Annotated in this window: 322 protein-coding genes and 3 tRNA genes (1 of these 325 running past the window's edge); 208 read left to right on the top strand and 117 right to left on the bottom strand. The window is 70.1% G+C overall.

Annotated features, from left to right (window positions below):
* Positions 1-213: 213 nt before the first annotated feature.
* Together KOL93_RS11990 and KOL93_RS11985 are read right to left on the bottom strand one after the other, a co-directional pair.
* A complete protein-coding gene (locus KOL93_RS11990; protein WP_221585588.1) occupies positions 214-1,158 on the bottom strand; it encodes a diacylglycerol/lipid kinase family protein in 945 nt (314 codons plus the stop codon).
* Positions 1,159-1,299: 141 nt separating this feature from the next.
* Complete coding sequence (locus KOL93_RS11985; protein WP_221585587.1) at positions 1,300-1,446, bottom strand: hypothetical protein; 147 nt, start codon at positions 1,444-1,446, stop codon at positions 1,300-1,302.
* A 97-nt stretch (positions 1,447-1,543) separates the two neighbouring features.
* Between KOL93_RS11985 and KOL93_RS11980 the strand changes: the two genes are divergently transcribed.
* The 53 genes from KOL93_RS11980 to KOL93_RS11725 all read left to right on the top strand — a co-directional run bounded on the left by KOL93_RS11980 (position 1,544) and on the right by KOL93_RS11725 (position 36,867).
* A tRNA-Lys gene (locus KOL93_RS11980) sits at positions 1,544-1,616 on the top strand.
* Positions 1,617-2,049: 433 nt separating this feature from the next.
* A complete protein-coding gene (locus tag KOL93_RS11975; RefSeq protein ID WP_221585586.1) occupies positions 2,050-2,289 on the top strand; it encodes a helix-turn-helix domain-containing protein in 240 nt (79 codons plus the stop codon).
* On the top strand, positions 2,286-2,462 hold the full coding sequence (locus KOL93_RS11970; protein WP_221585585.1) for a hypothetical protein: 177 nt from the start codon (positions 2,286-2,288) through the stop codon (positions 2,460-2,462). The genes KOL93_RS11975 and KOL93_RS11970 overlap by 4 nt, the downstream gene beginning before the upstream one ends.
* A gap of 40 nt (positions 2,463-2,502) precedes the next feature.
* A complete protein-coding gene (locus KOL93_RS11965; RefSeq protein WP_221585584.1) occupies positions 2,503-3,168 on the top strand; it encodes a phage antirepressor KilAC domain-containing protein in 666 nt (221 codons plus the stop codon).
* Between the two features lie 17 nt (positions 3,169-3,185).
* Complete coding sequence (locus KOL93_RS11960; protein WP_221585583.1) at positions 3,186-4,340, top strand: hypothetical protein; 1,155 nt, start codon at positions 3,186-3,188, stop codon at positions 4,338-4,340.
* A complete protein-coding gene (locus KOL93_RS11955; RefSeq protein WP_221585582.1) occupies positions 4,337-4,672 on the top strand; it encodes a hypothetical protein in 336 nt (111 codons plus the stop codon). The genes KOL93_RS11960 and KOL93_RS11955 overlap by 4 nt, the downstream gene beginning before the upstream one ends.
* Positions 4,673-4,761: 89 nt before the next feature.
* Positions 4,762-5,217 carry a hypothetical protein gene (locus KOL93_RS11950; protein ID WP_221585581.1) on the top strand — a complete coding sequence of 152 codons (456 nt, stop codon included), beginning with the start codon at positions 4,762-4,764 and terminating at the stop codon, positions 5,215-5,217.
* Positions 5,217-5,759, top strand: a complete 543-nt coding sequence (locus KOL93_RS11945) for a hypothetical protein (protein ID WP_221585580.1) — start codon at positions 5,217-5,219, stop codon at positions 5,757-5,759. The genes KOL93_RS11950 and KOL93_RS11945 overlap by 1 nt, the downstream gene beginning before the upstream one ends.
* The gene (locus KOL93_RS11940; RefSeq protein WP_221585579.1) at positions 5,756-6,064 is read left to right on the top strand and encodes a DUF3263 domain-containing protein; all 309 of its coding nucleotides are present in this window, start codon (positions 5,756-5,758) and stop codon (positions 6,062-6,064) included. The genes KOL93_RS11945 and KOL93_RS11940 overlap by 4 nt, the downstream gene beginning before the upstream one ends.
* A 36-nt stretch (positions 6,065-6,100) precedes the next feature.
* On the top strand, positions 6,101-7,621 hold the full coding sequence (locus KOL93_RS11935) for a ParB/RepB/Spo0J family partition protein (RefSeq protein ID WP_221585578.1): 1,521 nt from the start codon (positions 6,101-6,103) through the stop codon (positions 7,619-7,621).
* Positions 7,618-7,947: a hypothetical protein gene (locus KOL93_RS11930; RefSeq protein WP_221585577.1), complete on the top strand. Its 330-nt coding sequence runs from the start codon at positions 7,618-7,620 to the stop codon at positions 7,945-7,947. Before KOL93_RS11935 ends, KOL93_RS11930 begins: the two co-directional genes overlap by 4 nt.
* Before the next feature lie 145 nt (positions 7,948-8,092).
* Positions 8,093-8,326, top strand: coding sequence for a hypothetical protein (locus KOL93_RS11925; protein WP_221585576.1), 234 nt, complete (start codon positions 8,093-8,095; stop codon positions 8,324-8,326).
* Between the two features lie 2 nt (positions 8,327-8,328).
* Entirely contained in the window at positions 8,329-9,414 is a 1,086-nt protein-coding gene (locus KOL93_RS11920; protein ID WP_221585575.1) for an Lsr2 family DNA-binding protein, read from the top strand.
* Positions 9,411-9,767: a hypothetical protein gene (locus KOL93_RS11915; protein ID WP_221585574.1), complete on the top strand. Its 357-nt coding sequence runs from the start codon at positions 9,411-9,413 to the stop codon at positions 9,765-9,767. Before KOL93_RS11920 ends, KOL93_RS11915 begins: the two co-directional genes overlap by 4 nt.
* A complete protein-coding gene (locus KOL93_RS11910) occupies positions 9,760-10,413 on the top strand; it encodes a hypothetical protein (protein WP_221585573.1) in 654 nt (217 codons plus the stop codon). The genes KOL93_RS11915 and KOL93_RS11910 overlap by 8 nt, the downstream gene beginning before the upstream one ends.
* 283 nt (positions 10,414-10,696) lie before the next feature.
* Complete coding sequence (locus tag KOL93_RS11905) at positions 10,697-11,041, top strand: hypothetical protein (protein WP_221585572.1); 345 nt, start codon at positions 10,697-10,699, stop codon at positions 11,039-11,041.
* Positions 11,038-11,211 carry a hypothetical protein gene (locus KOL93_RS11900; protein ID WP_221585571.1) on the top strand — a complete coding sequence of 58 codons (174 nt, stop codon included), beginning with the start codon at positions 11,038-11,040 and terminating at the stop codon, positions 11,209-11,211. Before KOL93_RS11905 ends, KOL93_RS11900 begins: the two co-directional genes overlap by 4 nt.
* Before the next feature lie 453 nt (positions 11,212-11,664).
* The gene (locus KOL93_RS11895) at positions 11,665-12,393 is read left to right on the top strand and encodes a hypothetical protein (RefSeq protein WP_221585570.1); all 729 of its coding nucleotides are present in this window, start codon (positions 11,665-11,667) and stop codon (positions 12,391-12,393) included.
* A gap of 34 nt (positions 12,394-12,427) precedes the next feature.
* Positions 12,428-13,597: a hypothetical protein gene (locus tag KOL93_RS11890; protein WP_221585569.1), complete on the top strand. Its 1,170-nt coding sequence runs from the start codon at positions 12,428-12,430 to the stop codon at positions 13,595-13,597.
* A gap of 436 nt (positions 13,598-14,033) precedes the next feature.
* A complete protein-coding gene (locus tag KOL93_RS11885) occupies positions 14,034-14,288 on the top strand; it encodes a hypothetical protein (RefSeq protein ID WP_221585568.1) in 255 nt (84 codons plus the stop codon).
* Complete coding sequence (locus KOL93_RS11880; RefSeq protein ID WP_221585567.1) at positions 14,285-14,752, top strand: hypothetical protein; 468 nt, start codon at positions 14,285-14,287, stop codon at positions 14,750-14,752. Before KOL93_RS11885 ends, KOL93_RS11880 begins: the two co-directional genes overlap by 4 nt.
* Complete coding sequence (locus tag KOL93_RS11875) at positions 14,727-16,316, top strand: hypothetical protein (protein WP_221585566.1); 1,590 nt, start codon at positions 14,727-14,729, stop codon at positions 16,314-16,316. The genes KOL93_RS11880 and KOL93_RS11875 overlap by 26 nt, the downstream gene beginning before the upstream one ends.
* A 20-nt stretch (positions 16,317-16,336) precedes the next feature.
* Positions 16,337-17,701, top strand: coding sequence for a phage portal protein family protein (locus KOL93_RS11870; RefSeq protein ID WP_221585565.1), 1,365 nt, complete (start codon positions 16,337-16,339; stop codon positions 17,699-17,701).
* Complete coding sequence (locus tag KOL93_RS11865; protein ID WP_221585564.1) at positions 17,698-18,903, top strand: head maturation protease, ClpP-related; 1,206 nt, start codon at positions 17,698-17,700, stop codon at positions 18,901-18,903. The genes KOL93_RS11870 and KOL93_RS11865 overlap by 4 nt, the downstream gene beginning before the upstream one ends.
* Positions 18,903-19,262, top strand: a complete 360-nt coding sequence (locus KOL93_RS11860) for a DUF2190 family protein (RefSeq protein ID WP_221585563.1) — start codon at positions 18,903-18,905, stop codon at positions 19,260-19,262. Before KOL93_RS11865 ends, KOL93_RS11860 begins: the two co-directional genes overlap by 1 nt.
* Positions 19,263-19,275: 13 nt before the next feature.
* Entirely contained in the window at positions 19,276-20,193 is a 918-nt protein-coding gene (locus KOL93_RS11855; protein ID WP_221585562.1) for a phage major capsid protein, read from the top strand.
* A complete protein-coding gene (locus KOL93_RS11850; protein WP_221585561.1) occupies positions 20,193-20,540 on the top strand; it encodes a hypothetical protein in 348 nt (115 codons plus the stop codon). The genes KOL93_RS11855 and KOL93_RS11850 overlap by 1 nt, the downstream gene beginning before the upstream one ends.
* 11 nt (positions 20,541-20,551) lie before the next feature.
* Positions 20,552-20,818 carry a hypothetical protein gene (locus KOL93_RS11845; protein ID WP_221585560.1) on the top strand — a complete coding sequence of 89 codons (267 nt, stop codon included), beginning with the start codon at positions 20,552-20,554 and terminating at the stop codon, positions 20,816-20,818.
* Positions 20,818-21,243, top strand: coding sequence for a hypothetical protein (locus tag KOL93_RS11840; protein ID WP_221585559.1), 426 nt, complete (start codon positions 20,818-20,820; stop codon positions 21,241-21,243). The genes KOL93_RS11845 and KOL93_RS11840 overlap by 1 nt, the downstream gene beginning before the upstream one ends.
* Positions 21,243-21,650 (top strand): AAA family ATPase, encoded by a 408-nt coding sequence (locus tag KOL93_RS11835; RefSeq protein WP_221585558.1) that lies wholly within the window; start codon positions 21,243-21,245, stop codon positions 21,648-21,650. Before KOL93_RS11840 ends, KOL93_RS11835 begins: the two co-directional genes overlap by 1 nt.
* A gap of 9 nt (positions 21,651-21,659) precedes the next feature.
* Positions 21,660-22,166 carry a hypothetical protein gene (locus KOL93_RS11830; RefSeq protein ID WP_221585557.1) on the top strand — a complete coding sequence of 169 codons (507 nt, stop codon included), beginning with the start codon at positions 21,660-21,662 and terminating at the stop codon, positions 22,164-22,166.
* Positions 22,163-22,696, top strand: a complete 534-nt coding sequence (locus KOL93_RS11825) for a hypothetical protein (RefSeq protein ID WP_221585556.1) — start codon at positions 22,163-22,165, stop codon at positions 22,694-22,696. The genes KOL93_RS11830 and KOL93_RS11825 overlap by 4 nt, the downstream gene beginning before the upstream one ends.
* Positions 22,697-22,707: 11 nt before the next feature.
* The gene (locus KOL93_RS11820) at positions 22,708-23,817 is read left to right on the top strand and encodes a phage tail sheath subtilisin-like domain-containing protein (RefSeq protein ID WP_221585555.1); all 1,110 of its coding nucleotides are present in this window, start codon (positions 22,708-22,710) and stop codon (positions 23,815-23,817) included.
* A gap of 18 nt (positions 23,818-23,835) precedes the next feature.
* Positions 23,836-24,243, top strand: coding sequence for a hypothetical protein (locus tag KOL93_RS11815; protein WP_221585554.1), 408 nt, complete (start codon positions 23,836-23,838; stop codon positions 24,241-24,243).
* Positions 24,240-24,734 carry a hypothetical protein gene (locus KOL93_RS11810; RefSeq protein WP_221585553.1) on the top strand — a complete coding sequence of 165 codons (495 nt, stop codon included), beginning with the start codon at positions 24,240-24,242 and terminating at the stop codon, positions 24,732-24,734. The genes KOL93_RS11815 and KOL93_RS11810 overlap by 4 nt, the downstream gene beginning before the upstream one ends.
* Positions 24,735-24,763: 29 nt before the next feature.
* Positions 24,764-24,982 (top strand): hypothetical protein, encoded by a 219-nt coding sequence (locus tag KOL93_RS11805; RefSeq protein ID WP_221585552.1) that lies wholly within the window; start codon positions 24,764-24,766, stop codon positions 24,980-24,982.
* 15 nt (positions 24,983-24,997) lie between these two features.
* Complete coding sequence (locus KOL93_RS11800) at positions 24,998-28,255, top strand: phage tail tape measure protein (RefSeq protein WP_221585551.1); 3,258 nt, start codon at positions 24,998-25,000, stop codon at positions 28,253-28,255.
* Positions 28,252-28,746: a phage tail protein gene (locus KOL93_RS11795; RefSeq protein ID WP_221585550.1), complete on the top strand. Its 495-nt coding sequence runs from the start codon at positions 28,252-28,254 to the stop codon at positions 28,744-28,746. The genes KOL93_RS11800 and KOL93_RS11795 overlap by 4 nt, the downstream gene beginning before the upstream one ends.
* Positions 28,747-28,759: 13 nt before the next feature.
* The gene (locus tag KOL93_RS11790; RefSeq protein ID WP_221585549.1) at positions 28,760-29,536 is read left to right on the top strand and encodes a hypothetical protein; all 777 of its coding nucleotides are present in this window, start codon (positions 28,760-28,762) and stop codon (positions 29,534-29,536) included.
* A 1-nt stretch (position 29,537) separates the two neighbouring features.
* Complete coding sequence (locus KOL93_RS11785; RefSeq protein WP_221585548.1) at positions 29,538-30,725, top strand: baseplate J/gp47 family protein; 1,188 nt, start codon at positions 29,538-29,540, stop codon at positions 30,723-30,725.
* A complete protein-coding gene (locus tag KOL93_RS11780; protein WP_221585547.1) occupies positions 30,722-31,291 on the top strand; it encodes a hypothetical protein in 570 nt (189 codons plus the stop codon). The genes KOL93_RS11785 and KOL93_RS11780 overlap by 4 nt, the downstream gene beginning before the upstream one ends.
* A gap of 3 nt (positions 31,292-31,294) precedes the next feature.
* Entirely contained in the window at positions 31,295-31,801 is a 507-nt protein-coding gene (locus KOL93_RS11775; protein ID WP_221585546.1) for a hypothetical protein, read from the top strand.
* Between the two features lie 2 nt (positions 31,802-31,803).
* Complete coding sequence (locus KOL93_RS11770) at positions 31,804-32,046, top strand: hypothetical protein (RefSeq protein WP_221585545.1); 243 nt, start codon at positions 31,804-31,806, stop codon at positions 32,044-32,046.
* 7 nt (positions 32,047-32,053) lie between these two features.
* Entirely contained in the window at positions 32,054-32,359 is a 306-nt protein-coding gene (locus KOL93_RS11765; protein ID WP_221585544.1) for a GPW/gp25 family protein, read from the top strand.
* An 11-nt stretch (positions 32,360-32,370) separates the two neighbouring features.
* Positions 32,371-32,754, top strand: coding sequence for a hypothetical protein (locus tag KOL93_RS11760; protein ID WP_221585543.1), 384 nt, complete (start codon positions 32,371-32,373; stop codon positions 32,752-32,754).
* Positions 32,755-32,823: 69 nt separating this feature from the next.
* Complete coding sequence (locus KOL93_RS16230) at positions 32,824-32,946, top strand: hypothetical protein (RefSeq protein ID WP_260406511.1); 123 nt, start codon at positions 32,824-32,826, stop codon at positions 32,944-32,946.
* Positions 32,946-34,028 (top strand): peptidoglycan recognition protein family protein, encoded by a 1,083-nt coding sequence (locus tag KOL93_RS11755; RefSeq protein ID WP_221585542.1) that lies wholly within the window; start codon positions 32,946-32,948, stop codon positions 34,026-34,028. The genes KOL93_RS16230 and KOL93_RS11755 overlap by 1 nt, the downstream gene beginning before the upstream one ends.
* On the top strand, positions 34,028-34,174 hold the full coding sequence (locus tag KOL93_RS11750) for a hypothetical protein (protein ID WP_221585541.1): 147 nt from the start codon (positions 34,028-34,030) through the stop codon (positions 34,172-34,174). The genes KOL93_RS11755 and KOL93_RS11750 overlap by 1 nt, the downstream gene beginning before the upstream one ends.
* Complete coding sequence (locus KOL93_RS11745; protein WP_221585540.1) at positions 34,174-34,812, top strand: hypothetical protein; 639 nt, start codon at positions 34,174-34,176, stop codon at positions 34,810-34,812. Before KOL93_RS11750 ends, KOL93_RS11745 begins: the two co-directional genes overlap by 1 nt.
* Positions 34,802-35,116 (top strand): hypothetical protein, encoded by a 315-nt coding sequence (locus tag KOL93_RS11740; protein WP_221585539.1) that lies wholly within the window; start codon positions 34,802-34,804, stop codon positions 35,114-35,116. Before KOL93_RS11745 ends, KOL93_RS11740 begins: the two co-directional genes overlap by 11 nt.
* Positions 35,113-35,631: a holin gene (locus tag KOL93_RS11735; RefSeq protein ID WP_221585538.1), complete on the top strand. Its 519-nt coding sequence runs from the start codon at positions 35,113-35,115 to the stop codon at positions 35,629-35,631. Before KOL93_RS11740 ends, KOL93_RS11735 begins: the two co-directional genes overlap by 4 nt.
* 324 nt (positions 35,632-35,955) lie before the next feature.
* Positions 35,956-36,558 carry a hypothetical protein gene (locus tag KOL93_RS11730; protein WP_221585537.1) on the top strand — a complete coding sequence of 201 codons (603 nt, stop codon included), beginning with the start codon at positions 35,956-35,958 and terminating at the stop codon, positions 36,556-36,558.
* Between the two features lie 15 nt (positions 36,559-36,573).
* Positions 36,574-36,867, top strand: coding sequence for a hypothetical protein (locus tag KOL93_RS11725; RefSeq protein WP_221585536.1), 294 nt, complete (start codon positions 36,574-36,576; stop codon positions 36,865-36,867).
* Between the two features lie 80 nt (positions 36,868-36,947).
* Here the strand turns inward: KOL93_RS11725 and KOL93_RS11720 are convergent, their stop codons facing one another.
* The 5 genes from KOL93_RS11720 to KOL93_RS11700 all read right to left on the bottom strand — a co-directional run bounded on the left by KOL93_RS11720 (position 36,948) and on the right by KOL93_RS11700 (position 39,270).
* Positions 36,948-37,541 carry an Ltp family lipoprotein gene (locus KOL93_RS11720; RefSeq protein WP_221585535.1) on the bottom strand — a complete coding sequence of 198 codons (594 nt, stop codon included), beginning with the start codon at positions 37,539-37,541 and terminating at the stop codon, positions 36,948-36,950.
* A 113-nt stretch (positions 37,542-37,654) separates the two neighbouring features.
* Entirely contained in the window at positions 37,655-37,978 is a 324-nt protein-coding gene (locus KOL93_RS11715) for a hypothetical protein (RefSeq protein WP_221585534.1), read from the bottom strand.
* A gap of 83 nt (positions 37,979-38,061) precedes the next feature.
* Positions 38,062-38,316, bottom strand: coding sequence for a hypothetical protein (locus KOL93_RS11710; protein ID WP_221585533.1), 255 nt, complete (start codon positions 38,314-38,316; stop codon positions 38,062-38,064).
* A 9-nt stretch (positions 38,317-38,325) separates the two neighbouring features.
* Positions 38,326-39,033: an SOS response-associated peptidase gene (locus tag KOL93_RS11705; protein ID WP_221585532.1), complete on the bottom strand. Its 708-nt coding sequence runs from the start codon at positions 39,031-39,033 to the stop codon at positions 38,326-38,328.
* Positions 39,034-39,111: 78 nt separating this feature from the next.
* Positions 39,112-39,270 carry a hypothetical protein gene (locus KOL93_RS11700; RefSeq protein ID WP_221585531.1) on the bottom strand — a complete coding sequence of 53 codons (159 nt, stop codon included), beginning with the start codon at positions 39,268-39,270 and terminating at the stop codon, positions 39,112-39,114.
* 374 nt (positions 39,271-39,644) lie between these two features.
* On the opposite strand from KOL93_RS11700, the gene KOL93_RS11695 reads away from it, so the two are divergent.
* Positions 39,645-40,181: a hypothetical protein gene (locus tag KOL93_RS11695; protein WP_221585530.1), complete on the top strand. Its 537-nt coding sequence runs from the start codon at positions 39,645-39,647 to the stop codon at positions 40,179-40,181.
* A gap of 88 nt (positions 40,182-40,269) precedes the next feature.
* Here the strand turns inward: KOL93_RS11695 and KOL93_RS16380 are convergent, their stop codons facing one another.
* Entirely contained in the window at positions 40,270-41,175 is a 906-nt protein-coding gene (locus KOL93_RS16380; protein ID WP_221585529.1) for a tyrosine-type recombinase/integrase, read from the bottom strand.
* Between the two features lie 574 nt (positions 41,176-41,749).
* Between KOL93_RS16380 and KOL93_RS11685 the strand changes: the two genes are divergently transcribed.
* From KOL93_RS11685 to KOL93_RS11640, 10 genes are read left to right on the top strand one after another with little or no spacing between them, the layout of a single operon-like run.
* Positions 41,750-42,880, top strand: coding sequence for a Gfo/Idh/MocA family protein (locus tag KOL93_RS11685; RefSeq protein WP_221585528.1), 1,131 nt, complete (start codon positions 41,750-41,752; stop codon positions 42,878-42,880).
* 43 nt (positions 42,881-42,923) lie between these two features.
* The gene (locus KOL93_RS11680; RefSeq protein WP_221585527.1) at positions 42,924-44,165 is read left to right on the top strand and encodes an AGE family epimerase/isomerase; all 1,242 of its coding nucleotides are present in this window, start codon (positions 42,924-42,926) and stop codon (positions 44,163-44,165) included.
* Positions 44,162-45,070, top strand: coding sequence for a carbohydrate kinase family protein (locus tag KOL93_RS11675; protein WP_221585526.1), 909 nt, complete (start codon positions 44,162-44,164; stop codon positions 45,068-45,070). Before KOL93_RS11680 ends, KOL93_RS11675 begins: the two co-directional genes overlap by 4 nt.
* A 42-nt stretch (positions 45,071-45,112) precedes the next feature.
* Positions 45,113-45,997, top strand: a complete 885-nt coding sequence (locus tag KOL93_RS11670; RefSeq protein ID WP_221585525.1) for an aldolase — start codon at positions 45,113-45,115, stop codon at positions 45,995-45,997.
* A 43-nt stretch (positions 45,998-46,040) separates the two neighbouring features.
* Complete coding sequence (locus KOL93_RS11665) at positions 46,041-47,345, top strand: ABC transporter substrate-binding protein (protein WP_221585524.1); 1,305 nt, start codon at positions 46,041-46,043, stop codon at positions 47,343-47,345.
* A 4-nt stretch (positions 47,346-47,349) separates the two neighbouring features.
* Entirely contained in the window at positions 47,350-48,288 is a 939-nt protein-coding gene (locus KOL93_RS11660) for a carbohydrate ABC transporter permease (protein WP_221585523.1), read from the top strand.
* Positions 48,285-49,100, top strand: a complete 816-nt coding sequence (locus KOL93_RS11655) for a carbohydrate ABC transporter permease (protein ID WP_221585522.1) — start codon at positions 48,285-48,287, stop codon at positions 49,098-49,100. Before KOL93_RS11660 ends, KOL93_RS11655 begins: the two co-directional genes overlap by 4 nt.
* 29 nt (positions 49,101-49,129) lie before the next feature.
* Complete coding sequence (locus tag KOL93_RS11650) at positions 49,130-50,554, top strand: NAD-dependent succinate-semialdehyde dehydrogenase (RefSeq protein WP_221585521.1); 1,425 nt, start codon at positions 49,130-49,132, stop codon at positions 50,552-50,554.
* A gap of 32 nt (positions 50,555-50,586) precedes the next feature.
* The gene (locus tag KOL93_RS11645; RefSeq protein ID WP_221585520.1) at positions 50,587-51,330 is read left to right on the top strand and encodes a sulfite exporter TauE/SafE family protein; all 744 of its coding nucleotides are present in this window, start codon (positions 50,587-50,589) and stop codon (positions 51,328-51,330) included.
* Between the two features lie 57 nt (positions 51,331-51,387).
* Positions 51,388-52,161, top strand: a complete 774-nt coding sequence (locus tag KOL93_RS11640) for a DeoR/GlpR family DNA-binding transcription regulator (protein WP_221585519.1) — start codon at positions 51,388-51,390, stop codon at positions 52,159-52,161.
* Positions 52,162-52,177: 16 nt separating this feature from the next.
* Here the strand turns inward: KOL93_RS11640 and KOL93_RS11635 are convergent, their stop codons facing one another.
* Complete coding sequence (locus KOL93_RS11635) at positions 52,178-52,888, bottom strand: aminoglycoside 3'-phosphotransferase (RefSeq protein WP_221585518.1); 711 nt, start codon at positions 52,886-52,888, stop codon at positions 52,178-52,180.
* Positions 52,889-52,943: 55 nt separating this feature from the next.
* Here KOL93_RS11635 and KOL93_RS11630 point away from each other — a divergent pair, with 55 nt between their 5' ends.
* The 3 genes from KOL93_RS11630 to KOL93_RS11620 all read left to right on the top strand — a co-directional run bounded on the left by KOL93_RS11630 (position 52,944) and on the right by KOL93_RS11620 (position 54,797).
* A complete protein-coding gene (locus KOL93_RS11630) occupies positions 52,944-53,339 on the top strand; it encodes a hypothetical protein (RefSeq protein ID WP_221585517.1) in 396 nt (131 codons plus the stop codon).
* Positions 53,340-53,376: 37 nt separating this feature from the next.
* Positions 53,377-54,006: a DNA-directed RNA polymerase subunit beta gene (locus KOL93_RS11625; protein ID WP_221585516.1), complete on the top strand. Its 630-nt coding sequence runs from the start codon at positions 53,377-53,379 to the stop codon at positions 54,004-54,006.
* Between the two features lie 89 nt (positions 54,007-54,095).
* Positions 54,096-54,797, top strand: a complete 702-nt coding sequence (locus tag KOL93_RS11620; protein WP_308291626.1) for an alpha/beta hydrolase — start codon at positions 54,096-54,098, stop codon at positions 54,795-54,797.
* Between the two features lie 180 nt (positions 54,798-54,977).
* On the opposite strand, the gene pstB is transcribed toward KOL93_RS11620, so the two are convergent.
* From pstB to sdhC, 9 genes are all read right to left on the bottom strand, one after another.
* Complete coding sequence (pstB, locus tag KOL93_RS11615; protein ID WP_221585515.1) at positions 54,978-55,757, bottom strand: phosphate ABC transporter ATP-binding protein PstB; 780 nt, start codon at positions 55,755-55,757, stop codon at positions 54,978-54,980.
* A 49-nt stretch (positions 55,758-55,806) separates the two neighbouring features.
* Positions 55,807-56,904: a phosphate ABC transporter permease PstA gene (gene pstA, locus KOL93_RS11610; protein ID WP_221585514.1), complete on the bottom strand. Its 1,098-nt coding sequence runs from the start codon at positions 56,902-56,904 to the stop codon at positions 55,807-55,809.
* A gap of 1 nt (position 56,905) precedes the next feature.
* Entirely contained in the window at positions 56,906-57,898 is a 993-nt protein-coding gene (gene pstC, locus KOL93_RS11605; RefSeq protein WP_221585513.1) for a phosphate ABC transporter permease subunit PstC, read from the bottom strand.
* A 135-nt stretch (positions 57,899-58,033) separates the two neighbouring features.
* Positions 58,034-59,134, bottom strand: coding sequence for a phosphate ABC transporter substrate-binding protein PstS (locus tag KOL93_RS11600; RefSeq protein WP_221585512.1), 1,101 nt, complete (start codon positions 59,132-59,134; stop codon positions 58,034-58,036).
* Positions 59,135-59,265: 131 nt separating this feature from the next.
* Positions 59,266-60,147, bottom strand: a complete 882-nt coding sequence (locus KOL93_RS11595) for an exodeoxyribonuclease III (protein ID WP_221585511.1) — start codon at positions 60,145-60,147, stop codon at positions 59,266-59,268.
* A gap of 76 nt (positions 60,148-60,223) precedes the next feature.
* Positions 60,224-60,982: a succinate dehydrogenase iron-sulfur subunit gene (locus KOL93_RS11590; RefSeq protein WP_221585510.1), complete on the bottom strand. Its 759-nt coding sequence runs from the start codon at positions 60,980-60,982 to the stop codon at positions 60,224-60,226.
* Entirely contained in the window at positions 60,982-62,808 is a 1,827-nt protein-coding gene (sdhA, locus tag KOL93_RS11585; RefSeq protein WP_221585509.1) for a succinate dehydrogenase flavoprotein subunit, read from the bottom strand. The genes KOL93_RS11590 and sdhA overlap by 1 nt, the downstream gene beginning before the upstream one ends.
* Positions 62,809-62,834: 26 nt before the next feature.
* Positions 62,835-63,278 carry a succinate dehydrogenase hydrophobic membrane anchor subunit gene (locus tag KOL93_RS11580; protein ID WP_221585508.1) on the bottom strand — a complete coding sequence of 148 codons (444 nt, stop codon included), beginning with the start codon at positions 63,276-63,278 and terminating at the stop codon, positions 62,835-62,837.
* Positions 63,278-63,712: a succinate dehydrogenase, cytochrome b556 subunit gene (gene sdhC, locus KOL93_RS11575; protein ID WP_221585507.1), complete on the bottom strand. Its 435-nt coding sequence runs from the start codon at positions 63,710-63,712 to the stop codon at positions 63,278-63,280. The genes KOL93_RS11580 and sdhC overlap by 1 nt, the downstream gene beginning before the upstream one ends.
* Positions 63,713-63,933: 221 nt before the next feature.
* On the opposite strand from sdhC, the gene KOL93_RS11570 reads away from it, so the two are divergent.
* The 8 genes from KOL93_RS11570 (at position 63,934) to KOL93_RS11535 (ending at position 73,443) form a co-directional block, all read left to right on the top strand.
* On the top strand, positions 63,934-65,046 hold the full coding sequence (locus KOL93_RS11570) for a mannose-1-phosphate guanylyltransferase (RefSeq protein ID WP_221585506.1): 1,113 nt from the start codon (positions 63,934-63,936) through the stop codon (positions 65,044-65,046).
* A 178-nt stretch (positions 65,047-65,224) separates the two neighbouring features.
* Entirely contained in the window at positions 65,225-66,340 is a 1,116-nt protein-coding gene (locus tag KOL93_RS11565) for a BMP family lipoprotein (protein ID WP_221585505.1), read from the top strand.
* Positions 66,341-66,482: 142 nt separating this feature from the next.
* Positions 66,483-67,997, top strand: coding sequence for an ABC transporter ATP-binding protein (locus KOL93_RS11560; RefSeq protein ID WP_221585504.1), 1,515 nt, complete (start codon positions 66,483-66,485; stop codon positions 67,995-67,997).
* A gap of 44 nt (positions 67,998-68,041) precedes the next feature.
* Positions 68,042-69,238 carry an ABC transporter permease gene (locus KOL93_RS11555; protein WP_221585621.1) on the top strand — a complete coding sequence of 399 codons (1,197 nt, stop codon included), beginning with the start codon at positions 68,042-68,044 and terminating at the stop codon, positions 69,236-69,238.
* Positions 69,235-70,533 carry an ABC transporter permease gene (locus tag KOL93_RS11550; RefSeq protein WP_221585503.1) on the top strand — a complete coding sequence of 433 codons (1,299 nt, stop codon included), beginning with the start codon at positions 69,235-69,237 and terminating at the stop codon, positions 70,531-70,533. The genes KOL93_RS11555 and KOL93_RS11550 overlap by 4 nt, the downstream gene beginning before the upstream one ends.
* 11 nt (positions 70,534-70,544) lie before the next feature.
* A complete protein-coding gene (locus KOL93_RS11545; RefSeq protein ID WP_221585502.1) occupies positions 70,545-70,946 on the top strand; it encodes a cytidine deaminase in 402 nt (133 codons plus the stop codon).
* Between the two features lie 49 nt (positions 70,947-70,995).
* Entirely contained in the window at positions 70,996-72,282 is a 1,287-nt protein-coding gene (locus KOL93_RS11540) for a thymidine phosphorylase (protein ID WP_221585501.1), read from the top strand.
* Positions 72,283-72,312: 30 nt separating this feature from the next.
* A complete protein-coding gene (locus tag KOL93_RS11535) occupies positions 72,313-73,443 on the top strand; it encodes an adenosine deaminase (RefSeq protein ID WP_221585500.1) in 1,131 nt (376 codons plus the stop codon).
* Between the two features lie 21 nt (positions 73,444-73,464).
* Here the strand turns inward: KOL93_RS11535 and KOL93_RS11530 are convergent, their stop codons facing one another.
* On the bottom strand, positions 73,465-73,932 hold the full coding sequence (locus KOL93_RS11530; protein ID WP_221585499.1) for an Lrp/AsnC family transcriptional regulator: 468 nt from the start codon (positions 73,930-73,932) through the stop codon (positions 73,465-73,467).
* A 172-nt stretch (positions 73,933-74,104) separates the two neighbouring features.
* Here KOL93_RS11530 and KOL93_RS11525 point away from each other — a divergent pair, with 172 nt between their 5' ends.
* From KOL93_RS11525 to KOL93_RS11515, 3 genes are read left to right on the top strand one after another with little or no spacing between them, the layout of a single operon-like run.
* Positions 74,105-75,463 (top strand): flavin monoamine oxidase family protein, encoded by a 1,359-nt coding sequence (locus KOL93_RS11525; protein ID WP_221585498.1) that lies wholly within the window; start codon positions 74,105-74,107, stop codon positions 75,461-75,463.
* Positions 75,464-75,512: 49 nt separating this feature from the next.
* Positions 75,513-77,087 carry an APC family permease gene (locus KOL93_RS11520; protein WP_221585497.1) on the top strand — a complete coding sequence of 525 codons (1,575 nt, stop codon included), beginning with the start codon at positions 75,513-75,515 and terminating at the stop codon, positions 77,085-77,087.
* The gene (locus KOL93_RS11515; protein ID WP_221585496.1) at positions 77,084-78,445 is read left to right on the top strand and encodes an NAD-dependent succinate-semialdehyde dehydrogenase; all 1,362 of its coding nucleotides are present in this window, start codon (positions 77,084-77,086) and stop codon (positions 78,443-78,445) included. The genes KOL93_RS11520 and KOL93_RS11515 overlap by 4 nt, the downstream gene beginning before the upstream one ends.
* An 82-nt stretch (positions 78,446-78,527) precedes the next feature.
* On the opposite strand, the gene KOL93_RS11510 is transcribed toward KOL93_RS11515, so the two are convergent.
* Genes KOL93_RS11510 through KOL93_RS11485 form a run of 6 tightly spaced genes read right to left on the bottom strand, consistent with a single transcriptional unit; the run spans position 78,528 to position 85,002 of the window.
* Positions 78,528-79,328 carry an HpcH/HpaI aldolase family protein gene (locus tag KOL93_RS11510; protein ID WP_221585495.1) on the bottom strand — a complete coding sequence of 267 codons (801 nt, stop codon included), beginning with the start codon at positions 79,326-79,328 and terminating at the stop codon, positions 78,528-78,530.
* Positions 79,313-80,101, bottom strand: coding sequence for a fumarylacetoacetate hydrolase family protein (locus KOL93_RS11505; protein WP_221585494.1), 789 nt, complete (start codon positions 80,099-80,101; stop codon positions 79,313-79,315). The genes KOL93_RS11510 and KOL93_RS11505 overlap by 16 nt, the downstream gene beginning before the upstream one ends.
* Positions 80,101-81,279: a 3,4-dihydroxyphenylacetate 2,3-dioxygenase gene (hpaD, locus tag KOL93_RS11500; protein ID WP_221585493.1), complete on the bottom strand. Its 1,179-nt coding sequence runs from the start codon at positions 81,277-81,279 to the stop codon at positions 80,101-80,103. The genes KOL93_RS11505 and hpaD overlap by 1 nt, the downstream gene beginning before the upstream one ends.
* Before the next feature lie 29 nt (positions 81,280-81,308).
* Positions 81,309-82,811: a 5-carboxymethyl-2-hydroxymuconate semialdehyde dehydrogenase gene (gene hpaE / locus KOL93_RS11495; protein WP_221585492.1), complete on the bottom strand. Its 1,503-nt coding sequence runs from the start codon at positions 82,809-82,811 to the stop codon at positions 81,309-81,311.
* Between the two features lie 39 nt (positions 82,812-82,850).
* Positions 82,851-83,510 (bottom strand): GntR family transcriptional regulator, encoded by a 660-nt coding sequence (locus tag KOL93_RS11490; protein ID WP_221585491.1) that lies wholly within the window; start codon positions 83,508-83,510, stop codon positions 82,851-82,853.
* 4 nt (positions 83,511-83,514) lie between these two features.
* Positions 83,515-85,002: a fumarylacetoacetate hydrolase family protein gene (locus tag KOL93_RS11485; RefSeq protein ID WP_221585490.1), complete on the bottom strand. Its 1,488-nt coding sequence runs from the start codon at positions 85,000-85,002 to the stop codon at positions 83,515-83,517.
* Positions 85,003-85,166: 164 nt separating this feature from the next.
* Here KOL93_RS11485 and KOL93_RS11480 point away from each other — a divergent pair, with 164 nt between their 5' ends.
* Positions 85,167-86,540: an MFS transporter gene (locus KOL93_RS11480; protein ID WP_221585489.1), complete on the top strand. Its 1,374-nt coding sequence runs from the start codon at positions 85,167-85,169 to the stop codon at positions 86,538-86,540.
* 66 nt (positions 86,541-86,606) lie between these two features.
* Here the strand turns inward: KOL93_RS11480 and KOL93_RS11475 are convergent, their stop codons facing one another.
* The 3 genes from KOL93_RS11475 to mftR form a co-directional block, all read right to left on the bottom strand.
* Positions 86,607-88,274: a thiamine pyrophosphate-binding protein gene (locus KOL93_RS11475; RefSeq protein WP_221585488.1), complete on the bottom strand. Its 1,668-nt coding sequence runs from the start codon at positions 88,272-88,274 to the stop codon at positions 86,607-86,609.
* A 166-nt stretch (positions 88,275-88,440) separates the two neighbouring features.
* Positions 88,441-89,892: a GMC family oxidoreductase gene (locus KOL93_RS11470; protein ID WP_221585487.1), complete on the bottom strand. Its 1,452-nt coding sequence runs from the start codon at positions 89,890-89,892 to the stop codon at positions 88,441-88,443.
* Positions 89,889-90,515, bottom strand: a complete 627-nt coding sequence (gene mftR / locus KOL93_RS11465; RefSeq protein ID WP_221585486.1) for a mycofactocin system transcriptional regulator — start codon at positions 90,513-90,515, stop codon at positions 89,889-89,891. The genes KOL93_RS11470 and mftR overlap by 4 nt, the downstream gene beginning before the upstream one ends.
* Before the next feature lie 112 nt (positions 90,516-90,627).
* On the opposite strand from mftR, the gene mftA reads away from it, so the two are divergent.
* The 4 genes from mftA to mftE are packed head-to-tail and all read left to right on the top strand — an operon-like array spanning position 90,628 to position 92,952.
* Positions 90,628-90,726 carry a mycofactocin precursor MftA gene (mftA, locus tag KOL93_RS11460; protein WP_221585485.1) on the top strand — a complete coding sequence of 33 codons (99 nt, stop codon included), beginning with the start codon at positions 90,628-90,630 and terminating at the stop codon, positions 90,724-90,726.
* On the top strand, positions 90,726-90,992 hold the full coding sequence (mftB, locus tag KOL93_RS11455) for a mycofactocin biosynthesis chaperone MftB (protein ID WP_221585484.1): 267 nt from the start codon (positions 90,726-90,728) through the stop codon (positions 90,990-90,992). Before mftA ends, mftB begins: the two co-directional genes overlap by 1 nt.
* Positions 90,989-92,236: a mycofactocin radical SAM maturase gene (gene mftC, locus KOL93_RS11450; RefSeq protein ID WP_221585483.1), complete on the top strand. Its 1,248-nt coding sequence runs from the start codon at positions 90,989-90,991 to the stop codon at positions 92,234-92,236. Before mftB ends, mftC begins: the two co-directional genes overlap by 4 nt.
* Positions 92,233-92,952 carry a mycofactocin biosynthesis peptidyl-dipeptidase MftE gene (mftE, locus tag KOL93_RS11445; protein WP_221585482.1) on the top strand — a complete coding sequence of 240 codons (720 nt, stop codon included), beginning with the start codon at positions 92,233-92,235 and terminating at the stop codon, positions 92,950-92,952. Before mftC ends, mftE begins: the two co-directional genes overlap by 4 nt.
* Before the next feature lie 6 nt (positions 92,953-92,958).
* Here mftE and mftF read toward each other — a convergent pair whose 3' ends face one another.
* From mftF to KOL93_RS11430, 3 genes are all read right to left on the bottom strand, one after another.
* Positions 92,959-94,359, bottom strand: a complete 1,401-nt coding sequence (gene mftF, locus KOL93_RS11440) for a mycofactocin biosynthesis glycosyltransferase MftF (RefSeq protein ID WP_221585481.1) — start codon at positions 94,357-94,359, stop codon at positions 92,959-92,961.
* Positions 94,356-95,579: a pre-mycofactocin synthase MftD gene (gene mftD / locus KOL93_RS11435; RefSeq protein WP_221585480.1), complete on the bottom strand. Its 1,224-nt coding sequence runs from the start codon at positions 95,577-95,579 to the stop codon at positions 94,356-94,358. Before mftD ends, mftF begins: the two co-directional genes overlap by 4 nt.
* Before the next feature lie 127 nt (positions 95,580-95,706).
* On the bottom strand, positions 95,707-96,507 hold the full coding sequence (locus KOL93_RS11430) for an IclR family transcriptional regulator (protein WP_221585479.1): 801 nt from the start codon (positions 96,505-96,507) through the stop codon (positions 95,707-95,709).
* 223 nt (positions 96,508-96,730) lie between these two features.
* On the opposite strand from KOL93_RS11430, the gene KOL93_RS11425 reads away from it, so the two are divergent.
* Positions 96,731-96,955 (top strand): hypothetical protein, encoded by a 225-nt coding sequence (locus KOL93_RS11425; RefSeq protein WP_221585478.1) that lies wholly within the window; start codon positions 96,731-96,733, stop codon positions 96,953-96,955.
* Here KOL93_RS11425 and KOL93_RS11420 read toward each other — a convergent pair.
* Genes KOL93_RS11420 through KOL93_RS11405 form a run of 4 tightly spaced genes read right to left on the bottom strand, consistent with a single transcriptional unit; the run spans position 96,933 to position 100,139 of the window.
* Positions 96,933-97,850 carry an SDR family NAD(P)-dependent oxidoreductase gene (locus KOL93_RS11420; protein WP_221585477.1) on the bottom strand — a complete coding sequence of 306 codons (918 nt, stop codon included), beginning with the start codon at positions 97,848-97,850 and terminating at the stop codon, positions 96,933-96,935. The two genes, KOL93_RS11425 and KOL93_RS11420, sit on opposite strands and share 23 nt — an antisense overlap.
* The gene (locus KOL93_RS11415) at positions 97,847-98,740 is read right to left on the bottom strand and encodes an amidohydrolase family protein (protein ID WP_221585476.1); all 894 of its coding nucleotides are present in this window, start codon (positions 98,738-98,740) and stop codon (positions 97,847-97,849) included. Before KOL93_RS11415 ends, KOL93_RS11420 begins: the two co-directional genes overlap by 4 nt.
* Positions 98,737-99,402 carry a 3-oxoacid CoA-transferase subunit B gene (locus KOL93_RS11410; protein ID WP_221585475.1) on the bottom strand — a complete coding sequence of 222 codons (666 nt, stop codon included), beginning with the start codon at positions 99,400-99,402 and terminating at the stop codon, positions 98,737-98,739. The genes KOL93_RS11415 and KOL93_RS11410 overlap by 4 nt, the downstream gene beginning before the upstream one ends.
* On the bottom strand, positions 99,399-100,139 hold the full coding sequence (locus KOL93_RS11405) for a CoA transferase subunit A (protein WP_221585474.1): 741 nt from the start codon (positions 100,137-100,139) through the stop codon (positions 99,399-99,401). Before KOL93_RS11405 ends, KOL93_RS11410 begins: the two co-directional genes overlap by 4 nt.
* A 294-nt stretch (positions 100,140-100,433) precedes the next feature.
* Between KOL93_RS11405 and KOL93_RS11400 the strand changes: the two genes are divergently transcribed.
* The 15 genes from KOL93_RS11400 (at position 100,434) to KOL93_RS11330 (ending at position 118,511) form a co-directional block, all read left to right on the top strand.
* Positions 100,434-101,543 (top strand): NDMA-dependent alcohol dehydrogenase, encoded by a 1,110-nt coding sequence (locus KOL93_RS11400; protein ID WP_221585473.1) that lies wholly within the window; start codon positions 100,434-100,436, stop codon positions 101,541-101,543.
* A gap of 36 nt (positions 101,544-101,579) precedes the next feature.
* Positions 101,580-103,070 (top strand): aldehyde dehydrogenase family protein, encoded by a 1,491-nt coding sequence (locus KOL93_RS11395; RefSeq protein WP_221585472.1) that lies wholly within the window; start codon positions 101,580-101,582, stop codon positions 103,068-103,070.
* Positions 103,071-103,090: 20 nt separating this feature from the next.
* Entirely contained in the window at positions 103,091-104,212 is a 1,122-nt protein-coding gene (locus KOL93_RS11390) for an NDMA-dependent alcohol dehydrogenase (protein ID WP_221585471.1), read from the top strand.
* Positions 104,213-104,223: 11 nt separating this feature from the next.
* A complete protein-coding gene (locus tag KOL93_RS11385) occupies positions 104,224-104,772 on the top strand; it encodes a UGSC family (seleno)protein (RefSeq protein ID WP_221585470.1) in 549 nt (182 codons plus the stop codon).
* Positions 104,769-105,818, top strand: coding sequence for a hypothetical protein (locus KOL93_RS11380; protein ID WP_221585469.1), 1,050 nt, complete (start codon positions 104,769-104,771; stop codon positions 105,816-105,818). The genes KOL93_RS11385 and KOL93_RS11380 overlap by 4 nt, the downstream gene beginning before the upstream one ends.
* A 35-nt stretch (positions 105,819-105,853) precedes the next feature.
* Positions 105,854-106,960 carry a zinc-dependent alcohol dehydrogenase gene (locus tag KOL93_RS11375; protein ID WP_221585468.1) on the top strand — a complete coding sequence of 369 codons (1,107 nt, stop codon included), beginning with the start codon at positions 105,854-105,856 and terminating at the stop codon, positions 106,958-106,960.
* A 19-nt stretch (positions 106,961-106,979) separates the two neighbouring features.
* Positions 106,980-107,981: an amidohydrolase family protein gene (locus tag KOL93_RS11370; protein WP_221585467.1), complete on the top strand. Its 1,002-nt coding sequence runs from the start codon at positions 106,980-106,982 to the stop codon at positions 107,979-107,981.
* A 111-nt stretch (positions 107,982-108,092) separates the two neighbouring features.
* Positions 108,093-109,895: an ABC transporter substrate-binding protein gene (locus tag KOL93_RS11365; RefSeq protein ID WP_221585466.1), complete on the top strand. Its 1,803-nt coding sequence runs from the start codon at positions 108,093-108,095 to the stop codon at positions 109,893-109,895.
* Positions 109,888-110,922, top strand: a complete 1,035-nt coding sequence (locus KOL93_RS11360; protein ID WP_221585465.1) for an ABC transporter permease — start codon at positions 109,888-109,890, stop codon at positions 110,920-110,922. The genes KOL93_RS11365 and KOL93_RS11360 overlap by 8 nt, the downstream gene beginning before the upstream one ends.
* On the top strand, positions 110,909-111,802 hold the full coding sequence (locus KOL93_RS11355) for an ABC transporter permease (protein ID WP_221585464.1): 894 nt from the start codon (positions 110,909-110,911) through the stop codon (positions 111,800-111,802). Before KOL93_RS11360 ends, KOL93_RS11355 begins: the two co-directional genes overlap by 14 nt.
* The gene (locus tag KOL93_RS11350; RefSeq protein ID WP_260406510.1) at positions 111,799-112,842 is read left to right on the top strand and encodes an ABC transporter ATP-binding protein; all 1,044 of its coding nucleotides are present in this window, start codon (positions 111,799-111,801) and stop codon (positions 112,840-112,842) included. The genes KOL93_RS11355 and KOL93_RS11350 overlap by 4 nt, the downstream gene beginning before the upstream one ends.
* Positions 112,839-113,891 carry an ABC transporter ATP-binding protein gene (locus KOL93_RS11345; RefSeq protein ID WP_221585463.1) on the top strand — a complete coding sequence of 351 codons (1,053 nt, stop codon included), beginning with the start codon at positions 112,839-112,841 and terminating at the stop codon, positions 113,889-113,891. Before KOL93_RS11350 ends, KOL93_RS11345 begins: the two co-directional genes overlap by 4 nt.
* A gap of 199 nt (positions 113,892-114,090) precedes the next feature.
* Positions 114,091-115,974, top strand: a complete 1,884-nt coding sequence (locus KOL93_RS11340; RefSeq protein ID WP_221585462.1) for an FAD-binding monooxygenase — start codon at positions 114,091-114,093, stop codon at positions 115,972-115,974.
* A gap of 35 nt (positions 115,975-116,009) precedes the next feature.
* Complete coding sequence (locus KOL93_RS11335) at positions 116,010-116,972, top strand: AraC-like ligand-binding domain-containing protein (protein WP_221585461.1); 963 nt, start codon at positions 116,010-116,012, stop codon at positions 116,970-116,972.
* A gap of 132 nt (positions 116,973-117,104) precedes the next feature.
* Positions 117,105-118,511 carry an aldehyde dehydrogenase family protein gene (locus tag KOL93_RS11330; RefSeq protein ID WP_221585460.1) on the top strand — a complete coding sequence of 469 codons (1,407 nt, stop codon included), beginning with the start codon at positions 117,105-117,107 and terminating at the stop codon, positions 118,509-118,511.
* Between the two features lie 73 nt (positions 118,512-118,584).
* On the opposite strand, the gene KOL93_RS11325 is transcribed toward KOL93_RS11330, so the two are convergent.
* A complete protein-coding gene (locus tag KOL93_RS11325) occupies positions 118,585-119,952 on the bottom strand; it encodes a hypothetical protein (protein ID WP_221585459.1) in 1,368 nt (455 codons plus the stop codon).
* 104 nt (positions 119,953-120,056) lie between these two features.
* Positions 120,057-120,761: an IclR family transcriptional regulator gene (locus KOL93_RS11320; RefSeq protein WP_221585458.1), complete on the bottom strand. Its 705-nt coding sequence runs from the start codon at positions 120,759-120,761 to the stop codon at positions 120,057-120,059.
* Between the two features lie 156 nt (positions 120,762-120,917).
* Here KOL93_RS11320 and KOL93_RS11315 point away from each other — a divergent pair, with 156 nt between their 5' ends.
* From KOL93_RS11315 to KOL93_RS11290, 6 genes are all read left to right on the top strand, one after another.
* Positions 120,918-122,864 (top strand): primary-amine oxidase, encoded by a 1,947-nt coding sequence (locus KOL93_RS11315; RefSeq protein ID WP_221585457.1) that lies wholly within the window; start codon positions 120,918-120,920, stop codon positions 122,862-122,864.
* A gap of 32 nt (positions 122,865-122,896) precedes the next feature.
* Entirely contained in the window at positions 122,897-124,558 is a 1,662-nt protein-coding gene (locus tag KOL93_RS11310) for an amidohydrolase (protein WP_221585456.1), read from the top strand.
* 4 nt (positions 124,559-124,562) lie between these two features.
* A complete protein-coding gene (locus KOL93_RS11305; protein ID WP_221585455.1) occupies positions 124,563-125,048 on the top strand; it encodes a hypothetical protein in 486 nt (161 codons plus the stop codon).
* Between the two features lie 159 nt (positions 125,049-125,207).
* Positions 125,208-126,665, top strand: coding sequence for an APC family permease (locus tag KOL93_RS11300; RefSeq protein ID WP_221585454.1), 1,458 nt, complete (start codon positions 125,208-125,210; stop codon positions 126,663-126,665).
* The gene (locus KOL93_RS11295) at positions 126,662-127,687 is read left to right on the top strand and encodes a phosphotransferase enzyme family protein (RefSeq protein WP_221585453.1); all 1,026 of its coding nucleotides are present in this window, start codon (positions 126,662-126,664) and stop codon (positions 127,685-127,687) included. The genes KOL93_RS11300 and KOL93_RS11295 overlap by 4 nt, the downstream gene beginning before the upstream one ends.
* Before the next feature lie 33 nt (positions 127,688-127,720).
* Complete coding sequence (locus KOL93_RS11290) at positions 127,721-128,998, top strand: aspartate aminotransferase family protein (RefSeq protein ID WP_221585452.1); 1,278 nt, start codon at positions 127,721-127,723, stop codon at positions 128,996-128,998.
* A 7-nt stretch (positions 128,999-129,005) separates the two neighbouring features.
* Here the strand turns inward: KOL93_RS11290 and KOL93_RS16375 are convergent, their stop codons facing one another.
* The 7 genes from KOL93_RS16375 to KOL93_RS11255 form a co-directional block, all read right to left on the bottom strand.
* Positions 129,006-129,644, bottom strand: coding sequence for a TetR/AcrR family transcriptional regulator (locus tag KOL93_RS16375; protein ID WP_221585451.1), 639 nt, complete (start codon positions 129,642-129,644; stop codon positions 129,006-129,008).
* 38 nt (positions 129,645-129,682) lie between these two features.
* The gene (locus tag KOL93_RS11280; RefSeq protein ID WP_221585450.1) at positions 129,683-130,459 is read right to left on the bottom strand and encodes a hypothetical protein; all 777 of its coding nucleotides are present in this window, start codon (positions 130,457-130,459) and stop codon (positions 129,683-129,685) included.
* 84 nt (positions 130,460-130,543) lie between these two features.
* A complete protein-coding gene (locus tag KOL93_RS11275; protein ID WP_221585449.1) occupies positions 130,544-131,686 on the bottom strand; it encodes a mannitol-1-phosphate 5-dehydrogenase in 1,143 nt (380 codons plus the stop codon).
* Between the two features lie 10 nt (positions 131,687-131,696).
* Complete coding sequence (locus KOL93_RS11270; protein WP_221585448.1) at positions 131,697-133,679, bottom strand: PTS mannitol transporter subunit IICBA; 1,983 nt, start codon at positions 133,677-133,679, stop codon at positions 131,697-131,699.
* 32 nt (positions 133,680-133,711) lie between these two features.
* Positions 133,712-135,358: a phosphoenolpyruvate--protein phosphotransferase gene (gene ptsP, locus KOL93_RS11265; protein WP_221585447.1), complete on the bottom strand. Its 1,647-nt coding sequence runs from the start codon at positions 135,356-135,358 to the stop codon at positions 133,712-133,714.
* A gap of 5 nt (positions 135,359-135,363) precedes the next feature.
* Complete coding sequence (locus KOL93_RS11260) at positions 135,364-135,633, bottom strand: HPr family phosphocarrier protein (RefSeq protein ID WP_221585446.1); 270 nt, start codon at positions 135,631-135,633, stop codon at positions 135,364-135,366.
* Positions 135,634-135,676: 43 nt separating this feature from the next.
* The gene (locus KOL93_RS11255) at positions 135,677-135,985 is read right to left on the bottom strand and encodes a hypothetical protein (protein WP_260406509.1); all 309 of its coding nucleotides are present in this window, start codon (positions 135,983-135,985) and stop codon (positions 135,677-135,679) included.
* Between the two features lie 106 nt (positions 135,986-136,091).
* On the opposite strand from KOL93_RS11255, the gene KOL93_RS11250 reads away from it, so the two are divergent.
* Positions 136,092-138,014 carry a BglG family transcription antiterminator gene (locus tag KOL93_RS11250; RefSeq protein ID WP_308291624.1) on the top strand — a complete coding sequence of 641 codons (1,923 nt, stop codon included), beginning with the start codon at positions 136,092-136,094 and terminating at the stop codon, positions 138,012-138,014.
* A gap of 31 nt (positions 138,015-138,045) precedes the next feature.
* On the opposite strand, the gene KOL93_RS11245 is transcribed toward KOL93_RS11250, so the two are convergent.
* Entirely contained in the window at positions 138,046-139,692 is a 1,647-nt protein-coding gene (locus tag KOL93_RS11245) for a phospho-sugar mutase (RefSeq protein ID WP_221585445.1), read from the bottom strand.
* Positions 139,689-140,519: a purine-nucleoside phosphorylase gene (locus KOL93_RS11240; RefSeq protein ID WP_221585444.1), complete on the bottom strand. Its 831-nt coding sequence runs from the start codon at positions 140,517-140,519 to the stop codon at positions 139,689-139,691. The genes KOL93_RS11245 and KOL93_RS11240 overlap by 4 nt, the downstream gene beginning before the upstream one ends.
* Positions 140,520-140,596: 77 nt before the next feature.
* Here KOL93_RS11240 and KOL93_RS11235 point away from each other — a divergent pair, with 77 nt between their 5' ends.
* The gene (locus KOL93_RS11235; protein WP_221585443.1) at positions 140,597-142,024 is read left to right on the top strand and encodes an NAD(P)H-quinone dehydrogenase; all 1,428 of its coding nucleotides are present in this window, start codon (positions 140,597-140,599) and stop codon (positions 142,022-142,024) included.
* 57 nt (positions 142,025-142,081) lie between these two features.
* On the opposite strand, the gene KOL93_RS11230 is transcribed toward KOL93_RS11235, so the two are convergent.
* Positions 142,082-143,851, bottom strand: coding sequence for an acetyl/propionyl/methylcrotonyl-CoA carboxylase subunit alpha (locus KOL93_RS11230; protein ID WP_221585442.1), 1,770 nt, complete (start codon positions 143,849-143,851; stop codon positions 142,082-142,084).
* 90 nt (positions 143,852-143,941) lie between these two features.
* Entirely contained in the window at positions 143,942-144,583 is a 642-nt protein-coding gene (locus KOL93_RS11225; RefSeq protein ID WP_221585441.1) for a Maf family protein, read from the bottom strand.
* 31 nt (positions 144,584-144,614) lie between these two features.
* Between KOL93_RS11225 and KOL93_RS11220 the strand changes: the two genes are divergently transcribed.
* The 6 genes from KOL93_RS11220 to KOL93_RS11195 all read left to right on the top strand — a co-directional run bounded on the left by KOL93_RS11220 (position 144,615) and on the right by KOL93_RS11195 (position 151,000).
* Positions 144,615-145,871, top strand: coding sequence for a class I SAM-dependent RNA methyltransferase (locus tag KOL93_RS11220; protein WP_221585440.1), 1,257 nt, complete (start codon positions 144,615-144,617; stop codon positions 145,869-145,871).
* Between the two features lie 38 nt (positions 145,872-145,909).
* Positions 145,910-146,584: a response regulator transcription factor gene (locus tag KOL93_RS11215; RefSeq protein WP_221585439.1), complete on the top strand. Its 675-nt coding sequence runs from the start codon at positions 145,910-145,912 to the stop codon at positions 146,582-146,584.
* Complete coding sequence (locus KOL93_RS16370; RefSeq protein ID WP_221585438.1) at positions 146,571-147,863, top strand: sensor histidine kinase; 1,293 nt, start codon at positions 146,571-146,573, stop codon at positions 147,861-147,863. The genes KOL93_RS11215 and KOL93_RS16370 overlap by 14 nt, the downstream gene beginning before the upstream one ends.
* Positions 147,860-148,879 carry a hypothetical protein gene (locus KOL93_RS11205; RefSeq protein ID WP_221585437.1) on the top strand — a complete coding sequence of 340 codons (1,020 nt, stop codon included), beginning with the start codon at positions 147,860-147,862 and terminating at the stop codon, positions 148,877-148,879. Before KOL93_RS16370 ends, KOL93_RS11205 begins: the two co-directional genes overlap by 4 nt.
* Before the next feature lie 321 nt (positions 148,880-149,200).
* A complete protein-coding gene (locus KOL93_RS11200; RefSeq protein ID WP_221585617.1) occupies positions 149,201-150,772 on the top strand; it encodes an acyl-CoA carboxylase subunit beta in 1,572 nt (523 codons plus the stop codon).
* A 9-nt stretch (positions 150,773-150,781) separates the two neighbouring features.
* Positions 150,782-151,000, top strand: a complete 219-nt coding sequence (locus KOL93_RS11195; protein ID WP_221585436.1) for an acyl-CoA carboxylase subunit epsilon — start codon at positions 150,782-150,784, stop codon at positions 150,998-151,000.
* Positions 151,001-151,114: 114 nt separating this feature from the next.
* On the opposite strand, the gene KOL93_RS11190 is transcribed toward KOL93_RS11195, so the two are convergent.
* Positions 151,115-151,951, bottom strand: a complete 837-nt coding sequence (locus tag KOL93_RS11190; RefSeq protein WP_221585435.1) for an endonuclease domain-containing protein — start codon at positions 151,949-151,951, stop codon at positions 151,115-151,117.
* A gap of 229 nt (positions 151,952-152,180) precedes the next feature.
* Here KOL93_RS11190 and KOL93_RS11185 point away from each other — a divergent pair, with 229 nt between their 5' ends.
* The 7 genes from KOL93_RS11185 to KOL93_RS11155 all read left to right on the top strand — a co-directional run bounded on the left by KOL93_RS11185 (position 152,181) and on the right by KOL93_RS11155 (position 158,475).
* A complete protein-coding gene (locus KOL93_RS11185) occupies positions 152,181-152,909 on the top strand; it encodes a biotin--[acetyl-CoA-carboxylase] ligase (RefSeq protein ID WP_221585434.1) in 729 nt (242 codons plus the stop codon).
* A gap of 115 nt (positions 152,910-153,024) precedes the next feature.
* Complete coding sequence (locus KOL93_RS11180) at positions 153,025-153,543, top strand: PH domain-containing protein (RefSeq protein ID WP_221585433.1); 519 nt, start codon at positions 153,025-153,027, stop codon at positions 153,541-153,543.
* 45 nt (positions 153,544-153,588) lie between these two features.
* On the top strand, positions 153,589-154,710 hold the full coding sequence (locus KOL93_RS11175; protein ID WP_221585432.1) for a 5-(carboxyamino)imidazole ribonucleotide synthase: 1,122 nt from the start codon (positions 153,589-153,591) through the stop codon (positions 154,708-154,710).
* A gap of 130 nt (positions 154,711-154,840) precedes the next feature.
* A complete protein-coding gene (purE, locus tag KOL93_RS11170; protein ID WP_221585616.1) occupies positions 154,841-155,311 on the top strand; it encodes a 5-(carboxyamino)imidazole ribonucleotide mutase in 471 nt (156 codons plus the stop codon).
* A complete protein-coding gene (locus tag KOL93_RS11165; RefSeq protein ID WP_308291623.1) occupies positions 155,308-156,738 on the top strand; it encodes an LCP family protein in 1,431 nt (476 codons plus the stop codon). Before purE ends, KOL93_RS11165 begins: the two co-directional genes overlap by 4 nt.
* A gap of 88 nt (positions 156,739-156,826) precedes the next feature.
* Entirely contained in the window at positions 156,827-157,714 is an 888-nt protein-coding gene (locus KOL93_RS11160) for an ABC transporter permease (protein WP_308291622.1), read from the top strand.
* A complete protein-coding gene (locus KOL93_RS11155; RefSeq protein WP_221585430.1) occupies positions 157,714-158,475 on the top strand; it encodes an ABC transporter ATP-binding protein in 762 nt (253 codons plus the stop codon). Before KOL93_RS11160 ends, KOL93_RS11155 begins: the two co-directional genes overlap by 1 nt.
* Before the next feature lie 17 nt (positions 158,476-158,492).
* Here the strand turns inward: KOL93_RS11155 and KOL93_RS11150 are convergent, their stop codons facing one another.
* The gene (locus KOL93_RS11150; protein WP_221585429.1) at positions 158,493-159,404 is read right to left on the bottom strand and encodes a glycosyltransferase family 2 protein; all 912 of its coding nucleotides are present in this window, start codon (positions 159,402-159,404) and stop codon (positions 158,493-158,495) included.
* Positions 159,405-159,408: 4 nt separating this feature from the next.
* A complete protein-coding gene (locus KOL93_RS11145) occupies positions 159,409-160,710 on the bottom strand; it encodes a UDP-glucose dehydrogenase family protein (RefSeq protein ID WP_221585428.1) in 1,302 nt (433 codons plus the stop codon).
* Positions 160,711-160,888: 178 nt separating this feature from the next.
* Between KOL93_RS11145 and KOL93_RS11140 the strand changes: the two genes are divergently transcribed.
* Positions 160,889-162,622, top strand: coding sequence for a glycosyltransferase family 2 protein (locus KOL93_RS11140; protein ID WP_221585427.1), 1,734 nt, complete (start codon positions 160,889-160,891; stop codon positions 162,620-162,622).
* Here KOL93_RS11140 and KOL93_RS11135 read toward each other — a convergent pair.
* The gene (locus tag KOL93_RS11135; protein WP_221585426.1) at positions 162,612-163,706 is read right to left on the bottom strand and encodes a glycosyltransferase; all 1,095 of its coding nucleotides are present in this window, start codon (positions 163,704-163,706) and stop codon (positions 162,612-162,614) included. The genes KOL93_RS11140 and KOL93_RS11135 overlap by 11 nt on opposite strands.
* A 79-nt stretch (positions 163,707-163,785) precedes the next feature.
* On the opposite strand from KOL93_RS11135, the gene KOL93_RS11130 reads away from it, so the two are divergent.
* The 8 genes from KOL93_RS11130 to KOL93_RS11095 all read left to right on the top strand — a co-directional run bounded on the left by KOL93_RS11130 (position 163,786) and on the right by KOL93_RS11095 (position 176,630).
* The gene (locus KOL93_RS11130) at positions 163,786-166,077 is read left to right on the top strand and encodes a hypothetical protein (protein ID WP_221585425.1); all 2,292 of its coding nucleotides are present in this window, start codon (positions 163,786-163,788) and stop codon (positions 166,075-166,077) included.
* Between the two features lie 284 nt (positions 166,078-166,361).
* Positions 166,362-167,642, top strand: coding sequence for a polysaccharide pyruvyl transferase family protein (locus KOL93_RS11125; RefSeq protein WP_221585424.1), 1,281 nt, complete (start codon positions 166,362-166,364; stop codon positions 167,640-167,642).
* A complete protein-coding gene (locus tag KOL93_RS11120) occupies positions 167,639-169,660 on the top strand; it encodes a DUF6541 family protein (RefSeq protein ID WP_221585423.1) in 2,022 nt (673 codons plus the stop codon). The genes KOL93_RS11125 and KOL93_RS11120 overlap by 4 nt, the downstream gene beginning before the upstream one ends.
* A gap of 64 nt (positions 169,661-169,724) precedes the next feature.
* Positions 169,725-170,867 carry a UDP-galactopyranose mutase gene (gene glf / locus KOL93_RS11115; RefSeq protein WP_221585422.1) on the top strand — a complete coding sequence of 381 codons (1,143 nt, stop codon included), beginning with the start codon at positions 169,725-169,727 and terminating at the stop codon, positions 170,865-170,867.
* A gap of 11 nt (positions 170,868-170,878) precedes the next feature.
* Positions 170,879-173,026, top strand: coding sequence for a hypothetical protein (locus KOL93_RS11110; protein ID WP_221585421.1), 2,148 nt, complete (start codon positions 170,879-170,881; stop codon positions 173,024-173,026).
* A gap of 22 nt (positions 173,027-173,048) precedes the next feature.
* Positions 173,049-173,840, top strand: a complete 792-nt coding sequence (locus KOL93_RS11105) for an ABC transporter permease (RefSeq protein ID WP_221585420.1) — start codon at positions 173,049-173,051, stop codon at positions 173,838-173,840.
* Positions 173,840-174,583 (top strand): ABC transporter ATP-binding protein, encoded by a 744-nt coding sequence (locus KOL93_RS11100; RefSeq protein WP_221585419.1) that lies wholly within the window; start codon positions 173,840-173,842, stop codon positions 174,581-174,583. Before KOL93_RS11105 ends, KOL93_RS11100 begins: the two co-directional genes overlap by 1 nt.
* Positions 174,584-174,593: 10 nt before the next feature.
* The gene (locus KOL93_RS11095; protein ID WP_221585418.1) at positions 174,594-176,630 is read left to right on the top strand and encodes an acyltransferase family protein; all 2,037 of its coding nucleotides are present in this window, start codon (positions 174,594-174,596) and stop codon (positions 176,628-176,630) included.
* A gap of 7 nt (positions 176,631-176,637) precedes the next feature.
* Here the strand turns inward: KOL93_RS11095 and KOL93_RS11090 are convergent, their stop codons facing one another.
* Both KOL93_RS11090 and KOL93_RS11085 read right to left on the bottom strand, forming a co-directional pair.
* On the bottom strand, positions 176,638-178,686 hold the full coding sequence (locus KOL93_RS11090) for an acyltransferase family protein (protein ID WP_221585417.1): 2,049 nt from the start codon (positions 178,684-178,686) through the stop codon (positions 176,638-176,640).
* A 10-nt stretch (positions 178,687-178,696) separates the two neighbouring features.
* On the bottom strand, positions 178,697-180,394 hold the full coding sequence (locus KOL93_RS11085) for a glycosyltransferase family 2 protein (RefSeq protein WP_221585416.1): 1,698 nt from the start codon (positions 180,392-180,394) through the stop codon (positions 178,697-178,699).
* 130 nt (positions 180,395-180,524) lie between these two features.
* On the opposite strand from KOL93_RS11085, the gene KOL93_RS11080 reads away from it, so the two are divergent.
* Both KOL93_RS11080 and KOL93_RS11075 read left to right on the top strand, forming a co-directional pair.
* The gene (locus tag KOL93_RS11080) at positions 180,525-181,607 is read left to right on the top strand and encodes a glycosyltransferase (protein WP_221585415.1); all 1,083 of its coding nucleotides are present in this window, start codon (positions 180,525-180,527) and stop codon (positions 181,605-181,607) included.
* Positions 181,608-181,671: 64 nt separating this feature from the next.
* On the top strand, positions 181,672-183,486 hold the full coding sequence (locus KOL93_RS11075) for a glycosyltransferase family 2 protein (protein WP_221585414.1): 1,815 nt from the start codon (positions 181,672-181,674) through the stop codon (positions 183,484-183,486).
* Between the two features lie 67 nt (positions 183,487-183,553).
* On the opposite strand, the gene KOL93_RS11070 is transcribed toward KOL93_RS11075, so the two are convergent.
* The 5 genes from KOL93_RS11070 to KOL93_RS11050 form a co-directional block, all read right to left on the bottom strand.
* The gene (locus tag KOL93_RS11070; protein WP_221585413.1) at positions 183,554-184,012 is read right to left on the bottom strand and encodes an acyltransferase; all 459 of its coding nucleotides are present in this window, start codon (positions 184,010-184,012) and stop codon (positions 183,554-183,556) included.
* 7 nt (positions 184,013-184,019) lie between these two features.
* On the bottom strand, positions 184,020-185,015 hold the full coding sequence (locus tag KOL93_RS11065; protein WP_221585412.1) for a glycosyltransferase family 2 protein: 996 nt from the start codon (positions 185,013-185,015) through the stop codon (positions 184,020-184,022).
* Positions 185,012-186,922: a glycosyltransferase gene (locus KOL93_RS11060; protein WP_221585411.1), complete on the bottom strand. Its 1,911-nt coding sequence runs from the start codon at positions 186,920-186,922 to the stop codon at positions 185,012-185,014. The genes KOL93_RS11065 and KOL93_RS11060 overlap by 4 nt, the downstream gene beginning before the upstream one ends.
* Before the next feature lie 65 nt (positions 186,923-186,987).
* On the bottom strand, positions 186,988-188,325 hold the full coding sequence (locus tag KOL93_RS11055) for an O-antigen ligase family protein (protein ID WP_221585410.1): 1,338 nt from the start codon (positions 188,323-188,325) through the stop codon (positions 186,988-186,990).
* Between the two features lie 8 nt (positions 188,326-188,333).
* Complete coding sequence (locus tag KOL93_RS11050) at positions 188,334-189,809, bottom strand: O-antigen ligase family protein (RefSeq protein WP_221585409.1); 1,476 nt, start codon at positions 189,807-189,809, stop codon at positions 188,334-188,336.
* Positions 189,810-189,869: 60 nt separating this feature from the next.
* Here KOL93_RS11050 and manA point away from each other — a divergent pair, with 60 nt between their 5' ends.
* The 4 genes from manA (at position 189,870) to KOL93_RS11030 (ending at position 195,757) form a co-directional block, all read left to right on the top strand.
* Positions 189,870-191,021 carry a mannose-6-phosphate isomerase, class I gene (manA, locus tag KOL93_RS11045; protein WP_221585408.1) on the top strand — a complete coding sequence of 384 codons (1,152 nt, stop codon included), beginning with the start codon at positions 189,870-189,872 and terminating at the stop codon, positions 191,019-191,021.
* Between the two features lie 134 nt (positions 191,022-191,155).
* Complete coding sequence (locus tag KOL93_RS11040; RefSeq protein WP_221585407.1) at positions 191,156-191,497, top strand: WhiB family transcriptional regulator; 342 nt, start codon at positions 191,156-191,158, stop codon at positions 191,495-191,497.
* Positions 191,498-191,564: 67 nt separating this feature from the next.
* Positions 191,565-194,372, top strand: coding sequence for a glycosyltransferase (locus tag KOL93_RS11035; RefSeq protein WP_221585406.1), 2,808 nt, complete (start codon positions 191,565-191,567; stop codon positions 194,370-194,372).
* The gene (locus tag KOL93_RS11030) at positions 194,369-195,757 is read left to right on the top strand and encodes a DUF5719 family protein (RefSeq protein ID WP_221585405.1); all 1,389 of its coding nucleotides are present in this window, start codon (positions 194,369-194,371) and stop codon (positions 195,755-195,757) included. The genes KOL93_RS11035 and KOL93_RS11030 overlap by 4 nt, the downstream gene beginning before the upstream one ends.
* Positions 195,758-195,769: 12 nt before the next feature.
* Here the strand turns inward: KOL93_RS11030 and KOL93_RS11025 are convergent, their stop codons facing one another.
* Positions 195,770-196,234 (bottom strand): hypothetical protein, encoded by a 465-nt coding sequence (locus tag KOL93_RS11025; protein ID WP_221585404.1) that lies wholly within the window; start codon positions 196,232-196,234, stop codon positions 195,770-195,772.
* Positions 196,235-196,257: 23 nt separating this feature from the next.
* On the opposite strand from KOL93_RS11025, the gene KOL93_RS11020 reads away from it, so the two are divergent.
* On the top strand, positions 196,258-196,464 hold the full coding sequence (locus KOL93_RS11020; protein ID WP_221585403.1) for a DUF3499 family protein: 207 nt from the start codon (positions 196,258-196,260) through the stop codon (positions 196,462-196,464).
* A 29-nt stretch (positions 196,465-196,493) separates the two neighbouring features.
* Here the strand turns inward: KOL93_RS11020 and KOL93_RS11015 are convergent, their stop codons facing one another.
* Positions 196,494-197,366: an RDD family protein gene (locus tag KOL93_RS11015; RefSeq protein ID WP_221585402.1), complete on the bottom strand. Its 873-nt coding sequence runs from the start codon at positions 197,364-197,366 to the stop codon at positions 196,494-196,496.
* A 16-nt stretch (positions 197,367-197,382) separates the two neighbouring features.
* On the opposite strand from KOL93_RS11015, the gene KOL93_RS11010 reads away from it, so the two are divergent.
* A complete protein-coding gene (locus tag KOL93_RS11010; RefSeq protein ID WP_221585401.1) occupies positions 197,383-198,378 on the top strand; it encodes a stage II sporulation protein M in 996 nt (331 codons plus the stop codon).
* A gap of 6 nt (positions 198,379-198,384) precedes the next feature.
* Here the strand turns inward: KOL93_RS11010 and KOL93_RS11005 are convergent, their stop codons facing one another.
* The 7 genes from KOL93_RS11005 to KOL93_RS10975 form a co-directional block, all read right to left on the bottom strand.
* Positions 198,385-198,822, bottom strand: coding sequence for a Fur family transcriptional regulator (locus KOL93_RS11005; protein WP_221585400.1), 438 nt, complete (start codon positions 198,820-198,822; stop codon positions 198,385-198,387).
* Positions 198,823-198,912: 90 nt separating this feature from the next.
* Positions 198,913-204,366, bottom strand: a complete 5,454-nt coding sequence (locus KOL93_RS11000; protein WP_221585399.1) for a CshA/CshB family fibrillar adhesin-related protein — start codon at positions 204,364-204,366, stop codon at positions 198,913-198,915.
* 236 nt (positions 204,367-204,602) lie between these two features.
* Positions 204,603-205,913, bottom strand: coding sequence for a DUF58 domain-containing protein (locus tag KOL93_RS10995; RefSeq protein ID WP_221585398.1), 1,311 nt, complete (start codon positions 205,911-205,913; stop codon positions 204,603-204,605).
* A 12-nt stretch (positions 205,914-205,925) separates the two neighbouring features.
* Positions 205,926-206,933, bottom strand: a complete 1,008-nt coding sequence (locus tag KOL93_RS10990) for an AAA family ATPase (RefSeq protein WP_221585397.1) — start codon at positions 206,931-206,933, stop codon at positions 205,926-205,928.
* The gene (locus KOL93_RS10985; RefSeq protein ID WP_221585396.1) at positions 206,930-208,126 is read right to left on the bottom strand and encodes a DUF4350 domain-containing protein; all 1,197 of its coding nucleotides are present in this window, start codon (positions 208,124-208,126) and stop codon (positions 206,930-206,932) included. Before KOL93_RS10985 ends, KOL93_RS10990 begins: the two co-directional genes overlap by 4 nt.
* Positions 208,123-208,776, bottom strand: coding sequence for a DUF4129 domain-containing protein (locus tag KOL93_RS10980; RefSeq protein WP_221585395.1), 654 nt, complete (start codon positions 208,774-208,776; stop codon positions 208,123-208,125). Before KOL93_RS10980 ends, KOL93_RS10985 begins: the two co-directional genes overlap by 4 nt.
* Positions 208,773-210,068, bottom strand: a complete 1,296-nt coding sequence (locus KOL93_RS10975; RefSeq protein ID WP_221585394.1) for a DUF7544 domain-containing protein — start codon at positions 210,066-210,068, stop codon at positions 208,773-208,775. The genes KOL93_RS10980 and KOL93_RS10975 overlap by 4 nt, the downstream gene beginning before the upstream one ends.
* A gap of 100 nt (positions 210,069-210,168) precedes the next feature.
* On the opposite strand from KOL93_RS10975, the gene mtrA reads away from it, so the two are divergent.
* The 5 genes from mtrA (at position 210,169) to hpf (ending at position 215,852) form a co-directional block, all read left to right on the top strand.
* Entirely contained in the window at positions 210,169-210,849 is a 681-nt protein-coding gene (mtrA, locus tag KOL93_RS10970) for an MtrAB system response regulator MtrA (RefSeq protein WP_221585393.1), read from the top strand.
* Between the two features lie 7 nt (positions 210,850-210,856).
* Positions 210,857-212,551, top strand: coding sequence for an MtrAB system histidine kinase MtrB (gene mtrB, locus KOL93_RS10965; protein WP_221585392.1), 1,695 nt, complete (start codon positions 210,857-210,859; stop codon positions 212,549-212,551).
* A complete protein-coding gene (locus tag KOL93_RS10960; RefSeq protein ID WP_221585391.1) occupies positions 212,548-214,293 on the top strand; it encodes an LpqB family beta-propeller domain-containing protein in 1,746 nt (581 codons plus the stop codon). The genes mtrB and KOL93_RS10960 overlap by 4 nt, the downstream gene beginning before the upstream one ends.
* Positions 214,294-214,387: 94 nt before the next feature.
* The gene (locus KOL93_RS10955) at positions 214,388-215,056 is read left to right on the top strand and encodes a ComF family protein (RefSeq protein WP_221585390.1); all 669 of its coding nucleotides are present in this window, start codon (positions 214,388-214,390) and stop codon (positions 215,054-215,056) included.
* A 136-nt stretch (positions 215,057-215,192) separates the two neighbouring features.
* Positions 215,193-215,852 (top strand): ribosome hibernation-promoting factor, HPF/YfiA family, encoded by a 660-nt coding sequence (gene hpf, locus KOL93_RS10950; RefSeq protein ID WP_221585389.1) that lies wholly within the window; start codon positions 215,193-215,195, stop codon positions 215,850-215,852.
* Here hpf and KOL93_RS10945 read toward each other — a convergent pair whose 3' ends face one another.
* From KOL93_RS10945 to KOL93_RS10900, 10 genes are all read right to left on the bottom strand, one after another.
* Positions 215,853-216,623: an ABC transporter ATP-binding protein gene (locus KOL93_RS10945; RefSeq protein WP_221585388.1), complete on the bottom strand. Its 771-nt coding sequence runs from the start codon at positions 216,621-216,623 to the stop codon at positions 215,853-215,855. It abuts the gene before it with no gap.
* Positions 216,620-217,423, bottom strand: a complete 804-nt coding sequence (locus tag KOL93_RS10940) for an ATP-binding cassette domain-containing protein (protein WP_221585387.1) — start codon at positions 217,421-217,423, stop codon at positions 216,620-216,622. The genes KOL93_RS10945 and KOL93_RS10940 overlap by 4 nt, the downstream gene beginning before the upstream one ends.
* Positions 217,420-218,256: an ABC transporter permease gene (locus KOL93_RS10935; protein WP_221585386.1), complete on the bottom strand. Its 837-nt coding sequence runs from the start codon at positions 218,254-218,256 to the stop codon at positions 217,420-217,422. Before KOL93_RS10935 ends, KOL93_RS10940 begins: the two co-directional genes overlap by 4 nt.
* The gene (locus KOL93_RS10930) at positions 218,253-219,218 is read right to left on the bottom strand and encodes an ABC transporter permease (protein WP_221585385.1); all 966 of its coding nucleotides are present in this window, start codon (positions 219,216-219,218) and stop codon (positions 218,253-218,255) included. The genes KOL93_RS10935 and KOL93_RS10930 overlap by 4 nt, the downstream gene beginning before the upstream one ends.
* 7 nt (positions 219,219-219,225) lie before the next feature.
* Positions 219,226-220,764, bottom strand: a complete 1,539-nt coding sequence (locus KOL93_RS10925; RefSeq protein ID WP_221585384.1) for an ABC transporter substrate-binding protein — start codon at positions 220,762-220,764, stop codon at positions 219,226-219,228.
* Positions 220,765-220,792: 28 nt separating this feature from the next.
* Positions 220,793-221,479: a DUF1684 domain-containing protein gene (locus KOL93_RS10920; protein WP_308291620.1), complete on the bottom strand. Its 687-nt coding sequence runs from the start codon at positions 221,477-221,479 to the stop codon at positions 220,793-220,795.
* A 65-nt stretch (positions 221,480-221,544) separates the two neighbouring features.
* Positions 221,545-222,870: a coiled-coil domain-containing protein gene (locus tag KOL93_RS10915; RefSeq protein ID WP_221585383.1), complete on the bottom strand. Its 1,326-nt coding sequence runs from the start codon at positions 222,868-222,870 to the stop codon at positions 221,545-221,547.
* Between the two features lie 80 nt (positions 222,871-222,950).
* Positions 222,951-225,770 carry an FtsX-like permease family protein gene (locus tag KOL93_RS10910; protein ID WP_221585382.1) on the bottom strand — a complete coding sequence of 940 codons (2,820 nt, stop codon included), beginning with the start codon at positions 225,768-225,770 and terminating at the stop codon, positions 222,951-222,953.
* Entirely contained in the window at positions 225,767-226,585 is an 819-nt protein-coding gene (locus KOL93_RS10905) for an ABC transporter ATP-binding protein (RefSeq protein WP_221585381.1), read from the bottom strand. The genes KOL93_RS10910 and KOL93_RS10905 overlap by 4 nt, the downstream gene beginning before the upstream one ends.
* Positions 226,582-227,172 (bottom strand): PadR family transcriptional regulator, encoded by a 591-nt coding sequence (locus KOL93_RS10900; RefSeq protein WP_221585380.1) that lies wholly within the window; start codon positions 227,170-227,172, stop codon positions 226,582-226,584. The genes KOL93_RS10905 and KOL93_RS10900 overlap by 4 nt, the downstream gene beginning before the upstream one ends.
* Positions 227,173-227,296: 124 nt before the next feature.
* Here KOL93_RS10900 and KOL93_RS10895 point away from each other — a divergent pair, with 124 nt between their 5' ends.
* The 3 genes from KOL93_RS10895 (at position 227,297) to KOL93_RS10885 (ending at position 232,354) form a co-directional block, all read left to right on the top strand.
* Positions 227,297-228,178 carry a hypothetical protein gene (locus KOL93_RS10895; protein ID WP_221585379.1) on the top strand — a complete coding sequence of 294 codons (882 nt, stop codon included), beginning with the start codon at positions 227,297-227,299 and terminating at the stop codon, positions 228,176-228,178.
* A gap of 113 nt (positions 228,179-228,291) precedes the next feature.
* The gene (secA, locus tag KOL93_RS10890; protein WP_221585378.1) at positions 228,292-231,039 is read left to right on the top strand and encodes a preprotein translocase subunit SecA; all 2,748 of its coding nucleotides are present in this window, start codon (positions 228,292-228,294) and stop codon (positions 231,037-231,039) included.
* Between the two features lie 88 nt (positions 231,040-231,127).
* Entirely contained in the window at positions 231,128-232,354 is a 1,227-nt protein-coding gene (locus KOL93_RS10885) for a pyridoxal phosphate-dependent aminotransferase (RefSeq protein ID WP_221585377.1), read from the top strand.
* 9 nt (positions 232,355-232,363) lie between these two features.
* Here the strand turns inward: KOL93_RS10885 and KOL93_RS10880 are convergent, their stop codons facing one another.
* Positions 232,364-232,780 carry an Rv3235 family protein gene (locus KOL93_RS10880; RefSeq protein WP_221585376.1) on the bottom strand — a complete coding sequence of 139 codons (417 nt, stop codon included), beginning with the start codon at positions 232,778-232,780 and terminating at the stop codon, positions 232,364-232,366.
* 154 nt (positions 232,781-232,934) lie between these two features.
* Here KOL93_RS10880 and KOL93_RS10875 point away from each other — a divergent pair, with 154 nt between their 5' ends.
* Positions 232,935-233,537 carry a hypothetical protein gene (locus KOL93_RS10875; protein ID WP_221585375.1) on the top strand — a complete coding sequence of 201 codons (603 nt, stop codon included), beginning with the start codon at positions 232,935-232,937 and terminating at the stop codon, positions 233,535-233,537.
* An 18-nt stretch (positions 233,538-233,555) separates the two neighbouring features.
* Here the strand turns inward: KOL93_RS10875 and KOL93_RS10870 are convergent, their stop codons facing one another.
* Positions 233,556-233,822 (bottom strand): helix-turn-helix domain-containing protein, encoded by a 267-nt coding sequence (locus tag KOL93_RS10870; protein WP_221585374.1) that lies wholly within the window; start codon positions 233,820-233,822, stop codon positions 233,556-233,558.
* A gap of 100 nt (positions 233,823-233,922) precedes the next feature.
* Between KOL93_RS10870 and KOL93_RS10865 the strand changes: the two genes are divergently transcribed.
* From KOL93_RS10865 to KOL93_RS10855, 3 genes are read left to right on the top strand one after another with little or no spacing between them, the layout of a single operon-like run.
* Complete coding sequence (locus KOL93_RS10865; RefSeq protein WP_221585373.1) at positions 233,923-234,633, top strand: SAF domain-containing protein; 711 nt, start codon at positions 233,923-233,925, stop codon at positions 234,631-234,633.
* The gene (locus KOL93_RS10860) at positions 234,630-235,814 is read left to right on the top strand and encodes an AAA family ATPase (protein WP_221585372.1); all 1,185 of its coding nucleotides are present in this window, start codon (positions 234,630-234,632) and stop codon (positions 235,812-235,814) included. Before KOL93_RS10865 ends, KOL93_RS10860 begins: the two co-directional genes overlap by 4 nt.
* Before the next feature lie 3 nt (positions 235,815-235,817).
* Positions 235,818-237,320: a sensor histidine kinase gene (locus KOL93_RS10855; RefSeq protein ID WP_221585371.1), complete on the top strand. Its 1,503-nt coding sequence runs from the start codon at positions 235,818-235,820 to the stop codon at positions 237,318-237,320.
* 56 nt (positions 237,321-237,376) lie between these two features.
* Here KOL93_RS10855 and KOL93_RS10850 read toward each other — a convergent pair whose 3' ends face one another.
* On the bottom strand, positions 237,377-237,625 hold the full coding sequence (locus tag KOL93_RS10850) for a WhiB family transcriptional regulator (protein ID WP_221585370.1): 249 nt from the start codon (positions 237,623-237,625) through the stop codon (positions 237,377-237,379).
* A 231-nt stretch (positions 237,626-237,856) separates the two neighbouring features.
* On the opposite strand from KOL93_RS10850, the gene KOL93_RS10845 reads away from it, so the two are divergent.
* From KOL93_RS10845 to KOL93_RS10835, 3 genes are all read left to right on the top strand, one after another.
* A complete protein-coding gene (locus KOL93_RS10845; RefSeq protein WP_221585369.1) occupies positions 237,857-238,255 on the top strand; it encodes a histidine kinase in 399 nt (132 codons plus the stop codon).
* Between the two features lie 165 nt (positions 238,256-238,420).
* The gene (locus tag KOL93_RS10840) at positions 238,421-240,940 is read left to right on the top strand and encodes an ATP-dependent Clp protease ATP-binding subunit (RefSeq protein WP_221585368.1); all 2,520 of its coding nucleotides are present in this window, start codon (positions 238,421-238,423) and stop codon (positions 240,938-240,940) included.
* A gap of 347 nt (positions 240,941-241,287) precedes the next feature.
* Positions 241,288-243,768, top strand: a complete 2,481-nt coding sequence (locus KOL93_RS10835; RefSeq protein ID WP_221585367.1) for a rhamnogalacturonan lyase — start codon at positions 241,288-241,290, stop codon at positions 243,766-243,768.
* A 41-nt stretch (positions 243,769-243,809) separates the two neighbouring features.
* Here the strand turns inward: KOL93_RS10835 and KOL93_RS10830 are convergent, their stop codons facing one another.
* The 5 genes from KOL93_RS10830 to xylA all read right to left on the bottom strand — a co-directional run bounded on the left by KOL93_RS10830 (position 243,810) and on the right by xylA (position 249,553).
* Entirely contained in the window at positions 243,810-244,502 is a 693-nt protein-coding gene (locus KOL93_RS10830) for a sulfite exporter TauE/SafE family protein (RefSeq protein WP_221585613.1), read from the bottom strand.
* An 88-nt stretch (positions 244,503-244,590) separates the two neighbouring features.
* Positions 244,591-245,910 (bottom strand): O-acetylhomoserine aminocarboxypropyltransferase/cysteine synthase family protein, encoded by a 1,320-nt coding sequence (locus tag KOL93_RS10825; protein WP_221585366.1) that lies wholly within the window; start codon positions 245,908-245,910, stop codon positions 244,591-244,593.
* A 54-nt stretch (positions 245,911-245,964) separates the two neighbouring features.
* On the bottom strand, positions 245,965-246,903 hold the full coding sequence (locus tag KOL93_RS10820; RefSeq protein ID WP_221585365.1) for a quinone oxidoreductase family protein: 939 nt from the start codon (positions 246,901-246,903) through the stop codon (positions 245,965-245,967).
* A gap of 40 nt (positions 246,904-246,943) precedes the next feature.
* A complete protein-coding gene (gene xylB, locus KOL93_RS10815) occupies positions 246,944-248,347 on the bottom strand; it encodes a xylulokinase (protein ID WP_221585364.1) in 1,404 nt (467 codons plus the stop codon).
* Positions 248,348-248,359: 12 nt separating this feature from the next.
* Entirely contained in the window at positions 248,360-249,553 is a 1,194-nt protein-coding gene (gene xylA, locus KOL93_RS10810) for a xylose isomerase (protein ID WP_221585363.1), read from the bottom strand.
* A gap of 110 nt (positions 249,554-249,663) precedes the next feature.
* On the opposite strand from xylA, the gene KOL93_RS10805 reads away from it, so the two are divergent.
* Together KOL93_RS10805 and KOL93_RS10800 are read left to right on the top strand one after the other, a co-directional pair.
* Complete coding sequence (locus KOL93_RS10805; protein WP_221585362.1) at positions 249,664-252,048, top strand: glycosyl hydrolase family 95 catalytic domain-containing protein; 2,385 nt, start codon at positions 249,664-249,666, stop codon at positions 252,046-252,048.
* 3 nt (positions 252,049-252,051) lie between these two features.
* Positions 252,052-253,458 carry a GH1 family beta-glucosidase gene (locus KOL93_RS10800; protein ID WP_221585361.1) on the top strand — a complete coding sequence of 469 codons (1,407 nt, stop codon included), beginning with the start codon at positions 252,052-252,054 and terminating at the stop codon, positions 253,456-253,458.
* Positions 253,459-253,474: 16 nt separating this feature from the next.
* Here the strand turns inward: KOL93_RS10800 and KOL93_RS10795 are convergent, their stop codons facing one another.
* Entirely contained in the window at positions 253,475-254,503 is a 1,029-nt protein-coding gene (locus KOL93_RS10795) for a LacI family DNA-binding transcriptional regulator (RefSeq protein WP_221585360.1), read from the bottom strand.
* Between the two features lie 174 nt (positions 254,504-254,677).
* Here KOL93_RS10795 and KOL93_RS10790 point away from each other — a divergent pair, with 174 nt between their 5' ends.
* From KOL93_RS10790 to KOL93_RS10770, 5 genes are read left to right on the top strand one after another with little or no spacing between them, the layout of a single operon-like run.
* Complete coding sequence (locus tag KOL93_RS10790; protein WP_221585359.1) at positions 254,678-255,955, top strand: extracellular solute-binding protein; 1,278 nt, start codon at positions 254,678-254,680, stop codon at positions 255,953-255,955.
* An 8-nt stretch (positions 255,956-255,963) separates the two neighbouring features.
* Positions 255,964-256,980 (top strand): carbohydrate ABC transporter permease, encoded by a 1,017-nt coding sequence (locus KOL93_RS10785; protein WP_221585358.1) that lies wholly within the window; start codon positions 255,964-255,966, stop codon positions 256,978-256,980.
* The gene (locus tag KOL93_RS10780; protein WP_221585357.1) at positions 256,977-257,855 is read left to right on the top strand and encodes a carbohydrate ABC transporter permease; all 879 of its coding nucleotides are present in this window, start codon (positions 256,977-256,979) and stop codon (positions 257,853-257,855) included. Before KOL93_RS10785 ends, KOL93_RS10780 begins: the two co-directional genes overlap by 4 nt.
* 14 nt (positions 257,856-257,869) lie before the next feature.
* Positions 257,870-260,284, top strand: a complete 2,415-nt coding sequence (locus KOL93_RS10775; RefSeq protein WP_260406506.1) for a beta-xylosidase/alpha-l-arabinosidase — start codon at positions 257,870-257,872, stop codon at positions 260,282-260,284.
* Positions 260,285-260,338: 54 nt separating this feature from the next.
* Entirely contained in the window at positions 260,339-261,502 is a 1,164-nt protein-coding gene (locus KOL93_RS10770) for an ROK family transcriptional regulator (protein WP_221585355.1), read from the top strand.
* A 15-nt stretch (positions 261,503-261,517) separates the two neighbouring features.
* Here KOL93_RS10770 and KOL93_RS10765 read toward each other — a convergent pair whose 3' ends face one another.
* The 6 genes from KOL93_RS10765 to KOL93_RS10740 form a co-directional block, all read right to left on the bottom strand.
* The gene (locus KOL93_RS10765) at positions 261,518-262,945 is read right to left on the bottom strand and encodes an aldehyde dehydrogenase (NADP(+)) (protein WP_221585354.1); all 1,428 of its coding nucleotides are present in this window, start codon (positions 262,943-262,945) and stop codon (positions 261,518-261,520) included.
* Position 262,946: 1 nt separating this feature from the next.
* Positions 262,947-264,038, bottom strand: coding sequence for a mandelate racemase/muconate lactonizing enzyme family protein (locus KOL93_RS10760; protein ID WP_221585353.1), 1,092 nt, complete (start codon positions 264,036-264,038; stop codon positions 262,947-262,949).
* Positions 264,035-264,970 (bottom strand): 5-dehydro-4-deoxyglucarate dehydratase, encoded by a 936-nt coding sequence (locus tag KOL93_RS10755; RefSeq protein ID WP_308291619.1) that lies wholly within the window; start codon positions 264,968-264,970, stop codon positions 264,035-264,037. The genes KOL93_RS10760 and KOL93_RS10755 overlap by 4 nt, the downstream gene beginning before the upstream one ends.
* Positions 264,967-265,881 carry an NAD-dependent epimerase/dehydratase family protein gene (locus tag KOL93_RS10750; RefSeq protein WP_221585352.1) on the bottom strand — a complete coding sequence of 305 codons (915 nt, stop codon included), beginning with the start codon at positions 265,879-265,881 and terminating at the stop codon, positions 264,967-264,969. The genes KOL93_RS10755 and KOL93_RS10750 overlap by 4 nt, the downstream gene beginning before the upstream one ends.
* On the bottom strand, positions 265,878-267,233 hold the full coding sequence (locus KOL93_RS10745; RefSeq protein WP_221585351.1) for a Gfo/Idh/MocA family protein: 1,356 nt from the start codon (positions 267,231-267,233) through the stop codon (positions 265,878-265,880). The genes KOL93_RS10750 and KOL93_RS10745 overlap by 4 nt, the downstream gene beginning before the upstream one ends.
* Before the next feature lie 85 nt (positions 267,234-267,318).
* Positions 267,319-268,386: a M24 family metallopeptidase gene (locus tag KOL93_RS10740; RefSeq protein WP_221585350.1), complete on the bottom strand. Its 1,068-nt coding sequence runs from the start codon at positions 268,384-268,386 to the stop codon at positions 267,319-267,321.
* Between the two features lie 77 nt (positions 268,387-268,463).
* Here KOL93_RS10740 and KOL93_RS10735 point away from each other — a divergent pair, with 77 nt between their 5' ends.
* From KOL93_RS10735 to KOL93_RS10715, 5 genes are read left to right on the top strand one after another with little or no spacing between them, the layout of a single operon-like run.
* Positions 268,464-269,981 (top strand): glycoside hydrolase family 43 protein, encoded by a 1,518-nt coding sequence (locus KOL93_RS10735; RefSeq protein WP_221585349.1) that lies wholly within the window; start codon positions 268,464-268,466, stop codon positions 269,979-269,981.
* A 3-nt stretch (positions 269,982-269,984) separates the two neighbouring features.
* Entirely contained in the window at positions 269,985-271,001 is a 1,017-nt protein-coding gene (locus tag KOL93_RS10730) for a LacI family DNA-binding transcriptional regulator (RefSeq protein WP_221585348.1), read from the top strand.
* On the top strand, positions 270,998-271,834 hold the full coding sequence (locus KOL93_RS10725) for a DUF6807 family protein (protein ID WP_221585347.1): 837 nt from the start codon (positions 270,998-271,000) through the stop codon (positions 271,832-271,834). The genes KOL93_RS10730 and KOL93_RS10725 overlap by 4 nt, the downstream gene beginning before the upstream one ends.
* Positions 271,831-272,961 carry a Gfo/Idh/MocA family protein gene (locus tag KOL93_RS10720; RefSeq protein WP_221585346.1) on the top strand — a complete coding sequence of 377 codons (1,131 nt, stop codon included), beginning with the start codon at positions 271,831-271,833 and terminating at the stop codon, positions 272,959-272,961. Before KOL93_RS10725 ends, KOL93_RS10720 begins: the two co-directional genes overlap by 4 nt.
* On the top strand, positions 272,958-274,292 hold the full coding sequence (locus KOL93_RS10715; protein WP_221585345.1) for a serine hydrolase domain-containing protein: 1,335 nt from the start codon (positions 272,958-272,960) through the stop codon (positions 274,290-274,292). Before KOL93_RS10720 ends, KOL93_RS10715 begins: the two co-directional genes overlap by 4 nt.
* Positions 274,293-274,382: 90 nt before the next feature.
* Here the strand turns inward: KOL93_RS10715 and KOL93_RS10710 are convergent, their stop codons facing one another.
* The 8 genes from KOL93_RS10710 to KOL93_RS10675 form a co-directional block, all read right to left on the bottom strand.
* Positions 274,383-275,300 carry a carbohydrate ABC transporter permease gene (locus KOL93_RS10710; protein ID WP_221585344.1) on the bottom strand — a complete coding sequence of 306 codons (918 nt, stop codon included), beginning with the start codon at positions 275,298-275,300 and terminating at the stop codon, positions 274,383-274,385.
* Entirely contained in the window at positions 275,297-275,761 is a 465-nt protein-coding gene (locus KOL93_RS10705; RefSeq protein ID WP_221585343.1) for a hypothetical protein, read from the bottom strand. Before KOL93_RS10705 ends, KOL93_RS10710 begins: the two co-directional genes overlap by 4 nt.
* On the bottom strand, positions 275,751-277,037 hold the full coding sequence (locus KOL93_RS10700) for a glycoside hydrolase family 28 protein (protein WP_308291618.1): 1,287 nt from the start codon (positions 277,035-277,037) through the stop codon (positions 275,751-275,753). Before KOL93_RS10700 ends, KOL93_RS10705 begins: the two co-directional genes overlap by 11 nt.
* Before the next feature lie 22 nt (positions 277,038-277,059).
* Positions 277,060-278,445 carry an extracellular solute-binding protein gene (locus KOL93_RS10695; RefSeq protein WP_221585341.1) on the bottom strand — a complete coding sequence of 462 codons (1,386 nt, stop codon included), beginning with the start codon at positions 278,443-278,445 and terminating at the stop codon, positions 277,060-277,062.
* 116 nt (positions 278,446-278,561) lie between these two features.
* On the bottom strand, positions 278,562-279,215 hold the full coding sequence (locus KOL93_RS10690) for a YesL family protein (RefSeq protein WP_221585340.1): 654 nt from the start codon (positions 279,213-279,215) through the stop codon (positions 278,562-278,564).
* Complete coding sequence (locus KOL93_RS10685) at positions 279,215-280,204, bottom strand: ABC transporter permease (protein WP_308291617.1); 990 nt, start codon at positions 280,202-280,204, stop codon at positions 279,215-279,217. The genes KOL93_RS10690 and KOL93_RS10685 overlap by 1 nt, the downstream gene beginning before the upstream one ends.
* A gap of 191 nt (positions 280,205-280,395) precedes the next feature.
* Entirely contained in the window at positions 280,396-281,424 is a 1,029-nt protein-coding gene (locus KOL93_RS10680; RefSeq protein WP_221585339.1) for an NYN domain-containing protein, read from the bottom strand.
* Between the two features lie 24 nt (positions 281,425-281,448).
* A complete protein-coding gene (locus tag KOL93_RS10675; protein ID WP_221585338.1) occupies positions 281,449-282,429 on the bottom strand; it encodes a Gfo/Idh/MocA family protein in 981 nt (326 codons plus the stop codon).
* Between the two features lie 235 nt (positions 282,430-282,664).
* On the opposite strand from KOL93_RS10675, the gene KOL93_RS10670 reads away from it, so the two are divergent.
* Positions 282,665-284,194 carry a pectinesterase family protein gene (locus KOL93_RS10670; RefSeq protein WP_221585337.1) on the top strand — a complete coding sequence of 510 codons (1,530 nt, stop codon included), beginning with the start codon at positions 282,665-282,667 and terminating at the stop codon, positions 284,192-284,194.
* A 41-nt stretch (positions 284,195-284,235) separates the two neighbouring features.
* Complete coding sequence (locus tag KOL93_RS10665) at positions 284,236-286,302, top strand: pectinesterase family protein (protein WP_221585336.1); 2,067 nt, start codon at positions 284,236-284,238, stop codon at positions 286,300-286,302.
* A 60-nt stretch (positions 286,303-286,362) separates the two neighbouring features.
* Here KOL93_RS10665 and KOL93_RS10660 read toward each other — a convergent pair whose 3' ends face one another.
* The 4 genes from KOL93_RS10660 to hrpA all read right to left on the bottom strand — a co-directional run bounded on the left by KOL93_RS10660 (position 286,363) and on the right by hrpA (position 296,878).
* Positions 286,363-288,573, bottom strand: a complete 2,211-nt coding sequence (locus tag KOL93_RS10660; protein WP_221585335.1) for an NADP-dependent isocitrate dehydrogenase — start codon at positions 288,571-288,573, stop codon at positions 286,363-286,365.
* 103 nt (positions 288,574-288,676) lie between these two features.
* Positions 288,677-290,788 carry an acyltransferase family protein gene (locus KOL93_RS10655; RefSeq protein ID WP_221585334.1) on the bottom strand — a complete coding sequence of 704 codons (2,112 nt, stop codon included), beginning with the start codon at positions 290,786-290,788 and terminating at the stop codon, positions 288,677-288,679.
* 177 nt (positions 290,789-290,965) lie between these two features.
* Positions 290,966-292,885, bottom strand: a complete 1,920-nt coding sequence (locus KOL93_RS10650) for an HNH endonuclease signature motif containing protein (protein WP_221585333.1) — start codon at positions 292,883-292,885, stop codon at positions 290,966-290,968.
* A gap of 54 nt (positions 292,886-292,939) precedes the next feature.
* Entirely contained in the window at positions 292,940-296,878 is a 3,939-nt protein-coding gene (hrpA, locus tag KOL93_RS10645; protein ID WP_221585332.1) for an ATP-dependent RNA helicase HrpA, read from the bottom strand.
* A gap of 83 nt (positions 296,879-296,961) precedes the next feature.
* On the opposite strand from hrpA, the gene KOL93_RS10640 reads away from it, so the two are divergent.
* The 3 genes from KOL93_RS10640 to KOL93_RS10630 all read left to right on the top strand — a co-directional run bounded on the left by KOL93_RS10640 (position 296,962) and on the right by KOL93_RS10630 (position 301,482).
* A complete protein-coding gene (locus KOL93_RS10640; protein ID WP_221585331.1) occupies positions 296,962-299,184 on the top strand; it encodes a glycoside hydrolase domain-containing protein in 2,223 nt (740 codons plus the stop codon).
* 109 nt (positions 299,185-299,293) lie between these two features.
* Positions 299,294-300,568 (top strand): glycosyltransferase, encoded by a 1,275-nt coding sequence (locus KOL93_RS10635; RefSeq protein WP_221585330.1) that lies wholly within the window; start codon positions 299,294-299,296, stop codon positions 300,566-300,568.
* Between the two features lie 77 nt (positions 300,569-300,645).
* Positions 300,646-301,482 carry an aldo/keto reductase gene (locus tag KOL93_RS10630; protein WP_221585329.1) on the top strand — a complete coding sequence of 279 codons (837 nt, stop codon included), beginning with the start codon at positions 300,646-300,648 and terminating at the stop codon, positions 301,480-301,482.
* A 49-nt stretch (positions 301,483-301,531) separates the two neighbouring features.
* On the opposite strand, the gene KOL93_RS10625 is transcribed toward KOL93_RS10630, so the two are convergent.
* Both KOL93_RS10625 and KOL93_RS10620 read right to left on the bottom strand, forming a co-directional pair.
* Positions 301,532-303,073 (bottom strand): dolichyl-phosphate-mannose--protein mannosyltransferase, encoded by a 1,542-nt coding sequence (locus KOL93_RS10625; protein ID WP_221585328.1) that lies wholly within the window; start codon positions 303,071-303,073, stop codon positions 301,532-301,534.
* 97 nt (positions 303,074-303,170) lie between these two features.
* Positions 303,171-303,662, bottom strand: coding sequence for an FHA domain-containing protein (locus KOL93_RS10620; protein WP_221585327.1), 492 nt, complete (start codon positions 303,660-303,662; stop codon positions 303,171-303,173).
* 134 nt (positions 303,663-303,796) lie between these two features.
* Between KOL93_RS10620 and rsmI the strand changes: the two genes are divergently transcribed.
* A complete protein-coding gene (gene rsmI, locus KOL93_RS10615) occupies positions 303,797-304,612 on the top strand; it encodes a 16S rRNA (cytidine(1402)-2'-O)-methyltransferase (RefSeq protein WP_221585326.1) in 816 nt (271 codons plus the stop codon).
* Between the two features lie 9 nt (positions 304,613-304,621).
* On the opposite strand, the gene KOL93_RS10610 is transcribed toward rsmI, so the two are convergent.
* The gene (locus tag KOL93_RS10610) at positions 304,622-305,326 is read right to left on the bottom strand and encodes a FadR/GntR family transcriptional regulator (RefSeq protein WP_221585325.1); all 705 of its coding nucleotides are present in this window, start codon (positions 305,324-305,326) and stop codon (positions 304,622-304,624) included.
* Positions 305,327-305,440: 114 nt separating this feature from the next.
* On the opposite strand from KOL93_RS10610, the gene KOL93_RS10605 reads away from it, so the two are divergent.
* Genes KOL93_RS10605 through KOL93_RS10590 form a run of 4 tightly spaced genes read left to right on the top strand, consistent with a single transcriptional unit; the run spans position 305,441 to position 310,185 of the window.
* Positions 305,441-306,823, top strand: coding sequence for a GntP family permease (locus tag KOL93_RS10605; RefSeq protein WP_221585324.1), 1,383 nt, complete (start codon positions 305,441-305,443; stop codon positions 306,821-306,823).
* A gap of 10 nt (positions 306,824-306,833) precedes the next feature.
* Positions 306,834-307,604, top strand: coding sequence for an SDR family oxidoreductase (locus KOL93_RS10600; RefSeq protein WP_221585323.1), 771 nt, complete (start codon positions 306,834-306,836; stop codon positions 307,602-307,604).
* 17 nt (positions 307,605-307,621) lie between these two features.
* Positions 307,622-308,641, top strand: coding sequence for a zinc-binding dehydrogenase (locus KOL93_RS10595; protein ID WP_221585322.1), 1,020 nt, complete (start codon positions 307,622-307,624; stop codon positions 308,639-308,641).
* Complete coding sequence (locus KOL93_RS10590; RefSeq protein WP_221585321.1) at positions 308,641-310,185, top strand: gluconokinase; 1,545 nt, start codon at positions 308,641-308,643, stop codon at positions 310,183-310,185. The genes KOL93_RS10595 and KOL93_RS10590 overlap by 1 nt, the downstream gene beginning before the upstream one ends.
* Here KOL93_RS10590 and KOL93_RS10585 read toward each other — a convergent pair.
* Positions 310,142-311,149, bottom strand: a complete 1,008-nt coding sequence (locus tag KOL93_RS10585; RefSeq protein ID WP_221585320.1) for a LysR family transcriptional regulator — start codon at positions 311,147-311,149, stop codon at positions 310,142-310,144. The two genes, KOL93_RS10590 and KOL93_RS10585, sit on opposite strands and share 44 nt — an antisense overlap.
* A 101-nt stretch (positions 311,150-311,250) precedes the next feature.
* Here KOL93_RS10585 and KOL93_RS10580 point away from each other — a divergent pair, with 101 nt between their 5' ends.
* The 6 genes from KOL93_RS10580 to rsmA all read left to right on the top strand — a co-directional run bounded on the left by KOL93_RS10580 (position 311,251) and on the right by rsmA (position 319,117).
* The gene (locus KOL93_RS10580; RefSeq protein ID WP_221585319.1) at positions 311,251-312,282 is read left to right on the top strand and encodes an MBL fold metallo-hydrolase; all 1,032 of its coding nucleotides are present in this window, start codon (positions 311,251-311,253) and stop codon (positions 312,280-312,282) included.
* A 74-nt stretch (positions 312,283-312,356) separates the two neighbouring features.
* Positions 312,357-313,736 carry an MFS transporter gene (locus KOL93_RS10575; protein WP_221585318.1) on the top strand — a complete coding sequence of 460 codons (1,380 nt, stop codon included), beginning with the start codon at positions 312,357-312,359 and terminating at the stop codon, positions 313,734-313,736.
* A gap of 42 nt (positions 313,737-313,778) precedes the next feature.
* On the top strand, positions 313,779-315,677 hold the full coding sequence (locus tag KOL93_RS10570) for a penicillin-binding transpeptidase domain-containing protein (protein WP_221585317.1): 1,899 nt from the start codon (positions 313,779-313,781) through the stop codon (positions 315,675-315,677).
* A 92-nt stretch (positions 315,678-315,769) separates the two neighbouring features.
* The gene (gene metG / locus KOL93_RS10565; RefSeq protein ID WP_221585316.1) at positions 315,770-317,344 is read left to right on the top strand and encodes a methionine--tRNA ligase; all 1,575 of its coding nucleotides are present in this window, start codon (positions 315,770-315,772) and stop codon (positions 317,342-317,344) included.
* An 8-nt stretch (positions 317,345-317,352) separates the two neighbouring features.
* On the top strand, positions 317,353-318,225 hold the full coding sequence (locus KOL93_RS10560) for a TatD family hydrolase (protein WP_221585315.1): 873 nt from the start codon (positions 317,353-317,355) through the stop codon (positions 318,223-318,225).
* A 40-nt stretch (positions 318,226-318,265) separates the two neighbouring features.
* Complete coding sequence (gene rsmA, locus KOL93_RS10555) at positions 318,266-319,117, top strand: 16S rRNA (adenine(1518)-N(6)/adenine(1519)-N(6))-dimethyltransferase RsmA (RefSeq protein ID WP_221585314.1); 852 nt, start codon at positions 318,266-318,268, stop codon at positions 319,115-319,117.
* Here rsmA and KOL93_RS10550 read toward each other — a convergent pair.
* Positions 319,114-320,709 (bottom strand): Na+/H+ antiporter NhaC family protein, encoded by a 1,596-nt coding sequence (locus KOL93_RS10550; RefSeq protein ID WP_221585313.1) that lies wholly within the window; start codon positions 320,707-320,709, stop codon positions 319,114-319,116. The two genes, rsmA and KOL93_RS10550, sit on opposite strands and share 4 nt — an antisense overlap.
* Before the next feature lie 122 nt (positions 320,710-320,831).
* Between KOL93_RS10550 and KOL93_RS10545 the strand changes: the two genes are divergently transcribed.
* From KOL93_RS10545 to KOL93_RS10530, 4 genes are all read left to right on the top strand, one after another.
* A complete protein-coding gene (locus KOL93_RS10545; protein WP_221585312.1) occupies positions 320,832-321,899 on the top strand; it encodes an aldo/keto reductase in 1,068 nt (355 codons plus the stop codon).
* Between the two features lie 10 nt (positions 321,900-321,909).
* Positions 321,910-322,839 (top strand): 4-(cytidine 5'-diphospho)-2-C-methyl-D-erythritol kinase, encoded by a 930-nt coding sequence (locus tag KOL93_RS10540; RefSeq protein WP_221585311.1) that lies wholly within the window; start codon positions 321,910-321,912, stop codon positions 322,837-322,839.
* A gap of 2 nt (positions 322,840-322,841) precedes the next feature.
* Positions 322,842-323,600: a LamB/YcsF family protein gene (locus KOL93_RS10535; protein ID WP_221585310.1), complete on the top strand. Its 759-nt coding sequence runs from the start codon at positions 322,842-322,844 to the stop codon at positions 323,598-323,600.
* A gap of 106 nt (positions 323,601-323,706) precedes the next feature.
* Positions 323,707-325,302: a 5-oxoprolinase subunit B/C family protein gene (locus KOL93_RS10530; RefSeq protein WP_221585309.1), complete on the top strand. Its 1,596-nt coding sequence runs from the start codon at positions 323,707-323,709 to the stop codon at positions 325,300-325,302.
* On the opposite strand, the gene KOL93_RS10525 is transcribed toward KOL93_RS10530, so the two are convergent.
* Positions 325,286-325,867: a TetR/AcrR family transcriptional regulator gene (locus KOL93_RS10525; protein ID WP_221585308.1), complete on the bottom strand. Its 582-nt coding sequence runs from the start codon at positions 325,865-325,867 to the stop codon at positions 325,286-325,288. The two genes, KOL93_RS10530 and KOL93_RS10525, sit on opposite strands and share 17 nt — an antisense overlap.
* A gap of 89 nt (positions 325,868-325,956) precedes the next feature.
* Between KOL93_RS10525 and KOL93_RS10520 the strand changes: the two genes are divergently transcribed.
* The 4 genes from KOL93_RS10520 to KOL93_RS10505 all read left to right on the top strand — a co-directional run bounded on the left by KOL93_RS10520 (position 325,957) and on the right by KOL93_RS10505 (position 328,872).
* Positions 325,957-326,190, top strand: a complete 234-nt coding sequence (locus KOL93_RS10520) for a hypothetical protein (RefSeq protein WP_221585307.1) — start codon at positions 325,957-325,959, stop codon at positions 326,188-326,190.
* On the top strand, positions 326,187-327,089 hold the full coding sequence (locus KOL93_RS10515; RefSeq protein WP_221585306.1) for an NAD-dependent epimerase/dehydratase family protein: 903 nt from the start codon (positions 326,187-326,189) through the stop codon (positions 327,087-327,089). The genes KOL93_RS10520 and KOL93_RS10515 overlap by 4 nt, the downstream gene beginning before the upstream one ends.
* A 125-nt stretch (positions 327,090-327,214) precedes the next feature.
* Positions 327,215-327,565 carry a YciI family protein gene (locus tag KOL93_RS10510; RefSeq protein ID WP_221585305.1) on the top strand — a complete coding sequence of 117 codons (351 nt, stop codon included), beginning with the start codon at positions 327,215-327,217 and terminating at the stop codon, positions 327,563-327,565.
* Positions 327,566-327,567: 2 nt separating this feature from the next.
* Positions 327,568-328,872, top strand: coding sequence for an RNA polymerase sigma factor (locus KOL93_RS10505; RefSeq protein WP_308291616.1), 1,305 nt, complete (start codon positions 327,568-327,570; stop codon positions 328,870-328,872).
* Here the strand turns inward: KOL93_RS10505 and KOL93_RS10500 are convergent.
* Together KOL93_RS10500 and KOL93_RS10495 are read right to left on the bottom strand one after the other, a co-directional pair.
* Positions 328,865-330,649 (bottom strand): ABC-F family ATP-binding cassette domain-containing protein, encoded by a 1,785-nt coding sequence (locus KOL93_RS10500; RefSeq protein ID WP_221585304.1) that lies wholly within the window; start codon positions 330,647-330,649, stop codon positions 328,865-328,867. The genes KOL93_RS10505 and KOL93_RS10500 overlap by 8 nt on opposite strands.
* Before the next feature lie 7 nt (positions 330,650-330,656).
* Positions 330,657-331,160, bottom strand: coding sequence for a MarR family winged helix-turn-helix transcriptional regulator (locus KOL93_RS10495; protein WP_221585303.1), 504 nt, complete (start codon positions 331,158-331,160; stop codon positions 330,657-330,659).
* Positions 331,161-331,243: 83 nt separating this feature from the next.
* On the opposite strand from KOL93_RS10495, the gene KOL93_RS10490 reads away from it, so the two are divergent.
* The 6 genes from KOL93_RS10490 (at position 331,244) to KOL93_RS10465 (ending at position 336,895) form a co-directional block, all read left to right on the top strand.
* A tRNA-Gln gene (locus KOL93_RS10490) sits at positions 331,244-331,315 on the top strand.
* A 1-nt stretch (position 331,316) separates the two neighbouring features.
* Positions 331,317-332,768 carry a bifunctional UDP-N-acetylglucosamine diphosphorylase/glucosamine-1-phosphate N-acetyltransferase GlmU gene (gene glmU, locus KOL93_RS10485; protein WP_221585302.1) on the top strand — a complete coding sequence of 484 codons (1,452 nt, stop codon included), beginning with the start codon at positions 331,317-331,319 and terminating at the stop codon, positions 332,766-332,768.
* Positions 332,752-333,792, top strand: coding sequence for a ribose-phosphate diphosphokinase (locus KOL93_RS10480; protein WP_221585301.1), 1,041 nt, complete (start codon positions 332,752-332,754; stop codon positions 333,790-333,792). The genes glmU and KOL93_RS10480 overlap by 17 nt, the downstream gene beginning before the upstream one ends.
* A gap of 135 nt (positions 333,793-333,927) precedes the next feature.
* A complete protein-coding gene (locus KOL93_RS10475; protein ID WP_221585300.1) occupies positions 333,928-334,488 on the top strand; it encodes an NUDIX hydrolase in 561 nt (186 codons plus the stop codon).
* A gap of 170 nt (positions 334,489-334,658) precedes the next feature.
* Positions 334,659-335,393, top strand: a complete 735-nt coding sequence (locus tag KOL93_RS10470; protein ID WP_221585299.1) for a response regulator transcription factor — start codon at positions 334,659-334,661, stop codon at positions 335,391-335,393.
* Positions 335,390-336,895, top strand: coding sequence for a sensor histidine kinase (locus tag KOL93_RS10465; protein ID WP_308291615.1), 1,506 nt, complete (start codon positions 335,390-335,392; stop codon positions 336,893-336,895). The genes KOL93_RS10470 and KOL93_RS10465 overlap by 4 nt, the downstream gene beginning before the upstream one ends.
* A gap of 117 nt (positions 336,896-337,012) precedes the next feature.
* Here KOL93_RS10465 and gndA read toward each other — a convergent pair whose 3' ends face one another.
* Entirely contained in the window at positions 337,013-338,464 is a 1,452-nt protein-coding gene (gene gndA, locus KOL93_RS10460; RefSeq protein WP_221585298.1) for an NADP-dependent phosphogluconate dehydrogenase, read from the bottom strand.
* Between the two features lie 465 nt (positions 338,465-338,929).
* Here gndA and KOL93_RS10455 point away from each other — a divergent pair, with 465 nt between their 5' ends.
* Both KOL93_RS10455 and pth read left to right on the top strand, forming a co-directional pair.
* On the top strand, positions 338,930-339,541 hold the full coding sequence (locus KOL93_RS10455; RefSeq protein ID WP_221585297.1) for a 50S ribosomal protein L25/general stress protein Ctc: 612 nt from the start codon (positions 338,930-338,932) through the stop codon (positions 339,539-339,541).
* 73 nt (positions 339,542-339,614) lie between these two features.
* A complete protein-coding gene (pth, locus tag KOL93_RS10450; protein ID WP_221585296.1) occupies positions 339,615-340,199 on the top strand; it encodes an aminoacyl-tRNA hydrolase in 585 nt (194 codons plus the stop codon).
* Between the two features lie 6 nt (positions 340,200-340,205).
* Here the strand turns inward: pth and KOL93_RS10445 are convergent, their stop codons facing one another.
* Positions 340,206-340,634, bottom strand: coding sequence for a hypothetical protein (locus KOL93_RS10445; RefSeq protein ID WP_221585295.1), 429 nt, complete (start codon positions 340,632-340,634; stop codon positions 340,206-340,208).
* A 51-nt stretch (positions 340,635-340,685) separates the two neighbouring features.
* Here KOL93_RS10445 and mfd point away from each other — a divergent pair, with 51 nt between their 5' ends.
* The 6 genes from mfd to nagA all read left to right on the top strand — a co-directional run bounded on the left by mfd (position 340,686) and on the right by nagA (position 350,174).
* The gene (gene mfd / locus KOL93_RS10440; protein ID WP_221585294.1) at positions 340,686-344,327 is read left to right on the top strand and encodes a transcription-repair coupling factor; all 3,642 of its coding nucleotides are present in this window, start codon (positions 340,686-340,688) and stop codon (positions 344,325-344,327) included.
* A gap of 83 nt (positions 344,328-344,410) precedes the next feature.
* Positions 344,411-345,583 (top strand): Na+/H+ antiporter NhaA, encoded by a 1,173-nt coding sequence (locus KOL93_RS10435; protein ID WP_221585293.1) that lies wholly within the window; start codon positions 344,411-344,413, stop codon positions 345,581-345,583.
* Between the two features lie 116 nt (positions 345,584-345,699).
* Positions 345,700-346,344 (top strand): nucleoside triphosphate pyrophosphohydrolase, encoded by a 645-nt coding sequence (locus KOL93_RS10430; protein WP_221585608.1) that lies wholly within the window; start codon positions 345,700-345,702, stop codon positions 346,342-346,344.
* A 7-nt stretch (positions 346,345-346,351) separates the two neighbouring features.
* The gene (gene hisS, locus KOL93_RS10425; protein ID WP_260406462.1) at positions 346,352-347,626 is read left to right on the top strand and encodes a histidine--tRNA ligase; all 1,275 of its coding nucleotides are present in this window, start codon (positions 346,352-346,354) and stop codon (positions 347,624-347,626) included.
* A gap of 112 nt (positions 347,627-347,738) precedes the next feature.
* Positions 347,739-348,995, top strand: a complete 1,257-nt coding sequence (locus KOL93_RS10420) for an APC family permease (RefSeq protein WP_221585292.1) — start codon at positions 347,739-347,741, stop codon at positions 348,993-348,995.
* An 18-nt stretch (positions 348,996-349,013) separates the two neighbouring features.
* Positions 349,014-350,174, top strand: a complete 1,161-nt coding sequence (gene nagA / locus KOL93_RS10415; RefSeq protein ID WP_221585291.1) for an N-acetylglucosamine-6-phosphate deacetylase — start codon at positions 349,014-349,016, stop codon at positions 350,172-350,174.
* A 24-nt stretch (positions 350,175-350,198) separates the two neighbouring features.
* On the opposite strand, the gene KOL93_RS10410 is transcribed toward nagA, so the two are convergent.
* Entirely contained in the window at positions 350,199-350,870 is a 672-nt protein-coding gene (locus KOL93_RS10410; protein ID WP_221585290.1) for an SDR family oxidoreductase, read from the bottom strand.
* Positions 350,871-351,034: 164 nt separating this feature from the next.
* Here KOL93_RS10410 and eno point away from each other — a divergent pair, with 164 nt between their 5' ends.
* The 6 genes from eno to KOL93_RS10380 all read left to right on the top strand — a co-directional run bounded on the left by eno (position 351,035) and on the right by KOL93_RS10380 (position 356,385).
* Positions 351,035-352,315: a phosphopyruvate hydratase gene (gene eno / locus KOL93_RS10405; RefSeq protein ID WP_221585289.1), complete on the top strand. Its 1,281-nt coding sequence runs from the start codon at positions 351,035-351,037 to the stop codon at positions 352,313-352,315.
* A 32-nt stretch (positions 352,316-352,347) separates the two neighbouring features.
* Positions 352,348-352,896, top strand: coding sequence for an FtsB family cell division protein (locus KOL93_RS10400; protein WP_221585288.1), 549 nt, complete (start codon positions 352,348-352,350; stop codon positions 352,894-352,896).
* Between the two features lie 73 nt (positions 352,897-352,969).
* Complete coding sequence (locus KOL93_RS10395) at positions 352,970-353,512, top strand: DUF501 domain-containing protein (protein ID WP_221585287.1); 543 nt, start codon at positions 352,970-352,972, stop codon at positions 353,510-353,512.
* Positions 353,509-354,861 carry a S8 family peptidase gene (locus KOL93_RS10390; RefSeq protein WP_221585286.1) on the top strand — a complete coding sequence of 451 codons (1,353 nt, stop codon included), beginning with the start codon at positions 353,509-353,511 and terminating at the stop codon, positions 354,859-354,861. The genes KOL93_RS10395 and KOL93_RS10390 overlap by 4 nt, the downstream gene beginning before the upstream one ends.
* Before the next feature lie 23 nt (positions 354,862-354,884).
* The gene (locus KOL93_RS10385) at positions 354,885-356,246 is read left to right on the top strand and encodes an NAD(P)/FAD-dependent oxidoreductase (protein WP_221585285.1); all 1,362 of its coding nucleotides are present in this window, start codon (positions 354,885-354,887) and stop codon (positions 356,244-356,246) included.
* Positions 356,247-356,311: 65 nt separating this feature from the next.
* A tRNA-Leu gene (locus tag KOL93_RS10380) sits at positions 356,312-356,385 on the top strand.
* A 99-nt stretch (positions 356,386-356,484) separates the two neighbouring features.
* Here KOL93_RS10380 and KOL93_RS10375 read toward each other — a convergent pair.
* Positions 356,485-356,499 carry the end of an IS481 family transposase gene (locus KOL93_RS10375; RefSeq protein ID WP_221585284.1) on the bottom strand. The gene runs 990 nt beyond the window's last position, so the window shows 15 of its 1,005 coding nt (coding positions 991-1,005); the start codon falls outside the window, past its right edge; its stop codon occupies positions 356,485-356,487.

The raw sequence follows: 356,499 nt of genomic DNA, 5'->3' as shown, positions 1-356,499 counted from the left end.
TGGGACACGAGGGCCTCCTGGGTGCTTGTGAAGCGTTGAACTAGACAGCTCCACTTCACAGCCCGGGGGCCCTCACCTGTCGGAAGACTCAGCCCCGTGTCGGGAAACAACGTCCCCGGACATCACACCTAGGGTGTGTCTCATAATTGGAGCCGCGAGGCGCGCGCTCACGACCTGCGCAGTCGGCGATCAATTGTGAGACACGCCCTAGAGTCAGCGGATCCGCACGGCGGCCTTCTGGACCTCGAACTCGATGCGCGTGACCTGACCGAGCACGTCGCCGTCGACCTCGAAGTCGCGCGGCTCGGCGAGATCGATCACGACATTCGTCGTGCGGTGGTGCGCGGCTGACTCGCTGCTCTGCGCGGACGATGCTCCGCCGGCGACGAGGCGGCGCAGGCCGTTGTCCCACAGCATGTTGCGCATCGTGTCGAGCCATCCGGAGACGCCGTCGGCGTCGAGCAGCAGCAGATCGAGCTCGCCGTCGGACGGGTCCGCGTCGGGCAGCACCGTGAGGCCGCCCTGGATCGTCCCGCAGTTGCCGACGATGAGCGTGTGCGCCTCGTCGTCCACCGGCTCCCCACCGTCCTCCGTCAGGCGCAGCGAGATGACCTCGCTCGCCGCGACGGCGCGACCGAGGGATTCGACGTAGGCGATCCAGCCGGCGCGATCCTTCAGATCGTCGTCGGTCTCGGTGATCATGTGCGCATCGATGCCGAAGCCCGCCATGACGGCGAACGCGTGGCGCTGCGACTCTCCGTCGATCTCGGCCGTCGCCCAGCCCAGGTCGATGGCGCGGGGCGTCCCGGTGAGGGCGCGCGTCATGGCGCCGGCGAGGTCGTCGATCGGCACCTTGAGGTTGCGAGCGAGCAGATTCCCCGTGCCGAGCGGTGCGATCGCGAGGTCGACGTCGTCGGACTCTGCGAGGCGCTCGGCGACGAGGCGCACCGTGCCGTCGCCGCCCGCGGCGATGACAAGCCCGGCTCCGGCGTCCACTGCCCGCGACGCCGCCCCGTAGCCGGGGTCGTCGACGCTCGTCTCGAACCACAGCACCTCGGGGGCGGACTCTGTCGATGACGCGTCCTGGAGCGCCTGTTCCAGCTCTTCCCGCGTGGTCTTGGCGGGGTTCCAGACGACGGCGATGCGGACTGCGGTCATGACGGCTCCTCTTCGAATGCGGACGGGATCATTCTGGCTCACGGATCGCCTCCCGCGGGCGGATTCCGTCGGGATGTGAGGAGGAGGGAGGCGCGGGAGGCCCGGCGACCTCGGGTGCGCCGTCGGCCGCCTGTGCGCGCTCTACGACTGATCTCGCATCGAGCGCAGGGCCGCGCGCACGGCGGTGTAGATGATGAACCAGAGGATCAGGATCTGGATGCCGATCAGCGCGAGGGCCACGAGGAGGCCGGGAAGCCAGTACGCGAGCCAGAAGTCTTGAAGCGTCATGCGGGGAGACTATCGGCGTGTCAAGAGCCGCACAGGGGGATCCGCCGGCGGTGAGGCGTCGTCGGCTCGCACAGGAGTCGTCAAGTAGGCTGGATCCGGGCCTATAGCTCAGTTGGCAGAGCATCGGACTTTTAATCCGCGGGTCGCGGGTTCGAACCCCGCTGGGCCCACTCGCTCACGCCCCCTTCCTTCGGGAAGGGGGCGTTTTTTGTGTCTGCCGGCGGCTGGCCGGCAGCGAGGTACTCGGCGTAGAACTCGATCGGGTCCCGCTTGAGAAGGAAGCGAGCGATCGCCTCGAGCTCGTCGGCGAGGAATGGCGTCGCTCCGCGAACGCGAGTGCTGAGTGCCGTGTGGCTCATGCCCAGCTCGCTGGCCGCGTGGCGAATGGACCAACGTTCACTCTTCAGGGAGTCGCGCACGAATGCGGCGCGTGAGGCGCGTGTGTCGTCTGCAGCGGGGTGCAGTTCCGTGATCGGGGCCATGTCCACAGTGTATGGGATTCCGACCAGTTTGATCAATACGGCGAACGCGCTGGATTGAAAACCGAGACACGACGCGTGTCGCTGGTTGCAGGTGGCAGGGATTCGATACAGACTCAACCGCATGCCAACCACCACGGAACGAATCGCAGGCAAAGTGCGCGGCCTCGCTGCGGAACACCGCCTCACTCAGCAGCGCCTAGCCGGCCTCCTGGGGCTGTCGCGCACGAGCCTCGTCGCCCGTATCAACGGGCGTGTCCCATTCTCCGCCCCCGAGATCCACGCGCTCGCCGCCGCCCTCGATGAGCCGATCGACCGGTTCTTCCCGGATCCGGCACGTCAGCCTGCAAAGGAAACGACGTGACGATCTTCCGCCTCGCCCTCGCGCTCATCGGCCTGGTCGCGCTCGCCGCGTCCGCGGCCACTGGTCGCTACGACGGCGCGTGGCTGCTCGGGCTCATCGCCGCGCTACTGCTGCTGGCGACGTTCGGTCTCTTCTCCCGCGAGACGTGGTCTCGCGAAGACCCCCGCTCCTGACTCGAGCGCCCCCTCTCCCTCTGCGTCGAAGGACCCCGTCATGAACACCCTTCTGCAAGAGCCCGTCCGGATCATCGCCCGCTGGATCTCCCACGGAGACCTCTCGATCGTCGTCGACGGCGACTACGTCTACCTCCGCGCCGACCAGCTCGAGCAGCTCGCCGACGTGCCCGCTTGGTCCTCCGGCGAGACGATCGTCGGCGACGAGTGGCCCGCTGACCTCGATGGCGTGCCGTTCTACACGCTCGATGCGGCCGTCGCGAAGGTCAACGAGCACGCCGGCCGCGAGACGCCTCGCCAGTTCCTCGCGTGGCTGAATGTCGAGCTCCCGAATCTCCTCGAGCCGCGCGTGGTTGAGGCTGCCCGCGGCGACGTGTCGTTCGTGGGCGCGTACCCGGTGGCATCCGCCGCCCGTCACCTTGACCGCCACCCGGAGATCTCGATGGGACGCGACCGTCTGTTCGCGTACCTCGAGCACCACGGCTGGATCGAGCGCATCGATGACGCGTGGGCGCCGACGACGATGTCGCGCTCGCGTGGGTGGGTGACGGTTCGCCGGATCCCGCACCCGGACCCGTCCCGCCGCGGCCGCGCCCTGTACGGCCAGATCTACATCACCCCTTCCGGACTCGAGCAGCTCCGCGACGAGCTGACGCCCGAGCCGATCCCCGCAGCGCCGGACACGCTCCGGCCCCTCTTCGACTGACCCACGAAGGATCCACCATGAACGTCCCCTCACCCACCGAGATGAAGCCCGGAGCGGCTCTCTACGCCGGCCAGGACGCGCCGGCAATCTGCCTGCTCGACGGCTGTCCTGCAAAGCCGAAGACGCGCGGCCTCTGCCATCGCCACTACCAGGCCATGTGGAAGGCCGGCCGTCTCGACGAGTTCGTGCCGCAGCCGCGCAGTCGCAAGCCCGGACTCATCTGCCCGCCGGAGCACGCCCACGCCGACACGACGGTCTGCTACATCCAGCACAAGTGCCGCTGCGACGCGTGCCGCGAGCACCGCAGCGAGGTCGAGCTGCTCCGTCGCCGTCAGGTCGCGTTCGGCCGGTGGGACACGGGCCTCGTCGACGCGGATCCGGCGCGCGAGCACGTCGAGCTGCTCGGCGAGTTCGGCATCGGCTACAAGCGCGTCGCTCGCCTGGCGGACGTCAGCGTGACCGTCGTCCGGAACCTCGTCTATGGCCGGCAGGACGCGGGCCCGCGGAAGGGCGAGCACGTCAAGCGCGTGAAGCGCGAGACCGCAGAACGCATCCTTGCGGTGAAGCCCGACCTCGACGCCCTCGCACCCTCGGCGTCGGTTCCTGCGCTCGGAACGCGCCGCCGCCTGCAGGCGCTGGTGACGCTCGGCTGGTCACCGCAGCGCATCGCGCCTCGGGTGGGCCTGTCACCGACGAACATGACGCGCGTCATGACCTGCGACCGCGTATCAGTCGCTACCCACCGCGCGGTCGCTGCCGCCTACGACGAGCTGTGGAACATCGCTCCGCCCCGCGCGGCGTGGCACGACGCGGCCGCCTACTCGCGAGCACGTCGCCTCGCACGTGAGCGCCGGTGGTTGCCGCCGCTCGCCTGGGATGACCCAGACACGGACGCGGAGCCGCCGGTCGTACCCGACCGCGTGGAGCCGACGGACGGCGACGAGCCGGTGCTCGACGAGGTGGCTATCGAGCTCGCCTGTGCCGGCGAGCAGGTGCGCCTGTCGAAGCCGGAACGGCTCGAGGCCGTCCGCCGGCTCCACGCGCTGCGCTGCAGCGACCGGCGCATCGCCCAGCTCCTCCACCGCACCGACCGCACTGTCCTCCGCGACCGCCAAGAGCTCGGTCTGCCCGCACACGACCTCGCCACGATTCGAGAGAAGGCCACAGCATGAACGCCCGCGACCTTGTACGCCCGCTGATCCCGGGCGACTCCGTCCGCGTCTACGAGGCCACGACGCGCGCGCCCGTCGAACGATTCGGCGAGCTCGGCGTGGTGACCGGAGTCACCGACGACGGGCAGGCCATCGTGCGCTGCGACGACGGCTACGTGATCGTCATCGGCGACCGATACCGCGCTCGCCGCATGTCCCGACTGCATGACGACACGGGCCTGTCGACGGGGGCATGGCGAGTGCGCCGCAAGGTGCTCGTATCCGGACAGTCGGCGATCCGGTGGGTGTGGATCGCTGAGCCGGTCCCGGCCCGCGGCATCCAGCCCGACTAGGTGACTCGTGGATGGGGACGGCACTTCGGCCCGGGCCAGCACGCCAAGGCCGTCGTCTACGCGGCTGCTCAGGCGAGGAAGAACCTCCGATGAAGCGCCGCACACCGACGGACCTCGAGGTCCGCGGACACGCCCACCCGGACGCCGACACGTGGATCCTCCGGTTCGCGTGGCCGACGAACCCGCTACCGATGAATGGCGGGCGCGGGAACCGCTGGCAGGCGAAGGCCGCCGAGGAGCGCCGGGTCCGGAACCAGGTCTACGTGCAGGCGATGGCCGCACGCATCCCGGAGATGGACCGCTGCCGGGCGCTGGTGACCTGGTGGGTCGCGACGAAGCACGTCCGCGACCCCGACAACCTCGGGCGCCTCGAGAAGCGCATGTTCGACGGACTCGTCCGCGCCGAGGTCGTCGAGGACGACCGCCCCGAGCTGATGGTCAAGCCCCGCGGAGAGATCCGCCACATCCCCTCGACGCCCGAGGCCCCGGTCACGACCCCGTGCTTCACCCTCACCGTCACCCGCCTCACACAGGAGGACCGCTGATGTTCCACCATGACCACGAGCCCGACGCCGACACAGCGATCGAGGCACTGCGCACGGCCGCATACATGCACTGGCTGCTGGAGGGCGCCGGCCTCGCGGATGTCCTCCATGCGACCACCTACGCCGAGGCCGTGGCTGCCCGACGTGCGATCGAACCGGAGTCGCGATTCCAGTTCGAGGCGCTGGTCGCCGTGCTCGTGCAGGTCACTGCCACGGATCAGCGGGAGAAGCGCCACCACGACCGTGAGGCGTCTCGCCCTTGGTGGCGCAAGCTCTTCGACCTCCCGGCGGTCGAGACCGAGGACGACGCGTTCCGGGCGGAGTACCCGGAGGGCGCGCCTCGCGCGCAGGTCGTGGCGGCGCAGCTGTGCGCGGCGGAGGCGAACGGCGACCGCGACACTGTGCTCGCCCTCCTGCGCCCGTGGATCCGCGACGACCGCGTCGACGGGGGACAGACGGACTTGATCACCGAGCTCGCGACGCTCGCCCGCGCTGCACACCAGCCGCTCTGCCCGCGCATGCGCGAGGGAGCCGCTTCATGACCGGCCGTGAGGACACGGAGCCGCTGTGCGGGCACGCGCCGGCGCCCGCCACGCCGTGGGCGTCTACCGAGCAGGCCGTCGCGGACCTCCTCGACTTCGAGGCGGCGCACCCGCGGCAGGACTCGCACAAGGAGGTCGAGATCCGCGCCGAGCTGCAGATGGACCCGGCCCGCTACTACATGCTCCTCGGCCGCGCGATCGACACCGACGCCGCGGCCGAGTACGCACCGATCCTCACCCGTCAGCTGCGCGAGCGGCGCCGGCGGAACCTCGAGTCGCGGGCTCCGCTACTCCGCCGCGACTGACTCACTTCACCTGACCCACCCGGAAGGACCCTTCGCATGGCCATCACCTACGATCCCGAGACCGCCGACATCGGCGAGGTCGTGAAGATCCCGGCCGCGGATCTCGTCATCGATCCGAACGTCCGCACCGACATCCGCCTCGACAAGAGCTTCATCTCGTCGATCCGTCAGCACGGCTTCGAGCAGTACCCCGTCGGCTGGCGTGACGACGACGGCCACGTGCACATCACGACCGGTCAGCGCCGCACGTCCGCTGCGCTCGAGATCGGCTGGTCCCTCGTTCCCGTCGTCATCAAGCCGAAGGCCACAGCGGAGGGCGACCGTGCGGAGGAGCTGCGGATCCTCACCCAGCTGCGCGAGAACGAGCAGCGTGCCGAGCTTGCCTCGCACGAGACGGCGGCCGCGTACCAGCAGCTGGCGCTATTCGGTGTGAGCGAGGACCAGATCGCTCGGAAGACGAACAGTACGAAGCAGAAGGTCACGTCGGCTCTCCGGGTCGCCGGCAGCGAGAGCGCGGCCGCGGCCGCGTCGGCGTACACGCTCACCCTCGAGCACGCAGCAGTGATCGCCGAGTTCGACGGCGATGCCGACGCGGTCGAGCAGCTCACCGAGCAGGCGGAGAAGGACCCGGCGCAGCTCGAGCACGTCGCTCAGCGGATCCGCGAGGACCGTCTCGACCAGGAGGTGATCGACCGCCTCAAGGCCGACGTCTTAGAGGCTGGTGCGACGCCGCTCACGAGTTGGGCGGAGCGCGACGAGCTCGCACCCCGCGCGGAGCTCTTCGCGCATCTGTGCCGCGCGGACGACCCGGACAGGAAGGCGCTCGAGCTGTCCGACCTCGCCGGCCTCGAGCAGCTGTTCGGTTGGATCCGGCAGGGCCACCGAGGCGATGCCGACCGCGGCTACACCATCGACTGGTACGTGAACGGCTGGAAGAAGCAGGGCCTCGCGCAGCGGTACACCTACAGTTCCACGCCGGTCGCGGTCACGGACGAGGAGAAGGAAGCCGAGCGGGAGCGGAAACGGACCAAGCGTGAGGCGAAGGCGGCGATGCGCGCCGCGACCGTCGTCCGCCGCGAATGGATCCGCGACACGCTCCTCGCCCGAGGCGCGAAGCACGACAAGACTCACCAGCGGTACGTCGCCGGGGCTCTCCTCGGCGCGATCGGACACCTCCGGCACCACGACAAGGGCGAATACCTCGCCCTCGACTTCCTCCGCACCGACGACATCCCGGAGACAGGCCACTACCCGGTCGACCCGATCACCGGACATCACATCGTCGCCCCCGGACAGCTCGCCTTCGAGACCGACCTCCACAACGCGGACCCGGTCCGGGTCGCGCTCGCCGTGGCGATCGCGCAGACCGAGGACGTCGTCGGCGAGGAGAAGGCCGACGGCTTCGGTCAGGACCCCCGCACGGCCCGCTACCTGATGCAGCTCCGCGACTGGGGCTACCAGCTCGCCGACGTCGAGCTCGCGATCGTCACGGACGCCGAGCAGCGCATCGCCGCCGCCCAGGCCGACGACGAGACGGATGCAGAGGTGCAGGCATGAACGGTCGCGAGCTCGTCGGCAAGGCGGTCGTCGTCAAGAACCCGGACATCGAGTCAGCACGCATCATCGGTGTCGCCCTCGCCTACTCGGATGAGCCCACCATCCTCGTCGAGCAGCCGGGCGGGTTGCGACTCATGGTCCAAGCAGAGTGGGCCGCGCCCATCGCGCACCCGAACCTCACACAGGAGATCGCCGACCTCGGTGATGCCCTGGTGTTCGCATGGCGCGGCCTCGACACGCGCAGCCAGGTCGCCGTCGAGCAGGCATGGCCGGCCCTCGCCGAAGCGCTCGCCGCAGTCGGCGAGAAGACCCCCGGTGCGGCATGAGCTCCGCCACCCTCCACGGCCGCTCTCGCACCCAGGGACGCGCCTACTGCGGCCGCAAGGCGAGCCGCAACGACAGCACGACCCGATGGCCTGACGTGACCTGCCCCGACTGTCACGCCGCCTCACGAGCAGACGGGAACCACCGATGACCGACACCTCCCTCATGACCACACGCCCGCTGCGCTCGCCGGCGCCGCGCCCCAAGTCCATCGTGTGGCGGCTCGGCGACGCGTGGACGGACCCCGTGTCCGGTCTGCGGTGGATCATCCGCACCCTCAACACGTCGACCGGCGCTGTGGAGCTCGAGGCCGCGAACGCCGTCTCGAGCAGCGTCTGGTGGCGCACGACCATCGACCGCCTCCCGAAGAAGGGAATCTGACCATGAGCAGCAACATCATCCTCGACGAAACGATCGAGCACGGCACACCCGAGGGGTACGAGCGGGGCTGCCGGTCGAACGGCGGGTGCCCCGCCGGCGCCGGGCACGGCCTCACGTGCACGAGGGCGAAGCGCTTCGCGGCGGGGAACTACCGATACCGGACGCTCCGCGGCCGCGGCATGTCGCCGACGGAGATCGCCGCCGAGCTCGAGCTCGAGAGCGAACGGGTCATCCCGAAGCCGAAGAAGCGCACGAAGCCTGCAGCGTCGACCCCGGCGCCTGTCGTCCCTGAACTCGACGACGAGCACGACGAGCACGCCGCCGACAGCGAGGCCGGCAGCGACGTCGAGACGCTCGTGCCCGAGGACTTCGGTATCGACTCGACGGACCCGCGCAACGCGTCGAACAAGACCATCCGCGCGTGGGCGATCGAACGCGGCTACGACGTCGCACCCCGCGGCCGCGTGAAGGATGCGATCCGCGAGCACTACATCGAGACCCACACCGCGGCACCCGCCCCCTCCGCAGCCGAGACGCCGGCACCCGAAGACCTCCGCGCCACACCGGACGACCCCGACGGCACCGCGCGCGCCGCGGCCGCCGAGTCCGACACGACCGAAGCCGAAGACCTCGAATCCGTCGCAGGCATCCTCACTGCAGCCACACGGCTCGACACCACCAAGAACACGTCGAACGACCGCCCCGAATGGGCGACCGTCATCGCATCCGACGACGTCGACGGCCTCCTCGCCGAGCTCGACCGCTACCACCAGCGCCTCGAAGCAGCCACAGCCGAAAGCGACCAGCTCACCCGAGCACTCGACCTCGAACGAGCCGCCCACGCAGCGACCGCACGCGGCGTCGCCCTCGCACTCGAGAAGTGGGAGACCGCACAAGACCGCATCCAACAGCTGCAGGCCGACAACACCGCCCTCGACAGCGCCCTCGCCCGCGAACGACTCGACTTCGCCCGCATCAGCGGCAAGCTGCAACCCCTCCACAACGAGAACCGCGAACTCCGTGAACAGCTCCGAGCCAAGCGCGCTCGCCGCGGGCTGGCCGCATGGTTCGCGAATGACGCAGCATGACGCGCTCGGAGGTGAACGGGGAGGAGTTCAAGGAGATCTTCCTCGGGCAGGGCTCTCGAAACCCGATGTCGAAGCCGCCCCGTGCGGTGGCCTCGTCGAAGTTGATCCGTGAAGTCGCTGACCTGCTCGGCGTCGCTGTCGATGACGCGAAGGCGCGAGACGTGTCCGATTGGTTCGCGGACAAGCTCAACCGGTTCGGGATGCTCACTGCCCGCCCCGTATTCGGCATGGACGGCCAGGGCCCACAGTGCTCGAGCTGCTCGATGATCTGGCCGCTGTGTGGCTGCTACCACCACAGCGCTGAGTTTGACGACGAGGACACGGACGAAGAAGGGGACGAGACCGATGAGTGACCAGACGCCCGACGAGATGCGGGCAGAGGCAATGCGACTCAGGGCCGTCGCGGACGTGAACGCTCGGCACGGTTGGGAGAACAACGCGGCGTCCTGCCGCGCGGGTGCTGGCGCTCTCGACCGCCTGCCCGCCCTCATCGCAGCCAACGAGCGAGACCGAGCCTTCATCGAGTCGATGGGGAAGGTCGCGATGCAACTCGGCTTCTCGGGCGTTGGTCTCGGCTACGAGCGGGCGATCTCACAGGTGCTCGAGTCGATCGCACTTCGCCGAGCAGAGGAGGGGCGTGACGTCTCCCGACGAGTTCCCGATCGCGGTGGTGGACCGATGAGTGACATGACGCCCGCCGAGATTCGCGGCCGCGCGCACTCGCTCAGGTTGGCGGCCAACTCGGCCGGTGCCGACGATCCGAGCCTCGACGCGTTCCGAGAGAACGTCCTCGCCGGCGCTGACGCTCTCGAACGCATGGCCGACGTTGTCGAGCACGCTGAAAAGTGGGCCGGCCTGATGCCCTTCACTCCCTACACTTCGGGCATCCGGAGCGCATGGGTAGGCATCCTTCGCGTGATCCGTCGAGTCGCGTGGTTCGAAGAACCACACATCCCCAGCGACGAGGCCATGGATCGCCCACGTGGGGGTGCGTCGTGAGGTCAGACAAGCGACGAGCAGGCCGCGCGATCCGCCGCCGTCGCCAGTCACTCGCAACACCGGAAGTGGTGTTCGCCGTCGACGTCATCCCCGACCTCACGGCCTGGCAGCTCGAGATAGTCGCCGCCGCGATCCGAGGCGACCGGGTCTACGTCCTCGGAGGACGACGCGGGGGACGGACCACGCTCAGCCGCGCCATCACCGAGCACCTGCAGTCAGCACGCAGCCGGCGAGGACACCACGCCACCACTACCGCCCTCGCCGAAGCCAGGAGCACACAGCAATGAGCACCGCCACCTATCGCACCGGCCGCGGCATCCGCGACGCGCTCGTGTCCCTCACCGACACGATCCGCACCGCCCTTCTCCCGCTCGCCGCAGGACTCGCCGGATGGCCCGTCATCGAGTCGCCGAACCTCGCACCCGGTGAAGTCATCTACGGCGACGCCGTCATCTACATGCACCCCCGTGACGCCATCCGCCTCCGCCTACCCGACACCATCAACGGCGCGCTCGCCGCATCGCTCGAGTGGCAGCACCACGAGATCGACCGCGCCGCCACCGAAGCCAAGCACCGCATCGACGCGATGCACACCCACACGACCAACCGAGAAGGACACACACCATGACCCCGCTCGACGTCATCCTCTGGGCCCTCGCCATCCTCATCGCCGTGATCGCCGCCGTCATCGCCATCGCCCTGATCGTCGGCATCCGCAACACCATCCGCACCAACCGCCGGCGCGACCACCACAAGCGCAGCCGAGACATTTACACAGGAAGGACCGACGACCGATGAGCAGCAACCTCCTCGAGCACCACACGCTCGCCCCCGACATCGACGACCCCGACCTGCACACGCTGCGCTCGCCGCGGTCGTCCGGTGGGGTCCCGGTGATGGGGAAGATGCCGACGTACGCGATCACGTACGTCGTCTATTGGCCTGACGTGTTCGGCCCCGGTCTCGGCGTGCTGAAGATCGGGCGCGCGTGGCGTCGTCGTCGCATCACGCTCATGGTCGAGCGCGGTGCGCACGTGATCGTCGAGGCCCGCGGCACGGATGCAACGTGGGAGCGAGAGGCGCTGCGTGTGCTGCGTCGATGGTTCCCGGCTGCGTTCCGGAATGGGGGAGAGGCGACGCCCTTCCTCATCGGTGGGAAGGGCTGGACCGAATGTTTCGAGGTCGCGGAGTACGACCTCAATTTCGCCCTCGATAGGTGCATCGAGGGATTCGCGAGAGGTACGGAGTGGAATGTCGAAGCAGCGAATGATCAGCCCGGAGGACCTGCAGGCGCCGGAGTTCCGTCGCGTCCCTCACGACGCGAAGCCGACAGCGATGGGTCTGTGGTTGCACACGGACATCGCGGGGCGGATGGAGCTCGACCCGGAGGTGATCGCAGGGATGCTGTATCCGGGGCAGGACGCGACGGAGCTGGTGATCCAGCACCTGCTCGTGCTGGACGAGACTGGCTTCCTGACGATCTACCAGGCGAGCGGTCGGGAGTGGATCGCCCTCATGCGCCCGCTGAAAGCGGACCCGCGCGGGGTGAGGATCACGACGCCGCCCCCGCCCGGGAGCGAGCCGGAGGAGGCGCTCCACGATCTTCCGTGGACGTCCATGGCTGTGGGGAGGGCGGGCGCGAGCGGGCGTGCGCGGGCGTGGGAGCGTGCACGCGAGGAGACGCGAGCGGAGCAGGCAGCGCGAGCAGCGGCGTGGGCAGCGGTCGAGAGCGATCGCCGCGAGATGCCCGACCGTCCCGAACGTCCGACACTGCTGGATGCTCCGCCGATTGGCTGCCTGGATCATCCGGATGGTCACTCGGGTGCCTGTGGTCCTTGCAGAGATGCTCGGCTCAGGAGGGACGTCTGGCTGCAGGAACGGGTCTACGAGACGAAGCTCGCCGCCCACTTCGAGCAGACCTCCCGCCCCGTCGAGTTCGACGGTCTCGACACAGGGTGGGATCCCGCCGGTGCGTTCTGACACCGATGCTGGCCCTGACCTCGAGGAGCGCGACATGACTGATGATCGGTCCTGCATCCGTGGCTGCGCGACGAAGGGAGCTCACTGGGCCGCCTGCCCGAACGCCCGCCACGGCCACGACGATCCCTCGGTCTGCCGGGGCTGTGCGCCCCGTCCTGCCGCAGACGGCGCGCTGATCTGCGAGCCGTGCCGGCGCACGATCCGCCGGCTGCTCGAGGACGCGGGCGACGCCATCGGTCACCTGCGCAGCATCGCCGACCCGACCAAGGCGCGAGCGTTCGACGGCATGTTCGTCCACTCCTCCCGCCCCGACCTGCCGGCCCCAGTGGCTGCGGACCTGATCACGGCCTCAGACGACGTCGTGCGGGCGCTTCGAGCCTGGGAGTACATCCTCGGCGGAGACACACTCCCGCCCCGCGTGCCCGGCCTCGGAGCCGGCGCTGACGCGGCCACGGCTCACGCTGCGGTGCACGCCTCGGCGGAGGTGATCCTCGAGCAGTTCGATGCGATCGCCAACGACCGCGAGTCGATCCTCTCCCTCGCGGCGGTCACGGTCGACCGCAACAGCGGGGATCCGTTCTGGACCGTGGCTGACGTCGTGGCACGCTGGCCCCTCGAGGAGCGCGGGCGCACGGCTGATGCACTGTGCCCGGAGTGCCACCTGCGCCAGGTCCAGATCTCGCCGCCTCGCCGCCGTGGGGGACCGGAGCGCTACGCCTGCCTGTCAGAGACCTGCGACTGGATCGCCACGTCCGACGACGATGGCGGGCTGTGGGCTGGCTACTTCGCCGAGGAACCGCCCGCCGATGTCCGGCCCCACGACCCGCGGTGGCTCACCCTCGCCGAGGCCGCACGCCGTGGCCGGGTCACCCCGGGCACCATCCGCCGACGTGCACGCCGCGGCCTGATCGCGACGGACGCCGGCCGCTACTGGGCCGACGACGTGGACGCGAGCAGCACCCCACCGCCCGCAGCTGACGCGGCAGCGCCGACGACCGCAGCTGCCACACGGACGGCACCCGAACGGTGGCTGACGCTCACTGAGGCGGCCGAGCTCGTCGGTCGCACACACCGCGCGCTGCAGACGTGGAAGCGAGCAGGTGACATCACGGTGCTCGCCGGCCGAGTGCGTGAGTCCGAGGTGATCGCCGTCCGCGACCGCAAGGCGGCAGCCCGCCTCGCCGGCTCCCGCCACCCCGGATAACCTTCTTCACCACCTTCGCTGTCGCGTGGTACGCTTCGCTTGCGCGATAGTTGCGATCAGGCTCGGACCCAATGGGTTCGGGCCTTTCGCATGTCCGCTCCGTGTGGGTCACGAGGGCCTCCCGGACGCAGCGATGCATCCGGGAGGCGAGCCCCCAAGTTGCACGTGTGCGTGTGCGCACGCGCATTGGGACTTCTCCCCACCCCTCGACGAATTGTCGTCACGCCGGCCACCCCTCGAAAAAATCCGGGCTCTCGCGCAGCTCCCAGATCCCGCCCATCCACTCTTTTTCTCCCCGGGTCGACCGAGAAGTCCCCGCGAGAAACGCTCCTAGCCCCGCAGGAAGCCACAGCAAGCGGCCACCGGGTAGATCCGACCCCCTCGGCATCTCGACCGCTCAGAGCGCCTCCTACGCCGACCCGTCGGGAGGGAAGACATGGCCGATCCCACCTACGGCATCGAGCACCAGAAGCGCCGCGAGGAACTCCTCCCCGCCGCGTACGGCACACCGTGCCCGCGCTGCGGCGATGTGATGCTTGCGTCCGACGACCTCGACCTCGGCCACACCATCGACCACGCCCTCGATTCCCACGCCGTCGGCGACCGAATCGAGCACGCCAGCTGCAACCGCAGCGCCGGCGCCAAGCTCAAGTCCACCCTCGAGCGCTACAAGCCATCCCGGATCTGGTGACCATGTTCGACCGAGACGCAGCCGAGATGATCATCGAGGCCGTGCTGCTCGGCATGGAGCCTCACCGAGCGGCGCTCGCCGCGGGGATCACGGCCGACGAGCACGACGCGTGGATCGAACAAGGGCAGTCGACGCCCAACGGCTCGAGCGCGTTCGACACGCAGGAGGGCGCACTCGTCGCGCAGTACGTGCGCGACCTCGACCGTGCGATGGCGCTGTCCGAGCTCGACGCGCTCAAACAGGTCAAGGGCGGATCCGACGCGCATCGCTGGTTCCTCGAGCGTCGCTTCCCGAACCGGTGGGCGAAGACTCCCGCCGCTGTCTGGGTGGGACAAGCGCGGCAGCCCACGGGTGGCGCGTCGGAACAGAACGCCGAGCCGCAGCAGGACGCGACCGGCCGGATGGACGACCTGCGACGCAAGCGTGAGGAGAAACGACGTGCTGCAGGAGGCGATCCGGGATGAGCCGCTGGTCGGCTCGCAGACTCCGACACATCTGCTGACGCCGACCGACGTCGACTACTCCGACGTCGACGCCGCCCTCGAGATCGCCGACATGGTTGGCATCCAGCTCGACCCGTGGCAGATCGATTTCCTCAGGCACGGCCTCGGCCGGCGCCGCATGCCCGAAGGCGGCTCGAAGTGGGCCGCGTACGAAGCCGGCGTCGAGCTGTCGAGGCAGAACGGCAAGAGCGTCATCTTCGAGCTGCGCGCGCTGGCTGGCCTGTTCGTGTTCGGCGAGCAGCTGATCGTCTACTCCGCGCACAAGGGCCAGACCGCGATCCAGGCGTACCGCCGCATGGTCAGCCTCATCGAGCACGCGCCCGACCTGAAGCGAGAGGTCAAGGGCACCCCGTCCGCGAACGGCAAGGAAGCGATCATCCTCCACTCCGGGGCGATGATCCAGTTCCGCACGCGGACGCCTGACGGCGGCCGCGGCCTCACCGGCGACTGCGTGATCATCGACGAGGTGCAGGGCGCACGCGACGATCACGTCGCCGCGCTGTTCCCCGCGATGGCGGCGAAGTCCATGAGCGGCGATCCTCAGATCTGGTACGGCGGATCCGCCGGCAAGCGGTCGTCGACCATCCTCGGCCGCCTCGTGCGTCGCCAGCGCAACGAGATGGCGCTGCGCAACGAAGGTGGCGACGCGAAGGAGCGGCGCCTGCTCATGGCGCGCTTCGCCGCGGACCTCGACGTCGACGACCCCGCCGACCCCACGGTGTGGGCGCGCGTGAATCCCGCCTTCGGGATCCGCATCGCTCAGGAGTTCATCGCGCAGGAGTACGTCGCGATGGGCGCGGACCTCGACCCGAAGAGGTTCGCAGCAGAGCGCCTCGGCGTGGGCGACTACCCGCGCGAGGAAGGCGAGGACTGGGCGATCCCGCAGCGCCGCATCGACGCCGCGACCGACGGGTACTCGGAGATGGTCGGACCGGTGATGTTCTCCGTCGAGGTCCGCATGGACCGCAGCAGCACTGCGATCTCCGTCGCCGGCCTGCGCAGCGACGGGGCAAAGCACATCGAGTGCATCGCCGACGAGCGCGGCGTCGGATGGGCCGTCGAGACCCTCAAGCGCGTCACGACCGAGCACGACAACCTCGGCGTGATCCTTGACCCCGCCGGCCCCGCCAATACCCTCATCGGGCCGCTGCGCGACGCCGGCATCCCGATGACGCTCCTCAAAGCGGCCGACGTCACGGCGGCGTGGGGGAAGTTCTACGACGGCTTCGAGGCCAGCCCGCCCACGATCTACCACCGCGGCGGGCTCGTCCTCACCGCGGCATTTGCGGCCGCCGAGACCCGCACCGTGCAGGGATCCACGACCTGGCAGCGCTCCACGCCCGAGACCTCCGGTTCCGTGATTGCCGCGACATGGGCCGCCCACGGTCTCGATATCGCGAAGAAGACCCAACGCGCAGCCGTGTCCCGTCGCGCCCGTCGCGGCGACCACAGCGACGCCTCACAGCCGCGCCACTTCCGCCCACGCCGCTCCGGCGGGTTCGACCCGCGCAACTCCGGCTTCTGACTCTGGAAAGGGGACACCGCATGGCTCGTCGCCCCGCACCCCGCATCCAGTCTCGCGTCGACCGCGCTCGCCGTGTGAAGGCCGATTTCGTGCCGGCCTCGGCGGCGACGCGGGAGCGCGGCTACACGACCGAGTCGGCGGACTCGTGGTGGACCGATCTCACCAACGAGCCCACGCCGGAACTGCGCTGGCCGGAGTCGGTGCAGGTGTTCGAGAACATGGTCCGCCAGGATGCGCAGGCGTCGAGCGTGCTCAGCGCGATCGCGACGCCGATCATGCGCACAGGCTGGCGCATCGACGGGACAGGATGCGACCCCGAGGTGGTCGCTCACGTGTCCCGTGACCTCGGCCTCCCGATCGTCGGCGAGGAGAACAGCGTCCCCTCGACGCGCACGCGCGGTCGCTTCTCGTGGACCGAGCACCTCGCCGTCGTCGTGCCCGATCACCTGCAGTTCGGGCACGCCGTCTTCGAGCAGGTCTACTACCGGCCCCGGTCCATCGACGAGGGCGGCGACGGACTGTTCCACCTCCGAAAGCTCGGCTACCGCCCCGCACGCACGATCGCCGCGTGGAAGGTCGCCGCCGACGGGGGACTCATCGGCGTGCAGCAGTACGCCACGCAGACCGACAGCCACCGCCTCACCGGGTACGTCTCGATCGATGGGACGACGCTCCCGGTCGACCGACTCGTCGTCTACACGAACCGCCGAAAGGGCGGGAACTGGATCGGCGAGAGCGTGCTGCGCTCGGCCTACAAGAACGTGATGCTGAAGGATCGCTTCCTCCGCATCGACGCGCAGGTCGTCGAACGCAACGGCCTCGGCATCCCCGTACATACCGCCGCGGACAACAGTCCCGACTCGCTCGACGCCGGTCTCGACATCGCGGCCGGCGTGCAGGCCGGCGACAACTCCGGAGTTTCGCTCGCGAAGGATGCCAAGTTCGAGCTGGTCGGCGTGACCGGATCGCTCCCGAACATCCTCGAGAAGATCAAGTACCACGACGAGCAGATCAGCCGCAGCGTCCTCGCGCACTTCCTCAACCTCGGAAGCCAGACCGGCAGCTGGGCCCTCGGGTCGACCTTCGCGGACTTCTTCACCCTGAGCATCCAAGCCGTCGCCGAGAACATTCGTTCGACCGCCACGAAGCACGTCGTCGAAGACCTCGTCGACATCAACTACGGCCCCGACGTCGCAGCGCCTCGGATCGTGTTCGACGAGATCGGATCCCGACAGGAGTCGATCCTCACCGCGATCGCCTCCCTCATCCAGTCCGGTGTCATCCACGGCGACGAGGACCTCGAGAAGTTCATCCGCTCCACGCTGGGCCTCCCGCCCGCGACCACCGCCGCGCTCGCCGCAGCCAACCAGGAGGAGAACGCATGAAGTGGGAGAACCGCTACTGGGGGGACCGGACGCCACCGAAGACGAAGGCGGAGTTCTTCAACGCGGTCACGACCCCGAACCCCACCGGTGACGGTGAGGTCGCGACGATCCGGCTCTACGGACCGATCGACAGCTATTCGGGATGGTTCGGTGTCTCGACGTCCGACATCGGCGAAGTGCTCGACCAGCTGCCCAGCACGGTCGAGCGCATCGTGCTGCGGATCAACAGCCCTGGCGGCGAGGTCGCCGAGGCGGTGGCGATCCTCAACATGCTGCGCGCACACAAGGCGACCGTCACAGCAGTCGTCGACGGGCTCGCCGCTTCGGCCGCCAGCGTCATCGCCGCAGGGTGTGACGAGACGGTCATGAGCCCCGGCACGCAGATGATGATCCACTCGCCGTGGTCGTTCGCGCTCGGCAACGCGTCCGAGCTGCGAAAGACCGCGGGCGTGCTCGACAGCTTCGAGTCCACGCTCATCGAGATCTACACCGGCAAGGCCGGCGAGAAGGAATGGGCCGAGCTGCTCGCTGAGGAGACCTGGCTCAACTCGCAGGCGGCCGTCGAGCTCGGCCTCGCCGACCGCATCGCCGTCATCCCCGACGCCGGGGAGACCGCCACTCCCGGCGGAGACCTCGACGCGGATCTCGACGACGTCGAGGACTCCACCACCCTCCGCGTGGCCTCGACCATCCCGACCCCGGTCGCGTCCGCGTCCGGCACCCCAACAGGAAAGGAGACGGCCGTGGCCTTCAGCGACGACCAGCTCAACACCATGCGAGCCTCCCTCGGGCTTACCGACGACGCGGACGAGACGGCGATCTTGTCGGCCGTCGCCGCCCGCCCGACCCCGCAGCTCCCGGACGGTGTCGTCACCATCGACGCCTCCGCGCTCGACGACCTCCGCACGCAGGCGCAGGCCGGCGTCGAGGCTCGCAAGCAGCAGAAGCGCGAGGAGCGCGACCGCTACATCGACAACGCGATCAGTCGCGGCAAGTTCGCCGCCGCCCGTCGCGACAACTTCGTCAAGCTCTACGACGCGGACCCCGAGGGCACCCGCGCCGTCATCGACGAGCTCGCGGAGAACACGATCCCCGTCGACGAGGCCGGCTTCGACGCTGACGGCGAGACCGTCGCCGCCGCCGACGACGCCGCCGTCGCCGCCTTCGCTGCCCGCATGGGCTTCACGAACGGAGCACGCTGATGCCTGGCTACCTGCCGAAGCACAACCCCGGCGCGGCGATCACCATCGTCGCGACCGCCGACGTCACTGGTGGTCAGATCGTCACCGCGGCCGGCACCCCCGCCGGCGCGGACGCGACGACCGTCATCGGCGTCGCCGCCCGCGATGCCGCATCCGGCGACCACGTCACCGTCTACAGCGGCGGCGTCCAGCGACTCGTCGCATCCGCCGCGATCGCACAGGGCGACCTCGTCAAGGCCGCCGCAGACGGACAGGTCGCCGTCTACACGGCCGGCACCGACAGCACCGACGTCCTCCTCGGCGTCGCGCTCGGTGACGCTTCCTCGGGCGAGCTCGCCCCCGTCAAGTTCCTGCGCTGAGAGAGAGACCTCCATGCCTACTTACGCACCCTCCGCCCCGAGCCTCGCCGACAGCAAGCTCACCGTCGACTACCTGATGAAGAACCCGGTGATCGTGCAGCGTCTCGTGCGCAGCATCGCCGAGCAGCGCCTCATCGGTGGTCACATCCTCACCGGCCGTGTCGACATGACCGGATCCGGCGCGGCCGTCTACGAGGTCGACGACCCGATCATGGTCGACGACGACCCCGAAGCCGTCGATGAGCTGTCGGAGTACAAGCTCATCGACGACGCCGACGGCGACCCGCAGCTCGCCGAGGCGATCAACCGCGGCTTCGCATCCCGCGTGTCGGACCAGAACGTCTCCCGAAACCGCCTCGACGTCGTGGCCCGCAAGCTGCGCCGCATGGCGAACCGTGCAGTGTTCCACTTCGACTCGCTCGTCATGTCGGCGGTCGGCTCGACCGTCACCCAGGAGCAGGCCGCGGCCGCCGCGTGGAACACCACCGGCGCTGACCAGTTCCTCGACCTGCTCCTGTCGGGCGCGGCGATCGACGAGCAGAACGAGGGCTACGTCGCCAACACCGTCGTCGCCCGTCCCGAGAAGTGGGCGCGTCTGGTCGGCTCGATCGCGAAGACCTTCGCCGGCGCCGTCGGCACGCCCGACATCATCGGCAAGGGCAACGTGCTCGAGGTCGCCGGCCTCACGCTGCTGAAGTCGACGAACCTGCCGGCGAGCACCGAGGTCATGGTGCTCGACAGCACGGCGCTCGGTTCCATCGGCTTCGAGCGCCTCGGCGGTGGCTACCTCGGCGACGTGTCGGATCCCCTCGGCATCGAGACGAAGCAGTTCCGCCTCGAGGACCGTGACGGCTGGCAGGTCCAGGTGCGCAAGTCCGGCGTGCCGATGGTCCAGGAGCCGCGCGCTGCGGTGAAGGTGACGGGCGTCTGATGGCGCGCCGCAAGCCCACCGGCGAGTTCGTCGGCAAGGAAGCCCTCACTCTCGTCCGCCGCAAGGACGGGAAGATCTCGTACGTCTACAAGGGGCAGCCGGTCCCGGCCGGCGTCGACGACGACGAGATCCTGCGCCTGCTCGACCAGGGCTTCATCACCCAGGCCAAGAAGGCAGCCACGTCCACCTCGAGCAACAGCTCGAAGAGCTCGAGCCCGCCTGCATCCGGCGGCGACGCCTCGCAGAGCTCGAGCACGCCCGCCTCCGGCGGCGACGACTCGAAGCCGTCCGACGACACGACGTCGACCGGCGACAAGTCGAAGCCGGCCAGCGGCGATACCAAGTAGGGAGCCAGACGATGAAGCAGACGTACATCACGAACGTCCGCACCGTCGTCCGCGTGGACGGCCTGTGCCAGACGGTCGAGCCGTCCACGCGTCTCCCGAGCGGCGTCGAGGATGCGGAGATCGCACGACTGCTCCGCTTCGACGTCATCCGCGTCGCCGAACCGGATCCCGTCCCGGAGCCGGTCACGGAGACCGCACCGGAGACGACGACGGTGAAGCGCACGCGGAAGAAGGCGACGATCGATCAGGAGTCGCCCTCCACGGAGGAGCAGGACTGATGCCACTGACGGGGATCGCTTCGGAAGTCACCGAGTCGATGGTCGGCGTGCTGCTCAAAGAGCGCTCGCCGGACATGCTCTTCGAACGCACCTACGGCGACCCGCCTCAGACCATCTTCGAGGCGACCGTGCAGCAGATTGCCGCCGAAGTGATCCCCGTGACTGGCGCAGACCCGCAGGGAGCGACGCGCGAGCTCACCCTCCAATGCATCGCCTACGGCGTCGCGTCGAACATCGAGTACGCGGAGTTCCCTGAGCAGCAGGGTGCGGGTTCACAGGGGCGCGGGTACTTCCTCAAGCGCAAGTTCGATGACCTGCTCAACACTCTCCGCACGCTGCCGAAGGACGGCAGCGGCAAGGGCAATGTGAGCCGCGCTCGCTTCCCGGCCGCGCGCCCGTACCCGGACCCGTTCGGCGGCCGCTGATGGCGACCGTGCACGTGGTGTGCGGACCGCCCTGCGCGGGGAAGTCGACGTACGTGACAGAGCATTCCGCGCCTGACGACACCGTCCTCGACTGGGACGGCATCGTCACGGATCTCGGCTTCCCGCCTCGTCAGCATCACGTCGACAAGTCGCTCCTCCCGATTGTTATGGACGAGTGGCGGCGGCGCCTCGCTGCGGCGACTGCGGGTGATGGCGTCGTGTGGGTCATCCGAGCGAAGCCTCGCCGCGAGGTGATCGCCCTGGCGCGATCGCTGAAAGCAGACGTGATCGAGATCACCGCGCCGCTCCCGGTGCTCCTCGAACGTGCAGCAGCACGGCCGTATCCCGCGGAGCATCGACGCCTCATCCTCGCCTGGCATCGCAGGCGCGGGCGGAACACACAGTAGGGAGCCGACATGGCCGTGAAGAAAGTAGCGGGCCCGAAGTCGAAGATGACCGCCGAGCTCAACACGACGCTCGGCGAGAAGCTGCTCGCCGACGCGGCGAAGCGACTCGACGACCGTCCTCGGCTCCTCTCCCAGATCAGCGGCTTCGCTCAGAAGTGGCAGCAGGAGGTGTTCTCATCCCAGGGCGCTGTCAGCGGCAAACGGTGGAAGCCACTCGCAGCATCCACGGCCGGCCGACCGCTCGTGCGCACGGGGGAGCTGCTCCGAGAACTCACCGGCGCGCCGCGGCAGATGAAAGCTTCCGTGCAGGTGCGTGCACCCGAGCATGCCGACTTCCTGAAGAGCGGCCGTTTCGCCCGCAGCTCCAAGGTCGCGGGCGGCTCCCGCAGCGGCACAGTCGGCCTCGGCGGGTCCATGCCACGCCGCGACCCTGCGCCGCGACCACCCGAGAAGCGCCTGGCGGTGCTCACCAGTGAGTTGCTCGGCATGGTGACGCCCAGGGACTATCGCTCATGACCGTCATCGGAGGCGATGACATCGTCCTCGCCCTCGAGGCGCAGCTGAAGCGCAACGTGCCCACAGTGCTCGAGAAGCTCGAGCTCGAGCATCTCGGCGAGATCGAGACCTGGCAGATCGTCCCGGATGCGGGCGCGATCGCTGCAGCCGCTCTCCCCGCCGTCGCGATCGTCAGCCCCCGCGTCTCCACCCAGCCGCGTCGATCTCATAGCGAGTACGGCGGCGACTGGCAGGTGTCGGTCGGGGTCTTCGCCCGCGGCATCGATCACCAGCACACCCAGACGCAGGTCCAGCAGTGGGCGAAGGTCCTCCGCACGGCCGCGCTCATGTCGCCGGCCCTGCCAGGGACGCAGATCCGGATGCGGTGGGCCGGTGAGGAATACAGCCTCATCCCGACCAAGGAGGACGCCCGCACGATCGCCGGCGCCGAGGTGATGTTCGACGCGTCCGTCGAGGTCGCCCTCGACCTCGCCAACCTCCGCAACGACCCACTCTTCCTCTCAGTCCATCCAGACGTACAACCCAACTAAGGAGACCCCTCATGGTGCGTCCTCAGGTATCTGTCAACATCAGCGGGGCACTCCCAGTGGCCTCACTTCCCACGGCAACCGGCACGCTGTTCTTCGTGTACGCCGGCCCCGCCGGCCCCCTCACCCCGACCCGCGTGACGTCCGTCGCGCAGGCGGAGGACGCGGACGTCCCCACGGCCACAGCACAGTGGATCGGCGACGCACTCACGCAGGGCGCTCCCGAGGTGATCGTCATCCGAGCGGAAGCCATCGACGCCGGCGCCGTCACGGAGGCGGAGTGGAAGGTCGCGCTCGACCTCCTCACCCCGTCGTACGGCCCCGGCCAGGTCGCCATCCCCGGCGTCGCCGACGCGGCCGCGACCACGACGCTCCTCGCGCACGTCGATGCGAACCCGCAGCGCGTCGCGTTCCTCGACGTCGGCGAGGGCGACGATGCCTCCACGATCGCGACCGCGGCCGCGGCCATGGCCGCGACCGCCGGTGCGGAGCGAGCGGCCGTGTTCGGGCCGTGGGTGTCTCTTCCCGGCTCCGGTGCAGCCCGCACGGTGCCGGCCTCGGTCATCGCCGCCGGCCTCGCCGCGCGCGGCGATGCGACGGCGGGCAACTCGAACAACGCGCCGATCTTCGACCAGGGGCGCGGCGCAGGCTCGGTGTCGGGCGCTCTCGGCGTCGTCACGGCCTTCGGCGACTCCGACGTCGACGACCTCTACGACGCGGGAGTGAACGTCTTTCGAGACGTCCTCGGTGTCGTCACGCTGACCGGCTGGAAGTCGGTCGGCACGGAACCCGTGTGGCGGCAGCTCAACATCGGCCGCCTCACGATGGAGGTCTCCGCGCGCGTCTCGGCGCTCATGTACCAGTACCTGGGCGCTCCGATCGATGGGCAGGGGATCCTCCTGTCGCAGGTCGGCGGCGACATCAGCGGGTACCTCCTCGGCCTCTACAACGAGGGCGCCCTGTTCGGAGACACCGCCGACGACGCCTTCACGGTCATCGCCGACTTCACGAACAACACCCCCGAGACCATCGCCAACGGCGAGGTGCACGCGGACATCGCCATCACGGCCTCCACGGCGGCCGAGCAGATCGTCATCAACGTCGTCACCTCGCTCGCGAGCTGACCAGGAAAGGACTGAACCATGGGAACGAACTCTCAGGCGATCGTCTCCGTCTCCCTCGACGGCGACTCGCTGGGCATCTGGGACACCCGCTCCGGCGGTGAGTCGACCGCCGCGGTCAACAAGTACCGACCGGGCGGATCGAAGAAGCAGGAGGTCGATGCCGGCCGACCGGACATCAGCGACATCACCGTGACCCGCCGCTGGCAGGCGGAGCGTGACGTCGCGGTCGAGAAGCGTCTCCGCAACCGGGTCGGCATCGGCGTCATCAAGGTCACCGAGCAGCCGACGGACGTCGACGGCGTCCGCTACGGCCCGGCGCGAACCTGGATGGGACGCGTCTCGAGCGTCTCGGGCGGCGAGGTCGATTCCAACTCGGACGACGTGCGCATGATCACGCTCTCGGCAGTCTGCTGGGCCACCGCATGAGCGACTTCGAGCAGTACGACGCGCACGCCGGTGAGACCCCGGCCGCGCCCACGTCCGGCCTGGCCGCACTTCGCACCCAGCGTGCGGAGATCAAGAAGAAGCTCCACCTCGACCTGCAGGTCCCTCGCTACGAGGAGCCGGTCTACGTCCGCTACTCACCACCGACCAAGGCGCAGATCAACCGCATCAACGACCGCGCGTCGAAGTCTCGCGACAAGGGCGCGTTCGGTGAGGCGATGCTCCTCGCCGACTGCTGCATCGGTGTCTTCCAGAAGGACGCCGATGGCAAGCCGATCGGCGGCGAGGAGGACTGGCCGAAGTTCGACAAGGACCTCGCCGCATACCTCGGCGAGCCTGAGCTCGAGCGTGCGGCCGATGTCGTTCGGGCGCTGTTCTTCACCGACGGCGACATCATCTCTCAGCTGGCGGCTCTGACGAACTGGGCGGGCTTCGCCGAGGCGCAGGCCGTCGAGGAGTACGAGGGAAACTGAAAGGCCACCCCGCCGTGAGAGCGGCGGCGGTGGCCTCCATCTACGGCCATGATCCGCTCGCGTTCCTCGCTCTCGAAGAGGACGACTTCCGCCTGATGAACATCATCATCGGCGAGCAAGCGCGCCTCGACGAGGAGCGCGAGCGGGGCCGGATCGACTATCTCGCATCGCGGACCGCATCCCTGACCGCGCAGTCGATCACGAAATGGCTTGGAAAGCATCTCCCGAAGATGCTGTCGCGCCGTTGACACGGAGGTGCTCGCATGGCCGGTTCCGGCGTCGTCCTCCTCACCTTCCGCACGTCTGGCACTACCACGGCGGCGAAGAAGGCTCGCGAGGTCGGGACCAGTCTCGACAAGACGGGAACGAAGGCCGCCGGCGGCGTCAAGAAGCTCTCGCGGTTTGCGGGCGGGCTCGATGGCATCGTCGGCAGCGCCCTGCCTGTTCGCACGGGCCTGGGATCTCTCGCGGTCGGCCTCGACAGCTTCGGTGACAAGCTCGGCAAGAGCGGGTCGAAGATGGGCGGCTGGAAGGTCGCGGCCGCTTCCGTCGCTGCAGGTCTGGTCGTCGCAGGCGCCGCCTCGTCGGCGGCTCTCTACAAGGTCGGCAAGGCGTTCGACGAGGTAGAGGACACCATCCGCGTCGGCACCGGCGCGTCCGGCGAGGCCCTCGATAGCCTGACGCAGAGCGCGAAGAACGTCGGACGCAACGTCCCGGTCGAGTTCGACAAGATCGCTCCCGTCGTCGCAGATCTCAACACGCGCATGGGGCTGTCGGGGGACACCCTCGACACCGTCGCTGCGCAGTACCTCGAGGCTGGCCGGCTCCTCAAGCAGGACGTCGATATCCAGAGCACGTCGGCGGCCTTCACCGCTTTCAAGCTCGAGGGCGATGCCGTCTCCGGCGCGATGGATTCCCTCTTCCAGGTGTCGCAGGCCACCGGTGTCGGGATGAACGAGCTCGCGAACGGGATCTCGCAGAACGCGCCCGCCCTGCAGCAGGTCGGGTTCGGCTTCGAGGACAGCATCAGCCTGCTCGGCTCGCTCGACAAGGCTGGCCTCAACTCGCAGTCGATCCTCTCCGGCATGTCTCGCGGACTCGTGACGCTCGCGAAGGACGGCGAGCAGCCACAGGACGCGTTCAAGCGCGTCACGGCCGAAGTGCAGGGATTCGTCGATCAGGGCAACACGGCCGCCGCCCTCGACCTTGCCGGTCAGGTGTTCGGCACGCGTGGTGCGACGCAGTTCGTCGGCGCCCTCGAGGCTGGCGTCCTCAGCATGGACGACCTCATGGCGGCCACCGGTGCCACCGGGGACACGATTCTCGGGCTGAGTGCCGAGACCGCCAGCGCCGCCGAGTCGTGGCAGCTGATCAAGAACAACGCTCTCACGGCCCTCGAGCCGCTGGGTACCGCCATTTACGACCTCACCAGCGGAGCGATGGCGGGGCTGGCGGAGAAGTCGCAGGAGCTGTCGCCGATCATCAGCGAAGGACTCGGGCAGGCGGCCAAGTGGTTCAGCCGCCTGGGCGACACCATCGGACCGATCATCAGTCCGGTGCTCGAGCTGTGGTCGGCGTTCTCGCCGCTGTCGCTGGTCTTCTCCGCGCTCGAGCCTGTGCTGCCACAGCTGGCCGAGATGTTCGGCATGCTCGGCAAGATCATCGGCGGCACCCTGTCGGGCGTGCTGACACGAATAGTCGAAGCTGCGATGCCCGTGGCCGAGATGCTGTCCGGCACTCTGGCGAACGCCGTGATCATGCTGATGCCCATCATCACCGAGATCGCACAGACTCTCGCTGGTGCCCTGGGCTCGGCGCTCGTCGCCGTCGCACCGCTGCTGGTCATGCTCGCCGAGATCGCCGGCCAGGTGCTGATGATGGTGATGCCGCTGATCGCACCGATCCTCGATCTGGGCATGGCGTTCCTGCCGATCGTCACCAGCCTGATCCCGATCGTCGGAGCGCTCCTGCCTCCGCTGATCGAGCTCCTCATGGCGGTCCTCCCGATCGTGGTGGAGTTGACGGCACCGATCACCCAGCTCGCCGTCGGCGCGATCGGCGTCCTCGCCGGCTGGCTCGAGATCGCCGTCGGCTGGATCTCGACCGCGGTGAGCTGGATCTCGGATCTCGTCACCGGATCGGGCACTGCCCGCGACGAGCTCGCTGTGATCTGGGAGGCCGTCAAGGTCGGCTTCTCGGTCGTGTGGGAGTGGATCGACACGTTCGTGTTCAAGCCGTTCCGTGACGGCATCAAGCAGATCGTGCGCGGTTTCGAGATCGGCGCCAGTGCGATCGGCACGGCGTGGGCCGGCATCAAGCAGGCCGCCGCGAAGCCGATCAACTTCGTCCTCGACACCGTCTGGAACAACGGCCTCCGCGCGTTCTGGAACGACGTCGTCGGCTCGCTGGGTCTCGACGATCTGAAGCTGCCCGCCGCGCCCCTGGTGGAGTTCGCCGAGGGTGGCGTCATGCCCGGCTACACGCCGGGCCGTGACGTGCATGAGTTCTACTCACCGACCGCTGGGCGGCTTGCACTGTCCGGTGGTGAGGCGATCATGCGCCCGGAGTTCACGCGCGCCGTCGGCGGCCCCGCTGGCGTCGACCGTCTCAACGCTCTCGCCCGCAAGGGTGAGGCGTTCGCAGACGGCGGCGTGTGGGGCGCGATCGGTGACTTCGGTGCGGGCATCTGGGAGACGGTCACGTCGGCCGCGTCGGTGGCGTGGAGCTTCATGTCCGACCCGGCCGGTGCGATCCAGAAGCACATTGTCGACGGCATCGTCCGGCCGCTGCTGGGCGACGACGGGAACATCTTCCAGAAGGCGTTCGGCGAACTGCCGATCATGCTCCTCGAGCAGTTCGCTGGGCTGTTCCCGGCCCCCTCCGCGAAGGGCTCGCCCGGTACCGGCTCGGCTGGCATGGGCTGGGAAGCGATGTGGGACGTTGCCCGCAACGCCGACCCCAACCTGGTGATGACGTCGAACTACCGTCCCGGGGCGGTCACCGTCAACGGCGGTCAGTCGTACCACGCCCTGGGGCGCGCGATCGACCTGATCCCCGCAACGATGGAGACGTTCAACACCATCGCGGGCCTGTTCCCGAACGCGTCCGAGCTGATCTACACGCCCGCCGGATCCCGGCAGCTGCAGAACGGCCAGCCGTTCGCGGGGTGGAGTCCGGCCGTCCGTGCGCAGCACTACGACCACATCCACCTCGCGATGGCGAACGGTGGCGTGTTCCCGATGCTCGCCGAGGGCGGGCCGGTCCGGAGGGGCGAGGGGTACATCGTCGGCGACGGCGGAGTCCCCGAGCTGTTCGTGCCGGGCGCCGACGGGTACGTGTACCCCGAGGTGCCGACGTTCGCCGGTCAGTCCGCCGCGGACATCTCGGCGTCGCTGGACGACGTCGATATCGAGGTCGGCCCCCGCGGCGATCGGACCATCGTCCGGGTCGTCACCGTCGACGGTCGCGTCCTCACCGAGGCGGTCTTCGACGACGCCGCAGATGAGGAGGCGAGGCTGTGAGTCGCGACTTCGATGTCCACATCTCCCGGGCCATCCCGGAACGTCCGTCGCTGTCGTTCAAGCTCATCGGCACCGACAAGCTGAGCGGCGGCGTCGGCGGGTGGCAAGAGGTCCCGCGTCAGCTGCGCGAACCGCTGCTGGTGTGGACCGAGCAGCCGCTGCGCGTCTACACACTCCCGCTGCGATTCGACCGCTTCCTCCCGAACTGGGAGTACACGGTCGAAGGCGAGATCCGTGCGCTGCAGGACTGGGCATCGGCGGGGCGTGCTTCCTACCAGGAGTACGCTCCGCCGACGCTCGTCCGCGTATCGGGCAACGTCCGCGTGCCGCTGTCGATCACATGGGCGATCACGGAGCTCGACTGGGGTGAGTTCGTCACGAACGACCGGGGCGAACGCATCCGCCAGGACGTGACCGTGACGCTCAAGGAGCGCGCATACGCGCACGAGAAGGGCTACGCGGACGCGCTGAGACAAGCGCTCGGCGAGTAGGGGAGCGGAGCTCGTGAAGGCGAACCTGATCAACATCACGAGCACCGCCGGGCCACGCCTCGAGCTCGTGTCGGCCGCGACGTCGGCACGCGTCCGCACCACGATCTCCGGAGCCTCCACCCTGCAGGTCCGACTCCCGAAAGACCAGCTCACGGCATCACTCGCCACGGCACACGCCGCGACCGCCGAAGGGCGCTCGTGGACCATGGCAGCGATCCGCCGCGTCGGCGACACCGTGCACCTCGTCTACGAGGACGCCATCATCGCCGCGCTGCGCGAGCACACCGACCCGGTCATGTACCAGGTGGCGCTACCTGCTGCCGACGTCATCACCCGGTTCTGCACAGAGGCCGGCGTGAAAGTCGACATCGACCCCATCATCGGCGAACAGCATGTCGAAGGCGCCGGCCGGTCGCTGCTGGGTGAGACCGACTCGTGGCGCGAGATCGCCTCACTCGCGGAGCGCCTCGGCGGCCGGGCCTTCTCCGACGGGCAGCGCCTCATCGTCGCCCGCGACGCCGCGCGCCTCACCGGTGAAGCGACCAGGATCACGAGCTCACGCGGTCTCGTGCGCAGCGACATCGACTTCGCACTCGACCACGCTCAACCGCGCGACCGCGCGACGTTCACCGTCGACGCGGCATGGACGGCCGAGGCCGGGACCGCCGTGCAGGTCTACGCCTCAGGTCCGGCCGATGGCCGCTGGCTCGTCGCCGAATGGACCCGAGACCTGCCACTCGTCGGAACAGGCCGCGTACGCCTGACCCGACCACACACGATCGGAGAGTGACATGCCCTGGGAACCGCTGCCCGTCCCCATCGACGAGGGGACGATCATCCGCAACATCCTCACCGGCCTCTCCCAGAAGATCCCGGGCTGGATCCCCTCCGAGGGCGCCCCCGAGGTCGCGCTCGCCGAAGAGATCGGCTACCAGCTGGCAGCCGTGAACCGGGCGGCGGTGACCGCAGCGGAGTACGCAGCCGCCGGCGTCGCGGCAGCGTTCGGCTTCGAGCCGATCGACGGCCTCAAAGCGGTGCTGCCGCAGGTGACCCTCACGGCGCAGCTGCCGCCGTCGGCGGGAACCGCGCCATTCGATCGCGGGGTGACCGTCCCGGCCGGCTTCACCATCACCGTGGGGCAGCAGCCGTTCGTCGTCCCGAAGCAGATCACCCTCGTCGCGTCGTTCGCGGAGGTCGCCTCCGGTGACTTCGCGGGCTACTGGCGCGGCGACATCGCGGTCGACTTCCTCGCCCTCGACATCGGCGACGAGTGGAACACGGGCACGATCGGTGAGAAGGCGTCGATCCAGACCGTCTCGCCCGTCATCATCACCGCGACGCTGACGGCGCCGGCGACGGGTGGCGTCGGGGCAGAGACCCTGACGACGTTCCTGACCCGCTTCACCGCGTGGCTCGCGACGCTGAAGCCGGGAGGTGTGCGGGCCGAGGATCTCGCCGCGTTCGCGACGACCGTGGAGGGCACGCAGCGCGCCCTCGCCCTCGACCGGTACGACCCGAACGATCCGGGCACACCTGCCGACCGAGCCGTGACGATCATCCCCGTCACCGCCACGGGCGCTGACCTCGACACGTTCGCGAGAGAGCGCCTGCAGGCCGCGCTCGAGGGGATCAGGGAAGTGGGCTTCATCTTCCATCTGATCGACCCGACGCGGACCGCCGTCGCCGTCGACGTGACGGTGACCGCCGCGACCGGGCAGGAGACACCCGCCGTGGAGGCAGCCGTCACCGCAGCCGTCACCAAGGCGCTGTCATCCTCCGTGTGGGGCACCGCCGACGGTGACTCCGCGACGTGGGCGGAAGTCGACACGCTCCGCACGCTCGATGTCGCGGTCGTCGTCGCGACCGTCCCCGGTGTCGCGGCGATCAACGGGATCACCCTCGACGGCGGTACGGCCGACATCGCGCTCGCCGGCCCCGGTGCGCTCGTCGACGCGACCGTGACGGTTACCGCCTCATGATCGCCGACCGCGTCCTCGCCGGCCTCGGCGCATCGTTTCGTCGCCACGCCGGCGAGCACCTCACACCGCTCGTCGAGAGCCTCACCGCGCCGGTCGCCGGAACCGACGAGCTCGTCGCGCTCACCCCAGACGGATGGGCGGCCGCGTTCGACGTGGACGGCCCGCAGCCCGGATGGCTCGCGCAGCTGGTCGGCATCAACCCGGATCCGACCCTCACCCCCGAAGAGCAGCGCACCATCATTCGCACGCGCCCCGGCTGGTCTCGTGGCACGTACAAGGCGCTGCTCGCATCGATCAGGTCCGCCCTCGTCGACACGCGCCGCGTGTTCGTCGACGAGCGAGACACCGGTGCGTGGCACGCGACGATCCGCGTCTACGAATCGGACTTCGCCCCCGGCACGACGCAGGCCACGATCCGAGCACTCGCCGAACGGCACCGCCCCGCCGGCGTGACGTTCGACTTCGAGTTCTACCCGCCGCACTCCTACCAGGAGGCGGGGGACGTCGCCGGCACCTACGAGACCGCAGAAGCCACCGCCGACACGTACGCGACAGCCGAGGAGTGACCGATGCCGACTCAGACAAGCAAGGGCTTCCCCTACCCAGAGGCGCCCGACCCTGACAAGCCGCGCCTCGATCTCGAGGCGCTCGCTGTGTTCCTCGAACAGGTGCCCGGGATCCGGGTCGTCACGACGGCCGAGCGCGATGTCCTGGTCAATCTGTGGCCGGGCATGGTCATCTTCAACACGACGCTGCAGCGCCTCGAGGTGAACCGGTCCGGCACCGCTGGCGACTGGAAGTGGGTGATCGACGCCGCGGCCCCGGTGCCGATCGGTAACGGCGGCACGGGGCTGTCGGTCGCGCCGTCGCTGCTCGTGAACCTCGGGTCGACGGTCGCGTCTTCTCCGCTGTCGTCGGCGCCGCGACCGGGCGTCACCGGCACGCTCCCGATCGCGCAGGGCGGCACCGGCGGTGCGACGGCCGCCGCGGCCCGCACGAGCCTGGGGGTGGAGTCGGCCGCGAACATCGGGAATCCGGAGACCAACTTCGTCACCGCCTTCGAAGCGGCCCTCTGACCATGGCGCTCGACGACCTCGTGCGGGGCCGTGCGCCGCGCGTCCACCTCGAGCCGGTCAGCGCAGTCGTCACCGCCGTCAGCGACGCCGGGATTCTCGTTACCCCGATCGGGCAGTCGGCAGACTATCCGATCGGTCCGTGCCGAGGCCCCCGCACTGTCGATGCGATTCCGATCGCTCCCGGAATGCACGTGCTCATCGTCTTCACGACGGCCGGGCCGTGGATCGTTTCTGTCGATGGATAGGACCCCAATGCCTACCACCCTTCGTCTCCCGCTCGAGGTCAGTCAGACGGGCGCGCTGCGCACTCTCACCCAGGACAGCTCTGCCGACCTCGTCCAGTCGATCCGGTCGCTGCTGTCGACCCCTCGAGGAGAGCGGACCGCCCTGCCCGAGTACGGAATCATCGACCAGCTCGGCGCCGTCGACATCGACCCGGGCGACATCGCCCAGGCAATCGTCGACTGGGAACCCCGCGTCCAAGAACCTCGCATCACCGAGATCGCCACTGCGCTCGCAGAAGGCGCCGCGTTGTCGACGATCACCGTCGTCGTCTGAAAGGACCCAGGATGAGTCTCGCCACTCGAGTGACCGATCTCGCGACGCGCATCGGCCAGGAGTTCAAGAACCGATTCGGACCGTTGCTCTCGGAGACGTCGGGCGGCGCAGTGACGCAAATGCTGCCTAACACCGCCTATCGGGCACGGAAGGTGGGCGGCCTCGTCACCCTGCAGGGGGTCCACAGCGGAACGATTCCAACCGGGATGTCCATCGTGGGGACGCTCGCCCCCGAGTATGTGCCGCCGTTCGTCTCACATGGCGGAGCTGTGATCTCAGGGAACCCCGCGGGTGGATACATGCAGGTCACGCCGGAAGGGGAGATCCGAGTGTTCAACACCTCCGGCTCATCCGCCACCAGCATGCGGTTCTACTTCACGTACCCGGTCGCGTAGAGGCCGCGTCTCACCATCAGCCGTCCCGACCGGGGCGGCTTTTCTCATGCATGAACCGGAGGAGCAGTGATGTCGAAGCAGGCCCGTGAAGCCGAGGTGCTGGCGCTACAGAAGCGCGCTCTCGACCCGAACGACGAGTACGACGGATCCGACGCGATGGTCCGTCCCGAGGGTGACAGGGGAGACGACTGATGAGCAGCGTCTACACCGCAACCCGTCTGACGAGCGACCACAGCCCCCGCATCCGCGGTGTCGGTGGCGTCGTCCTCCACCACGCCGCCATGACCGGCAGCGTCGAGGCACTCGTCGGCATGATGATGCCCGGCGGCCGCACCGTCTCCGCACACGCCGCGATCAAGGACCGCGACATCATCCAGACGGTGCCCGCGAACCGGCGCGCCTGGTCCCTCGGCGACGGTTACTGGGACAGCTGGGGTATGACGTGCGAGTGCGTCAACGACAGCGCCGCCCCCTCGTGGACGCTGTCGGCTGCGACGCACGAATCGATCGCGCAGTTCGTCGCGTCCGCAGCGCAGTCGTTCGGCTTCTACCCGCACCGCAACGGCTCCCCGTCGACGTGGACCGTCCTCGGACACCGTGAGGTGTACACGATCCACGGCGGTTCCTACGCGACCGCGTGCCCCGGCGGCATGGACCTGGCGTGGATCACGCGCCGCGCGCAGCAGATCCTCGGATCCGGCGACGGCCCCGCCCCGATCGGCGGTGGCGGCGGCTCGACGTCCGGCACGTGGGCCGGCTATCCGATCCGCGACATCCAGAAGCGACTCGGCGTGCACGGCCACGCCACGACCGTCGACGGCATCTACGGGCCCGACACCGAGAAGAAGGTGCGCGCCTTCCAGGCTGCCGCCGGGCTCGCGGTCGACGGCGACGTCGGCCCCGCCACGTGGGCCGCGCTGCAGAAGGCCCCCGCGAAGTCGGGAGGCACGCCGAAGCCGAGCACCCCGAAGGCGCCCGCGTTCCCGCTCCCGAAGGACTGGTACTTCGGCCCCGAGAGCGGCCCGCGCGAGTCCGTCAGCGGACACCACGGCAACCGCCACGGCACCGCCTCCGAGATGCGGAAGCACCTCTGGCGCTGGCAGCAGCGCATGGAAGACCGCGGCTGGCTGTTCCCGCTCCACGGATCCGATGGCCTCTACGGCACCGAGACCCGCGAGAACACCCTCGCCTTCCAGCGCGAGAAGGGCCTGAAGGCCGACGGCCTCATCGGCCCCGCCACATGGGCGGCCGCTTGGGAAGCCCCGGTGACGTGATGCCCGCCGGAACGAAGACGTTCGCCCTCATCGTCGGCCTCGTCACGCTCGGAATGACCGCGCTCGCGGCGTGGGCGGCGGTCCGGTCGATCGTCTTCTTCCTGTGGCTGATCGCGTTCCTCACGGCGCGAGGAGGTGCCATGTGATGGAGCTCATCTCGAACGTCCCGCCGCTGGTGCTCACCGTCGCCGGCATCGTCCTGACGATGCTCTGCGCTCTCGCCGGCGCGTTGCTCGCGGCTCGGTCGAAGGACCGCGCCTCGAGCATCGACGCTGCGGATCGCATGATCGACCAGCCGCACGAGGAGCTCGGCCGACGGCGCGTGACGGCGAGCTCGCCTCGCCGGGTCGTCGCCGTCGCGCTGAGGCACGTGTGGGAATCGATCACGGAGCCGCGACACATCACGTCGGCCTTCTTCGTGGTGTACCTCATCGTCACCTACACGGGGATCACGACCCTCGTCTCCCCACCGCGCACCGTCGAGGGATCCCTCGGCGACCCGCTGTCGACGGCGTGGGCGATCCTGCTCATCGCCGGCGGCGTCGGTGGCGCCCTCGCCGTGCTGCCTGGGTGGTGGTGGGCGGAGCGCCTCGCGATCATTCTGACCGGGGCAGGCATTGGCATCTACGGGATCGTCGTGCTCGGCCGCCAGCTTGAGACGAGCGGATCGCGCCTCACCCAGCTTGGCGTCATCGCGCTCGCGGGAGCTCTCTTCGCCGTTCGGTGGCTGCTCATTCGGGGGTACTCGTTCGAGCCGCGACCGGAGGCGCCCCATGACGACTGAGCAGATCCTCACCCTGATCCTCGGATCCGGCGTCGTGGGCGCCGTCGTCACGAAGCTCATCGACTGGGCCCGCGACGCCCACGCCGGACACCTCAGCAAGAGGCGCGCCGAGGTCGACCGAGCGATCCAGGAACGCGACAAAGCGCGCACGGCGCTCGAGGGCGCGGAAGCCGAAGAGGACCGGCTCGCGCGTCGGATCCGCCGCGTCGAGGAGTCCCTCGCCGTGCATCGACGCGTCATCATCGACGCCCCGTGCCTCGGGGCGGACCACCTGCCCGACTATCCCTCGAGGGAGTCTCCATGAAGAACCGCATCACGAGCGCCACATGGTGGCGCGCTGCCGGCCTCCGGGCCCTCTACACGGCCATCGCCGTCGTGATCCCCTATCTCGGCGCGACGGTCATCGCCGACATCTCGTGGCTTGTCGCGCTCTCGGCCGCCGCTGTGGGCGCGATCGCTTCTCTCGCGACGTCGCTCGCTGGCCTCCCGGAGTCCGACGGCGTCGAGCTGCCCTGGTGGCTCGCGGCACTCGAGCGCGTGGGGAAGACGTTCGGCCAGGCTCTCGCGGCCGGCCTCACCGGCGCGGTGCTGATCACCGATGTCGACTGGGCCCTCGTGCTGCAGTCCGCGGCGATGTCCGCATTCATCTCGCTGCTGCGCCTCATCCTCGCCACCCTGCCCGCTGGACCGACGGCTCCGACCATGCCGACATCGGATCCAGTGGTGACGCTGCCGGTCGACGCCCCGGCTGCGCCGGCAGGTTCGGACGACGGTCTCGCGCCCGGCGGCGTCACTCGTCCACCAGCGGGCACGTTCTGACCTTCACGCCCGCACCAGCAATACACGATCGCCCCTCCTGGGTGAGCTACTGACGCCACAGCGGTGGCAGGCTCCCTGGGAGGGGCGATTCGTCGATATGCTCGGAGGGTCCCCGCCCCACAACGCAAGGTACGTCTACTAATGCAGCTCAGCGGAAGTCTCAACCCCACAAATTTCAGCACCCAGTGGGGTGACGGAAGCATCGCGGACTTCACCAACGCAACATTCGTGGAGCCTGTAGCACTTGCAGGCACGATCGCTTTGGCGGATCGTGCTCGTCGCGCGGGACAGCAGGTGACTGTGCTGAGGCCGAAGGATGTCAACGTGGCGAACTACCTCGCCCGTATCGGTCTCGGAGCGGAGATGGAGCGGATGGGTGTCTCGCACGATCTCCCGAGTGTGAACGCGCGCGATCTTTCCGCGCAACTGCTCGAGCTTCAGAAGGTGCAGGGGGAGCACGGTGGCGAGAAGGTGGCTGCACTCGTTGCGGACAAGCTCCATGCGAACGGCACGGACCCGGCCGTCGTTGAGGCGCTCCACAACGCGATCTGCGAGACAGTTGGGAACATCGAGTTTCACGCGGAGGTCGATGGTGGATACGCAGTTGCGCAGACGATTAACGGACGCATCATCTTCGCGATCGCTGACAGCGGCATCGGGCTGCGGGAGAGCCTCGAGAAGCGCCAGGCGGTGAACGATGATTCCAACGCAATCGAACTGGCCACCGTGGCGAACATCAGTGCCACTGGTGAAGTGGGCCGAGGGCAGGGCCTCCCAGAGACTGTGAGCACTTCGATCGCAGCTGGCGGTGTAGTGCATATCGCGTCGGGGGTGGCGATTTTCAGGTACGAGGGCGATACTGTGACGAAGCGGACGGTCGACCAGCCGTTCGAAGGCACCGTCATCCAGGTATCTTTGCCCGCCTAGGAAAGTTGGTGAGTCATGACCGCCCTCGCCGTACCGGACCTCGCTGGTTCACGCGCCCGCGCGTCTGAACTGGCTTCTGAACTGCCTGCTTCGCTCGCAGGCGTGTCGGTTGAGATCGATGTCGCAAACGTGTCCGCAGCGAGTCAGTCGTTCGTCGATGAGCTCTGCAAGCAGCTCCTCGAGGTGCGGAGTGCCCGAGAGCTAGTCGTGCACAACGCATCGCCTAGTCTTGCCCGGCACCTCAACACGTCGGCGCGGCTACGCGGCGTTCTCGACCGTCTGCTCGTCGACATTCGCGCAGCAGTTTAGACCGCGCAGACTCCAAGCGCCCCTCCGGCTTCGTCCGGAGGGGCGCTTTTGGTGGGTGAGGCGTGTGGGTGGTCGTGCGCTCAGTATCCGACGGCCGCGAGGCCGTGCTCGGCCTGCTCGGGCGTGAATCCCTCGTGCAGCAGCTGGTCGAGCAACTCCTGTCGCGAGAAGCTCGAGTAGTCGAGGTAGCTCTCCGCGGACTCGACGGCCTCGGCGTTCCAATCCGGCGCGAGGTACTCGATCGCGAACTCGGCGTCTTCGCGCGGGTAGCCCTCGAACTCGAGCTGCGTGACGAGGCTTTCGTGTGAGAACCCGGAATAGGCGAGGTAGGACTGCGCGTCTCCCACCGCATTCTCCTGGGAGAGCGACATCTCGGGCTCCGCCGGCTCCTCCTCGACGGGCTCGGCTGGCTCCTCTTCCGCAGCGGGCTCCTCGGTGACGTCCTCGACCGGATCCTCGCTCGGTGTCGCGGCAGGTTCGGGCGCTGTCGTCTCGGAGGGCTCCGAGGCGGACAGGTCCTCGTCGTCATCTCCGAGCCCGAGTGCGCTTCCGATTCCTCCCACGACGACCGCCGCAGCGATCACCCAGACCCACCATCGCGTAAACCACGGCTTCTTCGGCTTCGTCTCGTCGGCTACCTGGGGACCCGGTGTCATACCTGGGGAGTTCGTCATAGCCGGAGCATAGCTAGCGCCCATGCTGAAGGGCGGGGGTCGTTAGGGATCTGTGATCCGCGACGCGCTACGGGGCCTGATCGAGAGTGGCGGGGCGGCGGGTGCGCACGGCATCACGACATTGGTCCCGTTGGTGCGCAGGCACCACGCCACACCCAGCAGCGCAGACGCTCGCCGTCCACGTCCACTTCGACCCCGACCGCCGTCTCCGTCCACCGCCGCACGCGCACCGTCGCGCGCACGTCGGCGTCACCGAACCGGAGCCAGGTCAACGCGCGCAGCTGCCGATGCTCGGGGACGATGCTCACGATGCGGGAGTGGAGCGCGAGCTGCTCAGTCGAGAGGGTGTGCAGGTCTCCGTGCTTGCGTGCATCGCGGAGCTCACGTTCCTCGGCGAGCCGCGCGGCGTGGTCGGGGTACCGCTTGCTGCTGCCCACGTTGTCTCCTCACGTTCGACGTGAGGGCAAGTGTAGTAACTATGTTCGAATGAATCTGCCGGCGCGACGCGCGCGCCGCGGGGCTACGCCTTGCGGATGCTGAGCGCCATCCACCCGTCGGGGGCGCACGTGCCGAGCTCGCTCCGGTCGGCGATGGTGATGTCCTTCGTCTCGCGTGGCCGGATGGTCGCGATGCCGGTCTTGAGGTCTGCCTTCACGAGGTCGTGTCCGTCGGGGAGCGCGGCGGTCACGGCGGCGTTGAACGCGTCGATGCTGTCCGTGTCAGCGATCTCGATGTCGGTCGTCGCGGTGGGGCGGATCGTCACGGTGTAGGGCACCGATCCAGGTTACGCGGGCTCGAGCAGCTGCGGCCCGTCGTCGGTCGCCTTGAATGGCATGACCCGGTGGTACTCGAGCTGCTCCATGACGCCGCGCGAGGCGTTCACGGCCTCGTCGACGAGTGCCTGGTCACCGGTGGTCTCCGGGTCCATCCAATGTTCCCAGAGGTCCTGCGGGAGGCCGACGGGGTTGCGGTCGTGGATGGACGCGAGCTCGTCGACGGTGGGCATCGTCAGGATCGTGGCGGTGAGCGTCCATCGGGCGGGGTCGTCGTCGGCGACGCTCTTGTCCTGCCACCACGCGTAGAGGCCGGCAAAGCCGAGCGAACCGTCGTCGGGGTGGATCCACCAGGGCGTCTTCGCCCCCTTCTCGCCGGTCCACTCGTAGTAGCCGGCTGCCGGCACGATGCACCGTCGCGACTTCAGCGGGCCCTTCCAAGTCGCCTTGCCGGTGATGCCTTCGGTGCGGGCGTTGAACGTGGGGAACTTCAGCTTGAGGCTGTCGGACCAGGGCGGCACGAGTCCCCACCGGGCGCCCTCGATGCGCAGCTCGCGCGTCTTCGGTGCGTCGACGAGGATCGGGATCTGCGTCGTGGGCTTGATGTTGTAGCGCGGCTCCCAGTCCCATGACCATTCCTCGGCCTGCCGGCCGGTGGCCGTCACGAACTCCGTGATGTCGGCGTTGACCTTGTCGTCGAGGGCGAAGCGTCCGCACATGCCGTCAGCGTAGGCCGCTCGGCCTTCGTCGTCGACTAGTCCGATCGTAGGCGGGAGGCCTAGCGTCTCCTTGTGGTCCTACACGTCCGCGATGTCGTCGCCGTATCCGGGGTGCTGCGCTTCGGGCCACTCGATCCGGTACCCACACTCGCGACACTCGTCGCGCCCGTCTTCCGGGTGCATGGTGACCCCGCACTCAGGGCATATGGGCTGCGCGGCGTGCTCGAACAGATCCATGTCGACAGAGTAAGTCGTCAACCCCTTCTGCTCTCGAGCGGGAGGGACAACCCTTTGCTGTTGCGGTCAGCGTGGTCCACGGCGGCCAGTTGCGTCAGGTCGATTGTCACCGTTCCAAGTCACACCGCACGTCGTGCAGGCATGGTCATATGGCCCGAACTCAGGCTTGGGAATCAGAGTTTCCCAGTGATCATGGGTGCACCAAACCTCTCCGCTGAGCTTGGACCAGTCGTTCTTGATTGCTCGGACGTCGTCCTGGGTGAGAGCCATGGCCTCAGGGTACGGCGTGCGCCCTTCTACGTTGGCGCGTGTGCGCTTTCGTCATCCACGGAGCGCGACCTTCGAAGTGACGAGTCGATCTCTAGACTTCCAGAATGGATTCAGAAGTGCTCACGGCGCTGGTCGGCGTTGGTGGCGTGATCGCAGGTGGTGTGCTGACGTATCTCGGGTCGGCACGGATTGCGCGACGTGCGGACGAACGTGCGCGATTGGATCGCGAGCGGGCGGACGAAGAAGCGGCGCGAGGGATACTCGAGTCGGTCGCTAAGTCGTTCCTCGGCCAGAGCAAAGCTCTCCGCAGCATCGCTCTGGGATCGGACGCATGGGACGATCGCATCTTTCTATCGGAAGGATGGGTCCAAGCTGATCTCACCTTGCGATATCAAGTCGACAGAGTGAACGACCGAGCGGTCCGCGAACGACTTGAGCTCGTTCTGGACGCGATCGTAGATGAGGGCATCGAGGACAGCTGGGGGCCCAGCTCGCCGGGTGAGTATCGAGACGATCTCCTAAACTTGGGGCGGGAGATCGCGATGGCAGCGGCCCGTAACCAGGCGCCGAGTGGTCGCACCGTTGAGACCGCCAAGCGTCTAGAAGCCGCCGCGGAGCTCACTCAGAAGCACACGCATTGAAGCGTCGCGAGGCGCAATGACGCGGCTCTGTAGCGACGTCGACCAATGTGCGTGCCTCGGGCCACATGCAACGGGGCCCCCAATTTGGCTAGGCAGCATGTCCGCGCCCGCGTCCGGATCGCGCTCGAGGAGAGATGAATGGTAGGACGTTCGACGCGGCCGCCATCTCGTCGTCTGTGACCTCGAGGTAGAGCTGTGTCGTCGCCAGGCTTGCATGTCCCATCATCTCCTGCACGACGCGCACCCCCACGCCCTGGCGCAGGAGCGTAGTCGCGTAGTAGTGCCGCAAGCTGTGCCCCGTGATCCGTGGATCCGCGATCCCTGCCTTGCGCAACACACGCGAGATTGACGTTGACGCCGACTTCATGAGCACGTGCCCTCCGCCGTCAGGGAATCGGCTGTTCGAGTACGGCGACGGGAACCACCAGCCGCGCTCGCCGCGGCGATCCGCGATCTCCTGGATGGCGGGCGGCATGTAGACGATGTGCTCGAGGCCGCCCTTGCGGAGCGAGCGGATGGTGTTTGTGACGCGATCGATGTCCTCGTCTCGGATTTTCACGACCTCGCCGATGCGGAGGCCGGTGAGTGCAGCGATCACGATCATGTCGCGTGTGGACTGGTACGCGCCGCTGTCGAGCATGTTCGTGATGTGCGTCTCGGTGAGTGGACGTGGGCGGCGCCGGGGGACCTTCACTTTGCGAAGGCGCGCGCCAGGGTCGTCGGGGCGGTAGCCCTCCTCGAGCATCCAACGACTCCATGTCTGCATATAGGAGCGCTCAACCTGACGAGTGCCAGGTGAGAGGTCTCCTCCGGTGCGCGCGTGGCGACGGTTGAGTACGGCGATCATGTCGGTCTTGCTGACCGTCTCTGGGGTCCTGCCAGTGGCCTCGAGGAGCGCGAGGAGGGCATCGCGGCCCTCGATCGTTCGAGGTGAGAGGCCGGCGGCGCGCTGTTCGTCGGCCCAGGCATTACGGATAAGCGTCCAGCTGGTCACTGGTTCCTCCACGGGTGCACGGGTAGGTGATGGGGACGAGATCACGCTATTGACGTGCGTGCACGGCCTGTCAGAGACCATGGCGACAGTGTCGCCGTGCAAAGCTAGGGCGTGGCGATGGCCAGCGACGGGACAGAAACACGCGGTGCCATCACGAGACCCGCGCCTCGCGGAACTCAGCAAGGTCGACGATGGACCGCGGTTCTGAAACAGCGCTCTGATAATCCGCGGGTCGCGGGTTCGAGCCCCGCTGGGCCCACCGAGAACGAGGAATGGCCGGGGCCGTCGCCCCGGTCATTCTGCATTCGGGCGCTGCGCTCCGACGCTCGGGCGCCCCTTCGGTCGGTCGGCGACCGGCGATTCTCCACGCCGAGATGTCTGACGAACCGCGGCGGCTGTGGATCCGCGGATTCTCGTGCCCCGCCGTCGCCCGCTTCGAAGGCGATCGGCGCGGCCGCCTTCGGGCGAGTGCGCGACGAACAGACTGTTGACGGGTGATGCTCCCCATTGCTAGCGTGTTCGAAATCCAACACTGAACGTTGGAGAAAGCACATCGCGCAATGAGGACGGTGACATGGCGGACCACGCTTCGAGTGACGAGACCCGCACGCTTCGCTACGGATTGGTCGGTGCGGGCACGATGGGTCGTGAGCACATCCGCTACGTCGAGATGCTCGAGGGCAGCGAGATCGCGGCGATCGCCGATCCGCACGCACCGTCGCTCGACGCGGCGCGCGCGCTGCTGTCCCGGGACGCGACGACATATGCCACGCACGCGGAGATGCTCGCCGATGAGCACCTCGACGCGCTGATCATCGCCACCCCCAACGACACGCATGCGCAGATCCTGCTCGACGTCTTCTCGACCGGAGTGGCCCTGCCGATCCTGATCGAGAAGCCCCTCGTGACCACTCCGGAGGACGCGGAACGCGTACGACGCGCCGCAGAGGAGTACGGTGCACCGATCTGGGTCGCCATGGAGTACCGCTACATGCCGCCGGTCCAGCGCTTCCTGGACGACGTGCACGGGGGCAGGACCGGGACGCCGCGGATGCTGACCATCACGGAGCATCGCTTCCCGTTCCTCCACAAGGTCGAGAACTGGAACCGGTTCGCGGCGCGCACCGGGGGAACGCTCGTCGAGAAGGCGTGCCACTTCTTCGACCTGATGCGTCTGATCCTGCGTGATGAGCCGGTGCGCGTGTACGCGTCGGGCGCGGCAGACGTGAACCATCGAGACGAGAGCTACGACGGCCACGTGCCCGACATCCTCGACAACGCATTCGTGACGGTCGACTTCGCGGGCGGCGGTCGCGCGATGCTCAACCTGTGCATGTTCGCCGAGGGCAGCCAGTATCAGGAGCACATGTCGGTGATCGGCGACGTCGCCAAGACCGAGGTCGGCGTCCCCGTGGCATCGGGTCACTGGACCGCGCTGGAGCGCGACGCCTTCGTCACGTTCAGCCCGCGCGAGCCGCAGGGGCCCGTGCACCACGACGTGAGCATCGACCCCGAGCTCGAGGCGGCTGGCGGGCACTACGGCTCGACGTTCTTCGAGCACCAGCGGTTCCAGGAGGTGGTGCGGGGCGCGGCCGACGTCGAGGTGACGCTCGAGGACGGCCTCCGCGCTGTCCTGATGGGCATCGCGGCGGAGCGCTCCGCCGCGACGCACCAGCCGGTGGATCTCGATTTCGCACGGTCCTGAGGGCCCCGGCGGATCTGAACGCGACACGAGGAAGAGGAATCCGATGAAGTGGCTCAACACACCGGCTCACGCGCGATGGCTCGAAGCCGAAGCGGATCGCACGTTCGAGTTCGGCCGCGGCGCGAAGGTGCCGACCGGATTCGGCTGGCTGAACAACCAGGGCGTGGTGCGCGACGACAAGAACACCGAGCTGTGGATCACCAGTCGGATGGTGCACGTGTACTCTCTCGCGGCGCTGATGGGGCGGCCCGGCGCCGGCGCGCTGGTCGACCACGGCATCCGGGCGCTGAACGGCCCGCTGCACGATGACGTCAACGGCGGCTGGTTCGCCGAGGTGAACGCGGACGGGCCGGTCGATACCTCGAAGCCCGGCTACGCGCACTGCTTCGTGCTGCTCGGCGCCGCCAGCGCATCCGCCGCGGGGCGGCCCGGTGCCCGCGAGCTGCTGGACCGCGCCATCGAGCTGTTCGAACGTCGCTTCTGGGACGACGAGAACCAGATCAGCCTCGAGTCGTGGGACGCCGCGTTCACCGAGACCGAGGCGTACCGCGGCGGCAACGTGAACATGCATGCGGTCGAGGCCTTCCTCGTGGTCGCGGACGTGACAGGCGACGACGTCTGGCTCCACCGCGCCCTCGAGATCAGCCGGAAGATCATCCACGAGGTCGCTCGGAACAACGAGTACCGCGTCGTCGAGCACTTCGACGAGACCCTCACCCCACTGTTCGAGTACAACTCGGACAATCGCGCCCACCGATTCCGGGCCTACGGCGGCACCCCCGGGCACTGGACCGAATGGGCGCGCCTGCTGCTCTCGCTGCGCCAGTCGCTGCTGAACCGCGGCCTCGACGCGCCGGATTGGCTGGTCGAGGACGCGACGGGCGTGTTCCGCGCCGCGGTGCGCGACGCCTGGGAGCCGGACGGCAACCCGGGCTTCGTGTACTCGGTCGGCTGGGATGGCGAACCCGTCGTCCGCGAGCGGATCCGGTGGGTCGTCGTCGAGGCGATGGGAGGGGCCTCCGCCCTGTACAGCGTCACGGGCGACGACGAGTACGAGCAGTGGTACCAGCGCTTCTGGGACTACGCCAAGGAGCACCTCATCGACACCGAGAACGGCTCGTGGTGGCAGGAGCTCTCTCCGGAGAACGTCGTCTCGACCGAAGTGTGGGACGGCAAGCCCGATATCTACCATCTGATGCACTGCCTGATCGTCCCGCGCCTCCCGCTCGCACCCGCCATGGCACCGGCGCTCGCCGCGGGCCTCCTCGACACGGTGACCTCGTGACCACGCCCCGGGCGGTCTTCGCGGGAGTCGCGACGGAGGACTCCATCGCTCTCGTCGACCGGTACCCGGATGCCGACGAGCGCGTGGTCGCGGACGGCATGGTGTTCGGCGGGGGAGGGCCGGCCGCGACGGCCGCCGTGGCGGCGCAGCGGCTCGGCGTTCCGAGTGCCGTGATCGCAGCCGTCGGCGACGACGAGGCCGGCGACCGCGTGCGCGCCCGGCTGGCGGCGGAAGGCGTCGACGTCTCGGGACTCGTGGCGGTCCCCGGAGCCGAGACCTCGCGCAGCATCGTCATCGTCAGTGGCCGCGAGCGCACACGCGCGATCGTCAATCGTGTCGGCCCGCGACTCGATCTCTCCCACGCATCGCGCGCGCAGGAGCTGATCTCCGGGGCCGCATGGGTGCACGTCGACCAGCATGGCTGGCAGGCGGTGCGAGACCTGCGCGACCGGATCCCCGGTCCGCGTCTCTCGATCGACGCCGGCAACGAGATCCCGGGGCTCGCTCTCGACGGCACGGCGCTCTTCGCCCCGACCCGCGAGGCGCTCGAACGCCGCTACGGGGGCGAGGATCTCGACGAGAGCATGCGCCGAGCGATCGACGAGGGCGCGGACGCCGTCGTCGTCACCGACGGGGGCCGGGGGTCGTTCGGCCTGCGCGCGGACGGTGAGCGCGCCGCCGCCACGCCGCCGCGTGCCGACGTCGTGAGCACGCTCGGCGCCGGCGACGTCTTCCACGGCGCCCTGATCGCCGGACTGCTTCACGCGGACAGCGGCCTGCTGGACGGCGGCTTCGGCGGCGCCGTGGAGTACGCCACCACCGTCGCGACGCTGTCGTGCCGAGGCCTCGACGGCCGGACGCGCATCCCCGACCACGACGAGACCATCCGGGCGCTGGCTCGCTGAGCCCGCCCCCTGCTCATCGACTTCGACGACAAGGACGACGACATGACCGACATCCAGATCGAGACCGACCCCCTCGCGCCCCTGCGACGCCCGTCCGGAGCGTTCGCGATGCTCGCGGTCGACCAGCGCGAGGCGCTGCGCAACATGCTCGCCGAGCACACCGAAGGTCGCGTCACCGATGATGACCTCCTCGACTTCAAGCTCACCGCGGCGCGCGTGCTGACGCCGCTGGCCTCTGCCGTCCTCATCGACCGCCAGTTCGCTCTCGATCAGGCCATCGAACAGCGGGTCGTCGATCCGTCCTGCGGGCTGATCGGATCCGCCGACCATTTCGAGCCGGCGCACGGCGAGCTCGTCGGGCGCGTGACGATCGATCGGCTCATCGATGCACACGACCTCAAGCGCCGCGGTGCCGTCGCGCTGAAGCTGCTGGTGCTCTGGCGCCCGGACGAGGCGCCGGAGGAGCGGATCGCGATGACGCGCGAGTTCATCCACATCTGCCGCGACGCCGGGCTCGCGAGCATCATCGAGCCGGTCTCCCGTGCCCCGATCTCCGGCGGTGACTGGGACTGGAACGACGGCGTGCATCGCGCGGCCGAGGAGCTCGGCTCGCTCGGAGCCGACCTGTACAAGGCGGAGATGCCGATGCGCGGCAGCGGCGACGTCGCGGTGCTGCGAGCCGAGTGCACGCGCCTGACCGAGGCGATCGACGGCCCCTGGGTGATTCTGTCGTCCGGCGTCGCGCCGGACGTGTTCCCGGACGCCGTGCGGATCGCCTGCGAGCAGGGTGCCTCCGGCTTCCTCGCCGGGCGCGCCGTGTGGGCGCCGTCGCTGGGCGCCGACGACGTGCCGGCGGATCTGGCGACGAACGCCGTCGATCGGCTGAGGCGACTCGTCGACGTCGCGGACGGAGCGCTCGCCCGATAGCGGGCGCCCGCCGATCATTCCCCCAACAAAGGAGTTGCGGACAATGTCATCGCTACAGAATTGGCGCCCGACCCGGCGCCAGCTGTTCGGCCTCACGGGCGCCGTCGGCCTCGGTGCGCTGCTGGCCTCGTGCGCCGCACCGGGCACCACGATCCAGCACGACACCACGCTCGACGCGTCGGGCGGCGTCGGCGGCGAGCTCTCCTTCGCACATTGGCGCGGCGAGGATCGCGAAGTGTTCGAGGAGCTGATCGCCCGGTTCATCGAGCAGAATCCGGATGTCCGGGTCGACCAGGACATCTCGACGTCGAACGACTATGCGGCGCAGGCGCTGCGACGCCTGCGCAGCGGGTCGATCGGCGACGTCGCCCCGGCGGGGCGAGGTGACCAGTTCGAGCAGTTCGTCGCGGCGAGCCTGTTCGCGAAGCTCGGCTCGTCGGGTCTCGTCGAGCGCTACCAGGAGAGCCTGATCGGCGCGGGCGCGAAGGGCGGCGAACAGTACGGCTTCCCGTACCAGATCGTGTTCAACGTGCCGATCGCGAACATGGATCTGCTCAGTGCGGTCGGGTATGCCGAGGCTCCGCAGGACTGGGACTCGTACCTCGACATGCTCGACAAGCTGAAGAGCCGCGGGGTCATCCCGTTCGCGATCCCGGGAGCCGACCCCGGCAACGCCGGGCAGCTGATCAATTCGATGTCGATGAACATCGCTCCGAGCGACGACATGTTCACGAAGCTCCAGTCCGGTGAGTACGCGTGCACGGACGACTGGTTCGTCGAGATGCTGCGGCGATACCAGGAACTCGGTCAGTACACGCAGGACAACGCGGCGGGCACCGCGGCAGAGCCGGCGCAGCAGATGTTCGCCACCGGCGACGCGGCGATCCTGGCGACGGGCAGCTACCACATCGCCTCGGCGCGCTCGCTCGGCGCCGAGTTCCCGATCGACTTGGTTCCCGCCATGACGAATGCTCCGGGGCAGGCGAAGTACGTCGGCGTGTACAACGCCACCTTCATCCTCGGCATCAACGCCGCGAGCGAGAACCAGGCGACGGCGCTGGCATGGCTCGAGTTCCTCAGCGACCCCGAGATCGCCGCCTACTACGGCGACAACACCGCCCAGCACACGTCGGTCGCCGGGGTGGAGTACACCAACCCCGACCTGCAGCGGCTGACGCCCTGGTTGGACAAGGACCTCTCCCTGGCGACCCGCTTCCAGTTCCTCGACCTCGACATGCGCAACTCCGTGGAGGCGGCGGGGATCGCGGCCATGACCGGCACGCCGCCGGAGCAGGCGGCCGAAGACGCACAGGTGATCGTCGACCAGCGCATCGCGGCGGCGGGGTGATGACATGACCAGCACAGAACTGATCGTGACCGGCGGCGGCACGAAGCGCCGATTCCGGCGTTCGCGACGGCGGGTCTCGCCCGCCCTCTACCTGTTCCCCCTCCCGGCGCTCGCGCTGTACCTGACCTTCTTCATCCTGCCGATGCTGCAGACCTTCCAGTACGCCACCACGAACTGGGACGGATACAGCGCCGACTTCGACTACGTCGGACTCGACAACTTCGTCCGCGCCGTCACGAACGACTCGCTGTTCGGCAACGCGCTCGCGAACAACCTGAAGTTCATGGTCGTCGTTCTCGTCGGGCAGACCGTGCTCTCCCTGATCCTGTCGGTCTTCCTGGTGAAGAACACGAAGACCAACGTCTTCCTGCGGGCGCTGTACTTCTTCCCGACGATCCTGTCGTCGGTGTCGGTCGGCTTCATCTGGAAGTTCGTCTACGACCCGAACTTCGGCGTCATCAACAGCACGCTCGATGCCGTCGGTCTCGGCGCCTGGAAGTCCTCGTTCCTCGGCGACGAGACGCAGGCCATCTTCTGGCTCGCCGTCGTGCAGATCTGGTTCCACGCCGGGATGATGATCACGATCTTCGTCGCGGGGCTGCAGGCGATCCCCGCCGAGCTGTATGAGGCGGCAGAAGTGGACGGGGCGGGACCGTGGCGCCGATTCTGGTCGGTCACCTGGCCGCTCATCGGCCCGGCGATGGCGATCGTCGTCGGCTACACCACGATCCAGTCGTTCAAGGCGTTCGACGTCGTCCTGAGCATCTCGGGCAATCCGCCGCCGAGCTCCCTCGACATCCTGTCGACGCGCATCTACTCCAGCTTCGCGAACTCCGAGTTCGGCTATGCGGCCACCGAGTCCGTGCTGTTCATCATCTTCATCCTCATCATCACCTTCACGATCCGGCGACTGCTCCGGCTCATCCAGAAGGGGGAATCATGACCGGCAGAGTCTCCCGCGCCGTCATCCTCGTCGTCTACGCGGTGCTGATCGCCGTCCCGCTCTTCGTCGTGCTGTCGGGCAGCTTCAAGACCACCTCGGAGATCTTCGAGAGCTCCTTCGCTGTGCCCACGTCGCCGAACGTCGACAACTTCGCCGAGGTGCTCACCGGGGGCAATCTGGCGGTGGCGTTCGTCAACAGCACGGTGATCACCGTGAGCTCGGTCCTGCTCACGCTGTTCATCGCGTCGCTGGCCGCGTACGGCATCTCGCGGATCCCCGGATGGAAGGGCTGGCTGCTGTTCGGGTTCATCGTGCTCGGCATGTCGGTCCCGACCCAGGCGAACATGATCCCGCAGTACATCCAGTTCGGTCAGCTGGGACTGCTCGACAGCCAGCTCGGGCTGATCCTCATCAACATCGTGTCGACGCTGCCGGTCGCCGTGTTCATCCTCGGCGGATTCATGAGGACCCTGCCGTCTGGGCTGTACGAGGCCGCAGAGATCGATGGCTCCGGCCCGTGGCGCACGTATCGATCGATCGCGATGCCCCTGTCGGCTCCCTCGATCGCGGCGACGGCGACGTTCCTGTTCGTCATGCACTGGAACGAGCTGCTGTACCCGCTGATGTTCGTGTCGTCCGACTCGAAGGCGACGCTGCCGCTTGCGCTGCTGCGGTTCCAAGGCGAGTACCTCACCAACTATCCGCTCCTGTTCGCGGGAGTCCTCCTGTCCTCCATCCCCGTCGTGATCGCGTACGTGTTCCTGCAGCGCTACTTCGTGGCCGGTATGACGAGCGGTGCGGTCAAGGGATGACCACGGACATGACACGAAAGGCGACTGCCATGCACACGGAAACCACTCTCATCGACGGCGAATGGTCGGCGCTCGACGCGCGTCGCCGCGTGACCGCCCCGGGAACGGGGGAGACGGTCGGCACCGTGTGCTGGGGGAGCGCCGACGACGCTCGCCGTGCCGCGGACGCCGCGGCACGCGCCTTCGACGCGTGGGCGAGCCTGCCGGGCCGGCAGCGCGCGGACATCCTGCTGCGGGCCGCGGAGCTGCTGCGGGAGCGCACCGACGAGATCGCGCCGATCCTCGCGGCAGAGGCGGGCAAGCGCCTGCCGGAGGCGGTCGGCGAGCTCGGCTTCTCAGCCGAGTACATCCGGTGGTTCGCCGAGGAGGTGCGGCGGCCCCAGGGCAGCGTCTTCTCCCAGGAGGACGGCGCACGCCGGCACCTCAGCACGCGCAGGGCCGCGGGCGTCGTCGTGAGCCTGACGTCGTGGAACTTCCCCTGTTCGCTGCAGGCGCGCAAGCTTGCGCCCGCCCTCGCGGCCGGCTGTCCCGTGGTGGTTCGGGTGTCGGAGCGCGCTCCGCTCGCGGTCACCGAGCTCATCCGCGCGTTCAGCGATGCGGGCGTGCCCGCGGGCGTGCTCGGCCTGGTGCACGGCCCGTCGCGCGAGATCACCGACGCGCTGCTCGAGCACCCCGCCGTGCGCGTGGTCACCTTCACCGGCTCGACGTCGGTCGGCCGCGCGATCATGGCGAAGGCGTCCGAGCGCGTCGTGCGCCCGCTGCTCGAGCTCGGCGGCGACGCGGGGTTCGTCGTGTTCGACGACGCCGACATCGATCAGGCCGTCGAGGCGGCCGTCCTGGCGAAGACACGCAACACAGGGCAATCCTGCGTCGGCGCGAACCGCTTCCTCGTGCAGGCGGGCGTCCATGATGAGTTCGTCGCGAAGCTCGCACGCCGGCTCGACGCGATGTCGATCGGCGACGGGCTGGCGGAGCCGACACCGGATCTCGGGCCCATGATCGACGCGAAGGGCGTGCAGGCGGTGAACGACATCGTCGCCGATGCGGTCGCGCGCGGCGCGGTGGAGGCGACGACCCCGCGCGACGTCCCGGAGACGGGGCACTTCGTGCGCCCGATGCTGTTCACGGACGTCCCGGACGACGCGCGCCTGGCGCGCGAGGAGGTCTTCGGTCCGGTCGCCGGCGTATTCCGGTTCGACACGGAGGACGAGGCCGTCTCTCAGGCCAACAGCACCGAGATGGGGCTGGCATCGTACGTCTTCTCGCGCGATGCGTCGCGATGCTGGCGGGTCGCCGACCGACTCGAAGCCGGTATCGTCGGCATCAACGATCCGCTGCCTTCGGTGGCATTCGCCCCGATGGGCGGCGTCAAGCAGTCGGGCCTCGGCCGCGAGGGCTCCGCTCTCGGTCTCGACGAGTTCACCGAACCGAAGTATCTGGCGTGGCGAGTCTGACATGACGAGCAGGAAGCACCCGAACACGACGAATGAGTGAATGGCTGCCGCTGACGGCGCTGGGTCTCGCGGTCTTCCTCGGAACGGCGACCCAGCGGATCTCGGGGATGGGCTTCGCGCTCGTCGCGTCCCCGTTCCTCGTCGTGCTCCTCGGCCCGTTCGAGGGTGTGCTGGTCGTCAACGTCTTCGGGGCGCTGACGGCGCTCGTGGTGCTGGTCTCCGTCTGGCGTCGCGTCGAGGGCAGGCGCGCGCTGCTGCTGCTCGTGCCGGCGGTCATCGCCACCGTGCCGGGCGCGATCGTGGCGAGCCTCGTCCCGGCCGGACTTCTCACCCTCATCATCGGCGTGCTGACGGTGGTGGCGCTGTGCGCGAGCCTCTTCGCGCGGGGCAGCGTCCGGATGATGGGCCGGGGTGGCGCGATCGCCGCCGGCGCGGCGTCCGGGTTCATGAACGTCACCGCGGGCGTCGGCGGGCCCGCCATCTCGGCCTACGCGATCGCGACCAGATGGCCGCAGCCCGCGTTCGCGGCGACCGTGCAGCTGTACTTCTTCGTGCTCGGAGCCGCGTCCCTGGCCGCCAAATGGGCTCTTCCCTCCCTGTCCTGGCAGCAGTGGGTCGTGTGCGGCGGCGCTGTCGGACTCGGGGTCGCCGCCGGTACCCTGCTCGCGAAGGTGGTCGGGCCGAAGGCGGCCAGGATCATGGTCATCGTGCTCGCCTTCGCCGGCGCGATCGCCGTCATCGCGCAGGGGGTCGCGCGAGTGCTGGCCGTAAACTGACGTAAATGCCCGGCGGCGGTCTCCGTCTCGCTCACGGGCAGAAGGTGAGAAGTTAGGGTGCCTGGTCCCGAAGGTCTGTCGTCTCGGCAGCGTGCGATCGTGCAGGACCTCAAGGAGCGCGGGTTCGTCTCGACGACGGAGCTCGCGGCCACGTACGAGGTGTCCGACATGACGATCCGACGCGATGCGCGTCGACTCGCCCAGACAGGAGCCGCGCGCTCCGTGCACGGCGGTCTCATGCTGCCGCACGGCACGATGCACGGCGTCGGCTTCGCCGCGCGCGCCGGGGAGGACGCCGAGGCGAAGCGCCGGATCGCGGCGGCGTGCGTGACGCTCATCTCCTCCTCCGAGCGTGTGTTCGTGGATGCGGGGACCACCGCGTACGCCGTGGCCAGCGCGCTGCCGCAGTCGTTCTCCGGCACGCTCATCACACACTCGGCGCCGGTGATGCAGGCCGCTCTGCATCTCCCGAACGCCCGGACGATCGCGCTCGGCGGGGAGCTGCTCCACGACAGTCAGGCCTTCGTCGGCGACATGGCGATCGCGAACCTCGAGGGTCTGCGCGCCGAGACCGCCTTCATCGCCGTCGCGGGCGTCGACTCCCGCGGGCTGTACATCGAGCGCAACCTCGAGCTGTCCACGAAGCTGGCGATCATGGCGGCGGCCGATCGCGTGGTGCTGATCGCGTCGCACGGGAAGATGGGGCGCACCGACCTTGTGCGCCTCGGCGACTACCGAGATATCGACATGCTCGTCACCGATCGCCGACCGCCCGACGCGATCGCGGCGGCGCTCACCGCGGCGGGCACAGAACTCGTCCTCGCGCCGTAGACGCGGCCCTCTGAGCTCAGGTCGCGTCCCAGAGCGCGCGGTAGTACGCGATCCGCTCCACGTCGGGCTCCACGCCGTAGGCGTCCCAGAACACCGCCTCGTCGTACGCGTCGTAGTTCCAGGCGAGCGACATCGTCGTGACCGCGAGGTCGGCCCAGCGGTCGGCGACGCCGACGCGGCCGAGGTCGACGTGCGCGAGGAACCGTCCGTCGTGTCCGAGGAGCGTGTTCGGCGCGCACGCGTCGCCGTGGCAGACGACGAGGCGATCGATCACCGGGGCGGCGGGCACGGTCGACGACGCATGCGGCAGGCGGGTCTCCACGCCCCAGTCGAACGGGCAGTCCCGCGTCGGCAGAGCGTGCAGCACGCGCAGCCCCTCCGCGATCGCACGGAGAGCGGTGTCGGGATCCGCCGTCCAGATCGTGTCGACCGCCGACAGCCCCGGAAGGGCGCGCGTCACGAGGAGCTCGCCGTCGTCGGACGCGACGTGCTCCACGAGCTCCGGCGCCGGGTGGCGTCCCGCGAGCCAGTGGATCCGCTCCGCCTCGGCGGCGAGGGACTCGACGGACCCCGCCGGATTCCACTTGAGGAACAGCGGATCCGCGCCGTGGGTGCGCCCCGTGAGGCCACCCGCCTCGTTCGCCCATACGAGCGTGACGGGGCCGCCCGCGTGCGCCGTCATCGACGGCGGGACGGGCGTGCCGCGGGGAGGAGGGCCGGCGACCATGCGACCAGTGTGCCAGGAGCCCCGCGACGGCCGTCGCATTGCTACTGTGAGCGGCATGACGGAGCAGAGGAGCTTCTCGACCGGCTACGTCGACACCGCGCGCTCGTGGTTCGACGAGGTGCTGCGCGCCGCGCGCGACGTGCACGTGATCGGCGAGCGTCGGGCGGCGGAGGGCATCCTGCTCTCGCTCGATCGATGGTTCATCGACCGCGCGGTGGTGACCCGAGAGCCGAGCCCGCTGACCGAGCTCACCATGGTCGTCGGCGCGATCCTGGGCGACGACGTGCTGCGGCGCGTGGACTCGGGCGTCTACCTCGAGGAGGCGTCGGTGCTGCACAACCCGCTCGGTGCGCACATCACGCTGACGTTCGACGACGCCGGGCGCCTCGGCCGCGCGGTCCTCGCCGCGATCCCCACGCATGCAGGAGACGACGCTCCCGGCGAGATCTGAGAGCCGACGGCAGGTGCCGGGCGTACCCTGGTGCGCGATGACGAACGACTTCCCGAAGCCCGTGTTCCGGCCCTCCGATACGTTCGACCGGCTCTTCGAATCCGAGGACCCGGCCGAGGTGTCGCGCGCCGCCCATTCGACCGCGGCGACGCTGCTGGCTCGAGTGCGTGAGGAAGCGGATCCGGATGTCGTCGATCGCCTCATCGGATTCACGTCCGAGCATGGCATCGACGACATCGCGCAGCTGTGGTCGCGCTCGCCGGCCAAGACGCTGCCCGGAGTGCTGTGGCGCCTCTACCTCGTGCAGGTGAGCATCCATCAGGATCCGCATTCCGCCGCGCTGCTCTATGAACGGGGAAGCCACGAGTTGCACACGGGCGACGCGGTCGTCGCGGGGGCGCCGACCCCGGCCACGCCGAGCGAGCTCGTCGCGCTCGTCGACACGATCCTCCGCGGCGCGTTCACGGGCGACTTCGCCGTCGCGCTCGACCGTACGGCGGCGTTCTGCCGTGTGCAGGCCTCGGGTGCCGCGCACCTCGCCGATGACCATGAGCAGACGGAGCCCGAGCGCGCCACGACCCTCACGACGCGCGCCCTGCGGCTCACGAGCTTCGCCGACGACCTGTCTGCGGCCGCGCGCATGTGGCGCCGCGGCGATCTGGCGTGACCGGCTCCTCCTTGCCCGTCGACGGCGGGACGCCAGACGCGCGACGGCCGCGTCGTCTTCGGCGCGCGCTCATATGGGCGGGTTCGATCGTGGGCGCGCTGATCGTCGGCGGAGCCGTCGCCCTGGTCATCTGGAGCCAGGTCGGGGTGATGGGCGCCGAGGAGGCGCCGCTCGCGGAGGTCACGGAGGACGCCTCGATCGACTACGACGACGGCGACGCCGCGATCACGATGGCGCCCGCTGACGGCGCCTCGGAGGCGGGGTACGTGTTCTACCCCGGAGCCAAGGTCGACGCTGCGGCCTACGCGAATCGGCTCGCCGACCTCGTGCGCGACGAGGGGATGACCGTCGTGATCGTGCGCCCCTGGCTGAACCTCGCGTTCTTCGACCTGCGTCCGCTCGACGACTTCACGGCGCTCGCGCCCGACGTCGACACCTGGGCTGTCGGCGGCCACTCCCTCGGAGGTGTGCGCTCGTGTCAGCTGGCAGGCGACGCCGATGCGCTGATCCTGTTCGCGTCGTACTGCGCGACGGACCTGTCGGGATCCGGCCTTCCGGTCCTCAGCCTGAGCGGCAGCGAGGACGGGCTGTCGACGCCCGACAAGATCGCCGAGGCGGCTGACCAGCTGCCGTCCGACGCGGTGTTCGACGAGATCGACGGGGCCGCGCACGCATCGTTCGGGGACTACGGCGACCAGCCGGGCGACGGCGAGGCGACGATCCCCGACGAGGAGATGAACGCGCGCGTCGAGGGGGCCGTCGCCGAGCTCTTCGACGGCGTCGGCGGGTGACGGCCGGCGCGCGCAGGCACGAAGGTGCCGGGCCGCAGAAAACGCCTCTCGGCGGAAGGCCGCTCGAAGCGGCAAGTGTTGGAGCCCGGGGTTTTGACTGCGACCCGGCACGATCCAGTGTAACGACGAGGGCCCGGGGAGCATTCCCCAGGCCCTCAGAATTCGCTCAGAGCGAGCGGATCACCCGAAGCGACCCGAGACGTAGTCCTCCGTCGCCTTGACCTGCGGCGCCGTGAAGATCTTCGTCGTGTCGTCGTACTCGATGAGCTTGCCGGGCTTGCCCGTTCCGGCGATGTTGAAGAACGCCGTCTTGTCGCTCACGCGCGACGCCTGCTGCATGTTGTGCGTGACGATCACAACCGTGTACTCGTTCTTCATCTCGGCGATGAGCTCCTCGATCGCGAAGGTCGAGATCGGGTCGAGCGCCGAGCACGGCTCGTCCATGAGGATCACGTCGGGGGAGACCGCGATCGCACGTGCGATGCACAGACGCTGCTGCTGACCGCCCGACAGACCGGACCCCGGCTTCTCGAGGCGGTCCTTCACCTCGTTCCAGAGATTCGCGCCGCGCAGCGACTTCTCGACCAGGGCCTCCTGGTCGCTTTTCGACATGCGCGTGTTGTTGAGCTTCACGCCCGCGAGCACATTGTCGCGGATTGACATCGTGGGGAACGGGTTGGGGCGCTGGAACACCATGCCCACCTGCCGACGCACGAGAACCGGGTCGACGTCGGAGCCGTAGAGGTTCTTGCCGTCGATGAGGACCTCGCCCTCGACGCGCGCGCGGGGGATGACCTCGTGCATGCGGTTGAGGGTGCGGAGGAACGTGGACTTGCCGCAGCCGGACGGGCCGATGAAGGCCGTCACGGAACGCGGCTGGATGTCGATGTTGACGCCCTCCACAGCGAGGAAATCGCCGTAGTAGACGTTGAGGTCGTTGACTTCGATGCTCTTGGACACCTGAGGGATCCTTCTTCTTTTCGGCTCGAGAACAGTATGCGACGGCGCGTCAGCGGCCGGTCATCTTCGGCGCGAACACCTTCGCGATGAGGCGCGCGAGCAGGTTGAGCACCATCACGATGACGATGAGGGTGAGGGCGGCGGCCCAGGCGCGGTCGAGGGACGCATCGGGGTTCGACGCATTCGGGTACATGTACTGCGTGTACGCGAAGACCGGCAGGGTCATCATCTGGCCGTTGTTCGACTCGAACGCGTCGAGCATGAGGTTGTGCGTGAATCCGGCGGTGAGGAGCAGGGGAGCGGTCTCGCCGATGACGCGCGCGATCGCGAGCATGATCGACGTCGTGATTCCCGCGATCGACGTGGGGAGGACGACCTTCATGATCGTCAGCCACTTCGGCACGCCGAGCGCGAACGACGCCTCGCGCAGTTCGTTCGGGACGATGCGGAGCATCTCCTCGGATCCGCGCACGACGACGGGGATCATGAGCACACTGAGCGCCAGGGCGCCCATGATGCCCATGCGGATGCCCGGCCCGAAGATCAGCGCGAAGACCGAGTAGATGAACAGACCCGCGACGATCGAGGGGATGCCCGTCATGACGTCGACGAAGAACGTGATCGCCTTCGACAGGCGGTTTCCCGCGCCGTACTCGACGAGGTAGATCGCCGTCATCAGACCGATCGGAACCGAGATCACGGTCGCGAGGGCCGTGATGATGATGGTTCCCCAGATGGCGTGCACGGCGCCGCCGCCGGCATCGAGCACGTTGCGCATCGAGTAGCTGAAGAACTCGGCGTCGAAGCGCGCGATGCCGCTCGAGACGACGGTCCAGAGCACGGAGGCGAGGGGCAGGCAGGCCAGCCCGAACGCGAACGCGACGAGGGCCGTCATCAGCCGGTCGATCGCGTGGCGGCGGCTCTCGGCGATTCCGGAGACGACGAGGACGAGCGCGATGTACAGCACCATGCCGAAGAAGAGGGTTCCGGCGATGTTGAACTCGGCGATGTCGCCGCTGGCATTCGCGACGATGAAGACGATGGCCGCGATGGTCATCGATCCGGCGAACAGGGCCCAGGGGACCCATTTCGGGAGGTGCCCGGCCGTGAGGGCGACGTTCTTCTCGGGTGCGGTTGTCGTGGTCATGTCAGTTCGCTCCCGAGAACTCGGATCGGCGGTTCACGATCCACCGCGCGGCGGCGTTGACGATGAACGTCACGATGAAGAGGATCAGACCCGTCGCGATGAGCGCGTTGACTCCGGTGCCATAGGCCTCGGGGAAGCTGAGCGCGATGTTCGCGGGGATCGTGAGCGGGTTGCCCGACTGCAGGAGCTGCAGGAGGATGATCGGCGATCCCGAGAGGACCATCGTCACGGCCATCGTCTCTCCGAGCGCGCGCCCGAGGCCGAGCATGGCGCCCGAGACCATGCCGCCGCGGGCGAAGGGGAGCACGGACATCCTGATCATCTCCCAGCGCGTCGCGCCGAGCGCGAGCGCCGCCTCCTCGTGCAGCTTCGGCGTCTGCAGGAAGACCTCGCGGCAGATGGCGGTCATGATCGGCAGGATCATCACGGCGAGGACGAGAGCGGCCGTGAGGATCGTGCGGCCGACCGGCGACACCGGCCCGGCGAAGAAGAGGTTCAGCACCGGGATGTCGCCGGCGACGGAGTTCAGCCAGACGTAGAACGGCTGGAGGAAGCTCGAGAAGAAGAGCGCGCCCCAGAGGCCGAAGACGACCGAGGGGACCGCGGCGAGGAGGTCGATGACATAGCCGAGGACCGCGGCGAGGCGCCGCGGCGCGTAGTGCGAGATGAAGAGGGCGATCCCGATCGCGATGGGCGTCGCGATGACGAGCGCGAGGAGCGACGACCACAGCGTTCCGAAGATGAACGGGCCGACGTAGCTCCAGAAGGACTGGCCATGGAGGATCGGGTTCTCTTCAGGATCCTCCGTGATCGCGGGGATCGACTGTCCGATGAGGAACACCGCCGTCGCCGCGAGGACGAGCAGGATGATGATGCCGGCGCCGAGTGCGGTGCCGGAGAAGGCGATGTCGCCGGGGCGCTTCTTGGCCTTGATCTTGTCAGCGGGCGGTGAGGGCGGCGTCGTGGACGCCGGCGCCTTCTCGGACGTACTCATGGGCTCCCAAGTCTCGGGTGGTTCAGGGAATCATGCGGGTGCCCCCACGGTGCCGGCGAGGTCGTCCTCGTTCCGGTACGCGCAGGGGCACCGATGCTGAGATCAGCCTAAGGCTGAATCACGAGCAGATGTGAGTCACTCCGTGACGATCGCGTCGATCGCGGCCTGCGCCTGCTCGCGCAGGCTGTCGGAGATCGGGGCGCTGCCCGCGGCGGCCTCTCCCGTCGCCTGGCCCTCGGGCGAGATGATGTAGGAGAAGTACTCCTTGACCAGCGCGGCGACCTCGGGGTCCTCGTAGTCGACGCAGCCGATGAGGTAGGACACGAGCGCGATCGGGTACGCACCGCCCGACGCCGACGCGGGGTCGACGGCGAAGACGAGGTCCTGGGCCTCACGGCCCTCCTCGAGCGGCGAGTTCTCGATCAGAGCGGATGCGGCCTCGGCCGAGTATGCGACGTACTCGCCATCGACGCCCACGGCGACCTGTCCGGCCTCCTCGGGAACCTGCGATGCGTCGAGGTAGCCGATCGTTCCCTGGCCGTCCTCGATGATCTGGCGCACGCCCTGCGTGCCCTGGCCCCGCTCCGTGCCGTCGATCGGCCACACACCCGAGACCTCGTAGTCCCAGACATCGGGAGCGGTGGCGGCCATGTATGCGACGAACGTCTCGGTGGTGCCCGAGTCGTCCGAGCGGTTGACCGGCGTGATCGCCGTGTCGGGCAGCTCGACGCCCTCGTTCAGCGACGCGATGGCCTCGTCGTTCCACGTCGTGATCTCGCCGGCGAAGATGCCGGCGATGGTCTCGGCGTCGAGGTTGAGCGTGTCGACGCCCTCAAGGTTGAAGGCGAGGGCGACCGGCGAGATGTAGGCCGGAACCTCGACGATGCTCTCGGAGGCGCAGCTGGCGAACTCGCCGAGCTCCTCCATCTCGAACGCACGGTCCGAGCCGATGAAGTTCGAGGCGCCGGCGATGAAGTTGTCGCGGCCAGTGCCCGAGCCGGTGGGCTCGTAGTTGATCGTCGCGCCGGGGTTCGCCGTCTGGAACTCGGCGACCCACGCCTCCTGGGCGGCGGTCTGCGACGACGCGCCGGTCGCGCCGACGGTGCCGGAGATGCCCGAGTCGCCGCCTTCGGCGCCGTCGGCGGGCGATCCGCCTTCGTTCGCGGCGCAGCCGGCGAGGGTGATGGCAGCGACGGCGCCCAGGGCGGCGACGCCGGAAAGTCGAGTGAGCTTCACTTCAGTATCCGATCCGTTGTGGAGGACAGAGATGGCGCTGGGAGGGACGCCCAACACTCAGTGAAGGTAAGCGTGCCGTCTGTCCGGATCGCAGATGGAAGGTGAACGCTGGGTTAACGAGACTTGGAGCTTCATGAGAGCGCGTAGTCGACGACGACGGGAGCGTGGTCGCTCCACCGCGCGTCGTAGGAGGGGTAGCGGTCGACACGGTACGACTCGACCGTCGGGGCGAGCGACGGCGAGGCGAGGTGATAGTCGATGCGCCACCCGGTGTCGTTGTCGAAGGCCTGTCCGCGGTTGGACCACCACGTGTACGGGCCCTCGACGTCGCCCGCGAACGTGCGGCCCACGTCGACCCACCCGAGTCCGACGCGATCGGCGCTGAACGCGCGGGTGTCGCTCAGCTCGCCGACCTTGCCGCGGCCGATGCCGGGCTGACCGGAGACCGGCTCCCCGCTGGCGCCGACGAAGCGATCGAGGTACGCGCGTTCGCGGGCGAGGTACCCGGACTTCGCGACGTTGCCCTTCCAGTTCTTGATGTCGAACTCTCGGTGGCCGACGTTCAGATCGCCCGTGACGAGAGCGAGGCCGCCGCCGAGCTCCTGCATACGGCGCTCCATCGCCTCGAGGAAGGCCCACTTCTGCTCCTGCCGGGGGGAGTCCACCTCGCCCGAGTGGACGTAGGCGGAGACGACGGTGATCTCGGCACCGCCGACGCGGAAGTCGGCTTCCAGCCAGCGTCCGGCCATGTCGGCGGGATCGATGCCGAGCGCGTCCGTGCGGTGGGAGACGGGCTCTGCGCGCGAGAGGATCGCGACGCCGGCACGGCCCTTCTGCAGCGCCTCGTGTTCGAGGACGTGCCAGCCGGGCAGCAGGGTCTCGAGATGCTCACGATTGCCGCGCACCTCCTGGATCGTCAGGATGTCGACGCCGGACGCGTCGACCCAGTCGTTCATTCCCTTGCGCGCGGCCGCGCGGATCCCGTTGACGTTGACGGAGGCGATGCGAGTCATGCTCTCCAGGGTAGGGCGTGCAGACGACGCGGCGCCGGTCCCCGAGGGGAACCGGCGCCGCGTCATGTGTGTGAGGTCAGCGACCGCCCTTGAGGACGGCCTGCTTCACCTCGGCGATGGCCTTGGTGACCTCGATGCCGCGGGGGCACGCGTCGGTGCAGTTGAAGGTCGTGCGGCAGCGCCACACGCCCTCGGCGTCGTTGAGGATGTCGAGTCGCACCTGCGACTCGTCGTCACGGGAGTCGAAGATGAACCGGTGCGCGTTGACGATCGCGGCAGGACCGAAGTACTGGCCATCGGTCCAGAACACGGGGCACGACGAGGTGCACGCGGCGCACAGGATGCACTTCGTGGTGTCGTCGAAGCGCTCGCGATCCTCGATCGACTGGTAGCGCTCCTTGCCCTTCTCGGGTGCGCTGTTCGCCTGCAGGAAGGGCTGCACCTCGCGGAACGCCGCGAAGAACGGCTCCATGTCGACGATGAGGTCCTTCTCGAGGGGAAGCCCCTTGATCGCCTCGACGTAGACGGGCTTCGAGATGTCGAGGTCCTTGATCAGCGTCTTGCAGGCGAGGCGGTTGCGGCCGTTGATGCGCATCGCGTCGGATCCGCAGATGCCGTGCGCGCACGAGCGGCGGAACGCGAGCGTGCCGTCGACGTCCCACTTGATGCGGTGGAGCGCGTCGAGGACGCGGTCGGTCGGGTACATCTCGACGTCGTAGTCGACCCAGCGCGGCTCGGCGTCGATCTCGGGGTTGTATCGGCGCACCATGAAGGTGACGAGGTAGGACTGGATGACCTCTTCTGCAGGAGCCTCGGCAGCGGCGGTGTCGGCCATCAGTACTTCCTCTCCATCGGTGCGTAGCGGAGCTCGCCTGAGTCGTCCTTCGTGAACGTCACCGGCTTCCAGTCGAGCGTGATGTGATCCTCGGGGTTCGGCGAGTGCCGGTCGCCCGTGAGGTACGCCATCGTGTGCTGCATGTACTTCTCGTCGTCGCGGTCGGGGAAGTCCTCGCGCATGTGGCCGCCGCGGCTCTCCTTGCGGTTGCGCGCGGCGTAGGCGACGATCTCGGCGAGGTCGAGCAGGAAGCCGAGCTCGATCGCCTCGAGCAGGTCGGTGTTGAACCGCTTGCCCTTGTCGTCGACGTAGATGTTCATGTAGCGCTCGCGGAGCTCGTGGATGGTGCCGAGCACGTTCGTCAGGGTCTCCTCCGTGCGGAAGACCTGAGCGTTCTTGTCCATCTCGTCCTGCAGCGTCTTGCGCAGGTCGGCGATGCGCTCGGTGCCCTTGTTCGAGCGGATCCGCTCGACCATCTCGCGGACGTCCTTCGCAGGGTCCTCGGGGAGGGGGACGAACTCGTTGGCGTTGGCGTAGGCGACGGCGTTGGTGCCGCACCGCTTGCCGAACACGTTGATGTCGAGCAGCGAGTTCGTGCCGAGGCGGTTGGATCCGTGGACGGAGACGCACGCGCACTCGCCAGCTGCGTAGAGGCCGGGGACGACGGTCTCGTTATCGGAGAGGACCTCGCCGTCGGTGTTCGTCGGGATGCCGCCCATCGCGTAGTGCGCCGTCGGCATGACGGGGACGGGCTCGACGACGGGGTCGACGCCGAGGTAGGTGCGTGCGAACTCCGTGATGTCGGGCAGCTTCGTCTCGAGCACCTCGGCACCCAGGTGGGTGCAGTCGAGGTAGACGTAGTCCTTGTTGGGGCCGGCGCCGCGGCCCTCGAGGACCTCCTTGACCATCGAGCGCGCGACGATGTCTCGGGGCGCGAGGTCCTTGATGGTCGGAGCGTAGCGCTCCATGAAGCGCTCGCCCGATGCGTTGCGGAGGATCGCGCCCTCGCCTCGTGCCCCCTCGGTGAGGAGGATGCCGAGACCCGCGAGGCCCGTCGGATGGAACTGGAAGAACTCGATGTCCTCGAGGGGGAGTCCCTTGCGCCAGACGATGCCGACGCCGTCGCCCGTGAGGGTGTGCGCGTTCGACGTCGTCTTGAACATCTTGCCGAAGCCGCCCGAGGCGAACACGACGGACTTCGCCTGGAAGACGTGCAGATCGCCCGTCGCCAGCTCGAGCGCGACGATGCCGGCGACCTTCGTCCCGCCCTCATCCTTCACCGTGATGAGGTCGAGAGCGTAGAACTCGTTGAAGAAGTTGATGCCGAGCTTGACGCAGTTCTGGTACAGCGTCTGCAGGATCATGTGACCCGTGCGGTCCGCGGCGTAGCACGCGCGGCGCACGGGGGACTTGCCGTGATCGCGGGTGTGGCCGCCGAAGCGACGCTGATCGATCTTGCCGTCGGGCGTGCGGTTGAAGGGCAGGCCCATGTTCTCGAGGTCGATGACCGCGTCGATGGCCTCCTTCGCGAGGATCTCGGCGGCGTCCTGGTCGACGAGGTAGTCGCCGCCCTTGATCGTGTCGAAGGTGTGCCACTCCCACGAGTCCTCCTCCACGTTGGCGAGCGCCGCGGCCATGCCGCCCTGCGCCGCGCCCGTGTGGGATCGCGTGGGGTAGATCTTCGTGACGACCGCGGTCTTCGCTCCGGGGCCGGCTTCGATCGCGGCGCGCATGCCCGCGCCGCCGGCGCCGACGATGACGACATCGAACTGGTGGTAGTAGACGCCGTCTCGGAACTCTGCGTCGGGGTACGTGGGAGAAGTCATTCCTCTGTCAATCTCTTCCGTCAGCCTCAGGCGCCCTGGCAGGCGCTCCAGAGCGTGCTGCTCTCGGTGACGCCCAGGCAGGGGTCGAAGGTGAACACGACGAGCGTGCCGAGCAGGATCATGAGGGCGGCGACGATGCCGATGACCCACACGAGGACGGCGCGAGCCGTCGTGTTCAGCACGTAGTCGTTGACGATCGTGCGCATGCCGTTCGCGCCGTGGATGAAGGCGAGCCACAGCATGAGGACGTCCCACCACTGCCAGAACGGGTTGGCGAGCTTCCCGGCGACGAAGGCGAAGTCGAGGGCACTGATGCCGTCGCCGACCATGAGGTTGACGAACAGGTGGCCGAAGATGAGCACGATGAGCAGGACGCCCGACGCGCGCATGTACAGCCAGCCCCACTTCTCGAGGTTCGAGCCCTTGCGTCGCGCAGGAGTGCGCGGAGCGGCGATGGTCTGGGTGCTCATCAGTGGCCACCTCCGATGTGCGAGAGGACGTTCGGGATGTGGCGCGCGCTGAAGCCGATCATCGTGACGGCCCAGACGCCGATCACACCCCAGAAGAGCTGGCGGTGGTACTTCGCGCCCTTCGACCAGAAGTCGATGAGGATCACGCGGAGGCCGTTGAACGCGTGGTAGACGATGCCTGCCACGAGCACGACCTCGCCGAAGCCCATGATCGGGTTCTTGTACGTGCCGATGACCGCGTCGTACGCCTCGGGCGACACTCGGATGAGCGCCGTGTCGAGCACGTGGACGAGAAGGAAGAAGAAGATGGCCACGCCGGTGATGCGGTGCAGCACCCAGGACCACATGCCCTCACGGCCGCGGTACAGAGTGCCGCGCGGAACCTTCGACGTGGTCTGGGACACATCGGGTGTCAGTCGCGCAGTTGCGGACACGATCGTCCTCTCTGATCGGTAGTCGTGATCCGACGAGAGCGCGTATGCAGGCACGCGGATCGGACCATCAGCCAGGATACTCCCAGCTCACCGGTCGATCGATGAAGGGCAACCTAACTCTCTTGACGTCGAGAGAAAACGCAGGTCCGGACGCCCGTCGGAGACGGCGCGCCGTCTGGCCGCGCGAGGCGGCGAACCGGCCGTCGGATAGCGTGGAGCGCATGGCTGAGCCGATTGACGACTTCTTCGCTGTGATCCCCGCGGGTGGCATCGGCTCGCGCCTGTGGCCGCTGTCGCGTGCCGAGTCTCCGAAGTTCCTGCACGACCTCACGGGATCCGGCGTCTCGCTTCTGCGCACGACCTGGGACCGTCTGCTCCCTCTCACGGGCAGCGAGAACATCGGCGTCGTGACGGGGCGCGCGCACGGCGCCGCGGTCGAGGAATCCCTTCCCGACATCGCCGCCGCGAACGTCTTCATTGAGCTGAGCCAGAAGGACTCGGCGGCCGCGATCGGCCTGGCGGCCGCGATCCTGCACCGCCGCAACCCCGACGTCATCATCGGATCGTTCGCGGCCGATCACGTGATCAAGCGCCAGCGGGTGTTCGAGTTCACGGTGCGGCAGGCGGTCGCCGCCGCGCGGGAGGGGTACATCGCCACGATCGGGATCCAGCCGTCGGAGCCCGCCGTGGGCTTCGGCTACATCAAGACGGGGGAGGAGCTCGTGATCGACGACGCTCCTCTGGCCGCTCTCGTGGAGCGCTTCGTGGAGAAGCCCGACCTCGAGACGGCGCGCGCGTACTTCGCCGACCGGTCGTACCTCTGGAATGCGGGAATGTTCATCTCGCGCGCCGACGTCCTCCTCGACGAGCTCGCGGCGAACGAGCCCGAGCTGCATGCGGGGCTCATCGAGATCGCCGCGGCGTGGGACACGGACCGCCGCGACGAGGTAGCCGAGCGCGTCTGGCCGTCGCTGAAGAAGATCGCGATCGACTACGCCATCGCGGAGCCGGCGGCCGACAAGGGGCTGCTCGCCGTGATCCCCGGTCAGTTCGACTGGGACGACGTCGGAGACTTCGCGAGCCTCTGGAAGCTCATCGCCGATGGTCGACGCGGCAAGGTCACGGTGCTCGGAAAGAACGAGAACGTCCTCGACGATGAGGCCTCGGCGCTCGTCGTCTCGCAGACCGACCGCGTCGTCGCGCTCATCGGGGTCGAGAACGTCATCGTCGTCGATACGCCGGACGCGCTCCTCGTCACGACCCCCGAGCACGCGCAGCGTGTCAAAGGCGCGGTCAGCTCCCTTCACGACCGCGGCCGCGACAGCGTCCTCTGAGCGGCGCCCGGGCACGGCTCAGGTGACCTCGCGCGCGCGTTTGTAACTTTCGCGTTGCGTCGCAGGTCACGGGGCAGATCGCTCGATGTCTCAGGGGTAACGTGTGCACGATGCCTCGGATGACGCGTGCCGAGTGGAGCACGTGCGCGGCGGGGCCTTTCGCTCAGGAGGACACAGCGTGACCAAGACGATCAAGCGCGCCGCGCTCGGCGGCCTCGCCGCCACCAGCGCCGCGATCCTGCTCGCCGGCTGCGGCACGGCGCCCGAGGAGACCGGTGGCGAAGACGGCGGAGAAGCCAGCGACTTCCTTCCCTGTCTCATCTCGGATGAGGGCGGCTGGAACGACCGCTCCTTCAATCAGTCCGCCAAGGAGGGCATGGACCGCGCGGCGGACGAGCTCGGCGTGACTCCCGTCGAGATGGAGTCGACGAACGCGAACGACTACGGCCCCAACCTCGATCAGCTTGTGGCGCAGGGCTGCGACTTCATCGTGTCGGTGGGCTTCAACCTCTCGGCGGCGACGGTCGAGTCGGCGACAGCGAACCCCGACGTGATGTACGCGATCATCGACGACTGGGCCGACAACGACTTCGACGGCGAGACCGACGCCCCGAACATCCGCCCCCTCGTCTTCAACACGGCAGAGGCCGCCTACCTCGGCGGATACGCCGCGGCGGCGTGGTCGGAGCAGACCGGTGTCAGCAAGGTCGGCACCTTCGGCGGCGGTGAGATCCCGTCGGTCATGGTGTTCATGGACGGCTTCCAGCTGGGCGTCGAGAAGTTCAACGAGGACAAGGACGCCTCGGTGGACTTCGTCGGCTGGGACACCGAGAGCCAGAAGGGCCTCTTCACGGGCGGCTTCGAGGCCAACGACACGGCGCGCCAGACGGCGCAGCAGGTGCTCTCGCAGGGCGCTGACGTCATCCTCCCGGTCGGCGGTCCGATCTACACGTCGGCCATCGCCGCGATCCGCGAGTCGTACCCCGACTCGCTCATCCTCGGCGTCGACAGCGACCTCGCTGTCAAGGAGCCCGACAACGCCGACCTGACGCTCGTCTCGATCACGAAGGCGATCGACCAGGCGACGTTCGACGCGACGGTCGAGGCCTCCGACGCCGGCGCCGATTTCGACGTGACGCCGTACGTCGGCACGCTCGAAAACGAGGGCGTGGGCCTCTCCGAGTTCCACGACTTCGAAGCCGATCTGCCCGACGGGCTGACCGACGAGATCGCCGCGCTCCAGGAGCAGATCGTCGCGGGCGAGATCGAGGTCGAATCGCCCAACTCGCCGTGACGCGCACCGCGCGCTGACGGCATCCGCAGCACGACGCTCGGGGCGACCGGATGAGGATCCGGTCGCCCCGAGCGTCGTGCGCGGCGCCGACGTTCACAGACACCTCTGTCGCCCTGTCAGGCCCTCAGGTTAGGTTGACCCCATGAAGCTCGAGCTCCGCGGCATCACCAAGCGGTTCGGAAGCCTCGTCGCCAACGATCGCATCGACCTCACGGTCGAACCGGGAGAGATCCACGCACTCCTCGGCGAGAACGGCGCAGGCAAGTCCACGCTCATGAACGTCCTGTACGGCCTCTACCAGGCCGACGAGGGCGAGATCCTCATCGACGGCGCGACCCGCCACTTCCGGGGGCCAGGCGACGCGATGGACGCCGGCATCGGCATGGTGCATCAGCACTTCATGCTGATCCCCGTGTTCACTGTGGCCGAGAACGTCGCCCTCGGTCACGAGATCACGACGAAGATCGGCGCGCTCGACCTCGGACGCGCGCGCGACCAGGTCACGCGGATCGCCGAGCGCTTCGGCTTCCACGTGGATCCGGACGCGATCGTCGAGGACCTCCCGGTCGGCGTGCAGCAGCGCGTCGAGATCATCAAGGCCCTCTCGCGCGACGCCGAGGTGCTCGTGTTCGATGAGCCGACGGCCGTGCTCACGCCGCAGGAGACCGACGAGCTGATGGCGATGATGCGTCAGCTGCGGGAAGAGGGCAAGGGCATCGTCTTCATCACCCACAAGCTGCGCGAGGTGCGCGAGGTCGCCGACCGGATCACGGTCATCCGTCGCGGCGCCGTCGTGGGGGAGGCGGCCCCGACCTCGAGCAACGCCGAGCTCGCGAGCCTGATGGTGGGGCGCGCGGTCGAGCTCACGGTGCACAAGGAGCCCGCGCAGCCGAAGGAGGGCGGCCTCAGCGTGACCGACCTGCGGGTGCGCGACGAGCACGGCATCATCATGGTCGACGGCGTGAGCTTCGATGTGCGACCCGGCGAGATCCTGGCCGTCGCGGGCGTCCAGGGCAACGGCCAGACCGAGCTGACCGAGGCGCTCATGGGCCTCGAGGCGCACGTCAGCGGATCCATCCGCCTCGACGGGACGGAGCTGCGCGGACGGAGCGTGCACACGATCCTCGAGGCGGGCGTCGGCTTCGTGCCGGAGGACCGCACGATCGAAGGGCTCGTCGGCACGATGACGATCTCCGAGAACCTCATCCTCGACCGCACGGACACGGGGGAGTTCTCCCGTGGCGGCACGCTGCAGCGCCGCGTGATGGACGCCTTCGCCCGCGAGCGCATCGAGGAGTTCGACATCCGTGCCCAGGGGCCGCACGTGGCGGCGGGCACGTTGTCGGGCGGGAACCAGCAGAAGGTCGTCGTCGCGCGCGAGATGAACCGCGACATCAAGCTCCTGATCGCCGCGCAGCCGACGCGCGGCGTCGACGTCGGGTCGATCGAGTTCATCCACAGTCGCATCGTCGCCGCGCGCGACGAGGGACTCGCGGTCATCGTGGTGTCGACCGAGCTCGACGAGGTCGTCGCGCTCGCCGATCGCATCGCCGTCATGTACCGCGGCGAGATCGTCGGCATCGTCCCCGGCGACACCCCGCGCGACACGCTCGGTCTCATGATGGCCGGCGCCGACATCGAGGAGGACGCCGCGTGAGCGCGCAGACCGACACCCCCGCGGAGGCCCCGCGCGCCAACGCGATGATCCGCGAGATGCTGCGTGGAAGCCTCGTCACGACGATCCTGGCGTTCGTCGTCGCGCTCGTCGTCGGCGGCGTGCTGATCGCAGCGACGAGCGAGGAGGTCCGGGCGTCGCTCGGCTACTTCCTCGCGCGCCCCGCGGACACGTTCGTCGCCATCTGGGACGCCGTCGGAGGAGCGTATGAAGCGCTGTTCCGCGGCGCGATCTACAACACGAACGCCGACACCTTCGCGGCGGGCATCCGCTCCCTGACGAACTCGATCGGGTACTCGGCGCCGCTGATCGCCGCCGGCCTCGGCGTCGCGCTCGCGTTCCGCGTCGGCATGTTCAACATCGGCGCCCAGGGCCAGATCATCTTCGGCGCGGCCTTCGCCGCCCTCATCACCTTCCCGATGGGGCTCGGCTGGCCGACGCAGATGGTCATGACGATGCTCGGCGCGATCGTCGGCGGTGCGGTGTGGGCCGGCATCGTCGGCGTGCTGAAGGCGCTCACGGGCGCGCACGAGGTGATCCTCACGATCATGCTCAACTACGTGGCGGTCTATCTCGTCACGTGGATGGTGTCGACGCCCGGCGTGCTGCAGAAGACCGGCAGCAACCAGCCCATCTCCGACCCGACACCCGAGGCGGCGCTGTTCCCGAACCTGCTCGGGCCGCAGTTCCCGGCGCTCGACTGGGGCTTCGTGTTCGTCCTGCTCGCGGCGGGTTTCGTCTACTGGCTCCTCGAACGGTCGAACCTCGGCATGCGCATGCGCGCGGTGGGAGAGAACCCCCATGCCGCGCGCGCGGCCGGCATCGACGTCAAGCGCATCTACATCTACGCGATGCTCTTCGCGGGCGGCCTCGCGGGACTCGCGGCGGCGCAGCAGATCCAGGGTGCCGTCACGAGCGGATTCACCAGCACGATCGACGCGGGCTTCGGCTTCGACGCGATCACGGTCGCGCTCCTTGGCCGCAGTCGGGCGTTCGGCACGGTCGCGGCCGGCCTGCTGTTCGGCGCCCTCAAGGCGGGCTCGTACTCGATGCAGGCGGCCGAGGGGATCCCCGTCGACATCGTGCTCGTCGTGCAGGCCGTTGTGGTGCTGTTCGTCGCGGCGCCGCCGCTCGTGCGCACGATCTTCTTCCTGCCGAAGAGCGAGCAGGAGATCCAGGCGAAGAAGAGAGCCCAGCAGGCGAAGAAGGCGGTGGCGCGATGAGCGACCAGATCGTCCACGACCCGCAGACGACGCCGGACGAGGGCCCCATCGAGCATCGGCGCGTGCGCACGCGCACCTGGAAGCTCCCGATCACACTCGGCATCGCGACCGCGATCCTGGCGCTCCTGTTCCTGCTCGTGCCGCGACCTGGCGTGGCCGTGTTCCGCCTGGCGGGCGGCCCGTCGACGATCCAGCTCGGCGACCTCTCGATCCCCGCGATGCCGGCCGCGTTCGCGAGCCTCGCGCTGCTCGCGGCGCTGATGGCCTGGTCCGTGGCGGACACGCTCGCGTATCGGCGCACGCGCCTCTGGCTGCCGATCGCATTCGCCGCGTTCGGCGTCTTCGGCTTCCTCGCCTGGGCGGGCGCCGACGGACTCATCCCCGTCGTGAGCCTCCTGGCGGGCGCGCTGTCCCTCTCGGTCCCGCTCGTCCTCGGCGGGCTGGGCGGCGTGATCGGCGAGCGCGTCGGCGTCGTGAACGTCGCGATCGAGGGGCAGCTCCTGCTCGGCGCGTTCAATGCGGCCGTGCTGTCGTCGCTCACCGACAATCCCTTCGTGGGCCTCGTCGGAGCCATGATCGGCGGCGTGCTCGTGGCGCTCGTGCTCGCGGTGTTCTCCATCACGTACCTCGTCCAGCAGGTGATCGTCGGTGTCGTGCTCAACGTGCTCGTGCTCGGTCTCACGACGTTCCTCTACGGGATCGTCCTGGTGCCCAACGAGCTGGTCCTCAACCGGGCCACGCGCTTCCCCGCCTGGCCGGTTCCGGTGCTCAGCGAGATCCCCGTCATCGGCCCCGTGCTGTTCAACCAGACGTTCATCGTCTACTTCATGTACATCGCGGTCGCGCTCGTCACGTGGGGGCTGTTCCGCACCCGCTGGGGCCTCCGCGTGCGGGCCGTCGGCGAGCACCCGCAGGCCGCGGACACCGTCGGCATCAAGGTGAACCCGACGCGGTTCTGGAACGTCACGCTCGGCGGCGCCATCGCGGGAGCGGGCGGCGCCTACTTCACGCTCGTGTCGGTGCCGCAGTTCGGCGAGAACATGACGGCCGGCCTCGGATTCATCGCGCTCGCGACCGTGATCTTCGGCCAGTGGCACCCTGTCAAGGCCGCCCTCGCAGGTCTGCTGTTCGGGTTCGCGAATCAGCTGCAGGGCCTCCTCGTGGTGCTCGGCACGCCGATTCCGAGCGAGTTCATGCTCATGCTCCCGTACCTCGTCACGATCCTCGCCGTCGTCGGCTTCGTCGGCGGATCGCGGGCACCCGCCAGCACGGGCAAGCCGTACATCAAGGGATGAGCGACAGCCATATGACAGACATCGACTGGGACCAGCTCCGCGGCGTCGCGACCGACGCGACGAAGAAGGCGTACGTGCCGTACTCGAAGTATCCGGTCGGGGCGGCGGCGCTCGTCTCCGACGGACGCATCGTGGCCGGCTGCAACGTCGAGAACGCCGGCTACGGCGTGACGCTCTGCGCCGAGTGCGGCCTGATCTCCGACCTCGCCATGTCGGGAGGAGGCCGGCTCGTCGCCTTCGTGTGCGTCAACGCCGACGGCGAGGTGATCATGCCGTGCGGCCGGTGCCGGCAGCTGCTGAGCGAGCACGCGCTCCCGGGCATGCTTCTCGAGACCGTGTCGGGGATCCGCACGATGGACGAGGTCCTGCCGGACGCCTTCGGCCCGCGCGACCTCGACGCCACGGCCAGCTGATGGCCACCCCGCACCGCGCACGACGACGAACGACACGAGAGAGAACCACATGAGCGAGCCCTTCGACGCCGTCGACGTGATCCGAGCGAAGCGCGACGGCGCGCCCGTGCCAGAGGATCAGCTCCGGTGGATGGTCGACGCGTACACGCGCGGCTATGTCGCCGACGCGCAGATGTCGGCGTTCACCATGGCGATCCTGCTGAACGGCATGTCGCGCGATGAGATCCGCGTCATGACCGACGCGATGATCGCGTCGGGGGAGCGCATGAGCTTCGCCGGCATCGGCAAGCGCACGACCGACAAGCACTCGACGGGGGGCGTGGGCGACAAGATCACGCTGCCGCTCGCGCCGCTCGTCGCGACCTACGGCGTCGCGGTGCCGCAGCTGTCGGGACGCGGACTCGGCCACACGGGCGGCACGCTCGACAAGCTCGAATCGATCCCCGGATGGCGCGCGGCGCTGACGAACGACGAGATGCGCGCGCAGCTCGCGGGAGACGTGGGGGCCGTGATCTGCGCCGCGGGCACCGGGCTCGCGCCCGCCGACAAGAAGCTCTACGCCCTGCGCGACGTCACGGGGACCGTCGAGGCGATCCCGCTCATCGCGTCGAGCATCATGTCGAAGAAGATCGCCGAGGGCACGGAATCGCTCGTGCTCGACGTGAAGTTCGGATCCGGGGCCTTCATGAAGGACGAGTCGCGTGCACGCGAGCTCGCCGAGACGATGGTGGCGCTCGGATCCGACTCCGGCGTGGACACGACGGCGCTCCTCACCGACATGTCGACGCCGCTCGGGCGCACGGTCGGCAACGCGAACGAGGTGCGCGAGTCGGTCGAGGTGCTCGCGGGCGGAGGTCCGGCCGACGTCGTCGAGCTGACGGTCGCGCTCGCGCGGGAGATGCTCCGCATGGCGGGGGTCGACGCGGATCCGTCGGAGGCCCTCTCCGACGGTCGGGCCATGGACACCTGGCGCCGCATGATCCGCGCGCAGGACGGCGATCCGGAAGCGGCGCTCCCGACCCCGCGCGAGACGCACGTCGTCACCGCGGATCGCGACGGAGTGGTCACGCGCATGGACGCGTTCGACGTCGGCATCGCGGCATGGCGGCTCGGCGCGGGTCGCGCGCGAGCGTCGGATCCGGTCGTCCACGCAGCGGGTATCGACCTGCACGCGAAGCCCGGCGATCGCGTCGCCGCGGGGGATCCGCTGCTCACGCTCAACGCCGACGACGACGCCCGCTTCGCGCGCGCCCTCGACGCGCTGGCGGGCGCGTACGACATCGGCGATACTGCTCCCGTGCCCGCGCCGATCGTGCGCGCGCGCATCACCGCCTGAATGAACCGCTCGCGCCGTCAGGAGAACCGCATGCCCCAGGGCAAGAACCACCGTCCCGCCCGCCACGAGGCGCGCATCGGCGGCGTCCCCGTCCGCAGCCTCCCCAAGATCTCGCTGCACGACCACCTCGACGGCGGGCTGCGGGCGTCGACCGTCATCGATCTCGCGACCGAGATGGACGTCGCGCTTCCCGCAAAGGATCCGCGGGAGCTCGCCGACTGGTTCGCCGAGCAGGCCGCGTCCGAGTCGCTCGTCGAGTACCTCCGGACATTCGAGCTGACGATCGCCGTCATGCAGTCTGCCGATGCCCTCACGCGCGTCGCGCGCGAGTTCGTGGAGGACCTCGCGAACGACGGCGTCATCTACGGCGAGGTCCGCTGGGCCCCCGAGCAGCATCTCGACGGCGGACTCACCCTCGACGAGGCCGTGCAGGCTGTGCAGGAGGGCCTCGAGCAGGGCGAGGAGGCGGCCGACGCGGGCGGGCACTCGATCCGCGTGAACCAGATCCTCTCCGCTCTGCGGCAGGCGGATCGCTCGCTCGAGGTCGCGCGCGTCGCGCTCGACTTCCGCGAGGAGGGCGTCGTCGGCTTCGACCTCGCAGGTCCGGAGGACGGGTATCCCGCGTCACGCCATCAGGAGGCGCTCGACCTGCTGGCACGCGAGTTCTTCCCCGTCACGCTGCACGCGGGCGAGGCGGCGGGCCCCGATTCGATCCGCGGCGCGATTCTCGACGGCCGCGCCCTGCGGCTCGGCCACGGCGTGCGCATCGCGGAGGAGCTCGAGGAGGTCGAGACCGAGGGCGACGAGGTCCATGTGATCTTCGGCGATCTCGCCCGCTGGGTACGCGACCGCGAGATCCCTCTCGAGCTCGCGCCCACCTCGAACCTCGGCACCGGGGCGATCGCGCGCTGGGGGACCACTCTGGAGGATCACCCGTTCGATCTGCTCTACCAGCTGGGCTTCTGCGTCACGGTCAACACGGACAACCGCCTGATGAGTCGCACGACGCTCACGCGCGAGCTCGCGAAGCTCGCGGAGACGTTCGGGTACGAGCTCGACGACATCGAGCAGTTCCAACTGAATGCGGCGGCGGCCACATTCCTGCCCGTCGAGCAGCGGGAGGAGCTGATCGACCTCGTCGCCGACGGCTTCGATCGCTGACGCCCGCGGTGGCGGGGTGCGTCAGCGCGTGCCCCAGTTGTAGAGCTGCTTGCGCAGGTGGAGGTAGAGGAACGTCTCGGTCGCCGAGACGCCCTCGATTCCGCGGATCCTCTCGTTGAGGATCTCGATGAGCTCGTCATCGTCTTCGCAGAGCACCTCGGCGATGATGTCGAACGATCCTGCCGTCATGACGACGTAGACGACGAAGGGCAGCTCGCTGAGCGCGTCCGCGACCTGGCGGGCGTCGCCGGAGACGCGGACGCCGATCATCGCCTGTCGGGCGAATCCCATCTGCACGGGGTCGGTGACCGCGACGATCTGCATCACGCCGGCATCGGTGAGGCGCTGCACGCGCTGGCGCACGGCGGCCTCGCTGAGCCCGACCGCCTTGCCGATCTCGGAGTACGACCGACGACCGTCGGTCTGCAGCAGCTCGATGATCGCCTTCGACGTGTCGTCGAGGGCAGGTGCATTGCGCTTCGAGGTCATGGCTCGATTGTCGCATCGTTGCGGGTCCTGCGGATCTCATCGACACGCGAGGGTAAACGTGCGAATAGCGTTGCCAGAACGCAGATTCGCAACGGATTCCGTTGCGAACGCGCTCGGTCTCGCCTATGCTCGCGGAATGGTCCCGCCGGGCCGCACCGCGAAGGAGTAGGACATGACTGAGATCACACGCGACGTCGCCATCGTGGGCGCCGGACCGACCGGCCTGCGGGCGGCAGCCGACCTGACCGCACAGGGCGTCACGGTCGCCGTCCTGGAGGCACGGGATCGCGTGGGAGGCCGCACCTGGACGGACGACGTCGACGGCGCGCGGCTCGAGATCGGCGGACAGTGGGTCTCGCCCGATCAGGACGCGCTGCTCGAGACGCTCGACGAGCTCGGACTCGACACGTTCGACCGATACCGCGAGGGCGACAGCCTCTACATCTCGAAGGCCGGAGAGCTCACGCGCTTCACCGGCGACATCTTCCCCGTCGCGCCCGAGACCGAGGCGGAGCTCGTGCGGATCATCGCGAAGCTCGACGCGCTCTCCGCCGAGATGGACCCCGAGCGCCCGTGGGAGCACCCGCGCGCCGAGGAGCTCGACCGGATCTCGTTCGACGCGTGGCTCGCAGCCGAGACCGACGACCAGGAGGCGCGTGACAACATCGCGCTCTACATCGGTCCCGCAATGCTCACGAAGCCCGCGCACGCCTTCTCCATCCTGCAGGCCATGCTGATGGCATCGAGCGCCGGCAGCTTCTCGAACCTCGTCGACGCCGACTTCATCCTCGACAAGCGCATCGTCCAGGGCATGCAGGCCGTCTCGGAGGGCCTCGCCGAGCGCGTCGGCGACGACGTCTACCTGAAACAGCCCGTGCGTCGGATCCGCTACGACGAGAACGGCGTCGTCGTGACGAGCGACGGCATGACGGTCCGCGCGAAGCGCGTCGTGCTCGCGCACGCGCCGGTGCTGTACAGCCGGATCACCTTCGATCCGCCCCTGCCGCGTCGGCAGCACCAGATGCACCAGCACCTCTCGATGGGCTTCGTCATCAAGGTCCACGCGGTGTACGACCGCCCGTTCTGGCGCGACGCGGGCCTCTCGGGAACCGTGTTCAGCCCCTACCAGCTGTGCCACGAGGCGTACGACAACACGAATGACGGCGACGAGCGCGGCACGCTCGTGGGCTTCGTCTCCGACATCGACGCGGACGGCGTGTTCGCGCTGTCCGCGGAAGAGCGCCGCGAGCGGATCCTCGACTCCCTCGCCGCGTATTACGGTCCCGAGGCGAAGAATCCCGTCGTGTACTACGAGAGCGACTGGGGGACCGAAGAGTGGACCCGCGGGGCGTACGCCGCGAGCTTCGACCTCGGCGGTCTCCACCGCTACGGCGCGGACGTGCGCACACCGGTCGGCCCGATCCATTTCGCCTGCAGCGACATCGCCGGCGCGGGCTTCCAGCACGTCGACGGCGCCATCCGCATGGGCCGGCTCACGGCGCAGAATCTGATCACGGAGATCGGCGCCTGATCCCGCTGCGGCGGATCGAGCCCGACCACCTCATCGTCAAGGAAGACACATGAGCGACAACGCACCAGGACGCGGCACCGCCGTGAGCGGCTCGACGGGAGCCCAGCCGGGCCTCATCACCGAGATCATCTCGAGCAAGGGCCTCGCGGTCGGAGCCGTCGGGCTGTTCGGAGCGACGGTCATCGGCGTCTCCACGGTCGCCCCGGCGTACACGTTCACGATCTCGCTGGGCCCAGCGGCCGCAGAGGTCGGAACGCACGCACCGGCCGTCATCCTGCTGGGGCTCATCCCGATGCTCCTCGTCGCGCTCGGCTACCGCGAGCTCAACTCGGCGATGCCCGACTCCGGCACCACCTTCACCTGGGCGACACGCGCCTTCGGGCCCTGGGTGGGGTGGATGGCGTCGTGGGGGCTCGTCGTCGCGACAGTGCTCGTGCTGTCGAACCTCGCGGCCGTCGCCGTCGACTTCTTCTTCCTCCTGATCTCGCAGCTGGCAGGGGATCCGGCGATCGCCGCCCTCACCTACAACCCCGTCATCAACGTCGCCGTGTGCCTGCTGTTCATGACGGGCGCGGCGTACCTCGCGTTCCGCGACATGAAGGAGTCGAAGGTCTTCCAGGCCGTGCTCGTCGGCTTCCAGCTCGTCATCCTGCTCGCATTCGCGACGATCGCCATCATCAAGGCGGTCTCCGGCGGCGTCGCCACGGCGATTCCCTTCGAATGGTCCTGGTTCGACCCGTTCACTGCGGGCGGCCTCTCCGCGGTCGTCGCCGGGCTCTCGGTGTCGATCTTCATCTTCTGGGGATGGGACGTCGTCCTCACGATGAACGAGGAGACGATCGACCCGTCCCGCACGCCGGGTCGGGCGGCGACCCTGACCGTGTCGATCGTCGGCCTGCTGTACCTGTTCCTCGCGGTCGCGCTGACGATGTACGCGGGCGTCGGAGACAGCGAGGGCGGGCTCCTGCACGACGGCGTCGTCCAGAACGTGTTCTTCGGCCTCGCCGACTCGATCCTCGGACCGTTCGCCTTCCTCATCTCGCTCGCGGTGCTGCTCAGCTCGGTGTCCTCGCTGCAGTCGACCATCATCGGGCCGGCCCGCACGCTGCTTGCGATGGGGCACTTCAAGGCACTGCCGGCGCGATTCGACACGGTGAACACCACGCACAAGACGCCTGCCTTCGCGATCGTCGTGTCGGTCTCGGTCGCCGGCGGCTTCTACGCGATCATGCGCTTCGTCAGCGAGAACGTGCTGTGGGACACCATCCTCACGCTCGGCATGATGGTGTGCTTCTACTACGGGCTGACGGCGTTCGCGTGCGTCTGGTATTTCCGCCGCCAGTGGTTCGACTCCGCGCGCTCCTTCGTCTTCAAGCTCCTCGCGCCGCTCGTCGGCGGGATCATCCTCCTGGCGATGTTCGTCCTGACGATCCGGGACGCGCTGAACCCGGCCTACGGCTCCGGTGAGCACATCGCGGGGATCGGCATCGTCGGACTGCTCGGGATCCTGATCATCGGCATCGGCGTCGTGGTCATGGTCGTCATGGCGATCCGGCAGCCCGACTTCTTCCGCGGCAAGGTGCTTGCCATCCACGCAGCAGAGAGCGAGAAAGCGACACGATGAACCTCTACGCAGTCGTCGACCCCGCCACGGGCGAGACCGTTTCGACCTATCCGACGGCGACCGACGCCGACATCCAGGAGGCGCTCGCGGCAGCGCAGGGGGGCTTCGACGCCTGGCGCGGGACGCCCGTCGCAGAGCGCGCCCACGTCGTGCGCCGCATCGCCGAGCTCCACCGCGAGCGCCGTGACGAGCTCGCCGCGGTGATCGTGCGCGAGATGGGCAAGCCCCTCGACGCCGCGACGGGCGAGGTCGACTTCGCCGCCGACATCATCGAGTTCTACGCCGACAACGCCGAGAAGATCACCGCGGATCAGCCGATCGACGTCGTGGGCGAGGGGACGGGCGTCGTGCGCCGTGCGCCGCTCGGGGTGCTGCTCGGCATCATGCCGTGGAACTTCCCCGCCTACCAGGTCGCGCGCTTCGCGGCCCCGAACCTCATCAACGGCAACGCGATCATCCTGAAGCACGCCCCGCAGTGCCCGGAGTCCGCCGCGATCCTCACCGAGATCTACGCCGCCGCAGGGCTACCGGCGGGCGGGTACGTCAACGTCTACGCGACGAACGAGCAGGCGGCGACGATCATCGCCGATCCGCGCGTCCAAGGGGTCTCGGTCACGGGGTCCGAGCGCGCCGGGTCCGCCGTGGCGGCGCTTGCGGGCCAGCACCTCAAGAAGGTCGCGCTGGAGCTCGGCGGATCGGATCCGTTCCTCGTGCTGTCGACCGACGACCTCGACGCCGTGGTGCAGAGCGCCGTCGATGCGCGCCTCGACAACAACGGCCAGGCATGCAACGGGGCGAAGCGCTTCCTCGTGATCGACGCGCTGTACGACGCGTTCGTCGAGAAGTTCTCGGCCGCGATGGCCGCGGCGAAGCTGGGCGATCCGATGGCGGAGGACACCGTGCTCGGGCCGTTGTCCTCGCTCGCGGCGGCGGAGCGGCTCGAGGAGCAGGTCGACCGGGCCGTGGCGCAGGGCGCGCAGGTCGCCGCTGGCGGTGCGCGCGAGGGCGCGTTCTTCCCGGCGACGGTGCTCACGGGGGTGACGCCGGAGATGGATGCCTACCGCGAGGAGCTGTTCGGACCGGTCGGCGTCGTGTATCGCGTGGCCGACGAGGCCGAGGCGGTGCGCGTCGCGAACGACACGCCATTCGGGCTCGGGTCGTACGTGTTCACGACCGACCCCGAGCAGGCGCAGCGCGTCGCCGACCAGATCGATGCCGGCATGGTCTACGTCAACTGCGTCCTCGCCGACAGCGCGGAGCTGCCGTTCGGCGGGGTCAAGCGCAGCGGCACCTCGCGTGAGCTCGGCCTGCTCGCGGCCGATGAGTTCGTCAACAAGAAGCTCGTCCGCGTGGCGTGACCCACGAACGCACACGAACCCTGCGGGCGCACATGACAAATCATGTGCGCCCGCAGGGTTCGTGTGCGTTGGCGGACGCGCGTCAGTAGGACGCGCGCCGCGTGCCGTCGTCGTCGATGAACGTCGTCGCCAGTGCCTCCGCACCGCGGGCCGCGAGCGACACGTCTGCGCCGACGAGGACGAACTCTGCGCCCTGCTCGACGTAGGCCCTCGCGGTCTCCGGCACGAAGGCGTTGACGCCCACGGGGGTGCCGGACGCCTGCACGCCCGCGAATGCGCGCGCCACGGCGGCCATGACGTCGGGGTGCGTCTGCTGCCCGATGAGCCCCATCGAGGCCGCGAGATCGCTCGGTCCGACGAAGACGCCGTCGACGCCTTCGACGGCGCCGATCGCCTCGGCATGCTCGACGCCCGCGAGCGATTCGATCTGCACGATGACCGACACGTACTCGGTCGCGTTCTGAAGGTAGTCGCCGGCACGGTTCCACCGGCCCGACCGCGCGAGCGCGTTGCCGATGCCGCGGTGGCCGCGCGGCGGATACGACGCGTGCGCGACGGCCTCCTCGGCCTCGGCACCGGATCCCACCATGGGCACCATGATCGTCTGCGCGCCGAGGTCGAGCACCTGCTTGATCCACACGGCGTCGTTCGCGGGGACTCGCACGACCGTCGTGATGTCGTAGGCGGCCGCGACCTGCAGCTGCAGCTGCACGCTCTCGAGCGTGTTCGGTCCGTGCTCCATGTCGATCATCAGCCAGTCGAGCCCGGATCCCGCCATGATCTCTGCCATGACGGGGGACCCCGAGCACACCCACCCGCCGAAGATCGCGCGATCCGACACCGCGATCCGGTGGCGCAGCGTTCCGTTCACTCGAAGCGACATGCGATGGTTCCCATCGATCCGTAGTCGGCGAGCACGGTGTCGCCCGGGTGCACCCACATGGGGCGCGTGAAGGATCCGGCGAGCACGATCTCGCCCGCCTCGAGACGGTCGTCGTGCTGCGACAGCTTGTCGGCGAGCCACGCGACGCCCATCGCGGGGTGGTTGAGCACGGCGGCCGCCACGCCCGACTCCTCGATGGTCTCGTTGCGGTAGAGCAGGGCGGAGACCCAGCGGAGATCGACGTCGTGCGGCCTCGTCGGGTTGCCGCCGAGGACGATGCCGCCGAGGGCCGCGTTGTCGCTGATCGTGTCGACGATCGTGCGGCCCTCCATCTCGATACGGCTCGAGAGGATCTCGAGGGACGGGATCACGTAGTCGGTGGCCTGCATGACGTCGAAGATCGTCGTGTGCGGACCCGCGAGCGGCTTCCCGAGCACGAAAGCCAGCTCGACCTCGATGCGCACGCCCGTGTACTGGGCGTGCTCGATGACCGAGCCGTTCTCGTGCACCTGGTCGGCGAAGATCGCGCCGTAGTCGGGCTCGCTGATGCCGGTCGCCGCCTGCATCACCTTGCTCGTCAGGCCGATCTTGCGTCCCACGAGGCGGCGACCGGCGTCGACGCCGCGGCGCCGCCACTCGTTCTGCACCGCGTAGGAGTCCTCGACCGTCATCTCGGGGAAGCGCCGGGTGAGAAGCGGGATCATCGTACGGTCCTGCTCCGCGGCGGCCAGCTCATCGGCGATCGCGGAGATCTGGGCGGAGGAGAGGCTCATCAGAGCTGGTGCCCCATCTTGTACTCGCCCTTCTTCCAGTCGGGCAGCTCCTCGTCATCGTCCCCGCGCGTGTACGAGAAGCCGTCGGCGCCGATCGTGACCGCCATCTCGCTGCTGTCGGTGCGCGCGACGAGGGGCTGCGGGTTGCCGTCGAGGTCGAGCACGAGGGAGGCCTCGGTGTACCAGCTCGGGACGACCGGGTTGCCCCAGAAGTCGCGTCGCTGGTTGTCGTGGACGTCCCATGTGACGACCGGGTTGTCGGGGTCGCCCGTGTAGTAGTCCTGCGTGTACACCTCGACGCGGTGGCCGTCTGGGTCGCGCAGGTACAGGTAGAACGCGTTCGACACCCCGTGGCGGCCGGGGCCGCGCTCGATCATGTCGCTGCGGCGCAGGGCGCCGAGCTTGTCGCAGATCGCGAGGATGTTGTGCTTCTCGTGGGTCGCGAAGGCCACGTGGTGCATGCGCGGGCCGTCGCCGCCCGTTGCGGCCGTGTCGTGCACGGTCGGCTTGCGGCGCATCCACGCGGCGTAGACGGTGCCGGCCTCGTCCTGGATGTCCTCCGTGACGCGGAAACCGAGGTCCTGGTAGTGGCGCACGGCGCGGGGCACGTCGGGCGTGACCTGGTTGAAGTGGTCGAGGCGCACGAGCTCGCCGGGTCCCTGCAGGTCGTAGCGCCATGACAGCCGCTCGACGTGGTCGGCGGCGTGGAAGAACTCGTACGGGAAGCCGAGCGGATCCTCGACGCGCACGGAGTCGCCGATGCCCTTCGTGAAGCCGTCGGTGCGGCGGATCACCCGGCAGCCGAGCTCCTCGTAGAAGGCGACGGCCCTGTCGAGGTCCTCGGGGGTGCGCACGCGGTAAGAGAATGCGGCGACGCCCGCGATCGGGCCCTTGCGGAGCACGAGGTTGTGGTGGATGAACTCCTCCGTCGAGCGGAGGTAGACGGCCTCGTCGTCCTCCTCGGTGACGTGCAGGCCGAGGATGTCGACGTAGAACGCGCGGCTCGCCGCGAGATCCGTCACGACGAGATCCATGTACGCGCACCGAAGGATGTCGGGGGCGGGCGCCTGCGGTGTCGTCACGGCGTCGGCGGCGTGGATGGGAGCCTCCTGCGACACGAAGAAGCCCGACGAGGTCTTCGTCCCGCGGCGGTCGGTCGGCTGGGAATCAGTCGTCATGTCAGCGTCCTTGCTCTCTGTCGTGGGGGTCAGGCCTTGCCGAAGCTCGGGTTGTGCACCGCGCCGAGCGTGATGTGCACGGCCTGCTGGTCGGTGTAGAAGTCGATCGAACGGTAGCCGCCCTCGTGGCCGAGACCCGAGGCCTTGACGCCGCCGAACGGGGTGCGCAGGTCGCGCACGTTGTTCGAGTTGAGCCACACCATTCCGGCTTCGATCGACTGCGCGACGTTGTGTGCGCGCTTCAGATCGTTCGTCCAGAGGTAGGCGGCGAGGCCGTAGCGCGTGTCGTTCGCGAGAGCGAGGGCCTCCTCCTCCGTGTCGAACGGCGTGATCGCGACGACGGGTCCGAAGATCTCCTCCTGGAAGATGCGGGCGTCCGGCGAGACGTCGGCGAACACCGTCGGCGAGACGAAGTTGCCCTCGTCGAAGCCCTCGGGGCGGCCGCCGCCGGCGACGAGGCGTCCCTCGCCCTTGCCGATCTCGACGTAGCTCATGACCTTGTCGTAGTGCTCGGGGTGCACGAGGGCGCCGACCTCGGTCGCGGGGTCGTCGGGATAGCCGACCCGCACGCGCTTCGCCTGCGCCGCGTATCGCTCGACGAACTCGTCGTAGACGTCGCGCTGGACGAGGATGCGCGACCCGGCCGTGCAGCGCTCGCCGTTGAGCGAGAAGACGCCGAAGACGCACGCGTCGATCGCGGCGTCGAGGTCGGCGTCGGCGAAGACGATGGCGGGCGACTTGCCGCCGAGCTCCATCGAGAGGCCCTTCAGGTACGGGGCCGCATTGGCGAAGATGAGCTCGCCCGTCTTCGACTCGCCCGTGAACGAGATGAGCGGCACATCGGGGTGCTTCACGAGAGCGTCGCCCGCGTCCTCGCCCAGGCCGTTGACGAGGTTGAACACGCCCTCGGGGAGGCCGGCCTCTTCGAAGATGCCCGCCCAGAGCTGGGCCGACAGCGGCGTGAACTCGGCCGGCTTCAGCACGACGGTGTTGCCCGTCGCGATCGCGGGGCCGAGCTTCCAGGACTCGAGCATGAACGGCGTGTTCCACGGCGTGATGAGGCCCGCGACGCCGATCGGCTTGCGGTTGACATAGTTGATCTGGCGGCCGGGCACCTTGAACGTGTCGTCGGACTGCGCGACGATCAGGTCGGCGAAGAACCGGAAGTTCTCGGCGGCGCGGCGGGCCTGGCCCGTGGCCTGCGTGATCGGCAGGCCCGAGTCGAACGACTCCATCTGGGCGAGCTGCTGGTCGCGCGACTCGACGATGTCGGCGATCCGGTGCAGGACGCGCGAGCGCTCGCGGGGGAGCATCCGGGGCCAGGGGCCCTCCTCGAAGGCCGTCTTCGCGGCGGCGACGGCGGCCTCGACATCGGCCTTCTTGCCGGCGGCGGCCTGGATGTAGGTCCTGTTCGTGACGGGGTCGAGCACATCGAACGTGTCGCCGTCGATCGAGTCGACGAATCGGCCGCCGATGTAGTGCTGGATCCGCTCGGGCAGGCCCTGCGGCAGCGTGCGCTGGTGGTCGGTCATGACGTGTCTCCTCGTCATCGGGGATGGTGGGGCGGAAGGTCAGCGGGAGTCGCGGTCGTCGAGATAGGCGTTCATCGTGCGCCAGCGGTGCTCGCGGGCGGCCGTCTCGATCTCGATCGGGTCCGCGCCCGCGCGGGCGAGGGCCAGGATCCCGTCGTGCTCGTCGACGGAGGCCTCGGCGCGGCCGGGCACGAACGCGAACGTCGAGTCGCGCACGTTGTTGAGGCGGGACCATCCGCGCCGCACGAGCTCGAGCAGATGCGGGTTGGGGCACGCCTCGAAGAGGATCGTGTGGAAGCGCTCGTTCAGCACGGTGAACCGGTGCGGATCGAAGTGCGAGAGCAGGTCGCGCATGCGGCCGTTGACGACATCGGCCTGGTCGAGCGCGTCGTCACCGAGGTGCGGTGCCGCGAGGGCCATCGCCGCGCCCTCGAGCACGCCCAGCGTCTGCATCGCCCAGACGTACTCGTTCGGATCCGCGAGGGCGACGCGCGCGCCGACGTTGCGCTCGTAGGTCACGAGCCCCTCGGCCTCGAGGCGGCGGATGGCCTCGCGCACGGGGACGACGCTCATATCGAGGTCGCGGGCGAGGTCCCCGAGCACGAGCCGGTAGCCCGGCCCGAACTCGCGCGTCGAGATGCGTTCCACGAGCCACGCGTACGCACGCTCCGACTTGCTGAGCACCTGCGAAGTGTCCATGACGTCAGCTGCCGCCGGTCTCGGCGACGTATCGGGCGCGCCACTCGGCATTCATGGGGAACAGCCCGTCGACCGGTGCCCCGTTCCTGACCTGCTCGCCGATCCACTCGTCCTCGTCCTCCTGCGCGAGGGCGTCGTCCACCGCCTCCTCGGCGAGGGCGGGCGGGATCACGATGACGCCGTCGTCGTCTCCGACGATGATGTCGCCCGGCTGCACGGCGGCGCCGCCGCAGGCGATCGTGACGTCGCTGTCCCACGGGACATGCAGTCGTCCGAGCACGGCGGGGTGGCCGCCCTGCGCGAAGACGGGCAGGCCGAACGAGGCGACGAGGTCGGAGTCGCGCACGCCGCCGTCGGTGACGATGCCGGCGGCGCCGCGGGCCTGGGCGCGCAGTGCGAGGATGTCGCCGAGCGTGCCCGAACGGCGCTCGCCGCGGGCTTCGATCACGATGACCTCGCCCTCGCGGACGGAGTCGAAGCAGCGCTTCTGAGCGTTGTAGCCGCCGCCGTGGCTGGCGAAGAGATCTTCGCGGAGCGGGATGAAGCGCAGCGTCCGCGCGACGCCGACGAGCTTCTGGCCCGGGGCGAGCGGCTGGACGCCGTCGATGAAGCAGCTGCGGATGCCGCGCCGGCGGAGCTGCTGAGACAGTCCCGCGACGGGGCACCTCTCGAGCTTCTCGCGGAGCGCCGGATCCAGGCCGGGGGCGCCCTCTGCGGGGAGGCCCGCCGCCGCGCGCGACCCCCATGCCTCCTCGCGCTGGAGGTCGTTCACGCTCGGCAGGGAGCCGATCGCGGGGTCGAAGTCGCCCGCGCCTTCGACGACGGTCGAGACGAGGCGCCCCGTCGTGGGCGCGCCCTCGGCGGTCGGCGCGTCGACCTCGACCTCGACGGTGTCGCCGGGGACGGCGACCGACGAGCCGGCGGGGGTTCCCGTGACGATGATGTCGCCCGGCTCGAGCGTGAGGTGCTGCGAGAGGTCGGCGATGAGCTGCGCGAACGGGAAGATCATGTGGTCGTCGGCCGTCGTGTCGTCCTGCACGAGGTCGCCGTTTCGCCACGTGCGCACCCGGAGCGCGTCGGGGGAGACGGCGCGGGCGTCGATGACGCCCGGCCCGATGGGCGTGTAGCCGTCGCGGCCCTTGTTGCGCACGTTCGATCCCTTGTCGTTCGCGCGGAGGTCGTAGAGACCCCAGTCGTTCGCGGCGGTGACCCAGCCGACGTGGCGCCAGGCATCGTCCTGCGAGATGCGGCTCCCGGCGGTGCCGATGACGAGCGCGACCTCGCCCTCGAAGGCGAGCAGCTCGGTGCCCGCGGGGCGTGCGACCTCGGAGCCGGAGGCGGCGAGGGAGCTCGCGGGCTTGAGGAAGTACGAGGGGTGCGCGGGGCGGCGGCCGCGCTGGGCGGCGCGGGACTCGTAGCTGAGGTGCACCGCGATGATCTTGCCGGGAGCGAGCGGGAGCGCGGAGAAGCGCGGGTCGGACTCGGTGGTCATGGGCGCCCTTGCCTTTCATGTCTCAGGTCGTATTCGAAATCGTATATCATCGGTCCGCACCCCACAAGAGGGCATCCGGCGTCGACACCACGCGACGCCCACGCCCGCTCGCGGTCGGCTCCGGCCGGGCCGCACCACCGACATCCTCTACAAAGGAGTGATCGATGTCAGCAGCATCACCGCATCTCACCTCCACCGGAACCATCTCGGGCACGGCGGATCGCCGCCGTGTCGCGTTCGCCACCGTCGCCGGCACGACGGTCGAGTGGTACGACTACTTCATCTACGCGATGGCCGCGGGGCTCGTGTTCGACCGCCTGTTCTTCGCGCCGGCCGGCGACGGGCTCGCGACGATCCTGTCGTTCGCGACGGTGGGCATCAGCTTCCTCTTCCGCCCCCTCGGCGCGTTCCTCGCCGGTCACTTCGGCGACCGGATCGGGCGCAAGCCCGTCCTCGTCATGACCCTGATCCTGATGGGCGTGGCCACCGCCCTCGTCGGCTTCCTGCCGACCTACGCGCAGGCGGGCGTCTGGGCGCCGATCCTGCTCATCCTTCTGCGCATCGTCCAGGGCGTCTCGGCCGGCGGCGAGTGGGGAGGCGCCGTGCTCATGGCCGTCGAGCACGCCCCCGCGAACCGCCGCGGGATCTTCGGCGCGATGCCGCAGATCGGCGTGCCGATCGGCCTCCTCCTCGCGAGCGGGATGATGCAGCTGATGGACCTGCTGTTCCCGGGCGATGCCTTCCTCGAGTGGGGATGGCGCGTGCCGTTCCTCTTCAGCATCGTGCTGATCGTGCTCGGCTACTGGATCCGCCGCGGCGTCGAGGAGAGCCCCGTCTTCGCCGAGATCGCCGAGCGGAAGGAGCAGACGAAGGCGCCCATCGTGAAGCTGTTCGCGCAGTACACGCCGCTGGTGATCCTCGCCGCGCTCGTCTTCGCGGGCAACAACGCGATCGGCTACATGACGACGGGCGGCTACATCCAGAACTACGGCACGGCCGAGCTCGGGCTCGACCGCGGCCCGGTGCTCGCGGCCGTCACCCTGTCGGGCGCGAGCTGGCTCGTGTTCACGGCACTCGCGGGCTTCGTGAGCGACCTCATCGGACGTCGCACGACCTACATCGTGGGCTACATCCTGCTCGGCATCGGCGCGGCCGTCGCGTTCCCGATCGTGAACATCGGCACGACCGGGTCCCTCACGACGGCGCTCCTGATCCTCACTGTGGGGCTCGGCTTCACCTACGGCGCGCAGTCAGCCTGGTACACCGAGCTGTTCCCGTCGTCCGTGCGGTTCTCGGGCGTCTCGATCTCCTACGCGATCGGATCCATCGTCGGCGGGGCGTTCTCTCCCACGATCGCGGCTTGGATCTTCGCCGAGACGGGCGAGGCGACGAACATCGGCTACTACCTCGTCGGCATGGCGGCGCTCGGCCTCGTCGCCTCGATCCTGCTGCGCAACCGCAACGGCATCAACCTGCGGCCCGCGGCGGAGGAGGAGCAGCGCGCGGGCATCTATCTGTGGCAGACGCCCGGCAGATGACGAGCAGCGCCCGCGCAGAGGCGCCGTCCCGGGTCGACCGGGACGGCGCCTCTGCGCGGTGCGGGGTCAGTCGTGCGACACGGCGGTCTTCCGGTTCACGCGGATGACCTCCTCCTGGTACGGCGCGATGACCCGGCCCGAGATGCGCAGGTCGACCATGAGGAACGGGCGATCGGCGACCGGCTGCGCCGCCCACTCCGCGACGCGGTCGAGATCGGCGAGCTCCCGGACGACGAGACCTTCGGCGCCGACCGCCTCGCCGAGCGCCGCGAAGCTGACATCGGGGATCATCATCGGTCGCTCGTCGAGGCCGAACACGCCATAGAGATTGACCTCGGCGCCGTAGGCGCCGTCGTTCCAGACGACGCACATGCCGCGCCCGCGCGCGGTGCGTACGGCGGTCTCGAGGTCGGCGAGCGCCATGAGCCCGCCGCCGTCGCCGCTCACGAGGATGATCGTCGAGTCGGCGTCGGCGGCCACCGCGCCGGCGACGCTCGGGAACCCGAGCCCGATCGACTGGTACGCCGTGCCGACCATCACCATGCGACCGGGATCGGCGACGGGCCAGAACATGTTCGGCCACGCCATGTAGTGGCCGCCGTCGCTCACGACGACGCGCTCGTCCGGGATGAGCTCGGCCAGGCGCGCGGTCGCGGCGCGGGGATCCAGCAGGCCGTCGGCCGCGAACTCGCCCTCGACGACCTGCTCGCGCAGGGCCGCGGCATCGACCTGGTCGCGCCAGCCGGATCCGGGTCCCTCGCCGAGCGTCTCGCGCAGCAGCTCGGCGACCACGCGCACGTCGCCGCGCAGGTAGGTGTTGACCCGCGGGTGCGTGGCGGATCCGGCCGTGTCGACCTGGATGACGTGGGTGTCGGGCGAGAACAGGTCGCCGAAGCGCATCGTGAACTGATTGAGGGAGGCGCCGAAGACGACGACGACATCGGCGGTGCGGACGAGGTCCATGGCCCCGGGGGCGCCGAAGCCGCCCGTGACGCCGAGATCGTACCGGGTCTCCGGGAAGACGCCGCGACCGAGCGCGGACGACGATGTCACGGCGCCCGTGCGATCGGCCAGAGCGCCGAGCGCCTCCGAGGCGTCGGCCAGCCACGCGCCGCGACCTCCGACCAGGAGGGGGCGCTCCGCCGTCTTCAGCAGGTCTGCGGTGCGCTGGATCGCGGCGCGGGTCGCGTCGTCGGGCTGGACCGTCGCGGGCGAGAGGATCGAGGGCAGCGGGGAGGGCAGGTCGCCCGCATCGAGCGTCGGGACGTCGTAGGGGAGCGCGAGCACGACGGGGCGGCGCTTCTCGAGCGCGTGCTCGATCGCGAGAGTGACGGTCGCGACGGCGTCGAGGCGGCCGACCGTATAGGTGCGCACCCCGACGCCCGAGGCCAGGGCGATCTGATCGACGTCCCACGGTCGCGCGCCCGTCGTGGGCTCGTCGCCGACGACGAGGACGAGGGGGATCCGCGCGAGCGACGACTCCGCGAGCGCCGTGAGCGCATTGGTGAACCCGGCGCCGTACGTCGTGGTCGCCGCGGCGATGCGGCGCGAGACGCGGTAGTGCGCATCGGCGGCGACGACCGAGCCGGCCTCGTGGCGCACGGCGGTGTAGGTGGCGCTCGTCTCGCCCAGGAGGGCGTCGAGCAGATAGGCGTTCCCGTTGCCCATGACGCCGAAGACGTGATCGACGTGGTGGGCGAGGGCGGCGGCGACGTGCTGAGCGACAGAGGGCATGGTGATGCCTTTCGTGAGACGTATGACGGAGGGTGTCCGTATATGTCTCACGGCTCGGCCGCTTCGTGCTCCTTTTTCAAGCACCGGTGCTCGTCGTCGAGTGCCGGACGGACATGATCATAACCGCATCCGACGAGGGCGGGCGACGGGCCTGCCGCTCCCGTGATCAGGGCTCGGCGCGCAGGAGGCGGGCGACGTGCTCTCCGACGACGACCGCTGCCGCATAGGGGCCACGGGAGGGCGCGCGGGGAAGGATCGCCGTGTCGGCGACGCGCAGCCCGCGCACTCCGCGCACGCACCCGTGGGAGTCGACGACCGCGCCGAGCGGCGCGGATCCGCAGGTGTGGAGGGCGGTGCCGAGATGTGCGCGGATCCACGCGTCGAGCGCGCGATCGTCGTCGAGAGCGGCGATCAGCGACGTGTCGACCTCGGCGACGAGTCCGGCGAACGCGTCGGCTCGCAGGAGCTCCACGGCCAGACGCGCGCCCGCGCGCAGGCGGCCGAGATCCTCCGCGTGCGCGAGATAGCCGTAGTCGATCGCGGGATCCTCGCGCGGGTCCGCCGAGCGGAGCGCGATCGTCCCGCGGCTGCGTGCCGCGTGCAGTGTGACGAGGAGCTGGAGCGCGGGATCCTGGAGGGCGCCGGGTGCGCCCGTCCGCAGATATGCGGGCGGCTTGACGGAGAGGAGGATCTCGAGGTCGCCGTCGGGGAGCGCGCCGGCCCGCAGGGAGGTGGGAAGAGCGAACGGCTCGTCGGCGGACCCGACGGGGCGCGTGGTGCGCACATCGATCGCGATGCTCGGATGATCGTCGAAGGCGCGCCCGACGGGGAGATCGGCGACGACGGGGACGCCGACCTCGTCGAGATGCCCGGCCGGCCCGATGCCCGAGGCGAGGAGCAGACGGGCGGACCCGAGCGCCCCGGCGCACAGAACGACGTCGTCGGCGGGGATGACGCCGGAATCCGTCTCCACCCCCACCGCGCGATCGCCGTCGAATGCGATGCGCAGGGCGCGCTGATCGCCGCGGACCTCGAGGCGCCGCCGCGCCTCGGGCGTCAGGTACGCGCGGTCGATGCTCACGCGCTCGCCGCCCGCGAACGTCGACGGCACGGGGCCCGCACCGGGCGGTCGCCCGGCGTTCCGGTCGGGCTCGGCGGGGAAGCCGCGCTCGGCGCACGCCGCGAGGAACGCGGCCGATGCGGGGTTCGACTGCGGCGTCGGCGCGACGCGCACGGGGCCGTCGCGGGTGATGTCGTCGATCACGGCCGTGAGCGCCTCCGCCGACCATGCGGGTCCGCCCGCCCGCTCCCAGGCCGCCAGGTCGCTGGCACGCGGCAGCGTGAAGGCGCCGCCGTTGATGAGCGTCGACCCTCCGACTCCGCGTCCGCGCGCGACCGCGTAGGGCCGACTCGCCGTGAGGTGCGCGGGGTGCGCCCAGTTGGCGGCGTGAGCGGGATCGGCGCCGCGCAGCGCGGATCCGTCGCGCAGGCCGGCATCGTCGGACGCGCCGTCTGCTCCGGCCTCGAGCAGGACGACCGAGCGGCGCGGGTCGTCGCTGAGCCGGACGGCGAGGGGGATGCCCGCCGCGCCCGCCCCCACGACGACCGTGCGGATCACGGCGCGGCCTCGACGAGCACGTCGTCGAAGGCGTCGAACGCCTCGCCGAGCACGGCGCCGAGCGATGCGGATCCGCCGTCGAGCCAGCTCTCGTAGGCCGCGATGCACACCCCGAGGCACGCGCCGGCGACCGCCTGCGGGACGAGGGCCCGCGCGTCGTAGGGCGTTCGGGTCGCGACGAAGTCGGCGACCACCTGCTGCCATGCGGCGTATCGCAGTGCCGAATGCGCGCGGAGCGCCGGGACGTGCAGGAGCAGGCGCATGCGCTCGCGATGGATGTGCGCCGTCTCGGGCGGGAACGAATTGAACTCGATGACGGCGGCGCGCAGGGCCTCGCGCACGGGCACGTCGACGGGCACGCGCGCGAGGTGCGATCTCAGGCGGTCGAGCATCCCGTCGAAGTCACCCCACGGAAGGTCGTTCTTCGACGGGAAGTAGCGGAACAGCGTGCGGCGCGAGACGCCGGCGGCGTCGGCGATGTCGTCCATCGTCGTCTCCTCGAAGCCCCGTTCGACGAACAGCTCGAGCGCGACCGTGCCGAGCTCGCCGTGCGAGACGCGGCGGGCGCGTCCCCGCGATCTCGGCGGTGATCCGCCCGGCATGACCTGATGCATGGAGGCCATCGTGTCGGATGCTTCCTGCCAGCGGAAGGGATCTTCCATCCGGCACTCGGTGTCAATACGCTCGCGACCAGTCAGGTGACCGCCGACGCAGTCGATACCGGAGGAGAACGACATGGACAACGACGTCACGCAGGAGCCGAACGACGACCTCATCGCCGACGACGCCCTCGTCGAGGAGGTCTCGATCGACGGAATGTGCGGTGTCTACTGATGGACCCCGATCGCGCCTGGCGCCTCGACCCGCAGGTGTCGGTGCGGCCTGAGCCGTTCGGCGCGCTGCTGTACCACTTCGGCACACGCAAGCTCTCGTTCCTCAAGGACCGCACACTGCTCGACATCGTCGAGCGCCTCGCCGACGCGCCGTCGGCCCGCGCCGCGCTCGCCGCCGTCGGGGTCGCCCCCGAGCGCGAACGCGCCTACCTCAGCGCTCTCGAGACCCTGCGCCGATCGCACATGCTGCAGGAGAGGACGTCATGACCATCGCACCCCCCGAGGCGAAGCCGCAGCGCCTCGTCGACCACTTCGAGCACGGCCTCGACGCGCCGATCTGCCTCACGTGGGAGCTCACGTACGCGTGCAACCTCTCGTGCATCCACTGCCTGTCGGCCTCCGGCAGAAGGGATCCGCGCGAGCTGACGACTGCGGAGTGCAAGGAGATCATCGACGAACTCGAGCGGATGCAGGTCTTCTACGTCAACATCGGCGGCGGCGAGCCCACCGTGAGGAGCGACTTCTGGGAGCTGCTCGACTACGCCACGAGCCACAGCGTGGGGGTGAAGTTCTCGACGAACGGCGTCAAGATCACCCCGGAGGTGGCGGAGCGCCTCGCCGCCAACGACTACGTCGACGTGCAGATCTCGCTCGACGGCGCGACGGCGGAGGTCAACGACGCCATCCGCGGCGGGCGCTCGTACGACATCGCGATCCGCGCGATGGAGAATCTCCGCGCGGCCGGAATGGAGAACTTCAAGCTGTCGGTCGTGTGCACGCGCACGAACATCTCGCAGCTCGACGAGTTCAAGGCGCTCGCCGATCGGTACGGGGCCCAGCTGCGGCTCACGCGCCTGCGCCCCGCGGGGCGCGCGACCGACGTGTGGGACGACCTGCACCCGACGGCGGACCAGCAGCGCGAGCTCTACGACTGGCTGGTCGCGCACGGCGAGGACGTGCTGACGGGCGACTCGTTCTTCCATCTCTCCGCGTACGGCGAGTCGCTTCCGGGTCTCAATCTGTGCGGTGCGGGGCGCGTCGTGTGCCTCATCGACCCGATCGGCGACGTGTACGCGTGCCCGTTCGCGATCCACGACGAGTTCCTGGCCGGCAGCGTCCGGGACGACGGCGGCTTCACCGATGTCTGGCGCACCTCCGAGCTGTTCCAGCGACTGCGTCAGCCGCAGTCGGGCGGGGCATGCACGTCGTGCCAGTTCTTCGACGCGTGCAAGGGCGGCTGCATGGCGGCGAAGTTCTTCACGGGCCTGCCGCTCGACGGCCCCGACCCCGAGTGCGTGCGAGGATTCGGCGAGCAGGCGCTCAAGGACAAGCAGATGTCCGACGCCCCGAAGCCGATGGGCGACCACTCGCATCGCACGAGTCCGCCGCGTCCGCGCGACGGCATGGGGCCCGTGCAGGTGACGATCGGGCGCCGGCCCGACGCTCCGCGCCCGCCCGTCAGCGCGTGCGAGGAGGATCCGCTCGCGGGATTCCGCCCGCCCGTCGGATGAGCCCGCTGCTCGCCGATCGCGCCTGGCCGGAGGTGGACGGACCGCCCCTCGTCATCCCTGTCGGATCCCTCGAGCAGCACGGGCCGCACCTGCCGCTCGACGTCGACACGGTGATCGCGACGGCCGTCGCGCGCGATCTCTCCGCCCGGTGGGAGGGATCCGTGTGCGCGCCCGCGATAGCGCTCGGGGCGAGCGGCGAGCATCAGGGGTTCCCCGGCACGGTCTCGATCGGCTCGGAGGTGCTCGCCGCCGTCGTGCGCGAGGTCGCGCGCTCGGCGAGCGCCTGGGCCGGCCGCATCGTGTTCGTCAGCGGGCACGGCGGCAATGCACCCGCGCTGGCCGGGGCGATCCCCGAGCTGCGGGCGGACGAGGAGCGCGACGTGTCGTGGGTGCCGTGCGCGCCGGATCCGCGTCTCGGTGTCGCGGACGCGCACGCGGGCCGCCTCGAGACCTCGATCCTGCTGCATCTCGATCCCGCGCGCGTTCGGACGGAGCGGGCGGCGCCGGGGCGGACGGAGCCGATCGCCCGCCTCCTGCCCGAGCTGCGGGCCGGCGGGGTGCGCGCGGCCTCTCCGAACGGCGTGCTGGGAGATCCCACGGGCGCATCGGCCGCGGAGGGTGCGGAGCTGCTGCGGTCCATGCGCGATCGCGCATGGGAGCGCGTGCGCTCGGGCCTCGTCCGCTCCGATGGCATGTGCGCGCCGACCGGCGAGTGAGCGTCGTCAGCCCCGGACGATGCGGGGGAGCAGAGCGCGCAGGCTGCGGCCGCGGACGACGCTCGTCCAGACCCCCGTCCCGTAGGCGACGTCGTCGAGACGACGGGCGAGGGCGAAGCGCACGGGGTCGAGGCGCGGGCGCAGTCGGGCGTATTCGACGGCGGCGTCGGCGACGCCTGCGACGACGACGATGCGCCGCGCGCGGCGCGAGAGCAGCGCGGCCACGGCCGCGACGGGCCACCAGTGGCGCAGCACCAGCGCGGATCCCTGCGTCAGCGTCGCGGCGGCGCTGCGGGCCGTGAGGTCGAGAGCGAGCGACCACGGACGCGCGATGTGCGCGATCCGCCTGGCGTTGCGGACGACGGTCACGGCGAGGATCCCCGCGGCGCCGACGGTCGCCCACGGCCGCTGGAGCGCGACGAGTGCGAGCAGGGCGACGCCCCAGAGGGGGAGGATCGCGGGCGCGACGTGTCCGGGATGGCGGACGGCGAGGAGGTGGGCGCCCGTTCCGTAGAAGCGCTTGCGCGCGGCCCAGGCGGCGATGCGCGTGCGGTGGTCGTGGCGCACGGCCGCGGACGGCTCGAATCGGATGCGCAGCCCGTGCTCCACGAGCCGCCACACGAGATCGACGTCCTCGCCGACGCGCAGCGCGGCGTCGAATCCCTCGCCGAGGAGGTCGACGCGACCCACGAGGCACGTGCTCGACACCCAGCTGACGGGCGTCCCGGGGCGCACGAGCGCGGCGTCGTCGCCGAGGTCGAGCGAGCTGCGCGCGTCCTCGTAGCGGGTGAGGGCGTTGGGCGCCTCCGTCGGCGCGCCGACGACGCGCGGCGCGACGAGCGCGACGCGCGGATCCGCCGTGTGTCGCAGCAGGGTCGCGAGGGCGCCCTCCTCGAGCGTCACGTCCGAATCGACGAACGCGACGAAGCGCGTCGCCACCCGGGAGAGCCCGAGGTTGCGCGCCGCCGCAGGCCCGCCGTTCGTCTCCCGTCGCACGAGCGTCGCGCGATGGCGGCGCGCGGCGTCGGCGATGCCGAGCCCGTCGCGGGAGGCGTCATCGACGACGATCGTCTCGGCGACGCCTCCCGGGATGCTCGCGAGCAGTCGCGTGAGCTGCCGCGCGCGGTCGTGCACGGGGACGACGACGGTCAGCTCGCCGAGATCCACCGGGGGAAGCCTCGCGGCGATGGGATCCGCGAGGCCCGACGCGACCAGCAGCTCCGCGAGGCGCCGCGTGCGGGCGTCGCGGACGACGAGCTCACCCGAGGTGATCAGCCGCGCGGCCGCGGGCGTCAGGCGCGTAACGCGTGTCGGCGCCCCGCCCACGAGCACGCGTCCGCTCTCGCGCACGCGCGTGCGCGACGCGAGCCGCACGACGAACCCATCGGGCAGGCGCGTCCCCGTCATGCGATCCCGGCGAGCACCCGATCGGCCTCGTCGACTCGGGTCGCGTGGGGCGAGCCGAACTCGCGGGTGAAGCCGTCGGGGATCCACAGGTCGCCGCGGCCGAGCTGGGCGACGGCGTCGTGGCCGAGCCCGTAGAGCGCGGAGTCGAGCCCCGCGCGCAGGATGTCGAGCACGTTCTCGACGCCGGCCTGGCCGTTCGCCGCGAGCCCCCAGAGCGAGGCGCGACCGATGAGGACGGCCTTCGCGCCGAGCGCGAGCGCCTTCGCGACGTCGCCGCCGCGACGCACGCCGCCGTCGAGCAGCACGTCGACCTCGTCGCCGACGGCATCGGCGATCGCGGGGAGCATGCGGACTGCGGCGGGGATCCCGTCGATGTTGTTGCCGCCGTGGTTCGACACCGAGATCGCCGACACGCCCGCGTCGACGGCGCGGCGCGCGTCGTCGAGGCGCGAGATGCCCTTGAGGAGGAACGGGCCGTCCCACTGATCGCGGAGCCAGGCGATGTCCTCCCACGTCGGGGGAGGCGTCTGCATCCACTCGCCGTACGCCCCGAAGAACGTCGGCGGCTCCTCGCCGTCTGTCGCGAGGTTCGGTGTCGTGAGGTCGGGAACGCCCCCTGACCGCACGAAGTCCCACAGCCACTGCGGGCGTCGGAGGGCCTGCGGGGCGAAGCGCAGCGCGGCGCGCGGCGTGAGCTTCTCGGGGATCCACGGGCTGCCCCAGTCGCGTCCGTTCGAGAACGTCCAGTCGACGGTCGCGATGACCCCGACGGCCCCCGCGGCGCGCGCGCGCTCGAGGCGCTTCACCATGCGCTCGCGCGTCCCCATCCAGTAGGTCTGGTAGAACGTGTGCGCGTTCGCGGCGGCGACCTCCTCGACGGGCCGGCTCGCGAACGAGCTGAGTCCCATGATCGTCCCGCGGGCAGCGGCCGCGCGGGCCACCGCCGTCTCGCCTTCCGGATGCACCGCCTGCACGCCCGTCGGCGAGATGATCACGGGCAGGTCGATGTCGATGCCCATCACGCGCGTGCCGAGCCGGCGCTCCGCGGACAGATCCGCGATATGCGGCGCGAGGCCGAGCTCCGCGAACGCGTCGAGATTGTCCTGATACGTGAGGCCGCGCTCGGACCCCGCGAGGAGCGCGCCGTACACCGAGCGCGGAAGCCTGCGCTGGGCCCGTCGCTGCGCTTCGGCGACCGTCTCGAACCATCCGCCGCTCATCGCGCGGCGCCTTCATGTGTGCAACCCATGATGGGTGGACCTCCGGATCTGCGGCACCGTCGCCGCGGGGCGAGCCTATTGGCACCGAGTGTCACGATCAGCCGGTCTTTCGCCTGGCGGGAGGGCCTCACGCCGCCGTCGAGGGGCGCCCCTGCGCGGACGGCGCGCCGAGCGTGCGGGAGATCGCGCGCGCCGTCGACGTGAGCGCCGGGAGCAGCGAGTGCGGCGAGGCCGTGTGCGACGGCACCGTGATGCCGAGCGCCGCGATGAGTCGATCGCGCGGGCCGCGCACCGGCACCGCGACCGCGCTCGCGTCGGGCGTGATCGAGTCCTCCACGACCGCCATGCTCGTGCGCCGGACCTCCGCGAGACGTCGGTTCAGCTCGTCGGCGGTCGCGATCGTCTTCGGAGTGAAGCGCTTGAGGGGGGATCGCAGCACCTCCTCGCGGAACTGCGGCGACGCGAACGCGAGCAGCACGAGCCCCGTGCCCGTCGCGTGCAGCGGCCAGCGCCCGCCCAGACGGCTCAGGACCCGCGCGCCCTGCCGCGCCCGCATCGACTCGACGTACACGACATCGTGCCCGTCGCGCACCGCGAGATGCACGTTGGCGTTCGTCGCCTGCTGCAGATCGCCGAGGTAGGGCCGCGCGACGTCGCGCAGTCGCAGGCCCTGCGGCTCGAGGCCCCCGAGTTCGAGGATCCGCATGCCGATCGCATAGTTTCCGTCCTTCGAGCGCTCGAGAGCGCCCCACCGCTTGAGCTCGCCGACGAGCCGGTGCGTCGTGCTGAGGCTCAGATCGGCGCGGCGGCTGATCTCGCTGAGGCTGAGGACGAGGTGGTCCTGGTCGAACACCTCCAGGATCGCCAGCACGCGCTGGGCCGCCGTCATGCGCTCGGTTCGTGGGTGGTGAATCTCGCTGATGGTCATCGTCGACCGGCCTCCATCGGGGGTGGGGTTGAGCTGCGGACCTCGCTGTCCGGCGCTCAAGCTACCCGCCGCTTCCGCCCTCCGGAAGACGATCACCGAAATCGTCGCCAATATTGCGTGCATCCTTTCCGTCAGGCGGAAGCCGTCCCATGACGGGACGGCTCCGGTGCCACGATGGCGAGGATGCCGCCGATCGAGTGGCGCCCGACGAAGAGGAGGGATCATGGCCGATCTCGCACAGCTCGACGACCTGAAGAAGACGCTCGCAGCGGACGACTATCACCTCGACTATGAGCCGAGCGAGGGACGCGCGCACGTCACGATCATCGCGGGCCCTGCCGCCTGCGACGAGTGCCTCGTGCCGAAGCCGCTCATGAAGACGATGCTCGCGCCCATGCTCGGAATCGGCGCCGACGACATCGATCTCAGCTACCCGACGGACGTGTGAACCGCGGCGCGGGGCTCCTGTTCTCCTCCGTGTAGACGGGGGAGCCCAGGAGGAACGGGATCGCGGCCCTCCGCGCCTCGTCGATCTCCTCGTCGGGGAATGCCTGCTCGATCGCGCGGTGCCGCTCCGCGACGCCGTCGGCGAACTCCGCGTGCGTGAGGATGAACATGTCGCCGCGTCGCAGCCCGTCGAGCACGCGCTCGCCGCATTCCTCCGCGGACATGTACGGCTGCGACCGCGCGAACGCCGCGAAGTCCTCCCCAGGAGGCGTGTAGCCGGACTCGCCGTACTCCGCGGGCCGGTCGGCCACGGCCGTCGCGATGTGGGAGTGCACGGGGCCGGGGCAGAAGGCGGCGACCTGGATCCCCTCATCCTGCAGCTCGATGTGCATCGCCTCGGACAGCGCGATCACGGCGGCCTTCGTCATCGAGTACAGGCCCGCGACGACGGGCATGAGCCCGCCCATGGAGGACGTATTGATGATCGCGCCGCCGCCTCCGTGCGCGCGGATCCGCGGCAGGAACGCCTGGATCCCGTTGCCCACGCCCCGGATGTTGACGTCGACGACCCAGTCCCAGTCGGCGGGCGTCGCCTGCGCGACGGGCCCCGTGAGGCCGATACCCGCATTGTTCACGAGCACGTCGATGCGGCCGTGCGTCTGCTCGATGTCGGCCGCCGCGGCCTCCATCCCGACGCGGTCGGTGACGTCGACGGCGCGCGTGTCGATCGTCAGTCCGCGGCTCTCGAACTCTCGCCGTGCCTCTGCGAGGCGATCCTCGTGGCGGGCGGTGATGACGACCCGCATGCCGGCGCGGGCGAACGCGAGCGCGATGCCCTTGCCGATTCCGCTGGATCCGCCCGTGACGACGGCGACCTTTCCGGATACATCCCTCATGTCGTCTCCTCTCTCTTCAGGCCGAACAGCCTCGCCGCGTTCTCCCGCAGAATAAGCGGCCGCACGTCGGCCGCGATGTCGAGCTTCTCGAAGTCGGCCAGCCAGCGGTCGGGGGTGATCGCGGGGAAGTCGGAGCCGAACAGCACCTTGTGCTTCAGAAGGGACCCCGCGTACTTCACGAGCTGCGGCGGGAAGTACTTCGGCGACCAGCCCGACAGATCGATGTGCACGCGCGGCTTGTGCGTCGCGATGGACAGGGCTTCGTCCTGCCATGGGAACGACGGGTGCGCCATGATGATGTCCAGGTCAGGAAAGTCGCACGCGACGTCGTCGATGGCGAGAGGGTTCGCGTACTTCAGGCGGATTCCCCCTCCGCCCGGCCGACCGGCTCCGACGCCCGTCTGGCCCGTATGGAACAGCGCGACGAGGCGGTGCTCCTCGATGAGTTCGTACAGGGGATACGCTGAGCGATCGTTCGGGTGGAACGCCTGCACGCTCGGGTGGAACTTGAACCCGCGCACGCCGTGCTCCTCGATGAGCCGCCTCGCCTGGGCGACGCCCGCGCGACCGCGGGCGGGATCGACGCTCGCGAACGGGATGAGCACGTCGGCGTGCGCGGCCGCGAGCTCGGCGATCTCCTCGTTCCGCGGTTCGGGCTCCTCGCCCGTCTGGGAGATGCTGTCGACCGTGAAGACGACGGCCGCCATGCGGCGTTCGCGATAGTAGTCGGCCAGCTCCGGCACGGTCAGCTGCGCCATCGATCCGATGCCGAAGTACTCGCCCATCGCCTCGTCGCCGCCATCGGGCGCGGGTGCGTGGATCGAGCGGTGCGCGTGCGTGTGGACGTCGATCGCCGTGAGGGCGTCGACGTCGATCGACGTCGACGTCATCGGAGTCTCTCGCTGTACGCGGCCGTCGTGCGCTCGCGGACGTCCCTCGCCGTGGCGCCGGGGGCGCACTCGACGAGCACGAGCGCGCCGTCCTCGACGTGGAAGACGGCGAGGTCGGTGTAGACGCGCGTCACGACGCCGTGGCCCGTCAGGGGGAACGTGCACGCGTCGACGATCTTGGGGCGGCCTTCCCGGTCGACGTGCTCCATGCACACCCACACCTCCGGCGTGCCCGCGACGAGATCCATCGCGCCGCCGACCGCCGGATGGCGGCCCGGCACGTACCAGTTCGCGAGATCGGCGCTCTCGGAGACCTGCAGCGCGCCGAGGATCGTGACGTCGAGGTGACCGCCGCGGATGATCGCGAACGACGTCGCCGAATCGACGATGGCGGCGCCCGGGATGAGGGTGATCGGCTGCTTGCCGGCGTCCGTGAGATCCGGATCCCCGCCGTCGTCGGGCGCGGGACCCATGCCGAGCACGCCGTTCTCCGACTGCAGGAAGACCTCGACGCCCTCGGGGATGGCCTGCGGCACGAGGAGCGGGATCCCCACGCCGAGGTTCACCGTCACGCCGTCGGGCAGATCGCGCGCGACGCGCGCGGCGATCTCCTCCCGTGTGCGCCCGGCGAGACGCGGCGGGGTGGATTCAGCGATCGTCATGAGACTCCCTCCTGCACCGCGGCGGGGACGGGCGCAGCGGTCATGGCGACGTGGTCGATGAGCACGCCGGGAACATGGATGTCGTCCGGATCGAGGGCGTCGACATCGACGAGCTGCTCGATCTCGGCGAACGACGTGCGCCCGCACATCGCGGCGAGCGGATTGAAGTTGCGCGCGGAGCGATGGAATCGCAGGTTGCCCTTTCGGTCGCCCTTCTGCGCCTTGACGAGGCTGAAGTCGGCGCGGATGCCGTGCTCGAGCACGTGGGGGCGGCCGTCGAAATCGCGGCTCTCCTTGCGGGGGACGTGCCGCGCCGCCTCGCCCTCGTCGTAGGCGAGGGGAAAGGATCCGTCGGACAGCATCGTGCCGGCACCGGACGGCGTGAAGAACGCGGGGATCCCGGCGCCGCCGGCGCGCATGCGCTCGGCGAGGGTGCCCTGCGGGATGAGCTCGAGCTCGACCCTGCCGTCGAAGTACATCCGGTAGAACTCCTGCAGAATCGGGAACGACGCCGTCACGCGGCGCACGCGCCCCTCGACGACGAGACGCCCGACGCCCGTGAAGTCGTGTCCGACGTTGTTGACGTAGAGATGCAGGTCCCGCTTGTCGAGGTCGCTCAGCGCGTTGAGGAGCGCATCGGGGCGCCCGGAGCTGCCGAACCCGCCGATCGCGATGGTCGCGCCGGACCACACGATGTCGAGGGCCTGCGCGAGGTCCTCCCGGTACTTGTCGATCACGTGCCTCTCCTTCGCCCTGGCCTGCGGTTCGAGTCAGTAAACCGGCATGCGGGCCGGAGGCGAGCGGCCGTTTCCGCGTCGCAGAAGGTCGGCCCCTCGCGCGCCGCCGCGCGGAATGGCACCGGGTGACTTCGGCTTCCGGGAGGCGAAAACCTGCTGGTGGGCCCGGCGGATCGGCCACAGCGTAGAGGCATTCACGACGAGGACGTCCGCGGATCCGCGCAGAGGATCCGCCTCCCGCACCGGGAGCAGCAGGCGGGCCCGTCCCGAGACCACTCGACGAAGAGAGGTTCCATGAGCCTGACGACACGCGCAGCCGTGTGCCGCGCCCCCGGCACTCCGTGGGAGATCACGGAGCTCGAACTGGATGAGCCCCGCGCCAACGAGGTGCGGATCAAGTTCCACGCGGCGGGGATGTGCCATTCGGATGATCACATCCAGAAGGGCGACGCCCCCATGCGGATGCCCGTGGTCGGCGGGCACGAGGGGGCGGGCGTCATCGATGCCGTCGGCGAGGGCGTGACGCGGGTGCGCGCCGGCGACCACGTCGTGTGCTCCTTCATCCCCGCCTGCGGGTCCTGCCGCTACTGCTCGACCGGACGCCAGAACCTCTGCGACGCCGGCAAGAACGCGTCGACGGGGGAGTTTCCCGACGGAACCTTCCGCTTCCACCAGGACGGCGTCGACTTCGGCGGGCTCTGCGTGCTCGGCACCTTCTCGCAGTACTCGGTGGTGTCGGAGTACTCGGTCATCCCGATCCCTGACGACATCCCGTTCGAGGTCGCGTCGCTCGTCGGGTGCGCCGTGCCGACCGGCTGGGGAACAGCGGTCCACGCCGCGGGCGTCCGCGCGGGCGAGACCGTCGTCATCTACGGCGCGGGCGGCGTCGGCAGCAACGCGGTGCAGGGTGCGGCGTACGCCGGCGCGCAGCGCGTCGTCGTCGTCGACCCCGTCGAGTTCAAGCGCGACATGGCGAAGGTGTTCGGCGCGACGCATACGTTCGCGACCGCCGCGGAGGCGGCCGACTTCGTCGTCGACGCCACGTGGGGCGAGCTCGCCGACCACGCGATCATCACGGTCGGCGTGCTGGACGACCAGGTCATCCGGGACGCGATCAGCGTCGTCGGCAAGACGGGTCAGGTGACCGTCACGGCGGTCGGCGGCGGCATGGTCGACGAGCACCCCGGCGCCTTCATCGGCTTCCAGCGCCGCATCCAGGGCGCGATCTTCGGCGGCTGCAACCCGCTGTACGACGTGCCGCGGCTGCTCAGCCTCTACAAGACGGGTCACCTCAAGCTCGACGAGCTCGTCACGCGCACCTACGCGCTCGAGGACGTCAACCGGGGCTATCAGGACATGTTGGACGGCAAGAACATCCGCGGCGTCATCCGGATCGAGCACTGAGCTCGGCGCGCCGCCAGACCTCTGAGGACACGCATCATGACCATGACACACGACGCACCCCGCGCGCTCGACAGCGACCTCGTCGTCGACGGCGCTCAGCTGATCGGCGGAGACTGGGTCCCCGCCGCATCCGGCGAGACGATCGACGTCATCAACCCCGCGACCCGCGACGTGCTGGCACGGATCCCACGCAGCGGGTCAGACGACGTCGAGCACGCGGTCCAGGCCGCCGAGGAGGCGCTCCCGGCGTGGCGAGACCTCGATGCCACGAGCCGCGGGCGGCTGCTGTTCCGCTGGGCCGATCTCATCGAGCAGCGCGCTGACGAGATCGACGAGATCGAGCGCCGCGAGGTCGGTCGCCCGAGCTGGGGGCCGCTCGGCGTGCCCGGGCAGATCCGCTTCATCGCCGGCCAGGCGGACAAGGTGCAGGGCGTCTCGCTGCCGACCTACTCGCCGGAGCACCTCGGCTTCACGCTCCGTGAGCCGTACGGCGTCGTCGGCGGCATCATCCCGTGGAACGCGCCCGGACCGATGTTCGCCGTCGAGGTCGGGGCCGCGATCGCGGCGGGGAACACGATGGTCATGAAGCCCGCCGAGGATGCGCCGCTCACACCGCTCGCTCTCGCGAAGCTCGCCCTCGAGGCGGGGATCCCGGCAGGCGTCATCAACGTCGTGACCGGCTACGGCCACGAGGCGGGCGCCGCCATCCCGGCGCATCCGCGGATCCGGCGCATGGGCTTCACGGGGTCGCCGCAGACGGGGTCGCTCATCATGGAGGCCTGCGCGAAGAACCTCACCCCGCTGCATCTCGAGCTCGGTGGCAAGTCGCCGCAGGTCGTGTTCGGCGACGCCGACCTGGACGCCGCGGTGCCCGCGATGGCGATGGGGATCACTCTCAACACGGGGCAGATCTGCGCCGCAGGCTCGCGCGTCGTCGTGCTGCGGAGCATCCACGACGAACTCGTCGACCGTCTCGCCGCGCAGATGGAGACGATCACCTACGGCCCGTGGCATCAGCAGGTGAACATGGGGCCGCTCATCAACGAGAAGCAGCACCGGCGGGTCCTCGACTACATCGGCGTCGGCCGTGATGCGGGAGCCGATCTCGTCACGGGCGGCGCGGTGCCGACCGGAGCGGGCCTCGAGGACGGCTTCTTCGTCCAGCCGACGCTCTTCGACAAGGTCGACCCCGACATGCGGATCGCGCGCGAGGAGATCTTCGGCCCCGTGCTGTCGGTGATCCCCGTCGATGACGAGGAGGAGGCGGTGCGCGTCGCGAACGGCACCGACTACGGTCTCGTCGCCTCGGTGTGGACGCGCGACGTCGGCACGGCCGTGCGCATGAGCCGCCGTCTCGAGGCCGGCCAGGTGGGCATCAACAGCCCGCTCGGCGCCGGCGTCATCGGCGGTCCGTTCGGCGGATACAAGAACAGCGGCTTCGGCCGGACGATGGGTGCCGACTCGGTGCTCGACTGGACCCAGGTCAAGACGGTGTCGATGCGCGACGCCGTGGCCGTGGGTCGCTGAGAAACGACAGGAGAACGTCGATGGCGACGATCACGACCCACGCGGCGATCGCCCGCGAACCGCACACGGGGTGGGAGCTCACGGATGTGCAGCTCGACGACCCCCGAGAGCACGAGGTGCGGATCCGGTTCGCGGCCTCCGGACTCTGCCACTCGGACGACCACATCACGGCGGGCGATGCGCCGGTGCGCTTCCCGATCGTGGGCGGGCACGAGGGAGCCGGCGTCGTCGAGTCCGTCGGACCTCACGTCTCCCGCGTGAAGCCGGGCGACCGCGTCGTCTGCTCGTACATCCCCGCGTGCGGCGCGTGTCGGCCATGCTCGACGGGCCATCAGAACATGTGCGTCAAGGGGCTCAACGCGGGAACGGGCATGTTCCTCGACGGCACCTATCGCTTCCACAAGGACGGCGAGGACCTCGGCGGCTTCTGCTCCCTCGGTACGTTCTCGCAGTTCGCGGTCGTCTCGGAGTGGGCCGTCGTGCCCCTCCCCGACGACATTCCCTTCGAGGTCGGCAGCCTGATCGGATGCGGCGTCCCGACGGGATGGGGCTCGGCCGTCTATGCGGCGGGCGTCCGCGCGGGCGACACGGTGGTCGTGTTCGGCTCCGGCGGCGTCGGGACGAACGCCGTGCAGGGGGCCAGGTACGCCGGGGCCCGCGACGTCGTCGTCGTGGACCCGGTCGACTTCAAGCGCGAGAACGCGAAGGAGTTCGGCGCGACCGCCGCCTTCGCGACCGCCGAGGAGGCCCATGAGTACGTCGCGGAGAAGACGTGGGGGCAGCTCGCCGATCACGCGATCCTCACGCCCGATGTCGTGACGGAGCCCATGGTGAACTCCGCGGTCCTCATGACCGGCAAGGGCGGCAAGGTGACGATCACGGGTGTGGGGCACCTGACGGAGCGGGCGGTCCACGTGCCCGCGGGGTTCCTCATCGGCTATCAGCGGCAGATCCGCGGGGCGCTCTTCGGCGACTGCAATCCGCTGTACGACATCCCGAAGCTCCTCGGGCTGTATCGCGCGGGTGATCTCAAGATCGATGAGCTCATCACGCGCAGATACGGCCTCGACGAGGTCAACGACGCCTACGACGACCTGCGCGCCGGGAAGAACATCCGCGGCGTGCTCGTGCACGACGCCTGAGGAGGCCCGCGATGACGAATCCGATCCTGGATCCGACGGGCGGAGCCCCGGGGCCGTCGCCCGAGGACGATGTCCTCGCGGATCGCCCGGCGGCCCTCGAGGGCCTGCGCATCGGCCTGCTGGACAACACGAAGCACAACGCGCTGCTCTTCCTCGAGACAGTGGGGGAGCTGCTGCGCGCGGAGCACGGGGCGGCGTCGGTCGGCATCGTCGAGACGAAGGCGAACTTCTCCGTGCCCGTCGACGGCGAGATCGTCGGCCGCTACGCGTCGGCGAGCGACGTCGTCGTGACGGGCATCGGGGACTGCGGATCGTGCAGCGCCGCCGCCGTCGCGGACGGCATCGCGTTCGAGCGGGCGGGCCTGCCGGCCGCCGTCGTGCTGACGGATGCGTTCGAGATGACCGGCCGCACGATGGCGGGGGTGCAGGGGGTGCCCGGCTACGAGTGGATCACGACGGAGCACCCCATGGCGTCGCTCACCGGCGACGAGGTGCGTGAGCGCGCGCGGCGGCTGCTCCCCGAGATCGTCGCGGCCGTGACCGGGGGAGCCGGCCGATGAGCGCGGACACCGCGCTCGACGCCGATGCCGCTCAGCTCGCGATCGAGCACTGCTACGAGCAGGGCTGGTCCGACGGCCTTCCCCTCGTCCCCGTCACGCAGCCGCTGCTCGATCGCTTTCTCGCCGCGGGCGGGAGAGACGGCGACGAGATCATCGGCGACATGCCGCAGACGGGCCGCACCGTCACCGTGCGCACGGCGGCCATGAACGCGGCGATGGCCGGATGCCTGCCCGAGTTCTTCCCGGTCGTCCTGGCGACGTTCGCCTCCCTGATGAAGGAGCGCGCGGCGCGCGGCGGCGGCTGGCAGTCGACCAGCGGGCCGGCTCCGCTCATCGTCGTCAACGGGGCCGTGCGCGAGCGCCTCGGCATCAACAGCGCCGGTGGCGTCTTCGGACCCGGTTTCCGGGCCAACGCGACCATCGCGCGCGCCATCGGCCTCATCGTGCGCAACGGATTCGGCGTCCGGCCGCACGAACTCGAGCAGGCGACGCAGGGGATCCCGGGGCGCTGGTCGATCCTCATCGGCGAGAACGAGGAAGACAGTCCGTGGGAGCCGCTCGCCGCGGCGAACGGCGTGGGCGGCGATGCCGTCACGACGACGCTCCTGCGCACGAGCGAGTTCGTCGACAATCGGCATTCGACCGATCCCGAGCACCTGCTCGGCGACCTCGCCGACACGATCGGCCGGTCGGGGTCCTGGATCTTCGCGCACGCGATGGCGGGAGTCGTGCTGTGTCCGGAGCACGCGCACCTCCTCGCCGGCGCGGGGTGGTCGCGCCGTGACGTCGCCGCGCAGCTCATGGAGCGCGCGGGGCGCACGACGGCGCAGCTCGCCCGGGCGGGCAAGGACGGTCTGACGGATCGCGGCGTGCGACACCCCGGCGGCGATCTCGCACCCGAGGAGTTCCAGCGCACGGCGCCGCCCGCGGACCCCTCGTCGATGCTCATCGCCGTGGCCGGGTCCCGCACTGCGGGCATCTCGATGGTCACGCGGTACTTCGCGGACTGGTCGGGCACGTCGACGCCGATCGCGCACCGGAACTGACGGCACCCCCTCGGGGGAGAGAGAAGGGCGACAACATGGCACAGATGGTGCGAGCGGCGGTCCAGACGGGGCCGCGGGCGATTGAGATGCGGGAGTTCTCCCGACCCGTGACAGGCGCGAACGACGGCCTGCTGCGCGTGGAGGCGAACGGCATCTGCGGGAGCGACGTCGAGATCTACCGCGGCCACATGGGGATGAACCGCGATCCCTTCATCCCGGGCCACGAGCCGATGGGCATCATCGAGGAGCTCGGCGACGAAGCGGCCGAGAAGTGGGGAGTCGAGGTCGGCGACCGCGTCGCACTCGAGGTCATCGTTCCGTGCCGCGCGTGCGGCGACTGCCTGAAGGGCCGCTATCAGGCCTGTCCGTTCCGCCGGTACGGGCACGGCGTGACCGGCATCGACGTCGCCCCGAGCCTGTGGGGCGGATTCGCGGAGCATCTCTACATCTCGCCGAACTCGATCCTCCACAAGATCGATAGGACGCTGCCCGCCGAGGTCGCCGCCATGTACAACCCGCTCGGCGCGGGCGTGCGCTGGGCCGTCGACCTCGGCGAGGTCGGTCTCGGTGACACTCTCGTCGTGCTCGGCGCGGGGCAGCGCGGCCTCTCCGCGGTGATCGCCGCCAAGGCGGCGGGTGCGGGCACGATCATCGTGACGGGCCTCGAGAAGGACCGGCACAAGCTGCAGCTCGCGATGGAGTTCGGCGCCGACCGCACGGTCGTCGTCGACGGCGACGGCGCGGAGGACATCGTCGAGGTCGTGCGCGAGGTGACCGACGGGCGTATGGCCGACGTCGCCGTCGAGCTCACGCCGATGGCGGCGTCGCCCGTGATCGATGCGCTGCACGTCGTGCGACACGGCGGTCGCGTCGTGCTCGCGGGTTTGAAGGGCGGACGCGAGATCTCGCTGCCCACCGACCACATCATCAACCGCGCGCTCACCGTGAAGGGCGCCTTCGGGGTGGACGCGAGCGCGAACGAGCGCGCGATCGCGCTCCTCGAGTCCGGGGCCTTCGCCCTCGAGAAGATGCACACCCACACCTTCGGGCTCGACGACGTCGGGCTCGCGATCGAGACGCTCGCGGGAGAGAGCGACGACGCGTCGGCGATCCACGTGTCCGTTCATCCTGCGCACGCCTGACCCGCCCGAGGAGACGCCCATGATCATCGACGCCCACGCTCACCTGCTGCCCCGCGACTATCCGGACGACGCTCCCGAGTGCTTTCCGCACATGGAGCGGATCGACGGGTCCGCCGACCGGCTGCTCGTCTTCGACGAGATGCGGTTCCGCGCACGCGAGGTGTTCTTCGAGGCTGAGCGGCGCATCGAGGCCATGGACGCCTCCGGCGTCGACGCCGAGGTCATCAGCCCGATGCCGCCGCTGCTGCGCTACGACCTGCCGCCCGTCGACGGCCTCGCGCTCGCGCAGCACGTCAACGACGTCACGGCCGAGCTGTCACGTCACGATCCCGATCGGCTCATCGGCCTCGGCATGGTGCCGATGCAGGATCCGGACCGAGCGACGGGCGAGCTCGCGAGGATCCGCGACCGTGGACTCGCGGGCGTGGAGATCGCGTCCAACATCGGGGGCTCGTCGATCGGCGACGAGCGATTTCTGCCGTTCTTCCAGGAGGCCGAGCGACTCGGGCTGTCGGTGTTCGTGCACGCGATGCCGTCGCCCATGGACCGGCTGCCGATGTCGGCGATGGGCACCTACGTCGTCGGCATCGAGGGCATGTTCGCGGCGGCGTCGATGATCCTCGGCGGGACGGCCGCGGCGTGCCCCGACCTGCGCCTGTCGTTCAGCCACGCGGCGGGCGGCTTCGCGATGATGCTGCCGCGCGCGAACTACTTCTGGGGCGGATCCTGGAACGAGGAGCCGCGCGACCTCGAACGCGCGGTCATGCCGGACGACGGCCCGTCGCCGCTCGACTACGCGCGGCGCTTCTACTACGACTCGATGGTGTTCGACCGTCGCACGATCCGATATCTCATCGATCTGCTGGGCGCGGACCGACTGCTCGTGGGAAGCGACTTCCCCGCGATGAATCGCGAGGAGCCGGCGGCCCGGACGCTGCGTGAGATGGATCTGGATCCGGCCGACTGGGAGCAGATCTCGAGTCGCAATGCGCTCCGCTGGCTCGGACGTGACACCGAGTGACGCCTTCGCTTTCGTCCCGCGGAAACGGCATAGAGGGCGCATGAGGCGTCCGCGAGACTTCCCACACATTCCATCCCCGACTCAGCGACGAGCGGGGGCACGAGCTGGTCGATGACGACGCAGCCGTCGACGGGAGAGACCGACATGACCATCATCCGAAGCAGGACGGCGCGACTCGCCGGAGTCGTCGCCGCGACGATCGGGCTCGCGGCCGCAGCCGTGGGATGCGGGCCGACGACCTCCGACCAGCAGACGCCGAGCGACGTCGGCGAGCCCCAGTCGGGCGGCGACCTCACGGTGCTGCTCGACGCGGGCTTCGCGGGCGGCTGGCCGACCGGACTCGATCCCGCGACGAGCAACTCCGTCGGGGCGAACCTGCCGCAGAACTCGGCGATCTTCGGCGGGCTCTTCACGCTCGAGGCCGAGGACGACGGATCGGACGCCCGCATCGAGCCGAATCAGGCCGAGAGCTACGAGTGGAGCGAGGACGGGCTCACGCTCACCGTCGCGCTCCGGGAGGGAATCACCTTCAGCGACGGCACCCCGCTCGACGCGGAGGCGGTCGTCTGGAACTGGATCCGCGCCCTCAGCTCGGGCAGCACGGGCGCGCCGCAGCTGAACCTCGATCGCGAGCGCGAGGCCCCCGACCTGTCCGACGAGTTCCTCGACAGCCTGTGGGCCGCGCTTCCCGAGGATGTCGATCGCGACGCCGTCATGTGGCGCCTCGGGGCGATCCAGGCGGTCGACGAGCGCACCGTCGAGCTGCACCTCACGGTGCCGGACGGCTCCCTCATCAACGGCTTCCCGCTGTCGAGCTTCAACCTCATCGCGTCGCCGTCGGCGTACGCCGAGCTCGGCGCCGAGGAGTTCCGCTCGACGCCCGTCGGCGCCGGTCCGTTCGTCGTGACGGGCAATCAGCTCAGCGAGCGCCTGGAGGTCGAGCGCAACCCCGACTACTTCAAGGACGGCCTGCCGTACCTCGACTCGCTGTCGTTCCAGTCCGTCGCCGGCGACCAGGTGCTCTACCAGACGCTTCTCGCCGGCCAGGGCGACGTCGTCGAAGGGCTCAGCGCCGTCACGCTCATCGAGCAGGCGCAGCAGAACGCGGCCGTCGAGGTCTACCAGGGCGTCCCCACCTCGCCGTACGTCGTGCAGCTCAACAGCCGCACGGCCCCCTTCGACGACAAGAAGGCGCGCGAGGCGATCTACTACGCGACCGACTTCGCCGCGATCAACGAGGGTCTCTTCGGCGGTGCGGCGGAGATGACGCAGTCCTTCACCGCGTCGGGCGGGCTGTTCTACGAGCCGGAGGTCGAGGGATACCGCGAATACGATCCCGAGAAGGCGGCGGAGCTCGTTGAGGAGATCGGCGGCCTCACCGTGACGCTCGGCACGACCGACATCGTCACGGCGCGCTCCGTCACGACGGCGCTGCAGCAGCAGTGGGCGGAGGCGGGCATCGACGTCGAGATCGAGTCGCAGCCCCTCGGCGACGTCATCACGGACTTCACGGCGGGCGACTGGCAGGCCATGCTGCAGACCGCGGGGGCGTGGGATCCCGCCGTCGGCATCGGCGTCGGCGTGCGGTTCGGATCCACGTCGCCGTACAGCGGCACGCCGCTTCCCGAGGGGGCGGAATCGGCGACCGACGCGCTCGAACGTCAGCTCAACTCCGAGATCGACGAGATGCTCGACGCGGCCGTCGCCACGACGGATCCCGAGGAGCGGGCGCAGCACTACGCCGACATCGCGAAGTACATCTCCGACGAGGCGTACGCCCCCTTCGGTCCCGCGTTCACTCCCGCGCAGGTCGTGCGCCCCGGCGTCCACGGCCCCGGCCTCACCACGCCGATCCCGGCCCTCGCGGTGAACACGGGCGTGCTCTACGACCGCGTCTGGGTCGAGAATGACTGACACGGCCGTCGAGACGACATCGGTCCGCACCGCCGAGTCGACGAGTCTCGTCCTCCGCATCACGCGCGCGCCCCTGGCACGTCTCATCGTCCGACGCGTCCTCATGGCGATCCCGATGCTCATCGCGATCAGCATCCTCGTCTTCGCGCTCATCGAGGCGATGCCGGGCGACCCCGCGCGGCAGCAGGCGGGGATGGATGCCTCGGAACAGGAGGTCGAGGCCGTTCGCCACGCGATGGGTCTCGACCAGCCGGCCGTCGTGCGGTATCTGACGTGGCTCGGGTCCTTCGTGACGGGCGACCTCGGACGATCGTCGGTGAGCGGCCAGCCGGTCACGACGCTGCTCGCCGACCGGTGGCCCGTCACGATCGAGCTCGTGGGCCTGGCGTTCGTCGTCTCGGTCGTCATCGCGATCCCGGTCGCCCTGATGGCTTCGCGTCGACCCGGCGGCATCTTCGACCGCGCCGTGATGGTCGTCTCGATGACGCTGCTCGCCGTTCCCAACTACGTGCTCGCGCTGCTTCTCGTCCTCGCGTTCGCGGTCGTGCTGCAGCTCCTGCCCGCCATCGGCTACGTGCCGATCCAGGAGGGTCTGCTCCTCAACCTGCAGTCCGTCCTCCTCCCCGTGCTCGCGCTCGGCGTGCCGCTGGCCGGCTTCTACACGCGGTTCCTGCGCGGCGATCTCGTCGAGCAGCTGAAGTCGGCCGACTACGTCGACACCGCCCGCGCCAAGGGCGTCGGACCGTGGCGGATCCTGTGGCTGCACGCGTTCCGCAACTCCTCCTTCGGTCTGCTCACGGTCGTCGGACTCAACATCGGCACTCTGGTGGGCGGGACGATCATCATCGAGCAGATCTTCGCGATGCCGGGCATGGGGATGATGCTCCTGCAGGGCGCGACGTCGCGGGACACCGCCGTCGTGCAGGTGTGCGTGCTCATCTTCGCCGCCGTCGCCGTCGGAGCGAACCTGCTCGTCGACGTGATGTACGCCGTTCTCGACCCGAGGATCCGCTATGGCAGTCGCTGAGACCGCACACGCCGCGCGCCGGCCGGCGCCGTTCGACCCCGCCGCGCAGCAGCGCAGCATGCGCAGAGCCGCGGTGCGACGGCGCGTGGTCGTCGTCCTCCCCGGGGCGCTCGTCGCGCTGCTGCTCGCGACCTGCTATCTGGGGCCGTTCGTGCTGCCGCTGCCGTCGCCGATCGCGGGGAACATCCTCGAGAGCGGCCTGCCGCCGGGGTCGCCCGGCCATCCGCTCGGGACCGACATCAACGGCAACGACGTGCTGTCGCGACTCATCTACGGCGGCCGGGCCTCGCTCACCGTGGCGATCTCGGTCAACGTCATCGGCCTCGTGCTCGGCGGGACCATCGGCGCGATCTCCGGCTTCTTCGGGAGCAGGACCGACACCGTGATCATGAGGATCCTCGACGTCGTCATCGCGTTCCCGTCGCTCGTCCTCACGATCGCGATCGCGCAGGCCCTCGGGCCCAGTCTTCCGAACACGATCCTCGCGCTGACGGCCTTCAGCATCCCGGCCGTCGCCAGGGTCGCCCGGTCCGCGACGCTGCGCGTCGTGAGCATGCCCTACGTGCAGGCGGCCGAGATCTCCGGCAGCGGGACGGGGCGGATCCTCCTGCGCCACATCGCGCCGAACATCCTGCCGCAGCTGATCAGCTTCGGGATGCTCGGCATGGGCATCGTGATCGTCACGGAGGGCGCGCTGAGCTTCCTGGGAATGGGCGTCCCCGCGCCCGCTCCGAGCTGGGGGAACATGATCTACGACGGTCAGCAGTCGCTGTCGGCCACGCCGCTCCTCGTGCTGTGGCCGAGCCTCGCGCTGCTGGTGACGGTGCTCCTGTTCAACCTGCTCGGCGAGAACGCACGAGATGAGATGAGCTCACGATGACCGTCATCGAGACCACTACGGAGACCCCGCAGATGACTGCCACGGACGACGGCGACGATGCGCTCCTCGAGGTCGAGGACCTCACGATCACGTTCTCGCGGGCCGGCCGGATCGTGCACGCCGTGAATGGGCTGTCGTACCGGCTCCGCGCGGGGCGGATGCTCGCGATCATCGGCGAGTCCGGATCCGGCAAATCGGTCAGCGTGCGCGCGCTCATGGGTCTCCTTCCGCCGAGCGCCTACATCACGGGATCCGCGAGGCTGCAGGGCACAGAGCTCGTGGGCATGCGCGAGAGCGACATGCGGCGACTGCGCGGAGACGACATCGCGATGGTCTTCCAGGATCCGGCCCGATCGCTGAATCCGACCATGAGCGTCGGCCAGCAGATCTCGGAGGCCGTGAGGGCGCACGCGCGGATGTCGCGCGCGCAGGCAGCGGACCGCGGCCTCGAGCTGCTGAAGCTCGTGCGCCTGCCCGCCCCCGAACGGCGGTTCCACGAGTATCCGCATCAACTCTCGGGCGGTATGCGACAGCGCGTCATGATCGCGATCGCCCTCGCCAGCGATCCGAAGGTCCTCATCGCCGACGAGGCGACCACGGCGCTCGACGTGACGACCCAGGCGCAGATCATGGAGCTCCTCGTCGACCTGAGGGAGCGGCTCGGGACGGCAGTCATCATGATCAGCCATGATCTCGGCCTGGCCGCCTGCTACGCCGATGACGTCGTCGTGATGTACGCGGGCAGGGTCGTCGAGCAGGCCGCGACAGAAGAGCTCTTCCGGCGCGTGCGCATGCCCTACACGAAAGCCCTGCTCGGGGCGATCCCGCAGCTGTCGACGCCCTCGCACGCGAAGCTCACGGTCATCGAGGGCAACCCGCCCGACCTGAGCGCCCTGCCGTCGGGCTGTCCGTTCCGGCCGCGCTGCCCGCGCGCCGACGACGCGTGCGGCGAGGCGCCCGCGCTCGTCGAGCACGAGCCGGGGCACGCCTACGCGTGCTGGCATCCGCATACCGACGACGAGGGAGGGGAGCGCGCATGACGCTCGAGCAGGCGCAGGAGTCGGAGCCGCTCCTCGAGGTCCGCGAGGTCGTGCAGGAGTACGTCACGCGCGGGCCCGGCGGCATCAAGGCCGGCGTCGTCCATGCCGTCTCGAACGTCTCGTTCGAGCTCGGGCGGGGAGAGACGCTCGGCATCGTCGGCGAGACGGGATCCGGCAAGTCGACCCTCGCTCGCGCCATCATCCAGGCGGAGCGGCCGAAGTCGGGCCAGGTCGTCTTCCTCGGCCGCGACGTCGTGGGGCTGAGGGGGCGAGCGCTGAAGGCCGTGCGCGCCGACATGCAGATGGTCTACCAGGATCCGTTCGGCTCGCTGAACCCGCGGTGGCGGGTGGAGGACGTCGTCGCGGAGCCGCTCGTGGGGCACAAGGGGATGTCGCGCGCCGCGAGCAGGGAGAAGGCGCGGGAGCTGCTGGACTTCGTCGGCCTCGAACCCGACCAGTACGCGCGCCGGCGCCCGATGGATCTCTCGGGCGGGCAGGCGCAGCGCGTCGCGATCGCGCGGGCGATCGCCGTGGATCCCGCGCTCATCATCTGCGATGAGGCGGTCTCGTCCCTCGACGTGCTCATCCAGGCGCAGGTGCTGAATCTCTTCGAGAAGCTGCGCAGCGAGCTCGGGATCTCGTGCATCTTCATCGCGCATGATCTCGCGACCGTGAAGCAGGTGAGCGACAAGGTCGCCGTCATGCATCTCGGCCAGCTCGCCGAGGTCGGCCCCGCGAGCGAGGTCTATCGGGTGCCGAAGCATCCGTATACGCATGCGCTCCTGCGTTCGATCCCCGATCTCGACCCCGCGACGGGCATCGCGCGCCGACCCGTGCCGATGTCGGGCGAGCCGCCGTCGCCGCTCCATCCGCCGAGCGGGTGCCGCTTCCGCACACGATGCCCTCGGGCCGAGGACGTGTGCGCCGAGGTCGAGCCGCGCCTCGAGGACGCGGGTGCGGCCGGTCACCAGGTCGCCTGCCACTTCCCGCTCGCGGACGGTGAGGCGGCCGCGACGCTCGGTCCGGTGCGCGAGACGCGCGCCGCCTGATCCATCTGCGCACAACCGCACCCGCCGAGGCGGGTGCGGTTGTGTCGTGTGTGCGCGCCGCCTATCATCGGGGAATCGATATGAGAACTGTCTGTTCGATTATCGAAATCTGATCGGCTCGCCTCTCCTTGTGTGGGCGAGCGTCGCGGGCGCAGAATGATCTCGCCCGCCCCACGAAGACGTGAGGAGCACCCACCGCATGCAGTTCCACCATCACGGATACGTGTCCGGAGACCCGCGTGTGAAGCCGGCCGCGGGAACCGGGCTGAACCGCCCGTCGGAGCTTCCCGGCGAGATGGATGTGCTCATCGTCGGAACGGGCCCCGCCGGCGCGATCTCGGCAGCGCAGCTCGCGCAGTTCGAGAACGTCCGCACCCGCATCATCGACCGGCGTCCGGGGCGGCTCGAGGTGGGCCAGGCCGACGGCATCCAGGCCCGCAGCGTGGAGACGTTCCAGGCCTTCGGGTTCGCGAACCGCGTGATCGAGGAGGCGTTCTGGCTTACCGAGATGACCTTCTGGACGCCCGACCCCGAGAACCCGAAGAGCATCATCCGCTCCTCTCGTGCGAAGGACGACCCCCACGGCGTCAGCGAGTTCCCGCATCTCATCGTGAACCAGGCCCGCATCCTCGACTACTTCCTCGAGGCGGCTCGCAACGCGCCGACGCGTCTCGTCCCCGACTACGGGTGGGAGTTCGTCGATCAGAGGGTGACGGAGGGCGAGCACCCCGTCGAGGTGACGCTCCGCCGCAGTGCCGGCGACGATGAGGGCGCGGTGCGCGTCGTCCGCACGAAGTACCTCGTGGGCGCCGACGGGGCGCGCAGCGAGGTGCGGCGCTCGATGGGGCGCCGACTCGAGGGCAAGGCGGCGAACCACGCGTGGGGCGTCATGGACGTCATCGCCGACACGGACTTCCCCGACATCCGGACGAAGGCGGCGATCCAGTCGCACGACGGCGGATCCATCCTCCTCATCCCGCGCGAGGGCAACCACCTGTTCCGCATGTACGTCGATCTCGGCGAGGTCGACGAAAGCGACGCGGGGGCGGTGCGCGCGACGACCCAGGAGCAGGTCGAACGGCGCGCCAACGAGATCCTGCGCCCTTACCGCCTCGACGTGCGCGACGTCGCGTGGCGATCCGTGTACGAGGTCGGTCACCGGGTGACCGACCGGTTCGACGATGTCGACGAGGTCGGCACGCGCTGCCCCCGGGTCTTCATCCTCGGCGACGCCTGCCACACGCACTCGGCCAAGGCCGGGCAGGGCATGAACGTCTCGATGCAGGACGGCTGGAACCTGTCCTGGAAGCTCGGCCACGTGCTCGATGGTCGCGCTCCCCAGTCGCTGCTCGATACCTACTCGGGCGAGCGTCAGCAGATCGCCGTCGACCTCATCGAGTTCGACCGGACATGGTCGACGATGATGGCGACGCGTCCCGAGGACATGTCCCCGGGCGAGCTCGCCGACTTCTACGTGCGCACCGCCGAGTTCCCCGCCGGCTTCATGACCGAGTACCAGCCGTCGCTCATCACCGCCGAGGCGGCGCAGCAGGATCTCGCGACGGGCTTTCCCCGGGGCAAGCGCTTCAAGTCGGCCATGACGACCCGCGTGTGCGACGCGAACCCCCTCCACCTCGGCCACCACGCGACGGCTGATGGACGCTGGCGCCTGTACGTCTTCGCCGACCGTCCCGGGATCGGCGAGGAGTCGAAGGCGACGGCGCTCGCGCAGTGGCTCGAGCACGATCCGGCGTCGCCCTTCGTGAAGCACCGTCCCGCGGGCGCCGACCTCGACGCGCGCATCGACGCCAAGATCGTGTACCAGCAGCCGCACGACGAGATCGACATCACGAGGTCCGCCGACGTCTTCTGGCCACGCGTCGGAGAGTTCCAGGTGCGCGACTACGAGAAGGTCTACTCGGCCATCGAGGGTGAGACCGACTTCTTCGACGAGCGCGGCATCTCGCGTGACGGGGCGGTCGTCGTCGTCCGACCCGATCACTACGTCTCGCACATCCTGCCCCTCGACGCGACCGGCGAGCTCGCGGCGTTCTTCGACGGGGCCATGGGCGCCGAGATGTGACCTATGATCGTGGCAGTCGAGCGAAGGAGGTCGGCATGGGGGCTCTCGCGCTGCGCACGGGATCCTGGGAGTGCGCGCCGACGGCGGACGAGGGCATCGCGAAGTGGAGAGCAGGCCTCGACGGCCTGTTTCCGACGCTGAGCGTGGACGCCACGGGCGACGGATTCTGGGGGCGGCTGCGGGTCGCTCGGAACGCGGGCCTCCAGCTCACCGACATCGACAGCACGGCGCAGCGCGTCGTGCGACGCCCGGGGGCCGTGCGCACCTTCGCCGACGAGTACTACAAGCTGAGCGTCCAGCTCTCCGGCACGGGGATCCTCGTCCAGGACGGTCGCGAGACCGTGCTGCGTCCGGGCGACATCGCCCTCTACGACGCCACGCGTCCGTACCTCCTCGAGTTCGACGGCGACTATCGGTTCCTCGTCGCGTCGTTCGCGCACAGCGCCGTCCCGGTGCGGGCCGGCGCCGCCGGCTCCCTCGCCGGCCTCGCCCTCGGAGGAGACGAGGGCGTGGCGCCCGTCTTCTCCCAGTACACGCGTGCGCTCTTCGGCGATATGAGCCTGCTCGCGTCCTCGGCCGGGCCCGGGATGTCCCGGGCGTTCTTCGACCTGCTCGGCGCGTTCGTCAGCGAGCAGCTCGACGGCGAGGTGCGGACGGCCGGGGACGAGCACGCGATCCTGCGCACGCGCGCCGTGCAGCTCATCGAGCAGAGGTTCGCCGACTCCTCGCTCGAGCCGCGCACCATCGCCGACGACCTGCACGTGTCGGTGCGTCAGCTCCACAAGCTCTTCGAAGGGACAGGAGAGTCGGTCGCGGCGCGGATCCGCCGGCGGCGCCTCGAGGAGGCGGCGCGCGCCCTGAGCGACCCGGCCCGACGGGAGACCAGGGTCGCCGACATCGCTCACGCGTGCGGCTTCGCCGATCACGCCTACTTCGGACGCGTCTTCCGTCGAGCGCACGGCGCGAGTCCGGGGGCATGGCGGGCGACACAGCTCTGACGGATTGTGCGCGCCTCTCCCACGCGGATGCGCGCGCGTCCCATGACAACGGGGAGCGCCTGACGGACCCTGAGGTCAGAACGTGCACCCGCACGGCACGCTCGACGTGCACCCGACCCGAAGGAGACGACGATGTCCGAAAGCGCACTTCTCGACCGCATCCAAGCCGACGCCCTGACGGGGCGAGCGATCCCCGATGCCGCCACCGGCGAGACGATCGGCTTCGCCCCCGAGCAGACCCCCGCCGACGTCGACGACGCCGTCGCGCGCGCACGAACCGCGCAGCCCGCGTGGGAGACGCTCGGACACGAGGGCCGTCGCGAGGCGCTCCTCGCCGCAGCCGACGCGATCGACGCGCACGCCGAGGAGCTGGCCCGCCTGCTGTCACGCGAGCAGGGCAAGCCGCTCGACGGCCCGAACGCCCGCTTCGAGGTCGGCGCCTGCGGGATGTGGCTGCGCGACGCCGCGACGACGGCGCTCGAGCCCGAGGTCATCATCGACGACGGCGAGGCGTACGCCGAGCAGCACTACGGCGCGCTCGGCGTCGTCGGGGCGATCGGCCCGTGGAACTGGCCGCTCATGATCGGCATCTGGCAGATCGCGCCGTCCCTGCGCATGGGCAACACGGTCGTCGTCAAGCCCAGCGAGTACACGCCGCTCAGCGTCCTCGCGCTCCTCGACATCATGAACGCGCACCTGCCGGCCGACGTGCTGATCCCCGTCGTCTCGGGCGACCGCGAGGTCGGCGCGCGTCTCGCCTCGCACCCCGACGTCGCGAAGCTGATGTTCACGGGATCCACCGCCACCGGGCGCAAGATCATCGAGGCGACCGGCGGCAACCTCGCGCGTCTCACCCTCGAGCTCGGCGGCAACGACGCCGGCATCGTGCTGCCGGACGTCGACCCGGCGGCCATCGCCGAGGGGCTCTTCTGGGGCGCCTTCATCAACACGGGCCAGACGTGCGCGGCGCTCAAGCGGCTCTACGTGCACGACGACGTCTACGACGACGTCATCGAGGCGCTGGCCGACGTCGCCGCGCAGATGCCCATGGGCAACGGCCTCGAAGACGGCAACGTGCTCGGCCCGCTGCAGAACGCGAAGCAGTTCGATATCGTCAAGCGCCTCGTCGACGATGCGAAGACGCGCGGCCGCGTCGTCCTGGGCGGAGAGCCGGCGTCCGACCTGGGGGCGAACTTCTTCCAGACCACGATCATCGCCGACCTCCAGGACGGGGATCCGCTCGTCGACGAAGAGCAGTTCGGTCCCGCCCTGCCGATCATCCGGTACTCGGACGTCGAGGACGCGATCGCGAGCGCGAACCGCCTCGACGTCGGTCTCGGCGCCTCCGTGTGGTCCAGCGACCGCGGGCGCGCCATCGAGGTCGCGAAGCGCCTGCGCGCCGGGACGACCTGGATCAACTCCCACGGCACCCTGCACCCGAAGGTGCCGTTCGGCGGCGTCAAGCAGTCGGGCTACGGCCAGGAGTTCAGCGTCGCCGGCCTGAAGGCTGTCGCCGAGCCCCGCGTCATCTCGGGCTGACGTGCCAGCGCTTCGCCGAGATCCGCGCGGATCTCGGCGAACCGCCCGCGCGCCGCAGGCCTCTCAGAGGCAGTCAGGCGCCCGCCTCGGTCGCCGCGATGAGGCCCGCGTGCCGCGCGCGGAACCGCTCCGTGTACTCGTCGTACAGCGTCTGATCGACGGCATTGGCGGCGCGCAGCTCGGCGTCGAGCGCATCGGGAAGCTGCGCCGTCGGCTGCCCCGACTTCCCGGTGTGAACGACGCGTCTCGCCACGGGGAGTCGCAGCAGGGCGGCGCCGGCGAGGTGGCTGGCGCCGAGGTGCGCGATGGTGCCGACGGAGTGGAATCGCGTGTCGAGCGCCTCTCGGCAGAGGTCGAGGAGCCGCTGGTCGGACAGGTCCGCCGTGGCATCGAGGAAGAACAGGTCCTCCTCAGTCCCGACCGACCGGAAGTTGCCCCGACCGGCGAAGTGCGCGCGGTACGCCGAGCGCAGCTCCGGGTGGGTGACCGCGATCTGGCGTGCGAGCATGTTCGTCAGCCCGCTGCGCATCGTGTACTCGGCGTGGTCGGCGAACGTCTCGGATCCGTCGCGCATCTCCAGGACGCCGCGCGTCGACAGGCGCTTGTGGAAGCCGGACGAGAGCTGCGAGACGGGATCCCGCAGCACCGTGAAGAAGGACAGCTCGCGCCCGGGGATCTCGAGGGCGTACGGATGGTGCTGGTGGACGAGGACCTTCGTTCTCGCCTCCTTCTCATCGAGCTGCAGCGCGGCCTCGATCTGGAAGAGCCCGTGCCGGCGGTTGATCGGCACGATCGTCGACCACGGCGTGACCTGCTTGATCGATGTGATGACGCTCGTCCCGCCGCAGAACGGCAGGTGATAGAACACCGGAAGCGCGCGGCGCGGCGCGGCGTCGACGAGGGCGCGGTACTCGCGGCCGAGCGCGGTGTCGTCCCACACCGACACGACGTCGGAGCGCACGCCCGCGGACTGCTCGCGCAGCCGCGCGAAGCGCTTCCGCGCGTGTGACGTGCGGCCGAGGAGGGAGAGCGCGGAGACCGTGACGACGAGGTCCGACGGGGAGGGGCCGTCGGCGACGTGGCGCACGCGGCGCCGCGCGGCCTCGCGGAACCGCCCCGACCCTGCGAGCATCGGCGCGAGCCACGCCTTCGCGGCCGGGTCGCGCCACCGGTCCGCGAGCAGCGCCATCAGGCCGAGCGCGACGCCGTCGAAGTCTCGTTCGCGCAGGCGCAGGGCGCGTCGTCGCAGCTCCGCGCGGTCCTTCCGTCGCGGCCGCCGTCGAGCTGCCGCATCGAGCGTCGCGCTCGTGAGCGTGCGCACGAGGGCATCGCGAGCCGATCCGGCACCCGGGCCGACCACCGTGCCGTTCACGGCGCGGAACCGCTCGCCGACGGTCCGCCCCTCCGCGAATCCATCGATCCAGTCGTCGCTGTGCGCCATCTGACCCCGCCGATCGTGCGTCGTGCCACCGTCACGCACGAAGCTATCGGACGCGAGGAGCGCCGCGCGAGCGCGCCCGCTCGTCGTCGGCGCCGCGGGCCGCGTCAGCCGCCGAACGACGCCGCGATGATCCGTGCCGCGCGCGTGAGTCGCGCCGCGATCTCGTCGGCGGCGCGCGGCAGGCTCACGTGCACGACCGCGAGCGACGCGGGCGGCTGGCCGGGCAGGGGGAGCGGCACCGACACGGCGTGCAGTGACGGGACGACCTCGTGGGCGCTCGTCGCGTATCCGCGCGCGAGGCTCTCGTCGAGTTCGCGCCGCAGGTCGTCGTCGAGGTCGGCGGGCCAGGAGACGCGGGGGAGCCCCATGAGGATCGCCTTGCCGGGCCCGCCGCGCGTGATCGGGTGGCGGTGGCCGGGGCGGTACGACACCCCGATGCCGCTGCGGGGCGATGCGCTCATGAGCGTCACGGCGTCGTCGCCGTCGAGGAGGACGGCGATGAGGCAGGTCATGCCGAGGTCGTCGGCGACTGCCACGAGCTCGGGATAGGCGGCCTGGTTGAGGTCGCGCGAGGCGCCGTAGGCGAGCGCGGCGAGTCCCGCTCCGAGCCGCACGAGGCCGGATCCGTCGCGCGAGACGAGGTCGTGATCCTCGAGGGTGCGCAGCAGGCGGTAGGCGACCGAACGATGCACCTCGAGGGCTCCCGCGAGTTCGTCGATCGACATCGGGTGCGACGCCGCGGCGATCGTCTCGAGGATCCTGACGCCTCTGTCGAGGGTCTGCGACCCGCTCGTCCCTGCCTGTGCCATTCGTCGATCCTGCCACGGCTCGGCGGGTCGTCAGGGGCGCGGCGCAGAGCACTGTCACGAGAGCGAAACAGAAATGACCCTTGTCAGGAAACTCGCAGGCCGTTAACTTTGAGCAACTGCTCAATAAAGAGCTGCCGGTGGGAACGAAGGAGTGACATGACCGAGGATGTGCGCCACCCGCTCGCGCCGCTGAGCGTCGAGGAGATCGTCGCGATGCGCGAGGTCCTCGACGCCGAGGGGCAGGTGACCGAGGCGACTCGCTTCTCGTACGTCGCCCTGCGCGAGCCGGCGAAGAGCGATGTCCGACGCTGGACGCCCGGCGCGGCGCTGCCGCGCGAAGCGGGAGTCCTGCTGAGCGACCTCGAGGCGCGCACGGTCACCGACGTGGTCGTCGACCTCACGAATCGCCGCGTCGTCGAGAGCCGTCAGCTCGACCCGACGGTCGAGGGGTTCGGCCCCGTCCTGGACGAGGACTTCGAGGCCGCCGAGGTCATCGCGAAGGCCGACGCCGGCTACGTCGCCGCTCTCGCGAAGCGCGGCATCACCGACCTCGACACCGTACGCGTCTGCCCGCTGTCGGCGGGCGTGTTCGGGTACGAGGACGAGGTGGGTGCGCGCATGATCCGCGGCCTGTCGTTCATCCAGGAGCACCCGAAGGACTCCTGCTGGGCGCACCCCGTCGGCGGGCTCGTCGTGCACATCGACCTCGATCAGAAGAAGGTGCTGCGCATCGTCGAGACCGACGTCACGCACACGCCCGAGGAGTCGGGCGACTACCTCGACCCCGCCGTGCGCGGGGAGGAGCGCACCGGCCTCAAGCCGATCTCGATCACGCAGCCCGAGGGCGTGAGCTTCTCGCTCGAGGACGGCGTCCTCTCCTGGCAGAACTGGAGCGTCCGCCTCGGCTTCAACGGCCGCGAGGGCCTCACGCTGCACGAGCTCGCGTTCGACGACCACGGCCGGACCCGCCCGGTCATGTACCGCGGATCCATCAGCGAGATGGTCGTGAACTACGGCGACGTGAGCCCGACGAACTCGTGGCAGAACTACTACGACGTGAGCGAGTACCAGTTCGGCCGCCTCGCGAACTCGCTCGAGCTCGGCTGCGACTGCCTCGGCGAGATCACCTACGTCGACGCCGTGGTCGCGAACGACGACGGCACGCCCCGCACGATTTCGAACGCCATCTGCATCCACGAGGAGGACTTCGGCGTGCTGTGGAAGCACAGCGACGTCTTCGCGGGCACGAACGAGACGCGTCGGCAGCGCCGCCTCGTCGTCTCGTTCTTCGTGACGGTCGGCAACTACGACTACGGCTTCTACTGGTACCTGTACCTCGACGGCAAGATCGAGCTGGAGGCCAAGGCGACGGGCGTCGTCTTCACGAACGCGCACCCGGGAGGCGACTACGCGTTCGCGACCGAGGTCGCTCCCGGCCTCGGCGCTCCCATCCACCAGCACCTGTTCTCGGCGCGCCTCGACATGGCGGTCGACGGATCCGCGAACGCCGTCAACGAGCTCGACGTCGCGCGCGTGCCGAAGAGCGACCAGAACCCCTACGGCAATGCGTTCAGCCGCACCTCGACGCGGCTGCGGCGCGAGTCCGACGCCGTGCGCGATGCCGACAGCTCGGTCGACCGCGTGTGGCAGATCGAGAGCGCCGAGCAGACGAACCGTCTCGGGAAGCCGACCTCGTACGTGCTGTATCCCGAGGGGAAGCCGACGCTGCTCGCGGATCCGGAGGCGTACGTCACGCCCCGCGCCGAGTTCGCGTCGCACCATCTCTGGGTCACGCAGTACGACCGGGACGAGCTGTGGGCCGCGGGCCGCACGACGAATCAGAACCCCGGCGGATCCGGGCTGCCGGAGTACGTGCGCGCCGATCGCTCGGTCGACGGCGAGGACATCGTGCTGTGGCACACGTTCGGTCTCACGCACTTCCCGCGCACGGAGGACTGGCCGATCATGCCCGTCGACTACGCGGGCTTCCGCCTCCTGCCGCACGGCTTCTTCGACAGGAACCCGGCGATCGACGTCCCCGACCTCGCCGGAGCGCACGGCGGAGCGTGCTGCTCCGGGGATGAGTGCCGCTGCCGGCACTGACGCGACCGTCCACGATCCGAAAGGCACGACGCATGAGCACCACCCCCTCCTCGCTCCTCGTGACCGGAGCGAAGATCTGGACCCAGGATCCGGCGCTGCCGTGGGCGAGCGCGCTCGCGGTCGTGGACGGCACGATCGTCTCCGTGGGCGACGAATCGGACGTCGTCCGCGCGCTGGACGGCGAGTACGCGGTCGAGGACGCCGGCGGACGATTCGTCATGCCGGCCCTGGCGGACGGTCACGTGCACCTCGGCCTCGGCGGGACGCAGGCAGCGCACGAGCTGCCGGTGCTGCCGAACGACTCCGTCGACGACGTGCTCGCCAAGGTGCGCGACTGGGCGTCGACGCTGCCGGCGGGAGCGTGGGTCGTCGGTGGGATCATCGGGTCCGGCGTCACCGACACCGTGGCGGCAGACGCGGGCTTCCTCCGCGCTCTCGACGACGCGTCGCTCGGCCACCCTGTGATGCTGCGCGACGACACGATGCACAACCGCTGGGTCAGCTCGCTCGCTCTCGCACGGATGGGCGTCGGAGCCGACACCGCGGATCCCGAGGGCGGCGAGTACGTGCGCGATCGCTCCGGGGCGCTCACCGGCGTGCTCTACGAGCTCGCGTGCGCCCCCGCCGAGGACCTGTGCGCCGAGAGCATCGCGGATCCTGCCGCCCACAAGCGCGAGGCGATGCTCGCCGCCCAGCGCATCCTGCACGGCTACGGCATCACGAGCGCCCACGAGGCGGCGACGATGTCCGCCGCGTGGGAGGCGCTCTCCGATCTGGACCGCGCCGGCGAGTGGACGCTCCGCGTCGTCGGATCCGGGCCCACGCGCCAGTTCCTGGAGCACGGCGTCGTCGGCGACGAGCTGATGGCGGATCTCGGCCGCTACCGCAGCGACCTCCTGCGCGCCGACTTCGTCAAGGTCGTGGCCGACGGGGTGCCGATGACGCGCACGTCCGCCATGCTCCGGCCGTACGTCTGCCATCACGAGGGTGAGGACGAGAGCTTCGCCGGAGAGCCGTACTGGTCGGTGGACGATCTGACGCAGGAGCTCGAGAAGCAGCATGCCCGGGGCATCGGCGCCAAGTGCCATGCGACCGGCGATGCCTCGCTCCGCGTCATCCTCGACGCGGCGGAGAACCTCCGCACGGCGCACCCCGACGAGCCGCGCCAGACGGTGCAGATCGCGCACGCCTCCGTCATCGACGCGGACGACATCCCGCGCTTCGCACAGCACGACGTCATCGCCGACGTGTCGCCCGCCCTCTGGTATCCGAGCGTCATGGTCGAGTCGATCCGGGCGCAGATCGGAGACGAGCGCGCGAATCGCTTCTTCCCGCTGCGGGATCTGGTCGACGGCGGCGCGCTCGTCTCGGCGGGTTCCGACTGGCCGTGTGCGCTGCCGACGCCCGATCCGTGGATCGGACTCGAGACCATGATCACGCGGCGGGATCCCTCTGGCCAGTACCCGGGAACGCTCGGCGACGGCCAGGAGCTCACGCTCGAGGAGGCGCTCGCGGCGTTCACCGTGAACCCCGCGGTCGCGATGGGCATCGCCGACGTCGGCCGCCTGCAGCCCGGCTACGCCGCGGACTTCGTGGTGCTGGACCGGGACCTCTTCGCGATCGACCCCCGTGAGATCCACGACACGCAGGTCGTCCGCACCTACGCATCCGGCCGACTCGTGTTCGAGCGCTGAGACGATGCTCGAGTTCGCGATGGCCGGCGCCGGGGCCGTGGCGGCAGGATCCTGCTGCCTGTCCCCGGCACGTCGGCGCGCGCGGCTCGCGGCGGTCGTCATGGCGCTCGCCTGTCTGCCGATCGCTCTCCTCGAGTGGCGACTCGGCACGGGCCTGGCACTGCTCGTCGCGTCGATGGCGCTCGCCATCGGAGCACGCCGACGCGAGCCTCGCGAGCGGCTCATGGATCTTCATCGCGCTCTCGGCGGGGCGCTGATGGGAGCGATGGTGCTCCTCGGCGACCACGCCGTCACCGCGACCTCGGGGGCGCATGTCCACGGCGTGCCCGCGCACGCCCTCCTCGCGGTCGCGTCGTCTGTCTACCTCCTGTGGACGACCTCCCTGCTGGTGAGACCCGCTCATCGGCGCACCCGAGCGCATCGCATCGAGCTGATCGCGATGGCCGCGATGTTCGCCGCGATGCTCCTCGGAATGTGGGTCGCGGGCTGAGCCCGCGCGACCCGCGCACCCCTCCTCCGAAAGGACTGGCCTCATGGCCGCGACCGAATCCGCGACGACGCGGATGACTGCCCCCACGACGGACCCCGCCGGCGCCCTCGCCGCGGCCTCCGCCCGACCGAACACCCGCGACGACGACGGAGTCCGCGCATGACCGACATCACCGACACTCGCTCGACAGCGCTCAAGGGGAACCTCGGGGTTCCCGGGATCGTGTTCCTCGTCCTCGCGGCCGTCGCACCGCTCACCGGCATGATCGTGGTCGCGGGCATCGCGATCGCCCTCGGAGCAGGCGGGGGGACTCCCGCCGTGTTCTTCGTGATGACGGTCATCCTGCTGCTGTTCTCCGTCGGCTACGCCCAGATGGCGAAGCAGCTCACGAACGCCGGAGGGTTCTATGTCTTCGTCGTGCGCGGTCTCGGCAAGACGGCAGGGCTCGTCGCCGCGATGATCGCCGTCGTCGGCTACAACGCCTTCGTCGCCGGCGCCGTCGGCACGTCGGGGTTCTTCACGGCACTCGTCGTCGCCGACTTCACCGGTCTCGAGACGCCCTGGTGGGCGTGGTCGCTCCTGTGGGCGGCGCTCGTGTGGGTCTTCACCCGCACGGGGATCGACTTCTCGGCGAAGATCCTGGCCGTCGCCCTCATCCTCGAAGTCGTCATCCTCGTCATCCTCGACGGCGCGATCCTCTTCCAGACCGGATTCGCGATGGAGGCGTGGGCGCCGTCCGCGTGGATCGGACCGACGCTCGGTCTCGGCCTGCTGTTCGCGGGAACGACGTTCATCGGCTTCGAGGCGACGGGCCTGTTCGGCGAGGAGGCGCGTGATCCGAAGCGCACGATCCCGAAGGCCACCTACGTCGCGATCGCGGCGATCGGCCTCATCGCCGTCGTCACGACGTGGGCGCTCGTCTCGGCGATCGGCGTCGCGCAGGCGCGCGACGTCGCGCTCGAGCACCTCAGCGCCGGCGACCTGGTGTTCGTCGTGGCAGAAGAGCACATCGGCTCGTTCCTCACGGGGCTCATGCAGATCCTGCTGATCGTGAGTCTGTTCGCCGCGCTCCTCGCCCTGCACAACGCCGCCACCCGGTACCTGTACGCGATGGGGCGGATCGGCGTGTTCCCCCGAATCCTCGCCACGACACGGGAGAAGACGGGCGCCCCCGTCGTCGCCTCGACCGTGCAGATCGTGTTCTCGGTCGTCGTGGCGATGTGCTTCGCCGTCGCCGGCCTCGAACCCATGCTCACGCTCGTGCCCGCCTTCACCGGGCTCGGGACGCTGGGCATCGTCGTGATGCAGGCCATCGCGTCCGTCGCGATCATCGTCGCCTTCCGCCGGCAGCGGGATCGTCGGTGGATGACGACGTTCGCGCTGCCGCTCATCGGAGCGCTCGGACTCTGGGCCGTGACCATCCTGGCGTTCGCGAACTTCGACGCGGTCGCGGGATCGGATGCCCCCGTCATCACGATGCTGCCCTGGGTCTTTCCGCTCGCGGCGATCGTCGGGCTCCTCATCGCGATCGTGCTCAAGTCGCGGCGCAGCCCGGTCTGGGAGGAGCTGGGGCAGGACCTGGATCGCGTCGGCCTCAGCGAGCCGGAGAGGTCATGACGGGCGCGTCTTCGCTCACGCGCGACCAGGCGGATCAGCTCGCCCGGGCCGCTCTTCCCGAGTTCGGCTTCTCGTCCGACGCGCGCGTCGAGTTCGTGAAGCACCGCGAGAACCACACGTACAAGGTCACCTGCCCCGAACGCGGCGAGGCGGCTCTCCGCCTGCACCGGCGCGGGTACCGCGGCGACGCAGAGATCTCCAGCGAGATGCGATGGATCCGTCTGCTCTCCGAGCGCGGGGTCTCCGTGCCATCGATGCGCCTGTCAGCCGACGACACACCCTTCGCGGTCCTCCGCCTCGGCGAGATCGAGCAGCGGGTGTCCGCGCAGGAGTGGCTCGCCGACGCGCGCGCCGTCGGCGACGTCGTCGAATGGTGGGACGGGACCGCCGATCCCGGCTCCGCTCTGCTGCACACGATGGGCGGGCTCGCCGCGGATCTTCATCTCGTCGCCGAGGGGGTCGGAACGCCCGCCTGGTTCCGCCGCGCTGCATGGGACGCGGACGGTCTCGCGGGCGAGGCCCCCGCGTGGGGCCGCCCCGAACGACTGACGACGCTGTCGGATGACGATCGGCGGCTCTTCGCGGTGACACGCGCGAGGGTCCGCGCCGAGCTGACGGCGCTCCCGCGCGACCCGCGGAGATACGGGATCATCCACGCCGACATCACGCCGGAGAACGTGCTCGCCCGCGGCGACGACCACGTCGTGATCGACTTCGACGACTTCGGCGCGGGCTGGTTCGCCTTCGATCTCGCGACGATCGTGTGGTGGCTGTCGCACCGGCCGGACTGCCGGGAGCTGACCCGTGCGCTCCTCGACGGCTACACCGCACGTCGCCCGCTCGACGCGCAGGATCGCGCCGCACTGGAGCCGCTCGTCGTGGCGCGCGCGCTGAGCTACCTCGGGTGGGCGGCCGACCGCCCCGGAGACCCGGCGAGCGAGTGGATCTCGCAGACCGTGGCGCCCTGGGCGCGCACCGTCTGCGAGGCTCATCTCGATGTGCGCCCCCAGCCCTGGCACTGACACCGACACCCCGACCGGAGAGACACCCTCACGATGACATCGACCCTGATCGACCGGCGCCACGCGACCCTGGGCTCGCATTCGCCGCTGTTCTACTCCACACCGCTCGAGATCGTGCGCGGAGACGGCGTCTGGCTCGACGACGCCGAGGGGCGCCGCTATCTCGACGCCTACAACAATGTGCCTCATGTCGGCCACTGCCACCCGCGCGTGGTCGCCGCGATCGCGAAGCAGGCTGCGACGCTCAACCTCAACACGCGCTACCTCAACGAGCACGTCGTCACGTACGCCGAGAAGCTTCTCGCGCTGTTCGACGATCCCCTCGACCGCGTCTTCCTGACGAACAGCGGATCCGAGGCCAACGAGCTCGCGATCCGCATCGCGCGACAGCACACGGGCCGCACGGGCATGATCGTGAGCGACTGGAGCTACCACGGCAACACGATCGCCCTCGCCGAGCTCACGACGGGACTCACCGCGCAGGAGGCGCTCGCCCCGCACGTCCGGGCGGTGCGCGTCCCCGATCTCCTCGCCGAGGACGCCCCGGGCGAGGCGGAGCTCGTCGAGCGGTCGCTCGCGGAGGTCGATCGCGCGATCGAGGAGCTGCAGGCCGAGGGCCACGGCGTGTGCGCGACCCTGTTCGACACCCTCTTCACGACAGAGGGGCTCGTCGAACCGCCGGCCGCATACGTGCAGGGCCTCGTCGACCGGGTGCGCCGCGCGGGCGGGCTCGTGATCGCCGACGAGGTGCAGCCGGGATTCGGCCGCACGGGCTCGCACTGGTGGGGGTACCAGCGGTGGGGCATCTCGCCTGACTTCGTCACCATGGGCAAGTCGATGGGCAACGGCCATCCCGTGGCGGGCGTGGTCACGACGAGCGCGCTGCAGGGCGAGTTCGGCGCCGCGAACATGTTCTTCAACACGTTCGCCGGGAACCCCGTCTCCGCGGCGGCCGCCGAGGCGGTGCTCGACGTCCTCGTCGACGAGCGGCTCCGCGAGCGCGCAGGCGAGACCGGTGCCCTCCTCCGCGAGCGGATGGAGGAGATCACGGCGCCCTACGCGCGCCTCGGACCGGTGCGCGGGGTCGGGCTGTTCTTCGGGTTCGAGATCTTCGCCGACGACGGGCGCACGACCCCGGATCCCGACACGACCCGCGCCATCGTCGAGGACATGCGCGAGCGCGGCGTTCTGCTCAGCCGCATCGGACGCCACGACTCGGTCTTCAAGATCCGCCCGCCGATGGTCACCGAGCGCTCGCACGCCGAGCTGCTCCTCGACAGGATCGCCGAGAGCCTCGCCGCACAGCTGTGACGCCTGGCTACGCGCTCGCGGTGCGCTCCTCGAAGCGCGCCGCGGCGCGGCCCTTCGGCGTGAGCCAGGCCGTCAGCACGGTCTCGATCAGCTGCCACTGCCGGGCCGGCTCGGCGATGGGCGTGCCGAACACGTGCTCGACCTGCGTGCCGGTGACGAGCGTCATGAGCAGGTCGGAGACGCGCTCGACCGGCGCGTGCGCCGTCAGTTCGCCGCGCTCGACGGCGCGGCCGAGGTGGCGCGCGTAGTCCTCATGCCACTGCTTCTCGACCGTGGCCTGCAGCGACGCCATCTCGTGCTTGAACGGGATGCGGCCCCAGAAGCTGACCACCACGCTCGCCTCATCCTGCGTCGTCTTGTCGAGCGGGTGGATCTGCTCGACCATCGCGCAGACCGCGTCGAGGCCTTCGCGGCCGGAGAGGGACGCCGCGATGCGCTCGTTCGTCGCCGCGAAGATGCGCTCGAACGACCGCTGCAGCACCTCGTCGAACCCGTGGAAGTAGTGCCACAGCGCGCCCGTCGAGACCCCGAGCGCTTCCGCGAGCCGCCTCGTCGTCACCGTCTCGACGCCCTCACGGCCCACCAGCTTCAGGTAGGTCGCGATGATCTCCTGGCGGCGGGCTTCACGGTCGACGATCTTCGGCACGTGTCCGATTCTGCCCTACCGCAGCGTGCCGGCCGGCGTCACTGGAGATCGCCGAGGTCGACGCCGCACACCTCCGCAAGCTGGGTGCTGGCGCGCTGCATCTCGACGGAGGCCTCCTGCATGTCGGACGCGTCCTCCACGCCGAGCAGGTCTTCGTACGCGTCGGCGAGGTCGTCGAGCGGCTCGCGCACGGTCTCGGTCTGCATCTGGTCGGACAGGTCGTCGAACAGCCGGTCGAACGGCTGGCCGGGTTCGAGGTCGGCCGGGTCGATCTCGAGCAGCATGTCGCAGTCGGCCTGCACCGCCGCGTCGTCGTCCATGCCCTCGGGCACGGAGTAGTCGGAGTCGTCGTCGGGGACGAGGTCGCCGTACTCGTCGTACATCGTGCCGGCGAAGCCGATGAACCCGGCCACCACGACGATGATCGCCGCGATGATGCCGATGACGCCGCCGACGATCGAGACGATGAGCGCCGCGATGCTCATGCCCTTGCCCTCGGCCTTGCGCGCGAGGGCGATGATCGAGAGCACGAGTCCGGCGATGAGGAACGCCCAGCCCGAGAACGAGACATAGCCGAGCACGCGTCCCGCGTCGCCGGCGAATGCGAAGAATCCGAGACAGACGAGGACGGTGCCCACGATGGCGGCGATCAGCGCGAGGATCGCAAAGATCTTGCCGGGCCGCGGCTTCGGCGGACCCTGCGGCGCACCGGGCGCCGGCGGGGTCGCGGGGGCGCCGTACTCCGTCTGGGGCTGACCGGGCATCGGTGGGGTGGGCGGAGTGTTCGGCTGCTGCGGCTGCTGCGGGTAGCTCATAGCTCGATTGTCCCGCGCCGGCGCCGGATCCGCGAGGAATCCGGGCGAACTGTGGGGAGAACCCGAAGGATCCTCCCCACAGCGTCAGCTGACGTGCCGCGCCACCACCGCGCGGACCGCGGCGAACAGCGGGTGCGCCGGATCGAGTCCGGTCACCTCCGCGGTGAAGGCCTCGGCATCGAGCGCGCCGAGCTTCTCGTGCATCTCGGCGACCTGCGCGTCGTCGGACGTGAACGCGAGCGCGGCGTCGATCGCGCCGACGAGCCCGGCGGTGGGGAGGCCGCGCTCGGCGGCCTCCGCGGCGGGGCCGACGAAGCGCTCGTGACGCGACAGCTTGCGCAGCGGCTGCCGGCCGACGCGCTCCACCGTGTCGGGGAGAGCTGGGTTGCGGAAGCGGCGCAGGATCGTCGCGCGGTAGTCGGCGAGGTCGTCCGCGTCGAACCCGTGCTTCGCCTCGAGCAGTGCGCTCGTCTCCTCGAGGGCGCGCTCGACGGAGGCCGCGACGTCCGCGTCGGCGAGTGCCTCGGAGATCGTGCGGATCCCGGCCTGAGCCCCGTGATACGCGGTCGCGGCATGACCGGTGTTGACCGTGAACAGCTTGCGCTCGATGTACGGACCGAGGTCGTCGACGAAGTGCGCTCCGGGGATCGACGGGAGGTCGGCGCCGAACGGCCCCCTTTCGATCGCCCATTCGAAGAACGGCTCGACCGTGACGTCGATCCCCGCGCCCTCCGGCTGACCGGGCACGATGCGGTCCACGGCCGTGTTCGCGAACACGGCGCGTCCGGAGAGCGCGGCCCACTCGGACCCCGCGAGCTCCTCGACGTGCGCTCGGAGCTGGTCGGTGGCGCCGATCGCGTTCTCGCAGGCCATGACCTGCAGGGGAGCGGCGTCGCTGCGCCGCAGTCGCAGGCCGGCGAGCACGTGGGGGGCGATGAACTTCAGCACCGTCGGCCCGACGGCGCACGTGAGGACGTCGGCGGTCGCGACCTGCGCGGCCACGCCGGCGGGGTCCTCGGCGCTGTTGATCGCCGAGAACCCTGTCACGACGCGGTCGTGACCGCCGTCGCCCACTTCGTGGACCGTGTAGCGGTCGGCCGCCGCGATGGCGTCGACGAGGGGAGCCGCGACGTCCGAGAACACGATCTCGTAGCCGCCCTCCGCCAGCAGCACGCCGACGAAGCCGCGTCCGATGTTGCCGGCGCCGAAGTGGACTGCCTTCTTCATCCGGGGCCCCTCAGTTCAGCGAGCCGGCGAGCAGCGCGTAGAGCGCCTCCGGCGTCTCGGCGGCGGCGAGCTTCGCGACGGTGTCGTCGTCGCTGAACTGCTGCGCGACGCTCGCGAGGATCTCGAGGTGGGCGCCGCCCTTGCCGGCGATGCCCACGACGAAGGTGGCGGTGTCGCCGTCGCCCCAGTCGACGCCGCCGTCGTAGCGGACGACGGAGAGCGCAGATCCGAGAACCGCGTCCTTCGCCTGATCCGTGCCGTGGGGGATCGCGAGCCCGTTGCCCATGAACGTCGACACCGTCGCCTCGCGGTCGCGCATGGCCTCGTAGTAGTCGGCCGTGACGGCTCCGGCGCCCTGCAGGATGCTCGTCGCCTCCTGCAGCGCCTCGTCGCGCGTGACGGAGCCCGCGTGGATCCGCACGTACTCGGGCCGCAGCACCTCGGCGCTCTGCGAGGCCTCCTGCGGCGTCTCGTCCGGCTCCGCGGCCGCGGAGCCGTTCTGCTGCGCGAGGAGCATCTGCACGACCTCGTCGTACTCCGGCGCGTTCATGAAGGTGCCGACCGACACGTGCAGCGCCTCCGGCTCGTTCTGCTTCGCGCGATCCGTGAGCTGCGCCTGCGTGACGACCAGATCGTGGGACCCGTCGAGCGCCGCGATGGACTTGTTGGTGACCGTCACACCGTCGATCCCGGCCTCCTTGATCTTCTTGCGCAGGACGCTCGCGCCCATGGCCGACGACCCCATGCCCGCGTCGCACGCGAACACGACCTTCTCGATCGCCGTGCGGGTCGCGGTCTGCGCCCCGACGAGGCCCGACAGCACGGCCGAGTCCTTGCCCTTGTTCGCCTGCGTCTGCTGGACCGCCGATGCGAAGCTGTCGTCGGCGTTGGCGAGGTCGCGCCTCCGGCTCGCGCGCAGGATGACCGCGGCGATGAGGAACGTGACGGCTGCGGAGACGGCGACGGCGAGGATCACGCCGAGGTAGTCGCCGCTGGCCGTCTGCAGCATCACCGCGAAGATCGAGCCGGGTGCCGCGGGCGCGCGCAGTCCCGTCGAGAACAGCACGTTCACGAAGACGCCCGACATGCCGCCGGCGATGACGGCGATGAGGAGCAGCGGCTTCATGAGCACGTAAGGGAAGTAGACCTCGTGGATGCCGCCGAAGAATTGGATGATCGCGGCGCCGGGCGCGGATCCCTTGGCGGCTCCCACGCCGAAGATCGAGAACGCGAGCAGCAGACCGAGGCCGACACCGGGGTTCGCCTCGAGCAGGAAGAGGATCGACTTGCCGGACTCCTGCACCTCGGCGATGCCGAGCGGCGTGAGCACGCCGTGATTGATCGCGTTGTTCAGGAAGAAGATCTTCGCCGGCTCGATGATGACGCTCGTGAGGGGGAGGAGCCCGTTCTCGACGAGGAACTCGACGGCGATCGAAAGGATGCTCGTGAGCCAGTTGACGATCGGCGCGAGAACATAGAACGCGAAGATCCCGGCGATGAAACCGAAGATGCCGGCCGAGAACATCGAGACGAGCATCTCGAACCCTGCGCGGACCTTCCCCTCCCACAGGGCGTCGAGCTTCTTCATGATCCAGGCCGCCAGCGGACCCATGATCATGGCGCCGAGGAACATGTGGATCTGGCCGAGCCCCTCCTCGCCGCCGTCGATGCGCAGCTGGATGAGCCAGTCGCTTCCCGCGATCGCGCCCATCGTGGCGATGACGCCGACGACGCCGCCGCGCTTGTCGAAGACCATGAATCCGCCGGTGTAGGCGATGACCAGCGGCAGGAGGTAGTGGATCATCGGGCCGACGATCGTCTCGAGCGCGGGGACGGGCGTCCAGCCCTTCTCGATGAAGAAGGCCGTGAACAGCCCCCACGCGACGAGCGCGGGGATGTTGGGCATGATCATGCCCGACATGAAGGAGCCGGCCTTCTGGACGACGACGCGGAAGCCTCCGGGAGGCTTCGACTGCTCTGTCTGCGATGACATGATCTCGTCTTCTCTCTGGTGGGGGATGTGCGTCACGCCGCGCCGCGCGCCGCCGTCTTGGCGGCGTCGGCGTTCGCGGTGCGCAGCGCGGCCTCGGCGATGCGCTTCGCGTCGTCGAGCGTGCGTGTGAGGAGCTCCGCGCGCACGTCGGCGAGGGCGGAGGGAGACATCGAGAGCGACTGCACGCCGAGCCCGACGAGCACGACGGCGAGCAGCGGATCCGCTGCGGCTTCCCCGCACACGCCCACGGGCTTGCCGTTCGCGGCGCCGCCGTCGGCGACCATCTTGATGAGGCGGAGCGCCGCGGGGTGCCACGGGCTCTGCAGGTGCGCGACGGATCCGAGCAGGCGGTCGGCGGCCATCGTGTACTGCACGAGGTCGTTGGTGCCGATCGAGGCGAAGTCGGCGGTCCGGAGGATCTCCTCGGCGAGCACGGCGCTCGACGGGACCTCGACCATGACGCCGACGGTCTTCAGCCCGAGCTCCTTCGCGAGCGCCGTGAAGTACTCCGTCTCGTCGACGGTCGCGACCATGGGCGCCATGACCCAGAGGTCGGCGTCGGTCTCGGCGTCGGCCTGTGCGAGCGCCGTGAGCTGGTCGCGCAGGACGTTCTCACGGTGCTGGAGGGCGCGGATCCCGCGACGACCGAGCGCCGGGTTCTCCTCGTCGGCGTCGGTGAGGAAGGGGAGGGGCTTATCGGCGCCCGCATCGAGCGCGCGCACGACGACCTTCCTGCCGGCGAACGCCTCGAGCATCTGCCGATAGCTGCTCTTCTGGCTCTCGACGCTGGGCGCCTCCTCGCTCGACAGGAAGAGGAACTCCGTGCGGAAGAGGCCGACGCCCTCGGCCCCGAGAGCGATCGCCTCGGCGGCGCCTTCGGGCGAGCCGAGGTTCGCGAGCAGGGGCACCGCCGTGCCGTCGGCGAGAGCCCCGGGAGTGATCGGCGCGTTCGCCACGGCCGCGCGGTCGGCCGCCCGCGCGGCGGCGTCGGCGAGCTGCGCGTCCGTCGGGTCCGCGATGACGAGGCCGTTCTCGGCGTCGACGATCACGGCCTGGCCATCGGCGAGATCCGCCTGGCCCGTGCCCACGACGGCGACGATGCCCTTCTCGCGCGCGAGGATCGCCGTGTGCGAGGTGGGGCCGCCCTCCGTCGTGACGACGGCGAGCACCTGGTCGAGGTCGAGTAGGGCCGTGTCGGCCGGCGCGAGGTCGGTGGCGACGAGGACGAACGGGTGCCCGGGCTCCGGCACGCCGGGGGCCGCGACGCCGCGCAGGTGCGCGATGACGCGCTGCGCGACGTCCGCGAGGTCGGCCGCGCGCTCGCCGAGGTACCCGCCCAGAGCGACCAGCTGCTCGGCGAACTCGGCGAACGCCGTGTGCACCGCGTGCTCGCCCGTCGCCCCCTGGTCGATCCTGGCGTGCACGGTCTCTTCGAGCGTCGGATCCTCGGCCATCATGGCCTGTGCCTCGAGCACGTCGCGCGCGGATCCGCCGGCGCGCTCGCCTCGTGCGTTGAGCTCGGCGGCGACGGCGGCGACGGCCTCCGCGACGCTCGCCTTCTCCTCGTCGGGGGTGCGTGTCGACGGCGCCTCCGAGGGCGGCGCCAGTCCGGCCGCCATGCGCGCGACGGGGCCCTGCGCGACGCCCTGCCCGATTCCGGTGCCGTGGATCTCGGGCATCGGGATCACTCCGCGTCCGTGTCGGTCTCGAGCATGGTCGAGAGCTGGTCGAGAACCGCGTCGGCGTTCTCGCCCTCGACGTTCAGCGTGACCACGTCGCCCGTGTTGGCGCCCAGCGAGATGACGCCCAGGATGCTCGCGGCGTTGACGGGTGCGCCCTCGCCCTTGCCGATCGTCACGGTCTGCCCCGAGTTCTTGGCCGCCTCCGCGAACAGCTTCGCGGGGCGCGCGTGCAGACCGTGGGACGAGGCGATGGTGACGGTGCGAGTGGCCATGATGGCTTCCTTTCGTGGTGGGGATCCGCGGTGTGCGGATCCGTCAGAGCATGTCCTGGACGAGCGCGAGGGCACGCGAGCCGTCGCGGTCGCGTGCGATGTCGGAGGGGAGGACGGCGACGGGCACGCCATGGCCCCCCGCCACGGCGCGCACGGTGTCCGCGCCGTCAGGGAGGTGGGAGCCGAGCAGCACCGCATCGGCGCCGCGGATCGTGTCGGCGAACGATGCGAGAGGCTGCGCGGACGCGGCGAGAGCGAGCCCGGACGCACGCGCGGCACGCTCGAGGCGCGCCGCCACGAACGTGCTCGATGCGCCTGCTCCGCACACCACCAGGATCTTCATCGATCTCATGTCTCCTTCTTCCCACTCATCCTGTTCCTCGGCAAGGGTTCTGGCAATGGCAGGCAGTTTCCGCCCCCTCCGGAAATCTGCGGCGAGCGGGTGCTTGACTGGTGCGGTGACGAGGACAAGACAGGCGCGCATGCTCCGCGTCCTGCTGCGTCGCTCCGACTGGGTCACGGCAGGGTCCCTCGCCGACCACCTCGGCGTGACGCAGCGCAGCATCCGCTCGTACGTGACGAGCATCAACGAGCGCACGCCCGGAGGCGATGCGATCGAGTCGGGACCGCGGGGATACCGGGCGACGCCGGTGGCCGCGGAGATCGCCGAGCCCGAGGCCGAGCGGGGCAGCCCCCGGGAGCGGATCCATGCCCTGATCCGGCGCCTGCTCGATGCGCAGGACGGCGTGGACGTCTACGAGACCGCGCTCGAGCTGCACGTGAGCAGCGGCACGGTCGAGGGCGATCTGCGACGCATCCGCGGCATGCTGGCCGGCACCGACCTGTCCTTCTCGCGGGAGGCCGCCGTCATCACCCTCGAGGGGCCCGAGCTCGCGCGGCGCCGGTTCCTGAGCCGCGTGGTCGACGACGTCCGCGACGAGGGGGCCCACGGGGACGACGCGATCCGGCGTGCGGCCGAGCAGGTGGGCTTCGACACGTCGTCGTTCGCCTCGGTCGGGGGAGATCTCCTCACGGGGCTGCGCGACAGCGGCTTCGCCGTCAACGAGCTCGCGGCCGACGACGTCGCGCTCCACATCGTCATCGCGGCGGACCGGACGGCGCGCGGGCACGCGCTCGACCCGCGGACGGACGCCGGGGAGCAGCGAGCGCGCGTGGCCGGCATCATCGACGGCATCGCCCGCGAGCGTCTCGGCGTGCGTTTGGGCGCGGGCGACCTCGCCCACCTCGCCGCGCTGACGCTGCTCTCCGTCGTGGAGCTGCGCCCGGCCGACGTGGCCGACGTGGATCCGTCCGTGGCGACGGCCGTCGCCGACGCGCTGTCGCGGGCGGCGCGCACGTACGGCGTCGAGCTGTCGGACGAGCGGTTCGCGACGCGCCTCGCGCTGCACGTGCAGAACCTGGTGGAGCGAGCGGCCGAGCAGCTGCGGTCGCGGAACCCCATGACCCGGTCGCTCAAGTCGGCGTCGCCGATGGTGTTCGAGATGGCCGTCTCGATCTCAGGAGATCTGTCCGACGCGCTCGGCGTCGCGATCCCCGACGATGAGATCACCGACATCGCGATGCATCTCGGCACGACGCTCGAGGTCGACCGGTCACCGGCCGACAAGCTCACGGCGACGATCGTCAGCCCCGGGCTCGAGGAGATGCGACAGCGCCTGAGCCAGAGCGTCGTGCGCGCCCTGGGACACGAGATCGAGGTCACGGACGTCGTGAGCCGACACCTCGCCGGCGGAGAGGCGACCACCGATCTGGTCCTCTCGACCGTCGACCCGCCCACGCGGCATCCCGGTGACGCCGAGCGGGTCGTGCGGATCACGCCGTTCCTCTCGGGCCGCGACATCGACCGCGTCGCCGACGCCGCGAACCGCGTCCGCCGACAGCGGCGCCTCAGCGGACTGCGCGCCGAGATGGCGCGCTGGTTCGTGCCCACGGCATTCGTCCGCGACATCGATGCCGCGAGCCCCGACGACGTCATCCGCCAGCTGGGAGCGGCGCTCCGGCGGGAGGGCATCATCGATGACGCCTACATCGAGAGCACCATCGAGCGCGAGCGTCTCTCATCGACGGCGTTCACCGAGCACCTCGCCGTCCCGCATGCCCTGACGATGTCGGCGGCGCGCACGGCGATCGCCGTCGCGGTGAACGAGCAGGCGATCGAATGGGGTGTCGACCGCGTGCGGGTCGTCGCACTCGCGGCGTTCAGCGAGTCCGACCGCGCGGCCTTCCAGACCGTCTTCGAGCAGTTCGTCGACGTGTTCGCGGATCCCGACAACGCGCGCCGCATCGCACGCCGCGGCGTCGACCTGCCGAGCTTCCTCGCCGAGCTCGCGGCGCTGATCGACGAGCCCGCGCGCGGGTGACCGCGGGTGACGCGGTAGAGCCGCCTTCGCGTCACGCGAGGTAGGCGCGGACCGATGCCTCCAGAGCCGTCAGACGCGTCTGCGCGTCCGCCGCGCTCGAGCCTCGGACATCGAGGTACGCCTTGAGCTTCGGCTCCGTGCCGCTCGGCCGGAAGATCACGCGCGAGCCGTCCGCCAGCAGATAGCGCAGGATGTCGCCGCCCGGCGCGCCATCTGCCGGGTGCAGCAGGTCGTCGGCGCGCTCGACGTCGGCGTCGCCGAAGGCCGTCGGCGGGTCCGCTCGAAGCTCCTCCATGGTGCGCGCGATGATCGACACGTCCTCGACGCGGATCGACACCTGGCCGCTCGCGACGTGTCCGATCTCGGCGGCGAGCTCGTCGAGCAGCTCGGCGATCGTCGCGCCCCGACCGCGCGCCTCGGCGGCGAGGCCGAGCACGGCGACGGCGGCCGAGATGCCGTCCTTGTCGCGCACCGTCTCGGGATTCACGAGGTACCCGAGAGCCTCCTCGAAGCCGAATACCATCCCCGGTGCCCGCGAGATCCACTTGAACCCGGTGAGCGTCTCGTGCCAGTCGAGGCCGAATCGATGGGCGATCGCGCCGAGTCCCGGCGATGAGACGAGCGAGCACGCGAGCGAGGCGCCGGGGGTGCCCTGCGCGGCGCGGGCCGCGCGCAGACCGAGCAGGAGGCCGAGATCGTTGCCGGTCAGTCGGCGCCACCCGTCCGATGTCGGGATCGCGACCGCGACGCGATCGGCGTCGGGGTCGTTCGCGATGATGAAGTCGGCGTCCGTCCGCCCGGCGATCTCGTAGGAGAGGTCCATCGCTCCCGGCTCCTCCGGGTTCGGGAACGAGACCGTGGGGAACGACGCGTCGGGGGCGATCTGCCGCTCGACGAGGTCGGGGAGCGGGTAGCCGGCGCGCTCGAGCACGGCGCGCATCGTCTCCCATCCCACGCCGTGCATCGCCGTGTAGGTCCAGCGCATGCCGTCGGCGCTCGCGGGGGCGGGCGCGACGGCCGCCGTCGACGCGATGTACGCCTCGACGACGTCCTCGTCCGCGATGCGGTAGTCGCTCGCGCGCGGGAGATCGGCGACCGAGCCCTCGTCGGCCACGGCCTGGATCTGCGCCGCGATCGCGGCGTCGGCCGGTGCGACGATCTGGGCGCCGCCGTCCGCCCCGCCCAGGTACACCTTGTAGCCGTTGTCCTCCGGCGGATTGTGGCTCGCCGTCACCATGACGCCCGCATCGGCGCGCAGGTGGCGGACCGCGAAGGCGAGCACGGGCGTCGGCAGCCGCCGGGGGAGGAGGACGGCGTTCAGCCCGGCGCCCTGGAAGAGCTCCGCGGAGTCCTGGGCGAACACGTCGGAGTTCTTCCGGCCGTCGTATCCGATGACCACCGTGGGTGCGGAACCGTCGCCCTGGGCCGTCAGATAGCGGGCGAAGCCGGCGGCCGCCTGCGCGACGAGCACGCGGTTCATGCGGAGGGGTCCCGCGCCGATCGCGCCGCGGAGCCCCGCCGTGCCGAATTGCAGGCGTCCGGCGAAGCGCGAGGCGAGATCCGAGGCCGCCGCCTCGTCGCCCGCCTCCACCCGCGCGAGGAGCTCCTCGAGCTCGGCGCGGGTCTCGGGGTCCGGATCCTGTGCGAGCCAGGCGCGCGCCTCGTCGACCGTGCTCACCGGATCCGCCCGATCACATCGGCGAGGAGCTGCGAGATGCGCGACTCGGCGGCCTGCCCCGCCTCGATGACCTCCTGGTGGCTCAGGGGCGTCGGCGAGATGCCGGCCGCGAGGTTCGTGATGAGGGAGAACCCGAGCACCTCCATGCCCGCCTGCCGCGCCGCGATCGCCTCGAGCGCCGTCGACATGCCGACGATGTGGCCGCCGAGGGTCTTCGCCATCTGCACCTCGGCGGGGGTCTCGTACTGCGGGCCGCGGAACTGGCAGTAGACGCCCTCGTCGAGCGACGGATCCACCTCGCGCGCGACGTCGCGCAGGCGAGAGGAGTACAGGTCGGTCAGATCGATGAACGTGGCGCCCTCGAGAGGAGAGTCGCTCGTGAGGTTCAGATGATCGCTGATGAGCACCGGCTGGCCGGGCGACCACGCGCCCTTGATGCCGCCTGCGCCGTTCGTCAGGACCATCGTCTTCGCGCCCGCCGCGGCGGCCGTGCGCACGCTGTGGACGACTCGGCGCACGCCGTGGCCCTCGTAGTAGTGGGTCCGCGCCCCGATCACGAGGACGTGGCGCCCGTCGGGCGTGCGCACACTGCGCAGCGTGCCGACATGGCCCTCGAGTGCGGGCTTCGAGAAGCCCGTGACCTCGGTCGCGGGGATCGTCGCGACCGTCTCGCCGACCAGCTCCGCGGCGCGGCCCCAGCCGCTGCCGAGCGTCACGGCGAGATCGTGCCGATCGACGCCCGTCAGGCGGGCGATGTCGGCGGCGGCGTTCTGCGCGACCTCGAAGGGATCGGCGGGGAAGTCGAGCGGGTGCGGCTCATGCGTCATGAACACACGATAACGACGCCCGCCCGAGATGACACCGCACGTCGAATCCCCGGGAGGGGATGGGGAACAATGGACGCATGACCTTCGACTTCGAGCGCAAGCAGCGGATCGCGATCATCGGCGGCGGGCCCGGCGGATACGAGGCGGCGCTCGCCGCCGCCCAGCTCGGCGCCGACGTCACGCTCGTCGAGAGCACGGGAGTCGGCGGATCCGCGGTCCTCACCGACGTCGTCCCGTCGAAGACCCTGATCGCGACGGCCGACGCGGCCAGCGCGATCGACGACGCATCGAGCCTCGGCGTGCAGTTCTATGCCAAGGGCGAGACGGGAAAGCCTCTCAAGCCCGAGGTCGCGATCAACCTCCTCGCGGTCAACAAGCGGATCCTGGCGCTCGCGGGGCAGCAGTCGGAGGACATGCGCGAGCGACTCATCGAGGCCGGTGTGCGCATCATCCCCGGCCACGGCCGCCTCGAGGACGAGGACGCGATCGTCGTCTCGACCGGACCGGGCGGAACCGACTTCGACCGCATCGAGGCCGACACGATCATCGTGTCGGTGGGCGGTTCCCCGCGCGAGCTGCCGAGTGCGAAGCCCGATGGCGACCGCATCCTCACGTGGAAGCAGATGTACAACACCTCTGCCGTCCCGAAGCACCTCATCGTGGTCGGATCCGGTGTGACGGGCGCCGAGTTCGCCTCGGCCTACATGAACCTCGGATCGAAGGTGACGCTCGTGTCGAGCCGGGAGCAGGTGCTCCCCGGTGAGGACCCCGACGCCGCGAAGGTGCTCGAGAAGGTCTTCACCCGCGGCGGCATGACGCTGCTCGCGAAGTCGCGCGCCGACCGCGTCGAGAACACCGGGAACGGCGTGACGGTCACGCTCTCCGACGGATCCACGGTCGAAGGGTCGCACTGCCTCATGGCCGTGGGATCCGTGCCGAACACCCGGGGACTCGGGCTCGAGGGGGCGGGCGTGCAGCTCGCGGAATCGGGCCACATCCTCGTGAACAAGGTCGGCCGTACGTCGGTCCCGAACATCTACGCGGTCGGCGACTGCACGAACCTCGTCCCGCTCGCATCGGTGTCCTCGATGCTCGGGCGCACGGCCGTCTTCCACGCCATGGGCGACGCGGTGATCCCGTTCGCCGAGCACAAGATCGCGTCGAACATCTTCACATCGCCCGAGATCGCGTCCGTCGGCTGGACCGACGGCGATCAGGCGGTCGAGCTGAAGCTCGACCTCGAGGAGAACCCGCGCGCCAAGATGATGGGCGTCAAGGACGGGTTCGTGAAGCTCTACGCGCGCGAGGGCTCCGGCACGATCATCGGCGGCGTCGTCGTCGCCCCCAAGGCGTCCGAGCTGATCTTCCCGATCGCGATCGCCGTCGACCGCCGCCTCACGGTCGATCAGCTCGCCCGCGTGTTCACGGCCTACCCGTCCCTCGCCGGCTCCATCACCGACGCCGCCCGCGCGATGCACGGCGTCGACCTGCGCGGCGAAGCCTGACGCGAACGAGAAGGCGCCGCCCCGATCGTCTCGGGGCGGCGCCTTCTCGTTCGCGCGTCAGACGATCTGCAGCAGCTGGTGTCCGGAGCTCACCGTCTGGCCGACGGGCGCGTTGATCGCCGCGATCGCGCCGTCCTTGTGGGCGTGGATCGGCTGCTCCATCTTCATCGCCTCGAGCACCAGCACGAGGTCGCCGGTGACGACCTGCTGGCCTTCCTCGACGGCGACCTTGACGACCGTGGCCTGCATCGGCGACGTCAGCGCGTCGCCCGAGGCTCCGCTCGAGACGCCCGACGCCTGGTGGCTGCGCCGCGACGGCGGAACGGCCGCGGGGCGACCCGAGGATCCGGAGGGCTGCGTGATGTGGTCGGGCAGGCTCACCTCGATGCGCTTGCCGCCGACCTCGACGACGACGCTGTGGCGCATCTCGGCGGCGCGCGGGTCCTGAGCCTCGCCGTCCCACGGGGCGATGTCGTTCTCGAACTCGGTCTCGATCCAGCGCGTGTAGACGCCGAACACTCCCGACTCGGCCGTGAAGGCGGGGTCGCTCACGACGACGCGGTGGAAGGGGATCACGGTGGGCAGGCCGGCGACCTCGAACTCGTCGAGCGCGCGACGCGAGCGCTCGAGCGCCTCTGCGCGATCCGCGCCCGTGACGATGAGCTTGGCGAGCATCGAATCGAACGCGCCGCCGATCTCGTCTCCTGCCGTGACGCCGGAGTCGACGCGGATGCCCGGGCCGCCCGGTGCCTTGAACGCGTGCACCGGACCCGGCTGGGGGAGGAACCCGCGCCCGGCGTCCTCGCCGTTGATGCGGAACTCGAACGAGTGACCCTTCGGCGTCGGGTCGTCGTAGTCGATCGTGCCGCCCGACGCGATGCGGAACTGCTCGCGCACCAGGTCGATGCCCGTGACCTCTTCGCTCACGGGGTGCTCCACCTGCAGGCGGGTGTTGACCTCGAGGAAGGAGATCGTGCCATCGGCGCCGACCAGGAACTCGCAGGTCCCCGCGCCGACGTAGCCGACCTCCTGCAGGATCGCCTTCGAGGCGTCGTAGAGGATCCGGTTCTGCTCCTCGGAGAGGAACGGCGCGGGGGCCTCCTCGACGAGCTTCTGGTGGCGACGCTGCAGCGAGCAGTCGCGCGTCGAGATCACGACGACGTTCCCTGCGCTGTCGGCGAGGCACTGCGTCTCGACGTGGCGCGGCTTGTCGAGGTACTTCTCGACGAAGCACTCGCCGCGGCCGAAGGCTGCGACGGCCTCGCGCGTCGCCGACTCGAACATCTCGGCGACCTCGTCGTACTCGCGCGCGACCTTGAGTCCGCGTCCGCCGCCGCCGTGCGCGGCCTTGATGGCGATCGGGAGGCCGTGCTCCTCGGCGAAGGCGATGACCTCGTCGGCCGTCTCGACCGGGCCGGGCGTTCCGGGGGCCAGCGGGGCGCCGACCTTCTCGGCGACGCGGCGGGCCGTGACCTTGTCGCCGAGTGACTCGATGGCCTCGGGGCTCGGACCGATCCAGATGAGGCCCGCCTTCATGACGGCCCGAGCGAACCCGGCGTTCTCGGCGAGGAAGCCGTAGCCGGGGTGGACGGCGTCGGCGCCGGAGCGGCGCGCGACGGAGAGGATCTTGTCGACGACGAGGTACGTGTCAGCGCTCGTGGTTCCGTCGAGTGCGTACGCCTCGTCGGCGAGACGAGCGTGCAGCGCGTCGCGATCCTGATCGGCGTAGACGGCGACGGATGAGATTCCGGAGTCGCGGGCCGCACGAATGATGCGGACGGCGATCTCTCCACGGTTGGCGATGAGCACCTTGCGGATAGAGGGCATGGATTCGAGCCTAGCCAGCAGACACCCTCGCGATTTAATCGACCTCTACAACAAACCGGCCTGATCGTGTGCGATCTCGCACGAGCGCCGTCAGGGGAGGCGATTCCAGAGCGACGTCCACTCGACGCCGAGCTCGCGCACGAGACGCCGGACGGTCGACAGCGACATGCCGACCACGGTCGACGGGTCGCCCTCGACGCGCTCGATGAAGGCGCCGCCGAGGCTGTCGACGGTGAACGCTCCGGCGACCTCCAGGGGCTCCCCCGTGGCGACGTAGGCGGCGATCTCGCGATCGGTGACGTCGGCGGCGAACGTCACGGCCGCCTCGGCGACGGCGTCGGCCGCGACCAGAGATCCGTCCGCGACGCGGATCACGCAGTGGCCGGAGTGCAGGACGCCCGTGCGCCCGCGCATGCGCTCCCAGCGCCGCACGGCGCGGTCGGGCTCGTGGGGCTTGCCGTAGATCGCGCCGTCGAGTTCGAACATCGAATCGCCGCCGATGACGAGTCCGTCGAAGCCCTGGGCGGCCAGGCGCTCGCCGACGTCGCGCGCCTTGCGCTGAGCCAGGAGGAGGACGTGCTCATGCGGCGGCAAGGTGCGCCCCTCGGACTCCTCGACGGCGGCGACGGCCGCGTCCTCGTCGACCTGCGGCGCCTCGAGTCGCGGCTCGATGCCGACCTGGCGCAGGAGCATCCGACGGGCGGGCGAGGTCGAAGCGAGGCACACATCCATACGCACAGCCTAGGAGTGAGACGATGACGGGATGCAGACTGGGGACATCGTCGAGCTCGACATCACCGGCGTGGCGCACGGCGGCGTCTTCGTCGCACGGTACGGGCAGACAGGAGACGAGCCGGGCTTCGTCGTGTTCGTGCCCGACACGCTCCCCGGCGAGCGGGTCCGCGCCCGCGTCACGCAGGTGAAGAAGTCGTTCGCGCGCGCGGAGCTGCTCGACGTCGTCGACGCCTCGCCCCACCGCCGACCGCACATCTGGCGCCAGGCGGACGTCGATCAGGCGCCCGAGCGACGTCCGGGCGGAGCCGACTTCGGCCATATCCAGCTCGACCAGCAGCGTGTGCTCAAGCGCGGCGTCCTCGAGGACGCGTTCGCGCGCTTCGCGGGCGGATCCGTGCCCGTGACGATCGAGCCCGCCGGCGCCGACGAGGATCCCTCGGGTGCCCGCTGGCGCACACGCGTGGGGCTGCACGTCGACGCCGAGGGGAACGCCGGCCCGTTCGCGGCGCGGAGCCATGACGTCGTCGAGGTCGCCGACCATCCGCTCGCGACCCTCGAGATCGAGCAGGCCGCCCTCGCGCTCGGACGCGAGCAGCCCGGGCGCATCGAACTCGTGCAGCCGGCTGACGGTCGGGTGCGCGTGGTGCGGAGGCCCGAGAGGCGTGGGCGCGGCAGGGCCCCGCGGCCCGAAGTGGTCACGGAGCAGGTCGGCGGCCGCGAGTTCCGTGTCGATGCGGCAGGCTTCTGGCAGGTCCACCGTCTGGCGGCGACCGCCCTCGACGCGGCGGTGCGCGATGTCCTCGCGACTCTGCCCGCCGAAAGCGATGCGCATCATCTCGACCTCTACGGCGGCGTGGGGCTCTTCGCGGCCGCTCTCGCCGATCAGGGCGACCGGGCGCGGGTCACCACCGTCGAGTCCGCGGCGCGGGCAACGCAGCACGCGCGCGACAACCTCGCCGACCTCGACGTCGAGGCCGTCACGGCACGCGTCGAGCGGTTCGCCGATGTCCTCGCCGCCGAAGCCACGGCCGACGAGCGCGCGCGGATCTCGCGGGGCGTCACGCTCCTGGATCCGCCTCGATCCGGGGCGGGGGAGCAGGTCGTCCAGCGCATCGCCGACCTCGATCCGCAGGCCGTCGTCTACGTCGCCTGCGACCCCGTGGCGCTGGCGCGCGACGTCGGCACGTTCCGGCAGCGGGGATACGATCTCGACTCCGTCCGGGGGCTCGACCTGTTTCCGTCGTCGCACCACATGGAGGCCGTGGCGGTGCTCCGCCGCTCCTGAACCGGTTTTCCGCACCGGTCGGCGCTAGCCTGAGTCGCATGACGACGGCGGCGCTGATCGACGACCACGAATCCGTGAGGCTCGGCCTCGAGGCCGCTCTCGCGCGCGACGGCGTCTCCGTCGAGTTCACGGGAGCGACGGTCGACGAGTACGCGCGCTTCCGCCGCGACGCCGGTGCGGCACCCGTCGACATCGTGCTGCTGGATCTCACGCTCGGCGACGGGAGCACCGTCACCGAGAACGTCATGCGTCTGGCGTGCGAGTCGGCGGTGATCATCCACTCCGTCGCCGATCGTCCGGGGACCGTGCGCGAAGGACTCGCGGCGGGCGCCGTCGGGGTCATCAGCAAGGCGTCGCCTCTCGAGGACGTCGTCTCCGCCGTGCGCACGGTGGCGAGCGGTGAGCCGCTCGACAACATCGAGTGGGCCAGCGCGATCGAGGGCGACACGGCCTTCGCCGACGCGCAGCTGTCGAAGCGCGAGCGCGAGGTGCTCCGACTCTATGCTGCGGGCCTGCCCCTCAAGGTCGTCGCGGACCGCCTCGGCGTCGCCTACTCGACGGCGAAGGAGAACATCAGTCGAGTGCGCGCCAAGTACGTCGACGTCGGGCGCCCGGCGCCGACGAAGGTCGACCTGCTGCGACGCGCCGTGGAAGACGGCATCGTCGCCTCGCTGGACGGGGATCCGTCGGAGCAGGCGCGTGCAGGACGATGATCGCGCGCTGACGCCGGGGGTCGCCGCCCTGGCCGCCGAGGTGGCCGGCAGCGAGACGATCGAACGCGCGTGGAGCCGTGTCTCGCGCGAGCGCGACGACCCGACAGCCCGCCTCGGGTTCACACGCACGCGCATCGAGCGCGCGATCCAGCTCGCCTTCGCGGCGGGCGCACTGGTCATGGGTGTGCAGGCGTACTCGCTCGCGCTGCGGGACGTCGCCGACAGCCTGCCGCTCGTGCCGCTGCTGGCCGTGATCGTCGCGGCGAACGCGGCCGCCGTCGTCGCCTGCGTCATCGGCCGCGGGACGCGGCTCTTCTGCGGCGTGTTCGCGGGGATCTTCCCCGTTGCGATCGTCGTCTGGGGGCTCAGCGCGTCGACGAGCCGAGACACTCACGCGCAGGAGCCTTGGCACTACTACCTGCTCACGGTGGCGACGGCCGCGGCGGTGATCGCGGCTCCCCTCTCATGGCAGCTCGTCTCGGTGCTGGGCATCCCCCTGCTGTTCGCGGCGAGCCGGCTCGTGCGCGCCAGCGGCGCCGCCGAGTACTGGGTGCAGATGCTCTATGACGTGTCGATCGCCCTCCTGCTCGGTCTCGGACTCTTCGTCATCGCGTGGGTGCTGCGCGGGATCGGATCCAGTGTGGATCGCGCGCGCATCGCCGCGGTCGACTCGTACACGGAGGCGGCAGCCGTCGAGGCCGCGGAACGCGAGCGGATCGAGGTCGCCGGTCTCATGCACGACAGCGTGCTCGCGGCGCTCATCTCGAGCGCCCGCGCAGAGGGGGATCGCTCAGGCGAGCTCGCCGTGAAGATGGCGCGTGAGGCACTCAACCGCCTTGCCGACGCCGATCACGACGCGCCCATCGGCACGAACGAGCCCGTGGGGGTCGCCTCGGTCGCCGAGGAGCTGCGCGTCGAGATCCAGCGCCTCGGTGCGCCGACCGATGTCGTGACGACGCCAGACGACGCGGTGCGGATTCCCGCGCGCGCGGCCCGTGCACTCGTCCTCGCGGCGACGCAGGCGGTGGCGAACGCCGTCCAGCACGCCGATGCGCAGGGGCTCGAGGTCACCGTGCGCGCCGCGGACCGCGGTGTGCGCGTGATCGTGCGCGACAGGGGGCCCGGATTCGATCTCGACGACATCCCCGCCGACCGTCTGGGGATCCGCGGGTCGATCTACGCCCGCGTCGCGGCCGCCGGCGGGCACGTCGACGTCGATGCCTCGGCGCATGGCACGGTCGTGACGCTGTCCTACATCGACGAGGAGGATCCATCGTGAAGGTGCGCGCGGCGCTGTCGCTGCTCGCGGGCGCCTTCGTGCTGTACTTCGCATTTCGCGGGCTCATCACGCACGTGCCCTTCACGGGCCCGCCGCTCGCCTTCGCGTCCGTCTTGCTGTTCGTCGCAGCAGCGGCGCTCGCTCTTCTCGCCCCCGGCCGCGCGTCGGCAAACGAGCTCCGCGGCGGTCCGAGCCGCATGCCGCTCTGGGCGGCGATCGTCTGCGTCGTCGTCGCGGGAGCCCTCCCGATCCTCTCGACGGCTCAGCACGATCACGCGCACGGTGTGCACACCCCGCATGTCACGTGGTACATCGGCGCAGGCGGAATCCTCGCCACGATCGTCTGCGCGCGTCGCCGACCGGTGGTCGCGTGGGTGGGCACAGCCGCGCTGGCGGTGACGTCGATTCTCGGCGTCGGCGACGTCGTCGATGCGCTCCTGGCGGGACTGGTGGGGTCGGTGATGTGGGTGATACTCGCCCAGATGCTCGTCGCATTCACCGACCGCGCACACCGCGACACGGCTCGGCTCGCGCTCATCCAGCACCAGTCCTCGGCCTGGCGAGCGGCACAGGAGACCAGCAGGCGCGAGCGTCGCGAGCGCGTGCAGCTCGCGATCGGCGTCGCGGGCCCGATCCTCGCGCGCGTGATCGACTCGCAGGGGAGCCTGACCGACGCGGAGCGCGCCCAGGCACTGACCGCCGAGGCCACGCTGCGCGACGAGCTGCGGGGGGCGAAGCTCCTCGATGCCGAGGTGCGCCGGGTGATCGCGGAGCGCCGTCAGGCCGGATCCGTCGTGTCGCTCTACGACGAGGGCGGCCTCGACGAGCTCGAACGCGACGCGCTGTCCCGCGTACGGGACGAACTCGCCGCGACGCTCCGGCGGGCGACGTCCGAGCGGATCATCGTGCGCACCTCGCGACTGCCGGAGACGGCCGTCACGGTCGTGGGGCGCGGATCCGGCGGAGACGCCGACGTCGAGCTGTGGCACGAGATCGCGCGGCCCGTGCACGTCTGAGACGAGAGAGGTCCGGGGCGGCGATGCTGCCGCCCCGGACCGGAACGCAGAGCGGTTACCCGAAAACCGTCCGCTGTGGAGCCTGTCTACCTCCGCCTACCCTGGAGCGGAAGCGACGGCGAACGCTGAGCGTCCACCACCCACGCTAGACACATCGTCGACGCCTGTCAGTCGGCCTTTCGGGGGACAAAACCAGCGCATCCGCGTGCGTGATCGGAGTTCGTGGCGGATAAGAACACAGGATTCGCGGATCCGTTGTGCACGTCCGCCAAGGGTGTCGGGTATCGCGCGGATAGGGTGGAACGCGTGACCGAACCCGACATGTCGACCACCGCGGGCAAGATCGCGGATCTCCGCGCCCGCTACGCCGAAGCCGTCGTCGAGCCCGAGAAGAAGGCTCACGAGAAGCAGCACGCGAAGGGCAAGCAGACCGCCCGCGAGCGCATCGAGCAGCTCATGGATCCCGGCAGCTTCGTCGAGCTCGACGAGTACGTCCGCCACCGCACCACGTCGTTCGGAATGGATCGCTCGCGTCCGTACGGAGACTCGGTCGTCACGGGCATCGGCACCATCCACGGCCGCACCGTCGCCGTGTACTCCCAGGACTTCTCGACGTTCGGCGGGTCGCTCGGCGAGGTCGCCGGCGACAAGATCGTCAAGGTCATGAAGTTCGCGCTGCAGGGCGGCATGCCGATCATCGGCATCCTCGACTCAGGCGGCGCGCGCATCCAGGAGGGCGTGCTGGCGCTCGGCAAGTACGCCGAGATCTTCCGCCTCAACACCCAGGCCTCGGGCGTCATCCCGCAGATCTCGATCGTCATGGGCCCCGCCGCCGGCGGTGCCGTGTACTCGCCCGCGCTCACCGACTTCGTGATCATGGTCGACAAGACGAGCCAGATGTTCGTCACCGGCCCCGACGTGATCAAGACCGTCACGGGCGAGGACGTCGGCATGGAGGAGCTCGGCGGCGCGCACACGCACAACACCCGCTCGGGCGTCGCGCACTATCTCGCCGACGACGAGGAGGACGCTCTCGACTACGCGCGGACCATGCTCGGCTATCTCCCCGACAACAACATGGCGGACCTGCCCGACTACACCGCCGACTTCGAGCTCGAGACGACCGATCTCGACCGCGAGCTGAACGGCATCATCCCCGATTCGCCGAATCAGCCGTACGACATCCACGAGGTCATCTCCCGCGTCGTCGACGACGGCGAGTTCCTCGAGGTGCAGCCGCTGTTCGCGCCCAACATCGTCGTCGGCTTCGGCCGCATCGAAGGGCGCTCCGTCGGCGTCATCGCGAACCAGCCGCAGCAGATGGCCGGAACGCTCAACATCGAGGCGGGCGAGAAGGCCTCGCGCTTCATGCGCTTCTGCGACGCGTTCTCGATCCCGATCGTCACGCTCGTCGACGTCCCCGGCTACCTGCCGGGCACCGACCAGGAGTGGACCGGCGTCATCCGCCGTGGCGCGAAGCTGCTGTACGCCTACGCAGAGGCGACGGTCCCTCTCGTCACGGTGATCCTCCGCAAGGCATACGGCGGTGCGTACATCGTCATGGGATCCAAGCAGCTCGGCGCCGATGTGAACCTCGCGTGGCCGACCGCCGAGATCGCCGTCATGGGCGGCCAGGGCGCCGTCAACATCCTCTATCGCGGAGAGATCAAGAAGGCGGAGGCGGCAGGAGAAGACGTCGCCGCCGTCCGCGCCAAGCTCGCCGACGAGTACACCTACAACGTCGCCAGTCCGTTCCTCGCCGCCGAGCGCGGCGAGCTCGACGGGGTCATCGAGCCCGCCCACACGCGCGTCATGGTCGCCAAGGCGCTGCGTTCGCTGCGCCACAAGCGCGCCGAGCTGCCGCCCAAGAAGCACGGCAACATCCCGCTCTAGGAGAGCATCATGACGATCTTCGATCCCGGCGCGAGCGCGCCCGCGGTGCGCATCACGGGCGGCAACCCGACAGACGAGGAGCTCGCGGCCGTCGTCGCCGTCGTCTCCGAGCACTATGCGCAGGAGGCGCAGTCGGCCACTGCCGAGGAGCGCCGAGTCGACAGCTGGTCGCGCTCTCGCCGACTCCGTCGCTACGCCCGCCAGCCCTGGGGCCGCTTCGCCGGGTGACGTGATTGCGGTCGCCGTCGCCGGTCGCGAGACGCTGACGATGCGCCGAACCGCTGGCGATTCCGGTCGATTTCGCGCCGTTTCGACGAATCGTCAGCGGATCGGCGCACGCCATCACCTCGCGAGACCCTGGGCGATTGCGCGGCGGATGTCGCGCTCGACGACGGCCCAGCAGTGCATGACGTCGTAATAGCTGAAGCGCAGCACGGTGTATCCCATCGACGTCAGCTTTCGATCGTGCGCGAGATCCTTGCGCCGTTGCGCCGTGTCGCGATGGAAGGCGTAGCCGTCGAGCTGGACGACAAGGCGGCGACCGATCAGCGCATCAACCGGCTTGCCCGCCAGGCGCACCTGCTGGACGACCGCGATCTCTGCGCGTCGGCACCTCGCGACGAACGTCGATTCGACGCCCGAATCCGAGAGAGGACCGACACGGCTCGCGAGGTCGCGGGCGGCAAGCGACGTCCACGTGAGGCGGCCGAGGTGCTCGGGCGTCGCGAGGCCCTCGTGGACAGCCGACTCCCACACCGCGAACGCGGGCACCTCCGGCAGGCAGGTCGCGATGTGGGCCAGCACGTTCTCGATCGGATCCACGAGTCGGCGCGCCGGTCTCGCGACCACGGGCTTCGTGCGGTGAGAGATCGCATCGACGGGTGCTTCGCTCGCGACCGGGGACACGCCGATGTGAGGTATCGCATGGCCCTCGATCTCCGGCGGAACCCAGAGCCCGTACCGGTCGAGTGCGCTCGTGCACGTCACCACTCCGCCGACCCGAGCCGCTTCTCGGATGTCGGCCCGTGCATCGGGCAGGACCAGCCACTTCCGTCGCAGCTGGAGGATCCCTTCGTGACGCTGCGCGGAGAGGATCCCTCGGGCCGTCCAGCCATCGTCGAGGAGGTCGGCTCGATGACGCCACCCGCCGTGGCGTGCGAGCGCGGCTCTCAGTTTCATGCGGTCCTCTTCCATCGTTGCGAACTGCTGATGATGCGCCGAGGCTCTGGCGAAATCGGTGTCCCGAGCGGATCTCGACGAATAGCCAGCGGCTCAGAGTGCGTGCCGACCAGCGTGCCGACTCCGCGGAGTGCTCGCCCGGCGCGGGGACGGGGCGTTGTGGAAAGAACTCGCGGATCCGCGGATGTGCACACGCTGCCCCGCGGTGACGCGCCGTAGGCTCGAGCACATGTGGTCGCTTGCTGAATCCGTGTCGCCGCGCGTCGTCGACGTTCCGCACACCGGATCCACGAACGCCGATCTCGTGCCGCAGGCGCCAGCCTGGCGGCACCTGGGCGTCCTGCTCACCCGCGACCAGCGGGGCGGTCGCGGCCGGCTCGATCGCGCGTGGCAGACGGCTCCCGGAACCGCCCTCGCGATCTCGGTGGTCCTGAAGGTGGGCCGGATCCCCGTGGCGCGTCGCGGCTGGATCCCCCTGATCTCCGGCACGGCCATGGCGGAAGCCGTCTCCGCGCAGCTGCCCGCCGCGGGCGTGAAATGGCCGAACGACGTGCTCGTCGACGGCCGGAAGATCTGCGGGATCCTCGCGGAGGTCGCGGATCCCGACACGGTCGTCGTCGGCAGCGGCGTCAACACGCGCATGACGGCGGAGCAGATGCCCGTCCCGACGGCGACGTCGTTCGCCGCGAAGGGTGTCGACGTCGACGAGGACCGCCTGCTCGCCGACTACCTGCGGCGCCTCGGTGAGCTCGTCGCCCAGCTTGAGCGCGGATCCGTGCGGGACATCGTGCGAGAGCACTGCATCACGATCGGGCAGGAGGTCACGGCGCATCTTCCGGGCGGCGACGCGCTCGTCGGCACGGCGGTCGACCTGGACGAGCACGGCAGGATCGTCATCGACGCGGGGGAGCGCCACGCGCTCTCGGCGGGCGACATCGTTCACCTCCGCCGCGCCTGACGCGCCGGCTCCGCGCGGGTGGCGGACTCGTCGGGGTGCGCCGGACCGGCACGAGATCGTCGGTGCCTCGGGACGTCGAGCGCCGGTTCCTCTCCGCACGCGCGACAATGGAGCCATGACCGACGAGACCCCGCCGCAGCAGGAGCTGCGGATCGCGACGTTCCGCGGATCCGCCGCAGGGCTCACCTGGTCGGCGCTCGTGCTCATCGCCGTGTCGGGCGCGACGGGGTACTTCCTCACGAACCTGCCGGATCCGTTCGAGGACTGGATGCTGCTCCTCGCGGCGGTCGTCGTCGTCGGCGGTCTGGTCGTCGTGCCGTGGTGGCGGTGGGCGTCGCGGCAGTACGTGCTGACGACGCGGCGGGTGATCGTCACGCGGGGTCTCGTCATCCGTCACCGCCGCGAGCTGCTGCACACGGCGGGGTACGGCACGGAGCTGTCGCGGGGGCCGCTGCAGCGGCTCGCCGGCACCGGCACGCTTCGGCTGTCGTCGGGGGAGACGATGATCGAGCTGAAGAACATCCGCACCCCGAAGCTCGTCGGCGAGGCGCTCGCGGATCAGGTCGAGATTGGGCAGATCCTCGCGCATCGCGCGGCGCAGCAGCAGGCGGCGGATCCGTACCTCGACCACTGACGGGCGCCGACGTGCGCGCGTCGGGGAACCTGAGATGATGGACGCATGACGAAGCGTGTCGGCGTGATCGGTGGCGGGCAGCTGGCCCGGATGATGATCGCTCCCGCGATCGAGCTCGGAGTGCAGATCCGAGTTCTCGCGGAGCAGGACGGGATGTCGGCGCAGCTGGCGCAGACGGCGGTCGGCGACTACCGCGACCTCGACACCGTGCGCGCCTTCGCTCGGGACGTCGACGTCGTCACGTTCGATCACGAGCATGTGCCGCAGGAGGTGCTGCGCGCGCTCGTCGCAGATGGCGTCGCCGTGCACCCCGGTCCCGACGCGCTGCAGTTCGCGCAGGACAAGCTCGTGATGCGGCAGAAGCTCGCAGACGTCGGCGCGCCGCAGCCCGACTGGGCGGGCGTTCAGACGCGCGACGAGTTGCAGGCCTTCATCGACGATCACAGCGGCCGCGCGGTCGTGAAGACGCCGCGCGGCGGGTACGACGGCAAGGGCGTGCGCGTGATCGCCGAAGCGTCCGAGGCCGACGACTGGTTCGAGGCCTTCGCCGGCGAGCCGATCCTCGTCGAGGAGCTCGTCCGCTTCCGTCGCGAGCTCGCACAGCAGGTGGCGCGCCGCCCGAGCGGCGAGATGGTGCCCTACCCCGTCGTCGAGACCGTGCAGCAGGACGGCGTGTGCGCCGAGGTGTTCGCGCCCGCGCCGAATCTGGGCGAGCGGGCGGTTGAGCTCGCCGCCCGGATCGGCACCCAGATCGCCGACGGCCTCGGCGTGACCGGCATGCTCGCGGTCGAGCTGTTCGAGACGACCGACGAGCGGCTTCTCGTGAACGAGCTCGCGATGCGCCCGCACAACAGCGGCCACTGGACACAGGACGGCGCCGTCACGAGCCAGTTCGAGCAGCACCTGCGCGCTGTCCTCGATCTTCCCCTGGGATCCGCGGACGCCCTCACCGACGCGACCTGCATGATCAACATCCTCGGCGGCCCCGAAGGCGTCGACATCGACGAGCGGTTCGCCGTCGCGATGGAGGCGCACCCGGGTGCCAAGATCCACACGTACGGAAAGGCGTCGCGTCCCGGACGCAAGGTCGGGCACGTCAACGTGACGAGCGACGACATCGCCGACGCCGCCTACGTCGCTCGCGCCGCGGCAACGTACTTCGACTGACGACGGAGCTCCCGGCATCGTGAACGCCGACGCACACCTCCCGCGCGCGGCGCTCACAGGGGAACACAAGGCCGTCGCCTACCCTGGCATGGTGCTGCACTCGTCTGAAGCGCCCCTCGTCGGCGTCGTCATGGGATCCGATTCCGACTGGCGTGTGATGCAGGATGCATCCGCGGCCCTCACAGAATTCGGCATCGACCACGAGGTCGAGGTCGTCTCCGCGCACCGCACGCCCGACAAGCTGGTGGCCTACGGCCGCGAGGCACGCGGTCGCGGACTGCAGGCGATCATCGCCGGCGCCGGCGGAGCGGCGCACCTGCCGGGAATGCTCGCCTCGCTCACCGCGCTGCCCGTGATCGGCGTGCCCGTGCAGCTGAAGACCCTCGACGGGCTCGACTCGCTCCTGTCGATCGTCCAGATGCCGGCGGGTATCCCCGTGGCGACCGTGTCGATCAACGGCGCGAAGAACGCGGGCCTCCTCGCCGCTCGGATCCTCGGCGCGGGCGACGCCGCGATCGCGGACCGCGTCGAGGAGTACGCGCGCGATCTCGAACGGCAGGTCGAGGAGAAGAACCGACGCCTCAAGGACTCGCTGTCGTGACGGTCGCTGCCGACCGCGTGGCAGCCCCGGCCGGGTCGCTCCTCGAGCAGTCCCCGCTGCGCACGCCCGATGTCTCCGACCCGACGCTGATGACGCGCCGCGGCTGGTGGCTCGTGATCCTCAACTTCCTCCTGCCGGGATCCGCCCAGTCGCTGGCCGGCAATCGGAAGCTCGGCAGGTTCGGCCTCGGCGCGACGATCCTCATGTGGGTGCTGCTCATCGTCGGCGTGCTCGGCGTGCTGCTGTGGCGGTCTGCGGTGATGTGGTTCCTTCTGCGGCCGTTCACCCTCATCGCGCTCGGGGTGATCGTGGCCCTGTACGCCGTGCTGTGGGTGATCCTGTCGATCAACACGATCCGACTCGTGCGCCTCGTCAAGACATCGCGCCCGCAGAAGGCCTTCATCGCGGTGCTCGCGATCGTGCTGCTGATCCTGCAGGGCGCGACGGGTGCGCTCGCGGCCCCGCGGCTCTTCGCCGCGGGCGGCGGCATCGGCACGCTGTTCAGCAGCTCGGCTCCCGTCGTGCCACCGAGCGACGGCTACTACAACGTGCTGCTCCTCGGCGCCGACTCGGGCGAGGGGCGCGATTCGATGCGCTTCGACAGCATCTCGGTGATCTCCGTCAACGCCGACACCGGTGCCGTGACCATCACCGGGATCCCGCGCGACCTGCAGCACTTCCCCTTCAGCGAGGGGAGCCCCATGACCGAGATGTATCCGAACTACTTCGAGGGACAGGCGGATCCGGCGTGCGGATGGGACAGCGGCATCAACCAGCTCACCAATGCCGTGTCGTTCTGCCGTGAGGACGGCGGTGCGAGCCTCTACCCGGACGCCGAGAAGCACGGATCCGAACCCGAGATCGAGGCGACGAAGGACGCGGCCGAGGGACTGCTGGGCATCGAGATCCCGTACTACGTCATGATCGACATGCACGGCTTCGCCGCGCTCATCGATTCGCTCGGCGGCGTCGAGATCACGGTCGACGAGCGCCTTCCCGAGGGCCCGGGGCCGTCGTACGAGGGACAGCCCGCGGAGGAGTGGGCGACCGGCTGGATCGAGCCCGGCGAGCAGCACATGGACGGCGAGACGGCGCTCTGGTACGCCCGTTCGCGGTACACGACGAGCGACTGGGACCGGATGGAGCGCCAGCGTGAGCTGCAGGCGGCGGTCATCAGCCAGATGACCCCGCAGAACGTGCTCGCGCGCTTCCAGGAGGTCGCGCGCGCCGGAACCGACGTGATCCGCACGGATGTGCCGCAGGGCCTGGTGTCGACGTTCGTCGACCTCGCGGTGCTCGCGCGCGACCAGCCGGTCACCACGATCGAGCTGAACCCCGACGCGGGCGTCGATCAGGAGTGGCCGGATGCCGCGGCGATCCAGCAGATGGTCGACGAGGCGCTGCACCCCGAGGGCACCGCGGAGTGAACGGCCCGGCCGCTCCCAGGATGGATTCCGGTGGAGCGATAGGATCCAGTGTGACTTTCTGCGGCCGAACGATGCGAGGCACGATCCAGTGACGACGATAGATCTGTCGAACTTCGATGTCCCGGGGCGCAGCCGCGGCCTCGCCGATGTGCTGCGGTGGCGCTACCTGCTCTCGGTCCTCGTGCGCAAGGGCATCTCGACCCGCTACCGCAACTCGGCGCTCGGCTGGACATGGTCGTACGTCAAGCCGCTGATTCAGTTCTTCATCTACTGGGCGGTCATGGGGTTCATCTTCGGGATGGACCGCGGGCTCGACAACTACCCGCTCTATCTCTTCTCCGGATTCATCACGGTCAGCTTCTTCAACGAGGCGTTCGGCAACGCGACGACGGCGGTCGTCGACAACAAGGCCCTCGTCAAGAAGATCTACCTGCCCCGCGAGCTCTTCCCGATCTCCGCGATCATCGGCGCGTTCATCCACTTCCTGCCGCAGCTCGCGATCCTGCTCGTCGTGGCCCTCGTCTACGGCTGGGTCCCCAGCATCGCGGGCATCGGGGCGATGCTCCTCGGCCTGCTGATCGTGGGCATGGCGGCGCTGGGCCTGGGGCTCTTCTTCGCGGGGCTCAACGTGCGCTTCCGCGACGCGCAGAACTTCGTCGAGGTGCTGCGCCAGCTCGCGACGTGGGCCTCTCCCGTGCTGTACACGTGGCAGCTCATCCAGGAGTTCATGCCGGGATGGGTGTTCTACACGTGGCTGCTCAACCCGATCACGGTGTCGGTCGAGCTGTTCCACTTCGCCTTCTGGGAGCCGACCGTCGAGCCCTTCGACGCGAAGACCAACCCTGAGGGGTGGGCCGGGTTCGCACCGCACTTCGAGTACTTCACGCTGGGAGCGATCCTGCTCTGCGTGATCTTCCTGATCGTCGGCCAGCTCACCTTCCGACGCTTCGAACGCACCTTCGCCCAGGACCTGTGATGTCGAACACTCTCGAGCAGACCAGCACCACGCCGCCGTCGATCATCGTCGACGGCGTCACGAAGCGCTTCCTCAAGCGCAACACGCACTCCTTCAAAGAGGCGTTCGTCAGCGCCGTCAAGGGCAAGAAGGTCCGGGCCGATCAGTTCGCGGCTCTCGACGACGTCAGCTTCCAGGTCGGCGAGGGCGAAGCCGTCGCCGTGCTCGGCTTCAACGGCTCGGGCAAGTCGACGACGCTCAAGCTGGTGTCCGGCGTCATGGAGCCCGATGCGGGCCGCGTGTTCACGCGCGGACGCGTCGCGGGGCTCATCGAGGTCGGCGCCGGCTTCCACCCGGAGCTGTCCGGCCGCGAGAACGTCTACCTCAACGCCGCGATCCTCGGCATGACGAAGAAGGAGACCGACGCGCGATTCGACGACATCGTCGAGTTCAGCGAGATCGGCGACTTCATCGACCAGGAGGTCAAGCACTACTCGTCGGGCATGTTCATGCGCCTGGCCTTCGCGGTCGCGATCCACGTCGATCTCGACGTGCTCCTCGTCGACGAGGTGCTGTCGGTGGGCGACGCGCCGTTCCGTGAGAAGTGCAACGCCAAGCTCGAGGAGCTCACGCAGAAGGGCGTCACGATGCTCATCGTGAGCCACAACATGTCGACCGTGAAGAAGCTCTGCAGCCGCGGCATCGTCATCCACGAGCACAAGGTGCTCTTCGACGGCCCGATCGGCGAGGCCGTCAAGGTCATCCGCGACACCCCCCACTGAGGGGGCGGCTCGGCCGCCTAGCGGCCGAGCTTGCGCCGGAGCGTGCGCAGAGCGCGCTCGGGGAGGCTGTAGCGCTCGATCTCGCCGCGCAGGCGGTCCTCCATCTCGACCAGACGCTGGTCGATGAACTTCGTGAGGTAGAGCGGCAGGCCCGGCCCGTACTCGGACACGTACTGGCGAAACGCCTCGTCGCGGATCTGCGCATCGACCTGACGGTGCTCGCGATCGCTCGCGATCACGCTGTTGCCCGTGGATCCGTTCTGCCCCGGCCGCTGGTGCCAGTACGCGTAGGCGACATCGGGATCCAGGTACTCAAGGCCGCCGCGCGCGAGCACCTTGAGGGTGAAGTTCCAGTCGCCGACCACGGGAAGGCGCTCGTCGTAGAGACCGAGCTCGTCGTGCAGAGCGCGGCGATAGACGAAGCCGATCGGGACGAACCGGTTGAAGAGCATCGTGTCGGTGAGGGCAGGCGCCGTGAGGTCCTGCTGGAAGGTCTCGCGACCGTATGAGACGTAGTCGCCGTGCTCGTCGAGGTGCTCCCAGACGATCTCGATCCTCGAGACGACGCCGCCGCGATCCTCGTTCTTCTCTCGGTCGAGGTAGCGCGTCGCGAGCTCGAGGAAGTCGGGGTGCCACGAGTCGTCGTCGTCGTGGAGGACGAGCAGGGGAGCGGTCGAGGCGATGATGCCCGCGTTGGCGCTCGCCCACCGGCCGTGGGACTCGGCACGGTGCAGCACGCGCACCTTGTCGCGGTGCTCCTCGGGGACGCGGGCGACCATCTCGTCGACGCCTGCGGGATCGCCGCCGTCGTTGACGATGACGCACTCCCACTCCTGCATCGTCTGACCGGCGATGCTGCGCAGCGCGCGGTCGAGGAAGCGGGGGCGGTCCTTGGTGCGGACGACGACGGCGACCCGAGGATCGTTCATGGGCTCAGCGACCCATTCCCGTGTAGGTCCAGCCGGCCGCGCGCCAGTCGGCGGGGTCGAGGATGTTGCGTCCGTCGAAGATCACGGGGCGCGCGACCTTGGCCGCCGTCTCGGCGGCGTCGAGCTGCCGGAACTGCTTCCACTCGGTGAGGATGGCGACGGCCTCCGCGCCTTCGAGTGCGGCGTCGAGCGACTCGGCGTAGGCGAGCTGCGGATGGGCGCGCTGCGCCGTCTTCATCGCCTCGGGGTCATACGAGACGACGTCGGCGCCGAGGCCCTTGAGGCGCACCGCGACGTCGAGCGCGGGCGAGTCGCGGATGTCATCGCTGTCGGGCTTGAACGCGAGGCCGAGGACGGCGACGCGACGACCGAACGGCTGGCCGTCGAACGAGTCGACGACGAGGTCGACGATGCGCTGGCGCCGGCGCAGGTTGATCTCGTCGACCTCCTTGAGGAAGGCGACGGACTCGCCCTTGCCGAGCTCCTCGGCGCGGGCGGCGAACGCGCGGATGTCCTTCGGGAGGCACCCGCCGCCGAAGCCGACACCGGCGTTGAGGAACTTGCGGCCGATGCGCACGTCGTGGCCGATCGCATCGGCGAGCTGCGTGACGTCGGCGCCGGTGACCTCGGCGATCTCGGCCATCGCGTTGATGAAGGAGATCTTCGTGGCGAGGAAGGCGTTCGCCGACACCTTCACGAGCTCGGCCGTTGCGTAGCCGGTGATGAGGCGCGGGGTCTCGCGCTCGAGGATCGAGGCGTAGACGGAATCGAGGATCGCCACGTCTTCATCGCGTGTGTCGTCGGCGACGCCGTACACGAGGCGGTCGGGGTCGACCGTGTCCTTCACGGCGAAGCCCTCGCGCAGGAACTCAGGGTTCCAGGCGAGGTGCGCTCCCGTGGGCTTCACGATCTCGGCGAGGCGCTCGGCCGTGCCGACGGGAACCGTCGACTTGCCGGCGATGAGGACGCCCGGCCGCAGGTGCGGCAGCAGCGAGGTGATGGCGGCGTCGACGTACGTGAGATCGGCGCCCTGAGCATCCTTGCGCTGCGGCGTGCCGACGCCGACGAAGTGCACGTCGGCGTCTGCGGCGTCGGCGTAGTCGGTCGAGAAGCTGAGATTGCCCGACGCGAGCCCTGCCTTCAGGATCTCGTCCAGCCCGGGCTCGTAGAAGGGCGTCTCGCCCGCAGAGAGCATCGCGATCCTCGCCTCGTCGACGTCGAGGCCGACGACCCGGTGCCCGAGCGATGCCATCGAGGCAGCGTGCACAGCACCGAGGTACCCGCATCCGATCACGCTCAACTGCATGTGGAGATCTCCTTCTTCTGAGCGGTCCTGAAGCCCGTGAGGGCGCTCCTGCCATCCTGCCACGGTGCACCCGCGGCAACGCTCAATCCGCGCCCGCATAAGGAACGACTCACGATCCGCTCAGCTCGACGTCTCGGCGCACGGATCCGACATGCGCGTCGCATATCCTGGTGCGGCTATGTCACCTTCCGCGGATGCTCCGATCGACGACCGTTCGACACCCCTCCTGTCGGTGGTGATTCCGACGCACGATGTCCGCCCGTGGCTCCGCCAGACCCTCGACTCGGTCCTGCGTCAGGTCGAGGACATGGAGGTCATCGTCGTCGATGACCGCTCCTCCGACGGCACCGTCGAGCTCGCGCGAGAATACGCGGCGCGGGACGAGCGGATCGCGGTCGTCCCGTCCGACGTACCGGGCGGCGGGTCCGCGCGCAACACGGGCGCGGATCGCGCACGGGGCCGCTACCTCGTCTTCGCCGACGGCGACGATCTCATCCCCGACGGCGCCTACGCCGCTCTCGTCGCCAGCCTCGAGCGATCCGGATCCGATATGGCGATCGGCGACTACCTCAAGTTCCGGGCCGCCGATACATGGCGGCCCACGGCGGCCATGCCCGCCTTCGACCACCCGGGCGAGCGCGTGTCGATCCTCGACGAGCCGTCGCTGCTGTACAGCCGGCCCTGCTGGAACCGCATGTGGCGACGCGCGTTCTGGGAGGAGAAGGCGATCTGCTTCCCCGATGTGCCGCGCTCGAACGACATCGCGCCCATGGTGACGGCGTTCCTCGCGGCCGACAGCATCGACATCATCCCGGATGTCGTCTACCTCTATCGCGAGCGCCCCGGCGCGGGCTCCATGACTGCGCGAGCCGGCGCAGCGACGTCGCTCCTCAGCTACCTCGGGCAGGAGACGATCTGCGCCGATCTGGTCGCCGAGCGCGGCGACGCGGAGCTCTCGCGCGTGTACGCGAACCTCATCTGGGATCGCGACGCGTTCATGGCGGTCGTGAAGTTCCTGTCGGGTTGGGAGGAGCCGAGCGCCGACGACGACGCGGTCGCCGAGGCGCTCTCCGGGCTGCTGGCCCGCACGCCAGCGCCGGCACCGACCGTCGCGCCGCTGCGTCAGATGATGCTCGAGCTCGCGGCAGCAGGGGAGCTCTCCGCGGCACGTGTCGTCGCCCTCGTCGCCGAGACCGGCGTCGACGTCGAGGACGCGGAGAAGAGCCGCGCGCTCGTCTCGTCGTGGCGCGACCTGATCGCCACGCTGCCGTCCCGTCCCGACCTCGCGTCCGAGGAGCGCCGGCTCCTCGTGGAGCGCCTCGCACGTCAGCTCACGATGCCGCGTTCGGTCGAGCGGTCAGGCGACTGGCGCGCGCTCGTCGAGGAGGCGCGCGAATCGCTGGGGGAGCGCGTGCTCCTATTCTCCGTCGAGGCGTGGCAGAGCCCGTCGGGCGACGACGACCGCGTCGCGCGTCGTGCCGAAGTCGCCGGCCGCGTGACGTCGGTCGTGGGCGGCCCGCTGCTCATGATCGAGGGCACGGCCGCGTCCGATGCGGCGCCGGCGCTCTTCGACGGCGAGAAGTCTGTTGCGGACGGGGAGCTCCGGCTGATCGAACCGGCGAGCGTGACGTGGACCGAGGAGCAGGGCGGCGTCCGCACGTGGGCGGCGGCCTATCCGACGGCCGCGCTGCCGATGCATCGCCCCCTCACGCCCGTCTTCCGGGTGGGCGACGAGGTGCTCAACGTCGGCGGCGCGCCGAGCCTGCCCCCGTACACGCCCCGTGACGCGTTCCTCTACGACGTCGTCGATCGTGTCGTCGTGGTGCGACGGCGGCGACACTGGCTCCCGCGTGCGGCGCGGCGCGCGGCGATCATGGGCGCGGGGTTCGCGCGACGCCTTCTCAGGCGCTGAGCGCTGCGGGGGAGTCGGCGGTCAGCTCACGGAGCAGCGCGGCGTAGTCCCGAGAGATGTCCCACGGCGAGATCGGGGCGAGGAACCGCTCGAAGTCCGCACCATCGACATCCGAGAACAGCTCGTCCTCGGCGAGCAGCTCCGCAATCGACTCGGCCGGGCGCTCGGTGTCGAAGAACCGGACCCACCTCTCGTCGCCGAACTGCGCGCGCAGGCGCGGATCCCCCGGGAGGATCACGGGCACGTGGAACGTCGCCGCGAGGTGCACGCTGCCGGAGTTGAGGATCGCGCGGTAGGGGAAGACGGCGACGTCGGCGGAGCGGAACCAGCGCGCGATATCGGCATCCGGCACGAACTCGAGGTGGGCGATCGTGCGCAGGGAGCTCGGCAGCGATGCGGAGAACTCATCGCGTGTGATCTCCTTCACGGCGCCTCCGAGCATCAGGACGAGATCATCGCCCCGTGCGTCGGACGCGGCGCTCGCGGCCGAGACGAGCGCGTCGACGCCCTTGTACGGGCGGATCTGACCGAGGAACAGCACCGCGCGGTCGCGTTTCGCGAGTTCGAATGCGTCGCGGGCGTCGTCGCGCGTGAGCGCCGAGTCGTAGACGCCCTCGTAGCTGGGGTGCGGGATCACCCGGATCCGCTGCGGGTTGAGCTGCACGATGTCGGCGAGCGCGTCCGGCGTGTGCGGGGCCATGATGTGGATCGTGTCGGCGGAGTCGGCGACGAGCTGCATCAGACGGATCTCGAGGTCGCGGAACGCGAGCTCGTGCGGGAGGCGGTTGTGCACCGTCCAGACGAGTCGGACACCGCGGGTGCACAGCTGGCGGATGAGCGCGTCCATCTGGTCGAGGCGACGTGACGCGTCGCCCGCCGTCTTGGCCTGCTGCAGGATCGGGGTCGTCCAGTGGAGGTGCACCACGTCGCCCGTCTCGAGTGCGGCGGCCTGTGAGACGAGGTCGTCGTACGTGTGCGCGGCCTGCACACGGAAGCCGTCCGCTCGCGGGGCGAGCTGCAGAAGGTTGAGGAACGGGTTGTCCCGATACGACGGGAAGACGAGCACCTGCGGTCCGGATCGCATCTCTCGATGGTATGTCTCCCGCCTGCGCGTCCGCGCGCGCGGGTGTTGAGCTCACATCACTTCTGTCACACTGAAGACCATGCGTCGCATCAGAATCGCCTACGACTCTGCCCGCAGGGGCCGCACTGCTCTGAGCATCGCGGTCATCGCGGCGCTGTGCGGCGCGCTCGTCCCGGTGGCCGCGGCAGCCGATACGACGCCGACACCTGCTCCGACGCCGGCTGCGACGGCGGAGCCCTCACCGACCCCGACGGTCGCTCCGACTCCCCGGCCCACGGTCGACGCAACGGTCCCGTCCGCCACGATCGCGCCGACGCCCACTCCGACCAGCCAGCCGTCTGCGGATCCGACGCCGGAGCCCACGGTCACGGCGGGCCCTGCTCCGAAGGAGACCGAGGAGCCGTCGATCCCCACGCCCGAGAACGGCGACTACATCGGCTCGAACACCGAGGATGAGGCCGACCCCGGCGCCTACTCCGCGGCGATGGGCGACGAGATGCGGGCGATGTCGCTCTCAGGGTTCCGCCCCGGCAACATCATCAGCAACGCCAACCTCTACACGTCGGGCACGATGTCTGCGGCGAAGATCCAGAACTTCTTCGATCAGCGCGTGCCGAAGTGCGATTCCGGCTACACATGCCTCAAGGACTTCCGGATGAACACCATCTCGAAGTCGCCCAACAGCTACTGCGGCGGCTCGTACTCGGGTGCGCGGAACGAGTCGGCCGCGCGGATCATCTCGAAGGTCTCGAAGGCGTGCAAGGTCAGCGAGAAGGCGCTCATCGTGATGCTCCAGAAGGAGCAGGGGCTCGTGACGCATACGTGGCCGAGCGACTTCCGTTACGACATCGCGATGGGATACGCCTGCCCCGACGATGCCGCGTGCGACACGACCTACTTCGGGTTCCAGAACCAGATGTACATGGCGGCGTACCAGCTGCAGCGGTATACTAAGGACTCGTACTTCAGCTGGTACCCCGTGGGCAAGACCTCGCCGGTGCGGTACCACCCGAACGCGAGCTGCGGATCCAGCGGCGTCCACATCGAGAACAAGGCGACCGCGGCGCTCTACTACTACACGCCGTATCAGCCGAATCGCGCGGCGCTGAACGCCGGCTACGGCGTCGGCGACTCCTGTTCGGCGTACGGCAACCGGAACTTCTACAACTACTACACCGACTGGTTCGGGCCGACGCGCGGATCCGCGGGCCCTGATTATCCCGTGACGGGTGCGATCGGCACGAAGTGGCGTGCGCTCGGCGGCATCAAGGGCACGCTGGGGCAGCCGACAGCACGTCAGGTGTGCGGTCTCGCGCGCCACGACGGCTGCTACCAGCGCTTCGAGGGCGGGGCGATCCACTGGTCGAGCAAGACCGGTGCCCACTACACGTCGGGCGCGATCAAGTCGCGCTGGAACTCTCTGTCGTCGCAGAACGGACGTCTCGGCTACCCCACGTCGGATCCGCGCTGCGGGCTGGAGCAGGGGGGATGTGCGCAGCGATTCGAGAAGGGGCGCGTGCACTGGACGAGCGGCACCGGGGCACACTCGACGACGAACTCGATCCTTCAGAAGTGGCGGGCATCGGGGTGGCAGGCCGGTGAGCTCGGCTACCCGACGAAGGAACGGTGGTGCAATGCGTCATCGACGGTCTGCACTCAGCAGTTCCAGTACGGCAAGGTCCACTGGCTCAAGGGCCACGGCACCTACATGACGACGCGCACGATCCACGACCGCTGGAATGCCACAGGCAAGGGGAGCGGCTCTCTCCGCCAGCCGACGTCCGATCGTCGGTGCGGGCTGGAGGACGGCGGCTGTGCGCAGCGCTTCCAGGGCGGGCGGATCCACTGGACATCCGGCACGGGTGCGCACTCGACGTCGGGTGTCTTCATGAAGACGTGGCGTGCGCACGGCTGGCAGGCAGGGCACCTCGGATACCCGACGTCGGAGAAGCGCTGCGGCCTCGAGAACGGCGGCTGTGCGCAGCGCTTCCAGGGCGGGCGGATCCATTGGTCCCCGAAGACGGGAGCCCACCCGACGACGGGGTCGTTCATGCAGACGTGGCGTGGACAGGGGTGGCAGGCCGGCAAGCTCGGGTACCCGACCAGCGACAAGCGCTGCGGTCTTGAACGAGGAGGCTGCGCGCAGCGGTTTCAGGGCGGACGGATCCACTCCTCTCCCGCGACGGGAACGCATGCGACATCTGGGGCCATCATGCAGGCGTGGCGTGCACGGGGATGGCAGACCGGGAGGCTCGGGTATCCGACGGGCGACGGCAACTGCTCGTCCTCCGGCAACGCCTGCGTGCAGTGGTTCCAGGGCGGCAGCATCCGCTGGGAGCGCGGCATCGGAACGACCGTCCGCTACTGGTGACCCCGCGCTCTGACACCGCAGACCGGGGGACAGCGCGCGCATGACGTGGGTCGAGGGCGTGCCGGCCCTCGCGATCGCGTGAGGAGTGCGGCGGCTCCTTCCGTCGCTCCGCCTCACACCGGTTCCGGCGAATCGGGGAGTTCTCGCGGGAGCACGGATCCTCCCCGCAGGGTCTCCTCCGCGATGTGTGCTCGACCGAGCGCACTGCTCGGTGCATGCGACAATATGATCCGCCGCGGCGAGCCACGCCGCGCGCCATTCTTCGAGCGGGAGCGCTGCACGACGTGAGCTTCGACGATGACGAGATCCTCGGCGTCCGGGTGCCGCGCTGGCGTCCCGACGAGCCCGGCGCGCCCACGAACTTCGGCGACGAGATCGGTCCGATGCTCGTGCGTGCGCTCCGTGGGGAATCCGTCGCGAGGGGCGCCGGCAGACTCCTCTCTGTGGGAAGCATCCTGCATTTCGCCCGAGCGGGGGACGTCGTGTGGGGGGCCGGGATCAACGGCAAGGTGCGCCAGCGCATCCAGTACCCGCTCGATGTCCGCTCCGTGCGGGGGCCGCTCACGCGGTCGGTTCTGCTCGGCTTCGGGATCCCGGTGCCGGAGACCTATGGGGACCCGGCTCTGCTCTTTCCTCGGCTCTTCCCCGACATCGTCCCGTCGGAGCAGGGCGGAGTCGTCACCGTCCCCAACCTGAACGAGCTCGGCAGGGTCGCCGGCGACGGCGTGGTGAGTCCGCTCGCGGATCCGCGGCAGATCGCGGCGCGCATCGCAGGAGCCGACTTCGTGGTCGCGAGCTCGCTGCACGCGCTGGTGCTCGCGGACGCGTACGGCGTGCCGTCCCGGCCGCTCGTGCCCGAGGCGGAGCACCCCTTCAAATACCTCGACTACTACGCCGGCACCGGCCGCCCCGGCATCGCATTCGCGCGATCCGTCGAGGAGGCGATCGCGCTCGGGCCCGTCGCCGCGCCGGACGTCGATCTCGATCGCCTCGCAGGCGCGTTCCCTGCTGACCTGTGGGCGGCGGAGAAGATCGCCGCGCCCGCGAACGACTCCCGCGACTACGCCGACCTGCGCCGGGCGAGCGAGCGGCAGCGCGCCGCGCTCGTCCTCGGCATCGGACGTGAGGCTTCCGACGCCGCCGCACAGGCGATCCTGCGCGCGCATCACACCGTCGCGAGCCAGGACCGCGCGCTGACAGCCCTGCTGGAGGCGACCTCCGAAGATGCCTCGACCGAAGACGACGCTCTCGTCGCGCGGGCCATCGCGTTTCTGCGCGAGTGCCCGGCTCGCGGCGACATCGACCGACGGGTCGCGCGGGCTCTCCGGCGGTCGACGCACGCGCGACAGCTCGGCGGCGGCGCGGACGCGATCGCGTGCCGGGTCGCGGCGACCGGAAAGCTCAGCCTCGCGCGCCGTCTCGTGAGCGGCGACGCGGATCTCGCAGAGGGACGGGCACACCTCGCTCAGACGGAGGAATCAGTGCCGCCCGCACCGCCGGAAGCCGCCGCCGGCATCGCACGTCGGGCCCTCCGCGGCGTCGGCCGCCGGATCCGTCGCACATGATGTGGCTCGGCGCGCTGCCGGCCCTCGCGGTCGCGGCAGTCGTCGTCCTGGGCCCCGGCCTGATCGCGACGTCTCCGCTGCGGGCCGGCGTCCTCGCCCGCGTCGCTCTCTCGGGACTCGTCGGCGTCTGCGCGTGGGGCGTCGCCGGGGCGCTGTTCGGGTCGCTGGGGCTGCCGTTCCAGGCGTGGCAGGTGCTCGTGCCGACCGCGGCGGCGTGGGCGGTCGCGTGGGGTGTGCGACGGCTCCTCCCGTCGCTCCGCCTCACGCCCTCGCGCGCGAACGGATGGCTGCTCGCGGGCGCATGGATCCTCGGGGCCGTGCTCGTGGCGATCGTCGCGTTCGCGCTGGTGCCCGACCCGGACCGCATCTCGCAGACGTACGACAACGTCTTCCATCTGTCCGCTGTGTCGGCGATCCTCGATGGATTCTCAGGGTCACCGTTCACCCTGCGCTCGCTCATCGAGACCGAGGCGATGGGGATCGCGTACTACCCGGACGGCTGGCACCTGCTCGCCGCGGCGACGGTGCAGCTGTCCGGCGCGAGCGTCGCCGTCGCCTTCGACGCCGCGTGGATCGCGGTCAGCGCACTCATCTGGCTGCCGGGTGTCGCGTGGCTGACGCAGACGATCGTCCCGGCCCGGCTTGCGGCCGTCGCGGCCATCGTCGCGCTGCCGCTCGGCGCGGCGTTCGGAGCCTTCCCCTACGCGCTCCTCGCATGGGGAACGATCTATCCGACGTTCCTCGCACATGCCCTCCTGCCCGCTGCAGTGGCCGTCACGATCCTCGCGATCCGCGGAATGTCCGCGCCGACGCGCGCGCGCCGGGTGCCGGTCGTCCTGGCGGGTGCCGTGGGCATCGCGGTCGCGATCGGCGCCCTGGGCGTCGCGCACCCGCGCGTGCTGCCGACCTGGGTCGTGATCGGCACGCCGTTCGTCATCTGGTTGCTCGCGCGCGTCTTTCGCCGGGGCATCCGCCGTGGCGGGGCCGCGCGGCGCCGGGCGATCGGCTGGCTCGTCGGCGCATCGTCCGCCGTCGCGCTGGCCGGCGCCGCCGCGTTCGCGTATGCCGTCGTCGGGCTCGGACTGCTCGACGAGCCGCTCGCCGATCGCCTGAACGGGCCGCAGGCGGCCGCCGTGCAGACGATCCCCGAGGGAGTCCTCCAGGCGTTCGCGCAGATCGCGATGACCGGCGCGGGCGAGGAGACGGCGGCTCCCGCAGTGCTCGTCGCCCTGGCCGTCCTGGTGGGCATCGTCGTCGCTCTGCGCGTGCCTCGTGCGCGATGGATCGTCGCGAGCTTCCTCCTCCTCGTCCTGCTGTTCGCGCTGGCAGCGGGATCCGACGGCGCGTTCGCGAAGGTCGCGACGGGCGTCTGGTACAAGGATCGGTTCCGCCTCGCAGCGGCGATCCCGGTGCTCGCGATCCCGCTCGCGTCGCTCGGGATCGCGTGGCTCGCGCGTGTGCTCGCACGAGCGCGCCCCGCGCGCAGGGCGCCGGTCGGCATGGCGCTCTCCGTCGTCGTGGCCGTCGCGTCGGCCGCGACCCTGGCGCTTTCCGGCACGAGCGCCGCGATCGGCGCCGTCTTCTTCCAGCCGCACGAGCACGCCGTGGACGCCGTCGTCTCGACGCGGCAGGTGGAGTTCTTCGACACGGTCGTGCGCAACGTCGTCCCGGCGGACCAGCGCGTCCTCGGTGATCCGTGGGATGGCTCCGCCCTCACGCAGTTGTTCGCCGGGCGCGAGCCTGTGTTCCCGCACGTCAACGGACAGTGGGATGAGCATCGGTTCCAGCTGGCATGGAACCTCGAGTGGATCGCGGAGGACCCGGCGATCTGCGCCGCGCTCGACGCGCTGCGCGTGCGGTACATCCTGTACGACCCGCATGCGTTCGGTGGGGGAGACCCGGCGGGAAACCACTTCCCGGCGCCGCACGAGGCGGTCGAGGCCGGGTTGTTCTCGGAGGTCGCGAGCGACGGGGGTACGGCGCTGCTCCGGATCGACCAGTGCGGGCCGCTGCCGTGATCTTCCTGTGACATGCGCTCGCTCCTGTCAGGAATGACTCGCGCGCGATGGAAGAATGACCGATATGGACACCGATCTTCTTGTCGTCGGCTCTGGCTTCTTCGGACTCACGATCGCCGAGCGTGCCGCGAACGCGGGCCGAAAGGTCACCGTGATCGACCGCCGCAATCACATCGGAGGCAACGCCTACAGCGAGGCCGACCCCGAGACCGGAATCGAGGTGCACCGCTACGGCGCGCACCTCTTCCACACGTCGAACGAGACGGTGTGGGAGTACGTCAACCGCTTCACGACGTTCACGAACTACGTGCACCGCGTCTACACGAATCACAAGAGCGTCGTGTACCCGATGCCCGTCACGCTCGGCACGATCAATCAGTTCTTCCAGGCGGCGTACTCTCCCGACGAGGCGCGCGCCCTCGTGAAGGAGCAGGCGGGTGAGTTCGACGTCAAGTCGGCGCAGAACTTCGAGGAGAAGGGCATCGCTCTCGTCGGCCGCCCGCTGTTCGAAGCGTTCTTCCGCGACTACACGGCCAAGCAATGGCAGACGGATCCCAAGGATCTCTCGGGCGACATCGTCAGCCGCCTGCCCGTGCGCTACAACTACGACAACCGCTACTTCAACGACACGTACGAGGGACTCCCGACCGACGGGTACACGGCGTGGCTCGAGCGCATGGCCGACCACCCGAACATCACGGTCCAGCTCGACGTCGACTTCTTCGACACGTCGCAGCCGTTCCACAAGCAGGCCGTCGTCGGCCAGATCCCCGTGGTGTATACCGGTCCCGTCGACCGCTACTTCGACTTCGCCGAGGGCGAGCTCAGCTGGCGCACGCTCGACTTCGAAGAAGAGGTGCTGCACGTCGGCGACTTCCAGGGCACGCCCGTCATGAACTATCCCGACGCCGACGTCCCGTTCACGCGCATCCACGAGTTCAAGCACTTCCACCCGGAGCGCGCCGACCGGTATCCGTCCGACAAGACGGTGATCATGCGCGAGTTCTCGCGCTTCGCGTCGCGCGACGACGAGCCGTACTACCCCGTCAACACCTCCGCCGATCGCGCGGGCCTCCTCGCGTACCGTGATCTGGCGAAGGGCGAGAAGGGCGTCCACTTCGGCGGCCGTCTCGGCACGTACCAGTACCTCGACATGCACATGGCCATCGGGTCGGCACTGTCGATGTGGAACAATCAGCTGGCCTGAGGGCGAAACCGATGAGCGAGAGCGCCGAGAGCACGGGGACGGACGGAGCGTCGCTGCCCGAGGTCGTCGTCCTTTCGGCCCCCCGCAACGGCACGAACTACTTCTGCGAGTGTCTCGACGGGCTGCCGGAGGTCGTGGGGCTGTACGAGATCTTCAACCCCGGTGGCGTGTACGGCACGGGACGCGAGAACCTGCTGCCGGCTCTCGTCCAGGCGGCGGACGTGCGAGCCGGGTCCGAGACGGATCCCGAGCTCATCCGGTTCTTTCGCGAGCAGCGGGAGGAGGCACTCTCCGCTCTGGCCGAGGCTGTGCGGCACACGGGCCGCGGGGTCCTCGCCTACAAGGTCTTCCCGTCGCAGGTCGAACATGACGCGCTGATCGGGCTCCTGTCCGCCCCCCACCGCCGCGCGATGTTCCTCGTGCGCGATCGGCTGTCGGTGTACGTGTCGTATCGAAAGGCGCTTCTCGCGGAAAGCTGGAAGCACACCGACACGAGCGGGATCCGGCCCGAGATCGATGCCGACGACTTCCTCGCGTGGTCGCGTGAGAACGACGTCTGGTTCGAGCGCATCGCCGACGCGCTCGACGGCATCGGCAAGGGGTATCGCGTGCTGTCCTACGCGCGAGATGTCGACCGGCCGAAGGGCGAGCTCCTGCGCGACGTCCGAGCGACCCTCGCGGCTGAGGGATTGCGCGTCACACTTCCGACCACCGAGCCCCGGCAGCGGTTCCAACGGCAGGACGTCCGGGTGGGGCCCTTCGACAAGATCGCGAACGGCGATGCCGTGCGAGCGGAGCTCACGGCGCGAGGAGAGCTCGAGTACGCGCTCGGCGAACCACTGGCTGATCGGGACGGGACGCGCGGCCTCACCTCCGCTACGCCGCCGACGGCCGATGAGATCGGCGAGAATCCGCTCCTTCTGCCGGAGCGCGCGCGGCTGCTCCATATCGGGCTGCCCAAGACGGGCACGACCGCGCTTCAGCGCACGGCTGTGCGCTTGCGCGGGCCGCTCCTGCGGGCGGGGGTGGTGTACCCGCGCACGCTTACGAAGCGCCACGATCACCTGATCCCCGCCGCTGCGCTCATGGAGCGCAAACTCGCCGAGACGAACGGCGTCCCCGGTCGCGAGCACTGGGACGATCTGATGTCGACGATCGACGCAGACGATGAGCGCCGCATCTGGATCTCCCACGAGTGGATCTCCGAGAGCGATGAGGCGCAGGTCCGACGCTTCCGCGACGAGTTGGGCGACCGTGTCCATGTCGTCGTCTCCGTGCGTCCCTTCGGCACGATCCTCACGTCGACGTGGCAGGAGTTTCTGAAGTCCACGATGCTGCACGATTTCGAATCGTGGGTCGAATACGTGCTCACGGATCGCGCGGCGCCTGACAGCCATACGAGGTGGCAGGTCGCGCATCTGGCCAAACGGGCCTCGCAGGGCGACATCGTGGAGCGCTGGGCGCGGATCGTCGGCCCCGAGAACGTCACGGTGGTCGTCGTGGACCCCGCACACCGCGATCAGCTGACCGACGCGTTCGAGGACATGCTCGGGCTCGACCGCGGTTTCCTGAAAGCGGAGGACGACGGCAGCGTCGCGAATCGGAGTATGACCGTTGAGGAGGCGAGCGTCATGCTCGCTTTGAATCGCGCCTATGCGGATCCGGCATCGCCGCTCACAAAGCGCCAGGGGCGTCTGCCGATGCGTCTTCCGCACGCGCTGCTCGGCCGCACGCCGGGGCCGGGGGAGCGAAAGCTGACGCTGCCGCGCTGGGCCGCCGAGATCGCCGATGCGCGCAGTGCGGCACAAGCCGATCAGATCGATGCCGCTGGCGTGCGCGTCGTCGGTGATCTCGAGGTCCTCCGCTCGCCGAGCCGTGCGACCGGCGACGCTGCGCACAACAGCGCGCCGGACGTGCCGGTCGACACCGCCGTGCGCGCGAGCATCGGCCTCGTCGAGGACGCCGACATACGCGCGAGGGTCGAGATCGACCGACTCACAGACGAGCGTGATGCCGCGCGTCAGGGCGCCGAGACGCAGCGGTCGGCCGCTGAAGATCGTGGTCCGCTCGTCGACGAGACGTCCGCCGTGGCTCTCCTCGGCTACGCCGCCGGCCGCGCTGCGCGCCGGGTGCGTCGCGCCGTGAGGAAAGACCGCTGATGCGTGGTCGAGACGAGGAACCGTGAGCTCATCCGTCGTCGGCGCACCGGGAACGCTCCGGCGCTACATGCACTCGCTGTGGTTGCTGTCGGCGCGCGACCTGCGCGTGCGATACGCGACGAGCTGGCTCGGGTACCTCTGGAGCGTGCTCGATCCGCTCGTGATGAGCGCGATCTACTGGTTCGTGTTCACGGTCATCTTCGACCGGAGCGTGGGCTCGGATCCCTACATCGTGTTCCTCATCTGCGCGCTGCTTCCGTGGGTGTGGTTCAATTCCGCCGTCAGCGACTTCACGAAGGCATTCAACAAGGACGCGAAGCTCGTGCGGTCGACGTCGATTCCGCGTTCGATCTGGATCGGGCGCATCGTGCTGTCGAAGGGGACCGAGTTCCTCTGCTCGCTGCCCGTGCTCGTCGTCTTCGCGGTGTTCGGGGGCGCGAGCTTCGGGTGGGGGGTCCTCTGGTTCCCCGTCGCGGTGGTCGTCCAGACGATCCTCCTCGTCGGCCTGGGTCTGCTCGTCGCCCCGCTGTGCGTGCTGTTCAGCGACCTCGAGCGCACGACACGTCTGATTCTGCGGGCCCTGTTCTACGCGTCGCCGATCATCTACGGCGTGCACGACGTTCCCGGCGTCTTCCGCGAGCTCGGTATGTTCAACCCGCTCTCCGGCATCTTCACGATGTACCGCGCGGCGTTCTTCCCGGAGCAGTGGGATTCGCTCGCCGTCGGCATGAGCGCGATCATCAGCGTCGTCTTCCTCGGTCTCGGGATCGTCGTCTTCCGTCGGCTCGAGCGTCCCGTGCTGAAGGAGCTGTGATGACCGTCGAAGACGCGCGCAATGCGATCGAGGTCGACGGGCTCGGTGTGCGCTTCCGTCGCAACCGCAAGGGGCGGCGCTCGATCAAGTCGATGTTCGCCGATGCGTCGCGCCGCACGCCGACGGGCGACTTCTGGGCGCTGCGAGACGTGTCGTTCACGGTGAAGCCCGGCGAGTCGATCGGCGTCGTCGGACGCAACGGCCAGGGCAAGTCGACCCTCCTCAAGCTCGTCGCGGGAGTGCTCCTGCCCGACGAGGGATCCGTGCGGGTGAACGGCGGCGTCGCCCCGCTCATCGAGATCACGGGCGGATTCGTCGGCGATCTCACCGTGCGGGAGAACGTGCGGCTCACGGCAGGCCTGCACGGCATGAGCAAGAAGCAGATCGCCGGTCTCTACGACGAGATCATTGAGTTCGCGGAGCTCGAGGAGTCGCAGGACACGGCCTATCGCCATCTCTCGAGCGGCATGAAGGTGCGCCTGGCGTTCTCGGTCGTCTCGCAGCTCGACGAGCCGATCCTGCTCGTCGACGAGGTCCTCGCCGTGGGCGACAAGTCGTTCCGCGAGAAGTGCTACCGACGCATCGACGAGATGCTGGCGGGCGGGCGCACGCTGTTCTTCGTGAGCCACCGCGAGGGCGACCTCAAGCGGTTCTGCGATCGCGGGCTGTACATCCGCAACCACCGACTCGAGATGGATGCTTCCATCAGCGAGGTGCTGGCAAGATACAACGGTGACAACTGACGCTCCATCCGTGGAGATTCGTGCGACGCGCGCCTCCCAGGCCAGAGCGCGAATCGGAGAGATCGACGGGCTGCGTGGCATTGCGCTGACGCTCGTCGTCGTCTTCCATCTGTTCGGTCACGGGCGGGTCTCCGGTGGCGTCGATGTCTTCCTGACGGTGTCCGGGTTCCTGCTTGTGCTGTCGCTCGGGCGCGCGCTGGACGCGGGTCGCCCGCTGGGGATCTTCAGTCGGTGGGGGCGCACCTTCGCGCGTCTCGCTCCGCCCGCCGCCCTCGTCCTCGTGACGGTCACCGCTCTGGCGTTCACCGTGTACTCGCCGTGGCTGCTCGAGCAGAACCTCATCGAGGTCGTCTCCGCCGCGCTGTACGTCGAGAACTGGCAGCTGATAACGTCCCAGCTCGCGTACGGCGCGGCCGGGCCGGACACGAGCCCTGTGCAGCATTTCTGGTCGCTGTCGGTTCAGGCGCAGTTCTTTCTCGTCTTCCCGCTCCTGGTCGCCATGCTCACGCTGGTCGTGCGGGCGCGACGCGCACGCGTCATCGCGTTCTGGTCGCTCCTCGCCGGAGCCACAGTATGGTCATTCATCTACGCGTGGCGCGCGAACATGGCGGACCCGCAGGTCGCCTACTTCGACACCTTCGCGCGCTTCTGGGAACTCGGCATCGGGGGGCTGCTGGCGGGTGTGGTTCTGACGCGTCGTTCGCTTCCCGCTCCTGCGAAGCCGCTGACGGGGTGGGCAGGGCTCGCGATGATCATCGCAAGCGGCTTCATCTTCGACGGCGGCGCGATGTATCCGGGCCCTGCCGCGCTGCTCCCTGTCGGCGGAGCGCTGCTCGTGATCCTCTCGACCGCGGGCGGCCCCTTGTCGCCGTCGCGGATGCTGACGAGCGGGCCGCTGCGTTGGCTCGATCGGATCTCCTACGGGCTCTACCTGTGGCACTGGCCGCTCCTCATCGTCGTCCTGACCGTCACACAGCGCGATGTGATCGGCTGGGGCGGAGCGCTCGTGGTGCTCGGGAGCGCCCTGGTCGCGACGCTGCTCACCCGGTGGCTTCTGCGTGCGCCGATGGCGTGGGCGACGAATCCGCGGCCGATGCGGTCGATCTCCCTTGCGGTCGTTGCGATTCTCGTCGCCGCTGTCCCTGCGGGGGCGCTCTACACGCAGTCGACTGTTCGGTCCGATCCCGTCGCCGTCGATGACTGTGCGGGGGCGGCCACGCTCGATCCTGCCCGTCCAGACTGCGCCGACCAGACGTTCGATGGCGAGCTGCAGCCGGCGCTCGAGGACCTGCGTCGAGACGACGCCAACCGGGCCGAGTGCTGGGCGGGCCTCGAAGCCGACACCGTGGAGATCTGCGCGCTGGGAGAGGAACAGAAGTACACGAAGCGCATCCTGGCGGTCGGAGACTCGCACAACAACGTCTTCATCGATGTGTACGAGGAGATCGCCGAGGCTCGAGGGTGGCGGATCGATGCCGCGGGTCGCGCGGGCTGCGCGTGGGTGGCGCCGGAGACACCCATCTACGGGCAGACGGAGGCGGCGCAGCGGGCATGTGTCGACTGGCGCAAGGAGATCGACGAGCGGGCCGCCTCGGGGGACTACGACGCGATCTTCACGACGGCCTCGTCGAAATCGACGTTCAAGCCGGTCGAGCCGGGGCAGACCGGCGAGGAGTACCACGCACGGGTGCTGATGCAGGCATGGTCGAACCGAGCATCGGAGGAGACGCCGATCCTCGCCTTGCGCGACAACCCGATCTTCCCGAAGGAGATGCTCGAATGCCTCGCGGATCGCGCGGCCATCGACGGCGGTAAATGCGCGCTCCCTCGCTCACGGGCACTCCTCGACACGGGTGTGGACGAGGCCGTGCGGGCGACGCAGAATGCGCACCTGATCGACCTCAGCGACCTCGAGTGCGCACTCGACACCTGCTCGATGGTTCAGGGGGGCATCGTCGTCACACGAGACGGGGGGCATCTCACCCGCACATACGCCGCGACGCTCGCGCCCTACCTCGATCGTGAGATGGCGCGCAGGATCGACTGAGGAGCCATCAGCCGAGAGCGGTGCCGAGCTCGCGTGCCAGATAAGGCCCGAGCGTCGATGCGTACGTCGACGTGAGGTGATGCGAGTCGCGGTAGACGACGACGCCCCCGATCACGGCAGGGCACATGCCGTCCGCACAGTAGTACGGGGTGAGGTCGAGAAGCTGCGCATGCGGGTCCTCTGCAACTGCGCGCTGCTTGCCGTCGTCGATCATCGCATGGTCCGCGGGCAGCGCGCAGCGCTCGGCGGCCGTCGAGGGATCGTCGGAGATGCACGTGACGGGGGTCTCGCCGAAGAACGGGTTGTCGCGCAGGGCGAGGACGGGGGTCGCGGGGTCGGCGCGCTGCGCCCAGGCGGACACCATGCCGTCGACGCGCGCCTGCGAGGCGTCCTCTTCACCGGCACGGCTCGCGACGATGTACGCGTCGACATCGTCGGCGCTCTGCACGTAGTGCCCGACCTGAGCTCGCCACTCCTCGCAGGCCTGCGTCTGCTCGTCGGTCGCGAGTGAGAGATCCTCGTCCGTCCAGAAGCAGCCCGCGTGCCCGGCGACATCGATGCGCCAGCCGAGCTGCTCCGCGGCGGCGCGGTACGTCGGGATCATCGCGTTGTTGTGAGAGTCGCCGATCGCGACGATGCGGATATCGGCGGCTTTCGGGCCGAACGAGCACATATTCAGCTCGGTGACGTCGGGCTGCGCCCAGCACTCCACGAGGTTTCCGTCGTCCGATTCGATGTCGGTGAGACCAGGCACGAGCGGAAGGGCGTCGAGTTCGGGGTTCTCGCAGAGGGAGACGGACGGATCCATGGACTCCGCCCCGAAGCAGTCGGGCGGATCCGCGACGAGCTCGGCCGTCACCTCGTCGATGCTCTGCTCCTGAGAGCTCAGCGCAGCGAAGCTGAGCGAGGTGATCGTGAGGACGCAGGCCATGCCCGCGGCGCTCCAGAGGGCGATCGTGCGCGGGCGTCGACGGGCGAGCAGCCGCGGCGAGCTTCGCACCACGTCCTCCACGTACGTGGTCGAGAGCCATGCGAGCAGGATGCTGCCTGCCGCGATCCCGATCTTGTGCCACGTGGTGAGCGGCATGTCGACGATGAACGGCAGAATGACGATGATCGGCCAGTGCCACAGGTAGATCGCGTACGACACGCGTCCGAGGAACGAGACGGGCGCGATGCGCCCCAGCATCTCGAGCGGCGAGACACGTCCTCCCCAGATCACCGCGGCCGTTCCGAGCACGGGGAGGAGTGCGGCGGCACCGGGGAACGGCATGTCTCCGGAGAACAGCATGACGGCCGCCAGGATGCCGACGACGCCGGTGACCGTGACACCGGAGCCGAGCCGAACGCGCCCGTGCTGAGGGACGAACGCGAGCAGCGCGCCTGCTCCGAACTCCCATGCGCGCGTGAAGGTCGAGAAGTACGCCTGGCTGGGCGCCTGCGCGGTCAGCACGACGCCGTAGACGAGCGACGCGATCGTCGCGGTGGCGACCGCGGCGAGGGCCACTCGACGCCAGGAGAGCCGGCGGAACAGCCAGATGCTCCCGACGAGGAGAAGCGGGAGGAGCACGTAGAACTGCTCCTCGGCCGACAACGTCCAGAAATGCTGCACCGGGGACGCCGTGTTCTCGGCCGCGAGATAGTCGACGCTGTCAGCCATCAGGCGCCAGTTCTGCACGTACAGCGCTGATGCGGCGATCTCTCCGAGGAACTGCTTCCAGAGGGACTGCGGAACCCACACGATGACCGCGATGGCCGTGGCAGCGAGCACGAGAAGCGAGGCCGGAAGGAGACGCGCCGCGCGCCGCGCCCAGAATGACGCGAGCGCGATGCGCCCCGTCTTCTCCCGTTCACGGAGGAGATGGGAGGTGATCAGGTACCCGCTGATCACGAAGAAGACGTCGACGCCGACGAACCCGCCCGGCAGCCGGTTCGGCCACAGGTGATAGACGAGCACGCTCATCACCGCGAGCGCGCGGAGCGCCTGGACGTCGGCGCGGAAGGCGCCGGAGCGCGGTGAGATGAGTCGCGAGAGGGGAGACGCGGGGGTCGTCATCCGCCCCGGGTCAGCGCGCGATCAGGCGCTGGAGCGCGCGGACGCCTCGGGCGGGGAGGCCACCGAGGATGCGGTTCAGGCCGCGCACGGCGCGCCCCACGACGCCACCCGACATCGCGTTGATTCGACGAGCCGTGAGGCGTGCGACAGATACGCTGCCCAGGTCGCGCGCTTCCGCTTCGGCGGCTTCTGCCCGCTTGCGCATGCGCCACAGGTTCTTCTCGAGCTCCGCGATCTTCGGGTCGATCCGGACGACCTTGCGGTCCAGATCCTCGACCTCGCGCAGGTCGCTCACGTGCGCCGCATCGCTCGCAGCCCACTCGAAGCCGGCGATCCGCCCCACGACGTCCTCGAGCGAGCGCTCGTCGGTCACGTACTTCTTCGCCCGTGCGACGACGGCCGCGTTCCAGATCGTGACCGCGTCTTCGTTGTCGTGCCCCGGCGTGAAGAAGCGAATCGCTCCGAGCCAGGGCTTGTCCATCTGGCGATACATCTCCTGGATGCTGTCGCTCTCGAGAGCCGCCGTGATCGGCATATCGATGCGGAACGGGGCGGGGAACACCGTCTCAGGGGTCTCCTCCGCGAAGATCACGCGGTTGTCGCTCCGGAACCACTCGTGGACGAGATACAGCTCGTTCATCGGGTCCGCGAGCATCCGGCGACGACCCTCGTGCAGTTCGCCCCAGGGACCGACGAGCACGACGTGCACGTCGGTCTGGGTGTTGTTGAGGATGCGGTCGACCGCGGGGCGCGCCCACTTCGCCGTCTCGGGCGTCACCTCGGTGACGACCTTGACGAGCGGAACCTCCCAGATGCGGTTGTCGGCCTTGCGGCGGTATCGGGGGATCGGCATGCGCTGCGCGAAGTGCACATCGTTGTGCCAGGCGACCTGCGCGCCCTGGTGCTGCACCGTTCCCGGGCCCATATGCCACGCCAGCGCATCGTGCGCGGGGATGAAGACGGCGCCCGCCTGCCACAGCTGGTACGCGATCTCGGTGTCCTCGCCCAGGTGCAGGCGGGTGTCCTGGCCGAATGTCCGGTCGTAGACCTCGCGCGTCACGGTCGCGCAGGCTCCCATGTGCGTGGAGTAGTTGCGCCCGTTCGACTCGTTGAGGTCGTCGGTGTTGCGGTAGATCTCCTTCGACCAGTGCTCGTGCAGCGTGCTCCGGTCGTAGTCGTCGGCGATCGTGCCGTCGAGGACCTTGGCGTAGACCTGCTCGGGCGTGTAGTCCCACTCCTCGATGAAGCCCTTGTCGCCGATCGTCGCGGCCTCGGGGATGAAGTGCGCCCACTTCGCGTGCTGGCGCACGTTGTCGCGGAACAGGATCATGTCGGAGTCGACCCAGTAGATGATGTCGCCCGACGTGGCCTTGATGCCGATGTCGGTCGCATTCGAGCGGCCCCAGCCGTCATTGACCTCGTGCACGCGGATGAGGCGCGTGTTCGGGTGCGCGAACTCGCCGATCTCGACGGGCTCCTCGCCGCCGCCGTCGTCGAGCACGACGACCTCGAGCAGGTGCTCCGGGTAGTCCTGGGCGGCGAGTGACGCGAGCGTGTACTCGAGCGTCTTGCTCTTGAACGCCGGGATCACGACCGACACCGACAGCGTCGGCTCCCAGCCGTCGGGCAGGGTTCCGTCGAAGACGTCGCGCCAGCGGTTGCGGAAGACGACATCGGGCGCAGCAATGCGAGGCTCGGCAGGAATCACCGGGGCAGTCTAACGGGAAGATAACGGTGCGATCACAGCGGACACGGACCCGTGCGGATCCTCTCAGGTGGTGCGAAGAAAACGTGGGCTCTGCCCGGGCACCCGAAGGAGCTCCGACTAGACTCGGCCCATGCCCTTCGCGCCCTCCGATCGACGTGTGTTCAACTACCCGGGCTGGCGCGACAACGCCTACGTGCAGCTGCTCCAAGCCGTTGCCATCGAGCGCGGGTTCGAACCGACGGGGCACACGACGTTCACGGAGACGCTGGTCGAGCTCACGAGTCCCGAGCGTCGCGGCGTCGTGCACATCCAGTGGCCGTCGCCCGTCACGGAAGACGCCGACGACGCCGTCGACGCACGGCGCCGGGTCGATCTCTTCCTCGATGCCCTGCGCAGCGCGCAGCGCTGGGGGCGACCGATCCTCTGGACGATTCACAACGTCCTGCCGCACGACACGCGCTTTCCGCGCACGGCGATCCTCCTGCACAGCGAGCTCGCCCAGATCGCCGACGCCGTGCACGTGCTGACCGCCCACACCGTCGAGGCCGCGCGCGACACCTACGAGATCCCGGCCGACAAAGTCATCGAGATCCCGCACTCCAGCTACGCGGGCGTCTACGGATCCCCGGTCTCCCGCACGGCGGCGCGTACGGAGCTCGGATTCGGCGACGAGAAGACGGGCGTGCTCTTCTTCGGGTGGATCCGCCCCTACAAGGGCATCGGCGACCTCGCCGACGCCGTCACCCTGGCGAGCGACCACGGCGCCGACCTCGAGGTGATGCTCGCGGGGCGTCCGCTCGGTGCCGTCCAGCATGACCTCGCCCGCATCGATGGGGCCGGCGCCACCGTCACGCGTCATCTGCGTCGCGTCCTCGATGTCGACGTGCCCGTGTGGTTCAGCGCCGCCGACGTGCTGGTGCTGCCGTACCGGGAGATGCTCAACTCCGGCACCATGTACCTCGCGGCCACCTACGGCCTGCCGATCATCCTCCCCGATGCGCCGCACCTCGTCGACGCGCTGGGCGGCGAAGAGTGGATCCGGTTCTTCGACCGCGACGATCCCGCCGCGTCGATGGCGGCGCTGCTCGAGGACCCGTGGTTCCGCAGCGACGCCGCGCGCGGCGCGGCGCGCGCATTCGCCGACGCGCACACGCCGCGCGCCATGGGGGAGGCGTACGCCGACCTGCTCGAGCGACTCGTCGACGCGCGCTGACAGCGCACCGATCACGGACGGGTAACCTTTGGGAGGCCTGTCACTAGATCTCTGGGGGTTCTGCATGCTGCGTTCCGGTCGCGACGCACTCACGCACGATGATCGCGCCGACGCCATGTGGCGGCAGGATGTGCCCGCGCCGCGTCTCGAGACCCCGGCCGATGTGACGCGCGCCGTGCAGGTCGACACGTCACGCACGTCTCCCGTGCGACTCGAGGTCGCCGACGCCGACATCCTGCGCCGCCTCGCGCTGCCGAGGGATCCGGTCGTGTCGACGACCGATCTGACGATCGTCCTCGCGCACTGGGAGGCCCCGGTCCCGCGCTGGCGCGGCCGGCTCGGTCAGGTGCGGGCCCTCGGCGGATTCGACGTGCGATTCGACCAGAAGCGCGGCCGCGCCCACGCGCGCCTCACGACGACCGAACCCACGACGATCACGGAGCTCGCCGCCGCACTCCTTCCCGTCTTCGTGCCGAACGCGCCGTACGCCGGCGCCGGCTTCCCCCTGATCGCGCTCGCGGAAGGGGCCGGCGACGAGGCGCTCGCGCTCCTCCCGACGCGCACGGCGCCCCCGGTCGAACCCATGGTCGATCGACTGCAGGGCGTCGGCCTGCGTCGTGCGGACGTGCTGATCGGGGGGCCGCGCCGACTCGCTGACGAGCTCGCGACGCACCACCTCACGACGCACGACGCCGGCTACGCGCATCCGCGCACCGAGCTGCCCGTCATCGATCTGCACGTGCACAACCCGATCGGCCGCGAGCTGCTGTTCCACCCGTCGCCGCCCGCGCGCCGCTTGGCCGTCGACGGACGCCGTGTGCGCATCCTGCCGGTCGACGCGGGGAGGGGCAGCACGATCGAGTTCGACGCGCAGGAGCCCCTGTCCGCCGCCGATGTGCGGGCGCTGCGCCGCGTCGAGAGCATCGACCTCTCGAGCCTCCGTGCGCTCCCGGAGGGCCTGGCGGCGCGCTTCGCGGAGATCATCGCGACCGACACGATCCTCCACAGCCTGCCCAAGCAGGTGCGGATCCCCGAGGAGGCCCTCGCGCCCGAGATCACGGCGATCATCCGCCGCCCGTATCGCCAGCAGATGGGTCTCGAGCGCGATCTCCGCGCCGTCGAGCCACGCCGCGTGGCGATGCGCGAGCACGGCGGATTCTTCCGTCTGGCGAGCGCGGTGAGGGAGACGACGGGATACCGCTACCTCCCGCGCGTCAGCGTGATCCTCTCCACCATGCGGCCCGATCTCGTCTCCGGCGTGCTCGAGATGATGGCGAAGCAGACCTACCGGGACATGGAGGTCATCGTCGTCGTGCACGGCGTGCCGGCCCCCTCCCTCGAGGGCGCGGACCTGCGCGGCCTCGACTACACGATCGTCGAGGTCCCGAGCACCGTACTGTTCGGGGCGGCGCTCGCCGAGGGCGTCCGGCGCTCGTCGGGCGACCTCATCACGAAGCTCGACGACGACGACTGGTACGGCGAGCACCATGTGCAGGACCTCGTGCTCGCGAGCCTCTACTCGCGCGCGGACATCGTCGGCAAGACGACCGAGTTCCTCTACTTCGAAGAGGTGCACCAGACCGTGCACCGCACGTTCGCGACCGAGCGCTATCACGACCAGATGGCCGGGGGAGCGATGATGCTGTCGCGCGCGGCGTTCGATGCGCTCGGCGGCTGGCGCCCCACGCCGAACTCGACGGACCGCTCCGTGCTCATCCGCGTCGAGACACAGGGCATGGTCGGCTATCGCACGCAGAGCCTCGGATACATGTACATCCGCCACGCGTCGAAGCACACGTGGGAGCGCACGGCGAGCCAGCTGGTGCAGGGATCCTTCGAGCAGTTCCGCGGCTGGCGCACCCCCGAGGTGGGGTACTGAGGGGAGCCGCCGATCTTGGCGACGCTCTCCGCATGAGGGAGCGCGGGCGAGAATGCCCGCAGCGTTCCTACTTCCCGAGCTTCTTGACGACCTTCGCCGGGACGCCCGCGACCACGACGTCGTCGGGCACATCGCTCGTCACGATCGAGCCCGCCGCGACGATCGAGCCGGCGCCGATGGTGACGCCGCCGAGGATCGTCGCGGAGGCGCCGATCCAGGATCCGTCGCCGATCGTGATGGCGTCGTGCCGCACGGCGCCCGCGCGCTTGTCGTGCGGGCCGATGTCATGCGTGTCGGTGACGACGCGGACGAACGGGCCGATGTTGACGCGATCGCCGATCGTCGTCTGCGGGCGGATGTACGCGTCGCGGTTGATGAAGACGTCGTCGCCGATCGTGACCGGCGCCATGATCTCGGTCCCGCGGTAGAAGTTGGCGCGATCCCCGATGCGGATCTCGTTCTTCTCGCCGTGCAGGAAGCGGACCTGCTTGTGGATCCGCGCGTCGTCTCCGATGGTCAGCACCATGTCGGCCTCACTCCGCCGCCGCGAGGGGCGGCATCACCTCGAACTCGCGATCGGTCGCGATCGTCCAGCCGTCGCGCATGCCGCGCCAGAGGTTGCTCCACCCCTTCGACGTGATCCTCCGCTCGACGAGCGTCAGGCGGATGAGCTCCTTCATGAAGGTCGCCGCCGTGCCGATCGCGAAGCGCACGGCTCGGTAGTCGCCGTTCGCCTGGTAGTAGTGCTTCATGATGCCGCGATTGCGCATGATGTAGTACCGGTACATGTCGCTCGACGCGTTGAGATGGCGCGTGCCCATGTCCCACTGCTTGATCTCACGCGTGCGCTGCAGGACGAACTCGTCGACGATCGCGCACGGCGTGTGGAGCGACGCGAGGTAGCCGTAGACCGTGTCGTCCCAGTAGATGAAGAAGCGAGGGTCCGGCAGACCCAGCTTCGCAACGAGATCGCGGTGGATGAACATGCCCTCGAAGCACCCCGAGTTCATCTCGCGGTAGCCCGAGCTGTCGAAGCCTGCGGGCGCGAACGGGATCGGGATGCCCAGCGACGTCGACACCCGATACTGCCAGTAGAACTCCGAGCCGTCGTAGTCGTAGCGACGCCCCTGCACGTGCTGGAAGCGAGGCGTCCAGGCGCCCATCTTCGCGAGGCCATCGGGGAGCACCTCGACGTCGTCGTCCATGAGCCAGATCCACTCGGATCCCAGCTCGTAGGCCGTCTTCATGCCCTCGCTGAATCCGCCGGACCCGCCGGTGTTCTCGTCGAGGCGGCGATAGACGATCTCGGAGCCGATCTCGTCGCGGAAGCTGTCGACGACCGCGGTCGTGTCGTCGGTCGACGCGTTGTCGATGATGACGACGTGTCCCGGCTTCGGATCCATCCGGACGACCGACTCCAGCAGGCGCGAGAGCAGGTGGGAGCGGTTGAACGTGACGGCGACGATCGTGGCCTGCGCGGGGTCGAATGGAGTCGTCACAGCGGTGTCCTTCGTGCGGGTGCGGGTCATGTCGAGGCCTCGAAGGTCGTCTTCCAGGCTTCCTCGGAGACGAGGCCGGGGAGGGCCTCGCGGTACTCGCGGGACAGCCGCGGCCACTCGCGCCTCAGCCGGCGGTGCAGGCGGATGGAGTCGAGCAGCATGCGACGGAACGCGCCGCGATCGCGCGTGTAGATCTGCTTGCCGGATCCGTCCGCGGCGCTCACGAGAGCTGAGTCGTAGTGCGGGACGCGCCACCAGTGGGCGTCCTCCTTGCCGAACTCGACCTCGGGCGTCTCGACGTTCTCGGGCGCGGGCTTGTGCAGGAGGTGGCTGAGCAGGGCCGTCGCCGTGAAGACGCGCAGGCGCAGCCCGGTCGGATTGTCGAGATCGTTTCGGCGACGCAGGGTGAACACCATGCGGCCCCTGCGGGAGTGCAGCACCTCGTCGGGATCCTTGTGGACGACGGTCTCCGGGTACTCCTTGGCGAGTTGGCGTGCCTCGGGCATCCGCTGCGCGAGCGTGCGCCGCATATGCGACGGGCCGCTGAGCACGTCGCGCAGAGCGCGGTTGCGCAGCGCGACGGGGTAGTACTGCATCATCATGAGGTGCTTCAGGTCGACGCGCCTGCTGTGCCGCAGGAGCGTGCCGCCCCCGGGTCGGCGGGAGTGGAGCAGGCCTGCGACGATGCGGTTGCGCGCGTGGTAATACGCCTGCCAGTCGATCGCGTCGTCCTTGCCGACCCAGGAGACATGCCAGAGCGCGGCGCCGGGAAGCGACACGGTGGGGAACCCGGCCTCGCGTGCACGGAGGCAGAACTCGGCGTCGTCCCACTTGATGAACGCGGGGAGCGAGAGCCCGACCTCCTCGATCGCCGCCTTCGGGATGAGGCACATCCACCACCCGTTGTAGTCGGCGTCCATGCGCATGTGCAGGAGCGGCGACTGGCGCAGATTGGCCTCGCGGAAGTCGTGCGGCATCTTCTCCTGGTAGAGGCTGCGCCACATGAACGGCTTCTCGTCGACGACCTCCGCCCAGGCGTGCAGACGCGGGCGATCGAGAAGATCGAACATGTGGGCGCCGACGAGCACGGGCTTCGTCGCGAAGCGGCCGAAGACGATCGCCCGTCGGATCGACTCGGGTTCGATCCGCACGTCGTCGTCGAGCAGCTGCACGAAGTCGCTCTCGTCGCGCTTCAGCGTCTCGGACATCGCACGGGCGAAGCCGCCGGATCCGCCGAGGTTCGGCTGCGTGATGAGCTGCAGCTGCTCGCCGAGGGCTCCGGCCACCGCGGGGTAGGCGTCCTGTGCGTCGACGCGATCGGTTCCCTGATCGACGAGGAAGATGCGGTCGACGACGTCGAGCACGCCGGGGCTCGCGGCGAGGGCTTCGAGCGTCTCGACGCAGTAGGTCGGCTTGTTGTACGTCGTGATGCCGAGCGATGCCTTGCCTGTGCGCGCGGGCTCCTGGTCGGTGGTCCATTCCGCGCCCGCGAGGAGGACCGGCTCGCGGTCGGAGACGATGTCGAACCAGATCCAGCCGCCGTCCGAGAACTGCGTGAGCGCGATGTCGAAGGTCGACTCGGTCGCGCCTTCGACCTCCGCCGTGTCGATGCGCTGCTGCACGCCGGATCCGTTGGAACGGTAGACGAGCACGGTCGCGGGGCCCTCCGTGCGGACCGTGAGCCGGACGCGGCGCACGCTCGTCCAGTGCTGCCAGTACGAGGCGGGGAACGCATTGAAGTACGTCGCGAGCGACGTGCGGTCTCCCGCGCGCACGCGGATGCTCTCCCGGGAGACGACATCGCCGATGTGGGCGTTGTCGGTCACGCGCACGGGCTTGCCGTCGATGGTCGACCAGATGTTCGCGTCGACGTAGAGCGGCAGAAGGTCGGGGTCGCGGTCGGTGGGGAAGACCACGTTCTGCAGGACGAACGACATAGATGAAAACTCCGACGGGTTCGGTGGGGCGGCGCTGTGCTCGTCGCGGCAGAGCCGCCATGAGCCTACCCGGCGGACCCCCGGGGCCCCTGAGGCCGAGCCGACGGCGGCGGGATCGGCGCCGCCGGGTCGATGCGCGTGCGCCAGGAGCGCTCCTGGCCTGCGCGGACGGCGCACACGACGAGCAGCATCCAGCCGAGGTCGGTCAGCGTGTAGCTCTCGAAGACGGAGACGACGAGCAGGACGATGAGGGTGAGGGGCAGCCAGGCGTAGACGACCGACCGGCGATCCGCGGCGGCGAGCCATGCGCGCACGAGAGCGAGGACGCTGAACGCCGCGAACAGCAGGAAGCCGACCCACCCGAGCTGCAGGAGCACGTCGAAGTACGAGCTGAGCGCCGAATCGTTCGGCCAGCCGAGCTGCCTGTTGATGATGTTCGTCGGGAACGGCTCGCCCTCCCAGGTGCCGAAGAAGCCCCAGCCGTTGACGGGCCGTGGGCGCACCCACTCGATCAGCGCGTTCCAGAGATCGGCGCGTGCGGCGAATCCGGAACGCGCCGCGAAGAAGTGGATGATCTGGTGCCGCAGCACGAACGCCGCCAGGAACCCGATGGCCGCGACGATCGCGATCGCGATGTGCACACGGCGGCGTCGATCGCGGGGCGTGCGGCGGGCGATCGACAGCGCGAACTCTGCGAGCAGCAGCATGACGACGAGCACGAAGGCGACGGGAGAGCCGGACAGCACCGTCAGCGCACCCGCGAGGACGATCGAGTAGATCGCGACGTGGCGGGCGACGGCGCGGGCGCGCCACTCGATCGCGAAGGTCACGAGTGCCAGGACGGCGACGAAGCCGAGGAGATTGCGGGATCCGAAGAGACCCTGCACGGGGCCGCCGTAGGCGAGAGCTCCTCGGATGCCGAGTCCCTCGAGCGGCGCGTCGATGACGATGCCCATGAGGACCTCGATCGCGAGTGACGCGGTCAGGAGCCATCGGAGCACGTCCCCCATGGCGCGCGCGATCTGGAGGGTGTCGCGGATGTGCGCGATCGTCACGGCCACGACGGCCCAGCCGAAGAGCGACAGCCAGGCGCTGAGCGTTCTCCCGTGCGTCCCATCGAGCGACCATGCGAGGCTGGCGAGCGCCCATGCGGCGTACAGCACCAGGGTGGTCGGAGCGAAGCCGACGAAGGACAGCTCGTCGCGGCGGAGGGCGAGGATCCCGATGCCGATCGCCGCGAGGCCGGCGACGATCGTCGCGAGCGTGACGGTGTCGTTGATGCGGTGGATCGCGGTCGTGAGGAACGCGAAGCTGAGAGCGGCGAGCGTATACGCGCGCGCGAAACCCGCCGACCGCAGGAGGTCGGCGAGAGCGGTCGAGGCTGCGCGGCGCATCGAGGTCATGTCGTGTGTCAGTCCTCGGGCAGGACGGCGGGAACGGCGGTGCGGGGGACACCGCGGGTGCGGCGCCTGCTTCCGATCTCGGCGTCGACGTCCGGATGCGTGAGGACCGGCCGCACCTTCATCTTGCTGACGAACATCACGAGCAGGAGCCAGCCCCACAGCATGATCGGGTTCGACTCGGTGAGGCCCTGGGTCAGGAGCGCCCAGATCACGAGGAGCGGAGCCAGGGTGAGCGGGGAGAACGGGTGATCGTCGTGCGCGTCCCACTTCGGGCGGTCGACGGCGAAGAACCACGCGCGCCACACCGCGGATCCGTACACGGTCGCCATGACGACCACCCCGACGGCGCCGAGCTGCAGGAAGACGTCGATCCACATGTTGTGGGCCTGGAACACCGAGATGTCGTGATCGACGATCCAGCCGTCGAACGCGGGGTCCCAGGGAACCCACGGCGACGAGAATCCGTGGCCGAAGACGGGCTGCGTCGCCGCGCGCTCGACCACGGTGCGCCAGATCTCGTCGCGGCCCGTGAAGCCGCCGCCGCGTCCGAGGAGCTCCAGCACGTGATCCCACATCAGCCAGACGATCGCGACGCCGGCCAGCCCGACGCCGGTGAACAGCGCGTAGACCCGCGTGCGGCCACCCGGCGTCGTCTGCTGACGCATGATGAGCGCGACGAGCAGCACACCGCAGACGACGGCGCCCGCGATGAAGGACGTGGCCGATCCGGCGCGGAAGAGCAGCCACGCGGCGATGACGATCCAGAAGGTCCGCATCGCGATGCGCTCGCCGGACGCTCGCTCGACGATGCCCGTGCGCAGCCGCACGGCGAAGATGATGAGCGCGATGACGCAGAGCATGCCGAGCAGATTCGAGTTGCCGACGATCCCCTGGATGCGGGGGCCGACGAGCAGGGCGTCGAACAGATTGCCGCGCACCCAGTACCAGTGGGCGTCGGGCGGACCGTCCACGGGGAAGAAGTTCGGCAGCAGCGGGTGGCCGACGATGAGCGCCACCCACGCCTCGAAGAGGACCGACAGGCCCAGGACCCAGCGGAGCGCGACCTCGAGTCCGCGGATGATCTCGCCCCAGGTGAGCATGTCCGCGAGGAAGAGGCCGTGCAGCGTGACGCCGGCGAGCGTCGTCCATGTGAGGAGCGTGGCGGTGTGCCAGTCGGACCAGGCGAGAGAGACGAGCGCGAGCGCGACGTAGCCGAGCGCGACCCACGGAAGCCGCCGCCAGGGGTAGGCGCGAGCGCCGCGCCGGCGCGCGAGCTGCGGCACCCAGATGGCCAGCGTCGCGAGGAGCGTCGACCCGAGGAGCAGACCCGCGCCGATCGCGCCGAGCAGGTTGTACCACCACGAGTATGCGAGCGCGGAGAACAGCACGAACGTCGCGTACGCGCGCAGTGCGAGGTGAGACGTCGCCTCACGTTCTGGCGCGCGGTGCGGAGGGGCCACCGGGTGGCGGGAGAGCTGCGCCATGCCCTTCAGACTACGGTGCGTCGCGCGAGGAGGAGTCGTGCCCCGACCTAGTCTGAGAGCATGCTGGTGCCGCTGACGAACACTCCCCGCGCCTTCGACTGGGGATCCCGCTCGCTGATCGCCGCTCTCGAGGGACGCGGCCCGGCCGAGGGTCCCGAGGCGGAGGTGTGGTTCGGCGACCACCCATCGGATCCGTCGGACGTGCAGGACGGCTCCGGGCGCACGCTCGATGCGTGGATCCGCGAGGAGGGCGTCGACGTCGGCCCCGGTGGCCGCCTTCCGTTCCTGCTCAAGCTGCTGGCGGCGGGTCGCTCGCTGTCGATTCAGGCGCACCCCACGAAGCAGCAGGCGGAGGCGGGGTTCGCGCGCGAGGCCGTCCTTGATGCGGATACCGTGCGCAACTACGTCGACGACAACCACAAGCCCGAGATGGTCGTCGCGCTGAGCCCCACGTTCGTCGCGCTCTGCGGTCTGCGCGAGGTGCCGGCCACCCGCCGTCTGCTCGAGGCCCTCGGGACGGCCGCCGCGCCTCTCGCCGAGCGGATCCAGGACGAGGACTCGCTCGTCGATGCGGTGGGCTGGCTCCTCTCAGGGCGGGCGCAGGGCGTCGTCGACGAGATCACCGCGTCGCTCGCCGATACGCGCTCGACGGAGTTCGCGGCCGACCTGTCGAATGCCCGCCGCAATGCGGCGGAGTTCCCCGGGGATCCCGGTGTGGTCGTCGGCCTGCTCATGAACCTCGTGACCCTCCACCGCGGCGAGGGGCTCTTCCTGCGGGCCGGGCAGCTGCACGCCTATCAGAAGGGCCTCGGCGTCGAGGTCATGGCAGCGAGCGACAACGTGCTGCGCGGCGGCCTCACGCCGAAGCACATCGACGTCGATGAGCTCTTGAGTGTGCTCGAACGCCGTGCCGGCGAGGTCCCTGTCGTGCTTCCTGCCGCGTTCAATGGAGCGAGCCACGGGATCGACGAGTATCCCGCCGACATCGACGACTTCCAGCTCCTGCGCGCGGTCGTGTCGGAGGATCGGACGGCGACGTTCGTCCCCTCCGGTCCCGTCATCGCGCTCTGCGTCGACGGGGAGGTCGACGTGACCGCAGGAAACGATTGCGTCTCGATCGCCGCCGGTCGCGCCGTGCTCGCCACGCCCGGCGAGGCCCCTCTCGCCCTCTCTGGCGCGGGAGAGATCTTCGTCGTCCAGCCCGGCGTGTGACACGCCGACATCCCCAGAACCTTCGATCCGGGGATGAGGGCATCTACTATCTGCGACTTGATATTCGCGAACCACACGGGTGTAATTACCGAGGGAAGGTACCTGAACCAGGACTGACCGAGGGGGAGAGCACCATGACCGCACCGTTCTATCGTTCCGAGGCGCCGGCGAACTGGTTCGTCGACCCTGTCGAACTCGGCGTTCCCGGCGTCCGCCCGGCGAGCGGCGCGGAAGACGACGGGGCGCTTTCGTGGCAGACGGAGGCGCTCTGCGCGCAGACCGATCCCGAGGCGTTCTTCCCGGAGAAGGGCGGCTCCACGCGCGACGCCAAGCGCATCTGCGAGTCGTGCGACGTGCGCGGCGAGTGTCTCGAGTATGCGCTGAAGAACGACGAGCGCTTCGGCATCTGGGGTGGGCTCTCTGAGCGAGAGCGTCGCCGCATCAAGCGCGCCCAGCAGGAGCGCCGGGCCTCCTGAATCTCCGCCCCGCTGCGGGCGTGTCTCTGAGCCCGTCGTGATGGACGCCGCTTAGGCTTGCCGGGTCATGCCCGCCCCAGTACATGTCGTGCTCGTCGCGCGGTCGGCCCCCGCAGCCGCGTCGCGACTCGAACGCACCCTCGCCGCCCTTCGAGCGCAGACCCGAGCGATCGACGGTCTGACGATCGTCGTCTGCGGCGACCACGAACCCCTCCGCGACGCCGTCGACGCCTCGAATGCCGAGGCAGCGATCCATGCGCCCGAGAGCATCCCGTTCGGGGGAGCCGTCGAGCTCGTGCTGCCGAGGATCCCCGACGGGCGCGCCGCGTGGCTCCTCGATGATCACTCGGCCCCGGAGCCCGACACCCTCTCGCGGCTCATGGCCGCGCTCGAGCGCCAGCCCTCGGTCGCCCTCGCCGCGCCGAAGCTCGTCAGAGCCGACGACCGGCGCACGATCGAGTCCTTCGGCATGACGATGACGCGCTTCGGCCGCACGGTCGAGCTCGCCCGCGGCGAATACGACCAGGGGCAGCACGACCGCGCCGACGACGTCCTCGGGGCGGATATCCGCGGCATGCTCATGCGCGGCGACGTCCTCGGCGCGCTCGCGCCCGATCGCGCGCTCCTCGGCGTCGACGAGGGTCTCGATATGGGAGTGCGTGCGCGCCTGGCCGGTCGCCGTGTGGCGCTCGCGCCCGACGCGCGCGTCGCGGTGTGGCCGTCGCACCAGCATCCGCTCACGCGCGGATACGTGTCGCGTGTCGCGCGTCTGCATCGCCGGCTCTCCTATGCGCCGCTTCTCGGCGTGCTGTTCCAGTGGCTGCTCCTCCTGCCGCTCGCGCTGTGGAGCACGGCGGTCGCCTTCCTCGCGAAGCGCCCCTCCCGCGCCGTCCCCGAATGGATGGCCGCGGCGACCGTGCTCGTGCGCGTGCCCGCCATCGTGCGTTCGCGCGCGAAGATCCGGCATGTCCGCACCGGGTCGTGGCGTCAGGTGGATCCGCTCCGCCTGTCGCGGGCCGAGCTGCGGGAACGCCAGCAGGCCGCCGAGGACGACGGCGAATACGCACGTGAGCCCCTGCGGTTCTTCTCGGGCGGCGGAGCATGGGCCGTCCTCGGATCGCTCGCGGCGAGCATCGGCGTGTTCGCGGCGCTGCTCACCTGGCCCGGCCTCGCGGGCGGGGCGCTGCTGCCGCTCCGGAGCACCGTCGCAGGGCTCTGGTCCGACGCGCTCTACGGTCTGCGGCCCGAGGGGCTCGACGCCGTCGGCGCCGCGGATCCGTTCTCGGCGCTCATCGCGGTCATCGGAACGATGTCGCCGGGAGCCCCCTCCTTCGCGCTCGTGGTGCTGTGGATCCTCGCGCCGCCGCTGGCCGTCCTGGGTGGGTGGTTCGCCGCGACGCGCGTCGCCGATGGTGCGGCGGCGCGCGTCGCGATGGCGCTCCTGTGGGGTGCGGCTCCGCCGTTCTGGGACGCCCTCATGCAGGGGCGTCCCGCCGCCGTGCTGCTGCACCTGCTGCTGCCATGGCTCCTGTACGCCGGCGCCGCCGCGCACCGCTCCTGGACGACGGCCGGGGCGGCGTCCCTCCTGCTCGTCGGCGTCGTCGCCTGCGCTCCGTCGATTGCGCCGGCCCTCGCCATCGTGTGGATTCTGGCCCTCGTCGCGACGATCCTGTGGGCGAAGCGCGGCATCGGCCGCGTCGTGTGGGTGATCCTGCCGACGCTCGCGATGTTCGCACCGCTCGCCGTGCAGCAGATCTCGCGCGGCACGCCCTGGGGTCTCTTCGCGGATCCCGGTGCCATCGTGGCGTATGCGACCGGCCCCGTCGCCGCGCTCGCCGCGGGCTTCGCGAACGGCGGCGGCGACTGGACGGTGCTGTTCGCGGATCTCGGCCTCCCCGCCGACGACCTGGCGGGGGCGCTCGCCTGGATCCCGCTGCTCGTGGCTCCCGTCGCTCTGCTCGCGCTCGCGGCCCCCGCCATCCGTCGCACGCGCGTCGCGCTCTTCGCGCTCGCGCTCGCGGCGCTCGGCGTCGCGACGGCGGTCATCGCGACGCACGCGCATCTCGCATTCGTCGACGGCGAGGCCGTCGCCGTCTGGCCGGGCAGCGGCCTCACCCTCGGCTGGATGGGACTCGTCCTCGCCGCGGCGATGACGATCGACGCCGCGAGTGAGAAGCGTCGCTGGGGCGGACTCCTGGCGGGCGTCGCGGTCGCCTGCGTCGTCGTGGCCATCGTGCCGCAGCTCACCGCCCTGCACCGCGGGGCCTCGCCGCTGCACGCGAGCACAGGGACGACGCTGCCCGCGTACATCTCCGCAGAGGCCCGTGACGACCGCGCGCTCGGCACGCTCGTCCTGACGCCCCTGGTCGACGGCGGCGTCGAGACGACGGTCGTCTGGGGGCCCAGCGAGACGCTCGGCGGCGCATCGACATTCGCTCGCACCGAGCTGACGGCATCCGAGCGCGACGAGTGGCTGGCGCGCGTCGCGGGCGACATCATCTCCGGCAGCTCCTCGGCCGTCACCGAGCCCCTCGCACGGGCCGGCATCTCGTTCGTCCTCCTGCGCGAGCAGCCGGGCGATCCGAACGCCCCCCAGCGGGTCATGTCGCTGACGGCGACCGCGTCGATGGATCAGCGCTCCGGGTTCGTCCGCGTCGGCGAGACGCCCCGCGGCGCTCTCTGGCGCGTCGATGACGAGGCCTCCGCGCGCCCTGACCTCACCGGAGGAGAGGCGACGTCGGCGTGGCTCATCGGAGCCAGCCAGGTGGCCCTGCTCATCGGCGGCCTGCTGCTCGCGATCCCGACGCGCGACACACGCCTGGCCGTGCGCCACTCGCCCCGAAGAATCGGCCGGACCACGGAGGAGACCGCATGAACCGCCGCACCACGCGCGCGATTGCCGGCGGCCTCCTGGGCCTGGCCATCGTCGGATTCGCCGTCGGCGCCGCCGTCGTACCGTGGTCGACGCTCACCGCGTCCGGCGTGGCCGGATCCGACGCGCAGGCGCCGCGCGTCGAGGTCACGCCCGCTCCCGCCGAAGCCGTTCTGGCATGCGATGGGCCGCTCCTTGCCCTCGGCCGCGACGCGAGCGACGCGCAGGGGCTCTCGAACGCGGCCGACCTCGCGATGACGATGCGCAATTCGCGGGATGAGGAGCCGGAGGCGGAGGCCGCACTCGAGCTGCCGGGCGTCGCCAGCTCTCTCGAGGTCTCGCAGCTTCCCGACGGCGACGAGATCATCTCGGTCGCGGCCGCCGGATCCGCCACGGTCGACGCACCGGACATGCACGGCTACGCCGCGTCGGCGTGCCGCGCGCCGGCGCCGGAGACGTGGATCGTCGGTGCGACCGTGGCCACCGGCGTGACCGACCTCCTCGTGGTCGCGAACCCGTCCGATGTCCCCTCGACGGTCTCGCTCGAGGTCTACGGGGTCGAGGGACGCACCGTCCCGCCGAACGGACTGGTCGCGCTTCCCGCGCATACGCAGCGCGCGATCCCCGTGGCGAGCGTCGCGGGCGGCGAGCAGAGTCCCGTCATCCGCGTGACTGCCGAAGGCGCCCCCGTGCGCACGACGCTCCAATCGAGCCGGATCGACACCCTCGAGCCGATCGGCATCGACCTGCAGGCGGGCGTGCTCCCGTCGAATCGCCACGTGATCCCCCGCGTGCGGATCACGGAGGCGGCCGTCGAGTCGGAGGAGCCGACGGAGCTTCGCGTGCTCGGGACGAACGGGCAGGAGGGAACCGTCGACGTCCGCGTCATCGACGAGGGCACGGGGGAGGAGGCCTTCTCGACCACGGCGGAGCTTGCGTCCGACGAACCCGTCAGCATCTCCCTCGATGATCTCGATGCCGGAAGCTACGCCGTCCGCCTGTCCGGTGACGTCCCCTCCGTCGCCGCCCTGCGTCAGGTCGCGGCGTCCGACTATGCGTGGGTCACACCGAGCGAGAGGCTCGACGGCTCGAGCCTCGTCGCGGTTCCCGAGAGCCGGTTCGACGAGTTCGCCTTGACGTTCGCCGCCCTCGGCGGCGACGCGGCGTCTGTGTCGATCGAGCCGGTCGGCGACGGCGACGCGCAGACGCTCGACGTGGCCGCCGGAGGATCCGCCTCCGTGAACGTGCCCGCAGAGGCGACCTACCGGATCGTCGTCGAGAGCGGATCCGTGGCCGGCGCCGCGGGGACGTGGGCGAACGACGCCGTCGGCGCGTTCCCCATCGACCCCGACCCCTCGGCGCCCGAGGGCATCACGGTCGTGCCGTAGCCCACCGTCGGATCAGTGGAACGGGTCGGCGCCGAGATCCCACGGTTCGCGCCCCAGGTACTCCGCCGCGGCGCGGAACACCGCGCCCTCGACGAGAACGCGTCGGTGGAACTCATCGGCCTGGTGCATCGGGACGCCGTGTGCCTTCGACATGCGCTCGACCGCGACACGATAGATGAGGATGCGTCCCGCGTCCCGGTCGATCGCCCAGCGCGGGACATCGCCGCCGGCGTCGTGGCGGGGCATGCCCGCGACCTCGAACCGGACGTCGCGCAGCTCGGGCCACGTGGCGCGCAGGTAGTCGGCGGTCGAGGTGACCGTGACATCGAAGCGGTCGAAGCGCGACCCCACCGCCGGAAGAGGCGGCTTCGTGATGGGGCTGCGCCCGAGGCGCCCATGACGCCCGTGACGCGCCGGGCGAGGCCTCGCGGCGGACGGATCCCGCTCTTCGCGGCGCGCACGATCCCACCACTTCATGCACACAGCCTATGCTGAGCCGGATGCGTGAACGAATCTGCTCCAAGGTCGGCTGCAGCCGCGAGGCCGTGTCGACGCTCACGTTCGACTACGAGGGCCGCATGGCCGCTCTCGGTCCCCTCGGTGCGGGCAATGACCCGCATGCCCACGATCTGTGCGCCGTCCACACTGACCGCCTGTCTGTGCCGATGGGGTGGGAGGTCCTGCGCCACGAGGCGTTTCGGGACTGAGGCGTGCTCACGGCCTGCGCAGTCGGCGATCAATCGTGAGACACGCCCGACGGCCCGAGCCCGGTCATCGGGTCGACACCGCTGAGGCGGACCGTTCGCTCGTGCTCGGTGCGGAGCGACGTGCGCTCGCGTTCGCGGCGGACGGCCGCGACACCGAGGAGCAGGAGCTCTGGCGCCACGTCGGGCAGCGGCGAGACGAACGGCGCGACGTCGGCCGCGAGCTCGGCCGCGATGCGATGGCGCACAGCCGGATGCATGCGCCCGGCGCCCGCGGAGAAGCGCGTCACCTGCGCGTCGGTGCGGTCGGGGAGCCGTGACACGTCGGCGATCTCGGCCCAGCCCGCCAGAGACTCCGGCACACCGAGCGCGGGCGGGGGAAGCCGGGGACGGCGCACCCGCTCGCTGTAGGTGCCGGCGACGAGGTCGCCCAGGCGCTGTGATCGCGGCGTGAACACGCCGACGACGAGGGCGAGTCCGCCGAAGGTCATGTAGATCTCGAGCACGCCCAGGATCCCGCGGATGAACGCGTGGCGGAACCCGATCGCGCCGCCGTCCGAACGCACGATCCGTCCGCCGACGGCGAGCTTGCCGAGGCTGCGGCCGCGGGTGAGGGTCTCGACCGTGATCGGCACGGCGGCGAACGCGACCACGAGCATGACGATCGAGAAGATCTGCGCGGTGCCCTCGTCGAGGACGCCTGCCTGAATGAGTGCGCCGGCCCCGAACACGGCGAACGCAAGGTAGACGATCCACCCGATCGCTGCGTCGATGAGGCCGCCGAGGACGCGCATGCCGAGCCCGATCGGCTGCAGGTCGAGGGCGACGGCCTCGCCCGTGAGCACCTCGTCATCCGTGACGAGGGCGCGCGGGCCCCGCGGGCCCGTGACTGCGGCTGTCGTCATACGTAGAGTTAACCAGGTGAACCTCGATGCGCTGATCGACGAACGCCGTCCGGAATGGGATCGGCTCGACGAGCTCGCGACCGCCAAGCGGCTCACCGGCGCGCAGGCCGATGAGCTCGTGCATCTGTACCGCGCGGCGTCCGCCGATCTCGCCGACATCAAGACGTCGGTGGGTCGCACGCCCGCGGGCGACTACGTGTCGAACATCCTCGGCCGCGCGCGGCTGCGCCTCACGGGGACGCCCGAGAACGTCGTGCGTCAGATCCCGCGGTTCTTCGCCCTCCAGCTGCCGGCGGCCCTGTACCGGATCCGCTGGGAGACCTTCGTCGTCGCCGTCACGTTCATCGCGATCGTGGCGCTCGTCGCGTGGTGGGCGCAGCAGGATCCCGCCTACATGGCCGCGCTCGGCGACGAAGCGCAGCTGGAGCAGTACGCGGAGGAGGACTTCGTCGCGTACTACAGCGAGCACGCCGAGGGCGTGTTCGCGGGCATGGTGTGGACGAACAACGCCTGGATCGCGGCGCAGTGCATCATGTTCGGCATCACGGGCATCTGGCCCGTGTACGTCATCATGCAGAACGCCGTGGGGCTCGGAACATCCGCGGCCGTCATGAACTGGTTCGGCCACGGCGACGACTTCCTGCTCTTCATCCTCCCGCACGGCCTGCTCGAGATGACGTGCATCTTCGTCGCGGCGGCCGCGGGGCTGCGCATCTTCTGGTCGTGGGTCGCGCCGGGGGCGCGCTCGCGCGGATCCGCGCTCGCCGCCGAGGGGCGCGCGCTCGCGACGGTCGTGGTGGGGCTCATCCTCGCGCTCGGCTTGTCGGGGCTCGTCGAGGGTTTCGTCACGCGCCAGGACTGGCCGCACGCGGTCAAGATCGGCATCGGCGCGCTCGCGCTCGGCGCCTTCCTCGCCTACATGCTCGTCGTCGGTCGCCGCGCGGCGAGGCTCGGCGAGACGGGCGACCTCACCGAATACGAGGCCGGGACACAGCGTCTCGTCGCGGGCTGACGGGGCTCAGGCTGCGTCGCAGGCTGCGCAGATGGCGCGGAAGGTGACGTTCGCCTCGAGCACGCGCATGCCGTGGGTGTGGCTCGGGTGCAGGCACGGCGCCTCGCCGACGGCGCACTCGACGTCTTCGACGCGTCCGCACACGACGCACTGCAGGTGGTGGTGGTTGTCGGCCTTCGCGAGCTCGTAGAGGGCGCTCGCGGCGCCGGGAAGGCTCACGCGCTGCGCGATCCGCGCCTCCGTGAGGTCGTTCATGATGCCGTGCACCGTCTGGAGGGCGACGCCGGGGATCCGCCCCTGCACGTGCTCGTGCAGCTCGTCGACGGCCGCGTGCGGGTGCGCCGCGAGCGCGTCGAGAACAGCCGTGCGCTGTGCCGTGACGCGCAGGCCCGCACCGCGGAGCAGATCCGCTGCGGTGTGGGCCGGGGGAGAGGTCACGGTCATCTGAACGATCCTATCTTGTTCTGAATCGTTCGCGACAAGAAAGACCGCGGGGCACCTGTGCGATCACAGGTGCCCCGCGGTGAGGCCGGCTCACTGCAGCTGGCGCCGCCTGTTCATGGCGATCAGTGCGGATCCGCCGAGCAGGATGAGCAGCGCGGCCAGCGCCGTCAGCCCGGTGCCGCCCGGCAGGCCCGTTGCGGGCAGGTCGGGATCCGACGGGGTCGGCGCGGGCGGCTCGGTCGGCTCCGGCGTCGGCACAGGCGTCGGGGTCGGTTCCGGCGCGGGCGCGAGCTCCGTCGTCGTCATGCAGTTGGCGTCGTCGCCGTCGAGGCAGGCCCCGCCGTCGCCTTCGCCTGGGGTCACGACGTTGGTGAGGACGCCGTCCCCGGTCAGCGGGTCGTCGATCGTCGCCGAGTACGTGATCGTCACGCTCTCGCCGACCGGGAGCGGACCGGACCACGTCAGCGTCGGATCCGCGTACGAGACCTCGCCGGCCGACGCCTCGGCGTCGCCGTCGAAGGCCGCGTCGTCGAGCACCTCGGTGAGATCGTCGATGATCGTGGCGGGCTGCTCGTCGGTGTAGTCCGCCGCGCCCGTATTGGTCACTGTCACGGTGTAGCCGACGACGTCGCCCGCCTCACTCTCCTGCGTCGCGGTGCTCGTCTTGGCCACCTCGTATGCGCGCACGGGGACGTCGGTCGAGCATCCCTCCTCGGTTCCCTCGACGCAGTGCGAATCGGGTCCGACCACGCCGTTGACGAGCTCGCCGTCGCCCGTGACCGGGCTGTTCACCGTGACCGAGTATGTGACGGTCGCCGTCTGGTCGGGCTCGAGGGAGCCGGACCACGAGAGCGTCGGCTCGTCGTACGTCACCTCGCCGATGTCGGCGGTCGCGTCGTCGTCGAACGTCGCGTCATCGAGGACCTCGGTGAGGTCGTCGGTGAAGCGCGCCGGGTCGTCATCGGTGTACGGCGTCTGACCCGCGTTGGTGACGGCGATCGTGTACTCGACGACGTCACCGGCGAGCACGGACGACTCGGCGTCGGCCGTCTTGGTGATCTCGAGCGCGCGGATCGGGTCGACGGTGGAGCACTCGGGTTCGGTGCCCTCGTCGCAGTTGGACTCGGGCGGACCGACGACGGCGTTGGTGAGGGTGCCGTTTCCGGAGAGCGGATCGTTCACCGTCACGGAGTACGTGATCGTCGCGGTCGCCCCCGGATCCAGAGCCCCCGACCACGACAGCGTCGGCTCGTCGTACGTCGCCTCGCCGAGGTCGGCGGTCGCGTCGTCGTCGAAGGCGGCGTCATCGAGCACCTCGGTGAGGTCATCGGTGAACGTCGCCGGTGACGTGGCCGTGTACGGCACCTGCCCGGTGTTGGTGACCTCGACCGTGTACGTCACCGTGTCGCCGGGACGCACCTCGTCCCCGGCATCGGACGTCTTGTCGATCGCGAGCCCGCGGATCGGGTCGGGTTCGATGCAGTCGGGGTCGGTCGACACCGGGTCGGTGCAGTTGGACTCCTCGGGGCCGATCACGACGTTGAACAGGTCGCCGTCTCCGGTCGGAGGGTCGTTGACCGTGACCGTGTAGGTGACGGTCGCGATCTCGCCGGGCGCGAGCGCGCCGGACCACGAGAGCGTCGGTTCGGCGTATGCCGTCTCGCCGATGTCGGCCGACGCCTCGCCGAAGGTCGCGTCGTCGAGGACCTCGGTGAGGTCGTCGTCGAACGTCGCGGGGTCCTCGTCAGTGTAGGGAACGGCTCCGGTGTTCTCGACGGCGATCGTGTACGTCACCGTCTCGCCGGGGACGGCGTCGCCGTCGCCGTCGGACGTCTTCTCGAGGTGCAGCGCGCGGATCGGGTCGACGGTGGAGCACTCGGGTTCCGTGCCCTCGTCGCAGTTGGATTCAGGCGGACCGACGATCGCATTCGTCAGCGTGCCGTCTCCGGAGAGCGGGTCGTCGATCGTCACGGAATAGGTGATCGTCGCCGTCTCGCCGGGATCGAGCGCTCCCGACCAGGAGAGCGTCGGCTCGGCGTACGAGGCCGTTCCGATATCCGCGGTCGCGTCGTCGTTGTAGGCGGCGTCGTCGAGGACCTCGGTCAGGTCGTCCGCGAAGGTCGCTGGGGCATCCTCCGTGTAGGGCGCCTGGCCCGTGTTCGTGACCTCGATCGTGTAGGTCACGTCGGCGCCCGGAATCACCTCGCCTTCGGGGGCGGAGGTCTTGGCGATCTCGAGCTCGCGGATCGGGTCGACGGTGGAGCACTCGGGTTCGGTGCCCTCGTCGCAGTTGGACTCGGGCGGACCGACGACGGCGTTGGTGAGGGTGCCGTCTCCCGAGAGCGGGTCGGTGACGGTCACGGAGTATGTGATGGTCGCGGTCTGCCCGGGCTCGAGGGCGCCGGACCAGGACAGCGTGGGCTCGGCGTACGCGGTGGTGCCGATGTCGGCGGTCGCGTCGTCGTCGAAGGTCGCGTCGTCGAGGACCTCGGTCAGGTCGTCCGCGAAGGTCGCCGGGGCGTCCTCCGTGTAGGCGGCCTGGCCGGTGTTGGTGACCTCGACCGTGTACGTCACGGTCTCGCCCGGAGCGACGGATCCGCTCGGCTCGGCGGTCTTGACGATCTCCAGAGCCTTCACGGGGACGACGGTGGAGCACTCGGGTTCGGTGCCCTCGTCGCAGTTGGATTCGGGCGGGCCGACGACAGCATTGGTGAGGGCGCCGTCTCCGGAGATCGGGTCGTCGACGGTCACGGAATAGGTGATCGTCGCGGTCTGCCCGGGCTCGAGGGCGCCGGACCACGACAGCGCGGGCTCGGTGTACGAGACCGTGCCGATGTCGGCTGTCGCGTCGTCATCGAATGCCGCGTCGTCGAGGACCTCCGTGAGGTCGTCCGCGAACGTGGCCGGCGCGTCCGACGTGTAGGGGACCTCGCCGGTGTTGGTGACCTCGACCGTGTAGGTGACGGTGTCGCCCGGGAGCACCTCGTCGGCCGCGTTCGAGGTCTTGGTGATCTCGAGCTCGCGGATCGGGTCGGGTTCGACGCAGTCGGGGTCGTTCGACGCCGGGTCGGTGCAGTTGGACTCCTCGGGTCCGAGCACGACGTTGAACATGCTGCCGTCGCCGCTCGGCGGGTCGTTGACGGTGACGGTGTAGGTGACGGTCGCGATCTCGCCCGGTGCGAGGGGACCCGACCACGAGAGGATGGGCTCGGCGTACGTCGTCTCGCCGATGTCGGCCGAGGCATCGCCGAAGGTCGCGTCGTCGAGGACCTCGGTGAGGTCGTCGTCGAACGTCGCGGGGGCGTCCTCGGTGTACGGGACGCTGCCGGTGTTCTCGACGGCGATCGTGTATGTCACCGTCTCGCCGGGGACGGCGTCGCCGTCGCCGTCGGACGTCTTCTCGAGGTGGAGCGCGCGAACCGGATTCGGGACGTTGCAGTCCTCCTCCGTGCCGTCGAGGCAGTTCGACTCGGGCGGCCCCACGACGGCGTTGTCGAGAGTGCCGTCGCCCTCGGTCGTGGCCGGGTCCTCGACCGTGACGGAGTACGTGATCGTCGCCGACTCCCCGCCGGCGAGCGGGCCGGACCAGGTCAGATCGGGTGCGGTGTACGTCACCTCGCCGATGTCGGCCGCGCCGTCGTCGTTGTAGGTCGCGTCGTCCAGGACGTCGGTCAGATCATCGGCGAACGCGGCGGGGTCGTCGGCGGTGTAGGCACCGGCGCCGGGGTTCGCAACAGTCACGGTGTACGTGACCGTGTCGCCTGGGATCACCTCACCCGTGGGGTTCGCCGTCTTCGCGATCACGAGATCCCGGACGAGGACGTCCGTCGAGCAGTCGGGATCCTCGGAGCCGTCGGCGCAGTTCGACTCGGGCGGGCCCACCACCGTGTTCGCGAGAGTCGCATCGCCGGAGAGGGGATCGTTCACGGTGGCGCTGTAGGTGATGGTCGCCGTCTCGCCCACCGCGAGCGGCCCGGACCAGGAGAGCTCGGGCGCCGCGTAGGACGTGGTGCCGATGTCGGCGTCGGCGTCGTCGTTGTAGATCGCGTCGTCGAGGACGTCGCTGAGGTCGTCCGTGAACGCGGCCGGTTCGTCTGACGTGTAGTCGACCTCGCCGGTGTTCTCGACGGTGATGGTGTAGTCGACGCTGTCGCCCGGAACCACCGGGCCGGCGGGATCGGCGGACTTCTGGATCGTCAGCCCGGGATTGGGAACGTCGACGATGACCTGGTGGTCCTCGACCTCGCCCCCCTGGACGATGCCGGTGGGGTCGGCGGAGGCCGTCTCGTTCGGGGCGATGCGCAGACGCAGGAAGGAGGGGGAGTCCTCGAGCGAGTCGACGGCGTCGTCGGGCACGGTCCAGGTCAGCGTGGCCGTGCCGGCGTCGCACGCGACCGTGTCGGAGGCCTCGCCGTCGTCGAAGGCGCCATTCGCGTTCCAGTCGATCCACCCGGTGACGTATCCCGGATTGGCGTCATCGCTGCGACAGACCACGTCCTGAGTCACCGTCTCGCCCCACGAGGTGTCGAAGGCGGCCGGCGAGTCGATGGCGTCCTCGTCGGCGCTGCTCGTGACGTCGTCGCCCGTCGCATCGTCGCTGGCGTGGTAGGTGGCGTCGGAGTCGATGAGCTCGCCGAGGCCGATCGGCGGGGCAATCGGCTGCCCCAGCTCGAACGACTCTTCTGACACGTTGACCTGGGTCTCCAGCGTGTTCGGGGCGATCTCGCCGCCCTCCCACGCGGGCTCGACGATGGCGCCAGCCATTCCGTAGCTCTCAGGCGCGTCGCCGAAGTCGGACTGCAGCATCACGCCGACGGAGACCGCGCTGAAGCCGCCGCCGTGCAGGTCGACGGTCGCGCTCGTGGCGCCTTCCATGAAGCCGATCGCGAGCGGTCCGTTCGAGTTGTTGACCTCGCTGCACTGCGTGCCGTCGGGGCCGAGCTGCAGGCGGTCGTTCTCGAGCCAGGCCAGCACGGAGGTGTCGCAGTTGCGGTAGCGGTCGATGACACGCCAGCTGACATCCTGGTCCGTCGTCGCCGCGACGTACTCGCCCTGATCGAGGTTCGAGCTCTCGGCATCGGCGAAGACGAGCCCGCCGATCTCGAGGGGCGCCCCGTCGAACGTGACCTCACAGGAGAAGTCGAACTCGACGGTCGAGTTGTTGTCGGAGTTGCGGATGCCCGTGACGAGCGTGTTGGGGTTCGCCGCGCCGTCGTCGTTGGGGTCGAACGGGTCGTCTGCGCCGCCGATGTTGTAGAGGTTGTCGAAGCCGTCGCCGCGGTAGTCTCCCGACCGATAGGTCTGGATGTTCCCGCTGATCGGCGTGACGGTGCACGTGGTCACGAGCTCGTGCTCGCCGATCGTGCGGGTATTGCTGCGGGTGGCGCCCTCCGCGGGGATGACGATGCCGTCACTGCCCATGTCGAACCAGTCGATGGCACCGATGAAGCGGCCCTCGCCTCCCTCCGCGAACGTCGCGGCGGCGGGCGGAGCGGGAGCGACGACGCCGACGGCGGTGAGCAGCCCGCCCACCAGCGTCGCCATCGCCAACCACGCCACATGACGCGATCTGGCCGCTCGGTTCGTTCGCGGGGCGGCAGTTCTCATCGTTCCTCCCTGAACCCGAGGGAGAGAACCGAACGAGCGCTGCGGCGTGTGCCGTTCCCGCCCCCAGGTGGCACGTCATCTGGTGATGATTCGCCGTCACGCTATCAGAGACTCCATGTCTCCGGTGAGTTCGATGTGAGTGGGCTGTGCATGCTGCCGCGCGTGACGCGCGGCTACAGGCGTCCGGCCTTCTTCAGCGCGAGGTAGCGGTCCGCGATGCGCGGAGGGAGCGCCTCCGGAGTGTCGGCGAGTGACTCGGCGCCGGCCCGCGACATCGCCCGTGCGACGCGCTCGGCGTCCTGCTGCGTCGCCTCAGCGGCGGCGGCGCGGTACAGGTCGGTGACGGATCCGCCCTCCCTGGCCGCGTCGGCGAGCGCCGCATCGGTCACGGTACCGACGAGCACGGTCGTCGCTCCTCCGGAGAGGGCTGAGAGCCTGGTCAGGAAGCCGCGCGAGGACGCGAGCGACTCCTGCGCCGTGAGCACGACGACGAGGCTCGGACGGCGCGCCAGCCGACGGGCCTCGTCGAACGCGTGATCCCAGTCGGTGTCGATGAGCTGCGCCTCGACGCCCGCGAGAGCGTCGGTGATCTCCGGCAGCAGGCGTGCGCCGTCGACGCCGGTCACGCGCGCCCGGACGACCCGGTCGTACGCGAGGACATGCACGTGGTCGCCGGCGCGGTTCGCCAGCGCTGCGAGCAGCAGCGCCGCTTCGAACGTGGCGTCGAGGCGCGTCTCATCGCCGACGCGCGCGGCGGCGGTGCGGCCCGTGTCGATGAGGATCGTCACATGACGGTCGCGCTCCGGGCGCCACGTGCGCAGCATCGTCGTCGCGGCGCGAGCCGTCGCGCGCCAGTCGATCGAGCGCACGTCGTCGCCGCGCACGTACTCGCGGAGCGAGTCGAACTCCGTTCCCTGTCCGCGCACCTGCAGCGACGTGGATCCGTCGAGCTCGCGCAGGCGCTGCACACGGCTCGCGAGGTGTCGTCTGGCGCGGAACGGGGGGAGGATCCGCACGGCGCCGACCGCGACGATGTTCGCCTGGCGCCCCGCGAACCCGAGGGGACCGAGGATCCTGACGGTCGCGAACTCGCTGCGCAGCTCGCCGCGGCGGCGCGGGACCAGCGGGCTGTCGAGGATGCGCGACTCGTGCGGCGGGATCGTGACGCGCGCGCGTGACGCCGGCGGCTGCGCCGTCGGCTGCCAGGCGTCGCGCACACGCGCGCGCACCGTGCGCGTGCCCATGTTGATGAGCTGCAGACGTGTGCGCACCGTGTCGCCGAGCTTCGCTCGGGCCGGGACGTCGCGCGCGACGCGCAGGTCCGACGGGCGGGGGGCGGCGAGGACATCGACTGCGAGCACGGCGACGCACGCGATGATCCACAGGGCGAGTGTCATCCACGGGCTCACCCCGACTGTGCTGAGCAGCACGACGGGGAGCGCGCCCGTGGCCACGAGCAGCGGGAAGCGACCGGAGAGGAACACGACGGGGGCCGGTCAGCGCGGGACGGCGGTCTGGCGCAGCACCGAGGCCAGCACCGAGTCGACCGCGACGCCCTCGATCTCCGCGTCGGGGCGCAGCAGGATCCGGTGGCGCCAGACGGGCGTCAGCATGGCCTGCACGTGGTCGGGCGTGATCGCGGGATACCCGGACAGCCACGCCCAGGACTTCGCCGCGGAGAGCAGCGCGGTCGCGGCACGGGGGCTCGCGCCGACCTGGACAGACGCGGCCTGACGGGTCGCGCGCGCCAGGTCGACGATGTAGCTGAGCACGTCGTCCGTCGCCGAGACCTCCCGCACGGAGCGCTGCGCCGCGAGGATCTCATCGGGCGTCACGGCCGCCTCGACGGCGTCGAGGCGGCGCGGTGAGAATCCCGTGGAGTGGCGACGCAGCACGTCGATTTCGGCGTCGCGCTCCGGCACGCGGATCGTGAGCTTGAGGAGGAACCGGTCGAGCTGCGCTTCGGGCAGCGTGTAGGTGCCCTCGTGCTCGATCGGGTTCTGGGTCGCCGCGACGAGGAATGGGGCGGGGAGCGGGCGGGTGACGCCGTCGCTCGACACCTGACGTTCCTCCATCGCCTCGAGGAGCGCCGACTGCGTCTTGGGAGGCGTGCGGTTGATCTCGTCGGCCAGCAGGATGTTCGTGAAGACCGGACCCTCTCGGAACTCGAACTCGCCCGTCTTCGCGTCGTAGACGAGGGATCCGGACACGTCTCCGGGCATGAGGTCGGGTGTGAACTGCACGCGCTTCGTGTCGAGGCCGAGTGCGCGACTGAAGCTGCGCACGAGCAGCGTCTTCGCGACACCCGGCACTCCCTCGAGGAGGGCATGGCCGTCGCTCAGCAGCGCGATGAGCAGACCGCTCACGGCGCCGTCCTGCCCGACGACGGCTTTGCCGACCTCCGCGCGCACGCGGGCGATCGCGGCGCGCAGGCGCTCGGCGTCGGGATCGAGGGAGACGGCGGGGGCGGTGGGTGCGGCGGGGTGCGGAGCAGGGTCCGTCATCGTGAGCGTCCTTCCCAGGGGTCTGCGGAGTCGATGGCTGTTTCGAGGTCGCGGAGCCGCTCGCCGAGGTCGGCGAAGTCGGCGTCGTTCTGCGGGGTCGCGGTGAGCGTGTCGTGCACGACACGCGGATCGAAGCCGAGCACAGCTGCGGCCGCTCGAGCGACCTCGTCACGCGCGGCGTCGGCCGACAGCCCGAGGCGCCGGGCGAGTCGCGCGATCGCACCGCGACGAAGCACGTCGAGCGCGTGCGCGGGGTCGCCGGCCGTGCGGTAGAGGCGCGCCCGCCCCTCGAGCGTTTCGCCGGCCCGCACAGTCACAGGGAGGGACTCCGCGACGAGCGGGCCGAACCGGCGACCGCGCCAGACGCCGGCGGCGATCGTGATCAGCAAGCCGAGCACGATCACGGGCGTCACCCACGGCGGCACGAAGTCGCCGATCGCGGGATTCGCGTCGGACGCCTCCGCGTCGGCCGGCGACGGCGAGTACCAGATGACCTCGCCGCGCTGGCCCAGGAGGCCGAGCGCCAGCGCCGCATGCCCTTCCTCGGCGAGCACGTCGTTCTCGAAGAGCGCCTGCCCATCCACGAGCGTGAGAGCGGATCCTCCAGACGTCTCGGTCCGGAGCAGCGCGTGTCCGTCGTCGACGGGATAGCAGCCGGTCACGCCGGGTGCGTCGACCGAGTAGGCCGCTCCGGGGAGGATCGCGCCCGCGTTCTCGGCAGCGGGAAGCGTGCACTGCGGTGCGACCGGCTCGCTCGCAGACCCGGCTCCGCCGTACCCGATTCCGGGGAACAGGGGGTCGAGGGTCGCGTAGTCGGATCCGAGCACCACCGTCTCGCTCGCCCGATCGGCCAGCTCGGCAAGGGCGTCGCTTGTGAGGTACCAGGCGTCCGTGATGACGAGCGTCGCGTCAGTGCCCGCCGCGTCGATCGCGTCGTGTGCGTCGGCCGCGCGGTCGACGGCCGTCACGGTCGTTCCCTGATCCGCGAGCAGTGAGGTGACCGCACGGGCGCCGTCATAGCGAGGGCTGTCGGGATCGAGGGGGTCCGGCGCGGACCAGCTGTGCTCCAGCAGCGCCAGCACGGATCCGACCACGCAGATCGCGACGACGACCGCGACCCACCCCCAGACCCGACGACGACGCGATGGACGCGGTCCCGCATCACGCGGCGCGGTGGTCGCGACGAGGCTCATGTGAACACCGCCTGGGCCGCCTTCGCCGGGCGCGCGGACGCGAGCGCCCGGTCGAGGCCCGCCAGCTGCTGCGCTGTCTCGCGCGTCGCGCGGCGACGCAGGTAGCGCACGTCGTCGAAGCGCGACGCGGCGGCTGCGAGGTCGGACGCGTGCGGCGGGAAGTACTCGCGCGCCGCCTCGGAGAACGCGCGCGCCGTCATCCCCGGCGGGGCGAACAGGACGCCTCGCTCGTCGATCCCGCGCGCGATCGCGCGGAACCGGAGCACGACGGCGGCATCCCAGTCCTCGCGAGCGGCCGCGGCGTCGGCGTCGGTCCGCAGCTCGGCCGCCGATCGGGCGTCGTCGTCGAACAGCTCAGCGGACGGACGCGACGCGTGGCGGCGCTCGCCCCGGGGAAGTCCCCAGATCACGAATGCGACGACGATCGCCGCGACGGCGATCGCGACGATGACGATCGTCCAGAGCGGGCTCCACTCCGCGCCGCCGATCTGGGGCGTGAAGAGGTTCGCGATGACGTCGCCGATCGCCTGCGCGACGCGGTCGAACAGCGTCGGCTCGGCCTCGCGATACGCGGGGTCCGACAGCTCCTGCTCCGCCCATTCGCGTGCGTCGTCGCGATCGGGCAGCGCGGTGAGGACACGGAGGATCATACGGGCGGGGCGGGCGGCTGGTCGGGTGAGCCGGGTCGGGGCCGCTGTGGTGCCGGGTAGTTCGACGGGACAGTCGGGGTCGCCGACGGGCCGGCCGGAGCCGGGGCAGACGTCGGTGGAGCAGGTGCCGCGGGACCGCCGTACGCCGCGGGCGGGTAGGCCGGCGCCGCGGGCGGGGTCTGCCACGCCTGCGCGGGCGACGGGTGAGCGTGCGGCGACGGCTGGGCGCCGGCGATGAACTCGTACGGATCCGCCGCGGCTCCACCCGCGTCGACGTAGCGACGCATGCGCAGGTCGATTCCCTCGTCGCGCATGCGCGCGTCAATGTAGCAGAGCGCACCGCCGGCGGAGAGGACGATCATGAGGATCGCGGCGATCGCGAACGAGACGATCGACGTCAGGGCCACCAGCACCACGGACAGGACGACCATCGGGGTCGATTCGGTCGACGAGGCGCCGAGGGGCACGAAGATCGTCATGATCAGCGGGGTGAAGAGCGAGAAGACACCCGACACGACGCTCGCGGCCGTGTTCGTGATGAGGTACAGCAGGACGAGGATCCCGAACGTCCCCCAGAATCGGCCGCGCGTGAGCGTCCAGGAGCGACGCACACCGCGGAGCGGTCCGACGCCCTCCAGAACGATGGCGGCGGGGACGAGGTAGAGCTTCGTTCCGAGCCAGGCGTAGAGCACGAGCCCGCCGAGAAGCGCGAGGAGGAGGACGATGACGCCGATCCAGACGGAGCCCGCTCCGGAGCCGGAGAAGGCGCCCGTGAGCCCGAGGATCAGGGCGGCGGGCAGGATCAGGATGATCATGCCGATGAAGGTCGCGACGCCGAGGAGCATCGCATAGCCGAACAGCCGCCAGAAGGCGGGGCCGACGCGGCGCCACAGCACCGACAGACGTGCCTTCTCGCCGAGGGACGCGTGCCCGACCTCCGCGACGACGACGCCCTGTGCGATCGTCGTGACGCACGTGAGGAGCAGCGACAGCAGGATGGTCGCGATGATGAGGATCGCCGTCGAGCCCGCCATGATCTGGGCGAACTCCTCGGAGAACTCGGGAACGGTCTCCGCCCGCGAGAACGTCCACGCGGCGACGCCGCCGACGCCGAGGAACAGGAGCACCATCGCCAGCGTCTGAAGTCCGACGACGAACAGCAGGAGCACCTTCGGGTTGCCCTTGAGCACCGCGAACGCCTTGCCGAGAATCGTGCCGAAGCCGAACGGATAGAGCGGAACCAGGCCCTGGCGCGGCGCGGGCGCCCAGCTGGCCGACGAATGATCTGTCACCGTTTATCTCCTCCCCATCGCAATCGTTCCATACCTGTGATCGGTATCGGCGCGGTGTCGCCCCACCACGTGGCGGGTCGGCGGATTAGGCTATGGATCCATGACTGGTCGCATTCTCGTCGTCGACGATGACACCGCGCTTGCCGAGATGATCGGCATCGTGTTGCGCACGGACGGATTCGAGACCTCGTTCTGCTCCGACGGCACCGAAGCGGTCGACGTGTGGAGGCGAGCGAATCCCGATCTGGTGCTCCTCGACCTCATGCTCCCCGGCAAGGACGGCATCGAGATCTGCCGTGAGATCCGGGCGGAGTCCGGCGTGCCGGTGATCATGCTCACGGCCCGCTCCGACACGACCGACGTCGTCGCGGGCCTCGAGGTCGGCGCCGACGACTACATCGTCAAGCCCTTCAATCCCAAGGAGCTCGTGGCGCGGATCCGCGCGCGTCTGCGCCCGGCTCTGCCGGAGGAGACGTCCACGATGCGCGTCGGCGACCTGTCGATCGACGTGTCGGCGCACGAGGTCCGGCGCGGCGACGAGCTCATCTCCCTCACGCCTCTCGAGTTCGAGCTGCTCGTGGCTCTGGCGTCGAAGCCGCAGCAGGTGTTCACGCGCGAGCACCTGCTCGAGCAGGTGTGGGGCTACCACTACAAGGCCGACACCCGTCTCGTGAACGTGCACGTGCAGCGCCTGCGCTCGAAGATCGAGCTCGACCCCGACAGCCCCCGCATCGTCATGACGGTGCGCGGTGTGGGCTATCGCGCCGGCGCCACGTCCTGACCCTCGCATGCCCGACGTCCGTTCGCGCGTCCGCGCGCTGATCATCCGGGCGACGCGGCTCGGGCGTCGGCCCGTGCGGCTGTGGCGTCGCTCGCTGCGGTTCCGCACGATCCTGATCACGACCGCGACGACGACGGTGGCCATCATGGTCGCGACGGTGTGGGCGGCGCTCGCGATCCAGGCCGACCTGTTCGAAGCGCGCAAGGATCAGATCCTCGACGACACGCGCCGTGCCGTCTACCTCACGCAGGAATCGGTCGACGACGCGCCCCTCGCGACCGACCGCGCGGCGATCCAGGCGCTGCGCAACGACATGCTCGACGACCTCGCGACAGCGGCCTCCACGAGTTACATCGTCGGGTCGCCCATCGCCGACCAGTCCACCGACGATGCTCCCAGTGGATTCGCGCTGGGCGACGAGGTCCTCGACGAGTCGATGCTCTCCGACGGCCTCCGCGAGCAGGTTCGCACGGTGCCGGAGAATCAGTGGTGGCAGTCGATCGGTCTGCCCGGCGAGGGCGGCCAGCTCGTTCCCGCCATCGTCGTCGGCCAGCAGCTCGAGCTGCCCGCCGTCGGGGTCTACGAGGTGTATCTCGCGTACCCGCTGTCCGATGTCGCGCGCACCCTCGCGTTCGTGCAGCTGACGCTCTGGATCACGGGCATCGCGCTGGTTGTGATCGTTGCCGGCGTCGTCTGGCTCGTCATGCGCGCCGTGTCGACCCCGATCGTCGATGTCGCGAAGGCGAGTGCGCGGTTCGCGGGCGGTGACCTGTCGGCGCGGCTCACGGCGAGCGGCGAGGACGAGCTCGCCACGCTCGCCCGCTCGTTCAACCAGATGGCCGACAGCATCGAGTCGCAGATCCGCGAGCTCGCCGAGCTGTCGCTCGTGCAGCAGCGGTTCGTGTCCGATGTGTCACATGAGCTGCGGACGCCGCTCACGACCATTCGCCTCGCGGCCGGGATCCTGCACGGCGAGCGCGAGAGCTTCGATCCCATCGCGCAGCGATCCGCCGAGCTCCTCTACGAGCAGGTGGCGCGCTTCGAGGAGCTGCTGACGGATCTCCTCGAGATCAGCCGGTACGACGCCGGGTCGGTGCAGCTCGAGCGCGACCACCTGTCGCTCTCCGAGCTGGCGGAGAGCGTCGTCGAGTCGATGCGCGGGATCGCGGACCAGAACGACACGGAGCTGCGGTTCCACGCGGCCGCAGGCGACGACGTCGCCGACATGGATCCGCGTCGGGTGCGCCGTGTGCTGCGCAATCTCATCGGCAATGCGATCGAGCACTGCGAGCATGAGCCGATCGACATCTCGGTTGCCGCGGGCCCGCACGCGGTCGCCGTCGGCGTGCGCGACTACGGCCTCGGGATGAAGCCCGAGCATGCCGAGCGCGTGTTCGATCGCTTCTGGCGCGCGGATCCTTCGCGCACGCGCACCCTCGGAGGCACGGGCCTCGGACTGTCGATCGCCCTGGGCGACGCGAAGCTGCACGGCGGCAGCCTCGAGGTCTGGTCGCATATCGGCGTCGGCACGCACTTCGTGCTCACGATCCCGCGTGACCCCGACGGCGGGGCCGTCGAATCGCCGATCGCCGTCGAGCCAGCGGCGTCTCTGCCGATGGGAGACGGCAGCGCTGCCAGCGCCAGTCCGACCGAGACGCTCATCGTGCGGCGCGAGTCGGCGCCACGGCAGGAGGAATCATGACGCGACGGATGCGATCAGGGGGCCGCGCGCTCGCCGTCGTCACGGCGTCCGCGCTGCTCCTCGTCGGCTGCGCGGGGCTTCCCACGGAGGGGGCCGTGCAGTCCGGAGCGAGCGTCGCCGAGGGCGTCTCGGATGCGCGCTGGCAGTTCCAGCCCGACGGCCCGGACGACGGCGAGTCGCCCGAGGCGATCGTGCTCGGGTTCCTGGACGCGGCCGAGAGCCCCGCGGATGATTGGTCGATCGCGCGCGAGTTCCTCTCGGCCGAGGCGGCGGCGACGTGGGATCCCGAGCGCCAGATCACGGTCGACGCGGTCAATGACCGCGAGGTCGGCGACTTCGAGGAGTCCCCGTCGAATGCCGAGTCCGGCTTCGTCGATGTGCGGGTGACGCCGACGGCCACGGTCGACGACCGGGGCGAGTACGAGATCGCGGCCGAGGAGGTGCGCCGCCCGCTGGAGATCCGGCTCGCGCTCGAGGAGGGGGAGTGGCGCATCGACGACCTTCCCGACGGCGTCATCGTGCCGAGCGGCAGCTTCGAGAGCATCTTCTCTCCGCAGTCGCTGTACTACTCGGCGCCGGGGGACCGGCTGGTTCCCGATGTGCGCTGGTTCCCCGAGACGTCGACGCTCGCGGAGCGCATGGTCGAGGAGCTCGTCGAGGGCGGTCCCGCGTCGTGGCTCGAGGTGTCGGTCTCCTCGGCGTTCGGCGAAGACGACACGGTGCGCCGCGTCGACATCGACGACGATCACGTCGCGACCGTGACGCTGTCGCCCACCGTCAGCGAGGCCGACGAGGCGCGCCGCGCGCGCATGCTCACACAGGTTCAGACGACGCTCGCCGGAATCGGCGTGGAGGGCGTGCGGATGATCGCGGCGGGCGAGGTCGTCGACACTCCGCCCGACGACATCGCGTCGACCGAGGGCGGAAGCCGCGCCATCGCGATGACCGACGAGGGCTTCGGCTACGTCGTCCCCGGCGAGGCCCCCCAGGAGATCCCCGGCCTGTCGGCCGTCATGGAGGAGCGCTTCGCTGAGGGAGCGTCGGCCGAGGACCCCGCCACCTCGATTACGCTGTCCGCCGATCTCTCGCAGGCGGCCGTGCAGTCGGAGTCCGAGGCGATCTGGCGCGTGCGAGGCGACGGGTCGTTCCAGCCGCTGACGTACGAGGAGGGGTGGGTGCGTCCGTCGCTCGATCCTTTCGACTACGTCTGGTCGGCGCAGGCCGACGCCCCGGAGCGGCTGCACGCGTGGGGCGCTGACGACGAACCGGTCGACGTCACGGGCCTCGGCGGGCTCACCGAGGTCGCCGACCTCGAGGTCTCGCGCGATGGGGCGCGCATCGCCGTCGCCGGCCGCATCGATGACCAGTGGCTGCTCGTGCTCGCCGGGATCCGGCGCGACGATGAGGGCCAGCCGGTCGGTCTGTCGAACCTGCGCCAGATCGGTCTCCTCACGGACGAGCCGGACCGCCTCACGTGGGTCGCCGACGACATCGTCGCGGTCACGCTGCCGGGAGACGGCCGCACGATCATCGGCGAGCACAACGTCGGCGCGGGCACGCCGGAGCGCCTGACCGCATCGTTCGTCGTGACGGCGATGACGTACGGCAACGTGCAGTCGAATGAGCGACTGCTCGCCGGCGACGGGTCGCTGTACGTGCGCAAGGCCCCGACCTGGACGCAGGCGGGCACGGGCGTGCGCGTGCTCGCGACGCAGATGGGATCCCTCACGCTGCAGGAGTGACTCAGCGTGTCCACAATCGGGGCGTCGCGGCGAGTTCTCCACAAACCGCCGGATCCGCGGGACACGCCGGGCGGAGGCACGTCACGCTGGGCGGATGGAGACCGGATTCGCTCGCGCCGTCGCGGACGCGATCGCCCTGCTGTTCCCCGTGGTGTGCGGGGGATGCCGCGAACCGGGGTGCGCGCTGTGCCCCGCGTGCCGGGACGCGCTCGCACCCCGCGGTGAGCGGATCCTCCTCACGCCGGAAGGCGGCTCCGTGCTCGCGGTCGACACCGCCCTCGCCTACGAGGGGCGCGCCGCCGAGACGATCCGCTCGCTGAAGCAGGAGGGGCGCACCGATCTGCGCCGCGTGCTCGGAGCCGCGCTGCGTGAGGCGCTGCGCGCGGCGTCGGCGGGCGAACGAGACCTGCTCGCCGTCCCGATCCCGACCTCGCGGCGGGCGATGCGCCAGCGCGGTTACCGCGTCGTCGAGCTCCTGCTGCGCGCGGCGGGCGCGGTGCCCCTCCGCGGTCTGCGCTGGACCCGCGCCGTGCGCGATCAGCGCGTGCTCGATCGGCGGGCGCGCGGAGCGAACCTCGCGGACGCGCTCGTGGCGCGACGGCTTCCCGCCGGTGCGCGCGTCGTGCTCGTCGACGACGTCGTGACGACGGGCGCGACGCTGCTCGAGGCGCGCCGGGCGCTCGAGGAGATCGACGTGACCGTCGTCGGAGCCGTCGCCCTCGCCCGCACGCCGCTGCACGCGCGGCCCGGCACACGGCCGTGAGGATCGCCGCAACCGCGATCCGATGAATACTGGAGAAAGAAACTGGTGACAGACCACCGCGGGAGGAATACGGTGGGGAATCACATAGCGACCGATGGTTCGCTCACTCCGGGCGAACCGGAATGGGAGGCACAAGATGGACACAAGCATCGTCGGTGTGGGCGTCAGCATCACCGATCGGTTCCGAACCGTCGTCGACGAGAAGCTCTCGCGTGTCGAGACTCTCGCTCCCCGTGCCGACAGCCTCGACGTGAAGGTCACGCAGTCGGCGCATCACCGGGGCCGCGTCGAAGAGGCGAAGGTCGAGCTCACGGTCACCGGGAAGGGCAAGGTCGCTCGCGCCGAGGCGCGTGCAGAAGACAAGTTCGCGGCTCTGGAGGGAGCTCTCGACAAGCTCACCACCCAGCTGCGTCGTGCGAAGGACAAAAAGGTCACCGGGCGTCAGCGCCCGCACGGCGCCCACCTCGAGAAGGGAACCGGCTCGCTGGAGGGCATCGACATCACGCCGGTCGACGCCGATACGCTCCACGCGGTGGCGACGGGCGTGGTGCCGATCGCGGAGGGAGACTCCGAGCAGGACTACTCGCCCGTCGTGATTCGCACGAAGACGTTCGACCCCGAATGGATGACCGTCGAGGAGGCCGTCGACCGCATGGAGCTCGTCGGCCACGACTTCTTCCTGTTCGTGGATGTCCGCACCGATCACCCCAGCGTCGTCTACCGCCGTCGCGGCTGGGACTACGGTGTCATCTCGCTCGAGGCGCAGGCCCCGCCGGTCCGCGAACTCGCGAGCTGATCACGCGGAGGGCAGCCGGGGAACCGCCTGCATGAGCCGCCTGGTGTAGGGATGACGGGGCGCGCCGAGCACATCGCTCGTCGCGCCCCGTTCCACGACCTGGCCGCGCTCGAGGACGATCGTCTCATCGCAGAGCTCGGCGACGACCCCCAGGTCGTGCGAGACCATCACGAGCGTCATGTCGTTCTCCGCCGCCAGCTCCGCCAGCAGATCCACGATCTGGACGCGGGTCGTGACGTCGAGTGCGCTGACGGGTTCATCGGCGAGGAGCACGCGCGGTTCGCACACGATCGCGCGGGCGATCGCGATCCGCTGGCGCTGCCCGCCGGAGAACTCGTGCGGGAACCGACGCGCGGCATCGGCCGGCAGCCCCACACGCACCAGCGCCTCGGCCGCGCGCGCCGAGGCCCGGGTGCCACGTGCGATGCGGAGGGAACGCAGCGGCTCCGACACGATCGCGTCGACGCGCCGCCGCGGATCGAGCGAGGCATACGGATCCTGGAACACGCACTGCACATCGCGTCGGAACTCCCGCAGGCGGCCGCGTCGACGGCTGACGAGCGGTTCGCCCGCCACCCGCACGGTGCCCGAGGTGGGCTTCGCGAGCCCCAGCAGCATCCGCAGGAGCGTCGATTTGCCCGCGCCGGATTCTCCGACGATCGCGAGGCTGCGGCCCGCGGAGACGTCGAGAGAGACGCCGTCGACGGCCGGCCTCGCCGATCCGCGATAGTGCAGCGAGACATCGTCGAGTGACAGCAGGGGAGCGGTCATCCGCGCATCCTCCTCTCGAGGGCCTCCTCGAAGCGCCGCGCGCTCTCGAGCAGGCGGATCGTGTAGTCGTGCTGCGGATCCCGGAGGAGCCTGTCGAGCGGACCGCGTTCGACGGCGCGACCCGTGCGCATCACGATGCCGTCGGTCGCGATCTGCGAGACGACGGCGAGGTCATGACTGACGAACAGCACGGCCATGTCGCGTTCGCGGGCGACGCGATCGATGAGGTCGAGCATCTCGGCCTGCACCGAGACGTCGAGCGCCGTCGTCGGCTCATCGGCGATGAGGAGCAGCGGATCCGCCGCGAGGGCGATCGCGAGGGCGACGCGCTGGCGCTGGCCGCCGGACAGCTCGTGGGGGAATGCGCGCACGATGCGGTCGACGTCGTCGAGCGCGACCTGCGCAACGAGCTGCCGCACGGCGTCCGAGAGCTCGCGACCGGAGAGTCCGCGATGGCGGCGCAGCGGCTGCGCGATCTGTCGTCCGACGCGCATGAGCGGATCCAGAGCCGTGCGGGGCTCCTGGAAGACGGGAGCGGCCCCGCGCCCCCGCACTCGGACGAGGTCGCGTTCGCGAGCGCCCACGACCTCCACGCCGTCGAGCGAGACCGACCCGGACGCGGTGAGACCGTCGGGGAGGAGACCGAGGATCGCGAGGGTGGTGAGCGATTTGCCGGATCCGGATTCGCCGATGAGGCCGACGCGCTCGCCGGCGTCGAGGGTGAATGACAGGTCGTCGACCAGGGGAGTCTCGCCCGCGCGGACGGTCAGGCCGTCGACGACCAGGAGCGGCGCGGTCATCGGGCGACCTCCTTGCGACGGGCGCCGGGGAGCGTGGGGTCGAGCGCATCGCGCAGGCCGTCGGCGATGAGATTCACTCCGATGACGAGGACGATGAGCAGAACGCCCGGAACGATCGCGCCCATCGGCGCCACGAGCACGGTCTGCTGGGCCTCCTGCAGCAGGCGGCCCCAGGAGGCGTTGGGCGGCGGCGCGCCGAGACCGAGATACGAGAGGCTCGCTTCGGCGAGCACGGCGAGTCCGAACTGCAGCGCGAGGCTCACCGCGAGCGTCGTCCAGATGTTCGGCAGCACGTGGCCCACCACGATGCCCAGAGGGCCCGTGCCCGAGGTGCGCGCGGCCGTGACGTAGTCGCTCGCGAGGATGCGCCGGACGAGGATCCGCGTGAGGCGCGCGATGATGGCGCTCTGCGCGAGTCCGATCGCGAGGATCGCCGTCCACAGCGTCGCCGGCTGCGCTGCGACGATGAGCATCGCGAGCAGCAGTGTGGGGAAGGCGATGAGGATGTCGAGCAGCGCCGCGAGGGTGTCGTCGAGCCACCCCTGCGCGAAGGCCGCGACGATGCCGACGACGATGCCGATCGCGGCGGCGATCGCGACGGCGCCGATGCCCGTGAGCATCGCGACGCGCGCGCCGATCATGAACTGCGTGGTGAGGTCGCGGCCGAGCGTGTCGGTGCCGAAGAGGTAGCCGTCGGTTCCGGGCGGCACAAGACGGCCGCCGGACGTGTCGTCGATCGGATGGGGGAGCCACACGAGCGAGACGAGCGCGATCGCGGCGATCGACGCGGTGAGGATCGTGCCGACCGCGAGTGTGACGACGCGGCGGCTCATGCCGTGGCCTCCGAGAGACGGCCGCGAAGTCGCGGGTCGATGATCCGCTGCGCGATGTCCGCGGCGAACCCGATGATCAGGACGGCGAGCGTCGACACGAAGAGCACTCCCTGGATCACGGGGTAGTCGTGCTGCGCGATGCCCGTCACGAGCAGGGAGCCGAGCCCGGGAAGCGCGAACACCTGCTCGACGACGACGGCGCCGAGCAGCGTGGATGCGAGCTCGATGCCGAGGACTGCGACGACGGGGACGGCCGCGTTGCGCATGCCGTGGCGGCGCATCGCCTCGCCGAAGGAGGCACCCATCGCCCGTGCCGTGCGCACGTAGTCGCTTCCGGAGACGTCGAGGACCGCCGAGCGCACGTAGCGGATGAGCGATGCGCTCATGACGATCGCGATCGTGGCGACCGGCAGGACGAGGTCGATCGCGGCCGTCAGCGGATCCTGCCAGCCGGTGAGAGGGAAGCCGCCCGCCGGCAGGATGCGCAGGTGGAGGGCGAAGACGACGATCAGGACCATGCCGAGCCAGAACACGGGAACCGCGATGCCGAGCTGCGCGACGGCGTTGAGGGCGGATCCGTACCATGCGCGCGCGCGGACCGCGGCCACGTAGCCGCAGGGGACGGCGATCGCGATCGCGACGACGAACGCGATGAGGGTGAGCGGGAGAGTGACGGCGAGCCGCTGCACGACCTCGTCGGCGACGGGGAGCCCGCTCACGAACGAGTTCCCGAGGTCGCCCGTCCAGACGCCGGCGATCCACGTGAGGAACTGCTCGTGGAGGGGCAGGTCGGAACCGACCTGCTGGCGGGCCGCCTCGATCTGCTCCTCCGTCGCCCCGACGTTCGTGAGCGCGTTGGCCGGGTCGCCCGGGAGCACCCGCAGGAGGAGGAACAGGACGACGCTCGCGAGGACGAGCGAGACGACGAGGAACGCCGCGCGCCGCAGCAGGTAGCGCGTCACGCCCGCATCACTCGGCCTTCTCGATGCCGTACGCGAAGAACTGCGAGTTGAGGCCGTTGATCGGGTAGCCGGAGACGGCGTTCGTCGCCACCACGATCTGCGGGTAGAGGTACAGCCACTCGCTCGCGGCGTCCTCCGCGGTGCGGCGGGCGGCGAGCTTCAGCAGCTCGGTCTGCTCGGCCTCGCTCGTGACGAGCTCGGACTGCTTCGTCCACTCCTGCACGTCCGGGTCGTCGTAGCCCCAGTAGAAGTCGGGGTCGCCGTACCAGACGAGGTCGCGGTCGTTGACGTGCTCCTGCATCGTCGCGTCGAAGTCGCGGTTCTGATACACCTTCGTGTACCACTCGTCGGCCGTGATCGTGTTGATCTCCACGGTGATGCCCACGTCGTCGAGCTGCGACTGGATGAACGTCGCCGCCGTGGGGTGGGGGCTGTAGTTCGGGGTGTCGAGCGTGAAGGTGAAGCCGCCCTCCAGCCCCGCCTCCTCGAGCAGCTCGCGCGAGCGCTCGGGGTCGTACGGATCCTCGCTGGTGAGATCCTCGTACCAGGGGTCCGTCGGGGGGACCATCGATCCGATGAGCGTGCCGTACTCGCCCCACACCGATTCGAGGAGCTTCTCGTCGTCGATGGCGTAGGAGACGGCCTGGCGCACCTTCGGGTCGTCGAAGGGCTCCTCGGCGTCGTTGAAGGCGAGGAGGAGCTTCGTCGTCGAGTCGCCGTCGCTGATCGTGTACTGGTCGGTCGCCTCGAACTGCGCGAGGCCGTCGGGCGACTGCTGGCTCGTGACGATGTCGACGGCGTTCGTGAGGAGCGCGTTGTTGAGGGCCGTCGCGTCGCTGAAGTAGTGGAAGACCACCCCGGCGTTCGCCGCCTGCTCGCCCCAGTAGTCGTCGCTTCGCGCGAGGCTCAGCGCGGATCCGCGGCTCCACTGGCCCAGCGTGTACGGACCGGTGCCGTCGGCGGCCGCCTTGCGATCGCCTTCGAACGACGCGTTCACGATCCACACGTACGTGAGGTTGTAGAGGAACGAGATCGACGGCTCGCTGAGCGTGACCTCGACCGTGCTGTCGGAGGTCGCGGTGACGGTGTCGATGACCTCGAGCTGGCTCTTGCGCGCCGACTGCGAGTCGTCGGCGATGACCTTCTCGATCGAGAAGACGACGTCCTCGGCCGTCAGCGGATCCCCGCCGTGGAACGTCACGCCCTCCTGCAGGGTGAAGGTGTAGGTGAGACCGTCCTCCGACATCTCGTGCGAGGCGGCGAGGAGGGGCTCGACCTCGCCCGAGTCGGCGAGCCGGAAGAGGCCCTCGTAGACGTTGCCCGTGAGCGCTTCGGTCACGCCCTGACCGCCGCCCGACGTGTTGTCGAGATTCTGCGGCTCGTACATCGACCCGATGTTGACCGTCGCGTCGGGGTCGGCCGGAGCGGCCGCGGGGGCGTCTCCTCCAGCGGGCGGATCCTGCGTGCCGGACGGCGAGCAGGACGCGAGGACGAGGACGGCCGACAGGGCGGCGGCGGCCGTGAGGGCGGGCGAGGCGATGCGCATGGGAGGTCTTTCTGCAGGAGGGAGGGGCTCAGTCGCGGATGCGCGGCGTCTTCTCGCCTGCGGTCACGGCGAGGTGCAGGCGGTTCTGGAACGGCGGCATGGGGCAGTTGTACTGGTCGCTGAAACCGCAGGGAGGAACGAAGGCGCGGTTGAAGTCGAGCGTGACGCGCCCGGCTTCCGGCTGGTCGACGAACAGGAACCGACCCGCGCCGTAGGTCTCGGATCCGTTCGTCGGGTCGCCGAACACGAGCAGGAGGGTGCCGTCGTCGTCGAACGCGCTCAGCTGGTATTCGCGACCGTCGATCGTCGCGTGGATGGTGCCGGGAACCGCCTTCTCGCGAGATCCGCCGTTGTCGCGGAGGTGCTCGAACGCGACGGTGTGTCCGTCGGGAGCCGGCTCGAAGCGTGCATCGATGACCCATTCCGGCGCGAAGGGGAAGACGTCGACGGTCTCGAAGCGGCGGATCGCGTCGGATGCCGAGTCCCAGAACCGCAGACCGTGCTCCGGAGCGCCCGTGTCGATGTTCTCGCGGGTGAGCGTCGTGATCTGCACCGTGTCGGGGAGGTCTGCGCGCGCCGCGGAGACATCGGGAGTCTCGCCGTGCGGCAGCCATCGCGTCTCGATCAGCGCGAGGTTGCCCTGGGGGGAGACGAGCTTCTCCATGCGCCCGGTGTGCCAGGCGTGCCATGCGGCCCGCGGGGATGATTCATTCACACGCACGATTCTACGAGTGTCGTCGTGACGTGGCGCCGGGGATGACTTCGGGTGACGCGGGCGTCTCAGTCGAAGATGTCGCCGATGAGGCCGCCGAGGAGCGCGCCGCCGATGAGGCCGCCGATCATGTTGCCGCCGCCCATCCCGCCGCCCATGCCCCCGTAGCCGCGACCCCGTCCGCCGCCGAACATGTCGCCGCCCCAGTCGTCGCGCCGTGAGGAGTCGATGTCGCGCTGCGCGAGCTGCATGGCCTCGTTCGCGAGCTGACCGGCTCGTCGCGAGAGCTGCTGCGCGTGTTCCCGCGTGTCCTCGTCGGCGACGAGCGTGCCGGCGTCGATGCGCACGCGCTCGGCCTCCGCGAGTCGGGTGCGAGCGTCAGCGCCGACGAGCCCGCGGTGTCCCTCGATGAGGCTGCGCGCGTGCGTGATCGCGCGGTCGGCGGCGTCGACGTCATGCCGGACGTGCTCGATCGACGGCACGTTGCGCGCGGCGCGCTCGCGCGCGGCGTCCAGGGCGGCGTTCTTCTCGCTCACGTAGGCGAGCTCGGTGAACGGGTCGTTGGGGGTGCCGGGAGCGCTGAGCCCCGAGATCGCCGTCTCGAGCTCGGCGATCGCCTGCGTCACCCGCGCGGTCTGGTTCTCGGAGCGCGCCTCGCGGATATCGCCCCGGGAGTCGGCGACGACTTCGGAGAGGGTCGTCTGCGCGCGCATCGCCTCGATCTCGAAGTCGTCCACGGCGTCGAGGATGGCGCGCGCGCGGCGCACCGCCTCGGTCGCGGTCTCGACCGCGACCATCGCATCGTCTCGGCGGGCGGCGTCTCGGCGTCGCTGCGCGACATCGGACGAGTGGCGGGCGAACTCGATCAGCTGGCGCGCTTCGGCGGGGTTCGCACCCACACGATGGATCGCCTCGGTGGAGTAGCGCTGGGTGAGGCGCTCGATCGCCTCCTCGGCGGCGGGCAGACGCTCGGCGAGCTGCTCGGCCTCCTGTCGCACGCGCTCGAGGGTCTGCGGAGCATCGCGGATCTTCTCGATGCGCTCGCGCAGCACCTCGGTGCGCTCATCGAGGACGTCCTCCGCCCACTCGCAGAGCTGCACGATGCGGGCGTTGCGAGTGCGGAGCTCCTCGGGCGTGTCGGGGAGATGATCGTGGTTCAGCTGGTGCAGCTCGAACGCTTCTCGCATGTGGGCCGCGACGGCCTCGAGGCCGTCGCGCAGGTCCTTCGTCGCGGCGTCGCCGAGCTCGGCGGAGGCGAATTCGAGCTCGTCCCGCGTCGTGCGGATCCTCTCGTCGGTCGCGACGAGCGACTTCTGCGCGTGCACCGCGAGATTCTCGTCGGCAGCGTCCCGCTCGGACTGCTCGTCGCGCTTCCTCTTGCCCCAGAACACCATGTCTCGATCCTATGCGGGTCGGGGTGCGTGGAGCCCGCGTCTCCCCAAAAGACGCGGGTTCCACGGGTCGGGTGGAGCGCCTATGCGATCGCGGTGCGTCGGGTGAGATCCGGCGCGCGCGGCGGGATGATCCAGCTCACGGCGGCGATTGCGAGAGGCAGGGCGACGGCGAGCACGCCGTAGAGCACCCAGGGGAGCTCGCCGTACATCGTCGCGCTTCCGGCTGTCCGGTCGAGGATCATGATGGCGCCGAGCGCCGGGATCACGCCCGCGACGGCTCCCGTGACGCAGCCGAAGCCCGTGACGACCAGCGCCTGCCAGAAGCTCACGCTGCGACGGATCTGCGGGGAGGCGCCCACGGCCGTCAGCGTGGCGTCGTCGGCGCGCCGCTCGACGCGCGAGAGGCCGAGTGCGACGGCGCTGGCGCCGACGACGAGCACGGTCACGGCCCCGAGGATCAAGGCGAGCCACGGGCCGGCCTGCGGCGGACCCTGCTGGACGGCCGGCGACACGTACGCCTCGCTGCCGGCCGCCTGGCTCTGGGCGTTGAGCGTGTCGGCGCCTGCCGTGAGCTGGTCGCTCTGGGCGGGTGCGATGCCCGGCTCGAAGTGGGCGACGACGCGTGACGGGGTCGTCGCGAATCCGATGTCCGCGGCGGCGGACGGAGACAGGTAGACGGACATCTCCGCCGGGCGACCGATGTCGACGTACGCACCCGCGACCTCGTGTCGTGCGACCGATTCGGCGACGCCGTCCTCCGCGTACAGGTCGGCGTCGAGCCACTCGCGCAGGACGATCGAATCGTCGTCCTGCAGGAACTCCGACGCCGTGGTGATCGCGCCGCCCGCGGCGTAGTCCCGCAGGATCGCGTCGTCGACGTCCTGCCCGAGCACGGCCTCCACGTTATCCGCGGAGACCACGGCCGCTGTCACCCACGAGGGCACGGCAGGGACGCAGTCGTCATCGCACGCCGCCTCGGCCTGGAGATCGCGACCGCTCTCCTCGGCCGTCTCCCCGTAGTGCCGCGTCTCGACGACTCCTGTGCTCTCCGCGCCGGCGTCGTCGAAGAGCTGCTCGGCATCGGCGATGACGGCTGCGGCGTCCTCCTCGGTCGTCGTGATGTACGCATACGCGTCGCCCGGCGCCGCGGCGTAGGTCGTGGAGGATGCCAGGGACATCACGAGCAGCGTGGTCCCGCCGAGCGCCGCCGCCGCGAGGAACGCGCACGCCGCGATGGCGCCGAACGACGGCACGATCCGACTCGGGTTCGCGACGGCGTCCCTGCTGGCGATCCGCGCGCCCAGTCCGATCCGGGAGAGGATCCGCGAGAGGCGCGCGATGAGCCAGTGCCCGGCGAGGATCACGCCGATCTGCAGCAGGAGCGGGCCGACCATCATGGCGATCGCGCCCGCCGCGTACGCCAGCTGGCGGCCCCAGGCACCGGGGTCGCCGGGGGCGTTGTACATGGCGATGAGGCCGATGACGCCGGCGACGACGATCGCGAGTCCGGCGATCATCAGGGCGAGGCCCCACACGGGGCGCTTCGCGTCGACGGAGACGGGCTTCCGCGCACCGCGCAGCGCCGCGAGCACATCGCCGCGGGTCGCGGCACGCGCGGGCATGAGGGCGGCGAGCGTGCCGACCGCGCCGGCGAAGACGACGAGCGCCACGAGGATCAGCCATGGGACGTGGAGACCCCAGCCGGTGTACACGGATCCGTCGCTGAAGATATCGAGCGCAGCGGCGCCGAATCCGATGCCGGCCGCGACCCCGAGTGCGCCTCCCGCGAATCCGAGCAGCGTGCCCTGGAGGAGGACGATGCGGAAGACGTCGCCGCGCGCCGCGCCGACGCTGGCGGTGATCGCGAGCGCGCGCTGCTGGCGGCGGGCGCTGACCGAGAAGGCGGCGCCGGCGAGCAGCAGCACGATGTAGACGCAGAAGACGAGTCCGGCCATCGCGACCGAGAACATCGCCCAGGCGCTTCCGCTCGTCGCGTCGAACTCGGGAGACGCGTGCTCGCCCGGAGCGTGCACGAGGTCGCGGGCGTAGACGACGATGCCGTCCGCGTTGAGCGCGAAGACCTCGTCGGGCGTCGGCGACCAGTCGAAGGCGAACCAGAGCGTCTGCCCCTGAGTGGTCACGTCAGCATCGGCCGCCGCGGCGTCGCGGGACACGAAGAGGTGCTCGGACTCCTCCGGCTCCAGTCGCGACTCCAGCACCCCGACCACGCGGACGGTGTCGGCGGGATCCGTCATCGTCATGGAGTCGCCGACCTCGGCGCCGATGCGGGCGAGCGCGCTGCGCGTGGCCATGATCTCCGACCGGTCTGCCGGCGCTCGCCCCTCGAGGAGCTCGTATCGGCCCTCGAGGCGCGGATCCCACGCGCGCCCGATCGTCGTGGTCATCGACGTCAGCCCGTCGGCCGTCTCGACGATCGAGGTCGTCGTCGTCAGCGCGAGGACGTCGTCGGCGGGAAGCAGCGCGCGGGGATCGTCGGGCAGCGGACCCGGCTCGTTCACGGGGTCGCCCGTCTCGGGGTCGGTGTCGACCTCCACCCAGTGCGGCTCATCCAGGTACTGCCGCTGCGTCGGGTCGGACCCGCCGAGCGTCGTCGCCCACGCGTCCGCGTGGCCGAGCTCGACCGTCGCCTGCTCCCCGGGCGTGGGCTCGAGGCTGGCGGAGTAGACCGCGGCGGCCGAGACGCCCGCCATCGGGAGGAACACGAGGGCGGCGATGAGCAGGCTCGACGGCCAGGACCGCCTCACCTGCCGCCATGCCATGCGCCAGGCGAGCGACCAGCGGGCGACGAAGGACCCGCGCGGCAGGTCGTCGGCGGCGGGCCGGGACTCGCCCTCCCAGGTGTCGCGTGTGACGCGCGGGCCGCTTACCGTTCCGGTCATCGGCTCGTCCGCAGGAGGACGTCGGCGCTCTCCCGCTGAGACTCGTCGATCACGCGGCCGTCGCGCAGGAAGACGATGCGGTCGGCCCAGGCCGCGTGGCGCGCCTCGTGCGTGACGAGGATCGCGGCGGCGCCGTCGTCGACGCGGGCCCGCAGCATCCGCATGACCGCCTCTCCCGTGACGGAGTCGAGCGCACCGGTCGGCTCATCGGCCAGGATCAGGCGTCGCCCTCCGACGACGGCGCGCGCGATCGCGATGCGCTGCTGCTGGCCCCCCGACAGGTCGTCCGGATAGGCGTCGTGCTTCTCGTCGAGGCCGACGGAGTCGAGCGCCGCCTCCGCGAGGCGCCGGGCCGGTCGGCGGCGCTCGCCGTCGAGCTCGAGCGGGAGGGCGACGTTCTCGATCGCGGTGAGCGTGGGGATGAGGTTGAAGTCCTGGAAGACGAACCCGAGCGATCGGCGTCGCAGCCGTGCCACCTCGCGGGCATCGAGAGACGACAGGGCGCGGTTCTCGACGATCACCTCGCCGGCGGTCGGCTCCTGGAGCCCGCCGGCGATCGAGAGGAGCGTCGACTTGCCGGAGCCCGATGCGCCCATGATGGCGACGAGCTCGCCGCCGCGCACCTCGAGGTCGACGCCGGCCAGCGCCGTGATGGACGTCTCGCCGGATCCGTAGACCCGCGAGACGCCGACGAGACGGAGGACGGCGTCGTCGCGGGGGACGCCGGATGACGGCGCCGACGCGGCGCGGGCCCGGTCGTCGATGCGCGTCTCGACATCACGCAGATCGCGGCGGCGGGGCGGCTGATCGGTCATGCGGTCTTCTCCTTGGCGGGGCGCCCGCGCTTGGCCGGCTCGTTCGTGAGGGGGAGGGGAACGGCGGGCCGCATGGCGAGGCGCTGCTCCGTGTGGTCCAGCCACCGGACCTCGGCCTCCGCCTGGAAGATCATCGAGTCGACGACGAGCGACCAGGCGAGCTCCTCGGCGCCGTCGGGGCTGCGGCCCGCGTATTTCGCCCGGTTCAGCTCGCGCAGGTGCTCGAGCGAGGCGCGACGCTGCGTGTGGATGACGCCCGCCAGGTCGATGCCGGGCAGCGTCGCCGCCAGCGCGAGCTTGATCGCGAGCTCATCGCGCGTGCCCTTCGACGCGGGGACAGGGGAGGCGAGCCACTCGGCGACCGCCGCGCGCCCGTCGTCGGTGATGCGCCAGTAGACGTGTCCCTCGTCGTCTGCCTCGCCGCGCTCGACGAGGCCGTCGCGCTCGAGGCGCTCGAGAGTGTTGTAGATCTGCCCGACGTTGAGCGGCCACGTGCCGCCCGTGCGGCGATCGAACTCCGCACGCAGCTGGTACCCGTAGCAGGCGCCCTGGTCGAGGATCGCCAGCAGACTCCGCTTCACCGACATGTGCACCTGTTCCGTGTGTATACCGAGTATGTGTTTTCCCAGTATATGTATATGGAGAAATGGGGTGAGTCACAAGTGCATGTCGGGATCCGCTCGCCGCCGCACGAGGCAATAGCGTCGGGGCATGACCGGGGACGACGAGCTCGACCAGCTGCGCCGCCGGGCCTACGGCCCGGCCGCCGACATCCACGAGGATCCGGTCGCGCTGGCGCGGCTGCGGGAGCTCGAGGGGTGGGCGGATCCGGTCGTCGCGCCGGACTCGCGCGAGGAGGACGCGGATGCCGAGGGGGTGGATCCCTCTCGCGCGGGCCCACCGGAGGTCGGCGCGGATCCGGGTGCGGGGGAGCCCGCGGATCCTCCCGCGCCGCGCCGTCCGCGGTGGCTCTCGCCGGCGCTCGCCGTGGGGTCCGGGATCGCGGCCGTCGCGATCATGCTCGTCGCGGGCGCCGTCGGATGGGGCGGCGGGTTCGTCGCGGGGTGGGCGCAGGCGCCGGCTCCGGCCGGGATCCCGGATGAGGCGGAGCTCGTGACCGTGCTCGAGCCGATGGAGATGTCGGAGTCAGACATCGAGGACCTCGGTGAAGCGGCGGAGGCGATCCTCCATGTGGATCCCGAGACCGGAGAGATACTCGGCGATGCGGCAGAGAGGCCGGTCTACTACGGTCGGCTCAGCGATGACGTGCACGTCATCATTCCCGATATGGGCGTCTTCTGGGGGGAGGACAGGCCGTCGGATGAGGTCTGCCTTCAGATCATCCAGGTGCGCGATGAAGGAACGAACGGCTGGTCCACGCGAGGGTCGGGGATGTGTGGGTCGCGGCGATTCGGGGTGGTCGCCGATACTTTCGTCCATCACTCGGATGAGGATGTGTGGTCGGGCATCGCCATCGATGGCCTCCCCGACGGTACGGTCTTCCGCCTCACCTACGACGACGCCTCCCAGACCATTTCCGTCTGGTCGCTCCCACCCGCGGACGAAGACGTCTCCGAGGCGGATCAGCCCTGATGAGCACAGTCATAGGGTCCGGCGGATAGCATGGGCGGGTATGCCCGCCGATCCTCGGCGCGGGCGTCGGCGGGTGGATCATGCACCCGCTGGATCCGATCTGGGAGTGACACGTGGCAAATCCGTTCGAGAAGCTGCTCCGCGCCGGCGAAGGGCGCGTGAAGCGTCGCCTCCAGCGCGTCGTCGACGCGGTCAACGCGCTCGAGGAGGACTACGCGCAGCTGACCGATGACGATCTGCGCGGCGAGACCGCCGAGCTGCGCTCGCGATACGAGAAGGGCGAGACGCTCGACCAGCTGCTGCCGGAGGCGTTCGCCGCGATTCGGGAGGCCGCGGGGCGCACCCTCGGCATGCGCCCGTACGACGTCCAGGTCATGGGCGGCGCGGCGCTGCACCTCGGCAACATCGCCGAGATGAAGACCGGTGAGGGCAAGACCCTCGTCGCGACGCTCCCGGCCTACCTCAACGCGATCGCCGGCAAGGGCGTCCACGTCATCACGGTCAACGACTATCTGGCGACGTACCAGTCCGAGCTCATGGGGCGTGTGTTCCGCGCGCTGGGCATGACGACGGGCGTCATCGTGTCGGGCCAGACTCCGGCTCAGCGCCGCGAGCAGTACGGCTGCGACGTCACCTACGGCACGAACAACGAGTTCGGCTTCGACTACCTGCGCGACAACATGGCGTGGCGCAAGGAGGACCTCGTCCAGCGCGAGCACTTCTTCGCCATCGTCGACGAGGTCGACTCGATCCTCATCGACGAGGCCCGCACGCCGCTCATCATCTCGGGACCCTCGGCGGGCGAGGCGAACCGCTGGTTCACCGAGTTCGCGAAGATCGCCCGCACGCTCGAGGAGGAGGTCGACTACGAGGTCGACCTCAAGAAGCGCACCGTGGGCGTGCTCGAGCCCGGCATCGAGAAGGTCGAAGACTACCTCGGCGTCGACAACCTCTACGAGTCGGCCAACACGCCCCTCATCTCCTTCCTCAACAACTCGATCAAGGCCGTCGCTCTGTTCAACCGCGACCAGGACTACGTCGTCATCGACGACGAGGTGCAGATCGTCGACGAGCACACGGGGCGCATCCTCGCGGGCCGTCGCTACAACGAGGGCATGCACCAGGCGATCGAGGCCAAGGAGGGCGTTCCGGTCAAGGCCGAGAACCAGACCCTCGCGAACGTCACGCTGCAGAACTACTTCCGTCTCTACGACAAGCTCGCGGGCATGACCGGAACGGCCGAGACCGAGGCCGCCGAATTCATGTCGACGTACCAGCTCGGCGTGATCCCGATCCCGACGAACCGGCCGATGGTCCGCAAGGACGAGCAGGATCTCATCTACCGGACCGAGAAGGGCAAATTCGACCAGGTCGTCGCGGATGTCGCCGAGCGCCACGAGCAGGGCCAGCCCGTCCTGATCGGCACGGTCAGCGTCGAGAAGAGCGAGCTGCTGTCGAAGCAGCTGAGCAAGCAGGGGATCCGACACGAGGTCCTGAACGCGAAGAACCATGCTCGCGAGGCCGACGTCATCGCGCTGGCGGGACGACTCGGCGCCGTCACGGTGGCGACGAACATGGCCGGCCGCGGCACCGACATCATGCTCGGCGGCAACGCCGAGTTCCTCGCAGTCCAGGAGATGAAGGCCAAGGGGCTGGACCCCGATGAGTCGCCGGAGGAGTACGAGGCGGCGTGGGACGAGGTGTTCGACGCAGTCAAGAAGGGCGTCGAGGAGGAGGGCGACAAGGTCCGTGCGGTCGGCGGCCTCTACGTTCTCGGAACCGAGCGCCACGAGTCGCGCCGCATCGACAACCAGCTGCGCGGACGCTCGGGCCGTCAGGGCGACCCCGGCGAGAGTCGGTTCTACCTCTCGCTCGAGGACGAGCTCATGCGCCGCTTCCGGTCGCCGCTCGCCGACGCGATGCTCGCGCGCACCGACTTCGATGACACGCAGGTCATCACGGGTCGCACCATCACGGGGCTCATCAAGAACGCGCAGTCGCAGATCGAGTCGCGCAACGCCGAGTCGCGCAAGAACGTCCTCAAGTACGACGACGTCCTGAACCGCCAGCGCCTCGCCGTCTACGCCGATCGCCGCGTGATCCTCGAGGGCGATGACATCCAGGAGCGCGTGGAGCACTTCATGGAGGACACGATCACGCAGGTGATCAAGGAGCACACAGCGACCGGTCACAACGAGAGCTGGGACTTCGACGCGCTCTGGACCGAGCTGAAGTCGCTCTACCCCGTAGGCGTGACGATCGAGGAGGTCGCCGCCGAGGCGGCCGGACGCAAGGGCGGCATCGACCAGGCCGGCCTGACGCGCGAGATCCTCAGCGACGCGCGCATCGCCTACGACAAGCGCGAGGAGACGCTCGGGCAGAAGGCGATGCGTGAGCTCGAACGCCGCGTCGTGCTGCAGGTCGTCGATCGCCGCTGGCGCGACCACCTGTACGAGATGGACTACCTCAAGGACGGCATCGGCCTGCGCGCGATGGCGCAGCGCGATCCCCTGATCGAGTATCAGCGCGAGGGGCACTCGATGTTCCAGACGATGATGACGCAGATCAAGGAGGAGACGGTCGGCTACCTCTTCAACCTCGAGGTGCAGGTGCGCGAGACGGCCGACGGGACCGAGCAGGTCGACGCGAAGGGACTCACGCAGGGCCCCTCGAACCAGCAGCAGCTCGCGTTCTCCGCGCCCAACGAGGACGGCGGCGTCGAGGTGCGCAACGATCGCGGCCAGGTGCAGCGCGCCGAGGCGGCGAAGGCTCAGGCGAGCGCCTTCGGCCAGGCGGCCGACGGCCAGGCGGAGCCGCAGAACCGCGAAGAGCGTCGCAAGCAGGCCAAGAAGAAGCGCTGACGCGGCGCTTCGGCGAGAGGGGTCATCGTGTGAACGATGGCCCCTCTCGCATGTGCGCACCCCTGTCGCGCGGGCATATCCTGTGGGGATGACCGCTCCGCGCCCCCTCGACCAGTCGTCCAAGCTCCGCAACGTGCTCTACGAGATCCGCGGGGCCGCACTGACCGAGGCGCAGCGGCTCGAGGCCGCGGGGCACACGATCCTCAAGCTCAACACGGGAAATCCGGCGATCTTCGGGTTCGAGGCGCCTCACCAGATCGTCCGCGACATGCTGCGTGCGGTGCCGACGGCGCACGGCTACAGCGACAGCCGCGGCATCGTCGAGGCGCGCCGCGCGATCGTCAGCCGGTACGAGAACGTCCCGGGCTTCCCGGCGTTCGACGTCGATGACGTCTACCTCGGCAACGGCGTCTCCGAGCTGATCACGATGACGACGCAGGCCCTTCTCGACGAGGGCGACGAGGTGCTGATCCCCGCACCCGACTACCCGCTGTGGACGGCGATGACGAGCCTGTCTGGCGGCACGCCCGTGCACTATCTCGCCGACGAGCAGAACGGGTGGCAGCCCGATCTCGACGACATCCGGGCGAAGATCACGCCGCAGACGAAGGCCATCGTCGTCATCAACCCGAACAATCCGACCGGAGCCGTGTACACCAGGGAGGTGCTCGAGCAGATCGCCCAGATCGCGCGCGAGAACTCGCTGCTCATCCTCTCCGACGAGATCTACGACCGCATCGTGTTCGACGAGGCCGAGCACATCTCGATGGCCTCCGTCGCCCCCGATCTGCTGTGCCTCACCTTCAACGGCCTGTCCAAGACGTACCGCGTCGCGGGGTACCGCTCGGGATGGCTCGTCATCACGGGGCCGCGGGAGCACGCGCGCGGCTTCCTGGAGGGGATCCAGCTCCTCGCCTCCACGCGCCTCTGCGCGAACGTGCCGGCGCAGCACGCCGTGCTCGCCGCGCTCACCGGGGTGCAGTCGATCGACCATCTCATCGAGCCCGAGGGGCGTCTGCACGAGCAGCGAGACATCGCGTGGGAAGGACTCAACGCCATCCCCGGGGTCAGCTGCGTGAAGCCGCAGGGCGCTCTCTACGCGTTCCCGCGTCTGGATCCCGAGGTGCATGAGATCCACGACGACAAACGGCTCATCTACGACCTGCTCGTGTCGGAGCACATCCTCATGGTCGAGGGCACGGGCTTCAACTGGCCGACGCCCGACCACCTGCGCGTCGTGACGCTGCCCGAGCCGCGGGTGCTCTCGGAGGCCGTCGAGCGCCTCGGAAACTTCCTCGCGTCGTACCGGCAGTAGCCCGGGGCGTCAGAGAATCGCGAGCGAGGTCGCGCGCCAGCGACGGTCGACGCCTTCGAGCCGCATCGCGACGGCTCGGGTGCGGACGGGCGTCGCGACGACGGCCGTCGCCTCGATGACCCCGTCTGCGGGCGAGGAACGATGGATCGAGCTTACGGCGTACGTCGGCTGGCGCGCGGTGCGCGACTTCGCGCTGCGAGCGCGGGCCGCGAGGTTCGCGCGGAGCACCAGCGACCTGTACGGCTCTTCCGCAAGCCATCGCGCGAGCTGATCGACATCGCGGACGCCGGCGATGGCCTCGAGAGCCCCACCCGCGAGGGTGGCGATGAGGGGCTCCGGGTCGGGCAGCTCCGACGTGCTCGTGCGCTGGCGCGCGAACATCTCACGGATCTCGTCGGTGCGGTGGCGGGGCATAGCTGAGGGCATGGAACTCTCGGTGCGTCGGGGGAACGCGCGGCGGCGATCGAAGTCGGATATCAGTTCACCCCACAACAGCACCTGTCGACGTGGGGGACACAGGGGTAAATAGGCCTGTGGAGACGCTGAGTGCCGACTGAGTGATCGCTGTACGCTGGTGCGCATGCCCGACGGACGATGGGACCGATTCTTCGAGGACCTCGAGCACCAGTTCGCGGCAGAGCTCGATACCGAGCGCGACGAGATCGCCTCCGAATCCGAGCGCGTGCGCATCGCCCGGCTGGGGATCCGGGATCGTCTCGTGGCCGCCGGGCCCGGGGCGGATGCGGCGATCGAGGTGGGCGGTGCGGAGCCGCTCCACATCGTCGTCGAATCCGTCGGGCGCGACTGGATGGCCGGCTCACAGGGTGAGGGAGGCGCGCTCGTCGTGCTCCCGCTGGCGAGCATCGACGGCTTCGCGCTCGATCGCTCCGGCCTCTCCCGCAGTGTGAAGGCGGTGACCGAGGATCCGCTCACCGCGAGGATCACCTTCGGCTTCGTCCTGCGTTCGCTGGCGCGTCGGCGCGTGCACGTGACGCTCGTGCGACGACGAGCGGCTGCTCTCGCCGGCACGCCGCAGCGTGCCGGTGCCGATCACCTGGACATCGCCCTGCGCGACCAGGACGCGGCGCCGCGTGCCGGGGACGTGCGCGCCGTGCAGACCGTGGGCTTTCCGGCGATCGCGTGGGTGCGCCTCGCGCGCCGCACCGACCTCGGCGTCATCTGACCGCGTGGATGGCCCGGCTCAGGGGCGTGAGTGCGAACCCCAGAGCTCGGGCATGCTCGCGACGTTGGACTCGTGCCACAGCGCGTGGCGACGGCTCTGCTCGTCCTGGTCGTCGATGTAGTCGCGCACGCTGTCCTTCTCGACGCGCCACGTGGCCGGAGCTCCGAGTCGGGTGCCGCGGAGGGCGCCCTCGTGGATGAGGGCGACGACCTCGTCGGGCGTGATGCTCAGAAGCTCCGCCACCTGCGCGGGGGCGAGGAACACCGGCTCCTGATCGGTCGACATGCCCCCATTATGGCGACGCGGGTCGCCCTTGCGACACACCGCGCGGGCGCCTGTGGATAACTTTCGAGGTCCGATCATGAAATCTGTCACGATCGCCTGCATGGCATCATCCTCTCGACTCGGCGGGCACACGCGCACGCCCCGGTTCGACGCCCGATTCGTCGTCGGCATCGTGCTCGTCATCGGCTCCATCGCGGGCGTGTGGGGCGTCGTGAACGCGGCGCGGCAGACCGCGCCTGTGCTCGCGGCGGCCGGCACCATCGTGCCGGGGCAGACCGTCACGGCCTCTGATGTCGAGGAGGTCGACGCGCAGCTCGGCGATGCCGCGGGTGCCTATCTCGCGCCGAGCGATCTCGACGACGGGCTGGTCGTCACGCGCACCGTGGCGGCGGGCGAGCTGCTGCCGACCGCCGCGGTCGGCAGCCACGACGACGCCGGCGTCACGACCGTCGTCGTGCAGAGCGCGCTCGAGGTTCCCGCGAGCGTCGAAGCCGGGGCCACGGTCGAGCTCTGGGCGGCGCCCCTCGTCGAGCCCGGCACGCACGGCGAGCCGGCCGTCGTGGTCGAGAGCGCCGTCGTCGCCGACGTGCTCGCCGACGACGGCGTCGTGAGCCAGGCGGGAGCCCGCCTCGAGCTCGTCGTCGCCCGCGACGACGTCGCGCACGTCCTCGAGCACGTGTCCGGCGGATCGGCCCTGTCCGCCGTGCCCGTCGTCACTCCCGTGAGCACGACCGCAGAGGACGCATCTGCGGAGTCCGGTGGCTCCGACGACGAGGTCGACGAGGCATCCGACGGCGAGAGCGCGGAATGAGCACGATCGTCGCGGCCGACGAGCCGCACGGGTCCCGTCTCGCCTCCGAGCTCTCCGACGAGGGCGTCGACGTCGCGGCTCTTCTGCGTCCCGTCGAACTCGTCGACGCGGTCGTCGATGCATCGTCGCGCGTGTGGGAGGCGCTGCGCGAGGCGGACACGGTCGTCCTGCACGCGTCACGTGCCGTCCTCGTGCCCGACGTCGTCGCGATGTGCGACCGGAGCGGCGCGCGGATCGTTGCGCTCGCCGCGCGCTCTGCGGAGCGCCGGGCCGCGTCGTCGTTCGGCCTGCCCGAGGCGCTGCCGCTCGAGGCGACGGGCGCGGAGGTGGCCGAGGCCGTGGTGTCCGGCCACCTGAGCGAGACGTCCGTCGTCGACCGCGTGCGCGAGAGCGGCGCCATCACGGTCGTCTGGGGACCGCACGGCGCGCCCGGCCGCACGACGATCGCGATGGCATTGGCCGCCGCCCGCGCTCGGGCAGGAGAGAGGGTCGCCCTCGTCGACGCGGACACGCACGCGCCGTCCATCGCGCAGCGTCTCGACATCCCCGATGAGGCTCCCGGGTTCCCTGCGGCATGTCGCGCGACCGATTACGGCGTGCTCGACGGGCACGAGCTCACGCGGCTCAGCGCGCCCGTCGACCTCGGCGAGAACCCGATCGAGGTCCTGACCGGCATCAATCGGCCCGCGAGATGGCCGGAGCTCGAGGGGCGCCGCGTGCGCTCTGCGCTCGACGCCGCGCGCACGTGGGTCGACCACGTCGTCGTGGACGTCGGCGCGGCGCTCGAGACCGATGAGGAGATCGTGAGCGACATCGACGCGCCCCGACGCAACCAGGCGGCGCTCGCCGCGCTGGGGTCAGCCGATCGGATCGTCGCCCTCGCCTCCGCCGACCCGGTCGGCATCTCGCGCTACGTGCGCGGGCTCGCACGGCTCGGCGAGATCGCCCCTGGCGTGCCGATCTCGGCCGCCGTCAACCGCATGCGCTCCGCGCCGTTCGGGGTCGACGGCACCGGGCAGGTGCGCCGCGCGCTCGAGCAGTACACCGACCTCGACCGCGTCGCGTATCTGCCCGAGGACGCGCGCGCGGCAGACCAGGCGCTGCTCGCCGCGCGGCCGATCCTGCCGCGCCGTCGCGCACCCCTGGCACGCGCGGTCGAGCGCCTCGCGGCTACGCTGTGAAGGGTGTCGACCCTCAGTGATCTCCTCACCTCTCAAGACCGCCTGAGCGAGACGGACATCGAGTGGCTGCATCGCGTGCACGGCGATGGCCAGCTCCTCGCCGATCTCGCCTCCGCAGACATCGTCATCTGGGGGCAGACGGCAGACGACTCCTTCCAAGCGGTCGGGCACATCCGTCCGAGCGGTCCCGCGACTCTCTTCTACCGCGACATCGTCGGCGAGAAGGTGCGCCCGCAGTGGCAGAGCCAGGTGCGCGAGGCGTTCGCGACCGGGCTGATCGTCGACTCATCGAGTCCCGAATGGTTCGAAGAGACTCCCACCCGCGTCAAGGCCGTGCCGATCGTGAAGCGCGACAGCGAGGGCACGTCGGTGATCGGCGTCCTGACGCGTCACACGAACCTCAGCGAGGTGCGCGCGCCCTCCCGCCAGCAGCTCACGTTCGACGAGTGCGCCGACGCCATGTTCGGGATGATCGCGACCGGCGACTTTCCCGACATGACGGCGCCGATGGGGCCGCGCCGCGGCGCGCCGCGTGCGGCCGACGGCATGATCCGGCTCGACGTCGACGGCGTCGTCACCTTCGCGAGCCCCAACGGCCTGAGCGCGTTCAACCGCATCGGCTTCGTCGACGAGCTGGAGGGCGAGACGCTCTCCGACGTCGCGCGCGCCATCATGCCGCCCGAGCGCGATGCCTCGGCCGACGAGGCCTCCCTGCCGGTTCTGCTGACGGGGCGCACGCCCTGGCGCAGCGACATCCAAGCACGGGGCGTCACGGTCGCCCTGCGCATCATCCCACTGCGTGATCACGGCGAGCGCATCGGCGCGATCGTGCTCTGTCGCGACGTGAGCGAGCTGCGCAATCAGGAGCAGGAGCTCATCACGAAGGACGCGACGATCCGCGAGATCCACCACCGCGTCAAGAACAACCTCCAGACGGTCGCGTCGCTCCTGCGCATCCAGTCGCGCCGCACCTCGAGCGACGAGGCGCGCGAGTCGCTGCTGCAGGCGATGCAGCGCGTCGCGGCGATCGCCGTGGTGCACGACACCCTCTCCGAGGGGCTCGCGCAGAGGGTCGACTTCGACGAGGTGTTCGCCCGCGTCCTGCGCCTCGTCGCCGAGGTCGCGGCCGCCCAGAACACCGTCGCGCACACGCGGACGACGGGCGAGTTCGGCACGCTTCCCAGCGAGTACGCGACGCCGCTCGCGCTCGCGCTGACCGAAGTGGTCACGAATGCCGTGGAACACGGGCTTGCGGGGCGCGAGGGGCAGGTCGAGATCATCGCCGAGCGCACGGAGCAGCAGCTCAGCGTGCGCGTGCGCGACACGGGCGCCGGCCTTCCGGAGGGCCAGGTCGGCCGGGGCCTCGGCACGCAGATCGTGCGCACGCTCATCCAGGGCGAGCTGAGCGGGACGATCGAGTGGCAGGGGATCACGGGCACGGGCACCGACTTCGACGGCGGCACCGAGGTGGTCATCCTCATCCCGATGCGCTGGATGCGCGCCTGACACGACACACGAGAAGAGGCCCCGTCGATCGACGGGGCCTCTTCTCGTGACGTCGGTCAGCTCGCGCGACGTGCGCGAGCCGCGCGCCGCTTCAGCGCGCGGCGCTCATCTTCGCTCAGCCCGCCCCAGACGCCGGAGTCCTGGCCGGTCTCGAGGGCGTACTGCAGGCATACCTCGGTGACGGTGCATCGCGCGCACACCGACTTGGCCTTCTCGATCTGGTCGACGGCCGGCCCGGTGTTTCCGACGGGGAAGAACATCTCGGGGTCGACTGTCAGGCAGGCGGCCTTGTCACGCCAATCCATGCGGTGGTGCTCCTTGCGAGGTGGGGTCTGTCAGGGGAGATTCAGCGAAGATCTTCGGGTCGATTACGCTGGATGTGAGTGGGCCGAAAGACCCTTCGCCCCACCACGCTGTGGGAAACACACCGTTAACAATTGTCATACAGGTGATGCCATGGATCAAGGGTTTTCGTGAATCCCCAGGAACCAAGGTGCCCGCGTTCGGCTTCGCGGCGGCGCCGTTGAGAGGTGCACATGACGTCTTCCGTCGCTGATCGGGCGCCGGCAGTGCGCATCGCCGCGGGCCTGCTCGCGCTCGAGGCGCTGGCTCTGCTCGGTCTCACGGTGTGGCAGATCGCATCGCTGGTCCGAGGTGACGTCGCTGAGCTCGCCACGTCGATCGCCCTCATCGTCATGAGTCTCGCGGGCGTCGCGGCGATCGCCGCCTTCGCGGGCGCCGTCTGGGCGGCGCAGTCGTGGGGGCGCTCCGGCGGCGTCGTCGCGCAGGTCCTCATCTTCGCGGTGGCGGTCGGCGCGGTGCAGGGGCCGTATCCCCACTGGGGCACCGCGCTCGCGCTCGCCGTGCCCGCCGTCGTCACATTCGTCTCGCTTCTTCTTGCGACGAGGGCCGCTCGTTCCGTCCGCGAGGACTGACCACACGCGACGCGCGCGATGAAGACCCCCGGGAGGCCGGGGGGTCTTCGTCGTCTCCGGGACTGCTCGGGAATACCTCGGAGGGATCCGCGTTGAAGTTGACAGATGTCGACTCAGGTTTAAAACTTGAGTCGAAGCGAATCAACTTCACCCAGGAGGATCGATATGGCCGACACGGACTTTCCCGCGAACGACGGCAGGTCGTTCGACGAGTTCCTCGCGCGCCTGCTGCAGGGGAGTGCGCAGCGGAGCCGCACGATGGACATGCGGCGCATTCTGAGCGCACGCACGTACGAGATCATCCAGAAGGCGGGCGCCTATGCGCTGGGCCGGGGCCAGGCCGAGCTGGACGCCCTGCATCTGCTGAGGGTGCTCGCAGGCGACGACGGCGTTCGCAGTGCGCTGCAGGCCGTCGGCGCAGAGCCGGAGGACGTCATCGCGGAGGCTGAGGCCTCCCTGCCTCACCCGGCGGGAGCCGCGAGCGTCGACGCGGCGCAGATGACCGCCTCGGTGCAGCGGGCGCTGTATCAGGCGCTGCAGATCGCGCGCTCCTCGGGGACGACCTACGTCGATCCCGAGCACGTCTTCTTCGCGCTCGTCCTCGCGCAGGACACCCCGGCGGGCCGGATCCTGTCACAGCGCGGTGTGACGCCCGACGCGCTCATGAGCGGCGTGCGCTCGGAGGCGACGCCGAGTCGGACATCGGAGGAGCAGGCGGGCGCCGGCGGGACCATGCTCGAGACCTACGGCATCGATCTGACGGCACGCGCGAAGGAGGGCGAACTCGACCCCGTCATCGGACGAGAGGCCGAGATCGAGCAGGCGATCGAGATCCTCTCGCGTCGCACCAAGAACAATCCCGTCCTCGTCGGAGAAGCCGGCGTCGGCAAGACCGCGATCGCGGAAGGGCTGGCGCGTGCGATCGTCGAGGGATCCGTGCCTCAGCAGCTCGCCGGCAAGCGTGTCGTCAGCATCGACATGGCGGGGATGCTCGCGGGCGCCCGCTATCGCGGAGACTTCGAGGAGCGTCTCACGAAGACGATGGACGAGGTCGCCGAGCAGGCGGGCGAGATCATTCTCTTCATCGATGAGATCCACACGATCGTCGGAGCAGGCGGCGGTGGCGACGGCGGCGCGATGGATGCCGGAAACATCCTCAAGCCGCGTCTGGCTCGCGGCGAGCTGCACCTGGTGGGCGCCACGACCCTCGAGGAGTTCCGCCGCATCGAGAAGGATGCGGCGCTCGCGCGGCGCTTCCAGCCCGTGCGCGTGGGCGAGCCGAGCATCGAGGACGCGGTCCAGATCCTGCACGGACTGCGCGAGGCGTATCAGGCGCACCATCAGGTCGCGTACACCGACGACGCGCTGCGTGCGGCCGTCGAGCTCAGTGACCGCTACCTCTCCGACCGCGTGCTCCCGGACAAGGCGATCGACCTCATCGACCAGGCCGGGGCGCGCCTGCGTCTGCGCCTCGGTGCGACGTCGACGACGGAACAGCTCGCCGAGCAGCTCGCGATGCTGGAGGCCGACAAGAACCGCGCCGTGCAGGGCGAGCAGTACGAAGAGGCATCGCGGATCCGTGACGAGATCCAGGACGTCCAGGCGCGCCTGGACGGGGCGACGACCGCCGCACTCGCTGCCGACGCGATCGTCGACGAGGAGCAGATCGCCGCGGTCGTGAGCCGTGCCACGGGGATCCCCGCGAGCCGCCTCACGGAGGGCGAGCGCGCGCGTCTCGCACAGCTCGAGCAGGAGCTGCACGCACGCGTGATCGGCCAGGAGGACGCGGTCACGGCCGTCGCGAAGTCCGTTCGCCGCAGCCGCACGGGGATGGGGGACGCGCATCGTCCCGTGGGGTCGTTCCTCTTCCTCGGGCCGACGGGCGTCGGCAAGACCGAGCTCGCGAAAGCGCTCGCAGGCAGTCTCTTCGACGACGACGGAGCGATCCTGCGCTTCGACATGAGCGAGTACGGCGAGCGCCACACCGTGAGCCGGCTCGTCGGCGCTCCTCCCGGGTACGTCGGCTACGACGAGGCGGGGCAGCTCACGGAGCGCGTGCGTCGCAACCCGTACTCGATCGTGCTGTTCGACGAGATCGAGAAGGCCCACCCCGACGTCTTCAACCTGCTGCTGCAGGTGCTGGACGACGGGCGCCTGACCGACGGCCAGGGCCGCACGGTCGACTTCCGGCACACGGTGATCATCATGACGTCGAACCTCGGAAGCGAGTTCCTCGCCTCCCGCGCGGGGGCGATCGGCTTCTCGCAGACGGGGCGGGAATTCGAGGAGAAGGATCTGCGCGATCGCGTGATGGGGCGGCTGCGCGAGCAGATGCGACCCGAGTTCCTGAACCGCATCGATGAGATCGTCCTGTTCCGCAAGCTCGATCGCGCGCAGCTGCGGCAGATCGTCGAGCTTCTGCTCGGATCCACGCGTCGGCACCTCGCCGCACGCGAGGTCGAGCTCGAGGTCGCGGACGCGGCGCTCGAGTGGCTCGCCGAGCACGGACATCAGCCGGAGTACGGCGCGCGGCCGCTGCGTCGCCTCATTCAGCGCGAGATCGACGACCGCATCGCCGACCTCTTCGTCTCGGGCGAGCTGGTGGACGGCGGAGCCGTGCGCGTCGAAGTGGCAGGAGGCGCGCTCATCGCGTCCGCGATCGGCGCGCCGGCGCTCGCCGCCTGATCCGGCCGGGCTCCGGGAGGTGCGCTTCCCGGAGCCCGCGTCGGGTGCAGAATGCGCACCACGATCTGGCGATCTGCTGGATGGTGCGCTCGCGACGCATGCAGTGTGGTGCGATCATTCACGCTCTGTTCAGCGATCTGACAGATCGGCGTCCTACAGTTGATCCTGCTGTGAACGGCCCCGGGGGAGTGCTCCTCCCGGGGCCGTTGGGTTTCTCCGGGCGGATCGCGGCGACGGGTTGAAACGATCCAAGCCGGGGTACTAGCCTTTCTTTCAACGGTGCGGGAAAACGCTTTCTGCGCGACGACGCGCGGCACCTCGCTCCGGTGGACGGAAGAGGAGATTCGATGTCGAACTCAGTGTTCCGGCGGTCGGCGACGCGCGTGGGAGCGTGCGCGGTGGCGGCCGCCCTGGCGCTCACCGGGCCGGGGATGGTGAATGCGGCCGTGGCGCAGGAGCCCGCCGCACAGGAGCGCCCGCCCCTCGCCCTGCTCGACCGCGGCCTCGTCGCGGCGGCGAGCGATGGCGGTGTGTTCCTCAGCTGGCGACTCCTCGCGAGCGAGACGGCGGGCGCCACGGACTCCGGGATGGCGGGCCCCGACTTCGCGGTCTATCGCGACGGCGAGCGCATCGCGACGGTGTCGGGCAGCACGAACCACGTCGACGCCGACGGATCCCCGGGTGCCGAGTACCGCGTGGCGCCGGTGGTCAACGGCGTCGAGCTCGAGCGCAGTGATGCGGTCACCCCGTGGGCGGGCGGGCACGGCTCGATCCCGCTGCAGAAGCCCGCAGGCGGCACGACCCCCGCGGGCGAGGACTACACGTACTCAGCGAACGACATGTCGGTCGCGGACGTCGACGGCGACGGCTCCCTTGAGTACGTCGTGAAGTGGGACCCGTCGAACGCGAAGGACGTGTCCCAGGTCGGCTACACGGGCAGCACCTACGTCGACACGTACGCGGCCGACGGCACGCTCCTGAACCGCATCGACCTCGGGGTGAACATCCGCGCGGGTGCGCACTACACGCAGTTCCTCGCCTACGACTTCGACGGCGACGGATCCAGCGAGCTCATGATGAAGACGGCGCCGGGCACGCGCACGATCGCGGGGGGCGAGGAGACGCCGATCACGATCCCCGAGGAGGATCGTGCCGACGGCGTCACGCACGAGGACGACTACCGGATGTCGGCAGCCGACTACGCCGAGCACCTCGCGGGCGTCTTCCGCGGCTGGTCGGAGCGCGAAGAGGTCACCTCGGGTCAGTGGCCGGCCACGATCGAGGAGGCGCTCGGCATCGAGCCTCGATACGACTACCCGCTCGCACAGGCCGACGCTGAGGAGCTCGTCGACCACTTCATCGATGTCTACGCGCCGTCGCGCAGCGGCCGCAACGCGCTGCGCGATTTTGAAGGATTCATCCTCTCGGGTCCCGAGTACCTCACCGTGTTCGACGGCGAGACGGGCGCCGAGCTCGACACCGTCGCGTACGATCCGGGGCGCGGCGACGACGGACTGCTCTGGGGCGACTACGCGATGAGCCGCATCGAGCCGGGCAACCGCGTCGACCGCTTCCTCGCCGGCGTCGCCTCGCTGGACGGTGTCTCGTCGTCGGCGATCTTCGCGCGCGGCTACTACACGCGCGCTGCGATCGCCGCGTACGACTGGGATGGCGAGCAGCTCACCCAGCGGTGGCTCGCCGACAGCGGCCACGCGCCGATGACGAATCCGTTCGACGACTCGCCCCACGGCCGCGACGGCACGGATCCCGAACTCGGCACGCTGACGACCCAGGGCTTCCACTCGCTGTCGGCCGCTGACGTCGACGGAGACGGGCGCCACGAGATCGTCTACGGCAGCGCGACGCTCGACGACGACGGATCGCTGCTCTACAGCTCGACGGACGTCCTGCCCGAGGACAGCGCCGACCCGGGGGCCGTGGCGAAGCTCGGACACGGCGACGCGATGCACGTGACGGACATCGTGCCGGAGCGGGACGGGCTCGAGATCTTCACGGTGCACGAGGGCGGCGCCTGGGCGCCGTACGGCTGGGCGCTGCGCGATGCCGCGACGGGCGAGATCCTGGGCGGCGAGTACTCCGGGCGCGACACCGGTCGCGGCATGATCGGAGACGTCGACCCGGAGCGGCCGGGCCTCGAGTACTGGGCCTCGATGCCTCCCGGGTCCGACCTCCCCGCCGGGGCCCTCGGCACGAACCAGTCGATCCGCTGGGCCGGCGACATGACGACGCAGATCGTCACGGGGCACGGCGACGCCGACGTCTCGATCGTCGACGGCGACGGCTCCACCGTCCTCGAGATCGAGGGCGCGCGCACCAACAACGGCACGAAGGGAAACCCCTCGCTCGTGGCCGACCTGCTCGGCGACTGGCGCGAAGAGCTGCTCGTGCGCGACGCCGACAGCACCGAGATCCAGATCCACACGTCGACCGAGGTGACGGATCGCGCGCTCACCACGCTCCTGCAGGATCCGCAGTACGCGCCCGAGGCCGCGCGTCAGAACACGGCGTACAACCAGCCGAGCTACACGAGCTACATGCTCGCGAGCGACATCGACTACGGCGACGTGCCCGTCTTCACGACCGCGGTCACGGCCGAGGCGCCGGCGTTCGTCGACGAGCGAGGGCGTGGGCGGGACGGCTACGTCATCCCCGACGCGGAGCACGTGACGTACTACGTCGACGGCGAGCAGGTCGATCCGGGCTTCCACCGCGAGAAGCGGTGGGTCTCGATCACGGCGGTGCCCGACGCGTGGTTCGCGATCGACGGCGACGCCACGTGGTCGCACACGTTCACTGCGGGACGGTGATCGCCGGAGAGGGGGGCGGGCCCCCTGGCTCGCCCCCTCTCTCAGAACAGCAGGTAGACGGCCCCGACGACGGTGAACGCGATCACGACCGCGTCGAAGATCCGCTGGCTCAGCCGCGAGATCGCCCAGCGGCCGATCGCCGCACCCACGAGGACGGGGATCACGAGCATCGCGTCCATCGCCAGGGTCGTCGGCGTGATCAGCCCGAGCCCGACGGAGAACGGCACCTTCGCGAGGTTGACGATCGCGAAGAACCACGCGGCCGTCCCGAGGAACGCCTTCATCGAGAACCGCGACGCGAGGAAGTACATGCCCATGACGGGGCCGCCCGCGTTCGCGACCATCGTCGTGAATCCGCCGAGCGACCCGTAGAGCGTGCGCGTGCCTCGCCCCGCCGCGATCGCGCCGTCGGGATCCGGCCGGCGCCGGCGCCACAGGGTGAGCGCGACGAGGAGGAGAAGCACCACGCCGATCGTGCGCTTGACCCCCGTGTCGCCCACGAGCGCGAGGAACGCGACGCCGATCAGCAGACCGACGAGGACCGACGGCGCAAGGCGCAGCAGCGTGGGCCAGTCGGCGTGACGACGATAGAGCCACAGCGCGAGCATGTCGCCGACGATCAGGAGCAGGAGCATGGCGCCCGTCGACTCCTTCGCCGGCAGGGCGGTCGCGAACAGCGCGATCCCGACGGTGTTCGCACCGGGAAGGCCGGTCTTCGAGACGCCGATCGTCATCGCGCCGACGACGAGTGCCGCCCACGCAAGCGGGGCGAGATCGGGGAGCGTCACTCCGTCACGCTAGCGGGTCGGAGAGCCCCGCGCGTCACAGCGCGTCGAGCGCCTGGCGCAGGTCGGCGATGAGGTCGGCCGGATCCTCGAGTCCGACCGAGATCCGGATCGTCGACCAGTTCATTCCCGCGGCGGCGAGCTGGGCGGGCGTCATGTGGTTGTGCGTCATCGACGCCGGGTGGCACACGAGGGTGCGCGCGTCGCCGATGTTGGCGACCAGCTTCACGATCCGCAGCGAGTCGATGAACTGCGCCGCGCGCGCGAACGACTGCGCGTCGTCCGCGCCCTCGGGCTCGACGAGTTCGAACGCGTACACCGACGGGAGACCCTTCGGGTACAGCGCGCGCCCGATGCCCAGGTACGGGTTGTCGCGCAGCCCGGGGTGATGCACGATGCGGACCGCCGGGTGATCCTGCAGCACCTGTGCGACCTCCAGCGCGCTCGTCGAGTGGCGTGCGACGCGGAGGTCGAGCGTCTCGAGGCCCTCGAGCAGCTGGAACGCATTGAACGGGCTGAGCGCGGGGCCGAGGTCGGCGACGAACTTGCTCTTCACGAGCGTCGTGAACGCGCCGTCGCGGCCGAATGCGTCCCACAGGGCGACGTCGCCGTAGCGCCAGTGCGGCTCGAACAGGCCCGGCCACTTCTCGGGATCCGCCGTGAAGTCGAAGGTGCCGAGGTCGACGACGATGCCGCCGAGGGAGGTGCCGTGGCCGCCGATGAACTTCGTCGCCGAGTGCACGACGATGTCGGCTCCGTGATCCTTTACGCGGATGAGGTGGGGCGTGGCGACCGTGTTGTCGATGACGAGGGGGATGCCCGCGTCGTGCGCGATGGCGGCCACGGAATCGATGTCGAGCACCTGCGCGACGGGGTTCGCGACGGTCTCCGCGAAGAACAGGCGCGTGTTCGGTCGGACGGCGTCGCGCCATGCATCGAAGTCGTCCTGGTCGACGAAGGTGACCTCGATGCCGAAGTCGCGGAACGTGTCGTCGAAGAGGTCGACTGTTCCGCCGTAGAGCGAGCTCGACGCGACGATGTGCCCACCGGGAGCCGCGAGGGCCAGTGCGGCGACCGTTGTGGCCGCCTGTCCGGACCCGACCGCCGCGGCCGCGACGCCGCCCTCGAGCTCCGCGAGGCGCTTCTCGAGGACCGCCTGCGTCGGCGTGCCGTTGCGGCTGTAGATGTTGCCCTTCTGGCGCAGAGCGAACAGCTCGCGCGCCTCGTGGAGCGACGGGAACTCGTACGCCGAGGACTGGTAGATCGGCGTCGCGACGGTGTTCTGGGGGGTGCCGGGAACGTATCCGGCGTGAAGCTGGGTCGTCGCGAAGCCGCGCGCGCCGTCGGGATTCGTCATCTCACCATTGTCCCGCGGAGATATCGCTCCCGACGATGCGTGTGACGTCGTGTGTCAGGGGACGAGGATCAGCTTGCCGTGCGCACCGTTCTCGTTCGCCATCTGGGCCTCGCCGGCCTGATCGAGTGCGTACTCGGCGCCGAGCTCGACGTCGAAGTACCCCGAAGCCATGAGCGCGAGAGCGACCGGCATGGCCTCGGCGCGCCAGGCGTTCTGCTGGGCCGTGAGGGGCGCGCGGGATCCGCCCGCGAAGGCGCGCAGCCCCATCTCGTCGGCCTTCGCCCCGATGACGATGGTCGCGATGCGGTCCGTGTCGTCGAGCAGCTCGAGCGACGCCTCGAGTACGCCGTCGGCGCCCGCGCAGTCGAGGATCGCCGTGACGCCGTCGGGCGCCGCCTCGAGCACGCGGCCCGTGAGGCCGTCGCCGTAGGCGATCGCCTCGGCGCCGAGGTCGCGCACGCGGTCGGCGCGGGCGTCGCTCGTCGTCGCGATGACGTGCGCCCCGAACAGCACCGCGAACTGGATCGCGGCCTGCCCGACGGATCCGGACCCGCCGTGGATGAGGAGAGTATCGTCTTCGCGGATTCCGAGCGAGCGGAGCGCCTGGTAAGCCGTGCCTGCCGGGATGCCGAGCGCGGCGCCGTGGGCGGCGGTCACGCCAGCCGGGCGCAGGAAGACCTTCGCGGCGTCCACGACGACGTCGGACGCGTAGGATCCGGCGGCGCCGAAGAACGCGACGGCGTCGCCGGCACGGAACCCGTCGACGCCCTCCCCGACAGCGGAGACGACGCCCGCGCCGTCGGAGCCCGCGCGCCAGGGACCGTCACCCGGCAGAGGGCGCACGCCGGAGCGCAGCTTGCGCTCGACGGGATTGACGCCCGCGGCCTCGACCGTCACGGCGACCTCGCCGGGGCCGGGAGCGGGATCTGCGATCTCGACGACCTCGAGCACCTCGGGACCGCCGACTGTCGTGAACTGCACTGCCTTCGCCATGCCGACAACGCTACCGTCGCGGCGGGCGGCTGCGCCGCCGTCAGTCGAGTCGGGCGCGGTAGGCGTCGCGGAGATCCACGTGAGGATCCGCCGCGAGCTCCACGAGGAGCTCGGGACGCCAAGAGGGGCGCGCGTCGGACAGGGCCCACGCCGCCTGCGTCGCGGCGCCGAGGGCGACGTACTCGCCCGGGTCCGGGACGGCGACGGGGAGACCGAACACCTCTGCGGCGATCCGTTGGACGGCCGGGCTCTGCGCGGCACCGCCCGTGAGCAGGATCCGCCCCGCTTCGACGCCCTGCGCGCGCATCGCATCGAGGCCTTCGGCGAGGCCGCAGAGCACGCCCTCGATCGCTGCGCGGGCGAGGTTCTCGCGGGTCGTGGACGCGAGCGTCATGCCGAACAGCGTGGCCGTGGCGTCGGGGCGGTTCGGTGTGCGCTCGCCCTCGAACCACGGCTGGAGGACGAGGCCCGAGGACCCCGGAACCGCCGCCAGCGCGAGATCGGCGAGTCCCTCGTGGTCGACGCCGAGGAGCGCCGCGACGGCGTCGAGGACGCGTGCGGCGTTGAGCGTCGTCACGATCGGGAGGAAGCCGCCCGCGGCATCGGCGAAGCCCGCAACGGTTCCCGACGCATCGCGCGTCGGGGTCTCCGAGACGGCGAAGACGGTGCCGCTCGTGCCGATCGAGACGCCGATGTCGCCTGCGCGGGCGCCCATGCCGAGCGCCGCCCCCGCGTTGTCTCCGCAGCCCGCGCCGACGACGCGTCCAGCCGCATCCGACACGTGCTCGGTGGTCCCGAGCACGCGCGGCAGGACGACGCCCGACGCGTCGCGACGCAGCGCGCGCGACAGCAGCTCGCGGTCGTATTCTCCCGTGGACGCGGTGAAATAGCCCGTGCCGCTCGCATCCGAGCGATCGGTGACGAGCTCGTCGAGCTGCGGTCCGAGATCCGATTCGCCCGCCGGGCCGTACCCGCGCAGGCGCCACGTCAGCCAGTCGTGGGGGAGAGCCACGGCCGCCACACGCGCCGCGTTCTCGGGCTCGGCATCGGCCAGCCAGCGCAGCTTCGTGATGGTGAACGACGCGACGGGGACGAGCCCCGTGCGCGCGGCGAAGGTCTCGGCGCCAACCTCCTCGGTCAGGGCCGAGGCCGCCGCCGCGGAGCGGGTGTCGTTCCAGAGAAGGGCATCGCGGATGACGCGGCCCTCGATGTCGAGCGCGACGAGGCCGTGCTGCTGGCCCGCGATGCTCCACGCCGCGACGTCGTCGAGGCCGCCGGCGTCGGCGAGCGCCTCGCCGAGCGCGCGCCACCAGTGTGCGGGATCGACCTCGGACCCATCGGGGTGCGAGGCGCGACCCGAGCGCACGACGGCGCCCGAATCGGCATCGCACACGACGACCTTGCAGCTCTGCGTCGACGAGTCGACGCCGGCGACGAGCGACATCCGGCGCCCGCCCTACGAGCGCGCGCCGAGCAGGTGCTCGGTCGCGAGCTGCTGCAGGCGGACGAAGCCGAAGCCCTTGCCGCCGAGGTACGCGTTCGCGTCGAAGTCCTCATACGCCGAGCGGTCGGCGAGCAGGTCGTCGTAGCTCTCGCCCGCGCCGAGCGTGGGCGTGCGCAGCTCGGCGACCTTCGCGGCCGCGAGTGCCTCCTGCACCTCGGGGTCGGCGCGGAACGCCTGTGCGCGCTCCTTCAGCAGCAAGTAGGTGCGCATGTTCGCGGCGGCCGACTCCCACACCCCCGCCTCGTCCTCGGTGCGGCTCGGCTTGTAGTCGAAGTGGCGCGGGCCCGTGTACGCCTGGCCGCCGCCCGGGGCGCCGTGCTCGAGCAGGTCGACGAGCGAGAAGGCGTTGTGCAGGTCGCCGTGACCGAACACGAGGTCCTGGTCGTACTTGATGCCGCGTTGGCCGTTGAGGTCGATGTGGAAGAGCTTGCCGTGGAACAGCGCCTGCGCGATGCCGGCCGTGAAGTTCAGGCCCGCCATCTGCTCGTGGCCCGTCTCGGGATTGAGGCCCACGAGCTCGGGACGCTCGAGCGAGTCGATGAACGCGAGGGCGTGGCCGAGCGTCGGCAGGAGGATGTCGCCGCGCGGCTCGTTCGGCTTCGGCTCGATCGCGAAGCGGATGTCGTAGCCCTTGTCGGTGACGTAGTCGCCGAGCAGGTTGACGGCCTCGCGGTAGCGCTCCAGCGCCGCCTGGATGTCCTTCGCGCTGTCGTACTCGGCGCCCTCGCGGCCGCCCCACATGACGAAGGTCTTGGCGCCGAGCTCGGCGGCGAGGTCGATGTTGCGCAGGACCTTGCGGAGCGCGAAGCGGCGTACGGCACGGTCGTTCGACGTGAAGCCGCCGTCCTTGAAGACGGGGGCGCTGAAGAGGTTCGTCGTGACCATCGGCACGACGATCCCGGTGTCGGCCATGGCGCCCTTGAGCCGATCGATCTGCGTCTGGCGCTCGGCGTCGGTGGACCCGAAGGCGAACAGGTCGTCGTCGTGGAACGTCAGGCCGTACGCGCCGAGCTCGGCGAGCTTCTCGACGCCGTGCACGACGTCGAGCGCGGGGCGGGTGGGGCCGCCGAACGGGTCGGTGCCGTTGTAGCCGATGGTCCAGAGGCCGAAGGAGAACTTGTCGGCCGGGGTGGGGGTGAGGGACATGAGGGTGCCTTTCCACGTCGTCGGAGAAATGTTGTGAAACAGAACATATCAGGAGCGCGGGTGGGTGCACAACGGTCGGATCCGGCGCGCCGCGACCTATGGTGGACCGCGTGCACACCGATGTGAAACCGTTCCCTCGCCGCCGCGCGCGCCGCTCTTCTGGCCGCCGTCTCGTCTTCGACGGGCAGGCAGACGACTGGCTCGAGGCGCTCCCGCTCGGCAACGGCAGGCTGGGGGCGATGTGCGGAGGCGGAATGCACGCCGTGCTCGACCTCAATGAGGAGACCCTCTGGTCGGGCGCTCCCCAGCGCGACGAGCGTCAGCGTCGGGTCGCCGCAGCGGAGGCGCAGGACCTGCTGCTGCGCGCACGCGCCGCCGTGCTCGCGGGGCGACCGCAGGAAGCAGAGGAGCTGCTCGCGCGCCGGCAGTCCGACTACGCCCAGGCGTTCCTGCCCGTCGGCCGCCTCGTCGTCGGGGCGGAGCAGCCGGATCCGGTGGATGTCGTGCGCACGCTCGACCTGCAGACCGCCGTGCATGAGACGCGCGCGGGCGAGGCGATCGCGGAGACGTTTGTGTCACAGCCCGCGCAGGTCGTCGTGCACGCGATCACCGGCGGCAGAGGAGACCCGGCGCTCGACTTCACATCGCCCCTGCGCGAGACGTCGCGCGACGTCTTGGACGACGGGTTCGTCGTGCGACTGCAGGCGCCCCTCGACGTCGCCCCGGGGCACGAGCCGTCGATGCCCGCGGCGACGTGGCCCGAGCCGGGGGAGAGGTCGGTCGAAGCCGTCGTGGTCGTGCGGCGCCGCGCGGAGCAGGAGCGCGTCGTCATCGTCGCCGCGATCGAGACGACGTACGCGGGGCCGACGGCGCCGCTCTCGCCCATCGCCGAGGCCGAGAGCCGGGCGCGGCAGCGGGTGGAGGACGCACTGCGGGAACCCTACGAGCGACTGCGGGACGAGCATGTCCACGCCCACCGGACGCTCTTCGACCGCGTGCAGCTCGACCTCGGCCCCGCACCCGATCTGCCCACCGACGAGCGCCTGTCGCACGCGCGCGCGAGCGGGGACGTCGCGGCGGCGGATCCGGATCTCGTCGCGACCCTGTTCGACTACGGTCGCTACCTGCTCATCTCCTCGGCGCGACCAGGCGGTCTCCCCGCGAACCTGCAGGGCGTGTGGAACGCCGAGATGCGCCCGCCGTGGAGCTCGAACTACACGCTCAACATCAACGCGGAGATGAACTGCTGGGCATCGGAGGTGACGGATCTTCCCGAGACGGTCGATCCGCTCATCCGCTTCGTCGAGGCGCTGGCCGAGCGCGGCGCGGTCACGGCGGCGCACGACTACGGGGCACCCGGCTGGACCGCGCACCACAACAGCGACGCCTGGGCGTTCACGGCGACGACGGGAGCCGGGCACGGGGCCGTGAAATGGTCGTTCTGGCCGTTCGCGGGCGCCTGGCTCACCCGGCACCTGACCGAGCATGTCGCGTTCGGCGCAGCTCCGGAGGGATTCGCTGCCGACACGCTCCGCCCGCTCGCGCGCGGCGCGGCGCGATTCATGCTGTCATGGCTCACCGAGACGCCCGACGGCGCGCTCGGCACGGCGCCGTCGACGTCACCCGAGAACGCGTTCCGAACGGGCGACGCCGAGGTCGGCGTGGGGGTGTCGAGCACCATGGATATCTCGCTCGCGCGCGAGCTGCTCGAGACCGTCGTCGCACTCGAGGACGACCCGGCGGATCCGCTGGCGCGAGAGGCGCGCCGGGCGCTCGACCGGATCCCCACGCCCGCGTCGCGTGTGCGCGCCGACGGCGTCCTCGAATGGGATCGCGCCGTCGACGAAGCGGATCCCGCACACCGCCACGTCAGTCATCTATACGCGCTCTACCCCGGTGCGGCCGCCGACGAGAGCTTCGAGCGCGCCGCGGCCGTGTCGCTCGACCGGCGCGGCTTGGACTCGACCGGATGGTCGCTCGCGTGGAAGCTCGCGCTCTGGGCGCGGCTCGGGCGGTCCGACCGCGTGAGCGCGCTGATCGAGCTGGTCTTCCGCGATGCGCACGCGAATGCGGCGGGTCACGCGGGCGGGCTCTATCCGAACCTGTTCGCCGCGCACCCGCCGTTTCAGATCGACGGCAATCTCGGGTACGTCGCAGGCATCGCCGAGTGCCTCGTCCAGAGCCATCGTGGACGGATCGAGCTGCTGCCCGCGGTTCCGTCGACGCTCGGCGCCGGGAGCGTGCGCGGCCTCGTCGCCCGCCCCGGGATCCACGTCGACATCGAATGGCTGGACGGCGCGCTCGTCGAGACCCGGCTCCGGGCGCGTCCCGGTGCGGAGGGCTGCGTGCGCGTGGAGTGGGCGGGGCATGGCGTCGATGTCATCGTCGAATGCGACGCCGAGATCATCGTGACGCGCGGTGACATCGACGACGCGCCGCGAGACCGCGCGGGCGATGATCGCTCGGCTCAGGCTGGCCGCGGCCCTATGGTGTAGCGCGTGCACACCGACTATCGCGACATCCCGCTCCAGTTCCCGCCCGGATTCGTCATCGGATCCGCGACCGCGTCGTATCAGATCGAGGGCGCCGCCGCCGAGGGTGGGCGCACGCCGTCGATCTGGGACACGTTCAGTCACACGCCGGGGCGTACGTGGAACGGCGACACCGGCGACATCGCCTGCGACCATTACCACCACCTCGAGAGCGACCTCGATCTCATGGCGCGCCTCGGGCTCGAGGCGTACCGCTTCTCGATCTCGTGGTCGCGCGTGCTCCCGAACGCCGGTTCGGTCGTCAGCCCCGACGGCATGGGGTTTTATTCGCGGCTCGTCGACGGTCTGCTCGCGCGCGGGATCCGACCGATCGCGACGCTCTATCACTGGGATCTGCCGCAGGAGCTCGAGGACGCGGGCGGATGGCCGAATCGCTCCACGGCCGAGCGATTCGCCGAGTACGCGGCGCGCACGGTGGAGGCGCTCGGCGATCGCGTGCACACCTGGACGACGCTCAACGAGCCGTGGTGCGCCGCCTACCTGGGGTACGGATCCGGCGCGCACGCACCCGGCCGCACGAACGGGGCGGACGCGCTCGCCGCGGTGCATCACCTGAACCTCGCGCACGGCCTCGCCGTACCGGAGATCCGACGTGCGGCGACGAACGATCCCGACGTGTCGGTCACGCTGAACTTCCACGTCGCGCGCGGCGAGGAGGAGGCGGTGCGCGGCGTCGAGGCCCTCGCGAACCGCGCCTTCACGAGCCCCTTGCTGCGGGGGCGATACGACGACGACCTGCTCGCGCAGACGTCGGCGGTCACCGACTGGTCGTTCGTACAGGACGGCGACCTCGAGAGGATCCACCAGCCGCTCGACGTCCTCGGCGTCAACTACTACTCGACCGTGACGGTGCGCACATGGGACGGCTCGGCGGAGAAGGTACGCAACGACGGGCACAAGGACGTCGGCGGATCCCCGTGGCCCGGCCTCGACGACGTCGAGTTCCTGCCGCAGGAGGGGCCCTACACGGATATGGGGTGGAACATCGCGCCCGACGGGCTCGAGGATCTCCTCGTGTCGCTGTCGGAGCAGTTCCCCGCGCAGCCGCTCATGGTCACGGAGAACGGGGCGGCGTTCCCCGACGTCGTGACGGAGACGGCCGACGGGCCGCGCGTGCACGACGCCGACCGCACCGACTATCTGGTGCGGCACTTCGGCGCCGCCCGGCGCGCGATGGATCGCGGCGTGGACCTGCGCGGCTACCTCGTGTGGTCGCTGCTCGACAACTTCGAGTGGGGCTACGGCTACTCGAAGCGGTTCGGGATCGTGCGGGTCGACTACGACACGCGGGAGCGCATCGTGAAGGACAGCGCGCGCTGGCTGTCGGGCGTGATCGCCCAGCAGGAGGCGTGAGGAGGAGGCGGCGCCGTCACGCGCGCGGCGCCGCCGTCGATCCCCGCACGATCAGATCGGCCGACATGCGGATGTGCGTGGGCTCCGCGCCGTCGTCGATCATGCGCACGAGCAGATCGACGGCCGAGCGGCCCATCGCCGCCAGGGGCTGTCGCACCGTCGTGAGGGGCGGCGTCGTCGCGGCCGCCTCCGGCACGTCGTCGAAGCCGACGACCGACAGGTCGTCGGGGAGGCGGAGGCCGCGCCCGGACGCGACGTGCATCGTCTCGATGGCCGACAGGTCGTTCGCGGCGAAGATCGCGGTCGGGGGAGTCGGCAGGTCCAGCAGCGCCGCGGCTCCCTCGGCGGCTTCGGCCGGGCGGTATCCGCCCTCGGCGATGAGCGCGGGATCCACGTCGAGGCCCGCCGACTGCAGCGCCTCGCGGTAGCCCTGCTCGCGCAGGCGTGCGGACTCGAGGTCGCCGCGCCCGCGGAGGTGCGCGATCCGGCGATGGCCGAGGCCGATGAGGTGCTCGGTCGCCTCGCGAGCTCCGCGGAGGTTGTCGGTGTCGACGGTGGCGGGGCTCGCGGGCCCCGTGTGCGGGTCGATCGCGACCATCGGCACGCTCGTCTCGGGCAGGCGCACGGTCGGGGTCACCACGACCGCCCCGTCGATGAGCGTGCCGCCGAGGCGCGAGAGCGACCGGCTCTCCCAGCCGTGGTGCGAGCCGCTCGAGACCGCGCCCGCGTAGGCGAGGACGTCGTACGCGGTGTCGCTGAGCGCCTCGGACACGCCGTGCAGGAGCTGCAGGGCGAACGGCTCGAACTCGGCGACGAGCACGCCGATGACGTGCGTGCGGCTGCGGCGCATCGAGGTCGCGACGAGCGAGCTCTCGTAGCCCAGGTCGTCGACGACGCGCATGACGCGCTCGTTCGTCGCGGCGGCGACGCCGTAGCGCCCGTTGATGACCTTCGAGACGGTCGCGACGGAGACGCCCGCGGCTCGCGCGACGTCGGTGATGGTCGTGCGGCCCGCGTGCGCGAGTCGTGAGGGCGTGCTGGTCATGATCCTCACCGTAGCCCGCCGCGACGCGGATCCGGTGTTCGGACGCGAGAAATAGAAAACGTTATCGATAACGATTGACAAGCCGCTTTCGCAGTGCCAGAGTCAGTGCCGACATCCGGTGGGACGAGCCACCGGGCGCGAGGCGCACGCCACTCGACGAGGAGAAGAGACGCCATGAGAACACGCAGGATCTGGGCCGCCGCGGGCATGACCGCCGCCGCGAGCCTCGTGCTCGCGGGATGCGCGGGAGGAGCGGGCGGGGGAGACGGTGATCAGATGGACCTCTGGCACAACTCCACGACCGGAGACGGGAAGGCCTTCTGGGACGAGGCGGCCGCCGCGTTCGAAGAGGAGTCCGGCGTCGCCATCAACGTGACGTCGATTCAGAACGAGGACCTCGACGGCAAGCTCCAGACCGCCGTCAACTCGGGTGATATGCCCGATATCTTCCTCCAGCGCGGCGGCGGAAAGCTCGCCGACATGGTCGACGCGGGCGTCGTGAAGGATCTGTCGGATTCGATCGCGGACGACACGATGGAGGCGTACGGCGACGCCGCATTCAGCGCCTACGGGATCGACGGCGGCACCTACGCGATGCCCATGTCGGTGCTCCCCGGCGGCATCTTCTACAGCCAGGACCTGTTCGCCGAGGCGGGCATCGACGCCGAGCCGACCACGATCGACGAGCTGAACGACGCCGTCGACAAACTCAAGGACGCGGGGATCCAGCCGATCGCGCTCGGGGCGAAGGACGCCTGGCCGGCCGCCCACTGGTTCTACTTCTTCGCGCTGCGCGAGTGCGATCAGCCGACGATCGAGAACCTCACGACCGAGGTCGACTTCTCGGACGAGTGCTGGACCACAGCCGCCGAGGACCTGCAGGAGTTCGCCGATACCGAGCCGTTCAACGAGGGCTTCCTCACGACCCCCGCACAGGAGGGCGCCGGATCCTCGGCGGGCCTCGTCGCGAACCACCAGGCGGCCATGGAGCTCATGGGCGGATGGGACGTCGGCGTCATCGCGGGCCTCACCCCCGACGGCGAGCCGCTGGCCGACCTCGGGTGGTTCCCCTTCCCCGCGACCGACGGCGGTGCGGGCGACCCGACGGCGCTCATGGGCGGCGTCGACGGATTCTCGTGCGCGGAGGACGCGCCCGACGCCTGCGCCGACTTCCTGAACTTCCTCGCGCAGCTCGAATGGCAGGAGAAGTACGCGGCGGCCTTCCAGTCGATCCCGGCGTCGCTGGACGCGCAGTCGGCCGTCACGGATCCGGCCCTCGAGCCCATCATGGCGGCGTACAACGACGCGGCCTACGTCGTCACCTGGCTCGACACGATGCTCGGTCAGAACGTCGGCAATGCGCTCAACACCGGCGTCGTCGAGATGCTCGCCGGCCAGGGCGGCCCCGAGCAGCTCGTCGAGACGGCGGCGCAGGCCGCCGAACGAGGCTGAGGTCGCGGATGAGCATCTCCCCGGAGACGCACCTGGTGCGCACGTCCGAGGAACCCGCCACCGGGGCCGGCGCACCTGCGCCGGCCCCGGTGCCGAGACCGAAGCGCCGTGCCGACTGGCGGATGCGCGGCGAGATCGCGCTGATGGCCGGCCCCGGAATCGTCGTGTTCGTCTTCTTCGTCATCCTGCCGGTCCTGATGGCGGCGTTCTACGGGTTCTTCCGCTGGAACGGCTTCGGGTTCCCCGATGACTTCATCGGCCTCGACAACTACGTCATGATCCTGCAGGACCAGACGTTCCGCGATGCCGTGCTGCACAACTTCACCATCGTCATCGCGTCGCTGATCCTGCAGGGGCCGCTCGCGATCCTGTTCGCGCTGCTCATGAATCAGAAGATGCGCGGGCGCTCCCTCATCCGCGTGCTCATCTTCGTGCCGTACGTGATCTCCGAGGTCGTCGTCGGCACGGGCTGGTCGCTCATGCTGCAGGACGCCGGAGCCGTGAACGCGTTCCTCGAGAGGATCGGGCTCGAGGATCTGCAGCAGTCGTGGCTGGCGGATCCCGCTATCGCGATGGGCACGCTGATGGTGATCATCAGCTGGAAGTACATCGGCTTCGCGGTCATCCTCATGCTCGCGGGCCTGCAGTCGATCCCCGAGGAGCTGTACGAGGCCGCGGCGATCGACGGCGCCGGATTCTGGCAGACGCAGTGGCGCATCACGCTTCCGCTGCTCGGCCCGACGATCCGCATCTGGGCGTTCCTGTCGATCATCGGATCGCTGCAGCTGTTCGACCTCGTCAACATCATCTGGGGCCAGTACGTCGCCGCGACGGCGGGCACCTCGACGATGGCGACCTACATGTATCAGAACGGTCACCTGGCCGGGAACTACGGCTTCGGAAACGCCGTCGCCGTCGTCCTGTTCGTCATCTCGCTCGTCGTCGCCCTCGTCTATCAGCGCGTCGTGATGCGTCGCGACACGGCGGGCGCCGTGACGGGCCCGAGCGGAAGGAAGAAGGCATGACCGCCACCTCCGTCGCCATCCGGGCCGTGAGGGCCGACGGCACGCCGACGCGCAGGAAGGGATCCTGGGGCAACCCGTGGACGTACCTGCTCGCGACGATCCTCGTCGCGGTGTGCATCGGCCCCGTCCTCTACATCATCATCGGCGGGTTCCGCTCGAACTCGCAGATCACGGCGGACCCCTCGGGCATGCCCGACCCGTGGGTGATCGACAACTACATCTCGGTCCTCGGATCGAGCGAGTTCTGGATCGCCATGGGCAACTCGACGATCTCGGCCGTCGGCACGACGGCGGGCGCCGTCGTGCTCGGCGTCATGGCGAGCTACGTGATCGCGCGGTACGACTTCGCCGGCAAGGGCGCGATGTACATGCTGTTCGCCGCGGGCCTCATGTTCCCTGTCACGGTCGCGATCACACCGCTGTACCTGCTCGTGCGCAATCTCGGCCTCGTGAACAGCCTCGCGGGCATCATCCTGCCGCAGATCGCCTTCGCGCTGCCGACGACGATCATCATCCTCGTCCCCTTCCTGCGGGCGATCCCGAAGGAGCTCGAGGAGGCCGCGTCGATCGACGGCACGGGACGCCTCGGCTTCTTCTGGCGCATGGTCGTGCCGCTGAGTCTTCCGGGCGTCGTGACGGTCGGGATCCTCGCGTTCGTCACGACGTGGAACGCGTACATGCTGCCGCTGTTCATCCTCAACGACGCGAACCTGTTCACGCTGCCGCTCGGCGTGCAGAACTTCGCGTCCCAGTACTCCGTCGACACGGCGCGCGTCCTCGCCTACACGTCGCTGTCGATGGTGCCGGCGCTGATCTTCTTCAGCCTGTTCGAGAAGCGGATCGTCGGCGGACTGACGGGAGCCGTGAAGGGATGACGACCATGACGACCATGACGAAGACAGAGAACGAGACGGAGCAGACGGTGCCCGCGATTCCGGAGACGACGGCGCGCGTGCGAGGGCTTCTCGCACAGATGACGCTCGAGGAGAAGGCCGCGCAGCTGGTCGGATACTGGCTGGATCAGGGCGGCGAGGTCGTCGCCCCGATGGCCGACGAGATGGCGACGACCGACGCGACCAGATCACTCGCCGACATCACGCGAGACGGCATCGGCCACTACACCCGGGTGTTCGGCACGCGCCCCGTCGAGCCCGCGATGCGCGCGGCGTGGCTGCGCGACGAACAGCGGCGGCTCGTGCGCGAGACCCGGCTCGGGATCCCCGCGATCGTGCACGAGGAGTGCCTCACGGGTCTCGCCGCGTGGAAGGCCGCGACCTTCCCGACGCCGCTCGCGTGGGGGGCGTCGTTCGACCCGGCCCTCGTCGAGGAGATGGGCGCGGCGATCGGCGACTCGATGCGGGAGATCGGCGCCCACCAGGGCCTTGCGCCCGTCCTCGACGTCGTGCGCGACGTGCGCTGGGGGCGTGTCGACGAGTGCATCGCCGAGGATCCGTACGTCGTCGGCACCGTCGGCACGGCCTTCGTTCGCGGCATGCAGTCGGCCGGTGCGCACGCGACGCTCAAGCACTTCCTGGCGTACTCGGGGTCCCAGGCCGGGCGCAACCACGCGCCCGTGCACGCCGGCCCGCGCGAGATCGCCGACGTGTTCCTCCCGCCGTTCGAGATGGCCATCCGCGACGGGGGCGTCCGGAGCATCATGAACAGCTACGCCGAGATCGACGGCGTCCCCGTGGCCTCGGACCCGCGGATTCTCACCGACCTCCTGCGCGACCGGCTCGGCTTCGACGGCGTCGTCGTCGCCGACTACTTCTCCGTCGCATTCCTCGAGGTCATGAACCAGGTCGCGGCGAATCGAGGAGAGGCCGCGCAGCTCGCGCTGGAGGCCGGCATCGACGTCGAGCTGCCCTCGGGAGACGCGTACCTCGCACCTCTCGTCGACCGCGTGCGGAGCGGATCCCTCGACGAGCGATACGTCGACCGCGCCGTCCTGCGGGTGCTCGCGCAGAAGGAGGAGCTCGGTCTGCTCGAGCCCGGCGCCTTCGACGCCGACGTCCCGGACGCCATCGATCTGGACACCCCGCGGCATCGCGACATCGCCCGGCGCCTCGCGACCGAGTCGATCGTGCTGCTGTCGAACGACGGCGTCCTGCCGCTCGCGACATCCGCGCGGCGCGTCGCGATCATCGGTCCCAACGCCGATCGACCGGAGGCGCTGCAGGGGTGCTATTCGTTCGCCAACCATGTGCTCGCCCACCACCCCGACCACGAGATCGGATTCGAGATCCCGACCGTCGCGGAGGCGCTCGCCGCATCGCTCCCGCAGGTCGAGATCGTGCAGGCGCGCGGCTGCGAGGTGGAGGGCGACGACACGAGCCGGATCGGCGAGGCCGTCGCGGCGGCCGAGGGAGCCGACGTCGCGATCGTCGTCGTGGGCGACCAGGCGGGGCTCTTCGGCCGCGGCACGGTCGGCGAGGGCAACGACGTCGACTCGCTCGATCTGCCCGGCGCCCAGCGCGAGCTCGTCGAGCGCCTCGCCGAGACGGGCACGCCCGTCGTCATGGTGATGCTCACGGGGCGCCCATACGCCGTCGGCTGGGCACTCGACGGGCCGAGTCCGCGTCCCGCCGCCGTGCTGCAGTCGTTCTTCCCCGGCGAGGAGGGCGGCACCGCGATCGCGCGCATCCTCACGGGGGAGTCCGTTCCCTCCGGACGCCTGCCCGTCTCGCTGCCGCGCTCCGCGGGGGCGCAGCCGTACAGCTATCTGCAGCCGACGCTCGGCGGCCCGAGCGACGTGACGTCGACGGATCCGACGCCGGTGCGTCCGTTCGGGTTCGGGCTGTCGTATGCGTCGTTCGCGTACCGGGACCTCGCGGTCGACGCGGAGGCGCGCGCGGGCGGATCCTTCCGTGCGAGCGTCGTCGTCGAGAACACCTCCGGTGTCTCGGGGGTGGACGTCGTGCAGCTCTACGCACGGGACGTCGTCGCGTCGGTCACACGACCCGTCGCGCAGCTGCTCGCCTACGCGAGGGTCGCGGTTCCTGCGGGGGAGTCGCGCCGCGTCGCGTTCGACGTTCCGACCCAGCGCCTGGCCTTCAGCGACCGGCGCATGGTGCGCGTCGTCGAGCCCGGAGACGTCGAGGTGTGGGTGGCTTCGCACGCGGCGGCGGCGCCGGTCTCGCCGCACGCCGACGAGGCGACGGGCGGCGTGATCCGCAACGAGCGCGGCCGCGCGGCCCGGGATCTCCCCGGCACCGCGACGCCCCGCGCGCGGCTCGCGATCACCGGCGACGTGCACGAGGTGGGAGCGGAGGATCCGCGGATCGCCACGGCGACGGTGGTCTGACGCGGTCAGGGTCGCTCGTCGGCGTCGTCCCGGCGGCTGGATAGGGTAGCGAGCATGATGAGCCGCGGGTCGAGTGTCGGAGGCGTCCGCCGCGCGAACCTCGGCACGGTCCTGCGGCTCGTGCACCGTGCGGGGCCGCTGTCGCGAGCGGCGCTCACGAGCGAGACCGGCCTCAACCGCTCGACGATCTCCGACCTCGTCGGCGTGCTCGTCGCGCAGGGGCTCGTCGCGGAGCGGGATCCCGACCCGACCCGCCGCGTCGGGCGGCCGTCGCCGATCGTCGAGCCGTCGCCCGATGTCGTCGCGATCGCCGTCAACCCCGAGGTCGACGCGCTCGAGATCGGGGCCGTGGGCCTCGACGGCGTCGTGCGCGAGCGCGTGCGTCAGGAGGTCGGCCATCTCCTGAGCCCGGATGAGACGGCGGATCGCGTCGCGACCGTGATCGACGGCTGGCGCGCCAGCTCGCTCGCCGCGTGCCGCGTCGTCGGGGTGGGCGTCGCGGTCCCCGGCCTCGTGCGCGCCGCGGACGGCGTCGTGCGCATCGCGCCGCACCTCGACTGGCATGAGATCGACCTCGCACAGGAGGTCGCGCGCCGCACGGGCCTCGCGGCGCGGGTCGGCAACGATGCGTCGCTCGGTACGACGGCCGAGTGGATCTTCGGCGCCGCCCGCGCGCACGCCGACGTCGTCTACCTCAATGGCGGAGCGAGCGGCATCGGCGGGGGAGTGATCCTCCACGGCGTCTCGGTCGCGGGCGCCGACGGATACGCGGGCGAGTGGGGACAGAACCGGCCGAGTATCCTCGACGCGCACGATCGCCGCGTCGCCGACGGTGTGCTGGAGGACGAGGTCAATCGGGCGCGCCTCCTCGACGTCGCGGGCCTCACCGCCGGCGACGACACGGCCCTCGCCGCGGCGCTGCGGCACGCGCACGAGGACGCGGACGCCGAGATCGAGCGCCAGCGGCGGATCCTCCAGGCCACGCTCGCGAACGCGGCCAACGTGCTCAATCCGTCGGTCATCGTGCTCGGCGGCTTCCTCGCGACCCTGCGCGCGCACGCGCCTGAGGCGTTCGACGCCGGCGTGCGCGCGCAGACGCTTGCGGCCCCCGCGGCTCGCCTCGAGCTGCGTCAGGCAGCGCTCGGCCCCGACCGCCTCCTGATCGGCGCGGCCGAGCTCGTGTTCGAGAGCCTCATCGCGGATCCGCTCGCGGCGTGAGCGCGCGTCCTCCGCTCAGCGACGCGGGAGGACGAGCTCGCCGTCGACCCGTCGGGGGATCGCGAGCGGGTTCGCCTCCTGCAGGGCCGCCGGGAGCACGCGCTCGGGGGCGTCCTGGTAGGCGATCGGACGCTGGAAGCGGCGCACGGCCGTCGCGCCGACGGAGGTGTGCTGGCTCGTCGTCGCGGGCCAGGGGCCGCCGTGGTGCTGCGCCCAGCTGACGGCGACACCCGTGGGCCATCCCGAGAACAGCACGCGACCCGCGATCCGCTCGAGCGCGGAGAGCACGGCGTCGACGTCCTCGTCGGGCTCGGAGTGCAGGGTCGCCGTGAGGTTGCCCTCGAGGAGATCGAGGCCGCGCAGGAGGTCCTGCTCGTCGGCGCAGCGCACCAGGAGCGTGAACGGCCCGAACACCTCCTCGAGGAGGACGTCCGCGTGCGCGGCGAGGGTGTCGACGTCGACGGCCGCGATGAGGGAGCCGCCGTCGCCCGCGACCGCCGTGACCCCCGGCACATCGCGCACGCGCGCGGCGCCGTCGGCGAAGCCCTGCGCGATCCGCTCCGTGAGCATGCGCCCGGGGGTCGTCGCGTGCGCGCCCACGGCCGCCTCGAGTGCCGAATCGGCCGGCACGAACACGACGCCGGGCTTCGTGCAGAACTGGCCGACGCCGAGCTGGAACGAGCCCGCGAGCCCTTCTGCGAGCGCCGACCCGCGCGCGACGTCCGCGGCGGGCGTCACGACGACGGGATTGAGGGATCCGAGCTCGCCGAAGAAGGGGATCGGGGCCGGCCGCGCCGACACGCGGTCGTGGATCGCGCGGCCGCCCGGGATGGATCCTGTGAAGCCGACCGCCGTGATCGCCGGGTGATCGGCGAGGGCCAGTGCGCCCTCGCGACCGTCGACGAGGCCGAGGATCCCCTCCGGAGCGCCGGCGTCGCGCAGCGCGCTCTCGAGGATCTCGTGCACGCGCCGCGAGAGGCGCGGGTGGCCGGAGTGCAGCTTGACGACGACGGGGCAGCCGATGGCGAGCGCCGAGGCCGTGTCGCCGCCGGCGACGGAGAACGCGAACGGGAAGTTCGACGCCGCGAACACGGCGACGGGCCCGAGCGGACGCAGCGCGCGGCGCAGATCGGGGATCGGCGGCGTCGCGGTGGGGTTCGGATGGTCGATCGTCGCCTCAAGATACGAGCCCTCGAGGATCACGTCGGCGAACAGCCGCAGCTGACTCGTCGTGCGAGCGAGCTCGCCGGTCAGACGCGGAGAGCCGAGCGACGTCTCCGCATCCGCGAGGGGGATGAGCTCCGCGGCGGCGGAATCCAGCGCATCGGCTCCGGCACGCAGCCAGGCGGCGCGTTCGGCGTCGGTCGTGCGCAGCGTCGTCGTGAAGGCGTCGGCGGCGGCGCGGCACAGGGCGTCGACGTCGGCGGGTGCGGTGGCGGTCATGTCAGGACTCCTTCGTGGGGTGCGGCTCTGGCGCGAAGCGGAAGCCGAGGCCGACGTCGGGGCCGCCTCGGGCGGATCCGCGCTCGATGACGACGCCCGTGGGGTGGGCGAGCGCTCCGAGCTGCGCGAATCCGGCGTCCTCGACGTCTTCGACCCAGGTCTCGGCAGGGAGACAGAACGCGACCTGCGCCGACAGCTCGGGGAGCAGGTGCGGGGCGAGATCGACTCCGCGCTCGCGCGCGAGGTCGGCGATCTCGAGGAACGGCGTGATGCCGCCGACGCGCACGATGTTCGGCTGGATCACGTCGACGGCCTCGAGGTCGATCGCGTCGCGGAACCGGTGGACCGTGTGGAGGTTCTCGCCGAGGGCGATCGGCACGTCGGTGCGCCGGCGCAACTCTGCGTGGGCGCGGAGATCGTCGGCGCGCAGAGGCTCCTCGATCCACGCGGGCCCGAACGCGGAGAGCTTCTCCATGGCGCGCGTCGCGTGCGGGAGATCCCATCGCTGGTTCGCGTCGATCATGAGCGCGCGATCGGGGCCGAGCACGTCGCGCACGGCCGCGACGCGCTCGACGTCCTCCGCGAGATCGGGGCGGCCGACCTTGATCTTCGCGGCCGTGTGTCCGGCATCGACCCAGCGCCGGGCCTGCGCGACGAGATCGTCGAGCGAGTAGTGCAGGTTGACGCCGCTTCCATAGGTCGGCAGCGCGTCGTGACGCCGGCCGATCACGTCGGTCACGCTCGCGCCGCGGCGCCGCGCTCGCAGATCCCACAGGGCGAGGTCGAGGCCGGCGAGCGCGATCGTCGTGATGCCCCCGGATCCCGCCTCGTGCAGGTGCGCCCAGGCGTCGTGCCAGAGCGACGGATCCGCCGGCCGTCCGGTCGCGAACGCCGCGATGTCGTGTGCGAGGAGAGCCTCGACGGCGTGCGCGCCGATCGTCGGCGTCCAGCTGAAGCCATGGCCGACGCCGCCGTCCGAGTCGTGCACCTCGACGGCGATCACGTGCAGCTCCCGCACATCTGCGCCCCACGGACGCGCGAGGGGGATCGTGATGAGGCGCGTCTCGAGCGAGGCGATCACGGGATCCGTCATGCCGCCCGCACCTCGGGGAGCTCGGCCACCAGCTCCTCTCCGCGGGCGAGGATCTGCGCGAGCCGGTCGGTCTGCGCGGCGTTCGGATCCGTGAGCGGAGCGCGCACGCCGCCGACCGGGAGGCCGCCGAGCCGCACGCCCGCCTTGACGAGCGAGATCGCGAAGCCCGGCACCTCGTCGCGGAGCGCGACGAGCGGGGTGAAGAACTCGTCGAGCAGGCGGTGCTGCGTGGGGAGGTCGCCCGCGCGGAGCGCCGTGAAGAAGCCCGCCGTCACGCGCGGCGCCATCGCGAAGGCCGCCGACGAGTACATCGGCACGCCGATCGCCGAGTACGCCGCCTGCGTCATCTCGGCCGTCAGGAGCCCGTTGAAGAACAGGATGTCGCGGCCGGAGCGCTCGGCCTCGAGCACGAACTGCTGCGCGATCTGCAGGTCTCCCGCGCCGTCCTTGATCCCGACGACGCGCGGGTTCTGCAGGAGACGCGCGATCGAGGCGGGCGCGAACTGCGCGTTCGCGCGGTGGTAGACGACGAGCGGCAGCTCGGTCTCGGCGGCGATGCGCTCGATGTACGCGATGAGGCCCTCCTGCGGGGCACCCACGAGGTACGGCGGCATGACGAGCAGGCCGTCTGCGCCTTCCTCTGCCGCGATGCGTGCGCACGCCAGCGCATGGCCGACCGGCCCTCCCGCGCCCGTGAGAACGGGAATGGATCCGTTCGTCGCGGCGACGGCGGCGCGCACGACGGCGCGGTAGTCGTCGAGCGACAGGGCATGGAACTCGCCGGTTCCGCAGGCGGCGAAGACGGCGCCGGGGCGATCGTCGATGCGCCCGGCGATGTGCTGGGCGACGAGGTCCCCGTCGACGCGGTCGCGGTCGTCGAACGCCGTGACGGGGAAGAACAGCACGCGGTCGGGGATGTCGAGAGTTGTCACGGGGTCGCCTCCTGGGGAACGGTCTGTCGGGTGAGGTGGTCGCGCCAGAGCCTCGTCGCGCGCCAGCCGAGCAGACGCTCGGCCCGGGCGCTCGAGAACACCGACTCGTGACCGGCGAGGTCGCCGGCGTGGGACGCGAGGGCGGGCAGGTGCGTGCGGACGGCGTCGGCCGTGGCGCCCTCGACGAGAGCGTCGGGCGCGCCGACGAAGAACGTGGAGCCGTTCGGCGCCTCGTGCGCCCGGGCGATCCAGGTCGCGACGAAGTCTCCGGCGTCGCGGGCGTCGACGTAGTTGAAGAGCGCGACGGCGGAGAGCGTCGGGTCGGCGATCCGCTCGGCGACGGTGTGTCCCTGCTGGGTCACTGCGCCGTCCCACTCCTGCGGCGCGATGACGTAGCAGGGGCGGAAGATTCCGAAGCGCGTCGTGTCGCCATGCTGGCGGACGGCCATGCGCACGATCTCCTCCATGGCGACCTTCGACGCGGCATACCCGTTCCAGGGCGCCGTCGGATGGTCCTCGTCGAGGGGGAGGTATCGCGGCTCCCAACCCGACGGAGCGCCGTAGCCCATCACCGTGGGGCTGGAGGCCAGGAGCAGGGCGCCGGTCTGCGCGGCCAGCGCGCCGTCGAGCACCGACCACACGAGCTGGGTGTTGATCCGGAAGATCTCAGGGTCGGGAAGCGCGCCGGGGACGGCGATCGCCGCGAGGTGGACGACGGCGTCGGGGCGCTCGCGCACGAGGACCTCGCGCGTCTGCTCGGCGTCGAGCAGGTCGACCTCGATCTGCGTCGCGCGGAGATCGCTCGCGAGCTCGCGATCGAGCGAGACGACGTCGTGGCCGTGCTCCGCGAGCTGCGTGACGACGCTGCGGCCGAGCCGGCCCGCGCCGCCTGTGACGACGATGCGGCTCATCGTGATCGCTCCGCGCCGGTGAGCGCGCGTCCGGCGGACCCGAGCGCCATCTCGCCGATCCGCACGGGGACGCCCTCGGCGAGCGAGCGGTTGCCCGCGATGCCGACGACGACGCTGCGCACCCCGTCGGCCCAGTCGGCCGTGCGGCCGAGCGGGTCGTCGTCGGCGCCCACGAACACGTCTCGCAGCAGGACCGCGTCGCCGCCGCCGTGGCTCCCCTCGCCGGCCGGAATCGGGACCTCGCGGGCGGGAGAGAAGTGCTTCTGCACGACCAGGCGCTCGCCGGCCGGTCGCGTGCCGTCGTCGTCGACGAGATCCGGGCGCGCACTCGGGTCGACGACCGTGCGCCCCTCTTCGTCGACGAGCACGCTGCCGCGCTCGACGACCTGGAGCTCGGCGCGACCCTTCGTACCGTTCACGGCGACCGTGTAGCCCTCCCACGGGGAGTGCGCGTTGAGCGCGTACGACAACGTCGCGCCGCGTGCGTAGTCGACGAGGAGCGCGAGGTTGTCCTCGATCGTGATTCCCTCGTCGAACACGTCGCGGTCGCGCACGTACCCGTCGTGGTGCTCCTGCTCGTAGTAGAGCCCGCGCAACTTGTCATCGGTGCGCATGTCGAGGTGGAAGGCATCGCGCGAGGGGTCGTCGGTCGAGCCGCGTTCCGCCCGCGCGCCGAGGCCGCGCCGTTCGGCGTTCTCGGCGCCGTAGAACCGCAGCCCGCCGCTCGCGAAGACGCGCGACGGGATGTCGTCGATCCACCAGTTCACGAGGTCGAAGTGATGGCTCGCCTTGTGGATGAGCAGGCCGCCGGAGTTCTGCTTCTCGCGGTGCCAGCGGCGGAAGTAGTCGGCCCCGTGCGCGGTGTCGAGCACCCACTCGAAGTGCACGCTCGTGACCTCGCCGATCTCGCCGGACGCGATGACGCGCTTGAGTTCGGCGTTGCGCGGCGAGTAGCGGTAGTTGAACGTGATCGTGACGTCGCGACCGGTGCGCTCCGCGGCGTCGGCGATGTCGCGCACGCCCTGCTCGTCGATCGTCAGGGGCTTCTCGACGACGACATCCGCTCCGGCGTCGAGGGAGGTGACGATGTACTGCGCGTGTGTGTGATCCGGGGACGTGATGATGACGGCGTCGATGCGCTCCGCGCCGACGATCTCCGCGAGATCCTCCGCAGCGAAGCGCCGCGGGCTGCCGAGCTGCGGGTGCTCCCGCTGCGACCAGTCGAGGCGGCCCGGGTTCGTGTCGGACCAGGCGACGAGCTCGCCGTGCGCGGCGTGCGTCTCGGCGAGGGCGCCGAGGTACATCTGCGCACGGGATCCGGTGCCGATGAGGGCGTAGCGACGGGTGGTCATGAAACTCCTCGATGAGTGGGGGAAGCGATTTCCAGGTGGTGATGATGTCGACGACGATGAGAGGGCATCGACGGATCGGTGTCTCTCACTCCCCGCGGGGAAGCGGGAGCGGACGTGCGACGCCGCGCACGGTCGTCGTCGGCCAGTCGGGATCGAGCGAGAGCACGTCGATGCGGCCGTCGGCGACGATCACGGTGTCCTCCGTCTTCGCATGAGGGACCCAGGGGTTCCAGGCGAAGGCCTGAGTCTCGGTGACCGTGTCCGTCGAGTCGGGTGCGGCCTTCGGGTCGCGGCCCGCGTAGCCCGTCGGACCGCCCTGGTGGTGGGCGCGCCAGGCATCGGGGCCGAAGCCATGTCGGTCGTAGGCGCCCGCGATGTCTGTCAGCACGGCGTCGAGGTGCCGTCCCGGCCGCGTCGCGGCGAAGGCGTCGGCCTCGACCTCCCGCAGTGCGCTCTCGGTCTCGGCGTGCGAGGCGTCTCGCGAGAACTGCACCCATCGGGACATGCTCACGTGCAGCCCGTCGCGCACGAACGTCACGACGGCCATCGCGCGTGCGCCGAGCGCGGCGTCGGTCGGGATCGGATGGGGCACCGCGCCGCGGGTCTCACCGGCCGTCAGCGCGACCGCGGGCTCGGCTCCGATCGCATATGCCGCCCGCACGAGCTCGCCGGCGAGCAGGCGCTCGGTCCAGGAGGGCTGCGCGCGTGCGAGGACCTCCGTCACGGCGCGAGCGGTGTCCTTCCCGAGGCGGCGATAGCGCGCGGTCTCCGCGGGGAGCAGCGCGGCACGTGCGGCGCGCACCAGGTCGTGCGCGTCGCGCTCGGGAAGGGTGCCGGGCGGCGCCGCATCGAGCGAGGCGTACCAGGGCGCGACCTCCCAGGAGACGGCCCCGTGGATCTCCTCTTCTGCCAGGCGATCGATCTCGTTCGCGAGCGCCGTCACGGTCACCTGGCCGTCGCGGTCGACCCGCGCGGAGAAGACCGGCGGTCCGCCGAGGGGGACGGCCGTGCGTGCACCGTCGAACAGCCAGGACAGGGCCGCGCCGCTCGTGAGGTGGATCGCGTCGGCGCTCTTCGCCGAGAGGATCCCGCGCAGCCGGGTGATCTTCGCGGCGCGGTCGTCCTGAGCGCCGTCGCTCGGGTGGAGGGTCATCGCATCCTCGTCTTCGTCGGATCTCATGTGACGTGATGACCCTATCAGTAACCGGTTTCTCGTGTACGCTCGGATCGATGACACGTCTCAGCGAAGAGGTCCGGTTCCGCAATCCGATCATCGATGCCGATCTGCCCGATCCCGACGCGATCCGCGTCGGGGACCGGTACGTCATGACGGCATCGAGCTTCAACAGGAGCCCTGGCCTGCCGGTCTACGAGTCCGACGATCTCGTCAACTGGCGGCGCGTCGGCGACGCCCTCCCGCAGGTCGAGCCGGCGGAGTGGTTCCGCGTGCCGCGCCACGGCGGCGGAGTCTGGGCCCCGTCGATTCGTCACCACGACGGCACGTACTTCATCGTGTACCCCGACCCCGACCAGGGGATCCTCGTCGTCACCGCAGACGATCCGGCCGGACCGTGGAGTGCGCCGCGGATGCTCATGGCGGGGCTCGGGCTGATCGATCCCTGCCCGTTCTGGGATGACGACGGTCGCGCATATCTCGTGCACGGGTGGGCGCGGTCGCGTTCGGGGCGGAAGAACGTCCTGTCGGTCGTCCCCGTCGACGCGCAGCTCACCCAGGTGGTCGGCGCATCGGTCGACGTCATCGACGGCGACGACATCGGAGGCTGGACGACGATCGAGGGGCCCAAGCTGCACCGGCGCGACGGCTGGTACTACATCTTCGCGCCCGCCGGCGGCGTGGCGACCGGGTGGCAGGCGGTCTTCCGCTCACGCGACCTGTTCGGCCCGTACGAGGCGCGAAGCGTCCTCGAGCAGGGCGACACTCCCGTGAACGGTCCGCACCAGGGGGCGTGGGTGGACGGCAGTGACGGCCGCGACTGGTTCCTCCATTTCCAGGATCGCGGCCCGTTCGGCCGCGTCGTCCACCTCCAGCCGATGGCCTGGTCGCCCGACGGATGGCCGCTGATGGGCGAGGCGGTCGAGGGCGGCCCCGCGCAGCCGGTGCTGACGTGGCCTTCACCGCACGGCGCGCTCCAGCGCCGCCGGACCCTCGCTGTCGATGACGACTTCGCAGAGGGGCGGCCGGGAGCGACGTGGACGTGGCAGGCCAATCCGTGCGCTGACGCACTGGCGCCGTCGGACGCCGGACTCCGGGTGCGTTCGCGTCCCGACAGCGGCAGCGTGCGGGCTCTGCCGAGCACGATCGGCCAGCCGCTGCCCGGCATGGCCTCGCGAGCGAGCGTGCACGTCGCGCTCGATGGACCGTCCGGGTCCCGGGCCGGCATCGCGCTGCTGGGGCGCGACTACCTGTGGGCGGGCATCCGGCGGAGCGTCGACGGCGACGAGATCATCGTCGCGACGCGGCACCGAGACGACCTGTCCGAGCACGTCGTCGCGCGATCGCGGACGGAGGCGCGACGCGTCGCCGTGACGATCTCTGTCGACGCGGCGGCGGACGCGCTCGTGACCGTCGATGACGGACGCGGATCCGTCGCCGTGGATCCGGCCTTCACGGCCGCGCAGGGGGACTGGATCGGGGCGGAGATCGCTCTGTTCGCCGGCAGCCCGTATGGTCAGCCGGAAGCGATCGGCAGCTTCACCGATTTCCGCATCGATCTCGACGAGGATTGAGCCATGGCAGGAAAGCGCGCGCGTCGCACCCCGTCCCGTGAGACCACGATCTCCGATATCGCGGAGGCCGCCGACGTCTCGAAGGCGACGGTCTCACGCGTCATGAACGGCATCCAGACGGTCAACGAGGACATCGCGGAGCGTGTGCGCGATGCCGTTCGGCGCCTCGGCTACTCGCCGAGCGAGACGGCCCGGTCGCTGTCGCTCGGCGTGAGCAGGACGATCGGCGTCGTCGTGCCCGACCTCGCCAATCCGATGTTCCATCAGGTGCTGCACGGTCTGCACCGGGCGGCGGCTCGCGAGGGCTATCGCGTGCTCGTGGCCGACACGCTCGAAGACAGCGCGGGGGAGGCGACGGTCGCCCTCGACATCCGCAACCGCACCGACGCGATCGCGCTGTTCGCCCCGCGCATGCCCCGCGAGAGCCTGCTCGAGCTCCTGCCGCGGATCGAGCCGGTCGTCGTGCTCAATCGCACGACGGGCGAGCGGGCCGGATCCGTCCTCATCGACTACGAGGACGGCACCCGGCAGCTGGGCGAGCACCTCGTGTCGCTCGGTCACACGCGCATCGTCTATCTGGCCGGCCCGTCCGAGGCACGGTCGAACTCCGCGCGTCAACGGGGGCTCGAACTGGTCCGCTCCGCGCATCCCGACATCGAGGTCGTGGAGGTGCCCTGCGGGCACGCGTTCGAGGACGGACACGCCGCGTGGCCCGGCGTCCGCGCAACGCAGGCCTCGGCGGTCATCGCCTTCAACGACGTGGTCGCGCTCGGCCTCCTGGGCCGGCTCGACGAAGAGGGCGTGGCCGTGCCCGACGACATCGCTGTTGCGGGCTTCGACGACATCCCGTTCTCGCGGTACTCGTCGCCGAGCCTCACGACGATGACCGCGCGCCTCGGCGACGTCGGCGAGCGCACCTGGGCGATGCTGCGTGCCGAGATGCGGGGCGACGCCGATCGCGAGCCCGTGGTCTTCGAACCCACGCTGGCCGTGCGCGCGAGCACGGAGGCGCGGCCGTGAGCGCCGGCGCGACCCTGCGCCTGGTCGACGGCACGATCATCGCGCAGCTGAATACGGGGTCGGACGTGGAGCCGTCCCTGTCTCCCCGCCCCTCCCTCACCGCGACGACGCGCGCCGGCGTGCCCGTGACCGATGTGAGCCCCGCCGACCACGCGCACCATCTCGGCGCGAGCCTGGCTCTTCCGGACGTCGACGGCGTGAGCTTCTGGGGAGGCCGCACCTATGTGCGAGACCGCGGATCCACGATGCTCGACAACCACGGTCGCCAGGTCGAGCGCTCGGTCGACTCACGCGACGATTCGTCGGCATCGCTCCTCGACTGGGTGGCGCCCGACGGCACCACTCTCCTCACAGAGCAGCGCGATCTCGCCGTGACAGAGCGTGACGGCGCCTGGGCGCTCGAGTGGCGTTCGCGGCTCCTGGCGGGCGCGGCGGACGTGACTCTCGGGAGTCCGCAGACGAACGGGCGGGACGGAGCCTTCTACGGCGGCCTGTTCTGGCGCACGCCGTTCGCGGAGGCCGAGGTTCGCACAGCAGACGGTGTCGGCGTCACGCGCGCACACGGATCCCGCTCGCCGTGGCTCATCCTGGAGTCCGCGCACGCGACGCTCGTCGCCGTCACGCGCACCGGCATGCCGTGGTTCGTGCGCACCGAGGGGTACGTGGGATTCGGCCCCGCCGTCGCCGTGTCGGAGCGCCGGCGGATCCCCTCGGGGGGCACACTCGATCTCGATCTGTCGGTGGGCGTCCTCGACGCCGCCGACGCGGCGCAGGCGGACGACGTGCGGGACTGGTTGCTCGACGCGCGTCTGCCGCAGGAGGTCGCATCGTGAACGCCCCTCGAGTCGGCCTGATCGGCACGGGCGGACACGGCGGCTCGCATCTCGCGCGTCTGCAGCGGCGGCACGCCGCGGGAACGGTGCGGCTCGTCGCCGTCGCGGATCCGCACCCGCCGGCGCCGGAGGACCTTCCGGACGGGGTGCGCCGCCATACGGACGGCGCCGATCTCATTGCGGCGGGGGGCATCGACGTCGTCGTCATCTGCACACCGATCCACACGCACTTCCGCCTGGCGGCGGCGGCCGTCGCGACCGGCTGCGATGTGCTCCTCGAGAAGCCGACGACCGCCACGATGGCCGAGTTCGTCGAGCTCGAGGCCCGCGCCGCTCGCGCCGGCGCACGCGTGCAGGTGGGGTTCCAGAGCCTCGGCTCGAGTGCGATCCCATCGATTCGCGAGCGCGTCGCTCGCGGCGAGATCGGTCAGGTCGTGCGGTACTCGGCCACGGGCGCCTGGGTGCGCGACTCCCGCTACTGGCAGCGGTCGCGCTGGGCGGGGAAGCGGACGCTCGACGGACAGGTCGTCGCCGACGGCGTGCTGACGAATCCGCTGGCGCACGCATCCGCGACGGCTCTCGCGATTGCCGGAGCGACGGCGCGCGCCGATGTCGAGCACCTCGACCTGGACCTCTGGCGGGCCAACGACATCGAGGCCGACGACACCTCCGTCGCCGTCTTCTCGCTCCCCGGCGAGGTTCGCCTGACGACGGCCGTCACCCTCGCGGCCCAGCGGCACCACGATCCCTTCGTCGAGGTCGTCGGCACGGCGGGCTCGCTGCGCTTCTGGTACAAGACCGACGTCGTCGAGCGACGGGAGGGCGGCATCGTGCGCGAGGCCGCGCACGCGGTCACGGTCGACCTGCTCGACAACCTGCTCGCCGCCCGCCGTGGCGAGGCGGAGCTCCTGGCGTCGCTGCCGCAGACGGGCGCGTTCATGACGCTCGTCGACGGCGTGATGTCGGCGCCGGATCCGAGCCCCGTGCCCGCGCGCTGCACCGTCGAGCGAGACGATGAGTTCGGCCGCCACGTGGTGGTGCGGGGGATCGAAGACGATCTGGCGCGCGCCCTCGAGCAGGAGCGGACCTTCCGTCAGCTCGGGTCCGACTTCACGCGCATCGCATGATCTCGCGCGGTCCTCTCGCGACGTTCGTCGCGCGCGCCACGGCGCACGACATCGCCGTGCACTCGCTCGAAGTCACGTCGGGTGGAACGACGCTCGCATCGGCGGGCGCACCGTGGCGCGGAGTCGACGCGCCCCACCGCATGTACTCGGTTGCGAAGTCGCTCACCGCGCTGCTGGTCTGCGAGCTCGCGGCGGTGGGTCGGATCGACCTGCGCGATCCGATCCTCCGGCACTTTCCCGATCTGTCGACGGATCCGCACCCGTGGCTCGCGCAGACGACGATCGCCGACGTCCTGTCGATGCGCGGACCGCACGCGAAGACCACGTACGAGGAGTCGGAGCCCGACTGGCTCGCCTCGTACTTCCGCGTCGTGCCGACGCACCGTCCCGGCACGCTCTTCACCTACGACACGAGCGGCTCCTACGTGCTCTCGGCGCTCGTCGAGAGAATCACCGGACAGACGCTGGGCGAGGTCATGCGCGAGCAGCTCATCGCGCCGCTCGGCGATGCCCGCGGATTCCGCATGATCACGGGTCCCGACGGCGTCGGCCACGGCGGCTCGGGCCTCGTGTGCACGCCGCGCGTGATGCTGCGCCTCGCCGAGGCGATCAACGCCGACGGCGTGTGGCAGGGCTCGCGGATCCTCGCGCCCGAAACGGCGCGGCTCGCGGCGCGGCGCCACAACGACGCGTCGATGCAGACGTGGGGCGCGTCGCTCCGGGCCGGGTACGGATACGGATTCTGGCTCCCGCCCGAGGGCGGGTGGATGATGTTCGGCCTCGGTGGCCAGATCGTGTACGGCGATCCGTCTCGGGACGTCGCCGCGGTCGTGACAGCAGACGCCAAGGCCTGCCAGAGCGGCGATCAGCGCCTCGTCGACCTGCTGCTCGACGCGCTGGGGAATCTCTCCGGAGCCGAGACCGAGCTGGATCTGGATCTCGCGGCGCCCTCGCACACGTCCGCCGACGCGCGGGCGATCGCGGGGCGCTTCGCCGCGGCGAGCGGACGCGGGCAGCCCGCGACGATCGACCTCGCGCTCTCCGGCGAGTCCTGCACGCTCCGATTCGATGGACGCACCATCGAGGCCGTCGCCGGCTCACCGCACAGGTTCGCGCTCGCCGATCTCGGCGACGGTGTCGCGACGGCGGGCTGGACGGCGCCCGGTGTCCTCCAGGTGCGCGTCGATGCGCTCGGCGACGACATCGCGACCGTGCGCATCCGCGTGGTGGCGACCGCCGACGACGCCGTCACGATCCAGGCGCAGGGCTTCGGCCCCGCCGTCGATCCGTCCTGGACGTGGATGGGCGACTACGCGCGCATCGGATCCTGACGCGGAGAGGCGCGTGCGGCCTGCTGATGCACGGAACGGCGCCGGCTGCGGACGATGACGTCCGGCGCCGGCGCCGTCCCGTGCGCGCTCTCAGCCCTTGACGGATCCGATGAGCGCGCCCTTGACGAAGAACCGCTGGATGAACGGGTAGACGATCAGCATCGGCAGGGTCGCGACGAAGATCACGGCCATCTTCACGGACTGCGCGGGCGGCATCACGTCGACGGCGGTCTCATTCGCGTTCATCCCGCTCGCGACGATGACGATCTGCCGGAGGAGCACCTGGATCGGCCACTTGTTGGAGTCGTTGATGTAGAGGATCGCGTGCTGGTACGTGTTCCAGTAGAAGACCGCGTAGAACAGGCCGATCGTCGCGATCGAGGCGAGCGACAGCGGCAGCACGATGCGCAGGAACACGCCGAACTCGGAGCAGCCGTCGATGCGCGCCGCCTCTTCGAGGCTCTCGGGGATCCCCTGGAAGAAGCTGCGCATGATGACGAAGTTGAACGCGTTGATGGCCACGGGAATGATGAGCGACCACAGCGAGTCGATGAGTCCGAAGCTCTTGACGACGAGAAAGGTGGGGATCATCCCGCCGCTGAAGAGCATCGTGAACACGACGAGGAAGTTGATCACCCGACGCCCCGTCAGGTGCTTCTTCGAGAGCGCGTAGGCCATGAACGCCGTGAGCACGAGACTCACGAACGTGCCGACCACCGTCACGAACATCGAGACGCCCATGGCGCGGAAGATCGTCGGCGTCGAGAAGATGTATCGATACGCGTCGAATGTGATCTCGCGCGGGATGAGCAGGAAGGGCGTGGTCGCGATCTCGCCCGGCGACGCGAGCGACGCGGCGAGCACGTGGACGAACGGCAGCACGCACGCGAGCGCGAACGCGGTCAGGACGATCGCGTTGATGATCGCGAACGTGCGGCGCCCCGTCCGCTTCTTCCGGCCCGCGACGCGAACCTTGATCGGGATCGTAGCGGAGTTGACGTCGGTCATGTCGAGGGTCCTTGTCGCGTGGAGCGGACGGCGAACAGCGCAGCCGCGAGGAAGAGGAAGAACGCCACGGGATACAGCAGCAGCTGCGTCCCGACGAGGCAGACGAGCGCGGCGCCCAGGAACCACCAGCCGGTCGACCTGCGGCGCGGCCGCCGCGATGCCAGGAAGAAGCCGACGGCGGCGAGGCCGATCATGAGGAGAAGCGAGAACCCGAACCACGCGGCAAGGGTGCGAGCCGCCTCGTAGGCGTCGTCGGTCGACGCGAAGTCGATGCCGGCCGCGGACAGCGCCGGTGCGATCACCTCGTCGAACTCGGCGCGGGTCGACGAGTTGATCGCGAGCGTCACGCCCCCCTGGAGCACGGCGGCCAGACCCACGCCGATTCCCGCGAGCCACATCTCGGGGAGCCGGCGGAAGCTCTTCGCGCGAGGAGCGCGGTGCGGTGCGATGTCAGCGGTCATGGGACGTCACCTCATCGAGCCGGAGGGCCGCGTCGGCACCGGGGACCACGGGATCCGTCGTCGCACCGGTCACGGTGACGCGGGTCAGGCGGACGTCGCGGGCGAAGGCGACGTGGAACCCCTCGGATGCCATCGCCGGAACGCCCTCGGCCATCGCAGGGACCGAGGGGACCGGGTCGTCCGCGAAGACGATCGAGACGTCCTCGAGCGTGACGTGCTCGAGGGGCGCCTCGGGCAGGCCGGACAGGAACCCCGCGCAGGCCGACACATCTGTCGCCGAGACCTGAGCGAGGCGGATCCGCCGGATCATCGGCGTAGAGCCGTCGACGGGAAGCGCGGAGCGATCGGAGACGCGGGGAAGCTGGCCCTCGGGGCCGCAGAAGTAGAAGGGGTTGATCACGATCGGGCAGGCGACGTCGCGCATGATGACGTTCGCCACCTGGACGTCTTCGACGACGCCGCCGCGTCCGCGCCGCGTCTTGACGCGGATCCCGCGGTCGGTTCCCTCGAAGATGCAGCTCGAGATGACGACGCCGCGCACGCCGCCCGACATCTCGCTGCCGATCACGACGGCGCCGTGTCCGCGCAGCATCGTGCAGTTCGCGATCACGATGTTCTCGCACGCGCCGGGTCCGTCGGCGGCCTCGGTCCCGGCCTTGATCGCGATGCAGTCGTCGCCGACATCGATATGACACCCCGTGATGCGCACGTTGCGGCTCGACTCGGGGTCGATGCCGTCGGTGTTCGGCGAGTCGGGCGGATTCACGATGCGGACGTTCGACACGCGCACGTCGTCGCAGAGGAGGGGATGCACGGTCCAGCTGGGCGAGTTGCGCAGGGTCACGCCGTCGAGCGTGATCCGGCGCGACTCGTGCAGTCCGACGAGGGTCGGACGCGGGAACGCGAGGGCCTCGCGGTCCTCGCGGAACGTGCGCCACCAGGTCTCGCCGCCGCCGTCGATCGTGCCGAGACCGGTGATCGAGACGTCGGTCTCCCCGTGGGCCCAGAGGCACGGCGAGTGGATCGTCGTCGGGGCGCCTTCCCAGCTCGCCTCGACGGGCGGATAGAGCGAGGGGTCGCTGACGAACTGCAGCGTCGCCCCCTGCTCGATCCGCAGCTCGATGCGGGAGCGCAGGCGCAGAGCGCCCGTGCGGTGGACCCCGGGGGGAATCATGACGACCCCTCCGCCGGCGTCCGCCGCCCGGTCGATCGCCGTCTGGATGCGCTCGGTCTCGAGCTCATCTCGCGGCGTCGATGTCGCTGTCGCGCTCTGCACCTGTCGCTCCCTCATCGCCCGGTCAGCCGTTGACTTCGGCGTACGCCGCAGTGAATTCGTCGGTGATGGTGCCCAGCTCGCCGTCCTCGAGCTCGTCGATGATCGACTGGTACTCGTCCATCTCGATCTGTCCGACGATGTACTTGTTGTACGCGTCACGGGCCGTCTGCTCGACCTCCGTCCAGCGGGCGTTGTAGGCCTCGGAAGTGAGGGACTGGGCGACGTTCGTCACGGCGTACTCCTCGTTCTCCTCCATCTTCTGGTTGCCCTCGTCGACGTACTCCGTCGTGCTGCTGTAGGTGACGACCTTCTCGGACGGGCGCGAGGAGGCATAGGGCTGCACCTCCTGCTCCCACAGCGGCTGGTCGAGGATCGTCACGACGCCCTCGGCGTCGAGCTCGTAGTGCGTGCCCTCGATCCCGTTCGTCATCGCGGCGAAGGCCTCTTCGTCCATCAGCTTGTCGATGAAGTCGAGCACGGTCCGCAGATCCTCCTCGCTCGGCACCTTCGACTTCGGGATGGCGAGCCAGCCGCCGAATCCGCCGTTCGTATCCGACAGGACGCGACGCGGCACGTCCTCGTGGGTCATGTCGTTGACGAGCGCCCACGACATGGACGTGTCGGGGTCGGCGCTCTCGGAGAGCGCCTGGAAGTTCTTCGCCTCGAAAAGCCCTGTGACGACGATTCCGCCCTTGCCCTGGGCGATGCCGTCGTACTGGTTCTGCTTCTGGACCGTCACGAACTCGTTGTTGACCGCACCGTCCTCGTACAGGCCGCGGTACCACTCCATGGCCTCCGTGAAGGCGTCGGTCGTGAAGCTGGCGACGACCTCGTCGTCCTCGTTGAGCTCGAACACGTCGCCGGCCCCGAAGTAGCCGCTGAGGGAGCGGAATCCGAGGTCGAAGCTCTCGAGGCGGTCGTAGAACCCCGTCGTGTCGTCCTCGCCGTTGCCGTCCGGATCCTCCGTCGCGAAGGCGCGCGCGACGTCTGCCAGCTCCTCCGTCGTGTGCGGCGTCTCGAGGCCGAGGTTGTCGAGCCAGTCCTGCCGCACGAGCACGCCGTAGCGCGCCTTGACCTTCTGGAACGGAACGCCGAAGAGCTCGCCGTCGATGCGGGCGGCCTCCAGCGTCTGGGGATCGATCTCGGCGAGATTCGGGTAGTCGGCGAGGTACTCCTCGACGTCCCAGAACTGGCCGGACGTGAGCGCATTGCGCACGGTCGAGCTGTCGGATTCCGTCAGCGAGACGATGTGCGCGAGCGTGTCGGAGGCGAGTGCCGAGTTGATCTTCTCGTCCTTGGATGCGTCCGGCACCCACTGGAACTCGACGTCGGCGCCCGTGTGGTCCTCCAGGGCGGTCTCGACGGGCCCTCCGGGATCGGGCGTGGTCGGGGTGTGGAGCATCGCCATCCAGCTGATGGTCTCGAGGGGGCCGCTGGAGGCCCCGCTGCTTGCGCCGCACCCTGTCAGGGCGACGGCGGCGACCGCTGCGGAAGCAACGCTGATTCCGAACCTGCGGTGGATCTTCATTCTGTGATTCCTCTCGCGGATGTGAGGTGGGGGACAGGAACTTCTGACGGAGCGGCGGCGAGTCTCCGGAAGACGCCGCGTGTGATGAGGCCGATGGCCGTTGCGGGGATGCCGATGCCGAACAGCACCAGGAGGGGCAGCGCGACGTGCCAGAGGAGCCAGACGGCTCCCGCTGTGGCGGCCGTCGCGATGATGGTCCAGTGGAGGGATCCGAAGCCGATCAGGAGCGCGGCGCCGAATCGCCGGTGGATCGCGGTGATGTCCGTCGCGGCTGCGACGGGGAACGCGTAGGCGCCGGCCACGACGAGTGCGAACAGTGCGACGACGTTGACGAACTGGATGGCCCACACGGTCGCCGAGAAGATGTTCGTCACGATGATCGCGCCCGCGCCGAGCACGAGCCATCCCATCACGCTGGAACGCCAGAAGTCGGCGCGCACGGCCGCGAAGAACGCGCGGGTCACGGGCGGTGTGTCCCCGCGGCGGAACCAGCCGTCGATGTAGGACGCGACCGCGTAGGAAGCGGGGCCGAACCCGAACACGATGAGGCCCAGGATCGTCGTCGCCGTCCACAGCACGTTGAGGTAGAGGATGCGGTACCCGGCGGCGAGAAACGCGTTGATCCGCATGAACCCCTCGTAGGAGAACATCAGTACACGCCCTCCTCGCCGAAGCGCTTCGCCATCCTGTTCGCCATCACCACGAGGAGCAGGCCGACGAGGCCCTTGAACAGCCCGACCGCCGCCGCGTAGCTCAGCTGGCCGTTCTGGATCCCGGTCGTGTAGACGTACGTGTCGAAGATCTCGCCGACCTCGCGGTTGAGCGAGTTGAGGACGAGGAACATGTGCTCGAATCCGAGTTCGAGGAAGTCGCCGATGGCGAGGATGAACATCACGATGATCGTCGGGCGGATCGCCGGAAGTGTGATGTGCCAGGTCTGACGCCAGCGGCCCGCGCCGTCGATCTCGGCCGCTTCGTAGAGCTGGAGATCGACTGCCGTCATCGCCGCGAGGTACACGATCGTTCCCCAGCCGGCCGTCTTCCAGACCTCCTGGATGACGTACATGGGGCGGAGCCAGTCGGGATCCGTCAGGAACGCCACGGGCTCGCCGCCGAGCGACACGATGAGGTTGTTGATGCTGCCGCCATCGGTCGTGAAGAGCACGTAGAACAGCGACACGACGATGACCCACGACATGAAGTGCGGCAGGTAGATGACCGTCTGGATCGACCGCTGGAAGACGCGCGTGCGAACCTCGTTGAGGAGGAGCGCGAGGATGATCGGCATCGGGAACGCGAAGAGCAGCAGGAGCAGCGAGATGATCACCGTGTTGCTGAGCAGCATCATGAACGTGTCGGTCGTGAAGAACCGGATGAAGTGCTCGAAACCGACCCAGGGACTTCCGAAGATCCCGAGGAAGGGGGAGAAGTCCTGGAAGGCGATGATGAGGCCTCCCATGGGGAGGTACTTGAAGATGAGGAAGTATGCGATGCCCGGGATCGCCATGAGATAGAGCGCCTTATGACGCCAGATGGCCGGCATGCGACGTCGTCGCGGCCCTGTCGGCCCCGTCGGCCCGATCGTCGACGTGTCGTCGAGGCTGGTCGCCTCGAGCCGTGCAGCGACGGGGGCGCTCACGCGATGGATCCCATCGGATCAGTGGATACCGTCATCGGCATGCCTTCCTGCTGCTCGTCTTCGAGTCGGAGGTCCTCGGATGGGATTCCGAGTAACCGGTTTCCGAGGATCGTAACAGCGGAGCTGAGGAGCGGCAAGGTGGGAGAGAAACCGATTCCCCGCTGTCGACGACCGCGACGGCGGGGCGGGAGCTACTGCTTCAGGCGCACGAGTCGCTCGTGCCCGTCCTCCTGCACCTCCGCGAGTGTGTCGCGCGAGGTGAGGAAGTCATTGAACGAGCGGTATCCCAGCGCCTTCTCGCTGAAGGACGGATCCATGCGGCGGATGTGCTGCTTCACGGCGGACGCGTAGCGGAAGCCCTGATCGTCGCCCTTGTCCTGCCCGACGCGCAGCGCGCGCTCGAGGAGGTTCGTGGCGACGGCGTGCAGGTCCTCGGGCGGCGCCTGATCGAACGCGATCACCGTGTCGTCATGCGCCGGCTCGGGCGCCTCCGCGGGAGCCGGCGATTCCGCGGGCTTCTGTGCGCGGCGTCGGCGCGTCGGCTTCTGCTCGGGCTTGTCGTCGGGCTTCTCCTCGGCCTTCTCCTCGGCCGGCTCCTCGGACTTCGGCTGCTCGCGCCGCTTCTGCTCCTGCTTCTGCGCCTTCGGCAGCTCGGGGACGCCGGGGAGCGTGTCGTACGGCTCGAATGCGTCGCAGGCCGCCGCGAGGGACTTCGCGGTCGAGCCCGCGACGCCGACGCCGATCACGTAGCGACCGAGCCGCTTGCAGCGCTGCGCGAGCGGCACGTAGTCGCTGTCGCCCGCCACGATCGCGACGTGCGTGAGGTCGGGGAGCCGGAACATGTCTTCGACCGTGTCGACGGCGAGGCGGATGTCGGCGCCGTTCTTCGCGTATGCGGCGGCGGGGAACAGCTGGACGAGATCGACGGCGCGCGCGACGAGCTGGCGGCGGTAGATCGCGTTCACGGGCGACGACCAGTCGGCGTAGGCGCGAGTGAGCACCAGGGTTCCGTAGCTCGCGGCGAAGTCGATGATCGCTCCGACGTCGACGGTCGCGGCCGCGAGCTTCTCGGCGATCTCCGGCTCCGTCGGATTCTCCGCGATGCGCGCGCGGTCGCGATTGTACGAGTTGCGACCGTGGACACGGTCGTACCAGCTCATGACGATGTTGTCGAAGTCGAGGTAGACGGCGACACGGCCGTCGTCATGGGTCTGGGTCATGCCTCCGACACTACGCCGGGCGCCTCACTGCTCGCCGGGATAGGCGAGTCCGATCTGTCGGCGCATCTCGTCGAGAGCGCCCATGATCTCGACCGTCTCGTCGATCGGCAGCTCGGCAGGAGCGCCCTCCCCGTTCGCGACGACCCGCTCCGCCGCGAGCGCCTGGAAGAACATGCCGCGTCCGTCGGCGCGCTCCTCGTAGCGCTCGATGACGGTTCCGTCGCGCGCGGTGACCGTGAACGATGCCTGCGCGAACCAGACGCGCTCGATGTCGATCCGCGCGTCGGAGCCGACGATGTGCGCGGTGTTGGGGCCCGCGCCGCGCGACGAGGACAACGTCGTGGAGACGGCGCCGGACGCGTGGGTCATGAGCGTCGCGATCTCCGTGTCGGCTCCGGTCTCACCGAGTCGCGCGGTCGCCTGGATCGTGGCGGGTGCGCCGAGCACATCCCACACGAACGACACGGGGTAGATGCCGAGGTCGAGGAGCGCCCCGCCTCCGAGATCGAGCGCATTGAGACGGTGCAGCGGGTCGGTGGGGAGCGCCTGCATGTGATCGGCGAACACCGCGCGCACCTCGCCGAGCGTTCCCGCGTCGAGGATCTCGCGGATCCGGCGCATGTGCGGCAGGTAGCGCGTCCACATCGCCTCCATCGCGAGGAGTCCGCGGGCGGCGGCGATCGCGCGCAGCTCCTCGGCCTCGCGACGGGTCACCGTGAACGCCTTCTCGACGAGCACGTGCTTGCCCGCTTCGAGCGCGAGGCCCGCCGCGTGACGGTGCTGCGGGTGCGGCGTCGCGACGTAGATGATGTCGACGGATGGATCCGCGACCAGATCCTCGTAGGAACCGTGCGCGTGCGGGATGTCGAACTGAGCCGCGAAGGCGTCGGCAGACGCCTGCGTGCGCGAGCCCACCGCCGCGACGTCGAGTCCGGCCGTGCGGAGGTCGGAGGTGAAGGCGTGCGCGATGCCGCCGGTCGCGAGGATTCCCCATCGAAGTGCCATGTGCGCGAGCCTAGCGGCACATCGCGTCGACGCAGACGCACTTGCGTGGTGGCCATTGACAGGATTGTTGCCGGTGGCTACTTTTCGAGGAACCGGTTTCCAGAGGCTCGCCGGCCGCAGACTGCGACGGATCCGGATTCTCCCTGACACCGACGTCGGGGTGCGCGCGCCTGCCGAGCGGAGGACCCTTCTCCGCTGCGCACGCGCGGATCCGAGGCCTCACGAGAGGTGCGACATGCCCTTCCGAACGGCACGACGACCATCCGCCCGCCCCGCACATCGACGCGCGGCCGCGCTGTGCGTCCCCGTCCTCGCGGCCGCGGCGCTCGCGATGCCCACGATCCCCGCCGCCGCGGCACCGCCCGGTGAGACCCCCGGAACGACGGCCGAGACGCTTCTCGAGCGCATGGGCGCTCCCGACGCGACGTCGGCGGGCGGTCCCGTGTGGTCGCCCGATGCCACCGGATTCGCCGGGACGGCAACCGCGGATCATCCCGACGGGACGACGGGCGGTGCCGGGGGAGCGACCGTCGTCGTCCGCGACGCCGCGTCGCTGGCCGCGCACGCGGCGGAGGAGAGGCCCCTCACGATCCTCGTGAAGGGCGAGATCCGGATCGGCGACGGCGACATGATCGAGGTCGCCAGCGACAAGACGATCGCGGGCGCCGCTTCGGGCGGAGAGATCGTCGACGGCGGGCTCTACCTCGACGAGGTCGAGAACGTCATCGTGCGCAATCTCACGTTCCGGGATTCGTACGTGTCGGGGGACTGGGACGGCAAAGCCGACGACAACGACAACGACGGAATCCGCATCGACACGTCCGATCACGTCTGGATCGACCACAACGAGTTCGCGCGCCTCGGCGACGGACAGCTCGATATCCGCAAGGACTCGACCGCCGTCACGGCGTCGTGGAACTTCTTCCACGACCACAACAAGACGCTCGGCGTCGGCTGGACCGACAACGTCGTGACGACGCTCACGCTGCACCACAATCGCTTCTCGAACGTGCACCAGCGCAATGCGAGCCTCGACAGCGTCGCGGCGGGCCACGTCTACAACAACTGGATGTCGGGCGTGAGCTCGTACGGGATCAACGCGCGCGGCGGAGCGCAGGTGCTCGTCGAATCGAGCGTGTTCGAGCACGCGCGCAAGCCGCTCATCGCCGACGACGGCGGTCACGTGCACCAGCGCGACAACCTCTTCCAGGACGTCTGGAGCGACGCACCCGCCGACACGGGGTCGACCTTCGAGGCATCGGATTTCTACGCCTACACGGCCGATCCCGTGGCGGACGTCGTCGACCTCCTCACGAGGCATGCGGGCACGACGAAGACGTCGTCGAACGAGAAGCTCGGCACGCGCGTGACCGTCGCCCAGGACGGGAGCGGTGACTTCCTGTCGATCGATGCCGCGGTGGGGGCGGCCTCCCGCGCGAAGCACCTGGCCGAGATCGTCGTGGAGCCGGGTGAGTACCGCGAGGTCGTCTCGGTATGGCCGGGAGCGGAAGGTCTGACGATCCGCGGGGCGACCGGTGACCCGGCTGACGTCGTCATCACGTACGACAAGCCCGACGACGACTGGGCCAATACGCCGACGCTGACCGTCCACGCCGACGGGGTGACGCTGAGCGACCTCACGCTGGAGAACTCGTTCTCCGGATCCGGCGACGTTCCCGCCTACGCGCTCGTCGACTCCGCCGACGACACGATGTTCGCGGACGTCGTCGTCCTCGGTGACCAGCTCGCGGGCGACCCCCGATGACCGCGCGCAGAATCACACGACCCTCGATGAAAGGTGACACGATGACGTCTCCCCGTTCCACAACTCGACGAGCGGCACCGCTCGCGAGAACGGCCGCAGCGATCGCCGCGCCCGTGCTCGCGATGACGCTGCTCGCTCCCGTCGCGCATGCCGCGGAGGCACCGGACGATCCCATCGAGGCGGGGGCCGCTCTCCTCGACCGGATCGGCGCATCCGACGTCGCCACGGCCGACGGCCCGGTCTGGTCTCCCGTCGCGACGGGATTCGCGGCGACTCCCACCGACGAGCTCCCGCACGGAACGACCGGAGGAGCAGGCGGCGACCTCGTCGTCGTCCGCGACGCGGACGCGCTCGCCGAGCACGCGGCGTCCGACGAGCCGCTCACGATCCTCGTCAAGGGCGACATCGAGATCGGCGACGGCGACATGATCACGGTCGCCGACGACAAGACGATCGCGGGATCCGGCGCGAAGGCCGCGATCGTCGACGGCGGCCTGTTCATCGACCACGCGAGCAACGTGATCGTGCGCAACCTGACCTTCCGCGACTCGTACGTTCCCGGGGACTGGGACGGCAAGTTCGACGACAACGACAACGACGGGATCCGCGTCGACACGTCGGACCACGTGTGGATCGATCACAACGACTTCACACGCATCGGCGACGGCGAAACCGACCTGCGGAAGGACTCGACCGCGCTGACGCTGTCGTGGAACACCTACCGCGATCACAACAAGGCGGTCGGCGTGGGCTGGACCGACAACGTGGTGACGACGCTGACGATGCACCACAACCTGATCTCGAACAGCTATCAGCGCAACGGGAGCATCGACAACGTCGCGTACGGGCATCTCTACAACAACCACATCGAGGGAATCGGCCAGTACGGGACGATGTCGCGCGGCGCCTCGCAGCTGCTCGTCGAGAACAGCTCCTACGCCCACGGGGAGGATGCGATCGTCGCGAAGGACCCTGAGTCGCGCGTGCACTCCCGCGGCAATCGGTTCACGGACATCCGCGGCCTGAAGCAGAACACGGGCCCGACGTTCGAGGCGAGCGACTTCTACGACTACGCGCTCGACGGGACGACCCAGGTGGAGGACCTGGTGAAGACCCACGCGGGTCCGGTCGGCCCGCCGGAGAACATCCCGCGCACGGTCACGGTCGCGCTCGACGGATCCGGCGACTTCGCGTCCATCGGCGCCGCTCTCGGCGCCGCCTGGCGTGTCGACCACCCCGTCGACATCGAGATCGAGCCCGGCGTCTATCGCGAGGTGGTGCGCATCTGGCCCGGCATCGATGACGTGACGCTGCGCGGCGCGACTGGTGACGCCGCGGACGTCGTGATCACCTACGACCTCGCGGCCGGGCAGAAGAAGTTCTACGGCGACGACACCTTCGGACACACGGGATCCCCGACGCTGTCGGTTCTCGCCGATGACGTGACGCTTCAGGACATCACGATCGAGAACGCCTACGACGAGGAGGCGAACGGGCCGAGCCAGGCGCTCGCGCTGCGCACGGTCGGCGACCGCGTCGTGCTCGACGGTGTGCGCCTGCTCGGCAACCAGGACACATTCCTGGCCGGTCCGGGAGGCGACGAGATCTCTCGCGTGTACGCGACCGATTCGTACATCGAGGGGGACGTCGACTTCATCTACGGCGGCGGCACCCTCGTCGTCGAGGACTCCGAGATCCGCTCGCTCGATCGGGGGTCGGACACGAACAACGGATACGTCGCCGCGCCCGCGACGGTTCCCGGATCCCACGGCTTCCTCTTCGTGAACAGCCGCTTCACGTCGGACGCGGCGGACGGCTCCGTGTACCTCGGGCGCCCGTGGCACCCGAGCAGCGATCCGAACGTCGCACCGTCGATGCTCGTGCGCGATTCCTGGCTCGGGGCGCACATCGGCACTCCCGCATGGTCGGATATGAGCGGGTGGCCCTGGCGAGAGGATGACCTGAACGAGTACGCGAACTCGGGGCCGGGCGCGATTGGCGCGGGCAGCGAGGTGGACGGCCGTCCGCATCTGTCGGACGCGGAGGCCGCCGACCGCACGCGCGACGCCTACCTCGCCGGAGACGACGGCTGGACGCCCTGGCGCTGACCACCGCGCACGCATGCGGAAGGGCCCCGGTCTCGTGAGACCGGGGCCCTTCTCACGCGATCAGAACTGCGAGATCGCGGTGTTCAGCGTCGCCGACGGGCGCATGACGGCGTCGGCCTTCGCGTCGTCGGGGCGGTAGTAGCCGCCGACCTCGACGGACGTGCCCTGCACCGCGATCAGCTCGTCGACGATCGTCTTCTCGTTCTCGGCGAGCGTCGCGGCGAGCGGAGCGAACGCGGCCGCGAGCTCGGCGTCGTCGGTCTGCTCGGCGAGCTTCTGCGCCCAGTACAGCCCCAGGTAGAAGTGCGACCCGCGGTTGTCGATTGTCCCGAGCTTGCGACCCGGCGAGCGGTCGTTCTCGAGGAATGCGGCCGTCGCGGCGTCGAGCGTGGTGGCGAGCACCTGCGCCTTGGCGTTGTCGGTCGTCTGCGCGAGGTGCTCGAACGAGGCGGCCAGCGCGAAGAACTCACCCAGCGAGTCCCAGCGCAGGTAGTCCTCCTCGAGGAGCTGCTGCACGTGCTTCGGCGCGGATCCGCCGGCACCGGTCTCGAAGAGGCCGCCGCCTGCCATGAGCGGAACGATCGAGAGCATCTTCGCCGACGTGCCCACCTCGAGGATGGGGAACAGGTCGGTGTTGTAGTCGCGCAGCACGTTGCCCGTGACCGAGATGGTGTCGAGGCCCTGGCGGATGCGCGCCAGCGAGAATCGCGTCGCCTCTGCCGGCGCCATGATGTGCAGGTCGAGGCCCTCGGTGTCGTGCTCAGGCAGGTACTCCTCGATCTTCTGGATGAGGTTCGCGTCGTGCGCGCGGTTCGCATCCAGCCAGAACACGGCGGGGGTGCCCGAGAGGCGGGCGCGCGTGACGGCGAGCTTCACCCAGTCGCGGATCGGGGCGTCCTTCGTCTGGCAGGCGCGCCAGATGTCGCCCTCGTCGACCTCGTGGTCGAAGATCGTCTCGCCCGCGCCGTTGACGACACGAACGGTGCCCGCCTGGGGGATCTCGAACGTCTTGTCGTGCGAGCCGTACTCCTCGGCCTTCTGCGCCATGAGGCCCACGTTCGGAACGGTGCCCATCGTCGCCGGGTCGAGCTTGCCGTTCTGCTTGCAGTCCTCGATCGTCGCCTGGTAGATGCCCGCGTACGACGAGTCGGGGATCACGGCGAGCGTGTCGGCTTCGCCGCCGTCGGGACCCCACATGTGTCCGCCGATGCGGATCATCGCGGGCATCGACGCATCGATGATGACGTCGCTCGGCACGTGGAGGCCCGTGATGCCCTTGTCGCTGTTGACCATCGCGAGCTCGGGGCCGGCCGCGATCTGCTCGTCGAACGCCGCCTTGATCGCGGAACCGTTCGGGAGCGCCGCGAGGCCGGCGTAGATCGCGCCGAGGCCGTCGTTCGCCGACAGGCCGGCGGCGGCCAGGTCGGCTCCGTACTTCTCGAACACCGGGGCGAAGAACGTCTTGACGACGTGGCCGAAGATGATCGGGTCGCTGACCTTCATCATGGTGGCCTTGAGGTGCGCCGAGAACAGCACGCCGTCGTCCTTGGCCTCCGCGATCGCGCCCTCGAGGAACGCGTCGAGCGCCTTCGCGCTCATGAAGGTGCCGTCGATGACCTCTCCCGCGAGGACGGGGAGCTTCTCCTTGAGGACGGTCGTGGATCCGTCCTCCCCGACGAGCTCGATGCGCAGTGTGTCGTCGGCGGGGGAGATGTACGACTTCTCGTTCGAGAAGAAGTCGTTCTCGCCCATGGTCGCGACGCGCGTCTTCGAGTCGGCCGCCCAGTCGCCCATGCGGTGCGGGTGCGCCTTCGCGTACGCCTTCACGGCGCCGGGGGCGCGACGGTCGCTGTTGCCCTGGCGCAGAACGGGGTTGACCGCCGAGCCCTTGACCTTGTCGTACCGGGCGGCGATGTCCTTCTCGTCCTCGGACTGCGGATCCTCGGGGACATTCGGCACGTCGAACCCGAGCTCCTGCAGCTCGGCGACCGCCGCCTTCAGCTGCGGGGTCGACGCCGAGATGTTGGGGAGCTTGATGATGTTCGCCGACGGATCGTTGGCGAGGTCGCCGAGCTCAGCCAGAGCATCGCCGATGCGCTGCTCTTCGGTCAGACGCTCGGGGAACTGGGCGAGGATGCGGCCTGCGAGTGAGATGTCGCGGGTCTCGAACTCGACACCGGCCTTCTTCGCGTACGCCTCGATGAGTGGGAGCAGCGAGTAGGTCGCCAGAAGCGGCGCCTCGTCGGTGTGCGTGTAGATGATCTTGGACATGCTGAGTGGGCGCTCCAGAGTTCTTCGGTGGGCCGGTCAGAGACATGAATCTCTCGACATCAAGATACCCGAGTGGGCAGGGTCCTGCAGAGGGCGTGTCCGGTCATGGGGTGCCCGTCGCCTCGAGAAGCGCGCGCGCCAGCGGGGCGCTCAGGGTCGTCGCCCACGTCGCGGTGATGTGGCCTGCGGCATCCCGGTACACGAGGACGTTCCCCATGATGCCGGGGCAGAATCCGTCGGAGCAGTACAGGTCGGTGAAGTCGACGACCGGCGTTCCGAGTTCGTCGGCCGCATCGGCGAGCGTGTGGGTGTTCGCGAGCGCGACGTCGGCCTCGGTGCCGCACCCGCTGTCGGCCGATGCGCCGAGCCGCGTCGTGCACGCGATCGACTCCTCGGTCGGCAGGGGGTTGTCGCGCACGACGACGGGGATCGTGCCGGCGTCGCGGATGCGCTCGAGAATCGACCGCTGCGATTCGATCGGCATCTCCCACTGCCGTGTCGAGGTCGTGATGACGATGTCGTACTCGCCCGATGTAAGGAGCTCGTTGACCTCGGAGCGCGCGGTGTCGCAGTCGGTGTCCTGGTCGGGGACCTCCATGAGGACGCAGCCCCGTCCGACGAAGGTGTCGAGGCGCCAGCCGAGGGCGTCGAGCTGGGGCCGGAGCGCGGGAATGAGGGCGGCGGCGTGGCTGTCTCCGACGAGGGCGACCCGGGTCGGCGCGTTCTCGGCGCCGAGTGCGCACGTCTGCAGGGGGCCGTCCGTCGTCGCGTAGCAGTCGTACGCGCCGTCGGTGTCGTCCGTGAGTGTCTCGGGGGCGGGCGCCAGCGCTCCGAGGTCGACGCCGGCGCAGGCGTCAGGGCGCAGTGCGGAGCCCGCTCCCCAGCAGTCGACGTCCGCCGGCTCGGCGGACGGATCAGCGGGAGAAACGGTCTGCGCGTCGGGCCCGGCGACGGCGGGGTCGGGGCGCAGCTGGGACACGGCGGCGAAGCCCGCGACGCCGACCACCGCGATCACGGCCACCGCGGCTGTCGTGGGGAGCCACGCGCGTGTGAGACCCCGGATCCGTCGGCCGCTCCACTGGAACCACGTGGCTCGGCGGGCCGGGTTCTCGACGAGGTGGTAGCTCGCCGACGACAGGATGAAGGTCGCCCCGAGAGCGATCACCACGTACGGCCCCGTGCCGACCGGGAGGAGCGTCAGAAGCAGGATCGCGATCGGGAAGTGCCAGAGATACAGGCTGTAGGAGATGTCTCCGACGTAGTGCGCGACGCGGTTGCGCAGGATCCAGGGCTCACGATAGGCGGCGAGATCGCCGGTTCCGGAGAGGATCACGAGCGCCGTGCTCACGACGGGGAGCAGCGCGAGCGGGGCGGGCCAGAGGGGTGAGTCGCCCGAGACGACGACGAGCGAGCAGGCGATGCCCACGAGCCCGACCCACACGAGCACGCGGCGGACGATCGGCGAGAATGCGATGCGGGGGAGGAAGGCGAGGAACGCGCCGATGCCCAGCTCCCACGCGCGAGAGAACGTCGAGAAGTAGGCGACCGCCGGGTTCGCGGTCGTCTCGTACAGCGCCCAGGCGAACGATGCGGCCGTGAGGAGGACGATGGCGAGGCGCGCGAGCCGCTTCGCGCGGAGGAAGGCCGCCTCCCCGGAACCTGCGCCATCGGTCGCGGCGCCGGCTCCGGCCGAGACGCGTCGGGCGACGAGCACGACGATGAGCAGCATGACCCACGGCCACACGAGATAGAACTGCTCCTCGACGCCGAGTGACCAGAAGTGCTGCAGCGGGGACGGGGGAGTGCCCTGCTCGAAGTAGTCGACGCCCTGCTGCGCGAAGCGCCAGTTGCCGAGGAACACGGCGCTGAAGATCGCATCCACCCCGACGCTCTTCGCCTCATCGCGGCCGAGCAGAACGAACGAGCTGACGACGGTCGCGGCGAGCACGATGACGGCGGCGGGGAGGATCCGCTTCGCGCGTCGCTCGTAGAACCGTCCGAACGAGATCCGCCCCGTGCGCTCGACCTCCCGCAGGAGCAGGCCCGTGATGAGGAACCCCGAGATCACGAAGAACACATCGACGCCGACGAATCCGCCGTTCGGCCAGTGCAGGACATGGTCGGCGATCACGGCCAGCACGGCGATCGCCCGCAGCCCCTGGATATCGAGGCGCTGACGATGCACCGGAGGCGCGGGGCGGGGGGAGGGGGGCATCCCGAAGATTCTAAGCGGGGCGGTTCCGCGGTTGATGTGACGGCGTCGGGCGGAGAGCGCCCGCGCGGGCGGGCTCATGCCCCGCGCCCGACGGCGAGGCTGGGGTCGAAGGCATCCCGGCGCGCGAGGCGCGGGGCCAGAGCTCGCCCGGCGCGCGAATGGTGCGCCGGCCTCGCGCTACGCGACGAGATGCATGTGGGGATCCAGCGACGCATCGGCGAGCTCGAAGTCGCGACGCCGTCGCGCGGGGAGGTCGTCGACGAGATAGATCGGAGGCTGCTCGTCGGCGACCACAGGCGACGCGCCCGCGAAAGCGTCGCGTTCGGCGTCGAGCCGTGCCCGGTCGGTGTCGAACGACGCTCGTTCGGCGTCGCGCAGTGCCTGCTCGGTGTCGAGCGGCGCCCGTTCGGAGTCGCGTAGCGCCCGCGTGGTGACGAGCGGCGCTCGTTCGGTGAGCCTCGTCCGTCGGTCGGCGACGCGCGCCGCCTGCCGGACCTCGTGCGCCTCTCGCGCGGCGCCGGACCTCGTCTGGGCGAAGGCAGGACCTTGTTGCTCGGTGCTGATCTCCTCCGGCTCGGCGCCGGGTCGCGCTTGCTCGACCGACGCCCGTCGTCCGACAGCGGCGTCTCGCGTCGCCTCTGCCCGTGGCCGTTCCTCGAAGAACACCGTGCTCGGCGGCTCGTCGCGGTGGACCCGGCCCGTCGGGCTCGTCCATTCGAGGACGCCGCCATCGATCTGCCGCACGGACCAGCCCGAGTGGTGCTTCATGACGTGGTGCGATTCGCAGAGGGCGGAGAGGTTCGACACCTCGGTGCGCCCTCCACGGGCGAAGTCGCGCGTGTGGTCGATGTCGGCTCTGCGTGCGGCGACGGTGCATCCGGGGAAGCGGCATGTCACGTCTCGTCCGATCAGTCGGCGTCTCTGCGCGGCCGTGGGGCGGTAGCGATCGGTCGCGAGGATCTCGCCGCTCGGTCTCACGAACAGTCGTTCCCATCCGGCCGCGTCGCCGGCGAGCGTGCGGGCGGACTCGGGAGAGACGATGCCGCCCTCGTCGATCCACGCCGCTCCGTTTTCCGCATCGATCATCGTCGACGCGGGAATCGTCACCTGCACCGTCGCCCGGACCGCACCGAGCGTCGCGGACGACCCCGCGGCGTGCAGCTCGTGGCCGGTCGGAGCCGACGTGAGAAGAAGATCCGCCAGGAGGTCGGCGCGGAGCTGATCCCGTGTGCGCTCGTCGGTCGCGAACACAGCGTCGGCGGACGCACCGTCCGAGGTCGTGTCAGCTGACGGCGGATTCGCCGCATCACTGCGTGTCGCATCGCTCCACGTCGCGTCACCGCCCGCCGCTTCGTTGCCCGCCGTGTCGTCGCCCGCCGCCCCGTGTGGGGCGCGCGCTCCCCTCTGCGCGCGCAGTGCGGCGCGCGCCCGCGTCCGATCGCGCGTGACGACTTTCGCCATCTCGGTGAGTCGCTCCTTCACGGCGCGCGCCTCGAGGGTCGGCAGCCATGCCCACAGCTCGCTCATCCCGTCGTCGCGGTCGGTCACGACCACGCGCCTCTCCGTGCGCGCCTGTCGATGACGCTCCAGGAGCGGCGTCGGCGTGAGGCGCTCGGCGACCACCTTCGCGAGACGCTTCACATCTCCGGGGGTGCGGTTCTGCGCCAGCTCGGCCGCCGCGGCGTCGAAGGTCGCCCGATCGTCGCCGGCGACGGTGCGGCCGGCCTCGACGACGACGTCGGCATGCCGCCGCGAGATCTGCCCCGCCTCGAGCGCTTCGAGCGTCGACGGGAACTCCTCGACGAGCTTCTCGGCATCGCTCATGGACGCCTGCGCCGACGCCGGGTGGACGTGCGTCGCGGCGGCGACCTCTGCGGCCATCGCCCGGCGCGCATATTCCGGCCCGTGCACACTGTCTGCTCGCTCGCCCTGCTCCTGCGCGATCCGCGCGAGCTCTGCCGTCGCGATCGCCTTGCGGGCCTCCAGCGCCGCGATCTCACGCTCGCAGTCCACGATCTCGTCGACGAGGACCCGCGCGAAGGAGAGCTCGGACGCGGTCATGCCGAGGAGCTTCTCGTCGAGCAGGATGTGCGGCATACCCTCACTTTATCGAAGATATGTTCGAATTACGAGGGTGGATCCGCGCCCGTGCTACTCCCGCAGCGCCTTCTGCACCCGCTGCACCGAGACCGTCTCGGCCGTGCCGAGGCGCTGGGCGAAGAGACCGATGCGCAGCTCCTCGAGCAGCCAGCGGGCGCGCACGAGACGCTCTTCGGCGTCGTCCGGCAGGGGGATCTCGCCGCCCGCCTCGGCGAACGCCGCCTGCGCGCGCTCGAACTCCGTCATCCACGCACGGTCGCGGCCCGGGTTATCGGGGAGCGCCTCGAGACGGATGCGCACGCCCTCGAGGTGGCGCGGCAGGTGCCGCAGACGGGAGGTCCCGGTCTGCCGCACGAAGCCCGCGTGCACGAGTCCGGCGAGCTGGCCGCGCACGTCGTTCAGCGCGCCCAGCAGCGTCATCGAGTTCGCCTTCTTCATCGCCCGCTCGACGTCGCGCCATGCGGTGAGGATCTTCGCGACGAGCGAGACGGTCTCGAAGACGTCGTCGACGGATCCGTTCGTCACCTCGGCGCGCAGCGCGTCGAACTGCGCGCGCGTGCGCACGGACCCGTTCCGGGCGATGGCCGCGTCGCAGAGCGCCGCGCGGCAGTCCTCGATGACGGCCTTCGGCGACGCGTACGGCGAGGCCGAGAGCGCGAGCTTCTCCTGCGAGGAGAGGTGCTCCTGCACATAGGAGACGGGCGAGGGCACCGTCAGGAGCAGCAGGCGTCGGAGGCCCGCCCTCGTCGCACGCTCGGCGCGTTCGGCCGTCGCCTCCACGCGCACGGAGACGGACGTCCTGTCGTCGACGATCGCCGGATACCCGCGCACGACGCCGCCCGCGACCTTCGTGTCGACCTGCGCCGGGAGATCGCCGAACGTCCAGTCCGTGAGGCCCGTCTGCTCGATTCCCGTGGCCTGGGCGACGACGTCGGGCGACGCCGCCTTCCGCTCCCGGGACGACGCGCGGACGAGCTGATGCGCCACGGATTCCCGCGCTCTGCCGGACAGCGTCTCCTGCAGCGCGCGCAGATCGCGGGAGGACCCCGCGGAGCGGCCGCGGTGATCGACAGCGCGGAACGACATCGTGAGGTGGGCGGGGACGCGCGTCATATCGAAGTCGGCGGGCGTCACGAGCTGGTTGGCCTGGTGCTGGACGAGCCGCGCGAGCGCCTCGGCAAGGGATCTGTCGGGCCGTCCGGCGGCGTCCTCTGGTCCGGACCCTGCGAGCTCCTCCGCGAACTTCTGCGCCCAGTCGGCGGCGGGGACGACGTGCCGGCGCATCGCCTTCGGCAGCGCCTTGAGCATCGCTGTGACGAGCTCGTCACGCAGCCCGGGGACCTGCCAGTCGAAGCCCGACGGCTCGACGGCGGCGAGCAGCGCGAGCGGGATCACCACCGTGACCCCGTCGTCGGGGGCGCCGGGCTCGAAGCGGTATGCGAGATCGAGGGTCTGGTCGCCCTGGGTCCATCGGGGCGGGAAGTCGCGGGCGTCTGCTGTCGCGTCGCCGTCCACGAGGTCGGCCTCGCGCATCGTGAGCAGCTTCGGCTGCCTCTCGAGCTCGTCCTTCCACCACGCCTCGAAGCTGCGCACATCGAACACATCGGCGGGGATCCGGGCGTCGTAGAACGCGTAGACGGCCTCGTCGCCCGCGAGGATGTCGCGGCGGCGCTCGCGCTCCTCGAGCTTCTCGAGGCGCCGTCGCAGGTCGCCGTTCTGCCGCAGGAACTGCGTGACGGCCTTCGGCAGGCTCGACGGATCCCACTCGCCCTCGACGAGCGCGTGGCGCACGAACATGTCGCGGGCCGCCGGCCGGTCGACTCGCCCGAACTGGATGCGCCGGCGCGGGATGATCTCGACGCCGAAGAGCGTCACCTTCTCGTACGCGACGGCGGCGCCCGCATCCTTCGACCAGTGCGGCTCCGACACCTGCTTCTTCACAAGGTCGCCCGCGAGCTGCTCGGCCCAGGCGGGGTCGATCTGCGCGACGGTGCGCGCGAACAGCCGAGACGTCTCGACGAGCTCCGCCGACATGACAGCCTTCGCCTTCGACCGCTTGAGCCCGGAGCCGGGGAAGATCTGGAACGTCACGCCCCGCGCGCCCCGGTACTGCGCGGATCGGGGCCCGCGGGCGGATCCCTTCTTCACGCTGCGCTCGTCGAGCACCCCGATCTGCGACAGCAGACCCGCGAGCAGCGCGCGGTGGATCGCCTCGCCCTGCGGGTGGCCCCGGCCGGGCTCGGGCTTCGCCCGACGCACGGGACGCTGCGGAGCGGACCCCTTTCGATCCGCGTCGCGCGTCAGCGATCGCAGCTGGCGGTGCACGTCGAACCACTCGCGCACGCGCACGTAGTTGAGGAACTCGGATCTCACGAGGCGTCGGAACGCGCTGGAACCGAGCTCCTTCTGCTGCTCCCGCAGGTGGTTCCAGAGATTGAGCATGCTCAGGAAGTCGCTCGACGGATCCGTGAAGCGCGCATGCAGCTGATCGGCCTTCTCGCGCTGCTCCTCGGGGCGTTCGCGCACGTCCTGGATCGAGAGCCCCGAGACGATCGCGAGGACGTCGTCGGCGACGCCCTGTCGGCTCGCCTCGATCAGCATGCGGGCGAAGCGCGGGTCGATCGGCAGGCGCGCGATCTGGCGTCCGATCTTCGTGAGGCGGGGGTCGGCTCCGCCGCGGCCGAGCGTGACGGCGCCGAGCTCCGTGAGCAGGTCGAACGCCGCCTTGACACCGCGCGAGTCCGGAGGCGTCAGGAACGGGAACTCCTGCACGTCGCCGAAGCCGAGCGCGAGCATCTGCAGCACGACCGACGCGAGCGACGTGCGCAGGATCTCGGGATCCGTGAACTCGGGGCGCGCCGCGAAGTCGTCGTGCGCGTACAGGCGGATCGCGACGCCGGCGCTCGTGCGTCCCGCACGGCCGGACCGCTGCTGCGCGGAGGCCTGCGACACGGGCTCGATCGGCAGGCGCTGCACCTTCGCGCGGTTCGAGTAGCGCGAGATGCGCGCCGTTCCCGCGTCGACGACGTAACGGATGCCGGGAACGGTGAGCGACGTCTCCGCGACGTTCGTCGACAGGATCACGCGGCGCCGGACGCCGGCGACCTTCGAGCGCTCGAACACGCGATGCTGCTCGGCGGCGCTGAGGCGGCCGTACAGGGGAAGGACCTCGGTCGGCGCGGCCTGGCTGCGGAACGCGCCGCGCACGGCGTCCGCGGCATCGCGGATCTCGGCCTCGCCCGGCAGGAAGACGAGCACGTCGCCCGGCGCCTCGCGGTCGAGCTCCTTCAGCGCCTCGACGATCGCCGACACCTCGTCGTCGGCGGCGTACGGGCGCTCGTCGACGTCGACGTCCGCGGCGGCGTCGGGATCCGTCTCCGTGAGGAGCGGGCGATACCGGATCTCGACGGGGAACGTGCGGCCTGACACCTCGATGATCGGCGCGGGCGTGCCGTCGGGGCGCGCGAAGTGCGCGGCGAAGGACTCGGGGTCGATCGTCGCCGAGGTGATGATGACCTTGAGATCAGGACGCTGAGGGAGGAGCCGCGTGAGGTAGCCGATGAGGAAGTCGACGTTGAGCGACCGCTCGTGCGCCTCGTCGATGATGATGGTGTCGTAGCGCGTGAGCAGCCGGTCGCGATGGATCTCGTTGAGCAGGATCCCGTCGGTCATGAGCGCGACGCGGGTGTCAGCCGACACCTGATCGGTGAAGCGCACCTTGTATCCGACGACCCCGCCGAGCTCGACCTCCATCTCCTCGGCGACGCGCTCGGCGATCGTGCGGGCCGCGAGGCGGCGCGGCTGGGTGTGCGCGATCGATGTGCGCCCCAGCTCGAGCGCGATCTTCGGCAGCTGCGTCGTCTTACCGGAACCCGTCGCACCCGCGACGATGACCACCTGGTTGTCGCGGATCGCGGCGGCGATCTCGTCGCGCGCGCCGCTGACAGGCAGCTCCGGCGGGTAGGAGATCCGTGGTTCGGCAGAAGACATAGCGTTTCAGTCTATGCGCCGGCGCATGCGATGCGCCCGCGCGTGTCACACGCCCGACACGAACGCCCGCTAGCTTCTGGCAGATGAAGCTCGCGGACGTCGATCCGTTCATCGGAACCCAGCCCACCGACCTGCCCGCGCCGACAGGTCTCGCCGCCAGGTGGTGGTGGCCGAAGCCCCAGATCGGCAACACGCACCCCGGGGCGACGTACCCGCTCGGGATGGTCTCGGCGTGCGCCTTCTCCGGCGCGTACCCCACCGGGTACGGCGAGTACGCGCTGTCGACCGAGGGCGTGCCGCCGCGCATGCGCGACCGACCCGAGGCGAGCGGCGTGACGCACTTCCAGCAGTCCGGCACCGGTGCGATCCGGAAGTACTACAACTACCTGCGCGTCACGCCCATGATCGACAGCCTCGACGAGCTCGGGCGCGCGTGGGCCATCACCCAGGAGGAGGCGGCCCCGGGATCCAGCGTCTTCACGCTCGAGAACGGGATCCGCGGCGAGATCACGGTCGGTCCCAAGAGCGCCGTGCACCGCTACACGTTCCCCGAGACGACCGACGCGCGCCTCGTCGTCGACCTGTCGGTCGGCGGTCTCGACATCCCCTACGGCGCGACCGTCCCGCTGCGTGCCCATCTCGAGAGCCTCGATGCCGGAGAGGCCCAGGGCGAGATCGTCGTCGAGGGGACGCCCCTCGCGATGCACCTACAGGCCGATGCGCCGCGCTGGCGTCAGCTGCTCTGGTACGACCGTCGCCTGATGCCGGGAGGGCGTCGCCTCGACTTCGATGCGATCCGACCGACGACGATGCGCCCGTTCGGCCTCATGTGGCAGGGGGCCGTGACGGCCGGGCAGACGGTCGAGCTGCGGATCGGATTCTCTCTGCGCGGCGTCGACCAGGCGCGCGACAACCTCCGGCGCGACTGTCCTGCGGGGACCGACTTCGAGACGCGGCGCTCCGCGACGCGCGCGAGCTGGGCGCAGCATCTCGAGCAGATCCAGGTCGGGGGAGCCGATCGCGCAGAGGATCGCACCGTGCTCGGCACCGCCCTGTACCACTCGCTCATCAAGCCCGCGTTCGCGCCGGACGAGAGCCCGCAGTGGCCGGCGGCCGGTCCCTACGCGTTCGACATCTGCACGATGTGGGACATCTATCGCACGCAGCTCCCGCTGATCTCGCTCCTGCGGCCCGACCGCGCCGTCGAGCTCGCCAACGCCCTCATCAGGATCTGCGAGGAGGAGGGGAACTTCCCCATCGGATACCGCATGGCGAAGGGCTCCGACCGCTTCTCCCGTCAGGCCACCGGGCTCGCGCACACGCTCCTCGCGGACCTCTGCGCCGCGGGCGCCGAGGGGATCGACTGGGACTGGGCCCTCGTGCACATGCTCGCGGATCTGCGGCGGGCCTACGGCGAGGACTTCCTCACCACCGGGCGCGCGGATCCCATCAGCCACACCCTCGACATCGCGTTCGCCTACTGGTGCACCGCCCGCGTCGCCGACCGCGTGGGAGACGGGAGTGCGGCGGCGGAGTGCCGGCGCCTGGCGAGCCGGTGGCGCAACGCCTTCGACGAGCGCACGGGCCTCCTGCGCGACTCCACGTTCTATGAGGGCACGAAGCACAACTACTCGCACCGGATCACCCACGACATGGCCGGCCGGATCGCGCTCGCCGGGGGCGAGGAGCGCTACGTGCGGATCCTCGACGCCTTCTTCGGCTACGGTGCGGATCCCGTCGTCCAGCCGGGTGCGGATCCGTCGCGCGACGAGATGGCACGCGGCTACGCGCTGGGGCGGTTCGAGGGACTCAACAACGAGCCCGACTTGGACGCGCCGTGGGCGTATATGTACGCCGGGAGGGCTGACCGCACGGCGGAGATCGTGCACGACGGGCTGCACCAGATGTTCGCCGCGAGCCCGGGAGGGCTGCCGGGCAACGACGATTCGGGTGGACTCAGCTCGTGGGTGGTGTGGGCATCGCTCGGCCTCTTTCCCGTCGCAGGGCAGGACCTCTTCCTGGTGAACGCGCCCGCGTGGCCCGATGCCGAGATCGATCTGCCGGGTGGTGTGCCGCTGCGCATCGAGACGACCGGCTTCCGCGCCGTCGGCCGAGGAACGGGCCCGCAGTACGTGCAGCACGTCACCTGGAACGGGGGACCGCTCACGCGGACGTGGCTGACAGGACGCGAGCTGCGCGCCGGAGGCACGCTTCGCGTCGCGCTCGGCGACGAGCCCGGCGCATGGGGCCGGGAGGTGCGGCCCCCATCCCACCCGGCGGCGGCCGCGGCCGCACGCGGTCTGTGACGGATCCCCGACACCTGCTCGCGACGTGCCGAACCCGTAACACCCCGTCTCTCCGGCCGTCACACGCGCTCCGTAGCCTCGGGCCACGCGAACCGTGTGAGGAGCCATCATGAGCCGTCGTCTCGTCATCGTCGTCCGCGCAGATCCGGTGATCTGCGGCCACTCGGGGGAGGCGCGCAATCTCGCGGAAGCCGCCCTCGATCGGGGGTTCGACGACGTCCGCATCGTCACCTGGCCCCTCGAGCGCCTCGAGGAGGCGGGCCTGCCGCTCAAGCCGCGGGAGACGGTGCTGCCCTACAGTGACGGCATCACCGTCGAGCGCCCGGGGCCGGTCGGCGACTACAAGGTCGTCGACGGCCGCTACATCGGCGGGCTCGTGGGGCGTCTCGTCGAGCTGTTCACCGACGGCGTTCCGACCGTCGCGATGTCCCTTTACCTCTCACCGCACACGACGGCCGTGACCGACGCGGTCGAGGTGGCGCGCCGCACGGGGCTCCCCGTGGACGTCCTGACGATCGCCGAGGCGGTCGGCTCCGACATCACCAACGTCGTGCGCCAGTGCGTCGCGGAGGACCGGTTCGGCGCCGCCGCGCACGTGCTCGAGGGATATCTGGCGAGCGACGTGTGCGTCGCGGTCAGCCAGTACACGAAGGATCTCATCGTCGAGGAGGCGACGCACCTCGACCAGAAGCACGGCACCGACTACGCGTCGCGCTGCGCGTCACGCATCGACATCTCCTACCCCGCGATCGATTCGTCCCTCTTCCTCCACCTCGACCCCGAGGAGATCGCCGCGCGCCTCGCGCTGCGCGGGCTGAGGAAGGACGGCTACATCCTCTTCCTCTCGCGCCTCGCGACGGCGAAGGGCGTCGACGACCTCATCGACGGGTTCGCCGCCTCGTCTCTCGCACGCGGAATGACGCTCGTCATCGCCGGGCGCGGGCCGGAGGAGCGGGAGCTGCGCGCGTACGCCGCCAGCTCTTCGGCGGCCGACCGGATCGAGTTCCTCCCCGATGTCGACGATGCCGAGAAGCCGTATCTCTTCGCAGGAGCCGCCGCCTACGTCCTGCCGACGAAGCCGCGCCCCGAGTTCGTCGAGACCTTCGGCATCGTGCTCGCCGAGAAGGCGCTCGCCGGGGGAGGACCGTCGATCACGACGACGACGGGAGGCGTCGGGGAGGCCGTCGGCGACACCGCTCTCATCGTGGACGTCGACGAGCCGGTGCAGATCATGGCGGCTATCGATCGCGTCCTCGCGATGTCGCCGATCGAGCGCCTCGATCTCGAGGAGCGCGCCCGGGCGTTCGCGATGCAGTTCGATCGCATGACGGTCTTCGACGAACTCATCGCACGCGTGACGCGGCTCGAGGCCGTCGCCGCGTGATCCCGCGCGGCCGTCGCCGTGAGTCGTTTCACGCGATTCGGCGACGGCCCGCTCCACGCCGTCCTATCGTGGGAGCCATGACAGTTCCCACCGTGAAACTCAATTCCGGCCACGAGATCCCTCAGCTCGGCTTCGGCGTGTTCCTGGTGCCCGCCGACGAAGCCGAGAAGGCCGTCAGCGAGGCGCTCGAGGTCGGCTACCGCCACATCGACACCGCCGCCATCTATCGGAACGAGGAGGGCGTCGGCGCCGCGATCGCGAAGAGCGGCATCGCGCGCGACGAGCTCTTCATCACGACCAAGCTCTGGAACGATCGCCAGGCCGGCGAGGAGCCGCACGACGCGATCCGTGAGAGCCTCGACAAGCTCGGTCTCGACCGCGTCGACCTCTACCTGACGCACTGGCCCACGCCCGAGAAGGACACCTACTCGAACGCGTGGCAGAAGCTCATCGAGATCCGCGATCAGGGGCTGGCGACGTCGATCGGCGTCTCGAACCACCTGCCTGAACACCTCGACCGCATCGTGCAGGACACGGGCGTCGTGCCCGCTGTCGATCAGATCGAGCTGCACCCCGCCTACCAGCAGGCCGAGGTCAGCGCGTGGGGCGAGAAGCACGGCATGAAGATCGAGTCGTGGGGTCCGCTCGGTCAGGGCAAGTACCCGCTGTTCGAGAACCCCGCGGTCGCGGCGGCGGCCGAGGCGCACGCCAAGTCGCCCGCTCAGGTCGTGCTCCGCTGGCACCTGCAGCGCGGCGTCATCGTCTTCCCGAAGTCGGTCCGCAAGGAGCGCATGGCCGAGAACCTCGACGTGTTCGACTTCGAGCTCACGGCCGACGAGATGCAGGGCATCACGGCGATCGATCCCGGCGACGGCTCGGGCCGCGTGGGCTCGCACCCGCTCGAATTCAACTGAGCAGTCTCCGACGGGGCCGCGACCGATCCGGTCGCGGCCCCGTCGTCTGTCAGAGGTACCAGCTCGGCAGCCAGAGGTGAGCGCGATAGAGCGCCTCGGGCTCGAGCCACCCCGTGCCGAACGGCAGGAAGTACACGCCGACGACGAGCATCGCGATGAGGACGATCGTGGTCGCGGCGCGACGGGTCTCGGTGCGCGCGGCGGTGCGCGTCTGCTCGCGCTGGATCTCGTCGAGCGTCGGGTCGGAGAGCAGGACGGGGATCCTCTCCTGACGGAGTGCGTGGGCGACGAGCACGACGGCCAGGATCACGAACGGCAGGACCGTGACCGCGTAGAACGTGAACATCGTGCGGTCGGGGAGCAGAAGCCACGGGACATACGTCGCCAGGACGCCCGCGAGTACGAGCGCCTCGCGTCCGCGGATGCGCGTCCTCGTCACGGCGCTCTGCACGATCCGCGCGACGAGCCACACGATCGCGATCACGCCTCCCCACCAGAGCACGGGATTCGGCAGGGCGGCCATCACCCCGACGCAGCTGTCGGCGATCGCACACGCCTCGCCCTGGAGCTGCTCGCGGTACATGAGCGTCGGGTTCAGCATCGGGATCCACTCGATCGCGGGGCTCGCGTACGTGTGGTCGCTGTTGACGCCGGAATGGAAGCTGAGGACAGCCCTGTGGTAGTTCCAGAGCGCGAGGAGAGCATTCGACGAGGAAGCACGGTCGTAGCCGCCGTCCGTCGCGAGCCAGCCGGTCCAGCTGGCGACGTACGCGATGAGCGCCGGCGGCACGAGCAGCACGAACGACACGGGGCCCTGCCGGCCGATCGCGGCCTCGGCCCAGCGCGTGACCCCCGCTCGGCGCCGATCGATCGCGTCGGCGATCACGATCGCGATGCCGAGCACCGCGAGTGCGTAGAGGCCGGACCACTTCACGCTCGTCGCGAGTCCGAGCGTCACGCCGGCCGCGAGGATCCACGGCCTCCGCCACAGCACGGGACCGGCGATGCCGTCGCGCCGGGCGCCGGCGCGGATCGCCGCGACGGTGCCGGGACGATCGAGCAGGGCGAACCAGAAGGCGAGGAGCACCAGGAACGCGAGGGGCGTGTCGAGGAGCGCGATGCGGCTCATCGAGACGGCGAGCGGATCGATCGCGAGGAGCGCGGCCGCTGCGGCCGCCAGCCGCACGGATCCGGTCATGCGCTTCGCGATCAGGTAGAGCAGCGGCACCATGAGCGTGCCGATGATCGCGATCGCGAAGCGCCACCCCCAGGGGCCGCCGCCGAACAGCGCCATGCCGAGGGAGATGATCCACTTGCCGAGCGGAGGATGCGCGACGAAGGAGCCCTCGTCGGAGTATCCGCTCGTGTCGCCGGCTTCGAACGCGCCGTTCGGATCCTCGCCCCAGGTGCCCTCATAGCCGAGGTGGAGGAGGGTCCACGCGTCCTTGACGTAGTAGGTCTCATCGAAGATGAGCTCGTCCGGCCCTCCGAGGCCTGCCAGGCGCACGGCGGCCGCGGCGGCCGTGATCGACACCGGCACCGCCCACCGGGCGATCCGCTGAGCGCGGGAGGGCATGGGGCGAACCGTCACGGGGCCACTCTATGCGGCACGGCCGCGACCGTCGTGTGCGATCGGGGAGCGCGCCCGTGACGATCGGGCCGGGCAGTGCTCTGCCCGGCCCGGGGCATCAGTGCTCCTGGATCTCCTGCTCGCCCGTCCGGTCCTCCTGGCCCGTGTAGTCGGGACGCGCGGGCTGCGGAGGCTGATCGGAGAGCTCGCCGCCCTCGCGTCCGCCGTACGGGCGCCCATGATCGGCGAACTCCTCGCGCTGGAACACGAAGCTCCAGGACCCGGCGGTGAACTCCGCCCCCGTGCGGAGCGTCTCCGTCCGATCGCCGCCCACATCGGAGTGCACACCGGCGGCCTCGGTGTTCGCGTTCATGCTTCCAGAGCCGTGCAGCGTGACGACGAACTCGTCGCGCTCGTCATGCACGACCGTCGCATGGATCGGGTCCAGGCCCGGCAGTCGCAGGCCGGCCCCTGCCGCGGATCCGATCGTCAGCTCGTCCTCGCCGAGGTCGCGTGTGAACCGCTCATCGTCGCCGCGCACGATGAGGCGTGGGGAGCCCGCACCCCACTCGGCATGCGTCGTTCCCGTCGAATGCGTGTCGTCGGCCATGTGCGTTCCCTTCGCCGTGCGAGACGCCGCGATGCGGCGCCGCGATCTGAGCGCGATCGCGCGGGAACTGTAGAGCGATCCGTCCCGATTCCGCAAGGGGCTCGCACCCGGCGGCGCGGGCTAGGGTCGGAGCCATGATCATCCTCGCGGGAACTCCGATCGGCAATCTCGGCGACGCCTCGCGTCGTCTCGTCGAGGCTCTGGGCGAGGCGACCACGATCGCCGCGGAGGACACGCGGACGACGCAGAAGCTGCTGCGCGCGCTCGAGATCGAGAATCGCCCGCGGCTCATCCCGCTGCACGACCACAACGAGAAGCAGAAGGCCGCCGAGATCGTCGAACTCGCGCGCGAGAGCGATGTCCTCGTGCTGAGCGACGCGGGTATGCCGACCGTGAGCGACCCCGGGTACGGCCTCGTCGCCGCCGCGGCCGAGGCGGGCGTCGAGGTCACGGCGATCCCCGGCCCGAGTGCCGTTCTCACGGCGCTCGCCATCTCGGGCCTGCCCACCGACCGGTTCACATTCGAGGGGTTCGTTCCACGCAAGCCGGGGGATCGCCGCCGCGTGTTGGAGGCGGTCGCGCGAGATCCGCGCACCCTCGTGTTCTTCGAGGCGCCGTCCCGTGTGGTGCAGACGCTGCGCGACATGGCGGCCGCGTTCGGCTCCGATCGCCGTGCGGCCGTCGCACGTGAGCTGACGAAGCTGTACGAGCAGGTGAAGCGCGGATCCCTCGCCGAGCTCGCTGAGTGGGCGGACGGCGGAGTCCGGGGCGAGCTCGTCATCGTCGTGGGCGGCGCGACGGCGCGCGAGATGCCCCTCGACGAGGCGCTCGCCCGCGTCGCGGCGCTGGTGTCGGACGGCACGCGTCTCAAGGACGCGACGCGCGCCGTCGCGCAGGAGACCGGCCATGGGGCCCGCGATCTGTACGACGCGCACCTCGCGGCACGCTGACCGAACGCCCTACGCGAGCGAGTCATCGCGCAGGATCTCATCCCAGACGCCGCTCATGTGCGAGCGGGAGTGCCGTTCCGCCGACTCGCCGTCGCCCGACGTGATCGCGGCGGCGACGGCCTCGTGCTCCTCGAGGGTGCCGGGTGCCGGCACCTGAGGGGTGAGGCCGAGACGCGAACGGCCCGCGAGCACCTCGCGCACGGGACGCCGCAGCGCCATGAGCTGTGGGTTGCCGGACGCTGCGAGGAGCAGGTCGTGGAATGCGATGTCGACGTCGAGGAACGCGTCGGAGGCGCCGAGCCCGCGCTCGCCGAGCTCCTTCAGCGCCTGGGCGAGGCGGCGCAGCTCGGCGCGCTGCGCAGGCGTCGCGCGGAGGGAGGCAAGCCGCGCGGCCATCGGCTCGACCGCGACGCGCAGCTCCATGAGCGCCTCGAGCTGCTGCTGGCGGAAGGGGCCCTGCAGGTTCCATTCGATCAGCTGCGGGGCGAAGGCGTCCCACTGCTCCCGCGGCTGCACCGTGATCCCCACGCGGCGTCGTGACGCGACGAGCCCCAGGCTCTCGAGCACGCGCACAGCCTCGCGCACGACCGTGCGGGAGGCCTCGTGATCGCGCTCGAGCTGGGCCAGGGTGAACACCGAACCCGGGGGAATGTCGCCGGCGGCGATCCGTGCTCCGAGGGCGCTCGTCACGTCGCTGTGGATGCCGGTCGCCATCGGGTTCCCTCCTCGGAATCGATTGGTGTTACCTTACAGCGTCAATAAGTAGTATCTTTGGCAGGCGGTTCCACGGTGGTCCGCTCACGAACATCGAATTCAACGGAGAATCCCATGACAGAAGAGTGGACCCAGACACTCGGCGCCGGGCCGCTGCTCGGCATCGCCGCCGGTGCGATCGTCCTGATCCTGTTCCTCGTGATCAAGGTGAGACTGCACGCGTTCCTCACCCTGATCCTCGTCTCGCTGCTCACGGCGATCGCCGCGGGGATCCCCGTCGGCATCATCGTCGACACCCTCACGACCGACTTCGGGAAGACTCTGGGATCCGTCGCCCTCCTGATCGGGCTGGGCGCCGTCCTCGGGCGTCTCATCGAGTCATCGGGCGGGGCGAAGGCCGTGGCCGACCTCATGGTGCGCGTCTTCGGCGAGAAGCGCGCGGCCTTCGCGCTCGGTGTGACGTCGCTGCTGCTCGGCTTCCCGATCTTCTTCGACGCCGGCCTCATCGTCATGCTGCCGATCATCTTCGCGGTCGCCCGTCGCATCGGCGGGAAGAACCTGCTCCTGTTCGGCCTCAGCGGCGCCGCGGCGTTCTCGGTCATGCACGTGTTCCTGCCGCCGCACCCCGGTCCCGTCTCGGCGACGGAGCTCTACGGGGCGAATCTCGGCATCGTCCTGCTGCTCGGCATCATCATCGCCTTCCCGACCTGGTACCTCTCGGGCTACCTGTGGGCCACGTTCGTCAACAAGCGCGTCCCCCTGATGGTTCCCTCGCTGTTCGGTGCGCTCGACGAAGACCAGCCTCAGAATCCGCCGAAGGCCGGGACCGTCATCACGATCCTGCTGGTGCCGATCGTTCTGATCTTCCTCAACACAGGGCTGAACGCGCTCGGGTCGGTCGGCGCGGTCGACCCCGACGCCTTCTGGGTGCAGGCGCTCTCGCTCATCGGCGAGTCGCCCGTCGCGCTGCTCATCACCGTGCTCCTCGCACTCGTCGTGCTCGGCACGGCCCGCGGTGAGAAGGGCTCGGCGCTCGAGAAGCTCGTCGACGGCACCTTCGGCCCCGTCGCGTCGGTCATCCTCATCACCGGAGCGGGCGGCATGTTCGGCGGCGTGCTGCGGGCGTCGGGAATCGGCGACGCCCTCGCCGACACGCTCGCCGACATCGGTCTGCCCGTCATCGTGGCCGCGTATCTCATCGCCGTGATCCTGCGCCTCGCGCAGGGATCCGCGACGGTCGCGCTCGTGACGTCCGCCGGCCTCATGGCGCCCGCTGTCCTGGCGGGCGGGTTCAGTGCGGTCGACGTCGCGGCGATCACGCTCGCGACGGCTGCCGGATCCGTCTTCGCCGGCCACGTCAACGACTCGGGCTTCTGGCTCGTCGGGCGTCTGATGGACATGGACGTCAAGACGACGCTGAAGACGTGGACCGTGCAGCAGGCGATCGAGTCCGTCGTCGGATTCGCGCTCGTGCTCGCCATCTACGCGATCTTCTAGGAGGACGCTCATGACCACCGATCTGTTCGACATCACGGGGCGGCTCGCGCTCGTGACGGGATCCTCACGTGGCATCGGTCGCACGCTCGCCCTCGGCCTCGCCGAGGCGGGCGCGCGCGTCGTGCTGCACGGCCGCGATGTCGCGGCGCTCTCCGAGGCGGCGGATGCCGTCGAGGCTGTCGCGGGCGAGCGTCCGGCGACGGTGCGGTTCGACGTGACCGACGCGGTCGCCGTCGAGGAGCAGGTATCCGGCCTCATCGAGGCGTACGGCGTGCCGGATGTCCTCGTCAACAACGCGGGACTGCAGCGGCGTGCGACGTTCGCCGAGTTCGACGTCGCCGACTGGGACGCCGTGATCGCGAGCAACCTGTCGAGCGCGTTCTACGTGTCGCGCTTCGTGACGCCGGGTATGGTCGCGCGCGGCTCCGGAAAGGTCATCAACGTCGCGTCGGTGCAGTCGAAGCTCGCGCGCCAGACCATCGCGCCGTACTCGGCGTCGAAGGGCGGGGTCGTGATGCTGACCCAGGGCATGGCCGCCGACCTCGCGCGCCATGGCGTGCAGGTCAACGCGCTGTCGCCCGGGTACTTCGCCACCGACATGAACCGCGCCCTCGTCGAGGACGAGAAGTTCAACGACTGGCTCGTGAACCGCACGCCCGCCCATCGCTGGGGCGATGTGCGCGAGCTGCGCGGCGCCCTGATGTTCCTCGCGTCCGACGCGTCGAGCTTCGTGTCGGGACAGAACATCGTCGTCGACGGCGGCATGACGGCCGTCGTCTGAATGTGAAGAGGAACAGCATGCGCGCCGTGTGGATCGATGGACGAGACCGGATCGAGGTGCGGGAGACCGCCGTTCCCGAGCCGGCCGACGGAGAGGTGCGGGTGCGGGTGGAGCGCGTCGGGATCTGCGGATCCGACCTGCACTACTTCTTCGAGGGCGCGAACGGCGAGTACGTCGTGCGCGAGCCGCTCATTCCCGGTCACGAGCTCTCCGGCGTGGTCGACGCGGACCCGAGTGGGGCGCTGGCGCCAGGGACGCCCGTGACGGTGCATCCCGCGCGCGTCGGAGAGGTCGTGCGCGGGACCGAGGGCGAGCCGCACCTCTGGCCGGGAGGCTCGTACCTCGGCAGCGCGTCGACGTGGCCGCACACGCAGGGTGCCATGAGCGAGCAGCTCCTCGTGCGCGCCGACATGATCCGCGTCCTGCCGGACGAGCTTCCCGTCTCGCGGGCCGTTCTCGCGGAGCCGCTCGGCGTCGCGCTGCATGCCGCGGCCCGTGCGGGCGACCTCGCCGGCGCCCGCGTCCTCGTATCCGGCGGCGGACCCATCGGTCTGCTCGCGCTCGTCGCGGCGCGGGCGCGCGGGGCGGAGCATGTCACCGTCAGCGATGTCCTCGCCGAGCCGCTGGAGCGCGCGGTCGCCCTGGGCGCCGATGCGGTCGTGCGCGTGGGGGAGGAGGACCTCCCGCCCGAGGCGTTCGACGTCGTCCTCGAATGCTCAGGCGCGACCGTCGCGATCAGCGCCGCGGGGGCGGCCGCGCGTCGCCGCGGCACTGTCGTGCAGGTCGGCATGGTGCCGAACGAACCTCGCCCCGTGAACCTCGCCCCGTTCATCTCGAAGGAGATCGCGCTCATCGGCGCCTTCCGCTTCCGCGACGAGATCGACGAGGCGGTCGCGCTGCTCGCCGAGCGTCCGGACATCGAGGACGTCATCACCCACGTCCTGCCGATCGACGATGTGCGCGTGGCTTTCGACCTCGCGCGCGACGCACGCCGCTCCGGCAAGGTGGTCGTGTCGCTCGGTGGGGGGACCCGGTGATGCGCAGCAGGGTCCAGACGGCGGCAGGGTGCGACATCGTCATCGGGATCGACATGGGGACGACGGCGACCAAGGTCGTCGCCTATCTCGTGACGGGTGAGGCGGTGGCCCAGGCGTCGCACGGCTATCCCCTCGACGAGCCGGTGCCGGGACGTGCGGAGCAGGATCCCCACGCGATCCTCGACGCCGTCTTCCGCGGTGTGCGGGAGGTCGTCGAGGCGGTCGGCTCCTCGCGCGTCGCCGGCCTGTCGTTCTCGAGCGCCATGCACAGCCTGCTCGCGCTCGACGCGGCGGGTGATCCGCTGACGCCCGTCGTCACCTGGGCGGACACGCGTGCCGCCGAGGACGCGTCGCGACTGCGCGACTCGGGGTCGGGCCTCGCGCTGCACCGCCGCACGGGCACGCCCGTGCACCCGATGTCACCGCTCGTGAAGCTCATCTGGTTCCGGCAGCAGGAGCCGGAGCTGTTCGCCTCCGCCGTGACCTGGGCGGGGATCAAGGACTGGGTGCTGCTGCGCCTCGCCGGCGAACTCGTCGTCGACCACTCGCTCGCGTCGGCGTCGGGCCTCATGGACATCCACCGCGTCGCGTGGGATGAGGAGGCGCTGAGCCGTGCGGGGATCCGCGCCGAGCAGCTCCCGCGTCTCGTGCCGACCACGGAGGTGCTGCCGGGGCTCACGTCCGAGGCGGCGGAGGCGACGGGGCTTCCCTCGTCGACGCCCGTCGTCGCGGGTGCGGGCGACGGCCCCCTCGCGAACCTCGGGGTCGGAGCGGTGCGGCCCGGCGTCGCGGCCTGCTCCGTGGGCACGAGCGGCGCGCTGCGCGTGGCCGTCGATCGCCCGGCCGTCGATCCGAACGGGGGCGTGTTCTGCTACGCGCTCACCGAGGATCGCTGGGTCACCGGCGGCGCGATCAACAACGGCGGCGTCGTGCTCGACTGGGTGCGCAGCGAGATCGCCGGGGGAGATGCCGGGCTCTCGACGGCGCAGCTGCTCGACGAGGCGATGACGGTTCCCGCGGGATCCGGCGGTCTGCTGATGCTCCCGTACCTGCTGGGCGAGCGAGCTCCGCGCTGGGGCGGTGTCGCGCGCGGGGCGTACGTCGGGCTCACGCGCTCCCATCGCCGCGCCCACCTCGTGCGCGCGGCCGTCGAAGGCGTCGCGCTGCAGCTCACGCTCGTGCTGCAGTCGATGCGTCAGGCCGACCTGCCGATCCACGAGATCCGCGCGACGGGCGGCGTCATGAAGCACGCGATCTGGCGACAGACGCTCGCGAGTGCGTTCGGCGAGTCGATCGGATTCCCCGCCAGTCCCGAGGGGTCGGGCTTCGGAGCGGCTCTGCTCGGCATGCAGGCACTCGGCATGATCGACTCGATCGACGTCGCCGCCGACCTGGTCCCGGTCGCCGAGGTGACCGCCCCCGCAGCGGACGACGTCGACGTGTACGGCGAGCTGCTCCCGGTGTTCGAACGCCTCTACGGAGCGCTCCTCCCTGCCAACGTCACGCTTCAGGAGATCTCCTCGCGCCTCCCGCTCGCGCACTGACGGGGGCCGGTCGCGGTTCTCCGCTGTCGACGCGTGTGCTCTGCGGCGTCGGCCGCCGCAGATCGGTGTCGGCGGCCGCCCAGTGCTCGCGGATCGCCGTGATCGCCTCGGCGACGAGCGCCGTCGGTCTCACACCTCGGGGGAGGGCGGCCTCAACGGGGTTCTCGAGCCCCGGGTCCGGCAGCTCGCGGAACAGCAGGGGTCGACCCTCGGGGCTGTGCGAACGCGTCTGCATCAGGATCGAGTACGCCGAGCCGCGGCCTGCGACGTTGTGGATGGCCTCGACGCTCGTGCTCCGCCACGGCACGCGCGGTTCGACGCCGGCGGCGGCGAATGCCGCGAGCGTGCGCTGTAGCGCGGGCTCCTCGTCCAAGAGGATCGCCGGGTGCTCGGCGAGGTGCGCCAAACGGAGATCAGCGCACTCGGCGAGGGGATGATCGGGGCTCATCACGGCCATGCGCACGCCGTCGCGGAGCATCGTCGCGTCGCATCCGGCGATGCGCTGCGCGCGATAGATGATGGCGACCTGGGCTCTGCCCGCCATCACCTCATCCTGCACGTGGGACCCCGACCCCTCGATGAAGCGCAGTGAGACATTCGGATGTCGCATGCCGAACCATTCGATGAGAGCGGGCACTGTATGCGCCGCGAGCGTGCGGTACACACCGACGGACAGCGTGCCGCTGAGCTGTCCTCGGCTCTCCGAGACGATCGATGACACCCGATCGACGCCGTCGAGGATGCTCCGGCCATGGGACGCGACGGCGGCGCCCTCGACTGTCAGGGCGATCCCGTGGCCGGGGTGACGGATGACGAGTCGCGTCCCCACGGTGCGCTCGAGCTGGGCGAGTGCGGTGCTCACCGCCGCCTGCGTCACCCGACAGGCCGCGGCCGCCGCGGTCACGGAACCCGCATCGGCGATGGCGACGAAGTACTCGAGCTGTCGGAGCGTGATGTCGGTCATTAGCTCACTTAATAGCACATCTAATAACAATCAATTGGACAGATGAGCAGTGAAGGACGAACGTGGTCGCCGGACGAGGGAAGGACCACGACGACGTGATCATGACATCTGAACCCCACATCGTGACGCTGGGCACCGCAGGTGGGCCGCGCTGGTGGAGAGACCACAGCGGAGCCCCGCGCTTCGGCATCGCGACCGCCGTCGTGGTGGGCGACCGCTGGTATCTCGTCGACTGCGGGAACGGCGCGGGGCATCAGGCGACTGCCGCCGGCCTGTCGATGCTCGATCTCGGGGGCGTCTTCCTCACGCACATGCACTCGGATCACCTGGTCGACCTCCCGAGCATCCTGCTGTTCGGAGCATTCGAGCTGAAGAACCGGATCGACGGAGCCATTCCGATCCTCGGGCCGGGCGATCGCGGTCGTCTGACCCCGCTGTCGTCCCAGGCGACGGCCGTGCCGCGGCCGGTCGCTCCCGAGCGACCGACGCCCGGCGTGGGAGGGCTCGTGAAGGGACTCCTCGCGGCCTATGCGACCGACGTCAACGACCGCATGTTCGACTCGCTGGCACGGAGTCCGCTCGACACCTTCGAGGTGACGGAGATCGGGCTCGACGGCGTGCGCGGCTTCGATCCGGACACGGCGGTCGCGCCCGCCATGGATCCCCTCGAGGTGTTCCGCGACGACGTCGTGACGGTGACGGCGACGCTCGTGTCCCACCACCCGATGGCGCCGGCATTCGCCTACCGCTTCGACACCGAGCACGGGTCGGTGACGATCTCGGGGGACACGGCGCCCTGCGACAACCTGGTGCGTCTCGCCCGTGACACGGATCTGCTGCTGCACGAGGCGATCGACCTCGACATCCTGGCCGCTCAATACAGCGACACCGAGATGCTCAACGCCACGATGGATCATCATCGGCGATCTCACACGACTCCGGCCGATGCCGGGCGCATCGCCGCTCGCGCGGGAGCGAGGCATCTCGCCCTCCATCACCTCGTCCCCTCCTACGCGCATCCCGAGGTCTGGCGCGATGCGCAGACCACGTACGACGGCCCGCTCACGATCCCCGACGATCTCGACGTCCTGAGCTTCGCGCGCCGCGCCGCGCCCGCCGCAGCCCTGCGCTGACGAGTCCCGGCTCGATGCCGAGCCAGCGCGCACATCCGGCCATCCGGCCGACCACCCGCAAAGAGGAGTCAACGATGACCAGCTCTCCGAATACGCAGGCGGTCGACACCGCCTACGCGGCGTCGCATCGCGATATGCGCCGCATTCTCGCCTCCAGCCTGATCGGCACAGCGCTCGAGTACTACGACTTCATCCTGTACGCCACGGCCGCCGGGATCGTCTTCAACCGCATCTTCTTCACGGATCTGGATCCGACTGCCGCACTCTTCCTCTCCTTCGCCACGCTCGCGGCGGGATACGTCGCCCGCCCGCTCGGAGGGATCATCTTCGGTCATCTCGGCGACCGGATCGGACGCAAGGCGGTGCTGATGTCCACGATCGTGGTGATGGGCGTCGCGTCGACCCTGATCGGACTGCTGCCGGCAACGGAGCAGATCGGGGTGTGGGCGCCGATTCTGCTCGTCACCCTGCGAGTCGTGCAGGGGATCGCCGTCGGCGGCGAGTGGGGCGGCGCGACGCTCGTCGGATTCGAGAACGCGAAGAAGCGCTCGCGGGGATTCGCCTCGGCGTTCTCCTACATGGGGGCGCCGACCGGCACGCTGGTCGGAACGCTGATCCTCGCGGGGATGGCGACGCTCCCCGACGAGCAGTTTCTGTCGTGGGGCTGGCGTGTGCCGTTCATCCTGTCGGCGCTGTTCATGATGATCGCGGTCTTCATTCGGCGCAGAGTGTCGGAATCGAAGGTGTTTCGCGAGGCCGTGGAGAGCGCGCCCCCGCAGCGGAAGACGCCGCTCGTCGAACTCGTGCGTCATCACTGGCGTCCCCTGGTCCGCGCCTTCACCGTCGGGCTCTCCGGTCAGGCTGCGCAGGGTCTGATGGGGGCCTGGGCCGTGGCGTACGTCGTGCAGCAGGCGGCACACGAACAGAGTCTCGTCCTGGTGCTGAAGGCATCGGCGGCGGTCACGACGATCGTGTTCATCGTCATCGCGTCGCGAATGTCAGATCGTTTCGGCCGTCGCCGCATCCTGATGGCCGGAAACGTCCTCGGCATCACGCTCGCGTTCCCCATCATGCTCATGCTGCAGACCGACAGCGTCGTTCTGTTCTTCTTCGCGGTCTTCCTCGGCCTGTCGGTCGTACAGGGCTTCTCCGCCGGTCCGTATGGCGCGTACGCCGGAGAGCAGTTCCCGACGTCTGTGCGCAATTCGGGTGTATCGGTCGCCTACCAGTTCGCATCGACGGCAGGCGCGGGATTCACCCCCATGATCGCGACGGCGCTCGCCGCAGCATCCGGGGGCGGCCTCTGGCCCGTCGCCGTCCTGTGGATCGGATTCGCGGTGGTGAGCCTCGTCGGTCTGACCACAGGGAGGGACCGCTCGGGCCTCGACCTGACGGAGCTGGATGGCGGCATCCGTCCCGAGCGCTCCGCGGAGTCGTTCGCCGCACAGAGATAGCCGGGTCGCGGACCGTCGTCCCCGACCGGCAGACTGGGGCGCGTGACCCACGCCTCCTCGCGCCCCTCGCGCCCCTCCCGCCTCGTCGCCTGCGCACTTCTCGTCCCTCTCCTCGGCCTCACCGCCTGCACCGGCGACGACGGGCTCGATCAGGCTGTCGCCGACCTGACGGCGGCGCTCGAGGAGCACACGCTCGACGGCATCGCGATCTCGGGAGCGGATGCGGAGGAGTTCGCCGATCTGGTCGAACCGCTGGAGGCGCAGACCGTGACGGTCGAGGCGGGCGAGATCGAGCGCGAGGACGGCTCCGCGACGGTGCCGCTGGCATGGACGTGGCAGGTCGACGAGCGCGAGTGGACCTACGACACCACCGCGATGCTCACGCAGGACGAGGAGGCATGGACGCTCGAGTGGGATCCCGCGCTCGTCGCGGACGGGCTCGAGGAGGGCGAGCGCATCGAGGTGACTCGCGAGCACCCCGACCGCGCCGAGATCCACGGCGCCGACGGCGACGTGCTCGTGGCGGAGCGTCCCGTCCAGCGGTATGGACTCGACAAGAGCTGGATCGACGAGAGCCAGGTCGCGGACAGCGCACGGCAGATCGCCGACGCCGTGCAGGTCGACGCCGACGCCTTCGTCGAGCGGGCCGAGGCGATGGGGCCCGCGGCCTTCGTCGAGGCGATCGTGCTGCGTCCGGACGACGCCGAGGCGCGCGTCGCCGACGGCTATGCCGACATCGCCGGCGCGAACGTCGTCGACGACACGATGCAGCTCGCCCCGACGAGAGAGTTCGCCCGCGAGATCCTCGGCACAGTGGGTGAGGCGACCGCCGAGATCATCGAGGAGTCGGACGGGACGATCCGGGCAGGCGACGAGGTCGGTCTGTTCGGACTGCAGTCCACATACGACGCCGCGCTGCGGGGCACGCCCGCCACCGCGATCGAGGCCGTCGCGTGCGCGCCGGGGGTCGAGTGCGAGGATCCGGAGCGCCGCGAGCTCACGAGCTGGGAGGCGGAGGAGGCGGATCCCCTCGAGCTCACGCTCGACCCGGAGCTGCAGAACAGCGCTGAGCAGATCCTCGCGGACGAGACCGCGTCGGCGAGCGCGATCGTCGTGATCCAGCCGTCGACGGGGGCCGTGCGTGCGGCCGCCAACGGCCCGGGCAACGAGGGATTCAACGCCGCGACGGCGGGGCAGTACGCGCCGGGTTCGACCTTCAAGGTCGTCACCGCGCTGGCGCTGCTCCGGGCCGGCGCGTCGCCGGACGACGCGGTGACGTGCGCGGAGCAGGTCACGGTCGACGGCTACTCGTTCCAGAACTATCCGGACTATCCGGCGGACGCGGTCGGCGACATCACCCTGCGCGACGCGATTGCGAACTCGTGCAACACGGCGCTCATCGCGGAACGCGAGCGCATCGACGGCGAGGCGCTCGCCGACGCGGCCGCCTCGCTGGGGCTCACGGCGGATGCCGACCTCGGCTTCCCCGCGTTCCTCGGCCAGGTGCCGGAGCCCGAGGGCGAGACGGAGTTCGCCGCCGATCTCATCGGCCAGGGCCGCGTGCTCGCGAGTCCGCTGGCGATGGCGACCGTCGCCGCGTCTGTGACGGCCGGCGACGCCGTCGTGCCCCACCTCGTCGCGGGCGTGGAGGCCGACGTCGAGCCCGAGACGCCCCTCAGCACCGAGGAGGCCGAGACGCTCCGCGGCCTCATGCGCGCGGTGGTGACCGACGGATCCGCGGCGTTCCTCGCGGACGTCGAGCCCGCGGTCGGCGCCAAGACGGGAACGGCGGAGTACGGCGAGCCCGACGAGAACGGCGATCTCTCGACGCACGCGTGGATGATCGCGACGCAGGGCGACCTCGCCTACGCCGTGTTCGTCGAGGACGGCGAATCGGGTGCGGGGGCGGCGGGGTCGCTCCTCGAGGTGATCCTCGGCTGACGCGGCATGCGTCGTGTGACGATCCGCTCCGGTGCCGCGGCGCGGAGGCGGCCCGGTGAAATCAGCCAGGTGCGCCCGCATAGACTTGTCCGGTGACTTCCGGCGGCTCTTTCTACATCACGACACCCATCTACTACCCCAGCGATGTTCCCCACATCGGGCACGGGTATACGACGGTGGCGGTCGACGCGCTCGCGCGCTGGCACCGCCAGGCCGGTGACGACACCTGGATGCTCACGGGCACCGACGAGCACGGCCAGAAGATGATGCGCGCCGCGGCCGCGAACGGCGTGAGCCCGCAGGACTGGGTCGACAAGCTCGTGAACGAAGCGTGGTTCCCGCTGCTCGACACCCTCGACGTCGCGAACGACGACTTCATCCGCACGACGCAGGAGCGTCATGAGGAGTCGGTCAAGGCGTTCATCCAGGCCATCTACGACCGCGGACACATCTACGCGGGCGAGTACGAGGCGCTCTACTGCGTCGGCTGCGAGGAGTTCAAGCCCAAGAGCGAGATCGTCGACGGCACGGGCGCCTTCGAAGGACTGCAGGTCTGCGCGATCCACTCGAAGCCGCTCGAGCTGCTCCACGAGAAGAACTACTTCTTCAAGCTCAGCGAGTTCAGCGACCGGCTGCTCGAGCTCTACCGCGACCGCCCCGACTTCGTGCAGCCCGAGTCCGCGCGCAACGAGGTCATCGCGTTCGTGCAGCAGGGGCTCGAGGATCTCTCGATCTCGCGATCCGCGTTCGACTGGGGAATCCCGGTGCCGTGGGACGAGTCGCACGTCATCTACGTGTGGGTCGACGCGCTGCTCAACTACGCGACGGCGATCGGCTACGGCACCGACGACGACAACTTCGCGCGCCGCTGGCCCGCCTACCACGTCGTCGGCAAGGACATCCTCCGCTTCCACGCCGTCATCTGGCCCGCCATGCTCATGGCCGCGGGGCTCGAGGTGCCGCGCGGTGTGTTCGCCCACGGCTGGCTCCTCGTCGGCGGCGAGAAGATGTCGAAGTCGAAGGCGACCGGCATCGCGCCGTCGACGCTCGTCGACACGTTCGGCAGCGACGCATACCGCTATTACTTCCTCTCCGCGATCGCGTTCGGGCAGGACGGATCCTTCTCCTGGGAGGACATGTCGGCCCGCTACCAGGCCGAGCTCGCGAACGGCTTCGGCAACCTCGCGTCGCGGTCGGTCGCGATGACGGCGAAGTACTTCGACGGATCCGTTCCGGAGCCCGGCGAGTACTCCGACGGCGATCGCGTCGTGCAGAAGCTCGTGGCGGACGCGGCGCGCGGCGCCGACGCCGCGATCGAGCGCTTCCGCATCGATCAGGCGATCGACGAGATCTGGACGATCGTCGACGCCCTGAACGGCTACATCACCGACAACGAGCCGTGGGTGCTCGCGAAGAGCGATGAGATGCGCGGCCGCCTCGCGACGGTGCTGTACACGTGCCTCGACGGCCTCCGCGCCCTCGCGGTTCTGCTCTCGCCGGTCATGCCCGAGTCGACCCAGAAGCTCTGGGCCGCCCTCGGCGCCGACGGCGCGATCGGTGCGCTGTCCGAGCAGAACGTGCGGGACGCGGGCGTGTGGGGGCAGCTGCCCGCTGGCACGACGGTCGCGAAGCTCGCCCCGCTGTTCCCGCGCATCGAAGAGGACTGACGCGCCCGATGGCGGAGACGTACGTGCAGGAGCGCTCGAAGAAGGGGCGCAAGAGCCTCGTGCACCCCGAGGCTCCCGAGCCGCTGGCCGTGCCTGTGTACGACAACCACTGCCACCTCGAGATCGATGACGGCGACGACCCGCTCACGCTCGACGAGCAGCTCGAGAGGGCGTCAGCCGTCGGCGTGTCGGGCGTCGTGCAGGCGTCGGGCGACATCGCGTCGTCGCGCTGGGCCGTCGCAGCGGCGGAGCGGCACGCACGTGTGCTCGCTGCGGTGGCGATCCATCCGAACGACGCGCCCGTCTATGACGACGAGGGGCAGCTCGACGCCGCGATCGCCGTCATCGACGAGCTCGCGGCGCATCCGCGTGTGCGGGCGATCGGCGAGACGGGGCTCGATCACTTCCGCACCGGCGAGGCCGGGCGACCCGCGCAGATGCGCTCGTTCGAGGCGCACATCGCCCTGGCGAAGAGGCACGGCATCGCGATGCAGATCCACGACCGCGACGCACACCGCGACGTCCTCGACACGCTCACTCGCGTCGGCGCCCCCGAGAAGACGGTCTTCCACTGCTTCTCGGGAGACGAGGCGATGGCGCGCGAGGCGGCGGACGCGGGGTACTGGCTCTCGTTCGCCGGCAACGTCACCTTCAAGAACGCGCAGAACCTGCGCGACGCGCTGGCGGTCACGCCCCGCGAGCGGATCCTCGTCGAGACGGACGCGCCGTTCCTCACGCCCGTGCCATACCGCGGACGCCCCAACGCGCCCTACCTCGTTCCGCTCACGATGCGATTCATCGCGGCCGAGCTCGGGGCCGACATCGACGAGCTCTGCGCCCAGGTCGCCGCCAACACGCTCGAGGTGTACGGGGAGTTCTGAACGCGGGGGATCTCCCGGCAGCAGGTGAGAAGATGGCGGGATGACTGCCGTTCGCCTGCTCGGGGCCGCCGATATCCGTCGACTCGCCGCCGAGCTCGATGTCACGCCGACGAAGAAGCTCGGCCAGAACTTCGTCGTGGATGCGAACACCGTGCGCAAGATCGTGCAGGCGGCGAAGGTGCAGGACGGTGAGCGCGTCGTCGAGATCGGGCCGGGGCTCGGATCCCTCACCCTCGCGATCCTCGAGCGAGGCGCGCGCGTCACGGCGGTCGAGATCGACTCCCGCCTCGCGTCGCGCCTGGCGCAGACGGCGGCCGAACAGGGTGTCGCCGACGGGCAGCTCACGGTCGTCGAGCACGACGCGATGACGGTCGCCGAGCTCCCCGGCGATCCTGCGGTCCTGGTCGCGAACCTGCCGTACAACGTGTCGGTTCCCGTGCTGCTGCACTTCATGCAGACGTTCCCGACGCTGTCGCGCGGTGTGGTCATGGTGCAGGCCGAGGTCGGCGAGCGCCTCGCCGCCGCTCCGGGGTCCAAGATCTACGGATCCCCGAGCGCGAAGGCCGCCTGGTACGGGTCCTGGCGCCTCGCCGGCACCGTCTCGCGCCGCGTCTTCTGGCCGGTCCCGAACGTCGACAGCGTGCTCGTCGGGTTCGAGCGGGCGGATGAGCCCCTGGGAACGGTCGAGGAGCGCACGGCGACGTTCCGGCTCATCGACCTCGCCTTCCAGCAGCGCCGAAAGATGCTGCGTCAGGCGCTGTCGCGCGACCTGGGCGGATCCGCCGCGTCGGCGAGCGAGATCCTCGCGGCGGCGGACGTGGACCCGACCTCGCGCGGGGAGCAGCTCACGGTGCACGACTTCCTGCGCATCGCGCGCGTTCTCGCTCGCTAGGATCCGGTCGACTCGGCCTCCGCGAGCGGGCGCACGAGCGCGCGCATGATCGCCACGAAGGCCAGGAGCGCGAACGCGACGACGACGAGTCCGATCAGAGTGCTCCCGGTCAGCGCGAGCGCGACGTAGCCCAGCAGAGCGCACAGGGCGGCGCTCGCGACGTAGGGCAGCTGCGTGATGACGTGCGTGACGACGTTGCAGCTGGACCCGGTCGCCGAGAGGATCGTCGTGTCCGAGATGGGCGAGGCGTGGTCGCCCGCGACGGCCCCGGCGAGGACCGCGCCGAGCACGGGCAGCAGCAGGGTCGGTTCGTCCATGCCGTTGATGATGCCGCCCGCGAGGGGGAGCAGCAGGCCGAAGGATCCCCACGAGGTGCCGGTCGCGAACGCCATCGCTGCGGCGATCAGGAAGATCACGGGCACGAGCCAGCCCGCAGGGATGCTCGCGCTCTCGACGAGCTCGCCGAGATAGTCGCCCGTTCCGAGCTCGGTGATCAGCGATCCGAGCATCCAGGCCGGCAGCAGGATCGCGATCGCGGGCATCATCGACTTGACGCCCTCGATCCAGCCGCGACCGAAGGTCGCGGCGGAGAACTCCCGATTGGAGCGCGTGTAGCGCAGGTAGTAATAGAGCGCCGACGCGAGACCGAGCACGCCGCCGACCATGAGGGCGGCGCTCGCGTCGGTCGCGGCCAGGATGTCGATGATGTTCCAGGTGCCGGCGGCGCTGTAGCCCGTCCAGATGATCCCGGCGAGGACGCCGACCACGAGCAGCGCGAACGGGACGATGAGGGCGCGCATCGCGCCCGGCTCGTGCACCGGCAGGTCGTCGGAGAGCTGACCCGGCACATCGTCGTCGGGGTCGAAGGCGTGTCCGTCGACGATCGCGCGGCGCTCCTCGGCCCGCATCGGGCCGATGTCGACGCGGAAGACGATGACGAGCCACACGATGAGCGCGGCGGCGATCGCGTAGTAGTTCGCGGCCGCGGCGCCGAGGAACGCCTCGACGCTGCTCACCGAGAGGGTCGAGGCGGCGACGATCGGCGCGATGATCCCCAGGATGTAGGCGCCCCAGCTCGACACCGGTGAGAGCACCGAGATCGGTGCCGACGTGGAGTCGATGATGTAGGCGAGCTTCGCTCGCGAGACGCGGTGCTGATCGGTCACGGGCCGGGAGATCTGGCCGACCGCGAGGGCATTGAAGTAGTCGTCGATGAAGATGATGACGCCGAGCACGGCCGGGAGGATCAGCGATCCGCGCCTCCGTCGGATCCTGCGCACCGCCCACGCCGCGAACGCCGTCGTGCCGCCCGACATCATGATGAACGCCGCGACGATGCCGAGCATCACGACGAAGACGAGGATGTATACCGACCAGGTGTTCACCGCGCCGTCCTCCCAGAAGATCGCCGCGAAGGCCTGCCACACGGCCACCGCCGCATCGAGCGGATTCAGATCGTGGATGAGGAGCGCGGCGGCGATCACGCCGGCGCCCAGGCTGATGAGCACCTTCTTCGTGACGATGACGAGGACGATGGCCAACATCGGCGGCACGAGCGTGAGCACGGGATAGGACGTCGTGAGATCGGACATGATTCCTCCTGAGGCGTCCTGAACCTCTCCATCCAATTCGGTCGCGTCCTCGTTGTCCACACGACACGGCCGCGTTCGCTCGGAACACGCGCGCGGCCGCGTTGCGCCGGTAGCCTGATCCGGTGACCGATTCCCCGCGCTTCCATGCCCGTCCCGTCGCCGATCTGCACCGGCCGTACGTCGCGGCGGAGGACCGGTACGAGAAGCTGGCGTACCGCCAGGTCGGCTCGTCCGGGCTGTTCCTCCCGCCCCTGTCGCTCGGCCTGTGGTGGAACTTCGGCGACAACATGCCCCTCGACGGCCAGCGCGCCCTCCTGCGACATGCGTTCGACAGCGGCATCACCCACTTCGATCTCGCGAACAACTACGGACCGCCGTACGGATCCGCGGAGAAGAACTTCGGACGCATCTTCCGCGAGGACCTCGCGCCGTACCGCGACGAGCTCATCCTCTCGTCGAAGGCGGGCTACGACATGTGGCGCGGTCCGTACGGCGACTGGGCCTCGCGCAAGTATCTGCTGGCGAGCGCCGAGCGGTCTCTGGCCAGCATGGACGTCGACTACCTCGACGTCTTCTACTCGCACCGCCAGGACCCGGTGACGCCGCTCGAGGAGACCATCGGCGCGCTCGACACGCTCGTGCGGCAGGGCAAGGCCCTGTACGTCGGCATCTCGTCGTACTCGGCCGAGCGCACGGTCGAGGCGAAGGCGATCGCCCGTGAGCTGGGGACGCCGCTCATCATCCATCAGCCGTCGTACTCGATCCTCGACCGTTGGATCGAGGACGGGCTCACCGGCGCGCTGCGCCAGGAGCAGATGGGGGCGATCGCGTTCGTCCCGCTCGCCCAGGGCCTCCTGACGAGCAAGTATCTCGGCGACGGCACCGCTCAGCGCGCGCAGGACCGCGGATCTCTCGGCGGCAGGCGACTCACGGACGGCGCGCTTGCCCAGCTGCGCGCGCTCGACGCCGTCGCGCGTGAGCGCGGCCAATCGCTCGCGCAGATGGCGATCCAGTGGGTGCTGCGCGACGGGGTCGTCGCGTCGGCGCTCATCGGCGCCTCGCGCACCGAGCAGATCGATGAGAACGTCGCGGCGCTCGACGGGCCCGCCTTCACCGCCGAGGAGCTGGAGCTCATCGACCAGGCGGCTGACGCCATCGGCGAGGTCTGGGCACCGTCGTCGACGGTCTGAGGAGGGACGCATGACACTGGTCGAGGAGTTCACGGGCGTACGGGTGCGCGCGCCCGGCAAGATCAACGTGTTCCTCGAGGTCGGTGCGCTGCAGGCCGACGGGTATCACGAGCTCGCGACCGCGTTTCAGGCGGTCTCGCTGTTCGAGGACGTCGTCGTGACCGCATCCGACGACTTCACGCTCGCGGTCACCGGAACGGTCGACACGTCGGGGGTCCCGGAGGACGACCGGAATCTCGCGCTGCGCGCCGCGAAGCTGCTCGCGGCCGAGACTGGCTACGACGGGGGCGTGCACATCGACATCCGCAAGGAGGTGCCCGTCGCGGGCGGCATGGGCGGCGGATCCGCCGACGCCGCGGCCGTGCTCGTCGCGTGCGACGCACTCTGGGGGACGGGACTGTCGTCGCGCCAGCTCCACGCGCTCGCCGCGCGGCTGGGCGCCGACGTGCCGTTCGCGCTCAAGGGCGGCACGGCCATCGGCACGGGGCGGGGCGACGATCTCAAGCCCGCGCTCGCGCGCGGCCGCTTCGAGTGGGTCATCGTGCCGAACCCCGAGGGGCTGTCGACCCCATCGGTGTACGGCGAGCTCGATCGGCACCGCGAGCAGCACCCGGTCGACATCCCCGCCGCGCCGGAGACGCCGGACGTCGACGCCGACGTGCTGCACGCCCTGCGCGCCGGCGACGCGCGCATGCTCGCCGCCGCCCTGCGCAACGACCTGCAGGCGGCGGCTCTGCGTCTCCGTCCCGACCTCGCGGAGGTGCTCGAGTTCGGGGAGGCGAACGGCGCGCTCGCGGGCCTCGTCTCCGGATCCGGCCCGTCGCTCGCCTTCCTCGCGGAGTCGGCGGAGGATGCCCGCGGCCTGCAGCAGACGCTCGAGCGCGCGGGGCACGAGGCCATCCACGTCCATGGGCCGGTGCACGGCGCCCGCATCGTCTGACCATGGCGCACATCGATCTCAACAGCGACGTCGGCGAGTCGTTCGGCGCGTGGACGCTGGGTGACGATGCGGCGATGTTCCGACACGTCACGAGCGCGAACATCGCATGCGGGTTCCACGCGGGCGATCCGTCGGGCATCGCGGCGACGGCTCGCGACGCCGCCGCTGCGGGCGCGGCGATCGGCGCGCACGTCGCCTACCGAGACCTCGCGGGGTTCGGGCGCCGCTTCCTCGACTGCTCCGAGGCCGAGCTCGCCGACGACGTCCTCTATCAGCTCGGCGCTCTGCAGGCGATGGTCCGCCGCGCGGGCGGCGAGATCCGATACGTCAAGCCGCACGGCGCGCTCTACAACGCGATCGTGACGCACGAAGCCCACGCGCGCGCCGTCGTCGATGCCGTGCAGGCGTTCGACCCGTCGCTCCCGCTCCTGCTGCTGCCGGGATCCGTCGCCCTCGACATCGCTGAGCGGCGGGGCACGCGCGGCGTGCGCGAGGCGTTCGCCGATCGGGCGTACACGGCGGACGGCCGGCTGGTGTCACGTCGAGAGGAGGGTGCCGTCATCCACGATGTGGATCTCGTCGTCCGCCGCATGGTGCGCTTCGCGACGGACGGCGTCCTCGAATCGCGCGACGGCACCGTGATCCCCGTCGCCGCCGAGAGCATCTGCCTGCACGGCGACACCCCGGGCGCCGTCGCGATGGCCGCCGCGGTGCGCGCGGGACTCGAGGACGCCGGCGTCGAGATCGCGAGCTTTGCATGAGGCTGCGCTCTGAGACGCTGACGATGGGCCGGGGTGCTGGGCATCTCGGCCGATCCGGGGCCTTTTCGATGCATGCTCAGCTGGTCGGAGCCGCGGGAGCGGCACGATGATCGGCGTGCGCCGGGCGGGGGAGCGCGGCGTCCTCGTCGAGCTGGCGTCCCTCGACGAGGTGATGGCGTTCCATGCGCGCGTGGCGGCGGATCCGCTCCCCGGCCAGGTCGAGCAGGTCGCGGCGGCGCGCACGGTGCTGCTGATGTTCCGTTCGGCGCGCCAGGCGGCGGCCGCCGCCGACGCCGTGCGCGCCGTCGACGCCTCTCCCGTCGCGGAGTCCGAGGCGCGCGCGATCGATATCGACGTCGTCTACGACGGCGATGATCTGGACGCCGTCGCGGAGCTCACGGGCCTCTCGCGCGAGTCGGTCATCGCCGCGCACACATCGCACGCGTGGACGGCCGCGTTCGGCGGCTTCGCGCCCGGCTTCGCCTACCTCGCCGGCGAGGACGAGCGCCTGCGGGTGCCGCGCCGCGAGACGCCGCGCACGGCCGTGCCCGCGGGATCCGTCGCCCTGGCGGGCGAGTTCTCGGCCGTCTACCCGCGCAGCTCGCCGGGCGGCTGGCAGCTCATCGGCCGCACGGACGCGCGGATGTGGGATCTCGGCCGCGAGCATCCGGCGCTCGTCGCTCCGGGAGATGCCGTGCAGTTCCGCGCCGTGCGCGAGCTCGTCCAGGGATCCGCTGCGCCGAGCCACGGGGGATCCGCCGAGAATCGCCTGAAAGAGCCGGAATCGTCCGCGTCTCGGCGCATCGTCAGCACCTCGGAGCGCGCGCTCGAGGTCGTCGCGCCCGGCCTCCAGTCCCTCATCCAGGATCTCGGCCGCCCCGGGCATGCCGACCTCGGCGTCCCCGTGTCGGGAGCGGCCGATCGCGTCGGCGCGGCCGAGGCGAACCGGCTCGTCGGCAACCCCGCGGGATCCGCGGTCGTCGAGAGCCTGTTCGGCGGGCTCACTGTGCGGGCCGCCGGCGACCATGTCGTCGCGTTCGCGGGGGCGGAGGCGCCCGCGACGATCGACGACGACGAACTCGTTCGGTCGGGGGCGCCGTTCCTCCTGCGCGACGGCGAGACGCTCGCGATCGGCATGCCCGAGGCCGGCCTGCGCACCTATCTCGCGGTGCGCGGCGGCATCGACGCGGAGCCCGTCCTCGGCAGCCGCAGCACCGACACCCTCAGCGGCCTCGGCCCGGACCCGCTGGCACCGGGGGCGCGTGTCGCGACGGGCGACTCCTCCGGGATCGGCACCGCCGTCGGCGAGCCGGTCACCCGCGCCCGTGACGCGGAACCCGTCACCCTGCGCATCGTGCCCGGTCCCCGGAACGACTGGTTCGACGCGGGCGAGCTCGCGCACCTCCAGAAGGCGGCGTGGACGGTGTCGAACGAGTCGAACCGCGTCGGTGTCCGGCTCGCGCCATCGGAGGGCTCCCGCCCGCTCCGCCGGAGCGACGACCGCGAGCTGCCGAGCGAGGGCGTCGTGGCCGGGTCCCTCCAGGTGCCGCCGTCAGGGGAGCCCGTGCTGTTCCTGGCCGACCACCCGGTCACGGGCGGTTACCCGGTGATCGCGGTCGTGTCGGTCGCCGACCTGTCGCGCGCCGCGCAGCTGCGGCCAGGCGAGCGCGTGCGCTTCCGCGCGGTCAGCGAGCGCTCGTGAGCTGAGCGGCCGCGGCGCCCGCGTGCCGCACGATCGCGTCGCGGCGCTCCCCGTCCCCGCTGCCCGCGGTGAGGGCGATGTCCGCGACGCGTGCGAGCGTCGTCCAGCTCGCGGCGAGCGAGATGATCGAGAGCACGAGCTGTTCGACGTCGAGGAGGGCGGATCCGGGGAGCGCGCCCTGAAGCTGTGCTGCGTGCGAGGCGCACAGCGGGCGGCGGCGGTCGACGGCGACCGTCTCGTCGAACTCGAGGCTCTCCCATGCGAGGAGCCGCGGCAGCGTGGGGCGCTCCTCGAATCGGTCGAACATCCAGCCGGCGAACTCCGCGACGGCCTCCACGCCGGTCCCGTGCACGTCGGCGCCATCGAGGAGCCCGCTCAGCTCGCGGGCGAGCACGGCGGAGAACAATCCGCGCTTGTCGCCGAAGTAGCGGTAGACCCGCTCCTTGTTGACGCCGGAATCGCGGCCGATCGCGTCCATCGATGTGCCGGCGTACCCGTGCGCTGCGAACTGGCGGACGCCGGCATCGAGGAGGCGTCGGCGCGTGGCCTCGGTATCCCATGGCATGGAGGCGAGCCTACCGGGATCCAAACGAACGTTTGTGCTTCTCGGTCTCTCGCGATAGCTTCTTATCCAACTGATCGTTTGGAGTATTCATGCCGCCCCTCCCGCTGCCTCTGCGCATCATCGTCACCTGGTGCGCGCTGTTCCCGCTCGTCGCGATCATGCAGTTCGCGCTGTCCTTCGTCACCGGCGGCTGGCCGACGCTGCTGACGACGGCGCTGACGCTCGCGATCGTCGTGCCGATCGCGGTCACGTGGGCGGTCCCGCTGGTGTCGCGGCTCGCCGCGCGCCTGATCGCCCGTCGCCGTCGGAGGGCCTCGGCGTGAGGGCGCTCGTCCTCGGTGCGCGGGGCGCGGTCGGCCGCGTCGTCGCGGACGAGCTCGCTCGACGCGGACACGAGGTGACCTCGGCGGGACGCCGCGCCGACGACGAGGCGCGCATCGACCTCGGAGATCCCGCCGGCCTCGACGCGCTGCGTACGGCGATGCGCTCCCACGACGTGCTCGTCAACGCCTCGGGCGTCGAAGACGTCGCACTGGCGTCCGCAGGGCCCCTCGTCGAGATATCCGCGACGAGCAGCTATCTCGACGCCCTCGCGCGTGGAAGGGAGCGGGCGGTCGTCCGCGGGGCGGGGCTCGCACCGGGGCTCAGCACGCTCCTCGTCGCGAAGGTGGCCGCGCCGGGGGACGATGTCGACCTCGGCATCATGCTCGGATCGGGCGAGCGCCATGGAGGGGCCGCCGTCGCCTGGACGGCCGGGCTGATCGGAGCCGATGTGCATGCGCCACCGGAGAGCGTCCGCGTGCCGAACCTGCGCGAGAGCCGCGTTCTCCAGGGGCCGCACGCGCGTCGACGCCACCTCCGCGCCGACTTCCCCGACCACGTGCTGCTCGGGCCGGCGACCGGCGCGCGTGTGAGGAACTATCTCGCCCTCACGAGTCGGGTCGCGACGGCCGTGCTCGGCGTGACGGGTCGGATCCCCGCACTGCGCGGTCTCGTCGTCCGCACCCCACACCTCGGATCCGACGACTGGGAACTCGTCGCGCGCAATCGCCGCACGAGCCAGACGGCGACCGCCTCCGGGCGCGGACAATCGCAGGCGACCGGCGCCCTCGCCGCCCTCGCGGCAGAGCGCGCCGTCGCGGCGGGCGTGCGCGAACCCGTGATCTTCTCCGACATCGTCTCGGAGAGCGCGGCCCGCGAGCGGATCGCGGACGGCGGCTGATCCGCGCGATCATCAGAAGAATTCCGCGGAGGTGTCGATATTCGCCCCGCCTGTCCGTCACCATGATGTCGGGCCGCTCGGCTCGGCACACGGAGCCCGTATCGCGGGCCAGCTGAGGAGGAATCATGAAGTACGCGCTTCTGCTGATGGGCGACAAGGCCGACCCCTTCTGCGGTGAGGACGGCGGAGCCGACCCCGAGGAGTTCTTCGCGTTCGACAAGGAGATCACCGAGGCGGGTGTCGTCGTGACGTCGTTCGCGCTCGAGGACCCCGATGAGGTCGTCGTGGTGCGCAGCGGCGACGAGGCGGGAACCCGCGTCGTCTCGTCCGGCCCCTTCGCCGAGGTTCACGAGTTCGTCGGCGGCACCTACATCATCGACGTCGACGGCATCGACGATGCGATCGCGTGGGCGAAGAAGAGCCCCGGATCCGCGCCCGGCGGCTATGTCGAGGTCCGCCCCGTCGCGCCCTACTGATCGTGACGACGCGCACGCCGCGCGGGCCGGCTCCCTCCGGGGACGCGGCCCGCGCGGCTCTGGCGTCGCTCGACCGGCCGACGCGTACGAAGATCATCGCGACGCTCGCGCGCCGGTTCGGCGACCTCGATCTCGCGGAGGACGCCCTGCAGGACGCCTTCGCGCAGGCCCTGCGCACGTGGCCCGAGACGGGCCTCCCGCGCCAGCCGGCCGCGTGGCTCACGACGACGGCCGCCCACCGGGCGCTCGACGTCATCCGGCGCGATGCGGTGCTCGCGCAGAAGCTCGGCTCCCTCGTGGCTGAGGAAGCGCGCGCCCCGACTCCCGTCGTCGCCGCGGATCCTGCCGACGTGGTCGCGCACCCCGAGGACGATGGCGTTCCCGACGATCGCCTCGGGCTCTTCTTCGCCTGCGCGCATCCGGTCCTCGCGCCCGAGGACCGCATCGCTCTCACGCTGCGATTCGTCGGGGGACTGTCGACGGTCGACGTCGCGCAGGCTCTCCTCATACCGGTCTCGACGATGCAGCAGCGGATCGTCCGCGCGAAGAAGCGGATCCGCTCTCTCGGCGTGCGGTTCACGGTTCCGCGCCGGGAGGATCTGGCGGAGCGGCGCGCGGGCGTGCAGCGCGTGATCTCTCTCATGTACGCGGAGGGATTCGCCCGCTCCTCGGGCGACGTGCACATCCGTGACGACCTGACGACCGAAGCCCTCCGGCTCGCGCGCGTGCTGCACGAGCTGACGCCCGGCTCCGCCGAGTCGACCGGCCTGCTCGCGCTGCTCCTCCTCACCGAGGCACGCCGCCCCGCCCGTGCGGACGATGAGGGCCGCCCGGTGCCGCTCGCCGAGCAGGACAGGTCGCGGTGGCGCGCCGCCCTGATCGCGGAGGGCACGGCGCTCGCGGAGCAGGCGGCAGCCGCGCCCGGGGCGGGCTCGTACGCGATCCAGGCGGCGATCGCGGCCGTCCACGCCGAGGCGGGCGCCTTCGCGGACACCGACTGGCGACAGATCGCCGTGCTCTACCGCATGCTCGCGGCATACGAGCCCGGCCCCATGGTCCGACTCGGCGAGGCGGTCGCGCGCGGGCGCGCCGCAGGGCTCGCCGAGGGCATCCGCCTCCTCGACGCCCTCGCCGGCGACCCCGCCCTCGACCGGCTGCGCGCATTCCACGTCGCCCGGGCCGTGACGCTCGACGAGCTCGGAGAGCACCGCGCCGCGGCCGATGCCTATCGCCGTGCGCTGCGGCTGCCGGGAAACGACGCCGAGGGCGACTACCTGCAGGGGCTGCTCGCCGCCGCGGTCAGCTGATGAGCTCGCCGAGCTCGAGCCATCGCTCCTCGAGCTGATCCACTTCGTCCTGGAGCGTGCGCAGATCGCCGTTCAGCGCTCCGAGGCCCTCGAAGTCGTTCTGGTCGTGCGCGGCCATGTCGGCGTGCTTCTTCTCGATCCTCTTCTGCAGAGTCTGGAGCTTGCGGTCGATCGAGCTGAGCTCCTTCTCAGCCGCACGCCGCTCCGCGCCCGACATCGTCGGCTCCGCCGCCGTCGTCGCGCGAGCGTCGCCGGGGGAGGACCCCGTCGCCTCCTGCGCGCGACGCAGCTCGAGGTACTGCTCGACACCGCGGGGAAGATGCCGCAGCCGCTGATCCATGACCGCGTACTGCTGGTCGGTGACGCGCTCGATGAGGTAGCGGTCGTGGCTGACGACGAGGAGCGTGCCGGGCCACGAGTCGAGCAGATCCTCCATCGCCGCGAGCATGTCGGTGTCGAGATCGTTCGACGGCTCGTCGAGGATCAGCACGTTCGGCTCGTCGAGCAGCACGAGAAGCAGCTGGAGGCGCCGCTTCTGTCCGCCCGACAGGTCCTTCACGGGCGTCGACAGCTCGCTCGAGCGGAACCCGAGCCGCTCGAGCAGCTGCGAGGGCGAGAGCTCCTTGCCGCCCGCGACGTACGACGACTTCTGTCGGGCGAGGACCTCGCGCACCCGCAGGTGGGCGACGTCCTCGAGCTCGCGCAGGCGCTGATCCAGGTAGGCGATCTTCACGGTCTTGCCGCGCTTCACGCGCCCCGACGTTGGGGCGACCGTGCCGGAGATCAGCCCGAGGAGCGTGGACTTGCCCGCGCCGTTCGCCCCGAGAATCCCCGTGCGCTCACCGGGTGCGATGCGCCACTCGACGTCCTTCACGATGTCGCGCCCGTCGTACGCGACGCCGGCGTCGAGCAGATCGACGACGTCCTTGCCGAGCCGGGCGGTCGCCATCTGCGTCAGCTGCACCGTGTCGCGCACGGGCGGCTCGTTCTCGATGATCTGGTTCGCCGCCTCGATGCGGAACTTCGGCTTGGACGTGCGCGCGGGCGCGCCGCGCCGGAGCCACGCGAGCTCCTTGCGCATGAGGTTCTGACGCTTCTCCTCGGCGACGTCGCGCTGCCGCTGTCGCTCCACGCGCTGCAGGACATACGCCGCATAGCCGCCCTCGAACGGGTCCACGATCCCGTCGTGCACCTCCCACATGCGCGTGCAGACGGCGTCGAGGAACCACCGGTCGTGCGTCACGAGGAGGAGGGCGCCCTGGTTCTGCGCCCAGCGCCGGCCGAGGTGCTCGGCGAGCCAGGAGATGCCCTCGACGTCGAGGTGGTTGGTCGGCTCGTCGAGCGCGATGACGTCCCAGTCGCCGACGAGCAGTCGGGCGAGCGCGACACGACGCCGCTGCCCGCCCGACAGGCTGGCCACGTCGGCCTGCAGGTCGAGGTCGCCGGTGAGCCCGCGCAGCACGTCGCGGATCCGCGCATCGCCGAGCCACTCGTGCTCGTCGGCGTCGCCCACGATCGTGTGCTGCACCGTGCCGTCGGCCGGCAGGCCGTCGTCCTGCGACAGCATGCCGACGCGCAGATCTCCTCGTTTCGTCACGCGACCCGAGTCGGGCGCCTGGATGCCCATCAGAACGCGCATGAGCGTCGACTTGCCGTCGCCGTTGCGACCGACGATGCCGACGCGATCTCCGTCCGAGACGCCGACCGTGACGCCGTCGAGCACCACTTTCGCGGGGAACTCGACTCGCAGATCCTCGCCGCCGAGGAGATGTGCCATAGGGGTGCTATCCGTTTCCGTCGAAGGAGACCAGCAGCTGGCGCAGCAGTCCGCCGAGCCTCCGCTGGTCGGTTCTGCTCATGGATCCCAGGAGATCGGCCTCGGCGTCGATGAGTCGCGTGATCGCCGCGTCGACGCGTGTGCGCCCCTCGTCGGTCAGCGTGACGAGCACGCCGCGCCGATCGGCGGGGTCTGCGGATCTCTCGACGAGGCCGCGCTCGAGCAGACGATCTATGCGATTCGTCATCGTGCCGCTCGAGACGAGCGTCTGCTGCAGCAGCTGCTTGGGACTCAGCCGGAACAGGTCTCCCGAGCGCCGCAGCGCTGACAGGACGTCCCACTCCCACGGTTCGATGTCCGTGCGGCGGAACGCCTCGCGCCGGGCACGATCGAGGTGGTGCGACAGGCGATCGACGCGCGACAGCACCTCCATGGGGGAGAAGTCGAGGTCAGGTCGTTCGGCGCGCCAGGCGCCGACGATCCGGTCGACCTCGTCCTGTTCATTGGCCATCCTCCGATTATCTCGTGTCCGGGGTCGCAGGCGACAATCGTCCGTCGCATGCAAGACTTGTCGGGCGGCCGGATCGGCCGTGGTCCGCCATGGTGTAATGGCAGCACGACGGCCTTTGGAGCCGTGAAGTCCAGGTTCGAGTCCTGGTGGCGGAGCGTGACTGAACACAAGCTGGCAATCGTGATCCTGGCGGCAGGTCAGGGCACCCGCATGAGATCCGCGACGCCGAAGGTGCTGCACCGTCTCGGTGGCCGCACCATGCTCGGACACGTGCTGCGATCGGCCGAGTCGCTCGGATCCGATCTCGTGCGCGTCGTCGTGCGACATGAACGCGAGCAGGTGGCGGCCTCTCTCGAGGACTATCCCGGCGCCGTCGCCGTCGACCAGGACGACGTCCCCGGCACGGGCCGCGCGGCGCAGCTCGGCGTCGACTCGCTCCCCGCCGATTTCGACGGCGACGTCCTCGTGCTCTCGGGCGACGTGCCCCTCATCGAGGTCGAGACCTATCAGTCGCTCCTCGACGAGCACCGCGGACGCTCGGCCGACGCGACCCTCCTCGGCGTCGAGCTCGCGGATCCGCACGGCTACGGCCGGATCCTGCGCGACGGATCCGGAATGGTGCAGGCGATCGTCGAGCAGAAGGACGCGACGGCCGAGGAGGCCGCCGTGACCGAGATCAATTCGGGCGTCTACGTCTTCCGCGCATCCACGCTGCGCGATGCGCTCCGCCGCGTCGGGACGGACAACGCGCAGGGAGAGATGTACCTGACCGACGTCGTCCGCGTGCTGCGCGAGGCGGGAGGCGCCATCGCCGCGCTCGCCGCTCCCGACTCCTCGACCGCGCTCGGCGTCAATGACCGCGTGCAGCTGTCGGAGGCGACGCGGATCCTCAATCAGCGCGTGATCCGCCGCTGGCAGCGAGACGGCGTGACGATCCAGGATCCGCAGACCACCTGGATCGACGACACGGCGACGCTCGCGCCCGACGTCACGGTGCTCCCGAACACCCACATCCTCGGTGCGACCTCGATCGCCGAGGGCGCGACGATCGGACCCGACACCTCGCTCGTCGACAGCGAGGTCGGCGTCGACGCGACGGTGCGCCGCAGCGACGTCACGCTCGCGGTCATCGGAGCGGGGGCCACGGTCGGCCCGTGGGCGTACCTGCGCGCGGGCGCCGAGCTGGGCGACGGGGCGAAGGCCGGTACCTTCGTCGAGGTCAAGAACTCGTCGGTGGGCGCGGGCAGCAAGGTGCCGCACCTCTCGTACGTCGGCGACTCCGAGATCGGCGTCGGCGTCAATCTCGGAGCGGGAGCGATCACGGCGAACTACGACGACGTCGCCAAGCACCGCACCGTCGTCGGCGATCACGTCCACACGGGCTCACATACGGTTCTCATCGCCCCCGTTAGACTGGGCGACGGCGCGAAGACGGGCGCGGGCGCGGTCATCCGGAAGGATGTTCCCGCCGGTGCGCTCGCACTGAGCGTCGCACCCCAGCGCAATCTCACGGGGTGGGTCGAGAAGAACAGAGCGGGTACGGCGGCAGCCGACGCCGCAGAGCGGTCACGAGCCTCAGAGAAAGCGACCGATGGCGAGCAGCAGTAAGAACAAGACGGTTGACCTCGACCTCGAGCGGGGAATCGCTCCGGGCAAGGAGCAGAAGACCCGCAAGCGCATGGTGGTGGTCACCGGACGCTCGCACCCCGAGCTCGCGGCAGATGTCGCCGAGTTCCTCGGCATCGAGCTCGCTCCGACGGAGCACCGCACCTTCGCGTCGGGCGAGATGTACACCCGCTTCGCCGTGTCGATGCGCGGAACCGACGTCTTCCTCGTGCAGTCCTTCGGCGAGAAGATCAACGAGGATCTCATGGAGATGCTCATCATGCTCGACGCGCTCAAGCGCGCGTCGGCCAAGCGCGTCACCGTCGTCGTCCCGTACTACCCGTACTCGCGTCAGGACAAGAAGGGGCGCGGTCGCGAGCCGATCTCGGCTCGTCTGATCACCGACCTGATCTCGACGGCGGGCGCCGACCGCATCATGAGCGTCGACCTGCACGCCTCGCAGATCCAGGGCTTCTTCAACGGGCCGGTCGACCACCTCTTCGCGAAGCCGGTCCTCGAGCGCCACTTCGTCGACACCTTCACCGACGACGAGCGCGAGTCGCTCACCGTGGTCTCACCCGACATGGGCCGCGTGCGCGTCGCCGACATGTGGAGCGACTCGCTCGACGCGCCGCTCGCGATCATCCACAAGCGACGTGACCCGAAGGTCGCCAACCAGGTGTCGGTCCACGAGATCGTCGGATCCGTCGAGGGCCGCACATGCCTCCTCGTCGACGACATGATCGATACGGCCGGCACGATCGTGAAGGCCGCGAAGGCGCTCAAGGCCAACGGCGCGAAGAAGGTCATCGTCGGCGCGACCCACGCCGTGTTCAGCGACCCCGCGAGCGAGCGGCTGCAGGACGACGCGATCGATCGCGTGGTCGTCACCGACACGGTGCCGATCCCCGAGCGCCGTCGCTTCGACTCGCTCACGGTGCTCTCGGCCGCCCCGCTGCTCGCGCGGGCGATCCAGGAGGTCTTCGACGACGGATCCGTCACGAGCATGTTCGACGGCGCCGCCTGACGCGCACACGCTCCGAGAGGGTCGCCCACTGCGTGGTGGACGACCCTTTCGTCGTGTGAGGAGGAGCGTACGCCTGCTCGCGCGGTCTGGCGACGTATGCTCGACGTTTCGCCTGCCGCAGCAGAAGGAGCAGACATGACCCCGGCGGACCTCGCCCCGCAGATGGCATCGCTCGTGGGCACGTGGAGACCGTTCGACGCGTCGGACGAGCGCATGCGCGCCTCCTTCGACCGGCACTTCGCCGGCGGTGCCGGGCCGATGGACCGCGATGCGGGGCCCGATCACGCGACGGCGTCGGCGCTCGTCTTCGATGAGTCGCTCGAGCGCACGCTGCTCGTCTCCCACCGCAAGGGCGGATTCTGGGTGCAGCCGGGAGGGCACCTCGCGCCCGGTGATGCGTCGATCCGCGATGCCGCGCTGCGAGAGCTGCGCGAGGAGACCGGGGCGGCCGCACAGCGCCTGTTGGACGCGTACGACCTCGACCACCATGCGCTGGGGTTCCGGTTCGGACGCTGCGCCTCGCACCTCGACGTCGGCGTCGCCGTGATCGCCGATGCGGAGGACGGGCTCGTTCTCAGCGACGAGTCCGAGGACGTCGCCTGGTTCGCGCTCGATGCGCTCCCGGACGTCCTCGCCGACGGCTGCGAGGCCCGTCTGCGCAGGATGCGTGAGCGGATTCTCTCCACGAGCAACTGACACGGTCACGCCGAGCGTCGCGCCCTGCCGGTTCTGCGCGGCGCGCCGATGTTGATGCCCGCCGACCGGCCGCATCCGGCGATCGGTCTGGACTCCGCATCCCGAAATTCACAGGCGAGACATAACGCGGGCCATAGCGAGTGCATAGGAACCAGCGCACAATGGGTGCCATGACGAACCCCACGGCAGGATCCGCGCTCACCCGCCCCGACGGCACGCCCGTGCGCGTGCTCGTCGTCGACGACGAGCAGATGCTCACGGATCTCCTGTCCATGGCACTGCGCATGGAGGGGTGGGATGTGCGTGCCGCCGCCAGCGGCTACGAGGCGCTCGAGGGCGTCAAGGAGTTCGAGCCCGACGCGCTCGTCCTGGACATCATGATGCCCGACCTCGACGGGATGGCCGTGCTGCAGCGACTGCGCCAGCAGCAGAACCAGGTTCCCGTTCTCTTCCTCACCGCGAAGGATGCCGTCAGCGACCGCGTCGCGGGCCTCACCGCGGGCGGTGATGACTACGTCACGAAGCCGTTCAGCCTCGAGGAGGTCGTCGCGCGGCTGCGGGCGCTCATGCGCCGGTCGGGCACGGCGCTCGCGGCAGAGCCCGAGCCGATCCTGCGCGTCGGCGACCTCAGTCTCAACGAGGACAGCCACGAGGTGATCCGCGACGGCGACGAGATCGAGCTGACCGCGACCGAGTTCGAGCTTCTGCGCTTCCTCATGCGCAATCCCCGCCGTGTCGTGTCGAAGGCGCAGATCCTCGACCGCGTCTGGAACTACGACTTCGGCGGCAGATCGAGCGTCGTCGAGCTGTACATCTCGTACCTCCGCAAGAAGCTCGACGCCGGGCGCGAGCCGCTCATCCACACGGTCCGGGGCGTCGGGTACATGATCAAGGCGCCGCAGTGAGCGCAGATCGCGCGCGCGGTCAGCAGGAGTCGGACGTCCCGAGGAAGGCCGGTCGGCTGTCGCTGCAGTCGCGCCTCATGCTCACCGTCTTCGGGATCGTGGCAGGGATCCTCGTCGTCGTGTCGGTTGCGACGGGCGTGATCCTCAACAACGTGCTGAACGGCCAGGTCGACAGCCGACTGCGCGAGACGGCGAACAGTCTGAGGCCTGCAATCGGCGTGACGATGCTCGACGGCACGGCGGAGGAGCAGCTTGCGAGCGCCCACGCCGGACCCGGCGTGCTGCTCATCATCGACAGTCCGTTCTCCGGCACGTCGGGGGCGGTCGTCGACGGCGCCTATGAGCGTCACGTCCTCACGCCGAGCCAGATCGACCAGGTGCTCTCCGCTCTCGAGGAGGGGGCAGGAGTCGAGACCGTCACGATCTCGGGCCTCGGAACGTACCGCGCCGTCGGCCTGACTCAGGGCGGATCCGGTGACGCCGCGGGTGCCCTCGGCATGTCGACGGCGTCGGAGATGCTGACGATGCGGCAGATGCTGTGGTCGATTGCGCTCGCGACGGTGGGAGGCATGCTCGTCCTCGGCATCGCGACGGGCAGCGTCATCCGACGCGGTCTGCGCCCGCTGCGCGACATCGCGGAGACGGCGACGCGCGTCTCGCAGCAGCGCCTCGACCACGGCGACGTCCGGATCTCGGAACGCGTCCCCGTGGAGCAGGCGTCCGGCGACACGGAGATCGGGCAGGTGGGGAACGCGCTCAACACGCTCCTCGATCACGTGGAGGGATCCCTCGCGGCGCGTCAGCGCAATGAGGACACGATGCGGCGATTCGTCGCCGACGCCAGTCACGAACTGCGCACGCCGCTCGCGTCGATCCGGGGATACAGCGAGCTCACCCTGCGCGATCAGGCGCTCGGCGAGACCAGTCGGCAGTCGATCGCGCGGATCGAGGCCCAGTCGCAGCGCATGACGGGCCTCGTCGAAGACCTCCTGCTGCTCGCGCGCCTCGACGAGGGGCACGAGCTCGTCTACGACGCGGTCGACCTGAACGAGCTCGTCGTCGAAGCCGTCGCCGACCAGGCGATGGCGGGGATGGAGCACGACTGGGGCGCCGACGTCGGGGAGGAGCCCGTGCTCGTCGCCGGCGACCGCGCGCGCCTCACGCAGGTCATCACGAACCTCCTCGCGAACGCGCGCACGCACACGCCGGAGGGAAGCGAGGTGACGGTCTCGCTGCGCACCGAGGGGGAGGGATCCGCGACCCGCGCGATCCTGCAGGTGCACGACACGGGTCCCGGCATCGACCCGGCGCTGCAGCGGACGCTGTTCACCCGCTTCGCACGCGGCGACTCGAGTCGCGCGCGGAAGACGGGAGGATCCGGTCTCGGCCTCTCGATCGCCCGCGCGATCATCGAGGCGCACCACGGCACGATCGGCGTCGAGAGCGAACCCGGTTCCACGACGTTCACGGTGTCTCTTCCCGCCAAGCCGGCGTCGACCTGACGCGGATCCGTCGTCTGGCGCGACGTGCTTCGTGGTGCGGCACCGCGGGCCGTCCCCGCGCAGACGACGGCGCCCGCCTGCCGGAGCAGTCGGGCGCCGTCGTCTCTCAGCTGCGTGTCAGTGCGTGTCCTCGGCCTCGATCTCGGTCCGGTCGCCCGACCACAGCGTGTGGAAGGTGCCCTCCTTGTCGACGCGCCGGTAGGTGTGTGCGCCGAAGAAGTCGCGCTGACCCTGCACGAGGGCGGCGGGCAGGCGGTCGGCCCGGATCCCGTCGTAGTACGCGAGCGACGAGCTGAACGCCGGGCTGGGGATCCCCGCCTGCGTCGCGGCGACGACGACGCGACGCCACGCGGCCTGGCCGCGCGCGAGCGCGTCGGCGAAGTAGGGCGCCGTCGCGAGCACGGGCAGGTCGGCCTGAGCGGCGTAGGCATCGGCGATCCGGTTGAGGAACTGCGCACGGATGATGCAGCCCTCGCGCCAGATCTTCGACACGGCGCCGAGGTCGATCGTCCAGCCGTACTCGGCGGCGCCCGCGCGGATCTCGTCGAAGCCCTGCGAGTAGGCGATGATCTTCGAAGCGAACAGGGCCTGACGCACGTCCTCGATGAACGCGTCGGCATCGGCGACCTCGAAGGGCTCCTCGGGACCGGGAAGCGCGCCGGCGACGGCACGCTGCTCGGGGTGCGACGACAGCGAGCGAGCGAACGTCGCCTCGGCGATCCCCGAGACCGGGACGCCGAGCGCGAGCGCCGTCTGCACCGTCCAGGCGCCCGTGCCCTTCGCGCCGGCCTGGTCGAGGATCACATCGACGAGCGGCTTGCCGGTCTCGGCATCGACCTGGCGGAGCACCTCGGCCGTGATCTCGATCAGGTACGACTCGAGCTCGCCCGCATTCCACTCGGCGAAGACGTCGGCGATCTGAGCGGGGGTCTTGCCGGTGCCGCGGCGGATGAGGTCGTAGGCCTCGGCGATGAGCTGCATGTCCGCGTACTCGATGCCGTTGTGCACCATCTTGACGAAGTGCCCCGCACCGTCGTGTCCGACGTGCGTCACGCAGGGCTCGCCGTCCTCCGCGATCGCCGCGATCGACTTCAGGATCGGTCCGAGGGTGACCCACGACTCGTCGGATCCCCCGGGCATGATCGAGGGGCCGTTGAGCGCGCCCTCCTCGCCGCCGGAGATGCCGGCGCCGACGAAGTTGATCCCCGTGTCGCGGACCGCCTTCTCGCGTCGGATCGTGTCGGGGAAGTAGGCGTTGCCGCCGTCGACGATGATGTCGCCGGGCTCGAACACCTTGACCAGCTCGTCGATGACGGCGTCGGTGCCGCGGCCCGCTTTGACCATGATGATCGCGGTGCGGGGCTTCGAGAGCGTCGCCGCGAACTCCTCATACGAGAAGGCGGGGAGGAAGCCCGCTTCGGGGTGCTCAGCGACGAGGGCGTCGGTCTTCTCGCGGCTGCGGTTGTAGACCGCGACCGTGTTGCCCTCGCGGCTGGCCAGGTTGCGGGCCAGGTTCGAGCCCATCACGGCGAGGCCGACGACCCCGATGTTGGCTGCGGCAGCGTTCACGCACGACTCCTTCAAGAGGGGGATCAGGATTTCCCCCAGGCTAGCCCGTTCGCGGTCACGCCGATGTCGCGCGTGACGTGAGGAGTCGGAAACGCCGGAGTCAGTCGTCGTAGGACGCCTGACGGCCCATCGTGAACATCGCACCGACGAAGCTCACGGTGGTGACGGCGGCGAGGGCGGCGATGACGAGTCCGACGATGTGCGATGCGTCCATGCGCGAGGGCTCCTTGCAGAGGGAGGAAATGGGGGTCCGCGCGTCATTCGCGCACGAGATTCCACTCTATCCGAGTGATCAGGTACGATGGACCGCGACCTCGGCGAGGGAGGGGCGTCACGCGCCTCCGTTATCGACGCGGTGAAGTGACCCGGTTTCGGAGCTCTCCTCACGCGATGCGTTCGAGTCGAGAACACACATCCATCCACACGGCTCACCTCATCGCCGTGTGTACCCCGACAGGAGTCACCATGAGCGACCAGAACACGCTGGCCGTCGAGACGCGCACCGAGTTCGGCAAGGGCTTCGCCCGCCGTCTGCGCGCCGCCGGCAAGATCCCCGCCGTCCTCTACGGCCACGGTGCCGACGTGCAGCACCTCGCGCTGCCGGGTCACGAGACGAGCCTCATCGTCCGTCACGCGAACGCCATCATCGACCTCGACATCGAGGGCCAGAAGCAGCTCGCGCTCGTCAAGGACGTGCAGCGCGACCCGGTCCGCCAGATCATCGAGCACATCGACCTCATCGCCGTCAAGCGCGGCGAGAAGATGACGATCGACGTGCCGTACGTCACCGAGGGCGAGTCGTTCCCCGGCACGATCTCGACGCTCAGCGCGACGGCGATCACCGTCGAGGCTGAGGCGATGAACATCCCCGAGCACATCGTGATCGACATCACGGGTCTCGAGGACGGCGACCTCGTCTTCGCGAAGGACGTCAAGCTCCCCGCCGGCGTCACGCTCGCCGACGACCCCGACCTGCTCGTGGTCGGCATCTCGACGCCGAACCAGTCGACTGACGCCGAAGACGCCGAGACCGCTGAGGCCGCAGCTGAGGCGAACGCCGCGGAGGCGGCCGAGTAATCACTCGGATATCGTTCGAAGGGGCGCGGGAGACCGCGCCCCTTCGTCGTGTGTTCACCCAAGGAGCAGAGGCATGGCCGACACCTGGCTCGTGATGGGACTCGGCAATCCGGGTCCGCGATACGAGAAGACGCGTCACAACGTCGGCCAGATGGTCGTCGACGAGATCGCGCACCGCCGCGGCGACTCGTGGAAGCAGCACCGGGCAGGGGCGCGCGTCGTCGAGACGTGGCTGCGCCCCGGCGGCCCGAAGCTCGTGCTTGCGAAGTCGAACGGCTACATGAACACCTCGGGCGGCCCCGCGGCGGGGCTCGCGTCGTACTATTCGACGGCGCCGGAACGCGTCATCGTCGTGCACGACGAGCTCGACATCCCGTTCGATGCCCTGAAGCTCAAGACCGGCGGCGGACACGGCGGGCACAACGGGATCCGCGACATCGCCAAGGCGCTCGACACCCCGGATTTCGTGCGCGTGCGCGTCGGCATCGGGCGTCCTCCCGGCCGGCAGGATCCGGCCGACTGGGTGCTGAGCGAGTTCGGCTCCGCGGAGCGGAAGAACCTTCCGATCCTCCTTGCGGACGCGGCCGATGCCGTCGAGATGATCGCCGACGACGGCCTCGTGGCCGCCCAGCAGAGGGTGCACGCGCCGCGCGCGTGACCAGCGTCAGCCGAAGAAGGGCACGAGCCCGAGCAGTCCGGCGACGAGGGCCTCCTGCGTGACCCACGTCAGCGGCATCCAGGCGATGCACGCGATGCCGATCGCGATCGCGCCCCAGAGGCGCCCGCGATCGATGGCCACGGCGACGATGCCCTGGACGAGCGCCCACAGAGCGAGCAGGGCGTGGATGAGCCACGCGGCGAGCAGCCAGATGCCCGAGAAGGCGACCGACCACACGCTCTCCCAGACCTGCGCCTCGGTCTCGCGGATGAGATCCGGGTAGTCGGTCAGGCGCAGGGCGCGCGCGATCGACAGTCCCGCGACCCAGATCGCGATGCCACCGAGGACGAGTGACGCGATCGATGCGATGAAGGCGACGAGGCCCACGCCGCGTCGTCGGGAGGCAGCGGACGGCGGAACGGGGGCGACGGTCACGACGACAGACTACGAGACGCGCCCTCAGGCGTGCCCTCGTACACTGGTGCGGTGACAGTTTCCGGGATCGTCCGCGCCCTCGACACGTCCGAGTCGTTCCGGGAGGCACTGCAGGCGTCGTCGGTCGATGCCGACCTCTCGCTCGTCGACGGCCTGGACGCGCCCGCCCTCGCGGCGCTCCTCGATCGCCGTCGGGCGGCGGGCCGCCCCGCCGTGCTCGTCGCGGTCGCGCCGACCGGGCGACGTGCCGAGGCGCTGGCGGCCGCGCTGCGGTCGTTCGCTCCCGACGCCGACGTGCGCGACCTGCCCGCGTGGGAGACGCTGCCGCACGAGCGGCTCAGCCCGAGCCCCGAGACGGTCGGCCGCCGCCTTGAGACGCTGCGTGCGATGTCCACGTGGCAGGGCGAGACGCCGCTGATCGTGACGGCCTCGATCCGCGCGGCGATCCAGCCGATCGTGTCGGGTCTGGCCGCAGCGGATCCCGTGACGCTGCGCGTCGGCGGGCGCACGCACTGGCTCGAGGAGGTCGTCGAGCGGCTCGTCGAGCTCGCGTACCACCGGGTCGACATGGTCTCGCGCCGCGGCGAGTTCGCGGTGCGAGGCGGCATCCTCGATGTCTTCCCCCCGACGGCGGATCACCCGTATCGCGTCGAGTTCTTCGGCGACGAGGTCGACCAGATCCGGCAGTTCTCGGTCGCTGACCAGCGCTCCGTCCCCGGCGAGATCGACGTCATCGAGCTCATGCCGAGTCGCGAGCTGCTGCTCACGCCCGCCGTGCGCCAGCGCGCCCGTGAGCTGCAGGGGGAGTATCCCGGGCTCGGCCAGATGCTCGAGAAGATGGCAGAGGGGATCCCGGCCGAGGGTATGGAGTCGCTCTCGAACCTCGTCGCGGGCCCCCTCGTGTCGTTCGTCGACTACCTGCCGGAGGGATCCACGGTCGCGCTCGTCGACCCGGAGCGCGCCGTGTCCCGCGCGATCAGCCTCTCGGAGACGAACGCGGAATTCCTCGAGGCCGCGTGGAATGCCGCGACGGCAGGGGGAGACGCGCCCGTCGACCTCACGTCGAGCGGGTTCTTCGCCCTCTCCGAGCTGCGGGCGCGTGTGCACGACAGCCGCGGCGTGTGGTGGACGCTGAGTCCGTTCGATTCGGGGCTCGGCGAGATCGACGCCGAGCTCGCCGAGGCCGGGGAGGAGCTGGTGTCGGACGGCGACGCGTCGACGCGCATCGCCGGCGACGGCATCCCGTCCTTCCAGGGCAGCGTCGACGGCGCTGTCGAGCACGTGGAGCGGCTGATGAAGGACGGCTGGGCGGTCGTGCTCGCGGCGACGGGGATCGGTCTCGTCGACCGGGCACGCGACGTCCTGAGCGACCGGGGGCTCGCGGCCCGCGTCGTCGAAACCCTCGAGGAGGCTCCGGAGCACGGTGTGGCGACGCTCGTGCAGGCGCCCATCGAGCGCGGGTTCAGCATCCCGGCCGCACGGCTCGCGGTCCTCACCGACTCCGAGTTCTATGGCCGCACGATCGGCGGCGACGCCCAGGTCGTCAAGAAGCTCGCCTCTCGGCGGCGCAACGTCGTGGATCCACTGCAGCTGAAGCCCGGTGATCCCGTGGTGCACGCGACGCACGGCATCGGCCGGTTCGTCGAGATGCTCAAGCGCGAGGTGTCGACCGGCGGCCGCAACGCGCAGAAGACGGAGCGCGACTACGTCGTGCTCGAATACGCGCCCTCGAAGCGCGGCTACCCCGGCGACAAGCTGCACGTCCCCACCGATCAGCTCGATCTCCTGTCGAAGTACGTCGGGGGCGAGAATCCGCAGCTGTCGAAGATGGGCGGGTCCGACTGGTCGCAGGCCAAGTCGAAGGCGCGCCGGGCGGTCCGCGACATCGCGGTCGAGCTCGTGAAGCTCTACTCGGCCCGCATGGCGTCGAAGGGCCATGCGTTCGGGCCGGACACACCCTGGCAGCGCGAGCTCGAGGAGGCGTTCCCGTTCGCGGAGACGCCCGACCAGCTCCAGACGATCGACGAGATCAAGCGGGACATGGAGAGCCCCGTCCCGATGGACCGGCTCCTGTCGGGCGATGTCGGCTTCGGCAAGACCGAGGTCGCCGTGCGCGCGGCCTTCAAGGCGATCCAGGACGGCACCCAGGTGGCGATGCTCGTGCCGACGACGCTGCTCGTGAAGCAGCACCTCGACACGTTCGCGGAGCGGTTCGCCGGGTTCCCCGTCCAGGTGCGGGCGCTCAGCCGCTTCCAGACGGACAAGCAGGCGCGGGACACGATCGCGGGTCTCGCGGACGGCACGGTCGACATGGTCATCGGAACGCACCGGATCCTCACCGAGTCGGTCGTGTTCAAGAATCTCGGGCTCATGATCATCGACGAGGAGCAGCGCTTCGGCGTCGAGCACAAGGATGCGCTCAAGAAGCTCAAGACGAACGTGGACATCCTCGCGATGAGCGCCACGCCCATCCCGCGCACGCTCGAGATGGCGGTGACGGGGATTCGCGAGATGTCGACGCTCGCGACGCCGCCCGAGGAGCGCCACCCGATTCTGTCGTATGTCGGGCCCTCGAACGACAAGCAGATCGCCGCCGCCATCCGGCGCGAGATGCTGCGCGAGGGGCAGGTCTTCTTCGTGCACAACCGCGTCACCAGCATTCAGCGCGTCGCGAAGCACCTCTCCGACCTCGTTCCCGATGCGCGCATCGCCGTCGCGCACGGGAAGATGGGCGAGAACCAGCTCGAGCAGGTCGTCGACGACTTCTGGGAGCGCAAGTTCGACGTGCTCGTGTCGACGACGATCATCGAGACGGGCATCGACATCCAGAACGCGAACACGATCATCATCGATCGCGCCGACAAGTACGGCCTGGCCCAGCTGCATCAGCTGCGCGGTCGCGTCGGTCGCGGTCGCGAGCGCGCCTACGCCTACTTCGTCTACGACGAGAACAAGCCGCTCAGCGAGACGGCGGCGGACCGCCTCGAGACGATCGCCGTCCACAACGACCTCGGCAGCGGCACCCAGGTCGCGATGAAGGACCTCGAGCTCCGCGGCGCCGGCAACCTCCTGGGCGCCGAGCAGGCGGGCCACATCGCGGGCGTCGGCTTCGACCTGTACCTGCGCATGATCGGCGAGGCCGTCAGCGAGTTCCGGGGAGAGCAGAGCGACGGACCCGTCGAGCTGCGCCTCGAGCTGCCGATCGAGGCGCGGATCCCCGATCACTACATCGACAGCGAGCGGCTGCGCCTCGAGGCGTATCAGAAGCTGTCGGCGGCTGCGACAGCGCACGCGGAGGGCGACGCGATCGACCGCGTCGTCGAGGAGCTGGTCGACCGATACGGCGAGCTGCCGGAGGAGGTCACGGGGCTCGTGTCGGTCGCCAGGCTGCGGCGCCGGGCCGCGCAGTCGAACCTCTCCGACATCGTCGCGATGGGCAGGAACCTGCGCGTCGCACCGGCGCGGCTGCCGGATTCGATCGGCGTGCGCCTGAAGCGTCTCTACCCGGGGGCGAAGGTGATCGGCGGCGCAGACGCGCTCGTCGTGCCCCTCCCGCAGGCCGGGGGAGACGCGATCGACGACGAGGGGCTGCTGGCGTGGGTGCGTCAGCTGCTCGACGCGATCTTCCCCCTCCCGAAGGCCACCGACACGGCGCCCCCGTCTGACGGCGGGTCGTCAGACGCGACGCGATAGGCTGGATGACTGGTGTGCCGGGAAGTCTGGTCGGCGTCGCGTGCTCCCTGGCACGCGGACCATTTCCGACCGGAAAGGATTCGATGAAACTCCTCCGCTCCGAGCGATTCCCCGCCTTCCTCCTGCTGGGCGCCGCCGCATTGGGCCTCGTCGTCGCGAACCTGCCCTTCGGGCACGACGTCATCGACTGGAGCCACCTGCACATCGGCCCCGCGGCGATCGGCCTCGATCTGTCGATCTCGCACTGGGTCGCCGACTTCCTGCTCGCGATCTTCTTCTTCGGCGTCGCCGTGGAGCTCCAGTTCGAGCTCACGCGCGGGCAGCTGAACAGCATCTCGAAGGCGATGCGCCCCGCGATCGCGGCGGCGGGCGGCGTGATCGTGCCGATCATCGCGTACCTCCTCATCGCCGGCGGCCCTGAGACGGCGGACGGCTGGCCCATCCCCACCGCGACCGACATCGCGTTCGCGCTCGGCGTTCTCGCGATGTTCGGCAAGGGCCTCCCTACGAAGGTCCGCGTGTTCCTCCTCGCGCTTGCGATCATCGACGACATCGTCGGGATCCTCTTCATCGCGTTCCTGTTCACCAGCGATCTCGACCTGGTCAGCCTCTTCATCGGGCTCGCCCTCGTTGCGGCCTTCGGCGTGCTGAGTCGGTTCCGCAGCCGCAGCAACACGGCGGTCGTCGTGCCCCTCATGATCGTCATCGCGCTCGTGGCGTGGGCGTTCATCTTCCTCGCGGGGATCCACGCGACCCTCGCCGGTGTCATGCTCGGCCTCGTCATCCGTCAGGACGAGGGCATGCACGCGCGCCACGCACTCGAGCCGTGGATCAACGGTCTCATCCTGCCGATCTTCGCCTTCTTCTCCGCGCTGGTCGCGATCCCGCAGGTCGCCCTCGACGAGCTGTCGCCCGCGCTCTGGGGCATCGTCGTCGCCCTCCCAGTCGGCAAGATCATCGGCATCACGCTGTTCGGCTGGCTGTCGATGTTCATCGGCCGGAAGAAGGGCGAGAAGCCGCAGATGAGCGTGGCAGACATCCTGCCGGCGGCCGCGCTCGGCGGCATCGGCTTCACGGTGTCGCTGCTGCTGTCGCGCCTCGCGTTCTCCGACAACGTCGTAGCCGACGAAGCGGTCCTCGGCGTGCTCATCGGCTCGCTGATCTCGCTCGTGGTGTCCGCCGTGCTGCTGTCGCGGCGCGCTGCGCACTACCGCAAGCTGGGCACGCCGGTCGAGCCGGACCCGTCGCAGCACTGACGCGGTCCGCGAAGGGGCCGTCCGCGGATTCGTCCGCGGGCGGCCCCTTCTGCGTATGCGGGCAGAATGGATCCGTGACGGATCGAGGAGACGAGCTGCTGCGCGCAGCCGAGGTGATGCACAGGGCCCACGACACGTGCGTGTGGTCGCAGCAGATGACGCACGAGGCGCTCGTGCCGTATCTCGTCGAGGAGGCGGCGGAGGTGGTCGACGCCGTCGAGACGGGCAGCCGAGCGCATCTCCGCGAGGAGCTCGGAGACCTCCTCTGGCAGGTGCTGTTCCATGCCCAGATCGCGTCGACGCACCCCGACGACCCGTTCGACCTCGACGATGTCGCGCGCGTGCTCTCGGACAAGATGGTCCGACGTCATCCGCACGTGTTCGCGGGCGAGACTGCGGAGACGCCCGAGCGCGTGCTCGAGCTGTGGAACGCGGCGAAGGCGGAGGAGAAGCGCGAACGGCGGTCGGTGCTCGACGGGGTGCCCTCAGGAATGCCGTCGCTCGCGCTTGCGCAGAAGGTGCTCGCGAAGGGAGAGGCGGTCGGCGTCGGCGAGGAGTTCATCGAGGCGATCGCCGCCGCCGAGGCGATCGCGCAGGCTGAGGGATTCGACGCGACGCCGCAGAGCGAGGAGGAGCTCGGCGACACGATTCTCGGGCTCGTCGCCGTGGCGCGCGCGAAGGGATGGGATGCCGAGCGCGCCCTGCGCACGCGGATCCGCTCCCTCTCCGAAGAGATCCACGCGAGCGAAGTGGAAGAATAGAATCCCTATGGCAACCGTGAACCCGCCGCGCGGAATGCGCGACTTCCTCCCCGCTGACAAGTCCCGCCGCGAGCGTGTGCTCGCCGTCATCCGCGAGCGCTACCGCGCGCACGGCTTCGACGAGATCGAGACGCCGGTCATGGAGGAGTATGCGCGACTGCACGCGGGCGTGGGAGGCGACAACGAGAAGCTCGCCTTCAACGTCATGAAGCGGGGCCTCGACCCCGAGCAGGTGCGCGACAGCGCCGACGATCCCGCCGGCCTCGCCGACCTCGGCCTCCGCTACGACCTCACCGTGCCGCTGTCGCGCTTCTACGCGAGTCACCGCGGCGAGCTGCCCGCGGTCTTCCGCTCCGTGCAGATCGCGCCCGTGTGGCGCGCCGAGCGCCCCCAGAAGGGGCGCTACCGCCAGTTCATGCAGTGCGACATCGACATCATGGGCGATGCGACGAGCCGGGCGGAGTCCGAGCTCATCACGGCGACGCTCGACGTGCTCGACGCGCTGGGGCTCGCCGGCGCGAGCGTGCGGATCAACGATCGCCGCGCGCTCGTCGCGATGCTCGACGCCTTCGGATTCGCCGAGGACGAGCGCGCCGGCGTCCTCATCACGATCGACAAGCTCGACAAGATCGGCGCGGCGGGCGTCGCCGCCGAGCTGCGTGAACGGGGGGCGGAGGAGCGGGCCGTCGCCGCCTTCGAGACCTTCCTCGGCGGCCTCTCGGAGTCGTCCGAGCCGTTCGGATCCGCGCAGGTCCGCTCGCAGCTCCCGGCCGGCGTCCCCGATGAGATCGTCGAGCACCTCGTCGGCATCGGCGACGCCGTGCAGGCGGCGCGCGGCGGAGCCGAGACGCCGCTGCAGTTCGATCCGTTCCTCGTGCGCGGCATGGGCTATTACACCGGCACGATCTTCGAGATCGCCCACCCGTCGGTGTCGTACTCGCTCGGCGGCGGTGGGCGCTACGACGGCATGATCGGGCGCCTCCTCGGCCAGGACGTCCCCGCGGTCGGGTTCTCGATCGGCTTCGAGCGCATCGTGGATCTCGTCGAGGTCGCCGAGGAGGACGCGGCGCGCTCCGTCGTGCTGGTGCACGACAAGGACGTGCCGCTCGCGGAGCTTCTCGCTCACAAGGCGGCGCTCGTCGCGGACGGTGCGCGCGTGCGTCTCTCGACGCGCACCAAGAACTTCAAGAACCTGCTGGCCCAGGCTGAGGCCGATGGGTACGCGTCGTTCGCGACGGTCGCGGCAGGCCAGGCGGAGCTCGAGCTCAAGCCGCTCGGCTGACGGGCTCGCGGTTCCGCGCACGGGGAGCGCTCTCGGCGAACGCTGGGTGAACGTCGCGGCCGCGGCGCGTGGCGCGGGGGGCCGATCTCAGCCGAGTCGATACGCTCGCAGCATGTCGTCCTCCGCGGGGCTCGCCCGCCGTCTCGGGCTCGTCGACGCGGTCGCGATCGGACTCGGATCGATGATCGGCGCGGGCGTGTTCGCCGCCTTCGCGCCGGCCGCGGCCGCGGCCGGGTCCGGGCTTCTCGTGGGTCTCGTCCTCGCCGCGTTCATCGCGTTCTGCAACGCGACGAGCTCGGCGCAGCTCGCGGCCGTGCATCCTGTCGCGGGCGGCACGTATGCGTACGGGCGCGCAGAGCTGGGCGCGTGGTGGGGCTACGTCGCGGGCTGGTGCTTCCTCATCGGCAAGACCGCGAGCTGCGCGGCCATGGCGCTCGTCTTCGCGGCCTACGCCGCCCCGGGCTTCGAACGTCCGGTCGCGATCGCGGCGGTCGCCGCGCTCACGATCGTCAACCTGCTGGGGGTCACGCGCACGGCCCTGGCGACCAAGATCATCGTCGTCCTCGTGCTGCTCTCGCTGGTTTTCGTCGCGGCGTCGGGAGCGGTGGCGGCGCCCGCGGGGGAGGGGATCCTCGGCGAGGGGGTCCTCGTCCACGGCTGGTACGGGATCCTGCAGTCGGCCGGTCTGCTGTTCTTCGCCTTCGCGGGCTACGCGCGCATCGCGACGATGGGCGAGGAGGTCCGGGAGTCGTCGCGCACGATCCCGCGCGCGATCGTCCTTGCGTTCGCGGGCGCCGTCGTCGTCTACGGCGTCATCGCCCTGACGACGCTCCACGTGCTCGGGCCCACGGCGACGGCCGCCTCGGCGGCGCCGCTCGCCGACGTCGTGGTCGCTGCGGGATGGGGATGGGGAGAGCCGATCGTGCGCGTGGGCGCCGCGTGCGCCGCCCTCGGCGCACTCCTCGCCCTGATCGCGGGGATCGGCCGCACGAGCCTCGCGATGGCGCGCGAGGACGACCTGCCCCGGTTCTTCACGCGGATCCACCCCCGCACGCAGGTGCCGCATCGCGCCGAGATCGCCGTCGCCCTGGCGATCATCGCGGTGATCGCCATCGTCGACCTGCGCGGGGCGATCGGGTTCTCGTCGTTCGGCGTGCTGCTGTACTACTTCGTCGCGAATGTCTCGGCCCTTCGTCAGGGCGCCGCCGTCCGGCGCTACCCGCGTTGGCTGCAGGTCGCGGGCGCGATCGGGTGCGTCGCCCTCGTTGCGACGCTGCCGTGGCCGGCGGTCGTCGGCGGCGTCATCGTCGTCGCTCTCGGGGTCGGGGCGCGGAGCATTCGCCTCGTGCTCGAACGGCGGTCGGTGTGACCTGGCAGGATCGATTCCATGACGGTGATCCATTCCGCGCAGCTCGTGAGCGGCGGAGAGACGACGCACGATGCGTGGGTGCGCTTCGAGGGCGGTCGCGTCGCGGCCACCGGCGTGGGGAGCTCATGGCGCGAATGCACCTCGCCGGCTGACGAGATCGTCGACGCGGCGGGGCGGATCCTCGCGCCGGGATTCATCGATCTCCACTGCCATGGCGGCGGCGGAGCGTCCTTCGACGGCGGATCCGGCGCGATCCGCACGGCCCTCGCCGCGCACCGCGCGCACGGAACGACGCGCAGCGTGCTGTCGCTCGTCACAGCCGCCGTCACCGACCTCTCGCGTCAGCTCGACACGATCGCGACGATCGCGGAGACGGATCCGCTCGTCCTCGGCGCTCATCTCGAGGGTCCCTTCCTCGACGTCGCACACAAGGGGGCGCATGACGCCGCCCTCCTGCGCGACCCGGCGCGTCACGACGTCGATGCGCTCGTCGACGCCGCGCGCGGACGTCTCGTGCAGATCACGCTCGCGCCCGAGCGGCCGGGCGCCCTCGACGCGATCGACCGGCTCGTGGCGGCCGGCGTGCGTGTGGCCGTCGGGCACACGGCGGCCGACTACGCGCAGACGCGCGACGCCTTCGACCGCGGCGCATCGATCCTCACGCACGCATTCAACGCGATGGACGGGATCCACCATCGCGCGCCCGGCCCCGTCGGCGCCGCGCTGCGAGCCGGCGGCGTCACGCTCGAGCTCATCGACGACGGCGTGCACGTGCACTCTGCGGTCGCGCGGATGGCCTTCGACGCGGCTCCGGGGCGCGTCGCGCTCGTGTCCGACGCCATGGGCGCCGCTGCAGCGCCCGACGGAGACTACGTGCTCGGATCGCTCGCCGTGACGGTCGCGGGCGGCGTCGCGCGCCTCGCGGGCGACGGCGCGATCGCCGGGTCGACGCTCACGCTCGATCACGCGCTGCGGCGCGCGGTCGTCGACGACGGCGTGCCCCTCGCGGCCGCGGTCGACGCTCTCACGCGCGTCCCTGCCCGCGCGATCGGGCGCGGCGGCGATCTGGGCGTGCTCGAGGCCGGGTACGCGGCCGATGCCGTGCTGCTGACGCACGCGTACGAGGTGGTCGGCGTGTGGGGAGCCGGAGAGCCGCTCGCGTCGCACGCACGCGGCTGACGATCAGCCCCTCCCGGGCCGGGATCAGTCGTTCGGCGTGTCGACCGTGACGACGTCGGCCGACGTGCCGGAAGGATCCGCGTCCCACAGGGCCGCGACGTGCGCGGCGACGGTCTCCTCGAGGCCGGACAGGGCGCGCACTCGAAAGATGGTGCACGCGCCCGTCTGCTCGCGGCTCGCGTCGCGGGCGGACTTCGAGAACCCGTGCGCGACGGCGTGGATCCAGGTCTCCGTCGCGGCCTTCATCGCCGCGTAGTTCGCGCCTCCGGCGAGGGGGTGGGCCACGGCAGTCGAGGAGACGACGGCGACGCGTGCACTCGGCGACGCATCGAGCAGCGGCCACGCGGCGCGACAGGTGTGCCGCACGGCGGTGAGAGCGACCTCGAGCGCGGCCCAGTCGTCGTCGGACTGGCCGGGGATCCCGCCCCCGCCGCGCCACCCGCCGACGAGCGGGATGAGCCCGTCGAGTCGGCCGATGCGCTCGAACGCATGGTCCACCGCTCGCGCATCGGCGAGGTCGACGCACATCGTCTCGAATCCCTCGGCGCCGAACGGCTCGAGCTTCGTCGCGCTCCGCCCCGCAACGGTGACCCGCGCTCCGGTCGTACGAAGCGCTCGCGCCGTCGCCCAGCCGATGTCCGACGTGCCGCCGGCGAGCAGCACATGACGTCCCGTCGTCGCCTCCCTGCCTGTCATGCTCGCTCCTGTCCTCGATGCGTTGTGGGCCATCCTGCCCCAGCGGAGACGCCCCCGACAGGGGGAGCCGGCGCGGGCGCAGGTGTCGCCCGCCGTGGCGTTCCCCATAGACTGGCGGTCGGGCTGAGACGCCCGACAACGTCCACTTCAAAGGAGTTCATTCCGTGGCACAGATCGAAGCAGTAGGCGCACGCGAGATCCTGGATTCGCGCGGCAATCCCACCGTCGAGGTCGAGGTGCTCCTCGACGACGGAATCGTGCAGCGGGCGGCTGTGCCGTCGGGTGCGTCGACGGGTGCGTTCGAGGCGTATGAGCTGCGGGACGGCGACAAGGGTCGCTACAGCGGCAAGGGCGTGCTTCAGGCCGTCGAGAGCGTCGTCGACGAGCTCGGGCCGGCGATCGAGGGCCTCGACGCGACCGACCAGCGTCTCGTCGACCAGGTGCTGAACGAGGTCGACGGCACGCCCAACAAGAAGCGCGTGGGCGCAAACGCGATCCTCGGCGTGAGCCTCGCCGTCGCGAAGGCCGCCGCCGACAGCGCCGATCTCCCGCTCTACCGCTACGTCGGCGGTGCGAACGCGCACGTCCTGCCGGTTCCGGCGCTCAACGTCATCAACGGCGGCGAGCACGCCGACAACGGCATCGACATGCAGGAGTTCTTCCTCGTGCCGCACGGAGCCGAGTCGTTCCGCGAGTCGCTCCGCTGGGGCGCCGAGACCTACCACGTCCTCAAGAAGGAGCTGCTCGCGGGCGGCTTCGCCACGGGCCTCGGCGACGAGGGCGGTTTCGCTCCCGACCTTCCCAGCAACCGCGAGGCGCTCGACTTCCTCATGTCGGCGATCGAGAAGGCCGGCTTCACGCCGGGCACCGACATCGCGGTGGGCCTCGACGTCGCGTCGACCGAGTTCTTCCAGGACGGCGTCTACAAGTTCGAGGGCAAGGACTGGACGGCCGAGCAGCTGTCGGGCTACTACGAGGAGTTGCTCGCGAACTACCCGCTCGTCACGATCGAAGACGCTCTCGCCGAGGACGACTGGGAGGGCTGGGCTGCTCTCACCGCGCGCATCGGCGACAAGGTGCAGCTCGTCGGCGACGACCTGTTCGTCACGAACCCCGAGCGCCTCAAGCGGGGCATCGATCAGGGCGTCGCGAACTCGCTGCTCGTCAAGGTCAACCAGATCGGCACGCTCACCGAGACGCTCGATGCCGTGTCGATGGCGCACAGTGCCCGCTACACGGCGATGATGTCGCACCGGTCCGGCGAGACCGAGGACGTCACGATCGCCGATCTCGCGGTCGCGGTGAACTGCGGTCAGATCAAGTCGGGCGCGCCCGCTCGCAGCGATCGCGTCGCGAAGTACAATCAGCTTCTGCGCATCGAAGAAGAGCTCGGCGACGCGGCGACCTTCGCGGGTCGCGGCGCCTACCCGCGCTACCAGGGCTGAGCCCGCAGACACGTCACGAGAGAGGGAGTCGCATGGCACGATCGGCGGCTCCCTCTCCGCGTTCCCGGCGCCCTCCGGGTGAGGCGGATCCCGGAAGCGGCGTCGACGTGCGCGACTGGCTGGGCGGGATCCGACTGTCCGGTTTCGCTGTGATCATGCTCGGCCTCGTCGTGCTCGCGGCGTTCGTCCTCGTGCCGTCGGCGTCCAGCTACATCGACATGCGCCAGCAGATCGCGCAGGCGGAGTCGGGCGTGCAGATGACCGAGGCCGAGATCACCGAGCTCGAGCGCGAGCGCGACCGATGGCAGGATCCCGCGTTCATCATGAGCCAGGCGCGGGAGCGCCTGTACTACGTCAAGCCCGGCGAGGTCGTCTTCCTGATCGATGACGATGTGGCGCGCGACGAGGTCGAGACGGAGCCCGCGCCGGTCGAGGCCGAGGTGTCCGAGCGAGACCACGACTGGATGGGCGTGATGCTGCGTTCGGTCGTGAGCGCGGGCCTCGCGGAGCAGGCGACGTCAGGTGCCGGCGGAGACGTGTTCCAGCCCACGCCGACGCCCGCAGACGGCGACGCAGAATAACGATTCCTCACGAGTCGCTGGATGCGGCCGCTTCGTGCGCTGGTTTGTCAGGGGTCGTCGGTAGCCTCATCGCGTGACCACTCCTCCCTTCGACCCCGTCCGCCCTGCCGAACTCCGCGTGCTCAGCGCGCAGCTCGGTCGCGAGGTGCGCGGCGTCGTCGGAATCGCCGCGCGCTGCGCGTGCGGCAATCCCACGGTCGTCTCGACCGCGCCGCGCCTCCCGCAGGGCACGCCGTTCCCCACGTTCTATTACCTCACCCACCCTGCGGCGACGGCCGAGATGTCGCGCCTCGAGGCCGGCCAGCTCATGGTCGAGTTCACCGAGCTCCTCGACTCCGATGACGGCGTGCGCGCCGACTACCTGCGGGCGCACGAGGCCTACCTGTCCGATCGCGCGCAGTACGGCGAGGTCACCGAGGTCGAGGGCATCTCGGCTGGCGGTATGCCGACGCGCATCAAATGCCTGCACGCACTCGCCGGTCACGCCCTCGCGGCGGGCCCCGGTGTCAACCCGATCGGCGATCTCGCCCTCAAGCGGTCGCAGTGGTCGCCCGAGCGCTGCGCATGCGACGACCCGGGCGCGGCGCTGCGCCGGGATGAGCCCACCGCCGAATGACAACCGCCGCACGTCGACCGACCCGCGTGGTGCTCGCCGCGCTGGCGGTCGTGTGCGCGCTCATCGCGATGCCGCTCTCGGCAACGGCCGCGACGGGGCCGAGCGAGTCGCCGACCCCGTCGACGACGCCGACCCCCGAGCCGGAGGACCCGACCCGCGCGGCCGAGTACTGGCTCGAGCAGTACGGCATCACCGATGCGTGGGACGAGACGCGCGGCAAGGGGGCGACGATCGCGGTGATCGACAGCGGAGTCGCAGCCGACATCGAGGAGCTCGAGGGCGCCGTCGCGAACGGCACCGATGTCTCGGGCGTCGGCACCCCCGACGGGCGCACGCCGCTCGGCAGCGACGTCCACACGCGCAGCCACGGCACCTGGGTCGCGTCGCTCGCCGCGGCACGCGGGCTCGGTGCCGACGAGGGCATGATCGGTGTCGCGCCCCGGGCGAATCTCCTGTCGGTGTCGCTCGGCTTCGGCGCCGTCAGCGAAGTGCCGTTCTCTGAGCAGGTCGCCGATGCGATGAAGTGGTCGGTCGACAACGGCGCCGACATCATCAACCTCTCGTTCACGACCAATCAGACGGCATGGGACGAGAACTGGGACGAGGCCTTCCTCTACGCCTTCGAACACGACGTCGTCGTGATCGTCGCGGCGGGGAATCGCGCGAGCGGCACGACGATGGTGGGCGCGCCGGCGACGATCCCCGGCGTCCTCGTGGTGGGCGGAGTCCATCCGTCGGGCTCGGCGAGCCATGACGCCTCGACGCAGGGCGTGACGATCGGCGTCTCGGCTCCCAGCGAGCAGCTCCTCGGGATCGGGCCGACGGGAGCCGTCGAGGAATGGCGCGGCACGAGCGGCGCGGCGCCCATCGTGGCGGGCGTCGCGGCGCTCGTGCGGTCGGCGCACCCCGGACTCGACGCGAACAACGTCATCAATCGCATCGTGCAGACGGCTGACCCCGCTCCTTCGCAGCAGGGAGACAGAGACCCGATCTTCGGCTTCGGCATCATCGACGCCGACGAGGCGGTCACGGGCGACGTCGGGCTGGTCGCCGAGAACCCCATGGGCGATCTGAAGGAGTGGATCCGACTCAATCGCGGATCCGACGATCCGTCACAGGTCGACACCGGCGCATCGCCGACCCCCGAGCCGATCGAGCTCCCCGCGCTGCCCCCACCCGACCCGCCGGCGGAAGCGAGCAACCCGCTGGCGCCGTCGCCCGATAGCCTGAGGGAAGTCACCCTGCCGCTCGTCGCAGTCAGCGCCGCTGGTATCCTTATCCTGCTCGGCGTCGTCGCTGTGTCTCGGCGCATCCGCTCGGCTCGCGAATCTCGCGATTCGGGCTCCTGACAATTCCAAGGAGATATTCTTCCGTGCCCAAGATCCTCATCGTCGGCGGCGGATACGCGGGTTTCTACACCGCGTGGAAGCTCGAGAAGCACCTGCGAGCGGGCGAAGCCGAGGTCGTCATGGTCGACCCGCTCCCGTACATGGCCTACCTCCCGTTCCTGCCGGAGGTCGCCGCCGGGTCCATCGAGCCTCGTCACGCCGTCGTCTCGCACCGTCGTCACCTCAAGAAGACGAAGGTGATCCAGGCGAAGGTCACGAACATCGACCACGCGAACAAGACCGCGACCATCACGCCCGAGGGCGGCGAGAGCTGGCAGTACGACTACGACCAGGTCGTCGTCACCGCCGGATCCGTGTCGCGCACCTTCCCGATTCCCGGCATCGCCGAGAACGCGGTCGGCATGAAGTCGATCGAGGAGGCCGTCTACGCACGCGACACCCTCATCTCCAACTTCGAGAAGGCCGCGGCGCTCCCGAAGGACAGCGAGCTGCGCCGGCGCCTGCTGACGACGGTCGTCGTCGGCGGCGGGTTCGCGGGCATCGAGACGTTCGCCGAGCTCCGCTCTGCCGCGAACGCGCTGCTCGAGAAGTTCCCCGAGATCTCGTTCGACGAGACGCAGTTCCACCTCATCGAGGCGATGGGGCGCATCATGCCCGAGGTCTCGCTCCAGACCGCGGAGCACGTGCTGAAGGATCTCGCGAAGCGCGGTGCCTACGTGCACCTCGACACGCAGGTCTCTGACGCCACCGACGGCGTCGTCAAGACGAACACGGGCGAGGAGTACCCCTCCGACCTGATCATCTGGACGGCGGGCGTCATGGCGAACCCGCAGGTCGTCAACGGCAGCGACCTGCCCCGCGAGGCCCGCGGCCGCATCTCCACGCAGGCCGACCTGCGTGTGATCGACGAGAACGGCGACATCATCGAGGGCGCCTGGGCGGCCGGCGATGTCGCGGCGGTTCCCGACCTCACGGGCGGCGGCGTCGGCGGCATGTGCGTGCCGAACGCGCAGCACGCCGTGCGCCAGGCGAAGCGCATCGCGAAGAACATCGTCGCGACGCTCCGCGGCGAGGAGCCCGTCGACTACATCCACAAGAACCTGGGCGCCGTCGCGGGTCTGGGCCTGTACAACGGTGCATTCCAGTCGGGCAAGATCGCCCTCACGGGCTTCCTCGCCTGGGTCGCGCACCGCGGATATCACGGGCTCGCGATGCCGACGTGGGAGCGAAAGTGGCGCGTGCTGTGGGGCTGGTACCACAACTTCTTCCTCGGCCGCGATCAGGTGCAGATCTCCGCGACGCAGAGGCCGCGTGACTTCTTCGACGCGTTCGCCTCGCGCCCGAAGCCGAAGGTCGAGCAGGTCGAGGAGCAGAAGGTCGCCTGACCCGTCTCCCGCCGAAGGGCGTCTCTCCCGGTGCAATACCGTGGAGGGGCGCCTTTCGCTTTTCCGCCCCCGTAGCCCAATCGGCAGAGGCAGCGAACTTAAACTTCGCGCAGTGTGGGTTCGAGTCCCACCGGGGGCACCGACACGATGATGACCACGACGGTGCCTCCCGGCCGGCCCGATGCGGCCGAGAAGGCCGCGAGCCATGACCAGCCGTTGTGGACGTCGAGTCGGCGCACTAGGTGTATGAGGG

Origin of the sequence: Microbacterium salitolerans, from assembly GCF_019720895.1 — a bacterium.
Taxonomy (GTDB): domain Bacteria; phylum Actinomycetota; class Actinomycetes; order Actinomycetales; family Microbacteriaceae; genus Microbacterium.
The sequence above is the reverse complement of the archived record's forward strand: the minus strand, read 5'-3'. Positions and strand labels throughout refer to the sequence as shown.

Excerpts from the sequence above, each read along its gene's own strand:
- KOL93_RS11850 (WP_221585561.1), top strand. The coding sequence starts at position 20,193 with ATGGCGCGCCGCAAGCCCACCGGCGAGTTCGTCGGCAAGGAAGCCCTC.
- KOL93_RS11660 (WP_221585523.1), top strand. The coding sequence starts at position 47,350 with ATGACCAGCACAGAACTGATCGTGACCGGCGGCGGCACGAAGCGCCGA.
- KOL93_RS10765 (WP_221585354.1), bottom strand. The coding sequence starts at position 262,945 with ATGACCGCCACCGCACCCGCCGACGTCGACGCCCTGTGCCGCGCCGCC.
- ptsP (WP_221585447.1), bottom strand. The coding sequence starts at position 135,358 with ATGCCCGAGATCCACGGCACCGGAATCGGGCAGGGCGTCGCGCAGGGC.
- KOL93_RS10520 (WP_221585307.1), top strand. The coding sequence starts at position 325,957 with ATGCCGCCCCTCCCGCTGCCTCTGCGCATCATCGTCACCTGGTGCGCG.
- rsmI (WP_221585326.1), top strand. The coding sequence starts at position 303,797 with ATGATCATCCTCGCGGGAACTCCGATCGGCAATCTCGGCGACGCCTCG.
- KOL93_RS11065 (WP_221585412.1), bottom strand. The coding sequence starts at position 185,015 with ATGACCCGCACCCGCACGAAGGACACCGCTGTGACGACTCCATTCGAC.
- KOL93_RS10705 (WP_221585343.1), bottom strand. The coding sequence starts at position 275,761 with ATGACCGCTGACATCGCACCGCACCGCGCTCCTCGCGCGAAGAGCTTC.
- KOL93_RS11935 (WP_221585578.1), top strand. The coding sequence starts at position 6,101 with ATGGCCATCACCTACGATCCCGAGACCGCCGACATCGGCGAGGTCGTG.
- KOL93_RS10905 (WP_221585381.1), bottom strand. The coding sequence starts at position 226,585 with ATGACCGATCAGCCGCCCCGCCGCCGCGATCTGCGTGATGTCGAGACG.
- KOL93_RS10400 (WP_221585288.1), top strand. The coding sequence starts at position 352,348 with ATGGCACGATCGGCGGCTCCCTCTCCGCGTTCCCGGCGCCCTCCGGGT.
- KOL93_RS11595 (WP_221585511.1), bottom strand. The coding sequence starts at position 60,147 with ATGACTCGCATCGCCTCCGTCAACGTCAACGGGATCCGCGCGGCCGCG.
- KOL93_RS10630 (WP_221585329.1), top strand. The coding sequence starts at position 300,646 with ATGACAGTTCCCACCGTGAAACTCAATTCCGGCCACGAGATCCCTCAG.
- KOL93_RS11485 (WP_221585490.1), bottom strand. The coding sequence starts at position 85,002 with ATGACCACCGAGTCCGACCCGCGCTTCTCCGCGCTCCCGCTCGCTCCC.
- KOL93_RS10900 (WP_221585380.1), bottom strand. The coding sequence starts at position 227,172 with ATGTCGGTGAAGCGGAGTCTGCTGGCGATCCTCGACCAGGGCGCCTGC.
- KOL93_RS11175 (WP_221585432.1), top strand. The coding sequence starts at position 153,589 with ATGACGAAGCGTGTCGGCGTGATCGGTGGCGGGCAGCTGGCCCGGATG.
- KOL93_RS10910 (WP_221585382.1), bottom strand. The coding sequence starts at position 225,770 with ATGACCGGAACGGTAAGCGGCCCGCGCGTCACACGCGACACCTGGGAG.
- KOL93_RS10940 (WP_221585387.1), bottom strand. The coding sequence starts at position 217,423 with ATGACCGCGCCGCTCCTGGTCGTCGACGGCCTGACCGTCCGCGCGGGC.
- KOL93_RS11770 (WP_221585545.1), top strand. The coding sequence starts at position 31,804 with ATGGCGCTCGACGACCTCGTGCGGGGCCGTGCGCCGCGCGTCCACCTC.
- KOL93_RS11005 (WP_221585400.1), bottom strand. The coding sequence starts at position 198,822 with ATGACCGTGACCTCTCCCCCGGCCCACACCGCAGCGGATCTGCTCCGC.
- KOL93_RS10560 (WP_221585315.1), top strand. The coding sequence starts at position 317,353 with ATGGCGGAGACGTACGTGCAGGAGCGCTCGAAGAAGGGGCGCAAGAGC.
- KOL93_RS10730 (WP_221585348.1), top strand. The coding sequence starts at position 269,985 with ATGGCAGGAAAGCGCGCGCGTCGCACCCCGTCCCGTGAGACCACGATC.
- KOL93_RS10510 (WP_221585305.1), top strand. The coding sequence starts at position 327,215 with ATGAAGTACGCGCTTCTGCTGATGGGCGACAAGGCCGACCCCTTCTGC.
- KOL93_RS11130 (WP_221585425.1), top strand. The coding sequence starts at position 163,786 with ATGCGTCGCATCAGAATCGCCTACGACTCTGCCCGCAGGGGCCGCACT.
- purE (WP_221585616.1), top strand. The coding sequence starts at position 154,841 with ATGGGATCCGATTCCGACTGGCGTGTGATGCAGGATGCATCCGCGGCC.
- KOL93_RS11355 (WP_221585464.1), top strand. The coding sequence starts at position 110,909 with ATGGCAGTCGCTGAGACCGCACACGCCGCGCGCCGGCCGGCGCCGTTC.
- KOL93_RS10610 (WP_221585325.1), bottom strand. The coding sequence starts at position 305,326 with ATGGCGACCGGCATCCACAGCGACGTGACGAGCGCCCTCGGAGCACGG.
- KOL93_RS10500 (WP_221585304.1), bottom strand. The coding sequence starts at position 330,649 with ATGGCACATCTCCTCGGCGGCGAGGATCTGCGAGTCGAGTTCCCCGCG.
- KOL93_RS10495 (WP_221585303.1), bottom strand. The coding sequence starts at position 331,160 with ATGGCCAATGAACAGGACGAGGTCGACCGGATCGTCGGCGCCTGGCGC.
- KOL93_RS11300 (WP_221585454.1), top strand. The coding sequence starts at position 125,208 with ATGACCGACATCACCGACACTCGCTCGACAGCGCTCAAGGGGAACCTC.
- KOL93_RS11665 (WP_221585524.1), top strand. The coding sequence starts at position 46,041 with ATGTCATCGCTACAGAATTGGCGCCCGACCCGGCGCCAGCTGTTCGGC.
- KOL93_RS11525 (WP_221585498.1), top strand. The coding sequence starts at position 74,105 with ATGACTGAGATCACACGCGACGTCGCCATCGTGGGCGCCGGACCGACC.
- KOL93_RS11050 (WP_221585409.1), bottom strand. The coding sequence starts at position 189,809 with ATGGCGCAGCTCTCCCGCCACCCGGTGGCCCCTCCGCACCGCGCGCCA.
- KOL93_RS11705 (WP_221585532.1), bottom strand. The coding sequence starts at position 39,033 with ATGTGCGGACGCTTCGCCCTCGACGACAAGGTCAACGCCGACATCACG.
- KOL93_RS10885 (WP_221585377.1), top strand. The coding sequence starts at position 231,128 with ATGACCGCTCCGCGCCCCCTCGACCAGTCGTCCAAGCTCCGCAACGTG.
- KOL93_RS10955 (WP_221585390.1), top strand. The coding sequence starts at position 214,388 with ATGGAGACCGGATTCGCTCGCGCCGTCGCGGACGCGATCGCCCTGCTG.
- KOL93_RS11990 (WP_221585588.1), bottom strand. The coding sequence starts at position 1,158 with ATGACCGCAGTCCGCATCGCCGTCGTCTGGAACCCCGCCAAGACCACG.
- KOL93_RS11945 (WP_221585580.1), top strand. The coding sequence starts at position 5,217 with ATGTTCCACCATGACCACGAGCCCGACGCCGACACAGCGATCGAGGCA.
- KOL93_RS11015 (WP_221585402.1), bottom strand. The coding sequence starts at position 197,366 with ATGACGACAGCCGCAGTCACGGGCCCGCGGGGCCCGCGCGCCCTCGTC.
- KOL93_RS10820 (WP_221585365.1), bottom strand. The coding sequence starts at position 246,903 with ATGGCGAAGGCAGTGCAGTTCACGACAGTCGGCGGTCCCGAGGTGCTC.
- KOL93_RS11020 (WP_221585403.1), top strand. The coding sequence starts at position 196,258 with ATGCGTGAACGAATCTGCTCCAAGGTCGGCTGCAGCCGCGAGGCCGTG.
- KOL93_RS10580 (WP_221585319.1), top strand. The coding sequence starts at position 311,251 with ATGACATCTGAACCCCACATCGTGACGCTGGGCACCGCAGGTGGGCCG.
- KOL93_RS11100 (WP_221585419.1), top strand. The coding sequence starts at position 173,840 with ATGACCGTCGAAGACGCGCGCAATGCGATCGAGGTCGACGGGCTCGGT.
- KOL93_RS11075 (WP_221585414.1), top strand. The coding sequence starts at position 181,672 with ATGCTGCGTTCCGGTCGCGACGCACTCACGCACGATGATCGCGCCGAC.
- KOL93_RS10795 (WP_221585360.1), bottom strand. The coding sequence starts at position 254,503 with ATGACCAGCACGCCCTCACGACTCGCGCACGCGGGCCGCACGACCATC.
- KOL93_RS11645 (WP_221585520.1), top strand. The coding sequence starts at position 50,587 with ATGAGTGAATGGCTGCCGCTGACGGCGCTGGGTCTCGCGGTCTTCCTC.
- KOL93_RS10915 (WP_221585383.1), bottom strand. The coding sequence starts at position 222,870 with ATGGTGTTCTGGGGCAAGAGGAAGCGCGACGAGCAGTCCGAGCGGGAC.
- KOL93_RS10455 (WP_221585297.1), top strand. The coding sequence starts at position 338,930 with ATGAGCGACCAGAACACGCTGGCCGTCGAGACGCGCACCGAGTTCGGC.
- KOL93_RS11815 (WP_221585554.1), top strand. The coding sequence starts at position 23,836 with ATGGGAACGAACTCTCAGGCGATCGTCTCCGTCTCCCTCGACGGCGAC.
- KOL93_RS11185 (WP_221585434.1), top strand. The coding sequence starts at position 152,181 with ATGTGGTCGCTTGCTGAATCCGTGTCGCCGCGCGTCGTCGACGTTCCG.
- KOL93_RS10480 (WP_221585301.1), top strand. The coding sequence starts at position 332,752 with ATGGCGAGCAGCAGTAAGAACAAGACGGTTGACCTCGACCTCGAGCGG.
- KOL93_RS11550 (WP_221585503.1), top strand. The coding sequence starts at position 69,235 with ATGAGCGACCAGATCGTCCACGACCCGCAGACGACGCCGGACGAGGGC.
- KOL93_RS10585 (WP_221585320.1), bottom strand. The coding sequence starts at position 311,149 with ATGACCGACATCACGCTCCGACAGCTCGAGTACTTCGTCGCCATCGCC.
- KOL93_RS11630 (WP_221585517.1), top strand. The coding sequence starts at position 52,944 with ATGACGGAGCAGAGGAGCTTCTCGACCGGCTACGTCGACACCGCGCGC.
- KOL93_RS10410 (WP_221585290.1), bottom strand. The coding sequence starts at position 350,870 with ATGACAGGCAGGGAGGCGACGACGGGACGTCATGTGCTGCTCGCCGGC.
- KOL93_RS11855 (WP_221585562.1), top strand. The coding sequence starts at position 19,276 with ATGCCTACTTACGCACCCTCCGCCCCGAGCCTCGCCGACAGCAAGCTC.
- KOL93_RS10740 (WP_221585350.1), bottom strand. The coding sequence starts at position 268,386 with ATGACCCTCCACCCGAGCGACGGCGCTCAGGACGACCGCGCCGCGAAG.
- KOL93_RS11625 (WP_221585516.1), top strand. The coding sequence starts at position 53,377 with ATGACGAACGACTTCCCGAAGCCCGTGTTCCGGCCCTCCGATACGTTC.
- KOL93_RS11275 (WP_221585449.1), bottom strand. The coding sequence starts at position 131,686 with ATGAAGAAGGCAGTCCACTTCGGCGCCGGCAACATCGGACGCGGCTTC.
- KOL93_RS11860 (WP_221585563.1), top strand. The coding sequence starts at position 18,903 with ATGCCTGGCTACCTGCCGAAGCACAACCCCGGCGCGGCGATCACCATC.
- KOL93_RS10470 (WP_221585299.1), top strand. The coding sequence starts at position 334,659 with ATGACGAACCCCACGGCAGGATCCGCGCTCACCCGCCCCGACGGCACG.
- KOL93_RS10530 (WP_221585309.1), top strand. The coding sequence starts at position 323,707 with ATGATCGGCGTGCGCCGGGCGGGGGAGCGCGGCGTCCTCGTCGAGCTG.
- KOL93_RS11110 (WP_221585421.1), top strand. The coding sequence starts at position 170,879 with ATGAGCGAGAGCGCCGAGAGCACGGGGACGGACGGAGCGTCGCTGCCC.
- KOL93_RS11120 (WP_221585423.1), top strand. The coding sequence starts at position 167,639 with ATGATGTGGCTCGGCGCGCTGCCGGCCCTCGCGGTCGCGGCAGTCGTC.
- KOL93_RS10750 (WP_221585352.1), bottom strand. The coding sequence starts at position 265,881 with ATGAGCCGCATCGTCGTCACAGGCGGCGCGGGCCGGCTCGGCCGCAGC.
- KOL93_RS11410 (WP_221585475.1), bottom strand. The coding sequence starts at position 99,402 with ATGACGATCGCTGAATCCACCCCGCCGCGTCTCGCCGGGCGCACACGG.
- KOL93_RS11240 (WP_221585444.1), bottom strand. The coding sequence starts at position 140,519 with ATGACGCATGAGCCGCACCCGCTCGACTTCCCCGCCGATCCCTTCGAG.
- KOL93_RS10790 (WP_221585359.1), top strand. The coding sequence starts at position 254,678 with ATGAGAACACGCAGGATCTGGGCCGCCGCGGGCATGACCGCCGCCGCG.
- KOL93_RS11330 (WP_221585460.1), top strand. The coding sequence starts at position 117,105 with ATGTCCGAAAGCGCACTTCTCGACCGCATCCAAGCCGACGCCCTGACG.
- KOL93_RS11480 (WP_221585489.1), top strand. The coding sequence starts at position 85,167 with ATGTCAGCAGCATCACCGCATCTCACCTCCACCGGAACCATCTCGGGC.
- KOL93_RS10595 (WP_221585322.1), top strand. The coding sequence starts at position 307,622 with ATGCGCGCCGTGTGGATCGATGGACGAGACCGGATCGAGGTGCGGGAG.
- KOL93_RS11950 (WP_221585581.1), top strand. The coding sequence starts at position 4,762 with ATGAAGCGCCGCACACCGACGGACCTCGAGGTCCGCGGACACGCCCAC.
- KOL93_RS11350 (WP_260406510.1), top strand. The coding sequence starts at position 111,799 with ATGACCGTCATCGAGACCACTACGGAGACCCCGCAGATGACTGCCACG.
- KOL93_RS11220 (WP_221585440.1), top strand. The coding sequence starts at position 144,615 with ATGCAGACTGGGGACATCGTCGAGCTCGACATCACCGGCGTGGCGCAC.
- KOL93_RS11725 (WP_221585536.1), top strand. The coding sequence starts at position 36,574 with ATGACCGCCCTCGCCGTACCGGACCTCGCTGGTTCACGCGCCCGCGCG.
- KOL93_RS11080 (WP_221585415.1), top strand. The coding sequence starts at position 180,525 with ATGCCCTTCGCGCCCTCCGATCGACGTGTGTTCAACTACCCGGGCTGG.
- KOL93_RS11055 (WP_221585410.1), bottom strand. The coding sequence starts at position 188,325 with ATGACCTCGATGCGCCGCGCAGCCTCGACCGCTCTCGCCGACCTCCTG.
- KOL93_RS11570 (WP_221585506.1), top strand. The coding sequence starts at position 63,934 with ATGGCTGAGCCGATTGACGACTTCTTCGCTGTGATCCCCGCGGGTGGC.
- KOL93_RS11000 (WP_221585399.1), bottom strand. The coding sequence starts at position 204,366 with ATGGCGACGCTGGTGGGCGGGCTGCTCACCGCCGTCGGCGTCGTCGCT.
- KOL93_RS11940 (WP_221585579.1), top strand. The coding sequence starts at position 5,756 with ATGACCGGCCGTGAGGACACGGAGCCGCTGTGCGGGCACGCGCCGGCG.
- mtrA (WP_221585393.1), top strand. The coding sequence starts at position 210,169 with ATGACTGGTCGCATTCTCGTCGTCGACGATGACACCGCGCTTGCCGAG.
- KOL93_RS11335 (WP_221585461.1), top strand. The coding sequence starts at position 116,010 with ATGGGGGCTCTCGCGCTGCGCACGGGATCCTGGGAGTGCGCGCCGACG.
- KOL93_RS10980 (WP_221585395.1), bottom strand. The coding sequence starts at position 208,776 with ATGATCCTCCGTGTCCTCACCGCGCTGCCCGATCGCGACGACGCACGC.
- KOL93_RS11325 (WP_221585459.1), bottom strand. The coding sequence starts at position 119,952 with ATGGCGCACAGCGACGACTGGATCGATGGATTCGCGGAGGGGCGGACC.
- KOL93_RS11545 (WP_221585502.1), top strand. The coding sequence starts at position 70,545 with ATGACAGACATCGACTGGGACCAGCTCCGCGGCGTCGCGACCGACGCG.
- mtrB (WP_221585392.1), top strand. The coding sequence starts at position 210,857 with ATGCCCGACGTCCGTTCGCGCGTCCGCGCGCTGATCATCCGGGCGACG.
- nagA (WP_221585291.1), top strand. The coding sequence starts at position 349,014 with ATGACGGTGATCCATTCCGCGCAGCTCGTGAGCGGCGGAGAGACGACG.
- KOL93_RS11505 (WP_221585494.1), bottom strand. The coding sequence starts at position 80,101 with ATGAGCCTCTCCTCCGCCCAGATCTCCGCGATCGCCGATGAGCTGGCC.
- KOL93_RS11845 (WP_221585560.1), top strand. The coding sequence starts at position 20,552 with ATGAAGCAGACGTACATCACGAACGTCCGCACCGTCGTCCGCGTGGAC.
- KOL93_RS10635 (WP_221585330.1), top strand. The coding sequence starts at position 299,294 with ATGAGCCGTCGTCTCGTCATCGTCGTCCGCGCAGATCCGGTGATCTGC.
- KOL93_RS10990 (WP_221585397.1), bottom strand. The coding sequence starts at position 206,933 with ATGACGGACCCTGCTCCGCACCCCGCCGCACCCACCGCCCCCGCCGTC.
- KOL93_RS10715 (WP_221585345.1), top strand. The coding sequence starts at position 272,958 with ATGATCTCGCGCGGTCCTCTCGCGACGTTCGTCGCGCGCGCCACGGCG.
- KOL93_RS10695 (WP_221585341.1), bottom strand. The coding sequence starts at position 278,445 with ATGGCGATGCTCCACACCCCGACCACGCCCGATCCCGGAGGGCCCGTC.
- KOL93_RS11720 (WP_221585535.1), bottom strand. The coding sequence starts at position 37,541 with ATGACGAACTCCCCAGGTATGACACCGGGTCCCCAGGTAGCCGACGAG.
- KOL93_RS11740 (WP_221585539.1), top strand. The coding sequence starts at position 34,802 with ATGACGACTGAGCAGATCCTCACCCTGATCCTCGGATCCGGCGTCGTG.
- KOL93_RS10435 (WP_221585293.1), top strand. The coding sequence starts at position 344,411 with ATGAAACTCCTCCGCTCCGAGCGATTCCCCGCCTTCCTCCTGCTGGGC.
- KOL93_RS11555 (WP_221585621.1), top strand. The coding sequence starts at position 68,042 with ATGATCCGCGAGATGCTGCGTGGAAGCCTCGTCACGACGATCCTGGCG.
- KOL93_RS11315 (WP_221585457.1), top strand. The coding sequence starts at position 120,918 with ATGACCGAGGATGTGCGCCACCCGCTCGCGCCGCTGAGCGTCGAGGAG.
- KOL93_RS10985 (WP_221585396.1), bottom strand. The coding sequence starts at position 208,126 with ATGAGCCTCGTCGCGACCACCGCGCCGCGTGATGCGGGACCGCGTCCA.
- KOL93_RS11295 (WP_221585453.1), top strand. The coding sequence starts at position 126,662 with ATGACGGGCGCGTCTTCGCTCACGCGCGACCAGGCGGATCAGCTCGCC.
- KOL93_RS10870 (WP_221585374.1), bottom strand. The coding sequence starts at position 233,822 with ATGTCGACCGATCAGGAGCCGGTGTTCCTCGCCCCCGCGCAGGTGGCG.
- pstC (WP_221585513.1), bottom strand. The coding sequence starts at position 57,898 with ATGAGTACGTCCGAGAAGGCGCCGGCGTCCACGACGCCGCCCTCACCG.
- KOL93_RS11635 (WP_221585518.1), bottom strand. The coding sequence starts at position 52,888 with ATGGTCGCCGGCCCTCCTCCCCGCGGCACGCCCGTCCCGCCGTCGATG.
- KOL93_RS11390 (WP_221585471.1), top strand. The coding sequence starts at position 103,091 with ATGGCGACGATCACGACCCACGCGGCGATCGCCCGCGAACCGCACACG.
- KOL93_RS11215 (WP_221585439.1), top strand. The coding sequence starts at position 145,910 with ATGACGACGGCGGCGCTGATCGACGACCACGAATCCGTGAGGCTCGGC.
- KOL93_RS11885 (WP_221585568.1), top strand. The coding sequence starts at position 14,034 with ATGGCCGATCCCACCTACGGCATCGAGCACCAGAAGCGCCGCGAGGAA.
- KOL93_RS10650 (WP_221585333.1), bottom strand. The coding sequence starts at position 292,885 with ATGCCGCACATCCTGCTCGACGAGAAGCTCCTCGGCATGACCGCGTCC.
- hpaD (WP_221585493.1), bottom strand. The coding sequence starts at position 81,279 with ATGACGACTGATTCCCAGCCGACCGACCGCCGCGGGACGAAGACCTCG.
- KOL93_RS11345 (WP_221585463.1), top strand. The coding sequence starts at position 112,839 with ATGACGCTCGAGCAGGCGCAGGAGTCGGAGCCGCTCCTCGAGGTCCGC.
- KOL93_RS11650 (WP_221585521.1), top strand. The coding sequence starts at position 49,130 with ATGCACACGGAAACCACTCTCATCGACGGCGAATGGTCGGCGCTCGAC.
- KOL93_RS11535 (WP_221585500.1), top strand. The coding sequence starts at position 72,313 with ATGCCCCAGGGCAAGAACCACCGTCCCGCCCGCCACGAGGCGCGCATC.
- KOL93_RS11305 (WP_221585455.1), top strand. The coding sequence starts at position 124,563 with ATGCTCGAGTTCGCGATGGCCGGCGCCGGGGCCGTGGCGGCAGGATCC.
- KOL93_RS10845 (WP_221585369.1), top strand. The coding sequence starts at position 237,857 with ATGACGTCTTCCGTCGCTGATCGGGCGCCGGCAGTGCGCATCGCCGCG.
- KOL93_RS10895 (WP_221585379.1), top strand. The coding sequence starts at position 227,297 with ATGACCGGGGACGACGAGCTCGACCAGCTGCGCCGCCGGGCCTACGGC.
- KOL93_RS11910 (WP_221585573.1), top strand. The coding sequence starts at position 9,760 with ATGAGTGACCAGACGCCCGACGAGATGCGGGCAGAGGCAATGCGACTC.
- pstA (WP_221585514.1), bottom strand. The coding sequence starts at position 56,904 with ATGACCACGACAACCGCACCCGAGAAGAACGTCGCCCTCACGGCCGGG.
- mftD (WP_221585480.1), bottom strand. The coding sequence starts at position 95,579 with ATGAGCGGCGGATGGTTCGAGACGGTCGCCGAAGCGCAGCGACGGGCC.
- KOL93_RS10925 (WP_221585384.1), bottom strand. The coding sequence starts at position 220,764 with ATGCGCATCGCCTCGCCCGCCCTCACGGCCGCCGCCGCCCTGTCGGCC.
- KOL93_RS10850 (WP_221585370.1), bottom strand. The coding sequence starts at position 237,625 with ATGGATTGGCGTGACAAGGCCGCCTGCCTGACAGTCGACCCCGAGATG.
- KOL93_RS10860 (WP_221585372.1), top strand. The coding sequence starts at position 234,630 with ATGAGCACGATCGTCGCGGCCGACGAGCCGCACGGGTCCCGTCTCGCC.
- KOL93_RS11590 (WP_221585510.1), bottom strand. The coding sequence starts at position 60,982 with ATGGCCGACACCGCCGCTGCCGAGGCTCCTGCAGAAGAGGTCATCCAG.
- KOL93_RS11915 (WP_221585574.1), top strand. The coding sequence starts at position 9,411 with ATGACGCGCTCGGAGGTGAACGGGGAGGAGTTCAAGGAGATCTTCCTC.
- KOL93_RS11430 (WP_221585479.1), bottom strand. The coding sequence starts at position 96,507 with ATGACCATCAGCGAGATTCACCACCCACGAACCGAGCGCATGACGGCG.
- KOL93_RS10430 (WP_221585608.1), top strand. The coding sequence starts at position 345,700 with ATGCACAGGGCCCACGACACGTGCGTGTGGTCGCAGCAGATGACGCAC.
- mftF (WP_221585481.1), bottom strand. The coding sequence starts at position 94,359 with ATGACGGGGACGCGCCTGCCCGATGGGTTCGTCGTGCGGCTCGCGTCG.
- hisS (WP_260406462.1), top strand. The coding sequence starts at position 346,352 with ATGGCAACCGTGAACCCGCCGCGCGGAATGCGCGACTTCCTCCCCGCT.
- KOL93_RS10760 (WP_221585353.1), bottom strand. The coding sequence starts at position 264,038 with ATGACGGATCCCGTGATCGCCTCGCTCGAGACGCGCCTCATCACGATC.
- KOL93_RS11155 (WP_221585430.1), top strand. The coding sequence starts at position 157,714 with ATGTCGAACACTCTCGAGCAGACCAGCACCACGCCGCCGTCGATCATC.
- KOL93_RS11760 (WP_221585543.1), top strand. The coding sequence starts at position 32,371 with ATGAGTCTCGCCACTCGAGTGACCGATCTCGCGACGCGCATCGGCCAG.
- KOL93_RS10775 (WP_260406506.1), top strand. The coding sequence starts at position 257,870 with ATGACGAAGACAGAGAACGAGACGGAGCAGACGGTGCCCGCGATTCCG.
- mftB (WP_221585484.1), top strand. The coding sequence starts at position 90,726 with ATGGACCCCGATCGCGCCTGGCGCCTCGACCCGCAGGTGTCGGTGCGG.
- KOL93_RS11780 (WP_221585547.1), top strand. The coding sequence starts at position 30,722 with ATGATCGCCGACCGCGTCCTCGCCGGCCTCGGCGCATCGTTTCGTCGC.
- KOL93_RS10785 (WP_221585358.1), top strand. The coding sequence starts at position 255,964 with ATGAGCATCTCCCCGGAGACGCACCTGGTGCGCACGTCCGAGGAACCC.
- KOL93_RS10865 (WP_221585373.1), top strand. The coding sequence starts at position 233,923 with ATGGCATCATCCTCTCGACTCGGCGGGCACACGCGCACGCCCCGGTTC.
- KOL93_RS10550 (WP_221585313.1), bottom strand. The coding sequence starts at position 320,709 with ATGTCCGATCTCACGACGTCCTATCCCGTGCTCACGCTCGTGCCGCCG.
- KOL93_RS11230 (WP_221585442.1), bottom strand. The coding sequence starts at position 143,851 with ATGCCCTCTATCCGCAAGGTGCTCATCGCCAACCGTGGAGAGATCGCC.
- KOL93_RS11895 (WP_221585570.1), top strand. The coding sequence starts at position 11,665 with ATGTCGAAGCAGCGAATGATCAGCCCGGAGGACCTGCAGGCGCCGGAG.
- KOL93_RS11925 (WP_221585576.1), top strand. The coding sequence starts at position 8,093 with ATGACCGACACCTCCCTCATGACCACACGCCCGCTGCGCTCGCCGGCG.
- KOL93_RS11400 (WP_221585473.1), top strand. The coding sequence starts at position 100,434 with ATGAGCCTGACGACACGCGCAGCCGTGTGCCGCGCCCCCGGCACTCCG.
- KOL93_RS10600 (WP_221585323.1), top strand. The coding sequence starts at position 306,834 with ATGACCACCGATCTGTTCGACATCACGGGGCGGCTCGCGCTCGTGACG.
- KOL93_RS11975 (WP_221585586.1), top strand. The coding sequence starts at position 2,050 with ATGCCAACCACCACGGAACGAATCGCAGGCAAAGTGCGCGGCCTCGCT.
- KOL93_RS10475 (WP_221585300.1), top strand. The coding sequence starts at position 333,928 with ATGACCCCGGCGGACCTCGCCCCGCAGATGGCATCGCTCGTGGGCACG.
- KOL93_RS10420 (WP_221585292.1), top strand. The coding sequence starts at position 347,739 with ATGTCGTCCTCCGCGGGGCTCGCCCGCCGTCTCGGGCTCGTCGACGCG.
- KOL93_RS11890 (WP_221585569.1), top strand. The coding sequence starts at position 12,428 with ATGACTGATGATCGGTCCTGCATCCGTGGCTGCGCGACGAAGGGAGCT.
- KOL93_RS11180 (WP_221585433.1), top strand. The coding sequence starts at position 153,025 with ATGACCGACGAGACCCCGCCGCAGCAGGAGCTGCGGATCGCGACGTTC.
- KOL93_RS10675 (WP_221585338.1), bottom strand. The coding sequence starts at position 282,429 with ATGGCACTTCGATGGGGAATCCTCGCGACCGGCGGCATCGCGCACGCC.
- KOL93_RS11035 (WP_221585406.1), top strand. The coding sequence starts at position 191,565 with ATGCCCGCCCCAGTACATGTCGTGCTCGTCGCGCGGTCGGCCCCCGCA.
- hpf (WP_221585389.1), top strand. The coding sequence starts at position 215,193 with ATGGACACAAGCATCGTCGGTGTGGGCGTCAGCATCACCGATCGGTTC.
- xylA (WP_221585363.1), bottom strand. The coding sequence starts at position 249,553 with ATGTCCCTCACCCCCACCCCGGCCGACAAGTTCTCCTTCGGCCTCTGG.
- KOL93_RS11090 (WP_221585417.1), bottom strand. The coding sequence starts at position 178,686 with ATGACGACCCCCGCGTCTCCCCTCTCGCGACTCATCTCACCGCGCTCC.
- KOL93_RS11235 (WP_221585443.1), top strand. The coding sequence starts at position 140,597 with ATGACCTTCGACTTCGAGCGCAAGCAGCGGATCGCGATCATCGGCGGC.
- KOL93_RS11510 (WP_221585495.1), bottom strand. The coding sequence starts at position 79,328 with ATGTCGCTTCGAGTGAACGGAACGCTGCGCCACCGGATCGCGGTGTCG.
- KOL93_RS11025 (WP_221585404.1), bottom strand. The coding sequence starts at position 196,234 with ATGAAGTGGTGGGATCGTGCGCGCCGCGAAGAGCGGGATCCGTCCGCC.
- manA (WP_221585408.1), top strand. The coding sequence starts at position 189,870 with ATGCTGGTGCCGCTGACGAACACTCCCCGCGCCTTCGACTGGGGATCC.
- KOL93_RS11030 (WP_221585405.1), top strand. The coding sequence starts at position 194,369 with ATGAACCGCCGCACCACGCGCGCGATTGCCGGCGGCCTCCTGGGCCTG.
- KOL93_RS10840 (WP_221585368.1), top strand. The coding sequence starts at position 238,421 with ATGGCCGACACGGACTTTCCCGCGAACGACGGCAGGTCGTTCGACGAG.
- KOL93_RS11425 (WP_221585478.1), top strand. The coding sequence starts at position 96,731 with ATGGCCGATCTCGCACAGCTCGACGACCTGAAGAAGACGCTCGCAGCG.
- mftE (WP_221585482.1), top strand. The coding sequence starts at position 92,233 with ATGAGCCCGCTGCTCGCCGATCGCGCCTGGCCGGAGGTGGACGGACCG.
- sdhA (WP_221585509.1), bottom strand. The coding sequence starts at position 62,808 with ATGACTTCTCCCACGTACCCCGACGCAGAGTTCCGAGACGGCGTCTAC.
- KOL93_RS11270 (WP_221585448.1), bottom strand. The coding sequence starts at position 133,679 with ATGTCATCGCAGACAGAGCAGTCGAAGCCTCCCGGAGGCTTCCGCGTC.
- KOL93_RS11820 (WP_221585555.1), top strand. The coding sequence starts at position 22,708 with ATGGTGCGTCCTCAGGTATCTGTCAACATCAGCGGGGCACTCCCAGTG.
- KOL93_RS11865 (WP_221585564.1), top strand. The coding sequence starts at position 17,698 with ATGAAGTGGGAGAACCGCTACTGGGGGGACCGGACGCCACCGAAGACG.
- KOL93_RS10620 (WP_221585327.1), bottom strand. The coding sequence starts at position 303,662 with ATGGCCGACGACACGCATTCGACGGGAACGACGCATGCCGAGTGGGGT.
- KOL93_RS10655 (WP_221585334.1), bottom strand. The coding sequence starts at position 290,788 with ATGCCCCCCTCCCCCCGCCCCGCGCCTCCGGTGCATCGTCAGCGCCTC.
- KOL93_RS10670 (WP_221585337.1), top strand. The coding sequence starts at position 282,665 with ATGCCCTTCCGAACGGCACGACGACCATCCGCCCGCCCCGCACATCGA.
- KOL93_RS11380 (WP_221585469.1), top strand. The coding sequence starts at position 104,769 with ATGAGCGCGGACACCGCGCTCGACGCCGATGCCGCTCAGCTCGCGATC.
- KOL93_RS10835 (WP_221585367.1), top strand. The coding sequence starts at position 241,288 with ATGTCGAACTCAGTGTTCCGGCGGTCGGCGACGCGCGTGGGAGCGTGC.
- KOL93_RS11070 (WP_221585413.1), bottom strand. The coding sequence starts at position 184,012 with ATGGTGCTGACCATCGGAGACGACGCGCGGATCCACAAGCAGGTCCGC.
- KOL93_RS11775 (WP_221585546.1), top strand. The coding sequence starts at position 31,295 with ATGCCGACTCAGACAAGCAAGGGCTTCCCCTACCCAGAGGCGCCCGAC.
- KOL93_RS11830 (WP_221585557.1), top strand. The coding sequence starts at position 21,660 with ATGGCCGTGAAGAAAGTAGCGGGCCCGAAGTCGAAGATGACCGCCGAG.
- KOL93_RS11225 (WP_221585441.1), bottom strand. The coding sequence starts at position 144,583 with ATGGATGTGTGCCTCGCTTCGACCTCGCCCGCCCGTCGGATGCTCCTG.
- KOL93_RS10830 (WP_221585613.1), bottom strand. The coding sequence starts at position 244,502 with ATGACGATCGGCGTCTCGAAGACCGGCCTTCCCGGTGCGAACACCGTC.
- KOL93_RS11190 (WP_221585435.1), bottom strand. The coding sequence starts at position 151,951 with ATGAAACTGAGAGCCGCGCTCGCACGCCACGGCGGGTGGCGTCATCGA.
- mftC (WP_221585483.1), top strand. The coding sequence starts at position 90,989 with ATGACCATCGCACCCCCCGAGGCGAAGCCGCAGCGCCTCGTCGACCAC.
- KOL93_RS11680 (WP_221585527.1), top strand. The coding sequence starts at position 42,924 with ATGAAGTGGCTCAACACACCGGCTCACGCGCGATGGCTCGAAGCCGAA.
- KOL93_RS11825 (WP_221585556.1), top strand. The coding sequence starts at position 22,163 with ATGACCGTCATCGGAGGCGATGACATCGTCCTCGCCCTCGAGGCGCAG.
- KOL93_RS10945 (WP_221585388.1), bottom strand. The coding sequence starts at position 216,623 with ATGACCGCTCCCCTGCTGTCACTCGACGATGTCTCGCTGCACTATCGC.
- KOL93_RS11530 (WP_221585499.1), bottom strand. The coding sequence starts at position 73,932 with ATGACCTCGAAGCGCAATGCACCTGCCCTCGACGACACGTCGAAGGCG.
- KOL93_RS11785 (WP_221585548.1), top strand. The coding sequence starts at position 29,538 with ATGCCCTGGGAACCGCTGCCCGTCCCCATCGACGAGGGGACGATCATC.
- KOL93_RS10525 (WP_221585308.1), bottom strand. The coding sequence starts at position 325,867 with ATGCCATGGGATACCGAGGCCACGCGCCGACGCCTCCTCGATGCCGGC.
- KOL93_RS11765 (WP_221585544.1), top strand. The coding sequence starts at position 32,054 with ATGCCTACCACCCTTCGTCTCCCGCTCGAGGTCAGTCAGACGGGCGCG.
- KOL93_RS11475 (WP_221585488.1), bottom strand. The coding sequence starts at position 88,274 with ATGCCCTCTGTCGCTCAGCACGTCGCCGCCGCCCTCGCCCACCACGTC.
- KOL93_RS10575 (WP_221585318.1), top strand. The coding sequence starts at position 312,357 with ATGACCAGCTCTCCGAATACGCAGGCGGTCGACACCGCCTACGCGGCG.
- mftA (WP_221585485.1), top strand. The coding sequence starts at position 90,628 with ATGGACAACGACGTCACGCAGGAGCCGAACGACGACCTCATCGCCGAC.
- KOL93_RS11840 (WP_221585559.1), top strand. The coding sequence starts at position 20,818 with ATGCCACTGACGGGGATCGCTTCGGAAGTCACCGAGTCGATGGTCGGC.
- KOL93_RS11490 (WP_221585491.1), bottom strand. The coding sequence starts at position 83,510 with ATGGACACTTCGCAGGTGCTCAGCAAGTCGGAGCGTGCGTACGCGTGG.
- KOL93_RS11140 (WP_221585427.1), top strand. The coding sequence starts at position 160,889 with ATGTCACCTTCCGCGGATGCTCCGATCGACGACCGTTCGACACCCCTC.
- KOL93_RS10690 (WP_221585340.1), bottom strand. The coding sequence starts at position 279,215 with ATGTTCTCCTACGAGGGGTTCATGCGGATCAACGCGTTTCTCGCCGCC.
- KOL93_RS10875 (WP_221585375.1), top strand. The coding sequence starts at position 232,935 with ATGCCCGACGGACGATGGGACCGATTCTTCGAGGACCTCGAGCACCAG.
- KOL93_RS11040 (WP_221585407.1), top strand. The coding sequence starts at position 191,156 with ATGACCGCACCGTTCTATCGTTCCGAGGCGCCGGCGAACTGGTTCGTC.
- KOL93_RS11930 (WP_221585577.1), top strand. The coding sequence starts at position 7,618 with ATGAACGGTCGCGAGCTCGTCGGCAAGGCGGTCGTCGTCAAGAACCCG.
- KOL93_RS11385 (WP_221585470.1), top strand. The coding sequence starts at position 104,224 with ATGACGAATCCGATCCTGGATCCGACGGGCGGAGCCCCGGGGCCGTCG.
- KOL93_RS10825 (WP_221585366.1), bottom strand. The coding sequence starts at position 245,910 with ATGACGAATCCCGACGGCGCGCGCGGCTTCGCGACGACCCAGCTTCAC.
- KOL93_RS10535 (WP_221585310.1), top strand. The coding sequence starts at position 322,842 with ATGGCGCACATCGATCTCAACAGCGACGTCGGCGAGTCGTTCGGCGCG.
- KOL93_RS11580 (WP_221585508.1), bottom strand. The coding sequence starts at position 63,278 with ATGAGCACCCAGACCATCGCCGCTCCGCGCACTCCTGCGCGACGCAAG.
- KOL93_RS11365 (WP_221585466.1), top strand. The coding sequence starts at position 108,093 with ATGACGACGCAGCCGTCGACGGGAGAGACCGACATGACCATCATCCGA.
- KOL93_RS10960 (WP_221585391.1), top strand. The coding sequence starts at position 212,548 with ATGACGCGACGGATGCGATCAGGGGGCCGCGCGCTCGCCGTCGTCACG.
- glf (WP_221585422.1), top strand. The coding sequence starts at position 169,725 with ATGGACACCGATCTTCTTGTCGTCGGCTCTGGCTTCTTCGGACTCACG.
- KOL93_RS11685 (WP_221585528.1), top strand. The coding sequence starts at position 41,750 with ATGGCGGACCACGCTTCGAGTGACGAGACCCGCACGCTTCGCTACGGA.
- KOL93_RS11870 (WP_221585565.1), top strand. The coding sequence starts at position 16,337 with ATGGCTCGTCGCCCCGCACCCCGCATCCAGTCTCGCGTCGACCGCGCT.
- KOL93_RS11150 (WP_221585429.1), bottom strand. The coding sequence starts at position 159,404 with ATGAACGATCCTCGGGTCGCCGTCGTCGTCCGCACCAAGGACCGCCCC.
- KOL93_RS11810 (WP_221585553.1), top strand. The coding sequence starts at position 24,240 with ATGAGCGACTTCGAGCAGTACGACGCGCACGCCGGTGAGACCCCGGCC.
- rsmA (WP_221585314.1), top strand. The coding sequence starts at position 318,266 with ATGACTGCCGTTCGCCTGCTCGGGGCCGCCGATATCCGTCGACTCGCC.
- KOL93_RS11955 (WP_221585582.1), top strand. The coding sequence starts at position 4,337 with ATGAACGCCCGCGACCTTGTACGCCCGCTGATCCCGGGCGACTCCGTC.
- KOL93_RS10540 (WP_221585311.1), top strand. The coding sequence starts at position 321,910 with ATGACACTGGTCGAGGAGTTCACGGGCGTACGGGTGCGCGCGCCCGGC.
- KOL93_RS11290 (WP_221585452.1), top strand. The coding sequence starts at position 127,721 with ATGACATCGACCCTGATCGACCGGCGCCACGCGACCCTGGGCTCGCAT.
- KOL93_RS11745 (WP_221585540.1), top strand. The coding sequence starts at position 34,174 with ATGGAGCTCATCTCGAACGTCCCGCCGCTGGTGCTCACCGTCGCCGGC.
- KOL93_RS10680 (WP_221585339.1), bottom strand. The coding sequence starts at position 281,424 with ATGACCCAGACCCATGACGACGGCCGTGTCGCCGTCTACCTCGACTTC.
- KOL93_RS16230 (WP_260406511.1), top strand. The coding sequence starts at position 32,824 with ATGTCGAAGCAGGCCCGTGAAGCCGAGGTGCTGGCGCTACAGAAGCGC.
- KOL93_RS11755 (WP_221585542.1), top strand. The coding sequence starts at position 32,946 with ATGAGCAGCGTCTACACCGCAACCCGTCTGACGAGCGACCACAGCCCC.
- KOL93_RS11560 (WP_221585504.1), top strand. The coding sequence starts at position 66,483 with ATGAAGCTCGAGCTCCGCGGCATCACCAAGCGGTTCGGAAGCCTCGTC.
- KOL93_RS11375 (WP_221585468.1), top strand. The coding sequence starts at position 105,854 with ATGGCACAGATGGTGCGAGCGGCGGTCCAGACGGGGCCGCGGGCGATT.
- KOL93_RS11060 (WP_221585411.1), bottom strand. The coding sequence starts at position 186,922 with ATGTCGTTCGTCCTGCAGAACGTGGTCTTCCCCACCGACCGCGACCCC.
- KOL93_RS11670 (WP_221585525.1), top strand. The coding sequence starts at position 45,113 with ATGACCGACATCCAGATCGAGACCGACCCCCTCGCGCCCCTGCGACGC.
- KOL93_RS11370 (WP_221585467.1), top strand. The coding sequence starts at position 106,980 with ATGATCATCGACGCCCACGCTCACCTGCTGCCCCGCGACTATCCGGAC.
- KOL93_RS10640 (WP_221585331.1), top strand. The coding sequence starts at position 296,962 with ATGAAGCTCGCGGACGTCGATCCGTTCATCGGAACCCAGCCCACCGAC.
- hpaE (WP_221585492.1), bottom strand. The coding sequence starts at position 82,811 with ATGACCGACCACCAGCGCACGCTGCCGCAGGGCCTGCCCGAGCGGATC.
- KOL93_RS11900 (WP_221585571.1), top strand. The coding sequence starts at position 11,038 with ATGACCCCGCTCGACGTCATCCTCTGGGCCCTCGCCATCCTCATCGCC.
- KOL93_RS10390 (WP_221585286.1), top strand. The coding sequence starts at position 353,509 with ATGACAACCGCCGCACGTCGACCGACCCGCGTGGTGCTCGCCGCGCTG.
- KOL93_RS10590 (WP_221585321.1), top strand. The coding sequence starts at position 308,641 with ATGCGCAGCAGGGTCCAGACGGCGGCAGGGTGCGACATCGTCATCGGG.
- pth (WP_221585296.1), top strand. The coding sequence starts at position 339,615 with ATGGCCGACACCTGGCTCGTGATGGGACTCGGCAATCCGGGTCCGCGA.
- KOL93_RS11395 (WP_221585472.1), top strand. The coding sequence starts at position 101,580 with ATGACCATGACACACGACGCACCCCGCGCGCTCGACAGCGACCTCGTC.
- KOL93_RS11985 (WP_221585587.1), bottom strand. The coding sequence starts at position 1,446 with ATGACGCTTCAAGACTTCTGGCTCGCGTACTGGCTTCCCGGCCTCCTC.
- KOL93_RS11965 (WP_221585584.1), top strand. The coding sequence starts at position 2,503 with ATGAACACCCTTCTGCAAGAGCCCGTCCGGATCATCGCCCGCTGGATC.
- mftR (WP_221585486.1), bottom strand. The coding sequence starts at position 90,515 with ATGGCCTCCATGCATCAGGTCATGCCGGGCGGATCACCGCCGAGATCG.
- KOL93_RS10745 (WP_221585351.1), bottom strand. The coding sequence starts at position 267,233 with ATGACCACCCGTCGCTACGCCCTCATCGGCACCGGATCCCGTGCGCAG.
- KOL93_RS11135 (WP_221585426.1), bottom strand. The coding sequence starts at position 163,706 with ATGCGATCCGGACCGCAGGTGCTCGTCTTCCCGTCGTATCGGGACAAC.
- xylB (WP_221585364.1), bottom strand. The coding sequence starts at position 248,347 with ATGTCGCTCGTCGCCGGCGTCGACTCGTCGACGCAGAGCTGCAAGGTC.
- KOL93_RS11320 (WP_221585458.1), bottom strand. The coding sequence starts at position 120,761 with ATGGCACAGGCAGGGACGAGCGGGTCGCAGACCCTCGACAGAGGCGTC.
- KOL93_RS10605 (WP_221585324.1), top strand. The coding sequence starts at position 305,441 with ATGACAGAAGAGTGGACCCAGACACTCGGCGCCGGGCCGCTGCTCGGC.
- KOL93_RS10735 (WP_221585349.1), top strand. The coding sequence starts at position 268,464 with ATGACACGTCTCAGCGAAGAGGTCCGGTTCCGCAATCCGATCATCGAT.
- KOL93_RS11655 (WP_221585522.1), top strand. The coding sequence starts at position 48,285 with ATGACCGGCAGAGTCTCCCGCGCCGTCATCCTCGTCGTCTACGCGGTG.
- KOL93_RS11260 (WP_221585446.1), bottom strand. The coding sequence starts at position 135,633 with ATGGCCACTCGCACCGTCACCATCGCCTCGTCCCACGGTCTGCACGCG.
- KOL93_RS11960 (WP_221585583.1), top strand. The coding sequence starts at position 3,186 with ATGAACGTCCCCTCACCCACCGAGATGAAGCCCGGAGCGGCTCTCTAC.
- KOL93_RS11200 (WP_221585617.1), top strand. The coding sequence starts at position 149,201 with ATGTCGACCACCGCGGGCAAGATCGCGGATCTCCGCGCCCGCTACGCC.
- KOL93_RS10880 (WP_221585376.1), bottom strand. The coding sequence starts at position 232,780 with ATGCCCTCAGCTATGCCCCGCCACCGCACCGACGAGATCCGTGAGATG.
- KOL93_RS11415 (WP_221585476.1), bottom strand. The coding sequence starts at position 98,740 with ATGACGTCGACGTCGATCGACGTCGACGCCCTCACGGCGATCGACGTC.
- KOL93_RS10665 (WP_221585336.1), top strand. The coding sequence starts at position 284,236 with ATGACGTCTCCCCGTTCCACAACTCGACGAGCGGCACCGCTCGCGAGA.
- KOL93_RS11145 (WP_221585428.1), bottom strand. The coding sequence starts at position 160,710 with ATGCAGTTGAGCGTGATCGGATGCGGGTACCTCGGTGCTGTGCACGCT.
- KOL93_RS10660 (WP_221585335.1), bottom strand. The coding sequence starts at position 288,573 with ATGTCCAAGATCATCTACACGCACACCGACGAGGCGCCGCTTCTGGCG.
- KOL93_RS11360 (WP_221585465.1), top strand. The coding sequence starts at position 109,888 with ATGACTGACACGGCCGTCGAGACGACATCGGTCCGCACCGCCGAGTCG.
- KOL93_RS11700 (WP_221585531.1), bottom strand. The coding sequence starts at position 39,270 with ATGGATCTGTTCGAGCACGCCGCGCAGCCCATATGCCCTGAGTGCGGG.
- KOL93_RS11195 (WP_221585436.1), top strand. The coding sequence starts at position 150,782 with ATGACGATCTTCGATCCCGGCGCGAGCGCGCCCGCGGTGCGCATCACG.
- KOL93_RS11280 (WP_221585450.1), bottom strand. The coding sequence starts at position 130,459 with ATGAGCTACCCGCAGCAGCCGCAGCAGCCGAACACTCCGCCCACCCCA.
- KOL93_RS11520 (WP_221585497.1), top strand. The coding sequence starts at position 75,513 with ATGAGCGACAACGCACCAGGACGCGGCACCGCCGTGAGCGGCTCGACG.
- KOL93_RS10935 (WP_221585386.1), bottom strand. The coding sequence starts at position 218,256 with ATGAGCCGCCGCGTCGTCACACTCGCGGTCGGCACGATCCTCACCGCG.
- KOL93_RS11420 (WP_221585477.1), bottom strand. The coding sequence starts at position 97,850 with ATGAGGGATGTATCCGGAAAGGTCGCCGTCGTCACGGGCGGATCCAGC.
- KOL93_RS11750 (WP_221585541.1), top strand. The coding sequence starts at position 34,028 with ATGCCCGCCGGAACGAAGACGTTCGCCCTCATCGTCGGCCTCGTCACG.
- KOL93_RS11540 (WP_221585501.1), top strand. The coding sequence starts at position 70,996 with ATGAGCGAGCCCTTCGACGCCGTCGACGTGATCCGAGCGAAGCGCGAC.
- KOL93_RS11735 (WP_221585538.1), top strand. The coding sequence starts at position 35,113 with ATGAAGAACCGCATCACGAGCGCCACATGGTGGCGCGCTGCCGGCCTC.
- KOL93_RS11310 (WP_221585456.1), top strand. The coding sequence starts at position 122,897 with ATGAGCACCACCCCCTCCTCGCTCCTCGTGACCGGAGCGAAGATCTGG.
- KOL93_RS11515 (WP_221585496.1), top strand. The coding sequence starts at position 77,084 with ATGAACCTCTACGCAGTCGTCGACCCCGCCACGGGCGAGACCGTTTCG.
- KOL93_RS11800 (WP_221585551.1), top strand. The coding sequence starts at position 24,998 with ATGGCCGGTTCCGGCGTCGTCCTCCTCACCTTCCGCACGTCTGGCACT.
- KOL93_RS11835 (WP_221585558.1), top strand. The coding sequence starts at position 21,243 with ATGGCGACCGTGCACGTGGTGTGCGGACCGCCCTGCGCGGGGAAGTCG.
- KOL93_RS11255 (WP_260406509.1), bottom strand. The coding sequence starts at position 135,985 with ATGAGATCGATGAAGATCCTGGTGGTGTGCGGAGCAGGCGCATCGAGC.
- KOL93_RS10710 (WP_221585344.1), bottom strand. The coding sequence starts at position 275,300 with ATGACCGACGTCAACTCCGCTACGATCCCGATCAAGGTTCGCGTCGCG.
- KOL93_RS10780 (WP_221585357.1), top strand. The coding sequence starts at position 256,977 with ATGACCGCCACCTCCGTCGCCATCCGGGCCGTGAGGGCCGACGGCACG.
- KOL93_RS11920 (WP_221585575.1), top strand. The coding sequence starts at position 8,329 with ATGAGCAGCAACATCATCCTCGACGAAACGATCGAGCACGGCACACCC.
- KOL93_RS11905 (WP_221585572.1), top strand. The coding sequence starts at position 10,697 with ATGAGCACCGCCACCTATCGCACCGGCCGCGGCATCCGCGACGCGCTC.
- hrpA (WP_221585332.1), bottom strand. The coding sequence starts at position 296,878 with ATGTCTTCTGCCGAACCACGGATCTCCTACCCGCCGGAGCTGCCTGTC.
- KOL93_RS11340 (WP_221585462.1), top strand. The coding sequence starts at position 114,091 with ATGCAGTTCCACCATCACGGATACGTGTCCGGAGACCCGCGTGTGAAG.
- KOL93_RS10770 (WP_221585355.1), top strand. The coding sequence starts at position 260,339 with ATGATGAGCCGCGGGTCGAGTGTCGGAGGCGTCCGCCGCGCGAACCTC.
- KOL93_RS11695 (WP_221585530.1), top strand. The coding sequence starts at position 39,645 with ATGGATTCAGAAGTGCTCACGGCGCTGGTCGGCGTTGGTGGCGTGATC.